The 448278-nt window shown below is 62.0% G+C and carries 417 protein-coding genes, 26 pseudogenes and 1 other annotated feature (1 of these 444 running past the window's edge); of the genes and pseudogenes, 215 read left to right on the forward strand and 228 right to left on the reverse strand.

Annotation, left to right across the window (positions count from 1 at the left end):
• The 5 genes from BES08_RS27420 to BES08_RS27440 all read right to left on the reverse strand — a co-directional run.
• On the reverse strand, positions 1-530 hold the beginning of the coding sequence (locus tag BES08_RS27420; RefSeq protein ID WP_083274870.1) for a DUF2493 domain-containing protein. 619 nt of this gene lie to the left of the window's left edge; the window shows 530 of its 1149 coding nt (coding positions 1-530); it begins with the start codon at positions 528-530; its stop codon lies beyond the left edge, outside the window.
• Between the two features lie 75 nt (positions 531-605).
• Entirely contained in the window at positions 606-1049 is a 444-nt protein-coding gene (locus BES08_RS27425; protein WP_069709960.1) for a DUF736 domain-containing protein, read from the reverse strand.
• A 758-nt stretch (positions 1050-1807) separates the two neighbouring features.
• Positions 1808-2380 (reverse strand): hypothetical protein, encoded by a 573-nt coding sequence (locus BES08_RS33260; protein WP_197524511.1) that lies wholly within the window; start codon positions 2378-2380, stop codon positions 1808-1810.
• A gap of 352 nt (positions 2381-2732) precedes the next feature.
• Positions 2733-2942: a helix-turn-helix domain-containing protein gene (locus BES08_RS27435; protein ID WP_231958383.1), complete on the reverse strand. Its 210-nt coding sequence runs from the start codon at positions 2940-2942 to the stop codon at positions 2733-2735.
• A 56-nt stretch (positions 2943-2998) separates the two neighbouring features.
• A complete protein-coding gene (locus BES08_RS27440) occupies positions 2999-3352 on the reverse strand; it encodes a hypothetical protein (RefSeq protein WP_069709963.1) in 354 nt (117 codons plus the stop codon).
• A gap of 343 nt (positions 3353-3695) precedes the next feature.
• On the opposite strand from BES08_RS27440, the gene BES08_RS27445 reads away from it, so the two are divergent.
• Positions 3696-4160 (forward strand): hypothetical protein, encoded by a 465-nt coding sequence (locus BES08_RS27445; RefSeq protein WP_069709964.1) that lies wholly within the window; start codon positions 3696-3698, stop codon positions 4158-4160.
• Between the two features lie 4 nt (positions 4161-4164).
• Here the strand turns inward: BES08_RS27445 and BES08_RS27450 are convergent, their stop codons facing one another.
• Positions 4165-4359 (reverse strand): hypothetical protein, encoded by a 195-nt coding sequence (locus BES08_RS27450; RefSeq protein ID WP_069709965.1) that lies wholly within the window; start codon positions 4357-4359, stop codon positions 4165-4167.
• A 508-nt stretch (positions 4360-4867) separates the two neighbouring features.
• Between BES08_RS27450 and BES08_RS27455 the strand changes: the two genes are divergently transcribed.
• From BES08_RS27455 to hmpA, 3 genes are read left to right on the forward strand one after another with little or no spacing between them, the layout of a single operon-like run.
• The gene (locus BES08_RS27455) at positions 4868-5347 is read left to right on the forward strand and encodes a group III truncated hemoglobin (RefSeq protein WP_083274872.1); all 480 of its coding nucleotides are present in this window, start codon (positions 4868-4870) and stop codon (positions 5345-5347) included.
• The gene (locus tag BES08_RS27460; RefSeq protein WP_069709966.1) at positions 5340-5615 is read left to right on the forward strand and encodes a TehB family protein; all 276 of its coding nucleotides are present in this window, start codon (positions 5340-5342) and stop codon (positions 5613-5615) included. Before BES08_RS27455 ends, BES08_RS27460 begins: the two co-directional genes overlap by 8 nt.
• 39 nt (positions 5616-5654) lie before the next feature.
• Entirely contained in the window at positions 5655-6866 is a 1212-nt protein-coding gene (hmpA, locus tag BES08_RS27465; RefSeq protein WP_069709967.1) for an NO-inducible flavohemoprotein, read from the forward strand.
• Between the two features lie 42 nt (positions 6867-6908).
• On the opposite strand, the gene BES08_RS27470 is transcribed toward hmpA, so the two are convergent.
• The 7 genes from BES08_RS27470 to BES08_RS33265 all read right to left on the reverse strand — a co-directional run bounded on the left by BES08_RS27470 (position 6909) and on the right by BES08_RS33265 (position 10546).
• Positions 6909-7154 (reverse strand): hypothetical protein, encoded by a 246-nt coding sequence (locus BES08_RS27470; protein ID WP_020820532.1) that lies wholly within the window; start codon positions 7152-7154, stop codon positions 6909-6911.
• Positions 7155-7171: 17 nt separating this feature from the next.
• The gene (locus BES08_RS27475; RefSeq protein WP_069709968.1) at positions 7172-7867 is read right to left on the reverse strand and encodes a superoxide dismutase; all 696 of its coding nucleotides are present in this window, start codon (positions 7865-7867) and stop codon (positions 7172-7174) included.
• 173 nt (positions 7868-8040) lie between these two features.
• Positions 8041-8439 (reverse strand): hypothetical protein, encoded by a 399-nt coding sequence (locus tag BES08_RS27480; RefSeq protein ID WP_069709969.1) that lies wholly within the window; start codon positions 8437-8439, stop codon positions 8041-8043.
• Positions 8436-9104, reverse strand: a complete 669-nt coding sequence (locus BES08_RS27485; RefSeq protein WP_211152033.1) for a carbonic anhydrase — start codon at positions 9102-9104, stop codon at positions 8436-8438. The genes BES08_RS27480 and BES08_RS27485 overlap by 4 nt, the downstream gene beginning before the upstream one ends.
• On the reverse strand, positions 9101-9742 hold the full coding sequence (locus BES08_RS27490) for a peroxiredoxin (RefSeq protein WP_069709970.1): 642 nt from the start codon (positions 9740-9742) through the stop codon (positions 9101-9103). Before BES08_RS27490 ends, BES08_RS27485 begins: the two co-directional genes overlap by 4 nt.
• Before the next feature lie 97 nt (positions 9743-9839).
• Complete coding sequence (locus BES08_RS27495) at positions 9840-10019, reverse strand: hypothetical protein (RefSeq protein WP_069709971.1); 180 nt, start codon at positions 10017-10019, stop codon at positions 9840-9842.
• Between the two features lie 53 nt (positions 10020-10072).
• Entirely contained in the window at positions 10073-10546 is a 474-nt protein-coding gene (locus tag BES08_RS33265) for a hypothetical protein (protein WP_156800006.1), read from the reverse strand.
• Between the two features lie 64 nt (positions 10547-10610).
• On the opposite strand from BES08_RS33265, the gene BES08_RS27500 reads away from it, so the two are divergent.
• Together BES08_RS27500 and BES08_RS27505 are read left to right on the forward strand one after the other, a co-directional pair.
• On the forward strand, positions 10611-11459 hold the full coding sequence (locus BES08_RS27500; protein WP_008828738.1) for a LysR family transcriptional regulator: 849 nt from the start codon (positions 10611-10613) through the stop codon (positions 11457-11459).
• Positions 11456-11941 carry a DUF6306 domain-containing protein gene (locus tag BES08_RS27505; RefSeq protein ID WP_069709972.1) on the forward strand — a complete coding sequence of 162 codons (486 nt, stop codon included), beginning with the start codon at positions 11456-11458 and terminating at the stop codon, positions 11939-11941. The genes BES08_RS27500 and BES08_RS27505 overlap by 4 nt, the downstream gene beginning before the upstream one ends.
• 29 nt (positions 11942-11970) lie before the next feature.
• On the opposite strand, the gene BES08_RS27510 is transcribed toward BES08_RS27505, so the two are convergent.
• Positions 11971-12414, reverse strand: a complete 444-nt coding sequence (locus BES08_RS27510; RefSeq protein ID WP_008828736.1) for an Rrf2 family transcriptional regulator — start codon at positions 12412-12414, stop codon at positions 11971-11973.
• 227 nt (positions 12415-12641) lie between these two features.
• Between BES08_RS27510 and BES08_RS27515 the strand changes: the two genes are divergently transcribed.
• From BES08_RS27515 to BES08_RS27550, 9 genes are all read left to right on the forward strand, one after another.
• Positions 12642-14276 (forward strand): nitrite/sulfite reductase, encoded by a 1635-nt coding sequence (locus tag BES08_RS27515; RefSeq protein ID WP_008828735.1) that lies wholly within the window; start codon positions 12642-12644, stop codon positions 14274-14276.
• A complete protein-coding gene (locus BES08_RS27520; protein ID WP_008828734.1) occupies positions 14269-14709 on the forward strand; it encodes a DUF934 domain-containing protein in 441 nt (146 codons plus the stop codon). The genes BES08_RS27515 and BES08_RS27520 overlap by 8 nt, the downstream gene beginning before the upstream one ends.
• Before the next feature lie 174 nt (positions 14710-14883).
• A complete protein-coding gene (locus BES08_RS27525; RefSeq protein ID WP_231958384.1) occupies positions 14884-15213 on the forward strand; it encodes a hypothetical protein in 330 nt (109 codons plus the stop codon).
• On the forward strand, positions 15213-15425 hold the full coding sequence (locus BES08_RS33270; RefSeq protein WP_156800007.1) for a hypothetical protein: 213 nt from the start codon (positions 15213-15215) through the stop codon (positions 15423-15425). Before BES08_RS27525 ends, BES08_RS33270 begins: the two co-directional genes overlap by 1 nt.
• Before the next feature lie 189 nt (positions 15426-15614).
• Entirely contained in the window at positions 15615-15884 is a 270-nt protein-coding gene (locus tag BES08_RS27530) for a hypothetical protein (protein WP_008828732.1), read from the forward strand.
• 145 nt (positions 15885-16029) lie between these two features.
• Positions 16030-18105, forward strand: a complete 2076-nt coding sequence (locus tag BES08_RS27535) for an FUSC family protein (RefSeq protein WP_069709973.1) — start codon at positions 16030-16032, stop codon at positions 18103-18105.
• Positions 18102-18326, forward strand: a complete 225-nt coding sequence (locus tag BES08_RS27540; RefSeq protein ID WP_008828027.1) for a DUF1656 domain-containing protein — start codon at positions 18102-18104, stop codon at positions 18324-18326. The genes BES08_RS27535 and BES08_RS27540 overlap by 4 nt, the downstream gene beginning before the upstream one ends.
• 1 nt (position 18327) lies before the next feature.
• Positions 18328-19227, forward strand: coding sequence for an efflux RND transporter periplasmic adaptor subunit (locus BES08_RS27545; RefSeq protein ID WP_069709974.1), 900 nt, complete (start codon positions 18328-18330; stop codon positions 19225-19227).
• The gene (locus BES08_RS27550) at positions 19221-20657 is read left to right on the forward strand and encodes an efflux transporter outer membrane subunit (protein WP_008828025.1); all 1437 of its coding nucleotides are present in this window, start codon (positions 19221-19223) and stop codon (positions 20655-20657) included. Before BES08_RS27545 ends, BES08_RS27550 begins: the two co-directional genes overlap by 7 nt.
• A 42-nt stretch (positions 20658-20699) precedes the next feature.
• On the opposite strand, the gene BES08_RS27555 is transcribed toward BES08_RS27550, so the two are convergent.
• Positions 20700-22496, reverse strand: coding sequence for a chloride channel protein (locus BES08_RS27555; protein WP_069709975.1), 1797 nt, complete (start codon positions 22494-22496; stop codon positions 20700-20702).
• Between the two features lie 95 nt (positions 22497-22591).
• Here BES08_RS27555 and BES08_RS27560 point away from each other — a divergent pair, with 95 nt between their 5' ends.
• From BES08_RS27560 to BES08_RS27575, 5 genes are all read left to right on the forward strand, one after another.
• On the forward strand, positions 22592-22987 hold the full coding sequence (locus BES08_RS27560) for a MarR family winged helix-turn-helix transcriptional regulator (RefSeq protein WP_008828024.1): 396 nt from the start codon (positions 22592-22594) through the stop codon (positions 22985-22987).
• Positions 22988-23437: 450 nt separating this feature from the next.
• Positions 23438-24610, forward strand: a complete 1173-nt coding sequence (gene metB, locus BES08_RS27565) for a cystathionine gamma-synthase (RefSeq protein WP_069709976.1) — start codon at positions 23438-23440, stop codon at positions 24608-24610.
• A 37-nt stretch (positions 24611-24647) separates the two neighbouring features.
• Positions 24648-24893, forward strand: a complete 246-nt coding sequence (locus BES08_RS27570) for a hypothetical protein (RefSeq protein ID WP_008828022.1) — start codon at positions 24648-24650, stop codon at positions 24891-24893.
• A gap of 107 nt (positions 24894-25000) precedes the next feature.
• Positions 25001-25162: a hypothetical protein gene (locus BES08_RS33275; RefSeq protein ID WP_156800009.1), complete on the forward strand. Its 162-nt coding sequence runs from the start codon at positions 25001-25003 to the stop codon at positions 25160-25162.
• Positions 25146-25445 (forward strand): hypothetical protein, encoded by a 300-nt coding sequence (locus BES08_RS27575; protein ID WP_008828021.1) that lies wholly within the window; start codon positions 25146-25148, stop codon positions 25443-25445. Before BES08_RS33275 ends, BES08_RS27575 begins: the two co-directional genes overlap by 17 nt.
• On the opposite strand, the gene BES08_RS33280 is transcribed toward BES08_RS27575, so the two are convergent.
• Positions 25442-25681, reverse strand: a complete 240-nt coding sequence (locus BES08_RS33280; RefSeq protein WP_156800010.1) for a hypothetical protein — start codon at positions 25679-25681, stop codon at positions 25442-25444. The genes BES08_RS27575 and BES08_RS33280 overlap by 4 nt on opposite strands.
• A 195-nt stretch (positions 25682-25876) precedes the next feature.
• Here BES08_RS33280 and BES08_RS34545 point away from each other — a divergent pair, with 195 nt between their 5' ends.
• The gene (locus tag BES08_RS34545) at positions 25877-26008 is read left to right on the forward strand and encodes a hypothetical protein (protein WP_256434643.1); all 132 of its coding nucleotides are present in this window, start codon (positions 25877-25879) and stop codon (positions 26006-26008) included.
• A gap of 154 nt (positions 26009-26162) precedes the next feature.
• Here the strand turns inward: BES08_RS34545 and BES08_RS27580 are convergent, their stop codons facing one another.
• From BES08_RS27580 to BES08_RS27600, 6 genes are all read right to left on the reverse strand, one after another.
• Positions 26163-26639 (reverse strand): hypothetical protein, encoded by a 477-nt coding sequence (locus tag BES08_RS27580; RefSeq protein WP_172705046.1) that lies wholly within the window; start codon positions 26637-26639, stop codon positions 26163-26165.
• Positions 26560-26859, reverse strand: a complete 300-nt coding sequence (locus BES08_RS27585; protein WP_008830216.1) for a type II toxin-antitoxin system prevent-host-death family antitoxin — start codon at positions 26857-26859, stop codon at positions 26560-26562. The genes BES08_RS27580 and BES08_RS27585 overlap by 80 nt, the downstream gene beginning before the upstream one ends.
• Before the next feature lie 344 nt (positions 26860-27203).
• A complete protein-coding gene (locus BES08_RS33285; protein ID WP_156800011.1) occupies positions 27204-27356 on the reverse strand; it encodes a hypothetical protein in 153 nt (50 codons plus the stop codon).
• A gap of 5 nt (positions 27357-27361) precedes the next feature.
• Complete coding sequence (locus BES08_RS27590; RefSeq protein WP_211152039.1) at positions 27362-27778, reverse strand: type II toxin-antitoxin system PemK/MazF family toxin; 417 nt, start codon at positions 27776-27778, stop codon at positions 27362-27364.
• Positions 27756-28022, reverse strand: a complete 267-nt coding sequence (locus tag BES08_RS27595; RefSeq protein ID WP_008830218.1) for a type II toxin-antitoxin system Phd/YefM family antitoxin — start codon at positions 28020-28022, stop codon at positions 27756-27758. The genes BES08_RS27590 and BES08_RS27595 overlap by 23 nt, the downstream gene beginning before the upstream one ends.
• A 378-nt stretch (positions 28023-28400) precedes the next feature.
• Entirely contained in the window at positions 28401-29132 is a 732-nt protein-coding gene (locus tag BES08_RS27600) for a Crp/Fnr family transcriptional regulator (RefSeq protein WP_008830219.1), read from the reverse strand.
• Positions 29133-29453: 321 nt separating this feature from the next.
• Here BES08_RS27600 and BES08_RS27605 point away from each other — a divergent pair, with 321 nt between their 5' ends.
• A complete protein-coding gene (locus tag BES08_RS27605) occupies positions 29454-32045 on the forward strand; it encodes an HWE histidine kinase domain-containing protein (RefSeq protein ID WP_231958385.1) in 2592 nt (863 codons plus the stop codon).
• A gap of 337 nt (positions 32046-32382) precedes the next feature.
• Here the strand turns inward: BES08_RS27605 and groL are convergent, their stop codons facing one another.
• Together groL and groES are read right to left on the reverse strand one after the other, a co-directional pair.
• Entirely contained in the window at positions 32383-34002 is a 1620-nt protein-coding gene (gene groL, locus BES08_RS27610) for a chaperonin GroEL (RefSeq protein WP_008833305.1), read from the reverse strand.
• A gap of 55 nt (positions 34003-34057) precedes the next feature.
• Positions 34058-34372, reverse strand: coding sequence for a co-chaperone GroES (gene groES / locus BES08_RS27615; RefSeq protein ID WP_008833306.1), 315 nt, complete (start codon positions 34370-34372; stop codon positions 34058-34060).
• Positions 34373-34643: 271 nt separating this feature from the next.
• Between groES and BES08_RS34295 the strand changes: the two genes are divergently transcribed.
• The 3 genes from BES08_RS34295 (at position 34644) to BES08_RS27625 (ending at position 35502) form a co-directional block, all read left to right on the forward strand.
• Positions 34644-34880, forward strand: a complete 237-nt coding sequence (locus BES08_RS34295; protein ID WP_008833307.1) for a hypothetical protein — start codon at positions 34644-34646, stop codon at positions 34878-34880.
• On the forward strand, positions 34877-35146 hold the full coding sequence (locus BES08_RS27620; protein WP_008833308.1) for an usg protein: 270 nt from the start codon (positions 34877-34879) through the stop codon (positions 35144-35146). Before BES08_RS34295 ends, BES08_RS27620 begins: the two co-directional genes overlap by 4 nt.
• A 74-nt stretch (positions 35147-35220) precedes the next feature.
• Positions 35221-35502, forward strand: coding sequence for a hypothetical protein (locus BES08_RS27625; protein ID WP_202196504.1), 282 nt, complete (start codon positions 35221-35223; stop codon positions 35500-35502).
• An 8-nt stretch (positions 35503-35510) separates the two neighbouring features.
• Here the strand turns inward: BES08_RS27625 and BES08_RS32255 are convergent, their stop codons facing one another.
• Complete coding sequence (locus BES08_RS32255; protein WP_231958386.1) at positions 35511-35687, reverse strand: MarC family protein; 177 nt, start codon at positions 35685-35687, stop codon at positions 35511-35513.
• A gap of 103 nt (positions 35688-35790) precedes the next feature.
• Here BES08_RS32255 and istA (BES08_RS27630) point away from each other — a divergent pair, with 103 nt between their 5' ends.
• The 3 genes from istA (BES08_RS27630) to BES08_RS27640 all read left to right on the forward strand — a co-directional run bounded on the left by istA (BES08_RS27630) (position 35791) and on the right by BES08_RS27640 (position 38814).
• Complete coding sequence (gene istA, locus BES08_RS27630; RefSeq protein ID WP_081799279.1) at positions 35791-37284, forward strand: IS21 family transposase; 1494 nt, start codon at positions 35791-35793, stop codon at positions 37282-37284.
• The gene (gene istB / locus BES08_RS27635; protein WP_036531279.1) at positions 37281-38048 is read left to right on the forward strand and encodes an IS21-like element ISSsp5 family helper ATPase IstB; all 768 of its coding nucleotides are present in this window, start codon (positions 37281-37283) and stop codon (positions 38046-38048) included. The genes istA (BES08_RS27630) and istB (BES08_RS27635) overlap by 4 nt, the downstream gene beginning before the upstream one ends.
• A 229-nt stretch (positions 38049-38277) precedes the next feature.
• Entirely contained in the window at positions 38278-38814 is a 537-nt protein-coding gene (locus tag BES08_RS27640) for a hypothetical protein (protein WP_156800013.1), read from the forward strand.
• Positions 38815-40408: 1594 nt separating this feature from the next.
• Here the strand turns inward: BES08_RS27640 and BES08_RS27645 are convergent.
• Together BES08_RS27645 and BES08_RS27650 are read right to left on the reverse strand one after the other, a co-directional pair.
• The gene (locus BES08_RS27645; RefSeq protein ID WP_069709980.1) at positions 40409-41341 is read right to left on the reverse strand and encodes an ArdC family protein; all 933 of its coding nucleotides are present in this window, start codon (positions 41339-41341) and stop codon (positions 40409-40411) included.
• Positions 41342-41425: 84 nt separating this feature from the next.
• Entirely contained in the window at positions 41426-43699 is a 2274-nt protein-coding gene (locus BES08_RS27650; RefSeq protein ID WP_069709981.1) for a ParB/RepB/Spo0J family partition protein, read from the reverse strand.
• Positions 43700-45076: 1377 nt separating this feature from the next.
• On the opposite strand from BES08_RS27650, the gene BES08_RS32270 reads away from it, so the two are divergent.
• Positions 45077-45955: an energy transducer TonB gene (locus BES08_RS32270; protein ID WP_083274875.1), complete on the forward strand. Its 879-nt coding sequence runs from the start codon at positions 45077-45079 to the stop codon at positions 45953-45955.
• A gap of 434 nt (positions 45956-46389) precedes the next feature.
• Here BES08_RS32270 and BES08_RS27655 read toward each other — a convergent pair whose 3' ends face one another.
• Positions 46390-47544, reverse strand: coding sequence for an IS110 family RNA-guided transposase (locus tag BES08_RS27655; RefSeq protein WP_069709982.1), 1155 nt, complete (start codon positions 47542-47544; stop codon positions 46390-46392).
• A gap of 37 nt (positions 47545-47581) precedes the next feature.
• Positions 47582-48052, reverse strand: a complete 471-nt coding sequence (locus BES08_RS27660; protein WP_231958387.1) for a toprim domain-containing protein — start codon at positions 48050-48052, stop codon at positions 47582-47584.
• A 92-nt stretch (positions 48053-48144) separates the two neighbouring features.
• On the opposite strand from BES08_RS27660, the pseudogene BES08_RS27665 reads away from it, so the two are divergent.
• Positions 48145-48753 (forward strand): annotated as a pseudogene (locus BES08_RS27665) (transposase); the annotation flags it as partial.
• Between the two features lie 114 nt (positions 48754-48867).
• Here BES08_RS27665 and htpG (BES08_RS27670) read toward each other — a convergent pair.
• The 7 genes from htpG (BES08_RS27670) to BES08_RS34300 form a co-directional block, all read right to left on the reverse strand.
• Positions 48868-50754: a molecular chaperone HtpG gene (gene htpG / locus BES08_RS27670; protein WP_008833552.1), complete on the reverse strand. Its 1887-nt coding sequence runs from the start codon at positions 50752-50754 to the stop codon at positions 48868-48870.
• Between the two features lie 666 nt (positions 50755-51420).
• Complete coding sequence (locus tag BES08_RS27675) at positions 51421-51705, reverse strand: hypothetical protein (protein ID WP_231958388.1); 285 nt, start codon at positions 51703-51705, stop codon at positions 51421-51423.
• On the reverse strand, positions 51690-51956 hold the full coding sequence (locus tag BES08_RS27680) for a hypothetical protein (RefSeq protein WP_083274876.1): 267 nt from the start codon (positions 51954-51956) through the stop codon (positions 51690-51692). The genes BES08_RS27675 and BES08_RS27680 overlap by 16 nt, the downstream gene beginning before the upstream one ends.
• Positions 51957-52759: 803 nt before the next feature.
• A complete protein-coding gene (locus BES08_RS33300; protein WP_156800016.1) occupies positions 52760-52924 on the reverse strand; it encodes a hypothetical protein in 165 nt (54 codons plus the stop codon).
• A gap of 763 nt (positions 52925-53687) precedes the next feature.
• The gene (locus BES08_RS27690) at positions 53688-53978 is read right to left on the reverse strand and encodes a hypothetical protein (protein ID WP_008831861.1); all 291 of its coding nucleotides are present in this window, start codon (positions 53976-53978) and stop codon (positions 53688-53690) included.
• Between the two features lie 414 nt (positions 53979-54392).
• Complete coding sequence (locus BES08_RS34550) at positions 54393-54527, reverse strand: hypothetical protein (protein ID WP_268957474.1); 135 nt, start codon at positions 54525-54527, stop codon at positions 54393-54395.
• Positions 54528-54544: 17 nt separating this feature from the next.
• On the reverse strand, positions 54545-54892 hold the full coding sequence (locus BES08_RS34300) for a hypothetical protein (RefSeq protein WP_231958389.1): 348 nt from the start codon (positions 54890-54892) through the stop codon (positions 54545-54547).
• Positions 54893-54926: 34 nt separating this feature from the next.
• Here BES08_RS34300 and BES08_RS34305 point away from each other — a divergent pair, with 34 nt between their 5' ends.
• Positions 54927-55379, forward strand: a complete 453-nt coding sequence (locus BES08_RS34305) for an SOS response-associated peptidase family protein (protein WP_231958517.1) — start codon at positions 54927-54929, stop codon at positions 55377-55379.
• A 248-nt stretch (positions 55380-55627) separates the two neighbouring features.
• On the opposite strand, the gene BES08_RS33310 is transcribed toward BES08_RS34305, so the two are convergent.
• The 4 genes and pseudogenes from BES08_RS33310 to BES08_RS27715 all read right to left on the reverse strand — a co-directional run bounded on the left by BES08_RS33310 (position 55628) and on the right by BES08_RS27715 (position 57885).
• Entirely contained in the window at positions 55628-55861 is a 234-nt protein-coding gene (locus BES08_RS33310; RefSeq protein ID WP_008833231.1) for a hypothetical protein, read from the reverse strand.
• Positions 55862-56174: 313 nt separating this feature from the next.
• A pseudogene (locus tag BES08_RS34310) lies at positions 56175-56734 on the reverse strand (IS110 family transposase); the annotation flags it as partial.
• Between the two features lie 12 nt (positions 56735-56746).
• Positions 56747-57649 (reverse strand): DUF7146 domain-containing protein, encoded by a 903-nt coding sequence (locus tag BES08_RS27710; protein WP_069709987.1) that lies wholly within the window; start codon positions 57647-57649, stop codon positions 56747-56749.
• Positions 57646-57885 carry a hypothetical protein gene (locus tag BES08_RS27715; RefSeq protein WP_008831525.1) on the reverse strand — a complete coding sequence of 80 codons (240 nt, stop codon included), beginning with the start codon at positions 57883-57885 and terminating at the stop codon, positions 57646-57648. The genes BES08_RS27710 and BES08_RS27715 overlap by 4 nt, the downstream gene beginning before the upstream one ends.
• On the opposite strand from BES08_RS27715, the gene BES08_RS33320 reads away from it, so the two are divergent.
• Positions 57884-58222, forward strand: coding sequence for a hypothetical protein (locus tag BES08_RS33320; RefSeq protein WP_156800018.1), 339 nt, complete (start codon positions 57884-57886; stop codon positions 58220-58222). The genes BES08_RS27715 and BES08_RS33320 overlap by 2 nt on opposite strands.
• Here BES08_RS33320 and BES08_RS27720 read toward each other — a convergent pair.
• Together BES08_RS27720 and BES08_RS27725 are read right to left on the reverse strand one after the other, a co-directional pair.
• Positions 58185-59428: pseudogene (locus BES08_RS27720) on the reverse strand (ATP-binding protein). The gene BES08_RS33320 and the pseudogene BES08_RS27720 sit on opposite strands and share 38 nt — an antisense overlap.
• 264 nt (positions 59429-59692) lie before the next feature.
• Positions 59693-60796: pseudogene (locus tag BES08_RS27725) on the reverse strand (hypothetical protein); the annotation flags it as partial.
• Between the two features lie 58 nt (positions 60797-60854).
• On the opposite strand from BES08_RS27725, the gene BES08_RS27730 reads away from it, so the two are divergent.
• Positions 60855-62078 carry an IS256 family transposase gene (locus BES08_RS27730; RefSeq protein WP_069709383.1) on the forward strand — a complete coding sequence of 408 codons (1224 nt, stop codon included), beginning with the start codon at positions 60855-60857 and terminating at the stop codon, positions 62076-62078.
• Positions 62079-62123: 45 nt separating this feature from the next.
• Here the strand turns inward: BES08_RS27730 and BES08_RS34315 are convergent.
• Positions 62124-62315: pseudogene (locus BES08_RS34315) on the reverse strand (hypothetical protein); the annotation flags it as partial.
• 113 nt (positions 62316-62428) lie between these two features.
• Here BES08_RS34315 and BES08_RS32280 point away from each other — a divergent pair.
• Both BES08_RS32280 and BES08_RS27745 read left to right on the forward strand, forming a co-directional pair.
• Complete coding sequence (locus BES08_RS32280; RefSeq protein WP_083274877.1) at positions 62429-63316, forward strand: lytic transglycosylase domain-containing protein; 888 nt, start codon at positions 62429-62431, stop codon at positions 63314-63316.
• A gap of 58 nt (positions 63317-63374) precedes the next feature.
• Positions 63375-64359 (forward strand): annotated as a pseudogene (locus tag BES08_RS27745) (integrase core domain-containing protein).
• 157 nt (positions 64360-64516) lie between these two features.
• Here BES08_RS27745 and BES08_RS27750 read toward each other — a convergent pair.
• Entirely contained in the window at positions 64517-65293 is a 777-nt protein-coding gene (locus BES08_RS27750; RefSeq protein WP_036530598.1) for a helix-turn-helix domain-containing protein, read from the reverse strand.
• 156 nt (positions 65294-65449) lie between these two features.
• Here BES08_RS27750 and BES08_RS27755 point away from each other — a divergent pair, with 156 nt between their 5' ends.
• The 6 genes from BES08_RS27755 (at position 65450) to BES08_RS27780 (ending at position 74527) form a co-directional block, all read left to right on the forward strand.
• Complete coding sequence (locus BES08_RS27755) at positions 65450-67597, forward strand: marine proteobacterial sortase target protein (protein WP_069709989.1); 2148 nt, start codon at positions 65450-65452, stop codon at positions 67595-67597.
• Positions 67594-68205: a class GN sortase gene (locus tag BES08_RS27760; RefSeq protein ID WP_008828864.1), complete on the forward strand. Its 612-nt coding sequence runs from the start codon at positions 67594-67596 to the stop codon at positions 68203-68205. The genes BES08_RS27755 and BES08_RS27760 overlap by 4 nt, the downstream gene beginning before the upstream one ends.
• Before the next feature lie 386 nt (positions 68206-68591).
• Positions 68592-71948 (forward strand): response regulator, encoded by a 3357-nt coding sequence (locus tag BES08_RS27765; RefSeq protein WP_037518224.1) that lies wholly within the window; start codon positions 68592-68594, stop codon positions 71946-71948.
• A gap of 16 nt (positions 71949-71964) precedes the next feature.
• Complete coding sequence (locus tag BES08_RS27770; protein ID WP_008828866.1) at positions 71965-72792, forward strand: CheR family methyltransferase; 828 nt, start codon at positions 71965-71967, stop codon at positions 72790-72792.
• A 26-nt stretch (positions 72793-72818) separates the two neighbouring features.
• Complete coding sequence (locus BES08_RS27775; protein ID WP_008828867.1) at positions 72819-73385, forward strand: chemotaxis protein CheB; 567 nt, start codon at positions 72819-72821, stop codon at positions 73383-73385.
• On the forward strand, positions 73382-74527 hold the full coding sequence (locus tag BES08_RS27780) for a hybrid sensor histidine kinase/response regulator (RefSeq protein WP_069709990.1): 1146 nt from the start codon (positions 73382-73384) through the stop codon (positions 74525-74527). Before BES08_RS27775 ends, BES08_RS27780 begins: the two co-directional genes overlap by 4 nt.
• Positions 74528-74871: 344 nt before the next feature.
• Here the strand turns inward: BES08_RS27780 and BES08_RS33785 are convergent, their stop codons facing one another.
• Entirely contained in the window at positions 74872-75060 is a 189-nt protein-coding gene (locus BES08_RS33785) for a hypothetical protein (RefSeq protein ID WP_008828872.1), read from the reverse strand.
• Positions 75061-75072: 12 nt separating this feature from the next.
• Positions 75073-75252, reverse strand: a complete 180-nt coding sequence (locus tag BES08_RS27790; RefSeq protein ID WP_069709991.1) for a hypothetical protein — start codon at positions 75250-75252, stop codon at positions 75073-75075.
• Positions 75253-75508: 256 nt separating this feature from the next.
• On the opposite strand from BES08_RS27790, the gene BES08_RS27795 reads away from it, so the two are divergent.
• Genes BES08_RS27795 through BES08_RS27805 form a run of 3 tightly spaced genes read left to right on the forward strand, consistent with a single transcriptional unit; the run spans position 75509 to position 79347 of the window.
• Positions 75509-76624: a DUF1440 domain-containing protein gene (locus BES08_RS27795; RefSeq protein ID WP_069709992.1), complete on the forward strand. Its 1116-nt coding sequence runs from the start codon at positions 75509-75511 to the stop codon at positions 76622-76624.
• On the forward strand, positions 76621-78417 hold the full coding sequence (locus BES08_RS27800) for a glycoside hydrolase family 15 protein (RefSeq protein ID WP_008827834.1): 1797 nt from the start codon (positions 76621-76623) through the stop codon (positions 78415-78417). Before BES08_RS27795 ends, BES08_RS27800 begins: the two co-directional genes overlap by 4 nt.
• A gap of 36 nt (positions 78418-78453) precedes the next feature.
• Positions 78454-79347, forward strand: a complete 894-nt coding sequence (locus BES08_RS27805; protein ID WP_008827833.1) for an SDR family oxidoreductase — start codon at positions 78454-78456, stop codon at positions 79345-79347.
• Between the two features lie 75 nt (positions 79348-79422).
• Here BES08_RS27805 and BES08_RS27810 read toward each other — a convergent pair whose 3' ends face one another.
• Together BES08_RS27810 and BES08_RS27815 are read right to left on the reverse strand one after the other, a co-directional pair.
• Positions 79423-80556, reverse strand: coding sequence for a Gfo/Idh/MocA family protein (locus BES08_RS27810; RefSeq protein WP_008827832.1), 1134 nt, complete (start codon positions 80554-80556; stop codon positions 79423-79425).
• 13 nt (positions 80557-80569) lie between these two features.
• Entirely contained in the window at positions 80570-81367 is a 798-nt protein-coding gene (locus tag BES08_RS27815) for an SDR family NAD(P)-dependent oxidoreductase (RefSeq protein ID WP_008827831.1), read from the reverse strand.
• Between the two features lie 132 nt (positions 81368-81499).
• Between BES08_RS27815 and BES08_RS27820 the strand changes: the two genes are divergently transcribed.
• The gene (locus tag BES08_RS27820; protein ID WP_008827830.1) at positions 81500-82453 is read left to right on the forward strand and encodes an alpha/beta hydrolase; all 954 of its coding nucleotides are present in this window, start codon (positions 81500-81502) and stop codon (positions 82451-82453) included.
• 4 nt (positions 82454-82457) lie between these two features.
• On the opposite strand, the gene BES08_RS27825 is transcribed toward BES08_RS27820, so the two are convergent.
• Together BES08_RS27825 and BES08_RS27830 are read right to left on the reverse strand one after the other, a co-directional pair.
• Entirely contained in the window at positions 82458-83990 is a 1533-nt protein-coding gene (locus tag BES08_RS27825) for an FAD-dependent oxidoreductase (RefSeq protein ID WP_008827829.1), read from the reverse strand.
• Between the two features lie 5 nt (positions 83991-83995).
• Positions 83996-84568, reverse strand: coding sequence for a ferritin-like domain-containing protein (locus BES08_RS27830; RefSeq protein WP_008827828.1), 573 nt, complete (start codon positions 84566-84568; stop codon positions 83996-83998).
• A 219-nt stretch (positions 84569-84787) separates the two neighbouring features.
• Here BES08_RS27830 and BES08_RS27835 point away from each other — a divergent pair, with 219 nt between their 5' ends.
• The 3 genes from BES08_RS27835 to BES08_RS27845 all read left to right on the forward strand — a co-directional run bounded on the left by BES08_RS27835 (position 84788) and on the right by BES08_RS27845 (position 88573).
• Positions 84788-85771 carry a YihY/virulence factor BrkB family protein gene (locus BES08_RS27835; RefSeq protein ID WP_069709993.1) on the forward strand — a complete coding sequence of 328 codons (984 nt, stop codon included), beginning with the start codon at positions 84788-84790 and terminating at the stop codon, positions 85769-85771.
• Positions 85772-85958: 187 nt separating this feature from the next.
• Positions 85959-87350, forward strand: coding sequence for a Na+/H+ antiporter NhaA (gene nhaA, locus BES08_RS27840; protein WP_069709994.1), 1392 nt, complete (start codon positions 85959-85961; stop codon positions 87348-87350).
• Positions 87351-87505: 155 nt separating this feature from the next.
• Entirely contained in the window at positions 87506-88573 is a 1068-nt protein-coding gene (locus tag BES08_RS27845) for a BON domain-containing protein (protein WP_231958391.1), read from the forward strand.
• Positions 88574-88678: 105 nt separating this feature from the next.
• On the opposite strand, the gene BES08_RS33790 is transcribed toward BES08_RS27845, so the two are convergent.
• The gene (locus BES08_RS33790; RefSeq protein ID WP_008827824.1) at positions 88679-88882 is read right to left on the reverse strand and encodes a hypothetical protein; all 204 of its coding nucleotides are present in this window, start codon (positions 88880-88882) and stop codon (positions 88679-88681) included.
• A 222-nt stretch (positions 88883-89104) separates the two neighbouring features.
• Between BES08_RS33790 and BES08_RS33335 the strand changes: the two genes are divergently transcribed.
• The gene (locus BES08_RS33335) at positions 89105-89305 is read left to right on the forward strand and encodes a hypothetical protein (protein WP_156800020.1); all 201 of its coding nucleotides are present in this window, start codon (positions 89105-89107) and stop codon (positions 89303-89305) included.
• Positions 89306-89455: 150 nt separating this feature from the next.
• On the opposite strand, the gene BES08_RS27855 is transcribed toward BES08_RS33335, so the two are convergent.
• Positions 89456-90982: a catalase gene (locus BES08_RS27855; protein ID WP_069709996.1), complete on the reverse strand. Its 1527-nt coding sequence runs from the start codon at positions 90980-90982 to the stop codon at positions 89456-89458.
• A gap of 73 nt (positions 90983-91055) precedes the next feature.
• Positions 91056-91754 (reverse strand): glutathione transferase, Atu5508 family, encoded by a 699-nt coding sequence (locus BES08_RS27860; RefSeq protein WP_008827822.1) that lies wholly within the window; start codon positions 91752-91754, stop codon positions 91056-91058.
• 154 nt (positions 91755-91908) lie between these two features.
• On the opposite strand from BES08_RS27860, the gene BES08_RS27865 reads away from it, so the two are divergent.
• From BES08_RS27865 to gstA, 3 genes are read left to right on the forward strand one after another with little or no spacing between them, the layout of a single operon-like run.
• Entirely contained in the window at positions 91909-92331 is a 423-nt protein-coding gene (locus tag BES08_RS27865) for an SRPBCC family protein (protein WP_008827821.1), read from the forward strand.
• Positions 92328-93245: a formate/nitrite transporter family protein gene (locus BES08_RS27870; RefSeq protein WP_008827820.1), complete on the forward strand. Its 918-nt coding sequence runs from the start codon at positions 92328-92330 to the stop codon at positions 93243-93245. Before BES08_RS27865 ends, BES08_RS27870 begins: the two co-directional genes overlap by 4 nt.
• Positions 93242-93832, forward strand: coding sequence for a glutathione transferase GstA (gstA, locus tag BES08_RS27875; protein ID WP_008827819.1), 591 nt, complete (start codon positions 93242-93244; stop codon positions 93830-93832). The genes BES08_RS27870 and gstA overlap by 4 nt, the downstream gene beginning before the upstream one ends.
• 7 nt (positions 93833-93839) lie before the next feature.
• On the opposite strand, the gene BES08_RS27880 is transcribed toward gstA, so the two are convergent.
• Together BES08_RS27880 and BES08_RS32285 are read right to left on the reverse strand one after the other, a co-directional pair.
• Complete coding sequence (locus BES08_RS27880) at positions 93840-94340, reverse strand: oxidoreductase dimerization domain-containing protein (RefSeq protein ID WP_008827818.1); 501 nt, start codon at positions 94338-94340, stop codon at positions 93840-93842.
• 124 nt (positions 94341-94464) lie between these two features.
• Complete coding sequence (locus tag BES08_RS32285; protein WP_231958393.1) at positions 94465-95043, reverse strand: DoxX family protein; 579 nt, start codon at positions 95041-95043, stop codon at positions 94465-94467.
• Positions 95044-95094: 51 nt separating this feature from the next.
• On the opposite strand from BES08_RS32285, the gene BES08_RS27885 reads away from it, so the two are divergent.
• The 7 genes from BES08_RS27885 (at position 95095) to BES08_RS32295 (ending at position 103094) form a co-directional block, all read left to right on the forward strand.
• On the forward strand, positions 95095-95766 hold the full coding sequence (locus BES08_RS27885) for a murein L,D-transpeptidase catalytic domain family protein (RefSeq protein ID WP_008827816.1): 672 nt from the start codon (positions 95095-95097) through the stop codon (positions 95764-95766).
• Positions 95767-95845: 79 nt separating this feature from the next.
• Positions 95846-97291 (forward strand): L,D-transpeptidase family protein, encoded by a 1446-nt coding sequence (locus BES08_RS27890; RefSeq protein WP_069710225.1) that lies wholly within the window; start codon positions 95846-95848, stop codon positions 97289-97291.
• Between the two features lie 72 nt (positions 97292-97363).
• Entirely contained in the window at positions 97364-97798 is a 435-nt protein-coding gene (locus BES08_RS27895; protein ID WP_008827814.1) for a DUF2231 domain-containing protein, read from the forward strand.
• A complete protein-coding gene (locus BES08_RS27900) occupies positions 97795-99093 on the forward strand; it encodes a PQQ-dependent sugar dehydrogenase (protein ID WP_069709997.1) in 1299 nt (432 codons plus the stop codon). Before BES08_RS27895 ends, BES08_RS27900 begins: the two co-directional genes overlap by 4 nt.
• A gap of 398 nt (positions 99094-99491) precedes the next feature.
• Positions 99492-102161 carry a hybrid sensor histidine kinase/response regulator gene (locus BES08_RS27905; protein WP_008827812.1) on the forward strand — a complete coding sequence of 890 codons (2670 nt, stop codon included), beginning with the start codon at positions 99492-99494 and terminating at the stop codon, positions 102159-102161.
• Positions 102162-102215: 54 nt separating this feature from the next.
• Positions 102216-102683: a response regulator gene (locus BES08_RS34555; RefSeq protein ID WP_083274880.1), complete on the forward strand. Its 468-nt coding sequence runs from the start codon at positions 102216-102218 to the stop codon at positions 102681-102683.
• 81 nt (positions 102684-102764) lie between these two features.
• On the forward strand, positions 102765-103094 hold the full coding sequence (locus BES08_RS32295; protein ID WP_051211572.1) for a hypothetical protein: 330 nt from the start codon (positions 102765-102767) through the stop codon (positions 103092-103094).
• 466 nt (positions 103095-103560) lie between these two features.
• On the opposite strand, the gene BES08_RS27920 is transcribed toward BES08_RS32295, so the two are convergent.
• Complete coding sequence (locus BES08_RS27920) at positions 103561-103728, reverse strand: DUF1328 family protein (protein ID WP_008832344.1); 168 nt, start codon at positions 103726-103728, stop codon at positions 103561-103563.
• 235 nt (positions 103729-103963) lie between these two features.
• On the opposite strand from BES08_RS27920, the gene BES08_RS27925 reads away from it, so the two are divergent.
• The 7 genes from BES08_RS27925 (at position 103964) to BES08_RS27955 (ending at position 111483) form a co-directional block, all read left to right on the forward strand.
• On the forward strand, positions 103964-104146 hold the full coding sequence (locus BES08_RS27925) for a DUF3008 family protein (RefSeq protein WP_008832343.1): 183 nt from the start codon (positions 103964-103966) through the stop codon (positions 104144-104146).
• A 202-nt stretch (positions 104147-104348) separates the two neighbouring features.
• Positions 104349-105107, forward strand: coding sequence for a meso-2,3-butanediol dehydrogenase (gene budC, locus BES08_RS27930; RefSeq protein WP_008832342.1), 759 nt, complete (start codon positions 104349-104351; stop codon positions 105105-105107).
• A 39-nt stretch (positions 105108-105146) separates the two neighbouring features.
• Positions 105147-106844: a thiamine pyrophosphate-binding protein gene (locus tag BES08_RS27935; protein ID WP_069709999.1), complete on the forward strand. Its 1698-nt coding sequence runs from the start codon at positions 105147-105149 to the stop codon at positions 106842-106844.
• Between the two features lie 67 nt (positions 106845-106911).
• Positions 106912-107550: a glutathione S-transferase family protein gene (locus BES08_RS27940; protein ID WP_069710000.1), complete on the forward strand. Its 639-nt coding sequence runs from the start codon at positions 106912-106914 to the stop codon at positions 107548-107550.
• Positions 107551-107657: 107 nt separating this feature from the next.
• On the forward strand, positions 107658-108185 hold the full coding sequence (locus tag BES08_RS27945) for a 2Fe-2S iron-sulfur cluster-binding protein (RefSeq protein ID WP_083274881.1): 528 nt from the start codon (positions 107658-107660) through the stop codon (positions 108183-108185).
• Positions 108182-109159 carry an FAD binding domain-containing protein gene (locus BES08_RS27950; protein ID WP_069710001.1) on the forward strand — a complete coding sequence of 326 codons (978 nt, stop codon included), beginning with the start codon at positions 108182-108184 and terminating at the stop codon, positions 109157-109159. Before BES08_RS27945 ends, BES08_RS27950 begins: the two co-directional genes overlap by 4 nt.
• Positions 109156-111483, forward strand: coding sequence for a xanthine dehydrogenase family protein molybdopterin-binding subunit (locus tag BES08_RS27955; RefSeq protein ID WP_069710002.1), 2328 nt, complete (start codon positions 109156-109158; stop codon positions 111481-111483). The genes BES08_RS27950 and BES08_RS27955 overlap by 4 nt, the downstream gene beginning before the upstream one ends.
• Before the next feature lie 286 nt (positions 111484-111769).
• Here the strand turns inward: BES08_RS27955 and BES08_RS27960 are convergent, their stop codons facing one another.
• The 4 genes and pseudogenes from BES08_RS27960 to BES08_RS27975 form a co-directional block, all read right to left on the reverse strand.
• Positions 111770-113080, reverse strand: a complete 1311-nt coding sequence (locus tag BES08_RS27960; RefSeq protein ID WP_008832302.1) for a glycoside hydrolase family 130 protein — start codon at positions 113078-113080, stop codon at positions 111770-111772.
• Positions 113067-115451, reverse strand: coding sequence for a glycosyltransferase family 4 protein (locus BES08_RS27965; protein WP_231958396.1), 2385 nt, complete (start codon positions 115449-115451; stop codon positions 113067-113069). Before BES08_RS27965 ends, BES08_RS27960 begins: the two co-directional genes overlap by 14 nt.
• A gap of 295 nt (positions 115452-115746) precedes the next feature.
• Positions 115747-116641 (reverse strand): annotated as a pseudogene (locus BES08_RS27970) (SDR family oxidoreductase).
• 47 nt (positions 116642-116688) lie between these two features.
• Complete coding sequence (locus tag BES08_RS27975) at positions 116689-117309, reverse strand: DUF4142 domain-containing protein (RefSeq protein WP_231958397.1); 621 nt, start codon at positions 117307-117309, stop codon at positions 116689-116691.
• A gap of 89 nt (positions 117310-117398) precedes the next feature.
• On the opposite strand from BES08_RS27975, the gene BES08_RS27980 reads away from it, so the two are divergent.
• A complete protein-coding gene (locus tag BES08_RS27980) occupies positions 117399-117839 on the forward strand; it encodes a DUF3597 domain-containing protein (protein ID WP_008828964.1) in 441 nt (146 codons plus the stop codon).
• 408 nt (positions 117840-118247) lie between these two features.
• On the opposite strand, the gene BES08_RS27985 is transcribed toward BES08_RS27980, so the two are convergent.
• The 20 genes and pseudogenes from BES08_RS27985 to BES08_RS34340 form a co-directional block, all read right to left on the reverse strand.
• Positions 118248-119432, reverse strand: a complete 1185-nt coding sequence (locus BES08_RS27985) for an FAD-dependent monooxygenase (RefSeq protein WP_008828965.1) — start codon at positions 119430-119432, stop codon at positions 118248-118250.
• A 646-nt stretch (positions 119433-120078) separates the two neighbouring features.
• The gene (locus BES08_RS33795) at positions 120079-120309 is read right to left on the reverse strand and encodes a hypothetical protein (RefSeq protein WP_008828966.1); all 231 of its coding nucleotides are present in this window, start codon (positions 120307-120309) and stop codon (positions 120079-120081) included.
• A 129-nt stretch (positions 120310-120438) separates the two neighbouring features.
• Positions 120439-120726, reverse strand: coding sequence for a hypothetical protein (locus BES08_RS27995; protein WP_008828967.1), 288 nt, complete (start codon positions 120724-120726; stop codon positions 120439-120441).
• Between the two features lie 61 nt (positions 120727-120787).
• Positions 120788-121570, reverse strand: a complete 783-nt coding sequence (locus BES08_RS28000) for an SDR family NAD(P)-dependent oxidoreductase (protein ID WP_008828968.1) — start codon at positions 121568-121570, stop codon at positions 120788-120790.
• Entirely contained in the window at positions 121563-122780 is a 1218-nt protein-coding gene (locus BES08_RS28005) for a zinc-dependent alcohol dehydrogenase (RefSeq protein ID WP_008828969.1), read from the reverse strand. The genes BES08_RS28000 and BES08_RS28005 overlap by 8 nt, the downstream gene beginning before the upstream one ends.
• Complete coding sequence (locus BES08_RS28010; RefSeq protein WP_037518337.1) at positions 122780-123355, reverse strand: SRPBCC family protein; 576 nt, start codon at positions 123353-123355, stop codon at positions 122780-122782. Before BES08_RS28010 ends, BES08_RS28005 begins: the two co-directional genes overlap by 1 nt.
• Positions 123356-123494: 139 nt before the next feature.
• Positions 123495-126611: a TRCF domain-containing protein gene (locus tag BES08_RS28015; protein WP_069710004.1), complete on the reverse strand. Its 3117-nt coding sequence runs from the start codon at positions 126609-126611 to the stop codon at positions 123495-123497.
• A complete protein-coding gene (locus BES08_RS33345) occupies positions 126608-126868 on the reverse strand; it encodes a hypothetical protein (RefSeq protein WP_156800024.1) in 261 nt (86 codons plus the stop codon). Before BES08_RS33345 ends, BES08_RS28015 begins: the two co-directional genes overlap by 4 nt.
• A gap of 9 nt (positions 126869-126877) precedes the next feature.
• Positions 126878-127252, reverse strand: coding sequence for a hypothetical protein (locus tag BES08_RS34325; protein WP_231958398.1), 375 nt, complete (start codon positions 127250-127252; stop codon positions 126878-126880).
• Positions 127183-127479, reverse strand: a complete 297-nt coding sequence (locus BES08_RS32305) for a UvrB/UvrC motif-containing protein (protein ID WP_083274882.1) — start codon at positions 127477-127479, stop codon at positions 127183-127185. The genes BES08_RS34325 and BES08_RS32305 overlap by 70 nt, the downstream gene beginning before the upstream one ends.
• A complete protein-coding gene (locus BES08_RS28025; protein ID WP_069710005.1) occupies positions 127479-128324 on the reverse strand; it encodes an oxygenase MpaB family protein in 846 nt (281 codons plus the stop codon). The genes BES08_RS32305 and BES08_RS28025 overlap by 1 nt, the downstream gene beginning before the upstream one ends.
• 69 nt (positions 128325-128393) lie before the next feature.
• The gene (locus BES08_RS28030; RefSeq protein ID WP_069710006.1) at positions 128394-130688 is read right to left on the reverse strand and encodes an FdhF/YdeP family oxidoreductase; all 2295 of its coding nucleotides are present in this window, start codon (positions 130686-130688) and stop codon (positions 128394-128396) included.
• Positions 130689-130812: 124 nt separating this feature from the next.
• Positions 130813-131907 carry a catalase family protein gene (locus BES08_RS28035; protein WP_069710007.1) on the reverse strand — a complete coding sequence of 365 codons (1095 nt, stop codon included), beginning with the start codon at positions 131905-131907 and terminating at the stop codon, positions 130813-130815.
• 29 nt (positions 131908-131936) lie between these two features.
• Positions 131937-132176, reverse strand: a complete 240-nt coding sequence (locus BES08_RS33350; protein ID WP_037518345.1) for a hypothetical protein — start codon at positions 132174-132176, stop codon at positions 131937-131939.
• Positions 132177-132294: 118 nt separating this feature from the next.
• Positions 132295-132531, reverse strand: a complete 237-nt coding sequence (locus BES08_RS34330) for a hypothetical protein (protein WP_156800025.1) — start codon at positions 132529-132531, stop codon at positions 132295-132297.
• Positions 132532-132684: 153 nt separating this feature from the next.
• Positions 132685-133026, reverse strand: a complete 342-nt coding sequence (locus tag BES08_RS34335) for a hypothetical protein (protein ID WP_083274883.1) — start codon at positions 133024-133026, stop codon at positions 132685-132687.
• 60 nt (positions 133027-133086) lie between these two features.
• Positions 133087-133599 carry a DUF1543 domain-containing protein gene (locus tag BES08_RS28045; protein ID WP_008828978.1) on the reverse strand — a complete coding sequence of 171 codons (513 nt, stop codon included), beginning with the start codon at positions 133597-133599 and terminating at the stop codon, positions 133087-133089.
• Positions 133596-135278 carry an FAD/NAD(P)-binding protein gene (locus BES08_RS28050; protein WP_069710008.1) on the reverse strand — a complete coding sequence of 561 codons (1683 nt, stop codon included), beginning with the start codon at positions 135276-135278 and terminating at the stop codon, positions 133596-133598. The genes BES08_RS28045 and BES08_RS28050 overlap by 4 nt, the downstream gene beginning before the upstream one ends.
• Before the next feature lie 294 nt (positions 135279-135572).
• A complete protein-coding gene (locus BES08_RS28055; protein ID WP_338043870.1) occupies positions 135573-138110 on the reverse strand; it encodes an ATP-binding protein in 2538 nt (845 codons plus the stop codon).
• Positions 138111-138541: 431 nt separating this feature from the next.
• Positions 138542-138676: pseudogene (locus tag BES08_RS34340) on the reverse strand (IS5/IS1182 family transposase); the annotation flags it as partial.
• Between the two features lie 7 nt (positions 138677-138683).
• On the opposite strand from BES08_RS34340, the pseudogene BES08_RS32320 reads away from it, so the two are divergent.
• Positions 138684-138943, forward strand: a pseudogene (locus BES08_RS32320) (GlsB/YeaQ/YmgE family stress response membrane protein); the annotation flags it as partial.
• 215 nt (positions 138944-139158) lie between these two features.
• A complete protein-coding gene (locus BES08_RS28065) occupies positions 139159-140007 on the forward strand; it encodes a transglutaminase-like domain-containing protein (RefSeq protein ID WP_069710009.1) in 849 nt (282 codons plus the stop codon).
• Here the strand turns inward: BES08_RS28065 and BES08_RS32325 are convergent.
• Positions 139990-140184 carry a hypothetical protein gene (locus tag BES08_RS32325; RefSeq protein ID WP_083274884.1) on the reverse strand — a complete coding sequence of 65 codons (195 nt, stop codon included), beginning with the start codon at positions 140182-140184 and terminating at the stop codon, positions 139990-139992. The two genes, BES08_RS28065 and BES08_RS32325, sit on opposite strands and share 18 nt — an antisense overlap.
• The gene (locus tag BES08_RS28070; protein ID WP_008833002.1) at positions 140181-140930 is read right to left on the reverse strand and encodes a Crp/Fnr family transcriptional regulator; all 750 of its coding nucleotides are present in this window, start codon (positions 140928-140930) and stop codon (positions 140181-140183) included. The genes BES08_RS32325 and BES08_RS28070 overlap by 4 nt, the downstream gene beginning before the upstream one ends.
• A gap of 185 nt (positions 140931-141115) precedes the next feature.
• On the opposite strand from BES08_RS28070, the gene katE reads away from it, so the two are divergent.
• The 8 genes from katE to BES08_RS28110 all read left to right on the forward strand — a co-directional run bounded on the left by katE (position 141116) and on the right by BES08_RS28110 (position 149728).
• Positions 141116-143338: a catalase gene (gene katE / locus BES08_RS28075; protein ID WP_231958399.1), complete on the forward strand. Its 2223-nt coding sequence runs from the start codon at positions 141116-141118 to the stop codon at positions 143336-143338.
• Positions 143339-143426: 88 nt separating this feature from the next.
• A complete protein-coding gene (locus BES08_RS28080; RefSeq protein ID WP_069710231.1) occupies positions 143427-144521 on the forward strand; it encodes a glycosyltransferase family 4 protein in 1095 nt (364 codons plus the stop codon).
• The gene (locus tag BES08_RS28085) at positions 144514-145470 is read left to right on the forward strand and encodes a glycosyltransferase family 2 protein (protein WP_069710010.1); all 957 of its coding nucleotides are present in this window, start codon (positions 144514-144516) and stop codon (positions 145468-145470) included. The genes BES08_RS28080 and BES08_RS28085 overlap by 8 nt, the downstream gene beginning before the upstream one ends.
• On the forward strand, positions 145467-146510 hold the full coding sequence (locus BES08_RS28090; RefSeq protein ID WP_083274885.1) for a glycosyltransferase: 1044 nt from the start codon (positions 145467-145469) through the stop codon (positions 146508-146510). Before BES08_RS28085 ends, BES08_RS28090 begins: the two co-directional genes overlap by 4 nt.
• Positions 146507-147637, forward strand: coding sequence for an acyl-CoA dehydrogenase family protein (locus tag BES08_RS28095; protein ID WP_069710011.1), 1131 nt, complete (start codon positions 146507-146509; stop codon positions 147635-147637). The genes BES08_RS28090 and BES08_RS28095 overlap by 4 nt, the downstream gene beginning before the upstream one ends.
• 44 nt (positions 147638-147681) lie before the next feature.
• Positions 147682-148311, forward strand: a complete 630-nt coding sequence (locus BES08_RS28100; RefSeq protein WP_231958519.1) for a PIG-L deacetylase family protein — start codon at positions 147682-147684, stop codon at positions 148309-148311.
• Complete coding sequence (locus tag BES08_RS28105) at positions 148308-148895, forward strand: class I SAM-dependent DNA methyltransferase (RefSeq protein ID WP_069710012.1); 588 nt, start codon at positions 148308-148310, stop codon at positions 148893-148895. Before BES08_RS28100 ends, BES08_RS28105 begins: the two co-directional genes overlap by 4 nt.
• Positions 148877-149728: a glycosyltransferase family 2 protein gene (locus BES08_RS28110; RefSeq protein ID WP_083274887.1), complete on the forward strand. Its 852-nt coding sequence runs from the start codon at positions 148877-148879 to the stop codon at positions 149726-149728. The genes BES08_RS28105 and BES08_RS28110 overlap by 19 nt, the downstream gene beginning before the upstream one ends.
• 54 nt (positions 149729-149782) lie before the next feature.
• Here BES08_RS28110 and BES08_RS28115 read toward each other — a convergent pair whose 3' ends face one another.
• A complete protein-coding gene (locus BES08_RS28115; protein ID WP_069710013.1) occupies positions 149783-149962 on the reverse strand; it encodes a hypothetical protein in 180 nt (59 codons plus the stop codon).
• A 329-nt stretch (positions 149963-150291) separates the two neighbouring features.
• Between BES08_RS28115 and BES08_RS32330 the strand changes: the two genes are divergently transcribed.
• On the forward strand, positions 150292-150657 hold the full coding sequence (locus BES08_RS32330; RefSeq protein ID WP_231958401.1) for a hypothetical protein: 366 nt from the start codon (positions 150292-150294) through the stop codon (positions 150655-150657).
• A gap of 667 nt (positions 150658-151324) precedes the next feature.
• The gene (locus BES08_RS28125; RefSeq protein ID WP_231958403.1) at positions 151325-153826 is read left to right on the forward strand and encodes an ATP-binding protein; all 2502 of its coding nucleotides are present in this window, start codon (positions 151325-151327) and stop codon (positions 153824-153826) included.
• A 139-nt stretch (positions 153827-153965) separates the two neighbouring features.
• Here BES08_RS28125 and BES08_RS28130 read toward each other — a convergent pair whose 3' ends face one another.
• The gene (locus BES08_RS28130) at positions 153966-156536 is read right to left on the reverse strand and encodes an HWE histidine kinase domain-containing protein (RefSeq protein WP_069710014.1); all 2571 of its coding nucleotides are present in this window, start codon (positions 156534-156536) and stop codon (positions 153966-153968) included.
• A 189-nt stretch (positions 156537-156725) separates the two neighbouring features.
• On the opposite strand from BES08_RS28130, the gene BES08_RS28135 reads away from it, so the two are divergent.
• The 7 genes and pseudogenes from BES08_RS28135 (at position 156726) to BES08_RS28160 (ending at position 164996) form a co-directional block, all read left to right on the forward strand.
• Positions 156726-157139 carry a response regulator gene (locus BES08_RS28135; RefSeq protein ID WP_008832989.1) on the forward strand — a complete coding sequence of 138 codons (414 nt, stop codon included), beginning with the start codon at positions 156726-156728 and terminating at the stop codon, positions 157137-157139.
• Between the two features lie 366 nt (positions 157140-157505).
• Positions 157506-157682, forward strand: a complete 177-nt coding sequence (locus tag BES08_RS33360; RefSeq protein WP_197524513.1) for a hypothetical protein — start codon at positions 157506-157508, stop codon at positions 157680-157682.
• A 112-nt stretch (positions 157683-157794) separates the two neighbouring features.
• The gene (locus BES08_RS28140) at positions 157795-159933 is read left to right on the forward strand and encodes an ATP-binding protein (RefSeq protein ID WP_069710015.1); all 2139 of its coding nucleotides are present in this window, start codon (positions 157795-157797) and stop codon (positions 159931-159933) included.
• Between the two features lie 114 nt (positions 159934-160047).
• Positions 160048-161790: an N-acyl-D-amino-acid deacylase family protein gene (locus tag BES08_RS28145; RefSeq protein ID WP_069710016.1), complete on the forward strand. Its 1743-nt coding sequence runs from the start codon at positions 160048-160050 to the stop codon at positions 161788-161790.
• A gap of 747 nt (positions 161791-162537) precedes the next feature.
• Entirely contained in the window at positions 162538-163368 is an 831-nt protein-coding gene (locus tag BES08_RS28150) for a type IV toxin-antitoxin system AbiEi family antitoxin domain-containing protein (RefSeq protein ID WP_069710017.1), read from the forward strand.
• Positions 163355-164277 (forward strand): annotated as a pseudogene (locus BES08_RS28155) (nucleotidyl transferase AbiEii/AbiGii toxin family protein). Before BES08_RS28150 ends, BES08_RS28155 begins: the two are co-directional and overlap by 14 nt.
• Positions 164278-164591: 314 nt before the next feature.
• Complete coding sequence (locus BES08_RS28160; RefSeq protein ID WP_069710018.1) at positions 164592-164996, forward strand: DoxX family protein; 405 nt, start codon at positions 164592-164594, stop codon at positions 164994-164996.
• Between the two features lie 18 nt (positions 164997-165014).
• On the opposite strand, the pseudogene msrB reads toward BES08_RS28160, so the two are convergent.
• From msrB to BES08_RS28180, 4 genes and pseudogenes are all read right to left on the reverse strand, one after another.
• Positions 165015-165457 (reverse strand): annotated as a pseudogene (msrB, locus tag BES08_RS28165) (peptide-methionine (R)-S-oxide reductase MsrB).
• A 140-nt stretch (positions 165458-165597) separates the two neighbouring features.
• Positions 165598-166158 (reverse strand): fasciclin domain-containing protein, encoded by a 561-nt coding sequence (locus BES08_RS28170; protein WP_008832981.1) that lies wholly within the window; start codon positions 166156-166158, stop codon positions 165598-165600.
• An 82-nt stretch (positions 166159-166240) separates the two neighbouring features.
• A complete protein-coding gene (locus tag BES08_RS28175) occupies positions 166241-166927 on the reverse strand; it encodes an anti-sigma factor (RefSeq protein WP_008832980.1) in 687 nt (228 codons plus the stop codon).
• Positions 166920-167495: a sigma-70 family RNA polymerase sigma factor gene (locus BES08_RS28180; RefSeq protein ID WP_069710236.1), complete on the reverse strand. Its 576-nt coding sequence runs from the start codon at positions 167493-167495 to the stop codon at positions 166920-166922. Before BES08_RS28180 ends, BES08_RS28175 begins: the two co-directional genes overlap by 8 nt.
• A gap of 88 nt (positions 167496-167583) precedes the next feature.
• Here BES08_RS28180 and BES08_RS28185 point away from each other — a divergent pair, with 88 nt between their 5' ends.
• The 3 genes from BES08_RS28185 to BES08_RS28195 all read left to right on the forward strand — a co-directional run bounded on the left by BES08_RS28185 (position 167584) and on the right by BES08_RS28195 (position 174065).
• The gene (locus tag BES08_RS28185) at positions 167584-167922 is read left to right on the forward strand and encodes an outer membrane protein (protein WP_083274931.1); all 339 of its coding nucleotides are present in this window, start codon (positions 167584-167586) and stop codon (positions 167920-167922) included.
• A gap of 693 nt (positions 167923-168615) precedes the next feature.
• Positions 168616-172956, forward strand: coding sequence for a beta strand repeat-containing protein (locus BES08_RS28190; protein ID WP_083274888.1), 4341 nt, complete (start codon positions 168616-168618; stop codon positions 172954-172956).
• Complete coding sequence (locus BES08_RS28195; protein WP_083274889.1) at positions 172956-174065, forward strand: TIGR03032 family protein; 1110 nt, start codon at positions 172956-172958, stop codon at positions 174063-174065. Before BES08_RS28190 ends, BES08_RS28195 begins: the two co-directional genes overlap by 1 nt.
• Positions 174066-174439: 374 nt before the next feature.
• Here the strand turns inward: BES08_RS28195 and BES08_RS28200 are convergent.
• From BES08_RS28200 to BES08_RS28220, 5 genes and pseudogenes are all read right to left on the reverse strand, one after another.
• Positions 174440-175780 (reverse strand): annotated as a pseudogene (locus BES08_RS28200) (IS1182 family transposase).
• 152 nt (positions 175781-175932) lie between these two features.
• A complete protein-coding gene (locus BES08_RS34345) occupies positions 175933-177252 on the reverse strand; it encodes a GGDEF domain-containing protein (RefSeq protein WP_231958404.1) in 1320 nt (439 codons plus the stop codon).
• A gap of 14 nt (positions 177253-177266) precedes the next feature.
• Positions 177267-177791 carry an MgtC/SapB family protein gene (locus tag BES08_RS28210; RefSeq protein ID WP_008828474.1) on the reverse strand — a complete coding sequence of 175 codons (525 nt, stop codon included), beginning with the start codon at positions 177789-177791 and terminating at the stop codon, positions 177267-177269.
• Positions 177761-178390, reverse strand: coding sequence for a DedA family protein (locus BES08_RS28215; RefSeq protein WP_338043872.1), 630 nt, complete (start codon positions 178388-178390; stop codon positions 177761-177763). Before BES08_RS28215 ends, BES08_RS28210 begins: the two co-directional genes overlap by 31 nt.
• A gap of 109 nt (positions 178391-178499) precedes the next feature.
• A complete protein-coding gene (locus BES08_RS28220) occupies positions 178500-178796 on the reverse strand; it encodes a plasmid stabilization protein (protein WP_069710021.1) in 297 nt (98 codons plus the stop codon).
• Positions 178797-178910: 114 nt separating this feature from the next.
• Between BES08_RS28220 and BES08_RS28225 the strand changes: the two genes are divergently transcribed.
• Positions 178911-179102, forward strand: a complete 192-nt coding sequence (locus BES08_RS28225) for a hypothetical protein (protein ID WP_069710022.1) — start codon at positions 178911-178913, stop codon at positions 179100-179102.
• A 191-nt stretch (positions 179103-179293) separates the two neighbouring features.
• Here BES08_RS28225 and BES08_RS28230 read toward each other — a convergent pair whose 3' ends face one another.
• Positions 179294-180670, reverse strand: a complete 1377-nt coding sequence (locus tag BES08_RS28230; protein WP_008833256.1) for an IS701 family transposase — start codon at positions 180668-180670, stop codon at positions 179294-179296.
• A 105-nt stretch (positions 180671-180775) separates the two neighbouring features.
• Here BES08_RS28230 and BES08_RS28235 point away from each other — a divergent pair, with 105 nt between their 5' ends.
• Positions 180776-181060: a hypothetical protein gene (locus BES08_RS28235; RefSeq protein WP_036528601.1), complete on the forward strand. Its 285-nt coding sequence runs from the start codon at positions 180776-180778 to the stop codon at positions 181058-181060.
• Between the two features lie 33 nt (positions 181061-181093).
• Here BES08_RS28235 and BES08_RS28240 read toward each other — a convergent pair whose 3' ends face one another.
• From BES08_RS28240 to BES08_RS28250, 4 genes are all read right to left on the reverse strand, one after another.
• Positions 181094-182272 (reverse strand): GAF domain-containing sensor histidine kinase, encoded by a 1179-nt coding sequence (locus tag BES08_RS28240; RefSeq protein WP_069710023.1) that lies wholly within the window; start codon positions 182270-182272, stop codon positions 181094-181096.
• A 52-nt stretch (positions 182273-182324) separates the two neighbouring features.
• Positions 182325-182507 carry a hypothetical protein gene (locus BES08_RS33365; RefSeq protein WP_156800026.1) on the reverse strand — a complete coding sequence of 61 codons (183 nt, stop codon included), beginning with the start codon at positions 182505-182507 and terminating at the stop codon, positions 182325-182327.
• A 66-nt stretch (positions 182508-182573) separates the two neighbouring features.
• The gene (locus BES08_RS33370) at positions 182574-182843 is read right to left on the reverse strand and encodes a response regulator (protein ID WP_156800027.1); all 270 of its coding nucleotides are present in this window, start codon (positions 182841-182843) and stop codon (positions 182574-182576) included.
• Positions 182844-183164: 321 nt separating this feature from the next.
• Positions 183165-183365 (reverse strand): hypothetical protein, encoded by a 201-nt coding sequence (locus tag BES08_RS28250; RefSeq protein WP_156800028.1) that lies wholly within the window; start codon positions 183363-183365, stop codon positions 183165-183167.
• Between the two features lie 681 nt (positions 183366-184046).
• On the opposite strand from BES08_RS28250, the gene BES08_RS28255 reads away from it, so the two are divergent.
• Positions 184047-184856, forward strand: a complete 810-nt coding sequence (locus BES08_RS28255; protein ID WP_069710026.1) for a S1/P1 nuclease — start codon at positions 184047-184049, stop codon at positions 184854-184856.
• Positions 184857-184986: 130 nt separating this feature from the next.
• On the forward strand, positions 184987-185157 hold the full coding sequence (locus BES08_RS33375; RefSeq protein ID WP_156800029.1) for a hypothetical protein: 171 nt from the start codon (positions 184987-184989) through the stop codon (positions 185155-185157).
• 278 nt (positions 185158-185435) lie between these two features.
• Here the strand turns inward: BES08_RS33375 and BES08_RS28265 are convergent, their stop codons facing one another.
• The 3 genes from BES08_RS28265 to BES08_RS28275 form a co-directional block, all read right to left on the reverse strand.
• A complete protein-coding gene (locus BES08_RS28265) occupies positions 185436-185852 on the reverse strand; it encodes an NUDIX hydrolase (protein ID WP_069710028.1) in 417 nt (138 codons plus the stop codon).
• Positions 185853-185938: 86 nt separating this feature from the next.
• Positions 185939-186742: an acid phosphatase gene (locus BES08_RS28270; protein WP_069710029.1), complete on the reverse strand. Its 804-nt coding sequence runs from the start codon at positions 186740-186742 to the stop codon at positions 185939-185941.
• Between the two features lie 122 nt (positions 186743-186864).
• On the reverse strand, positions 186865-187521 hold the full coding sequence (locus BES08_RS28275; protein WP_231958405.1) for a 2'-5' RNA ligase family protein: 657 nt from the start codon (positions 187519-187521) through the stop codon (positions 186865-186867).
• A gap of 434 nt (positions 187522-187955) precedes the next feature.
• On the opposite strand from BES08_RS28275, the gene BES08_RS28280 reads away from it, so the two are divergent.
• Genes BES08_RS28280 through BES08_RS28320 form a run of 9 tightly spaced genes read left to right on the forward strand, consistent with a single transcriptional unit; the run spans position 187956 to position 198409 of the window.
• The gene (locus BES08_RS28280) at positions 187956-189875 is read left to right on the forward strand and encodes a methyl-accepting chemotaxis protein (RefSeq protein WP_069710031.1); all 1920 of its coding nucleotides are present in this window, start codon (positions 187956-187958) and stop codon (positions 189873-189875) included.
• A 2-nt stretch (positions 189876-189877) separates the two neighbouring features.
• On the forward strand, positions 189878-191275 hold the full coding sequence (locus tag BES08_RS28285) for a chemotaxis protein CheW (RefSeq protein WP_083274891.1): 1398 nt from the start codon (positions 189878-189880) through the stop codon (positions 191273-191275).
• Positions 191272-192375, forward strand: a complete 1104-nt coding sequence (gene cheB / locus BES08_RS28290) for a chemotaxis-specific protein-glutamate methyltransferase CheB (protein ID WP_069710033.1) — start codon at positions 191272-191274, stop codon at positions 192373-192375. The genes BES08_RS28285 and cheB overlap by 4 nt, the downstream gene beginning before the upstream one ends.
• Complete coding sequence (locus BES08_RS28295) at positions 192372-193223, forward strand: CheR family methyltransferase (RefSeq protein WP_069710034.1); 852 nt, start codon at positions 192372-192374, stop codon at positions 193221-193223. The genes cheB and BES08_RS28295 overlap by 4 nt, the downstream gene beginning before the upstream one ends.
• Positions 193223-195151, forward strand: a complete 1929-nt coding sequence (locus BES08_RS28300) for a chemotaxis protein CheA (RefSeq protein ID WP_069710035.1) — start codon at positions 193223-193225, stop codon at positions 195149-195151. Before BES08_RS28295 ends, BES08_RS28300 begins: the two co-directional genes overlap by 1 nt.
• Positions 195148-195411: a hypothetical protein gene (locus BES08_RS28305; RefSeq protein WP_069710036.1), complete on the forward strand. Its 264-nt coding sequence runs from the start codon at positions 195148-195150 to the stop codon at positions 195409-195411. Before BES08_RS28300 ends, BES08_RS28305 begins: the two co-directional genes overlap by 4 nt.
• Before the next feature lie 48 nt (positions 195412-195459).
• Positions 195460-195843, forward strand: a complete 384-nt coding sequence (locus tag BES08_RS28310) for a response regulator (RefSeq protein WP_008829074.1) — start codon at positions 195460-195462, stop codon at positions 195841-195843.
• Positions 195840-196481, forward strand: coding sequence for a chemotaxis protein CheX (locus tag BES08_RS28315; RefSeq protein WP_037518441.1), 642 nt, complete (start codon positions 195840-195842; stop codon positions 196479-196481). The genes BES08_RS28310 and BES08_RS28315 overlap by 4 nt, the downstream gene beginning before the upstream one ends.
• A gap of 2 nt (positions 196482-196483) precedes the next feature.
• On the forward strand, positions 196484-198409 hold the full coding sequence (locus BES08_RS28320; RefSeq protein ID WP_069710037.1) for a hybrid sensor histidine kinase/response regulator: 1926 nt from the start codon (positions 196484-196486) through the stop codon (positions 198407-198409).
• Between the two features lie 259 nt (positions 198410-198668).
• Here the strand turns inward: BES08_RS28320 and BES08_RS28325 are convergent, their stop codons facing one another.
• From BES08_RS28325 to BES08_RS28345, 4 genes and pseudogenes are all read right to left on the reverse strand, one after another.
• Complete coding sequence (locus BES08_RS28325; RefSeq protein ID WP_069710038.1) at positions 198669-200807, reverse strand: TonB-dependent siderophore receptor; 2139 nt, start codon at positions 200805-200807, stop codon at positions 198669-198671.
• A gap of 327 nt (positions 200808-201134) precedes the next feature.
• Positions 201135-203037, reverse strand: a pseudogene (locus BES08_RS32335) (glycoside hydrolase family 15 protein).
• Positions 203038-203041: 4 nt separating this feature from the next.
• Positions 203042-203824, reverse strand: a complete 783-nt coding sequence (locus BES08_RS28340) for a glucose 1-dehydrogenase (protein ID WP_008829278.1) — start codon at positions 203822-203824, stop codon at positions 203042-203044.
• A 129-nt stretch (positions 203825-203953) separates the two neighbouring features.
• Complete coding sequence (locus tag BES08_RS28345; RefSeq protein WP_008829277.1) at positions 203954-204892, reverse strand: CorA family divalent cation transporter; 939 nt, start codon at positions 204890-204892, stop codon at positions 203954-203956.
• A 341-nt stretch (positions 204893-205233) separates the two neighbouring features.
• On the opposite strand from BES08_RS28345, the gene BES08_RS28350 reads away from it, so the two are divergent.
• Positions 205234-205716: a hypothetical protein gene (locus BES08_RS28350; protein WP_069710041.1), complete on the forward strand. Its 483-nt coding sequence runs from the start codon at positions 205234-205236 to the stop codon at positions 205714-205716.
• A 292-nt stretch (positions 205717-206008) separates the two neighbouring features.
• Here BES08_RS28350 and BES08_RS34350 read toward each other — a convergent pair.
• Positions 206009-206218 (reverse strand): annotated as a pseudogene (locus BES08_RS34350) (transposase); the annotation flags it as partial.
• Between the two features lie 357 nt (positions 206219-206575).
• On the opposite strand from BES08_RS34350, the gene BES08_RS33805 reads away from it, so the two are divergent.
• Positions 206576-206728, forward strand: coding sequence for a hypothetical protein (locus tag BES08_RS33805; protein WP_197524514.1), 153 nt, complete (start codon positions 206576-206578; stop codon positions 206726-206728).
• Positions 206715-208781: a recombinase family protein gene (locus BES08_RS28360; RefSeq protein WP_069709873.1), complete on the forward strand. Its 2067-nt coding sequence runs from the start codon at positions 206715-206717 to the stop codon at positions 208779-208781. Before BES08_RS33805 ends, BES08_RS28360 begins: the two co-directional genes overlap by 14 nt.
• 27 nt (positions 208782-208808) lie before the next feature.
• On the opposite strand, the pseudogene BES08_RS28365 reads toward BES08_RS28360, so the two are convergent.
• Positions 208809-209353, reverse strand: a pseudogene (locus BES08_RS28365) (IS5 family transposase); the annotation flags it as partial.
• 173 nt (positions 209354-209526) lie between these two features.
• Here BES08_RS28365 and BES08_RS28370 point away from each other — a divergent pair.
• From BES08_RS28370 to BES08_RS28390, 5 genes are all read left to right on the forward strand, one after another.
• Entirely contained in the window at positions 209527-209790 is a 264-nt protein-coding gene (locus BES08_RS28370) for a hypothetical protein (protein WP_008829275.1), read from the forward strand.
• 354 nt (positions 209791-210144) lie between these two features.
• The gene (locus tag BES08_RS32345; protein WP_420873478.1) at positions 210145-210537 is read left to right on the forward strand and encodes a YihY/virulence factor BrkB family protein; all 393 of its coding nucleotides are present in this window, start codon (positions 210145-210147) and stop codon (positions 210535-210537) included.
• A gap of 359 nt (positions 210538-210896) precedes the next feature.
• Positions 210897-211145: a ribbon-helix-helix domain-containing protein gene (locus BES08_RS28380; RefSeq protein WP_008829273.1), complete on the forward strand. Its 249-nt coding sequence runs from the start codon at positions 210897-210899 to the stop codon at positions 211143-211145.
• Positions 211142-211447, forward strand: a complete 306-nt coding sequence (locus BES08_RS28385; protein ID WP_069710045.1) for a type II toxin-antitoxin system RelE/ParE family toxin — start codon at positions 211142-211144, stop codon at positions 211445-211447. Before BES08_RS28380 ends, BES08_RS28385 begins: the two co-directional genes overlap by 4 nt.
• A 449-nt stretch (positions 211448-211896) precedes the next feature.
• Positions 211897-212559 carry a TonB-dependent siderophore receptor gene (locus tag BES08_RS28390; protein ID WP_069710046.1) on the forward strand — a complete coding sequence of 221 codons (663 nt, stop codon included), beginning with the start codon at positions 211897-211899 and terminating at the stop codon, positions 212557-212559.
• Between the two features lie 26 nt (positions 212560-212585).
• Here BES08_RS28390 and BES08_RS32350 read toward each other — a convergent pair.
• Positions 212586-213346 (reverse strand): IS5 family transposase gene (locus BES08_RS32350; RefSeq protein ID WP_156800067.1). Its coding sequence is split into 2 segments (ribosomal slippage): positions 212586-213013 and positions 213013-213346, totalling 762 coding nucleotides; the frame shifts between segments, so codons are not numbered across the junction.
• A gap of 298 nt (positions 213347-213644) precedes the next feature.
• Entirely contained in the window at positions 213645-214370 is a 726-nt protein-coding gene (locus BES08_RS28400) for a hypothetical protein (RefSeq protein WP_156800031.1), read from the reverse strand.
• A gap of 803 nt (positions 214371-215173) precedes the next feature.
• On the opposite strand from BES08_RS28400, the gene BES08_RS28405 reads away from it, so the two are divergent.
• Complete coding sequence (locus BES08_RS28405) at positions 215174-215494, forward strand: integration host factor subunit alpha (protein WP_008833229.1); 321 nt, start codon at positions 215174-215176, stop codon at positions 215492-215494.
• Positions 215495-215593: 99 nt separating this feature from the next.
• The gene (locus BES08_RS28410) at positions 215594-215902 is read left to right on the forward strand and encodes a hypothetical protein (RefSeq protein WP_069710049.1); all 309 of its coding nucleotides are present in this window, start codon (positions 215594-215596) and stop codon (positions 215900-215902) included.
• Between the two features lie 418 nt (positions 215903-216320).
• On the opposite strand, the gene BES08_RS28415 is transcribed toward BES08_RS28410, so the two are convergent.
• The gene (locus tag BES08_RS28415) at positions 216321-216515 is read right to left on the reverse strand and encodes a hypothetical protein (RefSeq protein WP_069710050.1); all 195 of its coding nucleotides are present in this window, start codon (positions 216513-216515) and stop codon (positions 216321-216323) included.
• Between the two features lie 146 nt (positions 216516-216661).
• On the opposite strand from BES08_RS28415, the pseudogene BES08_RS34360 reads away from it, so the two are divergent.
• Positions 216662-216972: pseudogene (locus tag BES08_RS34360) on the forward strand (IS30 family transposase); the annotation flags it as partial.
• Between the two features lie 18 nt (positions 216973-216990).
• Here BES08_RS34360 and BES08_RS28420 read toward each other — a convergent pair.
• From BES08_RS28420 to BES08_RS28425, 3 genes are all read right to left on the reverse strand, one after another.
• Complete coding sequence (locus BES08_RS28420) at positions 216991-218547, reverse strand: cryptochrome/photolyase family protein (RefSeq protein ID WP_069710051.1); 1557 nt, start codon at positions 218545-218547, stop codon at positions 216991-216993.
• Positions 218544-218693: a DUF2256 domain-containing protein gene (locus BES08_RS32355; RefSeq protein ID WP_083274896.1), complete on the reverse strand. Its 150-nt coding sequence runs from the start codon at positions 218691-218693 to the stop codon at positions 218544-218546. The genes BES08_RS28420 and BES08_RS32355 overlap by 4 nt, the downstream gene beginning before the upstream one ends.
• A gap of 157 nt (positions 218694-218850) precedes the next feature.
• The gene (locus BES08_RS28425; protein ID WP_069710052.1) at positions 218851-219912 is read right to left on the reverse strand and encodes an SDR family oxidoreductase; all 1062 of its coding nucleotides are present in this window, start codon (positions 219910-219912) and stop codon (positions 218851-218853) included.
• A gap of 91 nt (positions 219913-220003) precedes the next feature.
• On the opposite strand from BES08_RS28425, the gene BES08_RS28430 reads away from it, so the two are divergent.
• Positions 220004-220384 carry a winged helix-turn-helix transcriptional regulator gene (locus BES08_RS28430; protein ID WP_008829518.1) on the forward strand — a complete coding sequence of 127 codons (381 nt, stop codon included), beginning with the start codon at positions 220004-220006 and terminating at the stop codon, positions 220382-220384.
• Positions 220385-220551: 167 nt separating this feature from the next.
• Positions 220552-221463 carry a histone deacetylase family protein gene (locus tag BES08_RS28435; protein ID WP_069710053.1) on the forward strand — a complete coding sequence of 304 codons (912 nt, stop codon included), beginning with the start codon at positions 220552-220554 and terminating at the stop codon, positions 221461-221463.
• Positions 221464-221473: 10 nt separating this feature from the next.
• Here BES08_RS28435 and BES08_RS28440 read toward each other — a convergent pair whose 3' ends face one another.
• A complete protein-coding gene (locus BES08_RS28440) occupies positions 221474-221725 on the reverse strand; it encodes a hypothetical protein (protein ID WP_069710054.1) in 252 nt (83 codons plus the stop codon).
• A gap of 248 nt (positions 221726-221973) precedes the next feature.
• Positions 221974-222750, reverse strand: a complete 777-nt coding sequence (locus BES08_RS28445; protein ID WP_037518867.1) for a hypothetical protein — start codon at positions 222748-222750, stop codon at positions 221974-221976.
• Between the two features lie 916 nt (positions 222751-223666).
• On the opposite strand from BES08_RS28445, the gene BES08_RS34365 reads away from it, so the two are divergent.
• Positions 223667-223816, forward strand: coding sequence for a hypothetical protein (locus tag BES08_RS34365; protein ID WP_231958406.1), 150 nt, complete (start codon positions 223667-223669; stop codon positions 223814-223816).
• Between the two features lie 320 nt (positions 223817-224136).
• Here BES08_RS34365 and BES08_RS34370 read toward each other — a convergent pair.
• Positions 224137-224577, reverse strand: a pseudogene (locus tag BES08_RS34370) (hypothetical protein); the annotation flags it as partial.
• On the opposite strand from BES08_RS34370, the gene BES08_RS33385 reads away from it, so the two are divergent.
• Positions 224464-224766: a hypothetical protein gene (locus BES08_RS33385; protein WP_156800032.1), complete on the forward strand. Its 303-nt coding sequence runs from the start codon at positions 224464-224466 to the stop codon at positions 224764-224766. The pseudogene BES08_RS34370 and the gene BES08_RS33385 overlap by 114 nt on opposite strands.
• A gap of 103 nt (positions 224767-224869) precedes the next feature.
• Here the strand turns inward: BES08_RS33385 and BES08_RS28465 are convergent, their stop codons facing one another.
• The 3 genes from BES08_RS28465 to BES08_RS28480 all read right to left on the reverse strand — a co-directional run bounded on the left by BES08_RS28465 (position 224870) and on the right by BES08_RS28480 (position 228331).
• Positions 224870-225337, reverse strand: a complete 468-nt coding sequence (locus BES08_RS28465; protein ID WP_069710055.1) for a hypothetical protein — start codon at positions 225335-225337, stop codon at positions 224870-224872.
• Between the two features lie 1054 nt (positions 225338-226391).
• The gene (locus BES08_RS28470; protein WP_069710056.1) at positions 226392-226574 is read right to left on the reverse strand and encodes a hypothetical protein; all 183 of its coding nucleotides are present in this window, start codon (positions 226572-226574) and stop codon (positions 226392-226394) included.
• Positions 226575-227830: 1256 nt separating this feature from the next.
• Positions 227831-228331 carry a hypothetical protein gene (locus BES08_RS28480; RefSeq protein WP_069710058.1) on the reverse strand — a complete coding sequence of 167 codons (501 nt, stop codon included), beginning with the start codon at positions 228329-228331 and terminating at the stop codon, positions 227831-227833.
• Positions 228332-228484: 153 nt separating this feature from the next.
• Between BES08_RS28480 and BES08_RS28485 the strand changes: the two genes are divergently transcribed.
• Complete coding sequence (locus BES08_RS28485) at positions 228485-228823, forward strand: hypothetical protein (protein ID WP_197524515.1); 339 nt, start codon at positions 228485-228487, stop codon at positions 228821-228823.
• 26 nt (positions 228824-228849) lie between these two features.
• Here the strand turns inward: BES08_RS28485 and BES08_RS28490 are convergent, their stop codons facing one another.
• From BES08_RS28490 to BES08_RS28500, 4 genes are all read right to left on the reverse strand, one after another.
• Positions 228850-229146: an integration host factor subunit alpha gene (locus tag BES08_RS28490; RefSeq protein ID WP_069710060.1), complete on the reverse strand. Its 297-nt coding sequence runs from the start codon at positions 229144-229146 to the stop codon at positions 228850-228852.
• 786 nt (positions 229147-229932) lie between these two features.
• Complete coding sequence (locus tag BES08_RS33395; RefSeq protein WP_156800034.1) at positions 229933-230226, reverse strand: hypothetical protein; 294 nt, start codon at positions 230224-230226, stop codon at positions 229933-229935.
• A 101-nt stretch (positions 230227-230327) separates the two neighbouring features.
• The gene (locus BES08_RS28495) at positions 230328-230711 is read right to left on the reverse strand and encodes a hypothetical protein (protein WP_008830154.1); all 384 of its coding nucleotides are present in this window, start codon (positions 230709-230711) and stop codon (positions 230328-230330) included.
• Positions 230708-231325: an ATP-dependent DNA ligase gene (locus BES08_RS28500; protein WP_069710061.1), complete on the reverse strand. Its 618-nt coding sequence runs from the start codon at positions 231323-231325 to the stop codon at positions 230708-230710. The genes BES08_RS28495 and BES08_RS28500 overlap by 4 nt, the downstream gene beginning before the upstream one ends.
• Before the next feature lie 721 nt (positions 231326-232046).
• Here BES08_RS28500 and tnpC (BES08_RS28510) point away from each other — a divergent pair.
• From tnpC (BES08_RS28510) to BES08_RS32360, 4 genes and pseudogenes are all read left to right on the forward strand, one after another.
• Positions 232047-233683 (forward strand): annotated as a pseudogene (tnpC, locus tag BES08_RS28510) (IS66 family transposase).
• Positions 233684-234067: 384 nt separating this feature from the next.
• Positions 234068-235093, forward strand: coding sequence for a nucleoside hydrolase (locus tag BES08_RS28515; protein ID WP_231958407.1), 1026 nt, complete (start codon positions 234068-234070; stop codon positions 235091-235093).
• 70 nt (positions 235094-235163) lie between these two features.
• Positions 235164-236510, forward strand: coding sequence for a family 1 glycosylhydrolase (locus tag BES08_RS28520; RefSeq protein WP_069710238.1), 1347 nt, complete (start codon positions 235164-235166; stop codon positions 236508-236510).
• Between the two features lie 131 nt (positions 236511-236641).
• Positions 236642-237002: pseudogene (locus BES08_RS32360) on the forward strand (Na+/H+ antiporter NhaA); the annotation flags it as partial.
• Here BES08_RS32360 and BES08_RS28530 read toward each other — a convergent pair.
• The 11 genes from BES08_RS28530 to ectA all read right to left on the reverse strand — a co-directional run bounded on the left by BES08_RS28530 (position 236977) and on the right by ectA (position 249664).
• Complete coding sequence (locus BES08_RS28530; RefSeq protein ID WP_069710063.1) at positions 236977-238698, reverse strand: SLC13 family permease; 1722 nt, start codon at positions 238696-238698, stop codon at positions 236977-236979. The pseudogene BES08_RS32360 and the gene BES08_RS28530 overlap by 26 nt on opposite strands.
• Positions 238695-240272 carry a DUF389 domain-containing protein gene (locus BES08_RS28535; RefSeq protein ID WP_069710064.1) on the reverse strand — a complete coding sequence of 526 codons (1578 nt, stop codon included), beginning with the start codon at positions 240270-240272 and terminating at the stop codon, positions 238695-238697. Before BES08_RS28535 ends, BES08_RS28530 begins: the two co-directional genes overlap by 4 nt.
• Before the next feature lie 48 nt (positions 240273-240320).
• Positions 240321-241151: a hypothetical protein gene (locus BES08_RS28540; protein WP_069710065.1), complete on the reverse strand. Its 831-nt coding sequence runs from the start codon at positions 241149-241151 to the stop codon at positions 240321-240323.
• Positions 241144-242361, reverse strand: a complete 1218-nt coding sequence (locus tag BES08_RS28545; protein ID WP_008829163.1) for a mechanosensitive ion channel family protein — start codon at positions 242359-242361, stop codon at positions 241144-241146. The genes BES08_RS28540 and BES08_RS28545 overlap by 8 nt, the downstream gene beginning before the upstream one ends.
• Positions 242362-242470: 109 nt before the next feature.
• Positions 242471-243754 carry an MFS transporter gene (locus BES08_RS28550; protein ID WP_069710066.1) on the reverse strand — a complete coding sequence of 428 codons (1284 nt, stop codon included), beginning with the start codon at positions 243752-243754 and terminating at the stop codon, positions 242471-242473.
• Positions 243751-244992, reverse strand: coding sequence for an MFS transporter (locus BES08_RS28555; protein ID WP_008829161.1), 1242 nt, complete (start codon positions 244990-244992; stop codon positions 243751-243753). Before BES08_RS28555 ends, BES08_RS28550 begins: the two co-directional genes overlap by 4 nt.
• A 20-nt stretch (positions 244993-245012) precedes the next feature.
• Entirely contained in the window at positions 245013-246455 is a 1443-nt protein-coding gene (locus BES08_RS28560; RefSeq protein WP_069710067.1) for an aspartate kinase, read from the reverse strand.
• Positions 246452-247366 (reverse strand): ectoine hydroxylase, encoded by a 915-nt coding sequence (thpD, locus tag BES08_RS28565; RefSeq protein ID WP_069710068.1) that lies wholly within the window; start codon positions 247364-247366, stop codon positions 246452-246454. The genes BES08_RS28560 and thpD overlap by 4 nt, the downstream gene beginning before the upstream one ends.
• Positions 247367-247384: 18 nt before the next feature.
• Positions 247385-247789, reverse strand: coding sequence for an ectoine synthase (locus tag BES08_RS28570; RefSeq protein WP_069710069.1), 405 nt, complete (start codon positions 247787-247789; stop codon positions 247385-247387).
• A gap of 31 nt (positions 247790-247820) precedes the next feature.
• Positions 247821-249140 (reverse strand): diaminobutyrate--2-oxoglutarate transaminase, encoded by a 1320-nt coding sequence (gene ectB, locus BES08_RS28575; RefSeq protein WP_069710239.1) that lies wholly within the window; start codon positions 249138-249140, stop codon positions 247821-247823.
• Positions 249141-249157: 17 nt separating this feature from the next.
• Positions 249158-249664, reverse strand: coding sequence for a diaminobutyrate acetyltransferase (ectA, locus tag BES08_RS28580; protein WP_083274897.1), 507 nt, complete (start codon positions 249662-249664; stop codon positions 249158-249160).
• 266 nt (positions 249665-249930) lie between these two features.
• Here ectA and BES08_RS28585 point away from each other — a divergent pair, with 266 nt between their 5' ends.
• From BES08_RS28585 to BES08_RS28600, 4 genes are all read left to right on the forward strand, one after another.
• Positions 249931-250386, forward strand: coding sequence for a MarR family winged helix-turn-helix transcriptional regulator (locus BES08_RS28585; protein ID WP_069710070.1), 456 nt, complete (start codon positions 249931-249933; stop codon positions 250384-250386).
• Positions 250387-250567: 181 nt separating this feature from the next.
• Positions 250568-251128, forward strand: a complete 561-nt coding sequence (locus tag BES08_RS28590) for a PAS domain-containing protein (protein WP_231958410.1) — start codon at positions 250568-250570, stop codon at positions 251126-251128.
• Positions 251125-254547 (forward strand): CheR family methyltransferase, encoded by a 3423-nt coding sequence (locus tag BES08_RS28595; RefSeq protein WP_083274898.1) that lies wholly within the window; start codon positions 251125-251127, stop codon positions 254545-254547. Before BES08_RS28590 ends, BES08_RS28595 begins: the two co-directional genes overlap by 4 nt.
• Positions 254544-254903, forward strand: coding sequence for a response regulator (locus tag BES08_RS28600; RefSeq protein ID WP_069710072.1), 360 nt, complete (start codon positions 254544-254546; stop codon positions 254901-254903). The genes BES08_RS28595 and BES08_RS28600 overlap by 4 nt, the downstream gene beginning before the upstream one ends.
• Positions 254904-255610: 707 nt before the next feature.
• On the opposite strand, the gene BES08_RS28605 is transcribed toward BES08_RS28600, so the two are convergent.
• The 3 genes from BES08_RS28605 to BES08_RS28615 are packed head-to-tail and all read right to left on the reverse strand — an operon-like array spanning position 255611 to position 259387.
• On the reverse strand, positions 255611-257635 hold the full coding sequence (locus BES08_RS28605) for a M3 family metallopeptidase (protein ID WP_069710073.1): 2025 nt from the start codon (positions 257633-257635) through the stop codon (positions 255611-255613).
• Entirely contained in the window at positions 257628-258443 is an 816-nt protein-coding gene (locus BES08_RS28610; protein ID WP_069710074.1) for a transglutaminase-like domain-containing protein, read from the reverse strand. The genes BES08_RS28605 and BES08_RS28610 overlap by 8 nt, the downstream gene beginning before the upstream one ends.
• A gap of 5 nt (positions 258444-258448) precedes the next feature.
• Positions 258449-259387 carry a transglutaminase family protein gene (locus tag BES08_RS28615; protein WP_069710075.1) on the reverse strand — a complete coding sequence of 313 codons (939 nt, stop codon included), beginning with the start codon at positions 259385-259387 and terminating at the stop codon, positions 258449-258451.
• 14 nt (positions 259388-259401) lie between these two features.
• Here BES08_RS28615 and BES08_RS28620 point away from each other — a divergent pair, with 14 nt between their 5' ends.
• Positions 259402-260247 carry an N-formylglutamate amidohydrolase gene (locus BES08_RS28620; protein WP_051211442.1) on the forward strand — a complete coding sequence of 282 codons (846 nt, stop codon included), beginning with the start codon at positions 259402-259404 and terminating at the stop codon, positions 260245-260247.
• Positions 260248-260273: 26 nt separating this feature from the next.
• Here BES08_RS28620 and BES08_RS28625 read toward each other — a convergent pair whose 3' ends face one another.
• From BES08_RS28625 to BES08_RS28630, 3 genes and pseudogenes are all read right to left on the reverse strand, one after another.
• Positions 260274-261437, reverse strand: coding sequence for an extracellular catalytic domain type 1 short-chain-length polyhydroxyalkanoate depolymerase (locus tag BES08_RS28625; RefSeq protein ID WP_008829146.1), 1164 nt, complete (start codon positions 261435-261437; stop codon positions 260274-260276).
• A 364-nt stretch (positions 261438-261801) separates the two neighbouring features.
• Positions 261802-262069, reverse strand: a pseudogene (locus tag BES08_RS33400) (transposase); the annotation flags it as partial.
• Between the two features lie 35 nt (positions 262070-262104).
• Positions 262105-262569, reverse strand: a pseudogene (locus BES08_RS28630) (SOS response-associated peptidase family protein); the annotation flags it as partial.
• A gap of 171 nt (positions 262570-262740) precedes the next feature.
• On the opposite strand from BES08_RS28630, the gene istA (BES08_RS28635) reads away from it, so the two are divergent.
• Positions 262741-264267 carry an IS21 family transposase gene (istA, locus tag BES08_RS28635; RefSeq protein ID WP_083274933.1) on the forward strand — a complete coding sequence of 509 codons (1527 nt, stop codon included), beginning with the start codon at positions 262741-262743 and terminating at the stop codon, positions 264265-264267.
• Positions 264268-264277: 10 nt separating this feature from the next.
• Positions 264278-265018 (forward strand): IS21-like element helper ATPase IstB, encoded by a 741-nt coding sequence (istB, locus tag BES08_RS28640; protein ID WP_069710077.1) that lies wholly within the window; start codon positions 264278-264280, stop codon positions 265016-265018.
• Between the two features lie 120 nt (positions 265019-265138).
• Here istB (BES08_RS28640) and BES08_RS28645 read toward each other — a convergent pair.
• From BES08_RS28645 to BES08_RS32365, 3 genes and pseudogenes are all read right to left on the reverse strand, one after another.
• Positions 265139-265348 (reverse strand): annotated as a pseudogene (locus BES08_RS28645) (DUF159 family protein); the annotation flags it as partial.
• A 65-nt stretch (positions 265349-265413) separates the two neighbouring features.
• Positions 265414-265908 (reverse strand): nucleoside deaminase, encoded by a 495-nt coding sequence (locus BES08_RS28650; protein ID WP_008829143.1) that lies wholly within the window; start codon positions 265906-265908, stop codon positions 265414-265416.
• A 6-nt stretch (positions 265909-265914) separates the two neighbouring features.
• Positions 265915-266537, reverse strand: a pseudogene (locus BES08_RS32365) (YbhB/YbcL family Raf kinase inhibitor-like protein).
• A 118-nt stretch (positions 266538-266655) separates the two neighbouring features.
• Between BES08_RS32365 and BES08_RS33810 the strand changes: the two are divergent.
• On the forward strand, positions 266656-266886 hold the full coding sequence (locus BES08_RS33810; protein ID WP_037518503.1) for a hypothetical protein: 231 nt from the start codon (positions 266656-266658) through the stop codon (positions 266884-266886).
• A gap of 114 nt (positions 266887-267000) precedes the next feature.
• Here BES08_RS33810 and BES08_RS34375 read toward each other — a convergent pair whose 3' ends face one another.
• Positions 267001-267312, reverse strand: a complete 312-nt coding sequence (locus BES08_RS34375; RefSeq protein WP_231958412.1) for a hypothetical protein — start codon at positions 267310-267312, stop codon at positions 267001-267003.
• Between the two features lie 131 nt (positions 267313-267443).
• On the reverse strand, positions 267444-268199 hold the full coding sequence (locus BES08_RS28670) for a hypothetical protein (RefSeq protein WP_008833389.1): 756 nt from the start codon (positions 268197-268199) through the stop codon (positions 267444-267446).
• 160 nt (positions 268200-268359) lie between these two features.
• On the opposite strand from BES08_RS28670, the gene BES08_RS28675 reads away from it, so the two are divergent.
• Positions 268360-268617 carry a type II toxin-antitoxin system ParD family antitoxin gene (locus tag BES08_RS28675; protein ID WP_008833390.1) on the forward strand — a complete coding sequence of 86 codons (258 nt, stop codon included), beginning with the start codon at positions 268360-268362 and terminating at the stop codon, positions 268615-268617.
• Positions 268614-268910 carry a type II toxin-antitoxin system RelE/ParE family toxin gene (locus BES08_RS28680; RefSeq protein WP_008833391.1) on the forward strand — a complete coding sequence of 99 codons (297 nt, stop codon included), beginning with the start codon at positions 268614-268616 and terminating at the stop codon, positions 268908-268910. Before BES08_RS28675 ends, BES08_RS28680 begins: the two co-directional genes overlap by 4 nt.
• A 156-nt stretch (positions 268911-269066) precedes the next feature.
• On the opposite strand, the gene BES08_RS28685 is transcribed toward BES08_RS28680, so the two are convergent.
• Positions 269067-269663: an RES family NAD+ phosphorylase gene (locus BES08_RS28685; protein ID WP_248006470.1), complete on the reverse strand. Its 597-nt coding sequence runs from the start codon at positions 269661-269663 to the stop codon at positions 269067-269069.
• Positions 269660-270241: a hypothetical protein gene (locus tag BES08_RS28690; RefSeq protein ID WP_069710079.1), complete on the reverse strand. Its 582-nt coding sequence runs from the start codon at positions 270239-270241 to the stop codon at positions 269660-269662. The genes BES08_RS28685 and BES08_RS28690 overlap by 4 nt, the downstream gene beginning before the upstream one ends.
• Positions 270242-270453: 212 nt before the next feature.
• Here BES08_RS28690 and BES08_RS34650 point away from each other — a divergent pair, with 212 nt between their 5' ends.
• The 4 genes from BES08_RS34650 (at position 270454) to BES08_RS28705 (ending at position 273811) form a co-directional block, all read left to right on the forward strand.
• Positions 270454-270897, forward strand: a complete 444-nt coding sequence (locus BES08_RS34650; RefSeq protein ID WP_156800037.1) for a hypothetical protein — start codon at positions 270454-270456, stop codon at positions 270895-270897.
• A gap of 719 nt (positions 270898-271616) precedes the next feature.
• Positions 271617-272045, forward strand: a complete 429-nt coding sequence (locus BES08_RS28695; RefSeq protein WP_069710080.1) for a DUF983 domain-containing protein — start codon at positions 271617-271619, stop codon at positions 272043-272045.
• Between the two features lies 1 nt (position 272046).
• The gene (locus tag BES08_RS28700) at positions 272047-272385 is read left to right on the forward strand and encodes a hypothetical protein (protein WP_069710081.1); all 339 of its coding nucleotides are present in this window, start codon (positions 272047-272049) and stop codon (positions 272383-272385) included.
• 37 nt (positions 272386-272422) lie between these two features.
• The gene (locus BES08_RS28705) at positions 272423-273811 is read left to right on the forward strand and encodes an aminotransferase-like domain-containing protein (RefSeq protein ID WP_069710082.1); all 1389 of its coding nucleotides are present in this window, start codon (positions 272423-272425) and stop codon (positions 273809-273811) included.
• 251 nt (positions 273812-274062) lie between these two features.
• Here the strand turns inward: BES08_RS28705 and BES08_RS28710 are convergent, their stop codons facing one another.
• Both BES08_RS28710 and BES08_RS28715 read right to left on the reverse strand, forming a co-directional pair.
• Complete coding sequence (locus tag BES08_RS28710; protein ID WP_008833397.1) at positions 274063-274506, reverse strand: carboxymuconolactone decarboxylase family protein; 444 nt, start codon at positions 274504-274506, stop codon at positions 274063-274065.
• 57 nt (positions 274507-274563) lie between these two features.
• Complete coding sequence (locus tag BES08_RS28715) at positions 274564-275310, reverse strand: SDR family oxidoreductase (protein ID WP_069710083.1); 747 nt, start codon at positions 275308-275310, stop codon at positions 274564-274566.
• A gap of 127 nt (positions 275311-275437) precedes the next feature.
• Here BES08_RS28715 and BES08_RS28720 point away from each other — a divergent pair, with 127 nt between their 5' ends.
• Positions 275438-276346 (forward strand): LysR family transcriptional regulator, encoded by a 909-nt coding sequence (locus BES08_RS28720; RefSeq protein WP_069710084.1) that lies wholly within the window; start codon positions 275438-275440, stop codon positions 276344-276346.
• Between the two features lie 163 nt (positions 276347-276509).
• On the opposite strand, the gene BES08_RS28725 is transcribed toward BES08_RS28720, so the two are convergent.
• From BES08_RS28725 to BES08_RS28750, 6 genes are all read right to left on the reverse strand, one after another.
• Positions 276510-277067: a nucleotidyltransferase family protein gene (locus BES08_RS28725; protein WP_037517261.1), complete on the reverse strand. Its 558-nt coding sequence runs from the start codon at positions 277065-277067 to the stop codon at positions 276510-276512.
• A gap of 120 nt (positions 277068-277187) precedes the next feature.
• Positions 277188-277736: a hypothetical protein gene (locus BES08_RS28730; RefSeq protein WP_037517263.1), complete on the reverse strand. Its 549-nt coding sequence runs from the start codon at positions 277734-277736 to the stop codon at positions 277188-277190.
• Positions 277737-277840: 104 nt separating this feature from the next.
• Positions 277841-278488, reverse strand: a complete 648-nt coding sequence (locus tag BES08_RS28735; protein ID WP_231958413.1) for a lytic transglycosylase domain-containing protein — start codon at positions 278486-278488, stop codon at positions 277841-277843.
• Positions 278442-281399: a MobF family relaxase gene (mobF, locus tag BES08_RS28740; RefSeq protein WP_069710086.1), complete on the reverse strand. Its 2958-nt coding sequence runs from the start codon at positions 281397-281399 to the stop codon at positions 278442-278444. Before mobF ends, BES08_RS28735 begins: the two co-directional genes overlap by 47 nt.
• Positions 281396-283405 (reverse strand): type IV secretion system DNA-binding domain-containing protein, encoded by a 2010-nt coding sequence (locus BES08_RS28745; protein ID WP_008827966.1) that lies wholly within the window; start codon positions 283403-283405, stop codon positions 281396-281398. The genes mobF and BES08_RS28745 overlap by 4 nt, the downstream gene beginning before the upstream one ends.
• Entirely contained in the window at positions 283402-283701 is a 300-nt protein-coding gene (locus tag BES08_RS28750) for a ribbon-helix-helix protein, CopG family (RefSeq protein ID WP_008827967.1), read from the reverse strand. The genes BES08_RS28745 and BES08_RS28750 overlap by 4 nt, the downstream gene beginning before the upstream one ends.
• Before the next feature lie 877 nt (positions 283702-284578).
• On the opposite strand from BES08_RS28750, the gene BES08_RS28755 reads away from it, so the two are divergent.
• From BES08_RS28755 to BES08_RS33420, 6 genes are all read left to right on the forward strand, one after another.
• A complete protein-coding gene (locus BES08_RS28755) occupies positions 284579-285520 on the forward strand; it encodes a site-specific integrase (protein ID WP_197524516.1) in 942 nt (313 codons plus the stop codon).
• Positions 285513-286703: a site-specific integrase gene (locus tag BES08_RS28760; protein WP_197524517.1), complete on the forward strand. Its 1191-nt coding sequence runs from the start codon at positions 285513-285515 to the stop codon at positions 286701-286703. The genes BES08_RS28755 and BES08_RS28760 overlap by 8 nt, the downstream gene beginning before the upstream one ends.
• A complete protein-coding gene (locus BES08_RS28765; protein WP_069710089.1) occupies positions 286700-286957 on the forward strand; it encodes a hypothetical protein in 258 nt (85 codons plus the stop codon). Before BES08_RS28760 ends, BES08_RS28765 begins: the two co-directional genes overlap by 4 nt.
• Positions 286958-287020: 63 nt before the next feature.
• Complete coding sequence (locus tag BES08_RS28770; protein WP_069710090.1) at positions 287021-287950, forward strand: nucleotidyltransferase and HEPN domain-containing protein; 930 nt, start codon at positions 287021-287023, stop codon at positions 287948-287950.
• 42 nt (positions 287951-287992) lie between these two features.
• A complete protein-coding gene (locus BES08_RS33415; protein ID WP_156800038.1) occupies positions 287993-288700 on the forward strand; it encodes a hypothetical protein in 708 nt (235 codons plus the stop codon).
• Positions 288700-289563, forward strand: a complete 864-nt coding sequence (locus BES08_RS33420; protein ID WP_197524518.1) for a hypothetical protein — start codon at positions 288700-288702, stop codon at positions 289561-289563. The genes BES08_RS33415 and BES08_RS33420 overlap by 1 nt, the downstream gene beginning before the upstream one ends.
• A gap of 322 nt (positions 289564-289885) precedes the next feature.
• On the opposite strand, the gene BES08_RS28775 is transcribed toward BES08_RS33420, so the two are convergent.
• Positions 289886-291114, reverse strand: a protein-coding gene (locus BES08_RS28775; RefSeq protein WP_156800040.1) for an IS3 family transposase whose coding sequence is annotated in 2 segments (ribosomal slippage) — positions 289886-290826 and positions 290826-291114 — 1230 coding nt in all. Because the reading frame shifts where the segments join, the coding sequence is not laid out codon by codon here.
• Positions 290719-290833, reverse strand: a sequence feature (AL1L pseudoknot). (Overlaps the previous gene by 115 nt.)
• A gap of 273 nt (positions 291115-291387) precedes the next feature.
• On the opposite strand from BES08_RS28775, the gene BES08_RS32375 reads away from it, so the two are divergent.
• From BES08_RS32375 to tnpC (BES08_RS28795), 5 genes are all read left to right on the forward strand, one after another.
• Entirely contained in the window at positions 291388-292710 is a 1323-nt protein-coding gene (locus BES08_RS32375; RefSeq protein WP_231958414.1) for an AAA family ATPase, read from the forward strand.
• Between the two features lies 1 nt (position 292711).
• A complete protein-coding gene (locus BES08_RS33425; protein ID WP_197524519.1) occupies positions 292712-294094 on the forward strand; it encodes a DUF6414 family protein in 1383 nt (460 codons plus the stop codon).
• Between the two features lie 196 nt (positions 294095-294290).
• Positions 294291-294650 (forward strand): IS66-like element accessory protein TnpA, encoded by a 360-nt coding sequence (gene tnpA / locus BES08_RS28785; RefSeq protein ID WP_008827974.1) that lies wholly within the window; start codon positions 294291-294293, stop codon positions 294648-294650.
• Positions 294647-294994 (forward strand): IS66 family insertion sequence element accessory protein TnpB, encoded by a 348-nt coding sequence (gene tnpB / locus BES08_RS28790; protein ID WP_069710093.1) that lies wholly within the window; start codon positions 294647-294649, stop codon positions 294992-294994. Before tnpA ends, tnpB begins: the two co-directional genes overlap by 4 nt.
• Positions 294995-295082: 88 nt before the next feature.
• On the forward strand, positions 295083-296729 hold the full coding sequence (gene tnpC, locus BES08_RS28795; RefSeq protein WP_069710094.1) for an IS66 family transposase: 1647 nt from the start codon (positions 295083-295085) through the stop codon (positions 296727-296729).
• Between the two features lie 1209 nt (positions 296730-297938).
• Here tnpC (BES08_RS28795) and BES08_RS28800 read toward each other — a convergent pair.
• On the reverse strand, positions 297939-298163 hold the full coding sequence (locus BES08_RS28800; protein ID WP_069710095.1) for a hypothetical protein: 225 nt from the start codon (positions 298161-298163) through the stop codon (positions 297939-297941).
• Positions 298164-298564: 401 nt separating this feature from the next.
• Here BES08_RS28800 and BES08_RS28805 point away from each other — a divergent pair, with 401 nt between their 5' ends.
• The gene (locus BES08_RS28805; RefSeq protein WP_069710096.1) at positions 298565-298990 is read left to right on the forward strand and encodes a hypothetical protein; all 426 of its coding nucleotides are present in this window, start codon (positions 298565-298567) and stop codon (positions 298988-298990) included.
• Positions 298991-299175: 185 nt separating this feature from the next.
• Here the strand turns inward: BES08_RS28805 and BES08_RS28810 are convergent, their stop codons facing one another.
• The 6 genes from BES08_RS28810 to BES08_RS28835 form a co-directional block, all read right to left on the reverse strand.
• Positions 299176-299496 (reverse strand): DUF736 domain-containing protein, encoded by a 321-nt coding sequence (locus tag BES08_RS28810; RefSeq protein WP_008832418.1) that lies wholly within the window; start codon positions 299494-299496, stop codon positions 299176-299178.
• Between the two features lie 461 nt (positions 299497-299957).
• Positions 299958-300245 carry an addiction module antidote protein gene (locus BES08_RS28815; protein WP_069710097.1) on the reverse strand — a complete coding sequence of 96 codons (288 nt, stop codon included), beginning with the start codon at positions 300243-300245 and terminating at the stop codon, positions 299958-299960.
• On the reverse strand, positions 300242-300571 hold the full coding sequence (locus BES08_RS28820) for a type II toxin-antitoxin system RelE/ParE family toxin (protein ID WP_069710098.1): 330 nt from the start codon (positions 300569-300571) through the stop codon (positions 300242-300244). Before BES08_RS28820 ends, BES08_RS28815 begins: the two co-directional genes overlap by 4 nt.
• A gap of 244 nt (positions 300572-300815) precedes the next feature.
• Complete coding sequence (locus BES08_RS28825) at positions 300816-302645, reverse strand: ParB/RepB/Spo0J family partition protein (protein ID WP_008831236.1); 1830 nt, start codon at positions 302643-302645, stop codon at positions 300816-300818.
• Between the two features lie 91 nt (positions 302646-302736).
• Positions 302737-303147 (reverse strand): DUF2958 domain-containing protein, encoded by a 411-nt coding sequence (locus BES08_RS28830; RefSeq protein ID WP_008831237.1) that lies wholly within the window; start codon positions 303145-303147, stop codon positions 302737-302739.
• The gene (locus BES08_RS28835; protein WP_008831238.1) at positions 303144-304163 is read right to left on the reverse strand and encodes an ArdC family protein; all 1020 of its coding nucleotides are present in this window, start codon (positions 304161-304163) and stop codon (positions 303144-303146) included. The genes BES08_RS28830 and BES08_RS28835 overlap by 4 nt, the downstream gene beginning before the upstream one ends.
• Before the next feature lie 520 nt (positions 304164-304683).
• On the opposite strand from BES08_RS28835, the gene BES08_RS28840 reads away from it, so the two are divergent.
• Positions 304684-305058 carry a thermonuclease family protein gene (locus BES08_RS28840; protein ID WP_231958415.1) on the forward strand — a complete coding sequence of 125 codons (375 nt, stop codon included), beginning with the start codon at positions 304684-304686 and terminating at the stop codon, positions 305056-305058.
• 357 nt (positions 305059-305415) lie between these two features.
• On the forward strand, positions 305416-305682 hold the full coding sequence (locus BES08_RS28845; RefSeq protein ID WP_083274903.1) for a hypothetical protein: 267 nt from the start codon (positions 305416-305418) through the stop codon (positions 305680-305682).
• Positions 305683-305705: 23 nt separating this feature from the next.
• Here BES08_RS28845 and BES08_RS33430 read toward each other — a convergent pair whose 3' ends face one another.
• Complete coding sequence (locus tag BES08_RS33430) at positions 305706-305924, reverse strand: hypothetical protein (RefSeq protein WP_156800042.1); 219 nt, start codon at positions 305922-305924, stop codon at positions 305706-305708.
• A 391-nt stretch (positions 305925-306315) separates the two neighbouring features.
• On the opposite strand from BES08_RS33430, the gene BES08_RS28855 reads away from it, so the two are divergent.
• Together BES08_RS28855 and BES08_RS33435 are read left to right on the forward strand one after the other, a co-directional pair.
• Positions 306316-307554 carry a DEAD/DEAH box helicase gene (locus BES08_RS28855; protein WP_069710101.1) on the forward strand — a complete coding sequence of 413 codons (1239 nt, stop codon included), beginning with the start codon at positions 306316-306318 and terminating at the stop codon, positions 307552-307554.
• Positions 307555-307925: 371 nt separating this feature from the next.
• Positions 307926-308279, forward strand: a complete 354-nt coding sequence (locus BES08_RS33435) for a hypothetical protein (protein ID WP_156800043.1) — start codon at positions 307926-307928, stop codon at positions 308277-308279.
• A gap of 362 nt (positions 308280-308641) precedes the next feature.
• Here BES08_RS33435 and BES08_RS28860 read toward each other — a convergent pair whose 3' ends face one another.
• From BES08_RS28860 to BES08_RS28880, 5 genes are all read right to left on the reverse strand, one after another.
• Entirely contained in the window at positions 308642-310123 is a 1482-nt protein-coding gene (locus BES08_RS28860; RefSeq protein ID WP_069710102.1) for an alginate export family protein, read from the reverse strand.
• 86 nt (positions 310124-310209) lie between these two features.
• Positions 310210-311517: an MFS transporter gene (locus tag BES08_RS28865; RefSeq protein ID WP_008833632.1), complete on the reverse strand. Its 1308-nt coding sequence runs from the start codon at positions 311515-311517 to the stop codon at positions 310210-310212.
• 111 nt (positions 311518-311628) lie between these two features.
• Positions 311629-312894, reverse strand: a complete 1266-nt coding sequence (locus tag BES08_RS28870; RefSeq protein WP_008833631.1) for a gallate dioxygenase — start codon at positions 312892-312894, stop codon at positions 311629-311631.
• Between the two features lie 68 nt (positions 312895-312962).
• Positions 312963-314081: a Rieske 2Fe-2S domain-containing protein gene (locus BES08_RS28875; RefSeq protein ID WP_008833630.1), complete on the reverse strand. Its 1119-nt coding sequence runs from the start codon at positions 314079-314081 to the stop codon at positions 312963-312965.
• 20 nt (positions 314082-314101) lie between these two features.
• Positions 314102-315073: a PDR/VanB family oxidoreductase gene (locus BES08_RS28880; protein WP_008833629.1), complete on the reverse strand. Its 972-nt coding sequence runs from the start codon at positions 315071-315073 to the stop codon at positions 314102-314104.
• Positions 315074-315220: 147 nt separating this feature from the next.
• Here BES08_RS28880 and BES08_RS28885 point away from each other — a divergent pair, with 147 nt between their 5' ends.
• Complete coding sequence (locus tag BES08_RS28885; RefSeq protein ID WP_197524520.1) at positions 315221-316423, forward strand: LysR family transcriptional regulator; 1203 nt, start codon at positions 315221-315223, stop codon at positions 316421-316423.
• 63 nt (positions 316424-316486) lie between these two features.
• Here the strand turns inward: BES08_RS28885 and BES08_RS28890 are convergent, their stop codons facing one another.
• From BES08_RS28890 to BES08_RS28925, 8 genes are all read right to left on the reverse strand, one after another.
• Complete coding sequence (locus BES08_RS28890; RefSeq protein WP_008833627.1) at positions 316487-317506, reverse strand: sugar phosphate isomerase/epimerase family protein; 1020 nt, start codon at positions 317504-317506, stop codon at positions 316487-316489.
• A gap of 16 nt (positions 317507-317522) precedes the next feature.
• Complete coding sequence (locus BES08_RS28895) at positions 317523-318659, reverse strand: Gfo/Idh/MocA family protein (RefSeq protein WP_083274904.1); 1137 nt, start codon at positions 318657-318659, stop codon at positions 317523-317525.
• Between the two features lie 29 nt (positions 318660-318688).
• Positions 318689-319879, reverse strand: coding sequence for a lactonase family protein (locus BES08_RS28900; RefSeq protein WP_008833625.1), 1191 nt, complete (start codon positions 319877-319879; stop codon positions 318689-318691).
• Positions 319876-320994, reverse strand: coding sequence for a xylose isomerase (locus BES08_RS28905; protein WP_008833624.1), 1119 nt, complete (start codon positions 320992-320994; stop codon positions 319876-319878). Before BES08_RS28905 ends, BES08_RS28900 begins: the two co-directional genes overlap by 4 nt.
• Position 320995: 1 nt before the next feature.
• Positions 320996-321463: a C-glycoside deglycosidase beta subunit domain-containing protein gene (locus BES08_RS28910; protein WP_069710103.1), complete on the reverse strand. Its 468-nt coding sequence runs from the start codon at positions 321461-321463 to the stop codon at positions 320996-320998.
• Positions 321464-321496: 33 nt separating this feature from the next.
• The gene (locus BES08_RS28915) at positions 321497-322756 is read right to left on the reverse strand and encodes an MFS transporter (RefSeq protein ID WP_008833622.1); all 1260 of its coding nucleotides are present in this window, start codon (positions 322754-322756) and stop codon (positions 321497-321499) included.
• 27 nt (positions 322757-322783) lie between these two features.
• Positions 322784-324448, reverse strand: coding sequence for a GMC oxidoreductase (locus tag BES08_RS28920; protein WP_008833621.1), 1665 nt, complete (start codon positions 324446-324448; stop codon positions 322784-322786).
• A gap of 65 nt (positions 324449-324513) precedes the next feature.
• Positions 324514-326664, reverse strand: a complete 2151-nt coding sequence (locus BES08_RS28925; protein WP_008833620.1) for a TonB-dependent receptor — start codon at positions 326662-326664, stop codon at positions 324514-324516.
• A 343-nt stretch (positions 326665-327007) separates the two neighbouring features.
• Here BES08_RS28925 and BES08_RS28930 point away from each other — a divergent pair, with 343 nt between their 5' ends.
• A complete protein-coding gene (locus BES08_RS28930) occupies positions 327008-328216 on the forward strand; it encodes an ROK family transcriptional regulator (protein WP_008833619.1) in 1209 nt (402 codons plus the stop codon).
• Here the strand turns inward: BES08_RS28930 and BES08_RS28935 are convergent.
• Together BES08_RS28935 and BES08_RS28940 are read right to left on the reverse strand one after the other, a co-directional pair.
• Complete coding sequence (locus BES08_RS28935; RefSeq protein ID WP_008833618.1) at positions 328213-328956, reverse strand: GntR family transcriptional regulator; 744 nt, start codon at positions 328954-328956, stop codon at positions 328213-328215. The two genes, BES08_RS28930 and BES08_RS28935, sit on opposite strands and share 4 nt — an antisense overlap.
• A gap of 53 nt (positions 328957-329009) precedes the next feature.
• Positions 329010-330245: an MFS transporter gene (locus BES08_RS28940; RefSeq protein ID WP_008833617.1), complete on the reverse strand. Its 1236-nt coding sequence runs from the start codon at positions 330243-330245 to the stop codon at positions 329010-329012.
• Positions 330246-330518: 273 nt separating this feature from the next.
• On the opposite strand from BES08_RS28940, the gene BES08_RS28945 reads away from it, so the two are divergent.
• Positions 330519-332663, forward strand: a complete 2145-nt coding sequence (locus tag BES08_RS28945) for a TonB-dependent receptor (protein WP_069710104.1) — start codon at positions 330519-330521, stop codon at positions 332661-332663.
• Positions 332664-332864: 201 nt separating this feature from the next.
• Positions 332865-334769 carry a glycoside hydrolase family 3 protein gene (locus tag BES08_RS28950; RefSeq protein ID WP_008833615.1) on the forward strand — a complete coding sequence of 635 codons (1905 nt, stop codon included), beginning with the start codon at positions 332865-332867 and terminating at the stop codon, positions 334767-334769.
• Between the two features lie 14 nt (positions 334770-334783).
• Here BES08_RS28950 and BES08_RS28955 read toward each other — a convergent pair whose 3' ends face one another.
• Entirely contained in the window at positions 334784-335818 is a 1035-nt protein-coding gene (locus BES08_RS28955) for a 4-oxalomesaconate tautomerase (RefSeq protein ID WP_008833614.1), read from the reverse strand.
• A gap of 79 nt (positions 335819-335897) precedes the next feature.
• Positions 335898-336572, reverse strand: a complete 675-nt coding sequence (ligK, locus tag BES08_RS28960; RefSeq protein WP_008833613.1) for a 4-carboxy-4-hydroxy-2-oxoadipate aldolase/oxaloacetate decarboxylase — start codon at positions 336570-336572, stop codon at positions 335898-335900.
• Positions 336573-336670: 98 nt separating this feature from the next.
• Here ligK and BES08_RS28965 point away from each other — a divergent pair, with 98 nt between their 5' ends.
• The 7 genes and pseudogenes from BES08_RS28965 (at position 336671) to BES08_RS28990 (ending at position 342124) form a co-directional block, all read left to right on the forward strand.
• Positions 336671-337834, forward strand: a complete 1164-nt coding sequence (locus BES08_RS28965) for a LysR substrate-binding domain-containing protein (protein WP_037522464.1) — start codon at positions 336671-336673, stop codon at positions 337832-337834.
• A 67-nt stretch (positions 337835-337901) separates the two neighbouring features.
• Positions 337902-338759 (forward strand): NAD(P)-dependent oxidoreductase, encoded by an 858-nt coding sequence (locus BES08_RS28970; RefSeq protein ID WP_008833610.1) that lies wholly within the window; start codon positions 337902-337904, stop codon positions 338757-338759.
• A 3-nt stretch (positions 338760-338762) separates the two neighbouring features.
• Positions 338763-339788 (forward strand): amidohydrolase family protein, encoded by a 1026-nt coding sequence (locus BES08_RS28975; RefSeq protein ID WP_008833609.1) that lies wholly within the window; start codon positions 338763-338765, stop codon positions 339786-339788.
• Between the two features lie 689 nt (positions 339789-340477).
• Positions 340478-340903, forward strand: a pseudogene (locus BES08_RS28980) (tyrosine-type recombinase/integrase); the annotation flags it as partial.
• Positions 340904-340907: 4 nt separating this feature from the next.
• Positions 340908-341333: pseudogene (locus BES08_RS28985) on the forward strand (IS91 family transposase); the annotation flags it as partial.
• Between the two features lie 156 nt (positions 341334-341489).
• On the forward strand, positions 341490-341822 hold the full coding sequence (locus BES08_RS33445; RefSeq protein ID WP_156800046.1) for a hypothetical protein: 333 nt from the start codon (positions 341490-341492) through the stop codon (positions 341820-341822).
• A gap of 71 nt (positions 341823-341893) precedes the next feature.
• Entirely contained in the window at positions 341894-342124 is a 231-nt protein-coding gene (locus tag BES08_RS28990) for a hypothetical protein (RefSeq protein WP_231958416.1), read from the forward strand.
• A 218-nt stretch (positions 342125-342342) separates the two neighbouring features.
• Here the strand turns inward: BES08_RS28990 and BES08_RS28995 are convergent, their stop codons facing one another.
• Positions 342343-343302 carry a DUF2493 domain-containing protein gene (locus tag BES08_RS28995; RefSeq protein ID WP_008828812.1) on the reverse strand — a complete coding sequence of 320 codons (960 nt, stop codon included), beginning with the start codon at positions 343300-343302 and terminating at the stop codon, positions 342343-342345.
• Positions 343303-343530: 228 nt separating this feature from the next.
• Here BES08_RS28995 and BES08_RS29000 point away from each other — a divergent pair, with 228 nt between their 5' ends.
• Positions 343531-344589, forward strand: coding sequence for an IS110 family RNA-guided transposase (locus BES08_RS29000; protein ID WP_156800004.1), 1059 nt, complete (start codon positions 343531-343533; stop codon positions 344587-344589).
• Between the two features lie 568 nt (positions 344590-345157).
• Here BES08_RS29000 and BES08_RS29005 read toward each other — a convergent pair.
• The 5 genes from BES08_RS29005 to BES08_RS29030 form a co-directional block, all read right to left on the reverse strand.
• Positions 345158-345373: a DUF6117 family protein gene (locus BES08_RS29005; RefSeq protein ID WP_008828811.1), complete on the reverse strand. Its 216-nt coding sequence runs from the start codon at positions 345371-345373 to the stop codon at positions 345158-345160.
• Positions 345373-346371, reverse strand: a complete 999-nt coding sequence (locus tag BES08_RS29010) for a DUF2493 domain-containing protein (RefSeq protein WP_008828810.1) — start codon at positions 346369-346371, stop codon at positions 345373-345375. Before BES08_RS29010 ends, BES08_RS29005 begins: the two co-directional genes overlap by 1 nt.
• Before the next feature lie 68 nt (positions 346372-346439).
• Positions 346440-346901, reverse strand: a complete 462-nt coding sequence (locus BES08_RS29015) for a DUF736 domain-containing protein (protein WP_008828809.1) — start codon at positions 346899-346901, stop codon at positions 346440-346442.
• A gap of 458 nt (positions 346902-347359) precedes the next feature.
• Positions 347360-347782, reverse strand: coding sequence for a type II toxin-antitoxin system VapC family toxin (locus BES08_RS29025; protein ID WP_008828807.1), 423 nt, complete (start codon positions 347780-347782; stop codon positions 347360-347362).
• Positions 347782-348045: a type II toxin-antitoxin system Phd/YefM family antitoxin gene (locus BES08_RS29030; protein ID WP_008828806.1), complete on the reverse strand. Its 264-nt coding sequence runs from the start codon at positions 348043-348045 to the stop codon at positions 347782-347784. The genes BES08_RS29025 and BES08_RS29030 overlap by 1 nt, the downstream gene beginning before the upstream one ends.
• 249 nt (positions 348046-348294) lie before the next feature.
• On the opposite strand from BES08_RS29030, the gene BES08_RS29035 reads away from it, so the two are divergent.
• Both BES08_RS29035 and BES08_RS29040 read left to right on the forward strand, forming a co-directional pair.
• Positions 348295-348690: a hypothetical protein gene (locus BES08_RS29035; RefSeq protein ID WP_008828805.1), complete on the forward strand. Its 396-nt coding sequence runs from the start codon at positions 348295-348297 to the stop codon at positions 348688-348690.
• Positions 348691-348750: 60 nt separating this feature from the next.
• Positions 348751-349308 carry an HD domain-containing protein gene (locus tag BES08_RS29040; RefSeq protein WP_008828804.1) on the forward strand — a complete coding sequence of 186 codons (558 nt, stop codon included), beginning with the start codon at positions 348751-348753 and terminating at the stop codon, positions 349306-349308.
• Here BES08_RS29040 and BES08_RS29045 read toward each other — a convergent pair.
• The 9 genes and pseudogenes from BES08_RS29045 to BES08_RS32390 form a co-directional block, all read right to left on the reverse strand.
• Positions 349305-349619, reverse strand: a complete 315-nt coding sequence (locus tag BES08_RS29045; protein ID WP_008828803.1) for a hypothetical protein — start codon at positions 349617-349619, stop codon at positions 349305-349307. The genes BES08_RS29040 and BES08_RS29045 overlap by 4 nt on opposite strands.
• 83 nt (positions 349620-349702) lie before the next feature.
• Positions 349703-349852 (reverse strand): hypothetical protein, encoded by a 150-nt coding sequence (locus BES08_RS33450; RefSeq protein WP_156800047.1) that lies wholly within the window; start codon positions 349850-349852, stop codon positions 349703-349705.
• 337 nt (positions 349853-350189) lie between these two features.
• Positions 350190-350783, reverse strand: a pseudogene (locus BES08_RS33455) (hypothetical protein); the annotation flags it as partial.
• 103 nt (positions 350784-350886) lie between these two features.
• Positions 350887-351345 carry a hypothetical protein gene (locus BES08_RS32385; protein WP_083274934.1) on the reverse strand — a complete coding sequence of 153 codons (459 nt, stop codon included), beginning with the start codon at positions 351343-351345 and terminating at the stop codon, positions 350887-350889.
• The gene (locus BES08_RS29065; RefSeq protein ID WP_037518151.1) at positions 351329-353137 is read right to left on the reverse strand and encodes an integrase; all 1809 of its coding nucleotides are present in this window, start codon (positions 353135-353137) and stop codon (positions 351329-351331) included. Before BES08_RS29065 ends, BES08_RS32385 begins: the two co-directional genes overlap by 17 nt.
• A 4-nt stretch (positions 353138-353141) precedes the next feature.
• Positions 353142-354962 (reverse strand): site-specific integrase, encoded by a 1821-nt coding sequence (locus tag BES08_RS29070; RefSeq protein WP_069710107.1) that lies wholly within the window; start codon positions 354960-354962, stop codon positions 353142-353144.
• Positions 354955-356097, reverse strand: a complete 1143-nt coding sequence (locus BES08_RS29075) for a tyrosine-type recombinase/integrase (RefSeq protein ID WP_069710108.1) — start codon at positions 356095-356097, stop codon at positions 354955-354957. Before BES08_RS29075 ends, BES08_RS29070 begins: the two co-directional genes overlap by 8 nt.
• A 404-nt stretch (positions 356098-356501) precedes the next feature.
• A complete protein-coding gene (locus BES08_RS29080) occupies positions 356502-356939 on the reverse strand; it encodes a hypothetical protein (RefSeq protein ID WP_069710109.1) in 438 nt (145 codons plus the stop codon).
• 72 nt (positions 356940-357011) lie between these two features.
• A protein-coding gene (locus BES08_RS32390; RefSeq protein WP_156800049.1) for an IS630 family transposase occupies positions 357012-358071 on the reverse strand; the annotation gives its coding sequence in 2 pieces (ribosomal slippage) (positions 357012-357585 and positions 357584-358071; 1062 coding nt in all).
• Between the two features lie 174 nt (positions 358072-358245).
• Between BES08_RS32390 and BES08_RS29095 the strand changes: the two genes are divergently transcribed.
• A complete protein-coding gene (locus tag BES08_RS29095; RefSeq protein ID WP_008828796.1) occupies positions 358246-358431 on the forward strand; it encodes a hypothetical protein in 186 nt (61 codons plus the stop codon).
• 408 nt (positions 358432-358839) lie between these two features.
• Here BES08_RS29095 and BES08_RS29100 read toward each other — a convergent pair whose 3' ends face one another.
• Positions 358840-360033 carry an IS91 family transposase gene (locus BES08_RS29100; protein ID WP_008833080.1) on the reverse strand — a complete coding sequence of 398 codons (1194 nt, stop codon included), beginning with the start codon at positions 360031-360033 and terminating at the stop codon, positions 358840-358842.
• A 6-nt stretch (positions 360034-360039) separates the two neighbouring features.
• Complete coding sequence (locus tag BES08_RS29105) at positions 360040-360942, reverse strand: tyrosine-type recombinase/integrase (RefSeq protein WP_069710111.1); 903 nt, start codon at positions 360940-360942, stop codon at positions 360040-360042.
• Positions 360943-361163: 221 nt separating this feature from the next.
• On the opposite strand from BES08_RS29105, the gene BES08_RS33460 reads away from it, so the two are divergent.
• The 6 genes from BES08_RS33460 to BES08_RS29120 all read left to right on the forward strand — a co-directional run bounded on the left by BES08_RS33460 (position 361164) and on the right by BES08_RS29120 (position 365164).
• Complete coding sequence (locus BES08_RS33460; protein WP_156800050.1) at positions 361164-361505, forward strand: hypothetical protein; 342 nt, start codon at positions 361164-361166, stop codon at positions 361503-361505.
• A 164-nt stretch (positions 361506-361669) separates the two neighbouring features.
• Positions 361670-362125 carry a hypothetical protein gene (locus BES08_RS29110; protein ID WP_069710112.1) on the forward strand — a complete coding sequence of 152 codons (456 nt, stop codon included), beginning with the start codon at positions 361670-361672 and terminating at the stop codon, positions 362123-362125.
• 225 nt (positions 362126-362350) lie between these two features.
• The gene (locus BES08_RS34815) at positions 362351-362728 is read left to right on the forward strand and encodes a lysozyme inhibitor LprI family protein (protein ID WP_420873479.1); all 378 of its coding nucleotides are present in this window, start codon (positions 362351-362353) and stop codon (positions 362726-362728) included.
• Positions 362729-363566: 838 nt separating this feature from the next.
• Positions 363567-363980, forward strand: coding sequence for a hypothetical protein (locus tag BES08_RS33465; protein WP_156800051.1), 414 nt, complete (start codon positions 363567-363569; stop codon positions 363978-363980).
• A 172-nt stretch (positions 363981-364152) separates the two neighbouring features.
• Positions 364153-364593, forward strand: coding sequence for a hypothetical protein (locus tag BES08_RS33470; RefSeq protein WP_156800052.1), 441 nt, complete (start codon positions 364153-364155; stop codon positions 364591-364593).
• Positions 364594-364762: 169 nt separating this feature from the next.
• The gene (locus BES08_RS29120; RefSeq protein ID WP_156800053.1) at positions 364763-365164 is read left to right on the forward strand and encodes a transposase; all 402 of its coding nucleotides are present in this window, start codon (positions 364763-364765) and stop codon (positions 365162-365164) included.
• A gap of 35 nt (positions 365165-365199) precedes the next feature.
• Here the strand turns inward: BES08_RS29120 and BES08_RS29125 are convergent, their stop codons facing one another.
• From BES08_RS29125 to BES08_RS34385, 5 genes are all read right to left on the reverse strand, one after another.
• A complete protein-coding gene (locus BES08_RS29125; protein ID WP_008830570.1) occupies positions 365200-365625 on the reverse strand; it encodes a hypothetical protein in 426 nt (141 codons plus the stop codon).
• A gap of 94 nt (positions 365626-365719) precedes the next feature.
• Positions 365720-366022 (reverse strand): hypothetical protein, encoded by a 303-nt coding sequence (locus tag BES08_RS29130; RefSeq protein WP_069710114.1) that lies wholly within the window; start codon positions 366020-366022, stop codon positions 365720-365722.
• Between the two features lie 93 nt (positions 366023-366115).
• Positions 366116-367306, reverse strand: a complete 1191-nt coding sequence (locus tag BES08_RS29135; RefSeq protein WP_069710115.1) for a DUF932 domain-containing protein — start codon at positions 367304-367306, stop codon at positions 366116-366118.
• A 56-nt stretch (positions 367307-367362) separates the two neighbouring features.
• Entirely contained in the window at positions 367363-368085 is a 723-nt protein-coding gene (locus BES08_RS29140) for a hypothetical protein (protein WP_008830567.1), read from the reverse strand.
• A 50-nt stretch (positions 368086-368135) separates the two neighbouring features.
• Positions 368136-368453, reverse strand: coding sequence for a hypothetical protein (locus BES08_RS34385; RefSeq protein ID WP_231958418.1), 318 nt, complete (start codon positions 368451-368453; stop codon positions 368136-368138).
• 234 nt (positions 368454-368687) lie between these two features.
• Here BES08_RS34385 and BES08_RS29150 point away from each other — a divergent pair, with 234 nt between their 5' ends.
• The gene (locus BES08_RS29150; protein ID WP_069710116.1) at positions 368688-369908 is read left to right on the forward strand and encodes an ATP-binding protein; all 1221 of its coding nucleotides are present in this window, start codon (positions 368688-368690) and stop codon (positions 369906-369908) included.
• Between the two features lie 123 nt (positions 369909-370031).
• Here BES08_RS29150 and BES08_RS29155 read toward each other — a convergent pair whose 3' ends face one another.
• The 9 genes from BES08_RS29155 to BES08_RS29200 form a co-directional block, all read right to left on the reverse strand.
• A complete protein-coding gene (locus BES08_RS29155; RefSeq protein WP_069710243.1) occupies positions 370032-374411 on the reverse strand; it encodes a strawberry notch-like NTP hydrolase domain-containing protein in 4380 nt (1459 codons plus the stop codon).
• A 154-nt stretch (positions 374412-374565) separates the two neighbouring features.
• On the reverse strand, positions 374566-376638 hold the full coding sequence (locus BES08_RS29160; RefSeq protein WP_008827956.1) for a ParB/RepB/Spo0J family partition protein: 2073 nt from the start codon (positions 376636-376638) through the stop codon (positions 374566-374568).
• On the reverse strand, positions 376635-376865 hold the full coding sequence (locus BES08_RS29165; RefSeq protein ID WP_008827957.1) for a hypothetical protein: 231 nt from the start codon (positions 376863-376865) through the stop codon (positions 376635-376637). Before BES08_RS29165 ends, BES08_RS29160 begins: the two co-directional genes overlap by 4 nt.
• A 224-nt stretch (positions 376866-377089) precedes the next feature.
• Positions 377090-378421 (reverse strand): type II toxin-antitoxin system HipA family toxin, encoded by a 1332-nt coding sequence (locus BES08_RS29170; RefSeq protein WP_008827958.1) that lies wholly within the window; start codon positions 378419-378421, stop codon positions 377090-377092.
• A complete protein-coding gene (locus tag BES08_RS32400) occupies positions 378418-378933 on the reverse strand; it encodes a helix-turn-helix transcriptional regulator (RefSeq protein ID WP_008827959.1) in 516 nt (171 codons plus the stop codon). Before BES08_RS32400 ends, BES08_RS29170 begins: the two co-directional genes overlap by 4 nt.
• 952 nt (positions 378934-379885) lie before the next feature.
• Complete coding sequence (locus BES08_RS29185; protein ID WP_197524521.1) at positions 379886-380221, reverse strand: HU family DNA-binding protein; 336 nt, start codon at positions 380219-380221, stop codon at positions 379886-379888.
• A 48-nt stretch (positions 380222-380269) separates the two neighbouring features.
• The gene (locus BES08_RS29190; RefSeq protein ID WP_069710118.1) at positions 380270-381439 is read right to left on the reverse strand and encodes a MucR family transcriptional regulator; all 1170 of its coding nucleotides are present in this window, start codon (positions 381437-381439) and stop codon (positions 380270-380272) included.
• A 398-nt stretch (positions 381440-381837) separates the two neighbouring features.
• Positions 381838-382761, reverse strand: a complete 924-nt coding sequence (locus tag BES08_RS29195) for a DUF7146 domain-containing protein (protein ID WP_069710119.1) — start codon at positions 382759-382761, stop codon at positions 381838-381840.
• A 23-nt stretch (positions 382762-382784) separates the two neighbouring features.
• The gene (locus tag BES08_RS29200) at positions 382785-383273 is read right to left on the reverse strand and encodes a hypothetical protein (protein WP_156800054.1); all 489 of its coding nucleotides are present in this window, start codon (positions 383271-383273) and stop codon (positions 382785-382787) included.
• Positions 383274-383544: 271 nt separating this feature from the next.
• Here BES08_RS29200 and BES08_RS29205 point away from each other — a divergent pair, with 271 nt between their 5' ends.
• The 9 genes from BES08_RS29205 (at position 383545) to htpG (BES08_RS29250) (ending at position 391714) form a co-directional block, all read left to right on the forward strand.
• Positions 383545-384129 carry a sigma factor-like helix-turn-helix DNA-binding protein gene (locus BES08_RS29205; RefSeq protein ID WP_069710121.1) on the forward strand — a complete coding sequence of 195 codons (585 nt, stop codon included), beginning with the start codon at positions 383545-383547 and terminating at the stop codon, positions 384127-384129.
• 158 nt (positions 384130-384287) lie between these two features.
• A complete protein-coding gene (locus tag BES08_RS29210; RefSeq protein ID WP_069710122.1) occupies positions 384288-384686 on the forward strand; it encodes a hypothetical protein in 399 nt (132 codons plus the stop codon).
• Between the two features lie 24 nt (positions 384687-384710).
• Positions 384711-385163, forward strand: a complete 453-nt coding sequence (locus BES08_RS29215) for a hypothetical protein (RefSeq protein WP_069710123.1) — start codon at positions 384711-384713, stop codon at positions 385161-385163.
• Between the two features lie 128 nt (positions 385164-385291).
• The gene (locus BES08_RS29220) at positions 385292-385609 is read left to right on the forward strand and encodes a helix-turn-helix domain-containing protein (RefSeq protein WP_156800055.1); all 318 of its coding nucleotides are present in this window, start codon (positions 385292-385294) and stop codon (positions 385607-385609) included.
• Positions 385610-386622: 1013 nt separating this feature from the next.
• On the forward strand, positions 386623-387186 hold the full coding sequence (locus tag BES08_RS29230; protein WP_069710126.1) for an RNA polymerase sigma factor: 564 nt from the start codon (positions 386623-386625) through the stop codon (positions 387184-387186).
• Between the two features lies 1 nt (position 387187).
• Positions 387188-388213: a FecR family protein gene (locus BES08_RS29235; RefSeq protein ID WP_069710127.1), complete on the forward strand. Its 1026-nt coding sequence runs from the start codon at positions 387188-387190 to the stop codon at positions 388211-388213.
• A 412-nt stretch (positions 388214-388625) separates the two neighbouring features.
• A complete protein-coding gene (locus BES08_RS29240; protein WP_083274876.1) occupies positions 388626-388892 on the forward strand; it encodes a hypothetical protein in 267 nt (88 codons plus the stop codon).
• Complete coding sequence (locus BES08_RS29245; RefSeq protein ID WP_231958388.1) at positions 388877-389161, forward strand: hypothetical protein; 285 nt, start codon at positions 388877-388879, stop codon at positions 389159-389161. Before BES08_RS29240 ends, BES08_RS29245 begins: the two co-directional genes overlap by 16 nt.
• 666 nt (positions 389162-389827) lie before the next feature.
• Positions 389828-391714, forward strand: a complete 1887-nt coding sequence (htpG, locus tag BES08_RS29250; protein WP_069710128.1) for a molecular chaperone HtpG — start codon at positions 389828-389830, stop codon at positions 391712-391714.
• A 670-nt stretch (positions 391715-392384) separates the two neighbouring features.
• Here htpG (BES08_RS29250) and BES08_RS33475 read toward each other — a convergent pair.
• The 3 genes from BES08_RS33475 to BES08_RS29260 form a co-directional block, all read right to left on the reverse strand.
• Positions 392385-393479, reverse strand: a complete 1095-nt coding sequence (locus tag BES08_RS33475; RefSeq protein ID WP_156800056.1) for a hypothetical protein — start codon at positions 393477-393479, stop codon at positions 392385-392387.
• Between the two features lie 255 nt (positions 393480-393734).
• Positions 393735-394157 carry a hypothetical protein gene (locus tag BES08_RS29255; RefSeq protein ID WP_069710129.1) on the reverse strand — a complete coding sequence of 141 codons (423 nt, stop codon included), beginning with the start codon at positions 394155-394157 and terminating at the stop codon, positions 393735-393737.
• Positions 394158-394169: 12 nt separating this feature from the next.
• A complete protein-coding gene (locus BES08_RS29260; RefSeq protein ID WP_156800057.1) occupies positions 394170-394973 on the reverse strand; it encodes a hypothetical protein in 804 nt (267 codons plus the stop codon).
• A 176-nt stretch (positions 394974-395149) separates the two neighbouring features.
• On the opposite strand from BES08_RS29260, the gene BES08_RS29265 reads away from it, so the two are divergent.
• The 4 genes from BES08_RS29265 (at position 395150) to BES08_RS29280 (ending at position 399675) form a co-directional block, all read left to right on the forward strand.
• Complete coding sequence (locus tag BES08_RS29265) at positions 395150-395893, forward strand: hypothetical protein (RefSeq protein WP_069710131.1); 744 nt, start codon at positions 395150-395152, stop codon at positions 395891-395893.
• 620 nt (positions 395894-396513) lie between these two features.
• Positions 396514-397434 (forward strand): hypothetical protein, encoded by a 921-nt coding sequence (locus BES08_RS29270; protein ID WP_156800059.1) that lies wholly within the window; start codon positions 396514-396516, stop codon positions 397432-397434.
• Positions 397431-398429, forward strand: a complete 999-nt coding sequence (locus tag BES08_RS29275; protein ID WP_069710133.1) for a tetratricopeptide repeat protein — start codon at positions 397431-397433, stop codon at positions 398427-398429. Before BES08_RS29270 ends, BES08_RS29275 begins: the two co-directional genes overlap by 4 nt.
• Positions 398430-398433: 4 nt before the next feature.
• Positions 398434-399675, forward strand: a complete 1242-nt coding sequence (locus BES08_RS29280; RefSeq protein WP_069710134.1) for an SEL1-like repeat protein — start codon at positions 398434-398436, stop codon at positions 399673-399675.
• Positions 399676-399692: 17 nt separating this feature from the next.
• Here the strand turns inward: BES08_RS29280 and BES08_RS29285 are convergent, their stop codons facing one another.
• On the reverse strand, positions 399693-400055 hold the full coding sequence (locus tag BES08_RS29285) for a PRC-barrel domain-containing protein (protein ID WP_069710244.1): 363 nt from the start codon (positions 400053-400055) through the stop codon (positions 399693-399695).
• Positions 400056-400317: 262 nt separating this feature from the next.
• Between BES08_RS29285 and BES08_RS29290 the strand changes: the two genes are divergently transcribed.
• Positions 400318-401577, forward strand: coding sequence for a S41 family peptidase (locus BES08_RS29290; RefSeq protein WP_083274908.1), 1260 nt, complete (start codon positions 400318-400320; stop codon positions 401575-401577).
• A 153-nt stretch (positions 401578-401730) separates the two neighbouring features.
• Positions 401731-401940: a hypothetical protein gene (locus BES08_RS33480; RefSeq protein WP_197524522.1), complete on the forward strand. Its 210-nt coding sequence runs from the start codon at positions 401731-401733 to the stop codon at positions 401938-401940.
• Between the two features lie 367 nt (positions 401941-402307).
• On the opposite strand, the gene BES08_RS29295 is transcribed toward BES08_RS33480, so the two are convergent.
• The 5 genes from BES08_RS29295 to BES08_RS29315 all read right to left on the reverse strand — a co-directional run bounded on the left by BES08_RS29295 (position 402308) and on the right by BES08_RS29315 (position 414048).
• Entirely contained in the window at positions 402308-408565 is a 6258-nt protein-coding gene (locus tag BES08_RS29295; protein WP_069710135.1) for an Ig-like domain-containing protein, read from the reverse strand.
• A gap of 43 nt (positions 408566-408608) precedes the next feature.
• Positions 408609-409796, reverse strand: a complete 1188-nt coding sequence (locus BES08_RS29300; protein ID WP_083274909.1) for an HlyD family type I secretion periplasmic adaptor subunit — start codon at positions 409794-409796, stop codon at positions 408609-408611.
• A complete protein-coding gene (locus BES08_RS29305) occupies positions 409793-411877 on the reverse strand; it encodes a type I secretion system permease/ATPase (protein ID WP_069710136.1) in 2085 nt (694 codons plus the stop codon). The genes BES08_RS29300 and BES08_RS29305 overlap by 4 nt, the downstream gene beginning before the upstream one ends.
• Positions 411874-413154, reverse strand: coding sequence for a TolC family protein (locus BES08_RS29310; protein ID WP_069710137.1), 1281 nt, complete (start codon positions 413152-413154; stop codon positions 411874-411876). Before BES08_RS29310 ends, BES08_RS29305 begins: the two co-directional genes overlap by 4 nt.
• Before the next feature lie 267 nt (positions 413155-413421).
• Positions 413422-414048, reverse strand: coding sequence for an IS110 family RNA-guided transposase (locus tag BES08_RS29315; RefSeq protein WP_156800061.1), 627 nt, complete (start codon positions 414046-414048; stop codon positions 413422-413424).
• Positions 414049-414538: 490 nt separating this feature from the next.
• Here BES08_RS29315 and BES08_RS29320 point away from each other — a divergent pair, with 490 nt between their 5' ends.
• Positions 414539-417106: a TonB-dependent receptor gene (locus tag BES08_RS29320; RefSeq protein ID WP_083274910.1), complete on the forward strand. Its 2568-nt coding sequence runs from the start codon at positions 414539-414541 to the stop codon at positions 417104-417106.
• An 89-nt stretch (positions 417107-417195) separates the two neighbouring features.
• Positions 417196-419250: an Atxe2 family lasso peptide isopeptidase gene (locus BES08_RS29325; RefSeq protein ID WP_069710140.1), complete on the forward strand. Its 2055-nt coding sequence runs from the start codon at positions 417196-417198 to the stop codon at positions 419248-419250.
• Here the strand turns inward: BES08_RS29325 and BES08_RS29330 are convergent.
• The 5 genes from BES08_RS29330 to BES08_RS29340 form a co-directional block, all read right to left on the reverse strand.
• Complete coding sequence (locus BES08_RS29330) at positions 419234-421015, reverse strand: asparagine synthase-related protein (protein WP_069710141.1); 1782 nt, start codon at positions 421013-421015, stop codon at positions 419234-419236. The two genes, BES08_RS29325 and BES08_RS29330, sit on opposite strands and share 17 nt — an antisense overlap.
• Positions 421015-421713 carry a lasso peptide biosynthesis B2 protein gene (locus BES08_RS29335; protein WP_069710142.1) on the reverse strand — a complete coding sequence of 233 codons (699 nt, stop codon included), beginning with the start codon at positions 421711-421713 and terminating at the stop codon, positions 421015-421017. Before BES08_RS29335 ends, BES08_RS29330 begins: the two co-directional genes overlap by 1 nt.
• A complete protein-coding gene (locus BES08_RS34560) occupies positions 421703-421834 on the reverse strand; it encodes a hypothetical protein (protein WP_256434636.1) in 132 nt (43 codons plus the stop codon). Before BES08_RS34560 ends, BES08_RS29335 begins: the two co-directional genes overlap by 11 nt.
• 60 nt (positions 421835-421894) lie before the next feature.
• Positions 421895-422026: a benenodin family lasso peptide gene (locus BES08_RS33485; protein ID WP_156800062.1), complete on the reverse strand. Its 132-nt coding sequence runs from the start codon at positions 422024-422026 to the stop codon at positions 421895-421897.
• A gap of 117 nt (positions 422027-422143) precedes the next feature.
• Positions 422144-422770 (reverse strand): GntR family transcriptional regulator, encoded by a 627-nt coding sequence (locus BES08_RS29340; RefSeq protein WP_197524523.1) that lies wholly within the window; start codon positions 422768-422770, stop codon positions 422144-422146.
• A gap of 254 nt (positions 422771-423024) precedes the next feature.
• Here BES08_RS29340 and BES08_RS29345 point away from each other — a divergent pair, with 254 nt between their 5' ends.
• Positions 423025-423357 carry a hypothetical protein gene (locus tag BES08_RS29345; RefSeq protein ID WP_069710144.1) on the forward strand — a complete coding sequence of 111 codons (333 nt, stop codon included), beginning with the start codon at positions 423025-423027 and terminating at the stop codon, positions 423355-423357.
• Positions 423358-423377: 20 nt separating this feature from the next.
• On the opposite strand, the gene BES08_RS29350 is transcribed toward BES08_RS29345, so the two are convergent.
• Positions 423378-423806, reverse strand: coding sequence for a helix-turn-helix domain-containing protein (locus BES08_RS29350; RefSeq protein WP_069710145.1), 429 nt, complete (start codon positions 423804-423806; stop codon positions 423378-423380).
• Between the two features lie 704 nt (positions 423807-424510).
• On the opposite strand from BES08_RS29350, the gene BES08_RS29355 reads away from it, so the two are divergent.
• The 20 genes from BES08_RS29355 (at position 424511) to BES08_RS29450 (ending at position 445849) form a co-directional block, all read left to right on the forward strand.
• On the forward strand, positions 424511-425311 hold the full coding sequence (locus tag BES08_RS29355; RefSeq protein WP_083274913.1) for a DsbC family protein: 801 nt from the start codon (positions 424511-424513) through the stop codon (positions 425309-425311).
• A gap of 186 nt (positions 425312-425497) precedes the next feature.
• The gene (locus BES08_RS29360) at positions 425498-425812 is read left to right on the forward strand and encodes a hypothetical protein (protein WP_069710146.1); all 315 of its coding nucleotides are present in this window, start codon (positions 425498-425500) and stop codon (positions 425810-425812) included.
• A 130-nt stretch (positions 425813-425942) separates the two neighbouring features.
• Positions 425943-426209, forward strand: a complete 267-nt coding sequence (locus BES08_RS29365; protein ID WP_069710147.1) for a type IV conjugative transfer system protein TraL — start codon at positions 425943-425945, stop codon at positions 426207-426209.
• A 14-nt stretch (positions 426210-426223) separates the two neighbouring features.
• Positions 426224-426850 (forward strand): TraE/TraK family type IV conjugative transfer system protein, encoded by a 627-nt coding sequence (locus BES08_RS29370; protein ID WP_069710148.1) that lies wholly within the window; start codon positions 426224-426226, stop codon positions 426848-426850.
• Entirely contained in the window at positions 426837-427649 is an 813-nt protein-coding gene (locus BES08_RS29375) for a type-F conjugative transfer system secretin TraK (RefSeq protein WP_083274914.1), read from the forward strand. The genes BES08_RS29370 and BES08_RS29375 overlap by 14 nt, the downstream gene beginning before the upstream one ends.
• A complete protein-coding gene (locus tag BES08_RS29380; RefSeq protein ID WP_069710149.1) occupies positions 427646-428905 on the forward strand; it encodes a TraB/VirB10 family protein in 1260 nt (419 codons plus the stop codon). The genes BES08_RS29375 and BES08_RS29380 overlap by 4 nt, the downstream gene beginning before the upstream one ends.
• Positions 428902-429531 carry a TraV family lipoprotein gene (locus tag BES08_RS29385; protein WP_069710150.1) on the forward strand — a complete coding sequence of 210 codons (630 nt, stop codon included), beginning with the start codon at positions 428902-428904 and terminating at the stop codon, positions 429529-429531. Before BES08_RS29380 ends, BES08_RS29385 begins: the two co-directional genes overlap by 4 nt.
• On the forward strand, positions 429528-432077 hold the full coding sequence (locus BES08_RS29390; protein WP_069710151.1) for a TraC family protein: 2550 nt from the start codon (positions 429528-429530) through the stop codon (positions 432075-432077). The genes BES08_RS29385 and BES08_RS29390 overlap by 4 nt, the downstream gene beginning before the upstream one ends.
• Positions 432074-432421, forward strand: a complete 348-nt coding sequence (locus BES08_RS29395) for a hypothetical protein (protein WP_069710152.1) — start codon at positions 432074-432076, stop codon at positions 432419-432421. Before BES08_RS29390 ends, BES08_RS29395 begins: the two co-directional genes overlap by 4 nt.
• Positions 432418-432705, forward strand: coding sequence for a hypothetical protein (locus BES08_RS29400; protein ID WP_069710153.1), 288 nt, complete (start codon positions 432418-432420; stop codon positions 432703-432705). The genes BES08_RS29395 and BES08_RS29400 overlap by 4 nt, the downstream gene beginning before the upstream one ends.
• The gene (locus BES08_RS29405) at positions 432695-433363 is read left to right on the forward strand and encodes a conjugal transfer protein TraW (protein ID WP_083274916.1); all 669 of its coding nucleotides are present in this window, start codon (positions 432695-432697) and stop codon (positions 433361-433363) included. Before BES08_RS29400 ends, BES08_RS29405 begins: the two co-directional genes overlap by 11 nt.
• Positions 433364-433428: 65 nt before the next feature.
• Entirely contained in the window at positions 433429-434382 is a 954-nt protein-coding gene (locus tag BES08_RS29410; RefSeq protein WP_231958531.1) for a TraU family protein, read from the forward strand.
• Positions 434383-434704: 322 nt separating this feature from the next.
• Positions 434705-436639, forward strand: coding sequence for a hypothetical protein (locus BES08_RS29415; RefSeq protein WP_069710249.1), 1935 nt, complete (start codon positions 434705-434707; stop codon positions 436637-436639).
• The gene (gene traN / locus BES08_RS29420; RefSeq protein WP_069710156.1) at positions 436636-437727 is read left to right on the forward strand and encodes a conjugal transfer protein TraN; all 1092 of its coding nucleotides are present in this window, start codon (positions 436636-436638) and stop codon (positions 437725-437727) included. Before BES08_RS29415 ends, traN begins: the two co-directional genes overlap by 4 nt.
• Positions 437728-438025: 298 nt before the next feature.
• Positions 438026-438622: a type-F conjugative transfer system pilin assembly protein TrbC gene (locus BES08_RS29425; protein ID WP_309141592.1), complete on the forward strand. Its 597-nt coding sequence runs from the start codon at positions 438026-438028 to the stop codon at positions 438620-438622.
• Positions 438594-439169 carry a S26 family signal peptidase gene (locus BES08_RS29430; protein ID WP_069710157.1) on the forward strand — a complete coding sequence of 192 codons (576 nt, stop codon included), beginning with the start codon at positions 438594-438596 and terminating at the stop codon, positions 439167-439169. Before BES08_RS29425 ends, BES08_RS29430 begins: the two co-directional genes overlap by 29 nt.
• Entirely contained in the window at positions 439166-440089 is a 924-nt protein-coding gene (locus BES08_RS29435; protein WP_375154547.1) for a conjugal transfer protein TraF, read from the forward strand. The genes BES08_RS29430 and BES08_RS29435 overlap by 4 nt, the downstream gene beginning before the upstream one ends.
• Before the next feature lie 134 nt (positions 440090-440223).
• Positions 440224-440688 (forward strand): hypothetical protein, encoded by a 465-nt coding sequence (locus BES08_RS29440; protein ID WP_309141593.1) that lies wholly within the window; start codon positions 440224-440226, stop codon positions 440686-440688.
• 12 nt (positions 440689-440700) lie between these two features.
• Entirely contained in the window at positions 440701-442122 is a 1422-nt protein-coding gene (locus BES08_RS29445) for a conjugal transfer protein TraH (RefSeq protein ID WP_069710252.1), read from the forward strand.
• A 7-nt stretch (positions 442123-442129) separates the two neighbouring features.
• Positions 442130-445849: a conjugal transfer protein TraG N-terminal domain-containing protein gene (locus BES08_RS29450; RefSeq protein WP_069710253.1), complete on the forward strand. Its 3720-nt coding sequence runs from the start codon at positions 442130-442132 to the stop codon at positions 445847-445849.
• 7 nt (positions 445850-445856) lie between these two features.
• Here the strand turns inward: BES08_RS29450 and BES08_RS33490 are convergent, their stop codons facing one another.
• On the reverse strand, positions 445857-446366 hold the full coding sequence (locus BES08_RS33490) for a hypothetical protein (protein WP_156800063.1): 510 nt from the start codon (positions 446364-446366) through the stop codon (positions 445857-445859).
• Positions 446367-446721: 355 nt separating this feature from the next.
• Here BES08_RS33490 and BES08_RS29455 point away from each other — a divergent pair, with 355 nt between their 5' ends.
• Both BES08_RS29455 and BES08_RS29460 read left to right on the forward strand, forming a co-directional pair.
• Positions 446722-447177 (forward strand): carboxymuconolactone decarboxylase family protein, encoded by a 456-nt coding sequence (locus tag BES08_RS29455; protein WP_069710159.1) that lies wholly within the window; start codon positions 446722-446724, stop codon positions 447175-447177.
• Positions 447174-448028 carry a sigma-70 family RNA polymerase sigma factor gene (locus tag BES08_RS29460; RefSeq protein ID WP_069710160.1) on the forward strand — a complete coding sequence of 285 codons (855 nt, stop codon included), beginning with the start codon at positions 447174-447176 and terminating at the stop codon, positions 448026-448028. Before BES08_RS29455 ends, BES08_RS29460 begins: the two co-directional genes overlap by 4 nt.
• Positions 448029-448278 lie beyond the last annotated feature (250 nt).

Raw genomic sequence — 448278 nt, forward strand, 5'->3', positions numbered from 1 at the left:
ATCTCGGTTGCATAGATTTCGCTGCGGTCGTCCTGCTCGATCCGGTCTTTCAGGTCACGGCAAAGCGTGTCCTCCTCACGGGCCAGCTTCTCCGCTTCGTAGTGAAACGAATTGACGATGCCCCATGCGATCGCCTGCGCGCTCGGCTCAAGGCGGGTATCGCGGAAAAGGTCAAAGATGGTGTTGATGATGGCATGGCATTCCGCCTGCGCCTCGGCGGGCTCGGGCATGTCCAGTTCCTGCCGCTCGCCTCCCATGTCGAGGATGGAAAGCGCGGTCACATCGCCGAATGCCTCGGTGAAGCTGTCGAGCACGGAATCTTGCGCGATCATGTCGGCAATCTCTGCCTCCCGCGCCAGTGCTGCCAGCTCGTCGGGCGTGGCTGCGGTTCCTGCTTCCTGCTCGCCGTTCATGGTGTCGGCAATCGCCTTGTCGAGGTACTGCTTGCGCAGTTCGGCGGGCGTGGTGCCGATGGCCTTGGCGAGGTCGGCAAAGCTGCTATAGCTGCGGTTATTCGTTTCCTTGGTCATGATAACTCATCCTTGGCAGGGGATAGCGAAAGGGTCGGGAGAGGGGTTCCAGCTCTCTCCCTTCCCGACGGGGGTTTAGAACGCGGGGATGTGATCCTCTTCGTCCTGCGTGATACGGCCATCTTCGGTTGCGTTGCCTTCACCGAAACTGTCATCACGCTGGCGGCGACGGGACTGGCGGGTTCCGTCCATGTTCTGGCGAACGGGGGCCGGGCGGTTCCAGACCACGCGGAAGCCTTCTTCTACGTCGCCAAAGAGCATCACCTGAAGCGGCTCGGGCAGGCTGGGGTCATCCAAGCGGCCCTGATAGAAAACCTCGCCGGTCGAATTGCTGGTCGCTTCCCACAGTGCGCCGATCTGCGCCCAGCGCTTGCCGTTCCAAGCCATGATTTCGTAGAACGGTGCCTTGTCGTTGCTGCTGTCGACCGGGCGAAGGCCGAGACGGTGAAGGTCGATGGTCGCGGTTGCGATGGAACCGATGATCTGGCCGTTCTTGAGGGCGAAAGAACCGATGTTCATGAGTATTGCTCCTATAGTGCGGGGCCTATCCCCTTGCCTTTGGTCCGGGGCTTCTCCCCTTCCCTTCCGACACATTAATTCTACTCGCTAAACCCAAAATACTGAAATGCATTGATTTCTTAACAGATATTTACCGTACATGGTGAATCTGAGCCTAAATAGTTGGCGCGGCAGCGACATTACAAGGAAACTTCGGCCCGCCAGGGCCGTCATTACTGACCAACAGAGCGCAAAGGGGTCGGTTGTCATTCACCGCACACGGAGCCACCTTCGCCTGTGTCCCAAGTGGCACGCCGGGGATCGCTCGATCAAAAGACGTCGCGCTGCGACCTAGCGGACCGGCTAGCGCAGCTTGGTTGGAGGCAGCTTTTGATTGAGCAACCCGGTGTGCGACGCCGGGACACTGGCGGGGGTGGCGCAGTTTGTGGTGAATGACCTGGCGCGAGGTTGGTGCTGGGGATCGGCGTCCTCGCCGGTCCCCAGCATAGACGAGGGAACCGGCACCGAAGGGGACGACAACAGCCGCAGGCTACTGGCGCTGTGCGTAGACCAGGAGCCGCCGTGGAGGGCTGACGGGGGGGAGGGGGCCTCATCGCGGCGCGGGGCTCTGAGGCCCGTTGCAGGCTCGCTGGCGGCGAGGGCAGGGCGCCCGGGCAAGGGATCGTTACCCGCAGGGCGGAGACCCGCAGGGGCTCCGGGAGCCGCAGGCGACTAGAGCCCGGTCTCGCCGCAGGCGAGATGACCCCTACTGCTAACTGTTACAGTTCTGAAGCTGTGGTAGGAACCGGTGATGGAGGGCTATCGTCACGCACAAAAAACTCGAACTCGCCTCGTGTTGCATTGTCTTTAGCATGTCGTCGGAATGAGAGATTACCTTGTGAAAAGCACCATCGCATTTCATCGCCAGCAAAAGTTGCCCCGAAAGCATTCTGTAACGTCTTGTGTTCTTCCAGACACGGATCGCCGTAAATAGGACGAATAACGCGAAGAATTTCGTCATAGTCTGACGGGTCTATCTTGATTGAGAACCAGTCGAGCTTTCCATCCTTACGAAAGATGACGTCGCTACCCCTTGCCGTGATACCGGCCACTTCGTTTTTGGCGAACATGCAGCTGTGGCCGCCATCGATTCCGTCCGAGCAGGCGTAAACGGCCTTGATCTCCAGCGCCTGGTTATAGCTTGTTTTCCCAGGCACCAGGTCACGGAAGGAAAACTCCTGCGGTGCGTCAGTTTTATCAGTTGAGGGGCTATCTACATTTGATGGTGCGCTGGAGTTGCAACCTGCAAGCAGAATGGCTGCGCTCGCCAAAACCAAGCGAGTATGTAGCATTTTGTTCTAGCCCCCATGTTGCTGCTTTAGCGACCAGTAGCGGGAGGAGAATTTTTTTGAAGTGTCGATCGCGAGGTCTCGCTGTCTATTTATTACCCCGATCCGTAATTCCGTAGGCAGCAAGGCCAAGCCACGAGCCGTTCCCACCGCGGAACTGACGGACGACGTCACCGCGATCCCAGTGTCCGGTGGAGATGCCTCGCCGATTGATCCCGCCGACAGGGCGGGTCCGTGCTGCCAGCAGGCGCGCGCGGCGCGTGTCACGATCGAGATGGCGCAGTGGTTCCATGTCACAGATCCTTTCGGAATGATGGATCGGGGATCGATCGCTGGCGACGTTTAGCCGCACGCTTCATTCAGGATGGCGTGGCTTTTCAGAGATTGGCGTGAGAAGATCGATCACGGTAACTTCAAGCACATCCGCCATTTTCTGCAGGGTTGAGAGGGTGGGGTTCGCTCTTCCGTGCATGATATGGGAGATGTGCGAGGCGGCGACACCGGATCGCTCCGAGAGTTCTCCTTGGGTCAACTTGCGCGAAGCGCAGGCAGTACCAAGGTTCACGGCCAGCGCCTGGTGGAGAGGCGAGGTAAGGTCCGTCTCGGAGAGATATAGTCGGGTCATATGTGCATGAGCGACGAATAGATCAGGCAAGCTGCAAGTAGCCCTCCAATCAGCCATGCAATGCGCGCGGGTCCGACCATGCTGAGACATAAGCCACTGATGGAAAGCACCATCAAAAGCATCCAGGGATTTTGGCCAGTGATGTAGTTGTAGACTACGTAGGGCACGGCAACGGCGAGAGGCAGCCAGATCCAGTTGAGAAGTGCAAAACGCCTCCAGCGTTCATAACGTGTGAGCGGCGGTGCGCCAGCTGGACGAAGCTGGAAGACACCTGAGGCGCGAGTGGTGGCCACCGCCAGGGCCATAGGGACGACAGTGAACAGGATGGCCAAGGGGAGGGCGGCTTTCATACAAGATCTCCGGTCATGTCGCGAACAACCTAACCTTCACGGCCCACTTTTCTCAAGGTGCCATGGGGCCTTGTGACTGCACCGCTCGCGGTGCGGGTTGCCGGTCTGGCAAATATTATGGGACAGGGGGTATCGGGATTGCCAGACCGGCGGGGAACAAGACTGCTTCTCGCTCGCCGGGGCGAGTTTTGAGTTTCAATTCCTAACGAACGGTTAATTTCATGAGAGACCTAAGTTCTCGAAAATGAAATCCCCGGTCATTTGAATGACCGCATGAGCCTTGACTAGGACGTTCCCTTAATGTTCGAACCCGTCCATAGGTCTCACCGAAGGAGGACAACCTATGAAGATGAAGGACGTACTAGAAGGGTACGATTACGATCTGCCCCTGATGGACGCGGTGAACGATGTCGAACTTCGACCTGTTCGCCGGCTGCTGGCGGGAGCCCTTATGGGTGAGAGCCTGGATGCCGGATATTTCGCGACCCGTGAAATGGCCGATGCCTATTTCGACCTGTGGAACGACGATCGCAAGGGCGTGCGCTATGGCGAGGGCTATCTGGCCTTTGAGGAGATCCTCAAGGACAAGAACCCGCTGCAGATGAAGCTGTGGTATCTGACCTGCGAACGGGATCTGAAAGAGACCGTGAAGGATACGCGTTGGCTCGCGATCCTCGCCAACCGTCGTGCCTACATGGCTCGGGCCGTTCGGGAATCGGGGGCGCAACTGCTGCATGTCTCGGCCCGAAATCTGGTCGCCGGCAAAACCCCCGCCGAACTGGTGGCGGATCAGACGGTCTGGAATTGAGCGCTCAGGCTACGAGCGCAAGGATGGTTTCCGGCTCGCTCGGCTGATGCCGCGAGACGCGGAAGGGTTGTAAAGGGTTGTCGGTGCGCACGACGAACTGGTCGGCGCCGGTGGTGTCGCGAAGCTGACAGGCGACGGCATAGCACTTCTCGAACGAGGTGAGATGGCGGCGGCGGGCTGAGAGAGACGAGATAGTCATAGGTTTGTCCTTCGGGTGATGTCCTTCGGGTGATGTGCGCTAATGCGCGGGAACGAGCCATGCAGGTTCGTTCATCTTAAATTGACCCATTGCGATCTATTATGGATGGAGCCGGAGTCGACGTTCAGGCGTTGCTCTGGTTGATCCACGGTAATGCATGGGTCTCATTCAATCGACGGGGTCGAAGCCGCTGCTACGGTTTCGGCCCCGTTATTGTTTGCAGTCGCCTTTGTCGTTCGACCCGCAAGGTGGCGACGACATGCGGATCGGCATGGCTTTGGATCAGACGCAGAAGTGCGTCATCGGGTAATCTGCTTGCATCGAGGCGTGGTCCTTTCGTCCTGGGCGCAGTACGGCCGAGGCCGAGAAGCACGATGCGGTTACGGACTTCAACGAGGCGTTCACCGCGCTCTGCGCGGGTGAAGGCCCGATCTCAGGCTGTGTACATCGCCGCGACCGACGACCTGGAAATATACGCTAGCCTTGCGTTTATGCGCAATAATGATAGATGTATTATATATGCATGATTGGAGCGCGAGTCGTGGACGGTGTCTCGAAAATCAGGGAAGAAGACCTGCTTCCCTTAGTGGAGGAATTTTACGCGCGGATCCGCGCTGATCCCGAACTTGGGCCGATTTTCAACGATGCGATCGACGACTGGCCGGAGCATCTCGGGAAGCTGGCTGCGTTCTGGTCCTCCGTCATGCTCACCAGTGGCCGATACAAGGGGCAACCGGTGCCGGCCCATTTGAAGCATAAGGCCAGGATAACGCCCGCGCTCTTCGAGCGGTGGCTCGCGCTCTGGGTGCAAACGACCAATGACATGATGACGTCAGAAGCGGCCGCGGCACTACAGGCGAAGGCGAGGCGGATCGCCGAGAGCCTGCAACTCGCGATGTTCTTCCAACTGGAAGGGCGGGGTGCCGCAACGGGCACTAGAGCCAAACAGGCGGATGCGCCCGAGCGACGAGTGCAAGCCCATGACTGACAACTTGCCTTATCGTTCCACGCCGGTGTTCAATCAGGATACGCTGCCGGCTGCCTTGCGCGCGCGACATGACACGAAGGCAGGTATTTGGGGCGTGATCCGGGTTCTCGAAGGCGAACTCAGACTAACCTACCTCGAGCCACCTTCGGAGATCGTCCTGACGCCGGACCAGCCTGGTTTGCTCCTCCCCCAGCAACCGCATTTCGTAACGCCGACAGGGCCAATGAAGATGCGGGTGGATTTTTACGATCACAAGCCCGGGCTCTGACATTCCGAGATTTCCAACGCATGCAAAAAGGAGAAGTTGATGACGCAGCCCCTCAGCGATCAGACCATAGCGCTCGTCAAGGCGACCGTGCCCGCACTCGAAGCCCATGGCCTCGACATCGTGCACGAGATGTATTCCCGTATGTTCCAGAATCCGGAAATTCGTGACCTTTTCAATCAGTCGCATCATGGCGACGCCGGTTCGCAGCCACGCGCGCTTACCGGCGCTATTCTCGCCTATGCGAGCAACATTGAAAATCTCGGTGCGCTCGCGCCGGCGGTTGAGCGGATCGCGCAGAAGCATGTTGGCCTGCAGATTCTGCCTGAACATTATCCGCACGTTGCCGAGGCGCTCCTGGGGGCGATCAAGGCAGTGCTGGGCGATGCGGCGACCGATGAAATTCTTGCTGCCTGGGGCGAAGCCTACTGGTTCCTGGCCAACATCCTGATCGCCCGCGAGCAACGGGTCTACTCGGAGCAGAAGGACGCGAGCGGCGGATGGAATGGCTGGCGCGAATTTCGCGTCGAGGACGTCGTGCGTGAGAGCAGCGTCATCAATTCCTTTATTCTGCGCCCCGTCGATGGCGGGGCCGTCATGCGGCACAAGCCGGGGCAGTATCTGACCTTCTGGCTCGAAATTCCGGGGCATCCGCCCGTCAAGCGCAACTATTCGATTTCAGCAGCCCCCAACCGCGAGACCTATCGCATTTCGGTCAAGCGCGAACCGCATGGCCTTGCGTCGGGCTGGCTCCATGATCACGCCAAACCGGGCACGGTGCTCAAAGTGGCGGCGCCGGCAGGCGAATTCTTCCTGGCAGCGCATGTCGAACGCCCGGTGATCCTCCTGTCGGGCGGTGTGGGCCTGACGCCGATGGTGGCGATGCTCGAAACGCTTGCCGAAGGCGGCGCCAGAGTCCCCGTGCACTATGTCCATGGAACCCATGACCGCGATACGCATGCAATGCGCGATCATGTTCGCGCTCTCGCTGGGGGGAACAAGTCGATCACCGTAACCGATTTCCATCAGACCCCGCTGGAAGATGAAGTCGCAGGGCAGGATTATGACGTCGCCGGTATCATCACCGACGAATGGCTGACTGCCAATACGCCGTTGGCTGAGGCTGATTATTATATCTGCGGACCACGCCCGTTTCTGCGGCACGCCGTCTCGACCTTGTCGCTGGCTGGCGTCCCATCCGACCGCATTCATTACGAATTCTTCGGTCCGGCGGACGAATTGCTCGCCGCCTGACTGAGCGCGGAGAAGGGCGACATCGCCCTTCTCCGCGTCTACTCAAACCGCCATGTCGGCGTGATCTCGGACTTCTGGACGCACTTGGGCGTCAGCGACAGGTTCCTCGACGAGAATCGCGAACTTGGCACCCTGGTAATAGATGCTGGGCCGATGCCAGGCCCGCGTCACGACGACGACCGTTCCGTCGATCTCGATCTCTTCGCCTGCCTGGGGTGACCGCGCGAAGTGAAAACTGCCCCGGGCTGCTGGGGAACTGCTATCGCCAGCCAAAACGTCAACGAGCATTTACTTCTCCTCCTTATTCAACGGGCGGTCTGTGATGGTGGATAGCGCCACGGCTTGCGCTGGCCGATCGCTGCGTCAAACTGCGTTTCGGCGAAGCTCCAATTTGCGAGCCTGTTCCACCAGGACGTGATCCAGCCCGCGCGATCCTGGCGGTAATCGATGTAGTAGGCATGCTCCCACACATCGCAAGCAAGCAGCGGCGTCACCCCTTCCTCAAGGATCGGACTACCCGCGTCGTGGGTCGAGAGCACCTCGAGCTTGCCGCCCTTCGCGATAAGCCAGACCCAGCCCGATCCGAAATGGCCCGTTCCTTCAGCGGAAAAACGCTGTCTGAGCGTTTCGAGACTCCCGAATTCGGACGAAATGGCGCTGGCGAGCAGCCCGGCAGGTTTAACCGTTTTCGGCGCCATGCTCTCCCAAAAGAAGCTATGGTTCCATGCCTGGGCTGCATTGTTGAAGACGCCCTTCGCGCCGCTGCCGTGCGCGATACGGATGATTTCCTCGAGCGTGTGGGCCGAGAAATTCTGCTCGGCCAGCAGCCGATTGAGCGTTTCCACGTAGCGTGCGTGATGTTTGCCGTGGTGGATCTCCAGTGTTTCCGCCGAGAGGACAGGCTCGAGATCCTTGGTCCCATAGGGCAGGGGAGGCAATTCGAAGACGAGCCTCTCAAGGTCGGATTGGGCTATTACAGCATTGCGGCTTTGATCAGCCATCGCTTGTCTCCTTGAGCAGAAATAGCGCCGGAAATCGTTTCGGCCGCCGCGTGATGACGAGTGTGACCCCATCCGGCGCAGATAAGCCTGTAGGACGGTCCTGATGATGAGGGCTGCGGGATCATTGCTGATGCAGCGGCACAGGGCGCTGCAATGGTGTTTGGTGAGGGCTGTCAATGTGCATAGGACAGTTCTGCCCTTCGCGCATAGAGCGCGGCCATACACAGGGCGATTGCCCCAACCGGGTGATGGGCTGTCCATTGGCCAAGCTCGCCCACCACGGTGGTCCCCTCGGGGCCGGCTTCGATCCAATAGCCGGGTGGCACCAACATAGCGGCAGCGCGGCAAGTCGCCGTGTAGAGCAGTGCCCGAACGTGGCTTCCGTCGTCCTGCAGCCAGACTCCGGGAGCAATAACGGTCAAACTGCGCAGCGCCGGAAATACGGCCAGCGCAATCCGTGAATCGATGTCGCGATCGGGTTCACACGCGCCCTGGCACGCGGAGATGGCGTCGACGAGGCTGTCGTCGTGACCAATCGCCCTCACGCGGCGCAGGGCGCGCACGGCGTTCATGACGCGCCTACAACCAGAACTGCCTCATCGGGGTCGCGGCTGACGGGTGAGCAGACCGGTTGGAGGAGGCCGTCTCCAATGGCGTACACCCAACCGTGAAGTGTTAGCGAAGCGTGCTGCGCCCAGGCCCGAACGACCAATGGGTTGGCTGCGAGTGCTTTCACCTGGGCGCGGATATTATGTTCGCACAAACGGTCTGCATTGGTATCCGGGGTGCAGCAGACTGTTTGATAGAGCTCACGCACCGGTGCGAGCCAAAGCCCGATCGCGTCGTCCCTGTCCGGTGCCATTGCCGCTTGAATCCCGCCGCACCCGTAATGGCCCACGACGATGATGTGCTCGACCTTCAAAACATCGACCGCGAACTCCAAGGCGGCGGCGAAGTTAGGATCGCTCGGCGTGGCGAGATTGGCGACGTTGCGATGAACAAACATCTCGCCGGGATCGAGATCGACGATTTCGGTGGCCGGCACCCGGCTGTCCGAACAGCCGATCCAGAAGTAGCGTGGCCGCTGCTGGCCTACGAGCCGTTTAAAGAATCCGGGATCGATCAGGGTTTTGGCGTCAGCCCATACGCGGTTGCGGGCCAACAGGTCGGAGAGGCCGCCGTCGTCTGCTCCGTCGGCGGCGGTCTGTCTTTTTCCACTCTCCTCCAATTGCCTCATTGCCCGGGAGCCTGCAGATCGACGACCCGAAGGTAGGGCTTCAGTGTCTTGTAGCCTTGTGGGAACTGCCGGGATGCCTCCTCGTCCGACAGCTTCGGCGATATGACGACCGGCTCGCCAGGTTCCCAGTTGACGGGCGTTGCGATGCTACGGGCATCTGTAAGTTGAAGGCTGTCGATGGCACGGAGAATCTCGGCAAAATTCCGACCGGTCGAAGGCGGGTAGGTCAGGATCAGCCGCACCTTGCGTGACGGATCGATGACGAAGACGGAACGGACAGTGACCGTCGGGTCGCTCTCGGGGTGGATCATGTCGTAGAGCGCCGACACCTTGGTGTTGGCATCCGCGATCATCGGGAAGTCGAGTTTCGTCCCTTGGGTTTCGTGAATGTCGAGCTCCCATTTGTGATGGGCTTCGACCGGATCCACCGAGAGGCCAATGGGTTTGACGTTGCGTTTGTCCCCTTCGGACCGGAGCTTGGCAACCTCGCCCAGTTCCGTCGTGCAGACCGGCGTAAAATTCTTGGGATGGCTGAACAGGACACCCCAGCTTCCGCCGAGCCAATCGTGGAAGCTGATGCGACCGTGCGTGCTGTCCTGCTCGAAATCGGGGGCGATCTGCCCGAGCTGAATGGCCATGGGAACTCCTTCATATCGCAGATCTGATGTGGAGATGGACGAAGCATCATACAAACGAATGTTATCATTATTTATCAGCAAAGATATTGGATATAAATTAGCACCGGGTTCCCGGTCCGAGCCCCACGATCACGAGGAGGGCTATCGGCATGGCGAACAGCACTATCCCATTGCCGTCCCCTTCGGCGACGAAGCCGTTTTGGCGGAGCAAATCGACAAAAAGGCGGATCGAGACGAAGGCGATGCTTGCGGCGAAAATCAGATAGAGCCCGGACATGGAGGGCGGGCGCTCTGGTCCACGCGCTTGTCGGTCATCATCGTTGTCAGCCTTCACGGCAGCTTTGTCCGTGACGAGGGAGGCGGTTTGCGGCGGCAGGTTTCCTGAAGATTAGGGGCATCTTCACCCGACGGCTGTCGGTCTTCAGATGACCACAGCGCAATGAAGTCAAACGGAGGGGGCACTTCCTGCCAGGGCTGACGCACTCGGCGATGTGCCGTTTGTTCCCAATCGAGAGAGAGGATCACACCGATACAAACCGCGATCACGAAGACCACCACGGCAACGAAGACATCGTCACTGATCGCACCAGCGTCGTAAAAACTGAAAAGTGCTATGCCTATCCCTAAAACCAGCAACGCCAGCGCTATGCTGACTTTCCAGATTTCGGCCCGCGGCGGCGGCGGTTCGGGCGTGAAGCGGCCTAAAGGTTTCATCTGAAAGTTCGCCCAAACCGTTGGACGCCTTATGGTTGTTGGTGCCTGTCCAGGGTCGATCACACGGGTCTTGCCTTGTGATCCCATCATCGGCCCGCTACCATGAAGCAAGCAAATGAATATTATTGCGCATTGAGCGCAAGGATGATGGCTTATGGATATCAATGTTGCGCGCACATTCTTGGAAGTCGTCAAAACCGGCAGTTTTGTGAACGCTGCGTCGAACCTTCACCTCACGCAGACCGCAGTCAGTGCCCGCATCCGGGTGCTTGAGGACCTGCTCGATCGGCCAGTATTCATCCGCAACAAGGCAGGTGCGAAGCTGACACCGGCGGGCGAGCAGTTTCTGCGCTTTGCAACCACCATAGTGCAGGTCTGGGATCGGGCGCGCCGCGCCGTCGCGCTCCCGCCGGGACGGGAGACCGTGGTAACGGTCGGCGCCGAGCTCAGTCTGTGGAGTCCCTTGCTGCGGCACTGGCTGCTCTGGATGCGTCGGGAATGTCCGGAAATCGCGGTAAGCACCCATATCGACACATCCGAACGCCTGATGGAGCAGGTCCAGGATGGCTCACTCGATATGGCGGTGCTCTATGCCGCGCCGAGCCGTCCGGGGATCATCGCCGAACTCTTGTTCGAGGAAAAGTTGGTCCTGGTGCGGACCACGCCAACCAGCAGCCCTCTCGCACCGGAAGATCATGTTCAGATCGATTGGGGTGAGGAGTTTGCCGGGAGCTATCACGCCGCTTTCCCGGATCAGCCTAACGCCGTCGTTTCGATAAGCTATGGTCCGCTCGCGCTCGATTATATCCTGGCGACAGGGGGTAGCGGCTATTTTCGCAAAGGCTTCATCCGCTCCTATCTCGAGGAAGGCCGCCTCGCTCTCGTCCCCGGAAGTCCTGAATTTTCGTACTCGGCCTATGTCGTCCACAGCACAAAGGCCGACCCGGGCGTGATGGACCGCATTCGTGCCGGCCTCAAGGCGGCCGCGGCGATTACAGCATGACCGTGAACGAACCATCGTCACCCGTTTGCTACGCCAGCGAAGCCGATGACATTTACATGGGCTTTGTCGGTCGCGAGGAGATCCTCGCGGCGCTCAACGAACTGCTGGAAGCCGAACGGGCCGGCGCCCGCGTCGCGCTCGCCAGCGCCAAGTCGGCGAACGATCCCGACTACGCCGAACTGATGCGATCGGTCCGTGCCGACGAAGCACGTTGGTGCGCGATGCTCTCGAGGCAGATCAGGCGATTGGGCGCAGCGCCCTCACGCAAGACCGGCGCCTTTTACAAGAAGGCGTTGGCAATCCCTGATCCGCTTGAAAGGCTCGCCTTTCTCAAGCGCGGACAAGCCTGGGTGGTTCGCAAACTGGAATCTCTGACCCCTAGGGTTCGTGACGAGGCATTGCATGCCGATCTTCGCGAGATGCTCGAGAGCCATCGGGTCAACATCGATCGCGCCGCAGCGCATCTTGAAGCGGAGCATTGACCTGCGCGGAAACCCGCAAGCTGTATCATTTAGTCCATGCCGACGCCGAGCGGTGATTGGCGGTTAATCAGCCGCTTCATGGCCTCACGATCGGACAGGAGATCGGAAATCCGGTAGGTATCGAATACCGCCATCATCGCCTGCATGCCTTGCGCCAGCACGCCGGTCAGTCCACATGCGGGAGACAGCGCACACCCGGAACAATCTGCGAGTTGGAAGCCTTCCTCGGTGCGGCGGACGACCTCGCCGACGGTGATCTCATCCGCTGGTCGGGCGAGACGCATGCCGCCGGCGCGACCGCGAACGGTTTCGATGAAGCCGTCGTGCGCCAGGGCGTTGACGACCTTCATCAGGTGATTGTGGGAGACATCATAAGCCCGCGCGATTTCGCCGATCGAACACAGGCGCTCTTCGTGAAGGGCCAGGTGAATCAAGACCCGCAGTGAATAATCCGTGTAGCGTGTCAGCCGCACGCAAAACTCCCGAGAAACAATCTGCAAACACCATACCTGTATGTAACAGACATGTTAAGGCCGAGATTGCCCTCAATGCCGGTTTGCAACGATCGGCCCATGGTTATTGACCTGCAGCGACCTGCCTTATCGAGCAATTATTTTGATGGATCGATGCATTAAAAGTCATTTTGTGCATGAGTGATCATGATGCCATCCTGATGCTCCCTTGGGCGTAAGAGGCTGATATGTACAAATACGACGAGTATGATCAGGCCATGGTCGATGCCCGGGTCGAAGAGTTTCGCGACCAGACGCGCCGTCGGATCGAAGGCCATCTCAGCGAAGACCAGTTCAAGCCTCTGCGGCTCAAGAATGGGCTCTACCTGCAACTGCACGCTTATATGCTGCGCGTAGCGGTGCCTTACGGCACGCTCAATTCGCGGCAAATGCGCAAGCTGGCGCATATCGCGCGCAAATATGACCGAGGCTACGGTCATTTCACGACACGACAGAACATCCAATATAACTGGATCAAACTGGCAGAGGCGCCCGACATCCTCGCCGAGCTTGCGACGGTGGAAATGCACGCCATCCAGACGAGCGGCGAGAGCATCCGCAACCTCTCGGCCGATCATTATGCCGGGGCCGCTCCCGATGAGATATGCGATCCGCGGCCCTGGGCCGAACTGATCCGCCAAGCCACGACGTTCCATCCAGAGTTCAGTTATCTGCCGCGCAAGTTCAAGATCGCAGTGATCGCCGCGCAGGAAGACCGTGCCGCGCTGCGCTGGCACGACTGTGCGCTGCGCATCGTCAAGAACGAGAGCGGTGAGCAGGGCTTCGAGGTCTATGCTGGCGGCGGTATGGGGCGCACGCCGATTATCGCTTTCCCGATCAGGGGGTTCTGTCCGGCAGGCCAGATTTTCTCCTATATCCAAGCGATCCTGCGGGTGTGGAACCGGCATGCGCGGCGCGACAACATCCACAAGCAGCGGATGAAGATCCTTGTCCATGAACTGGGAGAAGAAGAGTTCCGCCGTCAGGTGGAGATGGAGTTCGAGCACATCCTGACGCTGGGCCGGGATTTTCCGCAGGCCGAGTATGACAGGATTGCCGCCCATTTTGACCCGCCGCCGTTCGAGACCGGGCTTTCCGAGGAGCTCGACCGCTCCGATCCCGACTTCGCGCTATGGGTCGATCGCCAGGTCGCCGCACATAAGGCGCCCGGTTATGCCATCGTCAATATCAGCCTCAAACCCGACGGGGGTATAACCGGCGACATTTCAGCCGAGCAGATGGAGCTCGTGGCCGACCTTGCCGAACGCTACAGCTTCGATGACCTGCGCTCGACGCATGTCCAGAATCTCGTGCTGCCCCATGTGCGCAAGCGGGATCTCCATGCGGTCTGGCAGGCGCTGGACGCGGCGGGGCTGGCAAGCGTCAATCTCGGCCTCGTCACGGACATCATCGCTTGTCCCGGACTCGATTATTGCAGCCTGGCCAACGCGCGTTCGATACCCGTCGCCCAACAGATCGCAGAGCGCTTTGCCGATCTCGATCGTCAGCTCGACCTCGGCGAACTCAAGATCAAGATTTCGGGCTGCATCAACGCCTGCGGTCATCACCACGCGGCCCATATCGGTATCCTTGGTGTCGATCGTAAGGGCACAGAGAACTACCAGTTGCTGCTTGGCGGGTCCGGGGCCGAGGATGTTTCGCAGGCCAAGATCACCGGGCCGGGCTTCGACGAGACCGGGATCGTCGATGCCGTCGAACGCACGATCGAACGCTATCGTGAGATTCGCGAGCCAGGTGAACGCTTTCTCGATTGCTATCGCCGCGTTGGCATGGATCCGTTCAAGGAGGCTATTTATGGGTGATCCGTTACGCTTCCGGGACGATCCGGCACCGGATGAGCCGGGAGTTTCCCTGGATGCGTTTCTCAATCAGAAGGACGCAACCTCAGTGCTTCTCGAGGCGGGCGATGATGTCCGCGCCTTGTTACCCGAACTTGGCCGCGTGCGGCTCGTCGAGATCGACTTTCCGCGGTTTCGCGACGGGCGTGGTTTTTCCAGCGCAAGCATATTGCGCGAGGCGGGCTACACAGGCGAAATCCGTGCGATCGGTGACGTGCTCGTTGATCTGGTATTCTTCATGCGGCGTTGCGGCTTCGACAGCTTCGAGCCCGACGCCCCCTTTCATCCGGGTGCCGTCGATGCCGCACTGAGCCGCTACCCTGACGTCTATCAGTCGGCGACAGATGGACGAGAGCCGATCTGGGCGCTGCGGCATCCCCAATTCGCCGCTGAATGAACGCAGTTCGTTCCTATGGTTTGGACGGTAGCTTCGGCACCTGATGCGCGCGCCATATAATGACCAGATCATCGTGTCTTGATGCCCGACTTGAGTGCTGGAAGCGATGAGCGGGACCCTTGTAAATATATCGTAACACGATATATTAGAATGAGGGATGCGGAGGGGATGTCGATGGAGGCCGCTATGCCGATGTTGAAAATCCTGGCCACGACTGTCGGCCTGACGTTGGGCAGCTTGCTGGTCGCGGTATCGTTGTCCTGTCTGGCTTGGTGGCTAGCGACCCGCGCTCATCATCCGCGCTGGGGCGCGCCACTTCTGCTCATCATAGTTGGCGGCGCCTGGCTGGCTGCCTTGGGCCACAGTGAGTTCGTGAAGATGGCCACCGTATTCGCTTTGGTTGGATCGGGCTTGCTCTATTTTGTAGGTCGGGAAGAACAGGGGGGAGGGCCGTCGCGCGACACGAAACCGGGCCGCTCCGCCATTCCTGGAGGAAAGCACTGATGGCAACGCAGATCTGGATCTATCCTGCCCTCATCGCGGTGCTAGGCCAGAATAGACGGCCGAGCTTTGCTGAAATGCGCAGTTTCGTTCGACGAGCCCGGCGTGAAGCCGCTGCAGCAGGCGGTTCGGACGTTGCATGCCGAGGGAAGGTGCGTCGTCTGATCGAAGCGGCTCTGAAAGCGCCATCTCCTCAGTTGATGGCGGACGAATAGGCGCGCCCTACTCGCGCTTTGCGAACGCCCCTGCGTGTGATGTTGTTTCCCGTCGCCCGAACCTCAGAATTTTTGCGCTTAACCTACAAAAACATTCGTTTGCGACGCGGCGCGCATTCTTTCACCCTGCCTCCATCAGGCCATGAAGATGGCTGGTTACGAGCGAGCATCGACGGGAGAGGATGCCGCATGAAGAGGTTTATGTCGGGCGACGCTGCTACACAGGCCGTATTCACTTGGTCACGGGCACTGTGGACGCTTCTGTTCGCTGGGCTCGCCTTTGCTCTCTATTGCCTCAGCAAATATCGCCTTCTCAGTGAGGAGCAGATCATGCTGCTGATTTTCCTCGCCGTGCCGATCGCTGCATTCTTTGTGTCGGGCAAAGGGCAGGATATGTCCGATGCTTCGGACAAGACAGACCAGGGCATCAATTCGAGCTCGACCACTAAAAGCAATTAACCGCAAAATATTTGCGTTTCTCCATCAATATTTTGATCTACGGTTTAGCGCGCTGGCTCGGTTAAAGGGCTGTCTCATATCCATGGGAGGTAATGACCACGGTCGCTGTCGATCGTGACAATCCCGTTTGTCATGGTTGTCAGTGATGCTTGTTGCGTTTGCGGGCGGGAAATGCCTGCCAGCCTCTCCCTTCGTGGTTGACCCCCAGAAGCTGCTCTTCTCGCTCAGCAGCTTGCTGGCGGCGGCCGCTACGCTGGCTATCGCCTTCTCGGCCAGTCTGCCCCGCCCCTGGTGGGCTCTGTTGACGGTCTACGTTACCGCTCAACCCATGGCCGGTGCCTTTCGGCCCAAGGTTCTCTACCGTCTGGGCGGCATACTAACCGGTGCCGCTGTCACGATCCTGCTCGTTCCCAACTTGCAGAACTCGCCCGAACTCCTGGTCTTGTGCCTCGCGGCCTGGACAGGTTTCTGCATCTATCTTGCGGTTCTTGATCGCACTCCGCGTGCTTTCCTGTTCCAGATGGCGGCATTCAGCTCGGCGGTGATCAGCTTTCCCTATCTCGATGATCCGGGGAATATTTTCGAGACCACGGCCGCGCGGGTGCAGGAGATGACGGTTGCTATCCTGTGCGTGACGGCGGTTCATGCGCTGCTGCAACCTTGGAGCGCAACGCCGGCTATTCGCGCCCGTGTCCAGTCTTTTTTGGGCCACGCCCGCCGCTGGACCTCAGAGGCGCTTGGCAGTCACCATACCCGTCTCGAAGACGCACATCGCCGCGCACTGGCGGCGGACGTCACCGAACTCGGCATGATCGCGGTCCATTTGCCGTTCGATCAGCGCTGGGCTCCCGCGACCCGGCGACGGGTTACGGCCTTGCAACAGCAGCTCGCCACCATCCTGCCACTTGCCTCGGCTGCGGCGAACCGGCTCGACCGCCTGCGTGAAAGCGCCGATCTTCCGCCAATGCTCGAAGCTTTGCTGGCCGACGTCACCGACTGGCTGGATGATGAGCAAAGCGAGCTGCACCGGGTGGGATCGCTGGTGCGACGGTGCGAGGCGCTGGCGGCCGCCGCTGAGGCGCGCGGCGACTGGAACGACCTGCTGACCGCGAGCGCCTGCATCCGCATCGCCGAGTTCCTGACCGCATTGGCCGCGAGTCGAAGGCTGGCGGACAGGATCGGGTCACCGGGTCGGCCCAGCGCTAAAATTCTTGCCGCAGAATCCTTTTCGCTTGCCCGCGATCATGGCGTCGCTGCGCTCGCGGGCCTGGCGACCGCCACGGCAATCGGGCTCTATTGCGCCGTCTGGATCCTGCTTGCCTGGCCTAATGGATCGGCGACCGCGGCCTTTGCCGCGCTCATTACCTGTTCTTTTGCCGCACAGGACGATCCGGCGCCGGTGATCGGTCGCTATCTCGTGGCTACGCTCAAGACCTTTCCGTTGGGGGCTCTCTACCTTTTCGTGATCATGCCTCGGGTCGATGGCTATGAGATGCTGATCGTCACCCTGGCCCCGGCCTTGCTGTGGATGGGCTATATCCAGGCCGATCCCGCACGTTCGCCGCAGGCCTTGCCGATGTTCTCCTGCTTTATCGTCGCCATGGGCTTTCTCGCGCGTTTTCAGGCGGATTTTGCACTGTTCATCAACACGGGGTTGGCCCAGCTCGGCGGAATTGTAGCGACGCTTGCCGTCACCCGCATGTTCCGATCGGCCAATGTCCTGTGGACCGCCCGGCGCATCCTGCGCGCGAACTGGGGTGAACTGGCCCTGCTTGCGGACATTCGCCGGCCTTTCCGTCCGGACCGCTGGACGGCAAGAGCGGTCGACCGGCTCGGGCAGGTGGCTGCACGAATGGCGGTGGCGACCGCCGGCGATAGACTCCATGCCGCTGACGGTCTGGCGGACCTCAGGATCGGCCGCAATATCATTCCGATCCGCCGGGCGTTGTCTCATGTCCCGCATAATGTGCGGCACCGCCTGGGCGCGGTACTTGCCGGGCTGGCGGTGTTTTATCACGAGCGCTGGCGCCATGGCCATGCGGATGCCCCGCCGCCAGGGTTGCTCGAGCCAATCGACCGGGCCTTGGAGGCGCTTCTGAGCCTGCCGCTCGATGAGCATCGTCGGCCTGCCTTGCGTGCGCTGGTAGGAATGCGCTGCAATCTCTTCCCGACCGCCGCTGCGCCCCATATCGTTTCATCAAGAGCTGGGGAAAGCGCATGATCGAGGAGATCAATGTGCTCGGCATTTATATGCCGGCGGCGCTCGCCTGGGGCGTGCTGGCCGCGGTGCTCGTCTATATTGTGCGCGGGCTCCTGCAGCGCCTGCCGGGCTATCGACTGCTCTGGCACCCAAGCCTGCTCGAGCTCGCTCTCTTCATTCTGCTGTGGTGGGGCCTGAGCGCGCTCGCCGATAGTTTCCTCTACCGATGGGTCGCGTCTTGACATGTTGCACCGACAAAATCTCCTGCGATCGCTCGCCACGCTCCTTGTCATACTCGTAGTTCTGGGGGGGATATATGCACTGTGGCTGCGCTATCAGGTCGAGCCGGTCACGCGTGATGGCAAGGTGCGCGCGGACATGGTGCCGGTGGCCGCCGATGTCAGTGGGCTCGTCACCGAGGTGAAGGTCGCCGACAATCAGATGGTCCGAAAGGGCGAGATACTCTTTATCATCGACCGTCCGCGCTACCGGCTTGCGCTGGAACAGGCCGAGGCCAACGTGGCAAGCCAGCGCACCGCGCTCGCGCAAGCTGTCCGTGAGGATCGGCGCAACCGGGCCATGCCCGAAGTGATCGCCGCTGAAGTGATCGAACAAGGCACGGCGCGGGTCGAAGGACTGCGGGCGACGATTGGTCAGGCGGTGGCAGCGCGCGACCTGGCCCGCTTCAATCTGGAACGAACCATCGTGCGTGCACCGGTGGACGGGACCGTGTCCAACATGTCGCTCCAGCCCGGGGTCTATCTGACGGCCGGCAAAGCCGCGTTAGCGCTCGTCTATGACCACTCGCTCCGGGTGGAAGGTTATTTTGAGGAAACAAAATTGCCGGCGATCCGCGTCGGCGACCGTGCAAGCATCTACCTGATGGGCGTTGCTGACGAGATCGAAGGCCATGTGCAGAGTATCGCGGGCGGCGTCGAGGATCGCGAGCGGGCCGGGACTGACGGGCAACTGGCCAATGTAAACCCATCCTTCACCTGGGTGCGTCTGGCGCAGCGCATTCCGGTACGTGTCACGATTGATAAAATACCGGCTAATGTGCGGATGATTCCGGGCCAGACGGCCACGGTTGTCGTTCATCCGCGCGATGACGGACGCAGCGTGCACCGGAGCCTGCCATGGTGAGGCGCGCGCTGGTGCTGGCGGCCGCTACCGCTCTGGGCGGCTGCACGGTGGTCGGACCCGACTATCATGTGCCTGACACCGCGATGGTAAACGCGCCTGCGGCGCAAGGTGCGTTTCAGTCGATAGGCGCGGCCACGACGCAGGAACCGCTGCCCGATCATTGGTGGCGGCTCTACGAGAACCCGACCCTCGACCGGCTGATCGAACAGGCATTCGCCGCCAATACGGATCTGCGAGTGGCCGAGGCCAATCTCGAACGCAGTCTGGCCTTGCTCGACCAGCGCAATGCGGGCCGGGAAATTCAGGGCAGCGCGAACGCCGAAACAAGCTGGGCCCAGCGCTCGGCGGAAGCCGAGTTGAGCCATGTGAAGCCGCCGACGCGGCAAATCTACAATATGGGCATCGGGGCCAGCTATGATCTCGATCTGTTCGGCGGAATAAAGCGCGGGATCGAGGCAGCAAGTGCCGATGCCGACGCTGCCGTGGCGGCGCGCGATCTGGTGCGTGTGACCGTCGCGGCCGAGACGGCGCGCGCCTATGCCGACATCTGTAACGCGGGCTATCAGCGCGATGTGTTGGGTCGTGCGATTGCTGTCCTAGAGCAAAGTGTTCGATTAACCCGGATCATGGTGTCGCATGGACGCGCGGCACCCTATGAACTGGACCGGCGACAAGCGTTGCTCGAAGCGAGCCAGGCCCGGCTCCCACAATTGGTGGCGCGCCAACGCAACGCCCTTTTTCGTGTCACATCGCTGGCCGGTCGCACGCCGGGAGAAGCGGATACCAGCCTGTTGGCGTGTCACGCACCGCTTGCGTTGACACGCATGATCCCCGTTGGCGACGGTGCCGCGCTGCTCAAGCGTCGGCCCGACATCCGCATGGCCGAGCGCCGTCTCGCCGCGACGACAGCGCGGATCGGCGTCGCCACGGCGGACCTCTACCCTGATATCCGTCTGGGAGCATCGATCGGCTCTACGGGGGCTGCTGCCGATTTCCTGTCACCGCTTACCAACCGTTTCGGTCTCGGCCCGCTGATCAGTTGGACGCTCAACCGACATGCTGTTCGCGCCCGCATTGCGGCGACCGAGGCACAAAGTCGCGGCGACCTGGCCGCGTTTGACGGTGCAGTGATCAAGGCATTGCGGGAGGTGGAAACGGCGCTGACCAATTATCAGGCCGGGCTTGAGCAGCAGGAAGGTCTCGATCGTGCATCCGCAGATGCCATGCGAGCAGCGATGCGGATGGGTCAGTTGCGGCGTGGAGGCAAGATCGCCGCATTGCCCGCGCTCGAGGCTGAGCGTGATCGGGTTGCGGCGGATCAGGCTGCCGCCGAAGCGCGCGCGGCGATCAATGACGATCAGATCACGCTATTCCTGGCGCTTGGCGGGGGATGGGGCAACGGAAATGCGAACGAATTGGGCGCAGATTGATTCCGCAGATCCATTCCGCGCGCATGGCACAACTGACCGATCTTAGGCCGGTTTCTGAACTTTGCTTGGCGGGCGCTTGGTTCCGACATGACGCGAGCGCCCCAGTTCCGCGTGACGGTTTGCGCTGCGGGTCTTGAGCAGATCCTGACGCGAAAGAATGCCGAGCACGCGGCGGGTTTCAGGGTCAATAATCGGGATGCGGCCAATCCCGGATTCGACGATGAGATCGGCGACTACGCCGGTCTGCGTATCGGGATAGGCAATGGGCTGCGCCGCATCTGAGATTGCATCGACGAGCGGTGTTTGATCATCGTCGCGATCGCTCTGCCAGCGCAGGGCATCGGTGCGGGAAACGAGACCCAGTAGCCTGCCTTGCGGATCGATCACCGGATAGCTGCGATGCACAGCCTCATTCGCGAAGAAGGATACCGCCTGCTCCACGGTCATCGTGCCAGGCAGGGTAGCCGGATCGCGCGTCATGATCTGACCAGCCTGGATGAGGTCGAGGGGATCGACTGTATATTCCTGCAGGATGTGGCGTCCGCGCCGCGCAATCTTCTCTGTAAGGATCGATCGCCGCATCAAGAGCACGCTGACGGCATAGGCGCTGCCCGCAGCCGCGATCGTGCATGGAATGGCGCTGAAATGTCCGGTGAGTTCGACCGCGAAGATCGCGCCGGTCATCGGCGCGCGCATAGCCCCGCTCATGATCCCCGCCATGCCGATCATGGCCCAGAACCCGGGATCGCCCGGTAGAAACTGCCCAAGCAGAAAGCCGGCGGCGCCGCCCAGGATGAGGAGCGGCGCCAGCACGCCGCCTGATGTGCCCGACCCCAGGGCGACCAGCCAGACGATGGCCTTCACGACGAGGAGCGCGGCAACGACCCGGAGCGATAGCGAGGCGTTGAGGAGAGCCTCGATGCTTGCATATCCTGCACCTAGCACATGAGCATCGATGAGACCGCCCAGACCGACGACGACCGCGCCGATTGCCGGCCACCACATCCAATGAAATGGCAGGCGATGGAAGAGATCCTCGATGCGGTAGAGGGATGTCGACAACAGCGCGGCTTCGAGACCGACGATGAGACCGATCCCACCCGAAGCGAGCAGAGCCCAGCTTGCTTGCGGGGCGATCGCCGTCATGGGGAACATCGGTCCCGATCCGAGCAGCAGTGGCCGCCAGGCGAAGGAAATAAGCGCTGCAACGAGAACGGGGACGAAGCTACGCGGCTTCCATTCGAACAGGAGCACTTCGACGGCCAGCAAGATCGCCGCGAGCGGCGTACCGAAGATGGCGGTCATGCCGGCTGCTGCACCGGCCACGAGGAGCGTCTTGCGCTCGGCCGCGCTGAGATGGAAGCATTGGGCGAACAGCGAACCGATGGCCCCGCCCGTCATGATGATCGGTCCCTCTGCGCCGAAGGGACCGCCACTGCCGATCGAGATCGCCGAGGACAGAGGTTTGAGCAGCGCGACCTTGAGCGACAGTCGGCTCTCGCCGAACAGGATCGTCTCGATCGCCTCGGGAATGCCATGGCCGCGGATCTTGTCCGACCCGAACCGCGCCATCAGACCCACGACAAGGCTGCCGACGACGGGGATCACCACCACCAGCCAGCCCACCGATGCATCGGTGATCACCGAATGATCAGCAGAAAGACGACCGAACCAGAAGAGGTTGGTGGCGATCGCAATGAGTTTGACCAGCACCCATGCGCCAAAGGCGCCGCCCGTTCCGACCACGATGGCCATGATTGCCAGCATGACCATGCGGCGATCGACACTATGGTCGGCGAGTTGGTGGCCTTCGACGGAACGTGGAGGTGTCAGCGACATGAATCAGCATTATCCTGTGAAAAGCAGTGCACGCCGACTATATCGCATTGCGATGTAATTCAATCAGTGAGGATCATTTGGGGCAAAAGGATAAATTGCTGGGCGATGCCGACTATGTGGCGCTGGCCTCTTTTCGCCATGCCATTCGCCGCTTCCAGGCGTTCAGCGAGGAAAAGGCCATCGAAGTCGGGTTGACGCCGCAACAGCACCAGGCGCTCCTCGCGATCCGGGGCTGTCCGCCGGATGAAGCCACCGTCGGTCATGTCGCGGAACGTCTGATATTAAAGCCGCACAGCGCCACGGGCCTGATCAATCGCCTCGAGGCGTTGGCGCTTATTACGCGCGAGGCGGCTGCTACCGATCGCAGGCGGGCGCTGGTGCGCCTCACACCCAAGGCCTATGCCCTGCTCGACGCCCTGTCCGCTGTCCATCGCGAGGAAATCCAGCGCTTGCGGCCGGTCTTCACCGGCATCTTCGAACAACTGGGGTGAGCAAGTGTCATTTTAATACAAATATTATGCGCTGAACCAGAAATAACATTCATTTGTCTTCTGACATTCTAACCGGCACAACGCGATGTGCAGAGTGAAGACGCTTCACGACAACAGCGCCCGGAGAGGATCCCGCGAAAGCAGGCCGGAGCGCGGGAACGGAGACGGCAGCCAAGGACGAGTGCATGACGCAGACGGAGTATCCGGGGAATCCCCTGACCCTGGAGCAATGGCGATCGGTGCAGGATATGACCGCATCGCTGACGGCAGCGCAGGCGTCTTGGATTAGCGGCTACTTCACCAGGTTAGACGCCGGCGCGCGGTCCACCTGCCGCAGCCGGCGTCTTTCCGAAGTTCGGTCAGGCCGGTCACCTACAAAATATTGGGACGCGCACGGGCCATTCGACCGAGCTGGCATCGTGCACCAAGTAACAGAGGTTCGTTGATTCAATGACTGAACCCAAAGATCAGGCCCCTCGCGCCCAGACGATCGCCGCCGCGCACGGCGTTGCCAGCGATGTGGCCTTTGGAGCTGTCGCTCCGCCGCTTTATCTTTCGAGCACCTATGAGTTTTCTGGCTACGATCAACCGCGCTCCTATGACTATGGTCGGGCGGGTAATCCCACCCGCGATCTTCTCGGGCAGGCACTTGCGAAGCTGGAAGGCGGGGCAGGCGCAGTCATCACGGCGAGCGGCATGGCCGCGCTCGATCTTCTCGTCGGGAGAATGGGTCCCGGCGATCTCATCCTCGCGCCGCATGATTGCTACGGCGGTACGATGCGTCTGTTGATGGCGCGCGCGAACCGGGGGCATTGCGTCGTCCGGTTCGTTGATCAGGGTAACGAGAGCGCCTTTGCCGCCGCGCTGGAGGACGTTCCGGCACTCGTGCTTATAGAGACGCCGAGCAATCCCTTGATGCGGGTCGTCGATATCGCGGAACTCGCCGCGAAATCGCGGGCAGCGGGGGCTGCGGTTGCCGTCGACAATACGTTTCTTTCGCCGGCCATCCAGCAACCGATCGCGCTGGGCGCGGACTATGTCATCCATTCCACGACCAAATATCTCAACGGCCATTCCGACGTGATCGGCGGCGCGGTTGTCGCGGCTGATCCGGGGCAGGTCGATGAATTGCGTCACTGGGCAAATGTCGTCGGGAGCACAGGCGCGCCGTTTGATGCCTGGCTGACCTTGCGGGGCCTTCGCACGCTATTTGCCCGGATGGAGCAGCAGCAGCGCAATGCGATGATCGTCGCCCAATATCTCGAACGACATCCGGCGGTGTCCCAAGTCCACTATCCAGGTCTCGCCGCCCATCCTGGCCACCGGATCGCCTCACGCCAGCAGCGCGGTTTCGGGGCGATGCTGAGCTTTGAACTCGCAGGAAGGGCGGACGCGGTTCGACGGTTCGTCGCCTCGGCCGGCTACTTTACGCTCGCTGAATCGCTGGGTGGGGTCGAGAGCCTCGTTGCACATCCGGCAACCATGACCCACGCCGATATGGGCGCGGAGGCGCGCGCAAGGGCGGGCATCACCGACAGCCTGCTGAGGCTTTCGATCGGTCTCGAAGCCGAACTGGATCTGATCGCCGGGCTCGAACAGGGATTAGCGGCATGCGCGGGATGAGAGCGTCCGGCAATCCTGTGAACTTCAGGAGAGAAACGTGCCCGGTTATGTGTGGGTCGTAGATGTTTTCGGACTTCTCCTTGTCTTGCTCGGTTTCAACATGGCGTTTCGGCAGGCCAGCTTCAGGCGGGCTATCGGACGTCCGAAACCGCCCGCGAGCCGGTCGCGAGCAGGAAATGATGATGAGGATCCGCTTACCTATATTCTGCGGATCTCCGGTGTCATGATGATGGTTTTCGGGATCGCGATTGGCGGAATGCTGACGCTATTCCATCTGGCGTAACCAGGATTGAAGGGCCAAGCGGAGATGCTCATTGGACGAGGCTCAAGCCCACCTCGCTCCCGATTGGCATCGCCCGCCCTTCGAACCATGGTCCAATCCCACAAACCATGGCAGCCTATGCCATGCAAGAAATGCCATCGCTGGTCTTGATCGATCAAAGCGGTCATCTGCGCCAACACAGCTTTGGAAACGAAGACGACATGAGTGTCGGCGCCGACATTGCTCTCCTCCTGGCGGAGCCGGAGCGGATTTATGACGCACGAATATGATGATCCGATAGATCCCGAAAGGGTCGCTGCGGCAGTGCGATATATCGCCGAACGTCACCGTGCTGAAGATCGACCTGTTGAATTACTTGTTGACGACGTCGTGCGCGAACGCTTCGGCGGTTGCGTGACCTCGGTCAATGAACGCCGCAGCGCTTCAATCCTGCCCGGCCTCAAGCTGGAGATCGCGCGCCAAGTGTTTGAGCTCGTCGCAAGCGGCGAACTCATTGATGAGATCGATGAGGCTTCGATCGAATCTTTCCCGGCCAGCGATCCTCCAGCCTAGATCGGACACAAGCCTGGCAACGGCAGCTGATGGCTACGATCCATTTCAAGCGGATCTATGTTGCGCTTTTTCAGCAGTGACTTCAACGATAGCTCCAGGGCGTGGCCTACTGAGTGCCAGACGGGTGCTTCACACTGGCCTGCGTCGACCAATGCGCGCGTAGCGCGGCCGTATTCAAGCGCCATCCGCAGATACCGGATGCCCAAATCTTTCTTGTTGCGGGATTGCTCACGCATTGGCTTCTTCTCGGGGCTGGTGGGATTGCCGCATGCGTCGTCAGTGTTGACCGGCAGCGGACGACGACCTAGAACAAACACTGTTCTAAGTTACTGATATTTAACATAATTGTTATTATCGCGCCAAAGCTATGCCCGTATTGCAGGGGACGCGGGCGCGTTGATGATCGCCCTGTCGATGCAGGAGCAACGCGGATGATGGACCCGAAACAGATGACCGACAAACAGTTGGTCGATGAATGGGATAAAGTCGAAGACGGTGAAAACCTTACAGATTTCGAACAGGCCGTGCTCGATGAAATCGAGAGGCGTAACATCGACTTGTAAAATATCGTTAGATTTAAGACGACTCGTCCAAGTGCACCGCAGGCATCTTGAACATGGACACGATAATGCTAATGGCCGCGACAGGTGCCGGGTAAACGCGACCGCCCGGCACCGCCATCATTATCGTCCAGCCCCCAAAGAAGCCTTCAGGTCCTCAGCGCCGGTTGACCGATCGCCCGCTGCGACTGAGAAATTCGGTGACGATCTTCGTAAAGAACCCGGGCGTTACCATTCCGAAGCGGTAGTCGCCGTTGGCTCGCGCGCGGACATCAAAGCCCATCCAGTCGAAACTGTTTGCCTCTGAGACGACGACAAAGCTCGATTCAGGGTACGGTAGGCCCATCGCCTTCCCGACGTCGCCGGGGATCTTGATCGTGTTGGACGGGTTGATCTCGCCTTTGGTCGTAACGGCCAGGACGATGTAGCCTTTGCCATCGGCAGCGATAACGATGACAGGACGTTCCTTGACGCCCTCGTCTCGGCCTCCGGCTTGCTCGGCTGCAAAAAGGTAGACGTAGTTTATGACCTCACCGCGCCGCGGCGGCAGATCGTTACTGCTGCCAGTCGAAGCGGCCTGCTGCGATTTCGGCTTCGCTTGGGAGGCTGGCTTCAATACGCGCCGCGTCGTCATCGGTCATGGTCTCACTGGTGAACACCCGGCGATTGGCGTGCAACGCTTCAAGCGCAGCTGCAGCACGATCCAGATAGTCGATGCTGACCACGGCCGCATAGCGCCGCCTGTTCTTCGTCAGCACGACTGGACCATGCTGGCTTTGATCGACAACAGTGCCAGGGTGGTTATGGAAATCGGTAAGAGCAACGGATGCGAAGCTCTCGGCATTGGTGGCCATGATAATCTCCGTCGAAGCCTTACAGCCAATATAGCCAGAATGGCCAGAATGGCAATGCCGCCTAAAGGTCGCCGCGCACTATGAACGTCAAGTCGCGGCCTTTGCTACGCGACTCGCCATTTGCAAATCTCGCAATAAAAATCGTTCCAGATTTCCTAGGCGATCCATTTCCTTGCAGTCTGCAAACGGTAGACTAATGGTAGACCTCAAATCCGTCGCAGCCAAATCTGCCGGGATTATGATGATTTGCTCCACCGGCTGACCGCCGAGTTGATCTACCCGATAGATGTTCGGTGCCAAAAGGCAGAGGGCAAACGCGACCGGCCCGTCGCCGGCAACTTATTTCAAGCGAGCAGCAAGCCTGCTGCGATCAAAATTACGCCCGCCAGACGCAAGGACCATTTCCCCAACGGGGTTAGGCCAAAGTTGCCGATGATCGTCGCGGCTACGACGATGATCCCGAAGGCGCTGATGGTCAGGAATGAGGCCGTTTCCATAGACCTCATTCCGTCCGGTGCGTGATCTTCACCCGGCGCGCAAGGATGTTGGCAGCGACCTGGCGGTAGATTTTCTCGGGCATGGCGCAAATTACCGGGGTGCCGTTGGCGCCGGATCGAACGTCAGGCCCTACCCATGTGAATTCATTCACATCGTTCCAGACGATACGGCTGCGCGTATCCAGGCGAAGATGCTCGATCACGCGCGGGGTAAGTTCGAGGGAGTGCTCGGGCGAATAATCCCGCGTCGTCAGCGGCACCGTGATGACGCGCAAGTGCCCATGCTTCAGGTACGTGCCAACGACCATGCATGGCCGAATTTTACGGCCCTCTTCCTCGCCCCGGTCGTGCTCGTGCCGCCAGAGGTAGAGATAATTGATGACCTCGCCGGGACGCGGCTCAGTCCAGGAGCTTGTTGGCATCGTAGGACTCGGGCACAGGCTGGGCATTGGCGATCGCGTTGAACGCATCGTCGCTCAGTTCTTCGGGAGCGAGCGCGATGTGATCAAGGCGCGCCAGGCGTTCGTACTCTCCGGCAGGAAGCATCACGACACGAGCGGCGCCATTGCGTTCGACCGCGATCGGGTGGGTCATGGCTTCATCGTAGTAGAAGCCGAAGCGCTTCGAGACTTCACTCGAGCGGAAGGTTTCGATGGACAAGCTCATGGCCTGATCTCCTGCTATCGCGCAGATACCGCGCAATCCGTACAATTATCGGCATTCCGTATAATACGGAATGCGCGAAATTGCAATTGCTGTTCAAATGTCCTCGTGGCCGTTGATCGTTAATGCTCCGCAGCATTGAAGCGCTCGATCAAGTTGGGCATGCTCGGGTGGTCGTCTAATCCTCGCCTTCCCTTTCATCCCTTCACCCTCCCTTTCCCTTTCAGGGCGTCGGCATGATTCAGGATGTCAGCAAGTGTCCGAGGTTTTGCCTCCCAAGCGCTACGGCCGAAGACGAGACGCTGCTACCTGCCCATATTTGCGCATCTGGGGGAGCTAATGTTGCAGGGCAAAAGCTTTGGTGGTTTTCGATCAAAATATTCAATTCAGCGGATAAATCCCATGCAGCACCGTATCGAAATGGTCCTCGATGGTTGTGGTGCAGTCGCACGCGGTATCGCGCAGTACCTGCTCATCCTTGACGATGAACACACCGCGGCGAGTCTCGATCGTTCCGGCCTCCCGCAGCTTTGAAATGACACGGGTCACAAATGATCGACCCACGCCCAGCATTTCCGCGAGTTGCTCGTGCGTGATGGCAAATTCAGCTGAATGCGTTCGGCTGATCGCTGCAAGCAGCCATTTTGCTGTACGCTGCGCGATTGTATGGGTGGCATTACAGGCGGCGGTCTGAAAGACCTGTGCCAGCAGACAGTCCGAGTAGCGGGAGAACCAATGGCGTAAGGTCAAAGAGTCCAGCTTGGCTTGTTCCAGCGCGGCCGTCTTGATGCGCAAAAAGCGCCCACCATACATGACCTGCGCAGTCGCAAAAGCGGGGACATTCCCATTTGACACGATGCCTCCGATAGCCCCTTCCCTGCCAACCAGCGCGACCTCGACGGCCGGACCGTCTTTCAGCCTGACACAGAAGGCCGCCATCGCCGGGCCACACGGGAACCATGTGTCCACGACTTCACCCCCTGCCTTTTGCAGCACCGCATGCGGCTTGAGGTCAAAGACCAGCATGTGCGGCATTAGAAGCTCGCGATCACTATCGCTCAGAGTTGCTAGTAGGGCATTGCCTGCCAATTCTTCCGGGGTAGGCGCCGACATGGTCTCTCCTGATCAATCTGCATTAAAATTGTGCGCCTTGGTGCACTTATGCACAAAGCTCATGGTTGACCAATGTTACTCGCACACATAACTCGCGTTCTGTGTTTTTTCGGTGAATGGCTGTGGAGTGTGCATTCCCCTGCCCGTGGCCGGAAACGCCACCCAGCTCGGATCTAGAAGTGCCTCCTTTTACAGACAAATTTGCAACGGCGTTTGACATCGAAACGACCTATGTCGTTTTTCGTTTCCCCGTGATGCTTATCGTAGCCAACGCGTTCCAACGCGCGCAAGGGGCCGATTGATATGGCGAAGCTACCTGCCATGACCGTCGATCTGACAAACTGTGATCGGGAACCGATCCAGATTCCCGGCAGCATCCAGCCCCACGGCGCTATGCTGGTGGTGTCACCGACAGATTTCACGCTCTTGTTTGCGTCTGTGAACGCTGGCGACCTTCTTGGCAATGGCGCAGCAATCAAGCCCGGTATGCCCCTGGCAGAGATCATTGGGGCCGAAGCTGCCCATTCGGTCCGGAATGCCAGCGCCAAGGCCGGCGGTAGCGAGATTGCCGGCGTCGAGCTTGGCATGACGGTGCTTCATGGCACCGATCCAGTCGACATGATCGTCCATAGCCATAAAGACAGGTTGATCGTAGAGTTCGAGCCCTCGCTGGATGGCGCGAAAAGCGCAAAGGACGCGCTCGACCTGACTCAAGGGCTGATGCGGCGGGTGAATGTGGAGACCGAGGTCGGCGCCTTGGCGAAATCCGGTGCCCGCCTAGTTCGGGCGATGCTCGGTTTCGACCGCGTCATGGTCTATCAGTTTTTGCATAATGGTGCCGGGCGCGTCATCGCCGAGGCGAAGCAGCCAGAGCTTGAGAGCTTTATGGGGCAGCATTTCCCCGCGTCAGACATCCCCTACCAGGCGCGGCGACTCTACAAGCTCAATACAATCCGGACCATCGCAGACGCCAGCTACGCGCCGGTGCCCTTGGAGCCGGCGATCAAGCCAGGCGAACTGCCGATTGATATGTCGTTCGCGCAGCTGCGATCCGTGTCGCCCATACACTGCCAGTATCTGCAGAACATGGGCGTTCACGCCTCCATGTCGATCTCAATTTTGATCGATGGCGAACTTTGGGGTCTCATCTCTTGCCACCATGAGAGCCCCAAAGTGGTTCCGGTTCCTTTGAGAGTCGGCGCCGAGCTGTTTGGGCATTATTTTTCCCTGCAAATCTCCGTCGCCGAGCGGCGCGCCCACATCGTTGCTTCAAGCGTAGCCCGTGAACGGCTCGACAAGATCCTCGCTGGACTGGCGGTTGATGAAACCCTGATGGAAGGGTTGCGTGACCATCTGGACGCCTTCTCCGAGCTTTTCGACTGCGATGGCGTCGGGCTGTGGGCGGAAAACCAATGGACGGCGAGTGGCGTCACTCCGACGCATGATGAAGCGCTCGAACTGGTGCGTTATCTCGCTGGGGAGGAGCAGGTGCATCCGCGCTCCGCGTCATCGCAGCTGGCCCTTTGGCATACCCAGGACTTGCGTAAGCTCACAGGACAGGTCAATTTCGGACAATCGGTTGCTGGCGTCATTGCTATTCCGCTGACCTCGATGCCGCGTGATTATCTCTTGATTTTCCGTAGCGAAGAGGCCCATGAAATTGAGTGGGCGGGCAAACCTACCAAGCTCGTCATCGATACTCCAGACGGGCAGCGGCTGACCCCACGCGGAAGCTTCGAGACATGGCGCGAAGAGGTACGGGGACAAAGCCGTCCCTGGAGCGAAACTGATTTGACTGCGGCCGATACCGTGCGGACCTATTTGCGCGATGTTTTCCTGAAGCAAAACGAAATCACTGCCGAAGAACGCGGGCGGCTCGATCAGCGGCGACGGATGCTGAATGACGAACTTAATCATCGCGTCAAAAATATCATCACGCTGATCAAGTCTATTGCGGTGCAGACTGGCGCCCATGCCGGTTCGGTCGAGGATTATTCCTCGTCGTTCGAAGGGCGCCTGCGCGCTCTTGCCTTTGCGCATGACCAGTCGCTGAGTGCTGCTGTGGGCGGCGATCTTGCAACCTTAATAGAGGCCGAGGCCGGGTTGCATCGCTATGGTTCTGAAACAGAGCGGGTGATCGCCGCAGGCGCAAAAATTCGGCTCAACGATCGGGCTTTCGGAACCCTGGCATTGGTTGTCCACGAACTGATGACCAATGCCGCCAAATATGGCGCGTTGTCAGTACCCACAGGTCGCCTCGACATTAGCTGGACGTTCTCAGAAAGCGAAGGGTGCGAGATCCGCTGGACCGAAACAGGCGGGCCGCCAACGCTCGCTCCTAGTCGCCAGGGGTTTGGCTCGAAGCTCATTCAAACGACGATGGTCTATGATCTTGGCGGTCTGGTCGATCTTGATTATCTGGAAAGCGGCCTAGTCGCTCGACTGGTCATTCCTCCGAAATTTGCTTCTCTGGTTGCCGAGGGATCTCCGCCAGCACCATCGGAAGCTGTGGACGCTGGAACGGGCGCGGCGGTACCTGGACTGGATGGTCTTTCCATCCTTCTGGTCGAGGATCAGTCTCTGATCGCGCTGGATACCGAAGAACTGTTGCGCCAGCTTGGCGCTAAAGAAGTGCGCTTATCGCCGGATGCTGCGCACGCTATGCGCAGCCTAGGTTCTTACAAACCGGATGCCGCTGTCCTGGACTTCAACCTGGGCGATGACACGTCGGAGCCGATTGCGGATCATCTTGTCGCACTGGGGATCCCATTTGTCTTTGCGACAGGTTATGGGGACAATGTCATGATCCCCGAACATCTGCGCGATGTTCCAGTTGTGAGAAAGCCTGCCGGCGCAAAAAGCCTCCTGAATCAGCTTGCGGAAGCCTATGAGAATCTGAGGTCAGGCGAATAAAGTGCTTCACTATGGCAACTTCGGCCTCGTTCCGAGCAACTAGATTTCGATAAGTTTGAGTTAGCGCCCGAGGTCTCAAGGCCGCTCTTGTCGAGGCCAGCATGGCAAGCGCGCAGTTCGTAGCACGTTGCTTCCGGAGGCGGTGCCGCGGTGCGGCCATCATCATAGTTGAGGATGGACGAGGCAGGCTGCGCGCTCTACAAGATCGGTGAAGACAGGGCATGGCGTATCAACCTCGGGGCACAACCCTTCGCGGATTGGTCAAGGGAGATCAACAAGCCCCCGCCTGCCGATTGAACAGAAAGATCGGGGCCGGTTGAGGCCGGCCCCGATACTGTCAGTAGTCCATGGCCGGCATCGGCGCGGCCTTCTCCTCTTTCGGCAGCTCGGCGACGAGCGCCTCGGTCGTGATCAGCAGCGATGCGACCGAGGCCGCGTCTTGAAGCGCAGTACGCACCACCTTCGCCGGATCGATGACGCCCGCCTCGACGAGGTCCTGATACTCAGCGGTCGCGGCATTGAAGCCCCAGTTATAATCGGAGCTTTCGAGCAGCTTGCCGACGATATAGGCGCCGTCCTCGCCGGCATTCTCGGCGATCTGCCGCGCGGGCGCGCGCAGCGCCCGGCGGATGATGTCGATGCCGGACTGCTGGTCGTCATTGGCAGCTTTAAGCCCATCGAGCGCCTTGATCGCACGGAGCAGTGCGATGCCGCCCCCCGGCAGGATGCCTTCCTCCACCGCGGCGCGCGTCGCATGGAGCGCGTCGTCGACACGGTCTTTCTTCTCCTTGACCTCGACCTCGGTCGCGCCGCCGACGCGGATCACTGCGACACCGCCGGCGAGCTTCGCCACGCGCTCCTGCAGCTTCTCGCGGTCATAGTCGGACGTAGTAGTCTCGATCTGCTGGCGCAGCTGCGCGACGCGACCATCGATATCGGTCTTCTGCCCAACACCGTCGATGATGGTCGTGTTGTCCTTGTCGATCACGACCTTCTTGGCGCGACCGAGCATATCGATAGTGACGGTCTCGAGCTTGATGCCGAGATCCTCGGAGACCACATTGCCGCCGGTCAGGATGGCGATATCCTCGAGCATCGCCTTGCGGCGGTCGCCGAAGCCCGGCGCCTTGACCGCGGCGATCTTGAGCCCGCCACGCAGCTTGTTGACGACGAGCGTGGCGAGCGCCTCGCCCTCGACATCCTCGGCGATGATCAGCAGCGGCCGCCCCGACTGGACGACCTTCTCGAGCAGCGGCACGAGCGCCTGCAGGTTCGAGAGCTTCTTCTCGTGAATGAGGATGTAGGGATCGTCGAGTTCGACCTTGAGCTTCTCGGCATTGGTGATGAAATATGGCGAGAGATAGCCGCGGTCGAACTGCATTCCCTCGACGGTCTCGAGTTCGGTCTCGAGACTCTTGGCCTCCTCGACTGTGATCACCCCCTCGTTGCCGACCTTCTCCATCGCCTCGGCGAGGATGCGACCGACTTCCTCGTCGCCGTTAGCCGAGATTGTCGCGACCTGCGCAATCTCGCTGTTGGCGCCGACCTTCTTGGCGTGATTCTCCAGATCCTTGACGACCGCGCCCACCGCGAGATCGATGCCGCGCTTGACGTCCATCGGGTTCATGCCGGCGGCGACGGCTTTCGAGCCCTCGCGCACGATCGCCTGGGCGAGCACGGTGGCGGTGGTGGTGCCATCGCCCGCCTTGTCGTTCTGCTTGTTGGCGACCTCGCGCAGCATCTGCGCACCCATATTCTCGAACTTGTCGGCAAGCTCGATTTCCTTGGCGACGGTCACACCGTCCTTGGTGATACGGGGAGCCCCAAAGCTCTTCTCGATGACCACGTTGCGGCCCTTAGGACCGAGCGTCACCTTCACGGCGTTCGCAAGCGTGTCCACGCCGCGCAGCATACGATCGCGCGCGTCAGACGCGAACTTGACTTCCTTGGCAGCCATCGCTGCTACTCCTTTCTATGTCCTTCCTGAATGCTCGAGGGATAAGGGCGGCCGATCAGGCCGCCTGCTTGAGTGGCATGACGGTATCGATCACGCCAAGGATGTCGCTCTCTTTCATGATGAGCAGATCCTCGCCGTCGATCTTGACCTCGGTGCCCGACCATTTTCCGAAGAGGATGCGGTCGCCAGATTTGACGGACAGCTCGATGAGCTGACCGCTTTCGTCGCGGGCGCCGGGTCCGACGGCGACGACTTCGCCTTCCTGTGGTTTTTCCTTGGCGGTGTCAGGAATGATGATGCCGCCCGAGGTCTTCTCCTCGGCTTCGATGCGACGGACGACCACACGGTCGTGCAAGGGGCGGAAATGCATGGCAAAACCTCCAGATGCAAAACAAGTTGTGATGTCCCTGCCGTTCATCTGAACGCCAGGTTCGCGTGAACTAGGAAATGAGATTTTTTGGGTCAAGAGGGCGAGCGAAATTTTTTGGCACTCATCTCTTCTGAGTGCCAATCCGGCCATTCTCAGTGACGTGCGATGACATCATCCCTCTTGACGCGACTCGGATCAGCACCAAAATCTTGAGCCGCGTGCGACACCGCACGTATGAGAAAGGAGCGACACAAGGAAAGGAGCCACGGCCATGTCGCAGCCATTTTCGCGTTTCTTGCACCCCTTCGACGTTGCGCGCCACCCGAGCCTTGAGCCGGAGGTCAAACGCGCCATCCTCGCCTCCTGGGCATCTGACCACTCTGCGGTAAAGAACCAGCCCTCGATGCGAAAGCCTCCCGGCGCCAGGCAAGCCGTTTCGATCGATGAGGTGTTCGCCGCCATGCGATCACTTGACGAACCACGAAATGATAATCGGTCGCTTCAATGAGCGATCGCGGATTCATCGCTCAGCTGGAGGGCTACGGTCTCACCACCGCCGAGATCCATTACTACCGGCCCGATGCGCCGTCGCTTCTCCAGCTGTTCATATGGCAGGAATACGATCTTGCGCCTGATTTCCCCATCTTGTTCGATTTCCTGGGTCACTGGCGGCTTGAAGTCGAGGCCGCGCTCCATTCGGTAAGGATCGCCCATGGCCGACTGGTCGGACCCACCGAATGGCGTGCGGTCGATGGCATCATCCCACTGCAATGACGAATGGTCTTGGCGAGCGCTGGCGCGGGCGGGGCGGACGGACGGTCCGCCTCGTCCTCGCCTTCGACGACATCATGGAATTCGCGCTCGCCCTGCTGTCGGTGCCACCCGATGAGCTGGAAGCGCTGGGCTGGAGTTTTGCCGACCGCAAGCGACTCCTCGATCATTTCCTAAAATCGGGCAAGGCAGCGCAGCGCGTACCTCGGGATGAGTTGGGGCAAAGCCTGATCACGCTGCGGCTGCCGCAGCGGGACCTCGCACCGCTTCAGCGCTTCGCCCGCCGCGAAATGCCCAAGGCCGCTTCCAACGCCGCCATGCTCGATCGAGTTCTTCGGGTGCTCGACGAGGCCGCATAGCGGCGGATTCAACTGGCCAGGAACGGCGCGGCCGCGAGACCGTCGAAGACGAACTGGACAGCGAGGCCGGCGAGAAGCACGCCGGAAATGCGGCCGACGACGTCGGCACCAGTGCTGCCGAGCAGCAGGACAAGGCGGTCGGCCGCGAGCATCGCGAGCCAGGTCGACTGAGAACGGCGGAGCAATATTCGGCCACGCTAGCGGCGGGATAGTCCTGCTGCGGGCGGCGTAAAAGTCGTCCACCTTGAAGCCTTTCTGCCAAGTCAGGGAGGTGTGGGGATCTACAGCGTGGAACTTTATCTTCAGGTCCGTTTGGCTTGCGCGGATGGCATGAGCCAACGGGCGGCGGCGAAGCGTTTCAATGTGTCGCGCGATACGGTGCGCAAGATGCTGTCGTTTTCATCGCCGCCGGGTTACCGGCGTCAGTCTGCACCGCAGCGCCCGAAGCTGGACGGGTTTGTGGGGATCATCGATGGATGGCTTGAGGGGGATCGCGGTGTCCCGCGCAAGCAGCGCCATACGGCGAAGCGGGTATTCGACCGTTTGCGCACCGAACATGGTTTTACCGGCGGCTATACGATCATCAAGGATTACATCCGGGAGCGCGAGCAACGCAGCCGGGAGATGTTCGTGCCGCTGGCGCACCCGGCGGGAGATGCGCAGGCCGATTTCGGGGAAGCGCTGGTGGAGATCGGCGGGGTGGAGCAAAAGGCTTACTTCTTCGCGCTCGATCTGCCGCACAGTGATGCCTGCTATGTGCGAGCCTATCCGGCGGCGGTGGCGGAGGCCTGGGTGGACGGACATGTCCATGCCTTCGCGTTCTTCGGCGCGGTGCCGCGCTCGATCGTCTATGACAACGATCGCTGCCTGGTGGCGAAGATCCTGCCAGACGGCACGCGCAAGCGTGCCACGCTGTTCAGCGCTTTCCTGTCGCATTACGTGATCCGCGACCGCTATGCCCGCCCGGGCAAGGGGAACGAGAAAGGCAATGTGGAAGGGCTGGTTGGTTACTGCCGCCGCAATTTCATGGTGCCGATCCCGAAGTTCCCGACCTGGGAGGCGTTCAACCTGTGGCTGGAGGAGCAATGCCGCAGGCGCCAGCAGGACAAGGTGCGCGGGGAGAGCGAGACGATCGGTGAGCGCTTGCAGCGCGATTTGGCGGCGATGCAGCCTCTGCCCGCTACACCCTTCGAGGCCTGCGATCAGACCGGGGGGCGGGTCTCCTCGCAATCCCTGGTGCGCTACAGGACCAACGATTATTCGGTTCCGGTGGCCTGGGGCCATCAGGAAGTCTGGATCAGGGCCTATGTCGATGCGGTGGTGATCGGATGCCGCAGCGAGGTCATCGCCCGTCACCCGCGTTGCCATGCCCGCGAGGAGGTTATCTTCGACCCGCTCCATTATCTCCCGCTGATTGAGCAGAAGATCAACGCATTCGACCAGGCGGCCCCTTTGCAGGGCTGGGACCTGCCCGAAGCGTTCGGGACGCTCCAGCGGTTGATGGAAGGGCGCATGCACAAACATGGCAGGCGCGAATATGTACAGGTGCTGCGCCTGCTGGAAACGTTCACCATCGCCGATCTCCAGGCGGCGGTGGAACAGGCCATCGACCTTGGCGCCATCGGCTTCGATGCCGTCAGGCACCTGGTCCTGTGCCGGGTCGAACGCGTGCCGCCCAGGCTGGACCTGGACGTCTATCCCTTCCTGCCACGCACGACGGTCGAGAAGACCTTTGCCAGAGCCTATATGAGCCTGCTGTCCGACAGGCAGGAGGCCGCATGAGCGATCAGGCACCGGAGATTCTTCTCGCTCACCATCTCAAGGCACTCAAGCTGCCTACGTGCCTGCGAGAGCATCACAAGCTCGCCCGGCAATGTGCCGCTGAAGGCGTCGATCATATCCGCTTCCTCGCCCGTCTCGTCGAGATGGAGATGATCGACAGGGAGCGTCGTATGGTCGAGCGGCGCATCAAGGCCGCGCGCTTCCCCGCCGTCAAAAGCCTCGACAGCTTCGACTTCGCCGCTATCCCCAGGCTCAACAAGATGCAGGTGCTCGAGATGGCGCGCTGCGAGTGGATCGAGCGGCGTGAGAACGCCATCGCTCTGGGGCCATCGGGCACCGGCAAGACGCACGTAGCTTTGGGGCTCGGGCTGGCAGCATGCCAGAAAGGACTGTCGGTGGGCTTCACCACTGCGGCGGCGCTGGTCAGCGAGATGATGGAGGCGCGCGACGAGCGGCGTCTCCTGCGCTTCCAGAAGCAGATGGCCGGATACAAGCTGCTCATCATTGACGAACTGGGCTTCGTACCGCTCTCCAAGACCGGTGCCGAACTGTTGTTCGAGCTGATCTCCCAGCGCTATGAGCGCGGCTCCACCTTGATCACCAGCAACCTGCCCTTCGACGAATGGACTGAAACCTTCGGATCCGAGCGCCTCACAGGCGCGCTCCTCGATCGTCTGACCCATCACGTCAGCATCCTCGAGATGAACGGCGAAAGCTATCGCCTCGCTCACAGCCGGGCCCGAAAGGCCAAAACCAGACCCTGAAAATCAAGCCAATGCCGGGGGGAGTGGCCTTCGGGCTACGCCCTCACGCCACTCCCCCCGGCATGTAACACCGTGGCCTGGTTTTACGCCGCCGAATGGCCGACTTTTGCTCCGCCGTTGACATCCACCAAAATTGCACTTCCGTGGAAACTGACAAGAATTAGGAACGCTCAGGCGTTTCGCCACGTTTCCCCTACGCAACTGCGTCGACGGGAAATGAGAAATGAGAGTGACCTCTTTCATGGCAGGCGCCCTGATAATCGGCGTCGCTGGCGCGACCTCACTCGGATTGATTGCCGCGACCACCGTCCCCACACAAATCACCGGAGTCGAGGACACTTGGCGCGACCGCTATGGCTGGAAGGGCGATGTCGCTAGCGATGTCGGTTCGCAGGAGACCGATAGCTACGCCCTCGCTGACAATGTGACGCCGACCTGGCTTTTCAATTCCGCGTCAGTGCCGGACGACTTTGCGAAAAGCGATAACGATCGCTCCTACAACGACTATGCGCTGTCGCCGGATCGCTATGATTACGCCGACTTTTCCGTCGATGAGCCGCCCGGGACAATGTCGGCCAGCTACAATGCCGAACCGCAGGCGCTGGATAATGGTGGGCCCGAGGCTGCCGCCCGGTCGGCAAATCAAGTGGCACTCGAGGTGCGCGAGGTAGAAACGGCCCCTACGGATGCGCATTCAGCTGAGCAAACGGCCAATTTGGGAGCGGACGAACCTCCGGGAGTGGTGTTGGGAGCCCCGCAGCCCTGAGAACGGGGCGTGCGCTCCAGGCAAAATCGAAGGCTGATCCGCGCGGCCCGGTGTCGGATGCAATCCCAGTTCATAAATCTCAGGACGTAGCAAGTCAGTTACGTTCGCTACGAGGCGGAAGTCATAATGCCGCCGCTACCTTTCGCGGCTCAGGGTTTCAGGCAACTTGGAGTGTTTGCGGTAGAGGTGGCCCGCCGATATTTCGATCCATCCAGCGGTCACTTTGTCGGGGGCGAGGTTGCCGCTTTCGATAAGCGCGTGGATCTCGGCCTCTGCTTGCTGTATTACGGCTTCCCATGGATCGGACGGCATCTGTGAAGGTGCAGGTCCATCGGGCGTTGTTCCGGCGTTCTATGTGGTCGGCTGCAAGAGTGTCGGTTTTCGGTACCTGCCGACGCCGGGCATCGCGCCGCGCTTCTGTGCCGCATGCCTGGGAATCGAGCGAGGCCACGCGATGGGCATACGGCTGCAGGTAAGGGATGGCCGCTCCCTTGACGCCGAAAAGGTGGAGGCGCGGGCCGGGATCGGGCAGCACCTTGTCGGTGGGCGACAACCGCGACCAAACCCTCAGGGCCATGAATATCGCGCTGGCACATGGAGCCGACGCCGACGACGGTGCTCGGATTCATGGACCAAGCCAGCGCTTCAGCGCAGCGTTCGTAGTCATCAGGACGCGCTACCGCGCGTCTTTAGCGAGCCGGGGGGCTTGTGCGGGGGAAGTTTCAGGATGGTTTTGGACGCGCTTAAATGCATAATGGATCGGCATGCTCCGAACCGCCGACAGGTGACTTGGGACGGTGCGGCGTATATTGGAACTTGCATGCGGTGCGGTTGCAATATTATTCGAAAAGGACGAAAAAATGGCGTAGTAACGGCCCGGTGGTCGAGTGATGGTGGACGTTGTACGGGAGAGAATTGTTAGAACCAATTTTTTCATTGTTCTCTCTGCTGGTCTTTATGGCACGCATCTGGAAGAGGTTGCGATTACTCATTCCAGCCCCACGCGGAACGGGTCGTCGGCCAGTCGAGGTAGGCCGCGCCAGACAAAGGTGTCACTGGGCGGCGGCTAACTTCCGCGCTCGTAGTGTAATTTCCGTGGTAGATTGCGGATTCGATCGTAAGCGCCGACGGAAGACGGCGTTGACGTAGGGTTATTTGGTTTTCCGCGGGCGCGGCGCGCATTTCTTGGTGAGACCGCGAAGCGAGCCTGTATCACCTCAATGTGGGGTTGAGATCCTATGGGGATGTGAATATCGACCGACACCCTGCCACGATGAAGTCGGCAATAACCACCAAGAGACCTACAATGCAAATCGCGAAACGGCGTTTCGAGGCGTCGACCACTATTCGCGTTGATCTTGCCGCAATCTTCGTTCGTTAGCGCGGATTATCAAACCGCTGGAAGTCGCCAACTTCGGCCACTACCGTGCCTGCCACAATTAAGGCTACACCCCTCATCGCCTGCACGGCTGTTGTTTGGCGCATTGGTGAAGGTGAATTGGGCGTCGAGGTAGGACTTGGGGGTATCGTGCCCGCCCATGTGGTGCCTGTTCATGAAGAGCCAGCCCATGGTGATGTCTCCTGCTGATTGAAGTCATGCCGCTGCGTTCAGGGCATCGCCGGCAGGCGCAGTCGCCTGGGCAAGGCTGAAGGCGCGCAGATAGTTGAAGGCTTGTTCGGCCTTGGCCGAAGCAGTGAAGATGGCGCTGTGGTCGGCGCGGAGCACCCTGACCCAATGCGCGAGGTAGCTGGCATGGCTGTCGTGCAATTCGGTCGGCAGGCCGAGTTCGGCGCAAATATAACTTGCTGTAAGTTCGGCACAAAGTTCTTCGACGCAGTAAGCATCGTCACCGAAACGCTTGCCGAACGTCCGGTTGAGCCGGTCCTTGCTCCCGCTCCAATGTGCGCTTTCATGCCCTCGGGTAGAGGCGTAAGCGTCACCCGACTTGAAGCTGCCGGGACGGGGTAGCTGGATGTAGTCGCCCAGCGGGCTGTAATAGGCTTCGTCGCCGCCATGGCGTACCCGCGCAGGCATTGCCGCGAAGAAGGCATCGATCGCGTCCTGGCGCTGCGAAAGCAGGGTCGGTGTCGGGGGAACGTCGCGGGCGTAGTAGTAGTCGGGCAAGCCCTCGATCTCGTCCGCGTTGTAGACGATGTAGTGGCGCAGGAAACGGATCAGCTGGCCGGTGGCCTCGCCCATCAACCCCGGCTGTCCGGCCTTGCGGAAGCTGGAGGCATAGATCGACATGGAAGGATCGGCCTTGCGGCGAACACGCGCACCGAGTTCTTCGGCCTGGCGGGCGGTCATCCAGTAGCGGCTGCGGTATCCACGCGCGTCGGCGATCGTCCAGAGCCAAAGGCAGTTTATCCCGTTGTACGGGGTGCCTTCGTGGCGCAGAGGACGGCCGCCCTCCCCGGTCAGCGACCAGGACCGGGTCCATGGGGTGGTTCCGGCCTCGAGCCGGGAGACGATGGCGTTGGTGACTTCGCGCGCGATGTCACGTGAATTGCGTGGTTTAGTGGACATGAGGCGCTGCTCCCGATAGCAAAAATGGCTCCACCGTCGGCGTCTCTGGGGGGAGACGTCGGCGGTGGAACCTTCTGAGCGGCGTTATTCCGCCGCTTCCGCCCACTGACTGACGTCATCGTCGTCGCCGTAGACAGCGGGCGAACCGTCATCGACCTGCTGATCGTCGTCGCCTTCGGCCTGGCCCGCATCGTCGATCGAAACGCCCTCGCCGTCATCCCCGTCGTCGGGCCCGGCAAGGGCTGCGTCGATCAGGCTGGCCAGATCGTCCTCGGCTTCGCCGTCGGAGCCACGTTCGCCGGCTTCTTCGGGCGTGTCGTCATCGTCCTGATCGATCGTCGTCTCGGCGGGGGTGAAGCGCATCGCTGCGGGTACCCAGGCGAGCGCCTTCTCCTTAACGTCGGCCTCGATCACCGCGTCGCCGGCGAACAGCTTCTCGCAGGACGTCGAGATTTCGCCCTTCTTCTGGCTTGCATGGCGGCTCGAGAGAGCAGGGCCGCCAACCTCGTCGAGGAGCGAGAGCAGCGCGCCCTTCGATACGCGGTCGAAGAAGTTTGCCGAGGTCGGGCGCCACCACTTGGCAACATCGACCTCGAGGAGCCCTGCAAGGTGGTTCTGAAGGGCGTTCTGGCGATGGCTGTAGGTTTCCTTCGACTTGAAGGACTTGGCGACCGTCCAGGCCAGCCACGCGGTCTTGGACTCATCGCCGAGCGCACGGAAGGCGTCGAAGCGTTCGATCATGCTCTTGTGTTCGGTCCAGGAGGCGTCGAGGCCCTCGCGCACTTCGGCCAGATAGTCGTGCGCGACCGACTGCGGATAGGCGTCGAAGCGAACCGGATCTTCGGGATGCGGAGCATGGATGCTGGTGCCGCAGCTCTCGCGCATGATGTCGACCTTATCGACCATTGCGAACAGCATGTAGTCGAGCGCGAGCGCCGGATTGGCGATCATGGAAGCGCCCAGAACGTCGCGGCGCTGCACCGCAAGCTGGTCGAGGAGAACCTGGCTAAGCGCCTTGCCGCCCGGTGCGGCCTCGTCGGGAGACACATCCTTGGTGCCTCCGGTGACGGTGGCGGTCTCGCCTTCCTCGATGCGGAAGGTCGGCACGCGCGGCGCAGCATCGCCGGAAGTTTCGCCCTCGATACCGTCTTCCCCGGTTTCGGGCGCGTCCTCGTCGTCTTCGTCGGGCTCGACCATGGTGACGCTGAGCGGCGTCTCGCTGAAATAGGTGTCGTCGAGTTCCATGCTGCCGTCCTGCGAGAGCGTCAGGAACAGGCCGACACGCGGGGCGAGTTCGGGAGGAAGGATCTTTTCCTGTCGACCGGCATCGCGCAGTTCGTCGCTGAGAGCATCGTGTTCGGCATCGAGGGCCTGCCAGGCTTCTTCCTCGAGTTCCTCGTTCTCCATTTCGAGGCTCACGATGCTGAGGCGTGCTTCGATTTCTTCGATGCGGGTCAGCTGTGCTTCGCTCAGCGGAAGGTTCGGCAGGCTGACGCGGAACAGGCCGTTCGCGACTTCCCAGGTCGAGGCCGAGGCGACGGGACGAATCCAGGCCAGGCCGCGTTCTTCCCCGATCCGCTTGGCTTCGGCTTCCATCTTGGCGGCCGCGAGCGTCTGGGCGATCTCGGGGTTGGTCCAGCGATCGCCGTTGTCGCTGAACAGGTCGCGATCGACGACGCCGCCCGCCGCAACATAGGCTTCCTCGCCGACGAGGCGCGCGATCGGATCGCTCGACTTCATGGAGTCGTTGGCGATGACGCGGCGGATGGTGTCGGCGCTGGTGTAGTAGCTGTTGGCGCCGTAGCTCTTCCAGACCATCAGCTGGCGCTCATGGCTCTCGGTGGAGGCATATGCCTTGGCCATGTCGAGGGTCATCTCGCCCGACTTCAGGGCGTCGAAGATCGGCTCGGCAAGGTTCGCGAGCCGCAGCCGCCCTTCGACGAAACGGCGGGTGATGCCGAAACGCTTGGCGACCGCGTCGATGTCGCCGCCCTGCCCGAGGCAGTACTGGAAGGCGCGGCATTCGTCGGCGGGCGACATATTGAGGTGATGAAAGTTTTCAGCGAGCGAGGCTTCGGAAAGCTCGTCGTTGCCGCCGCTCAGGATCAGCACGGGCACGTCGTATTCGGCCGCGCTGATGTCGCCGCGCTCGGCGAGCAGCGTGAGGGCACGAAAGCGGCGGCTGCCGGCAATGACGCCATAGGAGCCGCGCGGCTTCTTCACGGAAGTCACGACCAGGTTCTGCAGGATGCCGCGCGCGAAAATGTCGGCGGCGAACTGTTCGATCAGGTCTTCGCCGCGGGTACGCACATTGATGTCGGAGAGGACCAGCTTAGCCAGCTTGACGGTCTGGATCATGGGAACAACACCTTCTTCTCATCGTCCGGCCAATTCACGGACACCTCTTCCCTTCCCCCTCCCCTCACATGGGCAATTTGCGGTCAACGGCTGGTTGGGACGAACCTGACGTCGTTCATTAGCGGCGGCCGCACCTGGCATGCCGCCGTCTCAAAAAGGGTGGTGAACGGAAGCCGGTTTTCGTACTTTGGTAGCGGCGGCACCGGAAACGCCGTTTTGGAGCGCGGCGCTCACGGCCCGGAATGACGAAAACCGATGGATTGCCGTCATTGCAAAGGCTGAGAATGATAGCGTAAGCAGATACAATGCGCGTCCGGAAGAACATCATCATGTCGATTGCTGCCTTCACTTTGGCAGCCTTTCCAGCGCTCAGCACAGCCACGACACCGATGGCCATCACCTACAACTGCCAATCGACCCACGGCAGGCCGGACCGCCCTCTGGTGAGCACTTAGTCGGCTGCGGAAGCTATCTTTCTTGCTGTGGAGCCAGCTACCAATCCCCACGCCGATAGTGCAAGGTTTCCGGAAATCTCCGTACGAGAAAAGAAATGGTCTTGGGAAGTATTCCGCTGGAATTCCCGGAATGGGGACCGAGATAGCCAACTTGCTATCCGCATCGACCGGTGCAGTGGGGAGATATCCAATGTCGAATTTGGGCTGCGCCGCTGACAAGCAAATGACCTGACGGTTTCCGTTGGCTGGCAAACCGTCGTTATCTTGTTCTGAAACCGTTCAAGCGAGAGGGGCAATCATCAAGCGCGGCTGTCATGCGCCATCGTTTTCCAGTCCACCGAAACATACCAGTACACTCTTCTAGGCTAACTTCTGTCGCGATGCTCGTAACGCCTTTTCCCCGCATATAGTCTTCGCTTGAGAATAAAAACGTGCAACGCACATTACGATTTCCGGCGGGGGAGCAGTCAATTTCGCTGACACGGGTTGCGAAAGGCCGCGTGCAACTTACGGATGGGCGACAAGAGTGCTCCGATAGATAAGCGCTATAGAGAGAATTAATTACATCACTTGATGGCGTGAATGAAAAATGCTCGCTCTCAGCGTCTGACGCGACAGCTTCGTCCGTAAACCCGTTAAGGAAGGCGCAGCTGAGTGCCATTCCGAGTACTATGTTGACCCTCATACGCGATGAATCGCAGAAACGTCTAAGGTCCGCAACAGGACGCTTTCCGCTGGATCGGTTTGCCGATTAAAATCCTGCAAGGCGGTTATTCCGGTTTCGGCGACCGGGTTTGCGCTGCCTGATGACCGAGAGGGGTGGTAACCGGACGCGATGTGCATCCCACTAAGCGCGCAATATTTACTTTTCTGAAGCTCTCATAGCGTTACTGCGACGACATCTTGGGAGCCAGTGAACCGTATGCTGAAGTTTGTTGACTGCTGGGGGCGGGTTGGTGCCTTCACTTTTGTGGTAGCCTGCTCATGGGCGGTAGCATTGGAGGCGCAGCCCGCTCAAACCAAGCCTGTCGAAACATGGGATATATATCAACGCACGCATGGCTGCGTGATCGCAAAGTCTGACTTTAAAGAACCGACCTTAGAGCCAGCCTACCTTCGACAGTTCCGAGGTCCGACCTTAATTCTTTTCAAGATTCCCATGCCTGTCGGAGCACCATTATCTCGAGGGGATGAAAGGGGGAAACTCCAACCGTCAAACTCTCCGGGAATACCAGTTCAAGTTCGCTGGGGTAGTTCGATGGACCCGCACAAGCCTAATTGGCCCGTCGAGCGCCTTATGTCAGTTGCATTAGAGCAATCTGCTCTACCGGCCTTTACGAGAGCGCTAGAGGATAATCGCACACTTTGTCTGGTCAGTAATCAAGTACAGGTTGAGATTGCCGTTCCCAAGGCGGATCGTTGGAGCCAGACCACGATTTGCTTGGAAAAAGTTGGCAACCAGTTGCTAACAGCTTCACCGAAAAATGCAAATGGCAGTACGGCGAACGTTAGTCGAGACGTACCTCTTCCCCGCGGATCCGGGAAAGAATGGTTTTCGGTGAACAATTATCCCGCCAGAGCGCGCGCAGCTAATATACAAGGAGATGTATCTGTCGCCGTAAGTGTTGATAAGTACGGTTACCCCGTAGGCTGTAGTGTTGTCGAATCGTCTAATAATAAAGATTTAGATGAAGGCGCATGTTCCCGCCTCGTCGCCGTGGCGCGATTTTTTCCCGCACTGGAAAAAGACGGCAGAGCAGTTAATGGTGTATGGAAAACCGTCATACGTTGGCGACTTTAGTGCGAATGCGGGACGCTGAGTAAAGTCGGCTCGCCTGAGATCATCGGCATGTCCGCTTTGGGGCGTGTCCGGTCAGGCCGTTTTTTCACCTTCCGGTGCTTAGCGGACCCCGCAGACGATCGCCCCGAACAGTTCGCCGTCGGGCGTAGCAGGACCATGGCACCGAAAATCCTTCGCGCGTTTTTACATCGTGACGACCTCCAAGTTCGGATCCCCAAGTCTGAGCCATTTCACGCGTACCGTCAGCCGGTCCGCTACAACCTCACATCCGGTCGCCGCTCCCACGCGGCTGCACCATAATCCCGCTTTCGCCGGGTCTGGCTCAGGTGACGAGACCAATCTCTACGAGCGGCATATGAAGCCAGAGGAGGGCGCGGTTCGTCTACCTGGATCCCGCGAGGTCGATGCCTCGCTGGATATTCGAACTAATTCGATCAGGCTGCCTTTAAGATGGCGCCTTTGGGCACGACGCCGGCCGTGGAAAATTGCCACAGCGCGATAAGCAGCTTTCGTGCCATTGCTACGATCATGACCCGGCGAATGCGTCCGCCGCCGTCCTGAACGCGCTGATTGAACCACTGAGATAATTCGGAGCCTGGTTGATGGCGAAGCCAGAGCCACGCGACCTGAATCATCGTCGTTCGAAGACGCTTGTTGCCCGCCTTCGATACTCCTTGCTCGCGGTCGATAGTACCGCTCCTCCATGGCGATGGTGCTAAACCTGCATACGCTGCAACCTGCCGTCGGTTGGCAAAGTGGCGGTAAAAGCCTTCACTGTACAAAGTGCCGGCGAACTCATGGCCGATACCCCGTAGCTGAAGCAGGAGCCCTGGCGCGTTTGCCGTCCCCACGGCCTCAACCGTAGGCAACATGGCGTCCCGGACTTTGTTGACCTCGTCGATCTGAGCTATCACCATCTCCAGGCGATCGAGTTCACGTTCGATCTGGCGACTGATGTGGTTCGGGAGAGGCCGGCCATCGCCGGTTCGCAGTTCCTCAAGAAGCGCCCGCCGATTCGCCCCCACTGGCTCGTATCCAGTGATCCCTTGGGCAAACAGCAATCCCTTGATGCGATTGACATGCTGGATGCGCTCGCCAACGAGTACCCGTCGTTCGCGCCCGATCCGCCGACGGTCTTCGTCCTCGACACTAGGCACCGCCACCATGGCACATACCCGCGGCTCGCCACGTTTGTAGGCGAGCAGCGCGCGCACCAGCGCCTCGCCATCAAGGCGATCGGTCTTGGCCCGCCGACTGCGCCGAGAGGTGGCAATCGAAGCCGCATCCACGACGTGGCTTTCAATGCCTTCATTCACAAGACAACGGTGAATCCAGAAACCGTCGAGACCCGCCTCCTGAATCACGACCAAACTATAGGAGATACCGGTGCGCTCGCGCACCTTCGTCTCCAGCTGACAAAATCTTGCGAGAAGAGCTACGATGTCACCCCCCGGTACCGTATGACGGGACATCCGCTCACCATTACCGGGCGCCAGTGAAGTGACGAGCCAAGTAGATCGGCTCAATTCCAAAGAAACGAAGATTGCATTCAGCTGCGTGCTGATGGTGGCATGAGATGAAACTGACACGAGCTACCTCCTTCACGATCTGCGTGCGCCGATCTTATCATCGCTGGCACCGTCCCGCGCCCATGGTATCTCTCTTCTGCGTCTCGAGGGCTTCAAGCGCCTGTGCCCAATCCTTGTAGCCCTTGGGGAAATCGACGCGGATCACGCGGTTGTCGCTGGCGTAGCGATGTGATGCCCGGTTTACGGCCCGGCGCCCCGCTATGTCGCAGTCGCCCGCCAGGATCAGTTCAGTCACGCTGTCGGGAATCGTCGCCAGGCCGAAACGTCGCGACCCAAGCGTTGCCCAGCACGGAAGCTTATGGAGCAGGCTCCACGCGCGAGCGGTCTCGAAGCCTTCGGCAAGGCCGATGGTGGGACCGGTACCGCCCCCACGCCATGCGCCCAGGCCGAGCGAACCGATGGTCGCCTTTGCGGTGTAGCGGCCCGTCTCGGGATCGAGGAAGATCCGCTGCAGGGCAACGAGCCGCTGGCCTTCGCGCACGGCGACAAGCACGGCGGGCTTGAACACGGTGTTGGGCTTCGCACCATGAGGGCATCGCGGAGGTGGGTTCAACGGGTGGAGGCAACACTTTAATTTTTTGCGGAAGATGGAGTGTCGCAATGAAGCAGCGTCGTCGGATCTATTACACGGCCAGTCAGCGAGCAGAGATATGGGATCGCTGGCAGCGCGGGGAGTCGATGAGTTCGATCGGACGAAGGTTTGATCGAGAGTAATCGTCGGTACTTTCGGTGATTTCGCCGACAGGCGGCATCCGGCCTGCCGCTTGCAAGCGCGGCAGTCGTGCGCTGAGCCTTGCCGAGCGCGAGGAGATATCGCTTGGCCTGAGCGTCTGCGAACCCTTGCGTGCGATAGCACGGCGACTGGGCCGCTCGCCCTCGACAATCAGTCGCGAAGTCAGGCGTAATGGCGGCGTTGCGCGGTATCGGGCGACCATATCCGATCAGGCGGCATGGGACCGCGCCTTGCGGCCCAAGCCCTGCAAGCTGGCTTGCTCGCCATCGCCGGCACAGGCAGTAACAGTCAAGTTGCGCCGCAAATGGTCACCGGAACAGATTGCGGGGTGGCTCAGGCGCAGCTTTCCCGAGGAGCCGCATAAACAGGTGTCGCACGAGACCATCTACAGAAGCCTGTATATGCAGGCGCGCGGGGTTCTGAAGAAGGAACTGCTGAGGCATCTGCGCGCCCGGCGCACGATCCGCATGTCGCGGCCGAAGGTGCCTTGGCCTATCGCCGGGACGACATCGTCGGGATGATGGACAACATGCAACGTCCTGGGAGCCGCGAAAGACGAGGGGGGCCCGTCGGCTCCCCCCTGTCCTGCATTAGCCCAGCGTCTTGGCTATCAGGCGTTCGAGCCGCTGCGCGAAGGCACGGGGGTCCGCGGGAGCTTCTCCCTCAGCGATACGCGCCTCGTCGAACAACAGGAATGCGATGTCCCGCCGCTCATCCTCGCTCGCCGTCGACTGGTCCAACCTGGCGATTAGCCCATGGCGCGCATTCACTTCCAGCACAGGCTTTTCGCGTTCGGGCGCACGGCCGGCGGCGGCCAGCATCTTCTCAAGCTGAAGATCCATGGCGTTGTCCGGCGCCACGATGCACACGGCGCTGGTGGTCAAACGGTCGGAGATACGGACGTCGGAGACGTGATCCGCCAGCACCTCCTTGGCAAAGGCGATGAACCCGCTGACATCCTCTGCCGCGTTCGATGTATCTGCGCTCTCCTCTGCCAAAGGGATCAGGCTGAGGTCGCTGGAGCCCTGCGTCACCGACTTGAAGGGTTTGCCTTCATAATCGACGCCCATCGTCGTCCAGAAATTGTCGACCTGGTCGGGCAGCAGCAAGACCTCGATGCCCCGTGCCTTGAACCCTTCGAGCTGGGGAGACGTCGCGATCCTATCGAGGTCATCGCCGGTAGCATAGAAGATCGCAGTCTGATTTTCCTTGAGCCCCGCTACATAATCCTTGAGCGAGCGCCACTCGCCGTTCGATGCCGTCGTCTTGAAGCGAGCAAGCCCAAGCAACTGCGCGCGCCGCTCGTAATCTTCGTAAAGCCCTTCCTTGAGCACTGCCCCGAAATTGTCCCAGATCGCCGCGTAGCGATCGGCGTCACTCTCCGACAGCTTGTCGAGTTCCGAGAGGATGCGATTGCTCACGCCTTTCTGGATGGCCGACAGCACGGGGCTTTCCTGGATCATCTCGCGCGACATGTTGAGCGGGAGGTCCGCGGAATCGACGAGGCCGCGCACAAATCGCAGATAGCGCGGGAGGATCTCCGCTTCGTCGGTGATGAAAACCCTTCGCACATAGAGTTTGATGCGGCCATTGCGGTCGGGGTCGAAGAGGTCGAAAGGCTTGCTCTCCGGGATGAAGGTCAGCACCGAATACTCGTGCCGCCCTTCGGCCCGGTAGTGCAGCGTCATCGCCGGCTTGTCGAACTGCCCCGCCACGCTGCGATAGAAGTCGGCATACTCATCCTCGCTGATGTCCGACTTCGACCTGGCCCACAGCGCCGCGCCGTCGGCAAGCTGCCGAGCTTCTTCCTCGCTCCCGGTTTCCTCCACGAATATCGGCACCGGGACGTGGCCCGACTGAGCCTTGACGATCCGTTCGACAGTGTAGAGCTCGGCATAGCTTTTCGCTTCGTCGAGCAAGGTCAGCGTTACCCTCGTTCCCCGCAAGGGGGCGGCAGCGGGATCGACCGGAGCTATGGTGTAAGTGCCCGAACCATCGGATGCCCAGCTCGCCGCCTCGTCCTCACCCGCGCGGCGGGAGACGACCTCGACTTTGCCCGCGACCATGAAGGCCGAGTAGAAGCCCACGCCGAACTGGCCGATGAGCTGCTGTCCCTCGCCGTTCTTGTCGGCGGCGAGCCTGTCCATGAACGCCTTCGTCCCCGACCGGGCAATGGTGCCCAGGGTCTCGGCCATGTCGATCGCGGACATCCCGATGCCATTGTCCGTGACGGTGAGGGTTCCGGCCTCCTTGTCTAGCGTCACGGTGATGCGCGGCTGGGCGTCGTCGCCAAGCAGTTCGGGCCGGGAGATCGCTTCGTAGCGCAGCTTCTCGCAGGCATCGGCAGCGTTGGAGATAAGCTCGCGCAGGAACACGTCCCGGTCCGAATAGACCGAATGGACCATCATGTGCAGGAGCTTGGAAACATCGGCCTCGAAGGCGCGGGTCTCAGGGGCGGCAAACGTCTCGGTCGTCATCGTCTCTTCGGCTCACATGTTTCGGACTTATGCCAGCCAGATGGATCGGAACGTTTCCACGTTCAAGAGGGCCGACTCTCGGATATGCGGGTGAGGACTGGCAGCCCACCCATTTGATTTAGGAGGCTCGCATCAGTGCGCCCAGCTGTTTTCGCAGAGACGGTCCCTCCAAATGAGAATCGACATTGGTGAAGCCCTCTTTCGCAAGTGCGATAGCCAGGCTTTGGAGGTTCTTACAGCTGCCTCCTCGAGCGATCTCGAAAGCGCGCTCCATAATCGGACGTCCAGTTATCAAGCAATCCTCCCGTTCCCAATTCGTGCATCGTCACCCTTCATCAAGGTGACGGAAAAATGAGGCCTGGCCGGTGTAGAAGGTACATCCCGCGACCAGGCCCCAGGGAATCTCCAGTTGCGGGTTAGGTCAACCAGGATGAGGGTATGTGATAAAGGCAGACCGGCAAGAACGGTTGCTGCGACCTGAAAATATTCTCCCCCTACGCAGTATCCAAACCTTGATGGTCTCGATCCCGATAAAGTGGCCCAGCGCTAGCTTGCGGAACGTGCGCCGGGCCCAGGTTTTCACGTCAACCATGACTTGTTCCTCAGGATAGGAACGTCTTGGAGATCCGCTTGGTTTACGTGGCTCACGCGCCGATCGGCGGAGGCTCAAAAATGGGTAAGGGATAGCTGCAGTTGATCGTCCTGCTTCGGCTCGGTGTTGGCTGGCGGTGCGAGCCTCGCCGCATCAGACAGGTCGTTGCCCTCGATGCAGACAAGATCGCGCGTGATCTCCACCTTCTCCCGCAGGCGCTGCAGAACGGCGGGAAAAATGCCGCGCAGCTGGCGGCAGTCCTCATGTGTGGCGTCGGCCCTATCGGCTTGGTTGAAGCGGTGCTGGGCCAGCGCGATTAAGGCATCGTCGGCTATAGGGCCGGTCACCAGGATACCCAATCCATCTCGGCGTCGTCGACCGCTTCGAACATTTCTGGATCTGCGCCGGTGTCTCCCAGGCGCTTGCGGACCGCATCGGGGGTGCCGTCCTTCGGGAACCCACGATCCGATCTGGCGATCGAGGCGAGTTGGCCAATGAAGCCGCCTCTCTCGGACTGTTCCAGTATCCAGCGCCCGAAAGGCAAGGATTTCGAACTGGTCTCATAGCCTCCGAGGTCAAGCGGACCATCCATCTTCGATAGTGCAGGCATCGCAGAATCACTCCTTGGTGGAATGACGCAATGCTATATGTTCCTCATTTGTTCTGCAATCCGTTACGGGACGGTTATGGGAACGAAACGGTTCGAGACAGTCTTCGAGTACTCGCAATGGGGCTTTGACACCGCGGTCGAGTGCCGCTGTGGGCACCAGGCGGGGCTGAAGTGCAAGCCTGCGGTAGCCGCGACGTGCAGTGCAGCCCGTCAGAGCGACGCTGATGCCACGCCGGTTTTGCACTTCGAATGGCGAGGAATCCCCGCTCGACGAGGTGGCCGCCCGCATGTGGGCATCGTGCGAGACGTGAGACCCGGCGACGCAGTGGACCAAGAAATAGGACTATGCTGGGCCGCACTGGCAGTTCGTGTTCCGGAACTATGCGCACACATTCCTGGCAGCGGCGCGCGGGGATCACGATCGCGACGGTTAAGCCCAGCCCCCCGGCCCGGATGAACCCCTTCGCGATTGACTTTATCGATATCGCCGGGCGCGAGGCGGAGCAGGAGCCCATCCAGCCCTGCGGCTGGCGCTTGCCTAGCTCTCGACCAGCCTCATCGCAGTGGACTGGCAAATAGAGCGCTTTTGGACCCGCTTGACGTAACCGCCCGGCACCCACGGCATGAACCTTTACTTTCAGACGCGGGATGTTTCGATCTATCTCAACCGCTGGAAAATCCTGGCTAAGGAGCGATCAGAGCCACGAAAGCGAGGGAGCTCAACGCCCGGTCAAGGCTGAGAAACGCGACCGGCAAACCGATAAGGATCGAGGCGACGGCAGCGACGCCCCAATAGCGCCGGGTCATTCGCGCTCTCCCGCATGATCAACCACAACTATGTCGATCATCGCTCGAAAGAAGGCGAGCAAATCCGCCGCCGGCATCGCAGGAACTTGGAAGGCTCCGTGATCGATGGCGCGCTCCACATCTTCTTCCGTTGCCTTGCGGCGAGCAACCGATACGTCCATCCGACAATCTCCGATTTCTGTCGGTCAAATCATCGACTTGCATAACATAGATTAATCTCGCACGACGTTGCATTCGTGCACACAGGATTTGAAATCCGGCAGAAGCTTGTGAAATTTTTGTTCCGCAGGCCCGGCCTATCGCGGCAGCGCAAACGCTTTCCTCGTAAGCCTCAAGATGCCTAGTTGCCTTCCTCCCGATACGGGCTCGGCTGTTCGAAAAAGCCCGTAGCGACCGCCGCAATCCCGCCTGCGACGATCAGAAAGATTATGGCCCCCACCACGAAAAAGCGGAGGACTGGCCGCTTCCCGCCAAGAGGTGTCACGAGGCCTTTATCTATAATCCACATCATATGCCCCGGTAGCTGAAAACCGCCGTCACGGGTGGCTTTCCAGAACCGCCAACTCGTGCTGAGGTTTCCCGACATCCTTACGTTAGGTTGAGAGGATCAAGACCGCAAAGATTGCGGTTCATAGCGAACTAGCGGGCTTTCGGCCAGTTGGTTGGGAAGCGTAACCGAGATCGGCGATTCCGGTTACACCCCATTGTTGCCGTTCCGGCTCCTGAGGGCGCTTCCCGGAAGCTGCCGTTGTAAAGTCGGCCGCGGCAAAGCTAATCTCGACCGTCGGCAGCCCGGACTCCTGCTCCTTGATCATCCCGACGATTTGCGCCTCGGTAAAAACGGCTCTTCCTCATGTGCCGATTCCTTCTCGTGCGCAGCCTCTACATCAGAATTAGGGTTCTCTCAGCGGGTGCTGTCGTGGGTCAAAAGCAACGATCTTGCCGCCCGCCATCCGTCCAAGCTGGCCAAATTGACAGTGTGTTGAGATTGCTGAGACGGGCCCGATCGTTCATGAGCTTCATCGACTGGCGCAGCGACTGCCAGCAGGCCCAGAGCATCAGGATGGTGTCGCCGCGCCCGAGCTGCGCGACCTGCCGTTGCGCAAGGTCTTCCCACATCATGGTACCGGCATGCCCGCGGTCAGGACGCGGCTGAAGTGCAAGGCCTGCGGCAGGGGTGACGTACAATGCTCGCCGGCGCAGCGTGACCGGCATGGGTGATGGCCCCCTCACCCTTCCTTCGTTGGACGTCTGAACCGCCTTACCCTCGACATCGTAGAATATGCGCGGCACCGTGCCGAGCACGCCCCAATCAAGCCGGGGCCGGAGATCCGCCTGGTGCTAGACGTCCTGATGATGCCGCGGGCAGCAACAGGCTTCGAGGTCACCCGCTTCTGGGCGGCCTGACCTAGAAACCTTACGTTGCCTGCACTTGGCGGGATTTCAGGGAGATGAACCTGAACTATCCGGTGCAAGCATGGAAGGAAACCGCCAAGAAGCGCGGGTGACCGCTATTGTCATGATGCGGTGCAGCGAAACCGTTCACGCCGCACATGCGGCCCGAAGGGCTTTACAGCCCTTGCAATCAACTGGCCCAGCTCTCGCAAGAGGTCCGGGCCTTATTGCGGTTCACGATAACGCCCATATTCCAAGGGCGATCACCGCCCAAAGCCCGGTATTGATGCCGACGATCCAAAACAGCCCGTTCACTTTTTTGGGTGTTTGCGGGGGCGCGTAATAGGTGATTTCAAAAGCGTGAGGCATAACCGACTCCTCGCGTCTCAATTGAGCGAGAATGGCATTGCGGCGCGCCAATCCAAGATGGAGATAGGTTCACACCTCTTCGTTCTTACCGCCGATCCGGCGGCATTGCCCCGCATTGCCGAGGTCGGCAGCGTCGCCGTCATCGATGCATGCGCAATCTTTACCGCATGCGGAGAAAGGACGCCGAGGTCGCGATGTTCTTCTGCACGCGTAAAACCCCCGGCGCGAACCATGCGGAAGAGATCTGGCAGCGCTACCCCGGCCTCGTCGCGGTCGATGGCGAGCTGAGCGCCATGTCCTGGGGCTTCCCGCCCCACGGCCGTCAGCAAGGCGGCCGGCAAGCCGCTCAAGCCCTCGCCGGTCAACAGCGCCCGCGACGACAAGCTGCCGATCTACCTGATCTGGAGAGGCAGCTTCCGCGAGCGACGCTGCCTGATCCCGATGACGCAATGTTGCGAGCCCGAAGGCAAGGACCGGCACAGCACCCGCACGTGGCACTCGCTACCCCGAGAGAAAATCTCCGCCATCATCGGGATCTGGCGACCGCTCGACGAGTGGGGTGACGCCTATTCCATGGTCATGGTGCCGGGCTGCGAGCAGATGTCCGACATCCACAACCGAATACCAACCATCCTGCGGCGCGAGGACTGGTCAGGATGGACCGATGAAACGCCGGATGAAGCCTTAGCGCTTCTGCGCACGTGGAAGGGGCCGCTGGTCGTAGATCGAACCGAAGGACTATGCTTTCAAAAGCGCCCGTTCGCTGCAACGCTCCAAGCACCGCGGCGGGGCTGCCGAGTGGAAGCGCCACGTACGAACCTTCCAGAGCCCGCTCGATGTCGTCGCCCGTGACGGGGCCGCCCAGCATTCCCGCAAGCACTGTAGCCAAGGTCGCGACTTGCTCAATCGGGAGGGAAACACCAGCATCAGCAACAGCCGCGCTGGCGTCTTCATCGGTGGCATGGCGGAGGTGTTCGATCGAGTCCATGCGAGCTCCGTCGGGTAGGCCTTCCACGCAACGGCGGCCGGGACCGTTTTGTTTCTTCGCCGGGGCGAAGGGCGCGAATCGACGATACGTGAGCGCAGACTGCTGGGCAATGTCAGTCAGTCGGGGATTTCTCGTCGCCAGCGGCACCGCGAAGCCAGGCCGGAACCGTCGGGCGTGCTTCCGCCTGTGCCAAGATGCGAGAACAGGCGAACGCCCGATCTGCCTCGTCGCCGTGTTCCGCAAGATCGAGCAAGGCGGGGGTGTCAGCGTCGGAAACGTGAAGGTCGTTCGACAGCAGCCAATCGGCCAATGCGTCGCGCAGATTGTCAGAAATCTGCACCATCATACTCCTCGTCGCCATCATCTCCACCCGAACGCCAATTTCGCCTGTTCGATCCCGGCGCCTGTCACACCCCTCCCTCTGCGTCGGCGGGGTTGTCTGGTTTAGGACGCCATTAAGCAGATAGCGGATGTCGGCGAATCGAGGGATGAACCGAAACATCATTTGGAAAGTCATTGATCAACGCTCCCCCCCCTGTCGCTGGGGCAACGTGAACGCGCTCATCGAAGCTGTCGAGCACGACAACAGAGTTTTGGATGCCGATCAGGCCCCGGAAAGCGACCCGCTGGATGTGATTGATTACGACCAGCGCGAAGGTGTAAAGGTCGATCCCTTGGGCGAACAGCGATCCCTTGATGTGATTTACATGCTGGATACGTTCGCCAACGAGTACCCGTTGTTCGCGTCCGATCCGCCCGTGGTCTTCGTCCTCGACGCCGGGGCACCCCCACCATGGCACATATCCGTGGCTCGCCACGTTAGTAGCCGAGCAGCGCGCGCACCAGCGCCTCACCATCAAGGCGGTCGGTCTCTGCCCGCCGACTGCACCGAGAGGCGGCATTGAAAGCCACATCCACGACGTGGCTTTCAATGCCTTCTTTCTCAAGACAACGATGAATCCCGAATCCATCGAGCCCCGCCTCCTGAATGACGATCAAACTGTAGGCGACACCGGTGCGCTTCCCACACCTTCTTGTGGAACTGCGAAATCCTTGCGAACAGGCCAAAGATGTCCCCACCCGGAACCGTTCGGCGCGACACCCGCGCAGCATTGCCGGGCGCCAGTGAAATGACGAGCCAAGTAGATCGGCTCAATTCCAACGAGACGAAGATTGAACTTTGCTGCGTGCTGATGGTGGCATGAGAAGAAACTGACACGGGCTACTTCCTTCACGATCTGCGAGGGGCTGATCCTGTCATCACCGGCACCGTCCCGCGCCCATGGCATCTCTTCTGCATCTCGAGGGCCTCGAGCGCTTGGGCCCAATCCTTGTAGCTCTTTGGGAAATCGACGCGGATCACGCGGTTGTCATTCGCATAGCGATGGGAAGCCCGGTTGACGGCACGGCGCCCTGCGGTGTCGTAGTCGCCTGCCAGGATCAGTTCGGTAACGCTGTCGGGGATTGTAACCAGACCGAACCGGCGCGAGCCCAACGTTGCCCAGCACGGAAGGTTGTTGATGCGGCTCCACGCGCGAGCGGTCTCGAAGCCTTCGGCAAGGCCGATGGTGGGACCGGTACCGCCCCCACGCCATGCGCCCAGGCCGAGCGAACCGATGGTCGCCTTTGCGGTGTAGCGGCCCGTCTCGGGATCGAGGAATATCCGCTGCAGGGCGACAAGGCGCTGGCCCTCGCGCACTGCGACCAGCAACGCGGGCTTGAAGACGGTGTGGGGTTTGGCACCATGAGGGCAGCGCGGATGAAAGCGGACGTCACCGGGAACAGGGAGCAGTAATCGCGAGGCCAGATAACGTTCACCCAGCGTACCCGGCACGGACTGCGCTTGCGACCAGAGCCGTTCGATATTTGCTGTTCCGGTCCGGGCATTGTCTGGCGGCGGTTGGTAGTGGCGGGTGATGGCAATGCGGTCCAGTTCGCGAAGCACGTCTATGGAATCGCAGCCTGCAAAACAGGTTACGAGAATGCCGCGATCTCCTTGCCGGAGGGACAGGCTGGGGGTGTGGTCATTATGGCAAGGGCAGCGACACATCGCCCGGGTTCCGTGCCAGGTGCCGCGCAGGGTGCCGACGATGTCGATGAGTTGCTGCGAGGGGCGGCGTGCGACGATGGTCATTGGTCGATGCCCAGCTGCGCGAGCGGCATGACTCGCGCGATGGCGTAGATAGTTTCGCTGTCCTCGAAATAGGAGGCGACGGCCTGGTCATGGTCAGGGTGGAGGTGATCGCCATTGACAGCCGGGCGGGCTCGCACATAGGCGACAAGCACATTTTCCGCCGCCGGCTTGCTAGGGTGAGCATTGGCGACGTCAGTTGAGCCGGGCTCGCTGATGAAGGGACTAGGGCGTTCCATGGGAATTTACCTCCCTGCTGCAGATGCCCGTCAAGGCATCAATCGAAGGTTGAAGGGTTGGGCCGATCTGCTCGGCCCTCTTCCTCCTTCCCCTCTCTACTCCGATCGTCCCGGTCTGGATGGGATGTCGTTAAAACTTAAAGGGCCAGCATCGTCCGAGCGCTCCTGCCACTGTCGTCATGCCGCAGATCTATCGTCACGCATGCCCAAGCTTCGCCATGTGCTGGTGAATATGCGGGCGAAAGGCATTTGCGAAATCGTATTCAGCGGTACTGGAGCCCATCGCTTCGGCGACAAGCTCATCGTTCATCTACCGCAGGTGAATAGTGCCAAATGAGCGATACGGGCGCTGCAGACAGGCTTTCGCCGAATGGTATTGTATCTGCCCATCATATAGCACAATGCCGCTCGCGAAGCGGTCGCCGCATGCCTGAGACAGGCTCCTAAGGCCTGAAAAATCACTCGCCTTAACGGTAGCCGAGGCCTTGATCTCAATACCGGCGATCATATCGTCGTCAGGCTCCAGCACGATGTCGACCTTGCGCATCTGCTGGTCATGGAAATGGTAGGGCGTCAATCGGAGGTCTGACCCCGTCGTGAGCTTGACGATTTCGGAAAAGACAAACGTCTTCAGCAGCGGTCCGAAGGCTGAGGGGGCGGCGCGTAAGCGATCGATCGTAAGGCCTTTGGCCGAGGCGAGGAGTTCCGAGTCCAAGAAGTGGAGCTTGGGCGTTTTGACAATCCTTTTAAGGGCGGTGGTGAACCACGCCTACAACGTTGTTATGAGGAAGATTTGTTCCAGCAGGCAGATGTACCGTTGGCTGGTCTTGTGGCTGACGCCAATGGCAGCGCCGAACTGGGAGTAGTTGACGAACTGTCCCGAGTGCTCGGCGAGCAGGCGAACGAACTTGGGCAACTCCGTCAGCTTCTCAATGTCGGCGATGTCCCCCAGATCGCGCGTCAGCACCGAGTTCAGGTATGCGCGGGCCCAATCCTGGGGGCGGCGTTCGCTCGTCCGTGAGATAACCTCGGGGAAGCCGCCAAGCATTACTGTCTCGACAAGCTGGTCGCCGACCCGGGCATTCTTCGCCGTCCCAAGCTTTCCGGAGAAAAGGTCGTCGAGAGACGATGGAGCAGTGCCTTCGATCTCAGCGCGGGCGAGCGGGAGGATCTGGATAGTCTCGATCCTGCCCGCCAGGCTGTCGGCAACCTTTGGCAGCGTCAGCACATTGGCGGAGCCGGCGAGGAGGAAACGCCCTGCCCGATAATCTTCGTTCAGTGTCTTTTTGATCGTGAGCATCAGTTCGGACGCGCGCTGGATTTCGTCGATGATTGCAAGATCGAGTCCTCGAATGAAGCCGACCGGATCGGATGTTGCTGCCGCTGGTGCGGTCTGATCGTCGAGAGTGATGTAAGTGCGACCTGCTTCACCCATCTGCCGGAAAAGCGTCGTCTTGCCTGCGCGGCGCGGACCGATGACCAACACGACCGCCGTATCGGATAGGGCATCTTCCACCTTTTGGGAGAAAATCCGATCGTACATCGACACCTCGAAAATTGGAAATCTAACGAATGATAATTGGAAGTTAATCGTGTCCGGAGCGACCTTCCAATGTGATGCCCATTCGTCGGAGGGACGCGCTCGATCTCTTTTTTCGCGGCTCGGTCAGTTTCGGGGTGGGTAACGGCTAACTGGGAGTGCCGGAAAAGGTTTTCAGGCCCGCATCGACGATTTCGTGACGGCTCTTCAAGCGATCGAGAGGCTAGTAATCGTTACAGCGCACGCTGCCAAAGCGGAGTAGGGATTTCAGAGTCCGAGCCCGGCCAACAGCGCCCGACGCACGGCATGCGCATTGTCGTCTTGCCTGTCGATCGTCACGATCTGACCGAGCTGCGCCATGCGAGGATGTGTGATGGCCTTGCTTGCCTCATATTCCTCGGTACGCAAACCCATGGCCTCGACGACGATATTGCGGATCTCGCCGGTCTCGCGTGATCTTGCCTCGATCAGGAAGTCGGGACGGCACGGCCCATCGGGCGTCAAGGTGTCGAAGACGGGCTTTTCGATCGCGAGGTCGATGCCGCGTCCGTGAAGTTCCTGCTGGGTGCGCAGGATCGTGCCGAAAACGTCGCGCTCTAAATCGGAATCGACAGGTGCGAATAGCCGCCCATTGAGGATGGGTTGGGCATAGGCGCGCAGCGGCGCATAGCCCTTGGCCTCGGGATACTTGCCAACGACGATAATGACCAGGAACGGGCCTGCGATGGGGTTTCCGCGCACGGATGGGGACTGGATGCGGTTGGCGATCGTGACAGTGCCGCCGTCAGGCAGCGTGATTTCCTGCCCATGGATGCCCTTGGCGTAGAGCAGCACGAAACCTTGTGGCGCATGGTCGCGCGGCCACTTCGCCTCAAGCGCGCGAAGCGCGGCATACACGGCACGCGCCTGCAGGGGCTTCGCGTGGGTCCAAAAGGCTTGCTCCAATCGGATGCCCGGCGCGATTTCGATCTGGCTCGCTGCTCGAGCGAGCGAGGCGAACTCACGGCGAATCGACCATTCCTCGCGGTACGCGAGCGGCGCGATCCGGTTGACGCCTGCAGCGGCCATGAGGCGCCATAGCAGGCGCGCGAGCCTTGGGATCGAGGCATTACGAGTGCGATCGTCGTTGCAATCGTCCTCGGGGCGCAGCGCCAGTTTTTCCGGCGCGGGCTTGAGCACTTCGAAGAAGCCTTCAGGCGGCTCGAGCGGGGTCGATCGGGAGCGGACTTCGCTGATGCGGATCGTCATCTGGTCGCGGAAGAACGGGCATTCGGGCAGATGTTCGGGCCGTTTCGGGCTGGTGAGCCGGCGCAGATAATAGGTTTCGGCCTCGGATAGGTAGGCTGGGGTGAGGATCGGCGGCGGCATGTCGGGGACTGTCAGGAATTCCGTGTGTGAGCGGGCATAATGGGTAAGAAGGAGACCCTGTATGCCTCGACGCAAGGAGCCGGCGATCCCGGCTGATTTACTCGATCAACTCTTGGCCGGCAGCGATGCGGCCAGTGCGCTCCAGCAGGGCGGCCTGCTGGATTCATTGAAGAAGGCGCTGGCCGAACGGGCGCTCAACGCCGAGATGGATTACCACCTTGGCGATGCCTCGCAGGTCGGGAACAGCCGCAATGGCTATGGCCGCAAGACGGTGGTGACGGACACCGGCAAGATCGAGATCGAGGTGCCGCGCGATCGTCAGGCCAGCTTTGATCCGCAACTGATCGCCAAGTACCAGCGCCGGTTTCCGGGCTTCGACGACAAGATCGTCTCGATGTATGCGCGCGGCATGAGCACACGGGAGATCGTCGGGCACTTGCGCGATCTGTACGGTATCGACGTCTCGCCGGACCTGATCTCGACGGTGACCGACGCCGTGCTCGAAGAGGTCGCCGCCTGGCAGGCCCGACCGCTCGATCCGGCCTATCCGCTGGTTTTCTTCGACGCGATCCGGGTCAAGATCCGTGACGAAGGTCTGGTCCGCAACAAGGCTATCCACATCGCGCTAGGCGTGCGTGCCGATGGCGGCAAGGTCGTCCTGGGCCTGTGGATCGAGCAGAACGAGGGCGCCAAATTCTGGCTGCGGGTGATGAACGAGCTGAGGAACCGCGGTGTTGAGGACATCATGCTGGCCGTCGTAGACGGCCTGAAGGGCTTTCCAGAGGCCATCACCGCCGTGTTCCCAGAGACGATCGTCCAGACCTGCATCGTCCACCTGCTGCGCAACTCGATGGACTTCGTGTCGTGGAAGGACCGCAAGGCGCTCGCTGGTGCACTGAAGACCGTCTACCGCGCCACCGATGCCATCGCTGCCGAGGAGGCCCTGACAGCCTTCGAGGCCGGCGAATGGGGTCGGCGCTATCCTGCGATCGGCCAGAGCTGGCGCCGTGCATGGGCCGAGGTTATCCCGTTCTTTGCCTTCCCCGACGAGGTCCGCCGCATCGTTTATACGACAAACGCCATCGAGGCGTTGAATGCCCAGCTTCGACGGGCGGTCAGGGCCAGGGGGCACTTTCCCAGCGACGATTCAGCGACCAAGCTGCTCTATCTGATCTTGAACCGATCCGAGAAAGAGTGGAAAATGCCGCCACGTGAGTGGTCCATGGCCAAGGCCCAGTTCGCCGTGCTGTTCGGAGAACGCTTCATCAAGGCCATGGCAGCGTAATGTTCAACCGCCCGCCCACACACGGAATTCCTGACAGTCCCGCATGTCGGCCCCGAGGCATCCGCAAGCGATCCACCTTTGGCCAATTCGCGCCTGCTGCACCAACATGATGCCGGCTTTTTCGTCGGTCTCGGTTCCTTCCCCGATGTACCAACGTACAAGCGCCTGTTGCAGTTCATGCCGCAAGGGTATCCGGTTGCCGCCAGTACCGTCCGTATCGCGATGGACCAGCCACATGATGAACATCCTGAATGGGAGAAGCGTCACGAAGAAGTGTACATTCGGTATCATGCTTGACAATGTGCGCCTGAGTGACTTCCACTAAATCTCCAATCCGATTGGCGGTGACGATGGCCCATTTCCGACTGGCGGTGTTGATCCTTCTACTTTGCATCGTACCGGAAGTCGCCGCGGCTGATCCTGCGCACCGCATTCGGACAGTGGAAATTATCAACATGCATACCGCGGACGTGCAACCCGCAGCATACATGGACCACGTCACCGCTTCTACATCAGTGACAACTGTGCCAGAATTTCACCTCTACACACTCCGCCACGATCAGGTTGCCACCGGGGCGCAGACCTCGGACACCGCGCTGCAGCTAACGACAATACCGGGACATTCCCCTCATTCCGTACCGAAAGTTGTGCCAACAAGGTCATCGATCATGATTCCGGCCTGGCTATCGGACACCGCCGCTGACATTCCAACGGTTGCAAAAGGATCAGGCTGTACCGACCTGTCTTATCGTCCAACCGGATTTCTGAAACCGCAGGCCGAAATGCGCCGTGCGCGATACTACAGTGCTATGAGCGCCATTGCCTGCGAGCATGGAATTCCAGCAAGCCTCTTTGACGCGATGATCATTCAGGAGAGTCAGTACGATCCCGAAGCGGTGTCTCCCAGGAATGCGCGCGGGCTGATCCAGCTGATGCCGGGTACGGCCAGGGAGCTCGGTGTCGATCCCGCTGATCCGGCACAAAATCTGCGTGGCGGTGCGCGCTATCTGCGCCGGCAACTCGATAGGTTTGGACAAGTGCATCTGGCCCTTGCGGCGTACAACGCTGGCCCCGCACGCATCCGCGGCGATTCCATTCCCGCGATCAGGGAGACGCGCGATTACGTATCGAATATTCTAAGTAACTGGTCTCGATTGGCCCGAAATCGCATCGTACCGTCCGGCCTCTCCTCTCCACCTGAGACCTTAATTCGCAAGGCAAGCGTCTCGATATTCTAGGTGTGTGGTCCCACGGTTTGATGGTGCGACCCCTTTCGTTGGGATGGAAGGAAGCATTATCGGACAGGCTCGTCACTGGAGCGCCACGACCACGCACACCGTCCAAGCAGCAATAAAGCGATCGCAAGCTTCGTTCGCGACGCTGAGCCGGGAGTTGGGAATCAATCCCAAGACGGTGGCGAAGTGGAGGAAGCGAGCGATGGTCTGGGACCTGAAGACCGGGCCGAAGGCCCCTCATTCAACGACCTTGACAGAAGCCGAGGAGGCGAGGGTTGCCGCGTTCCGGCGTCACACGCTGCTGCCCCTGGATGACTACCTCTACGTGGTTGCAGCCGTCGATCCCGCATCTGACACGGGCAGCTTTGCACCGCTGCCTTCAGCCGCACGGCATCTCCCGCTTGCCGGACGCTGAGGGCGACAAGCCGAAGCATCAGCGCCTCAAGCGCTATCCCGTTGGCTTCTTTCACATCGATATCGCCGAGGTGAAGACCGCCGAAGACAGGCCGTATCTCTTCGTTGGGATCCACCGCACCAGCGGGTTAGCGGTCACACAACCGGTCGACAAGGCTGATCGGCGAGCAGCATGGGAGTTCCTGGAGCACCTGCTGAAATCCGCGCCGTACCAGATCCACACGATCCTGACCGATAGTGGCATCCAATCCGCCGAGCAGCCGTGCAAACGGAACACTGCATGGTCCCGCCAAATCTGCTCCGACATGGTCTGTGACGCAAACGGCATCGAGCACCGGCTCACCAAACCGAATCACCTGTGGACTAACGGTCAGGTCGAGCGGATGAACCGGACCATCAAGAAGGCGACCGCCAAGCGCTTCCATTCCGAGAGCCACGACGAACTCCGAACGCCTCTTGCCGGGTTCATGGCCGTCTACAACTTTGGCCGTCGGCTCAAGACGCTGAGCGGTCTCACACCCTACGAATACATCGCCAAATTCTGGATGGCAGAGCCAGAACGGTTCATCGTCAACCCGATCCACCAGATGCCGGGACTAAACACCTGGTGCCAAGACAGAAGCGATCTCTAGTAAGCCGGCAAGCCCGAGCCCTCGAATACGAAGACCTTGATCACCGCGGTCACCCGGAGGCGGCCATACTATCGCCTGCGCGAGTTGGAATGGTGCGGCGGCCTGACAAACTACATCGACATCCATTTCTGAAAGCGGCCCATCGGCATGGCCCGGCTCATCCGGGAACGTGCAGGCGGGCGAAGTCGCCTTCGATCGAGCGGTCCAGCATCTCCCGATATTCTGCAAAATAGAGCATGTCGGGCGTGATCAGGCCAAGCGGTGCGTCCTCCCCATCGCGCAGTTTGCGCAAGGCGATGGGCGCAGCGGCCGGCACCAGCTGCGAGCCATGGCCCACTTCGAGGGTCGTCAGGATGCCGAACAGTCCGCCATCGATCGTCGGGCGCGACAGGATGGCGAGGCGGTACTGCCCCTGCTCGTTGGTGACGAGATAGATGTGGCCCGAGAGGTTGGGCATGGAAATCTGACCGGCCTGCTCGAACCGGGAATCCGAACGGCCCGATTCAGCAAAGCCGAGGCAGGCTCTCTCCGCAACCCAGCGGATCGTCGTCAGGTATGCGAACAGGCCGCCTGCGGTGCCGAAGCTGGGCCGGACGGTGAGATAGCATCCCTCCAGCCAGGTCACGGCCGAGCGGGCGTAAGCCCCCATCGCCTCGGGCGCGACGTCACCGCCGGTCGGCGCCACTGGCGCAGAGCCGGGACGAAGGCTGACGCCCAGCGCTTCCTCGATCCGCAGGAGTGTGGCGAGCGTGAAGGCCCGTTTGCCCGCCAGAGCTTTTTCCAGCGTCGATAGGCTGATGCGCGCCATGTCCGCCAGCGCCTGGCGCGACAAACGGCGCCGGGCGATTTCCTCGCGTACGCGCCGCGCGGTCTCGGCGCTTTCTACTGAGAGGCCCTCGGCGTCTGGCCGGTCATCTCCTAGGGTCGTGTCCATGCGTACATATGCGCACATATCCGCACATTGCGTCAATCCTTCCGCTAGTTTGCGTCGCCGTGCGCAAGGCTCGGCAGGAACCGGCTGAAACTGCTCGTGGCTGTGTGCACCGCCCTGCGCATAGAGGGTGGGCTCCCCAGTCGCAGGAGCCATCCGATGCCGCATTCACTCTCTCTCCGTCGCGCCCTGATCCCCGCCGCCGTGCTGGCCTTCGGGGCTCCCATTGCGCTTGCCGTTGACGCAACCACCGTGGCCGCTGCCGACGAGAGCGCCTCCGACGACGCTTCGGGCGATGAGGGGCCCGCCACCGGCACCCTGATGCTGCGTGGCCAAGGCATCGTCCGGAGCATGCCCGCCGTGCGCCTCGGCACCGACATCGACGTGACCGTGACCGGTCAGACGGCCCGCGTGCGCGTGGTCCAGGCGTTCCGCAACACCTCGGGCAAGTGGATGGAGGCCAGCTACCTTTATCCACTGCCGCAGGACGGTGCGGTGGATTCGCTCAGGATGGTGGTAGGCCAGCGCGTGATCGTCGGCCACATAGAGCCCCGCGAAAAGGCCCGCGCCACTTACGAGGCGGCGAAAGCGAGCGGGCGCAAGGCGGGCCTCGTCGAGCAGCAGCGACCCAACATGTTCACCACCATGGTCGCCAACGTCGGCCCGGGCGAGACGGTGCTGATCGCCATCGAGTATCAGGCCCCGGTAGCCCAGGCCGACGGTACCTTCTCGCTCCGGCTGCCGCTGGTCGTCGGCCCGCGTTATACACCGCCGCACACGCTGGGAACGGTGGATGCCGTGGCCGATGCTAATGCCGTCACCGCCGCCCCGGTGCTCACTCCGGGACTTGGAGAAACGGTCAACCCGACGTCGATTGCGATCCGTCTCGCCCCCGGTTTCGAGGTCGCCAACCTCATCAGCCGCTACCACCGCGTCAATATCACCGGTCCACTCGGCGATCGCACGATCAAGCTGGACGGCAGTGTCCCGGCAGACCGGGACTTCGTTCTGGAATGGCGCTCCGCCTCCGCCGATCCCACACTTGGCCTGTTTGCGCAGCATACCGCCAAGGGCGATTATGTGATGGCCTCGGTGACCCCGCCCGCCGACACCTCCTCGCTGCCGACACCTCCGCGCGAGATGGTGTTCGTGATCGACAACAGCGGCTCGATGGGCGGCGATTCGATGGAAGAGGCCAAGGCCAGCCTGCTCCATGCGCTGGGTACGCTGCGACCGCAGGACCACTTCAACGTGATCCGCTTCGACGATACTATGACTCGGCTGTTCGACCACAGCGTCGCCGCCACGCCTGACCAGGTCGCTCTCGCCCGGCGCTTCGCCGGATCGCTGGAGGCGCAGGGCGGAACGGAGATGCTGCCCGCGCTCAAGGCGGCGCTGGCGGATGCCGCGACCGGTGGCGGCAGCGATCCATCCATCCTGCGCCAGATCGTGTTCCTGACCGACGGGGAAATCTCCAACGAGCGCGAGATGGTAGCCGCGATCGGCGCCGATGGGGGCCGCAGCCATGTCTTCATGGTCGGTATAGGCTCGGCGCCAAACGACTACCTGATGGAGCGCATGTCGACGATCGGCGGGGGGCTCTACACGCATATCGGCGCCTCGGGGGAAGTCACCGCCAAGATGATGCCGCTGCTCGACGTGCTCAGTCATCCCGCAGTGCGCGACCTCTCCGTGCGGGTTGAAGGCGGTTCGCTCGAGCTCACCCCCTCGCGCCTTCCGGACGTCTATGCCGGCAGGCCGCTGGTGCTGGTGGGGCGTACCGACCACCTTTCGGGCACCCTGACCGTGAGCGGCACGATCGGCGGCAAGGCGTGGGAGCGACGTGTCGATCTGGCGAGCGCTCTGCCTAGCCCGGCCATAGAAAAAGTCTGGGCCCGCAGCCGCATCAGCGACATCGAGGCAGACCGCGCGCTCGGCAAACTGGAAGACGAACAGGCCGATGCCGAAGTCGAACGGATCGGCATGGAAAGCACCATCGTCACCAGTCGCACCAGCCTCGTCGCGGTTGACGAAACACCGTCTCGCCCCGCCGGCGCCCGTCTGACGCGTGAGGAACTGCCGATCAACCTGCCGGCGGGCTGGGACTTCGACACTCTCTTCGGCCAGGGTGCTGCTTCGGACGTCGCTGATCCACAAGGTTCGGGCGATAGCGCCGCGATGCAGGCTGCGGCGCTGGAACTGCCCCAGACAGGCACCGGTTTTCTCGGTCTGCTCGGCCGGGGCCTAGCCCTCCTGCTCGCGAGCCTTGCCGGTTTCGCCTGCCTGCTGCGCCGGAGGGCGGCATGAGCCGCGCCGGCAAACTTGCGCGCCGTTCGAGAGCGGCCCTTTGCGGGCATGGCGTCGCGGCGACCCTGTTGCTGGCGTTATGCCTGGGCGGAATGGTCGAAATCGGCAGGGTGCTGTACATCCCCGCCAAGGCAGCGGTCGCACAAGCACTGCTGGACCATGCCTTCGAGGCGAGTCTTGTCGACCACCGGCCCCGCAGGCCCTGGCCCTGGGCCGATACCGCGCCCGTCGCGCGTATATCGGTTGCAAGGCTGGGCGTGACGCGCATCGTTCTCGGCGGAGGATCGGGCCAAGCCCTCGCTTTCGGCCCGACGCTGCTCCCGGCCGGGGCAATGCCAGGGCACGCCGGCACCGCCGTTATAGCCGCTCACCGCGACACCCATTTCAGATTTCTGCATGACATGCGCACAGGTGATTTTGTCACCCTTCAGACGCGCGAGGGGACGCTGCTGCGCTACCGAGTGACCGGTACGAGCATCGTGCGGTGGGACCGCTATGCTCCGCCGGATGATTCAATGGGCGAACGGCTTGACCTTGCGACCTGCTATCCTTTCGACGCGATCCGCAGCGGTCCCTGGCGCTATGTTGTCCATACCGAGTCGCTGTAAATGCCTTCCTTGCCGTACCGTTTACACCTCGCGACCCAGATTTGATCGCCGAGCGTCTCATAAGGGATCGGCCATGGGAACGGCTGCTAGGCGCAGGTCGGCCTGGAAGCTGTGGTACGCCTCGCTGGCGGGCGCCTGACAACGTGAGCGAGGGACGGGCCTTAAAGTCGCACTTGCTAGCGAACTTGTGAGCCGTCTCTTTGCGGGCGGCATCACGGTTTTTGGCGCAGGACGTGATCTGCGCGCCCTTTCCAAGTGAAGAAGTGCTTGCTCCAGCTACATAATCAACGCAAGCGAAGGCTTTCCCGGGTTCTTGTTGTGGACGCTACATGAGATTCAATCCTGCCCGCATCGAGGCCCATTATGACCATGGATCGCGCCGGGGGATGGACCCTTGGACAATGCTTGGCCTGGCGATGGCCGTCGTTTTCTTTATCGGCAGCGGCAGCGTCGCGTACATGAATGTGACTGTGCTGCGCGACGATATGCGCAAGATCGTTCATTCACACGAAGTCATCGTCGGGATGAACGATCTCACGTCCTCCATGCAGGATGCCGAAACCGGGCAGCGGGGGTATCTCCTGACTGGAAACGAGAGGTATCTCGCTCCCTATCGTGCGGCCCTGTCCGACATCGATGCCCGCTTCGCGACGATTGCGACCTTGACCCGGGACAATCCCGATCAGCAGGCCCGTGTTGCGCCGCTGCGCGCTCGCATCGACGGCAAGCTGGCTGAACTGAAGGAAACGATCGCACTCCGGCAGTCCGGCGGCACTACGCAGGCGCTGGCGATCGTCAACAGCGATCGCGGCAAGATCGAGATGGACGAGCTGCGCGCGCAGCTGGGTGTCATGAAGCAGGAGGAAATCCGCCTGCGCACCGAACGCATCGCCGAGATGGAGCAGGCGTACCGCTCGGCGTGGGTGAGCGGATTGCTTTCCAGCCTGCTGGGGATCGCGCTGACCCTGATCATCGGCCTGCTGATGTACCGCTCCGCCGTAGCCAATCGCAAGCGGCAGTGGCTACAGACTGGCCAGGTCGAGATGGCCGCCGCGTTGCTTGGCGATCAGCCGATCGACACGCTGGGGGATGGCATTCTCGGTTTCCTCGTCCGCTATCTTGGGGCGCAGGCCGGCGCCGTGTTCTCGTCCGAGAACGGACATTTCCGCCGCGTCGCCGCTTACGGAGTGGCGCCTGATGCCCAGATCATCGAGCGGTTCAATCGCAAGCAGGGATTGCTCGGCCAGGTTGCGGTGGACGGCGAGCCGGTGGTGCTCAGCGACATTCCCGACGGCTATCTGACGATCGGCTCTTCGCTTGGGAGCGACAAGCCGCGCCATCTGGTCATTGCTCCTGCCAGCGCCGACGGTTCGGTCCAGGGTGTGATCGAACTTGGCTTTCTCCAGCGGGTGGATGAGGACGTACTGGCGTTTCTTGCCGAAGCGTCCAGTTCGATGGGCAGTGCGATCCGCTCGGCTCGCTACCGATCGCAGCTTCAGCATCACGCCGAGGAACTGCAGGTGCAAAGCGAGGAACTTCGGGTTTCCAACGAGGAACTGGAGGAGCAGGGACGCGCGCTCAAGGAATCCCAGGCCAGCCTCGAGCAGCAGCAGGTGGAACTGGAGCAGACCAACTCGCAGCTCGAAGAGCAGGCGCAGCTGCTTGAGAACCAGCGCGACGATCTCGCCAGCTCGAACGCAGCGGTCGAGGCCAAGGCGGCCGAACTGGAACAAGCAAGCCGCTACAAGAGTGACTTCCTGGCAAACATGAGCCACGAACTGCGCACTCCGCTCAATTCGCTGCTGATTCTCTCGAAGTTGCTGGGCGATAACCGCAGCGAGAATCTGACCGATGAACAGGTCCAGTTCGCCCGGACCATCGAATCCGCAGGCAACGACCTGCTGGCGCTCATCAATGATATTCTCGACCTTTCGAAAATTGAGGCCGGGCATCTCCAGATCCGTCCGGAAGCCGTGCTCGTCGAACGGTTCGCGCGGGATTTACGCCCGGTATTCGAACCGGTGGCGGCAGATCGCGGCCTTGGCTTCTCGGTCACGGTAGACCCCGCTGTGCCCGGCGAAATCGAAACGGATCGCCAGCGTCTCGAGCAGATTCTCAAAAACCTGCTCTCCAATGCCTTCAAGTTCACCGAGCGCGGGTATGTCACGCTGGAGATCGCGCTCGCCGGGCAGGGGCAGGTCTCTTTCACAGTGGTCGATACCGGCATCGGCATACCGCATGAGCAGCAGAAGGCCATCTTCGAAGCTTTCCGGCAAGCTGACGGAACCATCAGCCGCAAATTTGGCGGTACCGGTCTCGGACTGTCGATTTCGCGCGAACTGGCGCGGCTGCTCGGCGGCTCCATTGCCCTGACCAGTATCGTTGGCGAAGGCAGCCGCTTCACGCTGACGATCCCGCTGACCTTAGATCCGGCTCGGCTGGCGGAGGTGTCCTTGCCCGTGCCAGCCGCAGCGCCCCAGCCCAATTCGGCGCAGCCGCGTGCCGTGCCGATCGTGAGGCAGGTTGAGGACGATCGCGAGGTGCTCGGCGCCGGACAGCGGGTTTTGCTTGTAGTGGAGGACGACGCGGCATTCGCGGGAATCGTGCGCGACATGTCGCGCGAGATGGGCTTCCAGTGTCTTGTCACCGGCACGGCCGAAGAAGCTCTGCACCTTGCCCGCAAGTTCAAGCCACATGCGGTCGTGCTTGACGTGGGATTGCCCGATCAATCAGGCCTTGCCCTGCTCGACCGCTTGAAGCAGGACGTCGAGACGCGTCACATTCCGGTTCACGTGGTTTCAGGCAGCGATCATACCCAGACCGCTCTGGCGCTCGGGGCGATCGGCTACCTGGTCAAGCCGGTGAAGCGCGAGGAACTGGCGGGCGTGCTGGAGGCGCTGGCCGCCAAGCTTTCCTCCGATGTGCAGCGGGTTCTCATTGTCGAGGACGACGCGGTGCAGCGCGACGCGGTCAGCCGTTTGCTGGCTACCGGCCATGTCGAGACAGTTGGCGTCGCCAGCGCCGCCGAATGCCTTGCGGCGCTGCGCGAGACGACCTTCGACTGCATGGTCCTCGACCTCAATTTGCCTGATGCCAGCGGGTTCAGCCTCCTGGAAACACTCAGCAAGGAAGGTGCGTACGCCTTCCCGCCCGTGATCGTCTATACCGGACATGATTTGTCGCCCGAGGATGAGCAGCGGCTGCGGCGCTATTCCGACTCCATCATCATCAAGGGCGCGCGCTCACCCGAACGGCTGCTCGACGAGGTTTCGCTGTTCCTCCATCAGGTCGTGACGGACTTGCCGGCCGAGCAGCAGACGATGATCCGCGCGGCCCGTAATCGTGATGCGATCCTGGAAGGCCGGCGAATTCTGGTCGTCGAGGACGATGTGCGCAACGTATTTTCCCTTACCAACATCCTCGAGCCGCAAGGCGCCAGCGTGGAGATCGCCCGCAATGGCCAAGAGGCGCTCGACGCGCTCGATGCCTCGGCATCCGAGCCTGCCAAGCGCATTGACCTCGTGCTGATGGACGTGATGATGCCGGTAATGGACGGGCTCACCGCCACTCGCGCGTTGCGGCAGGATCCCCGCTGGTCAAAGCTGCCGATCATCGCCTTGACCGCCAAGGCGATGCCGGACGACCAGGAACGGTGCATCGAGGCCGGCGCCAACGACTACATGGCAAAGCCGCTGGAAGTCGACAAGCTGCTCAGCCTGGTGCGCGTATGGATGCCGCGGTGATCATGAGGTCATGCTGATGGACGCCGATAAAATCGAGGATATCGAAATCCGCCTCCTGCTGGAGGCCATCTATCGCCGCTACCACTACGATTTTCGTAATTACGCTCAGGCGTCCATCAGGCGGCGCCTGCGCCAGGCACGCGAGCGCATGGGGTTTGCCACCTTCTCGGCGTTGCAGGACAAGCTGCTCCACGATCCTGCTTTGGCCGCGAAAGTTCTGCGCTTCCTGACCGTACAGGTCAGCGATTTCTTTCGCGATCCCAGCTATTTCAAGGCGCTGCGCGAGAAGGTCGTGCCACATTTGCGCACGTATCCCTCGCTCAAGGTATGGATCGCGGGCTGCAGCGCAGGCGAGGAACTGCACTCGCTTACCATCCTGTTCCGCGAGGAGGGGCTGGAGACGCGCACATTGTTCTACGCAACCGATATTAATTCCGAAGCGCTGGAAGCCGCCGAGCGCGGCATCTATCCCCTCGAGCGGATCAAGGCTTTCACCGAAAACCACCGGCTTTCAGGAGGGCGATCGTCGCTCTCCGACTATTACACGACCGGATACGGGGGGGCAGTGTTCGATAAGTCCCTGCGCGAGCGGGTGGTGTTTTCGGACCACAGTTTGGTTACCGACGCGGTCTTCTCCGAAATGCACCTGATTTCCTGCCGCAACGTGATGATCTACTTCGACCGGGCGCTACAGGATCGCGCTGTCGGCTTGTTCCGCGACTCGCTGACCCGCAACGGGTTCCTCGGGCTGGGCTCGAAGGAATCCTTGCGATTTTCAGCCCACTCTGCCGATTTTGCGGATTTCGTGCGCGAAGAGAAAATCTACCAGCGGCGAAAAGCGTGAGAACAGCCTCTGCCTCTGCGGCCATCGTGATCGGCGCCTCGGCTGGCGCAATTCAGGCACTGCTTCGCATCCTGCCTGCGCTGCCCGGTGACTTCGCCCTGCCGATTATCGTGGTTGTCCACGTGCCTCCAGGACGCCGCAGCGAACTGGCCGCGCTCTTCGCTGTCAAGTGCCAGGTTGCGGTTCGCGAGGCTGAGGACAAAGAGCCGATTACGGCGGGTACGATTTACTTCGCTCCGCCGGACTACCACCTGCTTGTCGAACGGACCGAAGGTTCAAGCCATACGCTGTCGCTGTCCACCGACGCACCGGTCTTCTTTTCTCGGCCATCGATTGATGTCCTGTTCGAAAGCGCAGCCGAAGCATATGGCTCCCTCTTGATGGCACTGATCCTGACCGGCGCTAACGAAGACGGTGCGCGGGGCCTTAAGGCGGTGGCGGAAGCGGGCGGACAAGTCTATGTTCAGGACCCTCAGAGCGCTTATGCCCGGGCGATGCCCGATGCTGCGCTGGCCGCCTGCGGCAGAGCCCAGGTGCTCTCGCTGTCGCAGATCGCTGATTGCCTCCTCGAAGCCGGAAGAAAAGCGGCATGAACATGAGTGATCACGTTCCTGTCCTCCTTGTCGATGACCTTCCTGCCAACCTGACCGCGCTCGAAGCCTTGCTCACAGACGAAAATATAACAGTTTTCGAGGCTCGATCAGGTCCAGAAGCACTGGAGTTGCTACTCGCGCATGACTTCGCGCTGGCGCTTCTCGATGTGCAGATGCCCGAGATGAACGGCTTCGAGCTCGCGGAACTGATGCGTGGCATGGAACGGACACGCCATGTTCCTATCATCTTCGTGACGGCGGGCACAGCTGATACGCAACGACGTTTCCAGGGTTACGAGGCAGGTGCGGTCGACTTCATCTCCAAACCGATCGAACCGCATGGTCTGCGTAGCAAGGTGCGCGTTCTGTGCGATCTTCATCGGCAACGGCAACAGATAGCGGCCCAGCGCGATGAGCTGGCGGCGTCTGCGGCCGCGCTTCGCGAGGCCGATCGCGCGAAGGATCGGTTTCTTGCCGTACTTGCCCACGAACTGCGCAACCCGGTCGCAGCGCTCATGGGCGCGGTGGACCTTCTTGGCCGCCCGCGTTCCGCGGATCAGGCGGGTATCATCCATGCCAGAATGGAACGTACGGTGTCCCACCTCGCGCGTCTGGTGGAAGATCTGCTCGACGTTTCCCGCATTACAGAAGGGAAGGTGACACTGAAAATTCAACGGATTGCACTGTCTGATGTCCTGAACTTCGCAGTTGAAAGCAGCCGGCATCACATGGATGCGGGAAACCATCATCTGACCGTTGCGCTGCCCGAGGCGCCGGTTTGGTTCGATGGCGACTATTCCCGGATTGCCCAGATCGTCGCGAATCTGCTCGGAAACGCGGCTAAGTACACCCCGCCTGGTGGCGCCATCAAGCTGTCGGCCCGCACCATCGGCGGCGAGATAGTCATTGAGGTGGCGGACAATGGCATGGGCATACCGGCAGATATGCAGGCGCGCATTTTCGAGGCTTTCGCGCAAGTGGAGGATCATCGCGCCTATGCGCAAGGAGGACTGGGCATCGGTCTTGCTCTCGTGCACCGACTGGTGACCTTGCATGGCGGCAGCGTCTCGGTCGAAAGCGATGGCCGGGGAAGAGGAAGCGTCTTTACGGTTCGGTTGGTTCAAGTCGAAGGCGGTGATTAACCCCGACGGAGTGGTGCGTGTTTTCAGGACAGGATTTGAAGCTACTCCGGACCTGATGGACTCAATTCGAAATGAAGGCGACGAGAGAGCTCTAAAGTGCGGATTAGCTTCGTTAAGGATCGAGTTGTTCGGGAGGCATGCCCGTGCCTCACTCTGCGACCGATACCCTCACGAAGTCGCCCTTGGCAGCAGCATCCCCGCGCCGTGCGGGCACCGAACCCGCGGCATCGATAGCTAGGTTATGCACCCTTCGCCGGTCATGGCATCGCGGGCACTATCCGCCATGTTGACGAGGGCTGTTTCGAACTGGCTGACATCGACTTCCACGACACACGAACCGCCGATCAGATCGAAGACGAGGTCCACCCCATTACAGTGCGCAGCATGTCCGCGACTCTGCCCACTTTCACGGCCGCATCGAAGACTTCGGTCGTCAGCGCCTGCCGCCAGGCAAAGGCCAGAAGCTGGCTGGTGAGCTTCGCAGCGCGATCTGCCGTTTCCGCTAAGTTATCGGCTGGGCAGAGCAGTTGCATTGTGCCGAATTGCTAACCCATGATGGTAACGGCGGCACCGACGATCTTGCCATAAAACTCCAAGCGATCCTGCTCGTTGATGAGCGCGACGCTGATCTGGTGAAGCAGGTCTATTTCGGAGAGCCCATCATGCGCGCCCTGCGTGATTGGGCCGATCGGCGACACGAGGCCGCCGTGATGCGCGTTGGTCATTAGTCTGGTCCCCGGCGCGCGCGGAACCAATTGGCCCATCGCAGCCCGGTAACTCCCAATAAGTGGAGAAGTTGCGGCATTCCGATGAACGGCGAATGCTCCCGACATGGCCATTACGCCGCGCCTGGAACGATGCTGCATGGAGCGCGACTATCGGTGGAACATCGCCGCGACACGGCGCGTTGGAAAAGGCCGATCAACTGAGCAGACGACTGCCGACTCAAGTTTCCTCCCGAGCCCGGAGCACAAGCAAGACATGTCCATCACCCCGGTCCCTGACCGCTCCGCGCATACCGTGAACACCATCGTCGATCTGGAGCAAGGCGCCGCCGCGGGCGCTGTCGCAGGCTTCGCGGCAGCAGCGGTGATGAACGGTTTCCAGTCGCTGGTCACCCCGCTGTTCCGCCCGCAAAGCGGCGACGGTCCGGCTGCCACCGAGCAGGCCGCCGAGCGCGTCGCCCTGGTGCTATCCGGCCGGGGACTGGCAGAGGGCGACAGGCGCGCGGCAGGCACGGCAGTGCATTACCTGGTGGGCACGGCGACCGGCGCACTGTACGGCGCCTGGGCAGAAAGGCGCCCCGGCGTGACGCGCTGGCAAGGGCTGGGTTTCGGGCTCGTCTGCGCAACCCTGATAGACCAGATCGCCGTACCCCTCGCCGGGCTCGCAAGGCCGCCATGGCGCTACACGCTGCGCACGCACCTTTATGGCTATGCGTCGCATCTGGTTTTCGGGCTGGTCACCGAACAGGTGCGCAAGCTGCTGCGCGATCGGATCGCCAGACGTCGTCCTGCCGCCACCGCCGGGCAGGCCATCGGCCGACAGGCGCCGGACGACCGGGCCATGGCCATCGACGATGTCTGCGTGCCGCTGCTGCTGGGACTAGCCGGCGGCCAGCGGACTTTCACGCCGCCCGCCGCGATCACCATCGCCGCCGCCAGCAGCGGTCTTGGGCTTGAGGGCACGCCGCTGGCACTGCTCAACTCGCGGTGGACCGGCCTCCTGTTCGGCGCCGCCGCGGCCGGCGAATACGTCATGGACAAGCAGCCGGGCATTCCCGCCCGGATCGCCCCTGCCGGACTTGCGGGCCGGGCTGTCGGAGGCGCGCTGTCCGGTGCCGCCGCCGCGCGGCCGGGCAAGGCCTGGCTGGCCGCAGGCGTGGGTGCGGCCGGTGCGATCGCCGGTGCCTACGTCAGTTACCGCGTGCGCATGACGCTTGCCCGCGCGCTTGGCCGCGACCGCCCGGTGGCCTTCGCCGAAGACGCGCTGGCGATGGTCGGCACCGCGCTGGTGGCCACATATGCCTCGGCCCGGCAGAAGCAGCGGGAGCAGGCGGATACGCTCGTGCGGCACGGCGGAACGGCGGCGGCATGATGGGCAGACGCCGCATCGGCGAGCGATCCGAAGGCCAACTTGCCCTTGAAGACTACGGCGCCATCGGCGAAGGCCGATCGATTGCGCTGTCCGGCGCCGACGGGTCGATCGACTGGTGGTGCGCACCCAACATGGACTCGCCGCCGCTGTTCGACCGCCTGCTCGATCCGGTGAATGGCGGATGCTTCGCGATCACGCCCGACGCGCCATTCACCGTACAGCGCTGCTACCGCAGCGACAGCAACGTGCTGGAGACCACGTTCACCACCGAGACCGGCCGCGCCCGTCTGGTGGAATCGATGAACAGCGGCAGCGCGGGCCGCCTGCCCTGGGCCGAGATGGCCCGCCGGCTCGAAGGGCTCGAAGGGCGGATGCGTTTTTGCGTGACCATGCGACCGGGGCGTCGCGGTGACACCGTGAACCCTTATCACTCGACCATCGGCGATCACACGGTGTTTCATGTCGAACGGGTGCTGGGACTGTTCCTGCACAGCGGCGGCGTGGAGTGCCACTGGGCCGACGAGGGCGTCACCGGCGCGGTCGAAGTGAAGGCGGGCGGGCGCGAGGTACTGGCGCTCATCGCCGGGCAGGACGAGCCACTGGTGGTCCCCTCCATCGCGGAGATCGACGCGCGTATCGAGACCTCGGATCAGGAGTGGCGGACCTGGGCGAGGACCATCACGTGTCAGGGCGAACCGCGCGCGGCGTTCGTGCGCTCGGCGCTGGCGCTCAAGCTCCTTCTCTATTCGCCCTCAGGCGCCATCGCAGCCGCGCCGACGACCTCCTTGCCGGAACGGATCGGCGGCTCCAAGAACTACGACTATCGTTATGCCTGGGTGCGTGACGCCGGCTACACGATCAAGGCCTTCCTGGCCGCCGGGGCGCAGGCGGAGGCCAAGGCCGCCTTCTCCTGGCTGCTGGACCGCCTGGCCAACGTCGGCTTCAGGGTCTGCTACACGCTGGGCGGCGATCCCGTACCTGCGGTCCGGGATTGGGCGATGCCGGGCTATCGCGGCTCCCGGCCGGTCGTGACCGGTAACCAGGCGAACGACCAGTCCCAGCACGGCGTCTACGGCGACATCTTCGAGACCGCGTCCTGCTTTGTGGGCAGCGGCAATATCCTCGACAGCGCGAGCGCCGAACTGCTGTCCCATCTCGCCGACGAATGCGCCGACCGCTGGCGCATGCCCGATGCCGGGATATGGGAACTGCCCGAGTACGAGCACTACACGATGTCCAAGATCAGCTGCTGGCAGGCGCTGGCCCGCGCGGTGGAGCTTGCCGATGCGGGGCAATTGCCCACCACCTGCCGTGAACGCTGGTGCCGCGAACGCGACCGTATCGCCGCCTGGATCGAGGAGAATTGCTGGTCGCAGGAAAAGCAGGCGTTCGTGATGCATCCCGGCACCGATCGGCTGGATGCCTCGATCGCCCTTGCGGTGCGGTTCGGTTTCGACGGCCGCGAACGCCTTGCGGCCACGCTCGATGCGATCGACCGCGAGCTTGGCACCGGGCCATTCCATTACCGCTACAGCGGCATGGAAAAGGAGGAAGGCTGCTTCCTGGCCTGCTCGTTCTGGATGGCGGAAGCGCGGGCGTCGCTGGGCGACTGGGCAGGTGCCCGCGCCCGGCTGACCGCGCTTGTCGATGGGCTGGACCGGGGGGTGGGCATCTACCCCGAAATGGTCGACCCGAAGACCGGGGAATTCCTCGGCAACCTGCCGCAGGGCCTTACCCATCTGGCCCATATCATGGCGCAATCGGTGCTGGCGGAGGAACCACGGCCGGGCTGAGACGCTGCTTTTCCTGAACCCCATCAGGAGCATCTCATGACCGATCGCCTGTCGATGCAGGACCCCCGCGAGCAGTATCCCAAGCCGCCCTTCCCATCCCAGCCCCAGCCCGTCCCCGGCCTTGCCCGCAAGATGGAGCCGGTCCCCGATCACGGAGAGAGCAGCTACAAGGGCTCTGGCAAGCTGGCCGGCCGCAAGGCGCTCATCACCGGCGCCGATAGCGGCATCGGCCGTGCCGCCGCGATCGCTTATGCGCGCGAAGGCGCCGACGTCGCGATTTCCTATCTGCCGAGCGAGGCAGCGGATGCGGCGGAAGTCGTCAAGCTGATCGAAGCCGAAGGGCGCACCGCCGTCGATCTGCCTGGCGACGTCACCGACGAAGCATGGTGCCGCACGCTGGTCGATCAGGCGATAGCAGGGCTCGGCGGCCTCGACATTCTGGTGATCAACGCCGGCCACCAGCAGAGCCGCGAGGATATTTCAAAGGTCACGTCGAAAGACTTCGACGAGACGATGAAGACCAATCTCTACGCCCTGCACTGGATCGCACAGGCGGCGGTCCCGCACCTCAGCGCGGGCGCCTCTTTCATCACCACGGCATCGGTGCAGGCTTACGAGCCGTCGGCCATCCTGCTCGATTATGCGACGACCAAGGCTGGCATCGTCGCCTATACCAAGGCGCTGGCGAAACAGCTGATCGAGAAGGGCATCCGTGCGAACGTCGTTGCGCCGGGGCCGTTCTGGACGGCGCTGCAATCCTCGGGCGGCCAGCCTGACGAAGCGGTGCAGAAGTTCGGAACTCAGAGTGCGTTCGGGCGCCCGGGCCAGCCGATCGAGATTGCGCCGGTCTACGTGCTGCTCGCCAGCCAGGAGGGCAGCTACATTTCAGGCGAAGTCTACGGCGTGACGGGAGGCGCAGGCATCGCCTGATTGCCCTGACGCGCAGTAACGAAAAAGGCCCCTGCGAACACCGCAGGGGCCTTTTTCTTGTTTTGAAGGTTCGCCTCAGCTGAAGGCGGGTTTCGCAGCCTTCACCGGCTCCGGAATATCGACCAGTTTCAGGCGCTGTTCCTGCTCATCGGGATCAATGCGGCGATGGCGCTCCTGCGGCTCGATCTTGACCGCCCCGCCAAGCTTCAGGGCAGCGGCGATCGCCTCGATCACCAGCAGGTCGGCAAGTCCCTCCTCGCCATCGGGCTCTACGCTGCGGCCCTTCAGGATGCAGTCGGAAAAGTATTTCAGTTCGCCGCCGAACTGATCGGTGGCCTTGTAAACCTCGTGCTCGCGGTTCCCCGAACTCTTTCGGAACTGCTCAAGGCCTTGCCCGTATCCGAAAGCCGAATCCATGTGGATCGAGCCCTTGGTGCCGGCAATCGTCAGATTGTCGATCTGGTCGGTGAAGTAGCTCACGGTGAACTGCGCCAGCCGGTTGCCGGGCATCCTGAGGGTAACCGCGATCGTGTCGTCAAGTTCGCCAAGTCCCGCTTCCTCGTGGCGTACCGCGATGGCCGACACGACTTCCAGCGGCTCGGCGCCGAACAGGAAGCGGATCGCGTTGATCGGATAGGGCGCCATGTCGAAGAGCGGCCCTGCCTCGATACCGGAACGGCTGCGGTGGTTGGCGGGATCGACCATCTGCCCGAAGCACGACGTGAACGCAACGAGTTCGCCCAGTTCGCCCGCCCTGATCCGGCGGACCGCATCGAGATTGGCGGGCTCGAAATGTAGCCGGTAGGCGGTCATCAGCAGGGCATTGCCGCGTTCGGCCGCCGCGATCATCGCGCGGCATTTGTCGGCGCTGACCTCCAGCGGCTTTTCGCTCAGGACATGGATGCCCGCCTCGAGCGCCGGGATAGCGAATTCGGCATGGCGCCAGTTGGGCGTGCCGAGATAGACGGCGTCTATCTCGCCGGATGCCAGAAGCTGCGGAAATTCCTCGTATGAGTGGCGATGCTGCACGCCGTAACGTTCGCCCAGCGCGCCCAGCTTCTCGCGGTCCGAGGAGACGAGCGCGGTAATCTCGGAATTGCCGGTGTGCCTGACGCCAGGCATCAGCGCTTCCTGCGAGATGTCGCCAAGGCCGACGATGGCGTAGCGGATTTTCCTGCCGCCAAATCCGAGTGCGGATACAATGCTCATGGTGTCCTCCTCCTCAGATGGTCATGACCGAGCCGGAATCGACCCGCATGTTGCTGCCGTTGACGAAGCTGGCGCGCTCGGAGCACAAAAAGACGATCATGTCGGCGACCTCTTCGGGCTTGCCGCGCCGCTTGAGCGCCATTCCGGGGCGCTCTTCGTCGAGGAAGCTGCGGATCGCCTCATCGACGTCGACACCCTTTTCCTTTGCCCGCTTTTCCATCATCTTGTCGGTCATCGGCGTTTCGATGAATGCGGGCGAAACGGTGTTCACCAGAACGTTGTCGCAGCCGTAGGCCTTGGACAGGCCCTTCGCGAGATTGATGATACCGGCCTTTGACGCGCAATAGGCCAGCTCGTCGACATAAGGCTGCACGCCGTCTTCCGAGCCAATCAGCACCACCCGCCCCCACTTTGCCGCGCGCATCGCCGGAATGGCCTCCCGCGCCACGCGTACTGCGCCCATGAGATTGATGTTGAGCGTTTCGAGCCAGCCGTCGTCATCGACATCGATGAAATCGCCAGTCGCACCGGTCACACCGGCGGCATTGACGAGGATATCGGGATCACCGAGCGCGGTGCGCACCTTCGCGTAAAGTTCGGTAACGCTGTTCCGATCGGTGACATCCGCCTCCACGGCGATCACCTCGCCCAGCGGTTCGAGTTCGGCGAGCGTCTCGTGCAGGTTGCCGCCGGGCTGGTCGCTGATCGCAACTCGAACGCCTTCACTCAGCAGGCGTCGCGCCGTCTCCTTGCCGATGCCGCTGTCCGCGCCGGTGATTAGCGCAATGCGCCCTTCGATATCGAGCTTCATCGTATCGATCTTCCTCTTCGTCGGATGTCTGAGATGTTTCTGATTAAAGGGCTGTCGGCACGGCGAAGTTCCCTGGAACCGCATCGTCTGCCCACGACTTGCCTCACCATTCACCGCAAGCAAGGATGCAGGATGGACGCCGAAGCCCGTGACGTGCTGGACTATCTCGCGCGGCTCGCGCCTGCGGCCGAAGGGACGCCGGACGATGCACGCTGGCTGGAGAATTTCCGCTACCAGACGCGGCTCCTCGCGGGCCTCGACGCTCCGCCGATGGAACTTCATTCGGTATCGCATGTCGTCGTGCCCCGGACCTCAACGCCCGCGCTTGCGATCCGGCTGTATCGTCCGCACCCTGGCCGCTTGCCGCTGCTGCTGCACATGCACGGCGGCGGCGCCATCGCCGGGTCCGTCGATGGCCACGACGCCGCCTTGCGGATGCTGGCCAGCCGCACCGGCTGGCTGGTCGCCGCGCCGCTCTACCGGCGAGCGCCCGAGCACAGGTTCCCGGCGCAGCTCGAGGACGGCTGGCGCGCGCTCGGCCATTTGCGCGATCAGGCGGACACCTTGAACATCGATGCGTCCACCATCGTCATCTCGGGTGACAGCATCGGCGGGACGCTCGCGAACGCCCTGGCGATGCGCGGCCGCGATGCCGTCCGGGAGACCGGGAGCCCCGCCATCGCGGGGCAGATCCTGCTCTATCCCAATACCGATCTGAGGCGCGATGCCGACTATCCCTCACGCACGCGCGAGAACGGCCACATCATCGCGCTCGAGGATCTCGAACGGCAGATCGACCTGTACCTGTCACGCGAAAGCGATCGTCACGATCCGATTGTCTCGCCAGTCCTTGCCGATCCGGCGCGTCTGCCTTCAACTCTGCTGGTGACATGCGGGGCGGATCCCCTTTGCGACGAGGGCGACGCTTATGGCCACCTGCTGGCCAGCGCCGGGGTCCCGGTACGCCATGATCACTTCGCCGGCATGATCCACGCATTCATGCAAACGGGCGGCCACACACGTGCGACCGCCCGGCTCTTCGATTGCATTGCAAATTGGCTGCAGCGCTTCGCGCCTTCACCCTAAGTCTTCAGGCGGATGCCGGCATGTCCCATCTGGCTTCCACCTCCAGAGCTTCGACATCGCACTGACAGGTAAGCAGTGCCTGCTCCTTGCCGTCCTCCCGGAAGAAGACAGCGAACGCGCCTTCATCGACATCGCCCTCGATCCGGCGATCCTTGGCCGAAGCGGCATGGCCGACATAGCGAAGACTGGTATCGTAATGCCCGGACCAGAAGAACGGGGTGTCTCCGAACCCTTCCTCGACCTTGCCCAGCAGCAGCCGCGCAAGGTACTGGCCCTGCCTCTGCGCATGGACCCAATGCTCGACTCGGATCGGGTGGCCCAGTCGCGGATCGGGATAGGAGGCAATGTCACCGATCGCGAAGACGCCGTCAGCGGAAGTCGCAAGCGTGGCATCGACCCTGACCCCGCCACCTTCCTCGTTGGTGGCGAGCGCGATCCCGGCAGCTTCGGCAAGTTCGACGCGCGGCTTCACGCCGGCACCGATGACCAGGAGGTCGGCATCGACCGTCGATCCATCGTCAAGGGTTAAGGCCTTGCCATCATAGCTTTCGATCGTTCTCCCAAGTCGGAACGCAACGCCCTTGTCTTCATGCAGGCCCCGAACGAAGCGCCCGACCTCCTCGCCGAGCACTCCGGCAAGCGGAACATCGTCCTTCGCAATGACGGTCACGGGAAGCTTGCGCTGGCGCAGCGACGCGGCGACTTCAAGGCCGATGAAACTGGCCCCCATGACCGCCACGCTCTTCGCTTTTTCTGCGGCCTCGATGAGGGCGTCGGCATCGGCAAGCGTACGAAGAAAACGGACGCTGTCGCGATCGAAGCCGTCGATGTCAGGGACGATCGGCTCAGCCCCTGTTGCGAGGATGAGCGTCTCGTAGGCCACGCGCTGCCCGTCAGCCGTGGACAGGGTCCTCGCCCGGGTGTCGATGGCCGTCACCTCAGTTCCGGTACGCACCTCCACCGAGGCAGCCCCCTGCCCGGCGCCGGAAGGGAGCATGCATTCGTCACGCTTCTTCTTTCCGGCAAGATACTGCTTGGAGCAGAACGTGCGATCGTACGGGACATCGGAATCGGCGCTGAGGATCAGCACGCGGTCCCCCTGCCCGGCCCGCTCGAGAACGTCGGCGCAGGCATGACCTGCCGCCCCGCCGCCCACGATGATGATGCGGCGCTGATCCGGCATAGCTTTCAGGCTTGCCTGCGTATTCGCATCGGCCCTGCCGGTGACGCGGATCACTCCGCCCTCTTCGGTCACCGCAAAACACGAAAGCGGCTCGATCGCAGGCGCGCCCACCGCCTCGCCGGTTTCGGCCGAGAAGCGCGCGTGGTGCCATGGGCACCGAAGCTCTCCTGCCGCAATGATGCCCTGTTCCAGCCCGGCTCCCAGATGCGTGCATTCGCCCGATAGAGCGCGCACCCTGTCGCCTTGCCGGACGAGGACGACGGGCTTGCCGTCGAACTCGCCCGCAAGAATCATGTCCGGCTTCAGGTCGCTGCTCGCGATGCCTGCGGCAAAATCCGGCTTGGTATCCGCCATGATGCTCAAGCCTTCAGGAAAGGGCGACCTTCATGGGCCACAAGGAGGTCGTGCATGTCGGACGCATGCTCTTCCTCGTCCGCGAGAATGTGCTCGAGCATGATGCGCGTCGTCGGGTCGTTGTCGCCGAAGTAGCGGATCAGTTCCTGATAGTGCTCGATGACGAGGCGCTCGGCGATCAGGTCCTGCTTGATCATCTCGATCAGATTTCCCGGCTCGCCGTATTCGGTGGCCGAACGGGTGGCGAGGTCCTTGGGATCGAAGTCGGGAACGCCGCCCAGCTGGTCGATGCGGTTGGCCGCCATCAGCGCGTGACCATGTTCGCTCTTGGCATGCTCCTCGAATTCCGCAGCGACGCTCTTGGACGTGATGCCGTCCGCGGCGATCGCGTGCATCTGGTAGCGCAGCGTGCAGACGATCTCGGTCGCGACCACTGTCTGCAGAAGTTCGATCGTCTTGTCGACGTCGCCCTGATAGCTGGGCATCACCGCGCCGTCCCCGAGCGACTTGCGCGCGCGTTCACGAAGGGTCTGGACGTCGGTGAGAAAGGCGCTTCGGTCCTGGGTCTGGGTCGCCATGGTGATCTCCTGTGATGGGGGGTTTCACCCTTAAGGCTGTCGGCGGTCCATGGGTTCCGCGCGAACGACTCGCAGAAACGGAAGGCGCCTGTTCGCCGACAGCAACAGACGCGAAACAGTTCCCGGCGTTTGCGCGGCGTTTTCCCGGGATTGCGACAAACCGGCGAACTCTTTGCGAACGCGCGACGTTACATCTCCCGACTGCAGCATGAGGGGCCAATGAACACAGCTGACACATCCATTTGCGACCAGCACGGAGCCGATGCGAAGACGCCGGCGCAGTACGGCGCCGCGGCATGGAAGGATATCGCGAGGCGTGTCTGGACAAACAGCGGCCGGCACGATCTCAATCTGCTTTCCGCGGCGGTCGCTTTCTATGCGTTCCTGTCATTCGTGCCACTGCTTGGTGCAGTCGTGATGACCTATGGGCTGATCGCCGATCCGGCCACGGTCGCCAAGCACATGGCGACGATCATCGACCTCGTTCCTGCCGACGCCGCCCACCTCATCTACGACCAGCTCACGAGCCTCACCCTGGCGGCGGCCGACAAGAAGGGGCTTGGCCTTGCAGTTGCGCTCCTCATCTCGATCTACGGCGCTTCAAGAGCATCGGGCGCCATGATCGGATCGCTGAACATCGTATACGAGCAGCAGGATCACCGCTCGTTCGTGCGCGGCACCATTCTTGCCCTCGCACTTGCCGCATCGGCGGTCGTGGTCGGCATCGTCGGGCTGGTTGCGGCCTCGATGCTCAGCCTCGCGGGCGACCTCATCGCCGATCTCGGCCCGATCGGCGCCCCGCTGATCCAGGCAGCGACCTTGGTCGTCGCCGCGGGCCTGTGCAGCATCGCCATCGGCGGGATGTACCGCTTTGCGCCAGACCGCGCCGATGCGCGCTGGCAGTGGCTGACCACCGGGTCCCTGATGGCGACAGCGCTATGGCTGGTCGCCACCGTCGGCTTTGGTCTCTATGCCTCGTCGCTGGGCAATTACGACACCACTTACGGTTCGCTGGGCGCCGTGGTCGTGCTGCTGATGTGGCTTTATGTCTCGGCCTATGCGGTGCTGCTTGGCGGTTTGGTCAATGCCGAGACGGAACGACAGACCGCCCGCGACACGACCACAGGCCCGGAACTGCCAATCGGCTCACGCGGGGCAACGATGGCAGACACCAGCGCCGCGCTGTCACCGAACGAGAACTGAGAGGGGTTACAGGTCGAAACCGGGGCGCGCTTCACGAAGCCCGCTGCGAGCCTGCGCCGGAACGCTCGGCCCCTCCGGTGGTTGGCTCCTGCATGCCCAGAAAGAATTGCCAGCGTCCCGACCTGCATTTCACCCGCTCGGAACGCGCGTCGTTGCCAGCCTGCCCGGCGTATCGCCAGACTCCCTCATGGCGATAAGGCCGCGCATCGCCGGGCGCGAACATGCCCGCGCCGGCACATCACCGATCTCGCGGGCCTTCTTGAAGAGGGTGGCGCCGCTTTTCGCTGGCAAGGAGATTTCCGGCGGGCCGATGCTGCTGGCAACGTTCGTCGCCCTTGTCCTGAGCAGTTCACCTCTCGCGTCAGGCTGGGAGGATTTCTGGGGCCTCTCGCTGGAGATCAGTCTGGGCTCGCATTCCCTCTCTCACTCGCTGGCAGAGTGGATCGACCACGCGCTCCTGCCTCTGTTCTTCGTCATCATCGGCACGGACATGAAACGCGAGATCGTCACGGGCGAACTCTCGCGCTGGCGTTCGGCCGCTTTTCCGCTGCTGGGGGCAATCGGCGGCATGGTGGTGCCGGTGGGACTCTTCCTGGTCATTGCCGGACAAGGCCCGGAAGCGGCGGGATGGGGAGCGGTCGTCGTCACCGACACTGCTTTCGGCCTCGCCCTGCTGGCAATCTTCTCCGACCGGTTCCCAGCCGGTCTTCGTGCCCTTCTGCTGGCGTTTGCCGCCATAGACGACGTCGGCGGACTGCTGGTCATCGCCGGCGCCTATACCCGGCACATCGAAATCGTCGGCCTCGTCGTGGCGGCAGTATCGTTCGGCGTCATGCTGCTGCTGCGCAAGCTGCGCTGGTTTTCCTCCTTCCCTTACGTGTTGCTGTCGATAGCAACCTGGGGCGGGATATTCGCATCCGGCATTCATGCCACGATTGCCGGCGTCGTCATCGGTTTCGTCGCACCGGTCCGCCCGAGGCTGGACAAGGATGCCTTTTCACGCGGAGTGCAACGCAAGGTCGATGATTTCCAGGATGCCTACCGGCAGCTGCGCCAGGCCGATGGCGACGATCGCATAGACCGCGCTGCCCATCATGAGGTTGAGGCCCACCTTGGATACCTCGACGAGATGACGGCGGCTACAGAAGTCACCGGCGATCGTCTCGTCGGGGTCCTGACCCCCTGGGTCAGCTATTTCGTCCTGCCGCTGTTTGTACTGAGCAATGTCCATGTGGCAATCACCCCTGATGCTCTTGCCGGCGCAGTGGCATCGCCCCTCGCCCCGGCGGTCGTCGCCGCTCTGGTTCTTGGCAAACCGATCGGCTTTCTGTTTGCTTCGTGGCTTGGAACCCGGACCGGAATTGCCCGTCTGCCGAGCGGCGTGACATGGCGCATGGTTCTCGCAATGAGCAGCCTTGCCGGTATCGGTTTCACGATATCCCTGTTCATAGCCGACCTTGCATTCGCGGACAGTAGACTGGTCGAGCAGGCATCGCTCGGGACGTTGGCTGCGTCGGCAGTGGCTGGTCTTGCAGGCTATGTCTTCCTTCGGTTTGCAGGTGATCGCCCGAAGATGTGATCCGAAAAAATGGCGCTGAATTCGCCGCTGCCAGCAATCTTCGGCCGTAAAAAATCGGCCGACCGGCGCGCATGCCCGGAATGAGAGCCGCAGCCCGAGGCCGAGGTCCGCTGCGGGCACCGACGATGCGAGTAGCCAATGCGACGGATGCCACGATGAAGTCGTCCGGCAGTGGATCGATACCTGAGCCTTGCGTGTTTGGCCTTCATGCAGCGCGAAGGCAATCGCGCGCCGGATTGAAGCAAAGGAGAGCATCGATGAACCGCGATGAACGCAATCCCGAAAATCGTCAGTCAGGTGGCTATCGCAATCAGGCCAGTTCCTGGGACATGCCGCGTCAGGCCAGTCAGTGGCAGGACGAGCGCAGTCGGCAGGCTGGCGGAATGGACGATGCCACCGAAGAATCTCGAAGCGCCTATGTTCCGCGTCGGGGTGAAGGCCGCGCCCGCAATCTTGGCGATCGCTACGAAAGCGATTCGGCGAGTTCCCGTTATGAAGAAGCCTCGCGCGGCACCTTTGGACGCGACCCGCGTCTCGAGGGGCGTTACGGATATGGCCGGGACGAAAATATCCGGCGCGCATCCTCGCCGCGCAGAAACGACTATCCAGTACATGATTTCGATGCGAGTGGGGGCAACGACTATTCCAGCTTCACCAGCGAGGATTACGGCGGCCGCGATTTCTCGGCAAATCGCGGCGCGTTGAGTGGAGGAGCGCACCCCAGCAACAGCTATCGGCCAAGCTGGGGACCGGGTAGCTGGTCCAGCCGGCACCACGATGATGACTACGGCGCATGGCGTGCCGAAGGCGAAAAGCGCGGGTTCCTGGAAAGGGCCGGAGACGAGGTGGCCAGCTGGTTCGGCGACAAGGATGCGTCGCGTCGCCGTGACATGGACCACCGGGGACGCGGCCCATCGGATTATACCCGCTCGGACGAGCGAATTCGCGAGGATGTCAATGATGCCTTGACGCAGGACTGGCGGCTCGATGCAAGCCATGTCCGGGTTGTGGTGAAGGAGGCCGAGGTGACACTCGACGGCACTGTGTCCACACGGCAGGACAAGCGCCGCGCTGAAGATCTCGCGGAAAACGTGTGGGGCGTCAGCCACGTCCAGAACAATCTTCGCGTGACCGGGTCTACTGTGCGGCACGACCAGTCGGCCGTTGATGGCATTCCGACTACACCTTCGTCAGCAGCCACGCGGCCGACCACGACATCCTGACGGCGGAAAAATGCCAGGGGATGGAGGGGAGCCTGATGGCTCCCCTCCTTTCAAAGTCCGAAGGTGCGCGGGAGGCTCCCGGGCGGTTCGTCCAAGGGTGCCGCATTATTCCTCCTCTCTGTGCTCAAGATTGCGCTGAAGGCCGCTTTGCACGCGATCCCGGCGGTATGCTGCATCATCGGCCTTGCCCTTCCCACGCCGGTCCGGGTCCATTCCGACGCCCCCGGTTGCTCCCGCGTTCGGACCAGGGTTGAGGCGCTCCTCTTCCAGCGAGCGTACGCCTTCGGGAACCTTGTCTTCGGGTTTCATGGCAGGATCATTTCTCGGCACGGGCAGTCTCCTTTGCTTTCCTGATTGAAGTGACTGCATCCCGCCCGCGTTTCGAGTAAAGGCGCCCCCGCAGGCCAGCGCGTGTTGTCGCCACGACAGGCTGCAGTTCCGGCACGCCGACCGACCCTCCACGCGGGAGCAAAGCGGATCGCACCGGCGTTCGCATGTGCAGATATGGACCCGCAGAGGAAGACGACAGTCTTGACAATTTTTGATGCCGGGAAGCTAGAAAATCCCGTTCCAGCCCATCTGCTTGCGGCGATCAGCATCCTGGAACGTGCACCGCGTGCAGATACTTCGCACCTGCGCCAAGGAATATTGCCGTTGGTCGGCTCGGCCAAGGGCCACCCCAAACCCCCGTTGACCATGCCGCCGCGTCAATTCGGCGCATCGGTTGAATAATGGAGAACCCCCATCCGGACGTCGGATGCCGAGCCATACCCTTACATGGTGCAAGCGTTCCGACGCCTTGGGCACGACAATCTCTGCCCATCGTCACACCGGCGACGCCGTCCAGCGAGCCGCATCCGGTGCGGCTCGCTGTACGGTACTTCAGTTTGAGTGGCTCGTGTCCCGGATCGACCTGGCTGATCCCATGCCCGCAGCCTTGGACGCACCGCCCAGCTTGCTGCGGACGCCCTCCTCGACCTTCCTGCCGGTTTCGGCGTCGATGTTGCGCCAATATTCGAAGGCGCGCTGCAGCACCTTCTCGCTGACGCCGTCGCACAGGTGGCTAACCACGTTCTCGACGAGACGCCCTCGCGCGGCATCGTCCATCACCTCGCGCACCAGCGTTCCGGCCTGGCTCCAGTCATCGTCGTCGGCGCGAAGGGTGTAGGCCTCGCGCACCATCTCGCCATCGGCCTGCCAGATGCCCGCCTCGTACGGGTCGCGCTCGGCTGCCGGGCCGCCGTAGCTGTTGGGGGCATAGACGGGATCTGTCGCCTTCTCGATCCGCATCGCGCCAGCGGTCGAATAGCTGTGCACCGGCGCGACCGGCCGATTGACCGGGATCTGCTTGTAATTGACCCCAAGCCTGGCCCGGTGGGCGTCGGCATAGGAGAAGCCGCGCGCCAGCAGCATCTTGTCGGGCGAGAGGCCGACGCCGGGCACCATGTTGTTCGGCTCGAAGGCAAGCTGTTCGATTTCGCTGTGGAAGTCGGTGGGATTGCGCGTCAGCGTCAGCTTGCCGACCTCGATCAGGGGATAGTCGGCATGGGGCCAGATCTTGGTGAGGTCGAACGGATTGATGCGGTAGGTCTTGGCGTCCTCGTAAGGCATCACCTGCCAGAAGAGCGTCCAACTGGGATGTTCGCCCTGATCGATGGCGTTGAACAGGTCGCGGCGGTGGAAGTCGCCGTCCTTGCCCGCCATCGTATCGGCGTCGGCCTGGCTGAAGTAGGCGTTGCCGTCGCCCAGGTCGGTCTTGAAGTGGAACTTGACCCAGAACTTTTCGCCCTTAGCGCTCACCAGCGAATAGGTATGGCTGGAGTAACCGTTCATCTCGCGCCAGGTCTTGGGGATGCCGCGATCGCCCATCAGGTAGGTCACCTGATGCGCGCTTTCAGGCGAGAGCGTCCAGAAGTCCCACTGCATGTCGTGATCGCGCAGGCCATTGTCGGCGCGGCGCTTCTGCGAGCGGATGAAGTGCTGGAACTTCATCGGGTCGCGGATGAAGAAGATCGGCGTGTTGTTGCCGACCATGTCGAAGTTGCCCTCTTCGGTGTAGAACTTGACCGAGAAGCCGCGCGGATCGCGCCAGGTGTCGGGGCTACCGCTCTCACCCGCGACCGTGGAGAATCGGATGGCGGTGTCGACCTTGGCACCCGGCTGGAACAACTTTGCCTTGGTGTAGGCGGTGACATCCCCGGTGGTCTCGAAGTGGCCGAAAGCGCCGCTGCCCTTGGCGTGGGGCTGGCGTTCCGGGATCCTCTCGCGATTGAAGTTGGCCATCTGCTCGATCAGGTAATGATCGTTGAGGACGATCGGGCCGTCTCGGCCGATAGTCAGCGAATGCTCGTCGCTCTGGATGGGAATGCCGGCATCGTTGGTGGTGCGCGGGGTGGACCGGTCTGTCATGGGAGCCTCTGGCTTTCTGAGTGGATGCTATCGCTACCCATGAGCCTCCCAGAGGTTCCCCAGTCGTTTTGGATCAGACCGCCACCTTGCGCAAAGACTGCTCGATCTCGCCGCCGCAATAGGAGCTGCCATATTCGTCCCGCGCCTGCTCGGCGAGACGCTTTAGTCGAGGCATCTCGGTCATGCGTCGCACCAGCGCGGCAACGTTCGGAGCTGCATCGCGGAGCAATGCCTCGATCGCGGGGAAGCGCTCCGTCATCGTCGACCACAGGACCGCGCTGACGATGTCCGCCACGCCCGGCGTGGCGGTGCCCAGCAGGGTTCCCTCCTCGTGCCTGAGCCCGCACCGAATGCCGGTCGCCTCCCAGATTTCCATCCAGCGCCTGAGACGCGGCACGAAGTCCCGCCAAGTTTCCTCCGTCCACATCTGCCGCCCCCCATTCAGCGTGATTTCGTCGAGCACATCGTTGGCGTCGTTGACGACCTTGAGCGTCCGCGCCCGTCCTTCGATCGAAGGGGGCACGAGATCCAGCTTCTCGCCCAGATAGCACGCGATCGCAGGCATTTCGGAGAGCGCAAACCCGCTCGCGTTGTCGACCAGGACGGGAGGCCCCATGAACGGGGTCGACTGCTCGGCGGGTGAACTCGCCATGAGCTGGCCGATCTCATCGCTGTCATGCTCGGTCCAGGTCTTCCCGGCGGAAGCGAGGATGCCGCGGATGAGCTGGCCGCGAAAGGGCACTGGCCAGTAGTAGAGGTCGAAGTCGGTCATCGCTTTCTCCTGCAGCATGAAGACCTCTCAATGCGCTGCGGCATGCCCGGTTTCGTGACAGCGACGAGCCGCCCTCGCCAGCGGTCACCCCGCCTTTGCCAGTGCAGAACCCTGTGCCCGTTCAAGGGTTATAGGCAGCAAAGGAACCTGCATCATGGCAACCCACGAAGCCCGCCTGATCGGTATTACGATCGACTGCCCATTTGAGGCGGCCTATGCCTTCGCTCACGTGCCGGAAAATTTCCCCGAATGGGCTGCGGGCATGTCGTCGTCGCTCCACCGGGACGGCGATGAATGGCGGGCTGACACGCCCGCCGGTGAAGCGAGGGTCCGGTTCACCCCGCCCAACGATTTCGGCGTTCTCGATCACTGGGTCATGCTGCCCGGCAAGCCGGTCATACATATCCCGCTGCGGCTGATCGAGAACGGGACAGGGACGCAGGCGGTCTTCACCCTCTATCGCCAACCGGACATGTGCGACGATGATTTTATTCGTGATGCCGCCATGGTCTGCCAGGATCTCGAGAACCTCAAGGCACTTCTGGAACGTAGTCAGCCGGACAGGGATGCTCCATGACGAACGAGCCACGTAGCGAAGAAACGGAGCAGCCGGACAAGGCACTCGATGCGTCCGAGGCCCGGGGTGTCGAGGAGCGCAAGGCCGGCTCCTCCAAGATCGTTCACGAGGTCGTGCGTTTGCAGGGAGAAGAGGAGCTCGCACGGCCCACCCTCGCCCTGACCCTGTCGGGTATCGCCGCAGGCCTTGCGATCGCTCTCTCCCTGCTGTGCGAGCTGTTCCTGCGCAGCCACCTGCCCGATACCGACTGGGCGCCGCTGATCTATTTCCTCGGCTATCCGATCGGCTATGTGATCGTGGTGATGGGCCGGCTGCAGCTCTTCACCGAAAGTACGGTGACGGCGGTGCTGCCGATCGCGACATCGCCTTCGCTGGGCAATTTCGGCCGCCTTGCCAGGCTCTGGGCCTGCGTGCTCGTGGGCAATCTGATCGGCGTCACGCTGGTGAGCGCGCTCATGGCCGGCGAAATCATCGTCACGCATGAGCAGCGAATGGTGGCCCTCGACATTCTGGGCAAGCTCGAACTCCAGCACTGGACCCGCACGCTGACGCTGGGGATACCTGCCGGCTTCATCATGGCGGCGGTCGCCTGGGTGCTGCCCAATGCCCGGGGCAGCGAATTCTGGGTCGTATTCGTGCTGACCTACGTGATCGCGCTCGGCGGCTTTGCACATGTCGTGACCGGATCGTCGCAGGCGAGCTTCCTGTGGCTCAGCGGCCGCATCAATTTCGGTGAAGCCTGGCTCGAATTCACCCTGCCGGCGCTGATCGGCAATATCGTCGGCGGCACCGGCCTGTTCGCGGTGCTGGCACATGGCCAGATGCGCAGCGATCTTGGCGCGGACGATCCGCATCCGAACCGAACCACCCAAGTTGACCGCATGGATCAGCACAAGAGAGGACCTGTCCCATGAAGCTCTACTATGCGCCGGGCGCTTGCAGCCTTGCCGACCATATCGCCATGGCCGAAGCCGGCTTGCCGTACACGCTGGAAAAGGTCGACCTGGAGGAAAAGCGCACCGAGACCGGCAGCGACTACACCACCATAAATCCCAAGGGCTACGTTCCCGCGCTTGCCCTCGGCGATGGCACCATCCTCACTGAAAACATCGCCATTCTCAGCTATCTTGCGGACCAATCCGAGAAGATCGCGGCGTCACCGGATAACCGCTGGAAATTGCTGGAGACGATCGCCTTCATCTCGACCGAAGTGCACAAGGGCTTCAAGCCGTTCTTCATGCCCGACAGCACCGATGAAGCGAAGAAGGCAGCAGGAGACAATCTGGCCAGGCGCTTCGCCTACCTCGAGACGCAGCTGGCTGAACGCGACTACATCGTCAGCGACAGCTTCACGTCGGCAGACTGCTACCTCTTCGTCATGCTGATGTGGGCGCAGAAAAAGGCCAGGCTGCCTCTGCCGGATGCCCTCACCCGCTATTTTGACCGCCTGACCCAGCGCCCGTCGATACGCCAAGCTCTGTCAGAGGAGGGTCTGGACTAGCTCGCCCTCAGGCCCCTGCGAGAAACCCGTCGTCGCGCTCCATGCCGACGGGCCCGCCGGTCCGCGAACAGATCTCGCGCAGCGCGGGCTTGAGACCTTCCTCGAATGTGGGGTGATAGAACGGAAGGGGCAGTATATCGCTCGCCGTCAGGCCCCGGTCGATCGCCATGACGAGGAGATGCGCCATGTGCTCGGCCGCCGGCGTCGCCAGCACGGCACCGATCAGTTTCCCGTTCGCCGAACCGGCATGGAGGCGTGGCAGTCCCCGGCTCACACCTTCGACCTTTGCCCGCCCCTGATCCTCGTAGGACGCGCTTGCGATCACGCTGTCCTTTCCATCAAGCTCGCCGATGTTCGCCAAGGGAGGATCGGTGAACATGATCGAGAAAGGGACCATGCGCCGGCCGGTTATCATTTCCGGGAAACAGGCGGCATTGCGCCCCGCGAGCGTCCCTTCCGCCTGCGCCTCGTGCAGCACGGGACGCGAATGGTCTGCATCGCCGGCCATGAAGATCGGCGCATCGCCGCACTGCGGCGTCGCAGGAGATATTTGCCGTAGGGGGATGATCCCTCTGTTGCCAGTCTCCTCCCCAAACACCATGCCGAGAGTCTGTTCCCGCACCCGCCTGTCTTCAGCAGTGGGGCCGGCCAAATGGCCAGTCGATGATATGTCCTGCCCACAGGAGAGCCCAGATCAGCATGGGCTGGAAAGCCAGTCTGGGGCCATGATACCACCAGGAAAGGTGAACGCCCGCGACCGGAATGTCATGCAGCGCGTGATTGAAGTTCGCCGGCCACACGCACAAGGCATAAGCCGCCAATGCTATGGAGGCGCCCCGATACGCCCTCGGTGACCAGCGCTTCGGAACGAGCAGACCTGCGGCGCCGGCGATTTCGCACCATCCCGTTGCCCATACCACGAAGTCCGGTAGGGGCACCCAGCGCGGTGTGATCGCCGCAAACCCGTCCGGGGCGGGAATGTGTTTGTATCCGGCAAAAACAAGGCAAGCGCGAACAGGCATCGCAGCAAGCTTCGCACGAGCGGAAATAGCCAGGGCGAAGTCGCTTCGCAAATATGCTGGTTCATGATCATTCTCATTTCGCGGGAACGCTGGCCTGCAGCATTTGCCGTCCATCCTCGCAGTGTGTACAAAAATGACCACATGACTATGATTTAATTGAAAATTCCCCTTCAATTCGATGTCGATCATCCCCAAGTGTTGGCCATGGCCCAGCATGATATCATAATGAATCGCAGGGCGATGATGCTTGCCGGTGCCGCAGTTGCGGTCGCTTCATGCTCGCGCTCCTCTTCGCCCCTGCGATCGACGTCGCCGCTTGCCGCTCCGGTACTTCCGAAGTCCGCAGGCCCTGCCAGCGTTCCGGCAATGGTGCGCAATGACGGACCGCGCGCAGCGTTCTCGACCGTCGACCCAACGCTTCTGCGCAAGGCTCTTGCGTCCCTTGATCGGCATGGCGAGCGGATCAGGCAGCGCGACCGGATCGCGATCGTGGACTTTTCCGCGCCGTCGTCGGACGCGCGAATGCATTTTCTCGACGTGGAAGACGGCAAGGCCATTCGCCTGCTCGTCGCGCATGGATCGGGTTCCGATCCGCATCACACCGGATACCTTGAACGCTTCTCCAACGCGTTCGGATCGAACGCATCAAGCGAAGGGGCATATCTGACCGATGACTACTACGTCGGCAAACATGGCCGTTCGCAGCGGCTGATCGGGCTCGACGCCACCAACAACAATGCGCTTGAACGCGCCGTCGTCGTGCACAGCGCGTGGTACGCAAATGACGACATGATCAAGGCGCATGGCAAGCTCGGCCGCAGTCAGGGTTGCTTCGCGGTGGGGGAGAACAAGCTCGATGACGTCTTCTCGTTCCTCGGCAAGGGGCGGATGATCTTCGCGGCAAGAAGCTGAATCCGGGCCTAAAAATCAGACGGTGAGCAACGTCCAGCATGCCTGTCGGTTGTACCTGGGGTCATCCAAGGAGATCCATGTGCGCAATCGGTTGATCGTTTCCCCGTTGCTTGCCGTGACTGTTGCACTCACAGCGTGCGGGTCCGGCTCCGGGACGCCCGACGCGCCTGCGCCGGCCGTGAGCATCACTGAAGTTCATTGGAACGACGCGGCGGTGCGCGACCTGCGCGCTGCGATTGACAGCCGGGCAACGCATGGCCTCGATCACATGAATTTCTCGCTCGATGGCCGCCCCGGCAATGCAGAAGGCGATCGCGCGCTGACGGAAAGTGCGTTGCGCTACGCATCGGCGCTGGCGCGCGGTGCCAGCGACCCTAAGAAGCTTTATGATATCTATTCCGTGCCGAGACCTGATCCGAACCTCCTGCCCGGCCTTGCCAAAGCTTTGAAGGGCGGTGACCTCAAGGACTGGCTGGACGGTCTCGCACCCCGGGATGACGGCTACCAGCGCCTTTCGAAAGCCTACCTCTCCCTTCGTGGCAGCAGGGATGCCCTCGCCCCGGCCATCGCACAGGACAGCGAGCCGCTGAAGCCCGGCGACAGCGATCGGCGCGTGCCGCAAATCGCCCGCCAGCTCGCGGCCTCCGACTATCTTGATGGCAAAGATGCGCAAGGTGACCGCTATTCCCCGGCCATGATGAAGGCCGTGCAGCGCATGCAGGCGGACTACGGCATCAAGCCCGACGGCGTCATCGGCAAGGATGCGCTGGAAATCCTCAACCTCTCCGATGCGGACAAGGCACGTGCGATTGCGGTCGCGATGGAGCGCATGCGCTGGCTGCAGCGCGATCCGCCCAAGACCCGCATCGACGTCAATGTCGCTGCGGGGCGCCTGACCTATTGGCGCGACGGCAAGATGGTCGATACGCGCAAGGTCGTCGTCGGGAAGCCGGAGAACCAGACCCCGCAGCTGGGTTCGCCGATCTATCGTCTCGTCGCCAATCCGACCTGGACTGTCCCGCGCTCGATCCAGAGCAAGGAGATCGCCGGCAAGGGCAGCGCCTATCTGCGCCGCAACAACATGGCGTGGAAGGACGGCTGGGTGGTACAGCAGCCCGGCCCCAGGAACTCGCTGGGCCTCGTCAAGTTCGACATGAAGAACGAGCATCAGATCTACCTGCACGACACTCCCGCCAAGCAGCTGTTCCAGGAAGTGCAGCGCCAGCGCAGCCACGGCTGCGTGCGCGTGGAGGATGCCATGGGCTTTGCGGAAATGCTGGCGAGGGACGAAGGTGTGCTCGACGAGTGGCACCGTGCCCGCGCCACCGGCAAGGAAACCTTCGTGCCGCTGCCACGCGAAATTCCAGTTCGTCTTCTCTATGACACAGTCCTTTTCGGCGAAGATGGTGAGCCGGTCATCCGCTCCGACCCCTATGGTCGCAACGAGAGCGTGGCGACCGCACTGGGCTTCGCGGCAGGAACCAGTCACCCGTTGCACGCCAATGGCGGCGACGTCGGGCCGTAAGGCAGGGATCGGACCCATCGGCAACTCTTCGCCGATCGGCGCATTTGCTGTTCTTACTTTCCTGACAAAGCGTTGAAGGAATTCGACCTGCCCTCAGCCAATCCCAGCGCAGCGCCGATCGCGCTGCACCCGCTTCATGCGATCCTGCTCGCTTTTCCGGTGTCGATGTTCCCGGGCGCTCTGCTGGCGGACATCACCTATCTCAACAGCTCGGAAATGCAGTGGTCGAACTTTGCATCCTGGCTGATCGCCGGAGCGCTGGTGTTTACCGGCCTTGCCCTGGCCTGGGCGTTGATCGGCATGCTTGCGCGCCGGGCGGGAAGAGGTTGGCTCTGTGCGATCCTGGCGCTGCTATTCGTCGTCGGCCTCGTCAATGCGTTCCAGCATAGCCATGACGGGTGGAGTTCGGTCGGCACGACCGGTCTTGCCCTCTCCGTCATTTCCACGGTGCTGGCGCTGGCAGCGGGATGGATTGGCTACACCGTTTCCCGCGAGGTGCGAGCATGAACCGCGTTGTCCTTTCCGCCCTGAGCCTCGCCGCGCCGCTCGCCCTTGCCGCTTGCGACAAAGCGCAAGATCTCGATCAGACCGGCCCGCGGCCGGCGCTCCCCGAGCAGAACCAGACCCTTCTTCCGCCGATGAAGATCGCCAGCCCCGCAGGCTGGAACGGCGCGATGCCCAACGTGCCCAAGGGCTTTGCCATTTCGCCCATCGCCACCGGCCTCAAGGTTCCCCGCCAGACGCTCGTCCTTCCCAACGGCGACATTCTGGTTTCCGAAGGACTTGGCGGCGGCGCGCCCAAACTGCGCCCCAAGGACGTCATCGCAGGCTATATCAAGAGCCTCGGGAAGAGCGGCACGAAGGGCGGCGACCGTATCACCTTGCTGCGCGACCGCGATGGCGACGGAAAGTATGAACTCCAGACCGTTCTCATCGACAAGCTGAACGCGCCTTATGGCATGGCGCTTGTGGGATCTGACCTCTACATCGCAGATCAGGACGCCCTGCTGCGCTTTTCCTATCGCGGCGGAGAAACGCGCATCGATGCGCCCGGCGAAGTGGTGACGAAGCTCCCCGCCAATCCCAACCATCACTGGACCAAGTCCCTGACGGCGAGCGCCGACGGCTCGCGGCTCTACGTCGGTATCGGCTCGAACAGCAACATTGGCGAGCGCGGCATGGCTGTGGAGGAAGATCGCGCGGTCGTCTGGGAAATCGACCGCGAAAGCGGGGCGCATCGCACGTACGCCTCGGGCATCCGCAATCCGACGGCTCTGGCGATCAATCCGGCAACGCAGGCCCTCTGGGCCGTCGCCAACGAGCGCGACGAGCTGGGCGCGGACCTCGTGCCGGACTATCTGACCTCGGTGAAGCCGGGGGCATTCTATGGCTGGCCTTACAGCTACTACGGCGGTCACGTCGATCCGCGCGTCCACCCCCAGAAGCCTGACATGGTCCGCAAGGCGATTGCCCCTGACTATGCCCTGGGTTCACACGTAGCAGCGCTTGGCCTTACGTTCCTTACCGGCGGCGGCTTTGGCGGAAACTATGCCGATGGCGCCTTCGTGGGCGAGCATGGCAGCTGGAACCGCCGCCAGTTGGCAGGCTACAAGGTTGTATGGATCCCCTTCACCAATGGCCGGCCCTCGGGCAAGCCCCGCGACTTCGTGACAGGGTTCATCGGGCCCGAGGGGAAGGCGCGTGGACGCCCGGTCGGCGTCACGTACGATCCCGAGCGCCGGGCGCTGCTGATCGCCGACGACCTTTCGAACACCGTATGGCGAGTGACCCCTGCACGCTAAGCGCTCTGCCTTTATTCTGACTGCATGTGGCTGAACGGTGCCTCGATTTCGGCTCCGAGGCACTCTTGGTGCATAGCGCAGATCAACTTGGCCACCACCAAGCAGACCAATGGAAGCGGGACCCAAACCGAACCCCCTGTGCCCGGGTTCGGATACTGAGGGGGTGCCCACCTCCAGTCACAACGTTTGGGTCCCCGATCATTCGATCGCCCGGCCGTGGCAAAGCGCAATGCCTATCGAATCGCTCATCGCTGCCATGAAACTTCGGATAGGCGCGTCTGTGTCAAAGGACACACAATTACCCCTTGTCTGATCGCGTGTTATCTAGGCCAGGCATTTCGTCGCACGCCGCGGCTGCGGCTGCTTGACATGAGGGTTAACCGGGAAGACGAGAGCGCATGTCCGAACACGCTGCTCAAACCCTTTCCCTGCCCGCTGACCTTGCCGCGCGGCTTGCCTCGCTCACGCGTGACGGCGGATTTTCCGATGAAGCCGCACTTATCGAAAGTGTGCTGGGTCAACTCTCTGCGAGGACAGAAGCGACTGCCGGCTGGCCCTACGGAGGAGGCGAATGCGGGCGCCGTATTCGCGAACTTGACTGGTCCGCCAATCCGCTCGGTCCGATTGGGAGTTGGTCACTGGAACTGCGCGCGACCGTTGCCAATATCGTGAACTCTCCTGTCGCCAAGGTGCTGATGTGGGGGCCAGAGCACGTGATGCTTTACAACGATGCCTATTCCATCGTTGCAGGCCCCAATCATCCCCAGGCGCTTGGCGGTACAGTGCCCGGGATCTGGCCTGAGATCTGGGACTGGAACCGTGAGATGTTGGCCGCCGGAATGCGCGGCGAATTACGGTCCTATCGCGATCAGATCCTGGTCCTGGAGCGTAACGGTTACGCTGAGCCCGTGACGTTCGATTTGTTCTACACCCCAGTCTATGAAGCCGATGGCAGTATCGGCGGGGTGATGTGCACCTGCATAGACAATTCTGCGCGGATCGCCCTTGAGGCGGACGTGGCCGCCAGCAACAAGCGTTTCCGCACTGCGATGGAGGCCATGCACGGTGTCCTGTGGACCAACAGCGCCGACGGCCGAATGCTGGGCGAACAACCTGCATGGGCTGCCCTGACCGGCCAGTGCCTTGAGGAGTATCAGGACTACGGCTGGGCGCAGGCTGTCCACCCAGATGATCGCGAACCGACGATCGTGGCATGGAACGCCGCCGTGGCGGCCAAGGCCATGTTCGTCCATGAGCATCGCGTACGCCGCCATGATGGGGAATGGCGCACCTTCGCCATTCGCGGACTCCCCGTTCTTGACGAGGGTGACACGATCATCGAATGGGTCGGGGTCCATTCGGACATCACCCACCAGCGCGCTGCGGAAGAAACACTGCGCGAGCTCAATGCGACGCTTGAGGCCCGGGTGATCGCCGAGATCGACGAGCGACGTCAGGCAGAAGTCAAGCTGGCCCAGGCGCAGAAGATGGAAACCGTCGGCAAGCTAACCGGAGGCGTTGCGCATGATTTCAACAATCTGCTTCAGGTGATCTCCGGCAACCTCCAGTTACTCGCGAAGGACGTCTCGGGGAACGAGCGCGCCGAAGCCAGACTGACCAATGCCTTGGCAGGGGTCACCCGAGGCTCGAAGCTCGCCAGCCAGCTTCTTGCCTTCGGTCGCAGGCAGGCTCTCGAACCCAAAGTGGTGAATGTCAGCCGCTTCGTGCGCGGCATGGACGACATGCTGCGCCGCGCAATCGGTGAAGGCATCCAACTGGAGACCATCGTTGGCGGTGGTTTGTGGAATACTTATATCGATCCGGTCCAGGTCGAGAACGCCATCCTCAATCTGGCGATCAACTCGCGCGATGCGATGGATGGCCAGGGGCGCCTGACCATCGAAGTCGGGAACGCCCATCTCGACACCGAATATGCACTCACGCACGATGAAGTGACGCCTGGCCAGTACGTGATGCTGGCGGTAAGCGACACAGGGACAGGGATGTCGCGCGAGATCATCGACAAGGTTTTTGAGCCATTCTTCTCGACCAAGGGCGAAGGCAAGGGGTCAGGCCTCGGCCTCTCGATGGTGTACGGCTTCGTCAAGCAATCCGGCGGACACATTAAGATTTATTCGGAGCCGGGCGAAGGCACGACCATAAAGCTGTACCTTCCCCGGTCGATGGAGAGCGAAGATATCGAGGTCCAGGTCGACAATGGGCCGATCGTCGGCGGCACCGAAACCGTTCTGGTGGTCGAGGATGACGAAGAGGTTCGCGCCACCGTTGTCGAGATGCTGACCGATCTTGGCTACCGCGTCCTGAAGGCGCCCGATGCGGGGGCCGCGCTGATCGTGATCGAAAGCGGCGTACCAATCGACCTGTTGTTCACCGACGTCGTCATGCCCGGCACCCTCAAAAGTCCGGAGCTGGCACGCAAGGCGCGAGAACGACTGCCTTGCATCGCCGTGCTGTTCACATCGGGATATACCGAAAATTCGATCGTCCACGGTGGCAAGCTCGATGCCGGGGTGGAATTGCTCTCCAAGCCCTATACACGCGAAGCACTGGCCCGAAGGCTGCGCCACGTGATCGCGAACCAGCGTCAACGAGCCGGCGCCGAGCATCCAGGGCACACTGAAGGGCGTCCGGCCCATGACCAGCAGGTCGTCGACGGCGCCCGTGCCCGCGGACCGCGCACGGTCCTGCTCGTCGAGGACGATCCGTTGATCCGGTTCAATACCGGCGAGATGCTCGAGGACGCCGGCTACGTGGTTGTGGAGGCGGGAAGTGCGGAAGATGCGATGTCAGCCTTGCAGACCGCGCCGATCGACATCCTTGTCAGCGACATAAATCTGCCGGGAAGCTCGGGCATCGATCTTGCCAGCCGCGCCAGGGACCTTCGCCCATCAATTCGCATCGTCTTTGCCTCAGGAGATACCTCCCGGGCTGGTGACATCGATGGCGCGATCTTCCTCGCAAAACCCTACGGAAGCGGAGAACTGACCCAGGCTATGGAAGATGCAATCCGGTCGCCGGCGCCGTCAACCGGTTCCAGACTGAGTTAGGGCCCCAAACGGAAGAATGGGCTGATGTCTTCGGTCTGCCGCATTGCCCAGGCCATGCGGGAACCGGTAGCACACGTGCGTCTTCATTCAGTATCCGACCCCGGCAAGCATTGTAGGGGCGAACGCAGAACGGAAACTCACAGGTTGGGGCAACGCATTCACGAGGCGCCATGCATAGTCCTCATCGTCGAGGATGAACCTCTCATCCGAATGATGGCCGAGGATATGGTAATGGACGCCGGGCTGATCCCGCTCTGTGCCGCCGACGCGCATCAGGCGCTTCGTATTCTCGCTGATCACGACGATATTGCGATCCTCTTCACCGATGTCGACCTGCCTGGTGATTTCAATGGCCTCGATCTGGCACGCAGGGTTCATGCGAGCGGACTTGGTCTTGATATCATCATCACGACAGGCCGATGCGAGCCGGACGAAAGCCTGCTTCCGACGGGTGCGCAGTTCCTTGCAAAGCCCTATTCGGGAGCGGAGCTGCTAAACGCCATTCACACTGCTGAATGCTGACGCGCTGACCTATACCAAAGCACTCCCCCCCGCCCCTGAATGCCGAGTTGATTTCTCGCCACTGGTTCATAGATCATAATCATGCTGCGCCAAGTCTCCTCCAGAACCCGATGTATCGCCCTGATTTGTGGAAGATGCTCAAAAAAGGTCGGTGGCGGCTTTGGGCAGAAAGGCAAGACAGCGCTTGCCAAGATGCTGAATGAAGCAAACGGGGGGAAGAAGGGTAGGAAAGCGCAAATCCTGGCGATCGAAACCAAGTGCCTCAAACTTTGTCCCAAGGGCGCAGTTGTTACAATTGGCGCGTCGCATCCCGGTACATGGCTGCTCATTCAACCTGGAACACCCCTCGACGAGGTCCGCGAGCAGATCGGCTTCGGGGCTCGTACCCGCAAGGATGACCAAAACAAGTGAACGAAGCCGTCTGAAAGCCAGGATTGGTGTTGCTGTCAGCTGGCCCCAGCTCTTGTACGGCCGCTGCGCGATCGCTCGGCGTGCGCGTCGGAGGCATGTTCGATCTCCTGGACAAGTTGACCGATTAACGGTCCGCGCTCGTACCCGGCGACTATTGCGACGTTAAACTTTCTCGTGTGCTCGATCCGCAGAAGCGTGATGCTCGCATCTTGAGGCATGGCCTGACACGCGGACAATAAAAGAAGGAGGCCGGCAGTCGGTCTATTTATCGTGGTGCCCCGCCTTTATTGACGAAATTACCTAACCAACAAGCGGTATGTGATGGTCTTGTGCCCGAGCTCGGATTGAACCTTTCCATGCCAGTACAAAATTCGAGATTCGCGAGGGAAGGCCATGCAAACTGTTTGCGCCCCTGCCCCGAATGGAGGCCTTTGGGGCGCAACCTGTTACAGGATTTGGGACGAAATCAGGGAGCCCTGGTACCGCGTCCGAACAGATACCCCAGAACGAGAACGACGAGCGCCACGATCAAGAAGATCTTGGCAAGGCCTGCGGAAAGGCCGGCGACTCCCCCGAAACCCAGAAGCGCAGCCAGGACTGCGACCACGGCGAAAATAATTGCCCAGCGAAACATCAGGCGTCTCCCATTTTTGAAGCGCTACATCGATCCTTCCGACGAGCTCGAACCTCAGAACCTGCAGACATTATCAATGTTCCAAGTGCATCCCTCGCAATGCGACCCAAAGGATTTAGTCGTGAGGTCGCCCCCCCCCCCCGCGAATTTTCAGAAATGCCGCTTTTGTCGTCAAGGCTTCGGCGAGACCAAACTGCACCGGCGTGCGTTGCGTTGGGAGTGAAGGAGACCGATCATGCCCGCAAAATCCAAAGTGCAGCAAAAGGCCGCCGGGGCGGCGCTGTCCGCCAAGCGCGGCGAAACGCCCAGGTCGCATTTGAAAGGAGCCTCAAAGGATATGGTGAAATCCATGAGCGAGGAGCAGCTTGAGGATCTTGCCTCCACCAAGCGCAAAGGGCTGCCTGAACACAAGGACTGAGGAGTTCCGGTCGGCGCAACACCTCGTCCGATCAATGCAAGGAACCACACGGCTCGTGTGAAGGTTGGAAGATGGACATTGGCGATGTTTTTCCCGGACATCGGCCGATCCTCCCGGGGGCTGCGCCCACTCGCGCCGCCCTTTTCCGATGCGTGCGCACCGCTGAAGCAGCGAAGCGCCCTGCAACAAGGACAGCTCCATCATGAACCGTTTCAGCGGCAAGACCGTTATTGTCACCGGCTCCAGCTCGGGTATCGGCGCCGCCTGCGCCCGCCGATTTGCGCAGGAAGGTGCGAATGTAACGCTCGTTGCCCGAACCCGCGAAAAGCTTGAGGCGGTCGCTGCCGATTTCGATCCTTCCCGCACCCTCGTATGCGTCGCCGACGTGTCCTCGCGCGATGACGTTGCACGTATGGTCGAGAAAACCATCGCGAAGTTCGCAGGCATCGACGTGCTGCACTCCAATGCCGGCATCGCGGTGATGAAATCCTTCGAAGACACCACGCCCGAAGACTGGCGCCAGACAATGGCGATCGACATCGATGGCTTGTTTCACTGCGCGCAGCTGGCCCTGCCTCACCTGAAGGCCAGCAAGGGCTGTATTGTTCACACCGCTTCGGTGTCGGGCACCGGCGGCGACTGGAACATGACTGCCTACAACGCCGCCAAGGGCGCGGTGGTCAACTTCACCCGCGCACTGGCGCTCGACCTTGGCAAGTTCGGCATCCGCGTCAATGCCGTCGCTCCCGCCCTCACCGAAAGCGAGCTGACCAGGGACATGCTGGACGAAGAAGCGCTGATCGCGAAATTCCACGAACGCTCGGCGCTGGGCAAGCACGCCAGGGCAGAGGACATCGCTGGCCCCGTCGCCTTCCTCGCATCCGAAGATGCGGCGCTGGTGACGGGCGCGATCCTCGCCGTCGATGCGGGGATCTCCGCCTCCAACGGCCAGCCTGCCTGATCCGCGCACAGCTTTCCCGTTATCCGCAGGAGTATACCCATGTCCCTTACCGTAGCCGAACTGCTTGTCGCCACGCTTGACGAGATCGGCGCCCGTCAGGTCTTCGGCATCGTCGGCGATGCGCTCAATCCGTTCACGGACGCGATCCGCCGCCAGGACAAGGTCCGCTGGATCGGCGTGCGCCATGAGGAAGGCGCCGCGCTCGCCGCCGCAGGGCAAGCCAAAGTCACCGGACGCCTTGGCGTATGCTGCGGCACCACCGGCCCAGGCGCGAACCACCTCGTCGCCGGGCTTTACGAGGCCCGCAAGGACCACGCGCCGGTCCTTGCCATCTCGGGCGGCGTCGCCGCGGCCAAGCGAGGCAGTGACTACCTGCAGGAGGACGATCCGGTCGCGCTGTTCCGCGACGTCGGCGTCTACAGCGAGATCATCGCCTCGCCGGATCAGGCGGCAGCGGTCATTCAACAGGCGATCGCGCATGCGTATGGCGAGCGCGGCGTCGCGCATATCTCGATCCCGCCCGAGGTCTTCGCCGCGAAAGTTCCCGGCCCGGTGCCGAGCATCGCCACCCTGCGCCCCCGGCCCGAAGTCGCACCGGCAGCGGCCGACATCGCCGCTTTGGCGCAGATGATCGGCGAGGCGAAGACCGTGGCCGTCCTATGCGGCTTTGGCTGTCACGCCGCTGCGGAGGAGCTGAAAGCGCTCTCGGACCGCCTGAATGCACCGCTGATGCATACCTATCGCGGCAAGGACATCCTGCCTTACGACGATCCGCGCTGGATCGGCGGCATCGGCCTGATCGGCGGGCGGCCCGGCGTCGATGCCCTGCACCAGGCGGACCTCATGCTGATGCTAGGGACCGACTACCCCTATTCCGAGTTCCTCCCCACCAAGACGCGTGTGGTGCAGATCGACGAACGCGCCTTCGCGCTGGGTCGCCGCACCCCGGTTGCCCTCGGCATCGTCGGATCGGTGCGCCCGGCCTTGCGCATGCTGCTCGACGCCCTGCCGCAGCGAGGCGACACCGCCTTTCTCGATGCGGTGAATGCCGACCGCGCGAAGTGGGACGCGATGCTGGACGAAAAGGCCGCGCTCGATCGATCGCCCGACATGCTTCACCCGCAGGCCGTCGCCCGCGCGGTCAGCGATCGTGCCGCCGAGGACGCGGTGTGGGTAACGGATACCGGCGAGGTCACGCTGTGGGCGGCGAACTGGCTGCGCCAGAGCGGGCGCCAGCAGATCACCGGCTCGTTCAACAATGCCGCCGTCGGCACCGGCATAGGCATAGCCAACGGCGTCCAGGCGCTCGATACCGCGCGGCAGGTGATCCTTCACGCGGGGGATGGCGGTTTCACGATGCTGCTGGGCGAATTCATGACCGCAGTGGAACACAAGCTGCCGGTCAAGGTGGTGGTCTACGACAACAGCACCTGGGGCCTTGTTCATCTGGAGATGGAAGGCGCCGGAGTTCCGCCGAGCGAGGGAGCCTCGTTCCCCAACCTCGACTTCGCCACATTCGCGCAGGCCTGCGGCGCGCGCGGGTTCACGGCCAGAACGCCGCACGAACTGACCGCCGCCGTGGATGCATGGCTGGCCGAACCCGGGCCAGCGATCCTCCATGCCGTCGTCAATCCTGATGAGATTCCCGCCATGCCGCATATCGATCCCGGTCAGGCGCTTCGTTTCGGGATTTCCAAGGTGAAGCAGGCATTCGGCGCTCTGACGCGGCGGGGCTGAGGGCCGCAACCTTGCCGCCCGAAGTCCGTTGGCACCGTACGCGTAATCGACGGAGAGCCATGCATCGATGATCGTCGTCCACCATCTGGAATACTCGCGTTCGCAGCGCGTCCTGTGGCTGCTGGAAGAGTTCGGCCTGCCCTATGAGGTCAAGCGCTACGAACGCGATCCCAAGACGATGCTGGCGCCGCCCGAACTGAGGCGCATTCATCCGCTCGGCAAGTCGCCGGTAATCGTCGATCGCGATCACTCCGGGTCCGAACGGATCATCGCCGAAACCGGCGCCATCATCGAATACCTCACAAGCAAGGCCGATGGACGCCTGGGTAAGCCCTATGGCGACGACGCGGCACTGCTCTACCGCCACTTCCTCCATTATGCGGAAGGCTCGCTCATGCCGCCGCTGCTGATCGATCTGGTGCTGGGACGCATCCCGCTGGTGGGCAAGACAGCGCAGAAGAAGTTGCAGCCGATGATCGATGTCCATCTCGATTTCGTCGAGCATGAACTGGCTTTCCGACCGTGGTTCGCAGGCGATACATTCACCGCCGCCGATATCATGATGAGCTTCCCGCTCGAAGCGGCCCGGGATCGAGGAGGACTGGAAGTGGGGCGTCCTGCGACGATCGCCTGGCTCGACAAGATCCACGCGCGGCCCGCGTATCGGGCCGCGCTCGAACGCGGCGGCCCCTATCGCTTTGCCTGACGACGACACCGCAATACCGCGCTGCCGGCACGCGGAGCCACCGGCTGCGTTACACACAGGCGCATTCTCCGACCATCAGCCACATCCGGCATCAGGAGGTTTCTGCGATGAGCATTCTCGTTAATGGAGCGCCCGCCGAGCTCCCATTCGACCCCCGCGTGTCCCTGCTGGATTTTCTGCGCGATCGCCTTCACCTGCACGGGACGAAGAAGGGCTGCGATCAGGGCGCCTGCGGCGCCTGCACGGTTCTGGCGGACGGGGAACGCATCCTGTCGTGCCTTGCGCTGGCGGTACAATACGACGGGCGCTCCATCGTGACGATCGAAGGCGTCGGTTCAGCCACCGAGCTGCATCCACTGCAACAGGCCTTCATCGAACACGATGGCTTCCAGTGCGGCTACTGCACCCCAGGCCAAATCTGTTCGGCGATCGGCATGGCGGACGAACTGCAGCGCGGTGTCCCCAGCCACGTTACGGATGACCTCGACGCCCCAACAATGCCGTTCAGCGCCGAGGAAGTCCGCGAGCGAATGAGCGGCAACCTGTGCCGCTGCGGCGCGCATAACGGAATCATCGATGCCATCGCGGCAACGTTTGCGCCGTCACCGATGCCGGAAACGGAGGCAGCGCAATGACACCTCTGCGTTACGCACGCGCTGCCGATGCCAGCGACGCCGTGCTCCAGGCCGGGACCGGAGCGCGTTATCTGGGAGGCGGCACCAATCTCGTTGATCTGATGCGCGAGACGATCGAGCGTCCCGAAGAGCTGGTGGACGTATCCGGCCTTGCCGTCGGTATCGAGGAAACTGCGAACGCCGGCCTGATGATCGGAGCGGGGACACGCAACACCGCGATTGCGGCGCATCCGCTCGTCAGGCAGCGCTACCCCGTTCTTTCCCGCGCCATCCTTGCCGGTGCCAGCGCCCAGATTCGCAACATGGCGACAGCGGGCGGCAATCTGCTCCAGCGCACGCGCTGCGCCTATTTCTACGACGAGAGCGGATCGCGCTGCAACAAGCGCCACGTCGGACAGGGCTGCGACGCGCTCGAGGGCTTCAATCGCAACCATGCGATCCTTGGAGCTTCGGACGCCTGTATCGCCGTACACCCCTCGGACATGGCGGTTGCGCTGGCGTCACTTGATGCCGTCGTCCACACGCGCACATCCAAAGGCGAACGGCAAATCCCGCTGGCCGACCTGCACCGACTGCCAGGCGATCGACCCGATATCGAGACCGTGCTGGATCAGGGTGAATTGATCACCGCGATCGAACTGCCACCTGCCCTCCGCCGTTCGACGTACCGCAAGGTACGGGACCGTTCGAGCTACGCCTTCGCGCTGGTTTCGGTCGCAGGCGCGATCACCGTCGAGGACGGGCATATCCGCGATGTTCGCCTGGCCCTCGGCGGCGTTGCGCATCGCCCCTGGCGCGCACGGCGCGCCGAGGACGTCCTGCGGGGCGGGCCTGTCGGCCAGGTCGCCTTCGCAACAGCGGCCGATGCCGAATTGAGCCAGGCCCGCGCGCTGCGGCATAACGGCTTCAAGATAGAACTCGCCCGCCGCACCCTCGTCGCCGTGCTTGAGGAACTGACGGGAGACCCGGCATGAACATCGCCAAGGACGCCAAGGGCCTCGTACAGGGCATGGCGCAGGGCCTGATGGCGAAGGCCGTCGCCTTGGCGCCGGACAACTGGGTGCCGGGCGGTGTGCCCGATCCGCTGATCGGCCACCAGCATGGGCATCTGGGGCGCGCGGTATCGAGGATTGACGGCCCGCTCAAGGTCTCGGGCACGGCCCGGTTCGCGGCAGAGTTTCCGATGGAGGGCATGGTCTTTGCCGCCATTGCTTTCAGCACCATCGCCAAGGGCCGCATCGCCCGCCTCGACACCGCTCGCGCGCTGGCCGCCGACGGCGTGGTCGAGGTGATGACCTACCGCAATGCGCCCCGCCTCTCGCCGCCGCCTGCGTTCATGTCAAACCCCAAGGCGGCGGGCGGGGACAGCCTTCCAGTGATGCAGGACGATCAGATCCACTGGAACGGTCAGCCCGTAGCCGTGGTGCTGGCGGATACGCAGGAGCAGGCCGATCACGCCGCCTCTCTGATCGAAGTGATCTATGAAGCCGTGGCTGCCGTAACAGCATTCGACGAAGCCCGCCCTGACGCCCGGCCCGCGATGTTCATGGGCCAGCCGCTGCATGACGAGAAGGGCAAGGCGAAAGCCGCGCTGGATGCAGCAGCCGTGCGCGTCGATGCGACCTATCGCACTCCGCGCCACAATCACAATGCGATCGAGCTGCACGCGGTGACGGTGGCCTGGCAGGATGATGTCCTGCGCATCCACGACGCCTCCCAGCTTGTCAGCCATACGGCCTGGTCGCTCGGACAGATGTTCGGCATTCCCGAGGACAAGATCGTTGTTACCTCGCCTTACGTAGGTGGGGGTTTTGGCGGCAAATGCATGTGGCAGCATCATGTTCTTGCCGCCGCCGCCGCGCAGCTTTGCGGACGCCCGGTACGCCTCGTCCTGTCGCGCGAAGGCGTTTATCGACTGGTCGGCGGTCGGTCGTTGACGGAGCAGCAGGTCAGCCTTGGCGCGGATGCGGACGGAAAGCTGACAGCGCTGATCCATAAGGGCCTTACCGCCAAGACGCCCTCGAACGTCATGCCGGAGCCGTTCATCCTCGCTGCCCGCAGCGCCTATGATGCCGAGACAATTGAACTCGATGTGCACACGGTCGAACTGGACCTCCTGGCCAATACTTTCATGCGAGCGCCGGGCGAATCGGTGGGAACATTTGCGCTGGAATCAGCCATGGATGAACTGGCCGAGGAACTGGGCATCGATCCCATCGAACTGCGCATCCGCAACGAACCCGAGGTCGATCCGCTGAACGGCCTGCCGTTCTCCTCGCGCCGCATCGTCGATGCCTGGCGCGCGGGCGCGCAGGCGTTCGGGTGGGAGCAGCGCAGCCCGGTTCCCGCCAGCCGCCGCGAAGGCGAATGGCTCATCGGCATGGGCTGCGCCAAGGGCACTTATCCCTACTACCGCATACCCGGCGGCGCTGCACGGCTGACCATGACGCCGAAAGGCGCCAGCGTGGGGATCGCCGCGCACGAAATGGGCATGGGCACCGCCACCGCGCAAGTGCAGGTCACCGCCGAACGGCTGGGGCTGCCGATCGAGGCGGTGGATTTCGAGTACGGCGATTCCACGCTTCCGGGCACCGTGCTGGCAGGAGGATCGCAGCAAACCGCCGCCATCGGCGCAGCCGTTATCGCGGCGCACCGCCTGCTTATCACGGAACTGCTGGAGATCGTCGGCAATGATTCCCCCTTGGCGGGCCTCAAGCCTGACGACGTGGCATGCCGGGATGCCGGTCTTTGCAAGCGTGACGAACCCGAGCGGCACGAGACATACGCCTCGATCCTCGCCCGTGCGGGTCAGGACAGCATAGAAGTGACGGGCGAAGGGCCACCGCCGCTCGAACTCATGCACTGGTCGATGCACAGCCATGCGGCGATGTTCTGCGAGGTACGCGTCAATGCGATCACGGGCGAACCGCGCGTCAGCCGCTTCCTCGGTTCCTTCGACTGCGGGCGCATCCTCAATCCCAAGACCGCGACCAGCCAGTTCCGCGGGGGCATCATCATGGGCCTTGGCCTGGCGCTGATGGAGGAAACCCAGATCGACGAACGCAATGGCCGGGTGATGAACCCGAGCCTGTCCGAATACCATATTCCCGTCCACATGGATGTGCCCGATATCGACGTAATCTGGACCGACATCCCCGACCCGCACACGCCAATGGGCGCACGCGGCATCGGCGAGATCGGCATCACCGGCACGGCCGCAGCGGTCGCTAACGCTATCTACAATGCGACGGGAAAGCGGGTCCGCGACCTGCCGATCACGCTCGACAAGCTGCTGTGATGGGGGCCAGCAACCCTTTGTAACGCCCGCCTCTCCGAACTCTTCTTCTGCTCTCGAGCGCGGATGATATTCCGGATAGGCACGCAGCCATAGACAGCCGCCGTCGACCGGTAGGCTGATCACGCCGAACAGCGCGACGAGCGTGGGAAGGTGGCAAGCATCACCGAAGGCCGTGAAATCCGTTGGGCCGCGCCTCGCTTTTTCAGACGCTTCTTGAGGGCATAACCCGCTCCGCGCTTGACCGCCTGAATTCGGCCCTTGATCGGCGCCGTTGCCCGCCCCCAATCTATTCCATCATCGCAAGAAGGGAGCCTATCGAACAGGTCGCAAAGCCCACGGTACTGTCGGATATTCCATAGGGGATCAGCAACCGATCCTCGACCTTGAGCGCGCCGCAGGTGTAGATGACATTGGGCACGTAACCCGAACGGTCCGCATTTTCCGCCGTGAGCACCGGCTCGGGCGTACGAGCGAGCACCTTGCCGGGGTCGCTACGATCGAGCAGCGCACAGCCGAGGGCATACTTGCGCATGGCGCCGACTCCGTGCGTGAACATCAGCCAGCCTTCATCGATCGGGATCGGGCTGCCGCAGTTGCCGATCTGGATGAACTCCCAGGGGTACTTGGGCTCCATCAGCAACACGCCCTCGTCGTCCCACGTATCGATGGTGTCCGATTTGAGCAGGAACAGGTTCTTGCCGTCCTGCCGCCCGACCATGGCGAATTGTCCGTCGATCTTCTCAGGGAACAGCGCCATGCCCTTGTTGCGGCCCGCCTCCCCCCGGATCGGTTCGAGATCGAAACGCTGGAAATCACGGGTGCGCAGCAATTCCGACCGGATCGAACTACCGGAATAGGCAGTGTAGGTACCGACCCATTCGAAATCGCCGCCGCCATGATCGAAGCGCACCAGGCGCAGATCCTCCAGGCCGCCGCGCTGCTGCTCGGTTATCGGGAAGATCACCGTGTTGGAAAGGCTCGATTCCGTGTGGCGGTGAACCGACACCGAACAGTCGGCATCGAACTGGTCTTCCTCGTCAAGTTCCACCGATGTCGCGAAGGCGGCCTGCGGCCAGAGTCGGAAATCGCCACTGCATTCCGCGATACCCTCGCGAAAGGCGATCGAGCTGATATGGCCTTCGCCCACCGCGCGCAGGCTCATGATGAAGCGCACGCAGCCGCCATGCAGTCCTGTCTGGTCGGGGGAAGGGACGATCGACGGATTCATGAGCGCAGCTGCGGCGAAGGTATACTCATGGCAGAAATACGAGCCGATCAGCCGCTGCTTGGTTTCCGAGAACAGGGTGGGATCGAGGCCAAGGTTGCTTGCCACTTCATCGAAGCGGCAGGCGAAAATCCTTTCGGTCTGCCAGTGGCGTTCCTTGAAGTCGCGCAGCACGCGCTCGTACTCTAGCGCAGCGCGCTCCTCGGTGAGCGCGGCGATGTCATCCACCAGGGCCAGCGCCCGACCTCCGGGCGCATTCTTCGCCTGCCAGCCGAGATGGAAGGGGCGTATAACCACGCGCGCCGGATCGGCGTGCAGACGCGTCTCGAAGATACGAAGCGGCTCAGACCAAACGTTTTCAGGCCGGTTCAAGCATTCCTCCTTCCCGCGGGAGCGGGGTGGACAGAGGGACAATCTCCATAAGCGCATAATGCGACAACTGAAAGGCCAGTATCGACTCCGCACCGCAATTCGCGTTGGCACCGCGCGGAGTTACCCCATCCCGGCAACGCCCCGTCGCAATGTCAGCAAGGATCGCACCCCGGTCATTGTCGCCGAAGAACCACCGCCATGCCATCATCGCATGCTCGCGCCAGAATGTGTTGCCGGTTACTAGCCATGCCGATCCTGCAGCCTCGATCGCCGCCTGCGCTTCCAGCGGCTGCTGGTCGAAAGGCAGGTAATTGTGCTCCTTATGGAAGCTCTCCGAGCCGATTGGCCGGAACTGGCGCTTCGCCGAGACCTGCTGGGCACATATCCATTCCAGCGTTTCCAGTCCTGCGTCGGTCCAGTGTTCCTGCCCCAGCAGTGCGCCGGCTTCGATCAGGGCCTGGGGCAGGCGCGGATTGTCGTAGCCGATCACGGCTTCGAACCACGCCCAGTCCGGCCGCCGCCCTTCGCCCAGAAGACGCATCAGGATGTCGCCGCCGCGCGTGGCAGCATCGCGGGAGGCGCGGTGCTCCGGATCGCGGCGCAGTACGGCGCAGGCGCCAAGCATGGCAAAAGCGATTGCTCGGGGTGATCCCAGTGGCGCCATGTTCTTGTTCACATCGTCGTAGAGATGAAGCGCCCAGTCAGCGACGCCGTCATCGGGTGCGCACGCATAAGTCTCGCCCAGTGTCCAGATCGCCCGCCCATTCGAGTCCTCGGAGCCTTCATCCTCACACCAACTGCGGTCGAACCGCATGAAGTTTCGAAAACGCCCGAGATCGGGGTTCCAGGCGGATTGCACGAAGGCGGCATAGGCGAGCGTCCACTTCATCCGCTCCGCTGCGGACAGACCCTGCGCCACGTTCATCAGCATGAGCGCGCGGGCATTGTCGTCGAGGCAGTAGCCGTGGCGGCGGTCTGGAACCACGCCGATCGAATGCTGGAGCATGCCTGTCGCATCGCTCATCGCCAGCACTGCGGCGAGCCCCGGAATGGCGGTGGCTGGCGGCGCCGCCCGCTGGGGCGCGACCGCGCGAGCGACCAAACGCGCGGAGGCCTCGGCGAACTGCGGCCAGATCGTGGCGCGCCCGCGGCCGTAGGCACGTCGTTGCATGGCGGCCATCGCTTCCGGCGCGTCGAGCAGGGCATTGACGGCTTCGGCAATGGCTTCGCTCGAGCGCGGGCGGATCAGCCGGCCGACATCCTGCGCAAGCAGTTCGCGCGCATGGACATAGGGCGTTGAGATGACAGCCTTGCCCAGCGCCACCGCGTAGCTCAGAGTTCCGGATGTGGATTGCTCCAGCCCCGGATAGGGCGTGAGGTAAATGTCACACGCTTCCAATTGGTCGAGTAATTCAGGCGTGTCGAGGAAGCGGTTGTCCCAAATGATGTAATCGGCGACACCGAGATGTTCGGCCAAGGCTATGAGCTTGTCGCGATAGGCCTCGCCTTCCTCGGCAACAAGGTTCGGGTGGGTTGCGCCGACGATGCGGTAGAGCGCCTCGGGGTGGCGTGCCACTATCGCGGGGAGTGAGCGGATCGCGTGTTCCAGCCCCTTGCCGGGGCCAAGCAGTCCGAATGTCATGAGCACCTTGCGGCCTGACAAGCCCAGCATCGACTTGAATTCTTCCTGGCGGCCGAATGGCCGGTCTGGCGCGCCGTGGTCGATAACTTCCAGAATGCCTGGCGGTGCGCCGTATTCACTCTCGAGCAAGTCGCGCGAGTGATGCGACATCACCATGATACGCGAGGCGCGGGTCACGAGATGGCGCAGGATGCGGCCCTGGCGCGCGGAAGGCTCTCCCAGCACCGTGTGGAGGGTAAGCACCAACGGTGCGGCCAGCAGATCGACGAACTGAATGACCATCTCGCCGTCACGCCCGCCGAAAATGCCGTACTCGTGCTGAAGCCAGACTGCGTCTACCCCGGACTCGTTGATCCGGCGGGCGACGCGGGCATAATCCTGCGGATCGCTGCGCGCGATGGTGTCCGCTACGTCCGTATATTCAAGAGGGTTTTCCGGATCATCCAGCGGATATACGTCCAACGCGATTTCCGGATGAAATTCGCAAAGCTTCTCAAATACGTCGGTGGTGAATGTGGCTATACCGCATTTACGCGGGGCGAAATTGCCTACAAGTGCCACGCGCATCTGTTTTTGAGGTTTTGTGCCACTAGCCTCGAAGATGGAATGGATGTCAGCGACTTCGCGCCCGAACTCAGGGTCTTGGAAAAACGGCAAGCGTACCATGAGAAGACCTTGAACGAGAAATGAACACCTCTCCTGAAGTCGCCGGCGTCGATTCAGTTTCATGCCGCGCTGCGAAATCGGACGATCCGATTGATGGGCGACGCGGAATGATGAGCCGGGCAGGACACTTCCTTTTCCCTGCGCGCCAATGCTCGAGAGTGGCAGACAGCCATCTGCCCTTTTCAAACGAAGAAATGATCGGTGGTAACCGGCCAGTTTAATTTGTGCGGAAGAAGGAAACCGAGGGTCGGCATTGGAGCATAAGATAGGCTGCTGTGCGACCGATATGGGGCGGATCGAGAGGTGGCCCCTAGTCCAAAGCTGCTTGGCGGAGATCAATGGGCGACATAGTTCATTGTCAGGCGATGCCGGCGCCGCCAGTCACGCCAAAGACCTCGCCAGTAATGTAGCTGCCCTCCTGCGAAGCGAGCGGGACGTAAACCGGTGCAATCTCCACGGGCTGACCTGGACGACCGAAACGACTGTGCTCGCCGAAGTGGGCAACTTTCTCCTGAGGCTGTCCGCCGCTTGCCTGAAGCACGGTCCAGAACGGTCCCTGGACCACCACGTTGGCCCGTATTCCCTTATCCATCAGCTGCTTGGCCAACGCTTTGGTGTAAGCGACTATGCCTGCCTTGGTGGTCGCATAGTCGAGCAGGACGTCCGATGGCTCATAGGCTTGCACCGACGCCGTTGTGATGACCGAAGCGCCGACCGGGAGATGGGGCACCGCCGCCTGCGTGATCCAGTGCAGGGCGTAGAGGTTGGTCTTGATCGTCTTGTCGAAATCCTCAGACGTAACTTCGCCAACGTTCTCGCACCACTGCTGGCGGTCCGCATTGATGACAAGAATGTCGAGTCCGCCAAGCCCCTTCCCCGCGTCCTCGACGAGCTGACGGCTCCAGGCCCCATCGCTTACATCGCCGGGCAGCGCTACGACCTTGCGGCCCTCCGCCTCGATCAGATCGAGAACTTCGCGCGCGTCTTCCTCCTCGCTCGGCAGATAGGCGATGGCCACGTCATCGCCCTCGCGCGCAAAGGCGATAGCAGCCGCGCGGCCAATCCCGGGATCGCCACCAGTGACAAGTGCCCTGCGCCCCGTGAGCTTGCCCGCGCCGATGTAGCTTTCCTCGCCGTGGTCAGGTCGAGGCTCCAGCTTGCCTGCAATGCCTGGCCGCGGCTGCGGCTGCTTCGGAAAAGGGAGGCTTGGGATTTTGTGTGCGGGGGTCCTGCATCGTCAGCCGGTCGGGCATGATCGCTCCTTGGGTCTATTAGAAATCCACGGGCGGCGCGAGGTTCGTCAGAGGGCTTTGGCCATGTTGAGATGGGCGGTGACTGTCGGGACCAGTTCGGTCGCGAATGTCTTGAGCGATGCCTGGTCGCCACCGGCTGCGTAACCTTTGAGGGTATCCAGCGCGGCTTGGTGAGCGCTGACCTGTGCCTTGGCATAGGCCTCATCGAATTGGGCGCCCGTTTTGCTCCGGAGGTCGGCAAGCTGTGCGTCCTGGGCCGCAGTCATGCGCGGGGCCGGGGTTATGGGCGGAGTGCCCGCCGCTGCGGCTGCGGTCAGCTTCTTGGTAGAGGCGGTATGGGCCTTGACCATTTGCTCGGCAAAAGTCTTCACCTTGGCGGACTGGCCCTTCTCGGCTGCGAGCTTCGATGTCTCGATCTCGAACATGTCGCTCGCCGCGGCGATATTGGCAAAGACCTGTGCCGGGCTCTCTGCCGAAGTCGTCCCGGTTTCGTTCATGACATCTGCAGCCGACGTGGAGGTCATTTCGGTGGCGGGCTCAGTGTCCTTCTTGTTGCAGGCGGTGAGGCTGAGAACGGCCAAGGATGCTGCCATGAGTGCGTTGTGCCTGATCACGATCTGTGCTCCGCGTTGAGTGGTGGGGAATAAGGGCTGAACGATCGGCAGCATGAAGCCGTTCCGCTCAACCATCCGCGTGCTGACGCGTTTGAGGGTCTCACCATCGCGTTATCGCCGCACCCGTCGTCTAGGAGAGGAGCATGAGCATCTTCGGAAATATCCTGAACAAGATCTTCCACCACGGGACCGAGAAAAAGGCCGATCCCGCAGCCAATGCGAGCGCGCCCAAATCGGCCTCAACACCTGCTCCGACGCGGCCTCAGGTGGCGCCTGCATCCCCGGAGCCTGCCCCTTCGGCCGCCGTCACTGCCGCGCAACCTTCCGTCGATGTTGGCGCGGTGCTTGATGCGATGGCCTCAATGAAGGCGGACCATGGCGGCAATTACCGCACGTCCATTGTCGATCTTCTCAAGCTGCTCGATCTCGATTCAAGTCTCGCGGCGCGCAAGGAGCTTGGCGAGGAGCTTGACGTCCACGCCGGGGCGGACGGCACCGCGGAACAGAACATCGCCCTTCATCGTGCGGTGATGGACAAGCTCGCCAGCAATGGCGGCATCGTGCCGGACAGCCTGCGCGGTTGAGCGCGGCTGGACGGGGCGGCGGCGTCGATGCGCGCTGTAGCCGCGTTTTCAACGCGTCTTGGTGGGGCGCGCAATAGTCATCCTGATCTGGTGAATGCTTCCCCGCCCCATACCGGCCTGCCCGCGTACGTGGCTTGGCGCCCCGCCGTATCGCCTTGCTAGATGCCGCATGCCGTAAAAATCGACGAGGTTACTCGGCGGAAGGCTTGTTACACGCCAGGCGGTTCGTCCTGCGCTTGCCGGGCCTGGCTCTGCGCGGAAAAGATTATTCCGCGTCGTCTACGCTACCTCGCAGACCGGCGGTGCACGATCTTAACGCTGCTGCTGCGCTCCTGCTGCCCGTCAACGCCGACAGTGTTTCACCCCGCCCGAGCTTCGCACAAGAACCGCAACAGTTCATCAGTGATGTCAGCTGTAGCGTGAAAGATCGACCTCGACCCCTTCACCTCCCAGCAACTTGACCGCAGCGTTGCGGATGGGCGGCAGGCTCGCCAGGCCAAGCGTGCCATGCAGCAACCTGATGCCCAGGCGGGTTTTCGGATGCATGAGCCGCGGCGCGATCTTGGGGATGCGCTGGCCATCTTCGACAATGGGCCGCATCTGCTTCTCGTAGGCGCTGAACGCCTGAGCGACCGTATCCCTGCGGGTGAGTTCCTCGGCCAGCACATAGCTGCCTGTAACAGCCAGGGTCGTACCGACGCCTGCCAACGGCGTGGCGCACCAGGCCGCGTCGCCGGTAAGAACAACGCGGCCCTTCGACCAGCGCGGCATCCGCACCTGTCGAAGCACGTCGAAGTAGAAGTCGTCGGCGTCGTGCATGGCCGCCAGTACGCGGGGTGTCTCCCAGCCTGCGTCCGAGAAGCGATCACGCAGGAATGCTCTTTGCCGTTCGCTATCCCATTCCTGTTCGCCGCCCGGCTCCTTCGAGAGGCACAGCATCGCACGGGTCGTCCCCTGATGATCGGGACGAAGCGAAACACTGCGCTTGCCAGGCGCATTGAACCAGCGCCACATCCGGTTGTCGTCCGGCGTTCGCGGGATGGTGAAGTAAGCGATGATCATGTTCATCCAGCGCGGCACGTTCTCGTCCGCAAAGATGATATCGCGAGTGGTCGAGCCGACCCCTTCCGCGATGACTACGGCGTCGTACCGCTCGATAGTGCCGCTCGCGAAGGTAACCACCGCCATCTGCTCTTGCTCATCGATCGCGACGATGTGGTCATCGTAGCGAAACGCCACCTCGTTTCCGGTTGCGTCGTGGAGAAGCCGGGCGAGGTCGCCGCGCAGGATCTCCATCTCGGCTGTCGGGCCATCGCCGTCGATTTCGTCGGCATCGAACCTGGCTGCTTCGCTTCCGTCCTCGTGGACCCAGGCCGTACCTTGCTCACCGGTTCCACAGCCGAGCGCAGCCTGTTCAAGCCCGAGGCGGCGCAGGACTTCGCGGCCGACACCGCGCACATCAACGTTCTGACCGCCGTCCCGGAACGCCGGTGCCCGCTCGACCACCGTGACATCAGCGCCGCGACGGCCGAGCAGTGCGGCAACGGTGTTTCCGGCGATGCTGGCGCCGGTGACCAGTATCTTGCGCGTCATGGTTATGCTCCTCGCCGAAAGGATGCCGGCCGTTGTGACGATGTTCCCGCCTGGAGACCGGAACCCTCGCCGAGGCGCAGGCTTTGCCGTTTAAATGACACTGGTGCTCTTGCTCATGGGCAATGCCGTCCCGCTGCCCCAGCGGACGCCTTGCCCATGCCGCCTGAGAGTTCCCGCGTCACCAAATCGATGGCTCTGATCATGGAAGTTGGCTTGCCGCTGTCGCACTCTTGCGCCCGGCCTGGGTCGGCGCAGATGCCGGGGATGGCGTCTCGTGCGCCTCGGGCAGTCTAGCGCGGCATTGGAGTGCGCGTTTCTTACCAGCGCCATCTGTTCTCTCGCTTGAACTGACCGCGGCGCAGGTGAACCGCGAAGCCAGTTCTTTTGCTTCGTCATTCCCGCCCTGCGTTGCGTCTCGCGCAAATCAGGTTCGCGGCTCCGTCAGCGGCGGACGGGCTTTCATCCTCCCTGGATGCGGACGGAATGGGATTCGCCTCCCTGGTCGGGGGGCGATTGGCAAAAGGCTTGGCTTCCGCGCCGGCAAGTCCACGGCCGCCTTCGCGATCGGTCTCGGCTTGCGCGTCCACTCCCTCTTGCACGGATGCCTTTTTGTTCGAGGCCGGGCCCGGACCTATCGAAACATCGCTCATGAATATCGCTCCTCTTCTTCGAGACTTGGGCCCATGCCCGTACTGTTTTGCTGCATTGTGCCCTTCCCGGCGCTCGGTGAGCCACCGGGCAGGCTGTCGTCGCGCTGCATTCGCGCGAGGCTGGCCGCGTCATTACCTGCTGCATCGACCGCATCGATATTGGCCCCCGCCTCCATCAGGACGGGTATCATGTCGCCGCGCCCCAGCCTGGCAGCGTCGAACAGCACTTCCCGCTCGCTCGGGCGAAGGGAGCGGCGGCAGTTGGCGCGGCGTCGATGGCGTTCGATCTTCCAGCTCGTTCAGCGGGCGCATGATCGTGGTTTCTTGAATGGTCCCCAAATGGATGCGGAAGGTTCCTAGATCGGGGCGATTTCGTCGAACACGCGAGCCACGATGACCGCGCGCGCGTCATCGTTGACGTCCACCGAGACGGATATGCGCTCGGAAAGCGGCGCGTCGTTGCGCGCCGGCTCCAGATGGGTCGCGGTATCGCCGCCGCTGGGCGTATCGCCCGCGCTGTTTTGATCGCCGGACGACGATACGAACATGTCGGTTCGCTCGAAGCCGTATTCCTGGACCAGTCGCTCGATTGCCAGTTCGGCGTCGCGGCGACTGTCGAATGTGCGCTCTATCGTGGTGTTCATGTCTCTATCCTTTGGTTCGCAGTGCCTGAGGTCAGCGCCTCTCTATCGAGGCGCGGCATGGTCATTCGGCGGAGCCGGGCTGCGCCATCTTGCGATGCTGCTCGGCCAGGATCGCCGCCGGGGTGACGTGCGCCACCGCCGCCTGGATCTTGTTCTTCCATCCCGAGACGATGTGGGCATCGCCGTTCATCAGTGCTTTCCATCCGTCGCGGGCGACGTCGGCCGGATCGCTCTTGCTTTCTGACGCGCCCACGCTAGTGTCGAGCATGTCGGCGCGATCGAAGAACTCGGTCTCGACTGGTCCGGGCATGAGTGTCGTGACAGTCACGCCCTTTGCCTCCTTGATCTCGTTGCGCAGCGCATCGGCAAAGCTGTCCACGAAGGCCTTGGTGCCGTTGTAGACCGCCTGAAAGCTGCCCGGAATGAAGCCTGCGATGGACCCGGTAATCAGCACTTTGCCATCGTCGCGCGCCACCATTCCCTTGAGCACCTGTTGCAACAGATAAAGGGTGCCGGTGATGTTGGTATCGACCACCCGGCGCCAGTCGGCGACATCCTGCTCGAGGAAACCGTGCCCGAGCCCCCGGCCCGCATTGGCGCAAAGAAGATCGATGCGGCGGCCGGCAGTGGCGGCCAGCAAGGTATCGACGCCTTCCAGGGTCGACAGGTCGGCCTGCACCGCGTCTACCGAAACGCCGTGCAGCCCAAAGTCCTGTGCGGCCGCCTCGATCAGTCCTTCATCTGCGACGACGAGCAGGTCGTAGCCGTTTTCGGCGGCGATGCTCGCCAGTTCGAAGCCGATACCGGTGGAGGCGCCGGTGACGATTGCGAATTTGTCAGCCATGATGCGTGTCCTGTTCTGCCGCGACTGCGGTTTCGGTGAAGCCGGGCTTGAGCACGACCTTGGTGACTTCGTCCTGGTTGTCGTGGAACATCTTGTAGCCCTTGGGCGCGTCCTCCAGGCCCATGCGGTGCGAGATCAGGAAGGTGGTGTCGATCTTGCCCTCGACGATCGCGTTGAGCAGCCCCGGCATGTAGTGCTGTACGCTGGTCTGCCCGGTCTTGAGCGTCAGCCCCTTTTCCATGAAGGCGCCGAGCGGGAACTTGTCGACAATGCCGCCGTAGACGGCGGGCATTGAGACGCGGCCGCCCTTGCGGCAGGCGACGATCGCCTGTCGGATCGAGTGGATGCGATCGGTGCCAAGCATCAGCGAGGCCTTGATCTGATCGACTACGTTGTCGACGAAGAAGCCGTGTGCCTCGAGCCCAACCGCATCGATCACGGCGTCCGGACCGATCCCGCCAGTCATTGCCATCAGCGCTTCGTAAGTCTTCGATTCCTCGAAGTTGATGATCTCGGCTCCGAACCTGCGCGCGAGGTCCAGCCGGCGGGGAAAGTGGTCGATGGCAATCACCCGCGCCGCGCCCATCAGGAAGGCGGACTGCACCGCGAACAGGCCGACCGGGCCGCAGCCCCACACCGCGACAGTGTCGCCCGGCTCGATGTCGGCGTTCTCGGCCGCCTGCCAGCCGGTGGGCAGGATGTCGGACAGGAACAGCACTTCGTCGTCGTCAAGCCCGTCTGGCACCACGATCGGGCCGACGTCGGAGAACGGCACGCGCACGTACTCCGCCTGGCCCCCGGCGTAGCCGCCGGTCAGATGGCTGTAGCCGAACAGGCCCGACATCGGCTGGCCGTAAAGCTCCATGCCGATGTCCTGGTTGTCGGCCGGGTTGCCGTTGTCGCAGGCGGAGTACTGGTGCTTGCCACAGTGGTAGCAGCTTCCGCAGGCGATGGTGAAGGGAACGACGACGCGCTGGCCCTTGACCAGCGTCGATCCCGGCCCGGTCTCGACGACTTCGCCCATGAACTCGTGGCCGAGGATGTCCCCGGCCTTCATGGTGGGGATGTACCCGTCGTACAGGTGAAGGTCCGATCCGCAGATCGCGGTCGAGGTGATCTTGATGATGGCGTCGCGCGGGTTGAGGATTTCGGGATCGTCGACCGTATCGACGCGGACGTCATGCTTGCCGTGCCAGGTGAGCGCGCGCATCAGGCTGTCTCCTCGTGAAGCTGCGCGCGGGTGCGCGACGACGTGGCGACTTCGCCGGTTTCCATAAGCTGCTTGAAGCGCCGCAGATCGCGCCGCGCCTGGATCGCCGGTTCGCGCTGGAACATCTTTGCGATGAGCCTGCCCACCACGCCAGCGGGCGGGTCGTAGACGATCGTGGCGGTGACGATGGTGCCGCGATCGCCTGCGTTGCGAAATTCGATGCGGCCGCTGTTGGGCACGTCTGCATCTTCGGTGGAGGCCCAGGCGATCAGTTCGCCCTCCTTCTCCTCGGTGACGAGCGCGTCCCATTCGACCGTCCTTCCGCCTGGCGCCTTGACGACCCAGTGCGAGCGGGTCGGCGACAGCACGTCGACCCGTTCGACGTTGTCCATGAACGTCGGCAGCCGTGCAAAGTCGCGCCAGTAGGCATAGAGTTCCGCGCGGGGGCGGTTGATCGTCACGGTCCGACCGATCAGGCTGTCACCCCGCGTTTCTGCAAGTGTCTGCAAGGCGGCGTCGCGGGTCTCGCGAAATTTTGAGGTGGTAGGCGGCGCGTCGTCGTTCATGGTTGCCATTCCTGCTCTCCATGTTTTCGGATGTGCTGGTGGTCCGGTCGGACCTGACCACTGTTGCAAATGAAACGATCGCCGCGCTCATAAAGACCCGGCACGATCTAAAGATAATCCCGCCGCAGGCACGGCTGGGCCCGACAGGTCAGCATTCGAACCCGTCGAGCAGGCTTTCGACGCGCACGATACGATCGGCTTCGCTCGGCAGTGCCTCGGCAAGGATCCACCGTCCCTTGCTTTGCGCGAAGCCCGTGGCGGCGAAGTCGATCGGGCAATCGCGGCGCGGAGTGAGTGCAATCGCGGCTGGGCCCGCGTCTATGCGCGCGATCCGCAAAGCCCGCGCGGTCAGGCGGATGCGGGCATGGGCCAGCAGCATCGCCGCTTCGGCGGGCAGCGTTCCGAAGCGATCCAGAAGTTCATCATCGAATGCATCGAGCGCCTCTTCGGTTTCGATGCGCGCGAGCCGCAGGTAAAGGGACAGCCGCAGGTCCGCCTCCGGAATCCAGCTGTCGGGCAGCACGCCGCTCATGCCCAGGTTGAGTTCGGGACTCCAGCGCTCGGCGTCCTCGCCGCGCGCGGCCTTCAGCGCGACACGGAGCAGATGCTGGTAGAGATCGACGCCGATCAGCTTCATGTGCCCGGCCTGATCATCGCCGACGAGGTCGCCCGCGCCGCGCATGTCGAGGTCCTGGCCGCTGATCGCGAAACCCGCGCCCAGCCGGTCGAAAGTCGCGAGCGTGCGCAGCCGCTTGAGCGTGCGCGCGGCGATAGCATCCTCGCCTTCGATCAGCAGGATCACCTGCCCGCGCCGGTTGCCGCGCCCGACGCGGCCGCGCAGCTGGTGCAGCTGTGCCAGGCCGAAGCGATCGGCACGCCAGACGATCATGGTGTTCGCGCGCGGCACGTCGAGGCCCGCTTCGATGATGTTGGTCGCCAGCAGGATATCCCCCCGGCCAGCGCCAAAGCCGACCATGACGTCGTCGATTTCGGCCGCTGACATTTTTCCGTGTGCTTCGACCACCACCAGATCGGGGGCCGCGCGTTTTATCTTCGCGGCGACTTTCGCCATGTCCTCAATACGCGGCACGACCACGAAGCTCTGGCCTCCCCGCGCCTTTTCGCGAGTGAGCGCGGTGCGGACGAGCACATCGTCATACTGCCCGATGCTGGTGCGGATCGGCTGGCGCCGGGCGGGAGGCGTGGCGATGAGGGACATCTGCTGCAGGCCCACCAGCGCGGCCTGCAGGGTGCGCGGGATCGGCGTGGCGCTCAGGCTCAGGACATGGACGGTCCCCAAGCCGCGCAAACGGGCCTTGTCGGCAGCGCCGAAGCGCTGCTCTTCGTCGATGACGACCAGCCCCGGCCTGGCGTAGTTCACGCCCTTCGCCATCACCGCGCCGGTGCCCACGACGATACCGGTCGAGCCATCGGCAAGCCCCGCTTTCACAGACTTGCGTTCTGCCGCACTGCTCAGCCGGGACAGGCCGGCGACCTCGATTTTCGTTCCCTCGAAGCGGCGGCGGAACGTCTCCAGGTGCTGCCGCACGAGGACGGTGGTCGGCGCGGCGACCACGACCTGGAAGCCGGCCAGCGCCGCCAGAGCTGCGGCCCGCAGCGCGACCTCGGTCTTGCCATAGCCGACGTCGCCGATGACCAGCCGGTCCATTGGCCGGCCGCTCGCCAGATTGTCGCGGACGGCTGCGATGGCTCCCGCCTGGTCGGCCGTTTCGTTGAAGGGGAAGCGGCCCGCGAAGCGTTCGTAGGCGGCAGGATCGGGCACCATGACCGGCGCTGTCAGCGTCTCGCGCTCGCGCGCCAGAAGCGTCAGGGCCTTCGCGCTCTCGTCGATCGCGGCGTTGATCGCCGCGCGGCGCTTGTCCCAGGATGAGCCATCCAGCTTGTCCAGGCTCACCGCGTCGCCGTCAGCGCCGTATCGCCAGATCCGGTCGGCCTCATCGAAAGGGACCAGCCGCCGAGCACCACCCGCATACTCGAGCACGATCCTGTCGATCGGGGACTGGTCGTCGCCCGCGCCGACCGGCGAGGCCTCAAGCCCCCGCACGCGCCCGACGCCATGGTCCTCGTGGACCACCACGTCGCCGCTGCACACTTCGATGCCGACGTGCCACGGGTTCGCGCCGGTCGGGCCACCAACGCCGATCAATGCGCGACTGCCCATCAGGTCTGCCGCCGCGACGAGAACGATGCGCTCGTCGACGTATCCTGCATCGATCGGCACCGTCAGGCTGCCGCCGCAGCCTGACGGCAGGTCATCCAGTGCCGCCCATGCGTCCAGTTCCACGATTTCCATCGACAGGCGCCGGACGACCTTGCCGCGCAGGAAGCGCAAGTCTCGCGCACTGCCCGCCAGCACGAACCTGCGTCCCGCAGCGAGCAGCGGCTTCACGAAGCGCACTAGCGCGGTAAGCGGCGAACGCTCGTTGGCGAACCGCGGCACCGGCGTGAAGTCCGCGTCAAACGGAGCCGGCCTCCAGTCCTTGCAGTCCTTCTTCCAGGCGATGTCGTCAATCGCATCCAGGCGATGGGGCGCACCGCCCATAGCGTCGCGGGCAAGCTGGATGAAGCGCCTGCGGCGATGGTCGGCTTTATCGGAAAGAGCGAGTATACCCGGCGTCAGGTGGGCAAGGATAGACGTCGGCTCGTCAATCGGCGGTTCGGCGGCGCGGCCGATCTCCAGACGCTCCAGATCGCCAACCGTGCGCTGCGTGCCGGGATCGTACGAGCGGATCGCGGCGATCCTGCCCGCTGCCAGCTCGATGCGGGCCGGGCCGCCGGCGTCGGCGGGAAAGATATCGATGACCTCGCCGCGCACCGCCATTTCGCCCGGTTCGTCGACGCGGTCGTCGGCGACATACCCCAGCTCTTCGAGTCGTATCGCGAACGCTAGGGTGTCCGCCTCGTCCCCGGGGTGCAGCGTGGGCGGGGCGCTATCGAACGCATCAGGCGCGGGATAGCGCCGCGCTGCGGCTTCTCCGCTCAGGATGCAGGCGATGGAAGTGCCTTGCGCCAGGCGAAGGGCCCGCAGCGCCGACGCGCGGCGCCCCGCGTTCGCCGGCGTCGCGGGAGCCGTGTCCCCCGGAAGTGCGTCGCTGGATGGCACGTGGACGACATGCCCTTGCGGCGCCAGCGCCCGGACGGCTTCGGCCAGGGCCTCGGCCTGCTGCTCGTCGTCCGCCAGGAAGGCGATGGACCTCTCGGCGAGGGTTTGCGCGATGCGGAGCGCGGTGAACGCCAGGTTCACGCCGCACCTGAGACGCAGTCGCGCCGTTGGGCTGCGGGGCGCATTGCCCAGTGACGGAGCTCAAGCCGCATGGTCATGTCAGTCAGATCGCGCTCCTTGCCTGTGAAGTTGATCGCCTGCGAGGTGCGGCGACTGGCCTGGCTCCACAACGCACAGAGAAAACGAAAGAAAAGGGGCCCGCCGGCTAAATTTGATTGATCTGTGTTGATTGCGGCATCGCGCCGCACCGGCGTCACCGGGCGGCTGAACCGGGTCACACCGTTTCGTCAGGCTCCCTTCGCGCGCTGGTCTTCAGGATAGTCTTCGGGCCTGACGGTGCTTTCCGAAGGTCGGTCCTTCAGTTTCTGAGGCTTCTGGCCGCTTTCATTCTGCTTGTGCGGATCGAATGAGTCCGGGCGCGCATCGCCCATCGGGCCGCGCGGAGTTTCCGGATCGCTTTTGGACATGTTGATTTCCTTCGGTTCGGGGCGCGGATAGGGCCGCCGCCCGGTATCGAGGAAGAAAGCCTCCGGCAGGCCCGCGCGTTCCCGCACGACGCACAGAAGTTGTCCTTCGTACGACCCGGCGCAGATCAGTCCGGGCCCTTGCGCTCCCTTCGGCGGCCCTTCGTCATCGGGTCCGGTTTCTTCGGCGGTGTCCATCCCGGAGGTGGCTTTACCTGCCCGCGGCTTGTGCCCAGCCCCATCGCTCCCGGTTGTTGACGAATGAGACCGGAGGGATCGACGTCCTGTGCCGACCCACCAACCGGCATGCCGCGCAACAGGCTGATCCGGTCGCGCAATTGCGCTGCCTGCTCGAAGTTTCCCTGCGCCGCGGCGTCGTGCATCGCGCGCTGCAGGTCCCGTAGCTGCTCGTCCTGGCGGCCCATCACCTGAACGCCCACCGCAGCGCCTGCGCGACGCCCAGCGTGCCCGCGCGCACCAGCGGCGTTCGAAGCGGCGAGGGAGACAGGCCATGGAGCGAGCGAGCCCAGCGTGGCAGCAGATCGACGCCAGCCTGCCCGGCAAGCCTGCCGGGCAGGCCGGCGAGCCGGTTCGCTGCGACCGGATGCAGGATCAGCCGGGCGACTTCGGCCGTTCGCGCATCCGCCCTCAGCGCCGGACGCATCCCGGTTATCAGGCGGTTCGCCTCGGCCCGCGTGCGCGGCAGGGGTTCTGCCCCCAGCGCCCCGCCGATCAAGGCCATCTCGGCAAAGTAGCGATCCTGGTCGGCGCGTGACATCCAGGGCTCGCCGTAGCGAATCCAGGCGTCGAGGAAGCTGTGGGTCTCTGTGACATGCACCCACGCCAGAAGCGCCGGGTCGTTCGCTTGATACGCCGTGCCGTCCGGCAGATGCCCCTTGACGCCATCATGGACGGACCGGACCCGCCTGATCATAGCCTCGGCTGCGGACCGATCGGCATACGTGGTTGTGGCGATGAAGCGGGCGGTACGCCGCAGTCTGCCGTGCATGTCGGCACGAAAATTGGAATGGTCCCACACCCCTGCCAGAACGCCGGGATGCAGCATCTGCAGCAAAAGGCTGGCGATGCCGCCCGCCATCATAGAGGCGACGTCACCATGGACCCGCCAGGCGACCGATGTCGGCGCGAACAGCGCGTTTCGGCTCCTCACCACCGGTGCCTCGCCTTGCTCGCGGTCGTTGAACATGCCGACAACCTGTTGACGGATGGCCCGCTTGACCGGGTTGGACGTGCGATTGCTTTCGCTCATACCAGTCCAACGTCTCGCCGTCGCAATCGCTCCTGGGACTGCGGGCGCGTCAGCGTGCGCCAGAGGCGTTCAGGTCGTTCGTGGGTTTGCAACAAGCCGCACGGGTACGCCCTTTGAGGCAGGCGTTCGCGATTGCTCGTCATGATACCATACCGGGATAAGCGGGTTCATCTCGGGATAGTATGCGCCGATGCAGCCGCGCGGGAGCAGGAAGGGGGTGACGGTCAACCCGCTTACCTCCCGGTGGACCCCGTCGCCGGCATCGCCGACCAGCCCGATGACCTGACCTTGCACCAGCCCGGCCTCGGCGATGTCTTCCGGGTTCATGAGCACGACGTCCCGCGTGCCCTCGATACCGCGCAGGCGGTCGGAATAGCCGTAGATAGTAGTGTTGAACTGATCGTTCGAGCGCAAGGTCATCAGGCGGAAACGACCGGGCGCGTCCTCAAAGCCGATCGAGCGCATGGCGGTGGGGACGCTGAATTGCGCCCTGCCGCTTTCGGTCTTCCATATCCGGCCGCGGGCCGGATTGCCGCGATGGAACCCGCCCGGCGTGAAGACGCGCCGGTTGAAGTCGTGGAACTGCTCGGGATAGGTCTTCTCGATGCAATCGCGGATCTTGGCGTAGTCTCCCGTCCATTCATCCCAGCGCACCTTAGGATTCGCCGGTAGGGTCGCCTTCGCGATGCCTGCGACGATCGCAGTTTCCGAGCGGAGATGTTCGGAGGCCGGTGTATTCTTGCCGAGCGAGCCGTGGATGCACGAAATCGAATCCTCCATTGTCACGGCCTGCGAACCGGTTGCCTGGACATCCTCCTCGGACCGGCCCAGGCAGGGCAGCAGGTACGCGACTTCGCCGTTCACCAGATGGCTGCGGTTGAGCCTGGTCGCGATCTGGACGGTGAGACGCAGTCTGGTCCAGGCCTCTTCCATCCGCTCGCGCTCGGGAATGGCGCGGATGAAGTTGCCGCCCAGGCCGATGAACGCCTTGAGTTCGCCGGACAGGATCTTGTGGCAGGCCTTGATGGTGTTCAGGCCCTCGTCGCGCGGTGGATCGAAGCCGAACTGCTCCGCCAGCCTGTCGAGCGGCACGAGTTCCGGCTTTTCCGAGATACCTACGGTCCGCTGACCCTGCACGTTGGAATGTCCGCGCACGGGAGAGATGCCGGTGCCCTCGCGACCGACATTGCCCTTGAGCAACCACAGGTTAGTGAGCGCGGCGATGTTCTGCGAGCCGTGGACATGCTGGGTCAGCCCCATGCCGAACATGGCGATCGCACGGGGCGCTTCGATGTAGATCTGGGCCGCTTCGCCGAGATCTTCACGCGAAAGGCCGCTCTCGCGTTCGATGTCGTCCCAGCTAGTCGCCTCTGCGTGGGCCTTCATCTCGGCGAAGCCGTCCGTGTGCTGGGCGATGAAATCGACATCGAGGACGTGTTGATTCTCGTCCCGCCAACGGATTTCTTCCGCCGCCAGGACGTGCTTGATCAATCCCGTTATCGCCGCGATGTCGCCGCCCGCCTTGACCTGCAGGTAGAGCGTGGAAATTTCGGTCTTCTTCGTCGTGAGCATTTCCAACGGGCTCTGGGGGTTCTTGAACTCCTCAAGGCCCTCCTCCCGGATCGGATTGAACGTGACGATCTTCGCGCCGCGCTCGACCGCCTTCTGGAGTGGGTGAAGGAGGCGCGGGCTGTTTGAGCCGGTGTTCTGCCCGAAGAAGAAGATCGCGTCGCACACGTCGAAATCGTCCAGGACGCAGGTTCCGACCGGAGATCCGATCACTTTCTTCAACGCCACCGAAGTCGTTTCATGGCACATGTTGGAACTGTCGGGCAGGTTGTTATGACCATACAGTCTGGCGAACAGCGCATAGAGGTAGCTGGTCTCCAGGCTCGCGCGGCCTGAGGCGTAGAACACCGCCGAGCCGGGATCGATCGCTTTCAACTCGCGTCCGATCGCTGCGAACGCGTCCTCCCAGGAACACGCAACGTAGGTATCGCTCGACGCTTCGTAGCGCATGGGATGGGTCAGGCGGCCTTGCTGTTCCAGGTCGTAATCCTTCCATGTCCGCAGCTCGCTGACGGTATGCCCGGCGAAGAACTCGGGGGTGCAGCGATGGCTCGTCAATTCCCAGAGCGTGGCCTTGGCACCGTTCTCACAGAACTCGAACGCATGTGGCTTGGCTGGTTTTCCCCATGCGCACGAGACGCACATGAAGCCTTTGACCTTGTTTTGCCGCCTCAGTGTATCGAGGGCGCCCGGCGTCGGCCGTTCGCGCCAGGCGGTCTCGGCGATGCCGCGTACAGAGCCCCACCCACCTTCGGCACCATCGTAATGGACCGTGCCGTCCTGTTCATCAATCATGGGAAATTCCAGCTATGGAGCGCGGAAAAGGATGTGGCGCGGCTTGGATTTGGTCGAAAGCGCCCAGCGCAGCGGCCATATCGCGAAGAGGCCGGCGTTCCTGTAACACCGGCCCATCTACCATTTACTCTGCCGCAATGTCCTGTGGCGTGCGGGGGTCGTGGATAGGACAGCCGTTGACCCGGCCGCGAAAGGCGGCCGAGCGACGGTAGGTTTCGTTGCGAGCGCGGTTGATGTTGCCCAGCGGCTGGTGCGCGGTGACCCCCCGCCAGATGTTGAAGCTGAGCGCGTCGTCCTGCGGGTCGCTCGTCCCGTGCTGCCAGCTGATCTGCGGTTCGATCTCGAGCGTGGCCACCGTCACGAACGGGCTTTCGTCTTCGCTCCATTCGACGGTCGAATCCTCGACGGGCATCTTATCGAGATCGGTGTTAAGCTGGACACGCAGTTCCCATTCGCCACCATGCTCGATTAGAGCGCGGCTGACGTCTTCGCGCAGGGCATCGGGGCGGTCGGTCACGTCGATCTTCACGCCCGTCAGCGAGGTTAGCGAAGCGGCCACCGGCACGAGGCTGAACTTCGCGATATAGTCGCCGAACCGATAGGGGGTCTGGGAATAATAGGTTTCGCCGAGCGGGTGGACCTGGGGGGCGCCCCCCAACTGTTGGATCGTCGGCGATTCGTAGCCCACGGCGGACAGCGCGGCGTTGACGCCCTGCAGCACCGAGGAGAGCACTTTCTTGCCGCCTTCGGCAACATCCGTGGTCTTGGCCAGCAGTTTCAGGTTTTTGAGAAACGCCGCGGTATCGGGAGCGGTGAAAACCGGCCCGTTGACCATGATGAAATCCTGCGAGGTTTCGCCTTCCGATCCGGGCAGCCGATCACCGGGAACATCCATTACCTTTAGCGCCAGCCCGCGCGGAAGGGCAATCGCATCGTCGAGCACATCGCCTGCATTGGTGGAGATGCGGATGACGGCGTCGAAGCTGGCAGGATGCGAAAAAATCCCCTGGGCGAGGTCCGGGGGAAGCCCGGCGGTCACTGTCAGGCGGCCGATGGCAATGCCATGTGCCTTGGCGTGAACGGCCCGGAAACCTGTCTTGTAATCCTGAGCAGTGGTTTGCTGAATGGAATCGAGTTGTTCTTCAAGCCCCCGTATAGTTTCTGCCTCATCCGGCTTCACTTGCTCGACAGAAGGGGAAAAACGGACGGGATGGGTCATGGCGCATGTTCCTGTAAGATTTTAAGTATCTAACGCTGACAACGCGCAGCAAGTTTCCCGCCCCGCAGGCCCAGACTAAATAGGGTCGGCCAGCAATCGGGAGCTATCGGCGCGATAGACTCGAACGCACGGCGAGGCATGAGCAGCACCATCTGGCCGCACTCGAACACGGCGGCGCCGCGCGGAACCGGCCCCAGCTCTTCGGCGATCCCGGCGGCCACCGTGGTCGCCGCAGCAACATAGCTCACCGTGCCGGACCTGTATTCCATGAGCGCCTGGACGGTTTTGCCAAGAGGTGTGCTGTCCCGTCCAGCCTGGGCATGCCCGCAATTCCGGTGGCGGTGAACAAGGTGGGAGAAGATGCCCTGCGACTGCCATCTTGGCGGATTACCCACCATCTTCATACGCGCGTTGCCTTCCCAGCCAGCGCCCTATGCCGACGAAATTGATGAACGTCAGCAACCCGTTGGCGGCGATCAGGCTGACTTGTCGCGAGCAGAGCCCGACGATCGTCCAGGCAACCGAACCGATGGCAACGACCGCAAAGCCCATTCCCTCACACGGGCGGCCAGGTTGATGTGGGTCATCATGGCCGCAAACATCGTTGCGATCGGAGCCAGCCATTCTGCGATGTCGGTCAGTGTCCAGTCCTTGCGTGTATGGCAGACTGCATCGGTTTTTCGGTCTTTGCTGCCGCTCAACGTATGGGAGTATGCGATGGGACGAGATGAGAGTGTGAAACTCGCATTTATGCCGATTGATCTTGAGCTGGTACGGTCATGTCGTTCTGGCGGCGTACCAGGCGGCGTAAGGTGTAGTCCTCGCCATATGGCGATTGAGGTCCGGCGCTCCGTCATCCCACCAGACCTGTCCTCGTTCTCCCAGCGCGCGCTTGGCCCGATCGACTGCCGCGTGCGCCTCGTCTTCGGCGACGGTGTCTTTTGACCGCCGCGCCGCTGCTATCGCACGGCGGGCCCTCATCAGTTCTGTAACCAGATGTGCTCGGCGGTCTTCGGGAAGGCGGGGATCGGACATCCGCCACAGCCGGCCGCGAACCACGAAGTAGCGGCCGTCCGGCGTGACGGGATGGTCCCTAGCGGCTGGCGGTCGGTCAGTCATGGAACGAAGTCGCAAGCCTTGGTCGCGCCCTGCCGGGTTCCCACTGCACGACAGGACGGCTCAACTGCTTCTCCGGATGGGTATATACTGGCAGGTAAAGGTGGGTTCCATGCCGGGAGAAGCCGGCGTCAAATGCACGTAAAGTCGATCGCCGACCGGCTGGTCGGTCAAGCAGAACGCTTGCTCCGCTTCATACAGGTCGTCCTTGTGCGGATCGGCCCATTGCCTGACCGACTTCACCGCGCGCGACTTGGCCTTGCCCTCGCTTTCAGCCACGACAAAGACGTTGCGGTGTCGTTCCGCAAACTCCCCGGGCTCGTAGCCACCGAGATTGACGAAAAAAAGTCTCTCAGGCCCGGTGAACGGCTCGGAGCGCAGCGACACGTCATGGCCATCGGCATGAGTGATCTGTGCCCAGCAATCGATGTGCAGACTTCGGGGCACGCCCCACCAGTCCCGGCGCAATGCTGCGTAGGTCTCCTCGATCGTGTTGGCGACCACGAACCGAACGTCGTGGACTTCGATGTTGGCGCCAGGAAATTCGCCGCCGATGTAGATTGCGAACAACTTCATGAAAGAGCCATCCCCTGTGCCTCGCTGGCCGGTTCGGCCGCTACCGCGCTTTCCCGGGCAAGGGCAGCGGCCAGTTCCGCGCCCACGACCTGGCCGATCTCGCAAGAGCTGGTGATTCCCTGGATGAAGGGATGCCTGCCCATGATGAAAGGCAGGCTCAGACAGAAGAGCTGGTCGGCCGGAAGGTCGGGCGATATGGGATGAAACTCGTCGTCGACCACGATGCCCCGCGCGGGACCGCGTTCCTGTCCGGCTGCCACGTCGCGCACGATGCCCTGATCGCGCAGCGAGGCGAAAGGGAAGTCCTTGGCCGCCAGAGCACGCTGGCCGGTAGCCTCGATGAAAACCGGGAAATGGACCGCTTCACCATCGAGGTGGAGAACGGCGCCGCTTTCCGCCCGGTGATTGTCGATCCTGTAGTTCTCCCCCACCCGCAAGACGTCAAGCTTCCCGGCTTTGTGAAGCGCCAGCATGCGCTTGATCGATTCGTGCGGAACCGTGGCGTAATCGTCGACGAACACGGGTTTGAAGAAGCGGGAGAAGCGTTGGAAATCTGCATCGTCGAGATGCGGTATGAGGCTCTGGATGACTTCGTGCATCCGCAGGATCGCGTAGCGCCATGCCACGGTGCGGCGTGCCTCGTAATCCGCCTGCGCTTGTGCCAGGTTCCGATCAGCCCACACAAATGGGTCAGTCGCCATACGCTCGGCAAAGTAGCCGTCGCAGAATTCTTCCATATCGAGCCGGTCGAGCCCTACCCGCTCTGCATAAACGCCATCGGCTGCGGCCAGCTCCTGCTTGAATAGCCCAAAAGCTCGATCGAGAAGGTCGTCCATCTGCCCGGCAATAAGGGCTTCGATGGCTTCGTCGTTGCAGATGGCGAGCGGCTCATAGGGAATGGGAAAATAGAAGTCCGCTTCGGGAAGCAGCCCCTTGCGCGACAGCATGGTCATATGGAAGTCGTCGGTGCCCACGCCGGGCGCGTAGATGAGCCCACCCTGCCCATCATCAACGAACGCGCCATGGCTTACCGCCAGCGCCACCGCAGCATCGATCGCGGTCAGCGACGAACCGCGAATGCCGATCCGGCAGGCGCGAATTTTCTCGATCTCGGAAGCAGGCCAAGGGCTGAGGAAGTAACCCGGCCGCACTTCCGGTTGGGCTGGCCATTGATGACCGGTTGCAAGCACGACATGGTCGAAGAGGGTCTCGAAAACACCTCCCCGCTCCGGCCGCACGACCAGGGTCATTCCATCGCTTCCGCTCGTCGCATCGATGACTTCGCACCGCGTACGCACGTTCACCTTCACACCGGCGCACGTGGCCCGCTCGAGCATCGCCTGAAGCTGATCGTGGAAGTACTCGCCGAGCAGCACGCGCGGGTAGAACGCGCGATCATCGATCTGCTCGCGATCTATGCGCAGTTCTGAAAGCCGATCGTCGCTCTGCCGGTGCAGCCAGTCGACCAGTGTCTCCTCCAGCGGCGGAATCTCGACGCTGGCGATGTTGGACAGCATGGCGGGGTCGTTCCAGCCGGGCCGATAGGGCGTGCCCCGTCCAACGCTCGCCTGCTTTTCGAACAGGGTGAGCTCGAATGGCGGTACCTCCTGTTGCAGCAAGGCGTGCAGCGTATAGATAGTGGTCGGGCCGGCACCGACGAACGCGACAGATCGGGTCATTCCCGCGAAATGCGCGGGACATGGAATCGGCTCCCGCGAAACGGTTTGATCCCTGTTAATGGCTGCGAACTGTGTGACCGGCTCCAGGCGATGAGGTCGTGATCCGCCTAGACAGGGCAATCTCGAAAGCATGGCGTATCGCACCCACCAGATTTGCTGATCTCAGACCTTCCTACCGTGGAGGGCTCGGTCTCGCGGTTGAAGTGCGTGCGGTTCGCAAGACCAGGGGATGCCATGCATTCCGTCCCCGATATCGGCATGCCCAAGTCAGCGGCAAGAGATAGCTCAGCGGTTCTATTCGTCACTGGTAAGCAGGTCAGCAATCTGGGCCGAGAGTACATCCAGCGCGAAGGGCTTCGTGACCAGCCTCATGCAAGGCTCCAACTGGCCGTTGGCCACGACGGCATTCTCTGCAAAGCCGGTGATGAAAATCACCTTAAGATCTGGACGGGTGACCCTTGCCGCGTCAGCGACCTGACGGCCGTTCAGCCCCCCTGGCAAGCCGACATCCGTGATAAGCAGATCGATCGCTGCGTTTGAATCGAGCAACGTCACCGCCGTAGGTCCATCATCCGCCTCGAGCGTCACGTGGCCCATTTCCTCAAGTAGCTCACAAACGAGCATGCGGATGGTCGGCTCATCATCCACGACCAGAACGGTCCGCTTGCCTGTCTCAGGGATCGCGCATGCCACTTCGAGCGGCTCTGCGGCATCGACGTTGCCGTAGTGTCTTGGCAGATACAGACACATGGTGGTCCCCATACCGACCTCGCTGTAGGCGCGCACTTGTCCCCCTGATTGCCGCGCGAATCCGTAGATCATGGAGAGGCCCAATCCCGTCCCCTCTCCAAGCGGTTTGGTCGTGAAAAACGGATCGAATGCCCGTTTCATAGTTTCGGCCGACATGCCCGTACCCGTATCGGACACGCACAGCGAGAGGTACTGCCCTTCCGGGAGATCGCGCTCGCGACTTGCGCGAGGGTCAAGCCACTTGTTTGCTGTCTCGATAGTTATCCTGCCGCCTTCCGGCATGGCATCTCGTGCATTGATGCATAGATTGAGCAGTGCGTTCTCGAGCTGGTTCGGATCGACCAAAGCGGTCCAGAGCCCCGCGGCACCGACCACTTCAAGCTGGATCGCCGGCCCCACCGTCCGCCGAATGAGCTCCTCCATTTCCGCGACAAGACGATTAATGTCGGTCGGTTTTGGATCAAGCGTCTGTCTTCGGGAAAATGCCAGCAGGCGGTGGGTGAGCGCGGCCGCACGGCGCGAGGCTCCCTGGGCAGCCGTTACGTACTTTTCCAGCTCACCGATCCGGCCTTGAGCGATCCGGACCTGCATCATCTCCAGTGATCCAGTGATACCGGCAAGCATATTGTTGAAGTCGTGAGCCAGACCGCCGGTGAGCTGACCTACGGCTTCCATTTTCTGAGAATGCCGAAGCTGTTCTTCCGTCATCATCAGGCTGGTGGTGCGCTCTTCGACCTGCTGCTCGAGCGATTGGGTGAGAGCGGCCAGGTCATGCTCGGCCCGCCGCCGTTCAGTTGCGCTTCGAGTACGGGCAGCAATCTCCTGCATGAAAATCACTTCGTCAGCGGACCAGGTGCGCGGAGTGCCGTTGTTCACGTAGATCAGAGCAACAAACGCACCGTTCTCATGCAACGGCATATTGATGAAAGAATGGGCGGTGATATTCTTCAGGACGTCGGCCTGGTCCCGCGTGCGCACATCGACATCGGCATCGGTGCACAGCACCGTCTCTCCGCGTTTCAGGTCTTCGATGTAGGTGCCATGCTCACGAAAATGCAATGTCCCGGCGATGGTTGTCACACCCGGCGCGTTCCAGTCACGCTCGACCGTTATCGTCTCAGCAACTGGATCAATCGTGCCGTATCCGGCTCGGCTGACACCAAGTGTGGTCCCGAGAATTTCGGACGCCGCGAACGCAATGTCCGCAGGGCTGTCCATCTCGCGCAGCACGTCCGTCAGGTGGAGTAGTGCTGCTTGGCGAGCCTCTGCCCCCCGGCGGTCGGTAATGTCGAAACTTACGCCCGGAAAGTGCTTGGTGATCCCGTCGGGAGCAAGGCTGCAATGCCCTTCGGCCGCAACCCATCTAATCGATCCATCCGGCTGGGTCAGCCGATATTCGCAGGCAAAGGGCCCGAGCTCTTCCGCGGCCTTTTCGATTCTGGCTGTCAATCCGGGGAGATCATCCGGATGAACCCTTGCGAAGAACTCTTCAAGTCGCGCGCCGCGCGCGGCGCGCTCCACGTCCACACCGTAGAGCGTAGCAAGCCGCGCGTCCGACACGATGAGATCATCGCCGACGTTCCAGTCCCACGTTCCAACTGACCGGGAAGCGACCAACATCGCATCACTTCTACGCTGCAGCATGCGCAGTTCGATCTGGGTGATCGCCTGGGCCGCCAGTGCGATCAATGTCTGGCGCTGAACTTCGTTCAAGCCCTCAGGTCTTGGGACGGTATCGATGACACAGAGCGAACCAAGCGGCAGGCCATCCGGCGTGAGGAGTGGGACGCCGGCGTAATAGCGGATGTGGGGTTCACCGGTGACCAGTGAAAAATTTGCCGTTCTACGATCGGCGGCAAGGTCTCGTATCTCGAAAAGGCCCGGTCCCTGGATGGCCAGCGCGCACACGGATGTGTCGATCGACGTCTCAAGCGTAGTGACGCCAAACCTGGCCTTGAACCATTGCCGGTGCCTGTCGACCAGACTGACAAGCGCAATTGGGGTGCCGCATGCGTTCTTTGCAAGCCAAGCGATATCGTCGAACGCGCGCTCCGGCGGTGTGTCGAGGATATCGGCCTGCAAGAGGCTTTCGAGCCGCTCCGATTCTGTCCAGGCCCGAGCGGGAGTGTCAGAACCAGATTTCATCGCGCCGGCCTGTCAGGCGAAATTGATGCCAAGGTGATCTACCATCTCTCTGCGAAAGCGATTTGCGGGGCACAACTTCCACGCATTGTCACCGAACGCTTTAGGGGATTTGATGTTTCCCCAACATCTTAGTTCTGCGCGCCAAATGCCGTGATGCGTTCGGCGCCAGACCGCGTCGGAGATCACCGCAGCCTTGCATCTTCCCGCTCGCCAAGCAGACGCCAGATCGGAAGGGGATCAGGCGTCGCGCCTTTTGGGGGTATGTGCTCACCCGCAAAAAGCGCGCGCCTGCCGTTTGACATTGATTTCCTCGTGCCTGGAAGTGGGCATCGATTTACGAATGGGTCTGAAAGTCCGTCTGAGAGTGTTCATGGATTGACAATTCTGCGGAGCATGAGACTGCCTAGAGCGACATGGATCATGGCCTCCGGGACGTCGATCCGCTGCTCGTCGCCGCGGACGAGCCGTTTCCACCGGGTCATCCCACCGAAAGTGCGCTGGACGAGACACATGGGCTGGATCATCGCATTTTTCGTTGGCGGCATCGCAGGCTGGCTGGCTAGCATGGTGATGAAGCGGGATGCATCGATAGGCCCCTTCCTCAATATCGTCGTGGGCTGTGCCGGCTCGATTATCGGCAACGCGCTTTCAGGGCCGTTGCGGGGCATTCGTGGCAGTGTGGGCAGGAATTTTCGCTTACAGATCTGATTATCCCCTTCGTTGGCGCGGTCATCCTTCTTTCAATCGTCAATTTCTTCCACCGCAACCGCGCGCTGAGCGAATTTTCAAGTCGGGGATTGCGCCGCCCCTCAATTTCGGACGGGCGGCGTTTTGCCGTCCAGATATCGCCAACCCTTGCTTCCGTCGCACAGATATGCGTTCAGCCGAGTGCATGGTTGAAACTTAAAAGCCGGCCGGCGCTTTGTGCAAGAGCCATCTTCTCGCCGTTTCGGTGAGTATATGGCGCTTCACCGGAGCCTGATTTATGTTAATTCGCGGCGGATATGAGATTGGTCTTAAAGTAGAGGCTTCAACGCCTTTGGTGGCGATGCTCAACGTTCGTCCGGAAAGATTTCAGGACTTGCGATCACCTCACGCGATCATGAACGATCGCGGCATTCCGATGCAACATTACCATGATGCTTTCGGAAATTTTTGCACGCGCCTCACTCTGCCGAGCGGGACAACCACGATTTCCTGCAACTTTCTGATGCACGACTCTGGGCTGGCCGACATCGAGTGTCCTGATGCTGTGCAGCATGAGGTGGCCGATCTGCCGCACGAAGTGCTCCAGTATCTATTGGGAAGCCGGTATTGCGAGACAGACCATCTCTCCAATATCGCCTGGGGATTGTTCGGACACATACCCGCGGGGTGGCAGCGGGTAAGGGCCATCGTCGATTTTGTTCATCGCCACCTGACGTACGGCTACGAGCACGCCCGCGCGACGCGAACGGCGTACGAAGCGTACAACGAACGCGTCGGCGTATGCCGTGACTTCGCCCATCTGGCCGTGGCTCTATGCCGGTGCATGAACATACCGGCACGCTATTGCAGCGGATACCTTGGTGATATCGGTGTGGAGCCACTCGACGTTCCGATGGATTTTCATGCGTGGTTCGAAGCTTATCTGGGCGGCACATGGCACAGCTTCGACGCGCGTCACCAAGTTCCGAGGATCGGGCGGATACTTATGGCATGTGGCCGCGATGCGGCGGATACGGCGCTGACCACGGCCTTTGGCCCGCTGCAGCTTGTCAGTTTTCGCGTGCTAACAGAAGAAGTCAACGTGGCCGGAACACAGACTTCGAACTCCCTAGCATTCGCGGCGTGAAGCTTGCTCTTCGGCCAGCCTGGCCGCCGCAATAAGGCTTTGGCCGGTTTTTACTGCAGCATTGACGGTCATCGTGACGGCCATGCCGTTGGGGCCGTCCAGAATGACGACCCCGTTCTCGGCACTTGCAACGCCGGGATCGTCTCTTGGCTGGGGCGGGTTCGGCTGTATCGTCATGACGGGTGCTCTAGATGAGAGGGCAGGACGGGGTCGGGATCTTCCAGATAGAGGTAATCCGGATCAAACTGGCCACGTGCGACAAGGCGCTTGGCGTCCAGTATTTCGACGAGCGAAGAGCGGAAGATGCAGACTTTCTCTTCCCGCAGCTGGCGCATGACCCTGTTCACATGAACGTTGGTCAGGCCGCATATTTCGGCGATATCACTCTGGGTCAGCGGCAGGGCAAACCGGCGGCCGTCGCTCAGCCCGGCCGAAAACAGCCGAGCATTGGTCTCGCACAGAAAATGCGCGACCCTTCCCATTGCATCCATGCGCCCGAGGCGGAACAGCCAGGCGCGGTGGATCGCAGCATCGATAAGTGTGGAGAACCATAGTTTGCGGCCCAGTTGCGGCTGCTCCTCGATGATCGCATCGAGCTGTTCATGGCGTACGATCGCCACTGTGGCGGCAGTCATTGTTGCCACGTCATGGTCGAGTGTCTGGAGCGGGTAGGCGTGCAGATCGACAAAGTCGCCGGGCACATGGATTGCCACCAGCTGGCGTAGTCCGTTGCGATCGTCGATGTACCGTGACAGAAAACCGTCAACCAGCAGAGTGCTTTCGTGCAGTGCGGTTCCCGCGCGGATGATGATCTGGCGAGCTTCCAGCGTCCTCACTTCCTCTATCGCCCCTTCGAGGCAAAGGCGTTCGTTGGCGCTGAGACTGGCTCCGCGCTTGTATCTGAGAAAGCGATCAGTAAACATCGATGCCTTTTCAATGCTGATGGTGTGGTCCGGCGCACACGCGCATGATCTGAACTGCTGCTGGCAGGGAAGTGTTGCGCGCATCTGCGATAAATCGTCTTGACGCAGGTTAATTTACGATTTTCGGAAGCAACTGGGAGTGACGTTCCGGGTTGGATGGCCAGATCAATCCCCGAGGAATGACCATGGCCAAGACCCCCAGCAAGACGCAGTCCAAGTCTTCCAAGCCGGTGACGGCAGCCGACCTGGCCGGGGTGGATATCGGCGGGGAGTCACTCCAAAAAGCGGACCCTGTTCCGGCGGATGCGGACATCGCATTTGCGTACAGCGAGCCGCAGGGCGCTGGCGGAGAGACCCGGCAGGTCGCAGGCGGCGAGGTGCCGACGATGACCACCCAGCAAGGCATTCCGGTTGGTGATGACCAGAACAGTCTCAAGCAGGGCGCGCGGGGGCCCACGCTGCTGGAAGACTTTCACTTCCGCGAGAAGATGTTCCACTTCGACCACGAACGCATTCCCGAGCGCGTCGTCCATGCGCGGGGCTATGCGGCGCACGGATATTTCGAACTCACTGACAGTCTTGCCGACGTCAGCCGCGCCGACATTTTCCAGCGCGTCGGCGAGCGGACGCCGGCTTTCGTGCGTTTTTCGACCGTGGCGGGCTCGAAAGGCTCGGTCGATCTCGCGCGCGATGTGCGGGGGTTCGCGGTCAAGCTCTACACCCAGGAGGGCAACTGGGATCTGGTCGGCAACAACATCCCCGTTTTCTTCATCCAGGACGCGATGAAGTTTCCCGACCTCATCCACGCCGCCAAACCCGAACCGGACCGTGCATTTCCGCAAGCGCAGACGGCGCACGACAATTTCTGGGACTTCATCTCGCTGACGCCGGAGAGCTTCCACATGGTTATGTGGGCCATGTCGGACCGCGCGATCCCGCGCTCTTTCCGCACGATGGAGGGCTTTGGCGTTCACACGTTCCGCCTCATCGACGCCAAAGGCAAATCGACGTTCGTGAAGTTCCACTGGAAGCCCAAGCAGGGGCTGCAGTCGGTAGTGTGGAACGAGGCGGTGAAGATCAACGGCGCCGATCCCGATTTTCATCGCCGCGACTTGTGGGACGCCATCAATTCGGGCGATTACCCCGAATGGGAGCTCGGCGTCCAGCTGTTCGACGATGCCTTCGCCGACAGCTTCGACTTCGACGTTCTCGACGCGACCAAGCTGATCCCCGAGGAACTGGTGCCGGTCCGGGTGGTCGGGCGCCTCGTGCTGGACCGGGTGGTCGACAATTTCTTCGCCGAGACCGAGCAGGTCGCGTTCTGTACGCAAAACGTGCCGCCGGGCATCGATTTCTCAAACGATCCGCTGCTCCAGGGGCGCAATTTCTCGTACCTCGATACCCAGATCAAGCGGCTTGGCGGGCCAAACTTCACGCATATCCCCATCAACGCGCCCAAATGCCCGATGCACCATTTCCAGCAGGACGGGCATATGGCGATGCATAACCCCAGGGGCCGCGCGAACTACGAACCAAACAGCTGGGGCCCGACCCATGGCGGCCCGCGCGAAGACCCGGCACGCGGGTTCACAAGCTTTGCGCAGGAGGCGGAAGGGCCCAAGCAGCGGGTACGTTCGGAAACTTTCGCCGACCATTACAGCCAGGCGCGTCAGTTCTTCGTGTCGCAGACGCCGATCGAACAGAAGCACATCGGCGACGCGCTCGTCTTCGAATTGTCGAAGGTGGAACGCCCCGACATCCGCTCACGCACGGTTTCGCATTTGCTGAACATCGATGGCGGTCTGGCGCAAACCGTCGCGGAGGGTCTCGGCCTGCCATTGCCGGATGCTGCGGCAGCAGCTCGTGAGCCGCTGGTGGACCTGCCGCCGTCGCACAAGCTGAGCATTCTCAAGAACGGTCCAGATAGCTTCAAGGGGCGCAAGCTCGGCATTCTTCTGAGTGACGGCGCCGATGCCGCCGTGTTCAAGGCGCTGGTAAAGGCGGTGGACAAGGAAAAGGCGGTCTATGAGGTTATTGCGCCCAGGATCGCCGGTGTCACGCTGTCAGATGGTACGAGCGTTGCGGCGAAGCAGAAGATCGACGGCGGACCATCGGTCCTTTTCGATGCCGTGGCGGTCGTGGTGTCGCACGAAGGCGCGGCCCTTCTTGCAGGCGATGCCGCTGCGAAGGACTTCGTTACCGATGCTTTCGCCCACTGCAAGTTCATCGGCTTCAGCGCGGAGGCGCAGGCCATCTTCGCCAAAGCCGGGATCGCCGAGGATCTCGACGAGGCCTGCAAACCGCTCGGCAACGCGAAGGACGCGGCCGGATTCGTCGAGGCGTGCCGCGCATTGCGATACTGGCCCCGAGAACTGGAGGTAGACCTGGATGCACGGCCCGCAGCCTGATCCCGCACTGTACGAGTTCGGGGACCAGGCACGAAACCCAGGAGGCGACGTCATGCCGCTTCCCGTTTCGTCCGGCGGATCGGGCTCCTTGCGTATCGGCATCATTTCACATCTCAAGTACCCGATTGCCGAGCCGTTTGCCGGCGGACTGGAAATGCACACGCATCTCCTCGCCCGGGCATTGCGGGATCGCGGCCACGCCGTGACCGTCTTCGCCTCGTCCCGGTCCGACGCAGCGCTCGGGCTGGAGGCCGTGTGCGACGCGACGGCACTGGACGAGGTCGGAACGGCGGAGGCGCACGATGTCGCCTTTTTCAAGGAGCATCACGCTTATCTCACGCTGATGAACACCCTGCGGCATCGCGACTTCGACGTGATCCACAACAATTCCCTGCATTACCTGCCGGTGTCGCTGGCGGACACTTTACCGATGCCGATGGTGACGACGTTCCACACCCCGCCGTTCTGCTGGCTGGAAAGCGGCGTGCGCATGTGCTCGGCGGCCAATCACACTTTCGTCGCTGTCTCGCGCTCTGTCGCCCGTTTGTGGGATCACGTCGCCCCAAGCGATCAGGTTATCCTGAACGGGATCGACCTTGAGAAATTCGGTTTCAGTCCGCAGCCCGACCCTGAGCCCTATCTGGTCTGGTACGGGCGGATTGTCCCCGAAAAGGGTCTGCACTTCGCCATCGAAGCCGCGCGATCGATCGGGGTGCGGCTGCGCGTCGCCGGGCCGATCCTGGATCAGGTGTATTTCGACGGCATGATCAAGCCGCATCTCGGCGACCGCGTCGTTCATGTCGGGCATCTGGATCACCTGGCGCTGGCGCGTTTCGTCGGCGGTGCAAGGGCCTTCCTGTGCACTCCCACCTGGGACGAACCATACGGCCTCGTCGTCGCCGAGGCGCTTGCATGCGGGGTGCCGGTCGCCGCCTTCGCCCGCGGTGCAATTCCGGAAATTCTCGACGAGAGCTGCGGCGTACTGGCAACGCCCGATGACGTTGCATCGCTCGCGGCTGCGGTGCGAGGAGCAATGCGGCTCAGCCGCTACGATTGTCGCAGACGTGCCGAACAAACCTGCGATGCCCGGCGAATGATCGAGAGCTACGAAGCGTTGTACAATCGCCGGATCGCGATGCACGCTGAGAGCGAATTTTGCGAGGTCCCGCTCTTACATGCTTGACGGCGAACCGACAAATCCGCTGGCTGCGGCGTGCGACTTTTGCGTGTGCGTTCCGGCTCGCGACGAGGAGGAGCGCCTTCCGGTGCTGCTCGCGGCACTTGCGCGGCAGACGCTGCCAGGCGTCATCCGCGTGGTCATCGCGCTCAACAACACCACCGACGCGAGCCTTGCTGTCGTCGCCGAGGCCCGCGCCGCGTTCAAGGGGCGATTGCATGTCCATGTCGAAGACGTGACGTTTCCGCCCGGCCTTGCCCATGCGGGATCTGCGCGCCGCCTGGCAATGGATACTGGGTTGTCGCTTCTGGCAGGTTCAGCGCAGGGCATTCTGGTCAGCACCGATGCCGATACGTGCCCGCCCGCCTGCTGGCTCGAAAACATCGCTGCGGCCTTTGGCCGCGGTGCGGATCTGGTTGGCGGACGCATCGAGATTGACCAGGCTGAGCCTTTGCCACCTGAAGTTGTGCGCCTGCGCCATGCCTGGGACAAGTACTGGAACGTGGTGCGAGCCATCGAAGACGAAGTTGATCCCCTCCCCTGGAACCCGCCGCCGCGTCATGGCGATCATACCGGCGCATCGCTGGCGATCCGCGCGCAGCTTTATCGCGAGTGCGGCGGGGTCCCGCTGCTTCCGAGCGGAGAAGATCGCGCCCTCGTCGCCGCCGGCATCGCTCACGGCGGCCGCCTCGCCCATCCCGGCAATGTCTACACCTTCGTCTCGCCGCGCCGTGATGGGCGGGCCGAAGGCGGGATGGCCCGCGCCATGGAGGAACTCTTCGAACTGGCGGCAACGTGCGCAGCCCCGGCCGCACCAAGCTACGAGCAGTGGCGCGAACGAGCGCTCTGGCGCCGCGGGATGCGGTCGCTGCCAGACGGACATGCACGGATACCGCGGGAAGAGATGCTGCTTGCGCCCATGCGCCGTGACATGAAACTGGAGATTGGACGGTGATCGACCGCCCGATCGGCTATTACGTTCACCATCATGGCGCAGGCCATCGCGCGCGCGCACAGGCAATTGCTGCCGCCAGCGAACGCCTTATCGTCCTGCTCGGCACCGGCCTCGGCGAAAACGGGATCGATCTTGCCGATGATCGCCCTCTTTCGGGCCTGTTCGATGGCTTTGACGGCGCCTCCTCACGCCCCGATGCGCTGCATTATGCTCCGCTCGATCACGAGGGGGTGCGCAGCCGCGTCGCTCGCATCACTGGCTGGATTGCCCAGGCGCGCCCTGCGATGATGGTCATCGATGTCTCTGCCGAAGTGGCGATGCTGGCTCGGCTGGCCTCGGTGCCGACGATCTGCGTACGGCTTAGCGGAAACAGGGACGATCCGGCGCACCTCGAGACGTTTCGCGCCGCATCGGGGTTGCTGGCCCCGTTTCACCCCGCCTGCGAATCCGCTGCGACGCCCGAATGGGTACGGGCAAAGACGCTTTACCTGCCAGGCATAGCTCAGGCACCGGCGGAGGCAGCACCGCTGGAAAAGGTTGTCCTCGTGGTCTTCGGCCAGGGCGGACCGACAGGTGATGGGGACAAACTTGCCAAGGCGGCCCGCGCGTGGCCGGGTTGGCGATGGCGCGTGATCGGCCCCGCTGCGGTGCCTCCGCAGCCACCCGGCAATCTGGAATTTGCGGGATGGGTCGCGTCACCAGAGGCCGAGATCGCGCGCGCTGCAGTCGTCATTGGTGCAGGCGGCAACGGTCTGGTCGGGGCGGTGATGGCGGCCGACCGGCCTTTCGTGTGCATACCCGAGGATCGTCCCTACGCTGAGCAGCATGCCACTGGCCATGGCCTTAAGGCGCTGGGCGCCGCGATCGTGCTGCCGGAATGGCCCTCTGCATGTTTCTGGGGGCGTATTCTCGATGATGCCGTGTCCATGTCCGGCGAAGGCAGGCGACGTTTGCGCGATCCGATGGCTGCCGAGAAGGCGGCGCAGTGGCTGGCTCAGCACGCCTCGCGTTCCCTTTCGCTGGCGGCACCGGGGCGATGAACAGCTTAAACCCGTCACCCGGCATCGCCGCGGATCCGGTTGGATGTGCGCGGGCGATCGCCGATCGGCTGGCCGATCTTGGTGCGCGGTATGATGCCGCGCCGGTCTTCCCTCTTGAAAGCATGCGCTGTCTCGCGGCCGCGGGGCTGCATAGGCACTTTGCGCCGGCCGCGAGCGGCGGCACGGTCTTCGCGGATACGCGGGAGCGATATCGCATCCTTATGGACGTCCTTCGCATCGCCGGGCGGGCCGACCTTAGTGTCGGGCGATTGCTCGAAGGGCATGTGAACGCGCTATTGCTATTCGAGTCGTACGGATCGGCGGAGCAGAACCGGCAGCTTGGGCGCGTGCTCGATGCCGGAGGCTTTTACGGGGTTTGGGCCACCGAACCGGCGCCGGGTGTCTCGATCGAGCTGGCCAACCGCACTCAGATGAGCCTGAAGGGGGCAAAGAGCTTCGCGAGCGGCGCAGGCGGACTGGCGCACGCGATCGTCACCGCGAGGCAGCCCGAGGGGGGGCGACGGTTGGTAGTGGTGGAAGGCGACGAAGCGGATCGTGCCGATCTCTCCGGCTGGCGCGTGCGCGGCATGCGAGCAAGCAACAGCGGCCTTTATGACCTTACGGGATTGCGGATCAAGGACACCGACCTGCTTGGACATCCCGGCGACTACGATCGCGAGCCGCGCTTCACGACCGGGGCCTGGCGCTTCGCCGCCGTGCAGCTTGGCGGCATCGAGGCGCTGCTGGGGGAGACCCGGCAGGCCATGTCGGACACGGCCCGGGCTGATCCATTGCAACGCGCCAAGTTCGCTGACTGCGTCGTCGCTGCACGTACCGCTTATCTATGGGTTCGCGAATGCGCGATGCGCGCCGCGAGCGATGACCTCGATGGACCAGCCTTTGCGCGCCTGACGCGCGGCGTTGTCGAGCGTGCGGGGCTCGATGTCATGGAACTAGCCGCGCGTATCGTCGGAACGCGCAGCGCGATGGACGGCCAGCGCATCGACAAGATAAGCCGCGACTTGTCGCTCTACCTGCGCCAGGCCGGACCCGACTATGCCCGCGATCAGGCGGCTTTGACGTGGCTCGATCACGACGCCTGGGGCGAGCAGGACGTGTTGTGGTGACGACCAGCCTTGCTGATCGTCCCTGGCGGTCGCTGCGCTGGCTGGTGCTGGCGCCGCATGCTGACGATGAAACGCTTGGAGCCGGCGCTCTTATCGCGCAGGCCGAAGCGACCGGGCACTTCGCGGGCCTCGTCTATCTCACTGATGGATCGGGTTCGCACCCGGCGGCGGAGAGAGGCGTGCAGCGACTGATCTGCGTCCGAAGGCGCGAGGGCGCCGGCGCGCTATCGCGGCTGACGGGTAGTCGACGAAATCGCCCATTCCATCTGGGCTGGAAGGATGCGGCCCCCGCTGCTCCGGGCAGTTCAAAATTCGATCGTTCGGTCATGACCCTGGCATCGTTTTGCGTGCGGCTTCGGGTCGATGCGATCGCGGTTACCGCCAGGCATGAACCCCACTGCGATCACGCTGCGGCGGCTGAACTCGCCTACGCGGTGAAGGGCCGGGCAAAGCGGCGCATCGTCGTGGCTGAATATTGCGTCTGGGCCGACAGGCCCGAACCGCGTCGATACCGCGCAATCCGCTCCGACGCCATGTCGCCCGGCCTGCGTCGATACGCGCTGCAGGCGCATCGCAGTCAACTGACCGCATCCCATGGGCATGGCTTTCGATTGCCGAAAGCCATGCAGCGCATGGCCGCGCGCGACACCCTGTTCGTGGAGAGGGGCATATGAGCCGGCATTTCACCAGACTGACGCCGGAGTATTTCGAAAGCATGTTCCAGGGCACGGAAGATCCGTGGAATCTTGAAACGAGTGCCTATGAAAAAGCCAAGCATGACCATACCGTGCGTATGCTGGGCAGCGGCGAATATCGCCATGCCTTTGAAGTTGGCTGCGCAAGGGGAATGCTGACCTGCCTGCTTGCTCCAGCCGTTCAGTCCCTGCTGGCAATCGACGTCAGCGGGACGGCGCTTCGCGCGGCACGAAAGCGGTGTGCTTTCTATAAGCACGTGATGTTTGCCAACATGCAATTCCCTGCGCAGGCGCCCGAGTCTGACTTCGATCTCATCGTGCTGTCGGAAGTCGTCTATTACTGGGACGATACGGATATCAGGACGGCCGCTGCATGGGTCGCAGACCATCTGCTCCCTGGCGGGGTCATCATCCTCGTCCACTGGCTGGGCGAAACTGATTATCCCCAAAGCGGGGACGAGGCAGTCGACAAGCTGCAGGATGCCCTGACGGGGTGTGTGCGCATCGAACGTGCCGAACGCTGCGGCGAGTATCGACTTGATGTATGGCGCAGGACGCCATGAGTACCAGCGTATTGACGATAGTACGCAATCGTGCCGGACATCTGGCCCAGCTTGTCGAAGGGCTGCGCCGCAGCGACACGGCGCCCCGTGAACTCATCGTGGTGGATATGGGCAGCACAGTGCCGGTCTCGGTCGAGGAAACCCCGTTCCCTTGCCGGATCGAACGGCTGGACTGTGAGGGCCTTCCTCTCGCAGCAGCGCGCAACGCGGCGGCGCGCGCGGCAAAGGGCGACACCTTGCTGTTTCTCGACGTGGATTGCATTCCGATGCGCGGCCTGATCGCGGCCATGAAGGACGTGCTCGATAGCGAGGATGGACTGGTCTGTGCGCAGGTTCGTTACCTGGGGCAGGATGACGCGCGATCAGACTGGGGAGAGGCCGACCTGCTTGCACGCTCATCGGGACATCCGGAACGCCGTTTTCCGGCATCAGGGCTGCGCCGGGTCGAGAATGCCGGTCTGTTCTGGTCACTTGTCTTTGGTATTCGCCGCGAACGCTACGCCGGCCTTGGCGGGTTCGACGAGGCTTTCACCGGTTACGGCGCCGAGGACACCGATTTTGGATTTAGGGCGAAGGCGGCACACGTACCACTGTTATTCATGGGCGGACCCGGCGCCTTTCATCAGCATCACGATGTTTTCGAGCCCCCGCTTCGGCATTTCAACGATATTTTGCGCAACGCACGCACGTTTCACGATAAATGGGGAACATGGCCGATGGAAGGGTGGCTCAGCGCCTTCGCGCAATCCGGTCTTGTCGAATGGGATGACAGGAGTCTGATAAAGCTGCGTGACCCGACCCGCAAAGAAATTGCCGACGCGCTGGTTGATTAAAGATGTAATTTGACATCAGCTTTGAAAAACCCCGCCGAAGCGGGGTCAATCGTTTTACTTCTTGCCGGTTCCCGGCTCCGAGGTCTTCGGTTCCTTGCCGTCTTCGACCCGGCCTTCGTTGCGAAGATCCCGCCCCTCCTGAGCCTTCTTCTGGCTCTCGGGCGACTTGCCATGCTCGTTAAGTTCCTCCTTCACGTAGCCAGCGGCTTCCTTGGCTTTGCCTTCGATGCTCATGATAATCTCCTCGTGCAGTCAGTTCGACAGACTGCCGCACACACTAAGCGCACAGCGACGCATTTAAGTTCCGATCTGATCGTCGGATCCGCGGCACGTGGAGCGGCATCGCCCGGTCATCAAAGAGAGCGCGCAAATGCATCGATCTGCGTTGCGTCTTGCGAAGATTGTCGCACCCCGCGGTGACTACTTGGCCTGGTCGCTTGGCGGCATATTAATTGAAACGACAATGCAACCAAAACTTCGTGCATAGCCTCCGGATCTGCTTGCAGATGGTAAGGAACAATCGCGCAGCAGGAACGACCCCGCCGGTCGAAAGTTAATGGTGCATGAAGATGACAACGACCCTAACGGCAGCCGCTGCTCTGGCATGCATGATCGCGGCTTGCGATGGCCCCAAAGAGAAAGCGGGTGCCGCCAAGGACGAAGCGGCCGCAAAGGCCGCAGGCGTATCATATGATGGGAACGGTCCTGCCGAACGCGCGGGTGAAGCTGCGGACCGCGTAGACCGAGCAGCCGTCAAGGCGCGCGATTCCGAGGCTGCTGCCCTTAAGAATCGAGGCAAAGCCATTCGTGCGCAAGCTGATGCTGAAGCCGAGAAGCTTGAGCAAGAAGCAGAGGCTCTGCGCGATCAGGCAAGAACCAAGGCGGACGCGCTCGCGCGGCAAGCAAAGACGCTCGAGCAGAAAAACTGATAGTCGGTTTGCGGGCCCGGATTTCAGCTGAAGGCCGCTCTTCCATGACTGCGCTCGACGCGAGGCGTTCCAAAAAATCAGCCAGTCCCTGGGGATCTTCGATCGGGAAGCGGCTGCGGGTTGAGAGGGTATTGGCACTGCATCGAGGATGTATGACGCGAAGCGATCAACCCGTTTAGCCGGAGATAGATGGGACTTATCCGAATGGCGGCCTGGGAGATGCTCATTGCGATTGTTTGTCATTTCAGGTGACTTTCAGCGCATTCGCGGAGGTGCGCATGGAACATTCGCGACAGTCTGCTTCGGATAGCCATCACGCTTTCTTCGGGCGTTAATCGGTAGTAATTACAGCATTCGGTTGATGCAGTCTTCCTGAACGCGTCGCTGTCGAAACGTCCGGGCTGCGACTGCCCGTTAAGCAGACCAAAACGTGAAGTCAGTGCGAAACTCGATCGCTTGCACAACCGGCGGCAGTCGAGCGATTCTGCCTGCAGAACGCCGCTTTAGTCAGTCACCATTAGCTCGATCCCGGCGCTTGCCGCTGGGGTGTCATCTGCTGGAATAGAGATTTCCTTGCACGCAGCGGTTCGGCTATGGCAGCTCGATAATGAGGCTCGCGAGCCCTTGCCATATCGGCAGTGGAGTGCGGCTTCCAGGGTCTTGCAACATGTCCACCGTGCCGATCGTAGATGACCATCTCGTTGCAGGCGATCTTCCCTTTCCCGCGGACAGCAGCAAATGCGCCGATCTCATCGTTCGCAAGGACTGGTCAGCGACACCCCTTGGCCCGATAGAGCGATGGCCGCAATGCCTGACGAGCGCCCTGTCCATCATTCTGTGCTCGCGGGTCCCTATGGCCATATTGTGGGGTGCGGCGGGCGTCATGCTCTACAACGATGCCTATTCGTATTTCGCAGGCGGGCGCCACCCTGATAGCTTTGGCTCCAATGTGCGGGAGAGCTGGCCGGAAATCGCGGAGTTCAACGATGCCGTCCTGAAAGCGGTCCTCACGGGCGAGTGCCTGCGCTACCGCGATCAGGAAATGACCCTGCTGCGCAGCGGATCCTTGGAACGGGTCTGGATGGACCTGGACTACTCTCCGATTCTTGGCGCCTCCGGCGTGCCGGAGGGTGTCATCTGCATCCTTACAGAGACCACCCGGCGCGTGGAGGCGCAGCGTCGCAGTGCCTTTCTCCTTTCGCTGTCAGATGATCTTCGTGCGCTGAAAACACCGGCCGAGATCACCAATCTAGCCGCCCTGCGCATTGGCGAACTGCTCGACGCCAGCCGGGTGTTCTACGCCGAGATCACCAGCGGCGGCATGATGACGGTGGAGCGCGATTATGCGCGGAGCGTCGGTTCCATTGCCGGTGTTCATTCGCTCGCTTCGTTCGGACCCGATCTGCTGGCCGCCTACCGCAGCGGCGCTCCGGTCGTGGTACGCGACGTTCCCGGCGACGAGCGCCTGAGCGCGCCTGCCCGGGCCGGGCTGACGGCCCGGGAAGTCGGCGCTTTTATCGACGTTGTTCTGTTCGAGGAAGAACAGTGGGTTGGCCTGCTTGCTGTGCAGAATGCCTCGCCCAGGGTCTGGAGCGAGGCGGAGGAAACCCTCGTTCAGGAAGTGGGCGTACGAGTAAAGGCGGCAATCGAGCGCGTCCGCGCCGAACGCGACCGATTGTGGGACCTCTCGCAGGACCTTCTCGCGCGTGCCGATTTTGCGGGCATGATGTCGGCGATCAATCCTGCCTGGACCCGGGTATTGGGCTGGAGCGAGAATGAGCTTCTCACGCGCGGCTATGCCAGCATAATGCATCCCGATGATGTGACGCATTCCCTGGACGCCATTGCCAGAATGGCGCAGTCGCGCGAGCCTGCACGCTTCGAAAATCGTATCGCGACGCAGGACGGCATCTGGCGAAGCATCGAATGGACGGCCGCCCCCGAACCGGATGGCATCAACTTCGTGGCGGTAGGCCGCGATCTGACCGATGCCAGGGCACAGGAGGCGGAGCTGGAGACAGCACAGGAAGCCTTGCGCCACAGCCAGAAGATGGAGGCCATAGGCCAATTGACGGGCGGGATTGCGCACGACTTCAACAATATGCTTACCGGCATCATCGGCAGCCTCGATCTTGTTCAACGCAACATTGCGGCCGGACGACTGGACCGTGTGGATCGCTACATTGCGGCCGGTAACGCGTCCGCGCAGCGGGCTGCCGCTCTTACCGCCCGTCTGCTGGCATTCGGCCGGCGCCAGTCCCTTGATTTGCGGACCACTGACGTCAATGCCCTTGTAACCGGCATGAGCGAACTTCTGGACCGTACGCTTGGCGAGCAGACGGTCCTGGAAACCCATTTAGGGGCCAGCTTGTGGACAGCGGCGACCGATATCAACCAGCTTGAGAGCGCGCTGCTCAACTTGTGCATCAACGCCAGGGATGCGATGCCGGGCGGTGGCAGGCTCATCGTCGAGACCGATAACATCGAGCTCGATCAGTTCTACACCCGCGATTACCCAGACCTTGTGCCTGGCGAGTACGTGGTCCTGAGCGTCAGTGATACCGGCACCGGCATGGACGCTTCGACGCTCGACAAAGTCTTCGAACCGTTCTTCACGACGAAACCCGTGGGACAGGGCACGGGCCTCGGGCTTTCGATGATCTACGGGTTCGCCCGCCAGGCTGGCGGACATGTGCGCATTTACAGCGAGCCGGGCGTCGGAACGACGGTGAAACTCTTCATGCCCCGTGCCTCTGGCGCCGTGGAAGCGGCTGAACAGGGCACACCGCAGCTCGCCCAGGGGCTGGGGGAAACCGTGATGGTGGTCGAAGATGATCCATCGGTTCGCCTCATCATCACGGAAGTGCTTCAGGAATTGGGCTACGAGGCGATTGAGGCCGCCGATGCCCAAGCGGCCATTCCCGTCCTGCAATCGACCGAACGGATCGATCTGCTGGTGACGGATGTGGGATTGCCCGGCCTAAATGGTCGTCAGCTCGCGGAAATCGCACGCGAGACCAGGCCCGACCTCAGGGTTCTCTTCATCACGGGTTATACGCAGGCAGCCTCGGCCCGATCAGGTTTCCTGCCTGCCGGCATGGAGATGCTGACCAAGCCATTCTCAGCGGATTTGCTGGCGACGAAAATCAGGGAGATCATCGAGCGGTGAAAACTTATGATGGCCCGGCTAGCCAGCGCGATTGCCTATCGAACTGGCAAACTGAAATGCATGGTTTCTTGACGCTTATCTGCCGCACCTGACAGATCGACGTTTGTGGCGGAGCGCCATGCGCGCGCCTGGCCAACGGTCAACTGATAGGTTCCAGGCCGAGCAGTTCCTCGGCCGCTCGCGCGAGATTATGGGCGGTGTAGGGCTTTTGAACCACCATCCTCGCCCTGTGCTCATCGGGAAGCTTCGCTTGCTCCCCGTAACCCGACGCGAAGAAGAACGGCACGCCCATTTCCAGCAACCGGTCCGCGACCGGGAAGCTCGTCTGGTCACCAAGGTTGATGTCGAGGACTGCAAAGTCCGGGGCGTAGCCATCGAGCGCGTCATGGGCGGCTTCAACCGTCGATACCGCGGTGAGTTCGGCACCAAGCCGGGTCAGGATATCTTCCGCATCGAGGGCGATGATCAGGCTGTCCTCGACCAGCATTACCGACCGTCCGCACAGCAGGTCCGCCGGCGGCGCATTCTGTGCGTGATGCGGGGGCGCCGGAAGCTTCACGTACGGCCCCTGATGATTGCGCGGGACGGAAACGTGGCGCGCCGGAATGCGGAACCTTGCCCGTACGCCCGCAGGATCGTAATGGATTTCAGAGGAGCCCCCCAGGTCATATGGCACCGAACGGTCGACGATCGTGGTACCAAAACCCTTGCGTGTAGGCGGCGTTACCGGCGGACCGCCTGCTTCTTGCCATGTGAGGACGAGGTCATTGGCATCATTGCGATCCCAGGCGATGCGTACTTCGCCGTCGCCCGACAAGCTGCCGTACTTTGTCGAGTTCGTGACCAGTTCGTGGATGACGAGCGCCATCGTTGAGTAGGCTTGCGGATTGAGCAGCAGCGGCGGGCCTTCGGAGCAGATCGATGTTTCCTTGTCGGCGGCAAATGCCGCCGCCTCCGCGTCGATGAGCGCTTGCAATGGGGCGGGTCCCCAGTGATCGTCCGTGATCTGATTGTGCGCGCGGGCAAGCGCATGGATGCGTCCATCGACCACCTTCACGAAATCGCGCACTGCATCCTCGTCGGGCTGCGATTGGCGGATCAGGCCGCGAATGACGCCAAGGATGTTGCGAACACGGTGGTTGAGTTCCGCGATCAGCAGCTCCTGGCGCGCATTGGCTTGATGCCGCTGCGCCGCAGCCTCGTCCGCAAGACGCAGGACGACTTCGATGAGCGTTGCCCGCAGTGTTTCTGCCACCCGCATTTCGGACGAGGTAAACGGCCGCGAGCGGCCCTCCACGTTCTCACGCCACTCGGCAAAGCTTTCGCGCGGCGTCAGGCGTGAGCCATTGGGACCGTAGGCGATGGGCTTGTGCGGGTCACCGGCCCAGCGCACCGATTCCCGCATCTCCGAGCGGAACAGCACGACATAGTCGCGCGGCGAGCGGGAAATCGGAATGGCAAGCAGCCCCGAAGCTTGGGGAGCGAATGCGGCGGCCTTGTCGACTAACGATCCGATGTGGTCCGTGGCAAACACCTTGCCTGCCGCTGTCCCGTTCAGGGCCCGGACAATGCGGCGGAAGTCATCCGTCGGGGGCGTCACGCCGGAGAAAGCATAGCTGCCGTTTAACCACACCCCGACACCATCGGCCGGGATCGCGCTGGTCAGGATGTCGGCAAGCCAATCAGGATCGTTGAGCAGGGTTTCATCTGACGCGACGGCACCCAGAAGCTGGTCCGAGATATCGCGCGCGCGGCGCTCGTACTCGATGAGTTCACGCCGCTCGCGGCTCTCGAGCCGCATCGAGAACATCTGGGCGAAGAGTTCGCTGACCGAACGGCGCTCGAAGGTAGGCGCGCGCGGGGAATAGTGATGGCAGGCGAACAAGCCCCACAGCTCGCCATCGACCAGGATGGATATCGAAAGAGATGCCTCGACGCCCATGTTCTTGAGGTATTCGATATGAATGGGCGAAACCGAGCGCAGCACGGACAGCGAAAGATCGAGTGGCTTGCGGTGCTCGTCGAGCGCGGGCACAATTGCGACGGGCACGCAGCTTACATCCCGGATGACCCGGATGAGGTTGCGCTTGTAGAGGGCTCTGGCCTGGCGGGGAATATCGCTCGCCGGGTAATGCAGCCCTCTGAAGGAGCCAATGCCCGACTTGCAGGCTTCGGCGACAACCTCGCCCGCACCGTCGGGTGCAAACTTGTAGACCATGACCCGGTCATAGCCGAGCAGCGCGCGAATTTGGCGGGCACCTTCCTTGTAGAAGGCTGGCAGGTCCGGCTGGTTATCGAGCCTTGTCATCATAGAGCGGACGGCGCCCGATGCATCGCCATTGCTGTGAGCGCCCGGCTCGGCTTCGATTATGATCTGGCCGCGCGAGTTGTGGATCGCGATGTCGAAGGGAGGGCCGTTCTCGCTGATCTGGCACCCGAACATGCGTTCGACCGTGTCCGGGGAAATCAGATAGGCGACCCTGTTGCGCAAGTCATGGACGAGCTTGGGCGGAAGGAGCTGAGTCAGCGGCGTTCCGATGGCCGCCTGGGCATCGAACGGCAGGAACTCGCCAAGATTTGCCGAGACGCGCGCGATGATCCAGTCAGTGCTGACCGCAATGAGGAATCCGACCGGTTGGATCGCCCCCAGGAGGTGAATCGGCTCCCGGTCGCAGTTCGTCAGGTCGACATGAAATTCCGCGTCAGCCACATTTTCCCCAATCAGTAAGGCCGCTACGCCGAAAAACTACCGTTCAACAAACCTGAATGCGGGCGGTTCCCGCCAAGTGCCAATGGCGCGGTGCCTATGAACCCAGTGCGAAATCCAGCGTGAGCCCGCTGGCATGCTGGATCAATTCCGAGGCTCTCGACGTTGCTGCTCAAAACATCTGGAGCAGACATGCCGGACGATTGCAGACCTTTTGCCCTTATCGCGGATGATGATCCTCTGGTGCGGATGAACTCGGCCGAGATTCTCGAGAATGCCGGATTTCAAGTATTCGAGGCGAGCGGCGTGGAGCAGGCGGCGCAAATCCTGGACGCCAATGGCGGCAAAATCAGCTTGCTCTTCACCGATGTCCAGATGCCGCCGAGCCAGCGCGACGGCTTCGAACTTGCCAGAGTGTGCGCCGCTGCCTGGCCGGGCGTTCATATTCTCGTTGCCTCCGGGATGGTCCAGCCAACCGAGGATGACCTACCCGAGGGGGCCATCTTCATAAACAAGCCCTTCAGTGCCGAGGTGGTCTATGATCGCCTGCAGGAGCTGCTGCCGGACGATGAACAACCAGCGCCGCTCAGGCAGGCAAACCCGTAAAGGACCGCTTTCCGGTATAGACTGTGCTGGTTGAAAGACGAGGCAGGTGAGCGTTGCTCACAGGTCACCTTGCAGCAGATGGCCGTTTGAGACCGGCAGTCGAGGGGTTCGCTTGTGTCGCAACGCCGCTCGCCGAAAAGTTTCCGACCAAACTTTTGCGGTAGAAACGCCGGGCGCGCGGATCGGGGAGATCATTACCGAAGTGTAGAAGGACACTTCAGGTCACCGGCCTGGAGGAATTCTGAAAGCACGGCCATCGGCCCCCGAGCCGCCGCAGGCGAAGCCCGGTGAGCTGGTAGGTCCACCGCCAGCTCAGCGGGTGCCGACCAATGCGACATTACCGCGGGAGACAACGTACCTTATGCGATGGACGATACCGATTATACCGTCCCTCGCCACGCCTTCTCCCACGGCATTGCGTATGCCGAGATCGAAGTGCGCCAGGACCTGATCAGCAATCTTGCCGGCCAGAAATCGTGGGCGCGTCGCCTGGGCGATGCCGCACGCGAGGCGCAGGCCATGCTGAATGGGAAAGGAGAATAGCTGCCGGGCTCGGACTTCTCGCGCCAAGGTCGTACCATGCCAGACCTTGCTCGTTCATTCCGGATCGTCATGACCGTACTGCCATGCTAAGGGCATGGGCTGAAAGGTTTCCATGACCCAAAATCGCGCATCCTGGCTGGAATCGAACGCATCGCAGTCGTTCCTCGTAGAAGCCAGCGAACGCCTGGCCTCGGCCAGGTCGATGCCAGCGGTCGTAGAGGTACTGCGTGATACGGCGCGCGGCGCAATCGGCGCCGATGGGATCGCAGTCGTGCTCAAGGACGGCGACCAATGCTCGTACGTTGCCGAAGACGCCATCGCCCCGTTGTGGAGTGGACGCAGATTTCCTGCCGACCAGTGCATTTCCGGCTGGTCCATGCAGCATGTCGAGACCGTGATCGTCAGCGATGTACGAGCGGATCCGCGCATTCCACAGACCGCTTATGAACCTACGTTTGTTCGCAGTCTTGCTATGGTGCCGATCGGTCGCCCCGACCCTGTCGCTGCGCTGGGCGCCTACTGGTCCACCACGGGAACTCCGCCCGAGGGAAGCATTGCCCGACTGGAAAGCCTGGGGCGGCTTGCGGCGATCGCTGTGGAAAATGCAAGGTTGCTCGACCTCAATCAGGAGGACGCGCGTCTCAAGGCCACCATGCTGGCGGCAGGGCGCATGGGCCTGTGGTCGTTTGACGTGGCGTCGGGCACGCTCGATGCATCCGCAGCCTGCCGAAAGAACTTCGGACGCGATCCGGCGCTTCCATTCACCTACGAGGACCTGCAATCGGCGATCCATCCGGATGACCGAGAGTGGGTCAATGCCGCCATTGCCGCGAGCCTGACGACGCGTTGCGAGTACGATGTCGAGTACCGGGTGCTGGCGCCGGATGGTGACATTCGCTGGATCGGGGTGCGTGGACAGCCCTCGTTTCGCCATGAAGGCACTCCAATCGGCTTGTCCGGTGTCTCCATCGACATCACCGAGCGCAAGAGGATGGAAGAGGCTCTGAGGACCTCTGCCGCAACGCTTGAACATCTTGTCGAGGAGCGCACGCGCGAACTCGTGCGTACGCAAGACGCGCTAAGGCAGTCGCAGAAACTGGAAGCGATGGGCCAGCTTACCGGCGGCGTCGCGCATGACTTCAACAATCTGCTCACGCCGATTATTGGCAGCCTCGACCTGCTGCACAGGCGTCAGGTTGGCAGTGAAAGGGAGCAGCGCCTCATCAGCGGTGCCTTGCAGTCGGCCGACAGGGCGCGCGTCCTGGTCCAGCGACTTCTTGCTTTTGCGCGGCGTCAGCCGCTGCATCCAGAGCCTGTGGACATGGCTGCCCTGGTCATCGGGATGTCGGAGCTCATCGGCACCACCGTCGGGCCGCAAGTCGAGCTTCGACTTGATCTCGCAGCCGAGTTGCCGATGGCGGTCGCTGATCCGCATCAGGTCGAAATGGCTCTGCTGAACCTGTCGGTAAACGCCCGCGACGCGATGCCTGACGGCGGCTCACTCGTCATCTCCGCTCATTTGCAACGCACCGATCACTTGGCAGCACCCGGCATCGAGCCTGGCGACTACGTCGTGGTAAGCGTGTCGGATACGGGCCTCGGGATGGATGCCGACACCCAGTTGCGTTCGATCGAACCTTTCTTTTCGACAAAGGGGATCGGACAGGGGACGGGCTTAGGGCTCTCGATGGCGCATGGACTGGCCCGGCAACTTGGCGGTGCGCTCACGATAGAAAGCGAGCCGGGATCAGGTACGTCCATTGCGCTATGGTTCCCGGCCACCGGTGCGAGGCAGACGGCGATCACCGCTTCATCGAACCACGAGATGCACGGTTCCGGGGTGGCTCTCGTCGTGGACGATGAACCGCTCGTACGCGCGAGCACGGCCGACATGCTGGTCGATCTCGGGTTCGAGGTTCTGGAAGCGGCTTCAGGTCACGAAGCGCTTGCGCTCATCAAATCCGATGCTCGCATCTGTGTCATGATCAGCGACCATCTCATGCCCCACATGACGGGGGTCGAACTGGTGCGCGCGGCTCTCGCCATCCGGCCGTCGCTGCCGGTCCTCATCGTCTCGGGGTATTCGGACGCGATCGGCCTTGCATCGGACCTGCCGCGATTGAGCAAGCCGTTTCGGCAGGCAGAACTCTCGATCGCGCTTGAAAAGATCATGCCGGCGAAGGAAGCCGCTCCAATCATTGTGACAGTGGTAGAAGACCCGCTCGGGGCTCCGACAATCCCCATTTCTTGACAGCTTCACATGAACGATCAGCTGCGCCCATTGGACCGCTTCGGCTATCCTTTTACATAGGGCGCAAGGCTGGCGTTGCGACGTAACATCCCGACATAATCGGGAGATACACGGATGCTCGATCTGCTCATCAAGGGGGGCGAGATCGTCGATGGTACGGGACGGCCGCGATTCACGGGGGATGTCGGCATCGCCGACGGGCGCATCGTCGCCGTGGGCGATCTGTCGGGCCCGGCCCATCGCAGCATTGATGCTTCGGGCCTGCTGGTCACGCCCGGTTGGGTCGACATTCACACGCATTACGATGGGCAGGCGACATGGGACATGCTGCTCGACCCTTCGTTCAGTTCGGGCGTCACAACTGCGATCCTCGGTAACTGCGGCGTCGGTTTCGCGCCGGTCGCCCGGGGAGACGAAGGGCGACTGATCGATCTGATGGATGGGGTGGAGGAAATCCCCGGCGGCGCACTTCACGCCGGGCTGGAGTGGAACTGGTCCAGCTTCCCCGAATATCTCGACGTGCTGGATTCCAAGCCGCGCAGCTTCGACGTGGGATGCTATCTCCCGCACGGACCGCTGCGCCTTTTCGTTCTTGGCGACAAGGTTGGCTCCGGCCGCAAGGCCGATGTCGACGAGATCGAGCGGATGGCTGGCCTCGTTGATGAAGCCATGCGGGTCGGCGCATTTGGCGTATCCAGTTCGCGAACTTCAGTCCATCGCACTGTTCACGGTGACATGACACCCGATTTCGAGGTCGACCGCGAGGAACTGGTGGCGCTTGCCCGCGTAGTTGCGCGGCACCGTGGCGTCATGGAATTCGCGCCTGCCGGGGTCGTTGGCGAGGATCCGCAGGGCATCCGCAGCGAAATGGCGTTGTTTGACGACATCGTGACCGAAACCGGCGTTGACGTGCACATGCTGTTGCTGCAGCCCAACCTTGACCCCGATTACTGGCAGGAACAGCTGGACTGGGCGACCCGCATCAACACCGGCGGCCGCTCGCGCGTATTCGGGCAGGTGAGCGGGCGCAGCATCGGCGCGCTGCTCAGCTTCTACGGCACGCATCCGTTCATGGAACGACCGGCTTTCCGCCAGGTGAAGGCCAGTCTCCCGCGTGACGAATGGCTGGCCGCACTTGCAGAATCGCAGGTCAAGGCGCGCATCCTGCGCGAGACGGATACTGACGGCAGCTTCGGCGCATTCCTCAACCAGCACTGGGGCAGTTGCTTCGATCTCGGCGAGACGGCCGATTACGAGCCGGACGACAGCGTCAACGTGGTCGGCCTGGCCGCTGCGGCAGGGACCACTCCGCAATCCTACGTCTACGACATGATGCTCCAGACCAGCCGCCACCCGCGCCTGCTGCTGGCAATAAACAACTATGTCGGTGGTGGGCTGGAGAAGCTGAAGCCTATGATCGAGCATCCTGCGACCGTGCTTGGCGCTTCCGATGCCGGGGCGCATGTCATGACGATCTGCGATGGTTCGATGAACAGCTTCATGCTGACACACTGGGCGCGCGATCGATCACGCGGGGCGGTCATCCCGCTCGAACAGGTGGTGCGGATGATGACACGTGACACTGCGCGCTCGATCGGCATCCTCGATCGCGGCACGCTGGAGCCAGGAATGCGTGCGGACCTAAACATAATCGATTTCGAGAACCTCGCATTAGGTAAACCAACCATTGTCGATGACCTGCCGCAGGGCGCGAGCCGCCTGCTGCAGGATGTGCGCGGTTATCGCCTGACGATGGTAAACGGCACGATCACACGGGAACACGATCAGGCAACGGGCGAGATGCCCGGTCGGCTGTTAAGGCACCGTGCGCCGAAGGTCGAGGTGCCGAAGATCTGAGGCCGATGAGAGATCTTCCGCTGCCATGTGTTGAGGATGGGGGCCTTGTCCTCGGTCCGGTATCGAGAGCGTGAAATACAGAATCTGACGTTGGCGATGTCATGGAAGTCAGCTTTGGAGGACAAGTGTTGGGACATTTTCCTCGGTCCGCTTCGGAGCATTTGCCCTGAAAAAAGCTGATGGGGGCGTCTAATCGCAGCTCTTTTGGCAAGCAGATTTTGAGCTGACCGTATGCCGGGTTCAGGGTCGTCTTCGCGGTCGGCATGGGCCGCCGCACGGTGGGTCTTCGGCGGACGGAACCTTCCTATTTGGACGGCGCACTCGCCGAAAAGCCGGTGCGTCCCATCAAGCGGATTGGCTCAGCCCACGTCCCGGCAGGGGCGGATTCGCTCACCAACTGCTCGTCGGCGAAGTACCGCATCACCGGCCGTATTCATTCTTGTTCCACGCCTCTGTGATCTGCCAAGTGTTGCCCTCATGATCGCACTTCACCTGGACCATCTGGAAATTCTGCATTCAGAAACGAGGTCTGACATCCGTAGCGGTGGTTCGTCACGGATCAGGTTGGCCCCGAAGCCTGGAAAGGATTGCTGGGTGTTGTCGCTGCATAGCTACTGGTGGTACCAGCAAAGGCGCACTGCTTTCGAACTCCAGGTTTGAAGTCGTGTCACTATGCTAAGTCATGCTACAGTTTTACAGAGATTTTCAAACTTCTCTTTGGTTTGAATTATCGGTATAATGCTTAGTATGGCTACCGAAAATCGAGGAAAGCTGAACCGGCTCCAGCAACTTCCGGATGGCGCACTTGTCGATGCGGCCTGGCTGGAGCGTCGCGGCTACTCCTCCTCGCTTCGCAGCCAGTACGTCAAGGCGGGATGGCTCAATCAGCCGGCTCCGCGCGTATATCGCCGCGGAAACAGCCCGATCGGCTGGCGCGAGGCCATCATATCCCTCCAGACCTTCCTCGAGAGCGACCTGACCGTGGGCGGGCGAAGCGCGCTGGAGGAACTGGGGTATGGCCACTACCTGGGGCGGCGCAGGGAGGTTCATCTCTATGGCGCGCAAAGGCCACCCGGCTGGCTTGCCGCCTTGCCCCTCGAGGTGGAGTTTGTCTGGCACAACAGCCGGCGGCTGTTTCCTGATGATCCGGTCGTCACGCAATCCGATGACGCACAGAGCGGTACGAGCGGTGAGCCGCTTCCCGTCCTGCCGGACGGTTTTCTGATCAGTGACGGAACCGCCAAATGGGGCCTGCGCCTCGCCAGCGCCGAACGGGCCCTGTTCCAGCTTCTCGACGAGCTGCCGGGCCGCGAAACCTTCCACCAGGTCGACATGCTGATGGAGGGCCTGGCGAATTTCAGTCCCCGCAGCCTGCAGGTCCAGCTGGCATCCTGCACCAGCATCAAGGTGAAGCGACTGTTCTTCTACTTCGCCGACCGCCATCGCCATGCCTGGCTTGAGCGGCTGGACCGCTCGGCCGTGGACCTTGGTACCGGCAAGCGCGTGCTCGTGAAAGGCGGCAAGCTGGATCCCACTTACCTCATCACTGTTCCGGAAGAGCTCGATGGCCTTTCTTGAAGACTACCACAATCAGGTAGCGCTGCTGCTGCGCACGATCCCTTTCGTGGCTGCCGAACCCGACTTCGCCCTCAGGGGGGCACCGCGATCAATTTGTTCGTGAGAGACATGCCGCGCCTGTCAGTCGATATCGACCTGACCTACCTCCCCGTGGCGGACCGCGAGGTCTCGCTGGCCGCCATTGACGCCGACATGGAAAGGATCGCGCAACGGATCGAAACTGCCATCCCCGGGGTCCATGTGGCGCGAAGTCGGCTCCAGAAGGAAGGCATCGTCACAAGGCTGGTCGTTTGCGATGGCACCACGCAGATCAAGATCGAGGTGACACCGGTGCTGCGCGGGGCCGTCTACGAGCCTGTCGAAACGGACGTCTCGGCGGTCGTGGAAGACACATTCGGTTATGCGCGGATCGCCGTGGTCTCGTTCGCCGATCTCTATGCAGGCAAAATCGTCGCCGCACTCGACCGCCAGCATCCACGTGACCTCTTCGATGTGCGGGATTTGCTGGTCAACGAAGGTATCAGTGACGAGCTTCGCCGAGCGTTCGTCGTCTACATCCTGAGCCACAACCGGCCGATGGCGGACATCCTTGCGCCAACGCGAAAAGATCTCGAGGAGGAGTTTGCGCGCGGGTTCGAGGGCATGACCCAGGAGCCTGTGCCGCTGGGTGAGCTGATCGAGGCGCGCGAAAGGCTGGTGCGGCTCATGGTCACGGACATGCCCGCCGAGCATCGCCGGTTCCTGCTTGGCTTTAAGCGCGGTGAGCCGGATTGGGATCTGCTTGGCCTGCCCCGAGCCGCCGATCTGCCCGCCGTAAGGTGGAGGCAGCAGAACCTTGCCAAGCTTCCCGCCGAGCGCAGGGCAGGTCTCATCGAGCGCCTTGAGGCCATATTCGCAGCTGACGGATGAACTATCGCCTTTACCAGACAGGAACCTCGCAGACTTCTCCCGCGGCCAAGCTGGTCGCCAGGCACGCGCAGGATCAAAATCAGAGTCTTGCGCTACTTTAGGCACAAGAGCGGCCATTCTGACGCGGGGCAAGGAATTGCCAGGTCTGGTCGAAACCTGCCGGGATAGCAGCCGGTCCGGACCTAGGCGTCGAAATCCGGCGCTGAGGGTCCGAAATGCGTCGGGTGCGGGAGCGGCTGCCACGCAGCTATCCGATGAGACGTCGGGACAACGTCACTCATGACTAATTGCGTGGCTTGTACGATCCTGCACGCATGAGAGTCCGTAGATATTCCTGTGCAGTGCTGGCGATACTCTATGCCGTAGCTGGCACGCTACATTTGATCATCCCGGCACCATTCGTCGCCATCGTCCCGGATTGGGTTCCTGCGCCTGCCTTAGTCGTCATGCTGACCGGTCTTGCCGAGATCGCCGGTGCCGCGGGAATCGGACAGCCTTGGAAGCCTCGGCTTCGCGCTGCTGCGGCGTGGGGGCTCGCCGCTTACGCCCTGTGCGTCTGGCCGGCGAATGTCCATCACATGCTGCTCGACCTTGCGAAGCCGGGCCACGGACTGGGACTGGCCTACCACTTACCACGCCTTGCCTTACAGCCGGTGCTTATCTTGTGGCCGTTATGGGCGACAAGCGTCACGACCTGGCCTTTCCGGCCGCGCACCTGAGCATCCCGGTGGCGCGCGTCAGGCGGGCCGGAATGCCAGCGCAGCACCATTCATGCAGTAACGTAGGCCGGTTGGGGGGGGCCGTCGTCGAAGACGTGGCCGAGGTGCCCGTCGCAGCGGGCGCAACGCACCTCCCTGCGAACCATGCCCATGGAGCGATCGGCAACGATCTTCAGGGCGCTCGGGAAATGGTTCCAGAAACTGGGCCACCCCGTTCCGCTATCGAACTTGGTAGTGGACGAAAACAAGGGCAGGTCGCAGCCCGCGCAAAGAAAGCGACCCTTGCGGTGTTCCTTGAGGAACGGGCTCGAATAGGGGCGCTCGGTACTTCCCTGTCGCAGCACCGCATAGGCCTGAGGGGATAGTCGTCGGCGCCATTCCGCGTCTGGCAGGCGAAGACTTGCTGCCGGAGCGGCGACAGCTGGTCTACCCGTCAGTGCAATCGCGCCTGCAACGATCATCGCCGACGTGAAGTCGCGGCGGTCCAGGGAAAAAAGCTCGAAGTCATGACCTCGAAAATCCTGTTGCTTGGAAGTATACAGGCCAGGCATGGGGATGCGGGCCAACGGCCCAAACACCCCATGCCTCTTTCATATCTGGGTCAGGGCATCAGCACGGTGTCGACCACGTGGATGACACCGTTCGACTGCATGACGTTGGCGATGGTGATCTTCGCCTTGCCGCCCTTGGCGTCGGTCAGCCACCAGGCTCCGGTCTTGTCCTTCCAGGCGGTCAGCTTCTCGCCCTCTACCGTCGTCAGCGTGGCCTTGCCGCCATGGGCCTTGGCATTGGCGGCGATTTCGGCGGCGGTCATGCGGCCCGCGACAACATGGTAGGTCAGCACTTTCGTGAGCGTCGCCTTGTTTTCAGGCTTGAGCAGCGAATCCACGGTGCCCTTGGGCAGCTTGGCGAAAGCGGCGTTGGTGGGCGCGAAGACGGTGAACGGACCGGGGCCCTTCAACGTATCGACGAGCCCAGCAGCCTTAACCGCGGCGACGAGGGTGGTGTGGTCCCTGGAGTTGACGGCGTTGTCGACGATGTCCTTGGTCGAATACATCGCGGCACCGCCCACCATCGGGTTCTTGGCCGCAATGGCTACGCCGCCGCTGAGCAACAGGGCGGCGGCCAGGCCGGAGGCGAACTTGCGGGTTACTGCTTGCATGTCAGGGATCCTCTTTCGCGCACTCCTTTGGATGGAATGCCCCGAAGATACGGAGCGCACGCTGGTCCGGATGCAGGAGAAATCAGATCATCGAGATTTTTCCTGTCATCACCGGCAGGCTGCTCGGCGCGGCATGGGGCGCGGTGGCGGGATCTTCCATGGTAACGGCCAGCGTCGCTCCCGCAGCAATAAGCGGGCGCATTGCGGGATCGACGGGAATGGCGCCTCCTTGGTGCGCCATCATTCCCAGCGAGCGCGGGACGCCGTCCTGCGGGATGACCCATAGCTCGGCGTGCTTGCCGTCGCCGGGCTCCGCCTGCGAGCCGACCTGCAGGATGCCATTGTGCGGGTCGTAGCTGATGGCGAGAACTTGCGCCTCATTGGTCCCCTTTAACTGCGAGACCGCCATTGGCATGCGTGCAGTCGGCTCGACCGGGCGCAGTACAACGAATAGGGCGAGCGCTGCCGCGATGGCTCCAGACATCAGCGCACCCGCTCGCCAGGCATGCAGTCGGTTCGGGCTTGGCGCCTCCGGGGCGGCTCCGATGCGCGCCGCTACCGTATGCCAGACCCGGGACGAAGGCAGGACGGGCGGGAGAGCATCGAGCAAGGGCGACAGCCTTGTGGTCCATCCTTCCACCTCCCGTGCAAAGACCGGATCGGATAGGCACAAGCGCAAGGCCTGCGCTCGCTCGGCTCCTTCCAGCAGCCCCAGCGCGAGTTCAGCGGCGAGAGCACCGCGATCCTGTTCCTCAGCTGCGTCAACCATGGCCCAGGCAATCTTTAAGCCTGAGCATGCCGCGCCGGATCCAGCTCTTGACCGTGCCGAGCGGCGTATCGCTGCGGTCCGCCAACTGCTGGTAGGTAAGGCCCTGAAGGAACGCGCTGCGGATGGCGCCGGACTGCTCGCTGGGAAGGCCTTCGAGGCAGACGAGTAGCCTGAGTCTCTCCTCATCCCCTTCCATCAGCGTGTCGGCGAGCGGCGCATCGTCCGCGATTTCGGCCATCGCTTCATCGGGGATGGCGTCATGGCGATGTTCGGCCCGGCGCCAGTCGACAGCGGCGTTGCGCGCGATCGCGGCGAGCCAACTTACGGGACTGGCCCGAGAGGCGTCGAACGACGCAGCCCGTCTCCAGACCTTCACGTAGACATCCTGTAGCACATCCTCCGCCGCTTCCCGGTCCGCGCAGATGCGAAGGCAAATACCGAACAACTTGGCGGAGGTAAGGTCATAGACATTGCGCAATCCGGCCGCATCGCCGCTGGCGGCAAGATGGATCGCCGAGACCAAAAGTGCCCGGTTTTCCGACCGTGAGGCAAAACTCGCTTCTTGCATTCGCCGGTCTCGTCCCTGCTTCGCCGAAGCATCAACGATCCTTTGCACAACTTGTGCCCGGCTCGGCGTGACAACGCGCAGCGGCATCATGCCCTATGTGACGGGCGGCCTGTCCTCCGCCAAGGTGAGCAACAGCTTCGCGACCAGCAACGGGGCGAACATCTGTACCGAGGTCAACCGTAAGGAAGATGCCTGGGGCTGGAACGTCGGCGGCGGCGTTGAAGTCAAGGTCGCGAAGAAACTCTCGATCGGTGCGCGCTACCTCTACACCCGCTATAATGCCGGCGATTACCGTGTCGATGTCGGTGCCGGAACGGCGCCTGCGACCAATCCCTTCCGCATCACCCCTTCGGGCGGAGCCAGCATCAATCGCGGCGACAAGTTCGACACTCAGAGCGTCATGGCGACCAGCAGCTTCCGCTTCTGATCGCGCTGACCTGAGGGCAGCTTCGAACATCCTGCACCACCTTGCAGTTGCCCTCATTGGTAACCGCGCTACGCATTCTCAGCGGAACAGTTTCAATCCAAATTGCTCGAATGGAGCGCGGTGCTCGCGGCTATTCACAGGATGTAGTCCCAATCAGGAAGTCCAGCATCTCCCTTAAGGGCTTGATGAGGCGAACGCTGGCGTCAGCCTGGTCAGGGCTCGGAACCCGGAGTTTCTTATCGGCCGGTTCGGCGTTCAGAAAATGGAAGGCTACTACTCTGGGACTGGAGATTGAAAAATTGCCGCTGCGAGTCCGAGAAGGTGTTTTGCCAGGGGTCAACGCCAGGTTACTGCACCCATAGAGTCATAATCTGGGCCGAGCGGTACGCTTAAAGCAAGACCCGAGCGTCGATGGCTCGTCAAACTCTGGCTCATGCTGAACATGCGCTGTCTCCTTGCCGAGCGCATAAATATCCACGGCATATGCTCGACACCCAAATCGCTCGCGAACATCGCCGTCAAGTTTTAGTTTCAAACGAAATATTTATTTATTTTCAGTGAGCTTGGGATCGAAAACCCTTGTCCAAGGTATCAGGATTGCTTGGCCGAAAAATCGGGCGAGTGGTGCTGGGCGTCGGCGGAACCGCGCAACAGTCTCGAGATGCGACAAAAGGTTTCGCCTAGGGAGAACATATGAAATCGATAGTTTCACGACGCGGCGCGTCAGCGTCCGTCGGCGCTCGGCTTAAGCTCGGCAGCGCGCTGGCACCCATCGCAATGGGTCTGGTCGGTTTTTCTTCCCCGGCACTTGCGGACAACGAGTGCGGAATCCCTGGCGCAGGTGGCGGCACTGTGGTCTGCGCGGCGGGGAGCCTCTACGCCTCTGGCATTTCCTACCCTGCTCAAGCTGATGGCCTGGTCGTGCAGCTGGATGACGACGTTTCTATTGCGACTAGCGGCAATGGAACCCGCGGCGTATTCATCAACACCTCGGGAACCGAAGCGATTACCCTTAGCGGGGGCACCGCTACGGTCGCCACTTCGGGCGCGAATGCAAACGCGGTCGAACTCACGAGCATCGGCGGCCCGGTTTCGGTGACGATCGGTGACGTGTCGACCTCCGGTTCGCTCGCGGGCGGCGTGCGTGCGATCGGCGGCATCGACGGTGACGTCACGGTCGCGACCGGCAATGTGACGACCACCGGTCTGGACGGCAGCAGCTTCTTCTTCCTGCCCAATTCCACCGGCATCACCGCGACCGCTGCGGGAACTGGAAATGTCTCTGTGACCTCCGGGTCGATCAACACCGCGGGGCTCGGCGCACGCGGCGTGAATGCGAGTGCGGCCGCAGGCGACGTGATCGTCACCACCGGTCCGGTCACCACGACCGGCAGCAATGCCATTGCCGTTGCCGCCAACAGCGACACCGGCAATGTCACCGTCACCACCACCGGTGCGGTCGACACCGCCGGCGATGGCGCGCAGGGCATCTACGCCACCGCGCGTAACGGAAGCGCCGCGGTCTCGGCAACCACCGTTGCCACCACCGGCTTCAATGCCACCGACATTCAGGCGATTTCGGGCGAAGGCGGCAGCACCGTCGACTTCGACGCGGTCTCGACCTCGGGCACCTTCTCCACGGGTGTGATCGCGGGCTCGAACGGCGGGGACGTCAACATCACCGGCGGCGATGTCACCGCGACTGGTGCTGTCTCCTCGGCGATCTACGGCTATTCCGATACCGGCGCTGTGAACGTGACGACCACCGGCGATGTCGCCTCCACGGGTCGCGGCGGCTTCGGCATTTACGCCACTTCGGCAACCGGCGACGTTGCGATCTCGGCCAACAACGTGTCGACTGTCGCAGTCGATGCGGCTGACACCGCGACCAGCCGCAGCGCGATCTACGCGCAAGGTGCGAACGCCAGCGTCGTCGTCACCGGCACGGCCGCGATGGCCGGCCAGGCCCTTTACGGCGGTCCTGCTGACGCCGTCACCGTCATCGCCACGGGCGGCAATGCCAGCGCGGACGTCAACAACGTCACTTCCACCGGAACCGGCAGCGACGCTGTGAATGTCTCCGCGACCGGCGGCATGGCTATGATCAACGTCGATGGCGCCGTATCGACCACGGGGGACGACAGCTTCGGGCTCTATGCTCGCGGCGATCAGGGCGTCATTGTAACCGGCTCAGGGACCGTCACGACCAGCGGCGCAAACGCGAATGCCGTGGATGCGCTCAGCGCCACCGGCCCCGTCTCGGTGACGATCGGTGACGTGTCGACCTCCGGTTCGCTCGCGGGCGGCGTGCGTGCGATCGGCGGCATCGACGGTGACGTCACGGTCGCGACCGGCAATGTGACGACCACCGGCGTGGATGGCAGCAGCTTCTTCTTCCTGCCCAATTCCACCGGCATCACCGCGACCGCTGCGGGAACTGGAAATGTCTCTGTGACCTCCGGGTCGATCAACACCGCGGGGCTCGGCGCACGCGGCGTGAATGCGAGTGCGGCCGCAGGCGACGTGATCGTCACCACCGGTCCGGTCACCACGACCGGCAGCAATGCCATTGCCGTTGCCGCCAACAGCGACACCGGCAATGTCACCGTCACCACCACCGGTGCGGTCGACACCGCCGGCGATGGCGCGCAGGGCATCTACGCCACCGCGCGTAACGGAAGCGCCGCGGTCTCGGCAACCACCGTTGCCACCACCGGCTTCAATGCCACCGGCATTCAGGCGATTTCGGGCGAAGGCGGCAGCACCGTCGACTTCGACGCGGTCTCGACCTCGGGCACCTTCTCGACGGGTGTGATCGCGGGCTCGAGCGGCGGGGACGTCAACATCACCGGCGGCGATGTCACCGCGACTGGTGCTGTCTCCTCGGCGATCTACGGCTATTCCGATACCGGCGCTGTGAACGTGACGACCACCGGCGATGTCGCCTCCACGGGTCGCGGCGGCTTCGGCATCTACGCCACTTCGGCAACCGGCGACGTTGCGATCTCGGCCAACAACGTGTCGACTGTCGCAGCCGATGCGGCTGACACCGCGACCAGCCGCAGCGCGATCTATGCGCAAGGTGCGAACGCCAGCGTCGTCGTCACCGGCACGGCCGCGATGGCCGGCCAGGCCCTTTACGGCGGTCCTGCCGACGCCGTCACCGTCATCGCCACCGACGGCAATGCCAACGCGGACGTCCGCAACGTCGCGTCCACGGGCGCAACTTCGCGGGCCGTCAATGTTACGGCCACCGGCGATGCATCTGCGACCGTGCGCGGCGCAGTATCGACCACCGGAGCCGGAGCCGATGCCGTCTTCGTCACCGCTGGTGACAGGGCTAATGTCACCGTGACCGCCACCGGCACGATCGCGTCGACCAATGGCAATCTGATCACCGCGAACTCTGTCAACGGAACCACGATCAATAACGCCGGTGTGCTGGGCGCAGCGCAGAATGGCTACACGATCGCCGTCACCGGCGGGCCCGCGACCATTAACAACAGCGGCACGCTGCAAAGCGACATCCTGCTCACCGCAGGCAATGACGTCGTGAACAACAGCGGTCGTTTCGTCCTGGCTGAAAACCCCGACTTCGGCGCCGGCAGCGACGTGTTCAACAACACCGGCACGGTCGCACTCTCCAGTGGGCGTACCACCGCAGGGACGGTGACGCTGACCGGGCTGGAGCAGTTCAACAACTCCGGTCTCGTTGATCTGCGCAATGGTGTCACGGGCGACAGGCTGGTTGTTCCGGGTACCTTCACGGGCTCCGGCGCTTCGCAGCTCGGTCTGGACGCAAATCTGGGCACCGGTGCGTCGGACCGTCTGGTCCTCGGCGCTGGCGCAACGGGCAGCACCACCATCCTTCTGCGTCAGACCGGAACCGAGTCTCTGTTCAATCCTGGTACGGTCGTCGTTCAGGCTGGCGCTGCGTCTTCAGCCAACGCCTTCAACCTCGGCGGTGTCGGCGGCGGGATGGACGCTGGTCTCGTTCGCTACGATGTCGTTTACAACCCAACCGACTTCTCCTACAGCCTTGTAGGTGGACCAAGCGATGCGGCCTTGCGCACCCTGAACTATGTAGAGGGCGTTCGCAGCCTCTGGCTGAAGTCGGCGGATGTCGTCAGCGCACAGCTGCAGGCTCGCCGTGACCAGCTCTGGGCCGAAGGCGAGGGTGAAACCACTGGCAAGATCTGGGTCCAGATGCATGGCTCCGTCGAAGACCGGGACAATGGTGGCAACTTCACTGCGTTCGGCGCAACCCGCGCCGTTAACACCGGCTACAAGCAGGACTACTTCGGTGGGCAGGTCGGTCTCGACATCGGCGGGGGAAGCGGCGAGCGTGGCGGTTTCGCCTTCGGCTTGACCGGCGGCTACATCTCTTCGTCGATGCAATTCGATGGTTCCGCTGATCGGGTCAGCTTCGATGTTGTCAATGCCGGCGTCTACGGCAGCTTCACTACCGGCAACGTCTTTATCAATGGTCTGGCCAAGTATGATTATTACTGGGCCGATGCGCGCAGCACCGGCGGCGGTTTCCGCGACAAGTCCAAGGGCGACGCTTACGGCGGCAGGGTCGAGGCGGGGCTGCGCTTCGGTAACGACAGCTTCTTCGCCGAACCGGCGGTGAGCGTGTCCTACGTCAAGTCCGACTTCGACAGCTTTGCCTCGCAGGGTGTTGCTGTCGACTTCAATGATGCCGATGGCCTGCGCGGGCGTGCCGGTGCACGTCTTGGCACGCAGATCGACATGTTCGGGGCGAAGGCATCGATCTATGCCGGCGGCAACTACGTTCACGAATTCAAGGGCCGTGATAGTGTCACTTTCGTGAGCGGAGGCCAGACTCTTACCTATCGCAACAACCGTGTGGGTGATTACGGCGAGGCCAAGCTGGGCGTCGAAATCGCCCAGGTCGGCGGTGTCAGCGGGTTCATCGAGGGAACTTACATCAAGTCCTTCAGCGACAACAGCGCTGCGCGTTCCGATATCGAAGGCGCCGGTGGCCGCGCCGGTCTTCGAATTCGCTTCTGATGAATACAGGGATTGCGCATAACCTGCGCAATCCCTTTCAAGGACCGTGTGCGGTGGCCCATGCCGAAAATCCAGGGGCCACGCCCCCCAAAGTTGAATTCATCGTGTCGCCGGGGCTCCCTGAATGGCTGCAACGGCACAGCATCTCGTTCGGCTTCACGTCCTACCAGACCGGGCAACTGTTTCTGGTAGGATTGATGCCCGATGGCAGCATATCGTTGAATCAACAAAATTATTCGCAAGCCATGGGACTTTGCTGGGATAGGGGGAGCCTTTACCTCGCGAGCAAGTTCCAGATCTGGCGTCTGGAAAACATGCTCCGGCCCGGTCAGGTCGGCAACGACCGCTTCGATGCGGTATTCATTCCGCGAAGTGCCCACACTACCGGCGATCTCGATGTTCACGAACTGGCGATCGATTCCGCGGGACAGGTGGTTTTCGCGAATACGAGTTTCTCATGTCTTGCCACGCTCGATCCCGTGCACAGTTTTCGTGCCTTGTGGAGACCCGACTTCATATCCGAACTCGCCCCCGGCGACCGCTGCCACCTCAACGGAATTGCCATGCTCGATGGCGCGCCGGCATATGTGACTACGATCGCGGGCACCGATGAGCCAGGCCAGTGGCGCAAGCATCGCGTGGACGGCGGGCTTCTCATCGACGTCAGGACCGGAAATATCGTTGCCGAAGGGTTCTCGATGCCGCACTCTCCCAGAACCGTCGGAGACATGGTGTACCTGCTCGATTCAGGTCGCGGCTATATCGTTGAAGTCGATCCCATCAAAGGAACGAGCAAGGACCTTGCCTTCGTTCCCGGTTTTATGCGCGGGCTCGAGATTTACGCCGGTCTTGCGTTTGTTACAGTCTCCAAACCCCGGTATGGAACGTTTGCGGGATTGCCGCTCGACGCCGAACTTCACGCACGCGGGCTGGCTGCGTGGTGCGGAGTGATGATCATTGATCTGTCTACCGGGGGACTGGTCGAATGGTTTCGTTTGGAAGGCGACATTACAGAACTTTTTGACGTCACAGCCCTGCCTTCGATTGCAGCTCCTATGTCCCTTGGAGTCGGATCAGAGGAATTGCTTACCTCTATAACTTTTAATTAGTTTAACTAGCCATTCTCATTTTAATTACATCAAGGAAAAGTCGCGAATTAATTTTATTACAATAAAGTGCGCACTAACACTGTGACGATATATGTTGGTGGAATTACAGACGCTATATCGCGATAGTCCATTTTTATATCCATCGCATTTGGCTGGTACGAGCGGTATATTCAGCAGAAGGCATCGTGAAGTCTGCCGGGAAAACTCCGCCTGGAGACTCTTGCAATAGTTGAGTCGACAGCCGAGATCGGCGACTACCGACCGAGGCTGTGTAAAAACGCGGTTTCGCTGCGGCGTGCAGATGGGGGTAGCGACGCGGCGGCATGATGCGATCAGGCCCGGATTACCTGGATCTTCATCGGGACGCCAATCATCTAAATCAAACGCTTCATATTGTAGGCCAGAACGCTGAGGCTCATCTCTTTTCTGACATTTTTCAGGGTCCTGGTGAGGAAGGGCGTACTGCCCATCCAGGCTTTGAGCGTGCCGAAGACATGTTCGACCGTCTGTCGCCTAATGCCCATGGCATCCGGCAACTGATTGAGGCGCATTTGCATCTCATCCAGTATCGCCTCATGCGCCCATCGCTTGACCCGCTTCACCTTTTCCGGCGTACAGCGCGGCCTGAGCTGACAGGAATGGCAGGCGGCAAGGTTGCGGTAGTGGCCGATCTCACCTTCTCGATCCGAACGGACCTTGCTTCGCGTTAGATGGGCTCCGGCAGGACAGCGGTAGCAACCATGGACAACGTCATAGACGCAGTCCGGCCTTGCAAAGAGACCCAGCTTCGACCGGCCTGATGTATCGACCTTGGGAACGCAGGGGAGCACACCCGTGCTTTGGCATTCCAGTATCTGGTCACGGCTGTAATAGCCCCTGTCTGCAAGCACCGTGAGATCCGGGGTGCCAGCGGCGTACAGGGCAACGCGGCCCATGGGAACAAGCTGGGCACGATCGGAGCCTTCGTTCGCTACCTCATGCGCAATGATGAGATGATGCTCGGTATCTACCGCCGCCCGTACAGTGTAGCCGACAACACCCGTGCCACGGCCGGTCGTGGCCATGGACCGAGCATCGAGATCGGTGAGGGATATCTGATTGTCGAGGGCAGCCTCTACCTGCGCGGTCATGTCTTTCAGATATTGCATCTGACGGCGTAGCCCGGCGACCTTCTCGCGGATCTTGTCAGCCCGCATCTCGGGCACGTCACTGTCCCCACGATCGGCCTGGTCGAGCGCGACCAGATAGCGATCTATGCTGGCCTGGACCTGTTCGATGCGCGCGGCCCCCTTATGCGCCGTGAAGTTGCGATCCCGGTTGTTCACTGCCTTAAACTTGCTGCCATCCACCGCAACCATGGCGCCGCTGAACAGGCCCATGCTGCGGCAGAGCATCGCGAACTGCCCGCATACCGCACGAATGGCAGCACCGTTGTCACGCGGGAAATTGGCAATCGTCTTGAACTCTGGCGCCTGCCGACCCGTCAGCCACATCAACTCGATATTGCGGCCTGCTTCCCGTTCGAGCCGTCGGCTCGACTGGGTGCTATTGAGATAGCCCTACAAATCGATATTCGGCATGGTCGATGGATGATAAGCGGGTCGCCCTGTCAATGCCGGGGTCATGCCTTCAAGCCCTCAAGCCGTCAGATCAAGCTCATTGATAAAGGCTTCGACCACCCTGATCGGGTTATGTTCGCTGACGTAATCATCCAGCGAGCACGAATCCTCTCCCTCAAAAAGTGCCTTATGGCCGCAGAATAATTTCCGAACGCAGAATTTTAGAAGTGTGCAAAAATACGTAGATCGATTCCGCGACCTGCCAGATTAGGCTATTTCGACCAACGCCCGCCATTCAGGTTCACGACCTACGCGACTGCCCTGCCCCTGCCGGAAGGCGGTGAGTCCTCACAGAAATGAACCTGTGCTTTGCCCTTCCTCTTGGAACGGTACAGCGCGGCGTCGGCGCATTGCAGAAGCCTGTCGAGGTCCAGACCATGAACAGGCGATAGTGAAATCCCGACGCTGGCGGAAATCTCCATCTCCGTATCGTCGATGCGGTAGCTTTCGGAAAGTTGGCGGATAATGCGGCGCGCAAGAAGCTCGGCCTGGTCCGCATGCAGCACGCCGGGTTGAAGGACCACGAATTCATCGCCACCAAGGCGGCCGACAACGTCATCGCCTCTCACTGCAGCGCCCAATCGCGTGGCGACTTCGACCAGCAGTCTGTCTCCGACCGGATGCCCGAACTGGTCGTTGATGGCCTTGAAGCCGTCCAGATCGAGATAGTGAATGGCGATCTGCTGATCGATCCGGCACGTTTGCGCCTGTTTGAAAAAGGATTCACGCACCAGCAACCGGTTGGCAAGACCGGTGAGTGGATCGTATCGCGCCAGATTTCCAAGGTCATGCTTGGTCGTCAGATGCTCGAGCGCAGACTGATAAAGATGTCGGACGGATTCGATGCTCATCGCCGCCACGACGAGAAGCAGAATGGCCTCAAGTATGAAGAACTGCCCGGTCACGGTCTGAGCACCGATCCGCGTCGCGTACACGAGCATTCCCAACGACACCGGGACAACCGTGATCGTCTGGCCAAGCCAGCAGAGCCTGGGTCGGCCCGCATTGCGCGACACGATCCCGGCGCCAAAGGTGAAGATCAGGCTGACGGTGGCCAGGTGGACGAGGGGATGGGGCGCTGCGAGCGCCACCAGATTGAGGCTCGCTATCAGGCCGGCACAGGCACATGTTGCCCATGTGTAGCGCTTCTCCCACCGCCGAAGCGCGGGAATGTCCTGAGTCAGCCCCCCTGCTCGGTGATATGCGCGAATGATCACAAGGCGAACTGCGGTCACGATGCTGGAGCAAAGTACCAGCGCAAGAACCGGCCCGCTGTGCCAGTTCACCAGGACCAGTGTTCCTACGACGGCGTAGAGAATGCCAAATCCCAGGATTGGGGTCGCCATCGCGAAGAGCGGTGCGAGAAGGTCGCGATAGACGGCCTCCGGCAGCAGTTCATCTGCCGTCTGCCCAAAAATCGTCGCCTGCGGACGGGTGCGAGGGGATGGGGATCGTCTCTCCATCAAACGATCATACAGGAACAGGCTTAACGATTTGACCAGAATCAGGCGTGCTGTGCCTGGTCGCGATTTGGCCCTTCTCGCGCAAGGGCTCATCATGGCCTGCATCGGGCCCCTGGCGCCTACTCGTCGTTTCCGTTCAGCTGATTGCTCGAGGGAGGCGGAACGGCAGCACCGCGGCGGTTCGGCATTTGCGTCGTTTGCTGACTATCGGTATCTTCCTTTGCTGGAAAATAGCGTTCGACAAGGGAAGCAGCGACAAGCAGCAGGAGAGCGAGCGCTGTGCCAGCCAGGACGAGGATATACTGACCGGCCCCGGCAGTGATCCCCACGGCCGCAGCCATCCACAGGCTTGCCGCGGTCGTCATATTGCGCACATCTCCGCCGCGCACGAAAATGAGGCCACCGGCGATAAAACCAATCGCCTGCGCAAGCCCCTGTATGACGCGAACGGGATCACCCTCTGCATGGTGCTCGACGAGTTCCAGCGCCGACAATGTCAGCATCCCCGAACTTAGCGCGACAAGTCCATGCGTGCGTAAACCCGCATCGTGCCCACGGCGCTCGCGTTCGCAGCCGAGGGCGAGGCCCAGAACCGTCGCAAGACCGAGCCTCATCAGGGTCGTGGGCAGGTCGTCTTCAAGCATCTTTCGTACTCGGCCGGAACGTGATGACGCGATAGATATAGTAGATCAGGACTGCCGCCATGATCCCCAGGCCAGCAGGCCCGAGGTACCGGTCGACGGCCGAGAACTGCTTCCCCAGAACGTATCCGGCTCCAGCCAGAAGACTGTTCCACACAGCCGATCCCAGCGTAGAAGATGAGAAACCGTGGGAAAGGGGTGCCAAACACGCCAGCCGGAATCGAGATCAGCGTGCGCAGTCCAGGAATGATGTGGGCAACAGGAATTGCCCATGAGCCGTGCCGATCGAACCAGTTGTCGATGTGATCGATATCGCTCGCCGATAAGGTAAGCCAGCGCCCGTGGCGGTCAGCCAGTTTTTTCAATCGCCGGTCACCGCATTTACTTGCCAGCGACCACCAGAAGGCGGCGCCAGTGACCGTCCCTATCGTGCCGGATATGACGACAAGCATAATGTTGAGGCTGCCGTCAGCCGCAGTGTAGCCCGCCAGGGGCATGATCACTTCAGAGGGTATGGGAGGAAAGACATTCTCAAGCAGCATGAGCAGCGCGATGCCCCAGTACCCCATCTGCTCGACAATGGCCGAGATCCATTCCGTCATACACCGCTATCCCGAAGATCGTGAAGATTGAAATTTCATCACGAAGACACCCCAGCGTCATGCCACCCACCCAAACCCGTATGCGGCGCTATCATCTTGTGGATCCACATCAGGCATTCCCCCTGCGTCGGCGGGTTTCCCAGCCCTTTTGTGCGGCCGCAGAGCGCTTTTCCGCGCTCTGGCTCGATCCGCCCTTGCGGCCGCCTTTGCGCGAACTCTCATGGTTTTCTTTCTTGCCGCGGCCAGAGCCAGATTTCTTTCCGCCCCCGGACTCCTTGTTGACCGTCGCCCAGGCGCGCCTTTCTGCTTCCTCTTTTCCTACCCCACGGTCCTCGTAGCCCTCTTCGATATGCTCAGCCTTGCGCTTCTGCTTGTCGGTGTAGCTCGACTTGTCTCCGCGAGGCATGATCCGTCTCCTTGTCGTTTGCCCCCGCCAATCCCTTGAACGCGGCAACTGCTAATTCGTCCCGATCTGTGTTGATCAATTCGCCGCAATGTCTTGATTGTCAGAAATGGACCTTTGCACAAGGTCGCCCCCGCCGATTTCAGCGGCACGATCTCCGGCCAGGGGCACCGCAGTCCAGCGCCAGTGACCACCGATATCTACGAGTCTCGGGCGCCCGAACCGACCCGCGCGCAGGCCGAGCGAGGCGGCGACAGGCGGCAGGCGGCAGGCGGCAGGTTACCTGACGATCTGCCGGACAAGCAATGAGCGCCCTTAGGGTGCATCGCGTCCCGACCAAGGCCGGTCAATTAAAACTGCCTTAGTAAATGACTGCCCCTGTCAAAAGCTGCCGAATGCTTCGATCGAAGTGTATGATTAGCATATGGCCATTTAGTGATATTCACCATGCACGGTATTGCTGAAGATTTTAACGAGAGTCTAAGCTCGACTTTGTACGATCAGGTAGCGAAGCATAGTGCCTGAGCCATACGTTTTAGGCGGGTTGTGGGAATATAGTTCGGTTCTGGGTGCGGCGGGGAGTGTTGATTAATGTCGCCGACCCAGAGTTGGAGACGGACAGCTCCGATGGCGTCACTGAATGTCAGGTTGGTTTTTCGATACCAGGCGGCGGAATAAGGGGTGCTTTTAATGGTCAACAGATCGCAGGCCCATAGCGATATTAGGCTGTAGAGACCCAGCAGCGCCGGCGTGGTTCGCGCTATGGCTTTGTCGGTCCACTGGCGCTGTGTTTCGACACCAAGGTGAGCGCGGGTTTCTGCAAAGGTGACCTCGATCTGCCATCGGCGGACGTAGAGGGCGATCATCTCGGCGGGCTCGAGGGTGATGTCGGTACTGAAGAAGGCCTGCGGGTCGCGCTTTCCGTCAGGATCGCGAACCAGGACCCAGCGGACCGGCAAGACCGGGGTGCCGGGCCTGTACCATAGGGCGATGTCAGATGTGATCTCGAGCGTCTTGCCGCCCGCATGGCCATACCAGGCAGAGACGAGAATGCTGGTCCAGCGTGTCGCCGGGTTGGCGAGCAGGGTCTTGAGTTTTGGTAATGCTCGCCCTTTCTGTGCGGGGCGCCCCATCGTGCGTGCCGTTCGCCCCGCAGGCTGTGCAAACAAGTTGGCATCGAGCCGCAGTCGGCTGATGAGTGTGGCCCGGCGGACAATTGCATGTGCCAGTTCGTGGACAGCAAAGCTGCTGTCGCCAATGAAGATGATCCGCCGACCCGGCAGCCAGCGAGACAGCTGTAGCGCGCCCTGCCGCGCCCAGTCCGTCAGCAATTTATGACGACAGCCGCGTTGACGGTTCGATCGTTCCGAAGGAGCGAGCAACGTCAAGACTGGCAGCGCTTTGATCAGGCGGGTCCATGACACCGGGGTGAGCACCATAAAACTGAGCCAGCGCAGTCCGCTAGCTTTGACGAAATGGCCGTGACTGGAGCGGACCGGGTCGCGGTAGATACCCCGTGCGGTGATCCGGCGCCCCCATCGCCGCTCAATGGTGTCGTCCATACCGATGACCACAGGACCATCGGGCACGAGCCGTTCGACCACAATGCCCAGTAAACGCCTGGCAACGGCACGGGAGCTCCAGCGGGCGCGGTTGAGGATCTGGTGATAGGTTGCAAAGTTGGCAGCATCGCCCCGGCCGGTCACGCGCAGGCAAGACGTGACGGTCCGTTTGCCCGTGGCCAGCACGCCCCCCATCACAAGAACAAGTACATGCTCCCAACTGGGAGCCGTAAAGCAGGGACGCCATGCCTGCAGCCATTGGCGCAGGATCTGGGGGACGGGATCGCCGATCACGGCCTTGTTCTGGTCCAACATCCCATGCTTCGAGTCCTGACTGAAGCACGTTGCAACGCTTAGGCTGTTGCCATGCGGTGAGGTGACTCGGATATGCTGTGACCTGACGGCGGCAATGGATGCACCATGAAAGACGAGGAAATCATTCTGCGCATCGAAACGTTCGACGCGGCCAACGGCGGCGGCGTCGGATGGTATGAGAACAAAGGCGCTTACCATCTCTATCTGCTGGCAACCGAGGCACCGATCGCCCGCCTCAAGCCTGTCGGCACGCGTGACGAAGTCAGGCTCGGCTACTGGTCACACCAGCGAAAATGGGAAAATATCGATGATATGGGCGGATGCGTCTTGCCCCTCGATCAAGCACTCGACCACGTTGCTGAAAACAGCATCTTCTGGACCTGGACCTGACCAAAAACGTACAAAGTCGAGCTAAGAAGGCGATCAACAACTGCAGGGCATGGTCAATTTAAACCTCGTCCCCTCGTCAGAAGAACTAACCTCAATGGAGCCGCCGTGCGCCTTGGCGATCTCGCTTGCTATGAAGAGGCCGAGGCCGAGACCGTTCGCCGATTGTCCCTCTGCGGATTGCGTGAACGGCTGAAACAGCGTCGGCAGGACTTCATCCGGGATCGGGGTACCGCCATTCGAGACGCTCAGGGTGAAAGTGCCGCCAGCGGATGTCGCAGTCACGGCGATGGGTTCGTCCACCGCTCCGTGGGTAAGGGCATTGCCGACGAGATTCGAGACGAGTTGCGTTATGCGCTCGACGTCACACGTCACCGCCTCTTCGAGTTTGAGGTTCAGGTCGACGATCCTGTCTGGGTGGACAATCTGGAGTTCCGCGATCACCTGCTCGATCGGGACGGACATCCTCGGCACGAGCACCGACCGCAGCGTCAGTCCGGACCCGAGACGACCGCGTGCGAAGTCGAGTAAATCATTGATCAGCAAGCTGATACGCCGGGTGCTTTGCAGCAGCTGCGTCAGTATCCAGCCGGATTTCTCGTCGGTTTGCGTCCTGCCGAGCATGGTGATGCCAGCTTCGATAGCAGCGACCGGATTTCGCAAGTCGTGCCCTAGAATAGCGATGAAGCGTTCGCGGATTTCAGCTGTCTGCCCCGCTTCCAGGAGTTGATCCTCCTTGCGAACAAGATCGTCCTGCAAGTCGAGCTGAAGGCCGATCAACTGCGCGAAATTCTCGAACGTGGCGATGATGCCGGGGTTGGAGAGCTTGGCTGGAAGAGGATCGAGCGCGCACAACGTCCCGAAGAAGCTCCCGTCTTTTCTCAGGATTGGGATCGAGATGTAACTCTCGAAGCCGTACTGCCTCGGCGTGTGGTGATCGCGAAAGACAGGATCATACGCGACATGATCGATGATCACGCCTTGGCCGGAATCGCGGATTTCGTCGCAGATCGTGGTCTTCAAGTCGAGCGAGCCGCCGACGCCGAGCCCGAACCCGATTTCATCCCGGACAGCGCAGGCGGTCCAGCTCGTGTCGGTGACGCGCGCCACCGCAGCGAAACGAAGGCCAGTGATGCGGCAAGCGATTTCGAGGATGGATGGCACCGCATCGATGCGCGCAATCGCCGCAATATCGCTCCCCAACGCTTTCGTCATTCACTTCGTCCTATCTGTCAGACCAGCCCGATCGATCGCAGCCATGCCCTTATTAACCCGACCCAGTAGCCGCCCTGCGCAACGCTTCGCCGAGGCGCCACGGAACGCAGCATCGGCTTGGACAATCGACATCGAGCGGCTCACGCAGAGCAATGGCGTCCGCAATCTGGTCGAATACCATCGACAGGGATAACCGGCCAAATTGATGATCGGCAAGAAAAACGTTGTCGGCCAACCGGAGTTCATCCTGCTCCGGGGGCAGCGTCGAGCCATTGTCAGTCCACCCGCCACTCCGTCCTCGTTAGGCACTCAGACGCACACGCAATGGCACCTCGCCAAGCGCCTTAGCGGTAAAAGGCTTCTGGAGTTTGGGAACATTCGTGAAGCGCGCGTCCACTCCAGCCCCGGTGTAGCCGCTGACAAATACAAACGGGATGCCACGGCCTTCCAGAACTTCAGCGATGGGATAGGATTGAACGCCGTGCAGGTTGATATCCAGCACGCCGATCTCGAATTCACCGCCATTTGCTGCCTTGAGACCACACTCGAGATTGGCAGCCGATGCGACCACCTCATAGCCTCGCCGACACAGTAGCAGGCGGAGATGTAATCTGAATGTCCGCTTCCAAGCACGACAAAATCGCTGTCGAACGTTTCGGATGGGCGCGTTACGGCTGGGCAGCTCACGCCGTACCACTGCCGCGCAATCGGTCCCGGGCCCGATCATAGCCGATCTGCGCTCGGCGACTTACGCCGCGACGAGAGGAACTGCTGACTTATGCGATACGACGTTGAAGAGCCGAGCCCGCTAAGCCTCATCACGACGGACGGTATTGCCATCTTGGACTGAGCATTAGCAGGCAACGGCCATAGGAAAAGGAACGGTGTGTCGCTATCCGACGGCGATTAACGGGTAAGCGACACGCTCTAATCTAGCGGCAGACACGAACTCGGCGGTGGTGACGCCATTCGGTCCAGCAACGGCGATGATCGCGATATGCGCGATTGCTCCAATGACGTGGTCGATCATACCTGCGATAATCGCGATAGCGATGATGGTCCCGATCGCGATGCTCCCAGCGATGATGATCACGCGGGTGGGCTTCTGCCGAGGCACTCATGCCGATGCCGGTGACTGCCATCGCAAGAGCAAGAGAAAGCTTGAAAATTTTCATAGTCGCCTCCGTTTGGGAGGTCAGCAATGTGCGAGCCGCATGAATTGCTGCTGTACGCCTCGGCCAACTGCGCCGCGTGCGCCGTGTACCGCTGCGCCCCCAGCTTGGCACCCATCGTTTAGCTGTGTTGGAGGCAAATCAAGCAGCTCACTTCAAACATTCCTGAAAGGTCCACGTCGCGTTTCAGCGCCACGCGTTGGCGCTCAATGGGCAGACGGAGATGTGGTGACTGCAGCGGTCACGCTTGCTGGCTGGGCTGCGCGCCAGGCATTCTTGCCATGGCTGACCATCGGCACCCCGCATTCGTCGCAGAGCGCTCGATAATCATCGTTCTTGCCTCGCGAGATCGAGACAGAGGATGGCTTATGCCGACCAAGAGCGCACAGAAACCGCATTGCGTGACCATAGGCTATCGCAGGGTCCTCCGCAGGCATGCAGTTGCCCACACCCTGTGGATAGCGGGGAAAACTGCCCCGATTTGCGATAGACTGCATCGATGGTGGACATGCCCCCTCCAATTGCCCGTAAGGAGAGGCATCCGTGAAAGACTGTTGGCAGCGGCGGTCTGCCGGATCGCCTGCTCTCGCAAAGGAAATCGAATGCGTTTCGCCACTGCGGCCGTAATGGGCGCTGCCATTGCCATCTCGAACCCTGCAATGGCCTGGGGACCGATAGGGCATCGTATCACAGGTGCAATCGCCCAGGACAACCTCAGCGGCGTGGCGCGGGCTAAGGTCGAGATCCTGCTTGGTGAGGTAGACCTTGCCGAGGCCGCGACCTGGCCCGACGAAATGCGATCGGACCCGGCAGAGTTCTGGCAGAAGACGTCGCCTGCCTGGCACTATGTGACAGTGGCAGGCGATGACTACGCGCCATCGGATGAACCCGGACAGGGTGATGGGCTGAGCGCACTCAAGCGCTACACAGCTGTCCTGCGTGATCCGAAGGCATCGGCCGACGATCAGCGAACAGCCTTGCGATTTGTCGTCCATATCATTGGTGACCTGCATCAGCCGCTTCACGTGGGAACGGGCACCGACAGGGGCGGCAACGCTGTAAAGGTCACATGGTTTGACAAGCCCACGAACCTGCACACGATCTGGGATTCCAGCATGATCGAGCAGCGGGCGCTGGCCTACTCGGAATACGCGCATTGGCTGGAGCGTTCGACGACGCCTCAGCAAGTCATTCAGTGGAATGAGCGCAACCCGATGGTCTGGATTCACGAGAGCATTGCGATCCGCAAGAAGGCCTACCCCACCGATACCGCCCTCTCATACGACTACGCCTATCAACACCGTGAGGACATCGACAGTCGGTTGAAGATGGCTGGCGTTCGCATCGCGGCTTACCTGAACTGGGTTTTTGAAACTCCGGATGCCGAGGCAAAAACCACGAAGCGACGGTAGTCCAAGCCACCGTTCTCCGACTTTTCCCACGTCGCACGGCAGGTTCGGCATGGCCGAACCTGCGATCTGTAAGAAGCGAAGTGGGGCTCCTTCACCGGGTGGCCATTCGGCGCTGCCGAGGCACTACCGCTTGCGAGTCCCTTTCTTCGACACCTTCACGTTCTGCACGCCGGGCCGCACCTGCGCGGATGTCGGCCTGCGAGACCCGGACCAGCAGGATGGTGGTGTCTTCCAGATCGTCTTCGACGCTCTGGACCTCCCGTGGCTGCGCCCGAGATCACGGAAGTCATCGGCGCGCTGATGGAGAATGCAGTCCGGTTGCCCGCCGGGGAGTTGCGATCAGCGGAATCGCCGAGGCCGGAATGATCTGCGTCTTCATCGATGACAATGGCCCGGCATGGATGCCGGGCGGATCGATAACGCCCTCGCACGTGGCGCGCGCCTGGATGAGGCGGGTTCGGGCCACAGCTTCGGTCTGGCGATCGTCAAGGAACTGGTCGATGCGACGGGGGGCACGATGGAGTTTGATGAGGCTCCTATCGGAGGCCTGCGGGTGGCTCTGAGCTGGACCTCAGGGTCTTAGCCGCTTGGATCTGAAGGGCTTGGGGCGTCGGAGAACCTTGAAGCAAAAGCCGCAAGAGCACGAAGCATCCCCTCGTCCTGCAATCGTGCCCGCGCTTCCGAAACCGAGAACCAGGCACGCTGTCGCACGGCCATTTCTGGCCACTGCTCCAGTTCTTCCAGCACCGCAAGCGGATAGATCTGCGCTTGACTGGGATCGGCCAGTGAAGACGCCAACAGGGGCTTGGCCGAGACCGAGCCGCGTACTCCGGCTTCCTCAAACGCTTCGATGGCAGCACGTTGCGCCGCCGTTTCACCCGCCTCTATTTTTCCCTTGGGCAGGATCCACTTGCCCTTGCGGCGAGACGTCACCAGCAGGATCTCGAGGCCGTCGCTTGTCCGGCGGTAAGGAAGGGCGTGCGTCTGAAGAGGCATATTTCAACTCTGTAACGCCGTCGACGCAATCCTAATCGGGTTACGACGCCAAGGCAGGCAACAGCGAAGCGTGCATCAACTTAACTTCAAAAGCGCGGCATGACCCGCTGATTCAGGAGCAATGCTTCCGCATCGCAGCCGGTGGGCTTCTCACCGGTCTGGCGCAGGGCGTCGAGTTCCGCTTTTGCAGCGGCACGGTCAGCCTGGTACTCGGGCTTGGTTTGCACCAGCGCCATCGTGGCGGTGGCTGACAGCATGCCCGCTTCGACAGCACTCTCGTTATGAGCACCGCACACAAAGCGGCTGTCGCCGTAAGCCCGGCCACGTTCGAGGATCGGCTGCGCGCGATCGGGTGCGATGCTTGAAAGGACGAGCGCCCAGGTCCATCCCCAGGTCGTATGACCGGAGGGATAGTCATAGCTCATCCCGTGCTTCTTCTCGTCGTACAGCTCGGATTCGGGCTGGCAGATCCGGCCCTTGTCGATCGTGAAAGGGCGGTGCCGCTGGTAGACCGCTTTCGCCCTGCTGGACTGCGCACCCGTGTCTGAGCCCGCGCGTTCGATCAGCATCATGAGCTTCGGGGCATTCTGCGGCGTGAGCTTGACTCCCACCGCGCAGCTGAAATCGCGCGCCAGCGCCGGCACCATATAGTCGGCATCCTGTGTGGCCAACTGCCAGCGCGGGGTATCCGCGAGCTTGCGCGTGGCCTTGAAAATCTTGCGGTCGGTTTCGTAGCGCGGATCACCGGGGCGAGGCGCCGGCTCAACGACATGCGTCACATCGAACTCGCCCGGTTCCAGATAGCCCCTGGGTCTTTCGTTCGAGGTTGCGGATGCGGCGATGAGCACAGTTGCGGTCACTGCAGCGGCAATCGACAGTTTGAACTTCAAGGCAGGTCTCCAATCTTCGAAGAGCTAGGCCGAGCATTCCGGAAACGTCAATATGACAGTTATGTGACAACGCGGATCTTTGACGAACAAGGAGCGCCCACCGCCATCCGTGAGCAGCGTGATCATGCCTTGCAGCGATATTCCGCCAACGTCCTGACCAGTTGCCCGTTCGCGTCAACGATCCCCAGACCAATACCTGTCACCCCGCCCTCGGCGCGCGGCGGACGGGAGGCCACATCCGCCATATACTTGCCCAGGTCTGGAGTGGCCTCGTTTGCAAGAAGGGTCAGGTGGGGATCAAACTGCATGAACACGTTCGGCGACCCATAGCGTTCGAAAGCGGGCAGCTTTGCAGGGTATTCCTTCATCCACGATGGCGGGGCTAGGTCGTGCGATCGCAATGGTTCTGCCGCCAACGTCATCTCATCGGCCAGCCTTTGCAGAGGGGCCGATCTCTCGACCTTCAAGAACAGCCAGTTCGAGGCAGTCCTTTGCAGGCCGGTGACCGTGAGCGGGAATGACCTACACGCCTTCGCGGCCTTGGCGACAGCAGCTTTCAGCGCAGGCGCCGCGGATGCCGGGTATTGCGTCAGGTAAAGCGTGACGTGTGCCGGATGGCCTTGCGCATGAAACGTGGTCATGCCCCTAGCAGCGAGATCGACGCTCGCTTCCGTTACCGCGTCAACGATGGACGGTGAGGGGATCGCGTAAATGTCAATGCTGAGCCTGTCCTCTGCTTGCAAGGGGTAGGCCGTAACCAAAGCTGCGATCAGGGCCATCCGGGGTATTTGCGGCATATGACTGTGCTCGGGCCGGGAGAAATAGAGGGAGCGATATTTAGCGGCGCCTTCGACGGATCGGCAAATTCTTCCGCACAAGACACGTGCTGGAATCTGCGAATCCGACGACCTAAGGTTCCTCAGATCAAACCCCATCTTAATGCTGCAGAATGGCAGGTTCCAGGAATCATGTTTGGAATGCTAAGCGACCGGAATGGGGCGCGTAGCAGCCCCTTGCGCCATCCACCCATGTCGGTCATTCAACGCCCGGATTTCATTTCCCGGCAGCGGACGGTCCGCAGTGGCTTGTGCTCTCAAAATCGCTGGCGCCTTGTCTCAAGGCGGCTTCAATGTCGACCATCTAAATCGAACTCTGGTAGCAGGGGCTTCCGTGCCGTAAGCCACAGCCTCCTGCATGGACAACAAGAGAGCTTATGGCGCTGGTAAAGAAATCGACCTTGGGTTCTCGTGCAAGGGGTACGACCTCAGCTGCTGCAGAGGTCGCGCCATCAGCGGAAGTCAGCACTACTCGCCGGCCGGCTGCAAGGCGCAAATCGGCCACCCCTACCGAGCGCATCGACCAGGCGACGCAGGAACTGGCGAGCGGCCTGGGCGAAGCCTCGGCAGCGGCCGCCGAGTTGCAGCGCACGATGGCCCAGATTTCGAGCGGGGCAGAGGAGGCGGCGGGCGCGGCGCAGGAATCGCTCGGCCTGATCGCCGCGCTCGGCATGAATTTCCGCGACGCACGGAGCCGCGCGGAACAATCGCGTCGTCAGACGGAGGCGGTGCAGACCAGCTTTGCCGAGATCAGCACGCAGATCGAAGGATCGGTCGCGGCCATAGAATTGAGTGCGCAGCGACAGCTGTCGACCGTCGATCTGATGTCCACGTTGGAAGAGGCAGCGGGAAACATCGACGAGATCGGGGCTTATGTCGCCGATGTGTCGGACCAGACCAGCCTGCTTGCCCTCAACGCTGCGATCGAAGCCGCGCGTGCAGGCGACAGCGGGGCGGGCTTTTCGGTCGTCGCGGACGAGGTGCGCACGCTGGCCGAGAACTCCGAAGCGGGCGCCAGCGACATTCGGCGCCTGTCCGCCAGCATCGGAACCGAGGTGCAGCAAATCGCGGAAAAGATCCGAGCGGCATCGACGCAGGCCACGAGCGAGGCCGGCCTGGGTCATGAGGTCGTCGCGCGCCTGAAAGTTGCGCGCGATGATCTCGCGGCACTTGGCATGAACATGCAGGACATTCTCCAGACAGCGTTGGAGGCGGAAAGTGCGACCCGCGAGGCGGAGCGCGGCGCGGAGCAGGTGGCGAGCGCCGCCGAGGAGCAGTCCGCCGCCGCAGCAGAAGCCCAGCAGGCTATAGAGCAGCAGGGATCTTCGCTGGAGGAAAGCCAGCAAACGGCAGAGGCGCTTGGCGACTTGACCGAGCAGTTGCAGAGCAATGCCGGCGAGGTCGTGGTCGAACAGGTGGCAGCGGCAGCGGAAGAACTGTCAGCAACGGTGCAGGAACTGTCCGGCGCGTCCGGACAAATCCTCGTGGCGCTTGAACAGATCAGTCGTGGCACTCAGGTTCAGGCATCAGCCACCCTTCAGGCCAATGCCGCGATGAGCCAGATCGAAAAATCCGCTCGCGTTGCTCAGGAAAGAGCGGAAGGCGCTAACGGCCGGATCACCGCGATCGTGCGATCGGTGACGGAAGGCCGGGCGATGATGGAGCAGCTGGTCGATGGCGTCGGCACCGCGCTGCAAGAGGTCAACGGCGTGCAGGGCCTGTTAGCAGGCCTGAACGACACTATGCGAAAGATCGAAAAGATTGCCGACAGCCTGGCCCTGATTTCCATCCAGACGAATATGCTGGCCGTCAGCGGCGCGGTCGAGGCGACCCGTGCTGGGGACGCAGGGTCGGGATTTGCAATGGTCGCGGGAGATATCCGCAAGCTGTCTCGCGATGCCGCCGATAGCGCAGAGCGGACCAAGGACATCGTCCGCACGATACAGGATCAGATGGTGTCCGTCCGCCGCGATCTCGATCAGGTTGTTGGAGCTGCCGAGGCGGAAATAGCCCGCAACCGAGCCATGGTGGAACGCTTTGCGCTGGTGACAGCGGAACTGGAGGATGCGCAGGCATCCAACGGCGCGATCCTGACGAGCGCGGATGCAATGTTGCGGTCCGTTCGGGAGGTTCAAAGCGGCACCACCCAGATCGCCGAAGCGGCCGATCTTGCCGCAGCCGCCGTTCGGGAAGCGAGCGCGGCCGCACGCCAACAGGCACAGGGCGCCGAGGCGCTGGCGGCAGCGATCGAGGAAATCGCGTCCATCGCGACCGTCCTTGCCGTACAAGAGAACTGAGTTTGGCCGCCGCCCCTCTCCCCGCCATGCAAATTCTGACGTTCACCGTCGGCGAACGGCGTCTGGGCTTGCCTGCTGCGCAGGTGCGGGAAATCCTGTCGATGCCGAGGATTTCGCGTGTGCCGCATGCGCCGGATGCGCTGCTGGGCGTCGCGAACATGCGCGGCACGGTTATTGCGGTGATTTGCGTTGGACGGCTGATCGGTCAGGAAGAGAGCGAAAGCCAGCGCGTGATCGTCGTCGATGCCGACGGCCTCGTAGGACTGGCCGTTACCAGCGTTGCTCAGCTTGCGGACCAGAGCGCGGTCCATGACGTCTCCCTGCTCGACGTTGCGGAGCTGGTCGCACAGGCCGTGCCGAAGAAACGTCAGCGCGAGTCCAGCGGGCGCGTCATCGCTTTGGCAAGCCGCGCTGCCCGCCAAGACACCTTGGCGCTCGTTGCTTTCACGATCAGCGATCAGGCCTTTGCGCTCCCCTTGTCCAACATCGACAAGATCATGCGCGTGCCCGACGACATCGCCCGGATGCCGCATGCGGACGATGTCGTGATCGGCACCATGCCGCTGCAAGGCAACCTCCTGCCATTGCTGTCGCTCGCGGCCCTGCTGGCCCTTCCCATCCGGCCCGCAGACCATCATGCCCGCATTCTCGTCGTCAGGATCGGCACGCATCGCGTCGGTCTGCTGGTCGACGCGATGCAGTCCGTTGTGCGCGTCGCCGAGACTGACATCGATTCCGTTCCGCAAGTGCTGAACCGGGGCGGCGCGGAAGCACGCATCCAGGCGATCTGCCGGCTCGGGGAGGGCAAGGGCCTGCTGTCCGTCCTCGCCACGGACCAGCTGCTGCGCGAGGACATCATGGCGAGGCTGCTACAGGGCGATGGCAAGGAACAGGGCAACATGACAGGCGGCGCGGCGAGCGAACGATGCGAGCGGTTTCTTCTGTTCCGGATCGGCGACGACAGCTTCGGTTTGCCCCTCGATGCGGTCGATGAGGTCGTCCCCTTGCCGCCGCGCCTCACGCCCCTGCCCAAGGCGCCCGACTTCGTGCAGGGAGTCATGAACGTGCGCGGTCAGGTCATCCCGGTGATCGACCAGGCGCGGCGGTTCAACGGCACCGCCGTAGGCAGCGCCAAACCCCGTGTGATCGTGGTGCGCATCGGCGCGCTGACTGCCGGCTTCATCGTCGATGCCGTGTCCGAAATCGCCCAGGTGCCTGAAAGCGCGCTTCACGAAGCCCCGGATCTGGGTGCGGAGGGGACACGCGTTTTCGAACGTGTCGCGACGCTCGGCGGCCGGGACGACCTCGTCCTGATTGTCAATCCGCGCGAGTTGCTGGACCGGGCCGCACAGGATTTGCTGACCAGACTGAGCAAGAAGGGCGTGACCAAAGCGCCGTGACCCGCTTGCTCGTCATTGACGATTCGGCGCTGATGCGGCGCCTGCTGATCGAAATCTTCACGTCGGCGGGCGACTTCGAAGTGGCCGTTGCGCGAAGCGGTGCGGAGGCGCTGGAGATGCTGGCCGACGTCGCGCCGGACGTCATCACGCTCGACGTCAACATGCCGGGGATGGACGGGCTGGTCTGCCTCGACCGGATCATGGTGATACGCCCCTGCCCCATCGTCATGGTCTCGTCACTGACCGCAGACGGCGCCGAGGAAACGCTCGAGGCGATGGCGCTGGGCGCGGTCGATTTCATCGCCAAGCCCAAAGGAGCCGTATCGCTCGAAATCGACGCCATCGCCGACGATCTGGTCGACAAGGTGCGCGCCGCATCGAAAGCCCGCATTTCCCGCACCACCCGCCTTCAGGAACGCGTTCGCGCGCGCGCCCGCGGCGGGCTCGCCGGGCGCAAGCCGCGCCCCGTCCGCTCGATACCGGATGGCGCCGCGCCCCTGCCGCGCTTGTCCCGCGTGGATGGTGAGACGGGCCTTGTGCTCGTCGGCTGCTCGACGGGTGGGCCGCCTGCGCTCGATGCCGTGCTCGGCGAACTGTCGGAAAATTTTCCCTGGCCGATCCTGATCGCGCAGCACATGCCCGCCAGCTTTACCGGGCCGCTCGCGCGCCGCCTCGACCGGATGTGTGCGCTGACCGTTCGGGAGATCACAGGGACCACGCCGCTGCTCCCCGGCCATGCCTATATCGGCAAGGGCGATGCCGATCTCATCCTCTCGCGCCGCAATGGCCATCTCGTCGCGCTCCCTGCTCCCAGCAGCAGCGACTATTTCTGGCACCCCAGCGTCGACCGGCTCGTCGACAGTGCGATGCGTCTGGTTGCGCCCGACAGGCTGGTCGGTGTGTTGATGACCGGCATGGGCACGGACGGAGCAGCGGCAATGACACGATTGAAGCAGGCAGGCGGCCTCACCATCGCCGAGGCGGAGAGCAGCGCGGTGGTGTGGGGCATGCCCGGCGCGTTGGTGCAGGCGGACGGCGCGGGCATTGTCCGACCACTCGGCCGCATTGCCGACGCGCTCACGGCTCTTCTGCCCGCGTGAGCGATGCACCCTCCGCCGCCAACGCACCGATCGCCCTGTCACCGGAGGAGCTGGCGGCGGTCTGCACGCTGCTTTACCGCTGGACGGGCATGATCTTTGGCGAGAACAAGCGCTATTATATCGAGCGCCGTATCACGGAGCGGATGAAGCGCACCAATATCACCACAGCCAAAGCCTATCTGGGCTTTATCGGCGTGCATCTGGCCGAGCGTGAGGCGCTGATCAACGCCTTCACCATCAACGAGACCTATTTCTATCGCGAGGAGCATCAACTTGCGGCCCTCTCCCGCGACATCCTCCCCGAACTGGTCCGGACCAAGCGTCCGGGCGATCTTGTCCGCATCTGGTCCATGCCCTGCTCGACGGGCGAGGAGGCTTATTCGATCGCGCTCTGGCTGCTGGAAAACTGGCCGCTGGTGGATGCCTATAATGTCGAGATCATCGGGTCCGACATAGATACGGGTGCCATTGCCAAAGCACAGGACGGGCATTTCGCGGAACGGGCGCTCGCCCGCCTGCCCGACACCGTACGTGAAAGCTATTTCGAGCCGGAACATGGGCATCGCCGCCGCATCATTCAGGATTTGCGGGAATCGGTGCGCTTTGTCGCCGCCAACATCATCGACGCGAGCAGCCTGAGCGGGCTGGGCCTGTTCGATGTGATCCTGTGCCGCAACCTGCTGATCTATTTTGACGACAGCTCTCGGTTGATTGCAGCGAACAACCTCTTCGATGCCCTCAACCCCGGCGGGACCATCTGCCTCGGCCATAGCGAGTCCATGGGGCGCATCTCCGATCGCTTCACCCTCTCTCGTCTTCCGGACGCAATCGTCTATCGTAAGCCGTAATGGACGAACTGCTTGAACAATTTCTGATCGAGGGGCGCGAACTCGTCGCGCAGGCGGGCAAGGATTTTGCCGCCCTGTCGCGCGATCCCACCGACGTCGCCGCCATCGACAGCGCTTTTCGGGCGATCCATACGCTCAAGGGGTCCGTGGTGGTGTTCGACCTCGGCCCTGCCGAACGGCTGCTGCATGCTGCCGAGGATCTTCTGGAGCGGGTCCGCAAGGGCACCTGCGCTCTCGAAGCGGCAGAGACCGACGCGCTTGTCGCCAGCCTTGATGAGGTTGACCGCTGGATCGACGACATGGAGCGGGACGGCCGGTTGAGCGAGGATGCCCCGGCAAAGAGTGAACAGGCAATTGCCCGTCTCACGTCGCGCGCTGCCGAGCCCCCTTCCCCTGACCCGGTGGTGGACAACCAGAACTGGCTCGCTCGCCTGTCGGAGAGGGAGGCAGCGATCATCGCGGGTGCGGCGGGGCCCGTCGTCGCGTTTTGCTACGCGCCGGATGCCGATTGCTTCTTTCGCGGCGAAGACCCGCTGGCGGTGGCGGAAGCCGTGCCGAACCTGCTCACGCTCACCATGCTCCCCCGCGACGGAGCATGGCCTAGTGCCACGGCCATCGAGCCTTTCTCCTGCTTCGGCGTCCTGGAGGGCCTCAGTTCGGCCTCTCAGGACAGGGTTCGCGCCGCCTTCCGACTGCAACCCGATCAGGTGCAATTTGCGGAGCTGATGTCCGGGGACCGGGGCGAAATCGCCCGTACATCTCGCGTCGATACGAGCGTGCTGCGGGTCGAATCCGCACGGGTGGATGCGATGGCTGACGGGCTGGCCGACCTTGCCGTGGCAATCAACGCACTCGCCCCGCTGGCCGAGGACGCGCAGGGCGTCGATCATGCCCTTGCGGCACGCATCCGCGCCGTCCAGGCGACCATCGAGCGGGCGATGGGTTCCCTCCATCGCAATCTGACCGCCGTGCGGCTGGTTCCCCTTGAACCTGCGCTCCAGCGCCTGCCACGGCTCACACGCGAGATCGCGCAAAGCCTGGGCAAGAGCGTGACGCTTACCATTGCCGGTGAAAGGATCGAGGTCGACAAGCAGATTGCCGACGGCCTCTTCGAACCTCTGCTCCACATGGTCCGCAATGCCATCGATCATGGCATAGAAGCCGTCGAGGTTCGCCGTGCGGCGGGAAAACCGCAGGAGGGCAGGATCGCCCTGAGCTTCGCTCGCGAGGGAGACGCGGTGGTTGCCACGCTGAGCGACGATGGGGCAGGCATTGATCCCAAGCATATTCGGCAGCTCGCCGTTGCACGCGACTTCCTGCCACAGGACGCAGCCGAGGTTCTGACCGATGCAGCCGCGCTACGCCTCATCTTCGCTCCCGGTTTTTCGACCGCTGGCTCTGTCACGGAAGTATCCGGACGAGGCGTCGGCATGGATGCCGTGCAGGCGGCCATCGACAGGTTGCGAGGCTCCATCGAGATCGACAGCGCCGCCGGCCAGGGCACCATTTTCAGCATACGCCTGCCTGCCAATGCGCTCACGACGCAACTGCTGGTCGTGGAGGTCGGCGGCGAGCGCTATGGTGTGGCCCTCGATCAGGTGGTCGAGACGGTTCGCATCGATCGGTCCGTGCTGTTCCCGGTCGGCCGGGGCATCGCCTGCGTCCTGCGTGACCGGACCGTGCCCGTGCTCGACCTCGCGACCCTGCTCGATGCCCGCCGCGCGGAAGGGCCGCACGCCAAGCTGGTGGTGACGCAGAGCCGCGGCGAGCCAATCGCGCTGCGGGTCGATGATTTCGCCGAACGCATCGATACGATCGTGCGCCCCCCGACAGGCATGCTGTCCTCTGCCCGAGGGGTCATCGGCTCCGCCCTCATGGGCGATGGCAGCGTCCTTCTCGTCCTCGACCTGCCGGACCTGGCCGCATGACCGTGCGCAAAACCGACGACACCATCCGTCTGGAGGGGCGTTGCGGCGTCGAGGATGCGGAAACGCTGCTCGCTGCCTTGCAGGATGCGCCGGAGGCCGTGGTGGACATCACTGCCGTTCACAAGCTGCACATGGCCGTCGCGCAGGTCCTGCTCGCGCTTCGTCCTGTCATTCGGGGCGTACCGGAGTCAGCCTTTCTCGCGCGAAATATTTTTGAGCCAATGATTTCGGATAGCGACAGAGCGACCAAAACGCCTTAGCAACCATGGCCGAGAATGCCGCGATATTCCCTGTTTCCGGAGTGCCTGATGTCCGTTACCGTTCTGATTGTCGATGACAGCAAGCTGGCGAGAATCGTCGCGGGAAAGGCCCTCGCGGAACTGCAGCCGGACTGGCGGAAGATCGAGGCCGGCAACGCCGGTCAGGCGCTGGAGCTCATCGCGGAACAGCCCGCCGACGTCGCGCTGATTGATTTCAACATGCCGGAGAAGGACGGGCTTGAACTTGCCGCCGAGTTGCACGTTCTGCGACCCGATATGCCTATCGCCATCATCACTGCCAATATCCAGGACGAGATCATAGCGCGCGCGCGGGAAATCGGCGCCGCTTTCGTCGCCAAACCCGTGACGCCCGATGCTCTGGAACCCTTCCTCTCGGGGGCCGCACTCCGTCTCAGATCGCAGCGCGCGTGATTCCTGAAAGCATTGTGCTCGCCGAGCTTGAACGCGACGCACTGACCGAAATCGTGAATATCGGCGTCAGCCGCGCGGCATCCAGCCTGCGCAAGATGATCGGCGACCAGGTATTCCTGTCGGTGCCGTCCATCGAAGTGGTGAGCCAGAAGCGAGCCGCGCGGCTCATCAGCGAACGTGAAGTGACCGATCTGGTTGCCGTGCGTCAGGATTTTTCCGGCCCGTTTTCCGGCCGTGCGTTGCTGATCTTTCCCGAGACGAACAGTCTGGAGCTGGTGCGGGCGGTGACCGGCGGCGAATTGTCCGCGCAGGATGTGCTCGACATGGAGCAGGAGGCGCTGGCTGAAACCGGCAATGTCATACTAAACAGCTGCCTAGCGACGATGGCGAACATGCTTCGTCGCTCGCTTACCATGACCATTCCGGAGGTTCTGCGCGGAACCGGGGCCAGCCTGTTCGAGGTGAGCGAGGACGGCAAGACGGACGGGCTCGTCCTCTTTCTTTATATCGATTTCGCGGTGCGCAGCCGGGACATTCGGGGCTATATCGCGATGATCATGGACCTGCCGTCGCTGGCCATGTTGAAGGAATTACTGGGCGAGTTTATAGAGCGCGTGGTGGGAGAGGACGGCATCTGACCGTGATCAAGCCAGAACAGATCGGCTCCATCCTCGCGGCGGCAGGCGCCAGTGGAACCTGGGATTGGGACATTGCGGCCGACCGATTGTCGGTCGATGCGCACTTCGCGGAACTCTTCGGCCTTGATCCGCAGACGGCGAACGACCTACCGACCAGCGCCTTTTTCACCGCCATCCATCCGGAGGACCGCGCCCGTATCCGCATCGCCGTGGCGGGCATCCTGTCGGGCGCGGAACTCTTCTCCAAGGAGTTTCGCGTCGTCGATCCCGTCGGCGTCCCCTTGTGGATGCACGCGCGGGGGCAAGGCCATCTCGACGAGAATGATCAGCCGGTGCGGTTCACCGGCATCCTGGTCGACGTTACCGAACGCAAGAGGACAGAGGAGCGCCTTCGCGTCGCCCAGAGCGCAGGCGGTGTCGGCACTTTCGAATATGTCGACGGCTATGCCACGACTGCGGTTTCCGATGAATTCTGCCGGTTGCTGGGCCTCCACCCTGCCCCCGTCCTGCCCGTACAGACGATCAACGGCGTGTTGCAGGGGGAGAATGCCCTCCTCATCCCCAGCCACCGCGAGGGCGCCATTCCCGATGGCCTCGACGCGGAGTTCTGCATTCGGCGAAACGACGATGGTGCGATGCGCTGGATAGCACGGCGCGGCGAGATTGTGCGCGAAGGCGCCGGCTATCGCCTGATCGGCGTCATCTATGATGTCACGGCGGCCAAAGAGAACGAGGCCAAGCTGCGCGAATTGAACGATACGCTGGAAAGCCGGGTCGAGCAGGAAGTCGCTAACCGCCAGCAGGCGGAGGACGCGCTGCGACAGGCGCAGAAGATGGAGGCTGTCGGCCAACTCACCGGCGGCATCGCGCACGACTTCAACAACCTCCTGATGGCGATCACCAGCAGCCTCACGCTCCTTCAGAAACGCATTCCGGCCGATCCCCATACGCAAAAGCTGATCGAGAATGCCCAGCAGGGTGCGGAGCGCGGGGCCGCCCTGACGCAGCGCATGCTGGCATTCGCCCGTCGTCAGGACCTGGCATCGGAGCGTATCGACGTGCCGGTGCTGGTCAATGACGTGCGCGAACTGATCGAGCGCACCCTGGGCCCGGCATGGTCCCTCGACCTGCAATTCCCGGACCATCTTCCGGCCGTTCTGGCAGACAGCAACCAGCTGGAGCTGGCCTTGCTGAACCTGACCGTCAATGCCCGCGACGCCATGCCGGAGGGCGGCACCATCAAGGTGGTTGCCCAGTGCCGTGAGGCGAAGGACATTCCGCCTGACGGCCTCTTGGCGGGCACCTATATAGGCCTGTCGGTCATCGATACCGGCAGCGGCATGGATGAAGCGACGCTGGCCCGCGCAACCGAGCCCTTTTTCACGACGAAAGGCATCGGCAAGGGCACTGGCCTCGGCCTTTCCATGATCCATGGGCTAGCCAAGCAACTGGAGGGCGGATTTACACTGGATAGCATTGTCGGGCGCGGCACCAGCGCAACCTTGTGGCTGCCTGCTGCCGAACCGGACGCTGCGCCGGCGGCACCCCAGCGCGAAAGCAGGGCATCCTTCGCCGGAAAGCTGAAGATCCTGGTCGTGGACGATGATTTCCTGATCCTCATGAATACCTCCGCCTTGCTGGAGGATTTGGGGCATGAGGTTCTGGAAGCGAATTCCGGCGCGGAGGCTCTTGCCCTTGTCCGGCAGTATCCGGACATCGACCTGGTCATCACAGATCAGGCGATGCCACAGATGACGGGAACCCAATTGGCCGACCATGTCACGGAGATACGGGCGGACATCCCTATCATCCTTGCCAGCGGATATGGTGACGTACCAGCAGGCTCCCAGCAGCGGATCGTTCGATTGGGCAAACCGTTTGGACAGACTATGCTTGATCAGGCCATTTCTGCGGCCATGGCTGGATAGCTCCCGGCGCCCCTTATCGGTCGTTGAAGCGCCCGCATCTCGTTCTCAGGTACGGACGGTCAGCTACTCTGTTTGGCAACAAGAAGTTCGCCTTCCAAACCAATGCCTCTATCCAAACCGGCGCCAGCAAAATGCCGACTCTCGGGCTGGCGAAGCCTCCAGCCGGCCGGCCGCGCGATCGGGACGAAGGAAGAGAGTGGCGAGACTACGCCATCGTGCGCTGCAGTGGCGCACGATGGCGATAGGAGTAGGTGTCGGATCAGAAACGGTAGCCGATCGAGCCCATGATGTTGCGCGGAGCCGCCACGAAGCAGTCGCCGCGCGCCAGGCAGGATGCGTACTGGATCTCGTTGAGCAGGTTCGTCGCGTTGACCGAGAAGCGCCAGTTCTCCCACGAGACTTCTGCAAGAGCATCGACGTTCGTGCGCGAGGGCGTGACGATGGACCAGATCGCGCTGGTCGAGCGGCTCTTGCCATTATAGGTGACGCCCGCACCAAGGCGTAGCTGCGCGTCGCCCGGGATGCCGAAGGTCTTCGTCGTCCATGCCGAGGCGACATGCCGCGGCATGTAGTCTAGATTGGTGTCGGTTTCCGACTTCAGCTTGTTGTAGCCATAGTTGAGCAGCAGCTGGAAGTTGCCCGGCAGCGTGTGGCTCGCCTCGACTTCGATGCCCTTGGTGTTCAGCACGCCCGATTGGGTGGTCGCGTTCTCCGCCAGATAGAGCACGCGGTTCTGCTCCTTGATCTTGAAGGCGGTGACGGTGACCAGGGTGTGCGGCTCGGGCTGCCACTTGACGCCCGCCTCGTACTGCGTGCCGGTCAGCGGCTTGTAGGGATCGCCGGGGATGCCGCCGGGCAGCATGATGGTGCCGGCCTGCGGCAGGAAGCTCTCGGTGTAGCTGAAGAAAGGCGAGAAGCCGGCGCCCAGTTCGCCGATGATGCCCGCACGGAACGTGGTGGCATTGTCCTTCTGGCCCGAGGAGCCGGTCACGCGGTCGCGGCGGGCGCCGACGACGACCGAGACGCGGTCGAATGCGCGGATCTGGTCCTGCACGTAAATGCCAAGCTGCTTTTGCGATTCATAGGCGTACGGGCCGGAGGGATCGTAAGTCTGAAGCGCATCGTAATTGATGTCGTAGATGTCGATCTTTTCGATACCGTCGAAATGGGGGGTGCCGTTTGCGTCGTAGGTGATGCCGGGCGTCGCCGCATAGCGCTTGCCCACCTTGTTCCAGCTATAGTCGATGCCGACGAGCATGGTGTGCTCGATATTGGCACTGGTGTTGAACTTGAACTGGACGTTGTTGTCCGTCGAGAAGACGTTCATCCGCGCGTCGCTGGCATCGGCATAAAGGCCGATGGTGCGGCCATACGTGCCGTACTGGGCATAGGGCAGGAACGGATCGGTCGGGTTGGAATAGCTGTCGGCGTAGTGGGTGTTATATTCGAGGTCACTGTCGATGTAGCGGGCCTTGAGACTTACGCGGACGCTGTCCGAGAAATTGTGAGTGATCGCGGCCCCGCCCTGCAGGGAGCGACCAGCGTAGCGGTCCCAGCCTGCGTTGCCGACGAAGGTGTAGGGATCGAGCTTGCCGCTCGGGTTGGCAGCATTGGGCAGGAACGTGCCGACGATCGGCAGGAACTGCGAGGTCGAGCCGGTGTCGTCCTCCTGATAGAGCCCGGTCACCACGACGTTGGTGTCGGGCGTGGGCTGCCAGCGGATCGAAGGCGCGAACATCACGCGGTCGTCGGGTACGTGATCGACGTAAGTGTCGGCGTCGCGCACGCGCGCCACGGCTCGGATCGCAAGATTGTCGGCCAGCGCGACATTGATGTCGCCCATGGCTTCCTTACGGTCGTAGCTGCCGTAGACGACATTGAATTCGCCGCCTGTGCGGAATTCCGGCGTCTTGGAAACAAGGTTGACGATACCGCCGATCGAACCCTGGCCGAACAGCACCGAAGCCGGGCCGCGCACGATCTCGACACGCTCGAAGTTGTAGGGGTCCGAGGTGATGCTCGCGTAGTACGAGAAGACGTCGCGCATGCCGTCGCGAAACTGCAGGGCATTGATGCCGCGCACGCGGAAGCCATCGACGCGGGTATCGCGGCCATAGGCATTCGCGAGCACACCGGCGGCATACTTCACGGTATCGCTGATGCTGATCGCGCCTTGCGAGAGATACTGCTCCGAGGTGATGACGGTGAGCGGCTGAGGCACTTGAATCAGCGGCGTTTCGGTTTTGGTACCCGAAATGCCGCCAGTAACGATGATCTCGTCACCGTTTGAAGCCGCGCCCGCATTTTCGGCCGCCGGTTCCTCTGCATGGGCGGCAACCGCCGTCGTCATGGCGAATACTGCAGCAGTGCACAGCGCGATCGAACGAACGGAAAACATAAACACCCTTTTGCGACTGAGTATCAACAATCGCGTGGCTACCGCTATTGCGACTTATTGGCAATATAAGGACGATCAGTCGCGAGAAGTTGTGCCATTTAGGCAACATTGAAGGGTGTCTGGCGATGGGTTGATCCTGCGCGAGCAATTGGAAGAATATTGAAACGACCTTTCCCGGACGCCCAGCGCCATATTTTCGGTTCACAGCTGCGGACGTTCCGCTTTCCCGGCAGGGGCAAACGGCTCAAGTCGTTCCGGCACGACCGCTCGCATGTCGGCTTGCGGACGACTTCGGCATGCCCTTCGCTTTCCTGCCGATCTTTATGGTCAGAAATTCGGGGATCGCCTAGGATCAGGCCGCATCAGCGCGGACACCGGCTTACGACACCCATTGGTCGAGGGTTTCCTCTGAGATCGTGGAGCGCACCTATCGGCGCGCTGAGCCGCAGGCCCCTTGTCCATTACGAGGTTGTGAGCGGAGTTCACGAGACCAATGTGCGAGAACGCCTGCGGGAAGTTGCCGAGTAGGCGATTGTCCTGCGCATCGTATTCTTCTGCAAGCAGACCCAGATCGTTCGCGAGCCCGATCAACCGCTCGAACAGATCGCGGGCATCTTCCAACCTGCCCGAAAGCACATAGGCATCGACGAGCCAGAAGCTGCAGGCAAGAAATGCGCCTTCCCTGCCGCCCACGCCATCATCGGCGCTGGCGGTGGAATAGCGCTGGACGAAGCCGCCCTGCAGCAGTTCGCGCTCCACCGCCGCAATCGTGCCCTGCACGCGCGGGTCGCTGGGGGGAAGGAAGCCGAATTGCGCCATGAGCAGCAGACTCGCGTCCAGGGTCTTCCCGCCATAATACTGGACGAAGCTGTTCAGTTCGGTGTCGAAGCCCTGATCGCAGATTTGGTCATGGATCATCTGCCGCACTTCGCGCCAGCGTTCGACCGGCCCTTCAAGCTCGAACCTTTCGGCGGTTTCGATCGCGCGATCGAATGCCACCCAGCACATCATCCGCGAATGCGTGAAGGCCCGCGCCGGGCCGCGCACTTCCCAAATCCCGCGATCGCGGCGTCTCCCAGACTTCCTCAACGTGATCAAGCAGCACCTTCTGCAACCGCCACGCTTCGTCCTGCGGCTGCAATTCGGCATCGCGAGCGGTATGAAGGGTGTCGATTAACTCACCATAGACATCGAGCTGCATCTGGTCAGCCGCGCCATTGCCCACCCTCACGGGCTTGCTGCCTTCGAAGCCCTGCAGCCAGGGAATCTCGAACTCGGGCAGCCAGCGCTCCCCGCCAAGACCATACATGATCTGAAGCTGCTCCGGCGCGCCTGCCACTGCGCGCAGCAGCCACTGTCGCCAAGCCTCAGCTTCCTCGCGATATCCGGCATTGAGCAATGCGTAGAGCGTCAGCGCTGAATCGCGCAGCCAGCAATACCGATAGTCCCAGTTGCGCGCGCCCCCGATGGCTTCTGGCAGGGACGTGGTTGGTGCCGCCACGATGCCGCCTGTGGCCTTGTAAGTGAGCATCTTCAGGGTGATGAGCGAGCGGACTACCGGATCACACCAGTCGTCGGGCATGTCATTGATACTGCCGCTCTTCACCCACTCCCGCCACCACGTTGCGGTCCGCTCGAGCGCCTCGTGACGATCCGTGATGAAATGCGGCATCTTGTTCGAGGGGTGATAGGACAGGGTAAGCGGAACGCTCTCGCCTTCCGCTACGGTAAAGCGGGCTGCCGTGCGCATATCGCGGTTCTCGAGCGCAAGGCTGGTATGCAACTCGACCGCATTGGGCCCGGCAACGGCGCTGATGCCATAGTCCTTGCGTGTCACCCAGGGGATTGCCTGTCCGTTCTCGAAGCGCAGGATGAACTCCATGTCCATCTCCACCGCACCCGAGATGCCCGTTACGATGCGGATCACATCGACATGGTTCTCCATTTCACTGATCGGCATGAAGTCTGTCAGGGTCACCACCCCGGTCGCGGTCTCGAAGCGGGTCTCGATGATGCCGGTGTCCGAGAGATAGCGCCGGGTTGCCCTGGTTGCGGTATCAGCCGGAGCAATCTTCCACCGTCCGTTCTCTGACGTGCCGAGCAGGGCAGCAAAGCAGGCCGGCGCGTCAAAGCGTGGCAGGCAAAGCCAGTCTATGGACCCGTCGATACCGACGAGGGCAGCCGACAGCATGTTCCCGATCAGACCGTAATCCTCGATGCGGTTCGCCATGCCCTCACCCACCATGCGCGAAGGAGGGGTAGTCGGTCATGCCGCCATCGACGAAGACGGTTGTGCCGGTGATATAGCCGGCAACGTCGGAAGCAAGAACGACGGCCATCCTGGCGATGTCTTCCGCTTCTCCGATGCGACCAAGAGGGATCTTGGTGAGGAGATCCTTGTAGGTTTCCGGATCGCTCCATACCGCCTTGTTGATGGGCGTGCGGATCGCGCCAGGAGCGATGCACAGCACCCGCACGCCATGGGGAGCAGCCTCCTGCGCCAGCGACTTCGACATCATCGACACGCCGGCCTTGCTAGCCGTGTACGCGCTGTAGCCGGTCCAGGCGATCACCTCGTGAACGCTGGAAGTATTGAGCACTACGCCGGACTTCTGCGGGACCATGCGCTTCAGTGCAGCGCGGGCGCAAAGGAAAGCCCCCTTGAGATTGATGTCGATGACCTTGCCCCAGGCATCGGGTTCAGCTTCCCAGCCCAGTGCGGCGTGGCCATCGATCCCGGCATTGTTCACCAGGATGTCGATCCCGCCCCAAGCCTCGTCGATCTCCTCGAACATCGCCTCGATCGCTTCGGCGTCGCTGATGTCGGCCATCAGTCCCAGCGCCTTGCCACCGGCTGTCACGAACTGCTTCACCAGCGTGTCGGTCTCTTCAGGATTGACGAGGTAGTTGATGGCTACGCAGGCGCCTTCGGCAGAAAAGGCCTTGGCGATGGCCGCACCGAGCCCGGAATTGCCCCCTGTGACCAGGACGCGCTTGCCCGTCAGGTCTATGTCCATCGCTCTCCACCTCGCATGCTAAGGGCCGTTTGAATCCGTTGCAATTAAAAGCGAATATCGATGATCGAGGTTCCGCTGGGGGAACGGCCATAGTCAGCAGTATGAGGCTCGACGGGTCGGCGGTGCTAGTTAGATCCACCCCCGCCATTTGAACCAGATATAGGGCAGCAGACCCGATACAAGACACAGGATCAGCGCGTAGGGATAGCCCAGTTCCCAACTCAACTCTGGCATGTTCCTGAAATTCATGCCGTAGACGCCCACGACAAGAACGGGCGGGACACCTACGACTGAGGCGACTGTAAGTACCTTCACGACATCGTTCTGCTCAATGCTCAGAAAAGCGGCAGCAGCGTCCTGAAGCAGCTGGATGCGCCCTTCAAGACTGGTCTCGAACTCATCGAGCGAGTTGATGTCATGCCGTATGGAATCGAACCGCTCTTGCATGAGCTGATCAAGGTCCGGTGTGCAACGATCCAGAATGAAGCTGACCATCCGGCCGAGGCTGAGAAACGCATAGCGCACGCGCGATGCCTGATCGCTGGCCCGCCCTACATCACGCATTATCAGACGTATCTTGCGGGTTTCCCGCTTAAGCCCGGGCCGTTCCTCTTCTTCAAAGAAGAGCAATTGCGACGCTTTGGATACGACTGCTGACGCCTGTTCCAGATGATCGGCAGCCCGACCGACAATGTCCTCGAGCAGCGTTGCCAGCACACTTGCTGCGCTTACGTCCACGTCGTGCCTGAGCTTTTCACCGACCGCATCGAACGGTTCCAGATAATCATATCGCACCGTGATCAAGGTATCGGGGGTCAGGATGAAGCCGGTTGGCGCATTGCTCCACTCCCCGGCGCCGGTACCCGAAATCAGAGCCGCGCTCATATAGAGGACGTCGCCATCTGCGCGTAGCCGGCTCGAAGCCTGGATCTCGCTCAACGCTTCGCGGGCCGGCAGTTTCAAACCACATCGCTGCTCGGCAATGGAGCGCTCATCAGGGTCAGGCGAGAGCAGGTCGATCCAGACGCCACTCGCGCCACTCTCGGCTTCTGGGAACGATCGCAGCATGGATTGATCCTAATCGCCCTGTTAGAAACGGATGCGGCCCTCAGGCCATGCTGAGTGCAAGGCATTCGATCATGAGCACGCCTGATGATTGGGAACTACGGTCAGACAGTTTTGTTTCTGTTCTGTAACAATGTCGTTGTTCTTGGAGAGGCAATCATGGGTAAGGGAATTGTTCTTTGGCTGCTCGGCATTCCGCTGCCGATAATCCTGCTTCTCCTCCTGTTCTGGCACTGACCATGGTTGAGCCTGCACATCCGCACGTCAATCCAGAACTTTACCCCAGCGGGGCCCCTGCTGGCGAACCCGGATCAGCCATATCATGGTCTGCGATCCTGGGAGGTGTGATCGCCGCCATCTCCGTCACATTGGTGCTCATGATCCTGGGATCCGCCTTTGGACTGGGGTCTGTATCCCCATGGCCAGGCGTCGGGGCAAAAGGCTCCGCATTTGCGATCGGGGCCGGCATCTGGATGATCGTGACTCAATGGCTGGCCTCGCTCAGCGGCGGCTATCTTGCAGGTCGTTTGCGCACTCGCTGGCACGGTCTGCATAGCGACGAGGTGTTCTTCCGCGACACCGCGCATGGCTTTCTAACCTGGGCGACTGCAACGGTCTTTCTTGCTCTCGTTGCCGTTCTTGCGGGCGCTCTTGCCAATCCAGCTGTTCCCACGGTCGATATGGAAAGTACGCATGCAGCCGCCGATGCGATGAGAGAGGCGGCGGTGACGTTGGCTGGCTTTACCGGACTGTCCCTTGTGGTTGGCGCCTTTATCGCCAGCGTAGCCGGTGCTGTCGGGGGCAGGCTGCGAGATCTTCATCCCTGAGTGCATGGCGCTGGACGATTCCCTTAGCCGATATCAGCGGGCCTCGGTTTGACGGGTCGCCCCCGACCCGCTTCCCCGCGTCGATTGACAGAAAGGTGGAAAGTTGCCGCGCCTTGGCGTGTTCGAAGGTGGAAAGGGCTACCCGACATTTCGAGTTCCTGGATCCAGTTGCTAGGTTGCCCGATTTCCCAGGTTGTCCCGGCGCTGGCACCGATAAGCGCGATGCCGATCGCGAATTCCCGAAAGCCTGCTTACAAATCGGATCAATGATAAGCCCTAGGGCGTAGACTCATTACCCTTGGCACCAGAGACGTGCGCAAATGAGCTTGATGGCCGCGAGATAGTTGGCAGCGTCCTTGTCATATCGCGTGGCGATGCCCCTGAACTGCTTGATCCGATTGAAGAAGCGCTCGACGAGATTACGCTGGCGGTAGAGCCATGACGAGAAGCCGAAGCGCTGCTTACGGTTGGAGCGGTTGGGAATGTTGGCCCAGATGTTTCGGGCCGCCGCTATCACATGTTCATTCTGCCCATGTCGGGCAGATGGTAGAGTTTCACTACCGTTGGCATCCATATTACGGCGGCCGTTTTCGGTATGAAGGCCGCGAGGATCGGGCCAGTGGTGCGATTGTCCGGGTAGAGATCAGGCCGGGCGAGATCATTCAGGTTTCGGAGTGGATGCTGGATAGGGCGTTTTGCGCTGGTATGGCGATGGGCGAACCGCGGATTGCGGTGACTGGCCTCGTGGAGCTTCATAGACTGCTTACCGATCGCGGTTTCAGGCAGACTTCGTCGGATGGTCTCACCCCCATCCAGGAGGCGCCCTGTGAAGGCATTACCACCACCCTCGACGTTACCGATGCTGGCCCGTCAGTTGAGCATGCCGCTCGATATGCCGCAGATTCGGGGCCTGACCGACGCGGAACGCAGCACGGTTGTCGCCAAGTTGGCGACCCTCCTGATGGCGGCGGCCGGCGTCGCGGCGAAGGAGCCGAGCGATGACGGGCAATAATCTCATTCCGGCCACGGTGCTTAATCGCAAAGCTGTCGTCTACGTTCGGCAGTCCACCTCGGGCCAGGTCCAGAACAACCTGGAGAGCCAGCGGCGTCAATATGAACTTGTCGATGTTGCGCGCCGCTGGGGGTTCCGTGATGTCGAAGTGATCGACGATGACCTCGGCCGTACCGCCAGTGGCGCTGCCGACCGCCCTGGTTTCGAACGACTGGTGAGCGGCCTGTGCACAGGTATGGTCGGCGCGGTGCTGTGCCTGGATGCATCGCGCCTTTCCCGTAATGGTCGAGACTGGCATCACCTCCTGGAACTGTGCGGCCTGGTGGAAGCGCGCGTGATCGATCTCGATGGCGTGTATGATCCTTGTCGACCGAATGATCGCTTGTTGTTGGGCATGAAGGGCAGCATCAGCGAGTTTGAGCTCGGCATTTTGCGAACGCGCATGCTCGACGCGGCGCGCGCTAAAGCACGACGGGGGGAACTGCGCCTCAGTGTTCCGATCGGCTATATCTGGCACCGCGATTATGGTCTGGGGCTTGATCCTGACCTTCGGGTGCAGGAGGCTATCCGCCTTATCTTTTCGCGCTTCCGCGAGCTTGGTAGCGCCCGCCAGGTGCTGATTTCGCTCACCACGGACAATTTCCATTTCCCCCGTCCTTCTGACGGGCGCAAAAGAGTGTCCTTCGATTGGGTGCCGCTTCGCTATCGGAGCGTCATTTCGATCCTGAAGAACCCGTTCTACGCTGGGGCATACGCCTATGGCAAAAGTGAGAAGCGGACAGAGATTGTCGATGGCAGGGCTCGCAAAAGCTACGGCCACGGCAAGCCTTTTGGAACGTGGGAAGTGCTGCTCCGGGATCATCATGAAGGCTACATTGATTGGAGCGAGTTTGAGAGGAACCAGAGCCTTATTGCCGTTAATACCTTTGCAAAGAAGGGCGGCATCAAATCTGGTCGTGGCGGCCAGGCTTTGCTTGCTGGTCTGCTCACCTGTGGCCGATGTGGAAGGCGGTTGTCTGTTTCCTATAGAGGGCGGCCAAGCCATCCCTATTATCAATGCAAAAGTATCAACCAAATGCTGGCCAAACCCCGATGCATGACTTTTGGCGCGTCTCGGATCGACCCTGCTATTGGCAAAGAAATATTGAGCGCCGTAACGCCAATGGCAATCGAGGCCGCAATGGAAGCTGACCGGGCGCATCGGGATAATCTGGAAGAGCGACATCGCATGATGGAGCTGGACTTGCAGCAAGCGCGATACGAGGCGTCTCTTGCTGAGCGCCGCTATGCCGCTTGCGACCCTGACAACCGCCTGATCGCTGCTCAACTTGAGAAGAGTTGGGAATCCGCGCTCAGGCGCGTGGAAACCTGTGAAGCTGCTTTGACGCAGGCAAGACAAATCGACGCAGGCATCCCAATCCCCGATTTCGCCGGCATTGCCACTGACTTGGAGGCTGCTTGGAGCGCACCAAACGTCGATACGCGGTGTCGCCAGCAACTCCTGCGCACTCTCGTGACTGATATCGTTGCCGATGTTGACGAAGAGCAACGTGAAGTCATTTTGACGATCCACTGGAAAGGTGGTCAACACTCTCAGCTGCGTATTCGCAAACCGAACCCTGGCGAACATGGCCAGAAAACGCCGGATGCTGCCCTCGCTGTAATGCGGTCCATGGCCACCCGATGGTCCGACGCCGACATTGCCGCTACTCTGAACCGGATGGGAATGCAGACCGGGCAAGGAAAAACGTGGACCGCACGCCGTGTCGGTGCACTGCGCACGGTCCATAAAATCCACGGATACCGATCTGCTGAGAAGAATGGGGAGTGGCTCACACTGACCGAAGCCGCGAAAAAGCTTGGGGTTACGGCCCATCGCGTCCGTCGACTGATCAAGGAGGGCGTGCTCCCTACCGAACAAGTTGTACCGGATGCGCCGCACCAAATCCGAGCCGCAGACCTGGAAAAGGACGAGGTGATCCAGTTTCCGCGTTACAGAGGCCCGTGTCGCATTAAAATGGAAAACCAAAAGTCCCTGTTTCCGGACGTTTGAAGAGGAGGTGCATAATGAACCAGTCGTTGCCGCCTCGCGAATGGCGGTGCTGTCATAGCCTTTGTCGCCGAGCAGGGTAGCGCCCTCGGGGATGGCCTCTATCAGCGCTTCAGCTTCGCACGCATCATGGACCTGCCCACCCGTCAGTCGCAGGCCGACAGGACGCCCATAAGCGTCGACAAGAGCGTGGAGTTTGGTCGTAAGACCGCCCCGGGAACGTCCCATGCCATGATCGCTGCATCCCCCTTTTTGCCCGTCGCACCGTGCTGGTGGACGCGCATGCAAGTAGAATCGATCATCACCAACTCGCCGTTGAAACCGGCGGAAACCGCCGCCAACAATCGGTCCCACACTCCGGCCTTTCGCCAGCGGATGAACCGGTTGTAGCAGGTCGTCGATGGACCATAGCGCTCCGGGACCTCTGCCCACGGCGCACCAGAACGGAAACGCCAGAGTATTCCGTTCAGCACCCGGCGGTCATCGACGCGGGGCACTCCACGCGGCTTGTTGGGCAGCAACGGCTCGATGATGAGCCATTCCTTGTCCGTCAGTTCATATCGCCGCCGTGTCATACGCCCTCCGTTTCCGAAGGCCGCCTGAATCACGCCAAGGCCAACAACTCAACCCGGTTTATGAGTTCACGCCCTAGTAGCCGGCGTGTCTGGATCAAACCGGGCTTATCGTACGATTCCCGCAGGAAACCATCGCCGGCCTCGACCGGGCGGCAACTGCAGATAGGACACGCATGACGGATCGCCGTATTGCAATCGATGCCGCTGACGGGTCGATGGCCGCGCTGTTTTCCATCGCTTCGCTGGCGCAGGTTCTGATGGCGAAAGGTGCGCTTGCGCCGTCGCAAATCGACTTGGCTTTTGCATCGGCAGCCTCCTCGTGTCGTGCAATTGGCATCGATGGCGGTTCGCAGCTTATCGAGTTGCTTTTCCCGACAGTGGCGAGTCCTATTCTTGGTGGCCTCACCGGAGCAACGGCAGCGGATATGCGCCAGTAATTTCGAGGTTATTTAGCGGAAACGTGGTGTTGCCCGGGTTATCGGGAACATTCCCACCGGCCGCTCGCTCCAGTTCAAAGCAACAGGAGGATCCCATTATGAACATTAAGGTCGCCGCCGGATAGCGCTGATCGTCGTGCTGGCCTCTGGCACGAGCGCGTGGTCGCATGGCGCCACGCGGGGCGGTCTGATCGGCGGTGCGGGCGGCGCGGCTGCCGGAAGTGCGACGGGTCTGGGCACAACTAAAGGTGCTGTCGTGGGCGGAACAGCAGGCGCCATCATCGGAGACAAGGACAGGTAAGCTCGAATCCAGGCGCTGCAGCAGCTAGGGCCTGCATCTTCCAAGATGTCGGTCTGTCCACGCTCAGTGCCAGTTTCAGTGGCGCACCACCTTTCTTTGCCGTTCAGATTACTATTGTTTCGTACCTGCTCGTTGGCGCGGTGGGCATCGCTCGGGCCGCGGTCATCCTCCGCTTTGGCCCTAACCCGGCATACGTGAAATCGCGGTGGCTTACGCTTGGCTCGATCTTTGCACCCTGCTCATGGATGTTCTTGACATTCGGCTTTGGGCTCTACGTCGCGGATTTCAGCAATTATGACGCCACGTACGGGTCGCTCGGCGCAGCTATGGTACTGCTCACGTGGCTGTATTTTTCGGCCTACGTGCTTTTGCTGGGTGCCGAGCTGAATTGCGAGTTAGAGCGGCAGACATCGAGCGACACACCACTGGGGGAGAGCAGCCGTTAGGAAAGCGCAAGGCCTACGCCGCAGACACGGTGGTTCATACCGGCTGACGGGTTAGCCGGAGTCGACAGCTTTGGGGAGTTGCGTCGCAGCAGTTGCGCGGCCTGAACGACGCCTAGAAGCCCTTACTACAGTCGACCCATTGCAGACCCTCAACATCCAATTCGTGGCACCCAGCTGCTGACGGTCTGCCAACCCGGCAGGTGTCAATCTTCTCAGACCTTCATGAGTCAGTTCCCGCTCGCTGGGAGCCGACAGTTGCCTTCACTCGGAAAATCTCTCGCGGGATCATCCCGCTAATCAGTCACTAGCTTGCAAGCGAAAGATCGGGTATGATTTAATCATATTAAGTGGAGGTAGACATGGCCGCGAAAGCAATTTCGGTAACGCTCGGTGAGATGGCATCGCATGCTGAACGACATCTGGCTTCCGGTCGATATGCCTCGATGAGTGAAGTGATGCGGGCAGGCCTGCGCGCGCTAGATCGTGAAGAGGCGGTGCTGGATGAACTGATCCGGGTTCGCGTTGCGGAGGCTTTGGCCGACCCTCGTCCCCCAATGGCGCTCGACAAGGCCTTCGCTCAGGTACGTGCTTCCGTCGCCAAAGCATGACCTACGACGTCCAATTGTCGGCATTGGCGATCGAAGATCTGATCACACTTCACCAATGGGTAAGCGCGGAAACTGACCTGCCCACTGCAAACGGCTACCTTGCCAGGATCGAAGAGCGCATTGCCGGGTTGGCTGATTTTCCTCACCGCGGATCCCCTCGCGACGACTTGATTGCAGGTCTGAGGACACTCACATTCGAACGTCGCGTGTTGATCGCATATACCGTTGACATGGCTATCGTCACCGTACAGCGAATTATCAGCGGCTCCCGCGATTTGGTCGCGGCCCTGCACAACTCTTGAGGTCTACGGCTCTCATCGCCGTAAGTGGTTCAGCTCCCGACCCTATCCGGTCGCTCAGCCATTGATATTTCGTTCACAGCTGCGGACTGTCCGTAATCAGCGGATTGCTACACACGCGGCACAACCAATCCGAACACATCGTCGGCGTTTAGTGCCGTTTGTGAGAAGCCAGCTCGACACAAAGGTAACCCACATTCTGAAACGTCGCCGATCCACTCTATTGCGAATCGTTGTCATTTGCATTAGCGGGCGCGACGGCAGTCGGGCTCGTTGTGGCGGCAAACGATTTCCCTGCCAAGAAGTGAAGTAATCAGACAGGGGAAATGATGAGGACTAAATTCGCCGTTCGGAGCAAGATGTGCCTTCGCAATCTGCACGTGATACTTGCCGCAACAGTAGCAATTACGGCACCAGGTATCGCGGCCGCCCAACAGTCGTCAGTTGATGCCATGACCAACGACGACACTGGCGGAGGCCGGGACATCACAGTCACCGGCGAGCGCCCCGACACTGATCCCACGATCACCGAAGGTAGCAACAGCTATGCCGTCCGCGCCGTCAACATCGGCAAATCGCTTCAAACGTTGCGAGAGACGCCGCAGTCCGTAACGGTGATGACCCGGGCGCGGATCGAAGACCAGAACCTGCTTACCGTCGAAAGCGTGATGCAGCAGATGACCGGCGTTACCGTCGATAGGGCGTGGCTTTCCTCGACCTATACATCTCGGGGGCTCACCATTTCGAACTACCGCGTGGACGGAGGCGCAAGTTCACAATCCAGCACAACGACAGGCGATCTCGACACTGCGATCTTCGATTCAATTGCCCTGATACGCGGCGCCGACGGCCTGTTCGGGGCCGGCGAGGCTGGCGGTGTCATCAACTTCACGCGTAAGCGCGCACTTGCCGACACCCAGGCCCGCGCAACAATGACATTCGGCAGCTGGGACCATGCCCGTATCGATGGCGACATCACCGGTGCACTCACCAGCGATGGCAACCTGCGGGCACGTCTCGTCGGCGTCTATATCCAAAACCTGCCATTTTTTACGAGAGTCTTTCAGCAGTCACCTGGGCACGCCGTCTCGGCAGTCAAAACAGGATCGTCATAAAACCGTCATATTAGGGCGTAGACTCATTACCCTTGGCACCAGAGACGTGCGCAAATGAGCTTGATGGCCGCGAGATAGTTGGCAGCGTCCTTGTCATATCGCGTGGCGATGCCCCTGAACTGCTTGATCCGATTGAAGAAGCGCTCGACGAGATTACGCTGGCGGTAGAGCCATGACGAGAAGCCGAAGCGCTGCTTACGGTTGGAGCGGTTGGGAATGTTGGCCCAGATGTTTCGGGCCGCCGCCGCCTCGCGAATGGCGGTGCTGTCATAGCCTTTGCCGCCGAGCAGGGTAGCGCCCTCGGGGATGGCCTCTATCAGCGCTTCAGCTTCGCACGCATCATGGACCTGCCCACCCGTCAGTCGCAGGCCGACAGGACGCCCATAAGCGTCGACAAGAGCGTGGAGTTTGGTCGTAAGACCGCCCCGGGAACGTCCCATGCCATGATCGCTGCATCCCCCTTTTTGCCCGTCGCACCGTGCTGGTGGACGCGCATGCAAGTAGAATCGATCATCACCAACTCGCCGTTGAAACCGGCGGAAACCGCCGCCAACAATCGGTCCCACACTCCGGCCTTTCGCCAGCGGATGAACCGGTTGTAGCAGGTCGTCGATGGACCATAGCGCTCCGGGACCTCTGCCCACGGCGCACCAGAACGGAAACGCCAGAGTATTCCGTTCAGCACCCGGCGGTCATCGACGCGGGGCACTCCACGCGGCTTGTTGGGCAGCAACGGCTCGATGATGAGCCATTCCTTGTCCGTCAGTTCATATCGCCGCCGTGTCATACGCCCTCCGTTTCCGAAGGCCGCCTGAATCACGCCAAGGCCAACAACTCAACCCGGTTTATGAGTTCACGCCCTAGTTCCACGATATCCTCCGAGAAATCTCGAGCCGGTGCGCCCAGATTATGAAATCACCACTATCTTGGAATGTCGGCTTTCAGGGGCAGACACAACGCCGATGATAGACTGGCATGGGTCGAGACTGTAAAACGCGCTTTCATTACGGCTGTCAGATGACTTCTCTCCTGGCATCCGTAATTGCAAAGACCAGTAGATTCTTACAATCGACGATAAATGGAAACTAGCCCGTCAGGCTCTTGGCAAATGCCTGCCAGGCAGGCGCGGCATTAAGCAGAATCCGCAGCGCTTGCGTCGCGACAAAGAACCCACCGCCCCATAGCGTCGCGGGATGCAGCTTGCCGCGCGATCGAATGTCGTAGATCACCAGGGCGGTAAGAAGGACATCGGTCAAGACGATGCCACCGATCGCGGGAGCGAGGCCGATATGGGTAAAGCGCGTGATCCGTGCGAGTGGCGTCGTTAATATCGCCGCTGTCCCGAGCAGCATCAATCTCTTGTGCCAGGCAGCACGCTTGCGCAGCATCAGGGCCGTACCAACGAGTACCGCAAAGGTGAAGATCGCGCCGAGCGGGAAAATCAGGGGTGGGCCTTGAGGCGGAAGATGATTGGCTGCGGCAACTTGCTTGGTGATGATCGCTGTCGCGACGCCCAGCGGCACCATCACCAGGCCCAGCGCCGATGCTACAACCCCGACGATTCTGTGAATGTCGGCGCGCCCGGCGGCTATCAGTCCGGTTTGCGTTAAATAGAGCAAGATCCAGCCCGTGAAGGCCAAACCGTGGAGGTGCAACAACGTGGACATCGGCTTGGCGCCGAACATGGGCGCCAGGTAATAGCTTGGCGCGAAGCCAACAAACGTGGCTATCGCGATGACGCACGCCATCGTAGCGAAGAATCGTCGTTCATCCGTAAGGTGTGTCGGAGCCCATTTCGTCAGTGCTACCATGTTTTCCTCCGGTATTACGGGAGAGATCTGCACGCCTTGACAGACGGTCGCAGCTGTAATCTCGAAATATGAGCGCCATATCAATACGATGCTACTGCATTGAAAAGTAATTAATCTCAGATTCGATCTATTATATCAGATTGACCGAATTTTCGGCATAGCATCCGACGGCGACTTGCAATTTGCCCTGTCGTTCGATCAAATCACTGAGGCTGGCGATCCGCTGGTTACATCAGGGGCACAGCGGCAGCTATTTCTGGATAGTACTCTGAAACCTTCTATTCCGCTTGCGGAGATCTTGCGCAGTGCATGGCATAGAAGCGGACGTGCCGATCGCGATAGTATTCCCGCGCCTACAGCACATCACTCGCGCGCGCCTCGGGATTACTTCGGAAATGGTTGCCAAGGAAATTAGCGGTATAGTCGATCTTAAGAGATTTTTATATGGGCGTTCATTCCATGTTGGAGCATAACTGCCATATCCGTGTTCCCAGACCTATCCGTTACTTGATTGGTAAGGCAACTATATCCACCGCGTGCCCGGGAGTCGGTGAAACAGGCCCCCGCTGCGGCTCTCTTCTGGCTGCTGAGGTGGGGGGCCATGCGGCTCGACCCATATCACAGGGTTGTGGTCAAAAGTGCGTAGTAGAAGGCGGTGGGTATGTGCTCAGGCCTTATGAGGCGCGGCGACTTGCAGGGGATCGCCGCGCCGTCCTGCGTACACTTGTGACCGGATTGTCCTGTAATTTCATGATATTGGAAACGCTTCGGCGCGTTTACTGTAATCCGAAAGGAGATTCGGTATGCGCCAGGGTAATTGTACATTGACCAAGGCTGAGATGGTTGCCGCCATCCAGCGGGACGTTGGATTGTCAGCCTCAGGCGCTTTGGCAATAGCCGAAGGAATTCTTGCGCAAATGGCTGAAGCGCTGGAGCGAGGCGAGAGCGTCAAGATCATGCAATTCGGCACATTCGCACTCCTCGACAAGCGTGCTCGGATCGGTCGTAATCCCCGGAGCGGCGAAGCGCACACCGTCTCGGCGCGCAGGGTTGTCACCTTTCGTCCCAGCGAGGCGTTGAAGAGCCGTGTCGCTCGGCCGCTGCCAAACGCCGCCGACAAATAAGGGGCGGCTCAATCGCCTCTTTCGGATAACCGGCATTCGCTGCGGCGAACTCTTCTGCTCTCGCGCGTTACATCAATGACATAGCGAGAGGAGAAGAAAATGACGTCGACCACCGAACGTGCGCGAATGCACGACGATTTGAAGAACGTCGGCCTTCGCGCTCAGGCCACCGCCGCCGGGCTGGTCCAGCTCTGCAGGGAACTCACCGCCGCCGGCGTATTGGACCAGGCTGCCGTCGATCGCGTGAAGCATGCGATAGCCGACGAGATCGCGCTGACGGCACCTCGGCCAATTCCGCGTGCAAGTTTCCGCGAAGAGGTTTGCGAGCGGCTGGACGCCCTGTTCGCCGGTGATCAAAAGGTTGGGCCCGCCGAGCGGCTGTCGTTCGCCACGCAGGATGAGCGATGATATTGCTTGGCGTATCGGCGCGGACACAGCTCAATCATAACTGCGGCGCAGTTGCGCCAGTCCGGCGCCATCGTTGGTACGGGGGCGGTTTCTTGTGTTCGCCGTTTGCAGGCCTGCACCGGTGTGATCTCGAATGTCGCACTGGCGGGCGTAAACGCACCGGCCGATTAGAGCGCGGCAGTGGAGCGCTGCCCCCCCCCGCATCGGCTCGCCAGTAAGCATTGATTGCTGAGAGCTCGGGCGCAGGGGATGGCGGCCGAGGAGGATCCAGTGAAACAATGGGAGGGGGATGCCGGTGACGAAAGTTGTCGTATTCAGCGCAAGATCAATAGTGTACCGTGCATTTGCGACCCGAAGGGCTCTGCAGCCCTTACAAAACTGGCCCGGTCCTCTCTGAGTGCCGGGCCTTCTTGCCCTATCAGTCGGCCGGTGCCTTTTCTGTAGCCCCCTGATCTGGCCCGGGGCGCTGAAGCACTTTCGTGCTCGCACCCACGATCGCCATGCCGAGAAGAAAGATGACGATCATTCCGCCGACAAGGTACCGCAGGTTCTTGGGCTTGCCGCCTTCGTGACCACCGGCGGGCGTAATGGTATCTTGGTCGCGATGGGGCAAGGGAATCTCCGTGGCAATGAGGTGCGGTTCGGGGGAAGTGGCCCGACCGCTTACCGATGAGAGCGATTGCCGGGCGACAGGTGCAGGAACACCCGTTTACTCAAAGAGACGGACTGAAAATTCGTTCCACGGATGACAGCGTGGAACGTTTGCCGCACGAAATCTACAAATCGCTTACTGGGACTGCGGCAAGGAAACGGCCTATCATCCGGGCCTTACGCTGGCGAGCAATGTTGAAGTCTATCTGTGCGATTTGCAGTCGCCCTGGTAGCGCGGCTCCAACGAAAACACCAATCGTGTGCTGCGGCAGTATTTTCCTATAGGAACCGATCTGCGGCTGTCCAGCCAAGCCAAGCCGAGTGCCGTTGCATCGCAACTCGGCGAATGACCAAGGAAAACGCTCGAATACCAAACGCCCGCGAAGCGCCTTAAAGCTTGTGTTGCCTCCACCCGTTGAACTCACCGCCGAGTGCGATCATTCACGCTTTGCATAAGGTGCACCGCAGTCTCCATCCAGTTGGCGAAGGAAAGCCGCTGCTTGCTCGAGGGTGGCTTGCTGATCTGCTTTTGATTGCCGATCCCAAGTGCGGTAGGGCATGGCCAGCCGATAGTTTGCGCCCAGCTTATCACGATGACGGGCGAGGAAGTTCCAGTACAGGGCGTTGAACGGGCATGCATCTTCGCCAATCCGCTCTTTGACGTTGTAGCGGCAAGTACCGCAGTAGTCCGACATTCTGTTGATGTATGCGCCTGATGAAACATAAGGCTTTGATCCAAGCAGCCCGCCATCGCCAAACTGGCTCATGCCCAGCGTGTTGGGCAATTCCACCCACTCATAGGCGTCGAGATAGATTTCGAGATACCACAGATGCACTTGCTTGGGATCGGCGCCGATCAGCAGTGCGAAATTTCCCGTTACCATCAGCCGCTGAATATGATGCGCGTGCGCCGTCGCGAGCGTTTGCCCGATCGTTTCCGACAGACAATGCATCTGGGTGTCGCCGGTCCAGTACCAGTCCGGAAGCGCCCGGTCATGTTCCAGGAAATTGCGATCGACATAGCCGGGGCCTTCACGCCAATAGATGCCGCGCATGTACTCGCGCCATCCGATGATCTGGCGGATATAGCCTTCGACCGAATTGAGCGGGGCACGGCCCTTGCGATATTCGGCTTCAGCGCGGCGGCACAAGTCGAGCGGGTCGAGCAGTCCCGAGTTGATGTAAGGCGACAGGATCGAGTGCCACAAGAAGCGCTCGCCGGTCAGCATCGCGTCTTCATAGTCGCCGAATTGCGGCAGTGCGTTTGCGAAAAAGCTGGCGGCCTGGCGTTCGGCGTCTGCGGCGGTCACAGCATAATTGAAACTGTCCAGATCGCCCGGATGATCGGAAAACCGGTCTTCAACCATTGCGATGACATCGCGCGTGATCGCGTCAGGCGTAAAGCCAAGCGGACGCGGCATGAGCAGGTCGGCCTGCGCGGGCTTGCGATTGTCCTTGTCGAAATTCCAGCGCCCGCCAGCCGGTTTGCCATCGTCCATCAACAGCCCGGTCTTCCTGCGCATTTCGCGATAGAAGAACTCCATCGTCAGTTCGCGCCGGTCGCTTGCCCATGTATCGAATTCGCCGTGCGAGCACACAAATCGCGTGTCCTTGCGGATCTCGACCGGCACGCCGAACAGCGTTTCCCAGCTATCCAGCATGGCGGTGACGCGCCATTCTCCCGCCTCGGTGACGAGGATCCGTTCAGTGTCATGCCGCTGGATCGCCCGAGCGACCTCGCCTGTAAAACTGCCGCTGTTTTCAGGATCATTCAGCCGCAGATAGTCTACGCGCCATCCTGCTTCCTCTAGAGCCTGGGCATGATGGCGCATCGCTGAGAGAATGTAGGCCAGCTTGGTCTTGTGATGGCGAACGTAGGTCGTCTCATCGGCGACTTCCATCATCAGCACGACGGCATCGCCGGGGTTAGCCCCGCGCAGCGACGACAGACCGAGCGACAACTGGTCACCCAACACGGGAATGAGCGTGGTCATGGCCGCTCCGTCTCCCCTACCCCGCGGCAGCGATCCGAGCAGAACTTGACCTTGTCCCAGTCACGCGCCCATTTTTTTCGCCACGCGAACGGCCGCTGGCAGGAAGGGCATATCTTGGTCGGCAAAGTCAGCTTGTGGTGCGCCATGTCGTCTCAACGCACCAGATGCAGGTTGGAGGCAAATTAAGACTGACCAGCTCGTCGTTCCGGTCATTCTCGGGGTGCCATTTGAGATATCAGACTGGGGGCACGCAGGCATCGGAAGTCAGCGGCATCGGACGAGGTGATGCCGCTGGCGACCTTTTCAGGGGATTAGCCGATCGGCGCGCAGACGCTCGAACAGGGCGAAGAACGCATCGTCGGTGGGCTGATAGGCGGTGAAGCCCAAACGCCGGCTCCTGGTCATATCGGCCACGACCTCGATCGGCCGGCCCAGATCGGCGTCTGTATGCCATGGCGAGGCCAAGCGCGCGAGATCGGGCTCTGTGAGGCCCTCGCGAACAGCAATCTCACGCCACAACCCTGCATCATCCGCCATCTGCTGCTCCAACGGCCAAACTTTGCCGTCGAACGGTGCAGCCTCGATGCCGAACCAGTCGGCGATGCGGCTCCACATCCACTGCCAGCGGAAGATGTCGCCGTTAACGACGTTGAACGCCTGATCCTGCGCCGCATTCGTCTCTGCCGCCCATAGCAAGTGGCGCGCGAGTTGCGTGGCATCGGTCATGTCCGTGAGCCCTGACCATTGCGCAGCAGAGCCCGGGAAAGCGAAGAGCCGTCCGGTCTCACGGCATAGCGTCGCGTAAACGGCTAGCGTCGTGCCCATGTTCATCGCGTTGCCGACAGCCAGCCCGATTACAGTGTGCGGGCGATGGACGCTCCAGGTAAAGCCGTCGCGCGCAGCTGCCGCGAACACCTCGTCTTCCTGGGCGTAGTAGAAATTTTCGACGTCGAGGCGGCCCTGTTCCTCGCGAAACGGTGTCTGTGGCAGAACACCTTTGCCATAAGCCTCGAACGGCCCGAGGTAATGCTTCAGCCCTGTAACCAGCGCGACGTGACGGGAACCGCCGGGTTTGGGCAAACCATTCAGCAGATTACGCACCATCGCTGAATTGACGCGGATATTCTCCGCCTCGCTGTCCTGCCTCAGCCACGTGGTGATGAACACCGCGTCCGGGTCGATGCCGTGCAGTGCCTGCGCGGTGGCGAGCGGATCCTGCAGATCGACGGCAATCGGATGTACCCCGGATTGAGCATTGGGCCGCCGCGCCAGGCCATGGACGGTCCAACCCTGTTCGGTCAGAAGCCGCGCTGTTGCACTGCCGACTATGCCGCTCGCGCCTACCACCAATGCCGTCTTCGCCATGTGTATCTCCTTGTTGCGTGGGACCTAGGCATTGGCGCCTCCATCTTCTAGACGGCACCATTCACTGACCCAGGCACCAAAAGGTAACCACATGCAGCCCGGAACGCCGGACGATGAATGGCGGGAGGATTGCGCACCCCGCCGCGTGCTGGAGCTTTTCGCAACGAAGTGGACCAGCATGGTCCTTCACACTCTCCACGCCCGTCACGGCGGAACTGCGCGCACCGGCGTGCTTCTGCGCAGCCTGCCTGGGATCTCCAAGAAGATGCTGACCCAGACGGTGAGGGACATGGAGGCCAGCGGCCTGCTGGCCCGGCATGTGCAGAGCGCGATACCGCCGATGGTGGAATATAGCCTCACCGATCTTGGCCGCAGGTTCGTCGAGCCGGTCGAACTTCTGTATGGGTGGGGCCGCGACAATACCGATGCTCTGGATCAACTCGTCCCGCGCCCGAGTTCACGCCGATCCTGAAAAATGTGGCCGCCGTTGCAACGCTCGGGTGTTTGATAATCTCGATGACCGCTTGCATCCGGCGCGGCTTGCAGCTTTCACGGAAAAGCTCCTCGACCGATATCGTCAGGCCCTGCGCTCCCCAATGACGCTCGACCTGTGCGCCAGGGCGCTCTATTTGCGAGGCCATGCTGCATGTCGTCCATCATCCCGGTTACGCGGTCGAGACCGAGCGCACGGGCACTTTTCCGCATGACAAATATGCGCTGGTCATGCGGTTGCTGGGCGAAAGCGGCGTGCCGATGACGGTCCATGCGCCCGAAGTCATGCCGCGAGAATGGCTCGAAGCTGTCCACGACCCGGCCTATGTCGCGCAAGTCATTGGTTGCGCGGTGCCGGCGGCCAAGCAGCGCCGGATCGGTTTCGCGATCGACGAGCGGATTTCCCGGCGATCGCAGCTTTCGTCCGGGGGAACGTGGCTGGCGGCGAAGCTGGCGCTAAAGCACGGATATGCGGCAAATTCCGCTGGCGGCAGCCATCACGCCCTCGCCGATACCGGGGCGGGCTATTGCGTCTTCAACGACTTGGCGCTTGCCGCCAACAGACTGATCGAAGAGGGGGACGTATCGCGCATCCTGATCCTTGATCTCGATGTGCACCAGGGCGATGGCACTGCGGCGCTGACCGCAGGGCGCAGCGACATCTTCACGCTGTCCATTCATGCCGAGAAGAATTTCCCCACCCGCAAGGCGCGTTCTTCACTGGATGTCGGACTACCCGACGCAACGGGCGATGCCGGCTATCTGGAAGCTCTGGCCGGATCGCTTCCCATGGTCCTCGATCGGTTCGTGCCGGACCTGATCTTGCTGCAGGCAGGCGTCGATGCCCATGCGGACGACAAGCTTGGCCGGCTGTCCCTGACCGACGAAGGCCTCGCGAGCCGCGACCGCTATGTGGCGACAGAGGCGAAGCGGCGCGGCATTCCCTTGGCAAGCACCCTGGGCGGTGGGTACGGCGCGGACCGCGAAGCCGTGGCCTTGCGACACGCGCGAACGATCCTCACCCTTTCCGCCACCATCGCGGCGAGAGACGTCGACTGATTGCGCGGGTTTACCGGGCCGCCTTCCTCTCGGCATCGAGCCGCTCGGCCAGCTTTTCGATCTCGTCGGGATTGAGAACCCAAGTGCGCGTTTTGCGGCCTTCGCGGAACACGGGCTGCGTCAGAAGGATGCGCGCCTGCTCCTTGGCAAAAGGCTTGAAGAGCGCGAAGTGCATAACGCATTCGAGCATCAATCCGATTACCGGCGTCTTGCCATCCAGATCGATAAGCGTTGCCGGCTGGTCCCAGGGGATGTTCATCATGGAGCGCGCCTATCGCGGATTATCAAGAATACAAAGGTTCAGTACCTTCGCCCGCACTACCGCAGCATGCCCCGACCTCCTGACGTCAGTCCCGTAGGCCGATTGCTTTGTACCATCCGCAGCGCGATGGGCGTAAAGATCAACAAGGCAGGGCTACACTTCCGGAACGGGACAGGCCGCAGCTTGGGATAAGCAATTGGCACCTGAACGTCCCGTATGGATCGGTCCACATGGCTAGCGAGACGCCGTTAAGAAGTCGGGAACGGCGGGGATTGGTAGATAAGCGGCGGGACGTGCGCACCGGGCGTTCCGATCACTAGATGCTCATAAATTGCCGCAGCGATCGTACTGCGGCCCAATGTCTCAGTGGCCAATTGTAGAAGCAGGAGTGAAGCAAGGCCCAGCCACCACGCGGGATGCACCTTCCCGTAGCGCCGCTTGTCCCGCACGATGCCCGCCACCGGAAATGCGATCATGCCAATGAAGACTGCCGTCAGCATCGAATACATCAGCAACGGGGCGGGCAGCAGCCTTCCAAATGAAGGGCCCATGATAGCTGCCATGCCGCATATGATCAGGCGTGGATGCCACTCGCGATCGCGCCGCTTCACCACGCCACCGATCAAAAGAGACGCGAACAGCATCACGCTAAGCGGGTTCATCAATAAAAACTGCGCCGGCAGGAAGAAGAAGGGTACGGCCGCCTTTTGAACGCTCAATACCGTTGACAGGGTCCCGACGACCACCATGGCCACAGCCCAGCCAACGGCCAGCCACCCTAATTTGCGATGAAGCCTGATCGATCCGGTTGCGGCGAGGGACACTTGCGAGACAAACAGCAGAACCCAACCCATGAATAAAATTGCGTGGAGATGCACAGAAAAGGGAGCGCGAAAGGACGATATGCCCATTGCAGCAAAGAACGAAAACGCGCTGACATTAATGAGCGCCATGACGATGGCCGTGATTGCAAAGAAGCGCGTCTCCGCCGCGAAGAACTGCCGATTTGCAATCGCTGTACCCATTGCGCCCCGCCCCCGCAGCTTGCCCCTCACTCACGGCCCCATATTACGACATTCCTTCCCAGGCGTCGAGCAGTTGCCGCGGCTTGCTGAGCGGCAGCCAGGACGCTCCGAGCGTCAAGAGCGTGTCACCCCGCCCACGCTTGGCCACCGGCAGCGCAGCTAGGTCTTCCCCCGTCATCGTGTCGTACCCTGCATCAGGAGACTTGCCCTCGCCTGCCGCTGATGCCCTGGAGAAGCGCGCCATCGAGTCAGCGATAAAGAAGCCAGCGTGGAGCGGGGAATGAGGCCAGCGAAAGGCCGTACGGCTACATTCATCGCGCGCGAGCCTCGTTCCATGCCCTTGCGCTGAAGCGACAATACCAAACTCGGAACCGATTTGTACCCTCGGCATTTTGCGGTTCGGAAAATGCCACATACTCCACGCCATCAAACAGTGATACGACACCACAAAGACGGCTTATGACCACGGAACATGCCTCTACTCGATCAACCCAGATCGTCACCGCCGCCGACGCGGAGAATGAGCCGAGCAATGCGGACCAACAGGCTCAATGGGCGACCCGCGTGATGCAGGCGTACCGAGCGTCGCTTATGAATGTTCACCGGCAACTTGCTCCCTTGCGCAGCTGACGATTGGGCTTAGCGCACCAAGTGGCAGCCCTCCCATAATGCTCGCATCTCGAAGAGTCTTGTCGGGTCCGCGATGACGGGGTTGTCGCTCGGCGGAGGGAGGTTCCGGAACGGCTAAATCATTCCGGGTTGCATTCATTCAAAGCCCGCGTGCAACCGTTGCCGGTTCGCCGAGTTGACCGCAGCACAAAGAGCAATGTGAGGTGCCGATCCCAATCCGTCGCACACGACCACCGTAGTCGAGACTCGCCGCAGTTCCGGAGCGAGTGTTGTCATCGCAATCGCCGTGCTTCTCGCCGTGATTGCAGGCGTTTTCTTCGTGAGCCAACTCACTGGCAGCGAGACTGCGAAGAACAACGCGATCACGAACGCCGCCGACAGCGTGAGCAATGCCGCGGACAAAGCCGGCGACGCCGCTGAAGGCGCAAACAAGTGACACTGCGGGCGATCCGGCGGGCCGTGGCAAGGAACGATCGGTAGCGGCCTGTGTTTTTCGCCACCACTACAATCTCGATGTCGGGCAGCGGTGTTGAGCGTCACTAATTTTGTGCTAGTTGCCGCCGCCACTGTTGTGTGGGGCGATTCGATGTGTGGGTCTCTTCCACCGAGGCACACGGCGGCGTAGCCGGCGGGTTCAATTCCCGCCCACCGCCCTTCCCTTTCGCGGGACGATGTGAGAGGATTTCTCACATCGCTCTCCAGCCATGACGCCGTCTCGCTTCGGATTGGCCTTCATGGCGGACGTCGCGCAAAGAACCATTGCAGACGAGCCAGCCTCGGGATCGAGCCATTCCGAGCGCGATCATCATTGGAATCTTCCGCAGGGCGCTGAGCGAGGTTCTCCGGCGCTGGTTTCAGAACCGCGAAGAAGCCTTCGGGCGGGTCGAGGGCTGTCAAGCGTGAGCGGACTTCCCTGATGCGCATCGTCACCTGGTCGCAGAAGAACGGGCAGTCTGGCAGATTTTCGGGCCATTTCGGGCTGGAGAGCCGGCATAGATAGTAGATTTGGGCCTCTGACAGGTAGGCTGGGGTGAGGATTGGCGGTGGTATGTTGGCACCGAGGCATCCGCAGGCAATCCACCGGTGACCGCTTCTGGCCTGTTGAATGAGGATGATGCTGGCCTGCTCGTCCGCGACAGTCCCGCTGTCGATATACCACCGTACGAGCGCGGCTCGCAGTTCCAGTTGCAGTGGAATGCGGCTGGCGCCTCTTCCATCGATTTCACGATCGACGAGCCACATTACCGTCCTTTCCCCACCCCGAGCAAAGAAATCCATTTCGTGCTCGAAATCGTGGCACTCCGGCGGATTAGTGCGGAGATTTTTCCTCGTGCGGTGCGCGTGAAGGCCTCGCGCGCAGATTTGGTGGCCGAAGGAGGCCATTGATCCCGGGATCATTGAGGTCCCGCCTCGATTGGGCACGGTGCCATCCATACACGGCAATTAACCATTAAAATTCTGTAATCGGGCTCGACCGTCATATTTGAAATCATTCTGCACGGTCGGGGTAGTGACAGGCCGCACCCGCCTCGGTCAGTCCAGGGTAAGCCAGCGCAAAGGCTTGCTGCACTTCAAGCGGCACATCGCCTGGATGGCGCAGAACATCGGCCAGCGAGGCACCGCAGATCACCAGCAAATCCAGCAGGGTAGCGCGCCGGCGAAACAAACGTGCGAAGTTGATCCGCTCGAGTTCGTCCCGCGCCTGCTCGCGCGCTTTGGCACCGGCGAGTGCAAGCCGCTGCCCCATCGCATCGAAATCCGACTGTGTCAGCGCAAACGAATCCACCGCGCCAGACATAGTGGCGACGGTGCCGACGATCATGCTGCCGGTTGCTGCCCCAATCCGACCGAGTGTGCCGCGGTGAATGGTGGGCAGCAATACCCAGGCGATGCAGCCGATCGTGCCATTTTGATCGGCCAGCAGCACACCCCCGCCAGCCTTGCGGGCAGCCGCCATGCCTTCAGATACGTCCTGCGCTGTTCAATCGACGCCTGGTAATTCTCCGAGCAAGGCAGCGATGGCAGCGACATCCTCTTTCCTGGGTGTTCTGATGGTGAGAGCCGCTGGTGGTGGGGCTCGCTCCCCTGGGACTGCGCAGGCCCTTTTTGCGGGCCGCCACGAGCGTGCTTTTCCAATCGGGCTTTGGGCGGTCTGGGGCTGCGAGGGAGGTCGGGCTGCTTTGTGTTCCGGATTCGGCGCGCCGGCCGGTCTTCGCTGCGCTCGGCATGGGCGCCACCGCGCCGGGTTGACCCCTCCTTCTCCGTATCATCGTGATCGCGGACTGCTTTGGGTGATCTGGGCGCGTCGGGCGCCGCTTTTGCCGAGGCTTTCCAGCTGTCGAGCGCGCCCGTGCGAAGAAAGGCTTCGATCTCGTCAGGCAGAGCCGTCAGGCCGCCGGTCCCTACACCCATGACCGGTTTGCCCGTAGCGTCGCTGAGGCCGCCCCCCCGAAGTCTCCGACGCCAGGTTTGCGCCGCCGGGATTTCAGCAGCTTGAACCCGCGATGTTGCGCCATCTCGCGCAGAGAAACGGCGGAATCAGGCTCCTCACTCACGGGCGCGTCGCCCCGCTATCGCAATTCGGGAACGATCCTGCGTACCGCGTGCATCCGTGCTTCGTCGGGGCATGGCCCATGACGAACGCTCCGGTAGAGCCTTTCATCTCATTTTCTTGCGTGCGAGTCTTTGCAGCAAGAAGGCGCCCAGGAGCATCGTCAGGACCGCGGCGGTCACGGGGATGGCAGGTCGTAACGCCATCTTCGTATACGGGCTGACGCGAATGCCTTTTTCATGTGACGAGCGAGCATCACTGTCTGCGGCGGGTGCCGAGAGATTTATCGACCATGCCGGCGGTCTCGGACAGCAGGCGTATCCTTTGTCTCAAAAACCCATCAGCGCGGGAAGAATTGTCATTCCTGACAACGGGTGATCGCGGGCCATCGTCAGCCGGCATATGAAGGAGACGTTCGATGTGGCTCAAAGGTCTACCGGATCGGGTAAGGGTGCGGTGCTCAAAGATTGAGCTGTCGCCTTTCGATTTCCGCCAACACGGCCTCCTCGACATCGGTGAGATTGTCCAAGTCTTCCGCCGCGTCCCAGGCGGCGGCCAGCTGCTCGTCGGTCATGCCGGTTACGACCTCGTTGGCGGTTACGGCATCGACCTGCGGATGCTGTTCGTCCTCTTCTTCGGTCATGTCTCTCTCCTTCGCGGAAACGCCCTCAAAGGGAGATGCCGATGGTGCGGCAAACGTTCCACGCTGCTGAACATGGAACGAATTTTCAGTCCGTCGCTTCGAGCAAGCAGGTGTTCCTGCACCTGTGGCCCGGCAATCGCTCTCATCGGTAAGCGGTCGGGCCACTTACCCCAGGACCGCCCCCATCGCGACCAAGAGACCATTACGCCCGCCGGCGGTCACGAGGGCGGCAAGCCGAAGAATTTTCGGTACATTGTCGGCGGAATAATCGTCATCTTTCTTCTCGGCATCGCGATCGTGGGTGCGAGCACGAAGGTGCTTCAGCGCCCCGGGCCAGATCAAGGGGCTACAGAAAAGGCACCGGCCGACTGATAGGGCAAGAAGGCCCGGCACTCAGAGAGGACCGGGCCAGTTTTGTAAGGGCTGCAGAGCCCTTCGGGTCGCAAACGCACGGTACACTATTGATCTTGCGCTGAATATGACAACTTTGGTCACCGGCATCCCGCTCCCATTGTTTCGCTGGACACTCCTCGGCCGCCATTCCGTGCGCCCGATTGCTCTTCTGGCGGAACATTGCGCCGCAGTCACCGCAGTCGCCGCTCACGCGGCCAGCGGTGTCGGCCCCGTCCAACAAATATCTGCACGGGGCTGGCATCGGCGTTTCACAGCTGGCTCGCACACATTGCGGCATGCCTGCGTTCAGCGATTGGTCGTCTTCGCGAAGGGTGTAGGCCTCAGGCACCAGTCCGCTCCGCCGCCGTTCGGTCTGGAAGCGCGCTCGACACTGAGGATGACCGTCGTGCCGGTGATCGGCGCGCTGGTCATCGCGGCCGGGGTCGCATTGGTATTTATGCTGGCGGTGCGCGCGCCGGAAGGACGGCCGGATCACGCGGGCGGAATTCGATGACGGCCTCCTGGCTTTGGGTTTAGATGAGCAGGTGAAATGCGACGAGCGGTTTGTCGCAAATGCGACAGAGCAATTGCCGTCATGCGCAATCGGCCGTAAGGGCGCCGTGCCGAAACAAAAGGACCGCTAAAAGCGACAAGATAATAGCTATGATCACTAATACACGCGACAGAGTTAAGTCCTTGGAAGAAGCACTTCTTCACCTTGAGGGTGCGCATTACGCACTTCACGATATGGTTGCTTTTGTACTTTCGAAGGTTTCCGCTATCGAAGTCGAGGAACTGGCGATCCGCCTTGGCGATCAGGTTTCCGTTCATGCCGACAAGATCGGAGAGATTCGTCTGGCGGGTTACATCGAAGAGGTCGCTTCGGTGACAGATGAGGTCGAGCACAATCGGGTCGAAGCTCGAGGCCTGCTCGCGCGGTTCGCGGGTGCACGGCGGTCCCGCATCGTCACAAAGTAGCATGGCGTTGATGTGAACTCTCCGTCGATGCGAAATGCGAGCTGGTCGTTGTCGATGGCGAGAGCGAGCGCCCCGGGCTTGGCCCAGATCTCGTGCGGGCTCAGGAAGAAGCTCTCGCCCATGTCGGCGAGGATCATCGTCTCACCGATCGTCTCGGCCATGCCCGTAGCGGCGGCGCCGGGCACCATGTTGCCGATCCACTCGCGCTTGGTGACGTCCGAGCCGCCGATGAGGTCGAACGGGGTGCGGCAGCGCCATTCCAACCCGTATTCGGTCGCCTCCTGGTAGAAGGTCTCTTCCAGGTCGAAGAGCGCCTGCTGCGAGGCAAGGTCCAGCGTCGTGAACGGGCAGTGCCAAGTGCCGCCGGTCGCGATGATGCGGCACACGAGACGATCGCCGGGCTCCGGCAGTTTAATTTCCCGCCCCCCACTTGAGGCATCAGAAATTAAACGCGGGTCGGCCACCGAGTTGAACCCGTTGTCGTGGCAGGCGGAACCTCTAACTTCATAGGCGGTCTGCTCCCAGTCGACGACGCCGTAATGCCCGCCGGTCTGGTAGTGCTCGCGCTGCGCAGTAAACGCGCGCGGTCTGCAACTGCGAAAGCGCCATCGCCTGTTGTGCTCGCGCCGATGACGGTGCCCGACACCACGCCGGGCATCACGCTGCGAACGCTGCTCTTCAAGCTCTCATGGCTCGGCGAGGCGGAGTACGAGGACACCTTCGCGCCACTCACCTACAAGCTGGGCACGTCGGTGCCGAACTATTGCTGCTTCGATCCGGCGGTGACGACGTGGCGGCAGAACCGGACCTATCTCGGCTTCCTGGGGCGGGCGCCATTCGCGCGGGGCAGCGTGAAGCTGAGGACGATGGCGATGTAGTTGCAGATCAGGTCACTGATCTAAGATCAGTCCAGCACGGGAGCGACGCGTGCTCGCAGGGTGGCGCTCGGGTTAAAGGTGACGACGCGCCTCGCGGCTACAACCGCCTCCTTGCCAGTCTTCGGGTTGCGTCCGACGCGCGGCCCCTTATCGTTCAGCAGGAACGTGCCGAAGCCGGCTATCTTCACGTTCTCGCCACGTTCGAGAGCGGCGGCGATTTCCTCAATGATCGCATCGACCATGCGATCCGCTCCGGCGAAGGAAATCCCGACGCTTTTCTTGATCGCCTCGGCGATTGCGGCGCGAGTGAGGCTCTTGGACACTTGATGCACTGAAATCTCCCTTTGTCGCGACGATAACGCACCAGCGGATCGATTGCATACCGCTAACAAACGACTTTTTCCGAAAGGGAGATGGGTGCGTCGGTCCCCTGCAAGCCGCCGCACCCGGCCGGCTCGGTAGCGATAGGCCGGTAGGGATCAACGCACTTGTGAACAGAGGGCCGCGATGTGCGGCCGGTCCATCAATATCATTCGTTTGCAGCTCGGCGCCCATGGGTGGCCGCCGGGGCGGGCGCGGCGGTGTCCTCCAACCGCCGCGCTCGCTTGACCGCCGACAGCAGCTGGTGGCTTTCAGCTATCGACTTAGTAGGCGCCTCCCCTGACAGCCGACCGGTTCACCATGGACCAACGCTAGGCGGATCATATGGGTAGTAATCGGGATGTTGCGGGGAGAAGGTTTACTCGTCCTCGGAACTGCTAGCCGGAGATTATGGCCAATTCCGTCAGTTTTCGTGCAGGGCTGCGTCTACCATAGTTGCGCCTTCTGGCCATGTGCAGAGGCGCCGCCCTGCCTCATTTCCTCGGTGGGGGTTCGGATCGCGCTCAACATTGCCTTCGTCTTCGGCAAGAATCTCTCCCACATCGGCCGCCCTTCGAACTGTGTGTTCCCGGGCAGGCCATCATGGCTTTAGAGCGCGCGCGCAATGCGTTGCAGTATAGGCTTGGTCACTGATCCAAACCAGCAAAAGCATCGGACTCGCACAGTGTGATGAATTCTTCTCCGATCGTGGGAATGTCGATGCGCCAATTGGAGAAAGCCACAAACTTCTACCACTGCGGCGGGGCAATTGGCGTCCCTTCAATCCCCACATAGAGTTGCGCAACAGTTGTACGTGCGAGAAAGCCGAAATGCTGGCCAATCTTCACGACCATGCCGACCGGGCAATCCACGTGCGATGAACAAACCACACTATCCCAATCCACCATCAGCCGAAATTGCACGACTGCAAGATGCTCGAAATTGTTCTGGACAGCCGGCCGTTCCCAAAAGCCACCTTCGTCGGCCGGTGTGAGCGAAATAAATCGACGACCGCCGTCTTCAAAAAAACAACGCTGGGCCAAGCGTATTCCCGATTGCTAATTTACCAGGCAGAACCTCCGGCTGCTTGAATGTGAGAAGCGTATCTGCAGGCACCATAACCATCGAGTTTATCCCTTTCGCTTCAGTCTACCGTCCTTACAAACTTCCACTTGAGCTGATCTCGCGGCATCGTCTTGGCTCGATCATGCCAGTCGAACGCTTCCATGACCGCGCACTGCATGTCCTTCGGATCGGCGGGCTCGATGACAACAGCGCGCGTCTCTGCGTCGGTCGTCGTCACCGCGACGTAAGCGCCGCCCTCGGTCTGGTGGACCTCCATCCGTATTTCGAATCCCTGCCGCGTCGGAAACTCGCCCTTTGCGATGACTGTGCCAGTGAACTTGACTGTCCGCCCGCGGCGCTGGGTGATCTTGGTCGGCTGCATTTCCACGGTCGTTACGTTCCTGGGTTTCCCTCGGTAGGGTTTAATTTCTGCGGCCTCGTTTGAGGCGATCAGGAACATCATGCCGCCCTCCTGGGCGATTCCCACTTAGACCAGTTGTCCAGCTTCACCTTGACCCATGCAGGCCCGCGTTTGCGCCGGCAGGGCCTCTCGGGATCATTGAGCATCAGCCCTTCTCCCCCGACAGCCCACACGCGCTGCACCATGTCGTGAACGTCCGATTCGGTGAAGGCCCATTCGTCCTCGACCACCTGAACGGCGGTGGGGTCGTCTCCGCTCCGGCTTCCCGGCCGCCAATCCCAGGAGAGCGCCGGATCGTCGCGCACCGCGGCCGCCAGCTCCTGCAGCCAGGCCTTTCGCTCATGCAGTGGCCGATTGCAGTCGCCCGCGGGCCATTCCTCCTCCGTCAGCACGTCGAAGAGGTGGAGGCGGCCTTTATCCCCTCCCCTGCGCCGTCCGCTCTCGAACCAGCGTTTCGTTGCGTACAGCGTCGCGTCGACCACGATTTCGCCGTGGAGGAAGAGCGGCACGCCCGCGACGCGCTGCATCAAGCCAAGCTGGTGCACGACCTGATCGGCGCCGTTGAGCGGCTGGCCATTGCGAGACCACAGGCGCGGCTTGCCGTCGAGGCCGCGGAAGCGGAGCGCGCGCCACCCGTCCCACTTCCGTTCGACCATAATTCCCCCGATGGGGGTGGTGCCGTTCCAGTCGCCGACGAGCTGGCATAGGCCGCTATTCTACAACACCCCGACGCTCCGTTTGTCGCACCAAGAGTGCAACAGAACGGACAAACGCTTGCGCGGCGCCGCCATCTTTGTGGATAAAAATCACCCGATTTGGGCGGGGTGAATACAGGGTTCCGATTCTCCGGAGGGGTGCCGACAGATGAACCATCATCAAATGCGTGTTTCCGCCGAATGCTCTTGCGGAAACACGTTCAACATTGAGGACATGCTTTGCGCTGGCGGTGTGAGCTTCTTTGCCTGCCCCAGCTGCGGCACGAAGGGCTCGGTTAGCGAAAAGGAGATTGCATCCTTGGCGAGAGCTAAGGCGGTGTCCGTGCCTGCCATGACGTTCAAGTAGCGGGAACTGCGTCCTGCCTGCCGATGACGAGATGCAGTGCATCGTCTCTCGCTCCTCCCGCCTTCTAAAATTCCCCCGCTCCCCCGCGCGTTTGCGCTGGTGAGGGGTACGTTTTAACCGACGGGGGCACCGAACGACAGAACAGCGTTGGTGTCGCTGACAGCCTCGCACCTCGCTTGCCTGCTCGACGGGATCGACTGGTGGAACCCGCAGTATTCCTGGCGTCTGCAGAACGCTGGATAGGGGCGCCGTTTTCTTCTCCAGCGGAGCATTTTGCGCTTCATTCGAACGAGTTTCTGTGATTCCATCGCGGTCATGGAAGCCGCCGTTTCGCCCCTTCCTGACGATATCGAAGCGCTCAAGGCGCTGCTGGCGAGTGCGACCCAGCGGGCCAATGAGGCCGAAGCCAAGCTCGCCAATGCCCATGCCCGGGGGAGTGCCACCGGGGCGGTGATCGCGCACCTCAAGCTGCAGATCGCCAAGCTCAGACGCGAGCAGTACGGCGCGAGCGCTAAGCGCACCCGCCGCCTGCTAAAACGGATGGAACTGCAGCTCGAAGAGCTTGAGGACGATGCGGCTGAGGACAGTCTTGCTGCCGAAGTCGCGGCCGAGAAGACGGCGACCGTCACCGCCTTCGAGCGTAAGCGGCCGGGCAGAATGCCGTTTCCCGAGCTTCTGCTTCGCGAGAGGATTGTGGTGCCGGCACCGTGCTCTTGCCCGGCTTGCGGCGGGAGCCGGCTGTCCAAGCTTGGCGAGGATGTCAGCGAGACGCTTGAAGTGATCCCGCGCGCTCGGAATGTCGTCCAGGCCGTGCGCGAGAACTTCTCCTGCCGGGACTGCGAGACGATCACGCAGCCGCCCACGCCCTTCCACGTCGTGCCGCGTGGCTGGGCTGCCCCGAGCTTCCTCGCCATGCTGCTGTTCGAGAAGTACGGCCAGTACTAACCCCTCAACCGCAAGGCGGAGCGTTTCGCCCGCGAGGGCGTACCGCTGAGCACCTCGACGCTCGCCGACCAGGTTGGTGCCGCCGCCTTCGCGCTGCTGCCGCTCTACCGCCTCATCGAGGCACACGTCCTCGCCGCCAAGCGATTGCATGGCGACGATACGACCGTGCCGGTCATGGCCAAGGTGAAGACCGATACCGCCAGCCTACGGGTTTACGTGCGGGATGATCGACCATTCGCCGGCGCCGATCCGCCCGCGGCGCTGTTCCACTATTCGCGCGATAGGCGCGGCGAACGTCCAAGGGCGCATCTCGCATCCTGGTCAGGGATCCTGCAGGCCGATGCCTATGGCGGTTACGGCGAGCTATGCCCCCGGTCGCTTGCCTGCGCCTGTTCATGAGGCCGGCTGCTTTGCTCACGCGAGACGCAAGTTCTTCGAACTGGCCGACGTCGCCAGCGCAGCCCGCAAAAAGAGCCGCGGCGATCATGCCGGCATGATCTACCCGATCGCGCTAGAAGCCGTGCAGCGGATCGATGCGCTGTTCGATGTCGAGCGCGGCATCAATGGCCAGGACGCCGACGAGCGTCTCGCCGTACGCCGCGAGTTGAGCGGGCCCCTAATGGCTGAGCTCCACGCTTGGCTGACCAGCCAGCTCACCAGGCTGTCGCGCAACCACGATCTCGCCAAAGCCATCAATTACATGCTGCGACGTTGGGATACCTTCGCCCACTTCCTCACCGACGGGAAGGTCTGTATGACCAACAACGCGGCAGAACGTGCGCTGCGTGCCACTAGGCCGCAAGGCCTGGCTGTTCTGCGGATCCGATCGCGGCGGCCAGCGCGCGGCGGTCCTCTACACCCTGATCCAGACTGCTCACCTCAACGACGTTGATCCGCAGGCTTGGCTCGCGGATGTGCTCACCCGCATCGCCGAGCATCCGGCCCGCCAACTCGACGAACTGCTGCCCTGGAAATGGCTGCCCGCACGCCGCTCCATCACCACTTGATCAGAGCTGCGCCGCGGCTTTCACCGGATGGCTACGACACTCCCAACGTCCAACTTGCTAAAGATCCATCAGCAGCAACCGCCCGCTTTGCGGAAGTTCAGCGCGTTGCCCGCCAATCCAAAAACCGGCCATCCGATTTGTTTCCAGGTCAGCGTTACGTGTTACCGTTTCGGACTGAGGGTTTCCGATGCGAGATCGCTGTGACCTGTCTGCGGCAAACTCCACGACTGTACATTTGTCGGTTAGCCCGGATGGAGCACCGCTCGCAGCCTCTTAAGCAATATTCCTGCTATAGGCTGTACCTATGTTTATCTAAAAAATGCATATTTTACATGATGCTTTGGATGATGGACAACGGCCCAAAGAGACGAAAGGAGAGGCTTGTTGCCCCATAAAATGGAACGCCGGAAATTCGTCGGTTTGGCGATGACGCTCGCTAGCGCACTCGCGGTGCCCGCACATGCATTTGGCAAGCAGCCAGCGTTAGCACGGGTGATCCTCGACAACGACTTCGCTGGTGATCCGGACGGATTGTTTCAGCTTGCGCATCACGCATTGTGCTCGTCGGTCAAGATTTCTCTCATCGTGGGATCGCACCTTCCCGCCAAGTTCGGCAGCGGGCACGACGCCCAAGATGCAATCGCACGGGTTGGCGAAGTTCTCGAAATCATGAAGCTTGCCGGCAAGTATAGCATCATAGCCGGATCCGAGACGCCAATCCAGTCACGCACCTCCTCGAAACCCAGTACGGCATCGGCTGCCATCGTCCGCGAAGCTATGCGCGAAGACGCTAACGAGCCTCTGATCTATGCGGCCGGCGCTGGGCTAACCGATCTCGCGCTCGCTTGGTTGTCTGAGCCGCGCATTGGCCGCCGCATAAAATTGGTCTGGATCGGTGGGAACACTCATTCCGGCTTTGGAAATCCCGGAGCCAAGCCGGGCGAACCGGAATTCAATTTCTCTATCGATCCTGTAGCGGCGCAAGTGCTGTTCAACGAATCCGATATCGAGATCTGGCAAGTGCCCTCCGATGCCTATAGCCAGATGCTGTTCAGCACGGCCGAACTTGAGGAGTTGGGTGGACAGAGCCGGCTCGGCGCCTATCTTAAGTCTAGGGTCGATGCGATACCGGAGATGTTCGCCAAGATACCTGGCGTACCCCCGGTGGCCATGACAGACGCCTACGTCCTGGGCGACAGTCCGCTGGTGACATTGACCGCGCTGGTTCCCCCTATGCAGCCAGATCCTACATCGAGCCGGTACAAGCTGCTGCCAACACCAAGGCTTCTCGACAACGGAAGCTATGCGGAGCGTGCGGGTGGGCGCCCCATGCGGGTCTACACTTACGTCGATGCAGGACTGACATTCAGGGACATGCTGGCGCGTTTCAGGCTTCTTTCGGCAGCATAGGCTCCGGAACAAGTGCCTGTCTGATTTCATGGCCGGGCCCACCCGCCTGCCGCTTCACCAAGGACTTCGCATGATCGACCGACGTTCAATCATCGCCGGCGCTGCCGCGCTTGCTGCCGCGCCCATGCTTGCTGGAAAAGCGCTCGCCGCTCCTGCGCAAAAGCAATCCTCGCTAGGATCGGCCAGCTTCCCTTCCGGCTTCCTGTGGGGCGCGGCTACTGCCGGCCACCAGATCGAGGGTAACAACACGAATTCCGACCAGTGGCTTCTCGAGAATGTGCAACCTACTATCACTGGCGCGCCGTCGGGTGATGCTGTCAACAGCCTCGAGCTATGGCGAGATGACCTCGACCTTGTGAAAAGCATCGGGCTCAATGGGTTCCGCTTCAGTCTTGAGTGGCCACGCATCGAGCCGGAACCGGGAATGTTCTCGTGCGCCATGCTCGATCACTACAAGGCCATCATCGATGGCTGCCGCGAACGTGGTATTGCCCCGGTGGTCTCCTTCAACCACTACACAACGCCACGCTGGTTTGCCGCCCAAGGAGGATGGTTGCATCCCGATGCGAGCGACCTGTTCGCTCGTTTCTGCGAGCGGGCGGCCAAACATCTCGCAAGCGGAATAGCAATCGCGACGACCTTGAACGAGCCGAACCTGCCCCGCCTGCTGCCCTTCGTTCTGCCCCCTCAGTTCATGGGAGGATTGCGCGCCAATCTGGCTGCGGCCGCAAAGGCTGCGGGCGTACCGCGCTATCTCGTGGCTAACACCGTCTTGCCGGAGGACGTCCCCGCCCTGACCGCCGCGATGATCAAGGGCCACAAAAGTGCGCGTGCCGCGATCAAGGCAGTGCGCCCCGACCTTCCCGTCGGCTTCACACTGTCTATCGCCGACGACCAGCCCGTCGGCCCGAATTCCATCCGAGACCGGATGCGGGCCGAACTCTACGGAGACTGGCTGGCAGTGGCGCGCGATGACGATTTCGTCGCCATCCAGAACTACGAACGCATCCTGTGGGGCAAGGATGGCCGCCTCCCTGCGCCTGCGGGCACGCCGCGCAATTTCCGCGGCGCCGAAGTATATGCTCCGTCACTCGCCGGCGCGGCGCGATACGCCTACCAGGCGACCGGCAAGCCGGTTTTGGTAACCGAGCACGGTGTCGGAACCGACGACGATACAATCCGCGCCAACCTTATCCGCGACGGCCTACGGGAACTTCTCGGGGCGATGGCCGAAGGAGTCCCGGTACAAGGCTATATCCATTGGACGCTGATGGACAATTACGAATGGGGAGCTGGCATCGGCCACGGCGCCTTCGGCCTTGCCAGCGTCGATCCGGTCACATTCAAACGGTCTCCTAAGCCAAGCGCTCAGGTTTTGAAGGCAATCGCTCAATCAAATTCAATATCGCCGATTTGAGGTGGTAGCAGCCGGGCTCGATCTCTTGTGCAAGGGAAGGCGCGAAACTCGTTTTCGCCTTCCCAACCATGTCCGCCCGACGCAGACGGGCGTACTCGATCACTTGGGCAGGTCGGCAATCGACCCACTCTCTCAGCCTGCCGGCGAATGCAGTACTCGCACCGGTGACGCTTGAAGTCGCAGCAGGTCTGGTGCTCGGCAAGCCGATCGGCGTGTTCGGCTTGTCGCTGTTGGCCACCAAGCTGAGATTGGCGGATGCTCCGGCGCATGCCAGCCGGATGCAGAATGCTGGGGGTAGCCCTGCTCTGTGGGTTCGGCTTCACGATGAGCCTTTTCATCGCCCTCCTGGCGTTCCCGGGCGACCCGATCCTTCAGTCCGAAGCCAAAGTCGGCATTCTCGTCGGTTCATTGATTTCCGGCATTCTGGGCTTCTTGGTGCTGCGCATCGCGCACCGTGAAGTCCCGATCAGCCATACAGCAGCGTCAGCGTAATCGCCGTACAGGCTACCACAGCCACGACCAACGGCGCGCCCATCCGGGCATAATCGCTGAATCGGTAGCCGCCCGGCCCCATGACCAGAAGATTGTTCTGATGACCAATCGGGGTCAGAAAGTCCGATGATGCGCCGATAAGCACCGCCAGCAGCGCGGCATCGGGACTGACGTGGAGAAGATTGGCGGCATCTATCGCGAGCGGGCCCATGATGATCGCCGTCGCCACGTTGTTGAGGAAGATCGAAAGCACCAAGGTGACGGAGCAAAGCGCGGCCAGCACGACGATCAGCGGCAATCCCGTCAACGTCTCGCCCAGCCACTGTGCGGCGATGGCTGCAGCACCGCTGTTCTCAAAGCTCTGTCCAACCGGGATCATGGCTGCAAGCAGGACAATCACGCTCCAGTCGATGGAGCGGTAGATTTCCTCAGATGGCAGCAGCCGCAGCGCCGCGATCAGGACCGCGGCGCCCGTGAAGGCCAGCGCAGGCGAGAGACCTAGCCCGACGATGCAGGCGATTGCCGCTGCGAAAATTGCGAGAATTCCGGCCGCGCGGCTGTGAGCGGTCGGGACGGGATCGTGCCGGTCGATCTCAAGGACACGGGCACTGGCGCTGAACGCACCAAGTTCTGCCTGAGGACCGCGGATATAGAGCTGGTCGCCTGCCCGTATGCGCATGTCCACCAATTGCCGCCGTTCCCTGGCCACGCGGGGGCCTACCGCGACAACCTGCAGCTGCTGCCGGCTGCGGGTTCGCACTTCGTCGTAGCCAAGCCCGATGAGCGGAGAGCCGTGCGCCACCGCGACGCGGACGGTGACGGCATCTGGCACATGGTCTGCTGGAACATCGCTGGCGAGGCCAGCTGTCGCTGCTACAGACCACTGGTTCTTACGCGAAACGACCAGCAGGCGGTCCCGCGCCCGAAATTGACTGACGCCGGTTATCGGCGCGATGTCCCGGAAGGTGGCGAGCATCCGCGCTCCGGCAGCCCGGAGGCGGCTACGCAGTTCCTCGGCATCCAGACGCTCGTCCACCACCGACAGCTCGTACACCCGCCACGGCGGCTTTCCGTTGCTGGAACTGCGCGTCCGCACCGGCAGCAGGCGCCACCCCACCACACACAGGTAGGCAAGGCCGACGACCGTCACTGCGACCCCCACGGGGGTCATGGCAAAGAAGCCGAGGGGCGCACCCAATCTCGCTTCCCGCACGGAAGACAGGATGAGGTTAGCCGGCGTCCCGATCAGCGTCGTCATCCCGCCCAGAATCGTTGCAAACGCGAGGGGCATCAAGGTGGCGGCCGGTGATCGCCTGGCCGTACGCGCGATCTCGGCCGCGATCGGCATCGTGATGACCAGAGCGGCGATATTGTTCATGAAGGCCGAAAGCATGGCGCCGACGACCAGAAGGCCGGCCAAGCGTATCGCGAACGGCGCATTGATTGGGATGATCCGATCGGCAACGAGACCCGCAGCGCCGCTGAGCTCGATCGCCCGCCCGACCACAAGCACCGCCGCAACCGCCATCACGGCAGGATCGGCAAATCCGGCAAAGGCGTCAGCCGGCGCGACAAGACCCGTCACCAGGCAGGCGAAGAGCGCAAGAAATGCAACCAGATCATGCCGGACACGCTCGGATACGAACAGGACGAGTGCACCCAGCAGGATCAGGGCACTGACAAGGGCCGGGCTCAAGGCTGTTCCCCGTCTCCTTCGACTTCTCGCAGGACAAAGCGGCTTCCAGCGGCCGGAGCAGGCACGGCTTCGACACCGTTCTCCCGCAGGAGATCAGCGATGGTGATGGCTCGCCGCTGGGTCAAAGAGGGGGTCTTTGGTGCCTCCTTCGGCAGCCCCGGAACACCGAGAGCACGCACATTCCAGCGTTTTGCGGCCCATGCGCTCACCAAAACGGCTTCGCGCGCCGGAAGGTCGAGTGCATCCTGTGAACCGGGGAATCCGATCGACGGATATGCCATCTGCGGCGGGGTGAGCACCACGTCCCATCCATCCGCCTGGGTAGCAGCCCGGCGTTCCAGGGTGCGGTACGTGGCCAGCGTGGCTCCGGGAAGCGGCATTGCATTGGCCATCGCACGATGGTGATCGCGGTCAATCGTCACGGCATCGGACGCGATGCCGGCTGTCAGGGCGAGCATCTGTGAAAGGCTTGCAATGCGATGGGTTTCGATGGCAGCGGCATCCCCTGCCTGGCGGATTTCCTCGCGCTGGGCCTCGATCGCACCGGCCCCCGCCTCGAGCAGAACCTGATCCAGCCGCAGCTTGATCGGCTGGCCCAGTCTTGCGGTGAGATCGTCCTGCAAAGCTGCGGTGCGCTTCATCTTGTCGCGCGGCGTTATGACGACGGCCCGAACCACCGCCGGCTGCGCGTCGAAGTCGATGTCGAGTTGAGTAACCCGAGCATCGGAACCGAAGCGTTCGGAGAGGAAGGACCGGGTCTGGTTCAGCGTCACCGCTTCGCCGGCAATCTGCTTGAGGGAGATGCCAAGCGGAATGGCCATCGCCACAAAGACGAACAACAGGACGAAGGTCTGCGTCCATGTCTGCTGACTGGAGAGGCGGTGTCCGAAACCATAGAACCGGGCCATTATCATCGCCGAAAGCGCGATCGTCACGAAGTTAGTGACGAACAGTGCAAAGGCCCCGCCCAGCACCGGCATGTTCCAGGTCGCAAGGCCAAAGCCCACCACGGCCAAGGGGGGCATCAACGCCGTTGCGATGGCTACGCCGACGATTGTGTCGCCGCGCCCGCGGATGATCGCGAACGTTCCGGCAAGCGCTGCGAAAAGCGCGACGGCGAGATCGAACAGATTAGGCCGCGTGCGCGCGATGATCTCGCTGGTCGGTGCCTGGAGGGGTGACAGCGCAACGATCAGCGCCGTGAACAGCACCGCCGCGCTGGCACCGATCGCAAGCGCCGTCAGCGCCCGTCTCATCTCGCTGAAGTCGAACAGGGCAAGACTGAAGCCGAGCCCAAGGATCGGACTCATGAGCGGAGAGATCAGCATCGCGCCGATCACCACCGCCGGGGAGGACAGCAGCAGGCCGAGGACCGCAATACCGGCCGACATCATCACCATGAACGCGTAGCGAGGAGTCCAGCCGCTATCCGCGACGATGCGCGCCATCACCGCTTCGTGATCGACACGCCCCACGACCGATCGGCGCCACCAGCGGTAGAGCGCGACATGCTCCAACCGTTCATGGATGGCGCCCTCGTGGCCCGGCGCCGCCGCCGATTGAGATGCCGTCATTCCTGCCCCGTCCCCATAACCTTCAAACTGGTGGTGGAATAAGCCCCTTCATCGCGTGCGGTTGCAGGTGCCGAGCGACGAGACGACCATGCGATAGTCGTTCAGCGCCTGTTCCTGCTTTGCGCTGCTGCGCGATACGTTCGCGGCTGCGGGCGGATAGGCGGGAAGGAAGCAGGCCAGGCTATACCATGCCAGGCTGTCTTGCCGCGGGGGCGCTTCAGTTGCGGCAGCCACCTGCGAGAAGGACACGCCCCAACTCGGCGCCATGCCCGGCTGATGGCGTACCGTGATAGCCGCGCCTCTCCCGCCCTTGGTGTCGAGGAAGATCTGTGTTTGCCCCTGTCCAGCAAGGTTGCCCGGCACAAACATCAGTTCCCGTACCCGTGTGACGGGTGACGGCGCGTCGGGCGCCACCATTTCACTCAGGATGGACCGCAAGCGTGCTTCCTGGAGCGGCGTCCACAAGATTTGCGCCGTTGGATCGACGAGCTTGATGTCACTGGCCTTGTCGGGCACGCGCCAGGCGAAGAGCAGCACCTCGCGCCCGAAAAGCTCCGGACGGTCCTTCGGCAGATCGACAAGGTAGCGCAGCGAAGGGCCGATGCCCTGACGTCCGTAAATCAGGGCCTCGGTCTGCGCTTGCGCGTAAAAGCGATCGTGCAGCGCGGTCGGATTACGGACCTGGGCGGGATCGAGGCGCGATATCGTCTGGACCCGCGCTTTGATGACCATGCCTGCACGCTTGGACAGTTCCACCAGGTCCGGGTAGCTCGGACCGGCCGGCTGCGGCGCTGTCTGTGCATGTGCGGGCGCGACCGAAACGAGCGCAGCAGCCGCAAGTGAACTGGCGCAAAGGGCTTTGATGGAAAAGTCAGGCATGGACTGTATCTTTCTTCCGGGCTGCATCCTCATGCCGCCCGATCACCGGCACATCCGAGCCATGCGTGACGAGACCCGCAAGGTCCAGACCTGTCGGCCTCTGGAATAGGCGCAGGGCGAATTCCGGCATGATCGCGATGAGATGGTCGAAGATGTCGGCCTGAATGTCCTCGTACCTCGCCCAGACGGTCGTGGATGCGAACGCATAGATCTGCAGGGGCAAGCCATGCTCGCCGGGTTCCAGTTGCCGGACCAGCATGGTCTTGTCCTTGGCCATGTCTGTACGGCTGCGCAGATAGGCGAGGACATAGGCGCGAAAGGTCCCGATGTTGGTGAGCTGGCGAGCATTGAGAACTTCGCTGGCGGCATGATGACGGTTCCAGTCTGACACCTCTCGCTGACGATCATCGAGATAACCCCGAAGCACGGCGAAGCGCGACAATCGTGCAAGGTCCTGGTCGCCAAGGAAGCGCACACTGTTCTGATCGATCATCAGCGAACGCATGATCCGTCTCCCGCCGGACTCCGCCATACCGCGCCAGTTGCGGAAGCTGTCCGTGATCAGGCGGTGCGTGGGTATGGTGGTTATCGTCTTGTCGAAGTTCTGCACTTTCACGGTATGAAGCGCGATATCGATGACGTCGCCATTGGCGTCGAGTTTGGGCATCTCGATCCAATCTCCCACCCGGATCATGTCGTTCGACGTGATCTGAACGGATGCCACCAGCGACAGGATCGTGTCCTTGAATACCAGCATGAGTACCGCCGCCATGGCGCCCAAGCCGGAAAGCAGCAACAAGGGGGACTGATCCATGAGCGCCGCGATCACCAGGATCGCGGTCGCGCCATAGACGAGCAGCTTTGCCACCTGGACATAGCCTTTGATCGGCCGGTCACCTGCTTCCGGACGACGCTGGTACTGCTCGTTGCCCAGCGTCAGTACACCGGTCAGCGCCAGGGCAAGGCTGACGATGATGATGGCTGCACAAATACTGTGGACGAGGCTGGGCAGTGCCATCGGCAGCCCCGACACAGTGCCGATACCGCCCTGTACAATCAGGGCGGGCAGGATGTTCGAAAGGCGCGAGACGATCGCACCAATGCGATCCGCGCCGACTTCGAACGGTGTGCGCCGGATCAGCCGCATCATCCCGTTCAGCACGATCCGCCGGGCGATCCAGTTGGCGAGCCACGCTGAACCCGCAAGCACGACAATCCCGAGCACTGTACGCGCCCATGGTTCTTGTGCCCACGCCCCCGTAAGTCGGGCAAGGGCGGCACTGGCATCGATCGGCAAAGAAAGTCCCCCAAGGTTGTTGTCAAGCGGCCCGCAGCGGCTGTCGGGCGGTTTCGTCGGTGAATCGCAATGCCGCGAGGCCCACCACGCAGGCGGCGATCATCACGTAGGCGGGCATCAGCGGATCGCCGGTACGGTCTATCAGCCAGGCGTTGACCGCAGGCGCAGTCCCGCCGAACAGCGAGGTCGACAGGTTGTAGGCGATTGCAAAGCCCGCAAAGCGCACCGGCGTCGGGAAGAAGGCCGGGAACGTTGCCGAGATCGTCGCCAGTTGCGGGACATAGAGCATTCCCAGAAGCGCATAGCCGATTACCGCACTCACCGGGCCTGCATCCATCACATGATAAAGCGGGACCACCGCCAGCATGAGCCCGATCAGCGAGGCCATCCACATGGGCTTCCTGCCGATCCGGTCGGAGAGTGCCCCCGCGAAAGGCAGGAGTACCATCATGAACAGCATTCCCGCCAGCGGCACCGCCAGCGCGGCGTCGGTAGAGAGGCCGAGGCGCCGCTCGAAGTACGTCGGCATGTAGCTCAGCAGCGTATAGTTTACGACGTTGAGCGCGATGACAAGGCCGCTCATGGCCAGCAGCGGGCGACGGTGGCGGGTCAGCAGGTCGCGTAAGGGAGATCCGGCGCCGCGATGCTCCTGTTGCTCCACCTCCCGGAAAAGCGGGGTCTCTTCCATGCGCGAACGCAAGTAGACCCCCACAAGACCGAGCGGCCCGGCAAGCAGGAACGGCAGACGCCATGCCCACTCGCGCATCGCGGCATCGCCCAGCAGCAGCGAGAACCCGAGCATGAGCACTGCGCCCGCACAGAAGCCCGCCAGCGTGCCGACTTCGAGAAAGCTGCCGTAGAAGCCGCGCTTCGCATCGGGTGCATATTCGGCCATGAAGATCGCCGCGCCGCCGTATTCGCCGCCTGTCGAGAACCCTTGCACCATGCGCAGGATCACCAGCAATGCGGGTGCCCACATGCCGATCGCGGCGTATGACGGGATCAGGCCGACCAAAACCGTCGCGCCCGCCATCATCACGATCGTCACCCCCAGCACCGCCTTGCGCCCGTGGCGATCGCCCAATGGCCCCCAGAAGAACCCTCCGAGCGGGCGGATCAGGAACGAGATCGCGAACGTCGCCAGCGCAAACAGCGTCGCCTCCGCCGTGTCCCCGGGGAAAAGCGCTGCGGAGATATACGTCACGCCATATGCGTAGATGCCGTAGTCGAACCATTCGGTGGCGTTGCCGATAGCCGAGGCGGCGATTGCGCGGTGCAGGACGGCGGGCGGGGTCGGTTCGGTCATGAAGATGTGCTTTCGTCGGCGGCGTCAGGCGTGGCCGACATTTCGATTGAAAGGGGCGTGGTTCGCGGCAGAACGACGTAGGTTTCCTGAAGATGGGGCGGCACCGGCTCGGAACGGGCCTGTCGCCACAAGCCGAAGACGAGCGCCGTGCCTGCGCAGACTGCGACGAACAGGAACAGTCCCGAAGTTCCCAGAAAAGTCATCGCGATAGCCGCCATCGAAGGCCCGATCGCGGCGCCGAGCGAGTAGAGAAGCACCAGCCCCCCACTGGCCGCTATCCGCTGATCCGAGGTCAAGTGATCATTGGTGTGAGCGACACACAAAGGGTACAAAGCGAAACTCAAGCCGCCAAACAAGGCACCGAACGCCATCAGCGGCGCGGTGCCGCTCGTCAGCGCGATGGCAAGGCTGGCGATGAGCGTTCCGGCAAAGCCCATCACGATCACCTTGCGCCGGTCCATGCGGTCCGACAGGCGACCCAGAGGCCACTGCAGCGCGACGCCGCCCATGATGACCACGCTCATGAACAGGGCCGTCGCAGACAGGTCCAGCCCGGATCGCCGCGCATAGACCGCGCCCATCGCGTAGAATGCCCCGAGCATCACGCCCGTCAGAAACGCGCCGACAATGCCAAGCGGAGAGACGGCGTAAAGTTCGCGGAAACCCAGCGACGCGCCCTCTTCCGGTGCAGGCGCCGCGATCCGGGTCAGGACCACCGGCACCGCGGCAAGCGAGATCAGGATCGAGCCTGCCAGCAGCGGCATCGTCGAACCCCCGCCGCCAAGGTTCAGCGTGAACTGGCCGATCGCCTGCCCGCCGTAGAGCGCGATCATGTAGCCTGCCAGGATGCTTCCGCGCCCTGCCCCTTCGGCCCGCTCGCCCAGCCAGCTTTCGAGACAGACGTAGATACCTGCAAGGCAAAGGCCGTCGGCAAAGCGCAGCGTGCCCCATAACAGCACATCGCGGTGGATCGCGTAGGCCAGCGTACTGGCGCTCAGAACCGCGACAAAGGCGGCGAAGGCGCGGATATGGCCGATCCGGCGCAGCAATGCGGGTGCGCGCAGCGATCCGGCGACCAGCCCCGCGAAGTAGGCGGTGCCGACAAGACCGATCGCCAGCGTGCCACTTCCCGCGCGCTCGAGACGCACGCTGACAAGCGTATTCATGAACCCGCCGCCCGCCATCAGCATGAAGATGGCGAGCAGCAGGCTGCGCACGGGAAGGATGGCGTTCAGCATCGACGAAGTGGAACCGGGCGTCAGGCCGCCGCGCGTTCCTGCGCCGTCGTCGCGCCTTCGACGAGCGCCTTGTGCAGCACGCGCACGGCGGGGTCGAAGTCCTCGACGCCGACGATGAACTGCACGTCCACGTTGCGGATCTGGTGCTGCATCGCGACCATGCCGATCCCCGCTTCCGCCAGCGCCATGAGCGCGCGAGGGACGAGACCCGGCTCGCCCAGATCGCTGCCGATCACCGAGACCATCGCCACCGGCTGCACCGTCACCGCCGCGCCCGGCCACTTCGCCTCGATGTCCGCCACGATCGCAGCCATCTGCGCCGTGTCGGTGCCCGAAAGGTAATGCGTGATCGTGTTGGCGTTGGAGCTCTTGCTGACGATCCAGGCGCCGTGGCGGGTCAGGGTGTCGAGGATCGCGGCATCGTAGCCCTTCTCCCCCACCATGTCCTGCTCGAACACCTGCAGCGCCTGCACCGAGGACAGGCCGGTGACGATCTCCACGCGCGGCGCTTCGGAGACGTAGTCGCCGCAGATCAGCGTGCCGCCGTCGTGCCGGTCGAAGGTGTTGCGCACCCTGAGCGGAATTCCGGACTGGCGCAGCCCCCGCCCGGCACGCGGATGGATCGCCTCCATGCCGAGGTTGGCGAGCTGGTCCGCCACGTCGTAGTTGGTCCGCCCGATCTTGCGCGCCACCGTTTCGCCGACAAGGCGCGGATCGGCGCTGGAGAGGTGGAACTCCTTGTGGATGACCGCCTCGCGCGCGCGCGTCAACACGGCGATGCGCGAGAACGTCATCTCCGAGTATCCGCGCGCATAGCGGCGCACCATGCCGCCCTCGCACCCGGCATAGCCGGTGACGATGGGCATCTGCGTGGCGAGATCGATCGGGCCGAGCGCCTCCTCGATCCGGGCATCGAGGCTGCGCATGTCCTCGTGGTTCCACAAGGTGAGGTCGACGAAGACCGCGTTCACGCCCCGGTCGCGCAGCATCAGCGCGGTAGAGTGCGCCGAATGCGCCTCGCCCAGCCCGGCCAGCATCTCGCGCACGGTGGTCATCTGCTCCTTCAGGCAGAAGCGGCCGTGTGCGCGCAGCCGGTCGAGATCGTCGAGGCAGGTTTCCAGCGCGGCGATGCGCCTGGCCACGAAGGCGTCGGCTTCCTCGCGGCTTTCGGCGCGCGCAAACATCTCGGCATTGCGCGCCCACATCGCGCCCATCACGTCGGCCAGCGCCGAACGCCAGGCGCCGGGCACTTCGTTGCGGATGAAGTGGGCATGGACGCCGGGCCGGCCCGACTTCTTGTGCTCCAGCAGCAGGTCGGTCATCCCGGCATAGGCCGAGACGACGAAGATGCGGTTGTAGAGGTCCGCGCCTTCGCGCCCGGCGATCAGCACGTTGTCGAACACGGTCGAGGTGGCGGCCATCGAAGTGCCGCCGATCTTTTCTACGGAATGCGCTCCGTTCATGCAGGTACTCCTTCGAGGCTGCCCGAAACGGGCGTCACCGGCTTCACATCGCGCGCGGCGATGAAATCCGGGCGCGGGGTGGCAGCGGCGAAGGGTGCCTCCAGCCGGTTGCTCACCGCGTTGTAGACGAGGAACGCATTGGCGCGCGGGAACGGGGTGATGTTGCCGTTGGAACCATGCATCGTGTTGCAGTCGAACACGATCACCGTGCCAGGCTTGCCGGTGGGCGCGACGATGCCCTGACGGTGCGCCAGTTCGGCCAGCGTGTCCTCGTCGGGCACGCCGTATTCCTGCTTGCGCAACGACGCCTTGTAGTGATCGTCCGGCGTCTCGCCCACGCAGGCGATGAAGACGTGCTGCGATCCGGGGATCACCATCAGCGGACCGTTGTTGGGCGTGTTTTCCGCCAGCAGCACCGACATCGACAGCGCGCGCATGCGCGGCATGCCATCCTCGGCGTGCCAGGTCTCGAAGTCGGAGTGCCAGTAGAACTCGCGGCCCTTGAACCCCGGCTTGTAGTTGAGGCGGGACTGGTGGACGTAGACCTCGTCGTCGAGCAGATAGCCGGCGACGCCCGCCAGCCGTTCGTCGGCGGCAAGGCGCGCCATCGTGTCACTCTGTTCGTGAATCTCGAAGATCGAGCGGATTTCGCGGCTGCCGTGTTCGGCAATCACCGTCTCGTCCTTCAGCCCCCTGGGATCGCCAAGCAGGCGCCCGGTTTCCGCCTGGAGCGTAGCCATCTCGGCTTCGGAGAAGACGCCCTCCAGCACGAGATAGCCATCGCGATCGAACTGGGCGATCTGCTCTGCGGTCAACGGCGCGCCCGGCTGCCAGGCGCGGCGGGCGACAGGTTCGCTGCGCGGGAACAGCTGGGGTTCGGCCGCGCTGCGGGTGGGATAGTGGTCGTGCATCTTGTGCCCCCTTTCTCCTCAGTCCGCGAGTGCGGGTGCGCTGGTATCGGCGGGATAGGCGCCGTTTTCGTCATGGACCTCGCGGCCCGTCACCGGCGGGTTGAATACGCAGGCGCACACGATGTCCTGCACCGGGCGCACGATGTGCCTGTCGTTGGCGTTGAGCGCATACAGCACGCCCGGCTTCAGCTCATGCGTCAGGCCGGTGCCAAGGTCCTCGATGGTGCCCTCGCCCTGCATCACCAGCACCGCTTCCAGATGGTTCTGATAATGCATGTGCAGCTCCTCGCCCGCGAACATCGTGGTGACGTGGAACGAGAAGCCCATCTTGTCGTCCTTGAGCAGCAGGCGGTCGGAGTGCCAGCCGTTGGAATCGACGTGACGGTCGGACTTGCGGATGTCGTTGAGATTGCGAACGATCATGTGTGTATTCCTTTGAATTTGGAGGGAGTGTTCAGGCGGCCACGCCAATTTTCGGCAGCGCCCGCTCCACCGGGGCGATCGCGGCTGCGACCGCCTCTTCCAGAATGTCGAGCCCGGCTTCGAGCACCGCATCCTCGATGGTCAGCGGGGCCAGTACCTTGACGATCTCGTCATGCGCGCCGCTGGTCTCGATGATCAGGCCCTCTTCGAAGCAGGCCGACGTGATCTGCGATGCGACCTCGCCGCTGCCGACGTTGATGCCGCGCATCATGCCGCGCCCGCGCGTGGTCAGGCCATGGCGCTCGGCCATGCGCTCAAGCCGCCTTTCGAGGATGCCGCCGCGCCGCGCCACCGCATCGATGAAGGCCGGGTCGGCCCAGAATTCGCGCAGCGCTGCGGTGGCGGTGACGAAGGCGTGGTTGTTGCCGCGAAACGTGCCGTTGTGTTCGCCGGGGCTCCAGACATCGAGGTCGGGACGCATGAGCGTCAGCGCGAAAGGCAGGCCCATGCCCGAAAGCGACTTCGCCAGGGTGACGATATCGGGCGTGAAGCCCATGTTCTCGAAGCTGAAGAACCCGCCGGTGCGGCCGCAGCCGGCCTGGATGTCATCGACGATCATCAGCGCGCCGTGCTTCTTCGCCAGCGCGGCGATGCGGCGCAGCCACGCAGGGCTTGCGGCGTTGAGGCCGCCTTCGCCCTGTACCGTCTCGACAAGAAACGCAGCGGGCGCGTCGAGGCCGCTGGAGGGGTCGGAAAGGCGCTGTTCGAGCAGGTCGGCGGTGTCCACCTCACTCCCGTAATAGCCATCGAACGGCTCATGGCTGACGTGGCTGAGCGGCACGCCTGCGCCGCCGCGCTTGCCCGCATTGCCGGTGCAGGCGAGGGCACCCAGCGTCATGCCGTGGAAGCCGTTGGTGAAGGCGACCACCAGTTCGCGGCCCGTGACCTTGCGCGCCAGCTTGATCGCGGCTTCCACCGCGTTGGTGCCGGTCGGGCCGGTGAACATCGCGCGATAGTCCAGCCCGCGCGGCTCCAGGATCACGTCCTCGAACGTGCGCAGGAAAGCAGCCTTGGCGTCGGTGTGCAGGTCGAGCGCATGGGTCACGCCGTCATTGGCGATATAGTCCATCAGCGCCGCCTTGAGCACCGGATGGTTGTGACCATAATTCAGCGAGGAGCAGCCCGACAGGAAATCGAGATAACGCCCGCCCTCGTTGTCGTGGAGCCAAGGCCCTTGCGCCTTGCCGAATTGGCGAGGCATCGCACGCGAATAACTGCGCACCCTGGATTCGCGGCGGTCATAGATCTTCGTATCCGGCGCGGTGGCGCTCGGCATGGGAGTCTTCGTCATTTCGGGAGTTCCCCTGTTCAGGTTTGGACGGACGGCAGCGGCGCGATGGTCGCCTGCCATTCCGTATCGTGTGCCCCCGCGAAGTGCGCGGCGCGCTCGAAGCGCTTGGATTTCGAGAGGCTGGCGCCACGGCGGCGCGCGAAGGCGCCGAAGAGCGCCCAGGAGGCCGGGTTGGCCTCTGTGATCGTGGTGGTCAGCGTGGTCGCGCCCTGTACGGCGGGCAGCGAGACCAGTTCATCCAGCATGCGCCCTGCAAGCCCTTCGCCCCGCGCCGCGGCCGCGACCGCGACCTGCCACACGAAGATGCGCTCCGGATGCGAAGGCGGACGGTAGGCGGAAATCCACCCGAGAACCTCGCCGTCGCGCTCCGCGAGCACGCAGGTGTCGGCGAAATCGCTGCACTGAAGCAGATTGCAATAGGCCGAATTGGGATCGAGCGGCTCGGACGCCGCGATCAGCGCAGTGACGGCAGGCCCGTCTTCGGCAGTGGGCCGGCGCAGGACCGGCGAGGTAGTCTTACGCATCGGAATTGTGCCCGCGGGATTCGTCCCGAAGGCGGCTTTACTCATGACTTCATCAAATATTACTTCACCCTCCGAAGCACATTGGCGTGCTTGGCATTTGCCTCATTATGACTGCTGCTGCGCGATAACATACGGATCGTGCGGTTCATTGCAACCATGTGTCGCTAGATATGTTCCCTTAGTGCGCGTCATTGGAATGCAATATTTCGGATTTGGAAGTATCTTGCAGCTTGGCGCAAAGCCGCAGGAAAGCTAGCTGTCGGGGCATGGACAGCGATCTCACGCCAGCAGCACTTTCGGCCCTGAGAAAAATTCTCGACGCCGCCGATCTGGAGAACAGGAGGATGGCTGCGGCAACCGGATTGACCCCGTCGCAGGCCCTGGTCTTGCGACAGATCGGGTCCGGACAAAGCGTGACGCCCAGCGCTGTCGCAGCCGCGCTCCGGTTCGGACAGGCGACGATAACCAACATCGTCGACAAGCTGGCTGCAGCCGGTCTCGTCACTCGCTCTCGCAGCGAGAACGACAAACGCCAGATCCTCGTCCAGGCGACCGAAGAAGGCCTTCAGCGGCTAAACAGCATGCCGTTTCCGTTGCAGATGCGCTTTGGGCGGGGATTTGACAGATTGCCGCGCTGGGAACAGGCCATGATCCTCGCCATGCTCGAACGGATCGGGGCTCTGATTTCAGAAGCCAGCGGTTCGGGCCAGGATACGGCGTAGCGCCTAACACCCCGAACATTCACGGCCTAAAGGTCGCTTCCCAAGCTCATGTGCCCATTGAGCAATTTCCCTCTCGGCTCGACCTTCGGCAACAGATGGTGCACAGAGCCGTTGCAGTCTTGCCCGCATGGCCGGTACGAACGGCCCCCTCAGCTCTTACCCGATGGCCGGGAGTAACGACTTGTCCGATCTGACTATTCCCGACGAACTGTGCACCTTCTTCGAGAACTCTCCGGTCGCCCTGGCCTTGGGCAGCCCGGACGCGGACAATCCGCTGATCCTGGTGAACGGCCGCTTTGCGGACCTGACGGGCTATTCGCAAAAGGACCTTGCAGGTCGCAATTGCCGCATCCTGCAGGGGGCGGCAGAAGATCATGAAGCCCGGGCGAGACTGCGCGCTTTCCTGGGCGACGATGCTGCGGCCAATGTGCGCACCCCGATCCTCAACTTTCGCAAGGACGGAACGCCTTTCGTGAACCTGCTTTACATGTCGAGGCTGCGCACTCTTTCCGGGAGGACGCGCTACATTTTCGCGTCTCAGTTCGATGTCAGCCGCGCTCAGCCCGATCGGCTCAGGGCATATGACAGCGACCTTGGCCTGACACTGACCCGCCTCAGCCCGGTGGCTGCCGAGAGCGGCATCATCGTCGAGGGCACCTTGACCACGATCGCGAATTCGGCCGCGACGATCGCCCAGGCGAGGCTGACCCTCGCCGATCTAGACGACGGCGCGATCCTTTGAGCGGCGACGAATGTACCCGCGGCATCCCGATCATCGGGATCGGCGCATCGGCGGGCGGGCTGGAGGCCCTGCGCGAGATGCTCTCGGTGGCCCGGCTGCCTACGGAAATGGCATTCGTGGTCGTCCAGCATCTCGACCCCAACTACGAGAGCATGCTGGCGCAGTTGCTGGACCGGGCGAGCCCGCTCGACGTGCTCCAGTGCGAGGGCGGCGAAGAAGTTCTGGCAGACCGCGTCTACATCATACCTCCCGGCCGCGGTCTCGCACTGCAGGACGGCAAGCTCCAGCTGACCGATTTCGCCCAGCCGCGCGGACTTCGCCGCCCGATCGACGATTTCTTCATCTCGCTCGCCGCCGAAAAGCAGACCGATGCCGCCTGCGTGATCCTCTCCGGCACGGGGGCCGACGGATCGACGGGATTGCGTGCCATCAAGGAACATGGCGGGGTCTGCGTCGTCCAGACACCGGAAACCGCGCGGTATGACGGGATGCCCGTATCCGCGGTCGGAACCGGCCTCGTGGACTACGTCAAGCAGCCGTCGGAGATCCTCGATTGCCTGAGCGCGTTCTTCGCCCGGCGCCGAGGCGAGCCCCACAAACGCGAAGCCGAACTTGTCGCCGATCATGTCGATGACCTGTGCGCCACCTTGCGCAAGGCCGTTGGCCACGATTTCTCGGGCTACAAGCGCTCGACGCTGGTGCGGCGCGTCGAGCGGCGCATGCACGTGCTGAACATCGATTCGGCCAGCGGCTATTTGCAGCGCGTGCAATCGGATTCAGGCGAGTGCGAGGCGCTGTTCCGCGACCTGCTGATCAATGTCACGCGGTTCTTCCGCGATCCCGAAATGTTCGACGCGCTGCGCGAGAAGGTGATCGAGCCGCTGCTGCGCGACCGTCCCAGCGACGACGACATCAGGGTCTGGATCCCGGGCTGTTCCAGCGGGGAGGAGGCGTACAGCATCGCCATGCTCTTCGCCGAGACGGCACGGCGCATGAATTTCGCCAACCCGGTGCAGATCTTCGCCTCCGACATCGACGAGCAGATGCTGCAGATCGCACGGGAAGGAATTTATCCCGCCTCCGCGCTGGCCGATATCCCTTCGCCCATGCGCGAGCGGTGGACGACGCCGCATGGGGAGAAATTCGCAATCTCGAACCAGATTCGCGACCTTATCCGGTTTTCCAACCACTCGGTTGTAAAGGATCCCCCGTTCTCGCGGATCGATCTTGTTTCCTGCCGCAACCTTCTGATCTACTTCGACGATCGCCTGCAGCAATCGGTGATGCCGATCCTGCATTACGCGATCCGGGAGGGCGGGTACCTGTTCCTCGGCCCCTCGGAAAGCATCGGCCGTTTCGACCATCTGTTCCCGGCTCTGGATCATCACGCCCGCATCTTCGAGCGCGCCCCCGGCACCCCCCGGTACCCGATCGACCTGCCGAGCGGAGAGCATGGCCTTCAGCGTCGCCGTGAGGACAACAGCGATCGGGATGCCCGGCGCAAGCAGTCCGATGCCGGCATAGCCGTCCAGCGCCTGGTCGATCGCTATGCGCCGCCCGCCATGGTGCTAAATCAGGACGGCGCGGTGCTTGCCGCCTATGGCAAGCTGAGCCGCTACTTCGATTTCCCGGTAACCCGCACGGGCGGCTCCAGCGCGATCTCTCTGGCCAAGCCGGGCCTTCGCGACGTGCTCGGCCCACTCGTGCGCCAAGCCCGCGATGCCCGCAAGAAGGTGGTGGCGCGCGAGGTGGAGGTGCGTTCGGATTACGGCATCCAGCCGGTCGAGGCGATCTGCGAGCCATTGCCCGACAATTCGCTGTTGCTGATCCTGCGCGATCGCGGCCCCTTCCAGCCGTTCGACGGGCCGGACTTTACCGAGATCGAAAGCGGCGACGATCACATGGAGGCGCTGGAAGAGGAACTGCGCCTCACCCGCCACAAGCTGCGCACCGCGGTCGAGGAACTGGAGACCGCGAACGAGGAGTTGAAAAGCTCCAACGAAGAAATGATGTCGATGAACGAGGAGCTGCAGTCCACCAACGAGGAACTGTCCACCGTCAACGACGAGCTGAAAAGCAAGGTTGACCAGCTTACCGTCGCGAACGCCGACTTGCGCAACTTTTTCGAGTCCACCGAACTGGCGGTGATCGTGCTCGACGGGCAGCTTCGCATCCGCAGTTTTACCGAAGCGGCGACTGCCATTTTCCCGTTGCAGCAGACCGATCGGGGGCGCCTGCTGGCTGACGTCGCAACGCGCCTGGACGACAGCACCTACCTTGACGACGCGCGGCGCGTGGCGGGCAGCGGAGAGCCTCTCCACCGCCGGGTTCGCACCCGCGACGGCGGCCGAACCCTTTCGCTGCGCGTTCTGCCCTATCGGACCCAGCACGGAACGATCGATGGCGCCACGCTGGTATTGAGCGACATCACCGTCGCCCTGCTGATGGAAGATGATCTGGCCGCCGAGCGCGAGAGGCTCGATCTGGCCGTGAAGACCGGCGGGATCGGGGTCTGGGAGTATCGTCCGGATGAAGACGACGTGATCCTCGACACCACGAGCCGAAGCCAGCTTTCGTTGCCCGCAAAGGGCTCAGTGAATCTCGGCGATGTGCTGGCGAAGGTTCATCCCGAGGATCGCGCCTTGCTCGAAGACGGCATCGCTCATGCCCTTTACAGCGATCAGGACATGGAAATCGCTTTTCGCGTGTGCGAAGCGGAGGATGCTGCCGCCGCCTGCCGTCAGCTCAAGGCCTACGGCCGGCTCATCGGCTCGCGCCCGCGCCGCCTGGTGGGGGCAACGATCGACCTGACGGCGGAATACGCCGTAGCCGAGACACGCGGCCTCATGCTGCGCGAAATGAACCACAGGGTGAAGAACCTGTTCGCAGTGGTCAGCGGCATGATCGCGGTTGCCGGTCGGTCTCACAACGACGTGCGCAGCTATGGCGCGGATCTGCGCGAACGCATCGCGGCGCTGGGCCGGGCACACTCCCTGGCGTCGCCTTCGGGCGAAGAGCAGCAGACATTCTCGCTTCGGACCCTCATCGAGACGACGACCGCCGCCTACGCTGGGCAATCCGGGATTCTGGTCGAAGGCCCGCAGATCGACATCGATCGCAACTGCCTCTCTCCTCTTGCCCTCATCCTGCACGAATGGACAACCAATGCCGCAAAGTACGGTGTCCTGGGACCGCGCGCGGGAACCCTCCGCGTGCGCTGGACGTTAAGCGCCGACGGAATTGACTTGCTCTGGGACGAAGACGGTGATGACACGATTGATGCGGGCGAGGGATCGGGCTTCGGGACATTGCTCGTCACCACTTCTGTCCGTCAGCTTGGTGCCCGGATTTCCCGCGAACTACGCGATGGCCACTTTGCCCTTCGACTGTGGCTGCCTGGCGGTGTGATGGTTCGATGACCGATACCGTACTGATCGTCGAGGACGAGTTGTTCGTCGTGCTCGATCTTGAAGACCTGATTGCCGAAGAGGGTTTCGCTGTCTCCGCACATTGCGGCACGGTTGCCGCCACAATGATTGCGATCGAGCGTCAGAGACCGGTCTGCGCGATCCTCGACGTCCGCCTTCCTGACGGAGAAGTCTTCCCGGCGGCGGATCGCATGCGGGAGATGAACGTCCCGCTTATTTTCCATTCCGGCCACGCTAACGAGAATGCCCTGCGCATTCGCTATCCGGATGCGCAGATTTGCCCAAAGCCCAGTTCTCCTTCTCACCTGCGCGCGGCATTAAAGAAGGCCATCGGCAGAACGGCCTGACAGCGTATATCGGATTGGGGCTAGTTCATAAGACTTCCTCCCCCGAACGTTTTGACCGACGCCTGTCGGGCAGAGTCAGCTTTACGCGACAGTGCGTCAAGTACCGGTCATCTGTTCAGATCGTCAGGACTAGGCATCCAGACCCGCATACTGATCCATTCGCACCTGAACGCTAACCTAACTGACATTTACGCGTGGACGTTGGAATGGCGTATCTTGATCTAGAGCACGCCTGCTGGCCCTGCGGGGATATTGCCTGCAAGCCCGAAGCTCGGAAATCCTTATGGTTTTCATATGAGCCTGTGCGGTCGAAGTGGATCCGCAACACGCGATGGGGCGATAGGAAACGCGCGAGTGGCGTGCCAGCGGGAGATAACCGATTTGCGCCAAACGGGCTGCCGCCAGTGTGTCCGAGATGTGAGGCATGAATGGCAGAATGATCATCCAGCTTCCCACTACCTTATTGATGGCCGATGCCCCGCGATGCTTTCGCCAAAATTTGTCTGCCTGAGCGGGCAGGCCGTTATCGCATGCTGCCCTGCCGGGCACCGTGCAGTACGCGCGAAAGCTCATCCACCGAGTAAGGGCTTCGACCAACTGCTCCACGGCGGTGTTATTTATATAACCTTCAACAAGGTTCGCTTCCGGACCCTCATGCTGAATGTTGAGGCACTCGCTGAAACCGCATCTCAGTACAGGCCGTCAGTTCAAACATCGATCAGGTTTCGTGCCCGCATCAGAGCCTCGGGGTCGGGAGCCCTGTCAAGAAAAGCGTGAAAGGACTCCATTGGATCACGGGTGTCGCCGACGCTCAGGATCTCTTTACGGAACCGCTCGGCCAGCCGGGCGTCGAAGATATCGCCTGAGGCTGCAAAAGCCTCAAAAGCGTCCGCGTCGAGCGTTTCGGACCAGGCATAGCTGTAATACGCGCTCGCATAGCCGCCGTCGAAGATATGTGTGAAATAGGGGAGGCGATGCCGCAGACCAACTGCCGGCGGCATGCCAAGCCTTTCAAGCTCAGAATCAACGAAAGCGCGCGGATCTGCAGAAGCTTGCTCGCAGGTGTGAATGGCCAGATCAATCAGCGAGCAACCGATGAGTTCGGTCGTGGCGAAACCCTGTCCGTAGCTGAGTGCATTGCGGATCGCCTCGATCAGCGTCTCGGGCACGCCGAACCCGGACAAGACTTCCTTGCTGACGATCCAGTTTTCCATGAGCTTGCTGGGGAATTCGACAAAATCGCGGGCCACCGCCGTGCCCGACTGGCTGGGGTAGGTCACCCGCGAAAGAAGGCCATGCAAGGCATGGCCGAACTCGTGGAACAGCGTGCGCGCCTCGTCGATCGACAGGCGCGTGGCGCCAGTGTCCGGCGGCGGCGCACCCGCGAAGTTGGCGACGAGGTAGACGACTGGAAGCACTTCCCCGTCCATCGCTTCCTGCACGCGCAAAGTGCCCATCCAGGCCCCGCCGTGCTTTTCCGGCCGGGCAAGATAATCGGTGAACAGCAATCCTACAGGGCCAGTTGCCTTGTCTCGGACCTCCCAGGCCCAGACATCGGGATGATAGCCGGGGATGTCCTCGCGGCGCGTGAAGCTCAGTCCGTAAAGCCTGGCAGCCGTATCGAAGGCCGCCTGCCGGACAGCGTCCAGACGCAGATGCTTCGCCACCGCGGCGCCGTCCAGGGCATAGCGGGAACGGCGCACCTGCTCAGCATAGAAGCGCCAGTCCCACGCCGCGAGTGTGAAGGCGCCGCCTTCGGCATCGATCAGCGCCTGCAGCTCGGCCGCCTCCTCCGCAGCGCGGCGCTTGCCGGGCTCCCACAGCTGCTCCAGGAGAGCAAGCGCGGCGGCAGGCGTGTGCGCCATGCTGTCCTCCAGCGCATAGTGCGCATGGTCGGCGTACCCGAGCAGGATTGCCCGCTCGTGCCTGAGCGCCAGGATTTCAGCGATGATGGGCCAGTTGTCATGTTCCCCGCCATTGCAGCGCCCGGTAAAGGCGCGCCACAGCTTTTCCCGCAAATCGCGGCGCGTGGAAAAGCTCAGGAAGCTTTCGTAGTCGGTGCGATCAAGGGTTACGTGGAAGCGGCCCGGAGCGCCTGCTGCTGCTGCCCGCGCGGCAGCCGCGTCACGTTGGGAGGGAGGCAGCCCTGCGAGGTCATCCTCGCCAAGGTCCAGTATCCAGTCGGCAGTCGCCGCCAGGACGTTATGGCCGAACTTCACGGAGAGATCTGAAAGTCGGGACTGGATTGCGGCAAAGCGTTCCTTGTGCTCAGCCCCCAGAGCCGCACCGCTTCGCCGGGCGCCGGCGTAACTGGATTCGACCAGGCGCACCTGCGCCGGCGTCAGGCCGGCATCATGGCGTGACGCGTGGACTGCAGCGATGCGCTTGGCGAGCGCGGCGTTATGGTTGATCACGGTGGAATGAGCACTCAGCAGCGCCGAGACCTCGGCCTCGATAGCGCGGATGCCCGCCGCTGCGTGCGCTGAGGATAGCGTCCAGAACAGGCGGCGGACCCGGCCAAGCGCTTCTCCCGACCGCTCCAGAGCAGCGATGGTGTTCTCGAACGTCGGCGTTTCTGCCTGTTCCGCGATCCTGGTCACTTCCGCGCGGTGCCATGCGGCCGCGACCTTCAACGCGGGCAGGAAGTCCTCCGCCCGCACCAGCGCAAACGGCGGGGCGCCGAGCGGGCCGTCCCAGGGACGCAGAAGCGCATTTGTCAGATGATCATTCAACGGACTGGACCTCGTCGGTGTATACGTCGAAGCGCGCCAGGGTCGCTGGCCCGAACGCCGTCGTCAAGGCAACGTCGGTAGCATCGCGGCCGCGCGCCATCAGGATGCGGCCGATACGCGGTTTATTGTGGCGGGCATCATGGGTGTACCAGCTGCCATCGATGTAGACGTCGAACCAGGCGCTGAAGTCCATCGGCGCGTCTGCGGCCGGCACCCCGATATCACCCAGGTAACCCGTGCAGTAGCGCGCGGGAAGGTTCATGCACCGGCACAGCGTGATGGCGAGATGCGCGAAATCGCGGCAGACGCCCTGACGCTCCTGATAGCCGTTCCAGGCCGTCTTGTCGGGCCGGGCATAGTGGTAACCGAATTCAATGTGCCGGTGCACGAAATCGACGATCGCATCCACGCGGTCGCGGGCATTGCTGTAGTGGCCGAAGTTACTCCAGGCCACGTCCATGAGCCGGTCGGTTTCGCAATAGCGGCTGCCCAGCAGGAATGGCATGACGAAATCTGGAAGGTCCTCGACTGGCATTTGCGGGCCGTTGGCAGGACGAATGTCCGGCTCGCCGTTGTCTTCAATGACGAATTCGCAGGACAGGGTCACGCCGCCCGGTGGTATGCTGAGGCGCGTCGCGACGTTCCCGAAGACGTCCTCGAACTGATAGAGAGGAATGTCGGGATCGGCCAGCAGGCGCTGGGGCGTGCGCAGGTCCTGGTGGCGCGAGGGGTGAAGGCTGAGCATCGCCATCATCGCCGTCTTCGTTTCGGTTTCAAATCGGATATCGTAGCCACAGCGGATCAGCATGGGTGTCACTTTCCTGAAGCGCCGGAGCGGCGGCTGTTTACGGCGCCATGGCCGAACGACGGGAACTGGTCGGGATCGGCCCGGTGGACATCGACGGTCACGTCCATGCCGAGGAAACTGGCGGGCAGGCCGAACCAGGTGCCCGACAGCGGCAACGCCTGGTAGGGATCGCGCGCTACTGCGACACGGATGAGCCCGCGATTGCCGATGATGCCGTTGGTGGGATCGAACTCGACCCATCCGGAGCCGGGCAGGAAGATGCGGACCCAGGCATGGGTATTGCCCCCGCCGACGACGCCCTCGGACCGGGACGGATTGTAGACATAGCCTGAGACGAACCGGGCCGCGAAGCCGAGCGCGCGAACCGCTTCGATCATCAGCACGGCAAAGTCGCGGCAGGTCCCTTGACGCTTCTTCAATGTGTCGATCAGCGTCTGGGTGCCCTTTTCATGACGCGGGACATAAGTGAAGTCCCGCTTGATGCTGGTCGCCATCTCGGTCAGCAGGGAAATAGTCCCGGTGCTTGCCTCGTCCTTGAGGAAAGCGCGCGCCCAGTTGTCGACAATGCGCTCAGGATCGAGGTGCTGGCGCTCAATCGAGCGCAGCAGGTCGGGCATGTCCTCTGCCGAATAGGTAAAGGGAAACAGGCGCGCATAATTCTCGACGTCCACCTGCGTCTGGGCGAGCGGAGCATGCTCGAGTGTCGTCTCGCTGGTAATCGTCAAGCCTGCCGTGCGGCGCTCAAACGAGGCGACGGCAACGGAATTGCCGAATACGTCGTGCAGCCAGCGCAGTTCATTGGGCTCAGGGTCGATGATCAGGCGCGCGGACAGCAATCGCTGGTCAAACGCCTCGCGCGGCCGCATCATGATGCGATGTTCACCGAGCGAGACAGGCTGCTGGTAGCGATACAGCGTCGTGCGATGGATTGTCAGCAACGGCATGGTGGAACGTCCTGATGGCCGGGCGCGCAAAAGGAAGCGTGCTGGGTCCGCAAGACCCCGAGCCGTTTGGTATTTTCAACGTGGATGGACGCTCACCGTTCCTGCTGATCGGCGATCATGCAGGATCGACGGTTCCATTTCCCTTGCAATCACTTGGTTTGCAGCCCGATGATTTCAGACGACACATAGCGATCGATATCGGGGTATTCGGCCTCGGCCAGGCTCTGGCCCTCCTGCTGGATGCGCCTTTCGTGCATCAGCCCTACTCGCGCCTGGTCATCGACTGCAATCGCTCGCCCGCACGGCCTGATGCCATCCCGGAGGTCTCGGATGGCACCCCCATTCCCGGAAACCGACATCTGAGTGACCGGGCCCGCGATGCCCGGTCCGCCGCGATCCACGGGCCGTATCATGCCACGATCGCGGCGCTCCTTGATACCCGGCTTGCTACCGCCAAGGAGACGGTCCTACTGTCATTGCACAGCTTCACGCCCGAAATGGACGGGATGAACCGGCCTTGGGACGTCGGGGTCCTGCACGGTTCGGGACGGCCTGGGTTCGCCCACGCGCTGCGCGATGCACTCGCCGATCAGGCAGACCTGATCGTTGGCGATAACGAGCCTTACGCCATGGACGAGACCGACTACACGATCCCTTTCCACGCGTTTGCGCGGAACCTGAGCTACGCCGAGATCGAGGTGCGACAGGACCTTGTCGGCAACCCGTCCGGACAAGAAGCGTGGGCGACGCGTCTGGCTGACGCGGCACGACGAGCCGCTGAATTATCGTCGATACGTGACGGCTCAGGGAAAGAGCCTCCTGCTCCTGGGCAAGAACGCATTCGGGGGCACATGGCTTGACGGGCAACTCCTGAACGAGACGGCCCTCATCGCATCAATCCTGCACTCCTCAGCGCATCTTCGATGACCTTGCGCACGCCGGCGGTGCGATGCGCATGCTGGTCATGGATAAAGGGACGGCGCGCGAAGATCTGCGGCATTGCATTGCCGACCAGGTCATTAGCCGGTTCCTGCTCGCGCGGCGCGGGCGCAGGCTTCGTTACAATACTGGCAGCCCTTCTCTCGCTTGCCTGAGCCAGTCCCCAGAAGCGGCAGATGAGCTGGGTCGAGGATATCTTCGCCTCCAGCATGTAGGCACCGCTGGCTCCGCAACCCTCTTCGCTCAGGGTGTCGAGCGGAGTGCCGTGCCCCATGCCGTGGATGGCGTATTCCTCGATCACCTCGCGGCCGGATGCATCGGTCCAGGCACGGCGGGTATGGGCGCCGATAGTCTCGACATGATCCGGTGCCGTTCGCGCACCGTGCAGGGGGCGCCACTGGTCGATGATGGCCTGGGCATTGCCGTGCCTCACTGTCGCATCGGCAGTACCATGCCAGATTGAGAGCGTGGGCCACGGTCCCGCGTGGTCCGAAGCATCGCGAACCCGAGCCGTCAGTTCCAGGGCGCTCGGCATGCCGTGTCCGCGCATCCGGTCGAATGCCTGCGAAACCGTGGCGGCGCTTGCGTAGGGCAGGCCAGCGATGATCGCGCCGCCTGCGAACACTTCCGGATAAGCGGCAAGCATGACCGCGGTCATCGCCCCGCCTGCCGACAGGCCGGTCACGAACACGCGGGCCGGGTCCAGTCCGTGCCGCGCGGTGACGGCGGCAACCATTTGCCGGATGGAATACGCCTCGCCTGCGCCCCGCCGGTTGTCGCCCGGCGCGAACCAGTTGAAGCACAGGTTTGGGTTGTTCTGGCGCTGCTGCTCGGGGAATAGCACGGCAAATCCGTACCGGTCCGCCATGTCCGACCATCCTGCGCCGATGTCGTACCCCCCGGCATTCTGCGTGCAGCCATGCAGGACGACGACCAGCGCGGCGTTGGCCCCTAGAGTATGCGGGATGTAGACGAATCCGCTTAGTCCCCCGGGGTTTGGACCGAAATCGGACAGCGGCGTCAGCCGGCTGCTGGTTGGGATAAAGCCATTTTCGGCTCTCGCGGCGCGCAGGGCTGCGAGCCGGCTGATCGTGTCGGATATCTTGCGCATGCCAGTTCCTTCGGGTCAGGGCCGCTGTGCGGCTGTGTGCGCCAATTTATGCTGCACTGCACAATAATTGGAGGAGAAACGGACGAGCGCAAGACGTGATGCTGCAAAATTAGCCTGCGTTAAGACGTTTGATCAGCTGCGAGGACGCGGCGTCGGCAAATGGTTATCGCGCTCGCGAAGGCCGATGCGCCGCGCTGAGGCATCCGAGCCGCGTTGCTCACCGAGCGCCTGTTCATCAAAGCCGGCCCCCAGCGCCTTCCCGCGAATGCCACGGCGCCATCTAACCTGATCTCCTACACATTGCGATCCGGCCTTCGAGCCTCCCGAGATGACCCCGCGTTCGTGGTTGAGCTGCGTGCGAACGCTCGCGCACCTTGGGGTAGGTGGCACCCAACGCGGGATCAGGGCCAGCCGCCAACAAGCCGGCGCTTGCGCAAGGCAAGGACGCGCCCGTCTATGTCCTTGCACAGCTTCGACATCGAGGACTTGGAGATCCCGGTCATGCCCATCGCCTGCACCGGTTCGGCGAGGCGGCGGGTGCTGACGCTGGCGATCCACTCCTCCTGGATCGCTGCGAACAGCGCCTTCCCCGCAGTCTTGCGCGGCTTCAGGAAGCCGGGACAGCAGGCACCGCGCAGGGACCTTGCGGTTCAGGGCGGAGCCGATTTTACCGCTGCGCAGAGCGTGTCGGAAAAACCGGGCCGCGAACCTGCATCCTTGCGGCATCGAAGGGCCTCTGCCGAGAGACGATTTGCTCGTAGGATCCGCGCAGCCAGGTATCTATTTCATGAGGATCGAGGATCGTCACCATCGCCTTGGGGTGGATCGGTTCAACCAGCGAATTGGCATTGCAGGTCACCATGGTGAAGCCATTTCCCTGCTCCGTGTGCTGCCAGAACCCGGCCACGGCGAAGACAGGTTGATCCGTAACCGAAAACCACATCTCGCCTTTAAGCGGCGGCTTGCCGTCGCCAAGATCGTGCTTTTGCGGCGTAAATTCGCAAAATTCGGTAAGAGGCACCACGCAGCGGTTTTCCGGCCGCTCGGCGAGCCTCTTCCACTGCGGCAACGACAAGTTGCGCACGTTGGTCATCGGATATGCGGATTCCGGGATTATCGCGCGCACCATTCCGAATTGATGGCGCGCAGGATTCCGAGGTGATCGCGCGCAGCGTTCCGAGAATTATCCGCGCAGCATTCCGAGATGATCGCGCGCAGTTTGGGATGACGTGAAGCCTGATCGTTGGGACCAGTTCCCTGGCTGAGCAGCCAGGAGGATTGGATGCCGACGAGGAGGGTTATGATGCGCCATGTGCGCGAGATATTGAGACTGAGCCTGGACGCCAGGCTCTCGACCCGAGCGGTAGCAGAGCATGTCCGGACGGGGGCAACCACGGTGCGCGACACGCTCAGGCGGTTTGATCAATCCGGGCTGTCGTGGCCGTTGCCGCCCGAGATTGGCGATGCGGATCTGGAGGAGCGGCTCTACGGCGTTCCCGGCGTAAAGCCGGGACGGCGCAAGCTTCCGGAGCCGGACTGGCCGGTGGTAGCGCGCGAACTGAAGCGCAAACACGTGACGCTGCAGGTGCTCTGGGAGGAGTACCGCGCCGAGCATCCAGACGGATATCGCTATAGCCGGTTCTGCGATCTGTTCCGCCGGTGGGAAGGCCGCCTGCCGCTGGTCATGCGCCAGAGCCATGCCGGAGGCGAAAAGCTGTTCCTCGACTACGCTGGCGACACGGTGCCGGTCGTGGTGGACCGCAGGACCGGGGAAGTCCGCGGTGCCCACATCTTCGTTGCCGTAATGGGCGGATCGAGCCTGTCGTTTGCGCTGGCGACATGGACCGAGCAGTTTCCCGATTGGATCGCGGGCAACAACGCCGCCTTCGCCTTCTTCCGCGGCGTTCCCCAGTTGCTGGTGCCCGACAACGCCAAGGTGGCGGTGATCAAGGCCTGTCACTTCGATCCTCAGGTGAACCGAAGCTACACCGACATGGCGCGGCATTACGGTACGGCGATCCTGCCGACGCGGCCGCGCAAGCCGCGGGACAAGGCCAAGGTCGAAGCCTGCGTCGGTATCGTCGAGCGCTGGCTATTAGGCCGCTTGCGTAACCGAATCTTCTACAGCCTCGCGGAGGTCAACGCGGCGATCGCCGAGTGCCTTGCCGATCTCAATGACCGGCGCGTGCTGCGCCAGTTTGGCAAGACGCGCCGCCAGTTGTTCAACGAAGTCGATGTTCCAAACCTCAAGCCGCTGCCGGCAGAGCCGTGGGTTCATGCCGAATGGCGCCGCTGCCGCGTCGGGCTCGATTACCATATCGCGATCGAGCGACATCATTACTCTGTTCCGCACCGCTTCGCGCGCCGCGAGGTCGAAGCCCGGTTCACTGCCAGTACCGTCGAGATCTTCCTGGGAGGCGAGCGCATTGCTGTGCACCTGCGCAGCAGCGGCAATGGCCGGCACACCACCGTCCCCGAGCACATGCCATCCAGCCACCGGCGCTACGGCGAATGGACGCTGGCGAAAATCCGGCAGGAGGCAAGCCGGATCGGGCCGATGCTATCCTTGCTGGTCGAGAAGGTCATCGAGGCAAAGCCCCATCCCGAACAGGGCTATCGATCCTGTCTGGGCATCATCGGGCTCGAAAAACGCTTCGGTCCCGAGCGCCTCGAAGCTGCGGCGTTGCGCGCGCTGGAGATCCAGGCGCGCAATTACCCGTCGGTTAAATCGATCCTCGAGAAGGGCCTCGACCAGGTGCCCGTTCCCCAATCCCCCGAGCAAGAGCCGATCATCCATTCCAACATCCGCGGCTCGAGCTACTACAACTGAAGGAGCAAGAATGCTGAAGCATCCCACTCTGGACCTTCTGGGCCAACTCGGCCTCGCCGGCATGGCCAAGGCCTTCGCCGAGATGGAAAGCAACGATGACGCAGCCAGTCTCAGCCACGCAGAATGGCTGGCACTGCTGCTCGACCACGAGGCCACCTACCGAAATGACAGGCGCCTCGCTCTGCGCTTGCGACATGCCAAGCTGCGACACCGCGCCGTGCCCGAGGACGTTGATTACCGAACGCGCCGCAGTCTTGACCGCCGGCTCTTCGAGACGTTGCTCGCTGGCGAATGGATATCCAGGCACGAGAACTTGGCCATCATCGGCCCGACCGGCATCGGGAAAAGTTGGTTGGCCTGTGCGATCGGTCACAAGGCCTGCCGTGATAACCGTTCCGTTCTCTACACCCGGTTGCCGCGGCTAATCGACGAACTCACCTTGGCCAAGGGTGACGGCCGTATCGCTGCTCGCCTGAAAAGCCTTGCCCGGGTCGATCTGCTGATCCTGGATGATTGGGGGCTTCAGCCTCTCGACGGCAACGCCCGGCACCATCTGCTCGAAATCCTTGAGGACCGTTACGGTCAGCGCTCCACGCTGGTCACCAGCCAACTTCCGGTGCCCCGCTGGCATCAGACCATAAACGATCCGACCTACGCCGACGCCATCCTGGACCGCCTCGTTCACAACGCACACCGCCTAGAACTCGAAGGTGAATCCATGCGTCGAAATGCCGCCACCGCCGCGGCTTGACCAAGGCGCCAACATAGGTGACATCCACGACCAACGATCAGGCGCTTCAACTGCGCGCGATCAGATCGGAACGCTGCGCGGCATCAAATCGGAATGCCTGCGCGCGATGGTCGGAATCCGCATCGGATACGGCGCCTTGCCCCCCAGGACGTCCCAATTCATTATGTCCCATGCCCGCACCCCGTCCTGTTCGCGGATGACGTACGCCCTTCCCTTCGGCCGAAGCTCTTGAGGATCGAAGCGGTTGTCGCGCGGGCGCTCGCTGAAGAGCTCGGCGACCGATCCCCAGATCGTCTCGATCTCGCCTTTCATGCGGGCGCGGTTGCACATGGATCAACTCCTGTAAGACGATAGCTTTCTATATGGCGGGCACTGGTCCCTGCCATACTCGCATTTCAAATGTTGCCCTGTTCTTCCATCGGAACCTCGTCACCCGGCGCGAAGTAGAGCGCGGCGCATTCCGCCCGCAAGCATCCGCCTTCGAGAGCAAGGTCGTCACGAAATGCGTCCTTGATAAAGTCCATCGTGTCGAGGTGACGATCCTCGAAATACATCTGGTGAACGTCGCCGCGACCCGCGCCATAGATTATGCGACCGACCTTGGCCCAGATCGAGGCCATCGTGCACATTCCGCACGGCTGAAGGGTCGAGTAGAGCGTCGCGCCGCGAAGGTCCATGTCGCCATGGACTGGCCCCGCTCCGCGGAAAGCCACCATTTCGGCATGGGCCGTCGCGTCGCAAGTCTCTTCGGTCTCGTTGACTGCCCGGGAGAGCTCGCGGCCATCCAGCACAATGATGGCAGCAATCGGGGTGTCCTGCGGCGTTGTTCCTTTTGTTTTTGCCAATTGAATGGCCGCACGCATCCAGGCTCGGTCGTTGTCGTCGAACATGGCGGCTTAGGCGCCCGCAGGCCGCAGGCCGGCCCCGGCCGTACCAAAACTTGCCGGCTCGTCGCGGGAGTAGGTCCCGATCAGCAAGCCAGCGGCCAGGACTTTGCCCTGTATCGCATCGAGAAACGCGGAACGTCCCGGGTTTGCTTCAAGGACTGGGACGTGGGAGAGCGCGAAAAGCTGGAATACGTAGTCATGTGCCCCGTGGCCCTTGGGAGGATCTGGTGGCAGCCAGCCTTCGGCCAGATAACTGTTTCGGCCTACGTCGCTGCCGTCCGCTGCGCCATTCCCGTCGGGCATGATCGCACCCTCGGGCAGCCCTCCAACATCGGGCGGGATATTCCAGACAAGGCCATGCACCAGGGGATTGGGGGCCGGTGCATCGGGATCCTCGACAAGTAGCGCCAAAGATGCTGTTCCTGCCGGGAGAGGCCCCCAGATCAGCGGCGGTGAAACGCCCTCCCCGTCGGCGGTGAACCTGATCGGGAGGCGCTGACCGTCCGCGAATGCGGGACTCGAAAGCGGAAGAGCCTGTCGCCCATGTCTTCGCGAACGATTGCCAGTTTCGAGTGTCCGGCACGGACATCCTTGAGCAAGCTCCCCAGCCAGGCAGGTACGTGTTCGAGCACTTCGTCATCCTTTCCTCATCGGGCGATGAGACTTCCTGCATCTTCGATGGTTCGCTGCATGCGGCCCCTACATCAGACGAACAGGCTCCGTTGCCCGGTCTGCGTGGACCGTCCGGTCATGCCTTTGCAGGTAAGCATCAACATGTGCGACAAACGCGCTTTTGAACGCCACGAGATCAACAGTGCGCCAGGAAACCTCGTCCCTTATGCCTTCGATCCGGCCGATCAGAACGTCCTGGTCTCGGCAGTACATGATCGGCGTCGTGAAGCCGCGATGGTGCAGGCGATTAGCGGCAACCAGGAGGGAGTTTTCAATTTCAGGCATCGCTTCGGTAACGCACAAGCGTAAGGATGGTCGCAAGGGGCATCCGAATTTACTGACGATGCACGGATTCTTCTCCTGCTCCAGCAAGCGTGCTGGATGTCGCAGGCGCCGATCTGATCGCAAGGTCCGGTATCGTTATCACGACTCTGTCGGCGCCCTATCTTCGTACCGCCCGGCAAGGCGCAGCTGACGCACGATCCCATTAAATGCCGCAGTCACACCCTGGGCTCGTCCGATCTCGTTCTCCTGGCGCGCCGCGTCCCAGTACAGTTCAAGCGGCCAACGCTCGCGGCAATGAGGAGGAAGACAGCGAATCGCCAGGCGGACGCCCTTTACCGGCGGCAACACCAAGCCCGCGAGATCGATTGCGCAGCGCTGGAGGTTCTCCTCGGTCACGATGACGCTGCCCTGGCTGCGGCTGCGCGTAAACTCATCGAAGTCGTCAGACATCCGCATTCTCCCTTGGCCTCCCCCTCCGCAGGCGGCATTTTTGTTATGGCCGATTTAGGCAGCTACTGCCCTGAAAGTCTTTGGTGCCAGGCCAGCATAGTGGCAAAATTGGACGGTTCCGGCCTGCCGTCTCACAGCCGGTAGGCTTGTCTCAGTCGGTCGATTGCGACTTCCTTGGTCATCGCTACTCCGAACCGCTTGGGAACGAAGTCATCCTGCGCGCCAACCCTTCGACAAAGGCCTGCATATCTGCGCTGATAGCATCCGGGATGCTCATAGCTTGCCTCGGGGCTCAGCAATTGTAACATCCGCGCGACATCGTTGCAGTGCTTCTTCACATCACGGCTATCGACCTTCTCTCCTTGCGCCTGACGGCGGCTGAGGTCGATCCAGGCACGAGCCTTGAAGGGAATCATGCCGGCTTCGTCCAGAACCGGGATCCCGTCCAAGGGACGCGCCATCGTTTTGAGGAAGGCATAATAGTCGTCGTCCAGCAGGATCGCGGACAGGCTGGCAGCTTCCTCGGCAATGGGGATCGGCGTGAGGTGGCTGCCGGAGGCCAGTTCAAAGCCATCCGGGAGATTGGAAAACAGCTCCAGCATCGCGGGATACCCATCTTTGGCGGGTTTTGCGAAGCGATACAAGATCCGCGCACCTTCGGCGCGCTGCTGGACTTCATAACCTGATGTCTCGACAAAGGCCATGAAGGCTGCGGAGAATGCCGGGTCGAGCGCCTCGACGATCAGCACGATATCCAAATCCCTGGTCGCGCGAAAATCGAGGCCGGCATCGTCCATGATCAATTCGCATGCTGCGCCTCCGATCAGGACATACTGATGTTCATGAGCCGCAAAATGGGCGCGGAAGCGATCGACGCCAGTTACCATTCAAAAGGTTCCAAAAGTTGCTCGGCTGCCTGCGCGATCCTTTCGTCAGGATCATGCCGTGTGCTCAGGTATCGGATGCGTACACCGAGCACTGCTCTCTCAAGATAAAACTTTATCAACAGTTGATAATTTGCTAGATTGATCCGAAAGGAGATGAGCCATGATCAGTGCGGATCTCGGGCACCAGCTAGAGAATTTTGTATCCACCTTGGTGGCTACGGGCCGCTACAACTCCAAGAGCGAAGTGCTTCGTGAAGGCGTAAGATTGATCCAGGATCGCGAAACGCGCCTCGCCGCGCTCGATGCCTCGATCATTCGCGGACTTGGAGATGCTGCGGTAGGCAATGTCACTCCAGCGACAGAGGTTTTCGACCGCCTGGAAGCGAAGTATCGGGACATGAGCGCGCAACCCGAATGATCGTCTCTCTGTCGGCTGAGGCCGAAAATGACCTTGAGACGATCGCGGATTTTATTGCGCGGGATAACGCGGCGAGAGCCGTCACGTTCCTGCACGAGTTGCGTGAAAGATGTCTTGGCTTGGCAGATTTCCCAGAGCGATACCCGTTTGTGCCTCGTTATGAGGCCCAACGTGTGCGCCGATGTTCACATGGCAATTACGTCATCTTCTATCGGGCTGAGAAGCAGGCGGTGGTTGTAATTCACATTTTGAACGGAGCGCAGGACTATGCGGCGGTGCTCGGTTCAGAGTGAGCCTGGCCCGGCAGGACTCCTTTCTTTATTTTAGATAATTTACATATCTGCGCGAAACCCTGCGGATCCAAAATAGGGGTGAGGCTCTCGCAATCCCCACCGGACAAGCCCCACGCTGATATCAGCGGAGCCCCTGCCGACGCCTTATGGACGCAGTCAAAACTCAATCAGGTTGTAACCTCGACTGCAAAGGAGCTTTTCCGCCCACTCCTTGGGGATCGGGTTACCTTCGGAGTTCAACGATATCGCGCCGTCAGCGCGATCGAAGAGCGCTACGCAAAACTCGTCACTGTCGAACCGCGATCGATACTGAATGCCGTCCAGATCGGTGTCATGGAAGACTTGTGCCGCGATTTGCTGCGGCACGCCATAAGCGGCAGGATTGTCTACAGGATCGAAATCTGCAGACACCCCCGCCGAGGTTGTCCTGAACCACGCTAGGCCTGGTCCATGAACCTTGGCGAGACGCACAGGCTGCATCGTCGTAAAACTGGCGGAACGCCTGCGCGCAATCTGCTCCCAAAGAACATCCCTTTCAGCCGGCGCGCGCAAAAGCGTTTCGGCAAATGGGCCGACGAGGGTCTTCCCGAGGTAGAGTACGCCGAATTTGCGATCAGGGTCATCCCAGCGCCAGGTCGCGTCCTTGCGGCCGTACCATCTGGCCGCGACTGCCGATCCATGAATGCGTGAAGTACCCTGCCCGTGGCGATCGTCGCCACAGGCATCCTGCCTGTCCCAGCCATCCCAAATCAGTCTTCGAGCGTTTGGGCGAAGCGCACCACGAGATCGATTTCAGCCGCGCTGCCGCGTAGCATATCTATAGGCTTCCTGCCATCGAGCCCCTCATCTCCGGCCACGAGGAATTGAAGGATGGCCCAACCACCGGTCTGCGGAACACCACTCAGTACGCGCGCGACCCCAGGGAGGATCGTATTGCCGTCGAATTGAAAAACCGGGAAAAGCTTGGTCCCGTTATCCTCGACCATCAGCAGTCGGCGCTCCTTGACCGCCTTGTAAACGGCCTGGATAGTTTTATGCCCCAGCAGCTCGCGCACTTTTTCAGCGGTCAGCGCGCCGCCCGCGGCATCGATCATGCGCCGCTTGAAGGCAATGGCCTTCGTGAGCTTCTCTGCCGCCTCGGGATTATCGGTTTCGACAGCGGGGATACCGCGCGCGAGGTTGAATACCAGACTGGGTACATCGATGCTGCGGATGGCCGCCGCCTTGGCGGAAGCCGGCATCAACTTGATGATGCGCTCCGCGCTCGCCATGATACGGTCCCGGAGGAGCTGATCGGGGTCTACAAATCCAAAATTCGCCAGGCGTGTCATTGCATTCCTGTTCAATCAGTTTCATATACCGCGGACACGAAACTTTTTCAACCACATGGCCATGAGCACGGTGATATCATGGTCACCGGCGTCAGCGTCCAAGGGATTAATGAGGATTGAGGACCACCGCTCATCGCCGGCCAGGGGGCGGGAAGGCCCTGAACCGTCGAAGCAAAACGAGCATCACGGGCCAGTCATTCGGGATTGGCGGCATGTTCGATCAACGATCCTCGCGCACTATAATGGTCATGACACGCCGCGCGACGCTGATGTCCGCAGGATCGGATGATAATGCTAATGGCGGCGACGGGTGTGCGGTACCATCCTCGGCCGCATCCCAGGGCTTGGTTTCAATGGCCATCACTCAATCTCCCTCGCCATGGCTGGTGCCCGCTCGATGTCATCCGACTGCGAGGACTCGTCGCCTCCGCACAGCAGGATCACAATCACGTCGCCCCGGCGCGTGCGAGTACAAGAAGCTGCAACCTGGCGGCTTTATTTCCGGCGGCGAGCCCGAGCTTCACAGCGCGTTCGACGAGGATGGCGACAGCCCGGAAATGGACGGCTTCAACTGCACCGAGAGCTGGAGCGATATTTACGAAGACAAAGGGCTCTGGCACCGGCTCGACACGCCCCTTTTCGATAATGATGAGTAATGAGCGAGGCGACAGTATATTGCATTCATGTTGCACGGACTTGCCCGCGCTAGTCGGAAATTGGCATAGAACGGTGGGAATACATGTAGTTAAATACAAAATGGCCGAGTCGGCTGAACATCCAGTACCTGCTGAGTTATCAGGGTAATGGGTGGTAACGGAGGAACGGCTCGAACCTCCGACACGCGGATCCGTGAATCCGTGAATCCGATAATGTACCCTGCCCGTGGCGATGGTAGCAACGGGCATCTTGGCTGTCCCAGCCATTGGCGATCAGTTCTGCCATGGGATCGTCAGCGAAAGTGCCAAGGCAGGTCCGGGTGATGACGATGCGCCCGGTATGGTCGAGGCCGTGACCGCAACGATCGTTGAGACGTGCGATGATGTCGCTTTCGGACATTTTAGTGGAAGTGGCGAGCGACTTGGCAATTCTCCTGCGGCTCAGGCGGCGAGACGGGGCGCTGCGACACAGCGTTGAAGCGTTCGATCCAGCTGCGTATGCGGCTCCGCAAATTTAACATTTGTATGGATACAGCCCATGCAATATGGCGGCATAATTACCCTATCCTCTCGAGATATTCCGCGCGCCGATGCTTCATATCGGTCCTGTCCGTGCCTACACGTCTAAATTGTATGTTTATATGCATGGTCATTGCATGGTTGAAATGCATGTCATATATGGGAGTGAGAATCAATTAGACCTATCGAGGTGCTGTCCCATGTTGGACTCGAATGACGCATCTGCCAGCAAAGGACGCTGGATATTTCACTGCGGATTGAAGGGGCTCTGCCCCGAATGCGGAAAGGCATCCATGTTCCGCAAGTGGCTCAAGTTGCAAACGACGTGTCCAAATTGCGGGCTCAGCTACAATTTCGCCGCGCCGGACGACGGCCCGGCTTTCTTCTCGCTGTGTATTGTCGCGTTCCCGCTGACATTCTTCGTCGTCTGGCTGCAGGTCGCCTTTGAGCCGCCTTTCTGGGTGCATCTTTTCACGTCCGCGCCTTTGATGGCGCTCGGATGCGTCCTTCCCTTGCAATACATCAAAGGCTGGCTGGTCGCGTCGCAGTACGTGAACAAGGCGCAGGAAGCCGGCACCGAGAACCTTTGGGCGCAGTTGCATGCCCGGGCAGAAAGCGAGGAGAAGTGATATGGGGGACCCGCCTTCTTCAGCGGTCTCTGAAACGGATGGGAGTATCAATCTGGCGGCCCGGCTCATCTCGGGCCTTTACGATGCCATCAATCGACCGGATCTTTCCGGCATGATCCGCAACGGCCAGGCCGAAGATTTTCCAGAGATCAAGACTGCCGCCGACCTGCTGAAAGCAGAGACCGTTCGACTTGAACGATACGAAGTCGCCCTTCGTCAGTATGCTGACCCTGGGTTCTGGGAAGATATGGCCTCTGCCGGATCGCTTGCGCTGTACGATGGCGGGGAAATGGCGAGGAATGTGCTTGCCGGGCGCCCCGCATTCTATCACCGAGACTGACAGCTCAAGCAGCGTCAAAGACGTTTAGAAGGTCATCATGCAAAGCTGGATTCCCGACATAGCCACGGTGAGCGGCCCGAAGTACCTCGCGATCGCCGAGGCGCTCGCTCGTGATATCGACACAGGGAAGCTGCGCGAGGGTGACCGCCTTCCCCCTCAACGAATGCTGGCGGAAACTCTGGGGCTGGACCTCACGACCATTACCCGTGCCTACGGGGAAGCACAGCGCCTTGGCCTTCTGGAAGGGAGCGGTCGACGCGGAAGCTTCGTGCGTTCCAAAGCATCGGCGGTGTCGGACATCCGCGTTCCGGACGCCGGCGATACGGGAATGAATGCTCCCCCTGAAGACTTTGGCGGGTCCCTTGCAAGCGCCTTTCGGGATTGTGCTTCTGACTTGCTGACACCCGAACACGGCGTACTTCCGTTTCAGTATCAGCGCAGTGGCGGTGCCGCATCGGCGCGCAAGGCAGGTGCCGATATGCTGGCAGGGCGCGGCATCCCGTGTTCTGAGGACAGCGTACTGGTAGCTGCTGGCGGTCAGAATGCGCTCCATGCGATTTTTAGCGCGGAACTCAGAGCCGGCGATAGACTGGCTGTTGCCCCTTACGTTTACCCTGGCCTGCTTGCGCTTTCCCGCAGATACGGCATCGAGTTGGTCGCCGTGGCGTCAGACGAAAACGGGCTGCTTCCGGAGGCACTGGACAGCGCATGTTCCGCAGCAGCCGTGCGGGGTGTGTACCTGGTCCCCACCAACGATAATCCCACTGCCGTCAGCATGCCGGCCGACCGCCGAGCGGCGATCGCACAGGTCATTACGCAGCATCAGCTTCTGTTGATCGAAGACGACGCTTACGGCTTGCTGCCTGCCCAGCCGCTGGTGCCGATCGCGGCCCTCGCGCCAACAAATGCCTGGTACATTGCGAGCGTCTCGAAAGTGCTTACCCCGGGGCTGCGTGTAGCCTGGTTGCGTGCTCCTGACGTCGCTGGCGCGTGGCGTCTTGCTGCCGATATGCACGAAACAGCCATCATGGCACCTCCCTTGAACGCTGCGATAGTCACGCAATGGCTGCACAGCGGTGCCTTTCACAGGCTGATCGAGGAAGTTCGCACCGAGGCATCTATCCGTCAGGCGCTCGCTCGCGAATATCTTCCGGCTGGTTCGTTTCGCGCGCCGGAATACGGATATCATCTCTGGTTAGAAGTCCCTGCGGACCTTGATACCCGGCATATTGCGGATGCTCTGCGCCAGCACGGCCTTTCGGCCATTGCGGGCGAAGCATTTGCGGTCGATCCCGCAATGCCTGGTGCGACTGCGCTACGCGTGTCGATTGGCGGAAGTATATCACGAGAGCGGTTGCAGCGCGGTCTTCAGCTACTCTCGGCTCTGATAAGCCCTCAAGCGCCCCGAAAGATTAGCCTAATCTAACAAACCAACTGGTTGCGACGCCTTACGATCCCGCTGGTACCAGCCCTTGTCCCAGGCAGCAGTCCTCGGGGCGCCGACATCGCAATGCCGGCGCCCCGGCAGGCCCTTCTCCACTGGGGCGCTGACCTGCGCGCCGCGCCTGCTGCAGCGAAGGAGGACATTTCAGCTGACCGGCAAGGGTGTAGCCTCGAGGAAGCCGATGCGCTCACATCCAATCTAGTAGGCGGGCAGGAAGGCTTCGGTTAGTTAGGCTAGGCTTTGACCGCGGCCGCCGGCTTGGCACGGAAGCTGATGGCCATGCGGTTGTAAGCGTTCATTAGACCGATCGCGAGCGTCAGGTCGGCCAGTTCCTTTTCACCGAACACGTGCGCGGCGGCGTCGTAGTCGGCCTGCGGCACGTGGGTCTGCGCCACTTGCGTCACTGTTTCGGCCCATGCCATCGCAGCGCGCTCCCTGTCGTCGAACAGTGCGCCGGCTTCGTGCCAGGTCTGCACCAGCACCAGGGTCTCGATCGCTAGCCCGCCCTGGATCAAATCCCGGCTATGCATGTCGATGCAGTAGGCGCATCCGTTGATCTGGCTGACCCGAAGGTAGACCAGATCTATCAGTCGCTTGGGCAAGCCGCTGCCGGCCACATATCCGTATACTGCGCCGAGCGCCTTCATGGCCTGCGGAGCTGCCTTGTTGTAGTCCATTCGCATTGAACGTCTCCTTCAGGGTGACGCCCGTTACCGGGCGTCACCAGGTTACAGTCACAGGTTGCTCATACCGCCGTCTATGATCAGCTCGCTGCCGACCGTGTAGCGGCTCTCATCCGAGGCAAGATGGACGACGGCATCGGCGATCTCGAGCGGGTCTCCGAAGCGGCCGATCGGGATGGCTCCGATCAGGTAGTCCTTCATGCCAGACAAGTCGCCGTCGGAAAGGCCGAGCTTGCCGTAGATTGGTGTCGTCACCGGACCAGGGCTGACGACATTCACCCGCACGCCCCGGCCGACCAGTTCGCCTGACAGCGTGCGGGCCATTGAGATCAGTGCCGCCTTGGTCGCGGCGTAGACGATCGAGTTGGGCTTGCCGAGCCGGGCGTTGATCGAGCCGTTTAGGACGATTGAGGCGGTCTTGCCGAGCACCGGCAGCAGCGCCTGGACGAGGAAAAGCGGGCCCTTGACGTTGACCGCGAAAGAGCGGTCGAAGCCCGCCTCGTCCCACGCTTCCAGTGGACGGAAATCGGCGACGCCGGCATTGACGAACAGCACGTCCAGCCGGCCGAAAGCGGCGCGGATCGCCTCCACGACCGCCGCCTGTCCGGCAACGTCGCCGGCATCTGCGTGGATGGTCAGCACCTCGCCCAGCTCGGCCTTGGCGGCGGCAAGCTTCTCAGCGCTGGTGCCGGTAATGGCGACGGCAGCGCCTTCTTCGAGGAAGCGGCGGGCGGTGGCAAGGCCGATACCGCTGGTGCCGCCGGTGACGAGCGCGAACTTGTTGGCGAGACGGGTCATGAAAAAGCTCCTTTAATCAGAAGCCGGCGGTCATCGTCGGCGACAACAAGGGATTTATTGCAACCATGGGCCTTGATCGATGGCCCGAAAATGCATCATTCGTTCAGGAAAGCTGAAGGATGACGCTATGGACCGCTTGCGCGCTTTTGAAATGTTCTGTGCCGTCGTCGGGCGCGGAGGTTTCGCCCGCGCGGCCGATGCCCTCGACACCTCGCCCGCCAACGTCACCCGCTACATCGCCGAACTGGAAGCCCATCTGGGCACTCGCCTGCTCAACCGCACCTCACGGCGCCTGTCGCTGACCGAGGCCGGCGAGGCGCTGTACGAGCGCGCCCGTGCGATCGTCGACGACGTGGCGGAAGCCGAGGCTGCGGCCACCGCCAGCGCGGAGGGCGCGCGCGGCCGGCTGCGCATAAACGCGCCGCTGGTATTCGGCATCCGTCACCTCGCGCCGCTGTGGCCGCGGTTCATGGCGCTGCACCCCGAAGTCGAGCTCGACATCGCCTTGAGCGACCGGGTCGTCGACATCGTCGAAGAGGGCTACGACCTGGGCATCCGCATCTCACGCGCCGGCTCGCAGGCTTACGTAGCGCGCAAACTGGCAACCTCACGCAACGTGCTGTGCGCGGCACCTGCCTATCTTGCGCGGCACGGTGCCCCCCAGACGCCCGCCGATCTCGTCGATCATGCCTGCGTGATCTACGGCTATGCGCCCGAGCCCGACGTCTGGACGCTGCTCGATGCGGACGGCGCCGAGACGCGCGTGCGCGTTGGGACGCGCCTGCGCACCAACAGCGGCGACACCGCCCGTCTTGTCGCCCTCGCCGGCGAGGCGATCACCTGGCAACCCGGCTTCCTGATCGGCGAGGACTTGCGCGCGGGCACTCTGGTGCAGTTGCTGCCTGGCTGGCGCCTGCCGGACATCGACATCCTGGCGCTCTACGCCAGCCGCCGCCATCTTTCCGCCAAAGTACGGCTGATGGTGAATTTCCTGAGCGAAGCATTCAAAGGCGTCCCACCGTGGGAGCGAGACTGAAGCGTCGCGTTGTTCAAGGACACATCGCACGCGATCGCGATGGCTCCCATGGACGGTCAGGCGCCAGCAGAAGTATCCGGTTGAGCGCCCTAAGAACCTAGGCACACCCTCGCCGAGGCGGGAACCTGAAACGTGCCGTGACGGGAGGCGCCGCATTGCTGCGTCAGATTTCAATCCTGGTGAGGAGCGGCCAGGCATCACGCCATGATTTCGATTGGATCCGTTCCTCATAGATTGAGCGCTTATCTTCCTCGAAGCGGGGCGTTGGACGCAGAACGAGGTCGAACATGTCGTGTAGACCGAACGGGGCCGCAATCTCGCAGTCACCTGCGTGTGTGCGGCGTGCGGCGATCGCGGTGGCTGTTTCGGGCCAAAACCGCATGGCATCGGTCGCGGAACTATAAGGCGCATCGCCATTGCGAACGTGCATCCGGGCTTGGTTCTTGACCGACCAGATGATGGACGGCTCCGAAACTCTCAGCAGCGCTTCAAACTCTCTGTCATGGATCGCATCGGCACGACGTGGATCGTACCAGATTACATCGACATCACCGCAGATCGGCATAGCGGATCTTTGGTGGAGATGGTCCCACACCGCATTCCTCACGAAGCCTGCGCCGATCCAGCAGTCCGGCAATTCCAGTGCCGCGACCACACCCAGAAGGTGCCAACGATGGGGATCAGCGCGAAGAATGGAAGATACGCATAAAACCCGGTCCATCGGATAACCGTAAAGTGTCCTGCTAAGTTGAACAGGCGGAAAAACGCTTGATGGCGTGGCGCACCGGCTTGGCAGACGCTGGCGTTCGGAGGCCCATCAGCATCATTGCAATAATCGCGGTCAGGTGAGCTTGAGCGCCTGCCGTGTCTCATCCGTCAGCGTATAGACCGCCAACCGCTGCGCCCCGCGGTTCTGATGATCAACCCGATATCCCTGATAGTGTCGGTGTAAGAGACCTGCGCGGACGAGCTCGGATACCGCGCGACTGACGTTCGTCAGGCCCGAGGCTCGAAGACGCTCACGAACGATCTCCTCGATTAACTGCTCTGCCTGGGCGTGGTCGTCCGGCAATTCTCCCTTGCCGGCAAGGTCTTTCCTGACACGTTCAGAAATTCGTACACCATTCGGATCCCGGCGCCCGATCGGAGCGATGGCATCGCACAGCCATTCGCGTACGGTCATCCGCCGGTCGCTGCTCACGACGTAGGGGCCTGCAGAACCAGTTCCGCTGCTTGCCTGGGCGATAAGGTTCAGCACCATGTAAGCATATCGCGGTCGCTCGCACGCCTCAGTCAGACGCTCCAGAATGCCTGGCACGCCGGTGCGCCCCTGCGGATTGGGTTTGGCGTCGGCGGTCTTCCCGCTGGCGAATAGATCAAGCTGGAACATACCATGAATCAAGCACACCCGGGACTCTGTGTGAATCCCTTTTCTTTTCGCGCCGACCATTTACCGCAGATGGCACTTTACCAGCGCGTCCGGGTAAAGTGCCATTAGGGAACCTTTGGGAATTGGATGCGCACTTGGCCAACCGTGGGCTCCGCCGCGACGAGGTTCGCAGTCGAGGTCGCAAAAACCTGCTCACCAAACCGCCGCCTCATATGTACCGCGACTCCGTGAGCATAACGGGCCTGGCGCCATCGCGTCGGAGAGTGGTAGATTCCAACCGCCCGCCAATAATCTTTGCTCACCGCCAGGCCGCTTAGAAAGATCCAGTTGGCGGCCCTGACGTTGAAGCACGCATCGTTTGCCAGCCAGGAACGGATGACTTCTGGCCTGCGGCCTATAAGCTCGGAAATCCGTTGCACCCACCAGCTGTTCACCTGAAGCGGCCCCAGATCGTGCGTCCCGTTGCTGTTCCTGACTTCGGCGCCGATCCACCCTGCCTCCTGATCACGGAGCCCCCAAAGCGTCCGCTCGAGCCAGACACGGCCATTCGCGACCGAACCGATGCACCGGGCGATCTCGATCTCGCCCGCCGCGACAGGGACAGCGGCTGCCGAACACGGATGGAGTGCAAGCGTCACGCTGATCAATGCGCCCAAGAAGCGAGAGGTCGCGCGGCGGCAATGGTGAACTGGCATGCCATTGGGATCATCGGTCATGTCGCTGTTGCCTCCTGGCATGATTTCCATTTCCATGGGGGTGAGTTGTCGTCTCGGTGCGACTTGGAGAGCGCTCTGCAGTCTGTTTGGCGATGATGCGCACGAGAAGACCGTCGAGCATGTCCGCAACTGCCTTCGCACTGCCGGCAATTCGCCCTGCGCCTCGCGGCGCTCCCGGCCTCCGGTCGATTTTGCGCTCAAGCTCTCGATCGCGTTGAAATTCCCGGGCAGCCTCTTGGTCGTTGCGGGATCGCGCCAAAGAGGCCGCGTGACGATCACGAATTGTGCTCATTGCACTTCGATCGAGACGCCCAAGACCCTCCAACGATGACGACTTCTCACCTGTGAAGCGCTCGAGCTTCTCGGCGAGGCGCTTCGCGTCCTCGGTCCAGAGCTTAACCCCGAAACGTGCCCGGGTGATTGCGGTGTAAAAGTTCTGCCCCGTCACCAGAGCAGAATTCACCGGCGCCAGCACATAGGCACGGGCATACGTCTTGGACTGCGCGGAGAACACGGTCTCGGCATAGCCGTGATCCCAGGTCTTGTGCCGGTCAAGATCGACATCGGCAACACGTTCGTCCCGATCCCAGCGGATGGTGGCCCGGCTCCCATCAAGGGCAATAACCGTGCCGCGCTCGGCGTTCTTCAGCTCCAGCTCCCGATTGACGAGCCGCCACTGGATACGGTCGCCTGCGGCGAGTGTACGCTCTTCGCGATTGAAGACATTAACGTGGCGGACTTGGCCGAGACGAGGATCCCACCTGATCATGCGGCCATTCTCATCTACCAACCTGATGATCTGCCGCCTGTTCGGATCCCGTCCAAGCCCGACGACCCGGTATTCGGTGTCGCGAGCGATCCCGCGCGAAGCATTGTCGCGCGCAAAGATCACGACCTGCCCACCGGAATAGAACCTCGCAAAATACTTCTGCTGGTCTGACAGGCCAGCTGGCGCCAGGATATCGAGACGCGTGTCTTCCGCCGCTAGAATGCCTTCGCGTCTCAAAGCTTCGCGAATACGTGCATTGACGCGAAGGCGCGTGGCATTCTCAAGGACAAGAATGTTCGTGGTTTCGCGGTTCTGTGGACTAAGCCGCGTCCACTGGTCCACAAGGCTACGTGCGAGTTGCCCGGTCTCTCCGCCACTCTCCACCTTGTCCAGATGCGCAAGCGAGGATGCATAATCTCCATTTCGAGCAAACGTCACCGCGGCCTTCATTGACCGCGTTTCCTGTCTCAGCGATTCAGGCAACTGCGCGGTAGGGAGACCGAGGCGCTGCATCAGCCAGAATGGCTTGCCCTGTTCGATGGCGCCTGTTTGCTTGTTGTCACCGACCAGGATCAGGCGAGCGCCAGTTTCGCGGCTGATTTCCAGAATTCGCAGAGCCTGGCGACTGCCCAGCTGGCCTGCCTCATCGAGAACCAGCACGTGGTCACGGGAAAGGCCCCTCCCCCCGGTTGCGAGAAGACTGGCCACCGTCCGGGAAGGTATGCTTGCGGTGGCCCCCAGGTTCGCCGCAGCCGAAGAGGTGGGTGCCAGGGCAATGAGTTGATGCTCCGGCGCCGCCGCCTGCGCAAGCGCTCGAATGAGTGTGGATTTACCAGCCCCCGCTACGCCGTGGATCCCTGCCACACGATCTCTCGAACGTGCGATATCGACCAGCGCCTGCTCCTGCGCCGGGCGCAGACCGGCCACCTCAAGCACCCGAAGAAGACGATCGCTTGTCGCCAGTGGTCTCGCATCATCGGTGGCAAGTGCCATGTGCCAGACCAGCGCCATTTCCATTCTCGCTGTCTTCCTGGTAGTGCGTCCACGCGTGTGGAGGCGGTCCCCGGTCGGCTCTTTCGTTGCTAGGATTTTCGCCCTGGCTTCGTGCTCGGCGATCAGGGGCCTGATATCGGAAAGCCGAACTTCACCGACATGTGAGGCGAGACCAAAGCGAAGCATCCGGCCCAGGTTGTTAACCGTTTCCTGCGTTTCAGCCTGCCGGATCCCGAACAGCATTGCGCGTCGGGCGTCCCCCGGAAGGCTAAGTGATTTTTCCTGTGATGCCTCCACCTCCAGAGAGCGGTCGAGCACAGCCTTCAGCGCAGGCTGATGCTTGGATGCACGCGCATCCCACCGTTCCCTCAGCCCCTCCAGGCTGGTTTTCGCCTTGGCGCGCCGCGTCTGGTAGAAGGACCGGCGGCGCGCGGCCTGCCCCGTCAGGCCATGCTCGGCTGCATGAGCGTCGATCTGTTCGGCGCGCTGCGACATATCGCTAATCAGTTCGCCCGGGACACCGGTAATCTCGAACAGCCCCCGGCGGGGATCAAATTCGATAGCGAACCCGCTCCGCCGCAGTTCATGCGCCAGTTCGTTGCGGTATACCTGTCCTGCGACCATCTGTTCCGCGTACATCGCACGGGTCTCCAGACTGGACATTTCCTCACCGGCCCGGGCGTTGGTCATGTTCATGACGACGACATGCGTATGAAGGTGCGGATCAAGCTCTCGGCTTGCATGTTCGGTGAAGCGCCCAAAGAGCAACCTGCCTGTCGTATGGTGGTTGATCTCGCCATTCTCTCGCCGGCGAAGGCCGGCGTGCTCCTCCAGGTAGGATAGCGCTACGCCCACGGCGTGCTCATGTGCGGCGAGGATCCGCTCATCTCCCATGACGAGCGCCATGATCGACACGGACTTCGGCGCATTGACCGCGAAGTCCCACCCGGGGTGGTGCTGGATTTCACCATCGGCACGGTGACGTCCGAGCTGCTGTCCATTGACCCGGCCGGCCAGCAATTCCTTGAACACTTCGGCATCGACCTTGCCGTGAAGGCCGAGTTCGGCAGCGAGAGCCCCGCCCCATTCCGAGGGCTCGTCGGCGCCCTTGGTGTAGTAATCGCCGACGGTGTAGTAGCGAGCGATGTTGCTCGCGGCCCCCTTGAGGCGGCGCGGGTGGATCATGCCGGACGGGCCTGATGCACGGGCCCATTTTCCCGGTCAAATACGTTAAGATCGACCTTGATGCCGCCCCGAATGGGGGCAAGCATCTGAGGGAGCGCGCCGGCTTGCGCTTCAGTCTTTGACGTAGGTTTCGTTTCGGTCTTCGAGGCGATATCGGTCGCAGGTATCTCCTCCGGGGTTGAAATGAACAGGTTTGGTTGCACATCTGGTTCACGCTCCGCAGTGGCGTTGGAGCGACCGCGTGGACCTTCCTTGGCTGCGCTGGTAATTCCGCCGGTATCTCGCTCAGGCGGCGTATCCCGCTCGACAAACCCCTCCGCGATCGAGGGCACGGTGTTGAAAGTGTCAGCGAACCGGACGACCGGCAGATTGCGCCCAAAGCGCAGAAAGCCGGACAGGTTCGGAAGATTGGTCACCTCGGTATGCATCACGAGTGGACGCGTCACCTGCATTCGGGACAGGTTCACGCCGTCGCGCATGTCGTTCACGCCATAGGACATCCCTTCATTGGCTTCGACCTGCTCGACCTGCCCCAGGTTTTCCGAGACATGCTTCGCGGTCGGGGTGTCGTTCGCCCGCAGGGCAACCCAGGTGGAGCAGTATCCCGTGATCGCCGCCGCATCCTGGATGCCGTACGTTGCCTCCAGCTGCGGGTAGGATTGAAAACCCAGAATTCCGCAGCCGCCGTACTTCCGGGCACGCGCCAGAAAGTCGGACAGGGAAGGTAGTTTTTGTAGACTGGGGAGCTCGTCGATAACACAGTAAAGGCGTCTCTCGCGGTCCGGTGCGAGGCTCATGATGGCGGATATCGCGATGTCGAGCCACACCGTGATGAGGGGCCGCAAGGAAGGGAGCTGGTCCGCCTTGACGGTGATGAAAAGCCAACTGTCGCCCTCCTCGTTCTCCACCCATTCACGGATCGAGAGCCCCTTGCGGGTGTCGTCGAGATAGGAGAATGAGCGCATGACAGAAGCGAGTTCAGCTTGAATGCCCGCCGACGTGCGCTCCCCTTCGACACTGATGAAAGCGGCCGCGTCTGTCCCCGCAGCGAACGCGGCCAGATCCTTCAGCCGGGAGCGAAGAAGGCAGTCCAGGAGGATCGAGACCAGCATCTCGCGTTCGCGGGCGAGCTTGCGCAGGACCGCAACGAGTGTACCGCGCGCAGCCTTTGCCCAGAAGGGATCGCCGCCCTTGTCGGGGATCGTGGATTCGGCGATCTGGTCGTAATGGTACTCGCGCGGAACGTCGCCCCAGGGCGACCAGCGGCTCGTTCGCTTGTCGAGCGGATTGAGGATTACATCATGCCCGGGGCGGTAGAACTTCTCCACGAAAGTGCCGGCCGTATCGTAGACGATCGCCCGGTTACCGGCAGTCCTGATGCCATCCAGCATCTTGACGATGAGGTTCGTCTTTCCGGTGCCAGGTGCCCCGCACAGAAGTATGTGTTCGGGCTCGAAGGCACCGGGAACGGGAACACCGCCGATGGAGAAGCTTCCCCGAGGCTGCTTGCGAAGCAGTGCGCGGATCTGCCGGATCGTGCCGAAGCGGGCCCCACGCAGATATTCGTTCGACCCCAGACCTCGTCCCGTTTTCGTGAAGGTGAACCAAGCGACACCGAGCGCTGCCGCAGCGAATATCCCGGCAAACAGTGCTCCCTCAATCAGGGCCCGTTCGAACGCGTGCAGGGACTGTTTGGCGAGGGGTGAGGCCATCAGCCAATCAGCCGATGTCCAGTACGCCTTGCCCCCGGGCGTCCTGAACTGGACCGGATCATTCGTCCCGGGCGCCGCGTCGGTCTTGAAGGTCGCCTCGATGAGCTTGGCGAGGACGAACCGTTGGTAGTCACTCGTATGTTCAAGCGCCCACCAGACGGTGCCGATCAACCACAGCACTATCCCCGCCAGCAAGGTCTGGAAGAAGACCTGCGTTGTCATGCGGACGTTGTGCACGATCGCCTGCCCACCCCTCGTCCAGGACCCGAGGGTGTCGTTCCGAAAGATGCTCATGAGCGCCCCTCGGGATCGAGAAGTCCGCGCTGCGAGAGTAACGTCCTGGCATGCGCCATGCCCTTGGCGAGTGTGTCGGGCGCTCTGTCGCCAAGCGATGTGGCAAGGATTGCAAAGGTCTGGATGCAGGTCGCCAGAATCTCGTCCTGCGAGGAATAGACGTACCTGCCATCCTGATCGGCCGCGACAGAAAGTGCAGACCGGATGAATTCGCTGAAGGGCAATTGCGCACCAGCGGCGCGCTGATGCAGCCGGTCGTGAAGCTCCGGATCGAGCCGTACGCTTATGCGGGTCATGTCGAGCATCCCTTTGCAGAGGCTCGACCGGAACTGTCTTTGAAGCGCAGACAGATTACCCCATCCCGTTCGCGCACTCAATGCCGAGACGATTGTAGGCAGACTGAGGCCGAGATTCTGGAACATTACCGTGGTCGGACATGTCGGACAGGTTATCCGCTGCGATCTGAGGCCCTTGAGGGAAGCGCATAAAATCCAGGCGGACGCGTCAGCCGCGGATAGCTGAGCATGTCAGCCAAGTCTGGCGCATATAAGATACTATAATTGCTTTGAAAATTGGCCGAAGCACCCGTGCGTACGGTGCATGCCTTCTTTCACCCGCAAGGGTGTGAGTCGCACCCATCGCAAGAGCTTGCTCTTGCGCCCCTAAATCCGCCGTCTGGCGGCCCAAAGGGTTGAACCGATAAGCCTTTTTCCGCTGCGGCGGCGCGAGGCTCCTATCGGGATCAAGGGTCAGGGCAGCACCGCTCAATCTGATGCTGCCGCCAAATCCCAGTGTTCCCCGGGGAAGTTTTTCCGGGGCGCACGTCAACCGGCTTTCGTGAGCCGGGTTTCAAGGAGCGCCGCCATGCGACGCACACAACGAATCGATTTGGCATCCGTAGATATTTCCACCCTGCCTCTCCCCGATGCCGGGGAATATCTGGTCCACGATACACAGGCTCCTGGCCTCGCATTACGCCTGCGAACCTCAGGAGCGCGATCCTGGGTCACTTTGGGCACCCATGAAGGCAAGACCCTTCGCCGCTCTCTGGGCGACGCTCTCAAGGTGCCTGTGGCGATTGCTCGCACCCTCCACTCCACCGCCACGCCCGCGCTGCCCACCGGCAGCGCCGTCCTTGCCCTCTACTCCGCGAACGCGACCGTCAGCGAAGTGATGGCGGGCTATCTCGCCTTTGGAGAAAACCGGCGCTGGAAGGCCTCGACCGGAAGGAGCATGGAGATTGCTTCCCGCCTGCACATTGCGCCTTCGTTTGCAGACAGGCCGGTGTGCGGAGTGAACCGATCCGATGTCGTCGTGTGGCTGACGGAATTGGAGCAGCGCCTCGCCACAACCCGCGTAGCACTGTCCACTTTGTCCGGCATGATGGTCTATGCCGAGGACCACGGCCTTCGCCCTCCCGGTTCGAACCCCTGCAAGGGCCTGCGCAAGAAAGCCCAATCAACGCGCGGCAGTCACCTGTCGCCAAACCTCATCGCAAAGCTCTGGGCTGCGCTCGACCGCTATGAGGTGCATGACCGGGATGCTTGCGATGCCGTCCGCCTGCTGATGCTGACCGGCGCTCGCAAGATGGAAATCCTCGGCATGGAATGGGATGCTGTTACGGGACCGTGCGCCGTGCTGGAGGATGCGAAAGCGGGGCCGCGCGCCATCTGGTTCAACACCCCTGCGCGGGAAATCATTGAACGGCGGCGTACTCTCGGAAGCGGGAAATGGGTCTTCCCGTCTCGCTCTGGAAATAGCTCGCGAAGGTCACTGGATCGCACGTGGTCGCACCTGCGAAATGAGGCAGGCGCGCCCGCGTTGCGGCTCCACGATTTGCGGCATCACTTCGCGGCAGTGGGGGTGTCGAATGGTATCGATTTGAAGTTCGTCGGTGCGCTGCTCGGGCACCACGATATCGACAGCACCTTGATCTACGCACACCTTGCAACCGCATCGCTTTCGAAATCGGCGGGCCGCGTATCGAAGCTGATCGATCAGGCGATGCGCGCCGCGGAAATCGAGCCTGACGAGGGGCGGCACCGCTCCACGCCTTCCCCGGAATGGGCCAATGCCCTCGTCTCCAGCGAAGCTTCGGAGGTGTGCTATGCCTAACTTCGAAGCCCCCCTGACGGAGGCCATGTGCTCCAGCGCCGCACCCGAGCAGCGGGAATACGTCATCCGAGATGCACGGCAACGATGCCTCAGTCTGCGGGTCCGCCCGAGCGGAACCAAAACATGGATTGTTCGGCATCGCTCATCTGGCGGTCAGACCCGCGTGTCTATCGGCCAGTATCCGGAAACGAACCTCAAGGCGGCCCGTGTGGCTGCGGCGGCGGTTCTCTCTGGGAGTTTTGCGCCGGTCCCGGCAAGCCTGCGCTTTGGAGAGTTCTGCGCCGAACACGAAGCGCGCCACGCGGTCGGATTGAAGCCGTCGGGCCTTCGCTCTTATCGCAGCTATGTCCGCAACCAGTTGATTCCGGCTTTCGGCCTTTTGCCCATTGCCCGGATAACGCGGGCCGATGTTATCCGCTGGTTCGAACGCTACAGCGCCACCAGCCCTGGCGGGGCAAATCGAGCGCTAGGCATACTCGGACAGATGCTGGCCTCCGCGCAGCAATGGAATCGAATGCCCTCCAATTGGGTCAACCCAGTGTCCGGCGTGCGGTACAACCGGCGTAAGACACGAGGAACATTCCTTTCCAAACCGCAGATGGCACGACTGGGAACGGCCCTCACTCTCCGCTCCAAATCGGGATGCCTGGCAACGCAAGCGCTGGCGGCCCTCGCACTGACCGGGTGCCGCGCTGGTGAGATGCTAAGTCTTACGTGGGGCGAAGTCCTGCCAGATCGGTTGCGGCTCCGGGATAGCAAGACCGGCGCGCGGGACGTTCCGCTTGGGACAACTGCTCGCCGGTTCTTTTCCGCCAATCGTAAGGCGCGGCTATCGGCAAGCAATACCGCCCTTGTGTTCCCTTTTCCCGGCCTTGATGGGTACGAACGTATCCGCACGGTCTGGAAGGGGGTTCGCCGGGACGCACAATTGCCGACCGCCCTGCGCATCCATGACCTGCGGCACAGCTTCGCCAGCCACGCGATCATGTCGGGAGAGACGCTATTCACCGTCTCGCGGCTACTCGGCCATAGGCGGGTGCAGACGACAGCCCGATATGCCCATCTGGCTGATGACACCATGTTGAAAAGCGCCGAGCACATCGGCTGGCTCATCATGGCACAGGCAACGCGATCTCGGCAACGGCGCGAACCATCTCCATCCGAAAAGGGAGAGGCGGCATGAACGATCTCATCTACTCGCCCAAGCCTCTGACAAAGGCGGATAAGGAAATGGGCCGCCGCATCTGGCTCATCGCCGCCCCGCGCATGACCCGGCTTTCCATTGTGATCGTTCGGTTGCGGGTCGCGCGCGGGTGGCCCCCGGAAAGAATATGCAGGCGCCTGCACATCTCGCGGCGCAAATTCCGGCGGCACCTACTGATCGCCATCAGGCAGATCAGCAGGGCACGAGAAGAACTCCAACGAAAGAAAGGGTAAGCCTGCTCTGGGCGATGCGCGTGAAAGGGTGCATCGCCCGGTTTGGCTTGCTATGGGAACAGCGTGAGAACCGATCTCGATCATCTACCCCCGGCAAAGCGCCGCGAACTGGAGCTTGTGGTAAAGCTCATATTCGAGGAATTTGGCGACGCCGTCGCCCTAGCCCAGCAGGCTTGGAAAAAACAGGCGCGGATACTCAAGATCATATTGTTCGGAAGCCATGCGCGCGGCGGCTGGGTTGATGAGCCTCACACAGCTAAGGGCTACCTATCTGATTTTGATCTGCTCATTATCGTTAATCATGACAGGCTCGTAGATCGGGGGAGCTACTGGAGCAGCGCTGACGAGCGCCTCATTCGAGAGCGGACGGTGGCTGGCACTTTGCGAACGCCCGTCAATTTCATTGTTCACACTTTAGGAGAGGTGAATGCAGCTCTATCAGAGGGCCGCTATTTTTTCACGGACATTGCCCGTGATGGTATCGCCATATACCAGTCCGACACAAGCAGGCTAGCTGAGCCGCGCTCAAAGTCATCGTCCGAGGCCTTAGCTCTTACCCGCGAATATGCGGAAGATTGGATTTCGACAGCTGATGGGCGTCTGGATACGGCGAAGTACGTGCAGAGCCAAGGTCGTTCAAATGAGGCGGCTTTCAACATTCATCAAGCTGCGGAACGCTACTACCACGGTCTACTGCTCTCTTTAACATTCTATTCGCCGCATACGCATAGGTTGGGAGTCTTACGGTCGATCGCTGAACAACTTGCTCCGAACCTGATTGGAGTTTGGCCGCGAGAGACCAAATTAGACCGCGCTCGCTTCGAAAAATTAAAAGATGCTTACATTAAAGCGCGATACTCGAAGCATTATCAAATTGAAAATAGCGATCTCGACTGGCTGATTAGCAGAGTAAGCGATTTAGGCCGCACCGTCGCTTCGCTTTGCAACGAAAGAATTGCCTTTCTCGAACGGCAAGCTGCCTCAGCTTTATGATAAATCACGACACCTTAAAATATAACCTTGAATGGATTTAAAATGTCAGAAAACGAAAATGAATTAAAATTGGCCGAAAAATTGATAATAGATGCCGTGGAGGAGCACTGGAACAAAAATCAGCGTGCATTCTTGTTAAGTACACTTGGCTCTATCCTGAAGCGCCAATTTGGAGATACCAGCGCTCTCTTCCCAAAGGGACTGAAAGATTTCTTACGGGAATGGCCTGTGGTGGCATTGGTGCAACATCCGGATGTTCAAGAAAAGACTGGCCTCATCCCGGCAACTGTGCCCATTCCAGATGATATTTCCGCATTGTTCGCTAAGGGACATCCGCACCTCTCAGAACCCAATCGTGTATCGTACGTTCAAGCTTTCTGGGATGCATTCCATACTCCGATTGAAGCGCCTCGATTTGTTTCGATCAAAACTGGCGGATTTTTTGAGATAGTTGACGGCAAGCCTGACGCAAATGACGTAAACTATGAAATAACGGCAGCCGATATTGCACCGACAAATTTCCAGCAACCAATGGCTGAAAAGGTTGCGGCAACCCAGGAGAAAATTAGCGCGTGGCTTGCGCGTCATTCGCTTGATCATTCGACATTTGCTCGAAAGCGTTCCCCTCGTGATAACCGAATAGTTTCGAGCAGCACCGATATGTTGAAGCAGGTATTTTCTAAATTATCTCATCACGATCAGGCACGAATTTCTATTCCTCTTGATATTGTCCTAAAGTTGATATCGTGATGGCCTCCACGCATTTCATTGTGTTTATCGGGGCGGGAGCATCGTTATCAACCAACCTTTTGAGTTTGGGAAAGCGTATCGCAAAATCAAAAGTGATTGCTCCTGCGATGGGCAAGAAATCTGTAGGTGTAAATGAGCAGTCTGTAGAGAAGGCGGTCGAAGCCCTCTATCGCGCGATGAAAGACGAACAGGCTCCTGCCGAGACTGCACGTCTATCGATCTGGGGCTATGGCCCGCCCAGCCCTGATGACCTCGCCCATCTATGGGAGGCGTTTGGACGTTCCGCTTGGATAGAATTCATTCCAATCGAATACGTACACAAAGAAACACCAACGCGCACCTATATTGAGAATCGCATCAACGGCATTCTACCGTTGCTCCACGAAGTATCCCAATCACTGTATGCGAGCAGAAAATCCTCTCCCCTGCCGCTGCCTTTGTTCAACTTTGATTCTAAAATCACAAAACATCTTGGTCGATTTTGGTACCGAGGGCTGCAAGTAGATGAACTTAAGAAAGAGATCGGCCGGCTCTGCAACTTATTTAGGCAATGTAAATTCGACGGCGCAAAGAAATATAGCGACGACCGCAACCTAACATTCGAGCCTGCAGCAGATGGAGTCTGTCATGGGCAACCTCATCCCACTGGAGCGACCCCGCGCCATTTCCTCGCGGGCCGCTTTCGCTTTGGGGCATCGATCTTCAAAGGGTTTCATTATGAGGTATCTTCCTCAAAATCAGACACACTTCAGTGCACGCTGTATGACGGCGGGACGGTAGCACGCGCACTAAAGTCGGAAAAACGAAAATACATCAACGTGTTTCCAAACGATCATCTGCTTCCAGCCCCACCGCAAAAATAAATAAAGCGGACTACAGTATTTGTAGCCCGCTTTACTATTGGCCGAAGCCGAAATTTCGTTCTGAGTTTTCTCCACGGAGTCGTCTACATATGTAGCACGCTCGCCGAGTGCGGTAATTCAGCCTTTTAGATCATAGCTGACACGGCACTTTTGTAGTCCCCTCTAACCTTGCAACTCAGCATCAACGGTTATGAGCTTCCTACCGGATTAGGAAGTCTTCACATGGAGGCTTTCACCTCCAATGTCAAGGCTTAACATCTCAAAATTGAGCGCAGTACACATGTGAAGCGCCCCGGGTTTTCCGGAGGCAGTTTCAATTGAGTCACGCAGCCATATCGAGGTTCTCAAGGGCTGCATAGTAATTGGCTTCGGCCTCGGCGGGTGGGATGTAGCCGATGGGTCCGAAGAGACGTTGATTGTTGTACCAATCCACCCAACGCATGGTGGCCATTTCAACGGCCGATGTGCTCGGCCAGGAGCGCTGGCGCCAGATCACCTCGGCCTTGTAGAGCCCGTTGATCGTCTCGGCCAAGGCGTTGTCATAGGAATCCCCGACGCTGCCGACAGAGGGGACAAGGTTAGCCTCGGCAAGACGCTGGGTGTAGGCCATGGCAAGATATTGAACGCCCCTGTCGCTGTGATGGACCAGGCCATCGTCGGGCCCGGGCCTGCGCGCATGGATCGCCTGTTCCAAAGCGTCCAGCACGAAGCCGGCGGTGGCGCTGGTGCTGACCTTCCAGCCCACGATGCGCCGAGCATAAGCGTCGATCACGAAGGCCACGTAGACGAAGCCAGCCCACGTGTGGACGTAGGTAAAATCGACCACCCACAAGGCGTTGGGCCGGGAAACGCGAAACTCGCGGTTGACCTTATCAAGCGGACACGGCGCCTTGGGATTGCTGACGGTTGTGATCGTCCTCTTTCCGCGACGAACGCCTGACAGGCCCATGACACGCATCAGCCGTTCCACCGTGCATTTGGCAACGGCCACGCCCTCGCGCCGCAATTGGTGCCAGACCTTGCGGGAGCCATAGACGCCATAGCTGGCTTCGTGGACGCGCTTGATCTGCCCACGCATCTCCTCGTCGCTGCGTGCACGTGCCGGACGCCTGCCGGGATCGGCAAGGCGCAAGGCATGTTCATGATAGGAGGACGGGGCGATCGCCAGTTCACGGCAGATCGGCTCGATACCCAGATCCTCGCGATGGGCGTCGATGAACGCCATCATCATCTCTCGCGGCGGTCGAACTCCGCCATGGCAAAATATGCTGACGCCTTGCGCAGGATCTCATTGGCCCGGCGTAACTCTTTGACCTCGCGCTCCAACAGCTTGAGGCGGGCCTTGTCGTCGGCGGCCTGCGCCGCTGGTGCCGTTCGTCGGCTCGCCTCCTCACGGCACCAGCGGCGCAGCGTCTCGGCCGTACAGCCGATCTTCGCGGCGATCGAGGTCATGGCCTCCCACTCCGAGCCGTAATCGGCGCGATGCTCGCCAACCATGCGCACCGCGCGATCACGCACCTCAGGCGAAAACTTGTTCCGGGTCTTGCTCATCACGAAAGCTCCTTCTCACAAATAGGAGCCTCTGGAAAACCCGGGACGCTTCATGGGGCGCTAGTAGGTATAATATTGTCGTATTCTGAATTAATAACATATTATTATGCGCGGTTAGCCATTTCATGATTTTAGAAATGTTCGTATAAAATTATATAAACCAATTATATGCATGAAATTACATAAATTTCCAACCCCTACTGGATGGATTATTTCTCTTAAGATATTTTATAGGGAAATAAATGCCGCATTCGGCAGCGCCTTACCCACGCCTTGAGCTTCGAAATCGAACACCTTTCTTTCGCCCATGCAAATGGTGAAATTTGTGGCCCGCCCCTTTGTCGAGTCAGGGTTTGTGCTTATGTAACAACAATGAATGATAGCGATGACGAGGTTGACGGAGCTTTCAAAGGTGACCTGATGAAGGTCATTCTTATCGACGATGTCTCTGGGGTTGTGTTCTTTCGCTTGGCCGATGGCCGGACGGCGCGCATGAAGGGGCTCCCCGAAGGCACCCTCAGCAAGGATGATGTTGTTTTAAGCCATGGGAACGAATGGCGAAGGGTGCCAGAAGAATTATGGCCCACGTCCCTCTTAACGTCTGTCATTCGAGAGGTGCTTCCCGACGGGACTATCTTGGGGGAGGCAGGGGGCAATATTATCTCCCTTGGAAATCAGAAAGAATTCCCAGTCTCCGAAAACAACACAGTTGAAATAGATGGCTCATCAGAAATCAAGAGAATATTATCTCATGATCCTATCCGAGTGCGGGTTCATTTAGATGATACCGAGGTCTCCGCATCATCATTTTTAGTGAAGCCGGAGAAGGATGGCTTTTCGTTTGATGATTTTGGCGGCTATACTCACGTTGTCGCAAGGGCCAAAGAACTTATTCAAACTCAGCTTGATCGGAGAGCTGAGTTGCAAGCAATTGGGGCTAGGCCCGTAAAAGGTGTACTATTCACAGGTGCTCCAGGGACCGGGAAGACCCATCTCGCCAGAATTATCGCCAACCAAGCTAATGCGAATTTCTACAGCATCAGTGGGCCCGCCATAGTCAGTAAGTGGGTTGGCGATTCAGAGAGTATGCTCCGTAAAATATTTGAGCATGCTGGGAATGCTGAATCCGGCAGATCAATTATTTTTTTTGATGAGATTGATAGTATCGCCGAAGCACGATCAGGTAATAGCAATGAATCATCGCGAAAGATGGTTGCTCAGCTTCTAACACTGATGGACGGGTTCAGTAATTACGAGAACGCAACTATCGTAATTGCGGCGACAAATCGTGTCGATGCATTGGACCCTGCGCTCACACGCCCTGGACGCTTTGACTGGGAAATCGAGTTCGGCTTGCCTGACGTACTTGATCGGTTGGAAATTTTACGTGTCGGGATGCGTCGCGTCCGATGCGATGCCGATTTGCCGATCATCGACATAGCGGTTCGGACACATAATTGGTCTGCCGCACGGTTAACGGCGATCTGGACGGAAGCAGCCCTTCTTTCAGCATCTGACGGAAGAAGCCAGATCGCCGGTGAGGACATTGCCCAAGCTTACGAGCGCGTTGCACGACGCCCAGAGAGAGACAGATAAGATGATATCGAACAAATTAGCGTTTAGCTCGATATTTCCCTATTTAGGGCTTAAAAGCACGTCTCAAAGCAGCAATATTGAAAATAGCAAAGCACCTCTTCGGGAGTTTATTTATCTCGATGAAATCAGTCTTTCCAGTCTGTTGGCTTCGCAAAAGGGTGAGATCACCGATAATATAACGGCTAAATCTGAGGTCGCCCTTCTTGCAGAATCGGGCGGAAAGATTAGCGCGAAATCAGCGGTCGGCCCAGCCGCCGAAATAACGTCGAGATTTCAAAGCACCAATAGCAACGCCATTCAGACTGTTAGAAAAGCAAACGCGCAATCGCGGTTCCGTGAACTGCATATGCTGCAAAATTTGCGGAAAATTCAACCTGAGAGGGCTGTTAATCTGCCCGATTCAATGGATATCTTGTTCTCAAACCCAGAGGAATACTCGGCATACAAGTCAACGGACCTCAAACGAGGAGACCTGTTAGAGTTTCGTGTCCGCTTATCAGCTTCCTGGATTTTTCAGATTAGCAGTATGATCGCTGAATTTTCAGACATGTTTGATGACAGCCCAACCATGTTTATCGAAAATGTAAAATTCAGCGACCTATATAATGCAAAAAATGCGAACAAAATAATAAATAGGTTACTGGCAGGCTTAATACCTATAGATGGAATAGCATCAGATTATTCTGTAGTTCTGGATGGTAAAGAGGAGTATATTGTAGATAACCGGGCTTTAGAAAATTTTGATATAGAAACCGCGCCTCTCAAAATCGTTGGCGTGACAGAGCACTCCGCGTATTGGAAGGATATCCGCCGCGTTTTGTTCGCGGAAAATGAATTTACGGTATTATGCCGACTGTCAAAATCTGGACTTCAATCGGATTGGAATCCAATCAAAGCGGCAGACATATTCCGCGACTTTGTCCCAGACCTAGCAAAGCAGATTGAAGAATCGAGTAAAATGGCGATGCTAGCATCAACAGACAGTTCTCCGAACGGCGGATCAGAGCCGTTAAACAATCAATTGCTAATGGCCTTAATAAAATACAAGGAAATAATTCTATCGTCCTTGGTTAAGAAAATCTCGGACACGGCATCAGATAATATTGATCGCAGCATTGCCCTTAGAAACTTCGTTTTCGAGACAGCGGAAGGCCAGAGAGCAGCTTTTTCGCAGGTGAAGGCCGTGATTGAAGATGTTAGCGGTGAAATAATTGCCCCCGAAGCGGATTTCAGCGCTCGAGAGCGAGCAAGAAAAGCACTCAACCTTCCGCTCTTTCCAGACTTTGCTAAGTCTAAAGATAGCCAATTTACGCCAACTCCAGTCATGCTAGATTCAAAAAGATCGCGAATGTTAGATGTAGAGGTGGTAGCTATCTATTGGTGATTTTCTCTCAAGCTTCAGTCAATGACAGCAAGAAACTCGTCAGATAAATCACGCCGACAGATCGCGACCGACTGAACCGGATTGATGTCCACTGTGATCCACATCATCGGTACGCATCCGCTGAGCGGCGCCTTGCCGGTGGGGTGATGGATCGGTCTTAAGGTCGCAGTTATTTGCGAACTTAGGAGCGGTGTTTGTGGGACGGATCACGGTTTTCGGCGGGCCTGAACGCCGCCGACGCTGGAGTACCGAGGAACAGCGGCGTATTCTGGAAGAGGCTTTTGCGCCGGGCGCGTGCGTCGCGCAGGTTGCCCGGCGGCACGACGTCTCCACCGCGTTGGTCTATACCTGGCGGCGCAAACTGTGCCTGGTGGCTGCCGCCGGGCAGGAAGGCCGTGGTTTCGTCGAAGCTGTGATGTTGGACGACAAGGCCGTCACGCCGGTTCCCGGGCAGCCGGCGATTGTAGTGGAGCTTTCCCATGGTCGCCGGGTGAGCATTTTCAGTTTGGCGTCTCCCGCGATGGCTGCGGCAGTCGTGGAGGTTCTGGCGCGATGATCCCGATCCCGGGCGGCGTGAGGGTGTGGCTTGCGCTGGGGCATACGGACATGCGGCGGGGAATGCGCTCGCTGGCCCTGCAGGTCCAGCAATCGCTGAACAAGGACGTCCATGCGGGCGATCTATACGTCTTCAGGGGACGAAGTGGATCGCTGTGCAAGATCTTGTGGCATGACGGCCTCGGGATGTCGTTATATTCAAAACGCCTGGAAAGAGGGCGTTTTGTCTGGCCATCTGCAAAGGATGGGACGATCGCGATCTCGGCCTCGGCGATGGCCTGCCTGCTGGAAGGCGTAGATTGGCGCAACCCCCAGGAAACCTGGCGACCGACACAGGTCGGGTGATTCCCGCCTGCGTCAAAATAGCAGCAGGACCGGCACAAAAGTGCTGTAAATGCTGGGTTCCTGAGGACTTGCGGGTTATAATCCGCGCATGGTCTCCAGCGACGCATCCGATGAAGTTGTGCAGCTTCGCGCTGAACTTGCCATGGTGCGTGAACAGGCACTGGTAGCAGAGGCCGAGGCCGCCAAAGTCTGGGCGATCAACGCCGATCTGCGGGCTCGCAACGCCCATCTCGAACTGATGAACGAGCAGATGCGCCGCGAGAAATATGGCGTGCGCTCCGAGCGCAGCCGGCGCCTGCTCGACCAACTCGAGCCGACCTTCGAGGAACTGGAGGCCAATGCCAGCGAGGCCGAGCTGCTCGGCCAGATCGCTGCTGCCAAGACCACTACAGTCCAGGCGTTCACCCGCAAGCGATCCACCCGCCGCGACTTCCCCGCCGATCTTCCGCGCGAGCAGGTCGTCATCCCCGCGCCGGACCTTTGTCCGTGCTGCGGCTCGGACGATCTGAGCCATCTGCCTGCGGCGGTCACCGAAACGCTCGAGCGCGTTCCGGCCCGGCACAAGGTGATCCAGACCGTGCGCGAGAAGGTCTCCTGCCGCCAGTGCGAGAGGATCAGCCAGCCACCCGCGCCCTTCCACGTAACCCCGCGCGGAATGTTCGGGCCGCACTTCCTGGCAAACCTCGCCTTCCAGAAGTACGGCCTGCACCAACCTCTGAACAGCCAGCGAGACAGGCTAGAGGCCGAAGGCATCCCCTTGAGCCTCTCGACCCTTGGCGATCAGATCGGCGCTATCTGTGTGGCGGTAAAGCCCCTGTTCCTGCTGCTGGAAGCCCACGGGCTGGCCGCAGACCGCCTGCATGCCGACGACACTACCGTCCCGCTTCTGGCCAAGCTCAAGACCAGCGTGGCGCGAATATGGGACTATGTGCGCGACGATCGCCCGTTCGGCGGCACGGCTCCGCCGGTGGCGCTATGCTATTACTCGAGCGACCGCAGGGGGGAACATCCCCGCACTCACCTGGCAGGCTACACCGGGATTCTCCAGGTCGACAGGTATGCCGGCTTCAATGCCCTGTTCGAGGAAGGCCGGGCGGACAAACCCATGACCCGCGCCAACTGCTGGGTTCACGCACGTCGGGAATTCTTCAAACTCGTCGACCTCAGGCAGCAGCTCAAGCGCAAGAAGAAAGGCACAGCCCCGCTCGTCTCGCCGCTGGCGAGCGAAGCGCTCGAGATCATCGACCGGCTCTTTGCCATCGAGCGCGACATCAATGGCAAGCCAGCCGCCGAGCGCCTGGCCGTTCGCCAGAAACTGTCCGTTCCCATCGTTGCCGAACTCGAGGCCTGGATGCGCGACACGCGCAGCAAGCTCTCTCGTCACGATGCCGTGGCCAAGGCCATCGCCTACCTCCAGAACGACTGGGACGGCTTCGTCACCTTCCTCGCCGATGGCCGGATCTGCCTCTCAAACAACGCCGCCGAGCGAGAGTTGCGCAGCGTGGCTCGGGGCAGAAAAGCATGGTTGTTCGTCGGCTCTGATCGTGGCGGCCAGCGCGCTGCGATGATGTTCAGTCTCTTCGGCACCGCGCGTCTCAACGACGTCGACCCGCTCGCCTGGTTCACCGAAGTCCTCGCCCGGATCGCCGATATCCCCCAGAGCCGCCTTCACGAACTCCTCCCTTGGAACTGGAAGGCCGCTCAGCAGCAGGTCGCCGAGGAACTCGCCGCCTGAACTCCGGCGGCTCCGCGCCAGCTAGCGGATGCGTACCATCATCGCGCCGGTCGTAGGGCATATCGCACGAGGTACAATGTAAGACCCATTATTAGCATACGGTTGTGGATCACAGCCATTCGAGTGGGTGAGCATGATAGTTTCGCCAGCTTTCTCAGCCCTTTTTGCCTGCTGAATCTCGCCCTTAGCTATAGGCATACGAGCAAGACCTAGGCGGTGAAGCAAGGCCCGCATCTTATCGTGCCCCCTGGGAGGCCGTCCCATTCGCTCCCATCCAGCGCGGATAACTTCATAGGCTCGCAAAACCCAACATTCGGAAAGAGAAAACAGAATATCTTGCGAGAAATCAATTTGATTTCGCGCAGGGCTTTTCAATCGTTCATGGCTTTCGGCCTCCAATACCCGAAGTAGCATGTCGAGCCTACTGTCTGAAGCTAAGGTGCCGAGATGGGCTACCCCCGTCACTTCCGAAAGTTTGTGCATGACCCTAATCCACTTTCTGTGGAGGTCATTATCAGCCTGCATCCCTGCCGTGTACGCAGCTACCATTAATTCAGTGACAGCCATCAATTACAGCCCATATCCCCACTCAGGTTTAATCTGATACAGTGTTGCCTCGATGCGGCAACCATGGCTTTTCGTGAGCGTGCCACCAAATTTGATCAACCGCTAATTTCTGAGCCTCTGATGGGACTTGATGATGGGAACGAAGGTGGACAAGACTCATGCCAGTGACATTGCGAGAGCTGTACATGAAATGATGAGCCACGCTCACGAAGCGAGCGTAGTTTCAAAAGCTACGCTAGAATCGTTCGAACCCGCGCGTATCATGAAGGTCTCGGATGCTGCGCCGCGCAAGGGATTACGATAGCCGCTGCAATCGGCCACATAGGGATCAAGTTGAAGCTCACCCAGCCCGGAAATGCGGCTCCGCTCCTTTTCAAAATGAGAACAAAAAACCTTGCTTCAAAAATTCCTAGGGCACAAAATGTGTCCCAGCCGCCTTAGGAATTTGATCTAAGCTGCTGAAAATAATCGCTTTGGTGAGCAGCACCCGTGCGTACAATGCGTGTGTGGTGGCACAGGGTACGCTAAACGTTTGCTGCACTGGCCGCCAGCGCTGGAAGGGGAGGAAATTTCTGCAATCCGTGAGGACTTGCAGGCAGCGATTTTGATAAGGGAGAGCCTTAGCGGCCCTCCCCTCGGTAGTCAGATCTCGTCATCCAGTAGCCCGGTGACGGCGTAGACTACCCTGTCGACCATCTCCATCGGCATCGGGCTGTAGTCGCCTTCGTCCACAGCGAGATAGCCCAGCTCTCCGTCCATGATGACGTACTGCGTGAAGTAGCTGTACCGGGCGCGGCGTGCTGCCTTCGCGCAAGCCGCAAAGTAGGCGGCATCGTCGGCGAGCGCTGAGTTCGAAATCGTCTGCATAATGACCTCCTGTCTTCTTGATGACAGGGCGCGCCGGTTCGTGCGGCGATCGGCCGGGTCAGGGACGCCCGGGTTTATCCGGGCGCCGCGCAGCGGGGAGTGGGGGTGCCGATTTTGTCGTAGCTGTAGCGGAGCAAAGCGGAGTGGAGGCTGCGGCAAAATTGGGGGAACCGCTCATCCTTGAGGCGGCCGAGCGGCGCATGACACGATCGAAAGTCTGAGAGAGAAGTTTCCACCCTATCGGCTGGGCGCCGCGCCGGAATACAGGCCCGCTACCTGCCTGGATACAATCAGCTATCGGGCTGGGCGACGTGGAATGTCCCCCGCTATCCAAGAGCTTGTTTTCTGTTCAGGGTCGATCATGATCCCACCGCAAGTCAGTTATCTTTCAGGAGATCATATTGGCGATTTTCGGATGGTTCAGGAAGGCGAGACCAAAGGTCGAAACGCCGGAAATGGACTTGGAACAAACACTGCGGTCCCTGGTCATGGCGGGACTTTCCAAAAGTGACGGACTTTCTCCGCGTTACAGGCCCGACATCAGGTCCGAAGAGGACTTCGAGGCTCGATCTGCCGACCTTCCTCTGGTTGTGGTATGGGGCGAGCATGAGACTTCCGAGGGTTTAGCGTTTTCGATGTCGATCAATGCGCACCTTGTGGAGACCATGTTGCTGGAATTTGTTTCCAGCGATGACCACTGGTTCCGACCTGTCCGCAACAGAGTGATCGAGGACCTAAAGTCGACCAGCATGGCGGCGATGATGAATACCATCGAGGCGACCAACGCACCACCGAGCGCGATCTGCCAATCACTGGATATGTATTAATATCACACTCGCTCTTTGGCTGCATCCGGGCATGTAAACTGAATTTTCATGCCGGGATTAGTTTTTAGGTTTTGCAAATATAAATAGAAGACTGCTTCTATAAATAAATACCTGTTCACTCCGGGTTGGCGCAGGCGTCAATTGCAGATTCTGCTCCCCGGCGGCGCCGGGGAGCAGGCCCGGCATCAGTCGGCGGGGTTCCAGATGATGGCGTAGGTTTCCTCGTCCTCCTGGCCGGCTGCACGCCCAAGGTTGGCATAGAGGCGTCGGGGACCGAACTCGGGCGCTGCCAGGGTGAGCGACACGTAGTCGTTTCCGGTTGCCTCGCTGCGGCGCTGCCATCCGGCGCCGACCTCGACACCGGCCGATGTGATGCGAAAATCGGGATGGCTGTCGGCGCTCTTGCGCGGGTTCGGGGAGATTTCGATTTCGGCACGGATCGAGAGGGTGCGAAGCTGGCCCTTGAAGATCGAGCCGGAGCGGGTGACGTAACCGATTGCGGGCATGTTCTGTCTCCTGAAGGTCCGCCCGAACCATCCGGGCGATAGGCAGACCGGCAGAGCGGCGCCAGCAGGGGTGCTAACCGTCAGGCCGTAGCGCAGCGGAGGACCGGAGCCGCAGGCTTATTTGAAGCGCAGCGCCCGCGAGGAGCCCGCTTCGGCGGGCGGGGAAATAAGCCGGAGGCGATGGTTTGGCAGGCATGCGCGATGCTCCAGGTCAGTGCCTTTGGAGCCGATGGTTTCGGGCATTGCACTGGGGGCAGAACATTTTCATCGATATTCGGTCAGCACCCGCGGCGCCTGAAGGACCCGAGGCAAAGCTGCACGCGCTCACGGCGCGATATGACGTGATAACTCGCGCCTTGGCGTTGCTTTCCGCCTTCCCTTGTTTGGGTCCGCCAGTTCGCGGCGACATGGTCAGCGGCAGAAAGCCCAATGGGGGGCGAAACGGTCGCGGCCTGTACTCATCAGGCAGCGGCCTCGATCCGCATCCTGAGGCCGAGCGCAGGCAGGACCTTGAGCATGGTTTCGAGGGTCGGATTGCCATCGGGGCCAAGCGCCCGGTAGAGTTGCTGGCGCTTCATTCCGGTTTCGCGGGCGAGCTCGGTCATGCCGTGGGCGCGCGCGACAATGCCGATCGCCTTGGCGACAATGTGCGGATCGCCGGACTCCACCGCCGCTGCGAGGAGCTGCGCCTGATCTTCCGGCTGTGTAAGATACGTGGCCGCATCGAAGCGGGTAAGTTCGATAGTCATGGCGCTGCCCTCCTTGGCCTGGCCGATTCCGGTGCGCCTCGAAGCTGAGCCGCGAGTTGCCTTGCTCTGGCGATATCCCGCTGCTGGGAGGACTTGTCGCCGCCGACCAGCAGGATAACCAGCTCATCTCCGCGCCGCGTGAAATAGAGCCGGTAACCCAGCCCATAATCGATGCGGGCTTCGGATACGCCGTCTCCCACCGATTTCACGTCGCCCATCAGGCAGATCTCGATGCGAGCGATCCGCTGCGCGATCCTGGACTGCGCCTTTGGGTCGCGTAGACGGTGAAACCACTGCGCGAAGACCGCAGTTTGCGTTACCTCCATTGGCGTCCCTTTTAAGTGACGGCGCTCAGGTGTCAATATTTAAGTGACACCCTGCCGGTACATGACCAGCTAGACGGCCGTGCCGCGAAACCGATCCTTGATGCGGGGCGCCGTGCTTCCTGGCGGGCTTCCGATGGAAGGGAAGCCCGCCAGCGGCGAACATTCCACGACCCCTCGCCCCTTCTCCCCTTTGCAAAGACCGGGGCGGCGCTTGCCGCCCCGGTCCGATGGAGCGGGCGGCTGTCTATGCCGCGATCACGTCCAGCGCGTCACCGTCGTCGGGCCTGTCATCGGGCTCCAAGCCGGTTTCGGAGGCGTCGACATCATAATCATCCGCGACGATCAGGGATCGGCGATGAGCATCGACGGTTTCGACCCCGCCGCGCGCGGTGTACGCGGCAGGCGGAAACGCCATCCAGCGCGGCACCCAGTTCTCGCAGCGCTCGCGTCCGTTCGCACCATCGAGGTGATCGCGGATGATCGCCTTGATGGTCTTCGCCTTCTCGCAGGTGCTGGCGGACGCGACTTCCGATCCGCCCACTTCGCCCAGAATGGCAAGCAGGACTTCACGGTCGCGCAGCGGCTCGAAGAAGGCATCGTCGGCCTTCCACCAGTGCTGCATGTCCGCGCCCATCTCGCGCGCCAGCGCCTCGACGACCGGGCTCCCCGCTGCCAGCGTCTCGCCCATGACGACTGCGATGAGGGCCATGACGGCACTGTCGGGAAGCAGCAGGAGCCGTGCGAACAGGGCGCACATGCCATTGGGCTTTTCCGCGCCGGTCACATGCGGCTCTTCCGTGGGCAAGCCAAGCATGGCGAGCACATCGACCCGCGCGCGGTCGAACACGGTTTCGGCGGCACTGTTCGCGATGCTTTCGGCGATGGCATCGCTGCGGGCAGCCTGCGGCTCGGGCGTGACCCGCCACAGATGCGAGCCGACGATGGCGTGAGCCGCCATGAGGCGCAGCGCGGCGCCCGGAAAGGCAAGCAGTTCGGCCCGGACGGCGGCATGGCGGTGCAGGTGGATATAGGTCTGCATGTTGGCGGTCAGTTCGGGACGGACGGCCTTGATACCGGCGTCGCCCTCCGCGTTCTTACCAGCCTTGGCGAGACGAGCGGCCTCCTTGCGGCTGAGGTAGCCTTCGTGGGCGATGACCTCGCCATTGGCGCGCACATCGAGATAGACCCGCCCGCCCTTGCGCTTGGGTGTCTTCTCATGCTCCCACGCATGGAAATGGGCATCGGGACCAATCACCAACGCATCGGCCCAGCCCTGCTCGAGGTATTCACCGCGCCGCGCCTCGATTGCGGCATTCTGGGCGGTCCAGAACGCGGGTGCGTCAGCGAAATAGCTGTCTTCGCCGAACAGGTCGGCGACGGTCGCGAGGCCGCTGGTGCTTACGTCGAACAGCGCATGCCCGGCCGGGATCGACTGGCCCGCGAACAGCCAGCCCTTGAGATTGAAACCTCTGGGGGCATAGGCTTCGGGATCATCGAGCAGCGCCAGCCATGCCTTCTGCTGGCTCTTGGAGGCGAGGGTGAGGTGGCGCACCGTGCCTGCGTCGATCTCCTCGCGGCGGTAGAGGTCGCGGATGCGCGGCAGGAGATTGCCGAGCGCGAGGATGCGCTTCACCGCAAGATCGGGCAGACCGAAGGTCGCGGCGATGTCGGCGGGCTTGCGCCCCTCCTTCACCAGCCGGATGAAGCATTCCCAGCGCGACACCTCGTCGGGGTCGAGCCGGGCGCTGTTCTCGATCAGCGAGGCCTCGATGGCGTCGGCATCATCGCCGTCTTCAAGAATGGCGCACGGCAGTTGCGCGGGCTCGTGGCCCGGCTGTCCGGTGCATTCCTGTTCTATGATCTGCGCGGCATGAAAGCGCCGCGCCCCGGCGAGGATTTCGTGATGGCCGGTTTCGCCCTCGGCTCCGCTGCAGGGCCGCACGATAATGGGCTGGAGGACGCCCCGCGCCCTGACGGTGGGCAGGATGTCGGAGACATCGGGGGCCTTGCGGGCATAGCGCATGTTGAGCCTGCTCACACAAAGCTTGTCGAGATGGACAAAAGCGAGTTTCATAAGCCTTACTCCTAGTGAGGGGCCGGTCCGTCCTTCAGGTGGAATGGTCGGGCGGACCGGCTTTTGGGATGGCGGCGAACGGCCGCCCGCGTCATCCGCGTTTCAGCGGAATTTCAGGGATGGAACCGAAGGCGCGTTCCATCTGGTCGAGGTAGGCCTGCGCCGCGCCGATCGATCCGAGCAGGCGCGAGACTTCGGTCCATCGCGACATACGCTGGCGGGTACGAAACATGCGGTCGCGCTCGATCCCCATCCCGAAGGGCAGATGGATGCCCGCCACTTCGCGCAGGCTGAAACAGCCCAGTTCCGGGCACCCGAAACCGAGATCGGCGAGACCGAACAGAGTGTCCCCATCCGGATAGAGTTCGCTGACCAGCCACGTGCCGGGCCCGAGCGGATTGAACAGCCGAACCAGTGGATAGGGATCGAAAGCGGGATGCCGCGCGCTCATGCGGGCATTGGCCAGCAGCATCCGGGACGCTGTGCGGGAGAGCAGGCTCATGCGGGCACCCTCCCCCCGGCACTCTCAGCACATTGCGCACCTGCGCCCGCGTTTCCGCCAGCGCTCGCGGCGGCATGCCGGGCAAGCAGCCAGTCGGCGGCCTTGCTGGCCTGACTGGCCGCCTTGAAGATCGCGCGGGAATCCTCGCGCACTACTTCCAGCCATGCGCCGATATAATCGGCATGACGCACGGTCGGGACGATGCCGAGCGCAGCGCACAGGAAAGCCGAACCCATTTCCGCGCAGAGTTCCTCGCGGGCGTAGTCCTTCGAGCCGAACGAATTGATCAGCTTGCGGTTCAGGCGCGAGGGATGGCCGACCGCGTGCGTCAATTCGTGCAGGCAGGTCCGGTAATAATTGATCTGGTCGTGGAACGCGGGCTGCGGCGGAACCTGTACGTAGTCCGGGCCCGGCGCATAGAATGCCTTGTCCCCGCCGATCCGGAAATCCACGCCGCTCGCGGTAATGACCTCTTCGGCAAGCGGGATGATCTCGCGCTCGGGCAGCGGTGCGGGATCGTACGCCATCTCACCGGGCAGACCATCGCACTGCGCGACATTGAAGACGGTGAAGCGCTTGAGGAACGGCACCGCGCGCGCCTCGCCGCCCGCTGCCTCCACCCTTGCCCTCTCGGTCTCGGGCACGAAGCGATCGGCATAGACCACCATGGTCCCCTGCTCGCCCTTGCGGACATGCCCGCCTGCTTCCAGCGCCTGCCGGAAGGTCAGCCAGCGCTGCGAGGAATAGCCGCCCGCGATCCCCTCTCCCCACAGGAGCAGGATGTTGATCCCGGAGTACTGCCGCCCGGTCAGAGCATTGCGAGGAAGCGCCGGGCAGCCCGGCACTCCATCCACCCTGCCCCAAGGCTGCACCCACGGCAGCCGCCCTTCCTCAAGCTGGGCGATGATCTTGGCTGTGACCGTATCGTAGAGATTGGACCGCTCGGCCTGTGGCGACACACAGCGGGATGCCTTGCGCTGCCTGCCGCCAGCGCTGCGCGGGGAACGGGAAACCATGCCTTGCCTCCTGACACCGCCCCAATCCAGAATTGGTCCCCCGCAGGAGCGGGGGGGGGCGGCGAGGAGACGCACAGGGTCCGCGCACGAGCGGTTCATGCACCCGAAGGGCCGCAACGCACGTGGAGGAATGCCGGCCTGCCGGCATTTGCATGGGCCGCGCGCGGGCCCAGGACGGCGACGAAAGCCCACCTCCGCTCGAAGGGAAGGACCAACGCCCAACGCCGCGCCGCGCAGCGCGCGCCTGTATCAGGTAGGCCATGCCTGCCGCACGCGCCCGCGATCGAAACCGGATGGCCGAGACCTGTCTTGCAGGGCTCGGCGGCGCTGGCCTGCAAGGTCGGCGACGTGAGAGCGCGCTCGCACAGCGAGGCGCCCCTCCGGGTCTCTCGGTTCTCAAGGGATCGCTACGATCACACAAGGCCGCAGGGATCAGATGGGGGTGAACCTTCGGGATTGTCATCGTAGCTGGTTCCATCTCGGCTGGCACGATGACGCGATGGCGTGCATGGGATCGAGCATGATCGCCATTCCCCTTCTGCTCGCCTCCGGCCTTTGCATCGCGACGGTGCATGACGGCGACACCATTCGGCTCTGCACCGGCGAGAAGGTGCGCCTCCAGTCGATCGACGCGCCAGAGGTGAAGGACTCGCCTCGGTGCGAGCCAGCCCAGCGGCGGCGCCTCGCCGGCTCGAAGAATCCAGCCTGGTGCGATTTTGCGAAAGGTGCGGCCAGCCGGGACGCCCTGCAGTCGTTCCTGCTGACGGGGCGCGTTTCCATCGAGCGCTTCGGGAAGGACCGCTATGGCCGCACGCTGGCAAATATCTATGTCAACGACCGCGACGCGGGCGAATACCTGATCAGGCGAGGGTTGGCGCGGCGCTGGGGCGAGTAACCGAGGACGGCTGCCTGTCCTTACCCTCGATATGAACTCATATCAGGTCCGAGGAAGCGATACTGCCTGACGATGTTCTCGATTTCCGGGTGGCAGAGGCACGAAATCTGTACGCCGATACAAATCGGGTGTCGCGGCCGAGGGAGACGGGCTGCACTGCACTTCGCGGCTATCGCAGGCTTGCACTTCAGCTGCGTCTCGTGTCCACAGCGACACGTAACCGCGATGTCATAGCCCCATTTCGAGTAGTCCAAGACCGTCTCGAACCGTTTCGTTACCATGACCTGCCCGTACCGGATTGCAGAACAAATATGGAACATATAACATTGTGTCATTCCACCAAGGAGTGATTCTGCGATGCCTGCACTATCGAAGATGGATGGTCCGCTTGACCTCGGAGGCTATGAGACCAGTTCGAAATCCTTGCCTTTCGGGCGCTGGATACTGGAACAGAGCGAGCGAGGCGGCTTCATTGGCCAACTCGCCTCGATCGCCAGATCGGATCGTGGGTTCCCGAAGGACGGCACCCCCGAGGCGGTCCGCAAGCGCCTGGGAGACACGGGCGCAGATCCAGAAATGTTCGAAGCGGTCGACGACGCCGAGATGGATTGGGTATCCTGGTGACCGGCCCGATAGCCGACGATGTCTTAATCGCGCTGGCTCAGCACCGCTTCGACCAAGCCGATAGGGCCGACGCCACGCAGGAGGACTGCCGCCAGCTTCGTGACATTTTTTCCGCCGTTCTGCAGCGCCTGCGGGAGAAGGTGGAGATCACGCGCGATCTTGTCTGCATCGGGTAAAGCGACCTGTCTGATGCGGCGAGGATCGCACGGTTGGCCAACACCGAGCCGAAACAGGACGATCAACTGCAGCTATCCCTTACGCATTTTTGAGCATCCGCCGATCGTCGCGTGAACCACGTAAACCAGGCGGATCCCCCCAGACGTTCCTATCCTGAGGAACAAGTCATGGTTGACGTGAAAACCTGGGCCCGGCGCACGTTCCGCAAGCTAGCGCTGGGCCACTTTATCGGGATCGAGACCATCAAGGTTTGGATACTGCGTAGGGGGAGAATATTTTCAGGTCGCAGAAACCGCTCTCGCCGGTCTGTCTATCATCATCGTAAAGGTGGGGGTGGGACGGGCCATGGAGGTATTTATACGGCGCGCGCGCAGGCCAGCGCGTGATCATCCGTAAAAATCCACGCCTTCCACTGCAGCACTCTTAGCGCTATTCGGCTCCGATTTTGGGGGTGATATGGCGAAACAGTATAAGTCGAAACTTCTGTTCAACGTTGAAGACGGTCGCGATCACAAGTCAGCGATCACCGGGTTGTTCGAGAAGGCGCGTTCCTTTGAATGCATGGTGGCGTTCGCCAAGATGTCCGCATGGAAGGACTTCAAGACGGTTCTCAAAACAGCGCTTGCGCGAGGTATGCGCGCCCGAATGGGGATCGGCCTCGACTTCTATCACACCGACCCTACGCTTCTTATCGAACTCTGGAAAATCGCCTCAAAGCCCGGCAGCCTGTTGGAATTGTTCGTCAGCGATGCTGATGAAACGTTCCATCCGAAAATCTATGCATTCCGTTACCCAAATGGTTGCAAACTGCTCGTGGGCTCCGCGAACTTCACTAAGGGCGGGCTTTCTGGGAACTACGAGGCCTCCATCCTTATCGACGATGCGACATCCGAGATGATGCCTTCTGTCACCGGACATTTCGACCAACTCATCGATGACGAGGTGCTAATACCCGCGACCAAGGAAGTTATTGACCGGTACGCATACGAGCATGAGGTCTTTACCGCAGCGATGCGGCTAGCAAAGAGGAAGGCCAAAAACACAGTATTCTCGACCGGGAATTCATTCTACACCTTGACCGAGTTCCTCAAGATGATGAGGGAGGGTTCACCCAACTCTCGCTTCGATAGCGATATGGCCATCAGGCGTGAAACTCGGGCGACCGCTAGAACTCACCTTATGGAGATGGCTGCTTGGCCGAATGATCCGGCTCAGCAATTTCCGCAGCGCTACGATGCACTGATTTCAGCATTCCATTCGGGCGGCCTCAAGCGCGGAAAGTCCTTCGTCGCAGCCTTCCCTGCCGAGTTCTCCGCTGCCGTGACTGAGATCGTCAACAATGCCGAAGTCGAACCACGACAAGCCTTCGAAATCCTGCTGACCCATTTCAAGGGTATCAAGGGCGCAGGCATAAACCTGCTGACAGAAATTCTACACTCACTGGACAATGAGCGGTTCGCTGTGATGAACCAAAACTCAGTCTCCGGGCTTCGTATCGCTGGATTTCAGGAATTCCCGCCTCGGCCTGCGAAGGACAATGTGAGCCCTGACCTCTATCAGTTATATTGTGATCGGGCGAAGGAAGTGCGTAACAAGCTCCACTTGTCGAGTTTCACTGAACTCGATGCCCTATTCAACTTCGTTTACTGGCATGATGATCGTCAGGAAGACGAGGAAGAAGACGACCAAGGCTGATCAATTTCTGGTAGCGCGAGGGGTGTAGCGCCCCTCGCCAACTCATTGTACGCTCTGTGGTCATTTCCCACCAACTCGGCTCCAATTCTTCCCTCTGGCGTACTTGTTCGCATCGTCATCGCCTCATAGGCAGGACGCTGGAATACGTTCGCGATCTTCGTTCGAATGGGGAGACTGCCAAGATGCGGAACCGGCATTTTAACATGCCTCTACCCGGGCGGGTTCAACGGGTGGCGGCAACACAAGCTTGGAAACGCTCGGCGGGCCGGTCCCCGGAAGCGGAATGACTGCCTTACAATAATTTAATCGGGAAAGCTGCCGGCCGGCAGACGCCCCGTTGCAGACATTCCATCTTCGGTTATCTTCAAGCCATGCCGCATCGTGAGCGATCCCAATTTTACTTCGCAGCCGTATCCGCTGTCGCCGTTGCATTGACAGTCAGCTGCGCGAAAAACGGTGCAGGTTGTGACGTAAGAGGTTTGGCTCTTGATAAAACTAGCCAGCTTTATTCAATGGATATTGAAAAGCTAAAAGTCGTTAAAGACGAAGCCTTCAAAGAAAGTCGGTATGTTTCAGTAGCGTTTCGGAATGAAAACGACAGCGATTACGCTGGATCGTTGTTGGATATAGACCCTCGACTTTGTAGAATTAAGGGATTTCAGACCCAAGAGGGTCTTTCATTGTCTTTTATGCCGGATTTAGGGCGTGGTCCACCGCAACGGTGATCCTTCACAAGGCGGACTGGCAATGGCAGGGAACCACCCCTCCCGGTCATCAGGAGCCGCAAAGCCGGTCGCCGGAACCGGAATGGCAGCCTTACAAGATTTTAATCGGCAAGCGGTCCAGCGGCTGCCGCCCCCATTTCTGCCATTCCTAATGTCATTAAGAAATGACCCCGAGTGGCCGTTTGCAGTCCTTCCGGTTTATAGACCGCATTAAGCAAAGCTGCCATCGCATAATCAGCAACTAGGCGGATGGTGGCTCGGACGTTCTCTTGCATGTAACCTGATGATTTGCAGATGCATGCGCTTGGATCGCATCACTAACAGCGTCTCCCAAGCTGCGATGCAATGCAGGCTCTCGACAATCAGAACCGGAACTGCTGCCACACCCCGATGTAGTCCGAGCTTGTGCCGCCGCCGGCCTTGAAGGCCTCGCTGGCGATCCAGCGGGTGAAGAAGAAGCGGTAGCTGAGGTTCTTGGTGACGATCCAGTCGGCCTGCAGGTTGTAGCCGGTGCCGACGTAGGACGAACCGACCGGCCGGATGCCCGGATAGTTGGTCGGCCCCGCATAAGTCGCGTCGTTCTTGGTCTCGCGCCAGAAGAATTCCGGTCCGGCCACCAGCGTCAGCGACTTGGCGGGCTTGAGCGTCAGGTTGGGGTAGAGATCGATGATGTTCGAGAAGTTGAGGTAGCCCGCGTCCCCGAACAGAGGCAGCCGCGGCGCGGGCGGTGCGAATGTGCCCAGCGTGCCGTTGTTAGCCTTGCCGTCGCCGGTGAAGGCATCGAAGCGCACGCCCACGCGGGGCTTGAGCGGTGTCGTCGCGGGAAGGCTATAGCCGAGGTCGCTGTTGAAGCCCCAGGCGCGGATGCGATCTCCAGCGAAGCTGCCAGTCTGGTACGTGCCCTCCGCATCGTAGTCCCACGCGCCGCTCTTGCCGGTGACGTGGACGCCCCAGCTCCGGCGGTGCTCCTCGCCGGTCAGCAACGCGAATTTTGCGACCTTGTTGAAGACGTCGTAGTGGTAGACGTCGATCTGCGTGTCGGGGAGCAGCAGGCCCTTGGCGGCCGACACCGTCACGCCGTTGAAGTGGCGGTCGGGGTTGGCCTTGTCGTCGAACGAGCCGGTCAGCAGTTGCATGGGCCGCACCGCGAAGGCATCGATCCGCAGCTTGTGCTTGAGGATGAACGTGCCACGCAGGCCCTGATAGGTGAAGCGGACATTGGTGCCGTCGCGCAGGCCCACCAGCTTGCCGTTGCCCAGCGGCATCTCGAAGCGGCCCGGGCGCAGGGTGACGAGCGCGTCCTCGCCGATCGGGATCGTCACGTCGGCGAAGATCTGCTGGAATTCCAGCTTGTCGCGGTTGGGCGGCGTGGCCCGGGTCGCGTCGTACTCCTTGTTGTGCCCGAGTTCGGAGAAGATGTGCACGTAGGGCGTCAGGTGCAGGTCGGTGACCAGGCGCAGGCGCTGGCCAAGGTTCCTGTTGCCGTCGTCCGCGCTCGCCCCGAGGTTCTGGTGCGTCCAGTTCTGGTAGTAATAGCGCATCTCGCCGCCGACCGAGAGATAGAGGTCGTCGGGCCCCAGCGGGATGTAACGCAGGCGCTCGACCGGGTTCTTGCGGCGATATTCGGGATCGTTGGCGGCGGTCCAATCCTCGGTCCAGCGCAGGCTCTGGGGTACGCCGGACTTGGCGGGAATGCCGCCGGGAACGGGCTCGGGCACCGGCGGCGCAAGCGGCTCGGGCGCGGGGCCGACTTGCGCGGACGCCAGGCCCGGAAGGCTGCAGGCCAATGCCGCGCCGAGCAGGAAGCGCGCGGGCGAGCGGGTAAAACGGTGACGAGCGGGCATGACATGACTCCCCGGTGGCCGGTGCCTTGCCGCACCGGCCTGATCGTGTTGTTGGGTTGGGCGGAAAAACGCCGGCGCGGCGCGCCTCAGGCGATGGCGCTTTCCCGATAACGCAGCATCATCAGCACGATCCCGGCGACCAGCGTACCCAGCGCCATGATCGTGGCGACCGGTCCCAGCGACCAGCCCGCCGTGAACAGCAGCCCGGCGAGGACCGGGCCAAGTGCCGCACCCGCCCGGCCGACGCCGATGACGAGGCCGGTCCCGCCCGCGCGCAAGTGCGCCGGGAAGCACTGGGCGATCACCGCATAGAGTCCCGCCGTCGCGCCATTGGTGAAGAAGCCGCCGATGCCGGCCATGATCGATAGCGTGGCGATCGTCGTAGGCCAGTAGCCGAACACGCAGATCGCCACCGCGCCGCAGCACATCGCGCCCGCCACCAGCGGGCGCACGCCGACGCGCTGGCTGGCAAGGCTCACGCTCAGCGATCCGAGCGCGCCGCCGACATTGGCCCAGACCAGCACGCCGCCGGCGGAGGCCGCGGCAAAGCCCATGTCGACGATGATCTTGGGGATCCACTTCACGAAGAAGTAGAAACTCATCATGTGGCCGAAGTAGACCAGCGTGAGCAACAGCGTCATCGTGCGCACGCCGGGGCCGAACAGCTGCGCGAGGCCGGGACCGGCGGGGCGCTCCTCGACCGGCGGAAGGTCAGCCAGCGGCGCGCGGCCCTGGCGCACCATCGTACGGTTGATCCTGTCCAGCGCATTGGCGGGACGCTTGTGCAGCAGGAAGGCGATCGTCTCGGGCACCAGCTTGATGACCAGCGGGATGAAGCACAGCGTCATCACCGCGCCGAACTCGAACACCGACTGCCAGCGCCCGGTGACTTCGAGCAGGACCGAGGCGATGCTGCCGCCGACGATCGCGCCGATAGGATAGCCGCCCGCCATGATCGCCACCGAAAGGTTGCGCCGCCGCGCGTTCGAACATTCGGCGACGATGGCGCCGGTCGCCGCCAGCATGCCGCCGATGCCGAGGCCGGTGAACAGCCGGAACAGCGATAGCGTGGTGACGTCCCCGGCGGTCGAGGCGAGCGCCATGCCCAGTCCCATGATCGCAAGGCAGACCAGGATGGTCGGGCGGCGACCGATGCGATCGGCGATGCTGCCCAGCACGAAGGCGCCGATGCCCATGCCGATCAGTTCCATCGACAGCACCGCGCCCAGCGCGGCGCGGGTGATCCCCCAGTCGCGGGCGATACCCGGCGATGCGAAGCTGATCGACAGGACATCGAATCCGTCGAGCGCGTTCAGGGCGGTCGCGACCGCCACGGTGAGCACTTGCCGATGGTGCATCGGCTCACGCGCGATTATGGCGCGGGGGTCTTCCATTGCTGTCTCCCCAGCCGCCGACATGCCGCGCTCGGGCGGCGGTCGGCGGCTGCTGTTGGTATCGTTGGGTTTTCTTGGGTGCCGTTGAGTGCCGCTGTGCGCTGCTCGGGTTCAGCCGCCAGCGGGGGCGGCAACTCCATAGGAGACCTGCTGATTCCGGGTCTTCTGGAAGTCCTCCAGCGACTGTCCGCGCATCGCCGCGTAGATCGCGGGATTGGGGACGCCGCTCATCGCGCCCAGCTTCTCCAGCAGGAAGAAGATCGCGCCGTAGTGGATCAGCCCCCGCCAGTCGCGCCTTCGGATGAGGTCGCGTTCGTGATCGGTAAGGTCGGCCTCCGCCAGCACCGCATCCTGATCGGCCTGGAACCGCGCCCGTGCCTCCGGCTCGATCAGACCGTGCAGGAACTTGTTGATTTTCCAGCCCCTTGCGCTGCGCTCGAGGGTGTAGGGATAAGTGCCTTCAAGCTCCTCGGCACCGGCAAGCTGCTGATCCATGCGCGCACGGTGTTCTATCGCGACCCGTTCCGGCATCGGCTCGGCGACGTTCTCGTAGATTGCGGTGGCGATCGCGCACATCGACGGCAGGTAATAGCTCTGATGAACCTTGCGTACCCGCGCAGACAGGGCCCCGCGCATCACCAGCCACATGATGACCTCGGAGCCTTCCATCCCACCGAGCCGGGCATAATCGGCATGGGTCAGGCGGGTCAGACAGACAGGATCGTTCTCCAGCAAGTCAAGGAACTGCTCGTCCCAGGGCGTGTTGTTGAAGCCGCAGCGCTCGCCATGGACCTGATGCGACAGGCCGCCGGTGGCGACGATGGCAACCTTGATGTCCTCAGGATAGCTTTCGATCGCGCGGCGCAGCGCCTGGCCCAGCTTCCAGCAGCGCAGCGCCGAGGGGATCGGGAACTGCAGCACGCCGACCTGCAGCGGCACGATCTGCGTCGGCCAGCCCTCTCCATCATGTTCCATCAGCACCGAGAGCGGCGAGAATATGCCGTGGTCCAGCCCCTTGTTCCGGAACGTGCTCATATCGAATTCCTCGGCCATAAGCGACTGGACGATATGGCGTGACAGTTCGGCATGACCATCGATCGCGGGCATCGGACGCGGGCCGCCACCTTCGTCCGCCACAGGATAGCTGTCATCGACACCAAGGCAGAACGCGGAATAATGATCAAAGAAAAACGAGGTGATGTGATCGTTATAGATCATGAACATCACGTCGGGACGCTTCTCTTGGATCCATTCGCGGATCGGCTCGTAGGCATCGAAGATCGGCTTCCAGGCCGGGTCTGCCTGCTTGTTCGCGTCGAGCGCGAAACCGATTGTAGGCGTGTGCGAAGTGGCGATCGCGCCAATGATGGTGGCCATGGAATCCTCTGTCTTGCTCGCCACAATCCGACCATCCAACGGTCGTTATGCCCGAGCCGAGCTGGTCGTTAGCGCGCTTCGCCCATCGCCAGCTTATACATTATGCGACGAGCCATAAGCCCAGGCTTATCAGGCGCGAAACTGAGGTCGAACTGTTCCTCACCATCGGTACGGACCACTTCGTTGATCCACTCCAGCGCCTCGACGTCCTCGGAATAGGCCTGGGTGTGCGCCTCGAGCATGAAGGTATCGATGGCCTCGTCCTCGGGCAGGTAATCGCGCGAGTTGAACCACCAGTAATGGATCGAGTTGTTCGTCTCAGGGGTGAAGACGTGCGTGATATTGTAGCGGTAGAGGCCGGGCTTGCCTTCGTCCGGCTCGTGCACACGCACCCGCGCATAGGCGGTGTGCAGTGCGGGCGAAACGAAACGCGCTTCCGAAGTGCGATCCACGCGCTTGTCCATGATGTCTGCGGGCTTGCCGTAGACACCCGGAGGCGCACAGTTCAGCAGTTCGCGGCGGATCACCACTTGGTTGCTCTCGGTCGAGGCAGTCAGCTTCGAGCGGGCGTACTCGGGCGTGCCGACCGTGTCGGGGTGCAGGAACGGGAAATGCGTCTGGTCGATCAGGTTCTCGTGCATTCCGACATAATCGGCATTGATGTGGAAATCGCCGGTGACGGTGCCCCAGTTGGGGTCACTGAGCCACCAGGTGTCGGGGATCAGCGCCTCATCCGCGAGGTCCGGCGATCCCATCCAGATCCACGTCAGCGGACCGCGATCGGCGATCGGGAAGGTACGAACGGAGGCAGTCGCCGGGACATTGGCGAGTGCCGGCAACTTGGAACAGACACCATCGGTGCCGAATTCCATGCCATGATACCCGCAGACCAGCTTGTCGCCCAGCAGCTTGCCCCTGGCGAGCGGGAAGGAGCGGTGCGGGCAGCGGTTGCGCATCGCCACCGGCTGGCCATCGAGCGTGCGGTACAGCACGACATCGACGCCGAGGAACTTGCGCGCGAGCGGGGTGCGACCGATCTCGGTCGAACGCGCGCAGGCGTACCAGGTGTTGCGGATCAGCGGTGTCGTGTTGTTGGCGAAGGCGCCGGAATCGTGCGGCTCCATGGCCGCGAAGATGTCGTTGTCGCTGAGCTGGCGCTTAGGCGGCTGGGGGGCGATCGTAGCCATGGGTACGTCCTCTCCTTGGATCAAATGTCGAGTTCGAGCACGCGGCCGCGAATGCGCGAGCAGCAGATGGTCATCTGGCGCCCTTCGGCCTTGTCCTCGTCGCTGAAGAAATGGTCGCGGTGGTCGAGTTCGCCGTCGCAGGCGATGACCGCGGTGGTGCACAGCCCGCATTCGCCGCGACGGCAATCGGCGTACGTCTCCACACCCCGTGCTTCGAGCGCATCGAGGATGGTCATGCCTGCACCGATCGGGATCGTCATGCCATCCTTGAGGCGCACCTCGAAGCCCTCGTCCTCGGGACTGTGCGCGGCATTGAAGACTTCATAGCGGATGCGATCCGGCGCCCAGCCAAGCTCCGCCGCTGCCGCCACCAGCGCCTCGATCATCCCGCCGGGGCCGCAGACGTAGACCTGCGCACCTTCGGGCTGCTTCGCCAGCAGCGCCTTCAGGTCGGGAATGCCGTCGTACTCGGTCTGGACCACGGAAAGCCGATCGCCACATAGCGTTTCCAGCTCGTCGACATAGGCCATCGTCGCGCGCTCAAGGCCGACATAGACGGCGCTGAAATTCTCGTGACGGGCGTCGAGCGAGCGGGCCATCGCGAAGATCGGAGTGATGCCGATACCGCCCGCGATGAGCAGGGTCTTCGGCCGATGTCGCATCAGCCGAAACGCGTTGAGCGGCCGCGACACGCGCAAATGTGTGCCGACGACGAAGTTACCGTGAATGAAGGCCGAACCCCGCGCGCGATTCTCACGCTGAACCGCGATGCGCCAGAAAGGCTCGGGCGCGCTGCCCGCCGTCAGGGCACCGACCACCGAATAGTGCCGCAGGAAGCGGCCGTCTTCACCACCAAAGCGCAGCTCGATATGACTGCCCGCCTCGGCAGGAGGCAGGGCGCGACCATCCTGCGCGGCGATGAGAATTTCGGTGATCCGATCGGTCAGGGCACGACGGCCCACGACAATCGCATTCAGGTACTTGTCCTGCATGTCCTCTCCACTGCGACGGGTCGGACCATGCCGACGGTGCCGCTCCTTGCCTGTTGGCGGAGATAGAGCCTCCGCCCCCAGCGCGCTTATGCATTGTGAGGAAGATGCCTTGCATTATTCGTATAAAGCTCGCATCGTTCGGAAATGGTGGACCGTTCTCCCCTCATCTCCATCAAGCAGTTGCGGGCGATCGGCGCGGTTGCGGACAATGCGAGCCTGGTCCGGGCCAGCCGCCAACTCGCGATCAGCCAGAGCAGCCTGTCTCGACAGATCGATGATGCCGAGCGTGCGTTCGGTCGCACCCTGTTCCAGCGCGGGTGGAATGGCATGGAGCCGACCTCCGCGGGCATTGTGGTGATAACTCACGCACGCCGGATGATGGCACGGATCGTCCAGTGCGGTGAGGCGCTGGCAATCAACGGCGTGCGGACCGGCGATCTTGGCTATCATCTCACATGGTTCATCCTCGACGTGCTCGATGCGGTGCGCCACGCGGGCAGCGCCTCCGCCGCCGCGAACTCTCTGGGCATATCGCAACCTACCGTGAGCCGTACTCTGGCGCAGGCGGGAGCCGCGATCGGCCAGCCCCCATTCCTGCGCACTGCCACCGGGATGACGGCTACCTCCAGCGTGCCGGTCCTGTGTGCGCTTAGGGACGATCTGCATGTGGAACTGGCGACGATGACCGCCGCACTCGCGTCATTGGATGGCCAAGTGACCGGGCGCGTTGCAGTGGGCCTCCTGCCGTTTTCCGAACAGGGCATCGTCGTCGAGACCTTCGCCATCCTCACCCGGGACTATCCGCACCTGCAGCTTCAGGCCGTGACGGGCAGTTACACCGCGCTGACCGAAGCTCTTCGGCGCGGTGAGATCGACATGATACTCGGCCCCTTGCGCGGCGATGGCGCAATCGACTGGCTGCAGGAACATCCGCTGCTCGAAGAGCATCTGACGCTGCTCGTGCGCCCCAGACACCCTCTCGCCGATCGCCGTGCTGACTGCGCCGATCTGGTCGCCGCATCCTGGGTCGTCGGCCCGCATGGCACGCCGACGCGGCGGTTCTTCGAAGCCTTCTTTCTGGGGCGCGGCATGGCTCCTCCCGCCCAGATCTGCGAGATGGTCACGTTCCCATTGGCGGAGGACATGATCCGCCAGAGCGACGCCATCGGCCTGCTGACCTATTCTCGCAGACAGCGCGAAGCCCTCCGGAACAGATTGCAGACTTTGTCCTCGGACTTCCCCGATGCAGTGCGCCAGATCGGCATATCCATGCACAGATCGCGGCCTTCTTCGACACAACACGAACTGTTCCGGTCGGTCCTGATCAAAACGCTCGAAGGGGCAAAATAAGAACGCCCTACGACCATCGGCCGCAGGGCGTTCTACCGCTTCCCGGAGGAGGATGGGGAGCGGTTATTCCTGGTTCCTCGCGAAGGCCGCATCGAAGCGGACCTCGGGCCGCTTCCACAGCAGCGAGCGCACGAAGCCGACCGCCTCGGCAGCACCGTGCAGGCGGTCCATGCCGGCATCCTCCCACTCGATCGAAATCGGCCCGTCGTAGCCGATGGCGCGAAGAGCACGGAAGGAATCCTCCCAGGGCACGTCGCCATGCCCGGTCGAGACGAAGTCCCAGCCCCGGCGCGGATCGCCCCAAGCGAGGTGCGATCCCATCACGCCCGCACGCCCGTTCTTCGGGCGCAGGCGGGTGTCCTTGCAGTCGACGTGGTAGATGCGGTCCTTGAAATCCCAGATGAAGCCCACCGGATCGATGTTCTGCCACATCATATGCGAGGGATCCCAGTTGAACCCGAACGCCTTGCGGTGACCCAGCGCCTCCAATGCCTTTACGCTCGACCAGTAATCGTAGGCGATCTCGCTGGGGTGGACTTCGTGGGCGAAGCGCACGCCCTCCTCGTCGAACACATCGAGGATCGGGTTCCAGCGCCGTGCGAAGTCGGCATAGCCGTCCTCGATCACATCGTCCGGCACCGGCGGGAACCTCGCCACGTATTGCCAGATCTTCGAGCCGGTGAAGCCGACTACGGTATCGACGCCCAGCTTGCGCGCAACCTTGGCCGTAAGCTTCATCTCTTCGGCTGCGCGGGTGCGCACGCCCTCACCGTCGTCATCGCCCCAAACCTTGGGCCGCACGATCGCCTGATGGCGAAAATCGATGGGATCGTCGCATACCGCCTGCCCGGTCAGGTGGTTGGAAATCGCGTAGAGCTTCAACCCGTGCCGGTCGAGGATCTCGCGGCGCGAAGCGAGGTAAGCAGCGTCCTCGGCGGCTCGCCAGATGTCGAGGTGCTCGCCCGAACAGGCAAGTTCGATGCCGTCATACCCCCACTGCGCGGCGTATTCGGCTACTTGCTCCAGCGGAAGGTCGACCCACTGGCCGGTGAACAGGGTAACGGGAAGCGCGGCTTGCGTCATGATGGTCTTCCTCTGATCAGGCGGCGGGTACATCGACCCAGGATCGGGTATCTGCGGACTGGATCACCGCATCGATGATGCGCGCGGAGCGCAGCCCGTCGGCGAATGTCGGCAGGCCCGAAGGCACCTCTCCGCGCACGGCGGCATAAGTATCGGCCACGAAGTTCTCGAAGCACTGCGCGTAGCCCTGCGCATGGCCCGGCGGCAGGCTGGAAAGGCGGCGCGCATCGGCAGCGCCCGTACCCGGGCTGCGGAACAGTGTTTCGGCAGAATCCTCGGTGCCAAGCCAGACCGTCTCGGGGTTCTCCTGGTCGAAGACGGCGGACTTGTGCGCCCCGTCGAATTCGAACCACAGGCGGTTCTTGCGGCCCGCCGAGACTTGAGAGATCACCGCGCTACCCAGAACGCCCGAGGCTGTGCGGAACATAATGGTGGCAGCATCCTCTGTATCGACTTTGACCAATGGTCCCGCCGCAGCATCGCCCGAGAAGCTGGCCTGCGAAGCCGCCGGGCGTTCGGGCACAGTGATCGTCATCGCCGCCGTGACTGACGCGATCCGCTCGCCTGTGACGAATTCCATGAGGTCGCACCAGTGCGAGCCAATATCGGCGAAGGCTCGGCTGCGCCCGCCCTTGGCTGCATCAACGCGCCAACTGGTGGTGCCGGGCGAAAGCAGCCAGTCCTGAAGATAGCTGCCATGGAGAAGTTGCCATGCGCCGAACTCGCCCGCCTCGCGCCGCGCACGGATCTCGCGCACGAGCGGGTGGAAGCGGTAGACGAAGGGCACGGTGGCTATCCGGCCTGCCTCAGCCGCAAGGGTGTGCAGGTGCAGCGCCTCGTCGGTGCCGACGGCGAGCGGCTTCTCGCAGATCACATGCGCGCCGGCCGCCAACGCCGCCTCGACATGCACGGCGTGAAGGCTGTTGGGGCTGCAGACGTGGACCACATCGAGATCCAGTCTGGCAAGTTCCTCCAGCGATCCGATCGCCTGCGTGTCCCAACCTGCCGCCGCATCCGCTGATCGCGCAGGCGAGGATGCCATAACGCCGACAATCTCACCACCTCCCAGCAGGGCAGCACGGCGGTGAACCTCACCGATCATTCCGGCGCCCAGGATGGCTACCCGCAAAGCCCTGTGTGCAGCTACGCTCAAACGAATTCTCCTGTCATCCGGTCCCGCCTTCACCAAAGCTGCGCGAACGCGATGACGGCGGGATCGGGAACTTGTGCCTGCGTCTGCCAGGTCAGCGCGCCGGTCCTGGCATCGACCGCATAGGAGCGCACCACATGCGCCGAACGGTCCGCCACCAGCACGAAGCTGCCGGTAGGGTCGAACGTGAAGCTGCGCGCGGCAAGGCCGGGGTGGATGGAGCGGGCAAGCGGCACCGCGCCCTGCCACACCAGCCTCCCGTCCTCGAACGCGAACCACGCGAGCGAATCCTCGCCCCGATTGTTCACGTAGATGCGGCCGCTGTGATGGTGCACGCGCACCTCCGCAGGTTCGTTGATGCGGCCGGGATCGGTGACGATCGTTGAAATCCGGTCAAGCAAAGTAAACGCGCCGGTTTCGGGATCGAATGCCAGGGCCGCCAACTCCGAGGCGAACTCCAGCGTGGCAAAGGCCAGCCTACCCGACGGATCGAAGGCGACATGCCGCGCCCCGGTTTCTGGCTCCATCTGCAGCGTGGAGACAAGCTCCAGCCGATCACCCAGGCGGAATGTGTGGATGCGGTCGGTGCCCTTGTCGCAGACGAGCACGAAGCGACCGGAGGGATCGATCACCGCGCAGTGCGCATGTGGACTGGACTGCGCATGACCGCCGTTCTGAGGGGAAAAATTCGGATCCTTGCCCTGCCCTTCGAAGACATGCAGATCGCGCAGCGCACCGATGCTGCCATCAGTTTCGAGGCCATAGAGCAACACCGTCGAATCGTCGTAGACGTATTCGGTCGACCACGATCCATCCGGCAGGCAGCGCACCTTCTCGACATGCTGGAAATCGCCATGGTTGGCACAGACCAGCGAGCGCGAGACGGCATCGTAGTCAAGGAACGTCGGCCTCGGCCCCGGCGCCAGCTGCGTATTCAGTAAGGTGAGTTCGCCCGTCACGCCGTCGACGCCAAAGGCATGGACGGCGGCAGGCGGCTCGACCGGCCCGCGCCCATCGGTCTTGCGCTCGTCCACAGCATAGAGTGTGCGCGTCTGCGGCGCATAGACGAGATAGCCCGCTTCCTTCGGTTCACTGACGCGCGACAGCTGCGTCAAGCTGCTGCCGTCGGGCGCGGCATCGAAGGCATAGATGCCGCCCCCGGCTGCGCCAGGCGCGCAGCCATAGGAACCAACGTAAGCGACGAGGCGTGGGCCTTGCGTCATGCTGCGATCAGGCGCCGCAGCATTTCGTGGTGACGGCGGACCTGATCCACTTCGTCCATCATCTCGGCGCGGCTGCGGTCCTGCGAATAGCGCTGACCTTCATATTCGGTGTTGATGTAGCCCTCGTACCCACCGTCCTTGAGTGCCTTGATCGCGCCTTCGTAGTCAATCGCAAGGTCGTGATACTCGCCCGGACGACCGGGAATTTCAGACATGTTGTTGAACTTGCCGTGGCAGCTGACGACGTGGCCGGTCAGCTGGCGCATCGTGTCGAACGAGGTATGCGACTGCATGATCGCCTCGGCCACAACGATGTAGTCAAGCTCGCTGGGCTGCGGTACGCGTTCGTCGGCAAAGGCGCGCAGGGCCTCGAACGGGCCCTTAAGAGCGGGGATGCTTTCGCCGGTGGTGAAGAAGCGCTTGAACTCGCTACGCAGGTTGCCGGCGGTCTGCCTGGCGATGTCGGCGAAATCGAAGGGCCCCTGCCCTGCGCGCAGCAGTGCGGAGAGTTCGACCGCGGCATCGCTGGCATTGCGCTTAGCGCCGCGCCGCTCGTACTGGGCAAGCAGGACTTCGGTGGGGCGAAAGCCGAAGATGCCGAAGTCCGGGACGATGCCGATGGCGTTCGTCGCATGCTTCTCGGCATAGTCGATGATCTCGGTCACCTGCTGGCCTTCGAGCGCCATCGGCTGGTGGACTTCCTTGCCAAGCCGCATGCCGAGCCGTTCGATCTCGGGCAGCGCCCTGACCATCACGTCGAGCGGGCAGGTGGACAGCACGCGCACGTTGGCGAAGCCGAGACGGTGGGCAAGGCGGATATCGTGCCGCAGGCGCTCGGCCACTTCCTCGTGGTCCATCACGTGGTCGCGGAACTGGAGGACGTCGAACGAGACGTCCATCGTCACCGGCACGGTGCCGTACTTGTCCATCCAGCCGAACCACTGGGCCACGAAGGCCTCGCCGGGATCGGGATAGCGCAAGGACATCTCGTCGACGATCTCGATGCCGTCGGCGCCGGGCAGGTTCTCACCCACTTCGCGGATCTGGTCCTCCAGCGTCAGCTCCTTGAAGAAGTGCGACTGCTGGTAGCTGTAGAGCGAAACACCGGTCTTCATGTCAGGCCTCCGCCGTTTCGTTGAGCGTCAGGGTGTAGGTCACGATATGCGGGGTCTTGTCCGAACCCGCGCCGGTGCCGGGTGTCGGCGGCGCCTTCACCCATTCCTCGTCGGTCGGCAGGTAGCCGTAGGCGGCGATAACGCATTGCTGGAAGCGCACGACGTGCTCTCCGGCGGCCAGGCCACCGGGCGCGCAGATGTGGAGGATCGCCTCGTCGTCGTAGTCCCAGTGTTCGTGAACGGCGTTGCGGATCTCATCGAAATCGCGCGGGGGCTTGCCATTGACCTCGAAGGTCTGGGCCTCGCGCGGGTAGAGCACGCCATCCACTTCGAGGAAGTAGCCGGTGTGGAGCGAGAGATAGACGCCCCGGTAATTGGCGATGCGCACCGCCAGCTGGAAGCCGACGACTTCGCCGTCAACCACGTCGTTGCGCAGGCTGTCTGCCCTTACGAGATAGTTATCGAACATATGCCTGTCCTGTCCGGTTGATCCTGGTTGCCATCAGTCCTGCTCGCGCCGGTAGAGCGCCAGCCACGCCACGCAGGTGACGATCGCCATGCCGATCGGCCCCACCCAAAGCGGCGCCCAGGCCGACGGTCCCTGCGCGGCGGCGGGTACGACGAGTGCGCCGTAGATCGCCCCCGAAGCGGCCGAACCGATCGCCGCGCCGAAGCCCGAGACCATCAGGATCAGCCAGCCCTGCGCCTGCGCGGCGAGCTGCGGGGGAGCGACGCGGGCGATGAACATCGCGGCGACGACGATGAAATAATCGTTGCAGATGCCGTGCAGCGCCACCGCGCCGATCGCGTAGGCGCTGTTACCGCCGCCTGCGAGCAGAAGCAGTGCGAAGCGAACGCTCCACATCAGCATGCCGAAGAACAGCGCCCACTTCATCCCGATGCGCGCCAGAACCCAGGGGATCGTGCCGATGAACACGACTTCCGAGATCGGTCCCAGCGCCAGCACGCCTGCGACGTTGGTGATGCCCAGCACCGCCAGATAGGGCGAGGCGAAGCTGTTGTAGACGCCCAGCGAGATCGAGGTCAGCAGCGTGCAGAACATCAGAGCGGCGAACGTACGGTTGCGGAACAGCACCAGCGCCTTGACGCCGATGAGGTCGCCCAGCGAAAATCGCGCGCCCTTGGCCGGCGGCGGCGTGCGCGGCAGCGTGAACGAGGCGAGTGCAGTTATCACGGCGAAGGCGGCGGCGAAGTAGAACACGCCGGTCGAGGCCGACAGCCCCAGCCAGCCGACCGCCAGTCCCGCCACGACCCAGCCACCGGGCCCGAACAGGCGCACGTAGGGAAAATGCTGCTGGTTATCGCCCAGCAGAGTCAGCGAGATCGAGTTGATGAGGCCCAGCGTCGGCTGGAACGTGCACATGTAGGCGAAGATCAGCGCCAGCGTCAGGTTCGCGTCATGCGCCGCGATAGCATGCGGCAGCATGACCAGCAACACGGCGCCGGCCACGTGCGCCAGCGCCAGTACGTTGCGCGGCGCCAGGAAGCGGTCGCCCAGCGCGCCCAGGAACAGCGGTGCGATGATCGCGGCAATGGCACTGACGAGATAGGCGATGCCGATGATGGCATCCAGCCCGTTGCTCGCCAGCACCAGCCCGAGCGTGGCGAACCACGCGCCGAACACGATGAACTCGACCAGCGTGACGAGGCTGAGGCGCGCGATCAGGAAGGACGGCCCTTCGATCTCCCCATAGCCTGCCGGGCGTAGCTCGGTGCGTGATCCGCTGATGATACCTGGCATCTCTCTTCGCTCCTCGCGGGCCGGCCTTCAGGCCTGTCCCTTTGTCAGTTCCTCGGCCACCTTGCGGCAGGCGCGCAAGGTCAGCGCCATGATCGTCAGGGTCGTTCCGCTGGTGCCGCCGGTCATGAAGCTGCTGGCGTCGGTGACGAACACGTTCGGCGCATCCCAGACCTGATTATGCGCATTGAGCACCGACGTCGCCGGATCGGTGCCCATGCGCGCGCCGCCGCTTTCATGGATCGCCGCGCCCATCGCCATCGATTTGGCGAAATTCATGCGCACGATCGTCCGGCTGAAGATGTCGGCATCGGGGAATACGCCGCGTCCGTGCTCCTCAAGACCCAGCGCATTGCCGACGAACTCGGTGGCAAGCCCGGCGTTTTCCGCCATCTCGTAGATCGCGCGCGATTGTGCGCGTAGCACCTTGAGATCGTTTTCGCCCATCTTGCAGCGGATGTGCGGGATCGGCACGCCCCAGGCGTCCTTGCGCGAGGGGTTGAGGGTGATGCGGTTGTCGGCATCGGGCAGCATCTCGCCAAAGCCCATGATACCGAACTTGGCGGCCTTGTCGGCAGGCGAGAACAGGCGCCCCACGGTGCCCTGATAGCCGTAGCCGCGCAGGAATTCGGAGTTGGTCTGGGCCGTCACGTTCTCCCAGCGCGGTATGTAGACGCCGCCGCCCACGCCGTAGAACGGATCGGCGGGAACCGTGTCGTCCGCTTCCCAGCCCTTGCGTCCCGGCACGGTGCCCATGATGATGCACGGCACCTGGTCCATGAAGTAGCGCCCCAGATTGCCCGAGTTGTTGCCCAGGCCTTCGGGGTGTTTTCCACCCGCCGAGTTGAACAGCAACCGCACCGACTCGATCGCCGAGGCGCAGACCATGACAGCGCCGGCATGGACAGTGTGGACCTGCTTCGTCTCGCGATCGACGAACTCCGCGCCGGTCGCGCGGCCAGTGGCGGGATCGGTGAGTATCCGCCGCGCCACCGCGTCCGAACGGACCGTCAGCTTGCCCGTCTCCTGCGCCTTCAGAATCGGCACCGGCACGCGCCTGATGTTGGGCGGCATGTAGCGCCACGACGTCGCCTTGCGGCCGGGCCAGTGGCTTTCGGTGGCCAGCTTGAAGTCGCGTTCGGCGGCGGTCAGCTTCGAAGGGCCGGCGAATTTCCCGTCCGGGATGCTGGCGATGCCTTCCGAGCAGCCACGCACGCCCAGCGTTTCCTCCGCACGAGCATAGTAGGGTTCAAGATCGGCGTAGGAGATCGGCCAGTCCTCGCCGTAGCCGTCGCGGCTTGCGGCCTTGAAATCGCCGTCCGACCAGCGCAACAGCACCCGGCCGAAAGTATGCAGGCGCCCGCCCAGCTGCTTGCCGCGGATCCACAGGAACGGCGCATCCTTGTCGGTAGTATAGGGGTGATCGCTGTCCTTGACGAACAGGTGGCGCATCTGCTGCGCATAGAGCGCCACGCGCGATTGCAGGGGCTGGCCGGTGAACGATGCGCGAATGCGCGCCCACAGCTGTACGCCCTTTTCTTTCGGACCGGAGAGGTTGGTGGGAAAATCGTCCGCCGTGATCGCGCGGCCCGCTTCCAGCAGCAGCACTTCGAGACCCTGCTCAGTCAGCCCCATCGCCGCAAAGCTGCCCGCCGCGCCCGAGCCCACCACGATGACGTCGTACTGCTTGTTCATGAGGTGGTCTTGTCCAATAGCGGTTGGCGCTCGCAGGCCTGCCCTGCGAGCGCCGTCGGGAGGGATCAGAACTTGACGCCGCCGCGCACGCCGAACTGGCGCGGGTCGGTCAGGGTGAACGACTGGAGTTCGTAGGTGCCCAGCAGGCGCTTGTTCTCCAGGTTCTTGACGAACGCCTGCACGTACCAGCGATCTTCCGGCGCGAAGTAGCCGACCTGGATGTCCGTGCGGGTGTAGGAGTCCTGCTTGATCTGGTTGGCGGTGTTGTTGTCGGTGACGATGTAGGAGCTGGAGAACTTCAGCGCAGCGCTGCCCGAGATGCGCCCGCCATTGGCCAGCGGCACGTCCTGCGTCACGCCGACACGGCCGGACCACTTGGGCGAACGATCGAGCGGGGTGCCCTCGAAGTTGATGCTCTGGTCGCTCTCCAGCGGACGGAATTCGCCGTAGGTCGCGTCCAGATAGGCCAGCGAGTAGTCGATGCGGGTATTGGCGCCGAGGCGGTAGTTGCCCTCCAGCTCGATGCCCTGAACCTTGGCCTTGGGCACGTTGAGCGTCACCGCGCCGCCGGTGGTCTTGACCAGGCCCTGCTGCAGGTCGCGATAGTCGTAATAGAAGCCGGTCAGGCTGAAGTAGAGCGAACGGCCCAGCGTGGTGCCCTTCACGCCCGCCTCGTAGGAGATGATGCGCTCGGGCTTGTAGTAGAACGGCACGCTGCTGACGTCGTTGGGCGTGCCGTCGTTGAAGCCGCCCGCCTTGTAGCCCGAAGTCACGCCCGCGTAGGCAAGGATCGTCGGCGTCAGGTCCGCCTCGACGCTGCCCTTCCAGGTCACGCGCGAACCGGAAATGCCACCGCCCGGATAATGACCGCTGTAGTCCGACGGGAACGTCAGGCCGAGCCCATTGAGCGTGAAATACTGCGTGCCGGTGCGGTCCTTGCTGTCCTTGGTCCAGCGCACGCCGCCGGTGACGCGCACGCCGGGGACGACCTCGTAGGTCGCCTGACCGAAGCCCGCGTAGGACTTCGCCGAAGCGTTCAGGTCGTAGCTGAGCGTGAAGCCCTGGTTGACGAAGTCCAGTTCAGGGGCGGTGTAGGTCTTCTCGTGGAAGTAGTAGGCACCCACGACCCACGAGAGCGGCCCGCTGCCCTGCGAGGCAAGGCGCAGTTCGTGCGAGTCCTGCTGGTGGTTCTGGAACGACGTGAACGCGCCATTGACCTGGCTGGAATCGGAGGGGATGTCGTTGCGCACGGTCAGTTCGCGCCAGGTCGACTTACGCCAGCCGAACAGATAGGTCAGCTTGGCGAAGCCGAGGTCGGAATTCAGCTCGGCCGTGACGCCGCCCGAATTGAAGCGGCTGTAGGTGTCCATCCCGGGGTTCTGGTAGCGCAGGCTGTGATCGTCGTTCTGCGCGACCGCCCGGTCGAGCGCGACGCGCGCCTGGCCGTTGGTGTCCGACTGTTCGTAATCGCCCGAGACGAACAGCGTGGTCGCGCTGCCGATATCGAACAGCAGGCTGGCGCGCAGACCGAAGTCGTTCTGGTCATCCAGCTTGTCGTGGCCGTCGTGCGTGGCGGTGAAGCCGTCGTGGTTGTTATAGGCCCCCGCGAGGCGCAGCGCGATGCCGTCCGCGATCGGCGCGTTCAGCATGCCGTTGGCGCGCACGGTGTTATAGTTGCCGTATTCGAGCGAATAGGCCCCTTCCCATTTGTTCGTGGGACGGTTGGTGATGACGTTGATGACGCCGGCGGTCGCGTTACGGCCATAAAGCGTGCCCTGCGGCCCGCGCAGCACCTCGACGCGGCTGACGTCGAACATGGTCAGCGCCTGTTCGGTCGGGCGCGCGATGTTGACGCCATCGAGGTTGTAGGCGGTCGAGGGGTCGCCCTTCTCCGAGAAGTCGGTGCTGGCGACACCGCGGATGGCGAAGCCGGCGGGGCCTGCCTGGACGTTCGGAATGACGTTCTGCAGATCGCGCGAGCTGGTGACGCCTTCGGACAACAGCTTGTCGCCGGCGACGGCGGCAATGGCGACCGGCGCCTTGCTGAGCGCCTGGTCGCGGCGCAGCGCGGTGACGACGATCTCGTCGGTCTGCGCCGACGCTTCCGCGGCATCCTGCGCAGGCACGGTGTCAGCCGACTGAGCGAGTGCAGACGCGCACTGGAAAGCGGCAAAGCCGACGGCGATTACGGATGCGGTAAGATGAAAGGCTTTCATAATCCCTCCCAAAGGAACGTTCGGAAACCGAACCCTTGCTTCGTCACGAGCAGGTGATTCCGGATACCGATCGCGTAAACGTTCTTTTACCGACCGTTTCAAATGGATTATCGTTCGGATTAAGATCGTTCGTCGCCGCGTCGCAGCAAAATCAGGCCCGGTAACGAGGACAGGCCTTGAAAATGTGGAAATGCGCTATTTGATGCAGTGCAATAAGTCGAACGATAAGGGAGAAGATTTTTTTCATTCGTTCGCTTTCCATACGATCACGCTTGACCGAACCCGGACTTGCGATCACCGTGCACTTATGCTTCCCACCCCTCTCGAACCACGAAAGCGCGGCATGCGCGTCGATCGTAACGCCAACGTGCAGGACGTGCTGGGCTTCCTGCGCAGCAACGGTCCCGCCAGTCAGGCCAGCATTGCCCGTTCGACCGGGCTCTCGCGCGCGACCGTAAATCACATCGTGCAGTCCCTGCGCGATCAGGGCGCCGTGCAGTACGAATGGAAGAACAAGCGCGAGGCATTCGTCTGCCTGGCCTCGACACAGGGCTCGGTCATCACGCTGACCGTCAGCGACGCCCTCATCAAGGCGTCACTGTTCGAGTTCAACGGGCAGGAACGGATCGACGTCGTCTCGACCGACCTGCCCGAACACCGCGATGCCGCGCCTTCCCCGGCGATGGCGCTCGACATGGCCAACCGTCTCGCCAGCCTGGCACGGCAGCGCGGCGCGCAGGCAGTGGGAATGGCCGTTGCGATCGTCGGCCCGATCGATCGCGCCAGCGGCACGATCGCGCAATGGGCCTGGCAGCGCCTGCCTAGCTGGAAGCAAGTGGACATCCACAAGTACTTCACCCGTCACCTGCGCATCCCGGTGGCGGTGGACAACGACGCCAACTTCGCCGCACTGGCGGAATGGTCATGGGGATCGGGGCGCGGCTGCGGCGATTTCCTGAACATCACCTGCTCCGAAGGTATCGGTGGCGGCTTCATCATCAACGGCGGCATCTACCACGGCGGCACGGGCCTGGCTGGAGAGATCGGTCACATGGTCATCGAGGACGCGGGTGACCTGTGCTTTTGCGGCAGCCGGGGTTGCCTGACGAGCCTCGCCACCGAACGCGCCATCCTCAAGGCCTTGCCCGACCTCGGCTCTCCGAAGACCACCCTGCACGACGTCATAGAAAGCGCCCGCCTGGGCGATGCCGCGTGCCAGCGCGTGCTGTTCGAGACGGGTCTTCATCTTGGCCGCGCACTGGCGACGGTGGTGCGCGTGATCGGCCCCAGCGCCATCTCGATCGGCGGCACGCTTGGCCGAGCGGGTGACATCGTGCTCGGCGGCCTGCGGGCATCGGCCGAAGTCATCAACCTGAGCGCGATCGGTAGCGGCACTCGCTTCTGCATAGCCGAAATCCTGGACGATGCGATCGAACTCGGCGCACTGGCATCGGTGCTATCGCAGATCGACACCGGGATGAACAGCCTGGCGCCCTGGATGACCCGCCCTCAACCGCTGGCCACCACAACGGCTGCAGCGGCAACCGGTTAATCCCCGGCGGCAACCTTGCGCGGCTTGCGCGGCGCGTTCTTGCGAGGCTCCGTCTCGCGCTGCACCACTGCCTTTGCCTTGCGCCGTTCGAACATGCTGACGCGTTGGTGATTGGCGTGTTCCCGGAACAGGAATTCGGCGCGCGCGCCATCGCGCCTACGCACAGCATCGACGATAGCGTGGTGGAAACCGTGCGCCCGGTGCAGCATGGCAAAGGCCCGCCGCAAGCCCACCTGATCGAAGACGATCACCGACGGTGCCACAAACGGCACGTTGTTGAGCCGCTCGATGAACATCGAAAGCAGTGGCGACTGGCAACCCTCAATCATCAGGCGATGAAAGCGTTCGTTCATGCGCCCGTACTCAAGCTCGTCCTCGCGATCGAGGTGATGCTTCTCAAACAGCGCGTCGCCTTCGACCAGGCATGCCTCCAGCGCCTCCAGCACCGCCGGATCGGCTCCGCGCTCGGCCAGCGTACGCGCGGCCCAGCCTTCCAGCGTGGCGCGCAAGTCCAGCGCATCGTCGATCTCACGCTCGCTGACCGCCGCAACAACATAGCCGCGCTTGCCCACCGGGCTGAGGAAGCCCTCCACCGCCAGCCGCGGCAGGATGTTGCGTATAGGGGTGCGAGACACGCCCAGTCTTTCCGACAACGCCGCTTCGGTCAGCCGCTCGCCGGGGGCCAGTTCTTCGCGAAGGATCATCTCCTTGAGCGTGTTTTCCAGCGTCGTGTTGCTCATCGCGGCACAGGAAGGATTTCTCGCCGAACTGTCAATGCCATTGGATCCCGAACCTACGCGTGCACCAGTTCGATGCGCGGCACGACAAGGTGCAGCAAGAGCGTCGCGGCAAGGTAGGCGACCGAGGCCACTGCGAACATCGGCCAGTAGCCGTGGCCGTTGGTCAGCGACCATCCGGCGAACTCTATCATCGCCATGCCGCTAAGGTTGCCCGCAACCGAACTGAGCGCGGTGACGGTGCCCACGCGCTGCAGCGGCACGATGTCGGCGGTGAGGCCGAAGATGTTGGTGACAAAGCCGTTGTGCGCGAATAGCGCGACCCCGATGATCGCTGCCGCCGTCCATGCGCTGCCGACGTGAAGTGCCAGCGGCAAGGCCAGGATAAGGACGGAAAACAGCAGCATTGACGACTTGCGGGCCGCGTTGACCGACAGCCCGCGCCGCAGCAGTGCCGGGAACAGGCCGCCGCTCGCCAGTGCTCCCAGCGCGGCCATCGCATACGTCAGCGCCACCGGCCCGCCGATCTCGGTTTGGGTCAGTCCGAAGACCTTGCTGAACAGGTCCGGGATCCAGAACAGCAGGAACCACCAGACCATGTCCGCCAGCGCCTTCGAGCCTGTGATCGCCCAGGTCCGCCGATCGGTGAACAGCGCCTCCCAGTCCACGCCGGCTTTCGCATCACCGGAGGTCGCGGCTGCGGTGGAGTGCAGATGACGCGTGCCCAGCAGCCAGAACGCCACCCAGATCACACCGAGTCCGCCCGTCAGCAGGAACGCTGATTTCCACCCGAACGTCACCGCAACCACCGGGATCACCAGCGGCGTCAGGATGGCTCCAATACTGGGCGCGGTGGCGATCACGCCAAGACCGAAGGAGCGTTCCCTGAGCGGCAGATACTGTGCCGTCGCCTTGACCGTGGCCGGCCCGGACACCGATTCCCCCAGCGCCAGCGTCACGCGTGCCATAACGAACTGGGTTACGGTTGCGGCAGCGGTATGCGCCATGCCCGCAAGGCTCCAGACCGCCACGGCCCAGCCATAGGCGATGCGTACGCCGAAACGGTCAACGAGCCAGCCCGAGAACAGCACCGACGATGCCATCGCCAGACTGAACGCGGAGCCAAGGTGCGCAAAATCCTCGTCGCTCCAATGGAAGGTGGCTTCGAGCGTGGGCTTGAGCAGCGCCAGCACCTGGCGATCGACATAGCTCAGCACGGTCCCGAAAAAGACCAGCGCGATCAACACATAGCGTCTGCGTGCCTGCGCTGCGGCGTCTGCATATTCTCCCAAGGCCGGTTCCTTAATTCTTTGATGCGGGGGCCTGTATCCACGGCCTGCCGCGGCGCCGCCTCCCGTTGGACCATGCATCCGCAGCTAAAAGAAGGCGGCACTCTCGTCAACATTTACGGAGTCCCAAATAGCGCGATTATTGCCTGTATTCGGGAGTTTTTCATTCAATAAGCAAACATTCGGGATCCAAATTGTTGACCAGAAAGAATCACTCCCTTAGCGGTCGGCCCCGTCAGATGGAGCCGACCAGCGCTCATCAGGGAGAGAAAATCTATGACAAGGTTCAGGGCGTCCCACGCCGTCAGCACCCTCGCATTGATCGCCGCAACGCCGTTCGCCGCACATGCGCAGGAAACCGCCACACCTGCCGCACAGGAGGCCGACGGCGGCCTTCAGGAAATCATCGTCACCGCCGAAAAGCGCGAATCGAACGTCCAGAAGACCGCGATCGCGATCGACGTCGTGACTTCGGACAAACTCGCCAAGAACGGCGTCGCCAACATGGAATCGCTGCAGGCGGTGGCACCGGGCATTCAGTTCGGCCAGTCGGGTGCGAACACCATCGTCACCGTGCGCGGCGTATCCGGCCGCGATACCTCCGAGATCGGCGACCCCGCCGTCGCCATCAACATGGATGGCATCTTCCTTCAGCGTCCCGCCGGCATGAACGCTGCGTTCTTCGATCTCGACCGCATCGAAGTGCTGCGCGGCCCGCAAGGCACGCTCTACGGCCGCAATGCGACCGGCGGCGTCATCAACGTCGTGTCGAAGCGCCCCGAACTGGGCGACTTCGGCGGCTATGCTGCAGTCGATGCCGGGAACTACAACACCATCAACCTCGAAGCCGCGGTCAATATCCCGGTCGGCGACACCATCGCCATCCGCGCTTCGGGCATCCGCCGCGAGCGCGACGGTTTTCGTGACGTCGGCAACGGCCAGCGCGGGGACGACGAATACTCGCGCGGCGGCCGCCTCCAGGCGCTGTTCAAGCCCAACGACAGCCTGAGCGTTCTGCTCTCGGGCGGCTACCTGAAGCAGAGCGGCTTCGGCCCGGTCCAGGCGGGCTACCCGACCACCCGCGCCGAGCCGCCGACGGACTGGGACGAGGTTAAGACCATCCCGCTCAACTTCAAGAACGACTACGACCTGACCCGCAAGACGCTCTCGGCGCAGCTCGACTACGACTTCGGCCCGGTCAAGGCGACCTACCTGTTCGGCTATGTCGGGGTCGACAAGGACCAGACCTTCGACAACGACGGCACCGCAACCAAGTCCTACGTCTTCCGCGCGGGCGAATTCTCGGACGACACCAGCCACGAACTGCGCCTGTCATCGAAAACCGGTGGTCCGTTCACCTGGCAGACCGGCCTGTACTACTACAATCAGGATCTCGCGGTTCGCTCGCAGAACTACGTCAACCCGAATGGCAACGTGGTCCTGCTTCGCGACTACCACTATGACGTGCAGGTGAAGTCAAAGGCCGCCTTCGGCCAGATTTCCTACGCCTTCACCGATCAGTTGAAGGCGAGCGCGGGAATCCGCTGGTCGCAGGACACCAAGACCCGCACCGGCTATGCTTACAACGGCCCCAGCCTTGCCAATCCGCCCGCGACGCAGCCGGTACTGAACTATGCGCCGACGGACGACCGTTCGCGCGACAGCGACGTATCGTATCACGTCGGGCTCGACTATCAGGCGACGCCGGCCAACCTCGTCTATGCCAAGGTCGACAAGGGCTACAAGTCGGGCGGTTTCACCTCGATCAACGCCTATGGTCCGGAAACCGTAATCGCCTATGAAGTCGGCTCGAAGAACCGCCTGCTCGGCAACACGCTGCAGTTGAATCTCAGCGGCTTCATCTACGACTACAAGGACCAGCAGGTCAGCCAGACCACCAACCAGGGTGTGCAGGTGCTCAACGCGGGCAATTCCCGGGTCAAGGGCATCGAGGCGCAAGTTGAGTGGAAGGCCAGCAACGCGGACTCCATCGACCTGTCGATCAACTGGCTCGATGCGAAGTTCAAGAAATTCGCGGTCAACACCGGCGGCGTCAACGTGGACCTTGCCGGCAATCATCTGATCCAGGCGCCCGAATGGTCGCTGTCGGGCGGCTACCAGCACGTCTTCGAACTCGCCAATGGCGGCGACATCACGCCCCGGGTGCAGGCGACCTATCGCTCAACCTCATACCTGACGTTTTACAACAGGGCGAACGACCGCCAGAAGCCTTACGAGACGGTGGATGCAAGCCTCACCTACACCGCGCCTGAAAACGCCTGGAGCCTTCAGGCGTATGTGCGCAACCTGACCAACTCGGTGATCCTCACCGGCGCCAGCATCGGCTCGTTCACCGGAACGAACTTCTACCAGTTCGCCGCCCCGCGCACCTACGGCGTGCGCCTGCAGGGCAAGTTCTAAGCTCTCCTCCTGCCGGCCCGCGACAGCTCCTCCTGTCGCGGGCCGGATTTTCCTCTTTCCCTTCCCCTCACAGCCGTCCACCACGGCACTCTGACGGACGGCGGAAAGCAGACTCTTTCGATGATATCGACACGGCATCGGTTGCTTCTTGCCAGCACTGCAACGCTCGTGGCGTTGGCCGGAACCTCAAAAGCAGAGGTCTTGCCCCGGCAACCGTCCGTCGAGGCACACCGAAAGCCCGTCCTGAAGATCGACGGGCTGCGTTTCCACGATCTCGATGGCGACGGAAAGCTGACTCCCTACGAGGATTGGCGCCTCTCGCCCGAAAAACGGGCCGACGATCTCGTCGCCCGCATGACGCTCGCGGAAAAGGCCGGGACGATGATGCACGGCACCTTGCCCGGCGCCGGTGGCGCGCTCGGCCGGTCGGACAGCGGCTATGATCTGGACCGCGCTGCCGCGATGATCCGCGAACGGCACGTCACCAGCATGATCACCCGCCTGGTGCTACCGCCCGCAAGGATGGCGGCGCAGGACAACGCCGTGCAGGAACTCGCAGAAGCGACGCGCCTTGGCGTCCCGGTGACGATCAGTTCCGATCCGCGCAATCATTTCCAGAATGTCGTCGGAGCCAGCGAGAACGCCGCGGGCACCACCCAGTGGCCCGAGACGCTCGGCCTCGCCGCATTGCGCGACCCGGCGCTGGTCGAACGCTTCGCGACCATCGTGCGTTCGGAGTACCGCGCGGTTGGTATCCATCAGGCGCTCTCGCCGCAACTCGACATCGCGACCGAGCCGCGTTGGTCGCGCATCACCGGGACCTTCGGCTCCGATCCGGCGCTGACGAGCACGTTAGGCGCGGCCTATGTGCGCGGCTTCCAGGGTGGCGCTCACGGCCTTGCCAACGACGGGGTGATGACCGTGGTGAAGCACTGGGTCGGCTACGGCGCATCGATCGATGGGCTGGACGGGCACAATTCCTACGGTCGCTTTGCCCGCGTCGGCGACAAGCTGAACTTGCACGTCCAGGCCTTTCACGGAGCGCTCGATGCCGGAGCAAGCGCTGTGATGCCTGCCTACACGACCCTTCCCGGCGCGATCGTTGATGGCCAGCCCGTCGAGCCGGTCAGCGCCGGCTACAGCAAGGTACTGCTGACCAACCTGCTGCGCGGCAAGCTCGGCTACAAAGGGATCATCCTCAGTGACTGGGCGATCACGCTTGACTGCGACACGCGCTGTAGCGCGCCGAACAAGGACGCGCCGCAAAGGCCCGAGGACATTTCCACTGCCTGGGGCGTCGAAGACCTCAGCGTCGAAGATCGCTACGCGCTGGGCGTCACAGCTGGGATCGACCAGTTCGGCGGCACCGATGCGGTCGAGCCGCTGCTGGCAGCAGTGCGCAACGGCAAGATCACTGAGGCGCGTATCGACCAGTCGGTGCGACGTATCCTGATCTCCAAGTTCCAGCTCGGCCTGTTCGAGAATGCCTACGTTGATCCGGCGGGGGCCGGGACAGTGGTCGGTGCCGCGCGGCCCGAAGCGGAAGCAACGCAGCGAGCGGCGCAGGTTCTGCTGCAGAACCATGGCCTCATCCCGATCCTAACCAAGCGCAAGGTGTGGCTGCTCGGGATGTCGGCGCAAGCCGCACAGGCCGCCGGGCTGGAAGTGGTGGGCGATCCTGCAGAGGCGGACTTCGCCGTCATCCGTGCGGACACCGCGCACGAGATGCTGCACCCCTATCACTTCTTCGGTAGTCGCCAGCACGAAGGCCGCCTCGACTACCGCGACGGCGATGCCGCCTACGAAGCTCTGAAGCGGGCAACGGCGGCGGGTACACCCACGCTGTTCTCGATCTTCATGGACCGTCCGGCCATCCTGACCAACGTGCAGGACAAGGCTGCGGCAATTCTGGTCAACTTCGGCGCCAGTGACGCCGCGGTACTTGATGTCGCGCTCGGCAAGGCAACTGCGCGTGGACGGCTGCCATTCGAACTGCCACGGTCGATGGCCGCCGTCGAAGCACAGGATCCTGCGTTGCCGGATGACAGTGTCCGGCCGCTCTACCCCTACGGAAGCGGCATCATCACCAGGCCCCTCTCACGCTGACGGCGTGGGGGGGATCAGCCGAAAACGACCCCATCCATCAGCTTGCGCGCCGTGCGCAGCAATGCGGCGCTGGTGACCGCGCCATTGTCGTCGGTTTCAAGCACGCAGGTCATCTCGCCGGTCGGGTGTTCGACTGAGAGGGTCTTGCGCGTGCCTGCAGGAACGTGCGCGACTTCGGCAGCAGGCGATCCTTCGAGCAGGCAGGCCGTCGCCACCGATACCGCACCCAGCACGCCAATGGTGGCATGGGCGCGATGGGGAATGAAGCTGCGCACCGTCACTGCCCCGCCGTTCTTCGGCGGCGCGACGAGCATCATCTTGGGCACCGACTTGTCGGTAACGTCGCTCAGGTTCATCCGCTCACCCACGGCCAGCCGGATCGCCTCTATCCGCGCCTTCAATTCGGTATCGGCATCCAGCGTCTCACGGTCTTCATAGCCGGTGACGCCCACGTCCTCGGCCTTGAACACCACGCAGGGCATGCCGTTGTCGATCAAGGTGACCGGCACCCCGGTCACTACATCGACCGCATTGCCGGTAGGCAGCAGCGCTCCGCATGAGGACCCCGCGGTGTCGCGAAATTCCAGCGGCACCGGGGCATGAGTGCCCGGAACGCCGTCAATCGCGGCATCACCTGCATAGGTCACGACACCGCCGGGCGTCTGCACCGTGGCCACCGCGACCTGCCCGGTGTTCTCCATATAGATCGCCACCCGCGTCTCATCGCCGGTCGCGGCCACAAGGCCGCGCTCGATCGCGAAGGGACCGATCCCGGCAAGGATATTGCCGCAGTTCTGCGCATCGGTGACGAGGGCCTTGTCGACGAAGACCTGCAGGAACAGGTAATCGACGTCGATCCCTTCGCGTGCGGATTTCGCCACGACGGCGACTTTGCTGGTCAGCGGATCGGCGCCGCCCATGCCGTCAATCTCGCGCGGATCGGGCGACCCCATGACGCCCAGCAGAAAGGCATCGCGCGCCGCCGTGGCGGCAGGCAGATCGTCCTTCAGGAAGTAGCCACCCTTGGACGTTCCGCCGCGCATCCACATACACGGAGCGCTGCCAAAAAACTTTGTGCCGGCCCTTCCGGGCCCAGAACCGGTTCCCACTTCTGCTGAAGGGTCCGGGTCAGACATACCTCAGCCCTTCCTTCTCCAGACGCTCACGCATCTTGTACATATCCAGGCCAAGGACGCCATTCGCCAGCTTCTCACGCTTTTCGCCTTCGTTGGCTTCGCGGGCCTGCGCGGCGGCAAGCACTTGGGCGGCTTTCTCGCGCGGGACCACGCAGACGCCGTCGTCGTCAGCGACGATCACGTCGCCCGCCTGCACGGCGGCATTGGCGCAGACCACCGGAACGTTGACCGAACCCAGCGTGTTCTTGACGGTGCCCTGCGCATAGACTGCCTTGGACCAGACGGGGAAGTTCATCTCCGTCAGATCGCGCACATCGCGCACACCCGCGTCGATGATCAGGCCACGGCAACCGCGCGCCTGCGCACTGGTGGCCAGAAGATCGCCGAAGTAGCCATCTTCGCAAGGGCTGGTCGGGGCGAGCAGCAGGATATCGCCGTCCTTGAGCTGTTCGATAGCCACATGGACCATCCAGTTGTCGCCCGGCGCCGCGCTGATCGTCACTGCAGAGCCTGCAATCCGCGCCCCGCTGTAAATCGGGCGCATATAGCTGGCGAGCAGGCCGGTGCGGCCCTGCGCTTCATGGACGGTGGCAACGCCGCACTTGGCGAGACCGTCGATCACGGCCGGGTCGGCGCGCTCGATGTTCTGGACGACGATACCACTCATGACATGCACTCCTAGTTTTGTCCCGAGATGGCGAAAGCGCTGCCGAACCGGAAAGAGAACTTTGGAAAGTGCGATAGGATTTGGCTAAGAGTGGCTGCATGGACATCTGGAGTCTGAACCTTCGGCACCTTCATGCGGTGGAACGAATTGCCGGTCTGGGATCGGTCAATGCCGCTGCGAGCGCCGTCAACCTCAGCCAGCCCGCGATAACACAAGCGCTGAGGAGGCTGGAGGACATGCTGGGCCTGCCCCTGTTCGAGCGGCGCCATGACGGAATGATCCCGACGCGCGCGGGCGAGATCCTCAGCCCCCGCATCGCCGCTGCGCTGACGCATGTACGCAGTCCGCATGTCACGATGTCACGAATGCGGGCAATGCTGGCCGTGGCAGAGACGGGCAGTTACACCAGCGCGAGCCAGGCGACGGGGCTGTCCGTGCCCTCCATCCACCGCGCGGTAGGCGATCTGGCGCTTGCGCTGCGCCGAGCGCTAGTCAGCCGCCGGGGCAAGTTTGCGATCACCACCGATGCGGGCAATCAACTGGCGCGCGAATTTCGGCTGGCCCAAGTCGAACTGGAAACGGGACTGTCCGAAGTCATGGCCCTGCGCGGGCATGAGACGCGGCGCATTGCCATCGGCGCCATGCCGCTATCACGCGCGCGCATCCTGCCCGCCGCCGTCGCCCGCTTTCTGGCGCGCAGGCCGCAGGTCCGGCTCACCATCGTCGAAGGATCGCGCGCCGAGCTTGTCGAGCCGCTGCGCAGCGGCGTGATCGACGTCATGGTCGGCGCCCTGCGCGAACCGCTGACCGAGCCTGACCTCGCCCAACATCGCCTGTTCGATGACGTTCCGGCATTCTATGCGCGGCACGGCCATCCCTTGGCGGGTACATCGCCCGCCGGTGCGGACATGGCACGGTTTCCTTTCACACTGGCCCCGCCCGGAACCCCGTTGCGTGAAAGTTTCGAAGGTTATTTCACCGACCTTGGCCTGCCCTTGCCGCCGGTTCCGATCGAGTCGGGGTCCGTGATGATGATCCGACAGGTACTGATGGGCACGGACTTCATCGCCCTGCTGTCCCCCGATCAGGTGTCGGTGGAAGTCGAAGCCGAATGGCTGCGCCCCCTCGCCCGCCTGCCCGAACGCTTCGCCCGTACAATCGGCATGACGACCCGCGCATCGCTGCTTCCCACTGAGGTCCAGTCGGAATTCTTCGCCGATCTCAAAGCGGCGGCGCGCGAATGCGGCATCACGCAAAATTAGCACACGGTTATAGCCCTTCGCCAGTTCCGATTTGCTGCACGAAAGACGCGCCGCCACCTAGAGCGGTATGAGAGGAACAATAGCCCTGATCGGCTTCGGAGAGGCCGGATCGACATTCGCCCGCGCCGCTGCATGGGGATCGCAGGCCGCAGCCTTCGACAAGGCCGCCGCCCGTCGCGCCGTGATCGACGAACTGGGCGTGACGTCCTGCGACGGCGCGGCGCAGGCGCTCTCAGGCGCCGCTCTCGTCCTGTCGCTGGTCCCTGCCGATCAGGCGCTGAATGTCGCCCGCGAATGCGCCGGGCTTATCGCACCCGAAGCCCTGTTCTGCGACATGAACTCCGTCGCCCCCGGCACCAAGCGAGAGGCCGCCAGCGCCTTTGCGGAGGCTGGCAAACGTTATGTCGACGTCGCCGTGATGGCTCCGGTCAACCCGGCGCACATGGCTGTGCCGCTCAACATTTCCGGGCCTGACGCGGCGGAGGCGGAAAGCCTTGTGCGCGAAGCGGGCTTCACCAGAACCGCTGTCGTCGGCGATGCGATTGGCCGTGCTTCCGCCATCAAGCTGGTGCGTTCGGTCATGGTGAAAGGCGTGGAAGCACTCACCGCCGAGATGATGCTGGCCGCCCATGCGGAAGGGGTGGCCGATGCGGTCCTCGCCTCGCTCGATGCCAGCGAGAAGACGAATTCCTGGCCGGAACGCGCCGATTACAACCTTGATCGCATGCTGATCCATGGACGACGCCGCGCTGCGGAGATGGCCGAGGCCGCGCAGATGCTGCGCGATCTGGGGATCGACCCGCTCATGACTAACAACACGGTCGCCCGCCAGCAGGCGCTTGGCGATCTTGCAATCGAACCACTACCGCAGGGCTTCACCGCAAAGCTCGCGGCAATTACTGCCATATCCAAGGGAGAAAGCTGAGCCATGTCGCTCGTTATCGACTGTCACGGTCACTACACGGTGCTGCCCAAGGCGCACGACGCCTGGCGCGAGGCCCAGATCACCGCGTTCAAGGCTGGAGAACCAATCCCCGCCTACCCCGAAATTTCCGACGCGGAAATTCGGGAGACGATCGAGCAGAACCAGCTGAAGCTCATCAAGGAACGCGGCGCCGACCTGACGATCTTCAGCCCCCGCGCCTCGGCCATGGCGCACCATGTCGGCGATCAGGCGATTTCCGAGGAGTGGGCCTTTCACTGCAACAACCTGATTGCCCGGGTGGTCGCGATGTTCCCCGAGACGTTCGTGGGCGTCTGCATGCTGCCCCAGTCCCCCAAGGCAGACCTAACGGCTTCGATCAAGGAACTGCGCCGCTGCGTGGAGGAACTGGGCTTCATTGGCTGCAACCTCAACCCCGATCCGGGCGGCGGCCATTTCGAGCACCCGCCGCTGACCGACGAATACTGGTTCCCGATCTACGAGGTCATGTCAGAACTGGACGTGCCCGCGATGATCCACGTTTCGGGTTCGTGCAATCCGGCGATGCACGCCACCGGCGGCTTCTACATCGCGGCGGACACGGTGGCGTTCATGCAGTTAATGCAAGGCGACCTCTTCGCGAAATTCCCGAAGCTGCGCTTCATCATACCGCACGGCGGCGGCGCGGTGCCTTATCACTGGGGCCGGTATCGCGGGCTGGCCGACATGCTGAAGAAGCCCAGCCTCGACGAATACATTATGAACAACGTGTTCTTCGACACCTGCGTCTATCACCAGCCCGGCATCGACCTGCTGGCCGACGTGATCGCCAACAAGAACATCCTGTTCGGCTCGGAGATGGTCGGCGCGGTGCGCGGGATCGATCCGCAGACCGGGCATTACTTCGACGACACCAAGCGCTATGTAGATGCGCTGGACATCTCGGATAAAGAGCGCCACGCGATCTTCGAGGGCAACACCCGCAAGGTCTTCCCGCGCCTTGACACCAAACTTATAGAACGCGGGCTATAATCCAAAGATACCCTGCCGACACAAGCCGACGTTTAGACGCTGATTTTCGCCGCCTAGGTGCGGCTTGTCGGATTTTCACAATCTTGATGCCAAAGACTAACAGATTTCGATTATTCCGGTTATCAGTGGGCAATTGTGGATACTGTCGGTTGGTCCGCTACCCCGGCCTAAGAGTTCGCTCTCGTAAAAACGAAACTACGGTACGGATAAAAACTGGCCGGTAGTCGATTGTGCGGTCCAGGGCGAGGTAACAGGGGTAGCTGACACTGACTTAGAGGCGGCCGCCGCTAGCAGACGACCAGAGCCGGTCGCTCATATCAGTCGGTGAACGCCTTGTCCTGACGGAAGCTGTCATAGGGCATCTCGCGTGGTGTCGAAGAAGTTAGCTTCATCGCGAAAGAACAGTGTCCACAGTCGAGCTCGGTGGTTGAGCGGCGGCCGGCGCTTAAGTCGGCTGACCGACGAACAGAACGCCTTGGACTTCCTCGCATGTGCCGAGCGGCCAAGAGGTCGCCAGCCGTGCCGAGTTTTTGTCAGTTCTGTTTCCGCTTGCCGATCAGTGCGTCGATAATGATCGAGCTGAAATTCAAGAGCGCCATCATTCCGCTCACGCGCATCAATCGGCAGACGGGCGCGCCCTATGTCCGCCCGAGGGCCGTGACTGTCTGCAATGACCAGCAGGTTGCGACCGCGTCGAGCAGGGCGAAGGACGCAAGGACCGCAACGCCATGCTCTCATCGCACCTGCTGGACTTGCTCCGTCAATGGTGGCGCGAAGGCAAGCGGCGCAGAGTGATGCTACCTCATGGCTGGCTGTTCCCCGGCCGCAGCGGCACGGATCCGGTCTCGGCTCGCCAGTTGCACCGCGACGTGCGAGAAGCAGCCGAGCGCGCCGAGATCCACAAGCGGGTAAGCCCGCATACACTGCGCCACTCATTTGCCACTCACCTGCTCGAGCAAGGCGTCGATATCCGGGTCATCCAGATGCTGCTGGGACACGTGAACATCAACACGACCGGCATCTATACCCAGGTCTCGAGCAAGACGATGCGGGCGGTGGCCAGCCCGCTCGACCAGATCGTGGCCGTGATGGAAGGCAGGGCACCTCCCGGTTGAGCCGGTGCGCACCTCACTCGAGGTCGCCGATATCTTCCGGAGCAGCGGGCCGGCCTATCGCGCGGCCCATGCCGGGCACCTCAGCCTCGGCCAGCTCAAGGTCATGACGGCCATCGAGAACTGCCGTACCGCCGCGCTGGGCGGTGACGTCGAGGCCTGCGACGACTGCGGGCACTGGCGGGTCGCCTACAACTCGTGCCGCAACCGACACTGCCCCAAGTGCCAAGGCGCCGCCGCGCGCACCTAGCTGGCCGCGCGCGGGGCCGACCTGTTGCCAGGCGGCTACTTCCACGTCGTGTTCACCCTGCCTAACGAGATCGCAGACATCGCCTTCCAGAACAAGGCGGTGGTCTATGACCTGCTGTTCCGCACAGCCGCGGACACGATGCTGATCATCGCCGCCGATCCCAAGCACCTTGGCGCGCGGATACCCGTCCGAACCACCCCAAAGCCGCTTTACCCATAGACCAGCGCGTGGGGCCCGCGGGTTCCTGCACTGGAGGCTTTCGTACGCAAGCGCCCGAAACTCTTCACAAAAGTGGTCGCCAAACGGGTGATGACGTGTCGCCATTATCTGCCGTTCGTATTGGCCGATAAGCTCGTGGCAGGGCTCCGTGTCGGTCAATTGGGATCGGCTGTTTTCTTCCAAAATGAGAAGAAAAAACCTTGCTTTGGGATGCCCCGGGGAACAAAATGTGTCCCAGCCGCTTTTGAAAAATTTTCTAAGCTGCTGAAAATGCTCGCTTTGGTGAGCAGCACCCGTGCGTACGGTGCATTAACAAACGGCCCTGGCCGTGCGTCCCTGCTTCGCAGCGGCTTTCCGCTGCGCCTGCCTCGTGCCGGCAGGCGCGCGGCGCCCCGAAGGGGCATCTTCGTTCTTTTTCGGCATTTTGCCGAGCCTTTCATTTTTGAGGTGTGAGACTGCCGGCAATTACGGCATCATCACTGCGTGGCGGGCGTGCCTCTCGGTGAGGAACAACAATGCCCAGAATGACTGATCGTGAAAAGCTGGCCAAGCTCGAAGCCGACCAGCGTAGCCTGGCCAGCGAGGCCGAAGCGGTACGCAAGGCACTACGACGACATTACGGTGAAATAGCCGGTGAGTTGGCTGTCGAGACGCTCTCCGAACGGGAGTTCAAGGACGTACTCACGCTCGCTATCCGGATCGGCGGGACCAAAGCTGTTACGGCTCTCAAGGCTGTGCCGGCGGCATCTCCGTGACAGTGAGAATTCGCCGGAACGGCGTCCCTGCGACGAGCACGGCGATAGCCGCGCGCAGGAGGCCGGTGTGCCAACGGCACGCCGCATCGCTTTGCGACGGACGGGCCCCCGTGGGGTCCCGTCCCTGAGCAGAGCGATTCTTACCGGCAGACAAAAAGCGTCGATGCACGAAGGGTTCACCTCCGTACATCGACGCTTTTGGGTCGTGCGCTCAGCGCTCAGCGGACCTGATCAGTGGCTTTCAGGAAGTAAGCCGGAATGCCGGCACTACGTACCAGCCGAGCGAGATGGGATTGCAGCCCGTTACCCTCGCAGACGAAAGCCTCAGCGGGGTTGAGCCGAACAAGTGCCTCATTGCGGGCGAACCCGGCCCTGCGCCCCAGCGAGCGCCAGCGCTCCAGCGTGAAGGCGACCACCTTGACCCCGGATCGCGCTGCCCAGGCCGCCGCTATGGCATCGCAGCCCTTTGTCTGGGCAGTGGTGGCAAGCACCATCTCGGGTATGCGGGTGCGGATCGCGTCGAGCCGTTCCCACACCTGCCGATGATCCGCCCACACCTGGCCTCCGGAGAAGATGACGACGGGGCCACTGGGAGCATGCGCCTCGTTCCGGCGGTTGCGGCGCGCGGCCAGGAAGTCGGATGCCGCGATAACCGACGCTGTCCGCTTGCTTGAGGCAAGCGTTCCGCGCGGGCTCGACCACGGGCGTCCGGTCTCGACGCGGTAGACCTCGGCGGCATGGTCTCGCATGCACGCGACCGCCTCGCGGGCCTCGTCGAGCCCTTGGCAGAGGGTCTGTGCATCCTCCAGCGTGGCGTTCGCGATCTCGCTGCCATCGTGCTCGCGGATCATGTCGCGCAGTTCACGTGCCGCCTTGTCGCCCTCACCGTCGAGTTGTTCGGCCACCTTGTGGAAGCTGTGCACGATACCCCAAGTGAGCCGATCAGCGACAGGCTGCAGACGCGTATCACGCAGGAGATCGAACAGCGTAGTGATCAGCATTTCGGTCGCCATCTGCGCTTCGAAGGCACCCGGCATATCGAGGTCCATCGCCTCGTCGGTGCGCACGATCCGAACTTCGCCAATCCGCGGAGAGAACGCATCCTCGAAACGATCGGTGGGTTCGTTGGCATCGTCACCCGGAATCTGGAAGGAATAGTGCGTCGTTGCAATGGTCATTTTGAACCTCCTTTTCTTGAAAGAGGTTCCCCCACCGGCGCGGGCTCCGAGCAGCGGGGTCAAGGATCGCGAAGCGACCGCGCCAGCGGCGATGGGGGTCACGATTTTGTCCGGCGGCCGCCGCGGTGCGTCGGGGATCTGCCGGTGATCCGCCGGGCAAAATGGTGTTGGGGTGGACGGCCCCCGAACATCATAATGAGGTCGTTAGATCACAGTAGGAGGCCGTCAGTGAGCAACATCGCGCGCATCGGAATGGACACTTCCAAGAGTATCTTCGTACTGCATGGCGTCAGCGCCGACGATCAGGTCGTGTTGCGAAAAAAGCTCCGTCGCAACCAAGTTCTGGAATTCTTCAGCAAGCTCTCACCAACGCAGATCGGCATTGAGGCGTGCGGGGCGTCGCATCATTGGTCTCGCAAGCTTGAGGAGCTTGGTCATGAGGTGCTTCTGATCGCACCTCAGCATGTGAAGCCCTATGTTCGCCGCAACAAAAATGATGCGGCTGACGCGGAGGCGATCTGCGAGACGATGAGCCGGCCTCGAACATGGTTTGTACCGGCAAAAACTGCGGATCAGCAGGCCGGCCTAATGCTAGCTGGGACCCGCGATGCGCTCATTCGCAGGCGCACTCAGCTTAGCAATATGATCCGTTCCTATGCCGCAGAGTTCGGCTTGGTATCACCGCGCGGACTCGACAAAATTGAGCCATTGCTGGGGCGGATTGCAGCCGACGAAACGTTGCCAGACCTTGCGAAGGAAATGTTTGCCGACTTGGGCGGCGACTACACACAACTCCAGGATCGACTTACGATCATCGAGAAGAGGCTGCAGCTCTGGCATCGCAGTCACGAGCAGAGCAGGCGTCTGGCTCAGATACCCGGTGTCGGCGTCGTCGGCGCTGCGCTGATGACGATGAAGGTTCCCGATCCCAAAGCTTTCCGCTCAGGGCGCCACTTCGCCGCTTGGCTGGGACTTACACCAAAGGATCATTCAACCGCCGGGAAACAGCGGCTTGGAGTTATCACCCGAGCTGGCGATGAGGCCCTGCGGAGCGTTCTGGTCGTCGGAGCGACCGCACTATTGCAGCAGGTTCGAAAGGGACGAAGCCTGCAATCGCGGTGGCTGGCTGAACTGCTGCGGCGCAAGCCGCCCAAGCTTGTGGCGGTGGCGCTGGCCAACAAGACTGCCCGCATAGCGTGGAAGCTCATGGTGAGCGGTGAGGTTTACGATCGGAACCGGGTTACCCCGCCGCAGGATGGCATAACAGGTGAACTCGTAGCGGCGTAATCGAATTCTGGGCCGGAAAGGCGGCCCGACATCAGTTGCTTGCAAGAGAAGATAGCAGATGGCGTGATCGATCGATCTAAGACACGAGCAACTCCGTGGGCCCCACTGGCCAAGACATCGAAGGTCGAAATGGTGTTAGGAACTCGCGTCGCGGAACCCATCTTGGCAGCGGTCATATGCGGCCGCGACATCAGACCGGACATATGAGCGCAAGCGATCCGATTGGTCTTCTTCTCAGCTCTTGTAAGCAGGGGGCCGTCCACATATGGGGCCCCATCGTCCTTGAGGCCGCTGCGTTCCCGCGCCACACTTGGAGGACTTGATAGATAGAAGAAGAGCTGCCCTTGGCGGGGCTCGATGCCCCGGCAAGGGCATTGTCTCGGCAGGGCAATGGCTCACCGAAAGATTGGCTGGTCTAACGGCCCCATCAAGTGTCCCCATGCAGGGGCGCTCCCTCGCAGACAGGCAAGCTCACCGCCCAATTGGGGCTTGTCGTCTGAAGTACATCTGCCAGATACCGCTGAGCGTGCGACCACGCTTGTCGAAATCCGCACGCTCAGCGGCGCGTCTATGCCGGCGGGAGGTAGGCCTCGTAAGGGTTGCCGTCGTGGAGATGACCAAAGGGCGTCATGACATATTCGCCTGCGTCGTATCCCACAGCGCAGATGACATAGCGGGGTTCGCCTGTCACCGCATCGGTGCATTCCATCAACGCCAGATCACCATGCGATGCTGCGTCGAGCAGTGTCTGGAAATTCGCGGCATAGGCCTCCGGGATTGCCATCACACCCTCCCGCGCACGCGTTGGCGCAAAGCGACGGTATCCGCGGTCTGGTCCGTCTTGCGGAAGGCATGGATCGGTACCCCGGCTTGCCGAAGGGACTGGTAGAGGTTCGCCTGCACCCCCGAGCCTTCACACAACACGGCCTCGACCGGCCTCAGATCGACCAGCTTGCGATTGCGATCGAAGGCCTTCTTCATCCCCGAGCCGTAGAGGCGGAAGGCGACCAGCGGTACGTGCCGCCCTGCGCTGCCCGCCCAGCCTGCAGCGATCGCATCGGCCCCTGCGCGCTGTCCGGTGGTGACCAGTGTCATGTTCGGGACCCGGGCATGGATCGCGTCGAGGCGCTCGAAGATCATTGCATGGTCGTGCCAGACAGACGGACCGGAGAAGATGACGACAGGCCCTTGCGGATTATGCCGTTCGCGCGCCGCCAGACTCCTCGCCCGCAGAAAGTCGAGCGCATCGACCTGACTGGCGATGTTCTTGGAGGCGCGACTGCCGCGTGAAGGCGACCAGGGCCATCCCGACAAGGCATGATAGGTCGCGGCGGCAAAGTCGCGCATCGTCTCGATCGCCTCGCGCTGCTCGGCGACCGAACGGCAGGCAAGCTGCTTGTCCTCCAGGCTGCGTGCGTAGACCTCGCTCATTTCAGGATTGCGCGCGAGCTCACCCAGGTCCTGCGCAAGAGCATCCTCCTGCCGCTCGAGCTTGCCGGCGGTGAAGTGGAAGGAATTCACGAGGCCCCATGCTATCTCGGGCGCGAAGGGTTCCAGGCGGGTATCGGTAAGAAGATCGAAGATGCACGCGATGATCCCGCCGCAGTCCGCCTGGGCCGCGAGCGGATCGGGCATTTCAAGGTCGGTGGGCTCCTCGCCCGGCTGCATGATCGAGAGGTGTTCCGGGTCGCCGAACACTGCGCGAAACTCCGGGGTCGCGGTCATCTCGGCGTAGAGTTCCTTGAGATCGGCAAAGCGGTGAACGCTGCTTGAAGAGGTCATGGCAATCGCTCCTGAAGGAAGGAGGGAATGGCCGGAGGAGTTGCGCCTCCCCCGGCCGGCTCGGCACGTCAGAAGGCGATTTCGTCGTCGAATCCTGCCCCGGCACCCACCAGGTCACCGCCCGGTGCAGCCGTACTCTCGCCAAAGCCAACGTCGCCGCCGCCATCGCGCCTCTGGCCGCCACGGATGACCGGTGCGAAGACGTCGCGCGGCTGCTGGCGCCGCCAGGCGACGCGGAAGCCATCCTCCTCGTTTCCGAACAGCGCGATCGAGAGCGGTTCGGAAAGGCTGGGATCATCGATCGAGCCCTGCAGGAAGGCTTCGCCCGTGGAGTTGCGCGCGACGGCTTCCCAGAGCGCGCCGACCTGGACCCAGCGATTGCCGACATTGAGTGCGAGGATTTCGAAAAGCGGCGCACGCTCGTGCTCGCTCTCGACCGGGCGGAGCCCAAGTTGGGGAAGATCGATCGTACGCGTAGCGATCCAGCCAAGGGTACGACCGTTGACGACCTTGAATTCACCGATGTTCATGAGACTTACCTTTCGACGTTGCGCCGCTCGGACCCTTCCGAAACGACACCCCTCAAAATCCGTCTCTTCTCTGGAACTCGACCTCTCCCACCTCGCTGGGACCTGCGTGCAGGGCGCCACCGCGCGCCCAGACCCAGCTGGGCGGACCGTTAGAGTTGCGCTATTATCGGTACATGGACGCAGACACGATCAGGACCATTGCTGGCCTCGCGTTACAACGCTCCGTTCGCTGCGAGTCTGCGGCCAGCAGCGATGGTCTCAGCCGCCTCGGGGCCAGCCGTGCCCTCGTCCAGTTCGCCCGGGACCTGAACGCTACAGCCAATGAGCTTGAGCGCGAAGCCAGGAAGCGCAAGCGGCCTAGGTAGGTGGAACGCCGGTAAGCCATTAGGGTGTTGTTGCCCTTGCGCAGGCTGGCTCTAGTGCTCCGCCATCCGGCGCAGGTTTAATTGATATTTCCTCTAGTGCTGGCCGTAGGACCAGGGATCGATTAACGGTACGCCGGTTGCCTTGAAGTCGGCTTCGTTGCGCGTGACCACGATCATGCCGTGCACAAGCGCTGTAGCGGCAATAAGAGCATCGCGCTCTGATTTGGGATCAGGAACATGCAGGCGCGCGCAGCGGCGGGCAACAGCAAGATCAATGGGCAGAATCCGATCTTCGAAGCGGACCAGAATGTCGTTGGTCAGCCAGTCCCGATAGAGGTCGGCCTGCACTTTGTCTTTCCGCTCCTTCATCAAAATCCCCTGCTCGATCTCCAGGACCGTGATGACGGAAAGATAAAAATCCTCGGCGTCCACTGAGGCAGCCCAATCAAGTATCTGTGGAGGGGCCTTGTCGATGCGGCGGAAAATCGAAACGACATTCGTGTCGAGTAGATGCATCAGTCCAGTTCCACTTGCTTCGTAATTCCACCGAACTTTTGAAACTCGAAATCATCATCCAACGCCGCAGGATGGCTGGGTGTAAGGGATTCGAGCAAGCTCATCTTTTTCCCGCCACGTAGCTTACGATACTCATCGATCGACATGAGGACATGAGCCGGCTTGCCGCGGTCGGTGATAATGACAGGGCCATTGATCGTTGCCTTTTTGGCACGACCGACGTCCTGATTGAAGTCGCGAGCTGAAAGCGTGGTGATCGTCATGCTGAAACTCTCCTTTGTTCCTACATTGCCACATCGGCACTCCCCCAGCAAGGCTGCGTGTTGCTACGTTGCTACAAATGGCTATGCCAAAATTCATACAGATGCGTTTGAAAGGATGCGTGCATTCCACAGACGCGGCGCGAAGGGCGGGCAAGTTGATCCAGCGACCTTATTCGCCGGTAACCATTGTGTCGGCCTTTTGTTCTTGATATGTTCAGAAAAGCTCTCCTAACAGACAAAAGCAGAACGATGCATACTTGGCTCGGCTCCTACAACTATGAACTCCCCCTTCTCGACCTCATCAATGGTTCCGCGTCCGATGATGTGTCGATCGAACTGGCGGCTCGCTCACTGGGCTGCGGACTCGACAGCGGGTACTACGACGCGCAGGCTCTCGCCGACTGTCTTTCGCAGCTCTGGTCCGAGATCGAGGACGGTATATGGGATGATGGCAGCGAGGCACGGATCGAACTCGCCGGCGTCATAGGTGGCGGGGGCGACTATGTCAGGGGGCTCTACGATACCGTGCGCCACCTCGATGCGGAAAGCGCCGCCAACTACCTGGCCGCCCACGTGCGTGTGATGATGGCTCGTGCAGATATGGCCAGACTCGCGCGCGAGACGATGGCCGCCGCCGCCATTTGAATTCGTCGTGGCTGCGTGAATAACGCTCGACATAGATGCCTGCCTCACCGAATGTTGCGTATGACAGATGTCCGATCCGATCTGGTGACAAGAGCGCTGGCCTTTGCCACGCGAGCCCATGGCGCCATCGACCATCGGCGCAAATACACCCATAAACCCTACATCGAGCATCCCATCGAGGTGATGCAGATCGTGCAAGGTGTTTCGCATACGGACGAGATGTTGGCGGCCGCCCTGCTTCATGACACCATCGAGGACACGGCAGTAACCCGCGGAGATATAGAAGAGCAATTCGGGGCATCCGTCGCAGCTTTGGTGATGGAATTGACCGACCAATGCCACGAAGGAAACCGGGCGACACGCAAGGCAGCCGAGGCGGAGCGGCTCGCAACAATCTCTTCCGCAGCCCAGACGGTCAAATTGGCGGACCTTATCAGCAATACCCGCTCGATCGTTTCGAACGATCCGGTTTTTGCAGAAGTGTACCTGAGGGAGAAGGCGCTCATCCTGAGCAAGATGCGGATGGGCGATCCCGAGTTATATGCGAAGGCGTGCGAACTCGTAAACAGCGCATCAAACGTGATCGGGCTTGATGCGAACGGCTGTACGCCTACCTAACCCAGACCACTGCGAACTATAAAATCCTTCGCAGCACGTTGGGCTGGTCCGTCGATCATGCCCAGTGTCTTGAGGCGGTCAGTTTCAAGGATCGATCCAAGGTCAGCGGGAAGCTCCGCATGGTCTGTTGCGAAGCGGATAGCTTCAGCTGCGGAGGATATCTCGCCCGGGTAAGTGCCTAGCCATAGCAGGACAGCGTCGTCAGCATCCCCGGTTTGCTTAACCTGGACGAAGAAGGTGCCAAGGGGCCGATCCCAACCGATAGAAACGCTGACGCCATCCAGGCGACCAGAGAAGTCGTAGCGGCTCATCGCTGTGCTTCCTTGACCTATGGGTAAGAGACTACAGGCTCGGTCTGCCACGAGATCCGCTGGCCTAATAGACACAGACGTTCTCAATTCGAGAGGATGTGAGGGGTGCCAGCGATCTTCGACGTGGCGATTTTTACGGCGCGGATCAAGGCTTGATCAGCCATCGCTGGGATGCCGGGCTCCTGCTTGGTCGCGCTAAGGACGTAACGAGCATCAAGATTATAATCAGCCACGCGCCGCATCGTCACGGCGGTCCGCAATCAGTGCATCGCTGAGACTCACATCTGCGGGCACACGCGTACGAACCATGGCACGCACCCGAGCAAGCGCGGAGGTGGAAGTTCGCACGCGTAGTTCTCCGCCGACAACCTCAAGGCAGACGTCATCACCATCGGCGAGACCGAGTTCCTCGTGCACGTCCAACGGGATTTGCAGGTGCCCTCCCGATACCATGCGCCCCCTGTAAGTAGTCATCGCCGACTCCACCTGTGCGATCGCATTGAACATGTGCCACGACCTAATAGCCTGGCACGCCTGCACTATGGCAATGACAATGTCGTTCGATTGCGCTCAGAGAATTCCACGATGGAATTGCTCGAGCCATGTGCCAAGCTCTGGTCGCTCCGCCAGCGACACGCGGGCTGCAACCTCCTGAAACCGAACCAGCGAGGAGGGCGCGGCGGCTATGATGCCATCGATCTCCTGGTCGGACAGTAGACCTTCAGTCCTGATGAAGTCCGTCATTTTCCCCGGGCGCTTGGTGGTGCTGCGCCGCCAAAGACCCTCGACAGTGCGCAACCGCGGCGCTGCGCGCGCTTCAATGAGGACGATTATGCGCAGCCAGTGCCTGGACAATGAACGCACCTCGTCAGGCTTCATCCCAGTGCAGAAAACGCATGAGGATTTGGGTGGAACCGGCAAGCCTTCGGCCTCGATGCGACGCTCGCACGCCTCTCGGTTCCAGCCCCATTCCCGAAGAGGGTAGCGATTATCGAAACGCGGATCCTCGATTGTAGCGGCGTGCGCGTACCGCTGCCCATCACGTTTGCCAGCGTCGTAGCCAATATAGCGCACGACCTTTCGGCCTTGCGCCCAGGCGTCGATCGCTGGCTGCCAGGTTTTGATGAAGGCTTCCTGGGGTGCTGCCTTGTACTTGAGGCTGCATTAGGTCTGGACGGTTCTGTCCTCTTTGCCTCGCAAATCCTGCATTTCCGCCACTCCCAATCCCCCTCCCCTTCCAAGACGCCCCATAAGGTCGGGCCCGCCTTCAGACAGCGGAAGGATCATGTTGTTCAGCGCTGGCGCGGATTGGCACGGGTCGGCGTATCCGATCGAGTTCCTGCACGAGTTGCGCGTTGCGACGTTCGAGCCTTTCCGCGCGCTGCTCGGCTTCGACAGCGCGCTTCAGCAGGCTCGCGTTATGTGTCGCGAGTGCGACGTTGCGGTCTTCCGCATCGCGAAGAGCCGTGCGTGCGCGATCCGTCTGTCCTGCGATCCTTTCTGTGTCTTTAGCACGCTGCGCCTGAAGTCCGCGCAGAGTGGCAAGAACGCCGGCGTGGTGGGTATAGATTATATTGCGGCCAACCCCAGCAGCGCGTGCGAGAGCGGCTACCGTCGGCGCAGTGGATGGTTCACTAGCAAAGGCGCTAAGAGCCTCACGCAGACGAGCATCGGTCTTTGCCCAGCGACGGGCTTGCGGAGTGGATAAGTCAGGTTCGGATGCCATCGGCATTTCCTTTGTCGATCTGGTCGAGGATGCAACGCGATTCCTGGATACGGGCTTCGGCAAGCGCGCGGCTCTCGGCATCGAGATCATCCCGCTGGGTCAGCATGATGTTACGTTCGAGGCGCGCTTCCCAAACGTGTCTATGCCGGTCGGTCACGGCGAAGTTGGCGCAGGTCCGGCAGGTGCTTTGGGTGCGAAGGACCGGGTTCGGCTCGCACTCGCCGCCAAGGCAAGCGGAGGATTCTCGGCGGTACAGACAGTAACCCCAGTCGCAGACGCCAAGGCGCATATCCGTCTCGGCCAGGATCTCGGTGATATAGCCATCGACGTCGCCCGATCGCTTTCGCCCGCGGAACGGTGATCGTTCGGAGAGCATGACCCCCGCCTTGCCGCCAACGTGCGGAGCCAGGAGAAGGTCTTCCAGCGCCTCCCGGGTTTCTTCCGCAGTCTGGTCGTCGATCAGTTCGGCAAGCTCAAAGTCGGTGCCGACATAGGCTCGGTCGGTCATCGCGCGGTGAACGTGACCGAGGTGGCGTTGTAATGCCGTCAGGCCGGTACGATCACGCCGACCGATGAACCGGGAGAACGTCTTGCGCCCCTGATAAGTGGTCAGGCGCCAGGTGCCGTCTTGGTAGTCCGGCAGCGCGAGGAAAGGCGCAAGCCGCTCATTCAAACGACGGTTGACCAGGGGTGGTCGCAATCGCGCGACGGGCATCGACGTCGGCAGTGGCGATCGCCCCCTGCCAAGCTGATGAAGCCAGAGATTTCTATCGCCGCTAAGTTCGCGAAGCGGAGCCGAGAGACGTTCAAGAATATGGATCGCCCGCTGAACTGGCTCAGGTGCGAGCCAGCGGTGGATGTCGCCATGCTCTGTCAGCGAAGTCTTAGTGATCGTGCCGACCAAATAGACGTGTTCCTCCCCGCTGCCATCGGCCGCGTGGCGCTCAAGGCAACCCTCTTCAAGCCTCAAGATTTCCGAAGCTCGCGCGCCAACGAGATAGGCGATGACGACGAAACAGGCGTCGCCAAGCCGGTCAAGCATGAACGCAAGGCGGCGCAGCGGCCAGTTGGGATTCGCATATCGATCCGCATGAGGAATTGCCTCGTCCAGCATGGCGCGTCTGATATGCCAGTGGAGCCACCGACCCTGGTAGTGCGGTCGGAACCGTGCATGGAGATTCTCGAGATGGTCGCGCAGTGCGAGTATCTGGTCCGCCGTTCCGCCCAGCAGCTCTATAGCCCCGCTGACCAGCGGCACGGCGATCTCGTCGGGGGTGTAAGGATGGCCGCCGTAAGGTTTCCAGTGGCGCTTCCCGACTGAAGCGGCGCGGGGCGGCGGCACAGACGGTGCATCATCCAGCTTGTTGCGTTGCATGTGAAACGTGCGGATCGTGCCCAGATACCCTTCGGCGGTGCTGAGCGAGAGCAACGCTCCGCTTCTGCCGCGGCGACCGCGGAGCATTGCGACGAACCGATTGACCGTGTCTTCATCAAGATCGCTGAAGCGTCGAACATTTTCGACCGCCATCCATCGAACGAGGAAGCGAATGTGATTAAAGTGGCCCCGGATCGTACTCTGTCGGAGCGGCACCCGGCCTTCGGGGGGATCGTCTCGTAGCGACAGCAGGAATAGTTCAGCCGCATACCTAAGCGGTTTCCACTGATCGTCGCTGAACCGGCCTCCATCCGGCATTAAGAAACGCCAGTTGAACGTCATCGTGACGGACATGCTATCGTTTTGCAACGATACCGCCGGGAAATGAGCGAGCGAAGATGTCGTCACGGAGCCCATGATGCTACTCCATATCCGGCAGTGGTGGCAGAACCGGAATGAGGCGCTCTGCGTCCGGCATCATCTCGGGCGGAAACGCCGGCAGCAAATCCTCCGCCAACGCCCGAAGACTCGGAGCGTAGAAGCGTCCGAACCGGATTGGGTCAATACGCTCGCGTGCCAATTCAAGATGCCGGATGGCTTGGACGATCCGCGCGAGATGGTCCGGGTTGATCGGGACGACCAAGCCAGGACAGGCGAGGCAACCACCGAGCTTCGGGCACACTTGACCAGGGCGCGCAGACGCGTCGTCGGTCGGCCGAAGGCAGGTGTGACCGAACAGCGCGGTCACTGGCGCTGCGGTATATGATCCTCCATCTTGCGGGCGATCCGAGCTTGTTTCGCCGTGAACCCATTTGATCATCAGCGATTGGAGCCGGGCGATCGTATCGCGCTCGAGGCGGCGAACGGCCTCGCCGTCGACGTAAATATCGGTGGTTGCGACATCTGCATGATTAAGGACCGCCTTGGCCGCCATGATATCGCCCTGCGAGGCGGTATAGTGGGCGCTCGCCATGCTGCTGCGGAACAGCTTGGGCGAGAAATCGGGAAGCAACGGTCGGCGCTCATCGGGATGAGCTTCGTTCCAGGAGGCGATGGCGGCGTTCTGGCGCTCGTAAAACCGCAGCATTGCCCATCGCAGCGTGGCCTGCGCGATTTGGCCGGCGTTATGCTCTCGTTCGTTGCGGCCGGTCGTCATGAGGAACCGGTGCAGGAACAACTGGTCGCGCTCGGACGGCCCCACGTGCGGCAGCAGAGGAGCCGTCATCGCGAGAAGTTTCTCTATCAGGCGTGGCGCCGAATAGGGGCGGCGATTGTCGAACGAGCGCCGCTGCATGCGCTTGACCTTCCCACCGGCGCGGGGTTTGCTCCATTCGACCATGACGCGATGCCAGTCGAGCGGATGGGCTATCAGGCAATCCCGCTTGATTTGACGCAGCGGCCCGGCATTAGCCGCCGTCTGGATCAGCAGCGCGATGTAGAACGCCGTTAGAGCATCGGTCGTGATATGCAGATAGCCCTCGATCGAGGCGATCGGGTGCGCTTTTGGCAGAGCCTTCTTGCGGAAGCCTAGCCGCCGCAAACCATTGCCTCCGGGGGATAGACCATTGTTAGCCCGATGGAGCCGCCATATCCATCGGTCCAGTCCTTCTGTGCGCCACGAAGGGCGCGGCGGCAGCTCAGTTAGGGCTATGACGCCCTGGCCATATTGGAACTTGTCCCAGGCGACGTCGATCTCTGCGTAGCAGGCTGCTAGCACCGACCGCATCTGGAGGGGCGTTAACCGCTCTTGGGGCAGTCGCTGGGTACCGGCGAGCGGGATAGCATTGTTTGGCACCGTGAGGTCAGGGGCGAACAGACAAGGATTGTTCGCTATTGCTCGCTTTAGTACTGGCCTAACCATGCCGAGCTGGTGCGATTGCGACTTTACGCCGCGCTTACGTCCGTTGGCCGGCTTCGCCAGCCAAGTGATGAATCTGCGGATCGTTGCCGTATCAAGGTCGGCAGCGCACCCGACCCGCCCGTCTTCACGCAGGAACCTCCCGAACACGCGCAGCGCGAACCAGCGAGCGGCACGGGTCGCGGCGCTGGATGCCACGTCATGATCACGGAAGGCACGGGCCATAGCTGCGCTGATGTCGTCCGGCATCCCGAACAGCGCCCGATCGAACTGCTGCACGATCTTGCCCCATTCATCGCGGAACTGAACTTTCGCGACATCCGGCGGATGGTCTGCAGGTGCCGTTTCGAGCCGCAGCGTCCGATCGAGGCGAGTCCTAGCCATCGGTTGGGATCAGCTCACCATACAGATAGGCAAGGCTCTCGCTCAGGTCATGCTCATGGAGCTCGACACAGCGCAAATAGATCGCCGTGGTTGTGATTGAGGCGTGGCCGAGCAGCACCTGCACGACCTTGAGCGGGTTGAGATCAGGATTGGTACGGGCTTGGACCTGAAGGCGGACGAGCATGGCCATCGCGAAGGTATGGCGCAGCCAATGTAGCGTACCGTGAAGCCCGGAGGCCGCAAACGCTTCCGCAAACTGTGCCGTGAGAAGCTTGCGAGTCATGGCGCGGCCATGTTCGTTCAACAGGAGATTGGATGGCATGCGGTAGCGCCTGTCGGCACGGCGAGCGCGATGAACGATCCGGGCACGCCACTCACCGATGTACCAGTGAGTATGATCGAGTAGCCGAAGCGGCGGATAGACCGTTCTTGGCCGGTCGCCTTTGGTGATATACAGCGGTACTCCAACCAGCGGCTCGCTGGCGAGGTCGAGCGGCCAGCTATCGGGAATTTGGCCGATGGCAAGCGCGCAAAGCTCTTTACGGCGCAGACCCGCTCCGAGCGCCCACTGCGCGGCAAGGCGCGCTGTCGGCCTAAGATGTGTGAATAGCCTCGCCAGTTCGGCAGCATGCAGCGGCCGCGGCAGCCTTTCGGGCCGGGAGACGATCAGTGCGTTGACCTGGCGCCGCTGCAATCCGGGACGATAGGCACCGTCGAGCATCAGCGTCATCTTCTCGGTCAATCGGAACGGGCAGTGGTCGATCAATCCCCTGTCGAGCGCCCATCCGTAAAAGCGGCACACAGTGGAGACGCGCGCGTTGATCGTGGTCCGGGCGTAGGGCCGTCCGGTATGCTGGCTAGGGTTTTCCAGCATCCGGTTGCGATAGGCGGCGATCACGCGCTCGTCGGCCTCGCGCCAATTAACCCCAGATTGCTCGAGCGCGTCGAACCAGTCGTGTAGATGCTCACCGTAGGTACGCACAGTTTCCGACGCCTGCGCGTGCCCACTGAGGTCGGCATGCTCCATGAGCCAGACGAAGGCCGGTTCGATGATTGCCATTTCCGCATCGAACAGAATCGGGAAGCCGACTGGGATGTCCGACTCACCCGCCACCGCCCGAATGATCGATACCATATCGTGGGATCCCCTTACGCTGGGGTGACAACGAACAATACCGCAATTTGGGATCTGGTCGGCAAGGAGTTCGGCGGATCGGTTGCTGGCCGGGTCGTATCGCGGCTGACGCAGGCCGTTCGACCTAGTTTATCGATGAAGGTCGCAAACGATCAGACTCGCTACGGTTCAGGCTCTGGAACGGGCTGGCGACAGGATTCGACCAACTCTCGCCGTCCGGCACTGAAGTTACGAGCGTCTGCTTGCTCCTCAACCTGTCGTCTGCCTAGCGGAAGGCTGCCCGGCTGCTACGCGCCCCCTTCGAGCCATCAGGCGACGGCAAGCCGGTCGCCGGTAGCGGAATGACAACCTTGCAATAATTTAATCGGGAAAGCGGTCCGGCGGCACACCCCCCATGGCGGACGCTACGAAATATGCTCAGCAGGTAAGTCTGCGACTTGAAGCCCGCATCTCATTTGAATTGCGCGGTTCACCTTTTTCATGGTGGGAATAAAGTGATCGATTTCCGTTTGAGGTATGGCTTCCCCGATCCTGCTGTGGGAATTAACGAAGTCCCAGCCATCCGGAGTTTGGTCGATCTGGAGAACGGAACTTTGCGCTTCGCCATATAGCCAAACGTGCGTGATGGTGTGCACGCTGCGGTGTTTCGGCAAAATCTCGACTGAATCGAGCCAATCAGTCTTATAGGTAATGCGAGCCGCGTCTGGAACGCTGTGAATTGCTGCGTTGATGCAACTTATGTCGACCGGGCCACCGAGGGACGCACGACTTTGTACACCGTAAAGACGGTCACATCCGCTCAAAAAGACCATCACGCCGATAGCGAAAGTTCCAATTCTCATTTGGGAAGGTTACCCTCGCCTGCAAGGCGGCTCAATGACCACTATCCACCCTCTTATACCAAGACTCTCAGATCATGACCCATGCGCCCATTTGCGTAACCCGATGGACATGATGCGCCATGGCTGATCGATGAGGCGGTTCCAGGCGTGGCAGCAGTGGTCCACGACGTTGTCGTACGAGGAGAAGATGCGGTTCGACAGCCAATTGTCACGCATGAACTGCCACACGTTCTCGACCGGATTGAGTTCAGGACATTTGGGCGGCAGCGGCAGGAGAGTGATGTTGGCCGGGATGTCGAGTTTTCCGGACATGTGCCACCCGGCCTGATCGAGCATGAGCACAGCGTGAGCGCCGGGTGCGACCTGGCTGCTGATTTCGGCAAGATGCATGTCCATGGCTTCGCTGTTGCAACGAGGCATGACCAGCGCGGCGCCTTTGCCTTCTGCGGGACAGATTGCCCCAAAGATCCATGCCGAAGCCCGGCGCAGATCACGAGGCGCGACGGGTCTCGTCCCGCGTTTGGCCCAGCGCCGGGTGATCTGCGTCTTCTGCCCGATCCGGGCTTCATCTTGCCACCACAGCTCTATCGGCGTGCCTTTGGGCAGGCGCCTTCGGATTTGCGCCAGACGGGCGGGGAAGGCTTTTAAAAGCGGTAATATCTTCAGGGCGCTGCCCCTGATGGCGTGGCCGGGCCGAGAGCTTGCGATAGCCCATGGTCCGAAGTTCATGTCCCAGCGCCTGCTTGCTGATCGAGATTTCGAACTCTTCCCATAGCCATTGGACGAGGTCGATGATCCGCCAGCGAACCACACCATGAACAGCAGGAATAGGGCCTGCTTCGATGGTTTCGGCCAGCGCGCGTCGATGACAGTCGTCGAGGATAGTATCTGGCCCCGGCGCCTTGCGGGTTTCCAGACCATCAGGGCCATGCGCGTTGAAGCGCAACACCCAATCCCTGACAATCTGCAGCGTGACCCCGCCGACCTTAGCTGCGTCGCTTCTGCTTCCGCCGTCCAGGATCGTCGCAATCGCAAGCAGACGGCGGACTTGGTCTGCATCCTTGGCCCGGCGAGCAAAGGCCCGAACCTGCCCTGGGCTGAAATCATCTCGAAGTCTGACTGGCGCTGCCATCGCAAAACTCCAACCGTTTGCGATGGTGAATCACGTCAGCGCCAATCCTGATACCCTCCGTGAGTCAGATTCCACAGGTTTTGGTATTACGCCGAAATCCGGACGAACCGTGAGGGCCCCATTGCGGTCGCTGCGCCGTTCGATCTAAGGTCGAGCCTGAAAAGGGGGCTCAATATGGCAAGCATCTCGAAGACCCAGCGGTTGATCTTGATCGCCGCCTTTGCCGCGCTGCTGATAGCTCTGGCTATGCATCGACTCGAAGGGCCATTTACCGGCGACTGGATTACGGTTGTCTTGAGCGCTTCTCTCTTCGGGCTCGCGTTCATGTGGGATGGTATCGCGAGCTATTTGAAGAGGTAGTGCCGTCCGCTATGCACCCGTTTTCGTCATTCCGGGAGGTGAGCGCTGCGCTCTATAGCGGCACGTCCGGTGCTCACCGCTCGGGAAGAAAACCAGCCTGACCGGACACGTTTAGAGTTTCGGACGCCGAGAGGCGTCGGAAAGTCGGCGGTGCCCGAACCCGCGGGCCCCGCGCGAAGGTCTATGGGGATTTCGACTTTGGGCGGCTCTGGGCGGTGGCGGGCGCGGCGGATAAGCGGACGTATTTGAAAGCGGAGGGTCTGCTTTCCGGCGGTCGCGAAGGTCGCTCACGGTCGGACGGTCCGCTTTCGGGCAGTTGGCGTCCGCTTTTTGACAGGCGGGAAGCAGACTCCGGCCTTCCCGGGAGCGTGGTCGTCACGGGGTCTGTCGATGATGTGCCGTGCCGGGTCACGACGCCTGTCTCTCGGATGATGCTGCGAAGCATGGAGGCGCGCGAGGCTGGTACCGGCGTTCCAGGATCTCGATGACGATCATGCGTCCACCGCAGCACGAGCACGGCGGCCGGGCATCTGGCGGTTCGGCGGGCATGTCATCGCCAGCAGGCGGCGCGATCGCGAGCAGTTGGCGGGCCCGTTCGAGACTGTCCTTGCGCATACCGCTGGCGAGCAGGCCATAATGGCGGATGCGGTGAAAGCCCTTGGGCAAGTCGTGGAGCAGGAAGCGGCGGATGAACTCGTCGGCACCAAGCGTCATCACCTGCTGCCGGTCGGCGCCGCCGCGGCGATAGTCCTTGTAGCGGAAGGTGACGCCGTCCTCGTCGAAGCGGAGAAGGCGGCTGTTCGAGATGGCGACGCGGTGAGTGTAGCGCGACAGATAGGCGAGGACCGCTTCGGGCCCGGCGAATGGCGGCTTGGCATAGACCACCCAGCGCTTTTTGCGGACCGGCGACAGGTGGCGCAGGAATGCGCGCCGTTCGGCGAGATGCGCCATGCTGCCGAAGAAGGCGAGCTGGCCAGCATCGTAGAGCGCGAGCAGTCGTGTGAGGAACAGGCGGCGGAACAGCGCGCCGAGCACGCGTACCGGCAACAGGAACGCCGGACGCGCCGAGACCCAGCGCGTGCCGTCTAGCGCGATGCCGCCGCCGGGGACAATCATGTGGATGTGCGGGTGGTGGGTCAGCGCCGAGCCCCAGGTGTGGAGCACGGCGGTGATGCCGATCCGTGCGCCGAGATGCTTCGGGTCCGCAGCGATGATCTGCATCGTCTCCGACGCCGCGCGGAACAGCAGATCGTAGATCAGCGCCTTGTTATGGAAGGCGATGGCGCCGACCTCGGCCGGCAGGGTGAAGACCACGTGGAAGTAGCCGATCGGCAGCAGGTCGGCCTCGCGGTCGGCGAGCCAGGTGCGCGCGGCAGCGCCCTGGCACTTGGGACAGTGCCGGTTGCGACAGCTGTTATAGGCGACACGCCAATGGCCACAGTCCTCGCAGGCCTCGACGTGGCCGCCCATTGCCGCCGTGCGACACTGTTCGATCGCCGACATGATCTTGAGCTGGTGCAGGCTCAGATGCCCGACATGGGCCAACCGATACGCCGGCCCTGCCGTTCGGAAGATATCGGCGACCTCGATGGAGGTGCGCACCTCGCCTCAACCGTCGGGCGTTCCCCCGCTCGGGATCATCAGCCGGTCGAGCGGACTGGTCACCGCGCGCATCGTCTTGGTCGCTACCTGGGTGTAAAAGGCGGTGGTGTTGAGCTTGGCGTGACCGAGCAGCGCCTGGATGACGCGGATATCGACACCGTCTTCGAGCAAGTGCGTGGCGAAGCTATGCCGCAGGGTATGCGGGCCGACCCGCTTGGCGATATCGGCTGCCTCGGCCGCCTCGACGACGATGCGATACAGCTGCCGCGTGCTGATCGGCACTGTCGCGTTCTGGCCCGGGAAGAGCCAGCCGTTCGGAAGCATGATCCCCTGCTGCCGACCAGCGCGCCACCACTCGCGTAGCAACACGAGCAAGCCTTCGGGCAGCATGGCGTTACGGTACCGCCCGCCTTTGCCGCGCTCGATCCGTAGCAGCATGCGCTTGCTGTCGACGTCGCTGACCTTGAGCGCCGAGACCTCGGAAACGCGCAGTCCGGCACCATAGGCGACCGACAGTGCCGCTTGATGCTTGAGGCAGGTCGTGGCATCGAGCAGCCGCTTCACCTCGGCCAAGGTCAGCACCACCGGGATCTTGCGGGCATGCGCGGTGCGGACCAGCTTGCGCGCGAGCTCGGGTCGGTCGAGCGTGTGGGTGAAGAAGAACCGCAGCGCCGCGACGATGCTGTTCATGGTCGGCGCCGGAACGCCGGCGTCCTGCTGCTCGATCTGGAACCGCCGGACATCCTCGGCGGTCGCGGTGTGCGGCGAGCGCCCCAGCCAGGTCGCAAACCGCCCGACGTCGCGCAAGTAGTTGCGCTGCGTCTCGCGTGAAAACCGGCGCATCGTCATGTCGTCGATCAGCCGCTGGCGTAGCGGGCTGATCGCGCCAACCGGAACAAGCTCGTTCATCGTTCGACTCCTCATGTTGAAGGAGCCGATAGGGTCCGCCCGTTACGGGGACTGCTCAATCCAGGCGGGACGTTCTCGTTGTCACGGATAGCTCACCACGGGCACCACTCCCGCGCAGCGGGTTCGTGCATCGCCCCTTGTCGGACATCGGCTTGAACGTCTCGGGCGCTGTCGTAAGCTTGGCAGGATCAACTCTACTGGTCGATATAAGGGGCGAAACGATGCTGTGGGCCACAATACTTCTTTCGGTGGCAGTCCCTCAGATCGCAACCGACAGCGATCAATATGCAGCTTATCGGCGCTGCTTGAGGCAGGCTTCCATAAATTATCCGGAAGAACCGGACACACCAACCGTTGTGGAATTCGCCAAATTTATTCAACTATGCTCGTATGAGCGAAAGAATTTATTGGATGGCCTGATTAAATCGCATTTAGCCATTGATGACATTTATGGGAAATCAAAGGCCTATAGAGAGCTAGAAGGCTTTGAAATTGACACGGTTCGATCATGGTCCAACAGGGCGCATGAGTTACCGATAGCAGATGACCGGGGGATTCTTTAGTGAAGCGGCTGCGGTAACGTCAGCTTACCACCCGTTTTTGCCATTCCGGGCGGCAAGCGCTGCGCTCTATAACCGTCCGTCTGGTGCTCGCCGCTCGGAAAGAAATGCAGCCTGACCGGACACGCCCCATAGCGGACTAATCCTGCGCAATATACGATGCAGCTATGATCATTCGGAACCTTGTCGTCAGCACACTGCTGTTGGGGTATTCTGCCGCCGCGATAGGCTGTTCGCCGCCAGATGAGGCGGTGGTCGCTACCAACGATCAGGTCTTCGATATTACTAAATCTAGAATTGAGAGTAGCGACGTGATTGTCGATGCTGTCGTCTTGCGGAACAAGCGCGGCGAACCGATCCTTAAGCCCACCAAAATCTGGAAGGGTCCTACCCGCACATATTATACCGTTGACAACAACGGGTGCGGGATTTTCTTGCCAGACCACGGCCAAGCCATTCGCGTACTTCTTAAGCGTTCTGGGAGAAATTGGTCAGTCATTGAGCCCGTCATCGGTAGCGCCAAAGCTACGTTGAAATTTGACGGAATTGTTGACGGCTACTTGCGAAATGTGCGCCCGAAGAATTTTAAACCGGTAGGGCCGCTTCTACCTCCCATGCCCTGAAAGGCCCTAATGGCGGTTCACCACCCGTTTTCGCCATTCCGGGCGGCGCGCCCTGCGCTCTACAGCCGTCCGTCCGGTGCTCGCCGCTCGGAAAGAATTGCGGCCTGACCGGACACGCCCCAGGTTTGTCGATCCGACGACTGCCCGACGTGCCTGATAGCGGTCATTGGGATCGTCTGATATGACCGCAAAATGCGAAGATCACTTGCCCTCACACTTGTGAGCATGGCCGCCTTTGGTTTGGCCGGAAGCGCTTTGGCGGACAGCACGAGCTCGCGCGCATCACCCTGTTGGAGTAAGGGGGGCACGTTCCACATCGTCGAGTGCTTCTCCAAGGTAGGAGCCCAATCGGACGTCGAACTAAATAGCTTGTACCGCAAGATCACGCGGGTTCTTGGTCCGGAGGACCTCCGCCAGCTTCAAAATTCCGAGCGTCTGTGGGTCGCCTATCGGGATGCAACCTGCAAAGCTGAAAAGAGCCTGTGGAATGGAGGAACCGGCGGCAACCCGGCCTATCTTGCTTGTGTAGATGACGAGACACAGCACCGCCTAGATTATCTGCAAACCACATATCGACTGCGCCTACAGAAACTTGAGCTGTAGAGGCATGCCCTTCGCCCCAGAAGCGGCCCGAGCACTTCCCACCCGTTTTCGCCATTCCGGGCGGCGAGCGCTGCGCTCTATAGCCGTCCGTCCGGTGCTCGCCGCTCGGGAAGAAATGCAGCCTGACCGGACACGCCCCCTTGCGGACATGCCGCGCGAAGCGATATCGAAGGCGTACTGATGCCGGGGGCGCTCGTGATTTCGATCTTCGATTACGGATCGTGAATAGAAAGCGGCTCATCTGCGCCGCCCTCTGGGCCACGTCGCTAATCGTAGCCGGGTGGTGCGGGTCCAATTGGTACAGCATCGCATATTTCAACGATGACCTAGATGTGGCAGAAAATCTCCTTTCGGAAGCTAAACGCGCCATGCCTGACGTAGATGGACACCCCGATTTTTTCAGGTCCAGAAGCTTTGATTGTGTCCGCTTTATGCCGGCACGCGGGGTTTACGGGCACGTAATGATCTACTGTAAGGACAGGCAAACCGGCTCAGTTGTAAAAGAGAATTACTGAACGATGACCTAGACAAGGGCAGCTTGCTACCTAACGCAAATGACCACTTACCACCCCTTTCGAACAAAATTCGCCAGTCAGTACACGCCCCTTTGCAGACATAATTCTTCGATTTGCATGAAACCGCGAGTGGTCTACTTGTAATTCAAATATGGCCCAATGAGCCAGCCAGCTTGCAGATGAGGACTCCGAATGAAATATAGAGCATCAAATTATCTCTTACCTGCTCTGTTTCTGCTGGCTTCCAGCATTGTCATGCCGGCGCAAGCGAATACTGATAAGAGTGATGATTTTTTTCAGGCGAACAGTCTGCATTAAATTTTATGGCCATCCTTCAACCAGAACTCAGCGAGCTTGAGAAAAAGCGATATTGTTGTGAAGTTGAAGGGCTGAGATATACACACTATTGGTACAAGCTAGGCGAAAGAGAGGTTGTGGTTGCCTTGGGAGTCGACAAGATCGGCAAGCTCCGGCAGGTCGATATTCGATACCCAAAGCAGAAAAATAAATGCATCGATACACCCGATCCCAAATCCCTTTCGCAGATACTCTTGGAACACAGCGATCCAGATTTCTCTAACGATTACAACGTCAATTTATTAGGCAGTAGTGGAAAGTCAGTTTGGGAAGGAAACGGCACCCCCAGCAGTGGAGGTGCGAAGTTCGGAAGAACCTCATACGTTTTCATGAAGATGATGGGTGTTTGCCGAGTGCGGATGACCCGCCATTCCGATTAGAAGCCGTGCTATCCGATGTCCGCTCACCACCCCTTTCGGCCCCTCAGGAAGCCGAGGGCTGCTCTCCATAGCGGCCTGTCCGGTTCCTGCCGCGTGGGAAGAAATGCAGCCTGACCGGACACGCCCCGTTACAGACATTGATCAGCACGTTCATCCAGAGCATGCTCTGGAAATGAGGATCGCCGAAGCTATCGCAATTTTACCGGCATTGGCACTCGCCGGATGCGTTACCACAACCCCGAAGGTCATTGTCGATGAAGGCGCTCGTGATGCTATTTGCAAATTGTCCGCTGACATCCAATGGACGCCGTTTGGTAACGTCCAATGGGCGGAAGACATAAATGAGCGGAACCGGCTGAATAGCATGGTGGATCGATCTCAGTTTTCGGCACTGCCATCGACCATAATTTGCCCTGACGGAGTTCGGCACCTCCACAAATCGCGCAATCGTGTGCCGTTTGGTGAGTTTTGGATAGCGAAGGATCATAGCCATGCGGCAATTACCGGCGGTTTTATCGGCGGTGAATTGCTCGGGGGTGGTGGCACCTGCTACTACCAACGGATTGATAATAAATGGGTTCGTGAAGGGTGCGTCAACGAATGGTCGATTTGATCAACGGCAGGTAACCACCCAAGACTGCCACGTCCCAGGCATTCGCTGAGCCGGTTAGTCGCCGCCGCCACAGCGTAAGCGTACGGCCTCGCGCGTGTTGCGACATTCAGGCTCGGCGCTGATGGACCTCCGCTAAGGAGTCTCTTTCTGGACTCCAGAAGGAGGCCAAGTGAAGGACCGGGTGGAGATCATCGCGCGCACCGAGCGGCGCAGGAAGTTTTCGGATGTCCAGAAGACAGCGATCCTCGCCGAGCCGGATGCAGACGGCGTATCGGTCCGTCAGGTCGCTGAGCGCCATGAGATTGCCGAGAGCCTGATTTATAACTGGCGGTCGACGCGTCGTCAGGCGGCGGCCATTGCCGGCGAGGCGCTCAAGTTCATTCCCTACGGTGCAATCATAACGATGGAGCTTGCGGCTGCGCCTGTCGTGCCCGAGCCCCAGAAGACGCAGCGACCGGTTCCGTCGCCGATGCCGTCAGCGCCAGAGGAACTAATCCTATCACTTTGCCCACGCCCGTCGATGTCGGGCGCTCACCTCAAAGATCCCAATCGAATCTTAGCGCTGAAGTGAAGGAAGGACAGGCCAGACGCCACCAGCTTTTTGGATTAGCGCGTCGCCTGGCCTGTCCTTCCTTCACGAGCTAACGTGACATCAGCTGAGCCCAGACCTAAGGAGCAACTGTGCCTGCCGAACGCGATGCTCGGGAGGCAGCCATTGGTCAGGAGCGATCCTGCAAGGTCATCGTAAGGCGGCCAGTTCTTGAAGCGCCGCGTTATGTAGCGAACCACGCGGTATTCAATACCACGCTCGGCCATCCAGCCCGCCATGATCTTTTGAAAGGCGTAAGTCTCGTCCTTCTCCGCTCCCGGATCTGCGGTGAGAACAAGATCCGGCGCGAGGCCTCGGCTCACGAGTTCGAGCAGCAGCGCCGTGCTGTCAACACCGACGCCGTAGCACAAGACGCTAGGGTGAGGCCTTGGAAGACGGAGGTAATCGGGCACGCGCGAGCGCTGCCCGGCATGGCGGGCCATGGAACGTTTCCTTGAGCAAGCAGGAGCAGTTGGCGGCGCGGAACCGAATGAGGCCGTCGGTTCCAGCGCATTCACAGGTTGTGGCCCGCTGACGCTATTCGAATGACGCCGAGTCCGGCTGCCGCGGCGCCGAAGCGCCTGATGGTGCCGACGGAGGGTCATCGTCTGGGTCCATTTCCAGCGTCACGGACAGAGCAAGGCTGAAATCGCGGATGCGCGGATCGCAAAAGTCGCTTTCGATCGCGCGGTGGTGACCAATACGCTCCGCCTCGGGTTCATCGCAGGCAGTGAGACGGTAGGTCTCTTCGGCATAAAGCCGGCCCTGACACGAAAATCGTGCAGTGATGACATAAGTGAAGGCGCCTCCCTGCAGCGACGGGTTTGAAGAACTGTTCATGGTGTCTGTCCTGAAAAATGCCCGCCGAAGCGGGCCGGGCACGGGAACGCGGCCCCGCATCTGGAGCGGACCGCGGGATCGAAATGGATACGGCTAGTTGACCTTCTGCATCAGGCGCCGAGCCTTGCCTTCAAGGTCGAGCCGTGCGTCCTGATTGGTCTTGCCGCGGGCGAGAGCAGTAATGCCCTGAACGAAGTCGAAAACGGACGCGGGAGGGTGCCCTTCCTCGGAAAGCACGGCGGCGATGATCTTGCCTGTATCGGCCTTCGAGAACCCCTGCCCGCGCAGGAAGGTCTCACGATCCTCGTCCTTGCGCGCGACAATCCGCTCGCGTGCCGAGCGGATGCCCGTCACGAAATCGCTGGGCGAAGAGTCCGCAAAGCTCGTCAGTGCCGGCGCCGCCTGCTGCGCGAAGCGGTTGGCTGCAAACTTGGAATGGCGGATGCTGATTTCCTGGAAGTTCTCGACGCCCCACAGGTTCCTGTTCATACATACCGCCCGCAGGTAGAATGTCGCGATCCCGAGAGTCTTGGATCCGACCTCGCTGTTCCACGCATAAAAGCCCCGAAAGTAGAGATCCGGGTCGCCGTTGGGCAGCTTTCCGGCCTCGATCGGATGCGTATCGTCGACGAAGAACAGGAATACGTCGCGGTCGGACGCATAGAGCGTTGTCGTCTCGCTGCTGATGTCGACGTAGGGGTTGTAGACCATCGAGGACCAGTCGAGGACGCCCGGCACCTTCCAGCGGGTATCACCGGTGCCATTGCCGGCGAAGCGCATGACGGCCTCGACCAGCTCGTGGTCCCAGATACGCCCGTAGTCCGGTCCGGTCACAGCGCGCAATTCGCTCCTGCCATTGCCGGTTTCGAGCATTTTCACATGCTCGCCGCGATGGGCGATAAGCCCGTGTTGCAGATTGATGCTGGCCAGTGCCCCGGGAAGATCGCGCAGGTATCCTGCGGGCGCGCCGACGAGCGAACAGAGCTGGCCGAACGACCAGTGCGTGGGGGCCAGCACGGTGTCGGAACCGGGCGCCAGCAGACGAAGACTGGTCGCATCCCCGCTGCGCGCCTCGATGCGAAGCGCACGGCTTTCGACAATACGGGTCGTCGCCTGGTCAGCGCGGCGGCGCACATGGGCATGGAGGTCGTCGAGCGAGAGGAAACGTTCGTCGTCAGGACGGCTGAACCATTCGGACGATACACGCGAAACGTTCTCGCCGCGGCTGATGTCGACCTTGTAACCGGCTTGCGGCGCCGGGGCGGCATTTGCGATGCTGTTCATGGGAGGAAACTCCTTGAGGTGTTCTGGCTCCATCCAACGGCGAAGCCATCCCTCCCTCACCTTCTTCCCTCCTCCGACCCTGGTCGTGGGGTGTCGTCTTCGGCAGCAATCCTGGAGATGGCAGCGTCGAGCTGTCCTGGACGCAGGCGGTAGAGCCATACCGGACCGAGGCGATTGCGGACGTTGCGAAGAGCTGCGCCGCAAGGCTCATCGAGATCCCCGCCGTTCATCCAGAGGTCCGTCAGTGCCCGCTTCCAGTAGCGGCCATGGCGCGCGCGGAATGACGCAAGAGCCCGCCACATCGCGGCTGTCGGGCCTCCACGCGTGTCGGGCTCCCGGGAGCTTACCCTCATGGGCGGGATCGTCACGTTCGCCGCGCGGAAATGACCCTCGATCGCTTCCAGGTCTCCAAGCGAGCGGATTTCCGGGAGAGACAGAACCAGCGTATCGGAACTGGTGACGAGGTATGATTGTGGTTCGCCGGTGCCGTCGAAGACCACGCGTTCGGCCTCCCATGAACCGGTAAAGCCGTCACACCAGCGAGCGAAGAGGAGGCCCTGCGCGACGCAGAAGGCTTCCAGCTGGACAAAGCAGCCCCAGGCTACGTCGCGCGCGACGAGTTCGAGCGGTTCGTTCTCAGGGATATCGTGTTCGTCGAACCCGGCGGCATCCCAGTCGGTCGAGAGCCCCTCATCCACGATGATGGCGATGAACGTGGCAAGGAGATCCCGTGTCAGTGTTCCACCCACCCGGATGGATGCGTTTACGCGGTCAGCCATGGCAGACCTGCCTTTCGTTTGTGCTGGCGGTGGAAATGTCGGCGCATATTTCACGCTGAAGCCGCGCCGATCAGGTAGCGAAGTCTGGCGAAGGCAGCCTCCTCGCCGGCGCGGACGCCGCGAGCAAAGGCGAGGGAATGAAGCGAGAAGGCGATCGCCGCGACGGCAGGCGCGGTATCGACGGGGATGAGTGTGAGAAACGCGCCTTCGTCATCGTGGAGCGAGAGCATCCCCTCATTTGCAGGGTCGATCGGCAGCGCGACACGCGCGACCGACCCGATCCGCTCGAGGTCACGGTTGTAGCTTTCGACCAGCAGCGAATGGATGCTGATCACTTCGTGCGAACTGCGAGAATGGGCATCTGGCATGGCAGGAGACCTTTTCATGAGCACTGCCGGCAAACCGCCTGCCGACATGCCCTCCACTCCTTCCTCCCCTCCCAGCGCATGCGCCGGCAGTTCCTTGCCCCGCATGGTGCCGACTGCGCGGTACTCCCCAGGTTCAAGAGCAGGAAGAGTACCAATCTCCGGCTTCATGACTCCCAATTGCCAAACCTATGATTTCCAATTACCGTACTTGTTAAATCCAATCTCCGAGGCAGAATGTTCGAGCGTTTCGTGACACCACGGGTCGAGGAAGCCCTCACCGATACCCCCGTCGTTTTGCTCGTCGGACCTCGCCGTGCGGGCAAGACCACGCTGGTGCGAAGTATGGTCGGGAGCGGGCGAACCTATATCACCCTCGATGATCAGACCGCGCTGGAGGCGGCGACATCCGATCCCGCCGGTTTCATACGCGGCCTGGACCACGCCGTCATAGACGAGATACAGCGCGCACCGGAGTTGATGCTCGCCATCAAGAAAGCCGTCGACGAGGATTATCGTGCCGGCCGTTTTCTGCTTACCGGCTCCGCGAATGTACTGACCCTACCCAGGGTGGCGGACAGTCTCGCGGGAAGAATTGAGACGATCCAGATGTTGCCGCTCGCACGGGCGGAGATCGCCGGTACCCGACCTGCGCTTCTCGACGATCTTTTTACCGGAAATCTGCGCAATCCCACGAACACGATTATCGGAGGTGACCTCGTGGAGGTGGTCATGCTCGGCGGGTTTCCAGAGGCGATAGCCCGCTCGAGCGAACGCCGCCGCCAGGACTGGGCCCGTTCCTACCTGAGCTCGGTGCTCACCCGGGATCTAAGGGATATCGCGGATATCGAGCGGATGACGGACCTGCCCCGCTTCGTGCGCCTTCTGGCGGAGCATTCGGGACAACTGGTCAACTATTCCCAGTTCGGCGCCGCGATCGGCGTCACTCACAAGACCGGCCAACGATACGTGGGCCTGCTCGAACAGATCTTTCTCGTCGCGACGCTGCGACCCTGGTTCACCAATACGGTCAAGCGGATCATCAAGACTCCCAAGCTCCATTTTGTAGACTCTGGCCTGTTGGCGTCGATCCGCGGCCTCAGCATCGAGCGTGTCCGCGACGATCACTCGATACTCGGCGCTTTGCTCGAGACCTTTGTCTTCTCCGAAGTCCTGAAGCTCATGAGCGCGTCAAGCCTCAGTCTGACACCTTACCATTTCCGTGATCAACAGATGCGCGAAGTCGACATCGTGCTCGAACGCGACGATGGCATAGTCGTCGGGATCGAGATCAAGGCGTCCGCCACCGTAAAGGCAAGCGACTTCGCAGGGATCAGGACCCTGGCCGAGAGCTGTAACGATCGGTTTGCCCAAGGCGTCGTCCTCTATGACGGCACGGAAATCATACCATTTGGCGACCGGATGGCGGCGGTACCGCTGTCGGTTTTGTGGAGCTGATCTATACGCGCGGTGGGCGTATTTGCCTGTAGGGGTGTCCCAAAGCCCGGCACTGTCGGTCGACCATCCGACGCTTGCCGTCCCATCGCCTGGCCGCCTGACACCGTGAATGGCGCTGGAATGTCACTGTTGAACCGAAGGGGTCGGTGCGACATCACCGAACGTCTCCTCGATCGCCGTCAGCACTTCCAGTGCCCGGTCCAGCGGCACGAACAGCCGGGTCCGGAACTGGATGATCTCGGTAAAGCATCCCAGCGCCTTGAGACGTGGCAGTCGCGCGACGTCGAAGTCCTTGATCTCGAGACGAAGGTCATCGGCGACGCGAGCGTACCTCAGCGAGGCGCCCGGCAAGGCAGGGATGAAAACGCCGCCTGACGTCGCGGCACCCGCGAAAATCTCCGCCGGCGACGGACGCACGGAAGTATCAAGCCCGAAGGCCGAGGCGACTTTCGCAAGGCCGGAAGGTGAGATTATCCGCCCCAGCATCGAGGCGCCCTGCGCATCGGTGATCCGCCAGACCCTGAGGTCATCGTCGGGGAGGCGGTTCCAGACGGGCAGCAGCAGACCGGTTGCGATGTTTATCGCCTCGACATCGATGCGCTGCGCCAGCTCCTCACATTCGGCGGTCCAGGCAGAAGTGAAGGTGGCTTTGTCGATCGGCTCCCAGGCGCTTTCGGCGAGCCGGGTCTTGCGCATGCGCTCAGAGCCGCCAGGACGAACGAGCTCGTGGACCTCAATGCGTTCGCCATCATCGCCCAGGATTGCCCAGGAGGGCACCTTCAGTGCGATCCGCCCTGAACGGGCATTGCGCAGAAAGGTAATGCGACCCGACCCTTTCCATTGCTCCAGCAGGGGGCTGAGCGGGGTTGGCCTGCGCTTGCGGTGCACCTCGATCCGCGAGAGCCAGGTCTCGGCACCCGACTGAGGATCACGCCGCAGCAACTGGCGTTCGATGGGCACGATCGCCTCGACCATGATCGTCTCGACACCCAGGTCGAGCGTGCCGCGTTCGCGCGCGGCATCGATACGCGCCTGGATGAGGCCGAGATACTCCTCGAAGATCGCGTTCTGCGTGCCGATGCGCAGCGCGAGCAGCCGGTTGAGCCAGCGCTGGATCGGCGGCAGATCATCGAGCAGCGCGCCGCTGTCCTTGTCGATGAGCTTCAATCCGGTCATCGCGATGAACTGGGTGAGGCTTGTGCTTTCCAACTTGCCACGTGCGAGCAGGCGATACCATTGCAGCAGCGCTTCACGGGCAAGATCACTTTCGAGGTTATCGAGCGGATCGAAGAGGTTCTGGCCGCCGGTCTGGCGCTGGCCGCGCGTGAGGGCGCCGAGGCTGTCGAGCCGCCGCGCGATCGTAGAGATGAAGCGGCGCTCGCCCTTGCAGTCGGTCGTCGCGGGCCGGAAGATCGGTGCACTCGCCTGGTTGGTACGGTTGGTTCGCCCCAGCCCCTGGATTGCCGCGGCTGCCCGCCAGCCCGGCTCGAGGAGGTAGTGCACGCGGCGCCTGTCCGCCGTCGCGCAGCCGCGGTCGGCATGGTAGCTGCGCCCGGTGCCTCCGGCATCGGAGAAGACCAGCACCTGCTTGGCCCCGCTCATGAAGGCATGGGTCTCGGCGATGTTGCTGCGCGCGCTTCGGCGCTCCACGCGCTGGCGTCCGGCTGCGTCGAGGACAATGCGACGCGAACGCCCGGTGACCTCGGCGAGGCGATCGGTCCCGAAATGCGCGACAAGCGCATCGAGCGCTGCCGGGATCGGCGGCATCGCACAGAGCCTTTCGACAAGCTCGTCTCGGGCGCGGATGGCGGCCTGACTGTGTACGGGGCGTCCATCCTCGTCGACCATCGGTTCGGAACGTGGCTCACCATCCTCGCCCTTGAAGACGCGCATCTGGCGGGTCGGAAATGCGGTCTCGAGGTACTGGATCATGAGTTCGCGTGGACTGACCTCGATATCGAGATCAGCGCGTTCGGCGGCCGAGAGGCCGGCAAGATGCCGTTCCAGCGCGGCTTCGGATGTCGTGACCAGTTGGACGACAGGCTGGCGGCCTTCCACAATGTCCTGCTCGATCGCCGCGATGAGACTGGGCAGTTTCATCGCGATCAGGAGCTGGGCGAAGAAGCGCTGCTTGGTGCTCTCGAAACGCGAGAGCGCGCTGCCCTTCGCCTGACCATTGAGCGAACGCCCGGTCATGCCATCGACGATCCCGGTCGCTTCCAGGACGCGGTCGAGTTCGGCGTGGATGATCGCCCAGGCATCGGCATAGGCATCGTAGATCTCGATCTGCGCGGTCGTCAGCTGGTGTTCGAGCGGATCGTACTCGACGCCGCTGAAGGTGAGCGCACGGGCGGTGTAAAAGCCCATGGCCTTGAGGTCGCGCGCGACGATCTCCATCGCGGCGATCCCGCCATCCGAGATCGCGGTCATGAACGCTTCGCGGGTCTCGAAGGCAGAATTGTGCCACAGGCCAAGCCGCGAGGCATAGCAAAGGTTCGCGGGATCGGTGGCGCCAGTCGCGCTGTTGTAGAGCACGCAGGCGCGGGGCAGCAGGTTCTGCAGCCGGACCCCGGCCAGTCCCTGTTCAGAACCCTTTTCCACCCCGAACCTGGTGACGGTCCCTGCGGCATTGGCCATCTCGTGCGCCTCGTCGAAGACGATGAGGCCATCGAAGTCCGCACCCAGCCAGGCAAGGATCTGCTGGAGCCGCGAGTGGCTGTCATCACGCTGCGAGCGCAGGGTGGCGAAGGTCAGGAACAGGATCCCGGTTTCCATGGTGATGGATCCGGAGAGCGGAAAGGCATCGAGCGGCTGGACATCGATGGGCAGTCCGCCGAGCGCCGCCCAGTCCCGCCGGGCATCCTCGAGCAGGCTCGCGCTCTTGGAAATCCAGACGGCGCGGCGCTGCCCCCGGCACCATCGGTCGAGGATGCAGCCCGAGATCTGGCGCCCCTTGCCCACTCCGGTACCGTCGCCCACCATGAAGCCGGCACGATAGACATGGCCATCGACATGAAGCTGCAGGAGCGTTCCGGCATCGTTGGGAGCGAAGCGGCCGGGGAGATCGCGTTCGAAGGCCTGGCCGGCGTAGATCACGGTCTCGAGCTGGGCGTCCGACAGCGTCGCTACCGCGCGCGGCGGCAGCATCGGGCGATAGGTCGCCTGCGGCAGCAGGATCGAGGACATCGCCATCGATTCCATCAGTTGGTCGGGGTGCGACTGCGGCGCCGCGAAGGCAATGCGCGTCAGCCGCCAGGGAACGTAGATGCCGACCGGATCGCCCGCTGCCGGTGGCTCATCGAGCGCGGTGTATCCGAGCAACGCCGGTTCATGTCCTGCCCCGGGCATCACTGATGGCGCCGGTGGACGGATCGGCTTTGCGCCGCTCCCCAGTATTCCTGCCATCAGACCTGCACGTCTGGTGGGTAACGAGGGCACAAGGCGCGAGGGGGCGGGAACGACCGCGTCAACCGATATGCTCTCGACCAAAGCAGCAACCGGCGAAGGACCGTCAGTCACATAGGCGGACCTGTCAAGACGATCGGGCACGCTGTGCAGCAGAGCCTGCGCGGCCTCCAGCCCGGAGACCATCGCGCGCTGCGTCCGCCCCCGCCACCCCTTATCGTAGACGAGGATCCGGATCGAGATCGACGTCCCGTGACTGGCGAAGGGCCGTCCGTCGATGGTGAGTTCCCAGCGCGGCTGGTACGCGGTCGCGACGCGCTGGTAGCCCTTGGCGCCCGTGCCGCCCTCGGCGAATGCAGGCGACATGATCGCGACGCACCTGCCACTGGCCGCGAGGCGTTCCAGGGCGGAGAGCAGATGCCGGGCGCCGGCATCGCGATCGCGGCCACGGGATTCCGACCGCGCAAAGGGCGGGTTCATCAGCACCACATCAGGTCGCCGTCCGTCTTCAAGCAAATCGTCGATGAACTCGCCATCGTGGCGGGCGACGGGTTGGCACAGTGCCAGCGCAAGGAGATCGGCACGGCCGGGATCGCGCTCATTGAGCATCAGGCTTGCGCCGACGCCCGCCGCGCAGGCGGCCAGCATGCCGGTGCCGGCGGAAGGCTCGAGCACGAGATCGCCGGGTCGGATCCGGGCCGCACAGGCTGCCAGCCATGCGAGGCCAAGCGGTGTCGAGAACTGCTGCATATCCACCTGCCGCTCGCTGCGATAAGTCTGGGTCGGCAGGTGACGGGCAAGATCGGCGCGGGCGGCAAAGGCGGCGTCAACATCGTCGCGATCGACTAGGCCGGTCTGCGGATCGAGTGCCATGAGCACCTGCGCGACCTCAAGGGCGTCGTAGGCGTCACGCATCGACCACTCGCCGAATGCGCCCGAGCGTCCGAAACTCTCCGTGACGATGCGGGTAAGCACCTTGCGCTGCAGGGAACGAGCGGTGCCGAGATATGCGGCGATCTGGCGGGCGGCGACGAGAAGCCTTCCAGCCTTGGGCGACTGGGCGCGCTCCTGCACGCCTTCGAATTGAGGCAGGGTCATCATGAGTTCCTTTGAGATTGGGAGGCGGCTCGCAGGCGCTATCGGGTCAGCCCGGATGCCGCTGCGGAAACACGCTTCTGGAAGGGAAAGGGGCCCGAGGCCGGGACCCGCGCTTGCGCAGGTCCCGGCAGGGCTTAAGGATGGCAGTCCCTGGTCAGGCGGCTTCGTCGAAGGGTATCACACCGTCTTCGTCAGCGGCGCCGGTGACGGTTTGTGCTTCTGCACCCGGCTCTTCGGCGATGAGATCGTCGCAGTCGTCGCCACCATTCATCTGCTCCGGCCCGAACCGCATCGCATCGGGCAACCACCTGCGGGCGCGTTCCTTGATCTCGGGTTCGGCCAGCACGTCACCGGCGAAGAGCTTCTCCGCCGAAAGCGACAGATCGAATTTGCGTGAGGTGGAGTAACGGCTCGAGAGTTCCGGTCCTCCGATCGCCTCGAAGAGCCCGAGGATCTTCGGCTTGGTCAGGCGATCGAAGAAGTTGCTGGCGGTGGGGCGCCACCAGGCCGCGACATCGATCGCCAGCTTCGTCCCGAGATGATCGAGGAACCCCGAACCGGCTTCGCCATGTGGCACGGCATGCATAGTGCGCGCGATGACCCAGCCCAGCCAGGCTGCGCGTGCCTCGCCATCCAGGGCGCAGAACGCATCGTATCGGGCCTCCATGGCGTCGTGATCCAGCCAGGATCGGTCGAGACCACCGTCCAATGCGTCCCACTGCTGCGAGGCCGGGGTGCCGCTGACAAAGCCGCTGACGCGCGGACTGGGCGCATAGGCCCTGAGTTCACTCGGCATGCCGCTCCAGCCCTCGCGACTGGCCTTGTCGATCATGATGAAGGTGCCCAGATCGAGCGCAAAGGCGGGATCGCTGGCGATGAAGAGCCGAAGCATCTCGGTCTTCATCGTGGCCAGTTCGTCGCGCTGGCGATTGCTGAAGGTCAGTGCAGTGGCGGCGTCCTCGTCCACTTCGCCGTCATCGTGACCGCCGCCCGTCGCCGTCTCGTCGCCCTCGTCCCCTTCATCGAGAAGCACGGTTTCGGATGCGTCAAAGGCCTCGCCTTCTTCGACATGGAAGTACTCGTGGTGCAGGGCCGGGGTGCCGTCGCCGCCGATCACGAGGTAGGCAATTGCGCCAGCTTTCTGGGCCGGGGTCAGATCCGCCGTCACCTCGCCAAACGCATCGAGCTCCTGGGAGAGCTGGTCGAAGCGTGTGGCCTGTTCCTCGGTGTACTCGGGAGCGTCCTGCGCTTCGCGCTCGATCGCTTCCATTTCGGCCTGGATTTCCGCTTCCCGGGCCACTTCCACCTCGGTCAGCTCGCGAGGCTCGGGCTGCATTTCCCGGAGGCGATAGGTCGTGCTGTAAGGCACACTCGTTGCCGCCACGATCCGTACTTCTGCAAACCCGTCACGTTCGCGCAGGGCCTCAGCTGCCTTATGCAAGGCCTCCTCCGCAAGGCGCTCGACAATATCCCCGTCGAGCCAGCGCTCGGTCGCGGCGTCGGAGAAGAGGTCCTGTTCGATCCGGCCGCCAGCGGCCTGGTAGGCTTCGGATCCGACCAGCAGCGCCTTGGGGTCTGCGCCATTATAGGAGCCGCTCGCGAGGTTACGGCGGATCTCGTTGACGTTGTTCGCATAGTATCCGCCCGTTAGTTGCTCGAAGACCTTCGCCTGCCGATCCTGGTCCGCCGTCGTAGCGTAGGCTTTGGCGATCTCGATGCCGATCTCGCCATGTCGAAGCGCCTCGAAGATCGGGGCTGCGAGATTGGCAAGGCGCAGACGGCCGAGCACGAACTTCTCGGTCTTGCCGAAGCGCTTTGCGAGATCGGCGGGCGTCTTCTTCTCACGCTCGATGATCGAGCGGAACGCGCAGCATTCGTCGGCCGGATTCATCGGCAGATGGAAGTAGTTCTCCGTGAGGCTCATCTCGATCGCATCGCGCGCGTTCTTTGCGACAAGGACCGGTACCATGAAATCTTCATCGAGCACGGCCTTGGTGATGTTGGCGAGGACCGCATCGAGACGGCGACCACCGCCATAGATCTCGACCTTGCCCTTGAACGCACCTCGCGTGGTACGTACGCCGATCAGGTTCTCGAGGATAATGCCGGTCTCGGCAATGTTGGCTTCCAATTCGGCATCGGCGATGCTGTCGCTTTGGGTGCGCACGTTGTTGGGAGATTTGAAACAGTCGACTGCGCGGGCATATTCGATTGCGGGTTGGGTCATTTCAGGTCTTCCGATTTTGCGATCGACCTGACAACCAGGCCGCTCATCGCAATCATCCTTCCCCCCCCTTCCCTCTTTTTCCTGAGCACATCGTTCCAGTCGTTCAGGCCGTACCAAGGCCACAGCGCCGCAACGGAAAAGCCCCTTGCGCCATAGATCTTGCGCGCATGCAGTTCTGCGCGGTAACCGGCAAGATCGTTGTCCGCCGGCACCACGAGCCTTTCCATGCAGGAAGAGATATGGCCCTGCTATAGCCTCTCGGCATCGAACCCGGTGCAGACGGGAAACCCGAGACGAGTTGCGGCCGAGTCCGCATTTTCGACGCCCCCTGCCCTTGAAAACCGGCGGTTCTGCTCGTTCCGTTTGGATCACAAGGCATCCAGAGGATGTCAGATCGCCGACCGGTCGGGTCAGAGGCTGCCAGAGCCGCAGCGCGAATGGACTCCCGGTATCAGCTTAGAGCCCAGCCACCGCCGCTTACCACGTGGGCATCTCGTTCACGCAGTTCGATGTCCAGGCCGAGCAGCAAAACGAGCTCGCCGGCAGTCTCACCAAACAGTCGGTCAAGCGCCCCCATATCAGCCGAAAAATTGGCCGAGAGCGTTTCAATTCTTTCGACGAGATTTCGGGAGGCCCTGGCGAGTATTTTTTCGGCGCCTTGGGGGGGTAGCCCGATGGTTTGGCAAAAGGTCAGAAGATCGCTTCTTGTCAATTCTGCTGGGACTTTCGCATCACCGATGTGGAAGGCAAAATCCTCCCGAAAACCAGCCACGGTCTGAACCGGCACCAGGTCGTAGAAGGGCGCGAGTGTGATCGACCCGCCCGGTCCATGAAGGAGTGCATTGTTCTTCGCATGGTTGTCGTTGTTACCAACCAGCAGATTGAACAGCGTCATACGCAGAAATGTTTCCCTTGACTGCGCAGGCCGATCGGTGGCTTCCAGGATCCTGCCGATCGTTGCTGCGTCGAAACAGCGCGGCGGCGTTCCCTTGCGTTGATACTTGAGTTCTGCCGGAAGACCGGCTGCCTGTGCGAAGTCTTCCTGATGCAGGCGGCGCACCATGCCATCTTCGAGGTGGCGATCGAAACGCCGGATCAGCAGGACATCGAATCCGCCAATCGTACTGGCGACCGAACTGCCGACATTAAATCCACATTCGGCTGCAAGAAGTGTCACAAAGGCCTCGTCGCGTGCCTCGTGACGATGTTGGGGGTCAGGCAGTTTGAGAATATGGGTCGTCGGCGCTCCACTTCCCGGCTTGGGAATGGCGAAACGACCGTCAGGCAATCCTGTGAGCGAGATTTTCGGCCTTACACCTGCTACTGGCGAGGGGTCGCGCAGTTCGCCTGGAAGCGGCCTGCCGGTGGCCAACCGATCGACAATCTCCGCGAATGTAGCCTCGTCCAGCGGATCGTAATCTCCCTGGATACGGCCCGGGCGTTTGATGGGCGGATGGTCGAGCGGGAGGACGCTGACCGCGCCGGCACAGTCCGCTCCAACATGCGCCAGGAGAGCGGCGATGTCGCCGCGATCGATACCCTCGCGTCGTATGACAGTTTCGAGAAGGTTGTTCTCCTGGAGAAGGTTATCGAAGAACGCACGCACCGGCACATCGCCGAACGGCTCGTCACCCAAAGGCAGCGACAAGGACAGGGTATGCTGTGCTGAGTTGGCCAGCCATTCGGGCGTGTAGGCGAAGGCGAGACTGGAATCGTCTGCTTTCACGAGGCGTCCGATCGGCTCTGCCGAGGCTTCCAGCCAGACATTCAAGATCAGCGTCATGAGCTCCTGCTCCGGGCGCTGATGTCTATGCCGGCCGCCAGAGCGCAGGCAATGACCTTGTCGATTTCCAGAGTTCCCTTGCCGCTTTCCAGTTCGGATACGAAACGTCTGCCTACGCCGGCATGCTGGGCGAATTCCGCCTGGTTCAGCTTCATCGCTTTGCGCGCTTTGCGGATCAGGGCTCCAAGGTCTGCAGCGGTGCGTATGCCTGTCGTGGAGCCTTGGGTTTTCGCAGCGACTTTCGGTCTATCATGCGCCGGCTCGAGCGAACCTGTCGCGATGGCCTGGGTCAGTCCTCGAGCTATTTCAACCGCACTTTGTGCTGGTCCCTGCTGGATACGCCGGATGGTGTCCTGAAACAGCGGCTGCTTCAGCTTCTCGATGGCAGCGTTGATATCCGGCATAAAGGGGGCGAGATTCGCCTGATGCACGGCGCTGTCGAGCGACTTTATCAGTGCATCGCGGTCCTGCATCTCGCGCAATAGCCGCGCCGCATCAGTTTCTTTTGGCAAAGCCTTTTGCTCCTTTTCGGGAGCATTGTAAACGGCAAGACAGCTCTATGCAAGATATACTCCCGAACGGGAGCAAATGCAGCGAAATCATACATACTCTGAAGCTTTGCGCCCGCTCAGGAGCATTCTTGAAATCGCTTAACGGGACGGCCGAGATATACTCGCGGCTGGTGTGCGGCCTGCAGCGCGAAAAGCGATGGTCTCACAAGCGCAGGACGACTATCCCGGAAGTGACTAAAAGCTGTGACATGTACATGAAAACGCAAGTCATGGTGCATGAGGAGGAACTGTGCGAAGCGCTCCTTCTGCTTGAGGCGCTCTGTGAAATTCTGCGCAGCGAGGTGACCCTTCCCGAGCGTGTTTTATCGGGACTACCGGGCTCGTACAGGTAGACAGAGCATGACGGAGCAGACAGTTGCGGCGCTCGATCATGCTGGTCGAGAATTGATGTCACGTCAGAATGACCCGCGCGTTGGGTCTTGATGCTTGCGAGCGCAGACGGGAACAAGGATGCTGCGCGGATGGCCGATACAAACGACGGGTGCCGATCCTGGTGAATGCTTTTGACGCGCCAAGCGCAAACTGGAAGCCGCACGAGTTCTCAAGAAGATGCGTAATGAGGCATCGAGGAGAAATGCGATAACGGCGCTACACCGAGTTGAACATGGAAAGGCGTTGAAGCTGGCGGACTTTGAGATTGTATCCCGTAAGGTCGGGCGGCAATTCAAGCGCCTCCTGCATTCCCTGTATCTCGACCGGGTCTGACGTGGGTGAAGCGCCGAACACGCCCCGATCTTGACCCAACCGCTCCCTAAGCTGGAACGCCTTCCCTTGGGAACCGACGACGTCCTTGGGAAAGTGCCTTTCGAAGGGTGGTTTGTTTAGACACGCAGACCCATCACTACAGACGGCTAGTGCAGCACCCATCCCCGGATGGGCGCCGCACAACGTGTCATCCGTTCAGCTTGTCCTTGACCGCCTTGGCCGGGGCAAAGGTAAGCTTACGGGCGGCCTTGATCGTCATCGCCTCGCCGGTTGCCGGATTGCGGCCTTCGCGCTCGGGTGTGTCCTTGATCTTGAACTTGCCGAAGCCGTTGAGCGAGATTTCATCGCCCTTGGCCGCAGCGTCGCCGATCGCGACGAAGACAGCATCGACGATCTTGCGGGCATCGGCCTTCGTGATACCGGCATCGTTCGCGATGGCGTCGGCGAGATCACTGTTGTTCATTGCAGTTCTTCCTGTCGATCGGGCCTGTCGAAACGGTGCCCGAGGTTGTGATTCATACATCGCGCGAGGCAGCGGCCGACCGATGTCCGCCGCTGTGCGCCAGGCCGATCAGCCGGCCTCGCCCGGTGCAGCCTTGGGCGTACGGGCCATGCGCTTGGGCCTTGCCGCCTTTGCCGGCTTTTCGCCATCGGCGGCGGCGGGTGCGTCGCTGGAGGCGCTGGCCTCGGACCCGGACGCCGCGGGCTGATCCTTGCCGAACAGCCCAAGCTTGCCGCGTGGCCTTACCGCGGGCTTGGCAGCGGCCGCAACGGACGCATCTACCTCAGGCGATGCCTGAGGCGCTGCTGCAGACGTAGCCTGCTCGGCCGCAGCGTCCACGGCGGCGCCGCCCTTTGCTGGTTTGCCGAGCTTCGCAGCGGTAGTCCTGGATGCACCGGACTTGGTAGCTGCGGGCTTGGGTGCGGCAGACTTGGGGGCAGCGGCCTTGCGAACCTTCGGCTTGTCCGCCGGCGCGGCGCCCTCCTGAGGCTGGGCATCGGGGGTGTTGGTCTCGGCGGTACCGGCGGTGTCTGCTCCACCAGCGCGCTTCTTTTGTGCGCGCGGTTTGGGTGCCGTCTTTACGCGCGAACGCTGTGACGTCTTCGCCGGTTCGGCGGCAGCAGCGGGTTCAGGCGCGATGATCGCATCGTCAGTGGCGACTGTCTGTTCGGTCGGCACCGAGGCAGCGCGCGATGCCGCCTTTCCGCCGCGCACCTTGGGTCCGGCCTTGCGTCCGGCGGGACGCTTGGCAGCAGGCGGGGTCTGCGCCGATCCGGATGCATCATCCGTGGCAGAGGCCGTGCCGGCAGGAGCGCCTGCCTTGGCTGCGGCACTCGGACGCGAGCCCAACCCGATCCTCTCGGCAATGCCTCGGCGCATTGCCGCAAATTCAGGTGCGACCATCGGATAGTTGTCCGCAAGGCCATAGCGTTGGCGGTAAGTCTCCGGCGTCAACCCATGACTTGTGAGATGGCGCTTGAGCGTCTTGTACGGCTTTCCGTCGATGAGGCTCAGAATATGCGAAGGCGACGACAGGCTCTTGCGCACGGAAACGGCCGGCGTATAGGACACGTCTTCGATCGCAGGCACCTCAGGGGCCGCATCTTCGGTCAAGGCCTGGCGGGTTGCACGGATCAATGCCGGAAGATCTTCGGAACCGACAGTGTTGTTGGCGAGATATGCGCTCAAAAGCTGGACGGTAAGCGACGTAACGTCAGCGGGATTTTCGAGTTCAGGCATTGCAGGCGGTGCTCCCGGTAGTCTGTCGATCGTTGAGGGAAGTGGCGACCCGGCACCCTTCACGCTCGCGGGCTCACAAATCAAGTAGAAAAGCGCGCCTTTCAAATCCTTGACCCGTCGCGCATTGTACCGGTGACGCGAGCGATTGTGCCGTACCTTCGCATTGCAATTCTGATTACATGGGTATCCCCCGGGCGGGGACTGCCGATCCCGCCACGGCCATTGTGGCGAGCGACGTGCAGTTTGCGGGAGGCCGGGTGCAATCGGTGCACTTGCTGGCGGCGGCGTTGTCAATCATAGCCCGTCTCGCCTTTCAGGCATCCTCTCCCAAACTATTACGGCCGGCTTTAAGCCGGCCTTTTTTTCGGGCCTCGCCCTGCCGATTGCGAGTACCAGCGCTACGCAAATCCGGATCTGTGTCTCAGAACATCGTTCCAGTCATTGAGACCATGCCAGGGCATGACGATCCGCGCATCGCGTGTACCGACACGCCCCCCGAGCGCCCCGCTGTCCTGGCTCTCGGCCCGGAAGGCGTCTCGCGCGCGCCTCGCAGCCTGCACTCCGGCGTGATCAGCATCCGGTAGCAGAACGATGCGCGCGACATTGGCGGGGACGCGGACCCATGCGAAGCGAGCGCTGCCCAGAACCGCCCAGACCGGTATTTCCAGCAGGATCGAGGCGGCCAGTGCAGTCTCGATCCCTTCCGCCAGCCCGAGCACCTCGCCATGTGCGTATGTTCGCACGGCGCCCGCGCCGGGACGGCCGAGCATGCGCCGTGCTGGCCTCAGGTCCATGCACAACCTGCTGCGAGGAAGATCGAGAAAGCAGCGCTGGACCGCAAGCGTTCCGCACTCATCGCTTATGCGCGCGATCATCGCCGGACGCCGCGCAAGCTGCCCGGCGACGCGGACCGGGGTGCATGGATGATACCGAAGCTGCGCGCAGGACGTGAAGATACCGCGCGCCTCGAGATAGGCGGCTGCAGGCGAGCCCTGCAGGGCGTGTGCTTCGTCCCACAAGGCCCGCGCACGCGCGCGAACCCAGTTATCATTTCCATCCTTGGCCCGCGCCGCGCTCTCCCTATCGAGGAGCCGGCCGGTCAGGGCCGAGGCCAGGGTGCAGCGTACTGCCGCGATCACCGTCTGCTGATCGCATCCTGCAAAACAGTGGAACAGCAGACGGCGTTCGCCGATGCGGACCGAAAGGCTGGGAGTCCGGTCAGGGTGGGCCGGACACAGGCACATGCCTCGACCGCCCGACCACTTTCCGCCGAGGCGCGTCACGAGGGCATTGCCGGCGACCTCGAGGGCATCCTGTGTCATTGGCTGTCCTCGACACCCCGGCTTCAGGATACCTCACCGATCGGCAGAGCACCGCAGACAGGGGAGTTGGCAATACGCACCGCAGCGAGCAGGTGACGGCGGATCTCGCGGCGCCCCAGCCCGAAGCGGGACGCGATCTGTGCAGAAGGCATGTCGTGATGCAGTCGGAGCGCAAGAATGGCCGCGGTCATCGGCGGCATCGCCGGCAAAGTCCGGGCAAGGTTGGGCCCTGGCCATGTGGCGGGGGTATAGAGATCGGCCGGCACGTGCACCCAGGCCTTGACCTCAAAGCCGGCGGCGACGCGCCGGGCCTGAGGATCCTGGTCATCGATCCGGAAGGTGCGTGGACGGCCACCGTTCCGATCGCTGGCGGCAGCCAGCAGCGCCTCGCCGGGCGGCAGGGTCGCTTCGAGGTACTCCTGCATTGCAGCCAAGCGCGGATCGCCCGCGAATGTGCGGCGACAGGCTTCGGCGAGAGATAAGAGAAGTCGGGCAATTGTTGGAGAAGTCATAACGGATGCCTCCTTGCGAGGGGTTTCAGTAAGGAAGGAGCATCAACCGCTCCTTCCACCTGCCCACATCCACCTCCCCTTCCCGGCGCCAGCGCCCGCGGGCGCTGGCGGGCATTCGTCGTGCCGCGACCTCCGCATGCCGGTATAAGGGCCGGGCAGGACGCCTGCTCGCTCTTCAGGTTGCCATATGATTGCGATTCCATGACACTGCGCTGCCACCACCGGACACGAGTATCTGGATCCGGCCGGCAGACAGGAGGGTCTGGCTGCAGTGATACAGCTGAGCATAACGCTCGATCTCGACCTTTATCGGGATCGACTGCTGTTACTTACGCTTCGGCAGCGCCAGTGCATGGTGCTCATTGACCAAGGTTTCGATACCAAGGAGATCGCCGAGCACCTGGAGATCTCGGTCAGCCGGGTCCAGAAACACATTTTCAATGCGCGCAAGATCCTCGGCAACCCGGCGCGGCGCAAGGCAGCGCGCCTTGTTGCCGCCTTCGAGCAGGAGCGCGCGGCTCTTGAGGAGGGGGGGCAATCGATAGGCGCCCTCGGATTACCCCTCGTACCGCTCCTCGAATTGCCGCAGCACGATGGCGAGGCCGAGGAACCCGAGGTGCAGGAAGACCCTGCAATGACGCCCATCCGGCCGGCACCCGCAGCACAAGAACAGGCGCCGTTCCCGCCCCCGGGAATACTCGCGATGTTGCTTCCGCTGCGCTCTGACAGGAGACCGGCAAATGACCTGACCATCCGCCCCGCGCTGATCACGATAGCGGTGCTGTCTGCGGCAGGACTTGTCGCGGCAGGTTCCGCCATGCAGTTGCTCGTCGCCTTCCAGGTCTTTCTGGAATAGGGCGCTGCCGCCCAACCTGGGGGGATATCAAGTATCCCCTGCCCATCTCTGATCGGCGCCGCATCCAATCCAGCCCCCTGCCCCACCGAGCGGCAGCACGCATCCTTTTCATATTCATCATGATCGCGGGAAATGAGCCCCGCGAGACAGGAGACACCATGCGCGCCCAACGTCAGAAGATCGCCACCGAGGTAGCCCAGCGCCTGTTTGCCGCCGAAGCGGCCCTCGACATCGCCTCTGCCCGTATAGCCGAGCTCAATGCCGCCTTGCCGCTGGCCACGATCGATGCACGCGTCGGCGCCTGCGTCGGGCAGGAGGCGGTGACGCGCTCGGCCGCCGCCCTCATGCTCATGGCCAGAGCGCGCGGCGAGATAATCGCGACCCATGCCGGCCTGAAGACCGCCAGTGTGGCGATCGGCCTTGGCGAGATGGCATTCGGAGACCTGATCAAGCTCGACGAGAACTCGGGCAGCGCGCTACCTCCTGGCGGCATGCCCGGCGAGGCGCTGCCTCTCGCTCTTCCGGCAACCGGGCCCAGCCATCTGCGCCTTGCCTGAGCGCGGGCATTCGAGAATGACGGCATGAACCGCCACCTGGCCTACCTCCTGCTCCTGATCGCGGCATGTCTTTATGCCGCGGTCAGAGGCGGGCGGCCCGAACGCATCGGCGCCGCCACGTTCGTTGCAGGCTCGGTGCTCTCGCTCGTGCTGTCCGAAGTGCAGGGCATAGGCTTTCGCGAACCGGAACTGGGCATTATCACGGTCGATGCGGCGATGTTCGGTATCTTCACCTGGCTTTCGCTGCGCAGTACGCGGTTCTGGCCGATCTGGGTGTCCGGGGTCATCGGCTCCGAGCTCATCGTCCATACGATGCGGGCAGCGGCCCCGGCTATCGTTCCGCAAGCCTATCTCGATGCCCAGGCCCTGTGGAGCTGGATCGCACTCACCATCCTGATCCTTGGCACGCGCCGGCATGTCGTTCGCCGATATCGCAGAGGCACCGATCCCGACTGGCGCACGCGATCAGGGGCTTAGACACCCGAGAGCCTCCTGCCCTCCTCCCGAAATGCGAAGGGACGCGAGAGATGATGAACGAAAGACCACCGCCAGATCCGGGGCCTGAAACCGCGGCCCGAATTGCAATGTGCCGCACGATCGCCGAGATGCGAAAGGCACTCGCCTGCTGTCTCGGCGAGAGCTTCAGCCCGGCGCCATATCTGGACATGCTTCTCGACCTCTACGTGTCACAGAGCGAGGGCCAGGACACTTATGTGTGGTCACTGTGCATGGCGACCTCCGCGCCATTATCGACGGCTCATCGCAAGATCACCGACCTCGAGCAGCGCGGCCTGCTTGTCCTCGAGCCCGGGCTCACCGACCGGCGACGGGTCGGGGTTCAGCTGACACAGGAAGGCGAGGCGGTTGTCGTCTCGCTTGTCGCGTGCTTCGAGACCATTCTCGGGCGGGTGAAGCGCGCGTGACACGGGGCCGCCGACACGCCGGACGAGCGGTCGTTTGCGACGGGCGGGCGAGTTTTCCCCGCTATCCACAGGATGTGGACATCCTGGAACATTCGCGAACCCTGACCGGCGAGCGCCGATCGGATAATGTGCCGGCACCATGTCCCTTCTTTGCCTCATTGGCCGACACAGGCCATCGGCCGTTTCCCTGACCTACGGCAAGGATGGTGATTACCTCGCGCTGTGCGAGGTATGCGCGGTTCCGCTCGCGCGTCACCGCACCGGTGGATGGCACGCCGTCCGGCCGCTGGCGCATGCGCCGCTGGGCAACATCGTCACCGATACAGCGCATAACCTTTAGGCTTGCCTCGCGCTTTTGACGTTGCATCTTCGTGGCGCGTGCGCGAAAGGCGGCGCCGCACGGCAGCCCGAATGCGACCACGTTCGCTGCCGTGCACTATTCTCCTGCTCACCTGTAACGCCTGGGTCCCGCGATCACGGCCGCCGCTCATGGAACCCGACCTCTCGAGGCCGGTGCCGGCATGACCAGGTCTCTCGTTTCCTGCCCAAACTGACCGCACCGTGAGAGCGCCGCTTCCTGCCCTGGCCGCGGCAGCGATCGCCGCCCGCAAGGGGCGAGATCCGGCGCAGCCGGAGCTCGACCGGGACGGCGCGCATGCGCCGGCCCGGCCAGAGCGCGGTGCCCTCGCAGAGGGCAGCCGCCCATTCCCTGCCCCGTCACCTGCACTGCCGCTGTCGCATCCCCGTCACTATCGTTCTCATTTTGGTAGCGAGTCCAAGCTTTTGGGTTGCACAAATTGCCCAAACCACCGATGCTTGAAGCGCTTCTGAGATAAACAGGAGCGGGGCGTCGAAACCCTAATCAGAGTTGCTCGGTCACCAGTTTCTGGAGGCCGGGTGGCATGCGCGCATGTCCAGCCGGCTTGCCGGTAAAGGCGCATGCGCCTGTTCTCTGATCAGGTTTCGAACATCCGGCTTATGGCCGTCGCCCCGAGTGGACATAGGTGCGACGCATGAGCCAGAGCGAGACGAGCGGCCGCGAGGCTGTCTCAGATGCGGCGCGCGAGGACCGGGACGAGAGTTCCCGTTTCGCCGCCTTCTACCGCCGGGAGCAACCCCGGCTACTTCGTTTCTTTCTCCGCAATCTGGGCAACCAGTCGGACGCGGACGAATTGAGTCAGGAGACCCTGTCACGTTTTGCCACGGCCTCTCAAACCACAATAGACGTACCCCAGGCCTATCTCACCCGTATCGCCACGAACCTGCTGCGCGACCATACGCAGCGCGGCTCGACACGGCTGGCGCGGGCGAGCACCAGCCTGGACGAGGGCCTGGACGCACCGGTGGGTCTCGATCCTTTTCGCGAGGTACAGTCGCGCCGCGATCTGGCGAGGTGGCAAGGAATCCTGTCGCAGCTTCATCCGGCAACTCTGGAGATTTTCATGCTCAACAGGGTCGAGGGCTACAGTTACCGCGAGATCGCCGAGGCGCACTCGCTGCCGTTGTGGAAAGTGCAGAAGCACATGCTCAAGGCGATCCGCCTGATCGACGCCAACCGCGCCGCTGAGGAGGCCTGAGATGCTGGGCCTTTTCGCAGGACCGCGGATCACGCGCCGGGATCGCACCGATGCGCACCGCTGGGTTATGCTCATGCTCGACGAGCCCGATGTCTACGCCCAGCAGGTCGCCGACTGGATCGAGCGCAAGCCGGCGCGCCGCGATGTTTATGTCGGCCTGTTGAAGAACGTCGATTCCGCAGCGCGCGCATCCGCGCTCATGTCGCTGAGCAAGGTCCAGGGCAGGCGCCCGGGCCCCGTTCATCGTTGGTGGAACGCCTCGCCGATGCTCGCCGCTCTGAGCGCGCTGGTAGCAGCGTGCGCATTTGCGTGGTTCGTCTCGAACGCACTCGGTCTGGGAACGCCTGGCGTCGTGGCGGCCGCAAGCGCCCGCACACTGACGACAGGCATCGGCGAGGTCCGCACCGAAAGCCTCGATGATGGCAGCTCGATTGTTCTCGACACCGACAGCGAGGCCCGCGTCGATTTCACCGCACAGCACCGCGACATCGAAATCCTGCGCGGGCGCGCGCGCATAATTGTTGCACACGACCCCGATCGTCCGCTCAAGGTGCGCGCTGGCGCGGTTTCCATCGAACCGAGCGGACGGGTATTCGATGTCAGCGTTAACGAAGCTGCGGGCAATACCGTGAGCGTCGCGGCAATAGAGGGCGGCCTCGATCTGCGCACGAGCGAACAGACCAGCGCTAAGGGACAACTGCTTCCCGTGCGGGCCGGCCAGGCTGTCATTGTCGCCGGCATCGGCGAGGCCAAACCGGCAATCGTGATCGCGCGAGCCTCCGACCAACAATGGGTCACCGGGATGAGAAGTTTCGACGATGCGGCGATCAGCGAGGTGATCGCCGAGGCGAACCGTTACAGCACGGTCAAACTGGAGCTTGCCGATCCTTCACTGGGCAGCCGCAGGATCTTTGCCGATATCGAGATCCGCGACATCGAAAAGGTCGCCGCCGCCCTCGCGGGTTTCCTCCATCTGGAGATCGACAGCAGGCGGGCTGGAAGGCTAATTCTGACCAAGCGCAGGTGAGACGGCGAGGACTGCCACCGGCAACGGCTTTCCGGAAGCGGCCCCCGGCCACACCGCAAAGTCTCGGCGATGCCACCGTTGCCACCCTTGCGCCGGCTAAACGGTCCCGTACCGAGATGAGGACGACATAAGCGGTGGAAATGCCGCACCTGCTGCGAAAGGCCTCCACGTTGAACCCGCCACCCCTGGCAATCGTTCGGCGACGGCGAGCATCACAAAGGTCTTCGTAACCACCTTCGTGTCGAGCTGCGCCTTGTGTCCACAGCGACACGCGACCGCGGTGTCACAGCCCCATTTCGAGTAGTCCAAGACCGTCTCGAACCGTTTCGTTCCCATAACCTGCCCGTACCGGATTGCAGAACAAATATGGAACATATAACATTGTGTCATTCCACCAAGGAGTGATTCTGCGATGCCTGCACTATCGAAGATGGATGGTCCGCTTGACCTCGGAGGCTATGAGACCAGTTCGAAATCCTTGCCTTTCGGGCGCTGGATACTGGAACAGTCCGAGAGAGGCGGCTTCATTGGCCAACTCGCCTCGATCGCCAGATCGGATCGTGGGTTCCCGAAGGACGGCACCCCCGATGCGGTCCGCAAGCGCCTGGGAGACACCGGCGCAGATCCAGAAATGTTCGAAGCGGTCGACGACGCCGAGATGGATTGGGTATCCTGGTGACCGGCCCTATAGCCGACGATGCCTTAATCGCGCTGGCCCAGCACCGCTTCAACCAAGCCGATAGGGCCGACGCCACACATGAGGACTGCCGCCAGCTGCGCGGCATTTTTCCCGCCGTTCTGCAGCGCCTGCGGGAGAAGGTGGAGATCACGCGCGATCTTGTCTGCATCGAGGGCAACGACCTGTCTGATGCGGCGAGGCTCGCACCGCCAGCCAACACCGAGCCGAAGCAGGACGATCAACTGCAGCTATCCCTTACCCATTTTTGAGCCTCCGCCGATCGGCGCGTGAGCCACGTAAACCAAGCGGATCTCCAAGACGTTCCTATCCTGAGGAACAAGTCATGGTTGACGTGAAAACCTGGGCCCGGCGCACGTTCCGCAAGCTAGCGCTGGGCCACTTTATCGGGATCGAGACCATCAAGGTTTGGATACTGCGTAGGGGGAGAATATTTTCAGGTCGCAGCAACCGTTCTTGCCGGTCTGCCTTTATCACATACCCTCATCCTGGTTGACCTAACCCGCAACTGGAGATTCCCTGGGGCCTGGTCGCGGGATGTATCTTCTACACCGGCCAGGCCTCATTTTTCCGTCACCTTGATGAAGGGTGACGATGCACGAATTGGGAACGGGAGGATTGCTTGATAACTGGACGTCCGATTATGGAGCGCGCTTTCGAGATCGCTCGAGAAGGCAGCTGCAAGAACCTGCAAAGCCTGGCTATCGCACTTGCGAAAGAGGGCTTCACCAATGTGGATTCTCATTTGGAAGGACCGTCTCTGCGAAAACAGCTGGGCGCACTGATGCGAGCCTCCTAAATCAAATGGGTGGGCTGCCAGTCCTCACCCGCATATCCGAGAGTCGGCCCTCTTGAACGTGGAAACGTTCCGATCCATCTGGCTGGCATAAGTCCGAAACATGTGAGCCGAAGAGACGATGACGACCGAGACGTTTGCCGCCCCTGAGACCCGCGCCTTCGAGGCCGATGTTTCCAAGCTCCTGCACATGATGGTCCATTCGGTCTATTCGGACCGGGACGTGTTCCTGCGCGAGCTTATCTCCAACGCTGCCGATGCCTGCGAGAAGCTGCGCTACGAAGCGATCTCCCGGCCCGAACTGCTTGGCGACGACGCCCAGCCGCGCATCACCGTGACGCTAGACAAGGAGGCCGGAACCCTCACCGTCACGGACAATGGCATCGGGATGTCCGCGATCGACATGGCCGAGACCCTGGGCACCATTGCCCGGTCGGGGACGAAGGCGTTCATGGACAGGCTCGCCGCCGACAAGAACGGCGAGGGACAGCAGCTCATCGGCCAGTTCGGCGTGGGCTTCTACTCGGCCTTCATGGTCGCGGGCAAAGTCGAGGTCGTCTCCCGCCGCGCGGGTGAGGACGAGGCGGCGAGCTGGGCATCCGATGGTTCGGGCACTTACACCATAGCTCCGGTCGATCCCGCTGCCGCCCCCTTGCGGGGAACGAGGGTAACGCTGACCTTGCTCGACGAAGCGAAAAGCTATGCCGAGCTCTACACTGTCGAACGGATCGTCAAGGCTCAGTCGGGCCACGTCCCGGTGCCGATATTCGTGGAGGAAACCGGGAGCGAGGAAGAAGCTCGGCAGCTTGCCGACGGCGCGGCGCTGTGGGCCAGGTCGAAGTCGGACATCAGCGAGGATGAGTATGCCGACTTCTATCGCAGCGTGGCGGGGCAGTTCGACAAGCCGGCGATGACGCTGCACTACCGGGCCGAAGGGCGGCACGAGTATTCGGTGCTGACCTTCATCCCGGAGAGCAAGCCTTTCGACCTCTTCGACCCCGACCGCAATGGCCGCATCAAACTCTATGTGCGAAGGGTTTTCATCACCGACGAAGCGGAGATCCTCCCGCGCTATCTGCGATTTGTGCGCGGCCTCGTCGATTCCGCGGACCTCCCGCTCAACATGTCGCGCGAGATGATCCAGGAAAGCCCCGTGCTGTCGGCCATCCAGAAAGGCGTGAGCAATCGCATCCTCTCGGAACTCGACAAGCTGTCGGAGAGTGACGCCGATCGCTACGCGGCGATCTGGGACAATTTCGGGGCAGTGCTCAAGGAAGGGCTTTACGAAGATTACGAGCGGCGCGCGCAGTTGCTTGGGCTTGCTCGCTTCAAGACGACGGCATCGAACGGCGAGTGGCGCTCGCTCAAGGATTATGTAGCGGGGCTCAAGGAAAATCAGACTGCGATCTTCTATGCTACCGGCGATGACCTCGATAGGATCGCGACGTCTCCCCAGCTCGAAGGGTTCAAGGCACGGGGCATCGAGGTCTTGCTGCTGCCCGACCAGGTCGACAATTTCTGGACGACGATGGGCGTCGATTATGAAGGCAAACCCTTCAAGTCGGTGACGCAGGGCTCCAGCGACCTCAGCCTGATCCCTTTGGCAGAGGAGAGCGCAGATACATCGAACGCGGCAGAGGATGTCAGCGGGTTCATCGCCTTTGCCAAGGAGGTGCTGGCGGATCACGTCTCCGACGTCCGTATCTCCGACCGTTTGACCACCAGCGCCGTGTGCATCGTGGCGCCGGACAACGCCATGGATCTTCAGCTTGAGAAGATGCTGGCCGCCGCCGGCCGTGCGCCCGAACGCGAAAAGCCTGTGCTGGAAGTGAATGCGCGCCATGGGCTAATCGCCAGGTTGGACCAGTCGACGGCGAGCGAGGATGAGCGGCGGGACATCGCATTCCTGTTGTTCGATGAGGCGCGTATCGCCGAGGGAGAAGCTCCCGCCGATCCGCGAGCCTTCGCGCAGCGGCTGGAACGTTTGATGGCCAAGACCCTGGGATAATACAGGACAGGGGGAGCCGACGGGCTCCCCTTTGTTTTTTGCGGCTCCCAATACGCTGCATGTTGTCCATCATCTCGACTATGTCGTCCCGGTGACAGGCCAAGGCACCTTCGGCCACGACAAATATTCGCGGGGGATGGATGCACTGCGCGAGAGCGGCGTACCGATGACCGCCCACGTCCTGGACGGTAACCGAACGTCGTTCCCGAGCCAGCCGACACATGATTGCGGTCCCCTGCTGATCGGCGGTCGCAATGGCGCTAATCGATTTTGTCGGGTTGGAACGTTCCTGCTGGCACAAGCAAACGACGATATTTGGTCGGATTGGCCGGCAGACGATAGTCCGGTTTAGAACCGAGTTTCGATGATAGCTGTCCCCAGGCGGCGTCGGCTGCCGAGCAATATGGCCGTCGACCGGCGAGGCCGTAAACGGCAGGTTTTGTTACCAAACCTGCCGCGTGGTGCCGCTACGACGAGAGAAAATCCTTCAGCCCGGCATATACCGCGTTTCCGTAGCACAGTATCCTGAGCAGATCGGAAATCCTCGACTTAACCGACGGATTTCGCCCAACTGTCGTTAACGCTTTTCCAACTAGGTCGAATACTGGAGATGGTAATGGGCGACACCGGGACCGGTGTTGGATTTTCCCTCAGGCTCGCAGCGGCAAGCCTAGCTTGGGCATTTGACTGCCCGTACGAGTACCCATCCGCCAGAAGTGGCACTCGTCAAATTTGGAGTCGGATTAGACGGCTTCTCTTCGATGCTGGCACATTGCCCAGCCTTGAACGCGCCTAGGTATTCGCTATGCTTTGTAGGCTCCTCGCGCACCCTTGCTGTCGAGGTCGCCCGCATCAACGTGCCGCGGTCAAGGCCGCTGTAAGCCGGTAAAGCGGCAGTTCCGCGTACTCGAAAAACCCCGTCCTCCGTCGAACGGCCCTGCCGCTCTTCGAAATAGACAAACCCTGTCAGCGGTTGTCCGTTAGCGCCTAGCGATATTTCATTTTCCGTCGGGGGCGGCAGAATATTCTTTTGCGATAACAGTGAGATCGCTAGCCAAAAGCATAGTGCGGCTAGGCCTGCGGCGATGACCCACCGCCAAGGCAGGTCTAGAAACCTGAACCACCACGGATTAATCGGATAGGACCGATAAGCGGTGGGCGTCACTGTTCCTGACTGGAAGAATGGTAACCAAAACTTTCTTACGAAATCCTCGTCAAAAAAGTCCGAATGGCTGAACGGATGCCGCCGATCATCGAATGGATGTCCTATTCCGTAAGTGCCGCCGTTGCCGTAGCCCCAAGTTATGGAAGCGGCGATTACCGGCCATACATCCTTTGTCCCGTAATCATTGATAAGAGTACCTTTAACACTCGCACGCTGCACCGCCTGCCAATTACATTCCTGCCCCTTGATCGCTCCGCAAAGGATCAGGTTATCTATATCGATAGCCGGATTCTCCGCCAAAATTTCGTGGATCGCGTGCGTTCCGTAACTGTGAGCTATGACGGTTAGCTTGCTCCCCGTGCTCTTTGCTACGCGCGCCGCATCAAGCAGGTCTTTCAGTGTCTTTTTGATAGGGGGTAACCTAGTGGGGCCAGGGAGTAAAAAGCTGAGCAGGTCGAACTTGCCGTATCTCGTCGAAAAGACCCTCACGCCTCCTACATCCTCAAGCATAGCGGTCACTCGCTCCTGCCAGGCAGCATGCGTTCGGATGCCATGGATCAAATGAACTACGTGCCCCTGCCCCCCAAATTCTGTCACCATGTCAATTTTCGCCCCTCATATTATGCAAATCTTGCTGGTCGGGCTCCACTAAGCGAGCTTATAGAGTCGCTGACAGACCTCAGGCCTCATATGGCACCTTTTGCGATAGCTGCTATCATACATCGGCGCGATGAAATGCCTCTCCCCGACAGGCAAGCCGCGATCTTGGTTTCGTCGGCAACGGACGGGCATTGGCGGCGTTTCTTCCGAGATGCTGGCACTACACCATCGAATAGACAGGCGGCCAATATCCGGCTAGAGGTCTGCGACTGCACTGCCGGCATTGACCAGCGCTACGATGGTGGCCGGTGAGGGTGTTGCCGCCGCCGCGAGTAGTGCCAGACCAAGGTCGAGAACTTTCGCGATCTTGGTCAGTAATTCCGACACTTCCTTGATCTGCTTGATTTTGGCCTGCGCAGCGACACTGACCTCGCCGATCGTGCTGAGTTCGCCCTCATATTCCTTAAGGCCCTCGCTCACCGCAGCCGCGGTCAGCTTCGAATTGAGCGCTGATAGGCTGTTCAGCTGTCCCTGTAGCCGCGTATATCGCTGCTCCCACAGTAGCGCGCCGACAGGATCATCTGGCTTGTCTCCAAGCGCGAGTTGCGCGTCTAGGGTGCGCTTGGCGCCGATCCTGCAGAGGTCTGCGACGCTCCGGAGATTTTGTGCAACTGTCATGAGCTATTCCCCTCAGCTGAACGCTTTGTCGATGGCATCGATCTTATCATCGAGATCGGAGCCGATCTTGTAGAGCTGCTTGGCAAGATTTTTTGACTTAAGCTTCGCCTTGGAAGACTGGAGTTCGGTCAGCGCCGCGCTTGCGTCTTTCAATGAGCCTTGATAATCTGCTACTGCTTTTTCGCGCGCCTCGATTACACCAAGTCGGCGACAGTAATCTTGCGCGAGGAGAAACCCCGCACCGCTAAAGCCTGCGGCCTTCGAACCCTTGCACAAATCGGCTGGTGCGCCTTCAACGTTGTCCTTCTGGTCTCGGATCTGTTTCACGTAGATGGCGGTCAAGTAGGTCTTTTCTGTATCCAAGCGCCCCAGAAGCGGTAGGCCCAGAACCTCATCGAGCCCGTCTATTACACTTTTCGCGTTGGGCGCGCCGCGGTCAATCAGTTGCCGTAGGACGTCCTCACGCATCGCGCCCGTGGCGAGCTGGGCGAGAAAGCCGATCAGGCCCGAGACCGCATCGACGCGCTCTTTTTTGATGTCGGGGATAGCGGCGATCGATTTCGTCGCCGCCTCGAGGCCCGGCTGGATGGTAAAATTCGAGTCATTTGCCGCGTCCGTCAGCGCTTTGAAATAGGCGTTCAGCACCTTGTTGGCGGCGACCACGCCTTCTGTAGAGCGCCTCTCGGCCTCGCAGCTCGAAAGCATCGGGTTGAGCGACGTCTCGCGCAGGCAAGATCCAGCAATCTCGTTTCCGACGTCATTCCAACTGCTTGTTGCTTTAGTGAGTCGCGCAGATATGTCGCGCACAGCAGACATATCTGCGCATCCTGACACGAGTGTCGCGCAGGCCATCATAGCGATCCGCCTCATTTAATTCCCCCTATGCTGATTCGCCCTATACCCCGCAAATATATTGCTCCATAATTTACTTTGATAGTACATTATCACTGTCCATTCGATGTAAAAAATTCATCTTTCTATATGACTTAGTGATGTCGAAGTTTGGCCAAGGAAGCTTTATGGATTGGCTTTCCAAAATAGACTATGTCGCTGTCATCCGGGAATCAGCACAAAGTCCCTTGGGAACGATTTCTCTGTTCATCATCGTCGTGGGCATTGTCGCTGTTTTCTTGTTCAGGCGCACCAAGAGCGAAGGCATCCGGCTCGTAGCGTTTGCTCTTTTGGTGGTCGGAGCGGGCTTGCTGATCTTCCGCGTTGGGTCCGGTGTAGAGACCGCTGTATCTGACCTCCAGAAGTCGGCCAAGGACACCAAGGTCGAACTAAACAAGGTCACCGCCCAGCAAAAGGCTGAGGAGAAGCGCCGCGCCGACGAGGCCCAGGCGAGCCAAGCACGACTCGCAGCAATTCGAGAATGCAAAGCTGGGGGCGCGAGGATAGTGAACAGTTGCAGAGCCTACGACAAGTCAGGCTTCCATAGTTCACCTTCTGCCAGTTGCGGCCTTACCCTGGATGCCGGCGACGGTCGCTTCTTCGCCCAGAGCGCAGTGACAGTCGACAGCCAGCGCTATCATAACATTTCCGGAGCCGACGCAAGCGCTGCGCAGCCAGCCTATGCCAAGACGGAGAGCGGCGAAAGCTATGTGCATCGTTTCAGCGGGACGATCGGCTGCACGAATGCGCAAGGCACGGGTCGAACGTGCGAGTCCAAGGCCACGATTTCCGCGACGGCGTTCCCCCTCAGTTGTCTTCCGTACAAAGCCGAACTGGTGAAATAATGGTCGTCGGGTCCGGCCTCGAAGCTCAGCAGGTTGGCGAGGCCGACACCCATCCAGATAGGTCGATATGGACAGGGTTACCTCTTGGTGATTGGCGTGCCAATAAGTCATCGGCTGGATGTCGGCTCCTGACTAGCAGCTACCGTCAGGCCTATCGCTCTAGAACGACAGAAATGTCTCAGCCTGGTCTAAGCAGAATGTCCGCTCATTGGTTTGCCACCATCTCGGTCGAACGGCTTGAATGGGCGCAGTGCCGCCCGGCAGTCCCCGTAAAGCTGGCCGTTCGCCGACTGACCGGCTTCAAAGTTCGATTAGGGGAAAGCTGCCGTTCGCGCACCCATGCGACCTGTGCCTTCAACCCATCTCTCGAGCATCGAAGGGGCATTTGGTACACAATCCGGCAGTCGGCGATCTGACAGGGCGAGAACCCTGTCGACGGATCCGCTGGTTCCGCGCCCATGGTAGGCAAGTCATGAACGGCGACTGCCTGACGCCGCAACCTGCCCGTCTTCGATCACACGGGAAATCGAACGCTTCGCCATCATGGCCGCGAAACAAGCAGGCTGTTGTAACGCGCGGTTTCTGTTGCCTATTGTCGTCGCATAAGCGTGGGAGATGTGATGAAGCTTGGAATTGTCGCCTGTGGGCTGCTCATGCTCTCTCCCGCGATGGCGCAGGCGCGAGCCTCGCAGTGGTGGTACGTGACGCAGGGCGCCGACAAGGTATTGTTCGTCGATGTCGAGTCGATCGTGCGCGATGGCGACATTGTGCGGTACGAGGCCAGCCAGATCCTGCGCGAGCCCGGCAACCCCGCCGCCTCGTTGCGTGCCTCCATGACGGGAAACTGCCGCGAACAAACCGAAACGTGGGACCTCGTCCTGCGCTACGGCGCCGATGACGAACGGCTGGACGAGACAGCGCTGAGCTATGGGGGGCCTAATCCCGTAGAAGGTGGGTCGGTGGGTGCCGCGCAGTTGCAGTTCGTCTGCGCCACCGATCGACCCCTGGGCGGTGGTTTTCCTCTCGCGATCGACCAGGTCGCTTTCGCCGAGGCCCTGATCGCCGACACCAAGGCTTCGGTAAGCCCGGCAGACATGCACGAACGGATGCGCGCGGACCCCAGGGTGCCGGTCATCCGGTCCAGGGCACCGTCGCCCGACACGTTCGGGACACCGCAGGCGACCACTGCGGGTCACGCCGTCGTCCCGCCTCGCGACTATGCCAAGGGAGTGGGGATTCCCGATGTCCCGAATTATGACACGGTCGAAAGCGGCACGATCTACGATATTGCCTATGGCGGGATCGAGAATGGGGAACTGACCTTCGAGGTGCGCGGCTACAGCATCGATGATCTTGCACACGCCAGCAGCGCCCAGCCTATGCGCTTCCCGGTATCCCAAAAGACGATCCGTATCCGCAACATCGAAATCGAAGTTCTGGCCGCTACCCCACAGGGCCTGCGCTTCCGCGCGAACCTTGCTACGGAGGACGCGGACAACGCGCCATTCGTGTGCGCCGATCCGGCGTGCACAACGCAATGATCCGCGCCATTGCGCTGTCGTTCGCTTTGCTGGCCGGACTTGCCGGGCCATCGCAAGCACAGGAGGTCGCCAAGATCGACCCCGCCGTCGAGCTGAACGTTCTGTGCGAGGACAAGGATGCCAGTGCCTGTACCCGCCTCGGCAACCGGCTTCTCGAAGGCGACGGGATCGCGCGCGACGAGGCGAGAGCCATCTTCATTCTGGGCAAGGCCTGCCACCTTGGCGACATGCCAGGCTGCACAATGACGGGCTTCGCCTACGGCAAGGGTGAAGGCGTCGCACAATCATCCGATATCGCGCGCGCCTACTACGACTATGCCTGCCATGGCGGCGAGGCGACCGGATGCTCCAACCTCGGGCTTGCCTACATCAATGGAGACGGCGCTCCCCAAGACGATCGCCGCGCCGCCGCACTTTTCCAGCAGGCCTGCTCGAGCAGTTCGACGGCCGGTTGCGCCAATCTGGGTGCGTCCTATTCGTTGGGACGAGGCGTGCCGCGCAATCATCACCGGGCGGCGCAGCTTTTCAGCCAAGCCTGCGATGCCGACGATCAGCACGCCTGCTACAACCTGGGCGTGCTCTACCGCGATGGCCTGGGCCTGCGACGCAATCACAAACGCGCCGTCGCGCTGTTCGCACAGTCGTGCGAGGCCAAAGACCCCAGCGCCTGCGGCAATCTCGCCAGCATGATCGACGACGGGCGGGGCACCGCCAAGGACCACCAGCGCGCCCTCGCACTGCATGACGAGGCGTGCACGCTTGGCGAAGCGGAAAGCTGCTTCACGCTTGGCCGGGCCTACCAGACCGGAAACGGCCGCGAGCGTGATGACTTTCGGGCCATCGCCCTGCTGGAGCGTAGCCTGGCGCTGGCCCCCCGGACTCCATCCGCCGGCGAAGCCGCGAAAGCCCTCGCCATCGCGCGCGACGCGATCGCTGCCCCATCGATCCCCGCAATGGTAGGCGGGCCGGAAGGCCATCGCGCAAATGAGGAATAGAGCGATGCGCCAAATCACTACCGCCCTCGTCTTGCTGCTGGCCGCTGCCTGGATGACCGCGGCAATGGCTGCGGATGCGCCTCGGGACGAGGCTGTGCTGACCTGCCGTATCCAGGGTCAAGATCGCGAGGTGTCGGTCTCGATCACCGGCACACGTGCCACCTATCGCTACGGTTCGTCCCTGCAAAAGCCGGAGCTGACGCTGCGCAGCCCCCTGGCGGACTTGGACTATCGCCGGAAGAACGGCCCGGGCGAGACGATCGACGAGATCGTGACCTTTACCAACGGCGATACTGCCTATCGGGTGGCGGCAGGTTTCAAAAACGGAGCGGCGCCGGACCCGACCGCTCTTCAGCCTTTCGGGCTGCTGACGGTCAGCCGGGCGGGCAGGACACTCGCCGCGTTGAGTTGCCGCCCGGACAGCATAAGGCGAGTCCACGACCGCCTGCTTGCCGGCATGCGCGAGATCGGCCGGGAGCGATCTTCCGATGGCGAATCGTTTCCGAACTACGAGATCCAGTATCCCGCACCCGCTGACCAGTCCCCGCCCTGCAAGGCGGATTTCAACGTCGATACCTGCTGGAGCCGCGGCGTCGGTGCGGCACGCGGCGGCGATCTGCGCGGCGCGCTGGGGCACTACGACATGTCCTGCGACGCCCACCTCGACGATCTTGGCTGCTACGAGGCGGGCAAGCTCTACCTGCAGAACCGCCAGTTGCGCGATTATGCCAAGGCCCAAGCGCGGTTCGCGCGCGTGTGCGACGGCAGTGACCCGGGACGCGGGCCCTACGCCTGCAAGTATCTGGAATGGATGAATCTGACCGCTACCGGCGTCAGCCGCAATCTCGACCAAGCCTGGTCCAAGCTGGCGCGCGCTTGCTTCCTGCACAATGATGCGGACATGATCGACCCCGAGGGGTGCCACTTCTTCGCCAAGACCGTTTTCGCCGTGCGCGATGCCAAGCCCAGCCGATACCCCAGGGCGGACTTGCTCGCCTATGTGGCGCTGTCCCAAGCGTGCACCGATGATGCCAGGACGGTCTGCGACGAGGCGCTAGCGCTGTACCAGACCGGTATCGGACAGCACGCGCCCTGGACAAAGTCCTGCGATGCACTGGTCCGCGCCAAGGGTATGTTTGCGTCGTGCAAGGACATGGCGCGGCCGCGTGCCGACTACGACAGCGCCATAGCCACACGCCGGAAGCTCAAGGTCATGTTTCTGGCGGCTCTCGACGACCCGACTTGAACGCCCACTGCCCGTGCTCAAGCGATCTGAGTCGGCGCCGTGCCGTAATAGCTCGACACGCGGTCGGCGTAGGCCTGGTTGAAATCGGGCGCATTGCTTGCCCAGCTCGGGCCGCCTTCGAGCACTCGGCGGTCGATCGTGACGATGTAGTCATCCCCGGCCGGATCATAGCCCAGCACGCCGAAGGGCACGGGATAGAAGCTCTTGTTGAACCCCAGGAAGCCCCCCAGGCTCAGGACCGCAAACGTCGCTTGCCCTGAACGCTTGTCCACCATCAGCGCCTTGACGTGACCGAGGGTGTCACCATCGCGTGATCGCACCTTCAATCCCGAAGTTTCCGCCTCGACGAGGGTCGGCGTTGCTGGCGATACTTCTGTCATCGAAAGCTCCTCGTAACCCGCCATTCGCTGGCGTTCGGGTCGTTGTCCGTCGGTTGTCCTCCCACAAACAAGGACGGCCTAGGGCAAACACCCGAAGCCATTCTCCGTTCCGCCGTGCTGCAGATGGACGCGTGATGCTGGGAAGCTGACTGTGCGTTCGCGCCCCAGATTCTAACATTCACGAGATGTCGCGGCGTTCCCGGAACCGGCCGTTCGTTAGTGCCAAAAGGTTTCCCTTTCGCTTCGAGAATTTCCCTGTTCGATGGCCGGGAATGAATGTTACTCAACCGCTGTGACGCAACCTTTCCTGACACGCCGAGCCTTTTGGGGGGGCGGCATCGCCCTCGCTGCCACTCCTGCGTGGGCCGCCGAACCACTCCACGATGTCACGTTTATCGACGACTTCGATGAATTGTGGCGGACGCTGGGGGAGCGTTACTGTTTTCTGGCCGACAAGCAGACTGACTGGGATCAGGTGCGCTCATTCTACCGGCCGATGGCCCTGGCTGCGAAAGACGATGCCGCTTTCACCAATGTCGTCCGGCGTGTCCTCGCGGAATTGTATGACGCGCACACGCATCTCTCTGATCCGCCTTACGGCGCGCCACGATGGCCGCTGTTCGATCTCCTTGCCGAGCGAACTGGCGGCATGGTTCGTATAGCTGCCATTGAAAGCGGTTCGGCGGCGGCTGATGCCGGATTAAAGATTGGTGATCGAATTATCGCGATCGACGGGCGACCGATCGAAACGGTCATCCAAGATTTGATGCCGAAATGCCTCGTAAAGCCCGACGCGGCAGCCGATGCCTACACCATCAACGTCGCGGTTGCGGGGTATCGGGGGAAGGCCCGCCTGTTGTCGGTGAGCTCGAAAGACGGCGCCTCCCGAACAGTCCAGCTTCCCATCAAGAAGAGGCCCGATTTGCCTGACGTTGAAAGCAGGATGCTTCCAGACGGCATCGGCTATATCGTTATCAGGAGCTTTTCCGACACCGCGACGGCTGATGCTTTCGACAAGGCATTGGAAAGTCTACAGGATGCTCCGGGTCTGATTATTGATGTTCGCGAAAACGGGGGTGGCGACACGGCCGTTGCCCGGCCGATCATGGGGCGATTCATTCGAGAACGGACAGCTTACGCCATCATGCGTAGGCGAGCCGGGGCAGGATTGAGCGCACCGTGGACCGAATATGTCGATCCGAAGGGCCCCTTTACCTACAGCAAGCCTGTTGTCGTGCTGACGAGCCATTGGAGCGGAAGCATGGCCGAGGGTTTCCCAATGGGTATGCGCGACATAGGCCGCGCGACGGTCGTTGGCACGAAAATGATGGGATTGGGAGCAGCCGTCTTTCCGATCAGACTGGATCGGACCGGCATAAAGGCACAATATTCGGGGGAACCCGTTTATGACACGAAGGATCGCCCACGTTGGCACTTCGTCCCGGACGTGGAAGTTGCGGACGGCAGTGACATTCTCGCTGCCGGAATAGCGGAGGTTAAAACGGCTATCAGCCGCAATTGAAATTATTCTCCTCTCATCTGACCATGACACGGGAGCGCCATTAATCCGTGGCGATGAGAGGCCGTCCACACCGGCACATGCAGGGATGGTGGCGACGCCTCCGACCTTGTCAAGGCGGGGCAATGCCGCCGGATCGGCTGTAAGAACGAACAGGTGCGAACCTTTCTCCATCTTGGATTGGCGCGCCGGAATGCCATCCTCGCTCAAATGAGACGCGAGGAGTTGGTTATGCCTCACGCTTTTGAAATCACTTATTACGCGCCTCCGCAAACACCCAAAAAAGTGAACGGGTTGATTTGGATCGTCGGCATCAATACCGCGCTTTGGGCGGCGATCGCCCTTGGAATATGGGCGTTATCGTGAACTGCAATAAGGCCCGGACCTCTTGCGAGTGCCGGGCCAGTTGATTGCAAGGGCTATATAGCCCTTCGGGTCGCATGTGCGGCGTACACGGTTTCGCTGCACCGCATCATGACAATAGCGATGGATCCTGAAACAAGTTCAGGATGACGACCTCTCTCGCGACACATCGCCAGTCCACCCTTCTCAGCCGATCTCAGCGCCGATTTGCAGCGCCCGGAAAGCGGCCGGACGGCTTTGCACTAACCTACGACCCGTTGGGTGATCGGCACGGCGACCAAGGTTGAATAGCCAACATTTTGCAGTTCGGTAGGGGAACATCCCCGTCCGGCCGGTCCGTCAAGGACCGGCCGGACGGGGTAAAGCGCCGTCAGGCGAAGGAGGCCTGGGTCAACAACTGTGCCTCCGTGTTGGCCAACGTGGCGAGGATGTCGCCGCTGCCGGTGTGGATGATCAGGCTGTCGGTGGCGGCCCCGCCGTTGGTGCCGGGGTTGCCCTGCGCGATCGTCACGTCCTCGAAGCTGATGCCGCCCGGCAGGCGCAAGTGGTCGGTGCCGATCTGGAAGTCGGTGACGAGGTCCGCCATCGACAGCGCCTGCCCGTCCGGCGCGTCGAGGACGAAGAGGTCCGCCCCGTCGCCGCCGGTCAGCACGTCGCGCCCGGCGCCGCCGATCAGGGTATCGTTGCCCGCAAGGCCGGAGAGGACGTCGTTGCCCTCGCCGCCGACGAGCAGGTCGTGCCCGGCGGTGCCGGTGAGGTGCAGGCTGTCGCTGACGAGGTGGCCCTCGGCGTCGAAGGTTTGCACGAACAGGCCCTCCTGCGCCGGGGCGGGCACGCGCACGTCGATCGTCGCGTCCACCGTGTGGTTGGCCGGGATGCCGCCCAGGATCAGCGAGATCTGCGCGTCATGGGTGCCGAGCCGGTCAAGGATCGTCTCGGGCACGCGGTAGACGCCGTCCGCGTCGGCGGTGAAGCCGGTGATGCGGATAATGCCGTTCACGGTCTCGGTGGCGCCCGGAATGTCGCTGAAGTAGAGCGAGTGAGGCTGGCCCGGGATGATCTGCAGCGTCACGCTGGTCGGGACGGCCCCGTGGGTATCGACGTGGAACGCCTCTGCCCGCAGTCCGGTGGTGCCGTCGGGCAGGCGCCCGGCATTGAGGCCGACACCGGTGACGGTGTCCCCTGTGGTGATCGACCGCTCGATCTGCTGCAGCGCCGAGTCCGGGTCGTAGACCACGTCGATGACGCCGTTCATGTAGAACAGGGACTCGCCCTGCAGACCCGACGCGACCAGCGTGAAGCGGTTGTCGACCGCGAACTTGTCGAGCATGTCCTGCGTGATGAAGACCATGCCGTTCTCGTCCGGGACGAGCGGCAATTGCAGCAGGAACCCGTCGTTGCCGGTGCCCGAGAGGAGGAAGCCGGCACTGGCCGGAACCCCGCCGAGGTAGATTTCGGTCGGTCGTCCCACGATGTTGTACAAGCTGCCCGCGCTGCCGCCGAGCGTGATCGAGGTGCCGTATTGCTCGGGCGAAACGCCGTAGCTCATCACGTAGCCGCCGTTTTCCAACGCCTGCAGGTCGAACGGCAGGTCTTCGTCCTGCAGCGCGGCGGCGGGCAGGCCCTCCAGCAGGGTGACGCCGCCCTGCCTGCTGCCGTCCGCCCCAAAGCGCTGCACGGCGACACCGTCTGCCTGACCGTCGTTGTCGGCATCCACCACCCAGTTGACGACATAGCCGCCATTGGTCAGCGGGGTGACGTGAACGGTGTTGTCGGTATCGTCGCCCGAGATCACCGCGCTGGCCGGGCCGTCGATCCGCTCGCCCGATCCGGGTAGCATCACCCCGTCGGCACCGAAGGTGTGGACGAACACGCCCTCCTGCGCCTCGGTGCCTGCGCGCACGCCCACGGTGCCGGTCAGGGTGCTGTTCGCGGCGAGGCCGCCAACGATCAACAGGGCCTGGAAGTCATGGCCGTAAGCCTGCGCCAGGATCGCGTCGGGCACCGCATAGTCGCCGTTCGCGTCCGGCTGCAGGTTGGGGATCGTGATCGTCCCGTTCGGCAGGCGCATCGCGCCGGGCACGCCGGTGATGTCGATGTAGCTGCCGCCCGCGATCGTGATCTGCATGGTCACGAATCCGGGCGCGCCGCTGGCGCTGTCGATGTGGAACACCTCGGAGCGAGTGCCCGGCAGGTTGAGCACGCCCACCCCGCTCGGCTGCACCGTAGCGGTGATCGAGGTATCGACGAGGTCGGCGTCGAGATCGAAGATCCGGTCCGCAGACGACACCGCGAAGGCGTAGACCTGCTGGTTCGAGGTGAGGCCGTTCGCCACCAGCGTCAGGCGGTTGTCGACCGCGAACTGGTCGAGGATGTCCTGCGTCACCGCGATCCGGCCGTCGACCGAAGGCATCACCGCAACGTTGATTAGCTCCCCGCTCTCGTTGAGGCCGCGCAGCACGTAGCGCGCGTTGGTTGCGAAAACATCCACCTGAATGCTCGACGGTACACCGATGATCAGCATCGAGGACGCCGCCTGCGACAGCGAGACATTGGTGCCGATCTGCTCCATCGAGAGCGAATAAGTCAGCACATGGCCGCCGTTCGCCAACGCCTGCAAGTCGTAGGAGCCGACTTCGTCGACCCGGTCGAGCAGCTGCTCGGTGATGCCCTGGAGCAGGGTGACGCTGCCCACCTTGATGCCGTCCGCGCCGAAGCGCTGGAAGGCGAGGCCGTCCGCATCGCCGTTGCCGTCGGCATCGACCACCCAGTTGACGGTATAGCCGCCATCGGGAAGCGCGGTGATCTTCGCCGCGCCGTCATCGTCGCCATCGCCGAGGAACGGGGCATTGCCGCCGTCCACCCGCTCGCCCACAGGGCCGGTGGCGACGCCGTCGGGGCCGAAGGTCTGGACGAACACGCCCTCGACCGTGGCGATCCCCTCGCGCACGCCCGCCGTCGCGCTGACGGTGGTGCCGGCGGTCAGGCCGGTGACCACGAAGACCGACTGGAACGAGCCGTATTCGAAGAACGTCAGCACCGCGTCGGGGATGCTGTAAGTGCCGTCCGCCCCGGCGGTCAGGGCCATCGTGAAGCTGCCGTTCGGCATCGCCGTCAACCCCGGGATGCTGGCGAAGTTGGCGATCGGCTGCGTAGTGAAGGGCGCGATGTCGATGGTCGAGGTGATCGTGACGACGACGGCGGCCGGGGTGCCGGTCACGCTGTCGAGGTGCAGCGTCTCGACCCGGCCCTCGGGACTACCGAGCACGGCGATGCCGCCCTGCTGCACGGTCGCGGTAAGGATGGCGGTATCGAGCGGCGCGGCGGTGTCGTAGATCGCGTCGACTTTCGCCTCGATCGCGATCATCACGTTCTGCTGCGCAGGCACGCCGCCGAGCTGCAGCGCGAGGCGGTTGTCGACCGCGAACTGGTCGAGGATCGCCTGCGTGATCTGGATACGTCCGCCCTCGACGGCGAGCATGACGGTGTGGACCGCTCCGCTGCCGTCGAGGCCCCTCAGCGCGAAAGTCGCACCGGCGGGGGCGTCGTAGACATAGATGTCGGTCGGCTCGCCTACGATCGGCGCGACCGGCGCCTGTCCGGAAAGCACGATGTTGCGGTACGAACTGTCCTGCGCCAGCGTGAAGGCGAGCGCATAGCCGCCGTTCGCAAGGGCCGTCAGGTCATAGGCGGAATCGTCGCCCGCATCGGCGATCAACTGCTCGGACACGCCCTGAAGCAGGGTGATGCCGCCGTCCTTGGCGCCGTCCGCCGCGAAGCGCTGGACCGCGATCGCGTCGGGGGTTTCGTCGTGATCGACATCGACCAGCCAGTGAACCACGAAGCCGCCGCCCGCGAGCGGGGTGATGCCGATCGTGCCGCCGTCGTCGTCGTCCAGAACCGGCGCGCCGAGACTGTCGATGCGCACGTCGGGTGCGACGATGGGCTGGACCGAATAGACATACTGCCCGGTCAGCGAGGGTGCGCTGGCGTTCCCGGCGGCATCGGTGGCCACCGCCGAGTAGTGCACCGCGCCTTCGCCCAGCTGCGCGAGGTCGGCGGCGCTGAGTGCCACGGTGAAGGCGGTGCCGCTGACGGCGGCCACTTTCGTCAGGGTCACGTCGCCATTGGTTAGCGTAAGAGTGACGGTGCTGCCCGCCTCGGTCGTGCCGGTGATGCTCGTGCCGTCCGCGCCGGTGATCGCGGTGATCAGCGTGCCCTCGGGCGTGGCGAGGCCGCTCGGCGCGGCGGGCGGGGCGGTGTCGAGCGTGACGACGGCGGGCAATGAGGCCGGGCCGACGACGCCTGCCGCACTGACGAACAGGGCAGTGAGCGACTTGGCGCCATCGGCACCCAGTTCGGCCACCGAGAGGGTGAAGCTGACCGTGCCGTTGACGCCTGCCGCCGGAATATCAGCGGCGGTGAGGACGATCGACTTCGCTTCCGCGCCGCCGATCATCAGCTTGAGCGTGTCGCCCGCCTTGGCGCCGCCGACCGGATCGAAAGCGACGGTGACGGTGACGCCGTCCGAAGCCTCGGCAGCCGAGATGCGGGCGCCGTCATCGACCACAGGACGCTCGGGCGGCGCGATCCAGCCATCCGCGGGTGACTGGGGCGGGGTGACGGTGCCCACTTCACCGGCGGCGGTATCGAGCTTGTCGGTGAGCGCGGCGCCTTCGTAGGCCGCCGGATCGACGGCTGCGCCGCCGCTGACCGCCGTGCCGGCCTGCGTGGCGAGGGTGTCCTGCGCGACGATCTGTGCGGCGATGGCGGCGCCCAGCGTGCTTACGGCGTCGCTGCCGCTGGCGCTCTGGACCGCACCGTTGACGCTGGCAAGCGCCTCGCCGATCGCACTCGCCTGCGTGCCGAGGGCGGTGCTGCCGGTGGTGGTCGCCGCGCTCTGGATCACCGCGCTGACGACGGCGGGGTCGGACAGATCGGTATGCCCCGCTGCGATCTGCGCGGCGATGCTCCGGATCGCGGCTTGCGAGCCCGCATTGGCGCCGCCCGCGACGCCTGCCGCCTCGCTCGCCGAAGCGATGACGGACAGGACGTTGGCGACCTGGATCGCCGCCTTCTGCGCGGCCACGGCATTGGCCAGCGTCGCCGCGTCGGTGGACGAGGCGATGGTGGCGAGTGGGTCGAAGCTGGTGAGGCTGACCGAGGCGTCGATGCCGAACGCGGCCTTCACTTGCGCCTCGGCGGCGGCAAGCTGCTGCGCGGTGGCATTGGCCGGGGCGAGCGCGGCGATCAGCGTGGTCAGCGGGGTCACCACGGTGGACCCGGCAGGCGCGACGAATACGCCCATAAACGCTTTCCCGGTCGCGATGTCGGTGGTGAGGTTGGTGCCGTTACCCGCGATCAGCGCGGTGGCGACGATCCGGCCGCCGCCCAGCAGGTCGGAGAAGTTACCCTGCGAATCCGTGACGGTGTAAGTCTCGGCGGTGAAGAGGCCGTCGCCGTTGGCATCGACGAACGCCTCGCCCGCATCGCGCACGCCGTTGTTGTTGGTGTCGGTGAAGCTCTCATGGTCCCACACGCCGTCGCCGTCCGCATCACGGAAGACGAGGGCATTGGCGAGGTAGCCGTCCACCACCTGGCCGCTCGTACCGGGATCGAAGGCGATGGCCAGCGGCGTCGCGGCACTCGAGGCATTGCCCGCCGCATCGGTGAAGGCCGCGCCCGCAACCGCGACGCTGATCGTGCCGGGCAGGGTCGCCGCGCCGGGGGTGAGGGTGGCGGTGTAGACCTTGGGGTCGCTCGCCGAGACGGTGAGCCCGCTGACGGTGCCGCCGGTCACGGTTATGTCGGAGGCGGTGAAGCCTGCGGGCACTTCGCTGAACGTGAAAGTCAGCGCGGTCGTGAGCGCACCGGTGAGCGCAGTGTCGGCGGCGGTGATCGCGACGGTCGGCGCGGTGGTGTCCACCGTGATGCTCAGTGCCGAAGAGGCAGCGCCGACGTTGCCCGCCGCGTCGGTCGCGGTTGCGGTGAGGTTGTGCGCACCCTGCGCCAGCGCCACGTCGATGCTGAAGGCGCCGCTGGCGTTCGCCTTGCCGGTGCCGACGGTGGTGGCGCCGTCCTTGATGGTCACGGTCGCGTTGGCTTCGGCGGTGCCGCTGATGGTGAGGCCCGAGGTCTGGCTGGTCACGCGGTCGGAATTCGAGGTGCCGGTGTCATCGGCTGCCGCAAGCGCCAGCGCGGTCGGCGCGGCGGGCGGGGTGGTGTCGGTCGGCGTCGGTGTCGGGGTAGGGGTGGAACCACCGCCACCGCCGCCCGCAGCCGCCGCGACGATGCCGCCGAGCGCTCCCGCACCGAGCAGGCCGTAGAGCAGTCCGTTGCCGCCGCCCGTCTCCGCTGCGGGAGCCGCCGCCGCGTCGGTCGCAGCAGGCGCCGCCGCGCCCGCCTCCGGCGCGTCCTGCATCGCCGCAAAGTAGGAATCGGGCGCCGAGATGCTGACCTCGCCGTCCTTGTGGACGACATTCGCATGATCGACGGTCAGTCCGGTCGCGTCATCGACCACGGTGACGACGGCGTCGGCATCGGCCGCCAGCACGTTGACGCCCTTGCGCAGCTTGATCGAGCGGATGGTCTTGCCGGACTTCGCGGAAATTCTCGCAACCAATGCCATCTGTAGTCACTCCATGCAAAACGGGTTGTTCGGGATGCGCGGCTCAGTGCTCTCTGAAGGCTTCCTCGATCTTCAGGACGGGCCGCAGGAAATAGTCGAAGACGGTGCGCCGACCGGTCAGGATGTCGACGCTGCCGGTCATGCCGGGGATGATGGTGAGCGGCCTGCCCTGATGGACGAGCCGCGACTGCCCGGTGCTAACGAGCACGCGGTAGAAGGTTTCCTCACCGCTCTTGCGGTCTTCGCGCAGGGTGTCGGGGCTGATGTTCTCGACCCGGCCCTTGAGCGATCCGTAGACGAGGTAATTGTAGGCCGCGAGCTTGACCGTCGCGTCCTGTCCGGGGCGGATGAAGGCGACGTCGGCGGGGCGGATCTTCGCCTCCACCAGCAGCACGTCGCGGAACGGCACGATCTCCATGACCTGTGCGCCTGGCTGGACCACGCCGCCGATGGTGGTGACCTGCACGTTCTTGACGGTGCCCTGCATCGGCGCGCGCAGCACCGTGCGCTCCACCGCGTCGCGGCGACCGGCGGCGACTTCGGAGACCTGCGCCAGTTCGCCTTCCATCTTGGACAGCTCGGTGCCAGCATCGGCGCGGTAGCGGTTGGTGCGCTCCGAGATCGCCGCCTGCGCCTCGTTGATCTGGCGGCGCAGGCGCAGCACATCGACCTCCGGGACGAGGCCGCGCGCGCTCATCGGCTCGGTGATCGCCAGCTCGCGGCGCATCAGCGCGATCGAGGCGGTCAGCGCAGCGACCGCCTGATCGACCGCCTGGCGGCGCACATTGTAGGTGTCGGTCTCGTAGCGGACGAGTTCGGCGTCCCCCGATATTTCCCCGGGGAAACGCAGCGGCTGCGCGCTCGCCTCGGCCCGCAGGCGCGCGGCCGCAGCGATGAGCGAGCGGCGGCGCTTCTCCATCTCGTTGAAAGAGGATTCGGCGCGCTTCGGATCGATCACGATCAGCGGCTGCCCGGCTTGTACGAGATCGCCTTCCCTGACCTTCACGGCCGAGACGATCCCGCCCTCCAGCGACTGGATGACCTGGATCTTGCCCGAGGGCACGATCTGCGCGGAGCCGGTGGTGACTTCCTCCAGCACCGCGAAGCGCGACCAGACGACGAGGCCGAATAGCGTCGTCAGCAGCACGACCGCGAAGATCAGCCATGCGGGGTGGCGATCATGGATCGTCGCCAGCGACAGAGGGGAGCGCAGGGCCCGGGTATCGGTCATGACGCGGTCCTCACCTTGCCGTCGGAGAGCGCCTGCACCACCGCGTCGCGCGGTCCGTCGGCGACCACGCGCCCGGCATCCATCACGATCAGCCGGTCCACCAGCGGCAGGATCGAGTGCTTGTGGGTGACGATGACGAAGCCCGCGCCTTTGTCTCCCAGCGTGGCAAGAGTGCGCAGCATCTCGGCCTCGGTCTGCTGGTCCATGGCCGAGGTCGGCTCGTCAAGCAGGTACATCGGCGCCCCGGTCATCAGCGCGCGGGCGAGGGCGACGGCCTGCCGCTGCCCGCCCGAAAGCGTGTCGCCCCGCTCGCCCACGCCCCGATCGAAGCCGAGCGGATGCGCGGCGGCGAGTGCGGTGACGCCGGTGGCCCGCGCCACTTCCAGCATCCGTGCGTCGCCGGTGTCGGGCGCGGCCATCAGCATGTTCTCACGCAGCGAGCCATGGAACAGCCGCGCGTCCTGCCCGACCAGCAGCAGGGCGGCGCGGATGTCGGCAGGCTCGATCGCGGTCATGTCGACGCCGTCGAGGAAAGCCTGCCCCTCCTGCGGCCGATAGAGCGCGGCCAGCACCCGCAGCAGAGTGGACTTGCCGCTGCCGATGCGGCCGAGAATGGCGATTTTCTCGCCCGGTGCGATCTTGAGCGAGACACCGTCGAGCGCGGGCCTTGCGTCCTTCTCGTAGGCGAAGCTGACGCCGCGCAGTTCGATTTCGCCGCGCCATGCATCGCTGGAAAGCAGCCGGCGCGCCGGGTCGCGGTCCACCGGCAGGGCCATGATCCGGTTGAGGCTGGCGAGCGCCGAGCGCACCTGCTGGAAGCGCACCGCCAGCGAGGACAGCGTCACCAGCGGCGCCAGCGCGCGCGAATTGAGCTGCACGCAGGCGACCAGCGCGCCCGCCGTCGCCTCGCCGGTGCTGGCGAGGTAGACGCCCCAGGCCAGCATCAGCGCCGCCGCCGTCTGCTGCAACGCCACGGTCACGTTGGTGACGAGATTGGACCAGTGCTGGCTCGTCATCGCGCGTTCGGCGATGTAGCCGCTCGACATCTCGTGGCGGCGGCGCATGCGGCCCTCGGCGCGCAGGGCTTTCAGGGTTTCGAGGCCCTCGAGGCTCTCGATAACGGTGCCGTGGCGCACGGCGGCTTCGCGCAGGTTCTCGTTCGCGAGGCGCGACATGGGGATCTGCACGAAGAGCGAGAGCGCCATGACGACAAGGAAGGCGAGCAGCGGCACCGCCACCAGCTTGCCCCCGATCAGCGCGCAGACGCCAAGGAACAGCAGCGCGAAGGGCAGGTCGGCGATCGCGACCAAAGTGCCCGAGGTGACGAAGCCGCGCACGGATTCGAACTCCTTCAGCACATTGGCGAAGGCGCCCGAGGACTGCGCCCGCGCTTCCATCCGCGTCGCCAGCACGCGGGAAAACACCGCATCGCCCAGCACAAGGTCGATCTTCTTGCCCGCACTGTCGAGCGCCGCGCCGCGTACGCTGCGGGCCACGAACTCGAACACCAGCGCAAGGCCCACGCCCGCCAGCAGCGACCACAAGGTCACGAAGGCGAGGTTGGGCAGGATGCGGTCGTAGACGGTCATCATGAAGATGATCCCGCCCAGCGAGAGCAGGTTGATGACCGCCGAAAGCGCGGCGGCCTCGTAGTAATAGCGCCGGTGTCGCCAGAGGACCGGCCAGAACCAGCCCTTGCCCGAACCCTCGACGAGATCGTCCGCGCGCGAGTCTGCGGAGCGGGCCGGGGCGAAAGCGATGCAGCGGCCGAGGCTGTCAGCCGTCAGCCTTTGCCCGTCGGCTGTTGTGAAACCGCCATCAGTTAGGCCGGTCAGGACAACGGCACCGTCATCGGTCAGCGCCAGCGCGGGCAGCAGGTCGGTATCGAGCGCCGCGGCAGGCACCCAGCTTGCCTCGATGCCGAGTTCTGACAGCCCGCGCAGCACTTCGGCTTCCGCCTGTGCGCCACGCAAGTTCGCCTTGAGCACTGCCTCGCTTGTGGCGATGCCGCGCAAGCGGAGGCATTCGGCCATGACGCGCGCCAGCGGGGTATCGGTGGTGGCCTGGCTCATGTCGTTCATGGCTGCGGTCCCTGCGTTCCGGGGGGCAGGCGCCTGCCGTCGTCACCTTCCACTACGGCGGGATAGATGCGGCCGAGCACGCCCATCAGCTGGTACTGCGTCTGGGCGATGTCGTAGCGTTCGTTGACGAGCTGGGCGCGCACGTTGAAGCGTTCGAGGTCATAGCTCAGCAGGTCGAGGATCGAGCGGCGCCCGATGCGGAACTGTTCGAAGACGACTTCGCGCGCTTGGTCAGCACGATCGACGAGGTTCTCCATCGAGGGCAGGCGCTCGGTGCGCTGGGCCTGGAAGATCCACAGCCGCCGCGCCTGCTCGCCGAGCGACACGCGGGTCAGTTCGGCATTGGAGCGCGCGGATTCGAGTGTCGCCCTGGCGGATTCGTGCCGCGATCGCCCGCCGCCGCTGTCGAAGGGCACCATGCTGGCGTTGAGGCGGAAAGCGAAGGCGTTGAACAGCCGGGTATCGCCTTGCGAGGAAATGTCGGAAGTCCGCGCGCCCTCCAGCGCCAGGCTCGGCATCCACCAGTTCTTCGTGCCGCGCACGGTCTCGGCGTTCTCGGCGACTTCGAGGTCGGCGATGCGCACCGCCGGGCTGACGGGAACGAGCCCCTGCGCATCCTCGGCATTGCGCGGAAGGAAGGCGGCTATGTCAGGAATACCGCCGGTGGGTTCGACCGGAAGCGCGGAAATCTCGCGGATGCGGGCGCGGGCTTCGGCCAGCGAAATCTCGCGCGTCTGCTGCGTGGTGACGGCCTGCTGCAGCCGCGATTCGACCATCACGACGTCGGAAGCGCGGCCCCGGTCGTACTGCGCGATCTCCACCACCAGCTTGTCGAGCGTCTGCAGCGCCGACACCTGCTGCCAGCTGACGAAAGCGAGGTCGGACGCGCGGGCATAGTCGATCCACGCCTGCGCGAGCTGGAAGGAAATATCGGCAAGGACGCTCTGTTCCTGCACGCCAAGCAGGTCGACGCGCAGCTTGCGGCGACGGATTTCCGCGGGCGTGCGGCCGCCGTCGAAGACCAGCTGGCTGACCTTGGCTTCGGGCAGGACGGTGAAGCCGCTGTTGCCGCCCACGGTCTGCCACCCGGCGTTCGTCTCCACGCCGACTTGCGGGCGATAGGCCGAGCGCGCTGCCGAGACATCCGCCCGGCCGCCACGCGACAGCTGCTGCGCCGCAACGATACGCGGGTGCCCCTGCGCCATGCGGCCGAGCACTTCGCCAAATGTTTCCGCATCGGCCGGACACGCCTGAAGCGCCAGTGCCGCCAGCACCATACACCTCTGCCCCCGGCCCGGGATCCACGATCCCGCACCCCCAATTCGCACCTTCCGACTGACCCCTTCGCCCCCGAAACCGCGCTCGGGGAATATGAATTCCCGAGCCCGGCAAGGTCTTTCGACTGACGCTGCGTTACCCGACCGCAGCCGCCGCGCAATACCATGATCGTGGTATGCTGCCAGAAATAAAGCCGCCAATTCGGCTGTTTACGCAGAAAAATGAACACCTTTTAACCGTCTTGCACTATCTCTTCGTCAACGTGGTTAAGTCAGAGCCCGTAGAAGCAGGGCTGCAAACGCCATGATCGCACCGGCGGTCACCGGGCCAGCGCCCGGTACCGTGCAAAGGCGGCAAAGCCCGACGCTGACCGCCATGGCTTCCCGTAGTCTGAGTGAAAGCTCCTCGATCTTCGCGGACAGGTTGTCGATATGCTCGAGGTAGAGGCCTGCGATCTCCCGGATACTGGGAGGCACGTCGACATCCTCGTCGTCCATGGCTGCGCGGATTTCCTTCAGATGAGGAACCCCTTGGGGAAATACCAGGCCGAACTCGGCCAAGTGTCCTCGTAGCGCGTTGATAATCTGTGTTCGCTGGCTCATAAAACATTGATGGGTGCGATAGGCCACAACTCGCGCTTGATGCTCTGCGCTTTTGACCGCAACGAATTGCAGGTTCGGGCGTACGGCAGCTTCGGCAATGGCCGCCGCGTCTGCCGCGTCGTTCTTCAGCCTCTTCACGAAAGGCTTCACGTAAATTGGCGGGATCAGCCGAACCTCATGACCTTCTGCGCCGGCAAATCTGCCCCAGTAATGGCTCGTCGCGCACCCTTCCATGGCAACGATACAGCAGGGATGCTCCTTGAGTAGTGCCTCCAGTTTGGGCCGCGAGATCGTCCGGTTATATAGAACCTACCCTGCTCGATCAGTCGCGCAGACTTGGAAGCTGCGCTTCGCCAGGTCGATCGACAGCATGTGTGCATTCGCCATATGCTCTCCTTCGGGCACCGCCATGGCGCCATTGAGTATCATACGATGCCCGGTGAAGGGAGGCATCCACCGCATCAGTTCAGTGCCTAGAAGACCCACTGAGTTAACTGGCCTAATCTAAGATTTTTTTGGACTATCGCCACGGGTTTGCGCCGGCCCTGCGTCAGGTGACGTAGGCCATCCCTTAGGAAGGCACGATGTTCGTGTCGGCCGTACCTGCTGCAAACAACCGCCGCCTAATACCCGGTCATGACCACCCCCGGCGACAAGCTACTCCGACAGGCTGCGCCTGAATGAGTTAAATGCGTATTCGCTCAACCTGAGCTTCAAATTCGCAGACCTCCGTCTTGAGTTTCGAGCCTGCTTACAAGGCCGCGACCTCAGGGGGTTTCCTATGCACATCCGACATCTGATCCTGGCTACCGCCGCCGCCATCGCCTTTGGGCTGCCTTTTTGCTCTTACGCTCAAGACGCCTCACGTCCCCCCGACCGTCATACCTACGACCTTAGCGGCCAGCCACTTGGAGAAGCTCTTCGTTCCGTCGCACGTGTGAACGACCGCCAGTTGGTCGCCGATCCTTCCATCCTTGCAGGCAGGAAAGCGCCTTACCTGAAGGGCGAATATACTTTCGACGAGGCGATACGATTCCTTCTTAACGGCAGCGGCCTCGAGGTCGAGTTTTTGGGGTCGACCATCATCATTCGGAGCGCTTCCCCCCTCAAATCCGCCATAGCCCAGCAAGATGGCGATATCGAGGTCACCGGATCCCGCATCCGCGGCACGCAAAGCATTTCTCCGATGGTGAAGCTCACGGCTGATGAAATGCGCCAAGGCGGCATCACAACCTTGGCAGATGCCATCCGCACCATTCCGCAAAACTTCAACGGCGGCCAGAACCCCGGCATCGGCCTGGGCGTTCCTGAGAGCCGAGGCTCCTACATCGGCGGCGGCACCGGCCTCAACCTGCGTGGCCTTGGCTCCGACGCCACGTTGACGCTGCTGAATGGACACCGCTTGGCCTATAGCGGCCTGCAGCAGAGCGTGGATATTTCGGCGATCCCGTTTATGGCAATCGACCGCATCGAGGTGATGACCGATGGCGCCTCCGCCATCTATGGATCGGACGCCGTGGCCGGCGTGGCGAATGTGGTCCTCCGCAAGTCCTATGAGGGCATCATGACCTCGGGCAAATGGTCGGCATCGACCGCTGGTGGCAATGAACGCCAGCAATATGGTGCACTGGCGGGCCACGTCTGGTCATCCGGCAACGTCATGCTGGCAATGGACTGGCAAAAGGCGACACCGATACTGGCACGCCAGCGCAGCTACGCATCCGAGCGAGCGCCCGGCCTCGTTCTGTCGCCCTCGCTCCGAAATCTGAGCTTTCTTATCAATGCTCGCCAGGAAATCATCGATAATGTCGAGGTTCGTCTCGACGGCATCTACAGCGAGCGCTCCTCGCTCATGCGTTACGCGACTACTTCCGATGGCGACTATCGTGCTTACGGCGGCGAACTGGAGAACGGCGGTTCCTCGTTGTCAATTGCGCCATCGATACTGATCCGACCCAGCAGCGACTGGCAGATCGAACTCTCGACCTTGTACAGCAAGGATCGGGCAAAATATCGCACTGCGAGTTTCGCACTTGGCGAGATCGATAGCCTCACGATCGGATGCTACTGCAACGAAGCCTGGTCGAGCGATCTGCAGGCCAATGGAACGCTGTTCGAATTGCCGGCCGGGTCGGTCCAGGCGGCTATCGGGGGTGGGTATCGAAACAGCTACCTCCACGGATATCGCACTGCAGGTGCCCCTCGAACGATCAAGGCATCGCAGGACAATTACTATGCTTTCTCCGAGATCCGCATCCCCCTCGCATCGCCTGAGCAGGGTATGCCATGGCTGCACCGCGCCGAACTGAACGCCGCTGGCCGTTATGAAAACTATCCCGGGACCGGCGATGTTTTCACGCCGAAGATATCCGCATTGCTCGCGCCCAATCCGGATATCGACTTCAAGGCATCCTGGGGCAGGTCATTTCGCGCGCCTACGCTCTACATGCGCTACAATGCGCCTGCGGTCGCCTTCATGCCTGCGTTGTATTACGGTGCGGGAGCGACGTCGAACGAGTACATTCTGCTAGTTTCAGGGGGCAATCCCGATCTCAAACCCGAGCGGGCAACGAGTTGGACTGCATCAATCGCGCTGCATCCCTCCTGGCTCGAAAACGCCCGGATCGAGGTAAGCTATTTCAATGTCGCTTACCGTGATCGGATAGCCCAGCCGATAACGCTGACCCGGCAGGCCCTGAGCGATCCGGCTTATGCGGACTTCGTCACACGAAATCCTTCCTTGGCGGCCGTAACTGCGGCCGTCGAGGGCAGCGTTTTCAGCAACGGTACCGGCAGACCATATGACCCGGAGCTCGTCTCCGCGATCATCTACAATGCCAACCGCAACGTCTCGCGCCAGAACATTAAAGGGGTCGACATTCAGGCAGAATATACTGTGTCACTTGCCTCGTGGGGCTCGCTACGCCTGAGCGGCAATGCCAGCTATCTAGACAGCGACCAGCGGGTCAGCGCGCTCCAACAAAAGCAGGACCTTTCTGGCTATATCTTCAACCCGCCTCATTTCCAGGGCCGGGGAGGCGCGTCGTGGAGCATCGATGAATCGACGATTGCCGCGTTCGTCAATCATGCCGGTGGCCTCAAGGACAGCCGTGTCACGCCCATCACGCGCATAAGCGCAATGACGACGATCGACCTGTCTGCTTCCACGCGGATAGTCTCCGGACCGGCCCCACTGCGAAACCTTGAACTTATGCTGTCCGCGCAGAACCTGTTCAACCAGCACCCTCCGCTTCGTCGCAATACGGCAGTATATGAACAGCCATATGATCCCACCAACGCCTCCCCTGCCGGACGGGTCATCAGCCTTTCGCTGCGAAAGGAATGGTAATGGGTATCCGGACTATCCGCCTCGTTACGCTTTCCTGTCTCTCTGCCGTCGCTTCGATACCGTCGGCCGCATATTCGGCGTGCAATCCGATGGAGACCGCAGCCAGGCCAGAAAGACCTGCGAAGCGTCCCATCACTGTCAGCGACATGCTGGGAATTCGCAACATCGGATCCAGCGAGCGCGGGGAAGAAAGCAGGATCTTTGCGATCTCGCCGGAACGCAGCCACATTGCCTTTTTCGTCACGCAAGCGGACGTTGCCGGCAACACCATATGTCGCGCGCTCGTTTCTATGCCGCTCCAGCCCGGTGCGACGCCGCAAGTTCTTGATGTTGGCGGTCAGCCCATATTTGAAGACGTGGCAGTGCGCGGGCTCCAGACAGACTACGGATATCCCGCCGAGGACATCCCGGTGTGGTCTCCGGACGGGCAATGGCTAGCCTATCGGAAGCGCGAAGAAGGCGTGACCGAGTTGTGGCGCGTTCGCGTCGATGGCACGCAGGCAGCAAGAGTGGCCCGTTTGCCTGCCGATGTCGCGGCAGTTGCCTGGACCTCCGATGGCAAGCGCCTGATAGCAGCAATGTTCGCAGAAATAGCCGAGGCCAAAGAACGGCGCGATTTCGAAGGCCTATCCGGCTATCGCTATGATGACAGGTTCGTTCCGTATAACGACACGATCCCGAGCGTGGAAATGTCTGGCCGTCTCGATTTCGTTAAGGTCTCGCCGGAGACCGGCGCTGTCGTTCCCGCCTCAGCGGACGAGGCCAGGCTCGTGCAAACGACCGCGCTGCCGACATCTGACGAGGAACTCCTTCGAACTGCTCGAAATCCCCAGAACGAAACTCTGGAAACCCGGCTCCGAGACCCGGAGCAGCTTTTCAAACGGTTCGATCTTTGGGCAAGACTAAAGAACGGCCGCGACATTCGATGCACGGCGGTCCAGTGTTCGGGCTCAGTCTTTGATCCAATAAATCGGATCTGGTGGTCACGCGACGGTAGGGACGCGCTCATTCTTCGGCGTGATGGATGGGGAGCATCGGAAACTGCCCTGTTCAGGTGGTCACCTCACCAAAGTAGTTTCCAGAAAATCTTCCGGACCTCGGATCTCCTCGCTGGCTGCGAGATGGTCAAGGAAGGACTCATCTGCGGGCGCGAAAGTTCCGGCTACCCTCGAAGGCTCGTGAACATTGACACGCGAAGCGGAGAAAGTACCGTTTTGTGGGACCCGAATCCCACCTTCGCAAAGATCGAAAAGGGCCGGGTCACCAGGCTTCACTGGAGAAACGAGTTCGGTGCCGAGAACTTCGGGGATCTCGTAGTCCCGCCCGGCAGAAGAAACGGAGAGGCCATCCCTTTAGTTGTAGTCCAGTACAATACGCGCGGGTTCCTACGCGGAGGCACAGGTGACGAGTACCCAATATGGCTGTTCGCACAACGGGGATTTGCAGTTCTCAGTGTTCAGAAATCGCGATCGTACATCAGCCAAGTTCCGGATTCCGCTTTAAGCGACTGGGCGGTCGCCCATGCTCAGGCTTACACAGAATACAAAGAGCAACGAAATCAGGTATCGTCCATAACCGCCGGAGTCGAGAAGGCGATTTCCATGGGAATCGCCGATTCCGAGCGCATCGGTATCACCGGTTTGAGTGCGGGATCGTCTACCGCGATCTATGCGCTTCTAAACACGTCCATGTTCTCGGCTGCTGCGCTCAGTTCGATGGGAATCGATCCGGATTCGATGGTTTACGGTGGGGCGAGGCTGCGCAATTTTCGCATTAAGGAAGGGTATCCGACAGTGGCTAAGGAAAACCCCTCATTCTGGCGGCACACGGCGCTCGCAGTTAATGCCGATCGATTCCAGACGCCACTTCTCATGCAACTTGGTTCGCGAGAATCCTTACTCGGGATCGAAGCGTTCGAGGCGCTACGCGCGCATCACCGTCCGGTGGAGATGTTTGTCTTCGCCAACGAAGGCCACCTGAAATGGCAACCCGCGCACCGAGCGGCCATCTACGAACGAAACCTCGACTGGTTTGACTTCTGGCTGAAAAACAAGATCGACCCTGCAAAAGCAAAGATCGAGCAGTACCGCGCATGGCAAGGCCTTCGCGAAGAGGCGACATCTGACCTCAAAGCAGGGACTTGATGTCTGCTGATGCCTGGCTGCGCCCGCTCCACGCACGCAGCCAGGCCTCGACATCCACAATCGTCATGATGCGATTGAATTCGGGTGTATCATGCAGACGCTCATGGCCGAGGGCAACAGGGATGGAATTCATGTCAAGCATGCCATGCGTTGCAAGCATTCCCTCGCTCAGCATGTCCCGGATTTGTGCCCTGCGGGTTTCGAAAATCTTGGCTGCGAAGCCATCGGGAGTTCCCTTGGAGCGCCGGGTTACTATCTGCTGCGGCAGGATGTCAGTGAAGGCAGCTCGCGCCACCGAGCGATTACGTCCACCTTGGAACCACATCCAGGTCGGCACGCGAAGGCACGTCTCAATCACCGGCTGACTCAAGAGCGGCCAAAGTGTCGGCAGCGTTCGGGCCTCTCCATGCCCTTCAATATGGTTCTGGACGTGCATGACCCAAGCAATGTGTGCCGCCTTCCCAGGGAGCGTGCCTGGTGGTGCATCAAGCCAGGGATGATGCGCTACTGCTCCCAGACCTGCAGCGCCAGGAGCCAGATAGCTCGAAGTCTCTGGCCAGACATAACCGTGCCGGGAGGACATCTGACGCCTTAATGAACGCCGGAACACCTCCCAGACGCTCACACCGGCGACCATGCTTACATCGATAGCCGTCTTGGCCAGCCCTCGGCTGAGACCCTCGACACGATACCGGTCAACCACTGGAAGCACGTTATGCATGAGGCAAAAGACATTGTCTCCTCCTCCTCCGCTGAAGAAGGCGTCGGCGTGGCGCGCGTCCGCCAGTTCTTGGAAGAGAGCGTTTGTCGATTGCGCAAAGGCCCTGGCGGTGGGCCGGGGTAAGTGAGCCGCCTTCGATATAGTCAAATCAACAAGATCCAGACTTTCAAAGCATGCATGGAGATCACGGCCTATCGCGGTTGCAATGACGCTGGCATAGGCTCGTTCGTCACCGCGCGGGTCCTGGGTAACCATTGTCGCAAGGGTCACGTCGACCTCGCACTCCGAGAGGCAAGCCGCCACGATTGAAGAGTCCAAGCCACCGCTAACGCCCAGAACCGACCGCCGTGTTTCGCGCGCAAGCGCGCGCACCGCGCTTCTGACTGTCTGCCCCACTGCGACAACAGCATCTTCATAGCGCGTGAATTGCCTCTCGCGACCTGCAAAGGACCACGGAGACCAGACGCAGGCGGGTTTCTCATTCGACCTCCCCAGCCTGAAAACTTGGCTCGCCAAAAGTTCCTTCACGTCGGCGAGGCAGGTTTGCGCGGCCCTTAGTCCAACTCTTCGCAGGTGCGCATCGATGCCTGTCCAGTCGATTGCAGCACTCGCGAGGCCCAGCTGGACCAGGAGGTCGGCATCGGAACTGAATGCCGTGATCTTTGGGCCCGAGGTAAAATAGCACGGCAGGGCGCCCGATGGGTCGCGCATAACGTCAATGTCGCCGCCCGTCACGTCGACGCAAACCGCGAGGTAGCTGCCCCAGACCAGTTCGGGAAGAACCGCGGCGCCGCCAATACCGACACACGCTTGCTGCGCTTCGGACAGCCGCGTTATCCTCGCGCCATCGGGCGCGAACATCGTGCCGAGCAGGAAGCCGCCGCTTGCTATTTCGACGACAGCTGAAGGTGTATCGGTGAATAGCGCAATACGGGAGGACGACGCCACCGCCACGAACTCGTCGCCAAGCTTCGCCAGCCTCTTGGTTACGGCGTCAACCAGTGACGACGGCGGTGCACCCGCCAGAAGAAGGTAGCGTACCATCAGATCACGAGAATCGGCTTGAAGGCGCGAACCTCATCCAGACTATCGTTCAAGACGGTCGTACCCGCCTGCGCCCAGCAATGGGCTTTGAACGGATTGCGCATCACGCCGATTACGAGATCGCAGGCAAAGCCCGTGGCCAGCAGTTCTCCGACCAACGCCACGGACCTTGCAAGGCAGCGCCCATGAGCAGGCAGGAACATGCCGGACCAGTAGTGCGCGGTCAGGCGGTGACAGGGGAGCAGCTGGGATTCACGCGGAACGAGCGTGGCCTTACGCTGCTGGATTTGCAGCACAACCTCACAAAGGGGTTGTGCACGTAACCGTGACCCGGCCGAGACAATCCGTGCAGCACTGCGCACAGCAGGCATCCAAACGCGGCTCGGTAGAGTGTCGAGCCAGCTGGTCTCGACCACGGCGCATGGTTCACACAACTGCGCACGGATGCGGTCATGACCAACCGGCAGCAGCCCACGTTCGATCAGCGGCCGCAGCATCCAGGAGTCGCGTTCGCTCAGCTCCGCCCCTGTACATATCCGCTCGAGCGCAGCGCTGCTGGCGACACCGGCCGCAACATAGTGGTCGTTAGCGAGATCCAGAAAGATCGCCTGACCATCCACAAACGTGAAACTCACCGCTGGCAACATCAGCGTACTCCGGGAAAAGACAGCAAGGTGCTGGCTGTAATCAGTCGTCATGCATTCCGTAGGGATAGCCGGTCCCGACGAATTCAATGAACGGCCCAGGAGGACCTTTCGTGCAGGCAATTACCGAACCCAGTTCGATGATCTCATTGGCCGAAGCTTTGTTGACGCCCATTTCGTGATCCTTTCGGAGTGAGCAGATGCCGGCGCGCGCAAGGGCGCGCGCCGGTCTTGGTCACTCGTCGGTAAGGCCGGTGGCGAGGCTCTTGCCGACGTTGTCGTCGATCACCCCGGGAGGCCCCTTGGTCTCGATGCTGGCCATCCCCAGTTCGATGACTTCGTCGAGCAGTTCGTCATTGCGATCCATGACAACTTCCTTTCTTCGAAACTGCACAATTGCAGCAACGAAGATGATGTGATCGGAAGTGCATATACCGAAGGTTATAAGCTCTCGTCTTCGTTAACGTGTACGTCTACCCGCACGTCACACGTCCAAGGTTCCCCCAACAGCGAGCGTCAACAAGCGGACCTGCTGCAACCGGCGGCGATGATACGACGAGATGGCGGCGGAAAGCCGGCGATGATCTTCCCCCGTCGCGAGATCGAGGAGTACGGCGAGTTCCTCGGCCGCACGCGGAAGGTGGTCGATTTCCTTTAGTCGCACCCGCCGCAAGCTTTCGCCTGCCGTTGCAATCGCATGTTCGAGATTGCGATTCGGTGCTGGAAAGCAGAGGCCTGAGAAGAACATCTCCGCCGTCGCCGCATAGGATTCCGGAGATTCAATCACGGACTCGCTATCAAGCGCTATGGACCGCATCGTCCGCGGCCGGCGCGCCAACGCAAGCTTCATCAAATGCTCATGCCAGAGATAAATATCTCGTAATGAAGCAGGGGTAATATCCGGCAGCATGTACCCGATCTGGGCACCGGTAAGAAGAAGCCGCTCTCCAACCAGGCGGTTCACACTGTCTCGTACGGGAGCGATGCTGACGTCGAAATCGCGTGCGATCCGAGTAATGACGATCTCGCTACCAGGACGATACAAACCACGCAGTATGTCTGAACGCAGCTGCGTGTATACGCGGTCGGTTGCGATGGCCAATGGTGCCAAGGTCAGTCCTCCAGATCAAGAGGCAGCGACGTGACGATGCAATTCATACGTGGCCCATTGATGCAGCGGACCCGAGTGCTCCCGCACAAACGGGAGACCTTTGCCGGCAGCGATCCGAATGTCGTTCTGGCTCAAGCACACACGGCAAATCACTGACCTGTTGACCGAAAGCTTGCCCCGCGCCTGTGCAGATCGTCAAGAAGATGATCCATTGCTGTCATGGCTCGAGGGCGAAGTGAAACCAGTGTTCTGCGATGATCCGCTTCGTCGTGCCCGCGTTCAACAAGGTCTTGTCGCTCAAGCGTCGCGGCCAGGCGATGAGAAGCCGCGGGAGAAAGCCGGGAGACCAAGGCCGATTGATAAAGCGCCCGGCCTTCCAAAGCCGCAAGGTACAGATCGAGAAGAATCTCCCATCGCGGACTCGCGAGCTGATTGCCATCGAAGATTTTGGTCACGAGCGCCTGTTCTGCCAGCAGCAGGCGGCACAGCTCACCATGTTCAAGGCGCAAGGAATCTCGCGAAGGTCCATTGGCTGGCGGTTCCTGGTCATCGTCAGTCAAGGAATGAGCCCCACACCGACCATCTGATAGCATGACGCCGCATCTGCTTACGGCCCTTCGAGGTCGATGACCGGGCTGCGCGCAATGGCAGGGCCGGGGCGCAGTTGACGCGCGACAGATGCCACATAGTAGTCACCGATGCTGGCGATGCAGTGCTCGTCGAGATCACCGGGATCATCGAGAAGCAGTGCGAGAGGAAACTTCACTTCGTGCTCCATGAAGAGCAGCGGTACGAATAGATGCGATGCTCCAAGGCCAAGCGCGAATGCGCAGCGCAGATGGTTGTCGAATGTGGAACAGGGATTGCCTGCTTCTATCTCCCGCAACCACCTAACCCCTATTCCCGTACTGATGGAAAGTTGGCGCTGAGTAATATGTGAGTGCTTCCTTCGCTCTTCGATCAAACGCCCTGACACCTGTCTCACCTGCTCCAAACGTTCGGGCACCGGCGCGACAACTTTACTCAGTGCAGGCATGCACTACCCTCCTCATAAATCCGGTGTGAGCTCTCCCGCGCATATTTCCTTACAGAGTGATTTCAGTCCGGACAGTCGTCAAAGGGAATTCTTCTCAATCTGAGATGCAAACCAAAGGCGCTCGCGGCATTCCCGAATCCATTTGGTATCGGCAATGCTGTCACCAGGCACGGCCGCTTGGCGAACTCTTTGAAGGCAGGAAAGCGAACAATCCAGTTCGCGTCCGGGCACCCAGTACTCGTTGCGGTCTCAGGACTGCCGTATGAGGCTGCCGCAGTGCCTCTGGCGGCAGCCTCAGGACCTCCCCGCTTGATTATCGCTCCTGACCATACGCATCATTCCCATGTTGAATTCCTGAGCGGCGCCGCGCTCGGCGATCTCCAGGGAAACCTGCAAGACACTCTCCGCTCTTCCGCCAAGGAGGCCAGTATGGGATCGATACTCAGGACATTGCCCGCAATGCCCCTTCTCGTATCCGCGGTCGAGCTACTCGCTTGCGCAGGGCAGGACAGACCTGCTCCGCTCCCCCACCCTCGTTTTCAGCGAGTGGAGTGGGCGGCGGACCAGTTCGTTGTTCGGCAGCAAGGCCCTGGGTCATGGGATGCGCTGCCGCGTAGCGAAACCATGGCGGCGGCAGGCCATGTGCACCTGGATCATTCTCTTCTGGATAAGCCCATTCAAAACAAACTTGGAAAGCATAGGCGATGAGAACTGTCAGCAAGTACATAGTCTGTCTGAATGCTACAATATTCAGCACAATTTCGTGCGTTGTACCAGCCGTAGGGCAGGACGGTGCGTCACACCGCGATATCTCCGCGCTAGCAGACACCGCGCAACGCAGATTGCAGCAGACTTTCACGAACCTGCGCTTCGAGGACTTCGGCCCGGCACCAGTTACGGGGCCGATCTATCAGGCCATCGCGGGCGGCAAGGTCGTCTACTACGCCCCCGAAAGCGACATGATCCTGTTTGCCGCGGTGTACGACAAGAACGGCGTTAATCTCACTGCCCTTGCTCAGGACGCCAGCGCGCGGCGGCGGATCGGCACGCTCGACCCGAAGGGCGCTCTTGCCATCGGCCCAGCGGACGCGCCTACGGTCATCGAGTTTACCGATCCCGACTGCCCATTCTGCCGCGCCCTCGACAAGTTCTGGGCCGCAAAGGAGGCTGAAGGCAAACCGGTGCGGCGGCTGATCTACTTCGTGAGCGGCATCCATCCCCACGCGGCGGCGAAGGCGGAGCACATCCTGTGCTCACCGGACCCTGCAGCAGAGTTCGAACGCATTTATGCCGGCTCGGTACCAGGCCCCTTGCGGACCTGCCCCGAGGGTCACGCGCGTGTCGCGAAGAACAGCGAGGAGGTCGGCAAGATGGGCATAGCTGCAACGCCGACGCTGATCGTGGACGGCCGGTTGATTTCGGGTTTTCAGCAGGCCGAACTGGACGAGTTTCTCTCCAAACCCAAGGCCACGCTCGAGGCGGAGCCGGCAAGCCATTCTCCCTGAGGCGCCTCGCCCAGAGGCGGAAGCAATCGCCCCGCCCCGGCACCTCTGACATCGAAGGCATGAGTTTCAGGCGGCCGCGCCCCTTCCTGGGGAGCTGTCCTGCGCCGCCGCCGGCTGCCCTGGATGAATGTCCACGACAACCGGCTTCCAGCCGGACGGCTCCCCAACAGGACTGGAGTACAGACCATGAGGTCCATCACTGCAAAGCGCCTTCTCACCTGCGCCGACGTTGGCATCCCGCTGCTCCTCGCTCTCACGATCGCGGGCGCCGCGCAGGCCTTTACGGCCCCGGCGGCCGGCGACCTGGGCTACGACATCTACGACATCGTCGTGAATCAGGGGGTCAAGGGGCCGCTCGGCTTCGTCGCCGGGGTCGCTGCCTTCCTCTTCGGCGTATCGCGGCTGTTTTCCAACATCATGGTCGGCATCCCGACGATCGTCGCGGCGGTGTGCCTCATCAAATCCGACACCATTCTGCAGACCTTCGGAATGGTGATCTGAGCAATCGGGCACAGCCTCGCGCAACGACGCTCAGTCCGCGCGTGAGACCGTGCCCTCCGAGCCGGGCAACAGCCCGGATAACCGACACCCGGCCCGGCCGGGCTGTCTGTGAAGCAGGAGGAGAAGAGCCGTGGATGAACGCCTGCCCCAGTACCTTCACCGCCCCGTCCAGATTCTCTGGTTCGGTTCGGACGAGTTCGTGCTGGTCATGTCGACCATCTTCGTTGCCGTCATTGTCGGAGGAGTGATCGGCTGGACGCTCATCGCGGCTCTTCTCCTTTTCATACCCTGGAAGCGGACCAAGCCCCGCGGCTTCATTCCGCATCTCGCCTGGCGCTGGGGACTTGTCTCCTTTCGAGGCTACCCCGGCCCTACCCAGCGGCGGTTCTTCGAGTGAGCGGGGACAAAATCATGGAGCAGGCAGCCCCTCGCCGCCCTGACCCGCTGGCCGGCAAGCCCGCCAGCTGGGGGATCCATCGCTACCTTCAGGGCTCATCGAACCTTTTCGAGGAGAACCGCCTGCTCAAGTTCGCGATTCTGGGGCTTTTGGGTATCACCGCGGTCCTCGGCATTGTGATCTACAGCGCGAACCGGAACCAGCGAACCGTGGTCGTTCCCTTCGGCGCCGGCGGCGATCTCTACGTAACCGGCGACAAGCCTTCGCCGCAATACCTGCGCAGCATGACGCGCAACATCGTCAGTCTCGCCGGAACCTATTCGGCCTACTCGGCGGACCGGCAGTTCCAGGAATTGCTCGCCATCACGCACCCGTCTGCATTCGGCAGCCTGCGGGACAGCCTCAATGCAATTCTCGACGAACTCTCGGGCAATCCCACGCTGTCGATCGCTACCTACATCCGGCCCGATCAGCCCGTGCTTCTGACTTCCAGCAGTATCGCCGTGCCGGTCGAGAAAGTGCGCGTCATCGGCGGCGTCATCCGCAAGTTCCGCGGCACGCTGAAAATCGGCTTTGCCGTCGAGGCAGGGCGCTTCTGGCTGACCTCGCTCAAAGAGGAGAACTTCGATGCGCACCAGTAGGACCGTTCGCGCGCGCAATCCCCTGCTCCGCTCAGGCTGGCCCGCATCGAGGTACACCCTAGCGCTTGCGGCACCGCTTCTGGCGACGAGCACCCAAGCCTCGGCCCAGACGATCTCCGTGGTACCGGACCAGACCAGCGCGATCCGCCTCTCGAACCATGACGTCAACCACATCGTGTGCAGCGGCGGCGAAATCGAGGAGGTCAGGTTCTCCGCAGAGAAGGGTATCGCCGTCGAGCGCAGCGGCGGGGACGCCTGGGTCAAGTTCCTCGTGCGCGAGGTGGAGAGCGAATACGTCCCCACCCGCACTTATGCCACGGCCCCTTCGGAATTCTTCGTGCGCTGCAACGGTTCGGTCTACGCACTCTACGCCGAGCCTTCCGACATCCCTGCGCAGACGGTTTCGCTGCTGCCAGGCGCAGACCAGCGCGCCCGGGCAAATGCCGATCTTCTAGGCCCTCTGGTTGAGGAGGAGCGCGCAGTCTCGATCACCCTGGCACTCCTTCGCGACATGGTGCCCGCGAGCTTTTCCGAAGTCGCGCCCGAAGCGCGTGACATCACGCTCGCGGGCCTGCCCGGCACCCTCCTTCGCGAACGCAAGCGCCTCTCGATTGACGGCGCCGGATTATCCGCCAGCGAGTATCTGATCTCGGGTGGCGGGGCCCAGACGCTCGACGAACGGGCGTTTCTCGACAGCCGGCTCGGCGCCAACATCTTTGCCGTCACACTCGATCGCATCGCCCTGGATGCCGGAGGCACCGCCCGCCTCATCGTCGTGCGCAGGGGAGCCGGAGAATGACCGGACCAAACGAGCGCGATGCCATTGGCCCCGAGACGTCGCTCCCAAATCCCGAAAGCCGCAGCGCCCCAGCCCGCGAGGCCTTGCGCGCGAGATGGGATGCACTGTCTTCAACGCAGAAGCTTCGCGCGAAACAGGCAGCTATACTTGTCTTCGTCGGTGTTCTGGGTGGCGCCCTCTACGCTGCCAGCCGAAGCGAGGTTCCGGTCGTCTCTGCCCCCGCCGCGACCAAGCTCGACATGGGGGCCGGTCTTCGCGGCGACAGCCTCGAAGAGAAGCTGCGCGGCGATCTCAAGAAGGTTCTCGACGGCCAGCAGATGCTGGGCGACCGGGTCACCGCGATCGAGGAAGGCAAGGCTCCTGGAGGTCCAACCCCGAGCGGCAACGGCCCGAGCGATGGCGAGGGCCTCCCGCCCGCGCTACCCGGTTTTCCAGCACCGCCCGCCGATCTCGACGGCCTCGACCAGGGCATACCTCCTCCGCCCGCCCTGCCCACGGCGCCGGCCGCGCCGCCTGCACCTCCGGTCGAGAAGGTCGTCGGCGGCATCGGCCAAGCGACGATCCCTCTCGTGCCCAAGGAGGGAGCGGGCCCGGATTCGAAAAAAAAGAATCGGATGATCTATTTGCCGCCTGGTTTCATGAAAGCGCGGCTGTTGACTGGGATCGACGCGCTCGCCAGCCGGGACGCGACATCGAACCCCGAGCCTATTATCGCGCGCGTCCAGGCACCGGCCGTCCTGCCCAATGACGTCAAGGCCAACCTCTCGGGATGCTTCGTCATCGGCAATGCGACCGGCAGTCTCGCCAAGGAGCGCGTCGAGGTGCAACTCGTGACGCTTAGCTGCATCGACTTTGAAGAACGCTCTGTCGTGGATCAGCCGGTGAAGGGCTTCTTCGTCGACGCCGATGGCAAGAAGGGCCTATCAGGCAAAGTCGTGACGCGGGCCGGAGCCGCGCTCGCGCGCACATTCATTGCCGGCACGATCAGCGGCATCTCGCAGAGCGTCGAGAACACCTTTGGCAATACCTCGACTTCGGCTCTCGGTACCGTGCGCACGCTCGATGCCGGCGATGCGATGAAATCCGGTCTGTCCGGCGGCCTCTCCAAATCCGCCGACAAGCTTACCGATTTCTATCTCGACCTCGCCCGGCAGGCCGGTCCGGTCGTAGAGGTCGGCGCCGCAAAGGAGGTGGTCGTCGTCATCCAGGAAGGCGTCGGCCTCGAAATCAAGCCAACCGTCGGAGGCAAGCTGTGAGGCTCTCGAACCGCCCTCTCCTCGCCCGCCCTCTCCTTGCAGGCGTTTTCCTTGCATCCGCCAGCTGCTGCCTGGGGGCATGCACCACCATCGGTTCACTGCTTTCTCCCTATTCGGAGACGTTCAGCTGCAAGAACCCGGATCACGGCCAGTGCATTCACCCCGACCTGGCCTATGCCGATGCAGTCGCCGAACGCACATCGCATTCCGATCCTGCCGTGACCCGTGACAGGCAGCTGCTGAAGAATGGAAACCTGGCGACAGGGCGCAAGACAAGTAACCCGCGCCGCGGCAACGAGACCGTGACCACCGCCTTTGCCGGCTATCGCGACAGTGTCTATCGGGAAATGCAAGGACTGATCGAAGCTCCGGTCACACCGATGCTGAAAGCGCCGCGCACGGTGCGCACGCTTGTCATGCCTTATGCCGATCGCCAGCGCCCGGACCGGCTCTACATGCCCCGTTTCGTCTATTCGATCCTCGACGCGCCCGGCTGGGTGGTCGGCGGCTACCTCGTGAGGCCTGCCTCACAGGCCGGCCAGGCTCCGGTGCTGGGCCAGGTGCACGAGAGAGCGGACGATGAACGCCCTAAGCCGGCAATCGTGCCGGGAGGGGCGCTACCATGAAGTCATTCGGCACCCGGGGCGGCGGCGGCCTCACATATGCGCGGCTGCGCCAGAGCGTCTCGCGCGATCGTTTCTCGGACTTCATCCCGCTCGTTGCGTGGGACGAGACCGAAGAGGCGTTCCTGTGCATCGACGATGGTTTTGGCTACGCCTGGGAGCTGGTGCCTTCGGCCTACATGTTCGCCCATGTGCACCAGGCACTCCTCGGACTGCTCAATGTCCACTTCGGCCCCGGCACCGTGCTCCAACTGCATACCTTCGCCGATCCCCTGATCGAGAATGCGCTCGACGCCTTTCTCGACCTCAAGTCGCGTCCCGATCCGCTGATCCAGGCGTCGGCGAGGCGCACTGCGCAGTATCTCAGTGACGGGCGCCATGGCCTCCATGCCCTGCACGGTATCCCGCTGCGCAACTTTCGCACGATCCTGTCGGTCAAAACACGCGCGCCGATGGCGAGCGACCTGAGGCGCCAGATCGAGGAGCAGCTCGACAAGCTTGGCATCCGCCGGCTTGCTCCCGAGGAGACCGTTGCCTTCTACCGGCGCGTGTTCAACGGTGTCTACCGCGCCGCGCCCGGCGCTTTCGTGAGCACCGCGGGTGGCAGCGTCAGAGCCAGCACTGGGGCCAGCGCCGGAGCCCCGCCTATCCGGCGCCAGATCATCGATGCCGGTCCCGACCTGCTCTTTGATGGGCCCGAGGTTCACCTGGGCGGCCAGGTCGCGCGCTGCCTCACGCCCAAGTCCCCTGCCCGCCGGATCTCCGCGGAACGCGCGAACAGGCTGACCGGCGGCATGCGCGGCGCATCGGAGGACAGCGACCAGATCGGTGGCCCATTCCTTTACACCCTCAATGTCCTGTTCGATCACTCGGCCTTCGAGATCCACAAACGCGCGCAAGTGCTGTCGGCACAGAAGGCCGCAGGCAGCTTCGCCGTCGAGGTCGGCAAGCAGATCGAGGAGATCGGTTGGGTCCTCGACGAGGCGGGCAACAGCAAGTTCGTGCGCATCATCCCCACTTTGTGGGTCTTCGGCCGGGACGCCGGCCATGCGCGTGACATGGCCGCACGCGCCAAGCGCCTGTGGGAAGCTGAACCGCTACCCTTCATGATGCAGGAGGAAAGCTACCTCAACCCGGTGCTTCTGCCGATGAGCCTGCCGTTCGGGCTCTATCCCGACACCAGAACGCTGCGCATGCTCGAGCGCGACTTTCGCATGCCGGTGAAGGCCGCCGTGCTGATGGCGCCCGTACAGACCGATTTTCGCGGCGGTGGCCGCCCGGCCCTGCTCTATGCGGGCCGCAAGGGCCAGCTCGTCACGCTCGACCTGTTTGATCCGCGCATCAACAACTACAACTTCATCGTCTCGGCCGAAAGCGGAGCGGGCAAGAGCTTCCTTCTCAACAATCTTTGCCAGCAGTACTATGCGCAAGGCGCGCTCATCCGCATCATCGATATCGGCGGCAGCTACCGCAAGCTGTGCACCCTGTGCTCGGGCCGTTACATCGACATCGGCGAGGAGCGGATCGTCCTCAACCCCTTCGATATGGGTTTCGCGCTCGATGGCGAGGACAAGCAGTCCGCGATCTCGATGGCGGTCGCGATCGTTGCCGAGATGGCCAACGCGGCGACCCGCAAGGGCGTCACCACCTCGCAGTGGAATCTCCTGAAATCGGCTGTCCAGTGGACGATCGACAGCGGCCGTGCCGAGGACGGGATCGACGCTGTCCGCAGGTGGCTCGCAGCCTATCCAGAGCTTGTCCACAGCCCTATCGACAGCGTCGAGCATCTCATTCCCGCAGCGCGCGAGCTTGCCTTCAATCTTCGAGATTTCGGATCGGACGGCGCCTACGGCCATTTCTTCAATGGCCCCTCGACCCTCGACATCTCGCGTGACGAGTTCGTGGTGCTCGAACTCGAGCGCCTCAAGGCCATGCCCGACCTCTTCAACGTCATCGTCATGGTGGTGGTGAACGCGGTCACCCAGGAACTCTACCTCTCGGCCCGCGATCGCCCGCGCTTCGTGCTGTGCGACGAGGCCGCGCAGTTCATGACCAAAACCGATGGGCAGGACCTCTCGCGCCTCGCCGAGGCCTTCGGCCAGGGCTATCGCCGCGCCCGCAAGTACCAGGGCAGCTTCGGCATCGTCCTGCAGTCCATGAACGATCTGCTGCTGTTCGGCGGCACCGGCCAGGTCATTCTCGAAAACGCGGCAACGCGCTTCCTCCTGCAAGGCTCGACATACCACAAGGCAGTCGAAAACAAGATCCTCGACTATTCGGGTTTCGTGCTCGACCTCCTGAAGTCGGTGCGCAATTCCAAACCGCACTACTCGGAAGTCTTCATCGACTCTCCGCTGGGTCTCGGCATCGCCCGTCTCGTCGTCGACCCCTTTTCCTACTGGATCAACACAAGCGCCCCGGAGGAGGTCGCCGCCTTCGAAGCGCGCCTGCGCGCAGGACGCTCGCCCCTCGAGGCCGTCTGCGAGCTTGCCGGCGTCGATCCTGCAGAAATCCTGGGCGAGCCCCGCACCGGCATGGAGACATCATGATGGCAGATTCGAAGCGAAAGCCGCGCAGGGCCGCGGGCGGCGACCAGTTCGCCCTCGACTTGTCCGGCGACCCGATCCTGGAACGCATGGTAGAGGCGCGCGTCGCGATCCGCGCGGAAAATGAAGCCGTCCACTGGCGCCTGCGACTGGTCATGATCGAGGCCGTCATGCTGAGCGCCCTCGTGCTGATTGCAGGCCTCCTGCTCGGCCATCCGCCCACCCTTGTCGTGCGCAACGCTCTGGTGGTCGGTATCGGCTGTCTGCTGGGCGGCATCCTGCTCGTCGGTCTCTCTGCGCTTGCCGGCCACGGCCTCTCGCGCCTGCGTGGCCGGGGCAGATCATGAGGGGGCTGCTCGGCCCCAACCCCGAGCCTGCGGCCATACGGCTCCTGCTTGGCGGCTACCTTCTTCTGCTCATTCAGGCCGGGCTCGTTCTTGTCGCGCTGGCGCGCGGATCGGTCACGTCCGTCGATGCATTGCAGCTGGCTGTCATGCTGCTGGCACTCATTTCGGGCGCCTGTCTTGCAGCAGCGCTCGCCGGCCAGCCTTCCAGTCGCCCCTGTGGTCGCCATCGTCCGCGCCAACCGGCCCGCCAGACCGATATCGAGGCCACTTACGATGAGCGGTGATCGACCGATGATCTCGGAGCCGTTTGCGCGAAAGCTGGCTAAAATCGCCGCTTTTCTTCCCGGTATCCTCGTTGGAACCCTCCCGACCAACGCCCAGGGCGCGACCTCGACCATCGGACGGAGCTGGCCGATCGCGGAGCCCGATGCGCTTGCAGAGATCGAGCACAAAACTTCTGCGCTTCCGCCCGATCTTGGCCAGAAGTTCGGCCCGCGCAGCACCTGGACCTCGATGCATTCGGCGCAGCTGGCAACCGCGAGCGTATCGAAGGTGCGCAGCCTCGTGCCGTTCCATACGCTCGACATGGACATCACGCTGCCAGATGGGCGCGTGCTCTATCCCCGCGGCTTCACCTTCAACCCACTCACTTATGTCACGCTGCCGCAGAAGCTCGTGATCGTCCACCCGCGTGATCTTGCATGGGCGCTCCGCACCGCAGCGCCTACAGACTGGATCCTGCTTGCATCCCCCGCCGGTGATGTCGGTGCCATCAATGGCGATCCCATTCGTCTGGCCGAGACTGCCGGACGCCCGCTCTTCATCCTCGAGGAACGGGTCAAGGACAGGCTTGCCCTGGCCGTCGCCCCGGTCATCGTCCGCCAGGTCGGCAAGAGCCTCGAACTCACCGAGGTGGCCCTCAAGCGCGGACCCGCGACATGACGCGCTGGCTTGTCCGCATAGCATTGGTATGCGCAATCCTGGTCGCGCTCTGGCTGACACCGACGATGCCGCCGCTTGCCCATGCATCCTCTTGCCCTGCCGGGACGGTCTTCAACCCGATCACGAAAGTGCGCTGGACCTGCGTCTTTCCGATCACCATCGGCGGGGTGAGGATCGGCACTTTCGACAAGCTCTCCAAGGAACTCGACGCCCAGTCGTCCTCGAAGCCGCTCTGTGCCTGCCGCAAGGGCGCCACCTTCTGGTTCGGCGTCAAGGTCAGCTTCTGGTCGCCAAGCCGAATGATCGACGTGGTGACCGAGCCGGGCTGCATGATGGCGCTGGGCGCCGACATCATGCCCACCCACGGCCGGCTTCAGGGCAGCCAGTCATCGATCGCGGACGGCACCAATACGCGCAAGATGTTCGCGCAGATGCATTACTACATCGCCCCGGTCTGGGCGATGCTTGACATGTTCACCGACCTGCCTTGCCTGGAGGACGACGGGTTCGACGTAGCGATGATGACCGAGCTGTTGCCGACCTGGCAGTCGGCGACGCTGGGTGCAATCATCCAGCCCGAGGCCATCCTTTTCGGCAATCCCGCGGCCGGCCTTGCCTGCATGGCCGACAGTGCGGCGGCGGCGGCCGGCAAGGTCATCGACCCCCTGTTCTGGTGCATGGGTAGCTGGGGCTCCGCCTACCCGCTCGCCGGTGACATCCATTTCGACGATTCCGTCGAGGCCTGGGCAGGGCTTGCCGCGCGCGGCACCTACATGATGGGCAGGCTTGGCGCCGCGACCATCAGCACTGCGGACGGCTGCGCCTTCAAGGCAGCGCCGATCTGGACCAAGTCGCGCTACAAGTACCAGCTGATGGAGCCGGTCAAGGCCGGTGCCTGCGTCAACATCGGCCGCCCGGGCGCCCTTTGGTCCTCCTCCAAGCATGCCCCGGGCCAGGACAACGCCCAGTTCATGCTTTTCGAAAAGGTGATCTGCTGTGCCGGTATCACGGCGCCCTGAGCGATCACCCCTGCCCTTTCCCGCACCGACCGGTGCCGGCGCGCGAGGCATGCCCGCCACGCATGCGGACGTCCGGCATCGGCAGTGCGGGAACGGGACGGCGCCCGGCCTCCCCAGGGGCGCCGTCCCGCCACCCGTCAGCGCGGCCGCCAAGCCCAACCGCCAGATGCCGGCCCGCCCCCCGGCAGGCTCCTGGCAGGCGGCCGCGCTGACACTCGGGAAACGCAGCGAACGCGAGAGGCAGCGCCGCACGGTGTATGATCGCCGAGGTGGCGGCTCAGAACATGCCTACCGATCCGCCGCGCGCGAAACGGCCCTACGCATGGCAGGGCGTTGTTTACTCGCGGACTGCGTGCTGACCTTTGCCGCTCCGCAAAGCCGGGCGCAGACAGTCGAAGACCGTGCCCGGGCAGCGGCGACGGCAACGCAGCAGCGGACCGGCTCGAGCGACGCCCTTCGCGGCAACTACCTGACACCGGGCCTGAGCGGAGAGGCCATCTCCACCATCGACCAGAGCCGGACCTTCACGCCCGCGATCGCCTGCCAGAAGACCGCAAGCCTGCTCGAGGTCCTGATCCAGCCCGGCAGCACCGGCGACATCACCAGCATAACACTCTCGCAGGACACCAATCTCGACGGCAGTCTCGATCGCTCGGGCACGATTTCCCGGCCCATCTCGGGGATTTGCGCGAACGGTGTCGTGTCCTGCGAGCCGGGCACCTGGACCCAGTGCCACTATCTCGCCTGGACCGCGGATGCGGGGCGCGCACTCAGCCTTGCCGAGGTGGCGATGCCTGAGCTTGCCGGCTGCTACTGCGTCAACAACAGCTGCGGCGCCAATCTGGTATGGGGCAACCTCGACGATGTCCTGAAGGATTTGGGCGGCGGCATGATCGGCGCGCTCACCACGTCCGACCCGCGCGTCGGAGTAGCCCAGACACAAGTCAATGGCCCGCTCATCCGCTATGTCGGCGCTGAGGCCACCGCATGCGCGGACGACCCCGCGATTGCGCAGGTCTCCTACCGCGCCAATCCGGCGACCATCCAGGCCGACGCAGCAAACGCTTCGACCGGCAGCAGCATTTTCCAGTCGCTTGCCGCTTCTGGTGCAGGCGCCGGCAAGGCACAGCAGATGCGCTCGTGCGCGATCACCCGCGAGGTCACAATTGCCGATCCGTCCATCGACGATGTCATAAGCCGTACGTCGGGCGGATACTCCGAGGTGCGTACAGGCACGGGCGCGATCGACTTCCTGATGGGATCGCCCACCGACGACAGCCTGAAGGGCGGGTCCTGCACGCTCTTCGACTTTCGCATGACGCTGCATGTGAGCCAGGCAAGCCGCATAACCGCCGCCCGGCTCGTGCGCTATTTTGCCGATGACTGGGTGCAGGTCCGGATCGACGGTACACTGCTGGGTTCCGGCCCGTCGCCATGGACAACCACGGGCCTGCCTCCGGGCAAGTGCGAGAAGAAGGCGACCTACCAGGCCTCGCCGAACCTCGACATCATCTCCTATCTTACAGAAGGTGACCACGAGGTCTGGCTGCGCGCCGCCGTCGCCGATAGCGGCGAAGCCTTCGCGCAGCTCCATGTTGAGGTGGACGACAGCTGCACGCTTGCCGAACGCGTCGTCGACCAGTGCGCCGGCTATGCGGCGCAGAGCCAGTGCACGCTTTCGAGCGAGACGGTCGATGGCGTCGAGACCTTCCGCAACGCGGTCGCCACAGGGCTCAGGCCCCTGCCCCAGACCCGCACATTCGGCGCCGATCGCTGCGCGATGTCAATCTCCCGCGACTTCTTCAATCGCGAGCGACAATACGCCTGCGTCACCGACACTTCGGCGATGACAGCACCTGACTTGTCCCGCGGCGCCTACATCATCGACCATTCGACCGAGACCCTGCTGGCCGACCGGACAAGGGCGGCCGATGGCGGCACCGTCTCCACAACGCGGGCGTTCCAGCTGCCCGATCGCGGCACGGTCGCAGCCTGCGAACCGGTCTGCAAGACCAGGGCACCGGGAGCCAGCACCGCCGCCACGCCCACCGGGGTCACCGGCGCGCTGCTCAATAAACCGGCAGGCTGGGACACTTTCTACCATTCATGCTCGGCGCAGAATGTCTGCCCGCTCGGATCCGGCGAAGAGATCGTCAGCGACTGCGGGTGCCTCGATGATTTCCCCGAAGCGGTCGTGATGATGCAGTCGGTAAGGCTCGCCAGCGCCGATATGGTCTGCACGAGCAGCGCGCCATGAGGCTGGCCCGGTCCCTTCGTCGCAGCGTGCTCGCTATCTGCCTGCTTGCGGTTTTCACCCCGCCGGCAAGCGCGCATCAGGTCTGCGCCGTCGATCTCGACGGGGATGGAGAGGCTGCAAGTGCCGGGGAGTTCGCCGCCTGCACGGCAATGGCAGGCGGCGGGGCGCAATGCCCGATCCAGCAGGTCACCTGCACGCAGGATGATACGGGCTCCTATGCTTGTCCGCTCGGCGCCCGCTTCGCCTGTGCTGCCCCGGCAAACGGCGGCCAACCCAGCTGCTCGCCCAATGCCTGCATCGACACCGAGGTGAACCCTCTCGAGGACGAGCCGGTGATCGACGATCCCGGAACACCGGCCGATGGCAGCGTGGATGCCGACGGCAACTGCACGGCTTCGATCGAAATCTTCTCAGGGCGCGCCACGCGCTGCCGCCCTGCCGGCCTCAAGACGACCTTCTCCAACTGCTGCGCGGACAAGGGCAGGATCGTCAAGGACGGCATGGGCTCGTCGATCACCTCGCTCTCGACCAAGATCGCCGTCGCCAAAGGTGTGTTCACCGGAATGAAGGCGGCCTACACCGCTTTCAAGGCAGGGGCGACGGCCGGCCAAGCTGCAACATCTGGCGCCAATGCGATCATCGCCGGCATCGATCCGACCTCGATCGCAATCAGCCTTGCGATCAACTTCATGATCGAGGTGCTGCTGCAGGGCTGCGACCAGCAGGACATGGAAACGGGCATGCTGCGCGGCTCGGACATGTGCCACGAGGTCGGCAGTTACTGCAGCTCTAGGATCCTTGGCATCTGCGTGCAGCGCTCGCGCGGGCACTGCTGTTTCAACACCAAGCTCGGCCGCATCATCCAGGAGCAGGGCCGGCCACAGCTTGCGGCCTTCAACGCGCAAGGGTGGGGGACGCCCAGGCAGCCTTACTGCCGGGGCTTCACGGCCGAGGAATTCCAGGCGCTCGATTTCTCGAAGATGGACCTCTCCGAATACTACGCGAACATCGAGGCGCGCACCCAGAGCGAAATCCAGATCGACATGAAGGAGCGGGTCGATGCGTACCTTCAAACCGCGACGAACTGACGCGAGCAGAATGGCGATGCTGCTCGCCTGCACCCTTCCTTCGCTGTGCACGCTTTCCCCCTCGGTCGCACAGGACGGCACGGGCAAAGCCGCCGCTGCACCAATGGAAGCGGCCCCGCCGGGGGCCAGTGCCGCGATCGGAAGTGAGAGCAATGCTGCGCTCGATCGCTTGCAGCATGCCGTCGACGGCAATAGGCATAACACGGGCCACACGACAATTCCTGAGCTACCGACACCCGGCGGCCGACAGAACCGTGAGGTCACCGAAGCCCTGCATTCACGGAAGGCTGATCACGCAATGGAGAGGCGAAGCAAATCCGCGTTCGACGCCGCGCGTGAGGCGATGGAGCGCGAACGAGAAGTGATGGCCGCCCGTCTAGGGCAGGCCCTTGGCCTCACACCGCCGGACACTGCGGCGCTGGCGAAAGGCGCAATCCCCGCTCCGGCAAAGGGGCACGTCGTCGTTCTTTTCGTATCCTCCTCGATGCCCGTTGCCACGCTGCGCGCCTATGCTGCCCAGCTCGAGAAGGTCGGCGGTGTCCTTGCCTTTCGCGGGATGCCGGGTGGCTTATCGAAAGTGGCGCCGATGGCCCGACTGTCCGCGCAGGTCCTGAGGATCGATCCCGGCTGCGAAGGTCCGGCATGTGCGATGCGCAATGTGCAGGTCATCGTCGATCCGATCGCCTTTCGCGCGCATGGCGTCACGCGCGTCCCCGCCCTTGCCATGATCCCGGGCGACCCGGCGCGGGCCTACTGCGAGCGCGAGGACGAAAGCCCGACAAGTGCCCACCTAATCTCAGGTGATGCTTCGCTCTCGGGGCTGCTTGAGGAATATGCACGCCTTGGTGGACAGGAGGAGGTTCGCGATGCTCAGGCTCGCCTTGATCGGCGGTAGACTTGCCGCCTCGCAGCTTGCATGCTGCGCCCGGCAGGCAGCAACGGCGCTGGGAGAGAAACCGGGCAGGCTGATGCTCGCCCAGGCCCTCGTGCTCCCAACGGCGCTCGCGACTTGGTGGGCCATACCCCAGGTCACTTGGGTCATGAGCCCCTCGATCGACGCATGGGCAGTGCGCGCACGGCCAGGGACGATCCGGCGCGGCGATCTTGTCTCGTTCATGCTCTCCCACCCCCTCGCCGGGCCTCTCCCGGTTTCCGTCACAAAATATGCCCTGTGCATGCCGGGCGATCGCCTGGTCATGATCGAACGCCCGTCGGCAACGACGGGCGCGCGGTACGGACGGTTCTACTGCAATGGCAGTCTGATCGCCGTCAGCAAGCCGCATGGACGGGCGGGGCAGCGGCTGACGTCTTATCGTCCCGCAGACGGCGTAGTGCCCGAGGGAACGATCTTCGTGGGATCGCGCCATGCCGACGGCTTCGACAGCCGATACTATGGCCCCGTGCTTATCGAGCGCCTCACACGGATGGAGCGCGTGCTGTGAAAGCCCACTTCCTGGCATTGGCCGCTGCCGCGATTGCTGCACTCCATGCTGCAACTGCGCAGGCTGCTGCGGCGCAGAGTTCAGTCGCGCCAGGTTCCATCGGGGCTGCGGCCTCCCAGACCAGGCAAGGATACTGGTGGTACCAAACCCCTCCCAAAGGCGAGGATCCAGATCCGGTCGCCGAGCCGATCAGAAAGCCGATCGTCCCGCCGATGACCGAGCTCGCGACCTGGACCCCGCCCAGGATCCGCAAGCTCATCGAGGCTCAGCGCGACTACGCAGCAACAGTCCTCACGGTCGACGCAGTAGCCGATTTCTGGCGGTTGGAGGATTTTGCACGGCGCAAGGCCCGCGCGTTCGCGGGCGTGACCCAGCTGGCCATGCTGCAGCACCCCGAACTCAATTCAAAGTCGTCCAATCCCATGGTCGGCGACGCGCGCGACCAGCTGAGCGCCTACAAGGATGCGACCCGGGCCAGCTATCTGCGCGCCCATGCCGGTGAGTTCGCACTCGTCATGTTCAGCCGCACCTCCTGCGGCTACTGCCGGGTGCAGTGGCCGATCGTCCAGCGGTTCCAGGATGAAATTGGCTGGCAGGTGACGCTGATAGACCTTGATCGGCGACCCGAGCTTGGCAATCGCTTCGGTGTCGAGATGACGCCGACGACGATGATCATCCGCCGTTCAAGCCAGCAACGCATGGTCATCGCGAGCGGCGTCGAGGCCTATCCCACCCTCAAGCAGATGGCCTACCAGGCGGTTCGTCTCCTCACCGGTGACATCCGGCCCGAACAGTTCATGACCGGTCCCGGTCAGGAGGGAGGCTTCTTCGATGCCCTGGCCAATGGCCCGGTCGCAGCCAGCGATCCTGAAGCCTTGGGGCTCGCGGGTCTGGGCAGTGTCCCGGGAGGCCGACCATGATGCGGCCGGCATGGACCGGCGTGGTCATCGCCGGATGCTCCTCGCTTAGCTTCATGGCGCCCTTGGCGGCGCAGCCGGCTCCAGGGAGCTCTGCCGCAGCTGCCGCAATACACCCTGTGGAGAATGCTGCGGCCATGCAGGCCTGGCTTGCAAGAGTTCCCCGGACCCGCGACTTTCCCGCCGATCTGCCTGAAACTCTGCGCAGTTCTGACCGGGCCGCCGTGCTGGAGATGACCACCACGCCCGGGTGCCTGCCCTGCGCGGACCTGTGGTCTCAGCTGAATGCGCTGCACCGGCAATACGCCATTCGCATAGCCGTTCTGCCAGCCGAAGAAGGCATGGTGCGCTCGGGACGGCTTGGTCTTCCATGGATCGGCCATCCGGTCGCCTGGGTCCGCGATGCCGCCAACCCGCAGCGCATGATCCCGATCGCGATCGGGACCGACCACGCACCTAATCTTGCCCGTAACGCCTATCTCGCCATCAAGATGCTCTCCGGCGCACGGCCCGCCGTGGCGGTCAGGGCCATGTCGAAGTTCACTGGTATCGTCGCGCCAGGCCGCACCGGCGCCCCCCGAGCCCTCCCCCGCAACCCCTGAAGGATGCATGCCATGCCTGCCTTGTCCCGCCTGCCGGCTCTTTCAGTCACGAGCTCGAGCATAGCCCTGCTCTTCGCGGTACCGGCCCACGCGCAAAGCTGGGCAGAGACCTGGTTCGACAACGTGACTTACACCTCGCCAGGCAGCTTCGAGGACCAGACCCGTGGCTATCTCACAGCAGGGGGCATGTCGGGCCGCGTCGATGTCCACAATGACTACCTCATGTCGCTCAGCCTCCCCAAGGTTAAGGCGGGTTGCGGCGGCATCGACATGTTCCTTGGCGGCATGTCCTTCCTCGATCCCGAATACCTAGTCGAGAAACTCGAGAGCATCCTTCAGGCCGCTCCCGCGGTCGCATTCCAGTACCTGCTGGAGACGCTCGACGAGAAGATGGGCAACATCATCTCGAAGATGGAAGCCGCCACCAATTACCTGAACTCCATCCAGGTCAACGACTGCCGCCTGGCCAACCGCATGGTGCAGATCGCCAAGGGCGACGACAACATGTCCGGGATCATCGAGGAGATGACTGGCTACCGCTCGGTCAAGCAGGGCTACGCCACTAGCTACCAGCAGAGCCGCGAGAAAATCCAGGCGAACAACAACAACCCGACCGAGGACCTGAAGGAGGCGCTGGAGAACTGCCCGCCCGAGGTCACCGACATTTTCCGGACCGGATCGCTGCTGTCGCATGCTGCCGCGCGTGTCGGCGCATCCGACTGGACCGAGGTCATGCGTGCGCGGGTGGGTGATGTCTACATGCGCTGGAACGATGCCGACAAGGTGCCCCTGTTTTCGGCCATTCCCGCCTGCCCGCACCAGGATACCGAGTCCCCCGACGACTTTCTCGCCGGGCGCGTACAGCGCCGCGCTCTCAATATCCCGGCCACGGCTGCTGACTGCTCGACTGAAACCGGCGGCGGCGCTCTCGCGCTTGCACGTACCCGCATGGAAGCGATCTCGGACAAGATCCGCGGCCGGAGTACCTTAACCAGCGAAGAGCGCCAGTTCGTCGCCAACGTGCGAACTCTCCCCGTCTATCGCATGCTGGAGTGGGGCGTGCGGCAGGGCGTCACGGGTTCGGTGATCGCGGACACGGACGAACTTGTCGCGCTGACCCTCGCCTATCAGATGCTCAATGATCTCACGCGATCGATCGACTACGCGCTCGCCAATGCCGAGCGCGGTACCCTCGCGGCGGGCTCCTCGGATGCCGCGGCAACGGGCATCTGCCAGACACGCATCCTGGGCAAAGGTATCGAGCAACTGCGCGACCTGCGCGAGGAAGTGCTGCGCCAGCGCGCGCAGATGCGCCAGTCCTACCTGGCCTCGCTGGGTTCGGCGAACCTCTCGGCGAACTACGCCGGCCTGGTCCGGGGCCGCGACCGCGATGCCCGGGACGCGGCCGGCACCACGTCATCCCGGCAGCGCTAGCGTGAAAATCCACTTCCACTTCCTCTGCGGCGCAGGTGGTCTGATCGGCACCGCGGCTTCTCCCGCCCATGCCGTCGATGCGAGCTTTCATACCTACGGCGGCTTTGCCGAAACGGTCGATGCCTTCCGGCTGGCATCCATGATCTTTGCGGATGCGCGGTACGGGACGCTTGTCGTCGTCATCGCCACGGTCGGAATTGCGCTGGGAGCCGTCCTGGCGAGCGTTCGTGGTCAGGGTATGGGCATTGTCGCGTTCGGTCTCCAGATCCTGATCGGCATCGGACTTTTCGTCGGCATGATCGCGGCGACGGAGACGGTCCATGTCTACGACCGGGTGCGCAATGCCTACCAGCCCGTTGGCGACGTCCCCAACCTGATCGTTCTCATCGCCGGGACGACCAACCTCATCGAGCGCGCACTCGTCGAGACCATCGACGACAACACCCTCGACCCGTCCGCGAAGATTGAATTTGGCGCCGGCGGCCATGCCTTCGACCTGTTCTTCAACGCGGTCTCACCGCGTGGCCCCATGACCGACACCTTCCTCGATGCAACGATCAAGGACTATGTGCGCCAGTGCTATCCGGTCGCACGCGTATCACCGGCCTACGGCGTCGATGATGACGTGCTGTTTCGCACGACAACCGATCTGCCCGCCGCATTCGCTGCTATGGCGGGGCCTGCAACCTTCTCGACCGTTTACACGGCCGCTGACAAGGGCGGCAGCACTGTCAGCTGCGAGGAGGCCTGGCAGCATATTGCGACCAGACTGTCCGACACCGGCCTGTTCGAAGGCTATGCTGCGCAGGTCTGCGCGGCGACCGGCTTCGACGTCAGTCAGGCCGCGCAGCTCACGCGCTGCCGAAGCCAGCTTGGCGACATGGGGGACATGATGACCGGCATGCCTATGTCGATGCAGACGCTTTTCGCCGATGTCCTGCTCGCCAATTCTCTGGGCGATGTACTCTTCGAGGATAGTCCGGCCGCCGCCGCCAGGGTCATGGCCAACCGCGCGGTCCTGTCGAATGGCCTCGCCACCATGGCGGTCGCCAACGAGTGGCTGCCGACGATCCGCGCCGTGGTCTTCGCAATCATGCTGTTCATGGTTCCTATCGCGATGCTGTTCATCCTGACGCCGATCAGCCTGCGCGTCGCAAGCTTTGCGCTCGGTCTCTTTGTATTCGTCGCGCTGTGGGGCGTCATCGACGCCGGGATCTACCAGCTTACGCTGGGCCGGGCGATGGACGCGCTTGCCCAGATGCGGGGGCAGGCAGCCGGAGCCAATGCATGGCTCCTGGCCCCCTCCTCGGCACAGAAAGCCCTCGCTGTTTTCGGTACGTTTCGCACGGCCGGCGCAGGTCTGGCCGGGGCCTTCGTCTTTACCGTGTTCCGTTTCTCCGGAAATGTCTTCAGCGCATTTACCTCCGGTTCGATGGGCATCCACGCGCAGGCCGGCAATGCCGCCGCCCCGATTGCGACAAGCGAGGGCTTCGCATCGGCGCTCGAAGCCCAGGGCGCGGCTGCCGGCACGATGAACCGCCGCGCATCGTCGGCCGGCTTCGGCGACTTTGGTGAGCGAAGCACTTTCGCTGCCAACCGCAGTTTCGGCGCTGCCGGCACTATGCTGGGCGAAGTGAAGCCTGCGGCCCCGGGTCAAAGAGCCATGTCCCTGGGTGATCTCGACGCAGGCCGGGAACTTGGCGGTCTGTCGCCGGCTCTGGCGAAGGGCGATATTTCGAGTTCCGCGGTTCAACAGGCCGTCCGGGCTAACGCAGCGACCGCGGCGATCCATCAGTTCGCGGAGAAAGACGCGCTGCGCGATCTAGGTCATCGCTATTTCGGGAAAGGCGAGAGCGGCGAGCGGGCCTTTGCGGCCTTCGCGCAAGGCATGGTCCAATGGCGTGCCTTCGGCGACGAACGTGCCTACGACATGATGTTCCAGAACACTGCCCGTCATTTCGAACGCGCTGGCTATAGCCCGGACGATGCAAGGCTCAAGGCGGCCAGCCTCATCGGGGACGCCGCCGCCGATCCGACTTTCGGCAAGATCGTCGCCAACAGCTTCGAGGCCGAGGCTATGATGCGCAACGATCTGACCGCTGCGCAGGTCCAGGTCGGCGCGATGGAGGGCCGGCGCGACCACGACGGAAACCGTATAATCGAAGCCGAACGAGCCAATGTCGCAACCGAGCAAGCCCACCGCACCGGTAGCAACGAGGGTCAGCGAGGCGCCGCCGCCATGCTCGGACTGTCGGTGGACGAAACCAGCCGCCGCATCAGCTTCATCAATGCGCTCAGCGGCGAGGCCCGCTCCACCGCCATCTCCCAGCTCTCCCGCGCAACCGGGCGCAATGAGGCGCAGGTCACAAGCGCGGTCGAGCGTTACAATGCCGCGGTCAGTCTCGGGACCGCCGATGGTGTAGGCGCAGAGGCGGCGCGCGAAGGCACGAGCATCTACGGCCGCACCCGCGAGGCTGCCGGCTACGATTTTGCCGAGCGCGCAGGCAAGCTCGATGCACAGCGTGAGGTCGGTCTGGAGGGAACTCGCTCTGCCGCCAGGATTGGCGAGCAGCGGCGTCAGTCTGATAACGTCGGCTTTGCACAAGGTGCGGCAGCCGCCGGTGCTTCGGTTCGTGAAGCTGCACGGCTCGACAGTTTCATCCAGGCCTTGTCGAAGACCGCGGGCAATCAGGTCGATATCAGCGAAGGTGGCTCTACCGGTATTGCCGATCGTGCACGCAACCAACGCATGACAAGAATCGTCGATGCCGAGCGTCTTACACGCGCTCAGGGACTGCTGGAGAAGGCGGGCATCCACATGAGCAAGCGCAAGATCGCCGTGGACCAGAACGGCGACTTTACGTTCAACCTGACGCCGCGCACCGCAGCACAGATGTGGAAGGGCGGCCTCATCAACGAGAGTCAGCTTGGCGCAATTGCGAACGGCGGCCACGCACGCCTCAGCTTTGCGCACAATAACCTTCTCGTATCGAGCTCCGCAGGTTTCCAGCAGTCAGCCAGAAGCGATACCAGTACGCGCTTCGAAGCCGGCAAGCAGGCCGGGCCCGACACCATCGAGCATTTCATGGGCGGCGGCAAGGAAGGTCAGGCAGCGATGGCGAATTGGCTGAGAGGCGGTTTCGAGATGGATCGCAAGGGCAACTGGCACCTCAAACCGCAGGTGGCTGACACCCTCCAGCGCGATGTCCAGGCGATTATGGTCCAGACGGGATGGTCGAGGTCGCTAACGAGAACCGCTGATGAGACCAATACGATAGGTACTGAGATCGGCGGAACGGTCACTGCCGATGCCCGACGCGGAGCCCCACCTTCAAAATCAAAGGGTGGAAGCGGCGCCACCGGAGGTGTCGCTGGCTCATTCGGCTTCACAAGTTCGGATCGCGGAGGAACGAGCGAAGCTGCAACAGCAAGCATCGACATCCTAAATTATGATGTACGCGCGGCTATTGCGAACGCTGAACGGGATGCAGCGAGGTCTCAAAACCCGGCGGATACATTCGCGCGGCATCTTTCTGAGCGGGTGCTGGGTCGCGACGGCCTCAGAAACCGATATCTGGAGGACGCCGATAACGGGCGAGCTACATTCGACGTCACTGGGCCACTCTCATCGCTCGAACAAAATTCTGTGCTAAGAACAGGGCGATTCTCAAATGATGTTGATGGTAGCCCTGCTGACGGCAATCCAGACTTCAAAACGCATCGATAACGACACGTCAGTGACTACGTCTCTTTTGCCAGTACGTCGGCGACCTTGGATCGAGGGGATCGGACATTGGATCGAGCCACCCCCCAACCGACCGCTTCGGCGGGACGTAATCACCATCCGGCGGGCCAAACTCCAGTCCATGATGATCCATCCACGACCATGCAAACCCGATGCCAAGGATGAGAAAGGGGGCCATCGGCATGAAGGCCAGATTGAAATATGCCGCAATTGTACCGGTATAGAAGCTGTCGAGCCTCTCGTTATAAAGGGAGATCGCCCTGCCACCCCAGTAGAGCGCTATGCACAGCCACCATACCTTCGCGTACCATGGCGACCAGACCCAGGTCCCGATACGCGGTCTCGGCAAATCCGAGACAGCCGGTTCATTACCTGGGTTTGCTTTGGGCCCCACGATATACTCCTTGATCGAGCACCATAGTAATACTTCACACCGATCCAGGAAACCCTGTAACAGATGCAAGCCACGTTGCGGTGGGAAATCAATGATGAGCGGCATGCGATCTCATGGGATGATCTGCAAGAGCAGTTGGGGTGGCTTTCAAGAATACCCCACGCCGTCGCGGCCATCTCGAGCCCGTCGCTGGGGAAGGCAGGAAGCAGGGCCTCGAACACCGCTGAAAACCGAGCATAGTGGCGATCGGAGTTCTCATTTGAAGTGCCCGAACGAACCAGGAGGCTGCTGCCACATCTGCGTGATAGGGAGATCTGGTTCGCTTCGGCCGCGCAGCCCGCCTAGGCCCTAGCTGGTCGGAAAATGGCAATCGGCGCTCAAATAAAAGTGATAGCGCATGTCACATGGCCAGTCGCTGTCTCGTCATGCTGGTATCCGACACAATGATAGGATCCGACACATGAATGACCGCACCGATGTCTATGCTGTGGGTGGAGCGCTCTTCAAGGCCTGGTACGATCTGTCGATACAGGTGGAGAAATCCGGTCTAGAGAAAAGCCTGCTGGAACTGATCAAGATTCGTGCTTCGCAAATCAATGGCTGCGCCAATTGCCTCAACATGCACACGTCCGATGCGCGCAAGGCTGGCGAAACCGAGCAGCGCATCCACTTGCTTTGCGCATGGGAAGAGGCTCCATGCTTTAGCCCCCGCGAGCGGGCTGCGCTGGACTGGACCGACCATATGACGCAAATCGCGACAAAGCGAGCGCCGGATCACGTCTATGCCGCTCTGGCGCACGAGTTCAGCGCGGAAGAACAGGTACAACTGACGCTGGCGATCAATGTCATCAACGGATGGAACCGGCTCGCTGTTGGCTTCAGGCTATATAATCCTGCACTTGGCTGGGCCGCATGACCGACGATGGCGTCACGAGCTTCGACGCGGAGCGGGCCACCTTGCTTCGCGTCGCTTATCGCATGGTCGGCTCGTTGGCCGACGCGGAAGACATACTACAGGACGCTTTCATCCGTTGGGCAGGAACGGACAGGCAAGCCGTGTGCGTTCCTGCCGCCTATTTGCGCCGCGTGGTGACCCGCCTATGCCTGGACCATCTCAAGTCAGCGCGGGTCATGAGAGAAGAATATGTCGGCGATTGGCTTCCCGAACCCATCGTGGAGGAAGAACCCGTCGAGGATGTTACCCTCCCTCTCATGCTTGCGCTCGAGCGACTTTCTCCACTCGAGCGAGTTGCATTTCTGCTCCATGACGTTTTCGGGGAGAGTTTCGAGGATATCGCCAGCTCCATCGACCGCGATCCCGCCGCCTGTCGCCAACTCGCAGCGCGCGCGAGAGAGCACGTGCGCAGCGAGCGAACGCGCTTCCCTGTCGAACGTGATCGTGGCCTGGCAATCGCGTCTGCCTTCTTTGAAGCGACCAAGGCTGGTGACACTGCTAGGCTAGAGACCTTGCTAGCCGACGATGTCCGTTTCCACTCTGATGGCGGTGGGAAACGCCCCGCTGCAGGCCGAATCCTTGAAGGTGCCGCAGAAGTCCTGCGCGGGCTTTCCGCGATATTCCGCTTGCGGCGCGGTAATCCTGACTTGGTCAAGACGGCGTTCGTGAATGGTTTGCCCGGCTTTGTGACGCGCGAACCGGATGGGATATTGCAGACGACCGCCTTGCTGGTCGAATCCGACTGCGTGAAGGCAATCTATGTCATGCGCAACCCTGACAAACTCAGGCATGTGGAGGGCCTGCTTCACTGATTGTGGAACGACCCTTGTCGGTCACTCAGCTCTGGATTTTGCGCTCCCAGGTGCGGACCGGCAGCTTCCCGATTCTGAATGCCTTGGCCTGGCCGCAAACTGTCCGGCAGCTCCTAGGCAGGAATGCTTCAATAGCAGTCACCCTTCTACCACCGATGCCGTGAATTGTTTCGAGTCTGGATTCCTTGGGCCGCAGTGACATGTCGCGCTCTAACAACGGAGCGCCGTAGCCGGGGACCGCGCTTGGCAC

Origin of the sequence: Novosphingobium resinovorum (assembly GCF_001742225.1) — a bacterium.
In the GTDB taxonomy this organism is placed as follows: domain Bacteria; phylum Pseudomonadota; class Alphaproteobacteria; order Sphingomonadales; family Sphingomonadaceae; genus Novosphingobium; species Novosphingobium resinovorum_A.

Bases quoted from the DNA above. Each gene is read 5' to 3' on its own strand.
- BES08_RS27425 (WP_069709960.1), bottom strand. From the start codon at position 1,049: ATGAACATCGGTTCTTTCGCCCTCAAGAACGGCCAGATCATCGGTTCC.
- BES08_RS33260 (WP_197524511.1), bottom strand. From the start codon at position 2,380: ATGCTACATACTCGCTTGGTTTTGGCGAGCGCAGCCATTCTGCTTGCA.
- BES08_RS27440 (WP_069709963.1), bottom strand. From the start codon at position 3,352: ATGAAAGCCGCCCTCCCCTTGGCCATCCTGTTCACTGTCGTCCCTATG.
- BES08_RS27445 (WP_069709964.1), top strand. From the start codon at position 3,696: ATGAAGATGAAGGACGTACTAGAAGGGTACGATTACGATCTGCCCCTG.
- BES08_RS27450 (WP_069709965.1), bottom strand. From the start codon at position 4,359: ATGACTATCTCGTCTCTCTCAGCCCGCCGCCGCCATCTCACCTCGTTC.
- BES08_RS27455 (WP_083274872.1), top strand. From the start codon at position 4,868: ATGTATTATATATGCATGATTGGAGCGCGAGTCGTGGACGGTGTCTCG.
- BES08_RS27460 (WP_069709966.1), top strand. From the start codon at position 5,340: ATGACTGACAACTTGCCTTATCGTTCCACGCCGGTGTTCAATCAGGAT.
- hmpA (WP_069709967.1), top strand. From the start codon at position 5,655: ATGACGCAGCCCCTCAGCGATCAGACCATAGCGCTCGTCAAGGCGACC.
- BES08_RS27470 (WP_020820532.1), bottom strand. From the start codon at position 7,154: ATGCTCGTTGACGTTTTGGCTGGCGATAGCAGTTCCCCAGCAGCCCGG.
- BES08_RS27475 (WP_069709968.1), bottom strand. From the start codon at position 7,867: ATGGCTGATCAAAGCCGCAATGCTGTAATAGCCCAATCCGACCTTGAG.
- BES08_RS27480 (WP_069709969.1), bottom strand. From the start codon at position 8,439: ATGAACGCCGTGCGCGCCCTGCGCCGCGTGAGGGCGATTGGTCACGAC.
- BES08_RS27485 (WP_211152033.1), bottom strand. From the start codon at position 9,104: ATGAGGCAATTGGAGGAGAGTGGAAAAAGACAGACCGCCGCCGACGGA.
- BES08_RS27490 (WP_069709970.1), bottom strand. From the start codon at position 9,742: ATGGCCATTCAGCTCGGGCAGATCGCCCCCGATTTCGAGCAGGACAGC.
- BES08_RS27495 (WP_069709971.1), bottom strand. From the start codon at position 10,019: ATGTCCGGGCTCTATCTGATTTTCGCCGCAAGCATCGCCTTCGTCTCG.
- BES08_RS33265 (WP_156800006.1), bottom strand. From the start codon at position 10,546: ATGATGGGATCACAAGGCAAGACCCGTGTGATCGACCCTGGACAGGCA.
- BES08_RS27500 (WP_008828738.1), top strand. From the start codon at position 10,611: ATGGATATCAATGTTGCGCGCACATTCTTGGAAGTCGTCAAAACCGGC.
- BES08_RS27505 (WP_069709972.1), top strand. From the start codon at position 11,456: ATGACCGTGAACGAACCATCGTCACCCGTTTGCTACGCCAGCGAAGCC.
- BES08_RS27515 (WP_008828735.1), top strand. From the start codon at position 12,642: ATGTACAAATACGACGAGTATGATCAGGCCATGGTCGATGCCCGGGTC.
- BES08_RS27520 (WP_008828734.1), top strand. From the start codon at position 14,269: ATGGGTGATCCGTTACGCTTCCGGGACGATCCGGCACCGGATGAGCCG.
- BES08_RS27525 (WP_231958384.1), top strand. From the start codon at position 14,884: ATGGAGGCCGCTATGCCGATGTTGAAAATCCTGGCCACGACTGTCGGC.
- BES08_RS33270 (WP_156800007.1), top strand. From the start codon at position 15,213: ATGGCAACGCAGATCTGGATCTATCCTGCCCTCATCGCGGTGCTAGGC.
- BES08_RS27530 (WP_008828732.1), top strand. From the start codon at position 15,615: ATGAAGAGGTTTATGTCGGGCGACGCTGCTACACAGGCCGTATTCACT.
- BES08_RS27535 (WP_069709973.1), top strand. From the start codon at position 16,030: ATGCTTGTTGCGTTTGCGGGCGGGAAATGCCTGCCAGCCTCTCCCTTC.
- BES08_RS27540 (WP_008828027.1), top strand. From the start codon at position 18,102: ATGATCGAGGAGATCAATGTGCTCGGCATTTATATGCCGGCGGCGCTC.
- BES08_RS27545 (WP_069709974.1), top strand. From the start codon at position 18,328: ATGTTGCACCGACAAAATCTCCTGCGATCGCTCGCCACGCTCCTTGTC.
- BES08_RS27550 (WP_008828025.1), top strand. From the start codon at position 19,221: ATGGTGAGGCGCGCGCTGGTGCTGGCGGCCGCTACCGCTCTGGGCGGC.
- BES08_RS27555 (WP_069709975.1), bottom strand. From the start codon at position 22,496: ATGTCGCTGACACCTCCACGTTCCGTCGAAGGCCACCAACTCGCCGAC.
- metB (WP_069709976.1), top strand. From the start codon at position 23,438: ATGACTGAACCCAAAGATCAGGCCCCTCGCGCCCAGACGATCGCCGCC.
- BES08_RS33275 (WP_156800009.1), top strand. From the start codon at position 25,001: ATGGCAGCCTATGCCATGCAAGAAATGCCATCGCTGGTCTTGATCGAT.
- BES08_RS27575 (WP_008828021.1), top strand. From the start codon at position 25,146: ATGACGCACGAATATGATGATCCGATAGATCCCGAAAGGGTCGCTGCG.
- BES08_RS33280 (WP_156800010.1), bottom strand. From the start codon at position 25,681: ATGCGTGAGCAATCCCGCAACAAGAAAGATTTGGGCATCCGGTATCTG.
- BES08_RS34545 (WP_256434643.1), top strand. From the start codon at position 25,877: ATGATGGACCCGAAACAGATGACCGACAAACAGTTGGTCGATGAATGG.
- BES08_RS27580 (WP_172705046.1), bottom strand. From the start codon at position 26,639: ATGACGACGCGGCGCGTATTGAAGCCAGCCTCCCAAGCGAAGCCGAAA.
- BES08_RS27585 (WP_008830216.1), bottom strand. From the start codon at position 26,859: ATGGCCACCAATGCCGAGAGCTTCGCATCCGTTGCTCTTACCGATTTC.
- BES08_RS33285 (WP_156800011.1), bottom strand. From the start codon at position 27,356: ATGGAAACGGCCTCATTCCTGACCATCAGCGCCTTCGGGATCATCGTC.
- BES08_RS27590 (WP_211152039.1), bottom strand. From the start codon at position 27,778: ATGCCAACAAGCTCCTGGACTGAGCCGCGTCCCGGCGAGGTCATCAAT.
- BES08_RS27595 (WP_008830218.1), bottom strand. From the start codon at position 28,022: ATGAGCTTGTCCATCGAAACCTTCCGCTCGAGTGAAGTCTCGAAGCGC.
- BES08_RS27600 (WP_008830219.1), bottom strand. From the start codon at position 29,132: ATGTCGGCGCCTACCCCGGAAGAATTGGCAGGCAATGCCCTACTAGCA.
- BES08_RS27605 (WP_231958385.1), top strand. From the start codon at position 29,454: ATGACCGTCGATCTGACAAACTGTGATCGGGAACCGATCCAGATTCCC.
- groL (WP_008833305.1), bottom strand. From the start codon at position 34,002: ATGGCTGCCAAGGAAGTCAAGTTCGCGTCTGACGCGCGCGATCGTATG.
- groES (WP_008833306.1), bottom strand. From the start codon at position 34,372: ATGCATTTCCGCCCCTTGCACGACCGTGTGGTCGTCCGTCGCATCGAA.
- BES08_RS34295 (WP_008833307.1), top strand. From the start codon at position 34,644: ATGTCGCAGCCATTTTCGCGTTTCTTGCACCCCTTCGACGTTGCGCGC.
- BES08_RS27620 (WP_008833308.1), top strand. From the start codon at position 34,877: ATGAGCGATCGCGGATTCATCGCTCAGCTGGAGGGCTACGGTCTCACC.
- BES08_RS27625 (WP_202196504.1), top strand. From the start codon at position 35,221: ATGGAATTCGCGCTCGCCCTGCTGTCGGTGCCACCCGATGAGCTGGAA.
- istB (WP_036531279.1), top strand. From the start codon at position 37,281: ATGAGCGATCAGGCACCGGAGATTCTTCTCGCTCACCATCTCAAGGCA.
- BES08_RS27645 (WP_069709980.1), bottom strand. From the start codon at position 41,341: ATGTCCACTAAACCACGCAATTCACGTGACATCGCGCGCGAAGTCACC.
- BES08_RS27650 (WP_069709981.1), bottom strand. From the start codon at position 43,699: ATGATCCAGACCGTCAAGCTGGCTAAGCTGGTCCTCTCCGACATCAAT.
- BES08_RS32270 (WP_083274875.1), top strand. From the start codon at position 45,077: ATGCTGAAGTTTGTTGACTGCTGGGGGCGGGTTGGTGCCTTCACTTTT.
- htpG (WP_008833552.1), bottom strand. From the start codon at position 50,754: ATGACGACCGAGACGTTTGCCGCCCCTGAGACCCGCGCCTTCGAGGCC.
- BES08_RS27680 (WP_083274876.1), bottom strand. From the start codon at position 51,956: ATGCCTGCACTATCGAAGATGGATGGTCCGCTTGACCTCGGAGGCTAT.
- BES08_RS33300 (WP_156800016.1), bottom strand. From the start codon at position 52,924: ATGGACGTATCGGTTGCTCGCCGCAAGGCAACGGAAGAAGATGTGGAG.
- BES08_RS27690 (WP_008831861.1), bottom strand. From the start codon at position 53,978: ATGCCGGTCACGCTGCGCCGGCGAGCATTGTACGTCACCCCTGCCGCA.
- BES08_RS34550 (WP_268957474.1), bottom strand. From the start codon at position 54,527: ATGCCTCACGCTTTTGAAATCACCTATTACGCGCCCCCGCAAACACCC.
- BES08_RS33310 (WP_008833231.1), bottom strand. From the start codon at position 55,861: ATGATGGTGCAGATTTCTGACAATCTGCGCGACGCATTGGCCGATTGG.
- BES08_RS27710 (WP_069709987.1), bottom strand. From the start codon at position 57,649: ATGACCATCGTCGCACGCCGCCCCTCGCAGCAACTCATCGACATCGTC.
- BES08_RS33320 (WP_156800018.1), top strand. From the start codon at position 57,884: ATGGGAATTTACCTCCCTGCTGCAGATGCCCGTCAAGGCATCAATCGA.
- BES08_RS27715 (WP_008831525.1), bottom strand. From the start codon at position 57,885: ATGGAACGCCCTAGTCCCTTCATCAGCGAGCCCGGCTCAACTGACGTC.
- BES08_RS27730 (WP_069709383.1), top strand. From the start codon at position 60,855: ATGCCTCGACGCAAGGAGCCGGCGATCCCGGCTGATTTACTCGATCAA.
- BES08_RS32280 (WP_083274877.1), top strand. From the start codon at position 62,429: ATGGCCCATTTCCGACTGGCGGTGTTGATCCTTCTACTTTGCATCGTA.
- BES08_RS27750 (WP_036530598.1), bottom strand. From the start codon at position 65,293: ATGGACACGACCCTAGGAGATGACCGGCCAGACGCCGAGGGCCTCTCA.
- BES08_RS27755 (WP_069709989.1), top strand. From the start codon at position 65,450: ATGCCGCATTCACTCTCTCTCCGTCGCGCCCTGATCCCCGCCGCCGTG.
- BES08_RS27760 (WP_008828864.1), top strand. From the start codon at position 67,594: ATGAGCCGCGCCGGCAAACTTGCGCGCCGTTCGAGAGCGGCCCTTTGC.
- BES08_RS27765 (WP_037518224.1), top strand. From the start codon at position 68,592: ATGGACCCTTGGACAATGCTTGGCCTGGCGATGGCCGTCGTTTTCTTT.
- BES08_RS27770 (WP_008828866.1), top strand. From the start codon at position 71,965: ATGGACGCCGATAAAATCGAGGATATCGAAATCCGCCTCCTGCTGGAG.
- BES08_RS27780 (WP_069709990.1), top strand. From the start codon at position 73,382: ATGAACATGAGTGATCACGTTCCTGTCCTCCTTGTCGATGACCTTCCT.
- BES08_RS33785 (WP_008828872.1), bottom strand. From the start codon at position 75,060: ATGCAACTGCTCTGCCCAGCCGATAACTTAGCGGAAACGGCAGATCGC.
- BES08_RS27790 (WP_069709991.1), bottom strand. From the start codon at position 75,252: ATGACCAACGCGCATCACGGCGGCCTCGTGTCGCCGATCGGCCCAATC.
- BES08_RS27795 (WP_069709992.1), top strand. From the start codon at position 75,509: ATGTCCATCACCCCGGTCCCTGACCGCTCCGCGCATACCGTGAACACC.
- BES08_RS27800 (WP_008827834.1), top strand. From the start codon at position 76,621: ATGATGGGCAGACGCCGCATCGGCGAGCGATCCGAAGGCCAACTTGCC.
- BES08_RS27805 (WP_008827833.1), top strand. From the start codon at position 78,454: ATGACCGATCGCCTGTCGATGCAGGACCCCCGCGAGCAGTATCCCAAG.
- BES08_RS27810 (WP_008827832.1), bottom strand. From the start codon at position 80,556: ATGAGCATTGTATCCGCACTCGGATTTGGCGGCAGGAAAATCCGCTAC.
- BES08_RS27815 (WP_008827831.1), bottom strand. From the start codon at position 81,367: ATGAAGCTCGATATCGAAGGGCGCATTGCGCTAATCACCGGCGCGGAC.
- BES08_RS27820 (WP_008827830.1), top strand. From the start codon at position 81,500: ATGGACGCCGAAGCCCGTGACGTGCTGGACTATCTCGCGCGGCTCGCG.
- BES08_RS27825 (WP_008827829.1), bottom strand. From the start codon at position 83,990: ATGGCGGATACCAAGCCGGATTTTGCCGCAGGCATCGCGAGCAGCGAC.
- BES08_RS27830 (WP_008827828.1), bottom strand. From the start codon at position 84,568: ATGGCGACCCAGACCCAGGACCGAAGCGCCTTTCTCACCGACGTCCAG.
- BES08_RS27835 (WP_069709993.1), top strand. From the start codon at position 84,788: ATGAACACAGCTGACACATCCATTTGCGACCAGCACGGAGCCGATGCG.
- nhaA (WP_069709994.1), top strand. From the start codon at position 85,959: ATGGCGATAAGGCCGCGCATCGCCGGGCGCGAACATGCCCGCGCCGGC.
- BES08_RS27845 (WP_231958391.1), top strand. From the start codon at position 87,506: ATGAAGTCGTCCGGCAGTGGATCGATACCTGAGCCTTGCGTGTTTGGC.
- BES08_RS33790 (WP_008827824.1), bottom strand. From the start codon at position 88,882: ATGAAACCCGAAGACAAGGTTCCCGAAGGCGTACGCTCGCTGGAAGAG.
- BES08_RS27855 (WP_069709996.1), bottom strand. From the start codon at position 90,982: ATGACAGACCGGTCCACCCCGCGCACCACCAACGATGCCGGCATTCCC.
- BES08_RS27860 (WP_008827822.1), bottom strand. From the start codon at position 91,754: ATGACCGACTTCGACCTCTACTACTGGCCAGTGCCCTTTCGCGGCCAG.
- BES08_RS27865 (WP_008827821.1), top strand. From the start codon at position 91,909: ATGGCAACCCACGAAGCCCGCCTGATCGGTATTACGATCGACTGCCCA.
- BES08_RS27870 (WP_008827820.1), top strand. From the start codon at position 92,328: ATGACGAACGAGCCACGTAGCGAAGAAACGGAGCAGCCGGACAAGGCA.
- gstA (WP_008827819.1), top strand. From the start codon at position 93,242: ATGAAGCTCTACTATGCGCCGGGCGCTTGCAGCCTTGCCGACCATATC.
- BES08_RS27880 (WP_008827818.1), bottom strand. From the start codon at position 94,340: ATGGCCGGCGATGCAGACCATTCGCGTCCCGTGCTGCACGAGGCGCAG.
- BES08_RS32285 (WP_231958393.1), bottom strand. From the start codon at position 95,043: ATGATCGACATCGAATTGAAGGGGAATTTTCAATTAAATCATAGTCAT.
- BES08_RS27885 (WP_008827816.1), top strand. From the start codon at position 95,095: ATGATGCTTGCCGGTGCCGCAGTTGCGGTCGCTTCATGCTCGCGCTCC.
- BES08_RS27900 (WP_069709997.1), top strand. From the start codon at position 97,795: ATGAACCGCGTTGTCCTTTCCGCCCTGAGCCTCGCCGCGCCGCTCGCC.
- BES08_RS27905 (WP_008827812.1), top strand. From the start codon at position 99,492: ATGTCCGAACACGCTGCTCAAACCCTTTCCCTGCCCGCTGACCTTGCC.
- BES08_RS34555 (WP_083274880.1), top strand. From the start codon at position 102,216: ATGCGGGAACCGGTAGCACACGTGCGTCTTCATTCAGTATCCGACCCC.
- BES08_RS32295 (WP_051211572.1), top strand. From the start codon at position 102,765: ATGCTGCGCCAAGTCTCCTCCAGAACCCGATGTATCGCCCTGATTTGT.
- BES08_RS27920 (WP_008832344.1), bottom strand. From the start codon at position 103,728: ATGTTTCGCTGGGCAATTATTTTCGCCGTGGTCGCAGTCCTGGCTGCG.
- BES08_RS27925 (WP_008832343.1), top strand. From the start codon at position 103,964: ATGCCCGCAAAATCCAAAGTGCAGCAAAAGGCCGCCGGGGCGGCGCTG.
- budC (WP_008832342.1), top strand. From the start codon at position 104,349: ATGAACCGTTTCAGCGGCAAGACCGTTATTGTCACCGGCTCCAGCTCG.
- BES08_RS27935 (WP_069709999.1), top strand. From the start codon at position 105,147: ATGTCCCTTACCGTAGCCGAACTGCTTGTCGCCACGCTTGACGAGATC.
- BES08_RS27940 (WP_069710000.1), top strand. From the start codon at position 106,912: ATGATCGTCGTCCACCATCTGGAATACTCGCGTTCGCAGCGCGTCCTG.
- BES08_RS27945 (WP_083274881.1), top strand. From the start codon at position 107,658: ATGAGCATTCTCGTTAATGGAGCGCCCGCCGAGCTCCCATTCGACCCC.
- BES08_RS27950 (WP_069710001.1), top strand. From the start codon at position 108,182: ATGACACCTCTGCGTTACGCACGCGCTGCCGATGCCAGCGACGCCGTG.
- BES08_RS27955 (WP_069710002.1), top strand. From the start codon at position 109,156: ATGAACATCGCCAAGGACGCCAAGGGCCTCGTACAGGGCATGGCGCAG.
- BES08_RS27965 (WP_231958396.1), bottom strand. From the start codon at position 115,451: ATGAAACTGAATCGACGCCGGCGACTTCAGGAGAGGTGTTCATTTCTC.
- BES08_RS27975 (WP_231958397.1), bottom strand. From the start codon at position 117,309: ATGCTGCCGATCGTTCAGCCCTTATTCCCCACCACTCAACGCGGAGCA.
- BES08_RS27980 (WP_008828964.1), top strand. From the start codon at position 117,399: ATGAGCATCTTCGGAAATATCCTGAACAAGATCTTCCACCACGGGACC.
- BES08_RS27985 (WP_008828965.1), bottom strand. From the start codon at position 119,432: ATGACGCGCAAGATACTGGTCACCGGCGCCAGCATCGCCGGAAACACC.
- BES08_RS27995 (WP_008828967.1), bottom strand. From the start codon at position 120,726: ATGAACACCACGATAGAGCGCACATTCGACAGTCGCCGCGACGCCGAA.
- BES08_RS28000 (WP_008828968.1), bottom strand. From the start codon at position 121,570: ATGGCTGACAAATTCGCAATCGTCACCGGCGCCTCCACCGGTATCGGC.
- BES08_RS28005 (WP_008828969.1), bottom strand. From the start codon at position 122,780: ATGCGCGCGCTCACCTGGCACGGCAAGCATGACGTCCGCGTCGATACG.
- BES08_RS28010 (WP_037518337.1), bottom strand. From the start codon at position 123,355: ATGGCAACCATGAACGACGACGCGCCGCCTACCACCTCAAAATTTCGC.
- BES08_RS34325 (WP_231958398.1), bottom strand. From the start codon at position 127,252: ATGGACACCGCCGAAGAAACCGGACCCGATGACGAAGGGCCGCCGAAG.
- BES08_RS32305 (WP_083274882.1), bottom strand. From the start codon at position 127,479: ATGGGCCGCCAGGACGAGCAGCTACGGGACCTGCAGCGCGCGATGCAC.
- BES08_RS28025 (WP_069710005.1), bottom strand. From the start codon at position 128,324: ATGAGCGAAAGCAATCGCACGTCCAACCCGGTCAAGCGGGCCATCCGT.
- BES08_RS28030 (WP_069710006.1), bottom strand. From the start codon at position 130,688: ATGATTGATGAACAGGACGGCACGGTCCATTACGATGGTGCCGAAGGT.
- BES08_RS28035 (WP_069710007.1), bottom strand. From the start codon at position 131,907: ATGACCCATCCCGTCCGTTTTTCCCCTTCTGTCGAGCAAGTGAAGCCG.
- BES08_RS33350 (WP_037518345.1), bottom strand. From the start codon at position 132,176: ATGGAATACAGGTCCGGCACGGTGAGCTATGTTGCTGCGGCGACCACG.
- BES08_RS34330 (WP_156800025.1), bottom strand. From the start codon at position 132,531: ATGGCTGGCTCCGATCGCAACGATGTTTGCGGCCATGATGACCCACAT.
- BES08_RS34335 (WP_083274883.1), bottom strand. From the start codon at position 133,026: ATGACTGACCGACCGCCAGCCGCTAGGGACCATCCCGTCACGCCGGAC.
- BES08_RS28045 (WP_008828978.1), bottom strand. From the start codon at position 133,599: ATGAAGTTGTTCGCAATCTACATCGGCGGCGAATTTCCTGGCGCCAAC.
- BES08_RS28050 (WP_069710008.1), bottom strand. From the start codon at position 135,278: ATGACCCGATCTGTCGCGTTCGTCGGTGCCGGCCCGACCACTATCTAT.
- BES08_RS28065 (WP_069710009.1), top strand. From the start codon at position 139,159: ATGTTAATTCGCGGCGGATATGAGATTGGTCTTAAAGTAGAGGCTTCA.
- BES08_RS32325 (WP_083274884.1), bottom strand. From the start codon at position 140,184: ATGACGATACAGCCGAACCCGCCCCAGCCAAGAGACGATCCCGGCGTT.
- BES08_RS28070 (WP_008833002.1), bottom strand. From the start codon at position 140,930: ATGTTTACTGATCGCTTTCTCAGATACAAGCGCGGAGCCAGTCTCAGC.
- katE (WP_231958399.1), top strand. From the start codon at position 141,116: ATGGCCAAGACCCCCAGCAAGACGCAGTCCAAGTCTTCCAAGCCGGTG.
- BES08_RS28085 (WP_069710010.1), top strand. From the start codon at position 144,514: ATGCTTGACGGCGAACCGACAAATCCGCTGGCTGCGGCGTGCGACTTT.
- BES08_RS28095 (WP_069710011.1), top strand. From the start codon at position 146,507: ATGAACAGCTTAAACCCGTCACCCGGCATCGCCGCGGATCCGGTTGGA.
- BES08_RS28105 (WP_069710012.1), top strand. From the start codon at position 148,308: ATGAGCCGGCATTTCACCAGACTGACGCCGGAGTATTTCGAAAGCATG.
- BES08_RS28110 (WP_083274887.1), top strand. From the start codon at position 148,877: ATGGCGCAGGACGCCATGAGTACCAGCGTATTGACGATAGTACGCAAT.
- BES08_RS28115 (WP_069710013.1), bottom strand. From the start codon at position 149,962: ATGAGCATCGAAGGCAAAGCCAAGGAAGCCGCTGGCTACGTGAAGGAG.
- BES08_RS32330 (WP_231958401.1), top strand. From the start codon at position 150,292: ATGAAGATGACAACGACCCTAACGGCAGCCGCTGCTCTGGCATGCATG.
- BES08_RS28125 (WP_231958403.1), top strand. From the start codon at position 151,325: ATGTCCACCGTGCCGATCGTAGATGACCATCTCGTTGCAGGCGATCTT.
- BES08_RS28135 (WP_008832989.1), top strand. From the start codon at position 156,726: ATGCCGGACGATTGCAGACCTTTTGCCCTTATCGCGGATGATGATCCT.
- BES08_RS33360 (WP_197524513.1), top strand. From the start codon at position 157,506: ATGGACGATACCGATTATACCGTCCCTCGCCACGCCTTCTCCCACGGC.
- BES08_RS28140 (WP_069710015.1), top strand. From the start codon at position 157,795: ATGACCCAAAATCGCGCATCCTGGCTGGAATCGAACGCATCGCAGTCG.
- BES08_RS28145 (WP_069710016.1), top strand. From the start codon at position 160,048: ATGCTCGATCTGCTCATCAAGGGGGGCGAGATCGTCGATGGTACGGGA.
- BES08_RS28150 (WP_069710017.1), top strand. From the start codon at position 162,538: ATGGCTACCGAAAATCGAGGAAAGCTGAACCGGCTCCAGCAACTTCCG.
- BES08_RS28160 (WP_069710018.1), top strand. From the start codon at position 164,592: ATGAGAGTCCGTAGATATTCCTGTGCAGTGCTGGCGATACTCTATGCC.
- BES08_RS28170 (WP_008832981.1), bottom strand. From the start codon at position 166,158: ATGCAAGCAGTAACCCGCAAGTTCGCCTCCGGCCTGGCCGCCGCCCTG.
- BES08_RS28175 (WP_008832980.1), bottom strand. From the start codon at position 166,927: ATGGTTGACGCAGCTGAGGAACAGGATCGCGGTGCTCTCGCCGCTGAA.
- BES08_RS28180 (WP_069710236.1), bottom strand. From the start codon at position 167,495: ATGCAAGAAGCGAGTTTTGCCTCACGGTCGGAAAACCGGGCACTTTTG.
- BES08_RS28185 (WP_083274931.1), top strand. From the start codon at position 167,584: ATGCCCTATGTGACGGGCGGCCTGTCCTCCGCCAAGGTGAGCAACAGC.
- BES08_RS28190 (WP_083274888.1), top strand. From the start codon at position 168,616: ATGAAATCGATAGTTTCACGACGCGGCGCGTCAGCGTCCGTCGGCGCT.
- BES08_RS28195 (WP_083274889.1), top strand. From the start codon at position 172,956: ATGAATACAGGGATTGCGCATAACCTGCGCAATCCCTTTCAAGGACCG.
- BES08_RS34345 (WP_231958404.1), bottom strand. From the start codon at position 177,252: ATGCAGGCCATGATGAGCCCTTGCGCGAGAAGGGCCAAATCGCGACCA.
- BES08_RS28210 (WP_008828474.1), bottom strand. From the start codon at position 177,791: ATGCTTGAAGACGACCTGCCCACGACCCTGATGAGGCTCGGTCTTGCG.
- BES08_RS28215 (WP_338043872.1), bottom strand. From the start codon at position 178,390: ATGACGGAATGGATCTCGGCCATTGTCGAGCAGATGGGGTACTGGGGC.
- BES08_RS28220 (WP_069710021.1), bottom strand. From the start codon at position 178,796: ATGCCTCGCGGAGACAAGTCGAGCTACACCGACAAGCAGAAGCGCAAG.
- BES08_RS28230 (WP_008833256.1), bottom strand. From the start codon at position 180,670: ATGTTGGACCAGAACAAGGCCGTGATCGGCGATCCCGTCCCCCAGATC.
- BES08_RS28235 (WP_036528601.1), top strand. From the start codon at position 180,776: ATGAAAGACGAGGAAATCATTCTGCGCATCGAAACGTTCGACGCGGCC.
- BES08_RS28240 (WP_069710023.1), bottom strand. From the start codon at position 182,272: ATGACGAAAGCGTTGGGGAGCGATATTGCGGCGATTGCGCGCATCGAT.
- BES08_RS28255 (WP_069710026.1), top strand. From the start codon at position 184,047: ATGCGTTTCGCCACTGCGGCCGTAATGGGCGCTGCCATTGCCATCTCG.
- BES08_RS28265 (WP_069710028.1), bottom strand. From the start codon at position 185,852: ATGCCTCTTCAGACGCACGCCCTTCCTTACCGCCGGACAAGCGACGGC.
- BES08_RS28275 (WP_231958405.1), bottom strand. From the start codon at position 187,521: ATGGCCCTGATCGCAGCTTTGGTTACGGCCTACCCCTTGCAAGCAGAG.
- BES08_RS28280 (WP_069710031.1), top strand. From the start codon at position 187,956: ATGGCGCTGGTAAAGAAATCGACCTTGGGTTCTCGTGCAAGGGGTACG.
- BES08_RS28300 (WP_069710035.1), top strand. From the start codon at position 193,223: ATGGACGAACTGCTTGAACAATTTCTGATCGAGGGGCGCGAACTCGTC.
- BES08_RS28305 (WP_069710036.1), top strand. From the start codon at position 195,148: ATGACCGTGCGCAAAACCGACGACACCATCCGTCTGGAGGGGCGTTGC.
- BES08_RS28310 (WP_008829074.1), top strand. From the start codon at position 195,460: ATGTCCGTTACCGTTCTGATTGTCGATGACAGCAAGCTGGCGAGAATC.
- BES08_RS28325 (WP_069710038.1), bottom strand. From the start codon at position 200,807: ATGTTTTCCGTTCGTTCGATCGCGCTGTGCACTGCTGCAGTATTCGCC.
- BES08_RS28340 (WP_008829278.1), bottom strand. From the start codon at position 203,824: ATGGACATAGACCTGACGGGCAAGCGCGTCCTGGTCACAGGGGGCAAT.
- BES08_RS28345 (WP_008829277.1), bottom strand. From the start codon at position 204,892: ATGCTGCGATCGTTCCCAGAAGCCGAGAGTGGCGCGAGTGGCGTCTGG.
- BES08_RS33805 (WP_197524514.1), top strand. From the start codon at position 206,576: ATGCTGGCCCGTCAGTTGAGCATGCCGCTCGATATGCCGCAGATTCGG.
- BES08_RS28360 (WP_069709873.1), top strand. From the start codon at position 206,715: ATGACGGGCAATAATCTCATTCCGGCCACGGTGCTTAATCGCAAAGCT.
- BES08_RS28370 (WP_008829275.1), top strand. From the start codon at position 209,527: ATGACGGATCGCCGTATTGCAATCGATGCCGCTGACGGGTCGATGGCC.
- BES08_RS28380 (WP_008829273.1), top strand. From the start codon at position 210,897: ATGGCCGCGAAAGCAATTTCGGTAACGCTCGGTGAGATGGCATCGCAT.
- BES08_RS28385 (WP_069710045.1), top strand. From the start codon at position 211,142: ATGACCTACGACGTCCAATTGTCGGCATTGGCGATCGAAGATCTGATC.
- BES08_RS28390 (WP_069710046.1), top strand. From the start codon at position 211,897: ATGACCAACGACGACACTGGCGGAGGCCGGGACATCACAGTCACCGGC.
- BES08_RS28400 (WP_156800031.1), bottom strand. From the start codon at position 214,370: ATGGTAGCACTGACGAAATGGGCTCCGACACACCTTACGGATGAACGA.
- BES08_RS28405 (WP_008833229.1), top strand. From the start codon at position 215,174: ATGCGCCAGGGTAATTGTACATTGACCAAGGCTGAGATGGTTGCCGCC.
- BES08_RS28410 (WP_069710049.1), top strand. From the start codon at position 215,594: ATGACGTCGACCACCGAACGTGCGCGAATGCACGACGATTTGAAGAAC.
- BES08_RS28420 (WP_069710051.1), bottom strand. From the start codon at position 218,547: ATGACCACGCTCATTCCCGTGTTGGGTGACCAGTTGTCGCTCGGTCTG.
- BES08_RS32355 (WP_083274896.1), bottom strand. From the start codon at position 218,693: ATGGCGCACCACAAGCTGACTTTGCCGACCAAGATATGCCCTTCCTGC.
- BES08_RS28425 (WP_069710052.1), bottom strand. From the start codon at position 219,912: ATGGCGAAGACGGCATTGGTGGTAGGCGCGAGCGGCATAGTCGGCAGT.
- BES08_RS28430 (WP_008829518.1), top strand. From the start codon at position 220,004: ATGCAGCCCGGAACGCCGGACGATGAATGGCGGGAGGATTGCGCACCC.
- BES08_RS28435 (WP_069710053.1), top strand. From the start codon at position 220,552: ATGCTGCATGTCGTCCATCATCCCGGTTACGCGGTCGAGACCGAGCGC.
- BES08_RS28440 (WP_069710054.1), bottom strand. From the start codon at position 221,725: ATGATGAACATCCCCTGGGACCAGCCGGCAACGCTTATCGATCTGGAT.
- BES08_RS28445 (WP_037518867.1), bottom strand. From the start codon at position 222,750: ATGGGTACAGCGATTGCAAATCGGCAGTTCTTCGCGGCGGAGACGCGC.
- BES08_RS28465 (WP_069710055.1), bottom strand. From the start codon at position 225,337: ATGGCGGCTGCCCGCAAGGCTGGCGGGGGTGTGCTGCTGGCCGATCAA.
- BES08_RS28470 (WP_069710056.1), bottom strand. From the start codon at position 226,574: ATGACCGAAGAAGAGGACGAACAGCATCCGCAGGTCGATGCCGTAACC.
- BES08_RS28485 (WP_197524515.1), top strand. From the start codon at position 228,485: ATGCCCGCCGGTCTGGTAGTGCTCGCGCTGCGCAGTAAACGCGCGCGG.
- BES08_RS28495 (WP_008830154.1), bottom strand. From the start codon at position 230,711: ATGATGTTCCTGATCGCCTCAAACGAGGCCGCAGAAATTAAACCCTAC.
- BES08_RS28500 (WP_069710061.1), bottom strand. From the start codon at position 231,325: ATGGTCGAACGGAAGTGGGACGGGTGGCGCGCGCTCCGCTTCCGCGGC.
- BES08_RS28520 (WP_069710238.1), top strand. From the start codon at position 235,164: ATGATCGACCGACGTTCAATCATCGCCGGCGCTGCCGCGCTTGCTGCC.
- BES08_RS28535 (WP_069710064.1), bottom strand. From the start codon at position 240,272: ATGACGGCATCTCAATCGGCGGCGGCGCCGGGCCACGAGGGCGCCATC.
- BES08_RS28540 (WP_069710065.1), bottom strand. From the start codon at position 241,151: ATGCCTGACTTTTCCATCAAAGCCCTTTGCGCCAGTTCACTTGCGGCT.
- BES08_RS28550 (WP_069710066.1), bottom strand. From the start codon at position 243,754: ATGACCGAACCGACCCCGCCCGCCGTCCTGCACCGCGCAATCGCCGCC.
- BES08_RS28555 (WP_008829161.1), bottom strand. From the start codon at position 244,992: ATGCTGAACGCCATCCTTCCCGTGCGCAGCCTGCTGCTCGCCATCTTC.
- BES08_RS28560 (WP_069710067.1), bottom strand. From the start codon at position 246,455: ATGAACGGAGCGCATTCCGTAGAAAAGATCGGCGGCACTTCGATGGCC.
- thpD (WP_069710068.1), bottom strand. From the start codon at position 247,366: ATGCACGACCACTATCCCACCCGCAGCGCGGCCGAACCCCAGCTGTTC.
- BES08_RS28570 (WP_069710069.1), bottom strand. From the start codon at position 247,789: ATGATCGTTCGCAATCTCAACGACATCCGCAAGTCCGACCGTCACGTC.
- ectB (WP_069710239.1), bottom strand. From the start codon at position 249,140: ATGACGAAGACTCCCATGCCGAGCGCCACCGCGCCGGATACGAAGATC.
- ectA (WP_083274897.1), bottom strand. From the start codon at position 249,664: ATGCGTAAGACTACCTCGCCGGTCCTGCGCCGGCCCACTGCCGAAGAC.
- BES08_RS28585 (WP_069710070.1), top strand. From the start codon at position 249,931: ATGGACAGCGATCTCACGCCAGCAGCACTTTCGGCCCTGAGAAAAATT.
- BES08_RS28600 (WP_069710072.1), top strand. From the start codon at position 254,544: ATGACCGATACCGTACTGATCGTCGAGGACGAGTTGTTCGTCGTGCTC.
- BES08_RS28610 (WP_069710074.1), bottom strand. From the start codon at position 258,443: ATGCTGATCCGCTGTGGCTACGATATCCGATTTGAAACCGAAACGAAG.
- BES08_RS28615 (WP_069710075.1), bottom strand. From the start codon at position 259,387: ATGCCGTTGCTGACAATCCATCGCACGACGCTGTATCGCTACCAGCAG.
- BES08_RS28620 (WP_051211442.1), top strand. From the start codon at position 259,402: ATGGCCGGGCGCGCAAAAGGAAGCGTGCTGGGTCCGCAAGACCCCGAG.
- BES08_RS28625 (WP_008829146.1), bottom strand. From the start codon at position 261,437: ATGCGCAAGATATCCGACACGATCAGCCGGCTCGCAGCCCTGCGCGCC.
- istA (WP_083274933.1), top strand. From the start codon at position 262,741: ATGCGCCATGTGCGCGAGATATTGAGACTGAGCCTGGACGCCAGGCTC.
- istB (WP_069710077.1), top strand. From the start codon at position 264,278: ATGCTGAAGCATCCCACTCTGGACCTTCTGGGCCAACTCGGCCTCGCC.
- BES08_RS28650 (WP_008829143.1), bottom strand. From the start codon at position 265,908: ATGTTCGACGACAACGACCGAGCCTGGATGCGTGCGGCCATTCAATTG.
- BES08_RS33810 (WP_037518503.1), top strand. From the start codon at position 266,656: ATGCCTTTGCAGGTAAGCATCAACATGTGCGACAAACGCGCTTTTGAA.
- BES08_RS34375 (WP_231958412.1), bottom strand. From the start codon at position 267,312: ATGTCTGACGACTTCGATGAGTTTACGCGCAGCCGCAGCCAGGGCAGC.
- BES08_RS28670 (WP_008833389.1), bottom strand. From the start codon at position 268,199: ATGGTAACTGGCGTCGATCGCTTCCGCGCCCATTTTGCGGCTCATGAA.
- BES08_RS28675 (WP_008833390.1), top strand. From the start codon at position 268,360: ATGATCAGTGCGGATCTCGGGCACCAGCTAGAGAATTTTGTATCCACC.
- BES08_RS28680 (WP_008833391.1), top strand. From the start codon at position 268,614: ATGATCGTCTCTCTGTCGGCTGAGGCCGAAAATGACCTTGAGACGATC.
- BES08_RS28690 (WP_069710079.1), bottom strand. From the start codon at position 270,241: ATGACACGCCTGGCGAATTTTGGATTTGTAGACCCCGATCAGCTCCTC.
- BES08_RS34650 (WP_156800037.1), top strand. From the start codon at position 270,454: ATGTTCGATCAACGATCCTCGCGCACTATAATGGTCATGACACGCCGC.
- BES08_RS28695 (WP_069710080.1), top strand. From the start codon at position 271,617: ATGTTGGACTCGAATGACGCATCTGCCAGCAAAGGACGCTGGATATTT.
- BES08_RS28700 (WP_069710081.1), top strand. From the start codon at position 272,047: ATGGGGGACCCGCCTTCTTCAGCGGTCTCTGAAACGGATGGGAGTATC.
- BES08_RS28705 (WP_069710082.1), top strand. From the start codon at position 272,423: ATGCAAAGCTGGATTCCCGACATAGCCACGGTGAGCGGCCCGAAGTAC.
- BES08_RS28710 (WP_008833397.1), bottom strand. From the start codon at position 274,506: ATGGACTACAACAAGGCAGCTCCGCAGGCCATGAAGGCGCTCGGCGCA.
- BES08_RS28715 (WP_069710083.1), bottom strand. From the start codon at position 275,310: ATGACCCGTCTCGCCAACAAGTTCGCGCTCGTCACCGGCGGCACCAGC.
- BES08_RS28720 (WP_069710084.1), top strand. From the start codon at position 275,438: ATGGACCGCTTGCGCGCTTTTGAAATGTTCTGTGCCGTCGTCGGGCGC.
- BES08_RS28725 (WP_037517261.1), bottom strand. From the start codon at position 277,067: ATGGACCGGGTTTTATGCGTATCTTCCATTCTTCGCGCTGATCCCCAT.
- BES08_RS28730 (WP_037517263.1), bottom strand. From the start codon at position 277,736: ATGTTCCAGCTTGATCTATTCGCCAGCGGGAAGACCGCCGACGCCAAA.
- BES08_RS28735 (WP_231958413.1), bottom strand. From the start codon at position 278,488: ATGGAAATGGAAATCATGCCAGGAGGCAACAGCGACATGACCGATGAT.
- mobF (WP_069710086.1), bottom strand. From the start codon at position 281,399: ATGATCCACCCGCGCCGCCTCAAGGGGGCCGCGAGCAACATCGCTCGC.
- BES08_RS28745 (WP_008827966.1), bottom strand. From the start codon at position 283,405: ATGAGCATCTTTCGGAACGACACCCTCGGGTCCTGGACGAGGGGTGGG.
- BES08_RS28750 (WP_008827967.1), bottom strand. From the start codon at position 283,701: ATGACCCGCATAAGCGTACGGCTCGATCCGGAGCTTCACGACCGGCTG.
- BES08_RS28755 (WP_197524516.1), top strand. From the start codon at position 284,579: ATGGCGGGCTATCTCGCCTTTGGAGAAAACCGGCGCTGGAAGGCCTCG.
- BES08_RS28760 (WP_197524517.1), top strand. From the start codon at position 285,513: ATGCCTAACTTCGAAGCCCCCCTGACGGAGGCCATGTGCTCCAGCGCC.
- BES08_RS28765 (WP_069710089.1), top strand. From the start codon at position 286,700: ATGAACGATCTCATCTACTCGCCCAAGCCTCTGACAAAGGCGGATAAG.
- BES08_RS33415 (WP_156800038.1), top strand. From the start codon at position 287,993: ATGTCAGAAAACGAAAATGAATTAAAATTGGCCGAAAAATTGATAATA.
- BES08_RS33420 (WP_197524518.1), top strand. From the start codon at position 288,700: ATGGCCTCCACGCATTTCATTGTGTTTATCGGGGCGGGAGCATCGTTA.
- BES08_RS33425 (WP_197524519.1), top strand. From the start codon at position 292,712: ATGATATCGAACAAATTAGCGTTTAGCTCGATATTTCCCTATTTAGGG.
- tnpB (WP_069710093.1), top strand. From the start codon at position 294,647: ATGATCCCGATCCCGGGCGGCGTGAGGGTGTGGCTTGCGCTGGGGCAT.
- tnpC (WP_069710094.1), top strand. From the start codon at position 295,083: ATGGTCTCCAGCGACGCATCCGATGAAGTTGTGCAGCTTCGCGCTGAA.
- BES08_RS28800 (WP_069710095.1), bottom strand. From the start codon at position 298,163: ATGCAGACGATTTCGAACTCAGCGCTCGCCGACGATGCCGCCTACTTT.
- BES08_RS28810 (WP_008832418.1), bottom strand. From the start codon at position 299,496: ATGCCCGCAATCGGTTACGTCACCCGCTCCGGCTCGATCTTCAAGGGC.
- BES08_RS28815 (WP_069710097.1), bottom strand. From the start codon at position 300,245: ATGACTATCGAACTTACCCGCTTCGATGCGGCCACGTATCTTACACAG.
- BES08_RS28820 (WP_069710098.1), bottom strand. From the start codon at position 300,571: ATGGAGGTAACGCAAACTGCGGTCTTCGCGCAGTGGTTTCACCGTCTA.
- BES08_RS28825 (WP_008831236.1), bottom strand. From the start codon at position 302,645: ATGAAACTCGCTTTTGTCCATCTCGACAAGCTTTGTGTGAGCAGGCTC.
- BES08_RS28830 (WP_008831237.1), bottom strand. From the start codon at position 303,147: ATGAGCCTGCTCTCCCGCACAGCGTCCCGGATGCTGCTGGCCAATGCC.
- BES08_RS28835 (WP_008831238.1), bottom strand. From the start codon at position 304,163: ATGGTTTCCCGTTCCCCGCGCAGCGCTGGCGGCAGGCAGCGCAAGGCA.
- BES08_RS28840 (WP_231958415.1), top strand. From the start codon at position 304,684: ATGATCGCCATTCCCCTTCTGCTCGCCTCCGGCCTTTGCATCGCGACG.
- BES08_RS28845 (WP_083274903.1), top strand. From the start codon at position 305,416: ATGCCTGCACTATCGAAGATGGATGGTCCGCTTGACCTCGGAGGCTAT.
- BES08_RS28855 (WP_069710101.1), top strand. From the start codon at position 306,316: ATGGCGAAACAGTATAAGTCGAAACTTCTGTTCAACGTTGAAGACGGT.
- BES08_RS33435 (WP_156800043.1), top strand. From the start codon at position 307,926: ATGCCGCATCGTGAGCGATCCCAATTTTACTTCGCAGCCGTATCCGCT.
- BES08_RS28860 (WP_069710102.1), bottom strand. From the start codon at position 310,123: ATGCCCGCTCGTCACCGTTTTACCCGCTCGCCCGCGCGCTTCCTGCTC.
- BES08_RS28865 (WP_008833632.1), bottom strand. From the start codon at position 311,517: ATGGAAGACCCCCGCGCCATAATCGCGCGTGAGCCGATGCACCATCGG.
- BES08_RS28870 (WP_008833631.1), bottom strand. From the start codon at position 312,894: ATGGCCACCATCATTGGCGCGATCGCCACTTCGCACACGCCTACAATC.
- BES08_RS28875 (WP_008833630.1), bottom strand. From the start codon at position 314,081: ATGGCTACGATCGCCCCCCAGCCGCCTAAGCGCCAGCTCAGCGACAAC.
- BES08_RS28880 (WP_008833629.1), bottom strand. From the start codon at position 315,073: ATGCAGGACAAGTACCTGAATGCGATTGTCGTGGGCCGTCGTGCCCTG.
- BES08_RS28890 (WP_008833627.1), bottom strand. From the start codon at position 317,506: ATGACGCAAGCCGCGCTTCCCGTTACCCTGTTCACCGGCCAGTGGGTC.
- BES08_RS28900 (WP_008833625.1), bottom strand. From the start codon at position 319,879: ATGACGCAAGGCCCACGCCTCGTCGCTTACGTTGGTTCCTATGGCTGC.
- BES08_RS28905 (WP_008833624.1), bottom strand. From the start codon at position 320,994: ATGAAGACCGGTGTTTCGCTCTACAGCTACCAGCAGTCGCACTTCTTC.
- BES08_RS28910 (WP_069710103.1), bottom strand. From the start codon at position 321,463: ATGTTCGATAACTATCTCGTAAGGGCAGACAGCCTGCGCAACGACGTG.
- BES08_RS28915 (WP_008833622.1), bottom strand. From the start codon at position 322,756: ATGCCAGGTATCATCAGCGGATCACGCACCGAGCTACGCCCGGCAGGC.
- BES08_RS28920 (WP_008833621.1), bottom strand. From the start codon at position 324,448: ATGAACAAGCAGTACGACGTCATCGTGGTGGGCTCGGGCGCGGCGGGC.
- BES08_RS28925 (WP_008833620.1), bottom strand. From the start codon at position 326,664: ATGAAAGCCTTTCATCTTACCGCATCCGTAATCGCCGTCGGCTTTGCC.
- BES08_RS28930 (WP_008833619.1), top strand. From the start codon at position 327,008: ATGCGCGTCGATCGTAACGCCAACGTGCAGGACGTGCTGGGCTTCCTG.
- BES08_RS28935 (WP_008833618.1), bottom strand. From the start codon at position 328,956: ATGAGCAACACGACGCTGGAAAACACGCTCAAGGAGATGATCCTTCGC.
- BES08_RS28945 (WP_069710104.1), top strand. From the start codon at position 330,519: ATGACAAGGTTCAGGGCGTCCCACGCCGTCAGCACCCTCGCATTGATC.
- BES08_RS28955 (WP_008833614.1), bottom strand. From the start codon at position 335,818: ATGTGGATGCGCGGCGGAACGTCCAAGGGTGGCTACTTCCTGAAGGAC.
- ligK (WP_008833613.1), bottom strand. From the start codon at position 336,572: ATGAGTGGTATCGTCGTCCAGAACATCGAGCGCGCCGACCCGGCCGTG.
- BES08_RS28965 (WP_037522464.1), top strand. From the start codon at position 336,671: ATGGACATCTGGAGTCTGAACCTTCGGCACCTTCATGCGGTGGAACGA.
- BES08_RS28970 (WP_008833610.1), top strand. From the start codon at position 337,902: ATGAGAGGAACAATAGCCCTGATCGGCTTCGGAGAGGCCGGATCGACA.
- BES08_RS28975 (WP_008833609.1), top strand. From the start codon at position 338,763: ATGTCGCTCGTTATCGACTGTCACGGTCACTACACGGTGCTGCCCAAG.
- BES08_RS28990 (WP_231958416.1), top strand. From the start codon at position 341,894: ATGACTGATCGTGAAAAGCTGGCCAAGCTCGAAGCCGACCAGCGTAGC.
- BES08_RS28995 (WP_008828812.1), bottom strand. From the start codon at position 343,302: ATGACCATTGCAACGACGCACTATTCCTTCCAGATTCCGGGTGACGAT.
- BES08_RS29005 (WP_008828811.1), bottom strand. From the start codon at position 345,373: ATGGCAATCCCGGAGGCCTATGCCGCGAATTTCCAGACACTGCTCGAC.
- BES08_RS29010 (WP_008828810.1), bottom strand. From the start codon at position 346,371: ATGACCTCTTCAAGCAGCGTTCACCGCTTTGCCGATCTCAAGGAACTC.
- BES08_RS29015 (WP_008828809.1), bottom strand. From the start codon at position 346,901: ATGAACATCGGTGAATTCAAGGTCGTCAACGGTCGTACCCTTGGCTGG.
- BES08_RS29025 (WP_008828807.1), bottom strand. From the start codon at position 347,782: ATGCATCTACTCGACACGAATGTCGTTTCGATTTTCCGCCGCATCGAC.
- BES08_RS29030 (WP_008828806.1), bottom strand. From the start codon at position 348,045: ATGACGATCACCACGCTTTCAGCTCGCGACTTCAATCAGGACGTCGGT.
- BES08_RS29035 (WP_008828805.1), top strand. From the start codon at position 348,295: ATGCATACTTGGCTCGGCTCCTACAACTATGAACTCCCCCTTCTCGAC.
- BES08_RS29040 (WP_008828804.1), top strand. From the start codon at position 348,751: ATGACAGATGTCCGATCCGATCTGGTGACAAGAGCGCTGGCCTTTGCC.
- BES08_RS29045 (WP_008828803.1), bottom strand. From the start codon at position 349,619: ATGAGCCGCTACGACTTCTCTGGTCGCCTGGATGGCGTCAGCGTTTCT.
- BES08_RS32385 (WP_083274934.1), bottom strand. From the start codon at position 351,345: ATGGCATCCGAACCTGACTTATCCACTCCGCAAGCCCGTCGCTGGGCA.
- BES08_RS29065 (WP_037518151.1), bottom strand. From the start codon at position 353,137: ATGGGCTCCGTGACGACATCTTCGCTCGCTCATTTCCCGGCGGTATCG.
- BES08_RS29070 (WP_069710107.1), bottom strand. From the start codon at position 354,962: ATGGCTAGGACTCGCCTCGATCGGACGCTGCGGCTCGAAACGGCACCT.
- BES08_RS29075 (WP_069710108.1), bottom strand. From the start codon at position 356,097: ATGGTATCGATCATTCGGGCGGTGGCGGGTGAGTCGGACATCCCAGTC.
- BES08_RS29080 (WP_069710109.1), bottom strand. From the start codon at position 356,939: ATGAGAATTGGAACTTTCGCTATCGGCGTGATGGTCTTTTTGAGCGGA.
- BES08_RS29095 (WP_008828796.1), top strand. From the start codon at position 358,246: ATGGCAAGCATCTCGAAGACCCAGCGGTTGATCTTGATCGCCGCCTTT.
- BES08_RS29105 (WP_069710111.1), bottom strand. From the start codon at position 360,942: ATGAACGAGCTTGTTCCGGTTGGCGCGATCAGCCCGCTACGCCAGCGG.
- BES08_RS33460 (WP_156800050.1), top strand. From the start codon at position 361,164: ATGCTGTGGGCCACAATACTTCTTTCGGTGGCAGTCCCTCAGATCGCA.
- BES08_RS29110 (WP_069710112.1), top strand. From the start codon at position 361,670: ATGATCATTCGGAACCTTGTCGTCAGCACACTGCTGTTGGGGTATTCT.
- BES08_RS34815 (WP_420873479.1), top strand. From the start codon at position 362,351: ATGGCCGCCTTTGGTTTGGCCGGAAGCGCTTTGGCGGACAGCACGAGC.
- BES08_RS33465 (WP_156800051.1), top strand. From the start codon at position 363,567: ATGGCCATCCTTCAACCAGAACTCAGCGAGCTTGAGAAAAAGCGATAT.
- BES08_RS33470 (WP_156800052.1), top strand. From the start codon at position 364,153: ATGAGGATCGCCGAAGCTATCGCAATTTTACCGGCATTGGCACTCGCC.
- BES08_RS29125 (WP_008830570.1), bottom strand. From the start codon at position 365,625: ATGGCCCGCCATGCCGGGCAGCGCTCGCGCGTGCCCGATTACCTCCGT.
- BES08_RS29130 (WP_069710114.1), bottom strand. From the start codon at position 366,022: ATGAACAGTTCTTCAAACCCGTCGCTGCAGGGAGGCGCCTTCACTTAT.
- BES08_RS29135 (WP_069710115.1), bottom strand. From the start codon at position 367,306: ATGAACAGCATCGCAAATGCCGCCCCGGCGCCGCAAGCCGGTTACAAG.
- BES08_RS29140 (WP_008830567.1), bottom strand. From the start codon at position 368,085: ATGGCTGACCGCGTAAACGCATCCATCCGGGTGGGTGGAACACTGACA.
- BES08_RS34385 (WP_231958418.1), bottom strand. From the start codon at position 368,453: ATGCCAGATGCCCATTCTCGCAGTTCGCACGAAGTGATCAGCATCCAT.
- BES08_RS29150 (WP_069710116.1), top strand. From the start codon at position 368,688: ATGTTCGAGCGTTTCGTGACACCACGGGTCGAGGAAGCCCTCACCGAT.
- BES08_RS29155 (WP_069710243.1), bottom strand. From the start codon at position 374,411: ATGACCCTGCCTCAATTCGAAGGCGTGCAGGAGCGCGCCCAGTCGCCC.
- BES08_RS29160 (WP_008827956.1), bottom strand. From the start codon at position 376,638: ATGACCCAACCCGCAATCGAATATGCCCGCGCAGTCGACTGTTTCAAA.
- BES08_RS29165 (WP_008827957.1), bottom strand. From the start codon at position 376,865: ATGGAAAGGCTCGTGGTGCCGGCGGACAACGATCTTGCCGGTTACCGC.
- BES08_RS29170 (WP_008827958.1), bottom strand. From the start codon at position 378,421: ATGACGCTGATCTTGAATGTCTGGCTGGAAGCCTCGGCAGAGCCGATC.
- BES08_RS29185 (WP_197524521.1), bottom strand. From the start codon at position 380,221: ATGTATGAATCACAACCTCGGGCACCGTTTCGACAGGCCCGATCGACA.
- BES08_RS29190 (WP_069710118.1), bottom strand. From the start codon at position 381,439: ATGCCTGAACTCGAAAATCCCGCTGACGTTACGTCGCTTACCGTCCAG.
- BES08_RS29195 (WP_069710119.1), bottom strand. From the start codon at position 382,761: ATGACACAGGATGCCCTCGAGGTCGCCGGCAATGCCCTCGTGACGCGC.
- BES08_RS29200 (WP_156800054.1), bottom strand. From the start codon at position 383,273: ATGACTTCTCCAACAATTGCCCGACTTCTCTTATCTCTCGCCGAAGCC.
- BES08_RS29210 (WP_069710122.1), top strand. From the start codon at position 384,288: ATGCGCGCCCAACGTCAGAAGATCGCCACCGAGGTAGCCCAGCGCCTG.
- BES08_RS29215 (WP_069710123.1), top strand. From the start codon at position 384,711: ATGAACCGCCACCTGGCCTACCTCCTGCTCCTGATCGCGGCATGTCTT.
- BES08_RS29220 (WP_156800055.1), top strand. From the start codon at position 385,292: ATGCGAAAGGCACTCGCCTGCTGTCTCGGCGAGAGCTTCAGCCCGGCG.
- BES08_RS29230 (WP_069710126.1), top strand. From the start codon at position 386,623: ATGAGCCAGAGCGAGACGAGCGGCCGCGAGGCTGTCTCAGATGCGGCG.
- BES08_RS29235 (WP_069710127.1), top strand. From the start codon at position 387,188: ATGCTGGGCCTTTTCGCAGGACCGCGGATCACGCGCCGGGATCGCACC.
- BES08_RS29240 (WP_083274876.1), top strand. From the start codon at position 388,626: ATGCCTGCACTATCGAAGATGGATGGTCCGCTTGACCTCGGAGGCTAT.
- htpG (WP_069710128.1), top strand. From the start codon at position 389,828: ATGACGACCGAGACGTTTGCCGCCCCTGAGACCCGCGCCTTCGAGGCC.
- BES08_RS33475 (WP_156800056.1), bottom strand. From the start codon at position 393,479: ATGGTGACAGAATTTGGGGGGCAGGGGCACGTAGTTCATTTGATCCAT.
- BES08_RS29255 (WP_069710129.1), bottom strand. From the start codon at position 394,157: ATGACAGTTGCACAAAATCTCCGGAGCGTCGCAGACCTCTGCAGGATC.
- BES08_RS29260 (WP_156800057.1), bottom strand. From the start codon at position 394,973: ATGTCTGCTGTGCGCGACATATCTGCGCGACTCACTAAAGCAACAAGC.
- BES08_RS29265 (WP_069710131.1), top strand. From the start codon at position 395,150: ATGTCGAAGTTTGGCCAAGGAAGCTTTATGGATTGGCTTTCCAAAATA.
- BES08_RS29270 (WP_156800059.1), top strand. From the start codon at position 396,514: ATGAAGCTTGGAATTGTCGCCTGTGGGCTGCTCATGCTCTCTCCCGCG.
- BES08_RS29275 (WP_069710133.1), top strand. From the start codon at position 397,431: ATGATCCGCGCCATTGCGCTGTCGTTCGCTTTGCTGGCCGGACTTGCC.
- BES08_RS29280 (WP_069710134.1), top strand. From the start codon at position 398,434: ATGCGCCAAATCACTACCGCCCTCGTCTTGCTGCTGGCCGCTGCCTGG.
- BES08_RS29285 (WP_069710244.1), bottom strand. From the start codon at position 400,055: ATGACAGAAGTATCGCCAGCAACGCCGACCCTCGTCGAGGCGGAAACT.
- BES08_RS29290 (WP_083274908.1), top strand. From the start codon at position 400,318: ATGGCCGGGAATGAATGTTACTCAACCGCTGTGACGCAACCTTTCCTG.
- BES08_RS29295 (WP_069710135.1), bottom strand. From the start codon at position 408,565: ATGGCATTGGTTGCGAGAATTTCCGCGAAGTCCGGCAAGACCATCCGC.
- BES08_RS29300 (WP_083274909.1), bottom strand. From the start codon at position 409,796: ATGACCGATACCCGGGCCCTGCGCTCCCCTCTGTCGCTGGCGACGATC.
- BES08_RS29305 (WP_069710136.1), bottom strand. From the start codon at position 411,877: ATGAACGACATGAGCCAGGCCACCACCGATACCCCGCTGGCGCGCGTC.
- BES08_RS29310 (WP_069710137.1), bottom strand. From the start codon at position 413,154: ATGGTGCTGGCGGCACTGGCGCTTCAGGCGTGTCCGGCCGATGCGGAA.
- BES08_RS29320 (WP_083274910.1), top strand. From the start codon at position 414,539: ATGCACATCCGACATCTGATCCTGGCTACCGCCGCCGCCATCGCCTTT.
- BES08_RS29325 (WP_069710140.1), top strand. From the start codon at position 417,196: ATGGAGACCGCAGCCAGGCCAGAAAGACCTGCGAAGCGTCCCATCACT.
- BES08_RS29330 (WP_069710141.1), bottom strand. From the start codon at position 421,015: ATGGTACGCTACCTTCTTCTGGCGGGTGCACCGCCGTCGTCACTGGTT.
- BES08_RS29335 (WP_069710142.1), bottom strand. From the start codon at position 421,713: ATGACGACTGATTACAGCCAGCACCTTGCTGTCTTTTCCCGGAGTACG.
- BES08_RS34560 (WP_256434636.1), bottom strand. From the start codon at position 421,834: ATGGGCGTCAACAAAGCTTCGGCCAATGAGATCATCGAACTGGGTTCG.
- BES08_RS33485 (WP_156800062.1), bottom strand. From the start codon at position 422,026: ATGGATCGCAATGACGAACTGCTCGACGAAGTCATCGAACTGGGGATG.
- BES08_RS29345 (WP_069710144.1), top strand. From the start codon at position 423,025: ATGATCCGCTTCGTCGTGCCCGCGTTCAACAAGGTCTTGTCGCTCAAG.
- BES08_RS29350 (WP_069710145.1), bottom strand. From the start codon at position 423,806: ATGCCTGCACTGAGTAAAGTTGTCGCGCCGGTGCCCGAACGTTTGGAG.
- BES08_RS29355 (WP_083274913.1), top strand. From the start codon at position 424,511: ATGAGAACTGTCAGCAAGTACATAGTCTGTCTGAATGCTACAATATTC.
- BES08_RS29360 (WP_069710146.1), top strand. From the start codon at position 425,498: ATGAGGTCCATCACTGCAAAGCGCCTTCTCACCTGCGCCGACGTTGGC.
- BES08_RS29370 (WP_069710148.1), top strand. From the start codon at position 426,224: ATGGAGCAGGCAGCCCCTCGCCGCCCTGACCCGCTGGCCGGCAAGCCC.
- BES08_RS29375 (WP_083274914.1), top strand. From the start codon at position 426,837: ATGCGCACCAGTAGGACCGTTCGCGCGCGCAATCCCCTGCTCCGCTCA.
- BES08_RS29380 (WP_069710149.1), top strand. From the start codon at position 427,646: ATGACCGGACCAAACGAGCGCGATGCCATTGGCCCCGAGACGTCGCTC.
- BES08_RS29390 (WP_069710151.1), top strand. From the start codon at position 429,528: ATGAAGTCATTCGGCACCCGGGGCGGCGGCGGCCTCACATATGCGCGG.
- BES08_RS29395 (WP_069710152.1), top strand. From the start codon at position 432,074: ATGATGGCAGATTCGAAGCGAAAGCCGCGCAGGGCCGCGGGCGGCGAC.
- BES08_RS29400 (WP_069710153.1), top strand. From the start codon at position 432,418: ATGAGGGGGCTGCTCGGCCCCAACCCCGAGCCTGCGGCCATACGGCTC.
- BES08_RS29405 (WP_083274916.1), top strand. From the start codon at position 432,695: ATGAGCGGTGATCGACCGATGATCTCGGAGCCGTTTGCGCGAAAGCTG.
- BES08_RS29410 (WP_231958531.1), top strand. From the start codon at position 433,429: ATGCCGCCGCTTGCCCATGCATCCTCTTGCCCTGCCGGGACGGTCTTC.
- BES08_RS29415 (WP_069710249.1), top strand. From the start codon at position 434,705: ATGGCAGGGCGTTGTTTACTCGCGGACTGCGTGCTGACCTTTGCCGCT.
- traN (WP_069710156.1), top strand. From the start codon at position 436,636: ATGAGGCTGGCCCGGTCCCTTCGTCGCAGCGTGCTCGCTATCTGCCTG.
- BES08_RS29425 (WP_309141592.1), top strand. From the start codon at position 438,026: ATGGAGAGGCGAAGCAAATCCGCGTTCGACGCCGCGCGTGAGGCGATG.
- BES08_RS29430 (WP_069710157.1), top strand. From the start codon at position 438,594: ATGCTCAGGCTCGCCTTGATCGGCGGTAGACTTGCCGCCTCGCAGCTT.
- BES08_RS29440 (WP_309141593.1), top strand. From the start codon at position 440,224: ATGCAGGCCTGGCTTGCAAGAGTTCCCCGGACCCGCGACTTTCCCGCC.
- BES08_RS29445 (WP_069710252.1), top strand. From the start codon at position 440,701: ATGCCTGCCTTGTCCCGCCTGCCGGCTCTTTCAGTCACGAGCTCGAGC.
- BES08_RS33490 (WP_156800063.1), bottom strand. From the start codon at position 446,366: ATGCCGCTCATCATTGATTTCCCACCGCAACGTGGCTTGCATCTGTTA.
- BES08_RS29455 (WP_069710159.1), top strand. From the start codon at position 446,722: ATGAATGACCGCACCGATGTCTATGCTGTGGGTGGAGCGCTCTTCAAG.
- BES08_RS29460 (WP_069710160.1), top strand. From the start codon at position 447,174: ATGACCGACGATGGCGTCACGAGCTTCGACGCGGAGCGGGCCACCTTG.